This is a genomic window from Dokdonia pacifica, assembly GCF_900188275.1.
In the GTDB taxonomy this organism is placed as follows: Bacteria; Bacteroidota; Bacteroidia; order Flavobacteriales; family Flavobacteriaceae; genus Dokdonia; species Dokdonia pacifica.
This window is the reverse complement of record NZ_FZNY01000001.1, coordinates 403,701-865,073: the sequence shown is the minus strand read 5'-3', so window position 1 is coordinate 865,073 and position 461,373 is coordinate 403,701. Positions and strand designations below refer to the sequence as shown.

The window sequence follows — 461,373 nt, the reverse complement described above, 5'->3', positions numbered from 1 at the left end:
CTCCTGTACTTGAAGAGACTACACTTAATTATGAAATCCCTGATTTTATAGCAAATAAATCAGGATTAGTTCATTGGAAATTAATTCATAATAACCCTACATCTGGTTCCTTTGTAATGAGTCCTCAACAGCATGTTGCTACGATGGAAACCTATATTGGTCCGCCCACAATAGAGGCGGGAGATATTGATTATACCATGCTTGTGGTTATCCCAACAGATGCGTTAGATAACCCGATGCCTGAGGGAACACCGGTAATGGTACATCATCGGTTTTTAGATACACAAACAGAAGAAGAGATTGAGACCAAAAAGATAATAAGCTATAAAAATATATCTTCAAGAAGAAAGAGCGGAAGGTTATTTATCGCTGCAGAATGTTTAGAAACCCATTCAACAGAGTATACGGTCGATGTGCTTCCTGCCATTCCAACTGATTTTACAATTTCGGTAGATCGGCCTCATGAGTATGCAGACGGAAATCAAATCACATCATTTTATACGTCTATTTTAAGAGATGCACATGCCAATATTGTAAGTGACGGTACCTTTGTTACGTTCTTTATTAGAAATAAAGCGGGTAATGTATTAAAGGCTTCTGGAACAACGGTACAAGGAATAGCTACCGCTAAGATGATCCATCCAGATCAGGAAGAACAATGGACAGTCCAGGCCTATGTAGATGGAATGGCAGAAAGTAATACGATTTCAATAGCTTATCAACAAGTGGTGGAAAATGTTGAGATCGCTTTCGCGAAAGCGAATAGAGAAATCCAAGTAGGACCCTTAAAAAGTTTTATGAACCAAATGATCCCTGATGGTTTTCAAGTAGTATTGGAAGTTTATAAAGACAATGTATTGCTTGAAACATATACAAAAACCTCAAGAAAGGGGTATGTCTCTTTTAGTTTGGAGGAAGCTATTTTTAAAAATGACACCTATACGTTCACAATAAAAACAGCGGGATTAGAAAAAAACCTTCCCAATATAAAGTTATGGTAAAGATGAACAGAAATATACTTAGAAGTATATTGATCATCTCTTATATGATCATCATTGCGGTAATTATAGGTGGTATTAGTTCATTATATAGTTACTTAAATACAGGGGCAGATAGGGCCACGATATTACATACAGAAATACAAAAAATTGACCAATATATTCCTGATGTATATTGGGCACCTTTATACAATGAAGGAAGACCTATGGATCAAGAAACATTAGAACGTATAGAGAATAATTATTTAGATGCGTGGTATGTAAAACAAATAGCATATAAAACCAATACTACAAGCGGTATTGAAGATTATTATACAGAGAATGCTCGAAAAAACCTATATAATACGATAGCTCATAATACAGAAGAAGGTATTGTCGTAGAAGCAACCACTTTAGAACATCACCCGACCTTAGAATTTTTTAGTGAAGATGGTCAATTGGTTGTGATTACAGATTATGATGTTGTTGAATATAAGCGTTTGTATAAAGATGAAGTGCTCATTTTAGAAACTACAGAAACGGCTACGTATAAAATAGTCCTATTGCTTGAAGATGGATTTTGGCGTATACGACATATGGTCAAGGAGCATCAGGAAGTGTATACTGAAAAAGAACGCTTTGATACCCTAAAAGATATCTCTGTAAAAGGGATTAATTATTACCCTCAAGCAACACCTTGGGATATGTTTGGTGATGGTTTTGATCCAGAGATTCTATCAAAAGATTTTCAAATTATCAAAGATGCAGGATTGGAAAGTATACGCATATTTGTTCAATATGACGATTTTGGAAAAGCAAATGTGCAAGAAGATAAGCTCCAAAAACTAAAACAAACACTAGACCTTGCTGAACGTCACAATTTAAAAGTCATGGTGACATTGTTTGATTTTTATGGAGATTATGCTGTGTTAGATTGGACGTTAAATAGACGTCACGCAGCAACAATCGTTTCTTCACTTAAAGAACACCCCGCTCTGTATGCTTGGGATATTAAAAACGAACCAAATTTAGATTTTGAATCTAGAGGAGAAAAGCAAGTGACCGCTTGGTTACAAATGATGACAAGTTTTGTAAAAAATACAGATCCAGATCATCCAGTAACGATAGGATGGTCTAATGCAGAAAGTGCTATTATTCTTAAAGACCACGTAGATTTTGTCTCCTTCCATTTTTATGAAGATCTAGATACCTTAGAAGATGTATATCTGTATTTAAATGAAGAAATACCTACAAAACCTATTGTATTAAGTGAATTTGGAATGTCTTCCTATAAAGGTATTTGGAATCCATTTGGAAACTCCGAAAATGATCAAGCTACATATCATAAAGAGATACAAGGTATTATTGCAAAGCATAAAATCCCGTCTATGTCATGGACATTATATGACTTTGTAGAAATACCAAAGGAAGTCGTGGGTAGACTTCCTTGGCAAAAAAACAATCAAAAACAATTTGGGTTCATAAATCAAAAAGGGGATGAAAAGGCTGCATTCAAGTATATTTTTAAAGAATAATATCATTTTTTAAAAAGCCAGAGAAGTTTAGGGGACCTTCCCCAGCTTAAAATAAATAATCAAAAAACAATTTGGGGCATTAAAAAAGGGTGAAAGGGGGAATGTTCAAGTATATTTCTAAATAATAGAAGGGGCTTCGTTTGTGGTGTTTATATGTTTTTTTCTTTGAATAATAGTTTTAAATGTATCAAGATACATATCTGTAATTCGTTCCATTGGGAAGGCAATAGAGGCTTTATAATTTGATTCGCCCAATGCTATTCTATAGCTATCATTTGTGATAATTTTTTTGATAGCTGTTGCTAAACTTTGTACGCTTTCAGGATTGAAAAACGCTCCTTGGTATCCTTCATCTTTAATTAATAAAGCTAAGTCTCCTAGGTCTGGCAGTACAACCGCTTTTCCATAGCTTCCAGCTTGGTGTAATACACCAGAGCTTCCTGTAGTTGCTGTATAAGGGAATACAACCACGGCACTGTCTTTAAATAAAGAAGGAACTTCCTCTTCTTCTACATATCCTGTAAAACGAACTTGGTTTACATGCTTATATTTTTTTTCTACACTTGCCAAATAACCAGGCACATTAGGGTTGTCTGTTCCAGCGATAACTACTTCTACATCTAGATTTGATGTTTGTCTTATCAATTCAACAGCTTCAATAAGAGGCTCTACCTTTTTGTACGTTCCAAACTTTCCAAAGGTCATGATTTGTAAAGGACCCTCTGGAATGGTATATTCAGGAGCTTCTTTTGAAACTTCAAAAGTTCCGTGTGGGATGCATTGCACATTAGATACTTTATATTTTTCTTCAAGGATAGTTACATACTTTTGCATAGTTACTGCAACAACATCTGCTTGTAAGATCAATCTAGTAATCATAGATCCAATAAAATTATACCCTTTCTGGAGTATCTTATTAGAGGTGAATCCTGCAGAACCAAGATCTACTTCTTCTAATATATTATGAAGTAATGCAATGGTAGGAATCTTTTTTAATTTACAGACAAGAGGTAATAAAAGTCCTAGTGTAGCAGGTATTTTTTTATCTCCAAATTTCATGAATTGTAAGTTAAACAAGACTGCATCTGGTTGTGTTTTTTTAATAGCCTTACTCACACTAAAAAGCGTACCGTAACTATTAAATGACCAACACTCTTTGATCGTTATTTTACAACCATTTTCAACAAATGATAGGTTTTTTTCTCCTTGAGTTCTATCCGTAAGTAATACAATTTCTGTAACCTCTTCTTTCTGTCTAAAATGCTTTACAAGATGAAAAGCATATTCATTTAATGTTACTTTACTAGGAGGATAGGCAGTGACTATGGCGAGTTTCATAAGTATTGTTTTTAATGTGAATAGGTAGGGGCTATGTTATATGTTATCTATATATGATGTGGGGTGGTATTATTTTTAAGCAGCTTTATGATAGCTAAACTCATAGTAGATGTCTTTGCATCCATAACCAGTGATTGAAAATTCTTTTTGATTTTCTGTTGCAGTTGTATGTAGTTTTTTGAAAGTTTCTACACCTGTTCTGTCTATTTCACTTACTTTATCAATATTGATTGTTAATGCTTCATCTTCATGCTTTCTTAATACGTGCGTAAAATGTGTTAGAAAAGAGTTAGAAGTTCTTGAATTTATTTTTCCAGTGATGTAAAAAGTTCCGTTGCATTCTAAAATTTGTAAAGCCATGATTCTTATTTTTAATGAGTTATTGTTTTAATTCTGGTGTAAATATCGTTTAGGAATGGTAGGAATTAGGTCAGAATTCGGTGAGTTGCCATTTACTGTAGATGAATGGCTTGCTACTGAAGATTTGTGATAAATAAGAAATCAGAAAAAACGTAATATGTTGATTACGTATGTGTTGAATTTCGCTTAAAGCGAAATAAAATAAAAGAGAACTCGATATTAGTTTTTCTTCTTTTTCTACAGTATAACAAGGTGTTTCCGTTAAAAATTTTTGAAGCCTTGGAAAAAATTTAGGAAACTCCTTTTGGTTTTTCGCTTCAAGCGAAAAAATACCTAAGAAAAAGCGTCTTTTCTTTTGGTTCTGTTTTCTTTGGACGAGCAAAGAAAATGAACAAACATGTTTATTTTGAATTAATTAAATGAGTTTTAGTATAACCAAATTAAAGATGACTAATTATTTAAGCCGACTCAGGTTAAATAAAGAAGGAATAGGGTATGGTCGTAACTAAGCTACTAGAAGTCTAATTAAAGTAAATTGAGCCTTTTCATGAGTTCAGGTCTGTTTGATCTACTTACTGGGATGACATCTTTCTTAATTAAAACACTATTATCCTCAATATCAATAATTTTTTTGACATTAATAATATAGGATCTGTGTACTTTTAAAAACAGATCTTTAGGAAGTTTATCTTCTATTTTCTTTAAAGTAGAATGTACCGTATAATTTTTGTCTTCTGTTTTGACATTGATGTAATCTCCTTTGGCTTCTATGAGATAGATACTCGGAATCTCGAGTTTTATTAGACGTCTATCTATATTTATATATAAATGTGTGTCTGATGCTGACTCTTGATCTGTAGGAGTTTGTGTAGCAGTAGTATTTGTCGCAGCAAAATTGCGTGCTTTTTGAATTGCTTTTTCAAACCTTGGGAACGGGATAGGTTTTACCAAATAATCTACAATACAATCATACTCAAATGCTTCGATAGCAAAATTAGCATCAGATGTAGTTAAAATTATTTTAGGAGGGTTTTTGAGTGTTTGTATAAAGTCAAATCCTGTAAAATCAGGCATGTGAATATCCAAAAAAATCAGATCTACCTCATGTTGATTTAGGTATTTAATAGCTTGTATGGCGTTAGGAAATTCTTCTAAAATTGTAAGATCATCTATTTGCGAGCATAATTGGTTTATGATCACTCTTGCAGTCGTTTCATCATCTATAATAATACAATTCATATCTATGGCTTACAGGGTTATCAAGTACTCAGAAATAACATTTAAAACAGCTTCAAATTCAGTTCTTAAAGTAGAATCGTCTTCTTTTAGATTGTTTTCAAATGCAACTGCTATTTCATAACTCTTCTCAAGTCCTAAAATACTAATTTTATGTTTAATCTTGTGTACATTTTCTGCAGCTTCTTTATGATTTTTTGCCGCTATGTTTTTAAGATAGATGGCTTTTTCTTCAGGGAATTCATCTTTGATAACGGCAAGTAGTTTTTCTTTAAATGCCTTATTTCCAGCAGCTAATTGATCGATATATGAATGGTTTGGTAGTTCCATGGGATTATTTTTTAATCGTAAAGAAGAATGTAGTGCCTTCGTTTACTTTTGATGTTACCCAAATATTTCCTTTATATAAATCGATGATTTTTTTTACGATAGAAAGTCCAATACCAGAAGAGTCTTTGCTTTGTTTTAAAGAATTAAATATTTTGAAAATAGTATCATAATATTTTTTATCAATGCCAATCCCGTTATCACTAACAGAAAACTGATGATAGGATTTTTTGTCTTTATAGTCAATAATGATATGCCCTTTTTCTTTGTCATTAAACTTAATGGCATTACTAATTAAGTTTTGAAAAACTTGCTGAAACTTTATCTTATCTCCTTTTATGATAGGCAAGTTGTTTACAACATCAATAGAAATGTTTTCTGGAACATATAATACCTGTTTTAAGTCATCAATGAGGGTATTAAGATTTACTTCTTCAGATTCATCAGTAGTAGCTCCAATACTAGAGTACTTTAAGATATCTGAGATTAATTGTTCCATTTTTTCTAAGGTCATTTCGATGAGGGAGAAGTTTTTTAAACTGGCTTCATCAAGCTTTCCTTTATTATCTTCCTTGATCCAGGAAGTAAGTGCTTCTATACTGCGTAACGGAGATTTTAAATCATGAGATACGATATGTGCATATTCCTGTAATTCATTATTACTTTTTTCCAGTTTTTGGAGTAAATTTTCTTTTTGTAACTCTAATTGTTTTAGTTCTGTAATATCCAAGTGAATTCCGATAGAGCCTACCACTTTGCCGTTGAGGTTATAATTAGGGGCGCCGCTTATAAGCCAGTACCTTAATTCTCCATTTTTTGTGCGTGCTTGCACTTCATAGGAGTTAGATTTTCCTTGTATTCTTTTTTGATTCTCACCGGCCATCTTTTCTTTGAATTCTTTTGCAAGCAGTATTTCGCCCCCTTTTTTGCCTAATAACTCTGCTTCACGATAACCAGACATTTCTTCAAGGCTTTGATTAACCATCAAGATCTCGTCATCATTGTTTACTTCGATGAGGCCTAGTTTCATATTTGCAATAATATTGCTGTATTTTTCACGCTCTGCTTCTATATTTTCTCGAAATCTTCGGTGTAAGGTGACATCGCGATAAGTCCATAAGTGTCCTTTATAATGCCCTTCTTCATAAATAGGGATAAAATCCCTTTCTAAAATACGGCCATCTACAAGCGCAAGCTCATCTGAGAGTGTCTGTTTTTTATTTTGCGTAAGCGTATTAATACGAGTAACAAACCCCTCAGGATCTAAAAAAAGATGCTTACTCTGTTCTGCAGCATGTTCACAATTTTGTCCTATAAGTTGTTCTGGAGTTGCAGGGATATTAAAAAAATCACAGAAACGCGTATTTGTAATAACAATATTGCGATATTCATCTTCAAGGAGAACCCCACTTTCTAGATTTAAGATTAAAGCAGATAAACGGTTTTCAGAATCTATGAGTTGCTGTTCTGCGGCTTTCTCATCAGTCATATCTCGTACAATTCCTTGAGCAGCAATAGGTTTTTTTTGTTTATCAAAAACAACACTAGCATTAATATGCACCCATCGTACTCCTTTATTTCTTGTATTTACACGAGCAGTATAATTTGTAAAAGCCCCTTTGGTTCTAAGTTCATTAAAAGATCTCATTGCATACCCATAATCTTCATTATAGATAAGTGCTACAACATTAATTTTTTCTTTTTCAATGTCATAACCAAAAAGATCAATAGCAGCATCATTCATTTTGATGACATTGCCATTGAGATCCATGACTAAATAGGCATCATTTATATTTTCAAAAATCCCTTGTAGTTGTGAGGTTTTTTCGTCTAAAAGATGCTCTAACTGTTGATTTACATCTTTTAATTCTTGAGCAGTATTATATAATTGTAGGGACTTCTCTTCTAGAATTTTTTCAGAAGCTTTTCGTGCGGCTTTTTCTCTTTGTAGTGCTCTTTGTAATATATCAATTTGTTCTTGACTCATTAATTTTTGGTAATGATAAACTTCACCTCTGTACCATCTTCTTTTATTTTTTCTAAGGTGATTGTTGCTGTGGCATTAAAATGTTCAAATGTTTTATTCATTAACCCCAAACCAAAATGATGCATCGCTCTACTAGATTTATATATCATAACAAGTGAGTTTTCTGTTTTACTCTCTACTAAAAAAGTAGGAAGCTCTGCATCTGGATATATTTTTCGTACCTCTACGTGAATATGATTTTCAATAGAAGCTAGCATTTCTATAGGATCTTTATAAGTGCTTAAAAGCCCTGGGTAACTATCTTCTAGAACGCTAAAGAAATGTTCTGCATATACCAATAATAAATTATCTATTTCTATCCCTGTATTAGTACTTAAGTTTTGGAGTAATTGTAGCATTTCAGAAAACTTATAAGTACCCACTGAAGTATAGACGCCTTCAGATTCTAAAGCAGATTGGGAAATGATTTTATCAACCATTTCTAATCCAAACTTATCTTCTACAAGATCTAAAAATTCTGTAAAAACAATTCCTTTCATTTATGCTTTAATTAATTCGTTAACACTCCAATATGCTAAAAGCTTTTCAATTTTTGAAACATAATCATCATACTTTAAAGGTTTCAAAACATAGCCAGCAATTCCTATTTTATAACATTCTAGTAAATCCTTTCTATTATTGGAAGTGGTAAGTACAATAGTAGGTAAATATTTTAAACTGGGATCGCTTTTTAAAATCTTTAAAAACTCAATCCCATTAATTTTAGGCATATTTAAATCTAATAAAATAATATCTGGTAATGAGTTTCCTTCTTTTAAAATAGAAAGTGCTTCTTCTCCATTGTTAGCTTCGATAATATTGTGGTTTAAGTTTAGGCTAGAAATCGTTCTATTTAATTTCATGATTTCTATCGTGTCGTCTTCAATTAACAACACATCAAGTAAGTTACTCATAATGAGATAGTATATCAAATTTTATTTGAAAATAGTTCAATTTTTATGGTTTACCCGTATGTTTCGTTTAATCAAAAGGTACTGTCGGTGAATAACCATTAAGTGTCGACGAATGGAATTGAGCATTTTGGCTCTTTCTATTATATGAACTGTACTTCAAAACATTCATTTGAGCTTCCTGTTTTAATGCCTTAAATTTTTCTAAAAAACGGTAAGAGCAATCATGAACATATCGTTGTTCTATTTGAATTTCAAAAAACAAGATAAATTCTAAATGCCTTAAATGATACTTTAAAACATCATTTTCTTTATTTTTTTCCCCTTGATTTCTTGATACATACAACTCCATTGCTTCATCATTATGGTATAAAATTAAACCACATTGATGTGCATTCATCAGATATTCTTTTAAATAGAATAATCCTTAGATGAGTGGCATATATCTGTAGACGAATGGATTATGGAGTACTTGTGTTTATGTATTCATCCAAGTTTTAAAGTCACTTGTTTTGGGCCTACTTACGATAAACTCTTGATCTCTTGGATTTGTAATGGTAAGTTTTACACGATGATTAAAATAGGGATCTATCTTATGAATAGCTTCTTTAGCAATTATTTGGCCTCTATTAATTCTATAAAATTTACTTTGATCTAGTGTGTTAAATAATTGATCTATCGTTTCATCAATAATATAACGCCTGTCTGAAGTAACACCAAAAGTGATGCTCTCTTCTGAGTATGCATACAAAAGGTCCGTAATTTTAATTTGTACAAAACCGTTACCCTCTTTTACTAATAAACCTGTTCTGGTTTGTGGAGCTTGAATGCTTGTAAGAAGTTGTTTAAATATAGCAGGATCAACTGCAGTGGGTTGATTAGTTTTTTGAAACTTTTTCAATGCAGTAGTAACATCTTCCTTCTGTATAGGTTTTAATAAATAATCTATACTATTTACTTTAAATGCCTGAATAGCATATTGATCAAAAGCTGTTGTAAAAATAATAGGCGCTTCTACGGTTGTTTTTTGAAAGATTTCAAAACTCAATCCATCAGCTAGTTGAATATCCATAAACACCAAATCTGGTACTGCATTTTTCTGAAACCATATCACAGCATCTTCTACCGTATCAATAATATCTAATAATTCATACTCAAATGCACATGCTTTTAACATACGTTGTAACTGGCTCGCTGCGCGTGGTTCGTCTTCAATAATGAGTACTTGCATAATTATTTTTTTTGATCCGACATATTTAATAAAGGAAGATGTACTGTAAAGAATTCTCCGTCGTTTTTTATCTCTATAGGCTGATTAGATATGAGCGCATAGCGTTTTTCAATATTTTTCAACCCTAACTTCGTAGAAGGCAATTTTGTAGACTTTGCTTGAATTTTATTAGTGACACATACATGATTCTCCTTAATGGATATTTCGATAATAAGTGGTTTAGATCTAGAAACCACATTATGTTTGATTGCATTTTCTAACAGAAGTTGAATGCTCATAGGAACCACCATTTTATCAAGTGCAGTTTCGGGAATATCCCATTGCACTTGCAAGTTGTCTCCAAAGCGTTCTGATTGGATATGAATATAAGCTTGTGAAAACTTTAATTCATCTCTTAAGGTGATTAAATTTACATTTCCAGACTCTAATATAAAACGGTATACACCAGATAGCTTATCTACAAATTCTTTGGCTTCATCTTTTGAGTTTTGATCTATAATATCTCGTAATGTATTGAGCGTATTAAAGAAAAAATGAGGCTGTGCTTGATTACGCAATGCATCTAATTGTGCTTGCACCATCACTTGTTTTGTCTGCTCCTCTTCTCGAATACTTTTTTTAAGCATCGCATGGTAATAAATCGCTTCATAGATGGCTTGAATCATCACACTTATAATGATTATAGGCAAAAGAACTTTAAATCTATCAAAGAGGTTATAATGGTAGTTTTCAAAAAACGAACCAATAATCATACTTCCTATATAATCTATAAGTGGTACAGATATGATAATAAAAAAGAACACAATCATGATACGTTTTAGCGTATCATGAAATGACGGGTAGTTTTTACGTAAGTAGATGATCACATTACGCATAAAAAACCAATTAAAAAGTGTAAAAAATAATGATATCAGCCAGCTAATAAAAACTTCTATAAATGCAATATCTTTTGGAAAATTACTGAAGAGATAACATGTTACTATACTTAGTATTAGAATAGAAACAAACGCAAACCAAAAGTCATTAAACCCTAAATATTTAATACGTTTTTCTTTGTTAAATAATCTCATACCGTTTTAAATTCTATTCTTCTAGTATACGTTTTTGCATTTCGGCAGGTTCAATATAAACTTCGCTTTCGCGAAAGCGTATACAACCAGCATTATATTTACTAATACTATTATGAACCCGTTGTACATTTGATTCTATTTCTACTACTTTTTTCCCTACCCTAAAGGGTGAATAGTAGAAATTTTCATTCCATCCTTTAGGATTTGAGGAAAAGAATGAAAATATAGCATCTAAACCCACTCTATTTTTTCTAAATGCACAACTGGTTATTATTACAACTTTATAAATGGCATTCCTTGTTTTGCTTGATAGAATGTAAACCCAATCCATCCAGCAAATAGGAGTCCAAAAAGAACAACACCAATCACTTGATTTCGAGTGGTAGTATTCCATTTTTTAGAGAGCCATACTGCGAATAACGGTATAATTTGTATGCTATGCAATCCAAAAAAGTGTGCTACTCTTAAGTCTCCCGCAACCGTACTCCAGTTTAAGATAGGTAATCCTGCACCACCATCGGCTACGCCTACAGTATGTGCTACTTGACTAATCATTTGGCCGCCAATCCAACTTCCTGCCACTATAATAATCCATCCCATAAGGATGGCCCATTGCACTGGTCTTGGTGTTTTTAATCGCAGTCTTAAGGTCTCAATAATAAAGAATACCATAATCAAAACATTGATTCCTATTAAAATACCCATCGCGGCAAAGAGCATTCCGTCAAAAGCAGAAGACATATTGTAATGTGATTGTACGCCTCTTGCTGCCTGATATACAATAATGCTAATCTCTAGAAGTAATGTCCATGAATTAATATTATTGATGATATTCTTTTTCTTTGTAGAAAAAGGGTATAGCGTAATGAGATAGCCAAATGTGAAAATATAAATCGCTCCAGAGATGGTAAACTTTAAAGGTTTGATCCAAACATTAATTCCCATTAATGTTCTATCATCTACTAGGAGACCAATGAAACATCCTACTGCCATGAGTAGATGTAGTATGACAATCCCATATAGAATAGGACTTGATGTTTTTACAGTATGAATTATGTTTTTGATACTTTTCATGATTTCTTAAGTTTAATAGCTCGTAGTATCATAAAGGCAAGGAACCCTATAGGTCCTAGCATAAATGTCCCGAAAAGACACGGAGCCATGAGTAATTGATGAATTTGTAGTTTTTTATTTTGATCTAACATCCACATGCCCACCACAAGATCAAATGCGAGATAATGTACCCAACCTGCGAGTACAGCATGTTCTTCGGTAAATAATGCCATAACCGATTGGAGACTTCCAAAATCCATCCCACCACCTATTTGCATAGCTTTAAAAATATATACCGCATAAATAGCTGATAAGGCTAGAGGGATTACTTTAAAATCTATGAAGAAGCGAGTCACTTTCCATTTTGGCAATACGATCATTAAAATCCACATAGGCATGGTGATCATTCCTGCTATCGAAAAAACTTCTGTGGGTGTCATGGTTGTTCGTTTTTTAATTGATAGGTCAAAGATGTGATTCTTATAAGAGAATAGAAAGGCGATTTCGCTCAACTGTCGTAAATGACTTTTGAATTGTAATGTACGCTTTAACGCTTTGCTCTTCCTTTGGTCGTGAATCTCGCAGGCTCGATTTCGCGAAAGCGTATAAATGTATAATAGGAATAAAGACTAGAGACGTAAAAGGTGTCCGTTCAAGGGCGGTCGAGAACTACAATAAATGAATAGCTGACGATAGTTCTCGACTGCGCTCGAACGGACATAAGCATGTTCATATCGATTTACCAAAAATAAATCTCATCCACAAAAAGCCATGCAGGATTCCCAGCTGCAGGATGCCATTCGGGTAATTTATCATGATTTTTGATCACTACTTTTACATATCGGGCTTCTGTGTTTGAAAGTTCAAGTGTTACTTTTTTTGTTTCTGTATCACCGCCTTCTCCTTCTCTAGAGACTTTCATGGCTGCTGCTTTTTTAAAAGGCCCTTTTTTAGTAGTAGACGTATACACTGTAAAATCGGTAGGGTATAAAATCCAACTACCTACACTCTCCATAGTACTAAAAGAAACATGTTGTATAGGTTTTATAGCACCAAGATCTATAGTTGTATTGAGATCTGTCCCAAAATACCCTGTCCAATTCCCATCCTTAAAGTCGAGACTGCCTTCTTTTAGATCAAAAAGTTTATTGGCATCAGGATAACTCTTATCAGGTTTTGTTTGGATGGTGAAGTTGGTAATCTCCTGTTGAATATTAGCATATTCACGTATGGTCACCTCACTAGGTTCCCATCCTTTTTTAAAAGCAGCTACTTTAAGGGTTTTGGATTGATCTAGAATAATTTTATCAGTATAGATCGTTGAGGTTGTATCAGGTGCTTCTCCATTCAGAGTATACCGTACTTCAACATTTTTTAAACGACTGTCAAGGGTGATATGAATCGTGTCTTTAAATAATGTTTTAATGGGTGTTATTAATGGAGGCTCTAGCTGACTACTTTCCACAAAACCTTCGGCACTATTGCTTTGAATATTGATGTTGTATTGTTCCCCCAATTTGATGGCTGTCTCTTGATCTACTTGTGTTTGCCACGCATAGATTTGTTTAGGTTGTATCGTTTGTACTAATTCTGTAAGACCCTCATTAGAAATAGCAGTGTTGTACATATTTAATACTTCAAGATGTTCTAATTTTTTGATGTTTTTAATAGAAGCATCCGTAATTTTTGTGTTGTCTAAACGCAATGATTTTAAGTTTTTGAAATCTTTAAAAACCGTAGTCATTTCGTCTGTGATTTCAGAAGTATTGACATCTAATTCAACGATTTGGTCTTCCAGTTCAGAAAGGGTTTCTATATGTTCCTTGGTAGGATTGGATCTTAATAGTTTTACAGTTAGTGCTCCTTTGCCTGGCACTAATTCCAATACTCTAAAACCAGCCGTTTTCACTTCTTCGATAGCATCAGTAGAAGCTTTCGGAATGATCACTTCATTAAAAACGAGGTATTTTTTGAGTTTATTCCGTAAGGTGTCATTCTCTATAGTATGTGTCGCATAATTTTTAAAATCTAGCCCTTGATCAATCCAATGTTTTAATAGCCAAATCTCATCCTTTGTTAATTGCGCTTTGCCTTCAGGGGGCATGTGCTCTTCATCAGAAATGGGAAGTAATAAGCGTGTATATAATAAACTTTGAGCAGCATCTCCCTCAATGACATTGGCACCGCTCACACCTCCTCTTAGAATCGTCTCTTTTGTAAGCAACGATAGCTCTCCTTTTTGCTTACTCGCATTATGACATTGTATACATTTATCATCTAAAATCTTTGCGACAACATCATCATACATTCTCAAACTATCTATTACTTCTATCGTTTTTTCTTTTTCAGGAACACGTGCATATTCTGTTAGGAAACCATCTCCATGCGTGAGGACGCTTCCATAATGTCCTGCAATACTTATGAGGATAAGCGTTGCTATAAATAGCGGCAAGAATAGCTTTTTTGTTTTTGGATTTGAAGTGTTGCTTATTACAAATAGGATACTCGTTAATACAGCTGTTGCAATACCTGTGTAAAAATGAAGATCTAAGATCTCTTCTTGATACCCTCCTTCTAGCGAAAGGAAATAACCAAAAAAGCAGGTGATTATCGCAAAAATGGCTGTAAATCCTAGTAAATTTCTAATGATGGCCGTTGGATACTTTTTTTGAAAACGACTGGTCATATCTATAAAGAAAGTAACCACTAGCGCACCAATAGGCAGATGCAACAATAATGGGTGAAATCGTCCAAAGAATAATACAAACCGAGGGGCCTCTTCTGTATTTAGCGTATATAAAGTCATCACGCCAAACACCGTTAGGATGATGAGAAATATACTTTTATATGCTTGATTGCTTTCTTTCATTCGTTAAAAATCCATTCATCCATAAATAACCATGCGTTCATGCCTTTTCCAGGATGCCATTCCGGAAGTTTTGAATTATATACTCTAATTGTCATGGTTTCAACATTCCTATTAATGGGGATTTGGAAATCTTCTAGTTTTTTAAGTTCTCCTTTAGGTATATTGGATACGTTATAGCGTATCCTATGGGTTTTATTTATATATACCTCTACTGCCTCTGGCGGAAAAATCCATGATTTTGTATCAATAAGATAGCCTATGGTTATGTTTTTTATACGAGGCTTATATTTAAAATACATAGTAGCTATAGCGGTTGTATCATATCCGACCCATTGCGTATCTCTGAAATTTACAGATCCCTTTGTATGATTCATCAGCGTGATAGAATCTATTCCAGGATATTTGGAATTGGGCTTTGTATTCCAAAATAGTTTACGAGGAATAATCCCCTTTTTATACAATTTTAAGGTTGTAGTTTCACTGGGTTTCCAATCTGCATGAAAAGCTTTAAAGGAATAAGAGCCTTCTTTTTCAACCGTAAGAGGAGTGGTGTATTTTGTGTTGTTTTCAGTAGGAGCTGTACCATCAGTTGTATAATAAATACCAACATCTTCTAGCGCTAATGCAGCAGTTATTGTTACAGCAGAATCTATAATCGTGCTCGTAGCCGTTACGCGAGGTTGTGTGATGCTGACTTGCTGTTGTTGTACAAACACGCTATCAATAGGTGTTGTTTTTTCAGCACAACTTAGGATGCTTATCAAGAGTATACTTAGAATGGCTATCCTCATACTCTTGTTAATTTTATAGGATAGGTTTGACCAGAATTCCATTGGGCGACATACATATTTTCATCATCATCTATACACACATCATGCGGATGTTGAAACAATCTGATGGTTTGATACAACTCATCCAGTTCATTATTACGATACGAAGGCGCTGTCGCACCAGGACAAGAAACTACTTCATTTTTTTCATTCATAATCAAGATGAAACCAGAGTCATCATGTACTGCGTTTTTAGATCGTAATACTGCAAAATAGATATCATTTTTATGAATCACAGGACGACAAATTAATGCGCCAGGTACAGGAATAGTTTCTATAAAAGTACCGTCTAAATCAAATCGTTTTAACTGATTGAGTTCTCTGGCAGTAATCAATAACGATGGATTATCGGAATCTCTATAGTCATAACAAATGCCATGTGCATTCAGGAATTGTCCATTTTCGGTGCCTTGTCCTCCAAAGATATTCAGTAATTCTCCCTTATGGTTATAATGTGTAATATATTGTTTCCCATAGCCATCTGCTACATAAATATCTCCATTTTTGGTAACGGTAGTTTCGGTGGGTTTGAAATCTTCTTTATTAGTATACTTTCCAGTTTCTAAAGGCGCATCTATTTTAAAAACTACTTTACCATCGATAGTAGTTTTGATAATCTGATGGCGTTCATAATCTGTGATGAATAGGAAATCGGTGCCATTTTCTTTAACAAGAGTGAGTCCGTGGGCTCCTGGATATTCAGTTCCCCATGTTTCGATTAGTTTTCCCGATTTGTCATAAATAATGACATTATTCTTAGTGTGATTGGTTAATAATACAATCCGTCCTTTGGAGTCCTGTACCATCTCGTGACAGTCATTTACAGGTGTTTGTGATGGATTGAGATTTCCCCAGTTGAGGTTTACTTTATATTGATGTGCGTTATGACCTATAATAACATCCTTAGAGGATGATACTGAGAACGCTTTCGCGAAAGCGGGATATGTCAGAAACCCCATAGCGAGGTAGGAAGATTGTTTTAAAAATTTTCTACGACTCATATGGAATTAGCTAATAAGATCGTGAACTACATGGCCAGAAACATCCGTAAGTCTGAATCTTCTGCCTTGATGTTTGTAGGTGAATTTTGTATGATCTACCCCCATTAAATGCATCATGGTGGCTTGTAAATCATGTACGTGTACGGGATCTTTTACGATGTTATACCCAAAGTCATCGGTTTCTCCATACGTAAATCCAGGCTTTACACCACCGCCCGCCATAAACATAGTGAAGCATTTTGGGTGGTGATCTCTCCCATAATTGGTTTCGGTGAGTGTTCCTTGGCTGTAGTTGGTACGTCCAAATTCACCTCCCCAAACCACAAGGGTATCTTCAAGGAGTCCGCGTTGTTTTAAATCCATGATTAATGCAGCGGTCGCCTGATCAATATCTTTGGCTTGTTTTTCTATTTGTGTGGGTAAATTTTCATGCTGATCCCAACCCATATGGTAGAGTTGTACAAAACGCACATCTTTTTCAACTAGGCGTCTTGCGAGTAAGCAATTGGCTGCATAGGTGCCAGGTACCGTTGCTTCGGCGCCATACATTTGGATAATATGATCGGGTTCTCCTTCTATATCCATCGTATCGGGAACAGAAGTTTGCATTCTATAGGCCATCTCATATTGTGCGATGCGGCTATTGATTTCTGGATCGCCAAATTCTTTTTCCTGCTTTTCATTTAATTCGGCAATATGATCGAGCATTTTGCGTCGCTCAGATCTATTCATTCCTTCAGGATCTTTTAGGTATAATACAGGGTCTTTTCCTGATCTAAATTGCACTCCTTGGTGTAGCGAACTTAAGAATCCATTTCCCCACAGTCGGGAATATAAAGGTTGTGCAAGCGGTCTTCCCGTTCCTCTGGATAATAATACTGTAAATGTTGGGAGGTTATCATTAAGACTTCCTAATCCATAACTCATCCATGATCCAATACTGGGTCTTCCTGCTTGTTGTGATCCTGTTTGGAAAAAGGTAATAGCTGGGTCATGATTTATGGCTTCGGTATGCATGGATTTTACAAAGCATAACTCATCTACAATTTTTGCGGTATATGGCATGAGATCACTTACCCAAGCTCGGGACTCTCCGTATTGATTGAATGTAAAATTACTACCCACTAGCGGAAAGCTATCTTGTCCAGAAGTCATTCCTGTAAGACGTTGTCCTTTTCGTACAGAATCAGGTAAATCCTGACCTCTCATTTTATCCAACAACGGCTTGTAATCAAACAATTCTAATTGGGAAGGGCCTCCGCTTTGAAATAAATAAATAACGCGTTTTGCTTTGGGAGCAAAGTGAGGCAGATTCATGCCTTTAAGCGGAGAATCTGGTGCTTCTACTATAGCCGAAAAAGGATCTAACATCGAAGCAGCAGCAAGTCCACCAATACCCAAGCTCAGTTTCTTTAGAAAATGTCTGCGGTTATTATTGAGAAAATGTTTTGAGATTTCTTCCATATGATTATCCTTTTATAATAGCTTCGTCTAGATTAAAAATTAAACTTGTGACAGCGCTAAAAGCATATAGTTTTTCTTTGTCAATAGCGACTTGAGTAGTGACTACTTTTTTGGTTTCGTCATAATTGGCTTCCGATTCTTTTAGAAATGCGAGTAAGTTTTCTATTTCTGTTTCATCGGGAGCACGTGAGGTAATTTTTTTGAATATAGTGTGTATCCGATCTTGATCTGTGAGGTTTTGATCTAGTAATACTTGGGAGGCCAGCACCTCTGCTGCTTCAATAAGCTGTGGGTCATTAAGCATGACGAGTGCTTGTAATGGGGTACTGGTTTTTTGGCGTTCTACGGTGCAATAATCTCTTGTGGCGGCATCAAAGGTCATCATAGATGGCGGTGGTACGGTTCGTTTCCAGAAGGTATATAGACTTCTTCTATATAGGTTTTCTCCTGTGTCCATGATGTATTCTGTGAGCCCTTGTCCTGAAGTGGTTTCTGCCCAAAGTCCTTTGGGTTGATAAGGTTTAACACTTGGGCCACCTATTTTTTCGACAAGCAATCCACTCACGGCAAGTGCATTGTCTCTAATCATCTCGGCAGTTAATTTTTGACGTGTGCTTCTCGCAAGCCATTTATTGTAAGGATCAGCTTCTAAGAGTTCGGGACTTGTTTTGGAGGTTTGTTGATAGGTATTAGATAAGACCATACGTCTGATCATTTTTTTCATATCCCATCCTTCTTCTCTAAAAGTAATCGCGAGCCAGTCCAGAAGTTCTGGGTGGGACGGTAAGGCGCCTTGGTTTCCAAAATCAGAGCTAGAAGCTACGATACCCGTTCCAAAGATTTGTTGCCATAGTCTATTTACAGCCACGCGTGCAGTGAGTGTATTCTTTTCATCAAAAAGCCAATGGGCAAGTCCTAATCTATTGGTTTCAAAACCATCAAATGCGAGTACTGATTTTGGAGTATCTGCTTGTACTTCTTCTCCATAGGCATCATAAGCGCCTCTTTTTAAAACGTATGTTTTTCGGGTAGGAGCATCATCTTTCATCACCATAAGCTGTACTTCTTGTATAGAGTCTGGCATATTGATAAATGAAAGTAATGCTTCGGTTTGTTGTTGTGTGATTTTGATATTAGGCTCTGGAATTTCTCCATAATCTATACGTCCTTTTTCATTTACTTTATTAAAAAAACTATAGAAACTAAAATATTCTTTTTGAGAGATAGGATCGTATTTATGATCGTGGCATTGTGCACATTCCATGGTGAGTCCTAATAAAGATTTAGAGACCGTATTGGTTCTGTCCAATACATACTCTACACGATATTCTTCATCGATCACACCGCCTTCTTGTGTGATTTTATGATTTCTATTAAAACCAGTAGCTATAATTTGTTCTAGACTAGCATCAGGTAGTAAATCTCCTGCTAATTGCCATGTCACAAAATCATTATAGGGGATGTTTTTATTGAAGGCATTAATGACCCAATCACGCCATGGCCACATCACACGCTCTAGGTCATCTTGATATCCGTGCGTATCTGAATATCTAGCAATATCTAGCCAACTGGTCGTCATGTGCTCACCATATTGAGTAGAACTTAGTAGACTATCTACGATACTTTCGTATGCATTTGGATTGCTATTATTTAAAAAAGCATCTATAGCAGTAATACTAGGTGGGAGTCCTGTAAGATCAAAATAAACACGTCGTATTAATTTTTCTTTGCTGGCTCTTTCGGAAGGTGATAATCCTTGTTGTTCTAATTTTTTAATAATGAAATGATCTATTTCATTAGCAACAAGACTTGTATTGGAAATTTGAGGAATTTCTTTTTTTTGGGGAGCGACAAATGCCCAATGATCTTTCCAAACTGCTCCTTGCTCAATCCATTTGGTGAGTATTTGTTTTTCATACTCAGTAAGACTGAGATTAGAATCTTCAGGAGGCATGAGTTTTTCTATTTGGGTAGCATGTATTCTAGAGACAAGTTGGCTGGTAAGTGTATCGTTGGGTACAATGGCAAATCTGTCTTGGTTGGGGCCTATGGCTGCAAACGCCCCTTCTTTAGTGTCTAGTCTTAAACCTGCCTCACGGGTACCATCATCAGGGCCATGACATAAATAACACCTATCTGAAAGAATAGGTTTTACATCAAAAATATAATCGATGGTTTCTGGAAGTGCTTTGGTTTCACTTGCCAATTCAGGATTACTTGTATCTATGGCTGTGTAATCTTCTTGTGTTTCTTTTGAAATATATTTATATCCTAATACCAAGGCAAAAGGGATTACAAAGTACAATAACCATGTAAAGGACGTATGCTGTTGTTTCTTCTTCAAAGTAGAGAGCGTTTTATTGCTATTTACAGTAGGATTAATAGAATGATAACTCTGAAATTTATAATTATAAATTCTCCAACAAGATACTAAATCTATTGTTTATTTAAACGCTTTTTCAGGGCACTATGATGATTTTTGGAAGGTGTGTTTTGTGTTATTTTGATGTTGTAGTATACGCTTTACCGCTTCGCTCTCTCTACGTTTGTGAATCTCGCAAGCTCGATTTCGCGAAAGCGTATAACCAACTTACACATATGCATACCTACCTGTTTTATAACCAAATCTAGCACTTTGTTGAGCTTTAATATATTGTGTGCCTACTATATTTTGTGTTTTTTATGAATAGAATAAAACGGAAAAATATTTTTAAAATACTGTTTATCAGATAATTGTAACTTATTTCTTTTACGGCATAACTTTAGGTTATAATAGAATTGTAGAATCTTATAATCAAACAAAAATTACAATTATAAACCTTAAAGGGATGTATAAACAAATAGAAATAACGGCGTTTTTAGAATTAAAATTAGTAGTTGAGAAAGCAAAAAAGATTTGCAAAGATCGTATCAAAACGATATTTAAAAATTTAAGACAACAGCTTCTGAGAAGAAATCTAGGAAGATCAAAATTTAATGGTATTGAAGATGCGCATCTACACATTAATAATGTTGTCGCAGTATCTCATCCTTCAGGAACATCAAATTCGATCCATCTTTTTCCTGACTCTACAAAAAATCAAAGGAATTCTATACTTGAGGCGTGTTTAAATAGGATGCCAAAAATACAAAGAAGAGCTTTTGTTTATAAAACCTTTGAAGGTAAAAAGACATCATTGATTTGTACAGATCTAGATATTAATGAGGCTGTATTTTGGAAGCTTATTCAGAATGCAAGAAAAGAACTTATTGAAAGTTTAGATCTCAATTAAATCTTCCTAACAAAATTCATGCAACTATCCATTTATTAACCCACCCATTCATACTTATTTATTATGTTATCACTTAACTATCAAATTCCAAGTTTTACATTTAAACCTAAAGAAACGACTATTACTTATTTATATACAGAAGAGACATTAACAGAAACGATAGATGTTGAAAATGTAGAGAGTGATGCTAGAGAAGTAGTAGTAGATCAAAGTACTTCTAAAGATCGTATCCTCACGTATTTTCGCAATGAACTTTTGATCGTATATGTTTCTGAAATCGCTTATATATATAAAGAAAATTCTATTACATATGTTGTACATATGAATGGACAGAAGAGTGTCTCAAATAACAGCTTAGATAGTCTTTTTGCTGGATTAGATCATCATTATTTCTTTAGAGTAAACAGGCAAGTAATCTTAGGTGTTTCTGCCATTAAAAAAATTATAAAAATGGGTCAGGGATTAAAAATAGAAACATATCCCCCTTCAGAAAATCCAATATTTGTAGGGAAAAATAAGTCACTGGCATTTAAGAATTGGTTAAACAGTTGATTTTTCAAAAAGTTAAACAAAAATAGCCGTAAGTCAATAAAAATAGAATTTTGAACTATTTTTTTAATAAAAATACTTGTTTTGTTTAACAAAATGTTTAAATTGTTTCACGCGTATTTTAGTTAATAATTACTCCATAATAAGCATTAATACTAGTAGCTAACATTGTATGTATTGTTTGTTTAGATGAATACGTTAAACGATTAAAAATGGGAAAAATTCTTATTGTAGAGGATGAGTTTATCATTGCTCAAGATTTAAGGAGAATAGTATCTGGTTTGGGGCATGCTGTAATGGGTATGGCAAAATCTGCCGATGAAGCTATGAAAAAGATAGCAAAAGAAGCTCCAGATTTAGTATTGCTAGATATTCATATTATAGGAGATGTAAGAGGTACAGAGTTAGCCCTGAAAATACGTGAAGAATATGGACTTCCTTTTATTTATGTTACTTCGTATTCTGATTCTGGAACGTTACGTGAAATGACTCAGACAAATCCGTTGGGGTATATTTTAAAACCTTTTGATGAACGAGATATTAGAGTTGCCTTAGAACTAGGGTTTCGTAAAATAGAAGTTGATGATTCACCATTGTCTTCTACTTCAGATACTGGTGTCTCTACTACTAGTGTCTCTAAAAAAATAGATACGCTTGGTATTATCGGTGAAAGCGAAGTTATCGCGAAAACATTAAAACAAGTTCAGCAGGTTGCTTTTACAGATATAACGGTACTTATACAGGGAGAAACAGGAACAGGGAAAGAACTTATTATGGAGGCACTTCATAAGAGTTCGCCAAGGAAAAAGAAACCTTTAGTTAAAGTAAATTGTGCAGCATTACCAAGTGATTTAATCGAATCTGTTTTGTTTGGCCATGAGAAAGGAAGTTTTACAGGCGCTACAGAAAAGAGAATTGGAAAGTTTGAACAAGCCAATGGAGGTACTTTGTTTTTAGATGAAATAGGAGAACTTCCTTTAAATAGTCAATCAAAATTATTACGATGCATTCAAGAAAAAGAAATTGAAACCGTGGGCGGTATTATTTCTAAGAAAATTGATGTACGTATTATAGCTGCGACCAATAGAAACCTGGAAGAAGAAGTAGAAAAAGGAGCTTTTAGAGCAGATCTATTTTTTAGATTGAGTATTTTTCCAATATCGGTTCCTCCATTGAGAGAACGAGGGAAAGATATTGAGCTATTGGCAAATTATTTTATGAGTCGTTTTTCTAAAGAAATTAATAGACCTTGTCCAGCATTAGATAAAGAGACTCTTAAAGGTATTATGAGACATGATTGGCCTGGAAATGTTAGAGAATTGCAACATTTTATAGAGCGAGGTATTTTACTTGCTGAAGATAATGTGTTATTTAATTCTTTAGATAATCATGATGCTAAAGACCTTGGGAACCTACAGAAAGAGTTTGAATTGAAATCGCTTCAAGATGTAGAAAGGGAACAAATTATTCAAACATTAAAATACTGTAAAGGAAAGGTGAGAGGTAAAGGAGGAGCTGCTGAAATCCTTAAATTACATCCTAGCACACTAGATTTTAGAATTAAAAAATTAGACATTCAGAAGGAAAATGAATACAAATAATAAGGATTAAAAGTAAACTCCCTTTGTAGTGGTACGTCTTATTGCTGTATTTTGAGAATAATCTGGTTGTAATGATTCTTTACGCGAAATAGCATAATTATCTACAATAATAATATCTCCAGAACACCATCTATGGGTGTAAATAGCTGCTTTTTTGGAAAACAAATCGTTCAAACTTGATATGGTGTCATTTATGTTTTTAAATAAAATTTCCCCTGTAGTTGTACAAATGTCAAACACCTCTTTTGCAAACCTGAAATCAAAATAAATACTAGGGTTCCCGGTGAAAGGATGTACCCATAATAAAGGGTGTATTGTATCATTACCTGAATACATTACTTTTATCCCATCCCATTTTTTTTTAATATCATCATTAAGTTTTGAATACACTTGGTGTAAACTAATAAAAGAAGTTTCCCATTCTTGATGTACAACTTCTGTCATCTGAAAAATACTTACATGTGCTGGGTTTTTTGAATGCGAGTAATCACTATGCCATAAAGAGCTTGAAAGATAGGTGTTATTAGTTGTATTTAATTGTCCAGACATCTTTATGTGGGGTGCTATATAACTCACTTTTTTGTGAGGTGTTCCAAAAAGAGTTGTAATTTTTATCTGCTCTTCTTCACTTAATATACGATGTGAAGGAATCACAATCATTCCTTTATGTTTTAATAAAGATTGAAGTCTGATAATCTCTTGACCACTAATATCTGTTATGTCTATTTTATTATTGATCTGGACACCAAATGAGGTTTTTAAATTTTGGATATCAATAATATTCTTTCTTGTGAGTTTTTTTATTCCAAAGTTCTGAGTAATTTTTCTTAATCCTAAATCCATCATTCCAACTAGTTACGTTTTATAGCATTTTTTAATTCTACTTTCTGAGTAGATGTCTTTATAAAGGCAATAGGTATACCATGCAGCAGTTATTTGTAAATTTTATTTTAAAATACTGATTATCAAATACTTAAATTTAAAGTGAATTTAAACAATATCAAAAATCCAAAAGTGATTATCCAATATATAATAGAAGTTACAATTTGTTGTGTTTTTGTAAGAAGAGAGCATCTTATACAGCTATAGGTTCTTCTATATACATGGTGAATGTTGTGCCTTGTTGTTGATTGATTTGAATTTCACCTTGTAATTGCTCTACCAATCCTTGTACCAATTGCATCCCAAAAGATGAAAGATTATCAATGTCAAAATCTTGAGGCAGGCCCTTTCCATTGTCTTTAATAATAAGAGAATATCTAGAAGTATCATCTATTTGGTTAAACACAATTTTAATAGTGTTATTTAGGGCATTTTTATCTGAAAATGCATATTTATAACAATTGGTAATTAATTCATTTAAAATTAACCCTAACGGTACTGCTAGTCCTATTTGAATTTGTTTCGGATCTATGTCTAAATCAAACTGAATCTTTGTATTGTCTTTTTCAAAACTTTGTTGGATATGCTCGATTAGTTCTTTGACATATGAGGTTACAGAAACTTTTGCAAATTGATTGCCTTTATATAGATTCTGATGTATAATAGCCATCGATTTGATTTTATTCTGGCTTTCTTGAAGTATTGTTTTTAGTTCATTATTATCAATATTTTTATCGATTTGTGTCCCTAAGAGGCTTGAAATGATCTGAAGATTATTTTTAACACGATGATGAATCTCTCGCATTAATAATTTATTTTCTTCATTTTTTTCTTCAATAATTTTTAGCGCTCTTTGTTTAAGACGATATCTATTAAAAAGAACACCTAGAAGTAAAATCACTAGCACCAGAAAGATCAATAAACCTATTTCTAAATAGCGTTGTTTCTCTGCTCTTACTTGCTGGATTTTGTTCTTGTTTTCTAAAGAAGCGATTTCTTGATTCTTTTTTTCTGCCTCTCTAGCAAACTCAAGTCGCTCAGCAATTTTTATTTTTTTCTCATCATTTACACTGTCTTTATAAATAATATGTTGCTTATAATTTTGAAGACTTCTTTCAGGGTTTTTATATATAGAATCAATTTTGGAAAGACTTAAATATGCATTACTGATTTCATCTTTTCGGATATTATTCTTTTTGTTAAATAGAATACTTTCATAAAAGAGTTCTGATGCTTTTTTGAAATGCATTTTTGCATTTTGCATTTTGTTTTGCTTTAAATCTACCCTTCCTAGTATTTCAAAAGAACCAGCTTCTCGATATGTATAATGTGTAGCCTTGTGATATTGCTGAGACTTTAAAAGATATTTTTCTGCTTTATCATACGCTTCTAATTCTAAGTAACAAATTCCTATTCCATAATATGCAGGTCCATTGGAACGATCATCTACTTCACTAGCTAATTCTAGCATTTGTTTATAGACATTTATGGCTTTTGTATATTCTTGAATATGCATATATGCGTTTGCTATATTTAACATAGGAGCCAATTGAAAAGCTAGATTGCCATCTTGTTTATAATAATCTATAGAAAGATTATAGTATTCAACCGCTTCTTCATAATTATTATTATCCTGATGTATGACAGCCAAATTTGTATAAAAAATTCCTTTACTTTCTAAAGAAACAGATGGGTCATCAAGTAGTTTTGTAGCATCTATTAATAAATTAGAAGCTTCTTCAGTATATTCTAGGAGTAAATATTCAGTGCTTAAATCAATTGCCAAATCTATGATCGTGCTATTATCAACTTTATATTTTTTTGCTATTTCATAGGCTTTGTTATAATGATATAAACCCTCTGTATAATTTCCCTGATCTATTAATAATCGTCCCATCGCTTTGTTTGAGCTCTGTAAACTAGCACCATGATCTAATTGTTCAGCTAATGATAGTGCTTCTTGTGCATAAGGAAGTGCTTTTTCAAAATCTCCAGCATAGATCTCGGCATAGCATAGTGAGATAATAGCTTCTACTTTCTTTTCTTCTGTATTTTCATATTTTTTTGAAAGTACTAATGCCTGATTTGCATAGTAGCGGATACTATCCAGGTTTTCGGTATCAATTTTACTGTAATAAAAACTCAATTCAAGAAGTATGTCTATTTTTTCTTGAGTGTCTGCTTGTCTTACAAGTTGATGTAAGCTATCTAATTCTTTATCTTTTTTTTCAGAAACTTGCCCATATGTATAGCTACAAAAGAAGATAATGGGTAGTAGACGTATTAATGTTTTTGGAGTAAATATCATTTCTAAGAAGCTATAAACATACTATATGTAATTATTAAAGATACTAAACTTGGATATAGAACAATACTAGTTGTTTTGTACTTACTAACTAGTTATACCATTCTTTATTTATTTCCAACATTAATCTTTTTCGAGCCCTATGTATAGTTACCCAAAAATTATCTACTGTAATATCTAATTCATTACAAATATCTTCTGTACTCATCTTTTGAATTGTCTTCATGGCAAGTGCTTTATATTGTTTTTTGGGAAGTTTAGCCATATGTTCAAAAACCAATATTTCAAATTCTTTTGCCTCAATTTTCATATCTCCAGATACGTTTGTACGATCTTCATAACGCTCTTCTAGCCAATTGATATCTGAACCATCTCTTTGTATATTCTGAAAACGAACAATAGCTCTATGCTTAGGATTATTGATTTTCCTGTAATAATCTATGATTTTTCGTTTAAGAATAGATGTTAACCATGTTCTCTCTGTAGCTTCCCCTCTAAATTTAGGAGCTGCTTTCAAGGCAGATAAAAAAGTTTCCTGAATGATATCTTTTGCAGTCTCTTCATCTCTTACTCTTGTAATCGTATAATTAAATAAAAAGTCTGCATATGAGTTAATCCACATATTAGGATTTAGCGATTGTGTAGTCATTTTATAATAAGATTTTTAAGTGGTTTTTATTACTGATGATCTACTACCCTAAATATGTGCCAAAAAGATATTTTTACATAAATAACTGTTAATGAGATTGTTATAAATTATCTGTTACTGTTTTTTGATAAAAAAGCACAATATGTTGTGTATGTAAAAACAACATATCGTATAAAGCATCTGTTCAATTTTAAAAAAGGATAAAACGTTGTTTGTTATAACTATTTACAACCACTTGTTATGGGTGCTATACGCTTTCGCGAAAGCGTATAAAGAATTATTGATTTTAAGGACAATGTATATAAGTTTAAACGAATCCTTTTATGATCAATTAAAAACTCTTCTCAGTCTTAGAATACCTAAAAAAAGCGCTTTCTGATTGGCTATAGTGATAAATATTTTTTGCTTCAATCCTTGACCTTCTTTAGTTACAGGATAATATCCATTTTGTTCTAAAGAATGAATGATATTTTTTGCAAAAGAAACGTTGTAGTCAAACCGGTATAAACTGAATAATAGTCCAAAAACATTATTGTTGAACCAAGGCTTAAATACCTCAAATTCATTAAGCAATCTTCCTCTTGAATTTTTAAAATAAATGCCGAGATGTGCTAGGGTTTTGACAGAATGAGTAGCTAAATTTTCGAGATGTGTTTGCGATCTTTTTTTACTCGACCCATTTGGATTTGTAAGATAATTATACCCAATAATCTTGGGAATGGTAACTTTTTGAGTATAACAAAATACCTTCATGCAAAAATCAAAATCTTCTCCATTCATCACATCAATAAACCGAATATGATGATTTTCGATAAGCTCTCTTTTAATAACTCTACTCCAAACATTACTATCATATATCCGTGAGGCTATGATTTGTTGTACTGTATAGTCTCCAGGAGGATAGATACGTTGGCCATGCACCACATCTTCTTCTACCCAATTAATTCCAAATAAAAGGAGTTCTGGAGCTGTTTTGATCAAAATATCATACACCTCCCCAATAAAATGATCGTTCAAATAATCATCTGCATCTATAAGCCAGATATAGGAGCCCGTTGCTTCATCTAAACCTCTATTCCTAGCTGCGCTTACGCCTGCATTATCCTGATCTATAACAATGAGTCTTGGATCATGAATAGCCTGTAACTCTTTTAAACTAGTATCTGTAGAACCATCATTTACGGCAATCACTTCTATTTCCATAGAATCATCACAGGAATCTAAAATAGAAAGGATGCATTTTTTAATAAACTTCTCAGTATTATAAACAGGAATAATAATGCTTAAAACCATTGGGTGTATAAAATGAATTTTAGATCAATAAGGAAGTAGGTGTGATACTTATTTTGCAGGTGTAAAGTTAGAAATATGATAAAGATGATTACCTCTATGTGGGTAGTAAATAGGTAGCAAAATCATATAAAAACACTAATAAAAGGTAGCAAATGATATCTTTGCTCTCAGTAAAGTATAAAACTTACGATTTGCATTTTTAGATAATAGCTGCAATTTTTCATTTAATTAAACCCTCTTGAAAACAAAAATTCTCTTCCTATTATTAATACTATCTTTCTCTGTCACCGCACAAGTAAAAGATAGCATTTTAGATGCACTAAAATTACAAATAGATCAAGCAGCTTCAGATTCTATTAAAATTCCTCTTCAAATACAACTAGCTAATCATACAAGGCAATTTGATATAGAAATAGCAAAAGAAATTCTTAAAGACATTTTACAAGAAATAGAAGAAAATGACTATAATAGTGCATACTACCTAAAGCAAAAGGCGGCTGTTTATAATGGACTTGGGGAATGTGCACAGGATCAAAGTGATAAAGCAAATGCATTACACTATTATTTAAAGTCGGTAAAGATCACAGAAAAGATTTTAGACTCCATAGGCATGGGACTTTCATATCATAATCTAGGATATTTATATTATGGAAAGAGCGATGAAGGTAAAGCGAAAGAGTATGCTAGAAAAGCTATAAAAGTTAGACAGGCTTTAGGAGAAGAATATTCGTTTGATCTAGCAATGACCTATAACGTTTTGGCACTAGGGTTTCAACAGTTTAAGCAACCAGATTCTGCTTTTTATTATTTTGAAAAGGCCAAAGAAGTTGATCAGTCTAAAGAAGGTCTTATAATTACAAACTCAAACATGGCATTCCTGTATACTGGGCAGAAAAAATATGACAAGGCAATTCCTTTGTTTGAGGAAAGTATTAAAGTAGCGCAAGCTCGTAAAGAATATAAAACCTTAAGCTCACATTATCAGAATTTAGGATACATTTATAGACAGCTTAAAGAATATGATAAAGCTATTGAGCTTACAGATAGCGCCATTTTTTATGCTCAAACTATTGGTAACAAAAGACAATTAGAAAATGAGTATTACAGTAGGCATACGATATATAAGCTTAAAGGAGATTATAAAAAAGCCTATGAAGATTATCAACTCTCAATAACGTATCTAGACTCTATACATAATGTTGAAGAGTTAAATCGTTTTACCGAGTTAGACTTAAAATATCAATTTGAAAAAGAAAAAGAAATTGCAGCAATAGCACTTAAAAATGAAAAAAGGAAGAAGAAAGTATATCTTGTATTCTTTATCCTTGCGGTGATTATTGCTTTGTTAGTACTCTACTTATTTAGAAAGAATAACAAGCAAAAATTAATCCTTGCTCAAAATAAAATAGCGCTAAAAGAAGTTGAAAAACTAAAAACAGATTTAGCTCTTGCTACCAGAGAAAAAGAGCTTAAAAAAGTAATACTCAAAAACTCTATTACAGAAGAAGTGCTTAATAAAACCTTGGATGATATAAAAGAAATTATCACTTTTGAGAATGAAAAAGAGCGGAAAGTAGCCTTGCGATCGTTATCTGCATCTTTACTTTCTGAAAAAACATCAAAAGCCTCAACCACGAGTTTGCAAAATTATTTAGATAAGATAGATCTCGATTTTAAAATACGATTAGATACTCATTTTCCCACTCTAAAACCTAAAGAAAAAGAACTGCTTTCTCTTATAAAGTTTGGATTGAGTACTTTAGAAATAAGCAAGTTACTTAATACAACACTCCCCGCTATTAAATCTTCAAGATATCGTATTCGAAAAAAATTAGGATTACAATCTAATGACGATATTATTGCATATATAGAAAGTAAAGATTCTTCAAGTTTAAATTTATAATATGAGATTGTTTTTAGCTTTTTTATGAGGAGATGTACGCTTTCGCACTTCGACTTTGCTCAGTATAAATTTCACTTACGTGAAAACATATATAACTAAAATCCCATATAAAAATAGTGTTCGTCATTACTTTTAATGTAATGAAGTAGTTTTTCAAGTGCCTGTCAAACAGCCATTTATTTTTTTGAGCCCCTTTTGATACCCTGTATTTTTTGTGTCTTTCTCATTACTCCAATTACTTTGTGTACGTAAATGAGTCGTAAAAGATCTTATTGAAACTACTACACCTATGAATCCCTCCATTCAATACGCTAAGTGCGGAACCATTAATATTGCTTACCAGACATTTGGCTCAGGTCCTATTGATATTGTATATATCCCAGGGTGGGTATCCAATATAGACTGGATGTGGGCTTGTCCAGAATTAGTACACTTTTTTAATGAGCTTGGGAAAATAGCCAGAGTCATTCTTTTTGACAAACGAGGTACAGGTCTTTCAGATAGAATTCTAGATCATGCTACGTTGGAAGAACGCATGGAAGATATTAAAGTGGTTATGGATGCTGCAGGTTCTAAGAAAGCCATTTTATTTGGACATTCAGAAGGAGGAAGTGTCTCTGCGTTATTTAGTGCAACCTACCCCAATCGTGTACTTGCATTGATGGCGTTTGGAATCTTTGCAAAACGTCGCTATTCAGAAGACTATCCATGGGCACCTACAGATGAGGAACGTCAGAAGGTATATGAGATGATTGAAAATAGCTGGGGAAGTGGTCAAATGAATTTAGAAACATTGGCACCATCCAAAGCTAAAGATGAAGTATTCATGAGTTGGCTAGCTAATTATTTTAGATCTGGAGCTAGCCCTTCTGCAGCTTTACGACTTACAAAAATGAATACAGAAGTAAATATCACAGATATTTTACCAAGTATAAAAGTACCTACGCTTTTGATGCAACGCACCCATGATATTGATGTAAAGATTGAAGAAGGCAGATTTATAGCAAAGCATATTGAAGGAGCAAAGTGGGTTGAGTTTGATGGAGATGATCATCTTTTTTGGGCAGGAAATACAGATGAGGTACTGTTAGAAATAAAACACTTTATCACTTCGTTACCCCAAGAAATCGTACATAAAAAAGGATTGATTACCATGTTGTTTGGTCACATTGAAAAAGTATCTAAAAAAGGATTCAAAACAGATTGGATTTGTGCAATAATAATGGCCTATGGAGGCGAACTTGTTCAAACAAACAAAATGTACTTTGTGGCTACATTCAATTCTTCAAAAAATGCAACGCGTTGTAGTATGAGCTTACTAGAAAAATCAAAAAGCTATGACATTTGTACAACCATGGGAATCTATACCCGAGAAGGGAATCTGATAGATAGATGTAGAATGCAGATGGAGGATGACTATATGATAAAAGCGATACGCTTGCAAGCACATACCAATCAAATTCTTGTATCTCAAACCATAAAGAATCTTCTGTCAGGAGGCAGTATTAAATTTATAAAAACAGCTGCGGTATTAAATTTTCAATCTACCACATTATGTGAGCTTTTTGTTATTGACAATGAAACGATAACCGAAAGTAATAACGAGTTTGAAAAAATAGGATGCCCAAAAAATGAAACATTTCTAGAAAAACTGCTTCAGGTGATAGAACATAATCTTGATGATACAGATTTTGGTATAGAAACACTTTGCCAATCCTTTCTGGTGAGTGAGCGTCAATTGCAACGAAAAGTAAAAGAAGTAACGGGAAAATCACCTAACTCTCTTATTACGTCTATGCGATTAAATAAAGCAAAATCTGCACTCTTGTCTTATCAAGATACAGTGGCAGAAATTGCCTTTCAATTTGGATTTTCTAGTCCTTCTTATTTTTCAAAATGTTTTAAAAAAGAGTTTGGAGTAACACCCACAGAAATTGTTGCTTCATAACCTAAAAAAATAGCTATTTCCTTATGCATAGAGCATAAAATTACCAATATACATGTCGGAAATGTACTAGCATTAGGCGGTATTGTTACAGCTTACTAATAGTAGTAGACCTAATTTTGGGGACATATTCACATACCCAACAGTATGTGTTTTATCAAAATAACTACTATGAAAAATTTATGTATACTTTTGCTGATCTTGTGTATTTCAGCAACTGGGTTTTCACAAACCTTTACAGTAGATGGTTTAAACTACACGATACTATCTACGACACCTAATGAAGTTCAATTAACAGGAGGTACGCCGCCTACGTCAGATTTAGTAATCCCAGATATCGTAAACGATGGTATTGACGATTTCACTGTCGTTGCCTTAGGCAATAACGCGTTTGAGAGTAAGAGTATTACAAGCGTTTCGTTACCAAATACCATACGGAGTATTGGTGATTTTACCTTTGATCAAAATTCATTGACGACTATTGAATTGCCTGAAGGATTAGAAACCATTGGTCAAAGAGCTTTTAGATTTAATAGTCTTGCAAATATTACTTTTCCAAGCACAATGATATCTATAGGTGAGAGTGCCTTTGGAGCCAATCCTTTGGCAATAATTACAGCAGAAGGCACAACACCTGCTGCCATTGGAACGACAACATTTGGAGGTAGCAGAAGCAATATAGATTTAACCGTGCCTGATGGTACAGAAGACACTTATATTACCGCAGGCTGGACGGGTTTTAATTCTATAAATGGTGTGCAACAACCTATCATTGGTGGCCTATTTGAGGTAGATGGATTATCCTATGTTATTACAGCTTTAGTACCTAATGAAGTTCAATTAACGGGAGGTACACCCCCTACGTCAGACCTAGTAATTCCTGAGACTGTTTCAGATAATGGAACGGATTTTACGGTTGTAGCTCTCGGTAATAATGCATTTGAAGGCAATGGCATTACAAGTGTTTCGTTTCCCAGTACTTTGCGTAATTTAGGACAATCAACATTTCGTATTAATTCGATTACCGAAGTGGTTATTCCAGATGGGATTACTGATATTCCACAACGTTGTTTTTCTAACAATGACTTGATAAGTGTAAGCTTACCTACTAGTATAGAAACGATTGGTTTTCGATCTTTTGAAAATAATGATCTTATAAGTCTTGTACTACCAGAAAATGTGACCAGTATTTCGCAATTTGCTTTTACAAACTCCCCTTTAACTAGTGTGAATTCTTTAAACCCTACACCGCCAAGTGTTGTTATAGGTGCAGGAAATAATGATTCATTTACTAACGAAGGAAACATTAATTTAACCATTCCTGATGGCACAGAAGCAGCTTATGAAGCAGCGGGTTGGGTAGGTTTTAACTCCGTAAATGGAGTAGTTGATTTTGAAGTTGGAGATACCTTTACTGAAAATAATTTGAATTACACGGTAACCTCACTATCCCCAAATGAAGTGATCATTAGAGGTGGGACATCGGTTCCACAAAATCTAACTATTCCAGAAAATGTAAGTAGTGGGGGTTCAGATTTTGTAGTGACTGCTGTAGAGGGAAACGCGTTTATTTCTAATGGTTTAACAAGTGTTTCGTTACCTAGTACGATTACAACGATAGGAGGGCAAGCATTTCGTAATAATCAATTAACGAGTATTACCATTCCAGAGAATGTAAGTCTTATTGCTTTTAGAGCATTTCAAGGGAATCCACTCGTAGCAGTTATTGCTTTGGGAAGTACTCCTGCAAATATCACGACAGACGTAAATACCGATTCTTTTAGCAACCGAGGTAATATCGATTTAACCATACCCGTTGGTACACAGCTAGAGTATCTCAATAATGGATGGACAGGATTTGCGACCATCAATGGGGAATTACCACTGGGAATAGGAAATACATTTGATGTCGATGGACTTTCTTATACGATTACTTCTTTAAATCCTACAGAAGTTGAAGTAGCAGGAGGAACTACGGTGCCTGTCAATTTAGTGCTTCCAGAAACAGTTACTATACAAGGAGTTGTATTTACAGTAGTAGGTGTTGGAGATGGAGCGTTTACCTCTTCTGGTTTGACAAGTGTTACGTTTCCTACTACAATTCGTGCTATAGGGACGGCAGCATTTCGTTTTAATGCACTTGAATCTGTAGTGATACCAGAGGGCGTTACAGACTTACCGAATAGGTGCTTTGCTAGCAATGATTTAACGAGTGTCACATTTCCTACTAGTTTAGAAACCATAGGTTTTAGATCTTTTGAAAATAATAACTTAACAACGCTCATACTACCAGAAAATGTAGTGAGCATTGGTCAACGTGCTTTTAGTGGATCTACTTTCAATAGTATTAACTCTTTAAATCCAACGCCGCCTAGTGTTGTTTTAGGAACAAGTGATGATTCTTTTAATAACGAAAATGATATAGATTTAACAGTACCTAATGGTACAGAAGTAGCCTATGAAGCTGCAGGTTGGGTGAATTTTAACTCCATAAATGGAGTGATTAATTTTGAAGTAGGCGATACCTTTATAGTAAACAATTTAAATTACACGGTTACATCAGTAGTTCCTAATGAAGTGACTATAACAGGAGGAACCGCTGTTCCTCAAGACCTTGTGATTGATGCTATCGTCAGCAGTAGTGGTTCAGACTTTACGGTTAGGGCTATAGGAGGTAGTGCGTTTGATGCTAGCGATTTAACAAGTGTCATTCTACCAAATACGTTAGTAAGTATAGGAGCAAGTGGTTTTCGTGGTAATGAATTAACGAGTGTCATACTACCTAATAGTTTGGTGTCTATAGGAGGGCAGGGCTTTCGTAATAACGAATTGACAAGCATTACATTTCCTGAAACTATAAGTAGTATTGGTTTTCGTGCATTTGAAGGAAATCCATTATCTGAAGTTACAGCACTAGGAAGTATACCTGCTAGTATCACAACAGGAAATAACGACACGTTTAGTAATCGATCAAACATAGAGTTAACCATACCTTCAGGAACCACACAAGATTATATAGATGGTGGTTGGATTAATTTCAATTCTATTACAGAAATAGACCTAGCTATTACAATAGCGCCTAAAGTATTCTTACAAGGTGCTGCCATCAATCCAAATGCAGGAGAAGAAGATTTAATGCGTGACGACTTGCGAGTGGCAGGTATCATTCCTGTGTTTAGCCCATATGAGGATGCATTACCTGTTTCAGACACATTAGCATTATTTACGACAACTGGTCCAAATGCAATTGTTGATTGGGTATTTGTTGAATTAAGAGATGCCTCAAATAGTTCAACAATCATAGCAAGTCAATCAGCATTATTACAACGCGATGGTGATATTGTAGACACAGATGGAACATCACCCATTACCTTTACCGTAGATGCAGGTGATTATTTTCTAGCGATTAAACATCGTAATCACATAGGTATCATCACTTCGGTTCCCTCACCACTTAACACAACATCAGCGCCTATAGATTTCACACAAAATATAACGAGTGCTCTGGGCGAAAACTTAGCACTTACAGAGGTAAACGGAACCTTCGCCATGATTGCCGGTGATGCCGACGGCAGTAGCCAGATTCTCAATACAGACATTACGGAAGCCTTAACGCTGGCAGGAGGTAGTGAAGCCTACTCCACCGCAGATGCAGATATGAATGGGTTTGTATTGAATTCAGATATTCAATTATTGGTGCTGGCAAATTCTGGTACCGTGCAGCAGTTTGATTAATTGAAAAAAAGGAATAATTCTAAGTACGCTTTCAAGGAACGTAGTGACGCAGAAGTTTATGCTGAGCGTAGTCGAAGTACGAAAGCGAAAAACTAAAAAATTAATTTATGAAAACAATAGTATCACTTTTGATCACCTTATTACTATCGGTAGTAAGCTATGCACAGACCTTTACTGTTAGTGGTCTCAATTATGAAGTCATTTCATCAAATCAGGTAAAAGTTACAGGAGGTAATTTTGCATTTACAAACCTAACTATTCCTGCATTCGTTACCAATAATGGTACAGAATTTATCGTGAGAGAGATAGGAGATAGTGCATTTGAAAACGGACAACTCGAGAGTGTCGTACTTCCTAATTCCATTTTTGTTATCGATAGAGATGCTTTCAGAAATAATCAATTGAGTAGTGTGACGATTCCAAATTTCGTTGTTACAGTGGGTATAGATGCTTTTAGAGATAATCAACTTACAGACGTAACCTTAGGGAATAGGGTTGAAGTACTTGATCTAGGTGCTTTTAGAAATAACCAAATAGTAGATATTACGATTCCTGCCAGTATGATAAATATTGAAAATGGTGCGTTTCGAGATAATACAGGTTTAAGAACCATTGAAGCACTAGGTACCACGCCGGCAATGGTTAGTACGAGTGGAGTAGATAATGATAGTTTTAGAGATCGCTCCGTCATTAATCTCACCGTGCCTGCAGGTGCTGAAGAAGCGTATGCAGCGGCAAATTGGGTCAATTTCTTTAGTGTCAATGGCCAGTATACTGGTGAGATAGGAGATACTATTGTAGCAAATAATAGCATTACCTATCGCTTTCTATCGGGCAATCCCAACCAAGCGAGCATTATAAATAATACTAATTCTGGGGATATAAGTTTTGGACCTATACTGTCAGTTAGAGGAATCATTTTTGACGTTATAATTATAGAACAGGACGCTTTTAGAGGAAATAATATTACCAGTGTAACGCTTCCTAATAGTATTATTAATATAGGTAGAGGTGCGTTTTTTCAAAACCAAATTACCAGTGTAACGATCCCAAACAGCGTGATCATAGTGGGGCAAGATGCGTTTAGAGACAACCAACTCACGGAGGTAACTTTAGGAAATAGTGTGACCACCTTGCGCGCTGGAGCCTTTAGGAATAATGATATAGAAGAGATTACTCTTCCTGCTAGTATGGCAACTATTGAAAATGGGGTGTTTCGTGATAATACCACCTTAAGGCGAATTGATGCATTAGGCACAAACCCTGCAACTATTGTAACCAGTAATGGTTTAGATACTGATAGTTTTAGAGATCGTACTCTCATTAGCTTAGTGGTTCCTGAGGGTACTGAGGCAACGTATGCAGCGGCAGATTGGGTGAATTTTTTTAGTGTCAATGGGGTGTATTCACGTCCGGAAGGACAAACCTTTACCGCTAACGGCATTACTTACAATATCACATTTACAGGGAGCCTTCCTAATTTAGTCGATATTGTTGAAAGTGATGATGATATAGTTACAGGTGATTTAGTGATTGAGGGTGTCATAACAGAGAACCGTACTGATTTTGAAGTGATTGATATAGAAAACAACGCGTTTCGAAATCGTGCACTAACCAGTGTAAGTATCCCAAATACGGTCATAAACATTGGTCAAGACGCTTTTAGAGACAATCAAATTACAAGCATGACCTTAGGGAATAGTGTTGAAAGCCTTGGTCCAGGGGCGTTTAGAAATAACCAAATAACAGCCATTACCATTCCTGCCAGTATGAGAGATATCGCTAACGGGGTGTTTCGGGATAATACCACCATACGGCAAATTAATGCATTAGGTACAAATCCTGCTACTGTTGTAACTAGTAGCGGTCAGGATACCGATAGTTTTAGAGATCGTTCTAGGATTAGTCTAGTGGTTCCTGAAGGTTCTGAAGCTACCTACGCAGTTGATAACTGGGTGAATTTTTTTAGTGTCAATAGGGTGTATACCCTACCACTAGATACAGAATTTACAAGTAACAATATTACCTATAAAGTGGTCGCTGCAGGTAGCCCAAATACGGCTCATATTGTTGATAATACCAATTCTGGTGATCTAGTGATACAAGGATTCATTACATCCAACCGAACAGATTTTGATGTCGTTGAGATAGAACCAAATGCCTTTAGAAATAATAATATTACCAGTGTAACGATTCCAAATAGCATAACTGATATAGGTCAAGATGCTTTTAGAGACAATCAAATCACAAGCATGATCTTAGGGAATAGTGTTGAAACGCTAGGGCCAGGCGCCTTTAGGAATAACCAAATAGTAGAGATTACACTTCCAGCCAGTATGACAAATATTGCCAATGGTGTATTTCGTGATAATGTATCATTTGTCCGTGTGATAGCACTAGGTACTACCCCAGCAAGTATTGTAAATAGCGGTGTAGATAATGATAGCTTTAGAGATCGTTCTAGGGTTAACCTTACCGTTCCTGAGGGTTTTGAAACTATCTATGAAAATGCAGGTTGGATCGGTTTTTTTGGAGTCAATGGCGTGTATACAGGTCCTTTGGGTGGTATTTTTAATGCAACATCTGGTACTAACTATAGGCTTATCGCTAGTAACCCTAATCAAGCTACTATTATTGGTAATGAGAATAGTGGAAATATAACTATCAATGGCAGACCCAGTTTAAACGGAATACGATTTGATATCATTGAAATAGAAGATGATGCTTTCAGAAATGATAATATTACCAGCGTTACCATACCAGATAGTGTCATAGATATAGGAGCAAATGCTTTTAGGGACAATCAACTAACAGATGTTACCCTGGGAAATTCAATTGAAACCATAGGTATAGGAGTATTTAGGGGTAATGACCTTACCAGTGTGAGTATACCCAATAGCGTGATCGAAATAGCTCAAGATGCTTTTAGAGATAATGTAGCCCTTACAGACGTAAGCTTGGGGAATAGTGTCACAACATTGGGTCCAGGCGCATTTAGAAATGCAGATGTAGCAGAGATTACACTTCCTGCAAGTATGACAAGTCTTGCCAATGGCGTGTTTAGAGATAATACTAATTTGACAAAAGTGATCGCATTAGGAGCTACGCCAGCAGCTATTGTCACCAGTGGTATAGATAATGACAGCTTTAGAGATCGCTCTGTGATTGACTTGATCGTACCCGAAGGTACCATACAGACATACTTAGATGCGGATTGGACAGGTTTTGGATCTATCAATGATGAAGCCGTAGGTATTACACTTACTATTGAGGGGCTTAGGTATACCATTATTTCTGAATCACCCAATGAAGTAGCAGTGATAGGAGGTACAACGATTCCTTCTGATTTGATTTTACCAGAAACGGTAACAATAGGAGAACGTGGTGATTATACCTTAGTAAGTATTGGTGAGAGTGCTTTTCTAACTTCAGGACTTACCAGTGTAACGCTACCTAGCACAATACGCCATATCGAAGACCTTTCTTTCGGTAACAATGCTTTGACTGAAATTAACTTACCCGAAGGATTGGAAACCATTGGTATTGCAAGCTTTAGAATGAATGATTTAACTAGCATAACCATACCCAGTACGGTGCAATCTATTGGTCAAGGAGCCTTTGAAATAAATGCTCTGGACACTGTGATCGCATTGGGTGAAATACCTGCGACTATCCAACCTCTTACTTTCGGAAACAGAGCGGGTATAGATTTATCAGTGCCACCAGGCACAACACAAGCCTATTTAGATGCAGGATGGACAGATTTTGCATCCATAAATGATAATACATTTTTAGATGACGGTCTTGTATACAGGATTATTTCTGAGCTACCCAATGAAGTAGAAGTGATAGGCGGCACAGGGATATCTACAAATCTTATCGTCCCAGAGACCGTATTAATTCAAGAGCAAATTTTTACAGTCACAGCAATTGGACGTGCTGCTTTTGAAGAACGAAGCTTAACCAGTGTGGCATTACCAAATACCCTTGAATCGATAGGTATAAGAGCCTTTTTTGGAAATGCTATAACAATGCCTATACTCCCTGATAATTTAAATAGTATTGGGTTTAGAGCCTTTCAAGAAAATAACATTTCAGGAACATTCATACTCCCTAATAGTGTATCATCCTTAGCGAATGCCAGCTTTGAAGATAATGAGATTACTGAGCTAATTATTTCTACTAACATTACTAATTTGGGGAATAATACCTTTAGAAATAACCAAATTACGAATCTAGTCATCCCTTCAAATGTAACACGACTTGGAGATAATATATTTCTAGATAATCCAATGGCTTCGGTTACAGTAGAAGCCATTACACCCCCGAGTATCGTTACAGGGACTCAGGATTCTTTTGGTAATAGAAGAATACTTATAGACTTATTCGTTCCTGAGGGTACCACACAAGCCTACTTAGATGAAGGTTGGACAGGATTTAGATCGATCACAGAATTTGCGATTGATATCACCGTAGCTCCGAAAGTATTCTTACAAGGCGCTGCCACAAACCCTATTGCTGGAGAAGAAGACTTAATGCGTGATAGCTTACGCGAAAATGGACTCCTTCCTACGACTTCTCCATACGGTGATGGTGCAACGGTTGACCCAACGGTATTTACTACTATAGGTGCCAATGCCATCGTCGATTGGGTACTGGTAGAATTACGATCTGGAGCAGATAATGACAATACCACGGTTGTAAACAGTACAGCAGCGCTATTACAGCGAGACGGAGATATCGTAGGGCTAGATGGTACCTCAAACATCACCTTTACAGAAGATGCAGGTGATTATTTTATCGCCATTAGACACCGTAATCACATTGGGATACTAGCTGCAGTGCCAGCGCCTTTAAGTAGCACTGCAAGCACGCTTGATTTTACACAAGATCCCGCTTTCGCGAAAGGAGAAAACCTCGCACTTTCCGAAGTGAATGGCACCTTTGCGATGATCGCAGGAGATGCCGATGGCAGTAGCCAGATTCTCAATACAGACATTACAGAAGCCTTAAGCCTTGCAGGAGGTAGTGAAGCCTACTCCACAGCAGATGCCGATATGAATGGCTTTGTGTTGAATTCAGATATACAGCTATTGGTACTCGCAAATTCTGGTACCGTACAGCAGTTTGATTGAGGTCATGTAACAGCCAAAAATTTCTATAATCTCTTCCCTTTTAATAATGATGTGTACGTTTTCGCCATAAATGTCGGAAACGTGCCAGCATTGTGCGGTATTGTTATAGTGGAAAGGGGAATCTGAGGCTAATTTCGCGAAAGCATATACAAATATCACCCAAATAATAACTACAAATTTATTTAACAATGAAACAAATTACCCTAGGAATTTTAATGTTGTTTGCCATTTTTACAATGCAATCACAAGACATTACCCTATCCTTTGAAAACCCAGAAATCACCACCGATGGGATGGATAGTTTTTATGAAGTAGATGTGATGATCTCTTCAGATGTTGCCTTTAGTATGGGGTCTGGACAGTTTTTTTTAGACTATAATCCGTTGGCTTTTGGAACGCAAGCCGATAATAGTGGGGCTATTACATTTGAACGTCCAGAAACCTCTTTATTAGGTGGAGCTGTGATTGTAGATGTAGGTGGAACACCAGTGCCTTTAGGAGCACATTATACAAGTTTTACAACAAATGATACTACAGATTCTAAAGTGTCTTTTTTATGGCAACAAAATGCCAGTAGCGGAATGTATGGAGATAATGTACCTGCAGGAACTCCTGTGGTATTGGTACATGTGAAAATTCAATTTTTACCAGGCGCTACAGCAGAAAGCCCTGATGTATGCTTTGATGCGACCAATCCTTTTGATGATCAATTTTTTACAGCTTGTGGGCCTTTTGATCCGTTAGTAGGATTTAGTTTTGAAGGAGCAGATTGTTTAAGTGAGCCTGGAAGTCAGATTTTTGATTACTCGCCTGACTGTTCAGGATCTGTAATTTTTAATGGAGTCACCTTTGTATGGGAGAATGATGCTTGGACGCCACAGCCACCTGAAGGTGTAGCAACTATAAACGATAATATTGAAGTACTATCGCCAGATGCGATTTTTACAGGAGATGTGATTGCAAATAATGTAACCATCGCAAATACAGGTGTACTTGATATTGCAGCAAATACACTGAATCTTCATGGTAACCTTGATGTTTCAGGAACATTGACAGCCGATCAATCTACCATCGTTATTTCTGGTGTAGCTGCACAAGCAATCAGTGGAGATTTTGGCGTTGCTAATTTAGTAATGAATAATACAAGTACCGCTGATGCGACACTTACAGGAACTGTTGATGTATTGAGTACCGTAATACTTACTGATGGGACGCTAGATGTAACGGGAGGCACGCTTACTTTTAAAAGTAATGCATCTACTACAGCGATGCTTGCTGAGGTTGCAAACGGAACCATTACAGGAGATGTGACTGTAGAACGTTATATGTCTAGTCGTCGTGCGTTTCGATTAACTTCAAGTGCTGTGACTACGAGTACTACCATTAATGCCAACTGGCAAGAAGGGGTAAACAATGTAGATGGGACTAATCTTGATCCGAATCCTGGTTTTGGAACCCATATCACAGGAGGTGATGCAGGAGCCAATGGTTTTGATGATACCGTGACAGATAATGCATCTTTGTTTGAGTTAAATAATGTAGCACAAGCATGGGAAGCAATTACCAATACAGACACCGATGTGCTTACTGCAGGGAAAGGATATCGTCTTTTTGTACGCGGAAGTCGTGCGGTAGATTTAAGTGCGGCTACACCTACTCCTTCAGAAACAGTTATTAGAGCTACGGGAACGTTAGTTACTGGAAATGTATCACAAACTGATTTTAGCGCAACGGCAGGTGATTTTAATTTCTTTGGAAACCCATATCAAGCGTCTGTAGATATGGGAACAGTTACTACGGCGTCTACCAATGTAAATACCAATCAATATTTTGTGTGGGACCCTTCCTTAGGAGAACGTGGTGCTTATGTAACGGTAATGCTTCCATCTGGGACCAATACCTCTATGTCTGCAGCCAATCAGTTTTTGCAACCAGGACAAGCTGGATTTGTAACGACAGCAACTAATGGCGCTGCTTCTATACTATTTGCTGAAACTAGTAAAGTTGTTGGAGAAGATACTGCCACAAGTTTTACAGAAAATAATCCATTAGATGAAGCACATATTATAGGCCAATTATATCGTACAGAAGCCTATGAAACAGGAACATCATTACAAGATAGTTTTGGAATATTCTTTTCCCCAGATCATAGTAATAGTATCACACTAGAAGATGCGTCTAAATTCTTTAATCAAGATGAGTCTATGGCGATTTCTAATGATGATACGACATTAAGTATAGAGCGTCGTTTCCTTCCACAAGAAGGGGAGATCATCCCATTAGTAAATACCACCTATAGAACCGATGCCTATACGCTAGTAGTAGATGTTGCTGCATTAGGAGAAGTAACGGCTTATTTGGTAGACGCATTTACAGGAATCTCTACACCACTTTCTGAAGGAGAAAATGTGATTTCATTTACTGTAAGCTCAGATGATGAAAGCTCGGCTAGTAATCGTTTTAGTTTCGCTTTCGCGGAAGAAGCATTAGCCACAGAAACTGTAGAAGCGTTTGCACTTACCCTATTCCCAAATCCAATAGGAAATACAAACCTAAGTATCGTATCTACAGATTTACAGGGAAAAGAAGTAACACTTACTGTAACTAATATGTTAGGGCAGCAATTGTATAACAAGCAAGTACAATTTATTGGAAATACACTTACTACAAATGCTATGAGCAATGTAAGTAAAGGAATTTATTTCGTAACCCTTTCAAGCGATGCTGGTACGGTAACACGTAGAATGATCAAGCAATAATCATAACATCAAAACTCATAATATGAAACCATATATAAAAAATATAAGAATCCTAATAGTAATTACTGGGCTGATGCTATCGCTAAGTGCAAGTGCGACGACACCTCAAATCACTTTTGATGATGATGTAGAAGATGTCCCACCACCCATGCCTATAGATGGATTAATAGGTGTGGCGCTTGCTGCAGGAGCATATATAGGATTACGTAAGAAAATGAAGAATGTTAGATAAGAAATTTTTCTAATCATAATTGTTATAGTGAGATATTATAATTGGTTTAGTAAAATAAAAAGCTCCTTCATATAGGAGGAGCTTTTTTACAGACACTTCTGTAATGTTTCAAGCATATTTTGATATGTAATTACCTATTTAATAGTACTAAAAGGAGAATTGTGAATGTAGATAGATTAGTTATGTCCCCATCCAACTTATACGTGATTAATTTATTGTGTAGTAGGAAAGGTCGTCTGGTTGGAGGGCTAGCGATCTTTTCTTTTTAGAAATAAGAAATGAATAAACTAATACTCATTTTTCTTTTAATAAGTTCTGTGTCAAGTACAGAAAGAAATAGAAACCACTACCTAACAAAAACAGGAGAAGTGGCCTTTTTTTCACATACCTCTGTAGCGACGATAGAGGGTATAAATAATAAAGTGGCCAGCGTGCTAGATGTGTGTACAGGGGATTTGTCGATTCATCTATTGGTCAGTGCATTTGACTTTGAAAAGGAGTCAATGCAGCAGCATTTTAATAAGACATATTTAGAATCTGATTTATATCCTGATGCTCGGTTTATCGGTAGGATTGTGAATTTTGATGCATCACAAGAATCACCGCAAGCACGAATAGTAGAAGGAGGATTGACCATAAAAGGAATTACTGTGCCTATACGAATAAAAGTATTAATCACTAGAACAGAAGACTCCTATAGAATGGTAGGAGAAACAGCAATAAAAATAAAAGATTTTAACATTTCAATCCCAAGTGTATTTGATGCTCATATCTCAAAGAGAATTCAAATGACATTCAATTTTGAGTATGCAGTATGTCAAAATGAAGAATAGAACACTTTCATACGCTTTCGCGAAAGCGAAATAACGTGTGTAGAAAAAATATAAAATGATCTTATAAAATTAAATACTATGAAATATATTCCAATTTTTCTAACAATGATCTTGGCTGTATGTACTATACAGGCTCAGGATATTACGCTGTCATTTCAAAATCCCGAAGTGACTACAGAGGGACCAGATTCTTTCTATGAAGTAGATGTGATGATTGCATCTGATGTTGCTTTTAGCATGGGTTCAGGGCAATTTTTTTTAGATTATAGTGCAACTGCTTTTGGTACACAAGTAGCCAATAATAATAGGATCACCTTTGAGCGTCCAGACACTTCACTACTTGGTGGAGAAGTGATTGTAGATGTAGGAGGGACTCCTGTGCCTTTAGGAGCACACTATACCAGTTTTATTAATAATGACACAGAAGACACCAAAGTATCTTTTATATGGCAACAAAATGCTAGTAGTGGTATGTATGGAGATAATGTTCCTGCAGGCACGCCTGTTGCACTTGTGCATTTAAAAATTAGATTTCTTCCAGGTGCTGCTGGAGAAGATCCAGCGGTTTGTTTTGATGCTACCAACCCTTTTGATGATCAATTCTTTACCGCTTGTGGACCTTTTAATCCACTTGTAGGTTTTAATTTTGAGGGAGCCAATTGTCAAGGGGAGCCAGGATCTCAAATTTTTGATTATACCCCAGATTGTAGTGATCCAAATAATTTTGATATTGCCTGTGTAGATATTACGGTACAACTCGACGAAAATGGACAAGGCACTATACAAGTACAAGACATATTTGCTGGAGATGTGAATGATCCTGCTATTGATACGATTTCTATAGATATAGATACGTTTAACTGTACAAATATTGGAGAAAACACCGTAACTGTAACTGCTACCAATGTAGGGGGTGTTACAGCAATGTGTGCCGCGACTGTTACTATTGAAGATACACTCGCGCCAGAAGCACTTTGCCAAAATATTACCCTACAACTAGACGTCAACGGAAATGCAAGTATCACTGCAACAGATATAGATAATGGAAGTACAGATAATTGTGGTATAGCTTCACTAACTATTTCTCAAGATACATTTACCACAGCAGATCTTGGAGAAAATACGGTTACTCTAACAGTAACTGATGATAGTGGTAATTCAGATACATGTGATGCTATAGTAACAATAGTAGAAGAATCTTTTCCTACCGCAGTATGTCAAGACATTACAGTACAATTAGATGCAAATGGAAATGCGACTATCACTGCTGCCCAAATAGATGGGGGTTCTGCAAATGCAGATAGTGTAACACTCGATATCACTAGTTTTGATTGTTCTAATATTGGGATGAATACTGTTACACTTACTGCAACCAGTGTTGATGATAATAGTGATTCTTGTACTGCAATTGTAACGGTAGAAGATACGCTTGCACCAGAGGCACTTTGTCAAAATATTACCCTGCAACTAGACGCCAATGGAAATGCAAGTATTACTGCAACAGATATAGATAATGGGAGTACTGATAATTGTGGTGTTGCTTCCTTAAGTATTGATACAGCCTCATTTAATTGTGCAAACTTAGGAGAGAATACAGTTACCTTAACCGTAACAGATACAAGCGGCAACATGACTTCTTGTGAAGCTACGGTGATTGTAGAAGATACCCTTGCTCCAGAAGTAATTTGTCAAGCGGTCACTGTACAGTTAGATGCAGCTGGAATCGCAACAATTACAGCAATAGATATAGATGGAGGTAGTACTGATAATTGTGGAATCGCATCCTTGAGTATTGATATAGATAGTTTTGATTGTACTCATGTAGGAGAAAATACAGTAACCTTAACGGTTGTTGATACTAATGGAAACGAAGCTGCTTGTACGACTACAGTTACTGTAGAAGATACGGTTGCTCCAGAAGTGATTTGTCAAGATATTACAGTACAGCTAGATGCCACTGGAATAGCAACAATTACCGCAGAGAGTATTACTAACGGTGCAAGTGATAATTGTGCTATTGAGGCATTAAGTGTTGATATAGATACATTTACCTGTGCTGACTTAGGGGAGAATACAGTGACGCTTACAGCAATAGATATACATGGAAATGAAGCTACTTGTACAGCTACAGTAACTGTTGAAGATTTGATCACTCCTACAGCAATCTGTCAAGATATAACAGTACAGTTAGATGAAAATGGCGAAGCAAATTTTGACATTACACAAATAGATGGTGGTAGTGCTGACAACTGTGATTTTACAATAGATTTAGGAACGTTATTGTATAGTGGCGAAATAACTGATACCGATATAGAAGATACATTTATTGTAGGTGATAATCCTTCGTTTGTAGATGCATATAGTTTTGTAGCGCCTTTTACAGGGACGTATCAACTTACACATACAACTACAGGAGACTTAGGGGCTATAGCAATACTTTATGATGCTCCTCCTGTACGAAATAGTGGGAACTTAATAACGAGACCAGAATTTGTTGGCTTTACATTTAGAAGCCCAGAAGGCGTGTTCATTAATGGGACATTAAATTTTGAATTAGAACAAGGCACAACGTATTTTGTAGATGTTAGTACTTCCCAATCAGGACAAGTAATTCCTTCATATGATGGGTATGTGCGTTTTGTAAGTTCATCCAATCTTAGTTGCGGAAATGTAGGAGTTACAGAGTTTTCATTAATTGTATCTGATCTTAGTGGAAATATAGATATGTGTACTGCTACAGTAACGGTTGAAGATCTTATCTCACCAGAAGTAGTTTGTCCAGAAGATCAAACTATCGAACTCACAGATGATATGCCTTTGTTTGAATTGCCAGATTATTTTGCTACGGGAGATGCTACGGCTTCAGATAATTGTGAGGAAACTGTAGCACTTCTTACACAAGATCCGATACCTGGAACATTACTAGATGAAGGAATTCATACGATTACTTTATGTGCTACAGATCCATCAGGAAACGAAACCTGTTGCTCATTTGAAGTGACTGTAGAAGATGTATTAAGCATAGAAGATGCAATGATTCTAAAAGACTTAAAAATGTATCCTAATCCTGCAAGTAACATGGTGTATATAACTAACCCTTCAGGCATATCTATAGAAACTATTGCGATTTATGACCTTCGTGGACGATTAGTCGCTACACACGATAGACATACTGCAATAGGTACTGTAAGTTTTGATGTAACTACACTAACCAAAGGAGCTTATTTTGTAGAGATACAAGGAACATTAGGAAGTACTAGAAAACAGCTTATAAAGCGATAAAAATGAATAGAAGAGTAAATAAATAGTAGTTTATTTAATTTGGGACAGTTCTCTGGATATATTTCCAGAGAGCTGTTTATTAAAAATTGATTTTTTACATACGTAATCTAAAAAGAATAGATGTGACGTATATAAAGTATGTGTTTTTAAGTATTTTTTCAGTTAGGTTTTCTTAAAAACACAAACAAGTCATATTACAAAGGGCACCTCAGTTGAGGTGCTTTTTTTATAGACGGTACTATAGGGTTGCCATATTATAGTACATATTGTCGGAAATGTGATACTATTTTGCAGGATTGTGATAGTTCATTTTTGAGCAACCTATTACATTTATACCATAATTAAATAGTAGTTTGTTTAATTATAGGATTTAGCTCTCTGTGTTCATGACCAGAGAGCTTTTTTATTAATTTTATATGATTGGCTTTAAATCCTAATAGACTTGAACCTATTCATTAAGGATAGCACTTTTCCTCTCATTTTAATATGATCTATATTACTAATTATTCCTTTTTATAGAAGCTTTGATAGGTAAATATTTTATTACCAATCTCCTAGAATTTTGCATCCTGCCAACTTAAATTTTAAAAACATGCGCAACCTTTTATGTATTTCACGTCTTTTTAATATAAAAAGCAACTAAAAATGAGACACTTTATCCAGATTTTACAAATTTCAATCATAGCACTTATCCTGATAGGCTGTAGTGAAGAAGATGAAGGAACTTTTATTCTAGATCCTGAATTGGATTTAGTGTTAGAATCTCTTACTATTTCCCTTGATGGCGAAACTGGAAATATTACAACGGGCATTCTCCCGTTTTCAGATGGAAGTGAATCTCCATCGCTTATAAGCTATCCTGACGCAATTAAAGCCACAAGATCAACATTAGAAAGGATTGATTTAGTTTTTGAGGTTGAATCTAATATTGAAGAAGTTTACTTTTCGATTCAAGGAGCATCTCAATATTACACGCTTACTAAAAATGACATATTTGTTGATTCTGGAAAACAAGCTGTTAGTATATTAATTGACATCCCTTCTTCTATTGAAAATGACAATTTCTGTACTTTAATTAGCGTCAAGGATTCAAATCAATCTATATCAAATCTCAGGGAAATATGCATTGAACTTAAAGAAAATGCTGTAAATGAACGAGTCATTTATTTTGCTGATTTTGATGTGAACTCTACGCTTTCTACATTAAATTTTAATACAGGTGAAGTTAACGATATTGGACCGATAGGGTTTTCTTTAAGCGATATTGCATTTTTAGATGATGAACTTTACGGAGTAAATTTAAATTCAGATTTAATATCTATTGACCTAGATTCAGGTCAAGGTTCTATTATTGGAAATATAGGCATTTCAGATGTGAATGCTCTTGAAGGATACAATGGAGTACTGTATGCTGCAACAAGAAATGGTGAGTTTTTAACAATTGATCCTACAACAGCTCAAGGAAATATAATTAGCCTCCTTGGTTCTGGCGCTGTCTCTTCAGGGGATATAGTTTTTGAACCTAGATTTGATTTTTTTTATGGAACATTGGTTGTTCCTAACTCCCCTACAGATGAATTAGTGACCATTGATCCAATAACTGGGGAAACAAGTTTTATTGGTGAAACTAATTATACAAGTGTTTGGGGCTTGGCATTATTAAGAAATCAGTTGATAGGTCTAACAACATTTGGAGATTTTATTATCATTGACCCAAATACGGGAGAAGGTACATTTGTTGAAATTACAGATGCTTTCAATGCAGGAGGTGCAGCGGCAGCGATTCGAGATCAAGATGAATAAAAAAGAAAATAGATGAGATTTTTATCTTACCTAATTATAGAGATAGTATTGTAAATTACACACAAGTATAAAAACCCAAAAAGCCTTGATATTTGTCAAGGCTTTTTGGGTTTTGCCCCCCCCTTTTTAGTTTATTGTTGAACCACATTCTATACATATTCAGTGAGTTAAATGAAGATTAGAGGCGTTTTAGACATCGAACCAGCCGATGATACGTAACCTAGATTTTAAAGGCATAATTAATATTTGTACTCCCATAGTTTTTCCTTTACCTATGATTACTTCTTTTTTCATCAATGCTATGGTACAGAGCCTAATTATTAAAATATAAAATATGCCTAAATTATTGTGAGTGTCAAAATTATCTATATATTTGAGTATTAAAAATTGGTCAACCAGTTTGGAAAACCAATTTTTAATACTCAAATATAATACCCGCGGGCTTAAACATTCTGTATAGAAAATACCGAATTTTTTCCCATTTATAAAGAGTTTACATACTGTTGTGTTTACGACTTTGAATAGTATAATATCGTATGTGCACATTTGTCTTTTGCTTTCGCGAAAGCGTATAATTATTAATTACAATTTATTTATGACTCGATATCTTCTCCTTTTTTGCACGTTGTTTTTTTTAGTATCCTGTACTGAGTCAACTCCAGTTGATGTCAAGACAGTCACAACAGAAAGCGAACTCCAAGATGCTATCAAAAATGCAAACGGCGGTGATGAAATTGTGCTTAAAGATGGGATTTGGAAAGACATTGCCATTCAATTTTATGGAGAAGGAACCAAAGATAACCCTATAATACTTCGCGCAGAAACACCTGGAAAAGTAGTATTAGAAGGAAACTCCTCTCTTAAACTAGGAGGAGAATATCTTGAAGTAAGCGGCCTTCATTTTAAAAATGGTTTCACCACCGAAAATGCAGTTATTCGTTTTAAGATAGATGATGAGAATATCGCTTATCACTCGCGAGTGACAGATTGTGTGATCGAAGATTTTACAAATCCAGATCGCGATAGTAAGAATCATTGGATCGAACTCTGGGGGCAACACAACACTTTTGATCATAACTATATCACAGGAAAAACTAACCAAGGACCCACACTTCGCGTATTCTTAAAAGGGAACGAAAATGTAAATACATACCATCAGATCAGAGATAATCACTTTGGACCACGTCCAAGAAAAGGAGGTCCTCGTGCCGAAACAATGCAAATAGGAGATAGTTACACTTCTATGACACCAGGCTATGTACATGTAGAACACAATTACTTTGAGCGTTGTAATGGTGAGGTAGAAATTATCTCGAGTAAGTCTAATTACAATACTTTTAAAAACAATGTGTTTTTTGAATCTGAAGGTTCATTAGTACTTCGTCATGGTAATTATGCGACCATTGATGGGAATATATTCATAGGGAGTGATGCTTCAGAATTTATCGGTGGGATTCGAGTAATTAATACAGGACATTGGATTGTAAATAATTACTTCTATAATTTAAAAGGAAACGAGTTTAGAGCACCACTTGCAGTGATGAACGGTATTCCTAAATCTCCTTTGAATCGTTACAATCAAGTAACCGATGTTGTCGTAGCACATAATTCTTTTATGAATACGAATACACCTTGGCATTTTGGTGTAGGAGCAAATCTTAGTCAAGCAGAAGTGCTTCCTCCTTCAGAAATTCGCTCTGCAAGAGCAGAACGTATGATTGTAGCAAATAATTTAATCCATACGGATGCAAAAGAATTTAAAGCTTTAAAAACCTATGACTCGATAACAGGAGTTACATTTAAAAGTAACATCATTAATGTCCAGAATAAAAGTGAATACCAAACGGAGGGACTTATCACTAAAGATGTGAAGCCCTCAGATATAACCAAAATATTCCAAGCACCACAAAACCTTGATATGGAAATGTATAAAGGTTTTGGTTTTAACCAGATAGAAGAAGATCTTTTTGGGAATAAACGCACTGATAAAAATGGAATAGGAGCTATTGTAACATCAATAGAAAATGGAGCAGCATTGTTAGATACGTCTAATTACGGTACATCGTGGTTTGATACAAATCCACCAAAAACAACCCCAAAGACGATTAAAGTTTCTAATACTTCAGAACTTACTAAAGCGATTGCAGAAAGTGTTCATGGTGATACTATTGAATTAAGTGGAGGTGACTATGAGATTCAAGAAACATACGCTTTCGCGAAAGCGGTAACCCTTCAATCCTCATCTACAAACGAAAAACCTGTACTTAGTTTTAAAAACATAGACAAAGGATTTGAGCTACAACCACGGGCCAAATTGAAACTCAAAAACATCGTTCTTAAAGGAGAAATACATACAGATGCTTTTGCTACACTTGATAAGAACATGGGGCAATCGTATGAACTTTGGCTTGATCATGTAGAAATTGATGGATTTAAGAGTGTGTTAGAAACAAGCAAGGCCTCCTTTGCCGATACGATTTCAATAAAGAACAGTGTCATTCAAAATACAGTACGAGGTATCCAACTCAATAAGGAAACTAATGATAAAGGAGATTATAACGCAGGATTTGTTTTTATAGAAGATTCTCAATTTACTAATGTGGGAATGAATATTCTGGATTATTACCGAGGTGGTTATGATGAGTCTACTATAGGTGGGAGTCTCTTCGTGAGTAGGAATACATTTACCAATTGCGGTATTCAAGAAAAAAGTAACATTCTTCTTAAGACAAGAGGCATTGTACATGTGATATTAGAAAATAACACCTTTAAGAATAACCCTATAAAAACAATCGCCGTGCTTTGGGGAGAGAAAGGTCAAAAACCTATAAACAATACAATTGTAAATTCTGGTGAAATTAAAGTAGTACAGAATCTGAAATTGAAACTAGTGTATTAATAATACCAAAAGAAAGTAAACTACCTCGAGGTAAGCCTCGAAGTATTAAACCCTTTGGCGGTGCTAATCAATTTGAAAATGAGAAAAATAGTATTCATAATAAGTACGCTGTTAGTATGTGCAGCTTGTAAAAATAACTCTAAGCCAGTTTTAGATACAACGGTTAAAAGTGAAAGTGAAGATGTAACAAAATATCCGAGTGATGTTATGCCTTTTATGGATGAATGGAAAATTCTCTTAGGAGATGGAACTCATACTGATTCATTGATGAATTTTGAGAAAAAAGATTTTTTTTATGTTTCAAATGATGGTACAACAGATTGGGTTGTGTATAAAACACCTAACTCTGGAGTTACTTCACGTACTTCAAGTAATACAAGAACAGAATTAGGACAAATTGCACATTGGGTACCTGAAACAGGAGGCAAATTAACAGGGACATTAAAAGTACAACATGTATCTACTTCAGGTGATGCCAGAGCTGCTGCTTCATATTCTGTAGTTGTTGGTCAAATCCATAGCGGTGAAGGTCATGAAAATGAGCCTTTAAAAATCTATTACAAAAAATTCCCTGACCACAAAAAAGGATCTGTGTATTGGAATTATGAAATCAATACAGAAGGAGACAATTCTGAAAGATGGGATTATTCTACGGCAGTGTGGGGCCATGATATGTCCGTTATAGGAGACAGTCCAAATGTATATCCAGAAGAACCTAAAGATGGAATCGAATTAGGAGAAGAGTTCAGTTATGAAGTAAATGTTTACAAAGGCATTATGTATCTCACATTTACAAGCGAGAAACATGAGTCTAAAACATTTACAAAAAATCTAATAACATCTGAATATTCCAATGAGTCAGATATCCCACAGCAAATACGAACCCTATATGCATCAATAGGTCGTGATGGTACAGAACAACCTACTGCATATGCAGGAGAACTACAATATTTTAAACAAGGGGCATATAATCAAACTAATGGAAAAAACCCAGAAGATAATATGATCTGGAATACGGGAGCCAACATCTATAATGGAGATATCGCAAAGCAATATGCAAATGGAAGTTATGCAGAGGTTTGGTTTAAAGAGGCCACTCTAGGTGCTGGCACACCGCCAAAAGAATAAGAAGACTTACCTGCATGTGGTAGATTTTCTAATACATAATACGGGTTTATAATAAAGACAATAATGGAGGTTGACACACCTAAAATATCGATTTTTAAAAAAATCATAGCTTTAATACTAGGCTTTGGACCTGGTATTTTTGCCATTGGATATACTATTGGTACTGGTAGTGTAACATCTATGATTGTTGCTGGAAGTAGATTTAATATGCAGTTATTATGGGTGCTTTTTTTAAGTTGTCTTTTTTCGGGCGTGTTGATGTTTGTTTATGGAAATTATGCTTTAATAACAGGATATACAGCACTTTATGGTTTTAAAAAGCATTTAAAATATGGTAAAGTTTTAGCCGTATTAATAATTATTGGTGTCTCATTTGGGCAATGGAATTCACTTATGGGAATTTTAGGAATATCCTCCAATATTATTTTTGAAATCTTAGCATTAAATTTTGAAGGATTAAGTGCTTATCAATATGAGGTCGTTTTAGTAATAGCTGTTGTGATAATATTTACTTTCTATTTATTAATGCTTGTTGGTAAATACACTTTCTTTGAGAAAATACTAGTCCTATTTGTAACCCTAATGGGGTTTTCATTCTTGTTTTCATTATTTTTTGTACAACCACTCTCCATAGACGTGGTGAAGGGGTTGATACCTACAATACCTGATGTTCCTGGCGGAAAAATGTTAGTAGCAGCTTTTGTGGGTACTACGATGGCTGCAGCAACGTTTTTGTCTCGACCTCTATTTGTAAAAGGAAAAGGATGGACACATAAAAATTTGAAACAGCAAAAAAGAGATGCTATTACAGCAGCTATTTTAATATTTATGATAAGTGCAACCATAATGGCAGTAGCAGCTGGTGCATTATTTTATCAAGGCAAAGAAGTGACCGATGTACTAGATATGGCAAATACCTTAGAGCCAGTAGCTGGTAAATGGGCAGTTGTTATTTTCTTCTTTGGAGCATTAAGTGCTGGTTTATCATCCATTTTTCCGTGCTTATTAATAGCCCCTTTATTAATCGCAGATTATCAATCTGGAATATTAGATACCAATTCGCGTCAGTTTAGAATTATTACTGCAATTGCTTGTTTAGTGGCTTTAATCGGACCTGCTTTTAATGCAAATCCCATTGAAATTCAAATTTTATCTCAAGTGTTTAATGTATTTGTATTGCCTTTAGTGATATTAGGAATCATCCTTATGGTAAGCAATAAAAAAATAATGAAAGAATATAAAACGAGTCTCAGTGTCTATATAGGTATGTATGCCGCACTATTCTTTTCTCTAGTGATTTCATACAATGGTGTAGTAGCACTTTTAGATTATTTCTAATACGTAATCAACTATATGATAAAAATGAACTCCCTTATTTTGAAACACTTATTGATAGCTTTTTATTTTGCTTTCGCGAAAGCAAAACCATTCTGATACACATAGAATTTTAAATAAAAAAAATGAAACCAAACAATAAAAAATATATCGTACCTGGATTAGTTTTCTGTATTGCGCTACTATTTAATAGCTGTTCTGATACGGCTAAAAAAAAGAACGCTTCAGACTCGTTAAACACAGGTAAAGAAGAAATCCAAAAAACCGTTTACGCAAGTGACGTGATTCCATTTTTTGAACATTGGAAGTTAATTTTAGGTGACGGTACTAATGCTGGAGTTGTAAATAATTTTGAAAACAAAGATTTCTTTTATACTGCAAATGATGGTAATCATAATTGGGTCGTTTATAAAGCACCCAATTCTGGAGATACTCATGGAACTTCAAATAATACAAGAACCGAACTTGCTCAAGCAAAAAAATGGTTTCCTTTAACAGATGCCAGATTAACAGCTACGCTTAAAGTAATGAATGTATCATCTACTGGAGACGCTCGTGTAGCAGCTTCACACGCTGTAGTAGTAGGTCAGATTCATAGCGCAGATGGTCATGAGAATGAACCTCTTAAAATATTTTATAAAAAATTCCCTGGGCATACAAAAGGTTCGGTTTTTTGGAATTATGAAATTAATACAGCAGGTGATGATAATTCTGGAAGATGGGATTATTCCACAGCTGTTTGGGGGAATGATTTTTCTGTTATAGGTGCCGAAGAAAACACCCCTCCAGAAGAACCTACAGATGGTATTGCTATAGGTGAAGAGTTTAGTTATGAAATTGAAGTTAAGGATGGTATTATGAATTTGAAATTTACAAGTGAAGGTCACGAAACTAAATCGTTTACAAAAAACCTAATCGTATCAGAATATACCACAACCGCTGATATACCTATGCAAACACAACATTTATTTGTGCCAATTGGTCAAGACGGTGTAGAGCGTAAAAATGCATATGCAGATGAGGGACTTTTTTTTAAACTAGGTTCTTACAATCAAACCAATGGAAAATCTCCAGAAGTAAATAAAGTATGGTGTTCTGGTGCAGAAATCCATGGAGGTGATATTCAAAAACAATATACAGATGGAAACTACGCCGAAGTTTGGTTTAAAACAGCGAGTATCTATGTAAGTGATGCTGCTGTGTCTAATGAAGGTTATTTTATTAAAAATGATTAAATCAATTAATGTAGGATATGATGAAAGATAATGACAAATTAGTTGCTAAAAATGTTCTCATAACTGCAGGTGCTCAAGGGATAGGGGAATCAATTACCAGACACTTTATTGATAGTGGAGCTAATGTTGCTATCCACTATTTCTCTAGTGCTGAAATGGCAAACCAATTGATGGAATATGCAATCAACAAGGGACAGAAAGCAGTCACTATATCTGGAGACTTAACAAAAGAAGCTGATGCGAATGCAGTGATTGAAAAAACAATAGAAGCGTTTGGTAGATTGGATATTCTGATTAACAACGCAGGTTCACTTGTTGCCCGTAAAATGCTAAACGAAATAGAAACTGAGTTCTGGCACAAAGTAATGGATATCAATCTTACATCCATGATGTTTGTGACACGAGCAGCGACTCCCTATTTAGCAGAAAATGAGAACAGCAGTATTATTAATTTGGCATCGCTCGCAGGGCGTAAAGGAGGTCATCCGGGATCGTTAGCGTATGCCACTAGTAAAGGTGCAATATTAACACTAACCCGAGCACTTTCTACAGAATTAGGACCTCTTGGCATTCGAGTAAATGCTGTTGCACCAGGTCTTATTCTTGGCACATCATTTCACAATACCCATACAACAAAAAAATCGGCAGATGCAACAATAGCAAATATTCCAATCCAACGAGCAGGTAATGCAGCAGACGTAGCACGAGCAGTTTTGTACTTAGCATCCGAATATGATGGTTTTATCACTGGCGCTACCCTTGACATCAACGGTGGGGTATACAATATGTAATAGATTTTCTAAATCAGAGCACGAGTTTAATACATAATGAAAATGAATATTCTTATTTAAAAGTGTTGATTTATTAAGCTTTCGCGAAAGCTTATATAGTCTAATTTGTAGGAGATTCGTGCTTTCTGTAATTCAGAAAAATTAATAATAATGAGATTTCTTTAGAAGGATCTCACATAACTAAGAAAGATAAATTAAAAATAAAATTATGAAATCATTTGGAGCAAGTAAAGAATTCATATTCGGTGATGATATCGAATGGGAAACTGTAGGTGAAGGTCTCAAACGTAAAATTATGGGATATGACGATAAGATTATGCTGGTAAAAGTTGACTTCCAGGTTGGAGCAGTTGGAGTAATGCATCAGCATTATCATTCTCAAGTTACATATGTCGAAAGTGGAGAATACGAATTAACCATTGGAAATGAGACAAAAATAGTTCGAGGCGGTGACTCTTTCTATATACCACCAAACGTAATGCATGGGGCAATTTGTACTAAAGCAGGGATACTTATTGATGTTTTTAGTCCAATTAGAGAAGATTTTATGGAATAAGCTTGATACAATATGTGCCCTTTGTTGTAAGGATAACACAAAACATAAGATGTTTTTTTATAAAAATCTTAAATTTTTAACATTATAATTTGCATTAACAAATATTTATTATCATATTTGGTAAACCAATCTGGTTTACCAGTTTGGAAAACCAATAAAAAAAGGACAGCTTCGAGGACTGTCCTTCTAGTTAACTTCTGATAGGAAGTATAAATAAGCTCAAAGAACTTATTTGTTGTAAAAGTAATAAATCGTTTATAAAAATTACAGCATTTAATTTTTTTTGAGAATTATTTAAAAAACAAATTAATTCAATCTTAAATTATTAATTATGAATGTAAAAACTAAGCTTTCCTTAGTATTCTTCTTTCTGTATGGGGCTATGCTTTTTGCTCAAGACAGTTATGAATTGACTGGAAACGTTACATCTGGTGCTGATGGCATTGCTATTCCCGGTGTAAATGTAATCATTGAAAGTACTCAAACGGGTGCAACAACAGATTTTGAGGGTAACTATCAAATAACGGTATCTGTAGGAGATGTTCTCCAATTTTCTTATGTAGGTTTTGCAACTCAGACGATTACTATTACAGGGCAACCTACTTTAAATGTAGTACTTGCAATAGATAATGCACTAGATGAAGTCGTTGTAGTTGGGTATGGTACCCGAAAAAAGAGTCATTTAACAGGCGCTATTGCTAAAGTAGATGGAGGCGAAGTTGCAGCTATACAAGCAAATCGTGTCGATGATGCATTAGCAGGTAAATTGGCAGGGGTATTGATTCAAAATCAAAGCGGAGAACCTGGAGCTGATCCAAGAATTCAGGTGAGAGCAGCTTCTTCTATTAATGGTAATTCAAATCCCTTAATTGTTGTGGATGGGTATCCAATTACTGGAAGCTTAGCTACTGTTAACCCAAATGATATTGAAAGTTTGGAAGTATTAAAAGATGCTGCTTCAGCAGCTATTTATGGTTCTAGGGGAGCAAATGGTGTTATTTTAGTTACTACCAAAAAAGGGAAACAAGGAAAAATTAGCTTTAGTTACAATAATTACTTTAGTATATCTGATAAGTATCAAAGAGACAATCTGCTTTTAAATGCTGGAGAATGGGCAAATACCATAGAGAGAAATATTGCTAATGGTAGTTTTGATGTTTCTGAAGTAGATCCTGCTTTAGTAAATTTCAGAATAAATGCCTTTAGAAATTCACCAGGAGCTATAAGCCCTGAAGAATGGTTATTTCAAACAGGACATACGATGAATCATGACTTTAGCATGAGTGGAGGTTCTGAAGATGTAAATTATTTTGCGTCCATTGGGTATTTAGATACCGAAGGTGTCGCAATAACTCAGGAATTTGAAAGAGTAAACGCACGAATGAGCGTCGATGCAAAAGTAAAGGACAAGTTTAAGACAGGAATAAGCTTCAATGGATTTTATTCAGATAGAGCATTATTAGCTCATGATCAGAGAGATCTCTTAAGAGCCTATGGTGTTCACCCTGTATTTCATACAGAAGAGTCTATTGCGTTTGTTCAACAATTAAATGATCAAGCAGTAGCTTTAGGACTTGCTCCCTTTGATGAAGGGTATAGAGGTGGTGAATTTGGTACTGCTTCTGGTTTTAATAATAGTATTTTTACATTACAACCAGGTGATACAGCACAAGACTGGCACTATGGAAGATCTGGTAATGGTATTGGAGGATCAGGAGATGCTGGCCCAGCTACAAAACTTAATAATCAAGAACGAACAGAAAGAACGTTTTTTGTGAATGCTAACACCTATTTACAATATAGTATTATAGATGGATTAAATATAAAAACTGTTCTAGGAGCAGATGTTTTAGATACTCAGCAATATCGCTATAGAGGACTTGAGGCAGATTCTAGAGCACGTTCTACTCAAACAAACTTAGATCAAACAGATTTAAAAAGAACTTCTATCTTAAGTGAGACTACTTTAAACTATGCAAAAGTGATTGATAAGCATGATATAGCTGCGGTAGCTGGATTTGAAGTTCAAAACTTTCGTAATATAGGAACTGCTTTACGAGGTACAAATGTTCCAAACGGGGAGATTATTAATTTTAATCTGTTAGATCCTGCAGATATTACAACAACTGAAAGAGATGAAACCATTGTAAGAAGGAGTGTTTTTGGAAGAATTAATTATGCGTATGACGACCGTTACTTAGTATCAGCATCTGTGAGAAGAGATGGTGACTCTCGATTTGGCGCAAATAATAGATCTCAAACATTTCCAGCGCTTTCATTAGGATGGAATATACATAACGAATCTTTTTATAATTCAGACATATTGAATTTATTAAAACTAAGATTTAGTACGGGATCCTTAGGGACTGTTTCTGACTTAGGAGCATATAGTTCATTGAGTCTTTTAAACCCTCAACCAACCATTTTTGGTACTGGATTTCTAATCCCGTCAGATGTGGCAAATCCTAATTTGACTTGGCAAACAAATACAGAGACAAATTATGGAACTGATCTAGGTTTCCTAAACAGTCGTATTAGATTAGGAGTAGATTACTATACATCTGATATTGAAGATATTTTAATTAATTTCAGTGTGTCTGAGCAATTTGGAACTCCTTCAGTAAGACTTAATGCTGGAGATGTGAGAAGTTCTGGGATAGAGTTTGATTTATCTGCAAACGTTATACAAAAACAAGATTTCACAGTAAGAGTTGGAGCCAATCTATCTACTGTGAATACAGAAATTACAGATTTAAATGGTTTGGATGAATTGCCGCGACAAATTTATGGTCAGAGTGGTAGAGGTCCCATATTTAGAAATTATGTAGGTGGAGAAATTGGTGAGATGTGGGGATTAGAAAGTGAAGGTCTTGTCGAGTCTGAACATATAGAAGATCCTACAAGAACCCTTGGTGCAGATAGTGGTGAAGTTTATGTTAAAGATCAAAATGGTGATGGTGTAATTGATGCTACTAGAACCGTTGAAGAAGGTGGAGATTTAGTAAAAATAGGTCAAAATACACCTGATTTTTATTGGGGTTTTAATAGCTCAATAAGCTATAAAGATTTTGACTTGTCAATGCAATGGCAAGGATCTCAAGGAGCAGAAGTTTTTAATGTTGACCCACTGTATTGGCAATCACAATTTGGTGGAAGACTAAGAGATAGTTTTGATGCTAATGATGATAATATTGCAGATGCTAGTGGACGTCATTATACACGAGCAAGAGATCAAACATCTTCTGCAATACAAGACGCATCTTATGTAGCATTAAGAAACTTAACTGTTGGTTATACACTTGATCCTAGTCTAACAAGCAAAGCAGGAGTGAGATCTGCAAGAATCTATCTTGCAGCTACGAACTTACTGTATTTATGGTCAAGTGAGTACACCTCTTTTAATCCAGAAGGTGTTGAAACTACAAATAGTGGTTATGCAGGACCTACTACCTATGGAGTACAAGTAGGTGCAAGCCCTATTGTTAGAAGCTTTACGCTTGGTTTAAATGTTAATTTTTAAAATAAGAAAAATGAAAAAAGTATATATATTTTTAGGATCATTGTTGTTAGCAATAGCCTGTAGCACAGATTTGGATCAAGCTCCGCCAAACATTGCTAGTTCAGGATCTTTAACAGATTTTTCAGGAGTTTTAAATGCAGCATATTTCTATCAGCTAGGCATTGTTACACCTGTGGCGGTCATGGGTGATTTTAGAGCTGATAATGCCTTAATGGAAGAAGAACCATTTCCTGCATTTGATAGATTTAATAGTGATTTAACTGATATGGAGGATCAATTCTTCGGGCCTCTATATACGGCAGCGTATAGATCAATATTAAGTGCAAATAATGTAATTTTAAATTCATCGGATGCTACTGAAGTAGGTGAAGCTCAATTTTTAAGGGCATTGACATATTTTAAATTAGTACAAGTTTTTGGCGATGTGTCTATACGTTTAGAAGCCGAGCCAGATGTCTCAGATACTTCAATTTTAGAAAGACAGCCCGCTGCTGATGTATACAATAATGTAATCATTCCTGATTTACAAGACGCAATAGCAGCTTTAGATAATTCAGAATTATCAACGGGTAGAGCATCACAAATCGCAGCGCAAGCTTTGTTAGGTAGAGTATATATGCACCTAGGAAATTTTGGTAATGCAGAAGCGCAACTTGCCGCGGTTGTTAATGGAGCTGCAGCTGCAGATATTAGCTTACTAGATAACTTTGCAGATATATTTGGAGAGGCAAATGATTTGAATTCAGAAATTATATTTGCTACTCAAGTATCAAGCTCTATCGTTGATGAGTATGGTTTTTCTGAATTTTGGTCATGGTTTGCAGGCCTTGATACAAAAGCTCTTATGCCATTAGATGTTTCTTTGATTGCTGCTTTTGATGCAGTAGCAGATGATGTGCTTGATGATGAGGTTGGAGATTTAAGAAGAGCAGTAACTATTGATGAAGAAGCTTTAGCATCTCCAAAGTTTCCTCAAACAGGAGGACCTGATCACGATTGGATAGAACTAAGGTTAGGAGATATTATCCTATTATATGCAGAAGCACTAAATGAAAATGGCGCTTCACCAGAAAACGTACTTGACCTATTAGATCCTATACGCACTAGAGCTGGATTAACAACCTTAGACCACACAGTACTTAATACACAGGCGTTAGTTAGACAAGCTATTGCAGATGAAAGAAGATTAGAGCTAGCTTTTGAAGGACAAAGATGGTTTGATTTAGTTAGAACAGGTACTGCACAATCGGTATTGAATTTTCCAGATGCAAACTATTTAGTAGCTCCTATTCCAATTTCAGAAATTCTTGTTAGTGATGGTGTAATCATACAGAATCCAGGATACTAAATGAATATGATATGTTTTTTGAGTTTACAGATAAAACCTTAATTATTAATGCATATGATTAGCCGTTTGTTCAAAAAGTGTTTTAATTCTTACTGGCTTAATTTTTAGCCAGTAAGAATTACTTAAAAGATCAAAAGCTTTTATGGAACAAAAAAGTTTTTGATAGATATTACTGTTCTATGAGTTTTATTTAACTTAGAGTGTCCATTTTGGATAACCAATTATTGAAAAAAAAAGTTTATGAAAGTAGAAATTCTTAATTTAAATGGGAACTACTCGATTCAGAAGCAGGTAATTGCAAAGATCGGAGACTTAATTAATCACAAGAATCTAGAGCCTGGAGATAAATTACCTTCAGAACGAATGCTTTCGGAAAAATTTAAAGTAACAAGAGGTATTATTCGTGAGGCAATTCAGAAATTGGAATTTTATGGACTGTTAAAATCAATTCCGCAAAGTGGGACATTTGTAGCAAATATAGGTGTTATTGCACTTAATGGAATGATAGATGACATCTTAACACTTGAAGCTCCAGATTTTAAATCACTGGTTGAAACTAGAATTTTATTAGAACTTAAAACAGCTCGTCTTGCAGCCTTGAGAAGAACAGATAATGATCTTAAAAAAATGCGAGATGCACTAGATGCATATACAGATAAAGTGCTCAATGGTGAAGATGCCATGCAAGAAGATTTATTGTTCCATCTAGCCATAGCAAGGGCTTCAGGAAATAGCACTATGAACAACTTCATGTTAATTATCACTCCAGAGATTATTACAAACTTTGAAAAATATCATGTTTGCGACTCAGGAATGGCACAATCAGGAATTGAGGAACATAAAAGGATTTATGAAGCCATAGAAGAACAAGATCCTCAAAAAGCAAAGGCGATGATGAAAAAACATTTTAAGGCTTTATATCAATATTGTTATAATATTTAAAACAATGATGAGTACGCTTTCGCGAAAGCGTATCACCCACAAAACATATATAAATGTCAATAGCTATTCTCATATGGCTTAGGTAGTGTATGCCTTTTTTGACTAAAAACGAAGTAAAAAATAAAGATTTATGAAACTAAAAGGACTACGATGGTGGATTATAAGCCTAATTTTTATTGCTACTGTAATTAATTATGTTGATAGGACTGCTTTTGCATTATTGTGGCCACAGATGGGAGAGGATCTAGGGATGGATAATGCAGATTATGCTTTAATGCTTAACGTTTTTATGATAACCTATGCTGCAAGTAAATTTTTATCTGGTAGATTATATGATAAAATTGGTACTAGAATAGGTTTTACATTATCAATACTAGTGTGGTCTTTAGCAGCTGCTTTTCATGCTGTAGCTAGAGGGATTGTTTCTTTATCAATAGTACGCGGTCTACTTGGATTAGGAGAAGCAGGATTATGGCCAGGAACTGTAAAAAATAATGGAGAGTGGTTTCCTGTAAAACAAAGAGCATTAGCACAAGGTATTTTTAATTCTGGAGCATCTATAGGTAATGTCATAGCCCCTGTTATAATAGTTTATTTGTATGCGCAGTTTGGATGGAAATCTACCTATATAATATTAGGGACTGTAGGTCTAATTTGGATAATTCCTTGGTTAATCTTAAATAAATCAAAACCGAAAGATCATCCTTGGATTACTGAAGCTGAAAGAAACTTGATACTTAATGATCGTATTGAGAATAATAACGTAGTTGTAGAAGGAGCAAAAAGTTTAAGCGTAGGGAAAATATTAAGTTTTAAAGAACCTTGGGGAGTTTTATTATGTAGGTTTTTTATAGAGCCAATTTGGTGGTTTTTTGCAGGTTGGATGCCAATCTATTTGAATTCTAAATTTGGACTGAGCATCGAAGAGATTGGAAATACAATGTGGATATCTTATCTAATGGCTGCTGCTGGTGGGATCCTAGGAGGATTGTTTACTGAGGCAATCATAAAACGTACTTCTGTAGATATAGGTAGGAAAGTAAGTATCGTTTTGGGGAGCATTTTAATTATAGTAGGCTTTGTGTCTATCATATTATTTGTAAATGATTCTAACTACATGACATTTATTTACCTAGCTGGATTAGCACTTTTTGGTTTTCAATTTGCCATTGGTAATATTCAAACCTTATCTAGTGATTTATTTAGAGGCCCATCAGTAGGAACCTTAGCTGGACTCGCTGGAACTGTAGCAGCATTTTCACCTATAATAATGAATTGGTTTATAGGAAGAATAACAACAGAAGGATCGTATACGCCAGCATTTATAGCTATCACAGTATCAGTTGTGCTTGCGGTAGTATCTATTTTATTATTAATCAGAAAAGTAAAATTAGTAGTAGATATAGAAAATTAACCCTATTCAAAAAAAGATTTAAAAAATAATTATAATGAGTAATAACGGAAAAATAGCAATAGTAACAGGAGCTACAGGAGGCATTGGTTTTGCAGTGGCAAAAAGATTAGGTCAAGATGGATATACTGTAATTTTAAATGGTATAGATGATGATGCAGGAGCAAAAAGAGTAGAAGAGTTAACAAAAGAAGGAATCACTGCTGAATATTATGGATTCGACGTAACAAAAGAAGAAGATGTGACTTCTAATATAAAGGCAATCGGAGAAAAATATAGTAGAATTGATGTGTTGGTTAATAACGCCGGTGGTTTAGGAGGAAGATCTAGATTTGAAGAGATGACAACCGAATTCTACCGCTTTGTAATGGCACTAAACTTAGATTCTGTATTCTTCGCTTCTAGAGCCGCAATACCTTTTCTTAAGAGCGGAGAACACCCTTCTATTATTAATTATACATCTAATGCAGGATGGAATGCCGGAGGTCCTGGAGCAGGAATTTATGGGACATCAAAAGCTGCTGTACACACCATAACAAGAGCATTAGCAAAAGATCTTGCCGAATATGGTATTCGAGTAAATGCAGTCTCTCCCGGCACTATTGACACCGATTTCCATAAACAAATAAAAGAGACAAAACCAGAAGTTTTTGCTTCTTGGGCAAATAATATTATGTTAGGGCGTCTAGGACAACCAGAAGATGTAGCTTCTGTTGTATCGTTTTTAGCAAGTAAAGATGCCGCTTTCTTAACAGCAGAAACTATTCAAGTAGGTGGCGGACAAGCGTTGGGAATTTAATGGTCAATTAATTTTGACGTAAATTTCTTTTCTAAAAAGAATTTAGTTATAAAACTTATAAATGAGTAAAGTAGTCACTTTTGGAGAAATTATGTTACGCCTCTCAACAGAGCGTTTCTTAAGATTTTCTCAAGCTAGAACATTTGGAGCAACCTATGGTGGTGGTGAATTTAATGTGGCTGTTTCTCTAAGTAATCTAGGTGTTGAAACAGATTTTGTTACACGACTTCCTAACAACGAAATAGGCGATACAGCTCTCCAGGAAATTAATAAACTTGGTGTAGGAAATAAGCATATTTTAAGAGGTGGAGACAGACTTGGAATCTATTTTTTAGAAACAGGTGCTGGAACTAGGGCTAGTAATGTAGTTTATGACCGTGCGGGTAGTTCTATGGCAACTATTACCAAGGATTCTTTTGATTGGGAAACTATTTTTGAAGGCGCTAGTTGGTTTCATTGGAGTGGGATTACACCAGCTATTTCAGAACAAGCAGCTTTAGAATGCTTGAAAGCAATAAAAGTGGCAAAACAAATGGGATTAACCATTTCTACAGATTTAAATTATCGTTCTAAATTATGGAAATGGGGAAAAGAACCTAAAGAAGTGATGCCAGAATTACTCACGTATAGTCATTTAATATTAGGTGATATTGATACTGCATATTTTATGCTTGGTGAGAATAAAGTTCAACCCAATTATCAAGATGAGAAATCACTTCCACTGCTTTATGATAAGCTATTTGCACTTTGTCCAGATCTTAAAAAAGTTGCAACTACATTGCGATACTCAGTAAGTGCATCACATCAACGCATAGGTGGACTATTATACGATGGAGAACAGATTTTTAAAGCACATATTCAAGAAGTAACGCCCGTAGTAGATCGGGTAGGAAGTGGAGATGCCTTTATGGGAGGTCTTGTTTTTGGACTTATGGATGCGCCATTAGATATGCAACGGGCTATTGACATTGCAGTGGCATCCTGTTGTCTCAAACATACAATTTATGGTGATTATAACCTTGTATCCCTAAAGGATATAGAACGATTTATGGATGGTGATCAAACCGGTAAAGTATCAAGATAACCTATGGCAAGATTTACGAGAATAGAAGTAGCACAAATGATGAGAGACACGGGAATCGTGCCGTTGTTTTATAATGAGTCTTTCGAAGTAGGAAAACAAATTTTAAGAGCTTGCTATAATGGAGGCGCAAGAGTAATTGAGTTTACGAGTCGTGGAGATAATGCTCATAAGGTATTTGATGCGTTATGCGCTTTCGCGAAAGCAGAATTACCGCAACTTATATTAGGTGTAGGTTCCATTACAGATGGAGCAGCAGCATCGCTTTATATGCAATTGGGGGCAAACTTTATAGTAACACCAGTTCTTAGAGAAGATATTGCTGTTGTTTGTAATAGAAGAAAAGTGTTATGGTCGCCAGGATGCGGCTCCTTAACCGAAATTGCAAGAGCAGAAGAATTAGGTTGTGAGATTGTAAAACTATTCCCTGGAGGAACCTATGGAGCACAGTTTGTAAAAGCCATAAAAGGGCCATGCCCATGGACCTCGATAATGCCTACTGGTGGGGTTTCACCTACCAGAGAAAGTCTAGAGGAGTGGTTTAAAGCTGGTGTTACCTGTGTAGGAATAGGGTCAAAACTTATAGCCCCAGATACTGATGGAAACTGGAATTATAAGAACATAGAAGATAAAACAAAACACGCTATTCATCTTGTAAAATCTATAAGAAATGAATAGGCGCATACAATACTTAAAAGAACATTCAAAAGATTTGAATTAGTTTGCTTACTAAATTGAATGCATAATAAAGGGTATTAAGAAATTGATGCCCTTTGTTTGTATATGTATTTTTTTATTGTAGAGCTCCCTTCGACTTCACTCAGGATAAACTTCTCGACCAAAAGGCTTTAAAATTAAAAAACGCCACCTTTTAGATGATGTCTTTTCTTTTAAGCTCCCTCTCTTAGTCCATTGTCGAGCTGCATTTTGCGGATATTCAGTGATTTGCCTAAAAAATAGAGCCCTCTTAGACATCGAGCCGTTTTTGTTTATATACTAAAACAATTGTCTGATCTATAAAAAACAGATGTTTGCCATTCTATATGACCTATTGGACCTAATCCTCTAAAATCAATTTTTTTAAAGCCAGCGGCCATTAGAAAATCATATGCTTCTTGGTATTTTTCTCTATCTGAATTATCCCATATAATAATTCCTTTTTCGTTTAGAGCTTGTAAGCTGTTTTTGGTACAAGCAATACGCTCTCGCCCATCTATGATAATAATATCAAACTCATTCTTATAATCCAATACTTTTTTACTATAGTTATCCTCTACATTGGCTAAAATATATGTGACATTAGTACGTGATTGTAATTTGCTTTTCACAATATTATAGTAAGTAATGTCATGCTCTACAGAAACAATATGCTGCACTCGCTCTGAAAACCATAATGTAGAATTACCACTTCCATATTCAAACACCTTAAAAGAAGTATTTGCTAATTTTTGATTAATAAAATGTAATGAAGCATATGTGACCCAAGGTATGGGTTGTCCATCTGACTTCACGGGTTGATATAGGTATCTACTTAATAACCATCCTTTAGGTTTAAGATATTTTTTAGAAAGAAAATAAGTTTCTAATAAACCTGAAGAAAAGGTGAATTTTCTTGCTATTTTTTTTATCACATTCATCCGAAAAAGTGTAAACAGAATATAAAAACACAACATGAGTTTATTTATGTTGTATTTTATTTCTTTTGCAAATATCTGTTATTTAATGATCACCTTTTTAATTTCAAGTTGAATATTATTTTTAATAAAATGTATATAATAGATTCCTTTGGGTAATCTGCTAAAATCTAATGTGTTTTGATAAGCAGTTCTTAAAACAGTTTGTCCTATATTATTGAATAAGATTACCGTATCATAGGTGTTGTTTTTTGTATCAAAATGAACAATACCATCTGTAGGATTTGGATACATAGTTGTCTCCTTAATTACTAAAGGTACTTCCTCTATATCTAAAACTTCTTCACATAGAAGAGTGACTTCGTCTTCAGTAAGTGCTTTATTCCAATACCTAAAATTATCTATGGCTCCTTTAAAGTAATTTGCAGGTACTTCCAGTTGTCTATCGTGCCTTCCTATGGTTCCTGAAGTGTTTGAGTATTGTAAATCACCACCCGTTCCTGAATATTCACCTTCGTATTCTTTACAATCTACATAAATTTTCATGTCATTTTGAGAAGAAACAACTATTGCTATATGTTGCCAAGTACCCGTATTTATAGGTTCATTACTAACATACGTTCTTCGGGTAGTAGAGGTATAATTACTAGATCCATCTCCATAATTTACAGCAAAATTTCCTGTAGATTGTTGAGAGTTGAAATATATTCCTGTATTTATATCTTCTTCAAAAGAAGTATTAAAAACATCTCTGTCATCTGGATCTTCACTATCATAACGTATCCAGAAAGAAAAGGATACGGGTAGATCTGGCTTTAGAGCTTCGATATTTGGTAAATTTATATAATCATTTACACCATCAAATAGTAATGCTCCGTCTGTATTCCCAAACCGATCTTCAGTAAAAGAGGTTCCAAAATCAGTAGCGTCATACCCATTTTCAGTAGCATCGAGATAGGTGTTATTAAACGTATAATGAAGCAGTAAATCTTCATTAATATCTTGTCCATAAACAGAAAAAGAAGTGAAAATGAATAAGAAAAGGAGTATTAGTTTATTCATAGCGATTATATTAATATTTTTGTAAATATAGCGATTCATTGATTCGTGAAAATACTCATTGAGTGAATGCTACTTCTCAATGAGTTAACCGCTATAGAATGGTTATAAATCAAAGATGCAGGATTCAAACCTTGCCGTTGCTCATCTTGGAGATATGTTTTATGAATTAAGTCTAAGTTGTATGCGCTTTCGCGAAAGCGTATACTTTTAAAATAGATACTGTCTGTATACTGAATATCATTATTTTTTTGAGTAGGAAATAGTCTATCACATAAAAACCTGAGATCATTATAAATTTTGTAATTTCGACTTTGGTTACACCTTTATGTTAGATCTTATATGAACTTATTTTACGGAATAATATATCACCCAAAAATTAATAAATTAATTCGTAATATCAATTATGTCTTAGCTCCTGTATTACCAGCCAAAATTAAAATTTACCCTTCTGGAAAAATTAAAGTTCATTTTAATGAAGTGGGAACTATTTATTTTAAAACGAATCAAACAAGTTTTTTGACCCGTGAGTTATTTTGGAAAGGACCAGAAAAGTTTGAGTTTACGTCTATCTTCATTAAACTTATAAAAAAGGTAGGTGTTTTTTTAGATGTAGGTACTAATATTGGGTATTATAGTATTCTTGGCGGAAAATTTAACCCAAAATTAAAAGTAATTGCTTTTGAACCTTCAGAAGGACCTATGATATATGCTTCTGAAAATGTAAGAATAAATAACTTAGAAGCATCTATTCAAATAGAACCTTTAGCCTTATCTAATACAACAGGAGAATTAGATTTTTATAATGTAACAAACCCAAAATTTCCTACGATTTATAATCTTTCTGGAGAACATAACCTTACTACTAGTAAAGACAAGCTTAATTATGCAAAAGTAAAAGCAGATGGTATTATGCTAGATCAATACTTTGATGAAAAAAAAATAAACAAAGTTGATCTTATGAAAATTGATACTGAAGGCTCTGAATATTTAATATTAGAAGGAGCACAAAAAGTGCTAGACACACATCGTCCTATTGTGATTTGTGAAACCCTTTTTAATGTCATAGAAGATAAGCTAGAAGCTATTTTTATAGATCGTGATTATGTATTTTATAATCATACAGGCCTTGGACTTACAAAAGTATCCTCCATCCAAAGAGAGAAAGATAACGGTGTTAGAAATTGTTTCTTTGTTCCTAAAGAAAAAGTAGTGCTTATAGAAGAGTTTGTTATATAACTTTTAGGTGTGTATTCACAAGTAGAATTCAAAATAGATCATGTAGACAGTAGCAAGTTTTGGTACTAACAATTTTTTCTTCATATAAGATTGATAAAGAAAACAATTACTTCCCTACAAACCCTTGGATGATTTGAACATTTTAAAACCATCCTTTAAATATTGCTCTGATAGATCTGAACAATCAGCTACTAACGGGATTAAATCTTCCCAAAGCTTTAGAAGATCTTTATCTTTTATCTTATTAATTTGATAATATTCTAAAATATTTTTTTTGTGTTTCGGTAAGAGATTTTCTATATGTTCTGTGAATGAAGAAAAATTCAGAAGCTGCATAGGTATTTTACCTAATCTTTGATTTTCTTTATTCGCTTCCTCACTTGTATCTAAAGGACTTTTTTTCAGTTTTTCACAAACTTCTTTACTTAAGTTAGTCAATTTAGTTGACTCACTCTCTTGACAAGATGTTACTGATACGAAAAAAAATAGAAAGAGTATGGGTGCAAATTTCATTTTTAGTAAATGTTATAGTGTAAATACGAATGTAAAGAAAATTAAAGTAACATTTTTAGGAATACTTAAGCGTTTTTTGAGATTTATAACAAAAAAGGGACTCCCTTCAACTTCGCACTTCGACAAGCTCAGTATGACACTCTAGATAAACTTCTCGCCCAAAAAGGTTTAAAACAAAAAAACGCCACCTTTTTGGTGACGTTTTGCGCTTTTGCTCCCCCTCTTGGGCTCGAACCAAGGACCCTCTGATTAACAGTCAGATGCTCTAACCAACTGAGCTAAGGAGGAGTGTTACTTTTTGTAAGCGGATGCAAATATACACTTTTTTATAACTCACCAAAAAGAATTTAGCACTTTTACGATACTTTTTTTTGCAGTACTTCTTTTTTATTTAAAATCAATGCCTGTCAAAAGAGAAGCTCCTATTTCTAAAGTGCTGTATATAAAAAAGAACGCCTCTTTTCTTAGAGATATTTGTTAACCTTTTTTGTTTTTAACGCATTAAAGGAAAAATAAGATCATGAAGTTCAAAATACCTGTAATTACATTTGTGAGTTTACTGATATTGTGTCTAGCCTGTAAAGCACAAAACATATCAGATACTACTAAAAATGATATCATAGAAGAATGGTTTGTGTATGCCAATTATGGAGAAGTAAATAGTTGGACATTACACAAAGATAAAATGGTTTTTAAATCCCCTTGGAACACCACCAATTTTAAAGGAATTGATACAGTATATATGTATATACAAAAAGAGTTACCGACCAATCATATTGTAGTTCATAATAAAAGGAAAAAAGAACCCTATGCAATCCTCGATATTGAAAAAACAACGGATGGAAAAAAAATAGCCATGACGCCTATTGTTTCTGGAAACAGTATTCAAGAAGTCGTTAAAAAGTTTAATACAGAAAAAATACCTAGTTGGATTGATCTCAGGAAGAGATACTGGTATAATAAAGAGATGATAATGTCATTAGATACCATGCCTGGACTTGATGAGGTTACACCAGAAGATATGCTTATAGCATTACAATGGCGTGAGCCGCTCTCTATAAAACTACAAGCATATCTAGAAGACACGAATGGATCTCGCTCATTTATGATTTATCGTTTTGTAGAAAACTATCGCAATGAACGATTAATAGAACTCGGTTATAACCCATATAAACAAGTTATCTATAATTTGGAAGAGCAGTTTAAAGATGCCCCTGAAGTATTAAAACTATTAAAAGAAGAAATTAAGTTCTAATACCTAATAAACGAATTTATTTGGTGTGTTATATGTTTATTAGGTATTGGTTGTTGGAGGTCATATCAATTAGAATGTATGTTATGTAGTTTAAAATAGCTAATTGGTAGTTCATATAGGAGAGGTGACAAAAAAAGCCTCTCCTTATGACAGGAAAAGCTTCTCATCGGCTTCAACTACAAAGCCTGCTACGTGTGACGTAGCCAACACAACTTCTTATAAAAAAAAGCCCTCGGACTGAGGGCTTTACTTGCGGTCTGGACGGGACTCGAACCCGCGACCCCCTGCGTGACAGGCAGATATTCTAACCAGCTGAACTACCAGACCGTTGCGCTGTTGCGGGTGCAAATATACACTCTCTTTTTATATGTGCAAACAAAAAAATAAAAAAATCACACAAATTTTTGTCGCTCCACTAAAAATGTAGTCAAAATAGGACTAAATCCCTTTTCAATCACTGCAGGAATGTACTTAATCCTGTATTGCGCACACCGTAATTGTAAATTCTTAAAATACGTTTCTACAGACGCTTTATAGGTGTCTCTAATCGCATCTGCATATAAATTGATATGTTCTCCTGTCTCAACGTCTACAAAACGCTTAGGAGCGTTAGAAAACTTAAAGTTGTATTCCTTTTCATCACTATAGGTATGAAAAAGGACCACCTCATGTTTATTATACTTTAAATGTTGTAATGCTTCAAAGAGTTGCTCCTGTTCTACATCACTCTGAAACATATCTGAAAATAGAAAAACCAAAGAACGTCTCTTGAGTTTCTCGGCAATAAGATGTAAGTGTGCATAGGTAGCTGTCTTTTTTTCCGCTTTCGCGAAAGCGGGATCAAGCGTACCCCCTAATTGATCTAACAACATATGATGATGACGATCACTTCCTTTTTCTGAAGCATAAAAATCATAGCCCTCACTATAAATACTCAACCCAACAGCATCTCGCTGTTTTTTCATAAGATTCATAATAGCAGCACTTGCCAATGCCGAAAAACTAATCTTATTTAATTGATCAATGCCATACTCAGCTACCGTAGGGTAGTGCATAGAGCTACTATTATCTACAATAAGATGACATCGTAAATTCGTTTCTTCTTCATATCGTTTTGTATACAAACGATCTGTTTTGGCATATAATTTCCAATCAATATGTTTGGTGCTCTCTCCGTTATTATACACTTTATGCTCTGCAAATTCGGCAGAAAACCCATGAAACGGACTCTTATGCATTCCAGAAATAAAACCTTCTACCACTTGCTTTGCAAGAAGTTCTAGATTGCCAAAACCGGCGGTTTTATGTAATTCGGATTTGATGTCCACAGAAGGAAAGTTGAAATTAGAAAAACGAAATCGGTTGTGAATCCGAATTTATGATAAAAAACTATAGATACGAGGTGACTGAGTGATTTTTAGATCCTCTTAAAAGGAGAATCTGAAAATCGTATCGAAGTTACCCTTCGTAAACCCCGTCTACGATACCGTAGTCTACAGACTCCTGCGCGCCCATCCAATGGTCACGTTGGAAATCTTTCATAATTTTTTCAAAAGTCTGTCCACAATTATCGGCTAAGATTTGTGCACTTAACTCTTTTGTTTTGATAATCTCTTGTGCTGTAATTTCAATATCACTTGCTTGTCCTTGAGCACCACCAGAAGGTTGGTGTATCATCACACGAGCATGTGGTTGTATAAAACGACGTCCTTTTTCTCCTACAGATAGTAATAATGATCCCATACTTGCAGCGAGTCCTGTGCAAATAGTAGATACAGGACTCTTGATTTGCTTTATCGTATCATACATCGCAAATCCAGAAGTAACATATCCACCAGGACTATTGATGAATAATTGAATCTCATCATTATTGATAGAATCTAAATATAATAAACGATCTATAACGTGTTTTGCGCTACTATCTTCTACCATTCCCCAAAGGAATATTTTACGTTGGTCAAGAAGGGAGTTATCTATTGCGTCTTGTACTTTGGTTTTTTTTTCCATGTTTACTGCCCGTAAAGACGGGTATCTTTTCATTCCCGCAATGGGAATCTTATAACTATTAATTTAATTTCGATTAGAACTTGAGGTCTATTGTAATTTTATTTTCGCGAAAGCGGATATACTTAAAACAACCTTTTTCTAAATTTTAGAAGACCCCGCTTTTCAGCGAGGTTAGTTCAATAATAGAAACAGCATCATCAAAGACGATTTGTTTTCTATTTCACTAAAATAAAAAAGGTTTGGCACTACACCAAACCTTTTATATAATCTTAAGAGAGTCTTAGTTTAAAAGACCATCAATAGCGTCTGTGTATACTTTTTTAGGAGCAACACCTACTTGACGTCCTACTACTTCTCCGTTTTTAAACATTAATACTGTAGGGATGTTACGTACGCCGTATTTTGCTGCAAATTCTTGATTTGCATCTACGTCTACTTTTCCAACTACCGCTTTTCCTTCATACTCTCCAGAAATTTCTTCGATTACCGGTCCTACCATACGACAAGGTCCACACCAAGCAGCCCAAAAGTCTACCAGTACAGGTTTGTCACTATTTAATACTGCTTCTTCAAATGTTGCATCTGTGATTTCTAATGCCATAACTATATAATTTTAAAGTTTTAATCCAATTTGATATGCAAACTTAGTCAAATATTTTGCCAAAGCTTACAGCCATAGTATCAACTTTGCCTATGATGCCATTGAATGGCTTGATACCACTGTGTTTGTCAATTTGTCCTTTCTTCTTTTTTTGCTTTTTTGGCGTGCCCTTCGCCCTTCACTACATTCAGGGCTTCGGTCGGGCTATACGTTCATACGCCTTGTCATTTCAGTACCTTCATTCCTACGGGGTATCCACTGCTATCCCTCACGCAAGTCTATTTGAAACTTTTAAGATTACATACTTAACGCCTACTTCCAAATACCTGTAATGCAAAATAAAGTAATGTTGCTAGTGATCCTAATGCTGCAACGACATAGGTGCGAGCGGCCCATTTTAAAGCATCTTTTGCTCCAGCATGTTCTTCGCGAGTTACCATATTTTCTGACTCAAGCCATGCCAATGCACGATTACTTGCATCATACTCTACAGGTAATGTGATAAAACTAAAGAGTGTTCCTACGGCATATAAGGCAAGCCCTACAATAGCAACAGTGCCTCCTATTTTTGTAGTCGCCATCAGTGCCACACCTCCCATAATCACCCACATACTCATTTTGGACGCAATGTTTACCATAGGTACGAGTTGTGATCGCATGGTAAGCCAGCTATAGGCAGTGGCATGCTGTACAGCATGACCTACTTCATGAGCGGCCACAGCGGCAGCGGCAGCGTTACGCTGACTATATACTACCTCACTTAAATTTACCGTTTTATTTCTTGGGTTGTAATGATCTGTGAGTTGCCCGCGTACAGAAACTACTTTGACATCTCGTATTCCATTATCTGCAAGCATTTTTTCTGCAATTTCTGCTCCAGACATTCCGTTGCGTAAATGTAATTTAGAATAGTGCTTGAATTTACTTTTAAGTTTTGAACTTACTAATCCGCTTATTAAAGCGATGGCTCCTACAATAATATAGTAACCCATATATCCTCCTAACATACTATGTTGATTTTAATAATTTTAAAATTACAAAAAGTACGTCAAAAATAAGACCAAGCTTTTAAGATGCTATTTTGGCAGATATTCTGCAGGAACTTTACGATGAAATGCTTTTAAAGTGCTCTTTAATTTCTATAAGTACACTTGGAAGTAGGTCAAATACCATTTTGTTTTCAAATCGTATGATTGTAAATCCTAGTTTTTCTAGCTCTTTTGTTCGTTTAATATCATATGCTTGGGCTTCTTCATTATAATGAACTTGTCCGTCTAGTTCTACAATTAGTTTTTCAGAAGGACAGTAAAAATCGACAATATAATTAAGGATGCTATGTTGCCTTAAAAACCGTTTTCCATCCAACTGTTTATTTTTAAGATGCTTCCATAAGAATCGTCTGCGGGTGTTGCATTATTGCGTAATGATTTTCGATAGGACTCTAAGTATTTTCTAGAATGGATAGTCATTGCTTAAATATACTGGTTTTTGGGCTAGCTTACAGCTTCGCCAATCCCTCTGTCAAAAACAGCGTTTTTGACATCTCCCTTTTCAAAAAGGGAGAAGCCTTTGCTTGTAGTTTATATAGAATGTTTAATTATAAATAAAACCCTTTTTTGATTAAAAGCTTCACTTACTAGTATGATAAAGTATGTGTTATGTTAATTTAGAAGCTTTTATTTTTTAGGATTCTTTTTTATGAACGAGAAGATGATTAAGAATAACAAGAAGTTGTTTATAGCCGAGAACAAAAGCCTCTCCCTTCTTGAAGGGAGATGTCTGCAAAGCAGACAGAGGGATCAGAGGGAATTTATTTCTTCCCGTATTTCAATTTAAAGTACACCAATAAAAAAACAGAGACAATCGTAATACCATTGGCAATGACTAAAGAAGGACTGTCTTTGTATATTCCATAAATAAACCAAAGGGTAATTCCAGTAAGAAACATCGTAAGCATAGGTAGGGACAATGCAGAGACATCCTTGGTCTTCCATGTTTGATATACCTGTGGTAAAAACGAAGCTGTAGTTAATACAGCAGCAGCAAAGCCTAAAATTTCTATACCATTCATAGATTACTAAGTTAGTGTGTTTATTTTTCTTTCAATTTCAGCTACTTTTTTACCCCAATAGATTAATGCTTCTGTTGCATCATATTTGGGTTTGTTTTTAGTACCTTTTTTTAACTCTTGAGGAATCTTACCAAGAAAAATCCAATGTTGACGTTGATCCTTTGCTATTTGAGATTGTGTCTCTGGATCTTCTTTTCTTCGTGCCCAAAAATACTGATGTTCTAAATACGTCTTTTTAATGTTTTCGAAATGCTCCTTTAGTTGTTCCGTATCATTAGGAATGTACCCAGGTCCAGAACAACCGCATGAATGAAATGTAATATCAACACTATAAAGCGTAGCCATATGATCCCATGCTTTGATGTCTTTTTTCTTAGGAGATTTAAAATCTAATCCCATATCAGCCATGTGACCATTGCATTCTGGACAGGAGGCAGGGGTTTCCTCAACATCGTTCGTATATCCATCTAAAATATCCCTCAATAACCGTCTTTTGAAGGTCTTTCTACATGTAAAGCAAGCATAATGTGGTTTATAAGATGACATCGAATATCTACACATTTTGTTTTATTTTAAATGGGTATTGATGGTTTTATAAATAGCATCTATAGATTGATTTCCATCTATCTCAACAACTGTAGTTCCTGATGCTCTTATGTGCTGTATTGCAGGAATAGTTCCATTTTGGAATTCGTCTATTCGAGTCAAGACAATCGAGCTGTCTTTGTCATCAGCTCTATTTTCGGCTTCCGCTCTTTTGATAGCTCTTTTGAGAAGTTCCTCCTTAGGAACCTTTAAGAAAATCACTTTATCGATCGTTTCTCCACCTTCTGCAATTACTTGTAATAAGTGTTCCGCTTGTATGGTATTTCTTGGATATCCATCAAATAAGATTCCTTTTTCGTTTTTATGGTTGTGATAAAAGCGTTCTACAATTTGGGCTGTTAAATGATCAGGGACTAATAAGCCTTTACTGCTATACTCAGCAGCTTTGATTCCTAATTCAGTTTTTTGTGCTTTTTCTGCTCTTAGTACATCTCCAGTAGAAAGATGAGTCAATCCAAAATCTTGAATGATCTTCTTGCTTTGTGTTCCTTTTCCTGCAAGTGGAGGTCCAAAAATAATAACGTTCATACGATGTTAAATTAAAAATCCTCTCACATGGAGAGGGTTTGAGTGAGGTGTTATCCCACTATATTGACAATCTTTCCAGGCACGATAATCACCTTTTTCGGGGTGCGGTCTCCTAGATACTGTTTTGTTTTTTCGTGTGCCATCACGACTTCCTCTATTTGATCTTTTGTATAGTCTAGCGGAAGTTCTAATGTAAACTTCATTTTTCCATTAAAAGAGATCGGGTAGTTCTTCGAACTCTCTACCAAATGCTTCTCTTCAAAAATTGGAAATGGGGCTTCAGAAATACTTTCCGTATGCCCAAGCTTATTCCATAACTCCTCAGCAATATGTGGTGCATATGGCGCAATTAAAATAAGAAGCGGTTCTAAGATTGCTCTAGACGTACATTTTTGTGTAGCCAACTCATTCCCTGCAATCATAAACGTAGATACAGAAGTATTAAAACTAAAGTTCTCGATATCTTCCTCTACCTTCTTGATGGTTTTATGAAGGGTCTTTAGGTTATCTTTTGTAGGCGCTGTATCGGTTGCGTGAAATGCTTCTTCTGCTCCCGAATGATACAATCTCCATAGCTTCTTCAAAAAGTTATGCACCCCTGTAATTCCAGCCGTATTCCAAGGTTTTGCTTGCTCCAACGGCCCTAAGAACATCTCATACATACGTAAGGTGTCTGCTCCATATTGATTACAGATGTCATCTGGATTGACAACATTATACCAGCGCTTAGACATTTTTTCTACTTCGCGCCCAACCACAAATTTATCTTCTTCTAAGATGAATTCTGCATTTTTAAATTGAGGTTGCCAATTTTTTAGTGTTTCAATATCAATCTCATCAGATGCATTTACCATATTTACATCGATATGAATTCCTTCTGTTTCATGTTGATTCTTCAATCCTGCAGAAACATAAGTATTTGTGCCACTTATTCTATAAGCAATAGCACTTGTTCCCAAAATCATTCCTTGATTGATCATTTTTTGAAACGGCTCATCGATACCTAGATATCCACGATCGTGTAAGAATTTTGTCCAGAATCTACTATATAATAAGTGACCTGTCCCGTGTTCCGAACCTCCAATATATAAATCTACATTACCCCAATAGTCTAGTGCTTCTTTAGGAACAGACCCATCCTCAGTAGTGTTATCCATATACTTTATGAAGTACCAACTACTTCCTGCCCATCCAGGCATGGTATTTAACTCTAAAGGATAAACCCCCTCTGTCCCTTGGACATCTCCCCCAGAGGGAGAGATAAGATCATTGGAAACAACAGTATTTGTCTTAGTATCCCATGACCAAACATCGGCGCGACCTAATGGCGGTGCCCCATCTTCGGTAGGTAAGTATTTTTCAATCGCAGGAAGCTCAACAGGTAAATGCTCTAAGGCAATCATCTGTGGCATACCATCTACATAATATACTGGGAAAGGCTCTCCCCAATAACGCTGACGGCTAAATACCGCATCGCGTAAACGATAATTGGTTTTACCTGTTCCTGCGCCTATTTTTTCTAATTCGTAAATCGCTAGTTTTACGGCTTTCTTATATTTTAATCCGTTTAAGAAATCACTATTTGCAATTACTGTTGCTGCTTTATCTGCAAATGCTTCTTCAGAAATATCAATCCCTTCAAACACATTTGGAATAGGAATATCAAATTTCTTTGCAAAATCATAATCACGCTGATCTCCACATGGAACGGCCATCACAGCACCAGTTCCATAACCTGCCAATACATAATCCCCAATCCATACAGGAACGGGCTCTTTGGTAAATGGATGCTCGGCATAGGCTCCAGTAAATACTCCAGAAATGGTTTTTACATCGGCCATACGTTCACGTTCAGAACGTTTTGAAGTCGCTTCGATGTATGCTTCAACGGCTTCTTTTTGTTCAGGAGTAGTGATTTTTTCCACCAATTCATGCTCTGGTGCCAATGTCATAAATGAAACTCCAAAAATGGTATCAGGACGTGTCGTAAACACATCTATTTTTTCTGCGTGGTCTTTTAATTGGAAAGAAACCATCGCACCCACTGATTTTCCAATCCAGTTGCGTTGCGTTTCTTTGATAGATTCACTCCAATCAATGGTGTCTAGTCCTTGGATTAAACGTTCTGCATAAGCAGAAATACGCATCGACCATTGGGTCATTTTTTTACGTACTACAGGATGTCCACCACGTTCTGAAACGCCGTTTACAATTTCATCATTTGCTAGTACAGTTCCTAACGCCGGACACCAATTTACTTCGGTTTCGGCTAGGTAGGTCAATCTATATTTTAAAAGAATTGTCTGTTGTTCTTTGTCAGTATAGGCATTCCACTCATCGGCTGTAAAGATGGTTACATCATCATCGCATACGGCATTTATGCTTTCATTACCCGCTTTCGCGAAAGCGGACACCAACGTATCAATGCCTTCTGCTTTATTGCTATCATTATTGTACCAAGCGTTATATAACTCGGTAAAAATCCATTGCGTCCATTTGTAATAAGCAGGGTCTGAGGTGCGTACCTCACGACTCCAGTCAAAAGAGAATCCTATTTTATCCAACTGATTGCGGTATCCAGCAATGACATTACCTTGATTATCTACACCACCTTCTATGTTTACTTTGGTGGTGGTTGCAGGATGCTGTCCTGTCTGAATTGCATATTGCTCGGCAGGCAATCCAAACGAATCATAGCCTTGTGGATGTAATACATTAAACCCTTTCAAACGCTTGTATCTCGCATAGACATCACTGGCAATATACCCTAATGGATGGCCCACATGCAGTCCTGCTCCCGATGGATATGGGAACATGTCGAGTACATAATATTTAGGCTTATCGCTGGTGTTGCTGGCGTGAAATGTGCCGTTGTCTGCCCAATATTTTTGCCATTTGGCTTCTATTTCGTTGAAATGGTATTTCATAATGTATGGTTTTTTCGCTTTCGCGAAAATGACTCAGGACTGAAAAGAGCCAAGAATCAAGACGAATGTATTATTTATAAATCACAGCATCATGCTGTTTTAAGCCGGCAAATTTACGATTATTTGACCTATTTCATCTGTATATAAGTAATAGTTGTAGTAAATAAGTAGTATTTGAAATAGAGTAACACTCTAAAATAGAGTAGTACTCTATTTTTTTGAGTTGGTGATTTCGATACAATTCTTCGTACCTCAGAATCACTCAGTCACTTAATATATTTTAAAATGAGGTGATTGAGTGATTTTTTTACCCTTTTCTTGCGCTATTCTCCTGAGGTAATAATAATTGATAAATCATCTCATTTACAGGTGTAGGTACTCCTACTCTTTTCCCTTCTTTTACGATAAAACCATTAAAGTTTTCGAGTTCGCTAGGTTTTCCTTCCATCAGATCACGTTGTGTAGAGGCTGTTGTTTCGGGTGCTTGTCGTGCAATGGCGGCAAAAGCTTTGTCTATGGTATTTTCTGGTAATGCAATGCCTTTGGCATGCGCTACCGCATAGACTTCTTGTGCGGTTTTGAGCATGAGATCTTTGATATAAGGACTGTCTCGCATAACACCTATGGATGCTCTGGTCAAACCACCAATAGCGCTTACGGTAGTAATAAATAGAAATTTTTGCCAAATCGCTACTTGGATGTTTTCTGGGATATTGGCATTCAATCCAGCTTCTTTAAATACCTCTAAAATAGCTGTTACTCTTGGAGTGCGGGTATTATCTTGTTCGCCAAAAAGAAAGGAAGGCGGAATGTCAGGATTTGAAATCACGCCAGGGCTTTTGATAAAACTAATCATGCGACAAAGTCCCGAGAGTACTTGTTCGTTTGGAAGTACGCTGTTGAGTATTGCTGTGTTGTTTGCTCCGTTTTGTAAGGGTAAGAACACAGTATCTTTATTTGTATATTGCAATATAACAGTAGATGCTTCTTTAAGTTGCCATGATTTTGTGCCAAAAATGACTAGGTCTGGCGTATCAATATTAGATACATCATCTGTTGCTAGGTGTGGGTGTGCTGTAAAATCACCGGTAATACTTTGTACTTGTAATCCGCGTTCTTGTATGGCTTTCAGGTGAGCGCCACGTGCAATGAGTGTTATTTGATGTTGGGTTTGTGCTAGTTTTCCTCCTATAAAACCACCCACTCCTCCTGTACCGTAGATTAGAATTTTCATATTTTAAAGCTATATTTTCTTTTTTTCATTGCCAAAAAAAGAAACAAAAAAGTCTAGGCAGACGAAACCTTGTCTAAATTTATTGTTCGATCGCTAAATTTCATAAACTCGCTACGCTCAAACAGTATGAAATTTTACGAGATGCTCACTTCAAATTTCACGACAACTTTTCGAAATGCCAAAATAGCAATATGTAGTAATTATAGATATAGTGTTATTTGATTTTTTTAGCCTTAATTTTTTAAGCTTTCGCGAAAGCGGAAAAAACTAAAAAACGGGATGCAATAGTTTTCCAGAATACAATGCCCAAAGCATCGAGGCAAGTGCCGATAAGTTCATGGCGATACCAAAGAGTTTCATTTGAGCTACGGAATAGGGTTTTTCTTTAAAGAAAACAAAGACATCTAAGAGCAACCATATAGAAAAAATCCCTAGAAATCCTGCTAGTATATAATCTTGAAACCAGATAGCAAGAATATAAGTTTCTAATAATAACAGAACTAGCATGAGGTACTTGGTGTTTTTGCGCCCTATCAAGGTTGCGGTGGTTTTTTTATTGGCAAGTCTGTCGGGTTCTATATCCATGATTTCACCAGCAATATGTGCTTGAAATGCAAATAGGGTTAAGTATAAAATGGTTTGCCACGGGATCATGGTGAGATCATTCAATAATACACTAAAAAAAGCAGTAAATACATACCCAATCTGAATGCAAATCTCAAATGGTGGGCGTTCTTTGATTCGGAAAGGTTTAAAGTTATAGATGATATTAATGACAATCATAAATGCTAATAAGAGTAACATATAGACGCCAGACAGAAAAGTGAAATAAATAATAAAAGGTAAAAGGACAAGCGCTATTTTTTTGGGAACTTTGGTTAGATGTTCTTGTGAAGCTTTAGCACCAAAAAGGAAATTCCCTTTACGATCATTTACTTTATCTGACGCAATATCATTGTAGTCATTAAGACCATACACTAAATAATTAAGTGGAAAAGTGACAAAGAAAAGTCCGATCCAAAAAATAGGCTGTTCCCAAAAACTAGTCTCCAGACTAAAAGGAACTAAATAAATCCATACAGTTGGAAACCATAATCCAGGTCTGGAAATTTTTATGTCTTTGAGGAAATTTATGAGTTCTATTTTTTTTCTGACGCAAAAGATACTCATAAATGAGAAGTAGCGTGTATAACAATGTGGAAACTTTAAACGTTGTTTATAGAAGTATGTAAAAATCATTGTTATTTTTACAACACAAATCTGAATTGTATTTATGGCATCCTCATTTGAACGGTATCAAAAACGCCGATTATTTTTTTCATATTTCTCTGTAATCATTAGTATTACATTGGTGTTATCTCTATTGGGCGCATTAGGTATTGTTGTTATAAACGCTAAAAAGGTAGCTGATCATGTAAAGGAAAAAGTGGTGATTTCTGTATATCTTAAAAACAGTGCGAAAGATGTTGAGATCAAACAACTTCAAAAATCACTGGCATTAGCCGAGTATACGAAGTCTTCTGTTTTTGTATCTAAAGAAACTGCAGCAGAGGAGCATAGTGAAGAGATTGGTGAAAATTTTATGGATTATTTAGGTTATAATCCACTCCAGAATAGCATAGATCTTTATTTAAAGGCAGATTATGTTTCTTTTGAAAAAACCAAAGAAATCTCTGATGAAATTGCCTCAAAAGACTTTGTAGACGAGGTCACATATAATAAACGACTCATTAGTTTACTAAATGATAATATCAAGCGTATCAGCTTTTGGGTGCTTATTGTGAGTGTGATATTTACATTTATTGCAGTTTTATTAATTAATAGTTCGATACGTTTATCTGTATATGCCAAAAGATTTACGATAAAAACCATGCAAATGGTGGGAGCGACTAAGCGTTTTATACGTCGTCCTTTTGTATGGAGAAGCGTGCGATTAGGTATGCTAGGAGCATTACTAGCACTTATTGGGATGGCTGCCATATTATACTACCTCAACGAGCAGTTTCCAGACCTAGCATTATTAGATGATAAATTGATGATAGGAGCACTATTCTTAGGCGTATTTCTACTAGGTATTTTTATCACTTGGATCAGTACTTTTTTTGCGACACAACGTTTCTTGAATTTACGTACCGACGAGTTGTATTATTAGTGAAACTAACTATGGAGAAGTCTACAAGACGCACTCAATAGTGTAAGTTGAACCTGCCTTTGCCGGCAGACAAGTCTTGTAAACTCGCTTTCGCGAAAGCGTATAATGCAACTATCATAAATGTTATGACATAACCGTATAAATTTATCATTCCTTACGACAAAACCGATGTTATGAAAAATGGAATCTATTTCTTGTTTTTGTTGATGCTGGGTATAAGCTGTACACAAAAACAGCAAAAACCGACAACGACATCATCTATGAGAACTTCTGAATTTATCACCGTATCTAATGAAAAAACGGTATCCCAACTTGCAGATACTTTAATTTCACAACTGGAAGAAAAGGGATTTAAAATCATTGCCAATATTGATCATAGTATTGCAGCAACAAAAGCAGGTCTTGAATTACGTCCTACACGTACGCTCATTTTTGGAAACCCTAAAGGAGGCACTTTATTAATGCAACAAGACCAGCGAATTGGATTGGATCTTCCTCTAAAAATACTAGTATGGGAAGATGAAGCAGGAGATGCTCAAGTGAGTTATTATAATGCGACTACCCTTACAAGTCGATATGGTATTTCAGAACCACAAGCAGTCATTACTAAAGTAAATGGAGCGTTAGCAGGATTTGCAGGTAATAATGAAATAGAAGGAGCTTCTGTAGCAGCTATTACACCGCAGTTGATTACAAAAGAAAGCCCATATACCGCTGATGAAACTTTTGAAAAGCTACAAGAAGTTATCACAGCAAAAGGATTACATATCATGGCTATTGTACCTCATGATAAAGCCGCTGCGAGTGTTGATCTTGAATTACGTCCCACACGTGTGTTAATTTTTGGAAATCCAAAAGTAGGTACATTACTTATGCAAAGTAATCAAAGTATTGGTATTGATCTTCCTTTAAAAGTATTGGTGCATGAAGACGCAAACGGGACGGTTTATGTATCTTATTTTGATGCTACTTTCTTAACCAATCGTCATGGAATTACTGATAAAACAGAAGTTGTTCAAAAGGTAAATACTGCATTAGATGGTATTACAGATGCTGTAATCACTCAATAAAGTCAGTTTAATCATAAAATATTTTAATGCGCTATACGTTAATGGGTTAAAATCTCTTTCTATGCGTCGTATTATTATTCTTTCGTTTTTAGTATCATTTTTATGTGTTTCCTGTCTTATCCAGAATCCTAAAAAAGAAGACTGTGATGTGAAACAAATTACCGTATCAAGAGTGTATGAAGGTGGTGATAAAGATATTGTCTTTGCGGAATATAATGGAGGAATCTATTACATCAATAGAGGGTTAGAGCAGGGATATACGATAGAAGGCGTTCGTAAGAAAGTATTAAATAAAAATGTTACTTTGCATCTTGCAAGCACCCTTATAGGGTCTTCTTCTAATCATATTGCACAAATAACAGTAGGAGATGAGATTTTATTTACTGAGTTTAATTAAATATACTCGTATATTTGAATTATAATAAAAACACCCACATACACGGGCCAGAATAATGGGAGAGCAAAAACGTAAAACAGCAGCTTCACAAAAGCATCAAACAGAATTTATTTTTGGTAAGAAAAATTACCAATGGATGCTTATTGGTCTTGCTGTTATTGCGCTTGGTTTTATTTTGATGTCTGGAGGTGGTAGTGATGACCCTAATGTGTTTAACCCTGAAATATATTCTTGGAGACGTATACGTCTTGCACCTGCCATTGTCTTAATAGGGTTTGGTATTGAAGTATATGCAATTCTTTTAAACCCTAATAAAGGGAAAGAGTAATAACTCAGTTATTCTTACTGGTTGAAAGTTCAGTAGATTTTTTAAAATAAGTAATACTAGGAATTCGTTTTTTTAAATTGTTTTTCTAGCAACACCCTTTTCATTATTATTTTTCATAGTGCCTTAATCATTATATGATCATTACCGTAAATAGTTTTCTTACTTTAGTGGTATAGACGTCTTGAGAACTACATAATTTAAAAACAGTATATGAAACAATACATTAGAAATACAAGGATGTTTTTTATAGTTGTCATGATCTCTATACTCATATCTGGTTGTAGTACAATAAAAAAAGAAGTGGCATTTAAGAATGATACAACTAGTATCCAGATTAATAATGATAGTTGTCCTAATAATGGAGATTGTGCTATAGCTATTAAAAAAGGATCATATTCTATTGAGACAGATACTACAGGAGCTATGTATCCTTTATTTACTGAAGGAGAAGGGGAACTAGTTGAATTTACATATGCTGTTCCAGCAAAAGAAGGAATAGCTGATGGTGATTATAAAGAAACGATTATGTTTCAAGTTCCTAAAGGATTAAAAGGAATCATGGTTTTAAAAGATGCATCTTTATCTAAACTAAAACTACTGCTCAATAAACAGTGTTTTTGCCGAGGGCAAGCGGGATATCACTTAATTACACAAGGTAGATTAGCTATAAAGAGAAATGCTAAAAATGAAATTAGCTTTGACTTAAACTATCAAATAGACGGAATAGATATTATAGTCTCTAATATTAAATTATAAAAAAAGAGGTTGTCTAACTACATATTAGACAACCTCTTTTTTGAATAGTAATGGCTAATTAGCAAGCAGCTCTTATTTCTTAATAAGTCGCTGGGTGCTTATAAGATCTCCATCAGAAATTTTCATAAAATAGATTCCTTTTGGAAGGTATTGATAGTTGAGTGTTTTTGTAAAAGGAGCATTTGTAATGGTTTCCTCTGTTTCTTCTGAGATTTTTCGACCAGCAAGATCGTACAGTACTATTGATACTTTATTGCTTGACGACGTAAAACGTATATCAACTATTCCAGTTGTAGGATTAGGGAATAGTTCAAAATTAGAACTATCGAGATCTGAAATCCCTAAAACATCAGTGATTGTAAAATTGGCTGTATTTATTTGGTAAAACGGACTCACAACTCCCATAACTAATACTCTTGCTTCTGTAGTGGGATCTAGACTACTTGGCACAACAATAGATGTCGAACCATTATTAGGGACATTTGTAGCAAGTTGTGTCGGGAATGTTTCACCTCCATCTGTAGATAGGAAGATATTAACAGCAGCTTCATTAATGGGAGCTGCATCTGTATTGGCTACATCCCAAGTAATTGTTTGTGTTGTATTTAAATCCCAACTTTCATTTGTTGCTTGAGAAGTGACTATAAAAGGCCCTGCACTATCTGTTGAAGTGACAGTCATGTCTTCACTAGCTGTGGCACCTCCTATAGTAGCATTATCTCTAATGGTTAATCTAAAAGACATAGAACGGCTTACGGAAGGAAGTTGTTCCCAAGTGCTTCCTAAATCTCCTGCAACGACAGTGCTTAAGGCAGGCATATACCTGTCAGCATTTACGGTAGGGTCCAATGTTCTAAATAATGGGCCATTGGCTGAGGTAGGACTTGGAGGCATTGGTGCTGGTGTAGCATCAATTTGTTCCCAGCAATAAGTGATTTCGTTTTCTTCTGGATCTGTTGCATTTCCTTTTAATACAAATGGTGTACTAATAGGAATCATAAAGTTTTCTGTTGGAGTAATAATAGGTGCTTGATTTTCTGTAGAAGACATTTCTGGACAACTTGAAGAAGCTCCTGCACTTATATTATTCCACATTTCTGCAATACTCACTCCGTTAAAATAATCATCACTGTTATTTTGAACATTTGGCGCACAAATCCCAGCATATCCCATGATAGAAGATCCACTTCCTGTTTCTATAGAAACACTGGTTCTTTGACAATTATTATTTTGAGGATGATTACCCCCAAACTGATGTCCCATTTCATGAGCTACATAGTCTACATTAAAGAAATCTCCAATTGGATTATTGATACCTGTAACACCTTGCGCTTTTAATCCTGTAACACAAGGAGAATTTAAAAAGGCAACACCACCGCCTTGTGTGCTAAATACGTGACCAATATCATAATTTGGATTTCCAATAACATCGTCACAAATGTCTTGAGATTCTTCTAAAAGCTCAAAAGGGTCATTGTTTGTCAAACCATCTGTTGCAGGGTCTAAGAATATAATATCTGTATTGTTATCTATCACAACCATGGTAAGTGCTAAATCTCTTTCAAAAATCCCATTTACTCGCGTCATAGACGTATTAATGGCACTAAGTACAGCTTCTTTTTTCTCTTCATCGTTTGCATCAGGATCTATACCTTGATTATTAAGATGATATGCAGAGTATTCTCCTGTGCAAACTACGGCAAGTCTATAGGTTCTTAGAGTGCTGTCATCTGCATTTCTTGCAGGAAGAGCTTCATTATTTTCTAAAGGTGTAGTAATGATATCGTCAGCACGACACTCAAAAAACTCATTTGCAAAAGCATTATCAGGAATGTCTTCACGGGAGTATGCCATATAAAACTCCTTATTCTCTGTATATGGATCAATGTATACTGTTTTATGAGAACCAGAAGTAATCATTCCGTGTACGCCATTATTAGAAACGCTAAAACGTATGACAGTAGATGTGTTTTTTATATGTTGACCTAGATAGGACCTGATAGATGGATATCTTTCTGTTAATGCTTCATCTAATACAGGAGCTTCATAAATTCTAAAATTTTCTATTTTTCCATTGATAGTAGGAAAAGAAACAATTACATCAGAAACCACATTACTATCTCGCAAAGGAACGGTATTAATACGTTGTTGTAATTGATCAATGTTTAGTGAGTACAAGTTGTAATGATTAGGAGTAAAATTTCTATACTCTTTATTCATTGAGTTTGTGCGTGTTTCTGAAGTTTCGAGCCATGGATTAGCTTGATTTTGAGAAAATGCGATGGTTTGTATGCACAATAGAAATATTAATGTCAGGAGGGTTTTTTTCATAGCAGTTAGTTTATAGTGTTATCCATGTATTAAACAATTGAAAACTAGATTTTACTAGCCCTGCTTACTAATTATTTTTCTGAAGATACTCTTTTCGTTATTATTTGTCATTTTGCTTGAGTAACCGCATCTTTGCACCCATGAATAATTTAGACGCCCTTTTACTTGGTATTATCCAAGGTCTTACCGAATTTTTACCTGTTTCCTCTAGTGGTCACCTTGAGTTAGGGAAAGCTATTCTTGGAGATACTTCTGTACCTGAAGAGAGCTTAATGTTTACGGTAGTAGTTCATTTTGCAACAGCCTTAAGTACAATTGTTGTTTTTAGAAAAGATATTTGGGAAATTATACGAGGCTTATTGTCATTTAAATGGAATGAAGAAACACAATTTTCTGCTAAGATTATACTATCTATGATTCCAGCGGTGATTGTTGGGTTGTTTTTTGAAGAACAATTAGAAGCATTATTTGGAGGAAATATTCTTTTAGTAGGTTGCATGCTTATTTTGACAGCAGTGTTGTTATGGATGGCAGATAAGGCAAAAGATACACAGAAAAAAGTATCTTTTTCGAATGCATTTATTATAGGAATATCTCAAGCAATTGCTATGATTCCAGGGATTTCCCGAAGTGGTGCTACCATATCTACTTCAGTATTATTAGGAAACGATAAAAGCAAAGCCGCTCGTTTTTCATTTTTAATGGTCATTCCATTAATCTTAGGAAAGATTGTCAAAGATATTTTAGGAGGAGATTTAACAACAGGAGGCGGGAATGTTTCTGTACTTATTATAGGATTTCTTGCTGCCTTTATCGCAGGTCTTGTAGCCTGTACTTGGATGATTAAACTAGTGAAGAAAAGTAAACTTTCTTGGTTTGCAATTTACTGTTTGATTGTTGGGTTGATTGCTATTGGATTTAGTTTATATAATCGATAATAGTATGTCTCAAGACTCAAACCTCACAGATCAAGATTATAAAGATGGGCAGGTATTACTGTTTGACAAACCGTTGGAATGGACTTCCTTTCAGTTGGTCAATAAGGTGCGATGGCTTATCCGAAAAAATCTGAATATAAAGAAGATTAAAGTGGGTCATGCAGGGACTTTAGATCCGCTAGCAACAGGATTAATGATTATCTGTACAGGTAAGTTTACTAAGCGTATTAATGAGTTTATGGGACAGGAAAAGGAGTATACCGGCACAGTAAAGCTTGGTGCTACAACACCTTCGTACGACTTGGAAACAGAAATAAATGAAACCTTCTCTACAGATCATATTACGGAGGAGGCTGTATACGCTTTCGCGAAAGCGTACCAAGGAACCATCCAACAACGCCCTCCTGTATTTTCAGCTTTAAAGAAAGATGGAAAACGCCTGTATGAATTTGCAAGAGCAGGCGAAGAAGTCGAAGTTCCTACTCGCGAAATCACTATATATGATTTTGAAATCACCCGAATTGTTATGCCTGAAGTAGATTTTAGAGTGCGTTGTAGTAAAGGCACCTATATCCGATCACTTGCGTATGATATGGGGAAAGGGTTAGATAGTGGAGCGCATCTTATTGCACTTAAAAGAACCAAAATAGGAGATTACTGCGTAGATAATGCACAAGATATTGTGACGTTTGAGAATAGTTTTGCAGCTCGAGATAATAGCTAAAGACTGTTAATCGTTTACCTAGTATAGGAGATTTTGATTATTTTAGACCCCTTATGAAGTTGAGTTCACAAGATAAATCCATGCTTATTACGTTTTCGGGCGCATGTTTTTTGGTGCTTGTGTTTTTCTTTTTAGGAGTGAAGCCTTATCAAAACCCAAACCCTGAAGAAGAGTTTATAGAGATTCCTGTAATTCAAGAACCTATTGTAGAAGAAACTCAGGAAGAGAAAGAAACGACTACTCAAACAGCAAAAGTAAAAAGTCATCAGGCATATAACTCTAATGAATTGCGTAACGAAAGCAAAGCACTGTTTTCTGAAGACGATCCTATTCGAAAAGCAATAGAGCAACAGCAACTACAAAGTGTAGAAGATCTAGAAGCCGAAAATGAAAAGTTATTAGAAGAGCATAAGAAATCTCGCGAACTCGCCATGGCAGAACGTAATGAATTGATCAAAGCGCAGATTGAAGAGCGGGAGAAAGAACGCAATAGTAAAAAAGGAAATAGAGAGAGTACGGTGTCCTATAATCTTAAAGGGAGAAATGCGATTGTCATCCCTAATCCTGTTTATACCTGTGATGCTATAGGAAAAATTGTACTTGATATAGAAGTGAATAGTACAGGAACGATCACTAAAAAAGAGTACAATAAAAAGGCATCTACTTCTTCTAATGGATGTCTGATTGATCAGGCACTTTCATATGCTTCTGATGCACTGTTTAATAGTACCTCTACGGTTTCTCAAAAAGGTACGATTACGTTTAACTTTCAAGGGTAATTTATCAATCTCTATAATGTTATTATTTGTCATTTTAATTTGATACTTTTATGAAAATCGAATTTTTATGACAAAATCTACTGCAACAATTATAATGGTGGTTCTTGTAATTGTTACACTTCCAGTTTTCTTTATTACAATTCCTATACTGATATTCTCTTACAATGCTTTAGTAAGAAAAAAGAATCAAGTAGAATTTTCTTTTAGCGGTGTAGATGTAATGCTTAAAAAGCGATATGATTTAATTCCTAATGTTGTACAGAGTGTCCAGAAGATAATGACCCATGAGTCTACACTTTTTGAAAAAATAACAGCATTACGAAGCAAAATAAGTGATGGTCTAGATACCAAAGAGAGATTTGGTTTAGAAAATGAAATGTCTCAATTATTAGGACAGCTTAGTGTCACTATGGAAAATTATCCAGACATCAAGTCTAATGAGAATATGATGCATTTACAACGTACACTTGCAGAAATGGAAGAACAATTGAGTGCCTCTAGAAGGGCTTATAATGCAAGCGTTATATCATTTAATAATAGTGTTGAGTCTATTCCTAGTAATATCATGGCTGGGTTTTTAGAATACAAACCAAAAATTTATTTTGAAGCTACAGAAATAGAAAGATCAACTCCTCAAGTAGGTCAACTTTTTAAATAATACACCTTTGGAGTTAAACGAGTTTTTACGTAAAAAAGCTTCTTCTGTAGAAAGAATGCGCTTGTCTTTTAGAGGTTTACAGTTTTTGTATAATTTGATTGTAATTCCTCTCAGGGCATTGTCCTTTATAGCAACAGGAGTTTTATTTATTATCACTCTTTTTATTATTATTCCTTTTGGTTTTTGGGGTTTTGGGTGCTTAATACTATATTTTATTTTAACTGCCATTCCTAAACCAAGGAATGTTTATGAATCTCGCATCAAAGACAAGATCATACCCACTATCATTGAAAAAACAGACCCTAATTTAAAATATTATCCTTATCACATCAATTATGAAACGATAAAAAAGAGTGGGTTATTTAATAAGTCTTTTTTTGCAACGTATATCTCTCTTACAGGTGATGATCTTATTCAAGGAAAAGTAGATGGTGTAGATGTCGAGTTTGGAGAAATATGTTTTAAAAAAGAATATGTCAATTGGTTTAAAACGATCTTACTTATTCTATTTGCATTGATCTTAATTCCTATTATAATTATAGCGCAATTATTTGGAGGGGAAGGTAGTGGCAATATTGATGAGCTGCCCATAGGGCTTGTTAAGGAAACAAAGATATTTTATCAAGGGATGTATATGAGTGCTGATTTCCATAAGCATTTTAGTGGGCAAGTTTTACTAATGCCTAAAAATTTAGAAAACATAAATGATAAACTGGATGACTATTTCTTTGGGACTACTTTCAAAAAAATAACCGTTGAAAATCCATTAATTAATCAAGCATATAATGTATTAGGCACCAATGAACAAACTGCATTTTATGTCTTATCTCCTGCAATTATTCAAGCTATAGAGCATTTACACCAACAAGAAAAAAAGTGGCCTGTAGTAAGTTTTCAAAACGGAACTATTTTCTTAACCGTTCCTAATTCCAGAAATTACTTTGCAGCAAACCTGAAAAAGAAAGTTAAAGACGAAACCTATTTTACCAGATATATTGATGAATTACATTCTCTGAAAAAAATGGTAAAGGACTTTAATTTAGATACGAGAATTTGGACAAAATCATAATCTAAGACGATGCAAAAAAATAATAGAATAGACTACAGCAAGTATGAAGTAGATGAGGTTGCAGAAACTATTTCGGATGCCATTTTTTTTCCATTGTATATAGGGAGAATATTAGGGCTTACTGTATTAATTGCGAGTGTAATTTTATTTGTTTATGCGTATTTTCAAAATGAATACATCCTTTTAGTTATTCTTTTATTTCTATTGCTTTTTGTTGTGTCACTTCCTACCATTATTCTGATATCAGCAATCCGACTCATAAATAGAATACGGGACGATCTTAATAAAGTAATTTTAATCACTACCGAAACGGCAATTCATGTATATAATGATACGCGACAATTAGGAACTCAACGATCAGAAGGGGTTTCTGTAAGTACTTCTTTTAAAGATGTATTTCGGGGAGTTGCTTTATTTGTTATAAAACCATCATTAAAGAAAGTACTAGAAAAGAGAATTAAATTTTTCGCTCTTCCGTTTACTTTTATTACGGATCTTGTTTTTTCTAGATTAGTAAAAGTAAAGGCAACCGAAATAGAAGCGGTGATAGCGCAAGAAGATATAGAAGAAGGGGCTGCCATAGAAGAGCATAAAATAATGAAAGGAATTTCTAAAACAACTTCAATTACTTCTAGTGTTTTAAAAACTCCTTTTGTTATAGCGTTAGTGCTATATGGTATTATAAATATACTTTTGATTAAGCTATTAATTTTGATTTTCTAAGAGAGATACTAGGTCTTCTATTGTATTCTGTCCTTTATCTTTATTGTACCAAACTTGTAAGTCTTGTTTGAATTCTGGAGTGAGCTTACCGTGTGCTTCTTTATAGTCATTTACCATCTTGGTAGCTTCAGATGGACGTGGTCCCCAATCTGCTAGTACATTTCCAGAAGTATTATCTATAGCGACAAGCTTTGGAATAGAGCGTCCTCCATTATATAAAAAAGCGTCTATTAGTTCCAGGTTTTCATCACGTAATATCACCTTTACATCAATCCCGTCATTAAGCTCAGCTATTTTTTGCATTACAGGCATTGTTTGAGCAGCATCACCACACCAACTTTCTGTAATAACAAGCCAAGTAACATCTCCTTTAAAATTTTGAATTTTTGCAATTTCTGCTTCTTGGATTTTTGTGGTTTTGTCTAAACGTTTCATACGACGTTGATTGAGCATCGTATAGTTAGTTAGTGCTTCAGTTTGGTTAGGACCCGTGCTCGTTTCTTGAGCAGCATGATCATCCATTAGTTGTCTATATGATTGATACGTGATCGCTTTTGGAAGCGCTTCTTGTACAATTTGTTCTCTTGATTTTTCTACCATTGTTTTCATAGTCTGTGAGTCGACAAAGAAAAGACATACTTACATCACTATAATTGTCAAAATTACATTTTTTAAAGTCAAAATGAGAATACCTCACAGAATAATGAAATACAATCGTGTTTTCTTTTATTTTTTAATGATTTGTTTGTATTCAGAAGCTCCAGAAATAGCTTGTAGTGAGATAAAGTATATGCCTCTATCTAGATTACTCATGTCTATTTGACTATTTAAGCCTTCTAAATCTTTAGTTTTAATAGATTGCCCTAGACTGTTATAAATAGTTAGTTTTTCTAAAGGTTCATTACTATTAATGTATAAAATATCTGATGTAGGGTTTGGATACACCTCAAGAGTTATTGCAGCACTATCATCTATAGCCAATGTTTCTACAAAAGTAGTTTCTGTAGTATTTGTAATGATAGGAGGATTAAAATCAAAGAAGATATAAGCAGTATTTTCAATGGTATCTCCTAGTACTACATCTTCCTTAGGTTTTATTTTATAGGAAATAAATCCGTTACTTCCTTCAGGATCTGCATCTTCATGCGGTAAGTTTATATCATCAAATATGAAAGAAATGTCACGCCCATTCATTATTTCTGTTCTTCCAGGATGGCTTAGTGATTCTATAACGAGTGTTGTCCAATCTAATTTTTCATCCAGTTGATCTGCTACTCTAACATTGATAGCTGATGCAGTTCCTGTATTTTGAAAACGAATTAAATAATGTAAGTATTCATCTGCATCTTCAATAAGGACTTCTTCTCCTTCAAGACATGTTTTATCATTTGGGTCATAGGAATTCACCACGATTTGATTTAACTCAAAGGTATTATCATCAGGTGTTTGATCGTCATTATTTGGAGAAATAGCTGCTATATATTGTAGAATGTCATCACCGACAACAGTGGGCGGTTGCTCTACAAGCATGGTGATATCAATAGTTCTACTAGTTAACGGTTGAAGGTCTGTAAAATCCCAAGAGAGTATATTCCCATTATTATTGGTAGGGACAGGATTAGCTAGCTCAAGATTTACAAGGGCATCATCAAAGGTAAGGTCAACACTTCCAGAGACCGTGGTCGTACCTATATTGGTATATATAATTTGGTAATTGGCTTCAAATCCAGGCCTTGCCTCACTTGTTGGAATTAACGTTACAGATAAGTCATTTAGATTGGTAGTAGCTGTTATACAGTAATCTATATTTTCAGTTTGACCAAACCCTGTAAAAGTATTTTGATGTATAATTGGGTCTGTTGCAAAATAATTAGGTAAACCAAGCACTTGAGTATCATAGACTCCTTCCAAAACATATATATTAAAATCTCCGGTCAGTTCAGCTATAGTTGCAAATTCAGTTACCCCATCGGTACTATGTACCATGGTAGAAATAGCTTGGTCATTTGGATCACATCCATCATTATTTTCATCATAAGATATAGTGCCTGTAAGTTGATTTGTGTCTCCTAAACTTCCTGGACAAGACTCTAGTAGTGTTGCTGAATCTGGAACATTAAAATTTGCGAGAGCATAATCAAGTTCATCAACACATATAACTGCAAGGTTATCATTATTATCAACTCTAAATTTTACACCTCCTATACCTCCTCCAGAATCGTCCAGAGAGCATGGAGAATCTGGATCAAGATTTGTGTTGTTACCGTTTTTAATATTAATGTATTCTAAATCTGTATTTGAGGCAGTCACATAACAGAGTTTATTGTTATTACTAAGGTCAAGCGATGTTAGATTTGAGTTTGATAATTGTATAGATCTTAATTCAAGATTTTGAGAGACATCTATAGAAGTCAATCCTTGCCAAATAATAAGAGATCTTAGATCTAAATTATTACTGATATCTACTGTAGTCATTCCAGAGTATCCAACATATAATGCCCATAATTCAAGGTTTTGAGATAAATCTAATTCTGTTATATCTGAAAACTGAGTTGCAAGGTATTTTAAGCTAGGAAAAATACTAGTGTCAAGTATTGAAATCTGAGTAGAACCTACATCGATATTTTCTAATTCTATTTGGGAATTAAAATCATCAAAATTTGTAAATAATGCTCCTGATATATCAATGCTTTTGAGATTATTTAATGATAGATCTAATGTGCTTATATCTGTTAAAAAAACGTTGAGACTTTCTAGTGCGAGATTATTGGATGTATCAAGAGTAGTTAAATTATTACCTCCAGTATTCAAAACTAATAAATTGGTATTGTTAGAAATGTCTATACTAGAAAGATCATTATTATTGATATAAAGCTCTTCTAGAGCAAGATTAGATGATAAGTCTATTTCTGTTAACTCATTACCTCCAGCACGTACGATTACTAAATCTATATTGTTAGAAATATCTAAATCTAAGATATCATTATTGCTTATTGTTAATACTTCTAAGGCAAGATTAGAAGATATATCTATTTCTGTTAGTTCGTTACCATTTAGTCCAATATCTTTTGCCCAAGGAAGTACACTTATATCCGCAGAGGTGATATCATTATGACCAATAATAAATTTTTCTATGGATGTAAAGTTTTCTAAACCTGTAATATCTGTGATTCCTTTGAATTGTAAGTTCAAGTGCTCGTGATTAAAATTTGCGGCTTCGCTTATTTCAATTTCGTTATTATTATTAGTGTCAATTGTTGGATTATGGTTCAGCAATGCATTCTTTAAATTTTCATCGGGAAAGTCAATAATTTGCGCTTGTATCGCTCCGTATATGAATACAAATAGTAATAATGTAATTTTTTTCATGATGATTGGTTGATGTATAAACAAGACTCAAATCTTTTTAAAGGGTTGCTTTAAAAAGATTTATTTATTGTTTTGATGGTTTTTATTAGTTTACTTTTTTAAATGTAGTGAAGGGTATATCTTTATAAGATAACTCCGATAAATGATTACTTATGACAAAACACAAGTGTGGTTGGTGTGTAGGCGACGATCTATACGAATCTTATCACGATAATGAGTGGGGAACTCCTCTAAGAGATGAGGATTTATTATTTGAATTTTTAGTCTTAGAGACTTTTCAAGCGGGACTGAGTTGGATTACTATTTTGCGTAAGCGAGATAATTTTAGAGTAGCTTTTGATCGTTTTGATTATAAGCGTATTGCGCAATATGATGAAAATAAAATTGCAGATCTTCTTCAAGATGCGGGCATTATCCGTAATAAATTGAAAGTACGTGCAACGGTCACTAACGCACAATGTTATATGGAGATCCAAAAAGAATTTGGCAGTTTTTCTAAATATTTATGGGCATTTGTAGATGATACACCCATTCAGAATAGTTGGAATCACTATAAGGATTGTCCTGCTAATACCCCATTGAGTGATCAGATAAGTAAAGATTTAAAAAAGCGAGGTTTTAAGTTTGTAGGGTCTACGGTGATCTATGCATTTATGCAAGCTATTGGGATGGTCAATGATCATGCGGTAGGTTGTTATCGTTATAAAGAGGTGCAAGCGCTTTCTTAATACTCATTTAGCTTCTCTCAGACGGAGAGGGATTTAAGTTACTATTCATTTAAGATAGATACTTTAAAAAATCTTCTCTAGGAATTTCTTTGGCTCCCAAACTAGCAAGGTGATTTGTGTATGTTTGACAATCAATAAGACGGTAGTTTTGCTGGGTTAGCTTTCGCGAAAGCGTAATAAATCCTACTTTACTGGCGTTGCTCACTTTGGCAAACATACTTTCTCCACAGAAAATACCTTTGTCTTTTAAATCGATGCCATAGAGCCCTCCTACCAATTGATCTTCTTGCCAAACCTCTACAGAAATACAGTGCCCCATTTCGTATAGTTTTAGATAAGCTTCCACCATAGCATTAGTGATCCAAGTGTCGTGTTGCCCTTCTCTTTTGATGCGTTTACAGGCTAGAATAACTTCAAGAAAACATTGATTATATGTCACTTTAAAGGAGTTGTCACGTAACACTTTACGCATAGATTTTGAGACATATACTTCTTGAGGCTTGACTACCATACGCGGATCAGGACTCCACCATAATGCCATTTGCCCTTCATTAAACCAAGGGAATATTCCAGAATAATAGGCTAACATCAACCTATCTGGCTGTAAATCTCCACCTACGGCAAGTAACCCGTCTTCTTCGGCATGAGAAGGATGAGGAAAAGCGATATGATCTGTGAGAATATGCATGCTAGTTTTTAATCATAATAACAGTAACCCTAAGATATAAATAGCGCTTCCTACTACCATAAGAATAAGAGTGTAAGGAAGTATTTCTTTGGCTTTTAGTTTTGTAATGCCTAATAATGGTAATGCCCAAAAGGGTTGTAACATATTGGTGACTTGATCTCCATAGGCCAATGCCATGATTGCTTTGGGTAAAGGAACGCCTAGTGAAAGGGCGCTTTCTATAACAATAGGACCTTGAATGGCCCATTGCCCGCCACCGCTTGGCACAAAAATATTGACGAGTCCTGCGCTAAAAAATGTAAATATAGGGAGTGTTGTTTCTGTAGCAATTGCAATAAATCCATCACTGATCATCGTCACCATTCCTGTGCTTTTCATGATTCCCATGATTCCAAAATACAATGGGAATTGAATTAAAATTCCACTGGCTCCCCCAATGGCTTCTTCTACAGCTTTAAGGAAGTTTTTGAAATTTCCGTGTAGGATAATACCTAACCCAAGCATTAGGAAATTAAGCATATTAGGAGATAATGACTTTCCATAATATCTAGCAAAAAAGGCAATAAGAAGTATGAAACCAAACCCTATAGCTAGTAATTTAGAGTTGTCGAGTTTGTCTTGTTTTTGAGGGTGTTCAGAAAACTTTTTAGAAGTACTAAAATCAGGGAGTGCGGTTGTTTTTCCATTTCGCGAAAGCAAATAAAACGTAAAAGGAATTACGATCAGAAGGATTCCAAAAATGAGAAGATTCCACCAGCTAAAAATGGTTTGTCCATCTGTTATTTTACTAGGAAGTTGTGCAATAACTTCTGGTGATGCAATGCCATTCATTAATGAGGCAAGATGCCCTTCTTCGGCTACTTTTAGTGGAGCAGACCCGCTCATACCTCCATGCCAAACCATAAGTCCAATATATCCTGCAGCTCCTACAAGAGGATAATTGATTTTAAAACCTTTCTCTACGGCGGCTTCTCCAATTTTGCGTGCTATAATAGCGCCAAAAATGAGTCCTAATCCCCAATTAAAAAATGCGACAAGCATGGTTGTGATGCTTACAAGAATTACAGCACTTGAAGTATCTTTTGCATATACGGTTATTTGAGAGATTAACCAGTTCATGGGTTTGCTTAATACCAATACGTGGCCTAAAACGAGGATGAGCATCATTTGATAAGCAAAGACCAATAAATTGTTATTCCAGATGCCTTCTTCCCAAAATGTTAGAATCGTAATAGGATGTGCTGTTTCAGAAGGGTTTTCTGTAAATAATAATGCTAACACCATAGTGAGTAGTGTTAATATAATGGCTATTACGAAAGGAGATGGAATATACTTTTGAAAAAGCGTTTCTATAGTTTTTGTGATAGACATATGGTGATTACGCGATTACGATTTACAGAGAGTAGAAAGATACTAAAAAGGATTTATGAGTGATACGGGTAAAAAGCTTTTAAGTTATGATTGTAAATCGGGCATAAAAAACCCGCAGCTAAGGGGATAACTGCGGGTGAAGTGGAACTTTTAGGGGTTCCAAGATGATTACCTAAAAAGGTAAATCATCATGATCTTCAGTATTCAGGTTACTTGCAGGCTCAAAAGCATCTGCTGGTGGTACTGGTGGCATATCTGGAGCTCCTTGTGGTGCTGCAGCTTGTAAGTTTTCTATGCGCCATCCCTGTATACTATTAAAATATTTTGTTTCGCCTTGTGGATTTACCCACTCGCGACCTCTTAAATTGATACTAATTTTCACATTTTGCCCAACTTGATAATTGTTTAGCAAATCTGTTTTATCCTGAACAAATTCCACCATAATATGCTGTGGATATTGCTCTTCTGTTGTCACAACGATTTCACGTTTTCTGAATCCATTATTACCGAAGGTTTGTGTTTCTCCGATCATTTTTACTTTTCCTTGTACTTCCATCTCTCAAATAAGAATTATAGGGTGTAAATGTAGCTAAAAATTAAAGTTTAGCAAGCAGAACTTTCCACGCTTTATTCACATTTTGTTCAATGAGATACTCTTTTGCTTTTGTATGTAGCATATTTTGATCTCCTATTTGCACTAATTTGCTAATTTCAGGAGTTTCGGTAACAAAATCTGAAATTTCTTTTGCTGTAGGAAGTTGCTCTACATTACCTAGCATTCCAAGATCATTTCCTGTGAGTATGGTACTTAATCTAATAGATTCAGGAATTTGATCTATACCTATTCCTAATTGTGCAATAGGTTTTGGAACTTCAAATAACCCTTTATTTGCACGGCTATACCAATTGCCGCCCATACGAGCTACTTGATCTATTTTTAACGGATCTATGGCGCCATTAGTATCTAAAATGTCTTCTTTTATGTGTATTTTAACAATTTCGCATATTACGAGATTTCCTGCACCACCTTCAGTCCCCAGAGGCTTTACTTCAATTACCTTACATTCAAACTGCACGGGAGATTCTGCTACACGAGGAGGCTGTATGGTTTCAGAAGCAAGCTCTGTAAGTCCCGCTTTTGTAAACTCATTAATGCCTTTTGGATATGCAGTACTCGCTAAACTCATTTGTTGTACCATCGCATAATCTACAATGTTTATGGTAGTTTCTGGAACTTCCAATACATTATCTAAGGTGTTTTTTGTACTATTATCACGACCACTTCTAGAAGGAGAAAACACTAAAATAGGAGGGTTTGCACCAAAAACATTAAAAAAACTAAAAGGAGCTAAATTTACATTCCCTTTTACATCTACAGTACTGGCAAAAGCTATGGGACGTGGTCCTACAGCTCCGGTCAAATGTCCAAATAATTTTGGAATAGCAATTTCCTTTGGATTTATTGTTTGCATATAAAGTGTTTTGTCAAAGGTAGGAAAAGAGAGAATGCAATCATAAAACGATATATACTATAGGTAAGATTCTTTCGTTTGTTGCTTAATTGGTAGTAGAAGCAAAGTTTTTCCTTTTTCAAGGTGTATTTTTAAGACTTTAATTCTATATTTAATGAAAGTGCTTTTATATGAATTTTAGTCCGAAGCCTCAATACGCGAGGTGGTTTATGATTATATCTTCCCTAGTGATTACCACACTTATTCTGTGGAATGTACTTTTGTTTTTTGAGCAACTTAAAGAATCTGAGCGTAGTAAGATGGAAATATTTGCTGCAGCTCAAAAAGCACTTGCAGAAACAGCAGATATTTTACCGAAAGGAAAAGATGCAAGACAATTAGATGCATCATTAAGTAATCTATATCTATTAATTGTTTCTGGGAATAATACCATCCCAACACTTGATTATAATATTGAAGATGAGGTGTATATACCTCTCAATATCCCTAATGGAGATGCATTGTCTCAAGAAGAATTAGCACAACTTGCTAAGGAGTATGCGCTTACCAATGAGCCTATAGATATTGTATGGGATGGTGTAAAATCTAGTACTATTTATTATGGAAATTCATCTACATTGGGCCAAATTAAATACTTCCCTATAGCACTTCTTGTTATTGTCATATTGTTTATAGCCATTATTTATTTTTACTATTTGACTTCAAAATCTTCTGCTCAGAATTTACTTTGGGCTGGGATGGCAAAAGAAACAGCGCATCAGATAGGAACACCACTTTCATCCTTAGTTGGATGGACAGAAATCTTGAAAACAGAAGATGTGAATCCTGATTATATTAAAGAAATGGTCAAGGATATTGATCGGTTAGAGACTATTACCGATCGTTTTAGTAAAATCGGATCTATACCTGATTTAGTAGAGGTTGATATTATAGAAGAAACCAAAGTTACTTTTGATTATTTAGAAAATCGAAGTTCAAAGCTCATTAAATTCTCAATAGACCTTCCAGAAGGAGAACTTCCTGTGATGCTTAACAAGCAATTATATGGATGGACTATTGAAAATATGTTTAAGAATGCCATAGATGCGATGAAAGGAAAAGGAGATTTGACGGTAGTGATTACTCGAGATGCAAATTATGCCAAAGTACTTATCTCTGATACAGGTAAAGGAATTCAAAAGAATAAATTCAATAGCATTTTTGAACCAGGCTTTACTACTAAAAAACGCGGTTGGGGATTAGGATTATCTCTCGCAAAAAGAATCATAGAAGAGTATCATGACGGTAAAGTAGGAGTTCTTAAAAGCGAAATAGATAAAGGAACAACCATGCAAATTCAATTAAAATTGGTAAGTGATGCCTGAGTATATAAAGAATATTAAAAAAACCTTATTATCAGATAACTGGGCAATCTTACATAAAGTTACGTTTGATTATCGTGACTCTAAAGGAAATTGGGAGCCCCAAGTACGCGAAGTATACGACCGAGGGAATGGTGCAGCCGTTATTTTATACAATAAAGAAAAGAATACTGTTATTTTAACAGAGCAGTTCCGAATGCCTACGTATTATAATGGAAACCCAAGTGGAATGCTTATTGAAGTATGTGCAGGGTTGTTAGATCATCATGATCCAGAAACTGCCATAAAAAAAGAGATAGAAGAAGAAACTGGCTATCATCTTTCTAAGGTAGAAAGTGTCATGGATTTATATATGTCTCCGGGTTCTGTAACCGAAACTGTTCATCTCTTTATAGCTGCTTATTCCGAAAAAGATAAGGTAAGTGAAGGAGGCGGTGTTATAGAAGAGCATGAAGATATTTTGGTACATGAGTACGCTTTCGCGAAAGCGTATAACATGATCAAAACAGGAGAAATTAAGGATGCAAAAACAGTGATATTATTGCAGTATCTAAAATTACAAGGGATCTTACGCTAAATGTGCTTTAATATCTTGAATAAGTTGTTTAAAATCATCTGAAGTTAAGGATGCCTTATTGATAAAACGTGCATCTTCCATAGATTGTAAGGGCAGTAAATGTACATGCACATGAGGTACTTCTAATCCAATCACACTTACACCTATACGCTCGCAAGGCACAGCTTTTTCTAAAGCAATAGCTACGGTTCTAGAAAATGCCATTAAATCAAGATAAGCCTCTTCTGAAAGATCAAAAATACGATCTACCTCTTCTTTAGGAATACATAAGGTATGCCCTTTGGTATTAGGGTTTATATCTAATATTGCAATATGACGATCATCTTCATGAACAATGTGTCCAGGAATTTCGCGATTAATAATTTTTGTAAAGATACTTGCCATTACTTTTAGTCTCTTGTGATTTCTATAACATCAAATTTCATAACACCTTTAGGTACTTGGATTTCGGCAACATCGCCTACTTCTTTCCCTAAAAGTCCTTTTCCAATAGGAGAATCTACAGAGATTTTACCTGTTTTTACATCGGCTTCATTTTGGGCCACAAGTTTATAGGTCATTACCATTCCATTGATTTGGTTTTTAATCTTAACAGTAGAGTGTATAAGTACTTTACTAGTATCCAATTGGGATTCATCTATGATACGTGCATTAGAAGCAAGTTCTTCCATTTGTGAGATGCGCATTTCTAGCATTCCTTGTGCTTCTTTGGCAGCATCATATTCGGCATTTTCACTTAAATCTCCTTTATCTCTAGCTTCTGCAATTGCTTGTGATGCTTTAGGACGTTCTATATCTCGTAAATGATTAAGTTCGTCTTTAAGTTTTTGTAAACCTTCGGCAGTGTAATAATTTACTTTACCCATATTCTGTATTTTTAATGCCTTTTAGATAGGCGTCATTGTATAACATAAGAATTCCCGACAGGGCGGGAATAAAAAAATCCCACTTTCACGGGACATGTATTACGAATATACGAAATATTTTACTGGGTACGTCGTTTTGTAGTAAATTGCAAACTTTACTGTGTATGCTTTCGCGAAAGCGTACTTAGTTTTCATAAACACTTATAAAATATTTACATGCGTAATACCTTACTTTTTAGTTGTATCATTTTGCTATTAGCAGGATGTTCATCAGATGATAATAGACGTTCTAATAATCCTTTTATTGTTGATATTGGTTTTTCAATTCAATTAGGAAATATCAATGCGTTAGATTTACAAATCCCAAGTAACCCTATATATGTTCCTAACGGAGGAGTGCGAGGTATTTTTGTAATCAATACAGGTAGTGGATTACTTGCATGGGAAGCATCAGATCCTAATCACAGTCCTAATGAATGTTCTACAATGGTGATAGATGGGATTGAAGTAGTATGCCAGTGTGACGATGCACATACGTATAATCTTTTTACAGGACAAGCATCGGGAGAGGTCTTGGATTTTGCAATGGTGCCTTATCGTGTAGAGCAGAGCGGCGATGTTATTGTTGTTTCTAATTAATAAAACAGACATATAGAAAGATAAAAAACCCACTCAATCGAGTGGGTTTTTTACATATAAGAATATATTTTTATTAAAATCTCAAGGTAGTTCCCACTAAGAAGTTAGTACCTGCTTGCGGATAAAATCCTGCACCTTCAACAGTAGTGATTTCTCCAGGAACACTAAAGTCATCATCAAACGTAAAGAAGTATCCATTAGAGATAAATCGCTCATCAAATACATTATTAACCAATAGGTTTAATGTAACTCCTTTAAAAAATGCAATTTCACCCAATTCGTAGGTTACATTAAAATCATTTACAAAATAACTATCTAAAAGTGAAGTAGGGCTGTCTATATTTCCTAAGTATTGCTCTCCTACAAATTTTGATAAGAATTGTAACGTAAGTCCTTTTACAGGAACATATTGAATAGTGTTTCCAGCTACAACATCAGGAGAGAATGAGATGTTTGTATCTCCAAGATTTTGTAATACACCATCTCTTTGAAATAAGAAATCTTTATTCTTGTTGGTACTTACCGCAAGATTTGGATACACACTTAATTTTGAAGTTAGTTGTACCGCAGCCTCTATTTCGACACCAGCTCTATAACTCTGTCCACTATTAGTACGTATAGGTGCTCCTACATCATCAATGCCAGAGACAACTAGTTGATCGCGGAAGTCCAGATAATATCCGTTTATATTTAGCTTTACTTTTGATGAATTATATCTCCATCCTAATTCAAAATCATTAAGACGTTCTGGTCTTGGTGCGCCATTTTCAAAATCAGTACGGTTAGGCTCACGATTTGCTCTTGCATAACTTCCATAAAATTGATTTTTTTCATCAAGTTTATACGTAACACCTGCTTTAGGGTTGAAAAAACTATATGATTCATCTACAATAAATTCTTGTACATCAGAATTAATACCATCTGTTTCATAATTGATAAACCTTCCTTGAAGATCTCCATATACGCTCCACTGATTGTTTACTCTATAGGTAGCTTTCGCGAAAGCAGAAAATTCTCCCTTTTCTCCCGTTCCAAAATAATAGTTGTCACCTATTTCAGAATCACTTGCAAAACGTGCCCAAATAACTTCACCAAAATGATCTCCATTATACTGACTCCAGTATAATCCTGACGTAAAATCCCATTGCGTGTCTTTATAATTCACATTGGCATTTACCACATAAAAATCATTGTCTAACCAACGACGGCGAATAAGATCTGAAGTTTCAATAGTCTCACCACCAATAGTAACAGGAGAGATGCCATAAAAGTCAAGATCGTCATCTTCTTCATATTCTTCAAAGAAACCACGTCCATAGGTGTAGTTAAAACTAAGGTTAGTGCTCCAATTGTTATTATATCGTTGATTCCAGTGTACTTGATAATGATCTTGTTTATAATCATCTACTTGGTTTTCATGAAATCTGATATTTCCATTTTCATCTGTAAACTGACCTGCAGGATTAAACGTTGGGTTGTTTGCTGCTGTTTCTGCATCTACTCCAAACCAAGATTGGTAGGTTACCTCAGATCCTGCAAAGTTGATCACTTTGATTAGCGTATTATCATCTTTATATGCTGCTTGAAGGAAGTATGATTTTAGATCTGACGATGCACGATCTATATATCCATCAGATTTTATTTGTGATAAACGACCTGAAATTTCTATGTGATCATTTAAAAGTCCTGTACTGAACTTTACATTATGACGTCTAGTGCCAAACGATCCAAATGAGTGTGATGTGCTTCCATAAGCTTCGTCAGATACTGCATCTGTTAGGATATTTAAACTTGCTCCAAAAGCTCCTGGTCCGTTGGTAGAAGTTCCTACACCACGTTGTAATTGTAGGTTTTCTACAGATGAGGTAAAGTCTTGTAGGTTTACAAAAAAGCTAGTAGCACTCTCTGCATCATTATATGGAATTCCATTAATGGTTACGTTAATTCCTTGATTTCCTGTTCCACGTACTCTAAAACCAGTATATCCAATACCAGCTCCTGCATCTGAGGTGGTTACCACATTAGGAAGGAATTTGATTTGTGTAGCAATATCTTGCCCTAAGTTACGCTCTGCCAGTTGCTCTTTACTCAAGTTGGAGTGGGTAATTGGAGAGTCTGCATTTACACGTACAGCACGCACAAGTACTTCATCTAGTTTACCATCAAGTCCAAAATTAATATCTAATATAGCATCTTTCGTAACTCTAATAATATGCTCAATTTCTTGATCTAAAGCCTTAAAGATAAGTGTGTGAGAACCTCTTGTTAATTCAATAAGATACTTCCCGTTCACATCTGTAATTACTTCATTTGTTCCTCCTTTTTTGGTTACAATTGCTCCTGAAATAGGGCCATTTAAATCACTTACTGTTCCAGAAACCGTGTAGGTTTGACCAAAACTAATAACTGTACATAGTACAAAAACAATAAATAGGATTTTTTTCATCCGTAATGTTGGTTTGTTAAGAATAAAAAGGGTAATTATCCTGGTTTTTAAAATAGAGAATACCCCATACAAAACGTACGGATTTGAAGAGTAGTTATATATTAACATATAACGATCTCAAGCCAAATAAAATCAGGATTAGGCCAACACGCCTCCTGACTCCTTCGCTAAAAATGTCTACTAGACATTTTTTTAACGCTCGGCTCCCTAAACAGCATTATCTGTTCTAGGTTCAATGGGTATAATCTCAGCTTTCTTAATTATAAAATTAATCTAGCACCCCTTTGAGATGATACAAAAGTACTACGTAAAAAAGAATAAAATGTAATTTATCTGTAAAAAAAGTAACGCAGCATCAAAAAACTCTTGACTCTAACGGGTAAGGTATGTCTTCGATAAGATTTTTAAATTTTAGGGAAAGCTTCAGAGAACTAATTCTTTGTCTGTCGCACTACGATCAAAAATCAGGTTTTTTACGACTGGCTTTCTTTTCAGAATGTTGCTTTTTTGATTGTAATCTTTTGACTTTTGAAGCGTAGGTAGGTTTTGATTTTTTGCGTTTTTTAGGAGGTGTTAAGGCTTCTTCTAAAAGTTCGAAAAATCGTTTGATGACCTGCTCTTTATTCTTGAGCTGACTTCGTGTTCGTCCAGAAGACAGGATCAATATTTGCTCTTTGGTAAGACGGTTGTGTAGTTTTTCGCGTAAGCGTATTTTTTGATCTTCAGAAAAGACTAAAGAGTCTTTTAAAGACCAGTAGAGCTCTATGCGTGTACTTGTTTTGTTAACGTGTTGTCCGCCAGGACCACTACTTCTAGAAGCTTTAAAGGTAAGTTCGTTATGAAGGAGTTCTTTGTCCAAAATGATTTAAAATTACTTCATCAAGTGTGCAGGTTTAAGAAGGTCATTTACTGTTTTTACAGGGTTGAATGTAATAAGCGGTACTTCTACAAATATAGTATTCCAGAAGGCCATAGCGCCATTCCAAAGACCAGGATGCTCTAATGCCTTTATAGGTTTTCCAGTGACGGTTTTATGCGCAATAAAAGCTGCTTTTGGATCTATAAACTGGGTGAGATCATATTTTTCTCCTTTGTAATTTTTGACACCGCAAACAAGGTCTACTGGGTTGAAATGTGTCGCTTGTGTAACGATACTTTGTTGGTGAGGATTATTAGGATCTATTTGAACACTTTCTACAATTTGAAGACTAATACGACCACTTTCATGCTTTACCCAAAAAGGACCACCGCCAGGTTCTCCTTCATTTTTTACCATACCACATACACGTATAGGTTTGTCGAGTTGTTCTCTAAGATATTCGATTTGATATTTTTGAGAGAATTTTTCAAAATCTCTCGCTAGTTTTAAACTAAATTCATTCTGTAGAAAATGAACAATTTCTAAAATCTCTGTTTCAGAAATTTCATGATCATCCATTTGTTGTAAATAAGAAAAAGCCTGTTGTTGTAATTTTAAAAGCTTTCCAGCAAGCACTTTTTTATAATAGGCAACTTCTTTTTCATAGGTGTGTACTACTACATTATCTATGTTTTTTATAAAAATGATATCGGCTTCTTGCTCATTAAGGTTTTGAATTAATGATCCATGACCACCAGGCCTAAATAACATACAGCCATTGTCCTGTCTAAAAGGCTCATTAGTTGCAGTTACAGCAACGGTATCTGTAGCAGATGATTGGAAGGAATACGTAATATCAAATGTGGTTGCTGTTTTCTCTTCTATTCGTTTTTGTGTTTTTGAGAACTGCTTTTCAAATTTTTGATAATGCTCTTTAGAAATGGTAAAATGTAATCGAGCAGTATCTTTTGTTTTTGCATAGAGTGCTGCTTCAAAAAGGTGTTCTTCAAATGCAGAAGCATTATGAGATTTATATTTGTGAAAAGGGAAGAGTCCTTTGGGCTTGTTTCCAAAGTTGAGGCCTTCTTCTTCTAACATCATTTTTACAAAACGAATGCGATTTAAATCTACATTAGTTTGATCTTTTTTACCATACGTTTTTTTAAGCCTTTTGCGCACTTTCTTGTAGAAAGGAAAACTGTCTAGTCCTACAAAAAACAGGCGTAAATCTTGTGCTTTTTTTCTATTGATATAGGCGTTTACCGTTTCTTTAGAGGAGTCATAATCTTCTATAAATTCAAATAAAAATTTGAACATACGAGTTGCTGCACCCGAAGCAGGTATAAACTTTAGAAGGTCTAATGTTCCTTTTTGTGCTTCAAAATAAGTAATAAATGCTTTTTCTTCTTCCTCTGTGTAAGCATAGATACCATGACCAATAATTGCAGGATCTCTTAGGTCTATATAAGGTAATCCTTGTTTAAACAGTTCGATTTGACTGTGTACTTGTTCTTGAGTAATTCCTTTTTTTAAGAGTGTTTCGGTATCTTTTTGCGTAAAATTCAATGTAATAGTAGGTTTATAGTTTTTGTAGCTAGCTGCATGCGCTCTTCTACCGAACCTTTTAACAGCATATAAGGTCTGTTATTGTGTTCTAATGCATTTTTAAAATGATCAAACATTTCTTGTCTTCTTTCAGGGCGATCTCTTAAATCATCTGCTTGCCAAGGTGTATCAATGTAGGTTAAAAGATACAAATCATAGGTGTTTTTTAGGGCATATTTCGCAAGTAAATTTGGACACCAACCTTCATAATAGGCTTCGCTATACACTTTTGTGGTTAATAAATCGGTATCACAGATAATAAGAGGCGGGTTGGTTAGGACTGCCTTATTTTCAAGTTGCATTTGCCCTGCAGCAATAGGTAGTAAATCTTTAGGTCTGCATATTTTTTGTTCTTCATCCCAGAGTTTTTGAAGGTATTCTCTAGCAAATTCAGGTACTAACGGGGCGTTATAATGCTGGGATAGCTTTCGCGAAAGCGTACTCTTCCCACTACTCTCTGGACCAAAAAGACAGATTCTTATACTGTTGCTGGGCTGTTGTCTAAGTGCTTCTTCCATGCGAGATACCCTTGAATGGCAAGGATCGTAAATATTAAATATTGTAATGATAACATTCCTAAACCTCTATAAGCATATAAAGGAACTGTGATTAAATCTGCAAAAATCCATAAGGTCCAATTTTCTAGTTTTTTAGTAGCCATATACCACATGGCTGTAAAGAAAATGCCCGATGTAAATGTGTCTATATAGCTAGGTAAGCCCATTTCTCTACCATCCCAAAGGTAGACCATGTAGGTAATTACCATAGTTGCCACAAAAAGACCAAACCCGATGGCTTTTTCTTTAGTATTTGTTCTGGAAATAGGAACTACAACTTTATTATTCTTTTTTCGGGACCAATTCCACCAACCATAAATACTCATTACTGAATAATAAAAATTCATCATCATGTCACCAAGATATCCAGCTTTCCATAGTAAATAAACGGTGATGATAGTCGCAATTAAACCTGTTGGGTATACTAGAATATTTGCTTTTTTGGCATAGATAACACTCAGGATTCCAAAAACAAAAGCAATAGCTTCTAGAATGATCATCCATGTAGGTGTTTGCCTATATGCATCAATAAAAAAATCAAAAATCTGGGACATAATCACTACGATCTGTTTTAACAATTTTCATTTGAAATAGGCCAATATCTATACCCGAAAAACTTTCTTTTATCTCTTTAGTAAGCATATTCATAACAGCATCATATTCCCCATAAACTTGTGTGGATAATGGGTTTTCTAATACGGTTAGCCCTGAAGCTCTTAGTTTTTTAATAAAGGCAGTAATAGGAGGTTCGTAATTGTCTTGTAAAGGTGTAAAGGTAAGTTCTACAGATATATTCATTTTTAATACTTTCTTATTCTTCAAACACATGAAAAGTAGCGCCCATCCCATAATTTCGGGAACCAGACTTAATTAGATTTGAATTTTCGTTGTATGTTTTATCAAATACTTGCCATTTCTTATTGTTTAAGAAAATGCGACGTACATATGTTTTTTGATCTGGAAATTCATTGGTAAATGGAAGTAATGGTCTAAAAGCCGTCGATATTTTCTTAACTCCTCGTTTTGTAGGGACTTCTCGGTATTTCTTAGACTGAATTAATTTTCCTTTATCATCTGCATATCCTAATACTTGAAGTGAAGCAAAAATGCCTTCTTCAGGAATAAATATTTGTTTGGATTGAATGTTGAGTTCAAATACTTTTTCAGCATCTTGATTGATAGCAAAAACTATTTTTTCATGTGATATGGCTCTGCCGGGCAATCCATTATCATTTTCATAGAATTGAATTCTAAAAATAGTTGCAAACTTTCCTTTTCCTTTAGATTTATATTGTGTCTCTGCATTAATAGGAAGCAAGAGTTTTGCAATACGTGTAGATTTACCTTGGTATCTCTTAAAAAGAACAGCCACTTCACTCTCTACAGTAGGTAACCATGAGGTATGAATATCTTCATGGGTAACTGATTTTTTCTTTTTGGTTTTATATTTTCCTCGTTTGGGAGCTGTAACAATTACTTCCGAAAGCTGACTCGCCTCTGGTTGTAATGCAATAATAGCAGGGATATCATTTGTGCTAAATCCTTCTTCTTTAAAACCAATCGCCGAAATATGTAATGAATCTATATCTGCATATTTTGCTTTTGGGAAATCAAAAACTCCATCTTCTCCAGCAAAAGTTCCTTTACCATCACCAAAAGAAATAGTAGCAAAAGAGACAGGTGTTTTCGTTTCGGCATCTAGGACTTGAAATTTTTGGGCATAGGTGGCGAGGGGCATTAGTAGGAGTAAAAGGGCAGTTTGTAGTTTCATACTATAAAAATAGGACTTTCTATGTGATTATTAGGTATCCCAACGATCCTCTTCAAAAGCAGTGCCAATAACGACCATGGTGGCTCCTGCTTCATATGCATGTTGCATGGTTTTTTGAGAACGAATACCACCACCTACAATCAATGGAAGATCTATAGCTTCTCGAACGGCTTTTATAATGGGTAAAGAGACAGGGGTTTTTGCGCCACTTCCTGCCTCTAGATAGATACATTTCTTTCCTAAATATTGTCCAGCAAGTGCAGTATGTACAATAGAAGTGATATCATTTTGAGGTATGGGTAACGTATTGCTTACACGTTGTACGGCTGTTTCTTTGTCTCCATCTATCAGAATATATCCTGTAGGGATGACTTCTAGATTACTTTTCTGAATGTGAGAAGCTCCTTTTACTTGTTGTCCAATTAGGTATTCTGGATTACGGCCAGAGAGTAATGATAAGAATAAAATGCCATCTGCTTCAGGTGTAATTTGAGTATAATCACCAGGAAATAGAATCACAGGTAATGCAGAAAGTTCTTTTAATATACGAACCACCGCTTCTATATGTTGCGAGGCGTCAGAACTTCCTCCTACTAAAAAATGAGTGGTTTGAGATGGGGTTTTTTCTAGGTACGCTTTCGCGAAAGCGTACTCAGCTACAAACTTATCTGGATCAATTAGAATAGCTAGTAATGATTTTCCCTGTACTTGGGCAGTGTGTATATCTTGATAGAGGTTCATCTATGGCGAAAATACGGAATAAGCTTCATACAGATTTAAGTTCTAAATCAACAATTATTAATCTCGAATCAAAACGCATATACACAGGTGAATCCTTCAAACTCTAGGAAGAAAATATGATAGCTACTTTTTTCTGCATTATAGGTAACACTAGCGGTAGTTTGCGCATCATCAAAGTAAAAATCTTGTACATCTATATGCTTTAAAAAACTCAATCCTTCTTGAGCATATAGTTTGTATAATGACTCTTTAGCACCCCATACGATGGTGAGTTTTCTAACAATAGCTTCTGTGTTTGCTAGCGTTCTATACTCTTCAAGAGGTGTAAATTTATGGGCAATACGCATTATTTTATCGCGTTGCATTTCAATATCAATCCCAACTTCTTGATCACTCACAATAATTCCAGAAAAGATAAAAGAGTGGGTGATGGAAATATGTTTTCCATCTTTAAGATGTGGTTTTCCTTGGGTGTCGTAATACAAATCAAAATCGGTATATCCAGCTTCAGCAAGTAAATGACGTACACTCATAAAGCCTCGTTGGTGTAATTCGGACTTCATTCCATCTACACGTTGCTGGCAGTGATCGGTGAGTTTTATGTTTCGCGAAAGCGTATCAATATCCTCTTCAATCTTCCAAATATAGGCCGTTGTTTGCGGGTTAATTGTTATTGTTTTGTAAAGAGGCATGAGAACTGTAAGATATTATGTAATTTTGCACGCAATTTGCTATAATTCAAAGATACTAATAATGAGTACAAAAACAGCACCGTACGTACCGTACAAAGTAAAAGATATTTCATTGGCGGCTTGGGGTCGTAAAGAGATCGAGCTTGCAGAAGCAGAGATGCCAGGATTGATGTCTCTTCGTGAAGAATATAAAAATGAGCAACCTCTTAAAGGAGCTCGTATTGCTGGATGTCTTCACATGACCATTCAGACAGCCGTATTAATTGAGACATTACAAGCACTTGGTGCTGAGGTTACTTGGAGCTCGTGTAATATATTTTCTACACAAGATCAAGCAGCAGCAGCTATTGCAGATGCTGGAATTCCAGTATATGCTTGGAAAGGAATGAATGAAGAAGAGTTTGATTGGTGTATTGAGCAAACACTTTTCTTTGGAGAAGATCGTAAGCCATTAAATATGATTCTTGATGATGGAGGTGACCTTACCAATATGGTTTTAGATCGCTACCCAGAATTAGTAGGTGATATCAAAGGTCTTTCTGAAGAAACTACGACAGGAGTACACCGTTTATACGAGCGTATGAAAAACGGAACACTTCCTATGCCTGCGATTAATGTAAATGATTCTGTTACAAAATCGAAGTTTGATAACAAATATGGATGTCGTGAGAGTGCCGTAGATGCTATACGTCGTGCTACAGATACTATGTTAGCAGGAAAACGCGTTGTAGTATGTGGATATGGTGATGTAGGAAAAGGAACAGCCGCTTCTTTTAAAGGTGCAGGTTCTATTGTAACGGTTACTGAAATTGATCCTATCTGTGCTTTACAAGCAGCTATGGATGGTTTTGAAGTGAAGAGACTTGAGACGGTTGTAGGAAATGCAGATGTTGTGATTACAACTACAGGAAATAAAGATATCATTCAGGCACGTCATTTTGAAGCGATGCGTGATAAAGTAATCGTTTGTAATATAGGTCACTTTGATAATGAGATCGATATGGCTTGGTTAAACGATACACACGGTGCAACAAAAGATGAGATCAAACCACAGGTTGATAAATATACCATCAACGGAAAAGATATTATCGTTCTTGCAGAAGGTCGTTTAGTAAATTTAGGTTGTGCTACAGGACACCCTAGTTTTGTGATGAGTAATTCATTTACAAACCAAACGCTAGCGCAAATCGAGCTTTGGAATCATAGTGATAGATACAAAAATGAAGTATACATGCTTCCTAAGCACCTTGATGAAAAAGTAGCTGCATTACACCTTGCACGTCTTGGAGTAGAATTAGAAACTCTTCGTCCAGATCAAGCAGAGTATATTGGAGTGACTGTAGAAGGTCCTTTTAAGCCTGAGTACTACAGGTATTAATCTGAAAAATAAATACGTGTTCGCTTTCGCGAAATCGAATACGTGAGACCTGCCTGCCGGCAGGTAGGTTCGCGACCATCAGAGAGCGAAGCGTTAAACTATATAAAAACCCATACACCAATCGTATGGGTTTTTAAACAAAACATCGTTTAATTTTAAAACAATTAATGTATTATGAAAAATGCTTTTTTAAAATGCACTTTTTTAGTTCTAACACTTTTAGTAGTTGCTTCTTGTAGTAGTGATGATGATGGACCTGCTGAGGCAGCTCCAGTAAAATTTAGAGCTTTAATAAATGGACAAAATGTAAGAACAGATAATGTGACTGCAACACTTTCTAATGACGGAAAGTTGTTATCTGTAGTAGCTCCTACAGATTTAGGATCACTTACAATTACGATAGGTTCTAATGCAGCAGATGCTCCAGAGATAGGTGTACAAACCTACACGATAGATGATTCTGGAAATGCGCAAATTAGAATTAACTCTTTAGACGTTATATATAGTTCTACTCCTGAGCTTGGAGGGGCTATTACGATATCAGAAATTAACTCACAAGAACTTACTGTTTTTGGTTCTTTTTCTGCTACAGTAGTTAATCCGACAGATAGTAATGATACTGTTACAATTACAAATGGAGCGCTATTTAATGTAAATTATACAGTGCAGTAATTAGAAGAGGATATCACAATCATAATAAAAAAACCTACACAAATGTGTAGGTTTTTTTATGTTAAGGAATAAGCTAAAATAACTTGTATCCATATACTTCTAATACAAATCCTAGGGTAAGTAAACAGGTGAGTACGAGTATAGCTTTACGCATTTTCAATTTTGACTGGTATATTTTGATACCTATTACCATCCCAAATAGACTTAACACCGTATTGATAATAGATATTTGAACAGGAGGTCTAAAACAAATAAATATAGATTGGTTTTTATAAGAGAACTCTTCAAAAACCATATGACCATAATACCAACAAAAAAATAGCGCTAGCACTACGATGCATATTCCCACTATTTTGTTCATACTACATATTATTCTTTTACGAGAGTGAGTTCTGCACTTTCATTAGCGTCTAGACTTGTTCGAGTGGTGATAAGATTTGTACCGTCAAGAATTTCTACTTTTACTGTATTAGGGGCAGATTCTCCAACATTAAGTGCTGTTACTTTAATAGAGGTTAATGCTTTTGTAATCGTAATTGGGATTTCTTTTTTTTCACGTGTGATAGAATAATTTTCTAAAATCAACTCACCATCTAGGTATAAATTAACACGGTCATCATCTACTTTTCCAGCATCGTATATTGAGACTATAACATTTTTGGTTTTAGTAAAAATATTGAGATTCTCATTACTCTTAACAACACTCATGGTGAGGGTATCTAATTTGCGCTTTAGATTTATTTTCTCTTTTACCTCTTTACTTACTAGTTTAGATTTTAATATTTTTTTCTGTGCTTTTTCGACACGTTTTTGAACTTTTTCGGCATTGGTCATGATAATCATGCCATTTATACAAGGAGTGTTATTCTCACGAAGCCCTTTAAAATCACCACTAAACGCTCTGTTCTTCTTTAAATTTCGTAATTTACCATTAAAATTAATTAAGCAAATATCAAACTCATCTAAGGATGATTTGGTGTATACAACATTGAGTTCTTTAAAAGAAAACTCGTTTGTCTTTTCATTATAAATTCCTTCTATATTTGATTTTGTTTCATGAGCTCCTCCCATATTAGCGATAGAGTATCCATTAATGACACCATCTAATTCTTCAAAGTCAAGTTTATAGGAAATAAATGCAGAATCACTAAGCTTTATAAGTCCAAGGTATTCATAGGTATTTTGCTGAGAAAAAAGGAATTGCGAGATAGAAGTGAAAACAAAAAAGAAACAAAGGAGTTTTTTCATAGGAAAAAATGACTATTTTAGAAGGGTCTAATTTAATCAATATTTATTATGAAAATTAAAATTATTCTTTCTTTTGCGTTGCTTCTTTTTGCAGTAACAAACATGCATGCAGGTTTTCCAGTACCTAAAACTGTAGAAAATGTGAATGTAACCATTACTGCAGATGAAGAAGCAGAGGCTATTACATCTCCAGCGGCGGGTATTGCTGGTAGAGATATGTGGGTAGCTGGTGCTTTTTGGTTCTTCTTAGGAGGATTTGCTGCGCATAGATGGTATTTAGGAAGTCCAGTAGGATGGAATATCTTATTCATCGTTACATTAGGTGGATTAGGTATTTGGTGGCTTGTTGATGGGATAAACATCTTCACGCGAAATTGGGACGGACTATAATCACACCTTATTATATTTAAAAAAGCCCTTTGAATTTTCAAAGGGCTTTTTGTTTCAACTCTTTTTTGCTAGATTTTAATCTGCCTATCAATTTGTTGATCTAAAGATATAAATGTTTCTGTTCTAGATACCCCATCAATCGCTTGAATTTTTTTATTCAACAAGTTCATAAGATCTTCATTATTCTTACATAAAATTTTAATAAGAATAGACCAGTTTCCAGTGGTGTAATGGCATTCTATTACTTCTGGAATATCTTCTAACTGCCGAACAGCTCGTGCGTTATTTGCAGCTCTATCTAGGTATACTCCTATAAAAGCCATGGTGCGATACCCTAATACTTTTGGATCTATAATAAATTTTGATCCCGCTAGAAGCCCTGACTTTTCTAGTTTACGCAATCGCTGATGGATGGCAGCTCCAGAGATACCCACTTTACGTGCAATTTCGAGAATAGGTTTACGTGCATCTTTCATGAGTTGACGCAAGATAATCTTGTCTATTCCATCTATAATTAATTCGTCGTTTTTAATTTTCACAAGGTTGTTTTTTATGGTCTTTTATTGCTACTTACAGAGGAATATTCCCATGCTTCTTTTTAGGGAGTTCTACTTTTTTATTTTCTAACATACTAAAGGCTTTTATTAATTTACGTCTAGAATGCTCTGGAAGGATCACTTCATCTATAAATCCACGTTGAGCAGCTCTGTATGGATTTGCAAACTTAGTGGCATATTCATTTTCTTTTTCAAGTAGTTTTTGTTCAGGGTCATCGGCTGCTTTGATCTCTTTTCTGAAGATAATCTCACTAGCACCTTTAGCACCCATTACTGCAATTTCTGCACTTGGCCATGCATAATTTAGATCGGCACCTATATGTTTAGAGTTCATTACATCGTAGGCTCCTCCATATGCCTTTCGGGTAATGACAGTCACTCTAGGTACGGTAGCTTCACTTAATGCATAGAGTAATTTAGCGCCATGCGTGATAATACCATTCCATTCCTGATCTGTTCCAGGAAGAAATCCAGGAACATCTACCAATACCAATAGTGGAATATTAAAGCAATCACAAAAACGTGTAAAACGGGCTGCTTTTTTAGAACTATTTACATCTAATACACCTGCCAAAAACATAGGCTGATTTGCAACAATACCAATACTACGACCTCCTAATCTAGCAAAACCTACAATAATATTTTCTGCATAATCTTTATGAATTTCATAAAAAGAGTCGTCATCTATAATCCCTGTAATCACCTCATGCATGTCATACGGTTTGTTAGCACTATCAGGGATGATAGTTGCAAGCTGATCACGTACTTCATCTTGTAAAGTAAATGGTAGCTTTTTTGGTGTTTCTTTATTGTTTTGAGGTAAGTAACTCAACAATGTTTTTAAATCTTCGAGGCACTGGGCATCATTTGAAGAAGTAATATGCGCTACTCCCGATTTTGCTGAGTGTGTACTTGCGCCTCCTAACTCTTCTGAAGTCACTTCTTCATTAGTTACTGTTTTTACAACATTAGGTCCAGTTACAAACATATAACTAGTATCCTGCACCATCATTGTAAAATCTGTCATGGCTGGAGAATATACGGCACCACCAGCACACGGTCCCATAATAGCAGAAATCTGCGGAATCACTCCAGATGCTTGCACATTTCTGTAGAAGATATCTGCATACCCTCCTAACGAACGAACGCCCTCTTGTATACGTGCTCCCCCAGAATCATTAAGTCCTATTAAGGGGGCACCTACTTTCATCGCCAAGTCCATGACCTTACATATTTTCTCTGCATGTGTTTCAGATAATGCCCCTCCAAACACCGTAAAATCCTGTGCAAAAAGATAAATTAATCGTCCGTTTACGGTTCCATATCCTGTAACAACACCATCTCCGTAATAGATCTCTTTTTCCATACCAAAATCTGTGGTACGATGTGTGACAAGAATTCCTATTTCTTCAAAAGAACCATCATCTACTAAATAATGAATACGTTCTCTAGCTGTTAATTTTTTCTTTTGATGTTGTCTCTCAATACGTTTTTCGCCACCTCCTAGATGTGCGAGTTCAATTTTTTCGTTGAGTGCTTTTATTTTTGAATCCATAGATTTATGTAGTTGGTAAACGTAAAATATGTTGCTCCTGTATGTGTTGCTTTACAGCAATAAGTGCAGCAATTTTAGCTTCTTCTTCGTATTGTTTTTTCAGTGCTTCTGGTGAGTAGTATTTTTTAACAAAATGGGTGTCAAAATTTCCAGATCTAAAGGCTTCATGTTCGCATACAAATTTCCCAAAAGGTAATGTTGTTTGTGCACCTTCTACCTTATAATGATCTATAGCATATGAAAGTAATTCTATAGCTTCCTCTCTTGTATCACCATATACAATCAACTTTGAAAGCATAGGATCATAATAAATAGGAATATCCATTCCTTGTTCAAAACCATTATCTACTCGAATTCCTTTTCCTTCTGGAAGAATGTATGTAGAAAGATTTCCTACACTTGGTAAAAAGTCATTTAAAGGATCTTCTGCATAGACGCGTAGCTCTAATGCATGTCCTTTTATAGAAAGGCTTTCTTGTGTGATAGGAAGCACTTCTCCTCTTGCTACACGTATTTGTAACTCTACAAGATCTACTCCTGTAATTAATTCGGTAACGGGGTGCTCTACTTGAAGGCGTGTATTCATTTCTAAAAAGTAGAAATTATGCTGATCATCGAGTAAGAATTCAACAGTTCCTGCCCCTCGATAGTCACAGGCTTTTGCTACTTGAACTGCAGCATTTCCCATTTTTTCTCGTAGTTCTGGACTTAATACGGCAGAAGGAGCTTCTTCTACTACTTTTTGATGGCGGCGTTGGATACTACATTCCCTTTCAAAAAGGTGTACTGTATTACCATGTGTATCTGCCATGACTTGAATTTCGATATGTCTAGGTGAAGAGACATATTTTTCTATAAAAACAGATCCATCACCAAAAGCAGCCGTTGCTTCACTGATGGCAAGTTGCATTTGCGAGGCTAGTTCTGCTTCTTCATTAACGACACGCATTCCTTTTCCGCCACCACCTGCTGAGGCTTTGATAAGAATTGGGAATCCGATATCATTTGCAATAGCTTTGGCTTTCTCTACGTCTGTAATGGCTTTGTCAATTCCGGGTACCATCGGAATGTTATATGCTTTTACAGCATCTTTGGCAGCCAGTTTACTTCCCATGACTTCTATAGCCTTAGGTTCTGGTCCTATAAAAATAATACCACTATCTGTAACCGCTTTCGCGAAAGCAGCATTCTCACTTAAAAATCCATATCCAGGGTGAATGGCATCTACCTGTAGTTCTTTAGCAAAAGCAATAATTTTATCGCCTAATAAATAGGATTGGTTAGATGGTGCTTCTCCTACACAAACGGCTTCATCTGCAAATCGTACGTGAGGTGCATTACGATCTACAGTAGAATAAATGGCAACGGTTTTGATGCCCATTTTTTTTGCCGTAGTCATTACTCTAATGGCAATTTCTCCACGGTTTGCTACTAATATTTTTTTAATCTCCATATCCCTCTCTGCCTTCGACATCTCCCCCAAAGGGAGAGAATAATAAGGCTATTTTTTAATTATTTATTTCTTCAAATTCTATTAAAAGTTGTCCTTTGTCTACAGCGTCATCTTTAGTGACGTGTACCGCTTTTATAATACCATCCATATGAGAAACAAAGCTGTTTTCCATTTTCATAGCACTTAAAATAACTAGCGTATCTCCTTCTTTTACTTCTTGTCCAGGAGTGACTTGAACATCCAGAATAAGTCCTGGCATAGGAGCTGTGAGTGCATTAGATTGTTTAGAACCACCCACAGAGAATCCCATGTCTTTAATTAGGATATCTACAGCATCTGCTATAGCCACTTCATACGTTCTATTATTTACAAGGACTTGATATGTTTTTTTAGTAAAATCTGATGTGACAATTTCGGCTTTATACGAGGTGTTGTCATGTAGGATATGATATCCTGTTTTTGTTGTTTGTACCGCATCTAATTCTGAAAGAGCTGAGGCTGAGATATCAAACTCAAATTCTTGATTTACGGTAGTTTTATAGTTCTTACTCATACATTTAATTATAACGATATAAATATAAGTATACCAGTAGCAAATGACTATTTTTTTAACTTTTTAAGAAGTGGATTTTTTTTAAGAAGAGATCTTTTAAAATATCCGTACAAATACCTGTTATTTACCTATCAATTATATGTAAGATTGTCTTTTATAAAATCGTATCTTAAAATTTTTAAACTTTATATGGTTATGAGTAGTACTATTGAAAAAGGGGGGCTAACTACATTTAATGTTAAAGTAAATGGGGAATCTATTCCTGATGAAGCTAACATATATTCGATCACTGTTGATACGAAAGTAAATGAAATTCCTCATGCACGTATTGAAATTATAGATGGAGATGCAAATACAGGGGAATTTTCAACGAGTTCTTCCAGTACGTTTGTTCCGGGAAATACGGTAGTAATAGAAGCAGGGTATGATACTAAGAATCAACAAATTTTTAAAGGGATCATTACAGAGCAAACGATCGCTATTAATGAAATTATAGGTTCAATGCTGATCATTGACTGTTATGATGAAGCTATTAAAATGACAGTGGGAGAGAAAAGTAAGATATACAGTCAGAAAAAAGATAGTGACATTATATCGTCTATTATTGGAGAATACGCTGGTGTATCAAGTGATGTGACGACTACTTCTATTGTTTTTCCAGATATGGTACAATATCAATGTACAGATTGGGATTTTATACGCTATCGTGCCGAAGCAAATGGATGCCTTGTGATTGCAAAAGATGGTAAAGTAAGCGTTGCAAAACCAGATGCAGATACATCACCAGTCCTTACAGTATCGTATGGAGATAATATAATGGAGTTTAATGCTACATTAAATGCAGTAAATCAATTGGCTTCAGCAACTACAGAAGCTTGGGAATATACGACGCAGTCTGTACTTTCTGAAGATGTGTCAAACAGTGATGCAGGGCCAGGAAATTTATCTTCAAAAACACTTTCTGGGGTTGTTGGTTTAGAAACCTATACTTCAAGAACTTCAGCACCACTTCAAGAGGATGAACTTAGTAACTTATCACAAGCAGAAGTTACTAGAAGTACCTATTCTAAAATACAAGGTCAATTAAAAATTCAAGGATCTGATAGGGTGTCTTCGGGATCATACATAACTATAGAAAGGGTCAGTGATCGTTTTAATGGAGATCATTTTGTGTCGGGTGTACAGCACGTGATTTCAGGTGGTAATTGGACTACTGAAGTTGCTATTGGATTAGATCCAAAATGGGTTACGCCACAAGAAGATACATTGGGAAATGCAACAGTCGTAAATTCAAATAGTGTAGGAGGATTATATAATGGAACTGTTGTAAAGATAGATTCAGATCCAGCAAATCAATTTAGAGTACAAGTTACTACTCCTATGTTACAAACTTCGGATACAGGAGATAATGTACTATGGGCGCGACTCTCTAATTTTTATGCAACTTCTGGAGCCGGTGCTTTTTTCTTTCCAGAAATAGGTGATGAGGTGATTGTAGGTTTTATAGATGATAATGCTCGTTTTCCAGTGATTCTGGGGAGTCTATATAGCAATTCTAAAAAGCAACCAGCAGCAGGATTTGAACCAGATAATAACAATAGCCTTAAAGCCATTGTGTCAAAATCTGGTATTCAACTCACCTTTGATGATTCGAAAAAAGTACTTTCTATAGAGACGCCTAGTCACAATACAATTGTGTTAAGTGATCAAGACAAAACAATGACACTTAAAGACCAGAATGATAATCGTATCGTAATGTCTGAAAGTGGTATTGTGATAAAGAGTGCTAAGGACCTTACATTTGAGGCAAATCAAAAGATCTTGATAAAAGGTGATCAAGGGGTTACGACACAATCATCTGGTGGAGATATTACGACTAAGGGAGTAAATATTAAACAAACTGCTGATGAGCAATATAGTGCAGAAGGGAATGCTACAGCTCAAGTAAAAGGTGGTGCTGAACTTGTACTTAAGGCAGCAATGGTAATGATCAATTAAAATAACTACGTATGAAACCAGCAGCACGATTAACCGATTTTCATGAATGCCCTATGAGCACTCCAGCAGTTCCTCCCATACCGCATGTAGGAGGACCTATTACTGGACCAGGCGCTCCCACTGTTTTGATAGGGAAATTACCTGCTGCAAGAGTAGGAGATATGGCCATTTGTGTAGGGCCTCCAGATAGTATTGTCTCCGGATCTTCATCTGTGATGATTGGCGGGATGCCTGCCGCTAGAATGGGAGATGCAACAGCACATGGAGGTAACATTATAATAGGTGAGCCCACAGTTTTGATAGGAGGATAATCCTAGTTTTAAATACTAGGGTTTTATTACTTTCAAATCATATTCGTAATAATAAATAAGATGCTTGTAAATACACTTATTGCAAGGATGTTAAATTGAATTTTCCCTTTTTGTTGCGATAAAACAGCGCCATTAAATCCCATACAAAAGATGGTAACCAAAAAAAGTTCTATCATTTGTAGATTTCTAGAAATATCATCATTCATAAAAATGAGCATTACAGCAGCCGATCCTATACAGCTTTGCCCTATAATGCCAATAGTAGCATATCCAAACATTCCTGAAGTATATTCTTTTACTAGATTTTTATAAAGTTCCATAATTAGTTATTTTAAAATGTGAGTAAATAGGGGTACGCTTTCGCGAAATCGAACTCGTGAGATTCACAACCAGAGGGAGCGTGAAACGGTAAAGCGAACTTGTGAGATTCACAACTAGAGTGAGAGCGGAGCGTTAAAGCGTATAGAGGTTATTATTTATGAATTTGCAACTTCTTGAACTCGTGTGATACTATCTTTTAGATTTAGAGATAACCGAACAATACTATCTTCTGTTGCTGTAAGATCATGGGGGATATTCCCTTTAAGAGCTATAAGATTTCCTTTAGATAAGAGATGTTGTATGCCCTTAACACCAAAATTTATTTCACCTTCAAAAACCTCAACGACAATAGGGAAAGGTGTTTTATGTTCCTTCATGTGTTGTCCTTTTTTAAATGCTATGCGTATTTCTTTAGAGGTTTCTGTTTCTAATAAAACCTGAATAGATGGTTTGTTATCTTTATAAATAAGGTCTTTGGTAAGAGATGCTATTTTCATAATTATATTTTTTATAGATGATTGTTGTTTAATTTGACCATAAACATTTGTGCCATTTTTGAAGCACGCCATTTGGCTTCATTTGCTATTTTTCCTGAAAAATTCTGATCTATTGTGGTGTTAAAATGATAAAGCCATCTATCAAAATGATGCGCTTCTATAGGAAGTTTGCGATGAGGTCTAAAAGGGCTCCCTTTATAGGCAGATTCTTGTAAAAGCACTGTTTGCCAAAACCGATACATCGTATCTAAGTGCTTGTCCCAATGGTCATTTATAACACGATTAAAAATGGGGCCTAAAACAATATCTTCTCGTACGTAAGTGTAGAAAGTATCTACCATATGTTCAATATCTTTTCTGTTTGTGATGTCTTTCATAAGTGGTTTTGTATTAAATAAAGACATTAAGACCTTTTTATCCTTTATTATAGTAAATTTTTTTCATCGTTTTAATACAGTACGCCCTTGATTGAGATCTGCGGCAACTTGCAATAAGTTTGAGGATGCTAGGGTTTCATTTAATTGATCTCTAATACTTACAAAATTATCATGCATTGGGCATGGTGCTTTTTCATTACATTCCTGAAGACCCAAAGCACATCCATTAAATAGTGAATCGCCATCTATGGCTTTGACCACTTGTTTTATAGTAATGTTAGGTAATTGGGCTTTCGCTATTTCAAAACCTCCTTTAGGACCTTTTATAGAGTTAATAATATGTTCTTTTGCGAGTACTTGTAAAATCTTAGCAGTAAAAGCCACAGGAGAATCTATTGCCGTAGCAATCTCTTTAAGACTTACACGCTCATCTAGCTGTGCCTTTTGAGCTATAAAAAGCGTTGCTTTAATACCGTATGTACACGTTTTAGAAAACATATTTAGTTACTTAATAGAGTACAAATATAAACACAAACTTTATTTCGGACAAATTTATCCGAAATTAAATATGTTGATTGTTTAAGAAAACCTTATCATGTTTTAACCTTTCCTTCTAGTTTTGGCCTCAAGATATGATCTATATTGATTTTTCTAACCAACACCACGCCATCATTGTATAAACTACTTCTTTCTTGTTTTGTGATTTTTATATCTCATGCAGTTGTTGGTCAAAGTATTACAGGAACCATTTATGATGATAAAGCCATTGTAGAAGGTGTTGTTGTAAAAAATCTAAGTACTAAAATGGCAACCATTTCTACTAAAGAAGGGCGCTTTGAGGTTACTGCAAGTGCTCAGGATTCTATTTCTTTTGAGATATTTACACATGAGCATAAATTGATGGTTTTAAAAGAAGGTGTTTCCTATACAGATATTGTTATTGAGCTTACGCGAAAAGTAAATGAGCTTGATGAGGTGATTATAAAAAAAGAGGTCAAACCTGTTTTTAAAAAAGAAGAATTTGCAGATACGTTTGAAAGTCAACTTCAAAAACATATAGAACTATATCCAGAGCAGTATGAGTTTAATTCAAATCCTAATAACAATTTAAACTTTGTAAATATTGGGAAACGTCTTTGGAGACTTATTAAAAAAGAGAAATCAAAACCTCCTCCATTTGTCCCGATTAAGCTAGAAGAGTATATCGGTCTTTTTAAAGAAGATCCCGTTATTAATGACAGGTTTTTGATAGAAACTATAAAAATTCCATTTGAATTTAAACCGTTATTTATTGATTTCTGTGTTTCAAAAAATGTAGATTCAGAACTTCTAAAAGAGAAAAATAAATTCTTGCTCATAGATGAGTTTATTAATTTAGGAAAAGAATTTAAAGAAGTGTTAGAAACAGATGTAAATGACTAGCAAGTTGTATACGCTTTAACGCTTTGCTCTCCTAAAGGTCGTGAATCTCACGAGTTCGATTTCGCGAAAGCGTATAAAAAACAATCTCTTGTCATATAAAAAGACAGTTGTAAAGACTAATGAAAATGAATAGCTCATCATTTTTAGGAATGGCTACTTCTCATCATTCAATCAAAAAACAACCGTTATGAATCATCAAAAGAATACCATACGAAAGTATCTTCTTGTTTTTATATCTATACTCATACTATCGTGTAATACTGACACTATAGAAGAACATCCCGATAGAGTTGCTGTCGTAAATGCCGAGTATGATTTAGGGTGGTTAATTAATCATTATATGATATACCCTAAAAGCGAGCATAATGTAAATAGAGCGGGCATTGTTGAACTGTCTTGGATAGTGACCAAAGAGGGTACTGTAAAAGATGTTACTGCATTTGTAATAACTGATGATCAACATGCAGCATCTGCAATAGCTCGCAAACGTATACAAGAAAAAGAGGTATTAAAGCTCAACCAGCCTATTCTAGAAAATCTTATGTATAGTGTAGAATTATTAAAATTTATACCCGCTTTAAAAGATGGGAAAGCTGTAAATTCTAAAATGAAGACTTCTATTGAGTTTGTTTTGATATAATAATAGTTTTGTCTGTTTTAATTGTTTCTTACTTGTTGAATAATAACCTATTGCACGTTTTAGAGTAATGGACGTTATGTAATCCCTTGGTAAGCTAATCGTTATTTTTTACTCTACGAAATCATAGATTTTTTTCTGCTAATGGTATTAATAGATATACTCGTTTTTTTCTATCGGTATATTGTAATAACAATTAATAGCATGTTTTTTATGTAATGAATTAGGTTCGTAAATAATTGTATGTACCTCATAGCATAATAAGACACTATATTCAAAAACGTACCATCATGGAATTAACACTTTCTCAAACGATAGCTATAGAAGATTTAAAACAAAAATTAGCCGACAATTTTCCAGAATACAGCGTAAAAAATGCTTTTTTAAATAAAAAAACACTTCGTATTACCCAAGGAATGAATCAAGTGGTTGTAGGGCAACTCAAAAATCAAAAAATGATTTGTGTTGGAAATTTGAATATGCTAGATCTACGAATATTTATTCCATTTATTGTTGGCGTTGCTTTGTTTTTAATCACAGGGTTTATTTTTCTAATTGTGATGATGCAAATCAAAAAGAAAGAGTACAAAGCAATGGAAGAAACTATTGGAGCGTACTTGCAAAACACTTATACGAGTAATACATAGCGTACATACTGCTTTATCTTGTGGCAATCAAAAGAGGATCATTTATGACCAAATATGGAATAATAAGATATCACTATCTTTAAAACTAAGAAAAACAGTTGAGTAGCACATAAGTGTTACTCTTGTACTATTTGTATATGCTATTTACTATAAACAAAAAACATACATTTTTCACTCTTTTAATGCTATTAAGCGTTACCATAGTTTATAGTCAAGAGGTATATAAAACCCAAGTAGATAGTCTTTTTCAAGTAGCAAAAAATGATACGGTATTTAATGCCTATGAAGATTTATCTGATTTAATATCTAGAGCTTCTGGAGAAGATGGTGAAAAGATTTTTAAGTATGCAATTTCTAGAGATAGTACTGAGCTTTCTAGAATGTTTTTGTATCAAGGATATGGGAGGAATTTAGGGAAGATTGGACAAATGGATGCTGCTATAGCATATAGGCGCAAAGGACTAAAGTTGGCCGAAAAAAATGGAATAGAAGGAATGGTTGTCTATTATCATAATTCTTTGGCAGGTGCATATCATTTTAAAAGTAAGCTAGATAGTGCGACCTATCATTTAAATATTGCAGAAGCCATTGCCGAAAATAATGAGAAAAACAGGGGTTGGCTCTGGAATATTTATTACAATAGAGGATTGGTACAAGGGTCTTTAGGTAATCTAGATGCTGCAGCTTATTATTATCGGTTAATGTGGGAAAACATAAAGAACACTTCGAACCCTAAACAAAAAGGTTTTGCATTATATACTATTGCTTATTTCTTTACAGAAGCGGGTAATTACCCTGAAGACCAAATCAAATTTGTAGAGTTATTATCTGCTCATTATGATAACAAAGATCCCGATGTGCCTTCAGGCCACATCTCTGTACAAAGTCTCTTTAAAGATGAAATTAAGAAAGAGAACATCGCTAAATACAAGAATATTGTGCATTTAAGCGATAGTTTAGATCAGATCAATTCTTTTTATCATTCTACAGAAACCTTAGTAAGAATTTATGGGGCAGAAAATAGGTATGAAGAAGGGATCCAGTATCTTAAAAATGCAGAACATAAAATATTAGGTGTACAGAAACCTCACTTTTTAATAGGCATATACCAAGCACTCGTCAAGAATCATATGGATCTCAAAGACTATGAAGGGGCTTTCTATTATAAAAACAAAGAAGTCCAAATACGTGACAGCATCCTTTCTGAGAAAATGCGCAAGAATGTTGCAAATCTTGAAGTAAAATTTGAAGCTGAAAAAAAAGACCGTCAAATTGCACAGCAAGCATTAGATATTCAAAAAAGAAATAGTCAGAAAATACAATTAATTGGAGGGTTGGTAGCGCTAGGTATATTACTCTTGATGACTAGCGTTTTTTTTAGAAAACGATTACGTTATCAAAAAACGATGACTTCTCAGAAAGAAGCCATCCACAAACAAAAAGTAATAGAACTACAACAAGAAAATAAATTACTTGCCTTAAATGGAATGATTGAAGGACAAGAAACAGAACGCATACGTATTGCTAAAGATTTACACGATAGTTTAGGAGGATTATTAAGTACCGTAAAAGCACATTTTAATGCTGTGCAAAATGAGGTTAAAATGATAGAAGAACTTAATATAACTCAGAAAACAAATGAATTAATTGATGAAGCCTGTACGGAAGTAAGACGTATTTCTCATAATATGATTCCGCATGCATTAACGATTTCTGGGGTTCCTGGTGCTGTAGAAGATTTAGTTGAGACTCTTCAAATGGAAGGATTTGAAGTAGAGCTAGAAATAAAGAGGTTTCCAAGCGAGGTGCCTAAAGCAAAACAATCAATGTTATATCGATTAATCCAGGAAATTATATCAAATATCAGGAAGCATGCTCATGCAAAAAGCATCCTTATTCAGATTTTTGGAATAGATGATGGTATCGGATTAATTATTGAAGATGACGGTCATGGGTTTAATTATAAAGATGCTATTGCAAAAGATGGCGTAGGTTTAAAAAGTATTAATAGCAGAGTGAAGTTTTTAGACGGTTCTATTGATTGGGACACAAGTATTGGAAAAGGAACAACAATAACCATTAATATTCCAAAAGTATGATTAACGTTTTAATTGTTGATGATCATGAGATGGTCATAGAAGGATTCAAATTGCTATTAAAACCTGAAAAGGATATTGTAGTTGTTGGACATGAGTTAAGCGGAGATCATGCTATTAAAAATATAAATAACTATAATGTCGATGTGGTTTTACTGGACATTAATATGCCAGGAACAAATGGAATTGACACTTGTAAATTATTAAAAAAATCACACCCAGATTTAAAAATAATAGCCATTACAATGCACAAAGAAAGCAGCCTTATCAAGATGATGCTTAGTAATGGAGCAAAAGGCTATGTGCTTAAAAATGCGAGTAAAGAAGAATTAATCACTGCTATCAAAACAGTGAATGATGGCAAGATGTATTTAGACAAAACAGCCAATGAGATTGTTATAAATACCATGACTAATTCTAAAAAAAATAAAGATTCAGAAAGCCTATTTCCAAAATTATCTAGAAGAGAAAAAGAAGTGCTCTTATTAATTATTAATGAGCATACGACACAAGAAATTGCAGATAAATTATTTATTGGATTTGGAACTGTAGAAACCCATAGACGAAATATGCTCATAAAAACAGGAACAAGAAATACAGCAGGTCTTGTGAGGGTAGCATTAGAATACGATCTTCATAAATAGCCCTTTTCTTTAGCGATTGTGTTGTGTATAGCGAGATTATATAGGCTTTAAATCTTTGATCTCCCTACGGACGTGAACCTACCGGCAGACAGGTCTCGCAAGCTCGCTTTACCGTTTCACTCTCCCTCTGGTTGTGAATCTTATAAGTTCGCTTTCGCGAAAGCGTATAAAACATTCATCTCAAGTGATCAGAAAAGATATTACATGTGAGTGTTTTAAGAATATATCCCAACCTATGGGAATTCATATATTTTTTTGGGCTCTTCGTTTTCTTAGAAGGGGTTTTGAAGTTTTAAAAATAGCTTAGCGGTAAGCTAACCATACAAAACCATCAAGTTATGAAAGGAATAATGCAATCTCTCAGCATTTTACTAGTAATGATTTTCACCATTTCAACTATAAATGCACAAAACACATCTCGTAATTTCTCAAACCAAGGCAGAGACTGGTATGTAAGTAAAAATACAGGCTCTGGACAGTTAGGAACTAAAGAACGCCCAGCGAAGGATTTAGGAAATATCATTCATCATTTAAAACCAAATGACCGTATTCATATTGCCGAAGGCATCTATATGAGTAAAGGAAAAAGAGGCGCCGATGAGATTAATGTTCCCGTACAAATCTATGGAGGTTATGATACTACATTTTCTATACGAGACCCTTGGGATGCTCATAAAACAATTTTTACAGGTGTTAATGAATATATGAAATTAACAGACCCAAGAATTTATATCAGAACAGATCAACAACGAGAGAGTAACGGGCAAAAATCTACTGGATCAGTAATCGTGGTGGATGGCATTATTATAGATAACGGACCTCGTAATAGGTATCATAAAAATAAAAACTTAGCAATACGTAGAAAAGCAAGTCCAAAATCTCAACAAAATCCCTCTCCAGAATCTGGAGGTATTGTAATTGTGGGGAGTCATTATACAAATATTAATGTTCGTAATTGTGTGGTAATGAATACAGCACCTACCGAAGGCGCTATTTCAGTAAGAGTATTTGCTGGAGGAAAAGGCGTAATTGAAAATAATTTTACAATTAATAATACCGGATATGGGATTCATGCAAGAACGGGTTATGTAGGTTCTGACGAACGTAAAATCCCGCAATTTACCATTAGACGCAACACCTCACTATTTACTTGGAAACACGATGCAATTGCATCTTATGGAGGTGATGCGATGGCCTTTGATCAAAACTTATATGCTACTGTAGAGAATAATGTGTTTGGATACGGTCATATGGGTGGACTTTATAATAAAGGAGCAAAACTCACGATGATGAATAATTTATTTACAGGGAATAGTAAATATGATTATAGAGAAGTAAATGATAAAATGGCAGTCGCAGATATTGTAGATGAAGCGATGCATTTAGCGCCAGAAAGTGATGGCAATCAAGGATTACTTATTCAAATTGCAGTTGCAGAAAGATGGGCAGAAATATATGCAGGACGACAAGAAATAAGCAGAGCAGCAGTAGATGCCGCAGTCACAGTTCCAAACACAGGAGCAAATCAATTAAGAAGCATCTTTGGGCTTAATTTACAAGGCGGCGCCGTTGCGATGGATGCAGAAATCTTTTTACCCTTAATCACCGTAGAAGAAGCATTGCCAGCTGGTTTGTATCCATGGAATGGAATGGGATGCAATATTCCAAAACAAAAAACAGAATAAACCAATATAGGACACGCTTTTTGCTTCGGGCGTGTACTAATTATTAGAAGCAATTTATCTCACTAAAACAAATAGAGGTGCCAGCAATGGTGCCTCTTTTCGTATTGTATTATAAGAAAGCGATGTTATAGATAATATATTCATACACTTTTCTGTTTCTTTTCCGAATGCATACACTTTCGTGAAAACGTATAAAAGAAGCAAACCAATAGTAGAATGACAAAACGTGTACGAATACACGTTATTTTGCATAGCCATTTTTTAAAGCAAATACGGCAAGGCCAACTCTTGATTTGAGTTCTAATTTTTCAAATAAACTATCCCTATAATTTTCGATAGTTCTTGGGCTACAAAACATTTTTTCTGAAATTTCTTTATAGTTCATTTCGGTGACGGTATACGTAAGAAATTCGATTTCGCGATCAGATAGATTTAATTTTGAACGCGCATCAATAGTATCTTCTCGGATACTTGTAAATACTTTGCTTGCTGCCCATTCTGGAAAAAATTGCCCATTTTTTACAAGAGCGTTTAATGCATTTTCTAGCTCTAAAGGATGCGCATTTTTAAGCATGTATCCTTTTGAACCGTTCTTGATCATTTTAATTAAGCTTTGTTCATCATCCTGCATACTTAATGCCATAATCAAAACATTTGGATGTGTGGTAGATAGCCATTTTGCAGTTTCAAAACCATCCATTATAGGCATTGTTATATCTAATAAAACGACATCAGGTACAGGTTTTGATGTAAGTTTTTGTTGAAAATCTACACCATTTTCAGCAGTATACAGTACTTCAAATTGTGCAAAATTTGAAATAATACTACGCAATGCTTGTGCAATGAGTATGTGGTCGTCTATAATAGCTATAGTATGTTTCATTATACAGGAATTTGAATGATTACTGTTGTGCCTTGATGTGGTTGACTTTCTAGGATGAATTTTCCGCCTATTAATTCTGTTCTTTTTTGCATGTTTTTAAGCCCTACCCCATGGGCTTTTAATTGGGTAATATCAAAACCTTTCCCATCGTCTTTTAGAGTCAAGACTATCGTAGAGGTGTTCTTATGTAAGGATACTATGATGTTTTTACACTGTGCATGTTTGATACTGTTTTGAAGAAACTCCTGGGTGATTCTAAATAAGATGCTTTTGACTTGATAGGAAGATATATCAACGCGAATATTACTTGTATAGTTAACATTGCATTTTTGTAATTCAGCAATCGTATCACATTCGTTTTCAATTAATACCGAAATGGAAGTGTTTTCAATCGTGTTATCGATTAATGACTTAGATAGTTCTCGTAATTCAGTTAATGTCTGGTTGATGATATCACCGATGTGTTCTATTTTTTCATTAACCTGTGGGGCTTTATTTTCAAATGCTAGTTGTTGTGTATATAAACTAGCAAGGGTGAGTTTTTGGCCAATATTATCATGAATTTCCCGTCCAATATGCTTCATGGTTTGTGATTGAATTTCAATTTCAGTTTCTAATAACTCTCTCTTATGGACTTCATCAATATTTTGTATTTCGGCTAGATGTGCTCTCTTTTTTATTCGATATTGTTTAATAAAAGTGATGATCGCTCCTATAAAAACAATGAATACGATATTGAAAATAATCAAGGATATAATTATGATTGCTCTTTCCCCCATATAAATGATGCTGTAAATAATAAATACATGATACAATTTGAAATAAGAAAATAAACATAATAATACTCAACAAGCGTTGGGTACTCAGGATATAAGTATTTCTGGAAAACATGAAAAGGGAGTGAACCTACATAGAATAATATAACTCCTACGTTGATATAAAACATTTTATTTTCTTTAAACCTTAGAATATCATCATTTCTAATTTGTTTAAAATATTCAAAGACTATCAAAATGGTTAATAATAATGACCCTACATTTAATACTAAACTCGATGCATCTTTGAGGTTTTTTATAGAAAAAGTGATTAATGTCGTCACTACAATGAGTGCGCTGCATACTAGAAATAGTTTTTTGTTTTTTAAAGATTTTTGCCCGTAAAGCCAATAGAGGAATATAAACTCTAAAGGCAACCCAATGAATAGGTTGTATCTATAATTGACATCCATTGGAATGTCAGAGAAAAAAGTAAATACAATTTCCGAAATAAATAAGAGAACTAAATAGACTGTAAACCATTTCCAATAGCTGTTCTTAATTCTTTTAAAATAAAGACATCCTACGAGTGCTGCTATAAACTGTGTTACTAACAGACTAGTATTTAATACATCCCAAAAATTCTCCATGCGTATCGTTTAAAAGGCGTTACCAGTATCACCTAATGGCGGATATAATTTACCATGGTTTTGAGCCCCAGTCGAACCAGAACTAGGCGTACCTGTTAAGGCTAGAAATGCACTTGATGATACAAGTGAATATATACCAGTCAGATCCATTCCATCATAGTAGGTGTTATAATCTAGTGGGTTAAAATCAAACTCAATACCATCTCTTCTTATGGTGGGTACCATTATGAGTGTATGGCGTTCACTATAATCGTTTGTTAATTGATGATTTCCAGTACCAGGTAGGTTTGTATAATTTCCCCAATGAGTAGAATCAGGATAACTCGCATAATAAATACGTATCCCTAAGTCTTTACTTTGAGCAGGTTTTTGTGGATGCTTTTTTGCTTCGTTTTCAATATGATAAATGAATGCTTTTAGGGTTTCTAAATCAAACCATATTGCTTCTGAATCTCCTTTTTCTGGTTGTTGTGCAGTGGGTTGCGTAAATCTTGTTCGTGTGCCTGTATTTATAGCGTCTAGTTGTTTATCACTATATTTTTGAGTCATTGCATGAATCAATTTTACTTCTAAGGTATTTACATCTGTATAATTGGAACAAATAGTGTCTTTATGAATTGATATAGTCCCTTGAGTAAGACTACAACTGTAAATTATAAAAGAAGTAATTCCTCCTAATATGACAAGCATTAAAAATCTAATTTTCATAATATTTAGTTTTAGTGAATCAAAGTTGTTTTTGTCAGGAACAAATTAACAATCAATCACCTCTATTCTTCCAAGTTACAAAACCTAAAGTTGTAGGGGTAAATCACCTTATTAAATTCCGTTACTCATGCCTTCGTATTTACGCTAACCACTCATCAATTGATTATGAGTTTGTTGCAAGATTTGTAGTGTAAAAACAGGGAAGTCGAAAACTGTAATGAAGAGTAGACAACATTTAAAATATGATAGTATGATACTTATCGAATGGGAAAACAAAAAAGGCAAATTAAGAAGAATTTGCATAGGAAAAGGATGTGATTCATTACCTCCTTTAGGCCAATCTAGCGGAGGAACAGACACTACTACAATTTCTATTGGAGGAGAGCATTTTTCAAATGATATTGCTGTTTTAGTAGATAAAAACTTTAAGTATGGTTTAATTAGTAAACAACCATCAGAATTGGCTTTTAAAAACGTAAAAATCAAGAAAAACCTTATTGAACTAAGCGAAATTGTTATAGAGTTTAAAGAGACAAAAGAAAGATTATCGGTTTTATCTTTAATTTCTATTATTGAAAGCAATCAGGAAGAGAAAAATGAAGAGACTTGTGATTGTATTCATTGATTTTAATTTAAACTAAAAGAGACGTCTTGCTAGACGTCTCTTTTTTATAAAATTTATTTACTCCCCAATAGCAACAATTCATTACAAACCACCTCAGTTACATATCGTTTGATACCTTCTGTATCTTCATAACTACGCGAGGTTAATTTTCCTTCAATAGCAATTTCTTTCCCTTTGGTGACATACTGCTCAATGATATCGGCTGTTTTGTTCCAAGCGACTACATTGTGCCATTGCGTATCCGTCACTTTTTCGCCTTGAGCATTTTTATAAGTTTCATTTGTGGCAATAGAGAATTTAGCAAGTTTTTTGCCAGAATCTAATGTGATAATTTCTGGGTCATTTCCTAAGTTTCCAATTAACTGTACTTTGTTTCTTAAGTTCATAATGTGTGTGTTTTCTTCTTGAGATATGCTCAAGAAATTAGTTATATATCTACATCTTCAGACGTATTCTGAAGAGCTCATTGTTCTAATCAAATGTGTTATTGATATCGAACAGTGCAAACATATAACAGGAAGTCAATACGATTCGGTTACTAAATAGTTACTTTCGTTTACAAATGTTTGTAGTCGTTTGTAATTGAATAAAAGACATTATATCAGGGAACTATATATAACTTTACACCAGAAAGTAAAGTTTTATTTCGCCGTGAAGAAATCGGCTTTTTTTCTGGAAGGACATATTTCACACCTCTAAATGGTATGCGCTCTTGCGGACGGTAGCCGTCAAAATACAATCTTCAATGTTTATGAACTTAGCGCATTTGTTAATGTTATCTCTTGGAGCTTAACCCTAACGTACGGTCAAAACCGATGCTATTTATTTTTTATGCTTGTGTACTCTTTATCTTCACAAATAATAATCGAATCTAGTAACTGAATGCCCAATACAGTCGCACCCGCTGTTAATAATTGTGTCATTGCTATATCATCCTTACTAGGCTCTATATTTCCCGATGGGTGGTTATGGCACACAATAATCTTTTCGCACTTCTTAGCTACTGCAAAATTAAAAACGTCAATAGGTTTAACGCTATTCTTATTGAGCGTACCTATCGTTAAAAGTTCGATGTACTCGATGTTATTTGAAGTGCTTAAACCAATAGCCCATAAGTACTCCTTTTTACGATGTAGCCTATTTTGCCTTAAAAGAATTTTACGCATGATACGCGCTATATCTTTTGTATTAGCAATGTGTATATCTTCGTCTTTTGGTAGGCGTACGTTCATTTTAAGAGTGTTATATAAACAAATATAGGGTTTATCCGTTTCCTGCTTGACCACTATTTTTTTTATGATCTTTAGGATTCCAATTAAGTCCTTTTTTTAATTTTTGGTTGTAGTCAGATAATTCCTCCTCTTTAAAGTAACCCCTTTCAATATTTAATGCTCTAAATTTCATGAATAGATCAAAGCTATTACCTCCTTCGCTTACCCATTCAAAAAGAGTGTTTAAAGCAACTTTTAGGTGGGAAGAAATATAAGCCTGTCTGCTATCTGCATTTCGTCTTCCTGTAATGTCTTTTTTCTTTCCTGTTAAAAATATTGTCTTTTCTTCCCTAACAACAGTCCTTAACTCCTCGTACGCGTCACCTTTAGGGAGGTGGTTTCTTAAGATCCCCTCGATCGCATAAAATAGCCTATGAGACTCTTCTGGGTTTTGTTGATCGTCAGTGAAATCAATATCGTAATTGTTTTCAACAAGATCCTCCTCAAAACCTAAGTCAAACCCTTTATTATTGTCAGCTTCCTTTGCGAGTCTTCTTATTTCGTCAAAATTAATTTCTGATTTCTTGTTTTTATCTTTCATCTTTATTTTAATTCGATATTGTTTCTAATACTTTTTTTATTTCTTCTAGTGGATCTCCAGAAGTCCAAGTGTTTAATTTTATGGATTTGTATGCAACTTCTGAAGAAATTAGATGCCTACTAAATAAAGGATAATGCGACTTTCTTTTAGAAGGATTGTCACGTAGGTAAAACCCATAAATTATTGAAGGGTGTACACTATTATCCTCAGCATACTTTGACACTATGAAATGAGTCTTAATGTTGGGGTGTATAAATTTCATTTTTTCATCAGAAAATAACATTGTTCTAGCAAAGTGATTCGCCCTATCCTCATTTAATAATAATAAATCAGGATGACCTGTTAGATGATATTTGTTTGCTCTTAAATCTTCCAAATCATACATTATATGGCATAACTCATGAAATAATGTGAACCATAGCATATCGTATCTATTGTAATAATCGGTTAACACAATGCAAGGCTTGTTGTTTACAACAAAAGTTGCCCCTTTTACAGATGTTTTGGTAACATGTTTTTGCACAATTACAGTAACCCCAACGATATATAATGCGCGAATTACTGTTAGTAATCCATTTTTTTCTAATCGAGTATAAGGTCTGATTTTAGGAATTAATTTTTTAAAGTCGTCAAAATCGAAATCATTTGGGTTATTGATTGCTTCTAAATTATTATAAGCTGATTTAACCCAAAAGTCATTCATTAAATCGCTTCCTGACCTTTTGCCTTTACTAAATAAAGGTTGTGCAACATAGGTTGTGTAATCGAAAATAGAAGGTATCTTAAAGTAAGATAATATTCGTTTTTCTATAGCTTTAAAATCTGTTTTGGATTTAATAAATCCCATCTTTCTCAACCCTTCTAAGTCAAAATTTCTAACTATATAATTCGCTTTTCTGTTATCTTCTATCTCAGAAATATATTCAGGTTGTAAAGATGAAACATACACCTTCACGGTGTCTTCTATTTTAAGATCTAGGAAATTACTGATTTTAATTATCGATATTAAGTCAACTTTTTTACTGTCCCCATTTATAATTCTTGACAAGGTGTCTTTATTAATACCAACTAGAGAAGATAGTTGCCTGTCTGACGATATATTTAGAGTTTGCTTTTTTTCGTCAATCAAATTTTTAAGTGTCTTTTGATCGCTAATCCCTAAAAGATCGTAAATTGCTGAAATATCTGGGTCTTTATGCATAATGTCTCAAAATTGAGACACAAAAATACCTTATAATTATCGATATTCCTACATTTTGTATCAAAAATGAGATTATTTTATCAACTCCTTGTAAGTAATTCGATTCTCAATATTACTCAAAAGTAAATTAAATCTTTCGTTTTCAGTTCCTTTGCGTGTATTGTATCTGAATACAAACTCGTCAACATACATTTGAAGGTGTTTTTTAGATGTAAAATGATAGATGCCAAAGATACCTCTTTTTAAAAGTGACCAAAAGCCCTCTATTGTGTTTGTATGGATTCTACCGTTTACATATTGCTTACTGCTGTGCTTAACGAATTGGTGGTCGTATATGCGCTTTAAAGCCTTGTATGATGAATATTCATCAGTATAAAGTGTCGCTCCTTCTTTTACTGCATTTATGATTTCAGTTGAGAGCGTTTCCGTTGTGGTGTTAGGAACTTTCACGGCTTTTAGTTTACCGTCTCTTTGCACCATTCCCAAAACAGGGGCTTTATCGTCTCTATTTCCTTTTACTTTCTTATTTGCGTGACGGTTTTTGTCTTTACCGCCCACGTACGTTTCGTCCGCTTCAATTTCGCCGTCCATTTGATCGTCATTATTAAGACCAAAACAGTTTCTAATACGCTGTAACATAAACCAAGCAGATTTCTGTGTAATATCAAGGTCACGCCCTAACTGTAATGATGAAATACCCTTCTTATGAGAAGTAACCAACCAAATAGCAAGAAACCATTTTTGTAATGGCATTTTAGTATTATCAAAAATAGTATTCGTTTTTACGTTAAAATACTTTCCTGTTTCTTTACATTTATATCTGTTACCTTTACAGTTATAAACTTTAGAAGTTGAATCAAAAGGACTTACAACGTTACCGTTCCATCTTAATTTCTCTAAATGATCGATACAAGATTGTTCATCAGGAAAGGCTTGTATTAATTGTAGTATTGATTTTACTTCTTCGTTAAACATAGTGACGTATTTATTACATCACTAATATAGCACTTAATTACACTAATAACTAAAATTAGTGTAATTAAATTCTAGCTATTTAATGTTTTCTTCAGACTTTCCGCCAAACAAATCTCTCATTGCAATTAATACAATCGCGATTACCTCAATGGTTGTAGTAGTTAGAAGTGTTATTAAGACATTATCAGATAAGTGGTAATATTCATTATTATTAACTAATATCTCTCCTACTTTCCACATCCAAGTGCTTACTAATAGAATAGACCAAAAAGCTAATACAATTCTTAAAGCTGTATTAAATCTATAACGACGAGCTTTTGCATTTTGAAGGATTTTTAAATGAATTTCGTTCTCATCTTTTTCAGCCTCTTTAAAATCTTCGACATTAACAATGTCTTCTGGCTCATCGGGAAGGCGATTTAAAAGGTTGCTTATTATTTCATCTTCGTAGGCACTACTCATCTATGTATTAATCTATATTTTTTAATTTAGATTGATAGTGTTCTAAGATGTCTTCATCTTTAATAATGGTATTTCTTCCTTTTTTATAAGCTCTATCCCAAGGGGAGTCAGTTGTATGTGTAATTGCGCTAAGATATATACCGCCAAACTCTCCGTACATAGACCACATTCTATCTAAAAAAATTGAATCATCTTGTGAAATTGCAACGGTTTTTTTTAACAAAGGCTTAATTGGTCTTGTAATCCCTATTTTTCCGTAATGCCTTAGCTCACTATACAAAGAAGGAAACACTGGCCCGTATTCCCATGCTTGTGGTTTTTCAGCTAATAAAAACTTTTTACCTTTAAATAAGGTCATATACCAAGCATAAGAAATATATGTCAATTTTATGAGCTTCATAGGGGTAAGCGCTCCAATCGAAGAATATTTTTTTATGAAGTAGTTTGATATGTCTATTGGCTTATACATGTTGCTGGGATAGGTTGTAAAAGTACAATGTTTTTTTTAAACGTTGATTTTACTATAAGATACGAAATTTTATTGACATTATAAACGCTATAAATATTAATATATTGTTAGTTATTCCAAATTTAAGGAAATATTCCAAAAATGTAAATTTTATACATTTACATATCTGTAGTTTCAGTGTCTTTTTTGTAGTGTTAATAAATTCTAATTTATTAAATCAAAAATCTATATATTTGATAAATAGATATTTACAATATGGCTAAGAAAATAATAATACCAACAGTAGATCCAAAAAAAAGAGACGGAGATAGTAGTCCTAATCGTATACCAGACTCAGATAGACCAAAAATTAATCCAAATAAAGGTGGTGGTACAGACGTTAGACCTAAGATAAAAGATGATAATTAAAATATGTAATAAGTATTAATCCTATAAACATTAATACAATAGCAGATATATTTAAAATTCTTGTTGCTTTATTATAAGAACTCGCTAAGCAATCTACATTGTTTTTTTCTTCTTCATTTATTTTTTTTCCTTCTAATTCCTTCAGTACCATACTAGAATATTTCACTTCATTCTTATTGGACTCCTTTCCTGTTAGCTGAGAAATAAAATTTATAGAAATTGCCAACAAAAATATAATACCGCTTAATTTAATAGCCCAAAGATTGTCGGGGTTTAATTCAGTAGTGTTTATCTCTTTAAATGTTTGAAATATTAAATATATACCCGCACCACAAATAGATATAATCAATAAGTCCATTCTCTTAACAGCATAAAAAGCGTTGTCTTTTGATCTGCTAACGTGGGATTCCCACTTTCTATATTCTAACTCTTTACCTTTTTTCACTTCTTGTAATATATTCATTTTCAGTGTATTTTAAAAATTTATTTCATCTTGTGTAATCAGGTATATAATTGCCTTATATCAGATAATTGTGGTTTTAAAAAAATATTTTAAAAATGTTAGTTTTTAATAGGTCAACCGTCAATAGGGTATTGATATTTAAAAAAACTACTATGAAAACAAAACTATTTTTAGCAATAAGCTTATTGATGACGTATGTAACTTCTGCTCAATGGACAGAAGTAGGAGATATTATTTCAGGAGAATCCCCTTTAGCCTTTTTTGGAGAATCAGTTACTATTAGTGGGGATGGAAATTATATGGCAGCTGGACAATTTTCGAGAGGAAGCTCAGCAAATGCAAACCTTCCTGCTCCAGTTATCATTTACGAACGTAATGGTGTAGATTGGGTAGAGATTGATCGTGTAGATTCCCCAGTAGTTCCTGAGGGAGATCTTGAACAAAGATTTGGAGAAGAAATAGAACTCAGTTATGATGGAAGCCGACTCGTTATTGGAAACCCAAAACTTGCTTTTGATGTAGTTCAAAATAGAGGTATCGTATCAGTGTATGAGAGACAAGATGATAATTCATATACGCAACTAGGAGAGGATATCATAAATCCTGGCGAGGGATCTTATTTTGGAGGAGGTGTAAGTATTAGTCCAGATGGAACAACTATAGCCGTTGGAAGACCATTTTTAGTTCCTAATGGCGCTGATGAAGGCTTAGTCTATACGTTTAGATATGACGGAAGTGCTTGGGTGCAATTTGGTCAGGTACTAGGAGGGAATACTACAAATGATTTACGTTTTGGAGAATCAGTTAGTTTAGATGAAGATGGTTCTATATTAGTGGTAGGAATTCAAAGAGGCACTGATAATGCTGTTCAAGGAGCTATGGATATTTATGAGTATGATGATACAACAGCGGCATGGATACAATTAGGGAATAGAGTTATAGGTGATCAAGCAGTATTTTTAGGAAGTGATCTAGAAATCACTCCAGATGGAAATACACTTATTGTTGGAGCGAGTGCAAATTTAGACATTGGAGAACCTTCATACGTTGAAGTATATCAAAGAGAAGGTGATGTCTTTGTTTTAAAAGGCAGTAGGATAGAATCAGAACTAGGATTTCAAGGCTACGGAGAGTCTGTTGGTATTACAGATGATGGAAATACCATTGTTTTTGGAGCGCCCATTATAGATCCAGTTGTAGAAAATGAAGGCGTTTTTAAAATATATACATTCCAAAATGGGGATTGGGTATTTAACGATGAGTTTTCTGGAGAAATTATTTTTGAAGCTTTAGGAACGGATATAGCAATAAGTGGAGATGGAGCTTTAATTGTTTCTGGAGGGCCCTTTTATGATCCAAATGATAATAATGATGCTGTAGGAGGAGTTCGTACCTACATCAATACAGATATTTTAAGTGTAGAAGACAATACATTTACCGCTGAGATTACTGCTTTTCCAAATCCAGTACAAGATATTCTTACTGTCAATTTAGGAGAAAATAAAGCAGAAGTTACAATGACGATATATGATCTTTTAGGGCGCGCAGTAATGACTAAGTCTATAGAAAACCAAGATACATTTACAGTAAACATGAACACGCTACCTAGAGGGGTCTATATAGGGCAAATAGCTAGTGAAATAGGGAATACAGCTACTATGCGATTGGTAAAACAATAAATGATGTTTCATGTTTTATAAGAGAGCTTATAATAATGTAGGTTCTTTTTTGAATGCAACTTTTATTTTAAATAATTAGTTGAATTCAAATTTCTTTATAACCACCCTACTAATAACCCCGCTTTTTTAGCGGGGTTATTTAATTTTATACAGTACGTTTTACATCGTAAAACGAGCTGAAGTTTAACAACAGTTTCCAGTGGGTGTGTATGGAGGTGGACCTTGACAATCAGGAGGACAAAGACTTCCTACGATTGCTTTTTGTTGTTCCTCATCCAATGGAGTTACCCCTTCTAAGTTTAAAAATTTGTCTAACATAATCATGTGTTTTAAAATTAAAGCTACATTAAATTAGGTATAATAAACTTAAAAACAGCAACTTATGTGTTAAATTAAATCAATTTGTAATAAGTTCTATAAAAAAAGTACTTTTCATGTCATATATGAAGTCTATCTAATAGACTAATAGATAACAATGAATAAAAACGAGTTGGCTACGTTGTTAAAAAAACACCATAAAGATGCTTTTTTATGGGCAAGTCACTGTTGTTATTACAATCAAGAAGAAGGTAAAGAAGTATTACAACGCACCTATTTAAAAATAGTAGACAAGAAAGCTATTTTTAAAGAGAAATCAACATTCAAAACATGGTTGTTTTCTGTGATTCGATTTACGGCAATAGATTATTTAAAAAAGAAAAAAACCTATGAGTCTTTAGAAAATGTAAAAATAGGAATAGAAGATACTCCCTATGAGATTCATACCATTGATTATAAAAAACTTTTAAAACAATTACCCGAAAGACAACATCAAGTATTGTTACTGGCATTTTATCATGATATGACCTTAACAGAAATAGCAACCATCACTCAATTACATATAGGCACCGTCAGAACTCATTATGAAAGAGGTAAAGAAACTATGAGAACTTTAGTATTAAAAGAGAACGTATGAATACAGAAAACCAAGATATCAAATCCTTTTTTGAGGATATGCGCAAAGAAGATTCAAAACATACAATTCCTGAATTTGAAGAGGTATTTCCAGAAAAGAAAACTTCAAAGTTAAGATACTTACTGCCTATTGGTATTGCAGCTTCTCTTCTCTTAGGGTTTGGAGTATGGACTAAAAACCCTAAAACGACAGAACAAGAAGAAGCACTAGTAATTACTATAGAAAATCAAGAATCAACTACAGAAACATTGCTTCTTGAAGACCCTTCTGTATTCTCTTGGGAATCATCTACAGCATCATTAATAAACGACTTTAACGATTAAATTATATATACAATGAAACAATTATTTATACTATTACTATGCATCATAGCATGTGGAACCATGTCAGCACAAGATGCGTTTCAAAGCGAGTTATTTTCTGCAGAAACCGTATTAAAATACAGATCTGAATTAGAGCTTTCAGATGCTCAGGTAAGTACTATTAAAAAGATTTATAATGACAATATCTCACTATTTAACTCTACTAAATGGGATTTAGACGCGATGCAAGTAGATCTTAATAAATTAATTTCCGAAAGTAAAGTAGACGAAAAAACAGCACTTGCTGCAATGGATAAGATTTCAGCAATGGAACAAAAACTAAAAAATCAGCGCCTTAAAATGCTCATCAAAATCAAAAACGAACTCACAGCAAGTCAACAATCAAAACTCAAAGAGTTAAGAAAAGATGGAGATATTTCTGTCTTTAAATTAACCACACCTATTAGTGAAAATCCAAGAATCGTATTACGAGGTAGCGCTTCAAAAGATGGGAAAAGCCCTATGTATGTAATTATTGATAAAAATGGAGAGAAAAAATTTGTGAATGGAGAAGCTAAGGAAGGACTATTAGGCATTTCTCCAGACAATATAGAGAGTGTTAACGTCATTAAAGGCAAAGCAGCAACTACAGCCTATGGCAAAGATGGTAAAAACGGAGTTGTCGTTATCAAACTTAAGCAGTAAGTTGTAACTTAGATAGTTCTATGAAAGCACTATTCTACATCTTTTGTTTTCTCTTTTATGGAAGTTTATATGCGCAATCAGTAAGCGGTATCGTATACGATGGTGTAACCAAAGAACCTTTGCTAGGTGCCTCTGTATATTTTGAAGGCACCACCATAGGAGGCATTACCAATGAGCAAGGTAAATTTTCACTATACACAGAAATAACAAGCACCTCTCAACTTGTAGTCACCTATCTAGGATATACAGATGTTGTACTTAATGCATCAGGAAAAAAACCATTAACTATTTACCTTCTCCCTAAAGAAGAATCGCTTGATGAGGTAGTCGTAACTGCTACACCATTATTTACGAGAGAGCAAATGCTTATAGCATTTCGGGCGCAGTTTTTAGGAAGAACAAAGGCGGGGCAATCCTGTAAAATTCTGAATGAAGATGCACTTAGATTACGTTATAATGCTTCCAAAAAACAACTTATCGTAAGTTCCAACGAGATCTTGCGTGTAAAAAATCCATATCTAGGATATGAAATACGTTTCCGTCTCTATGATTGCAAGATTTCCTATTTCAGAAAATCACTTTCACCTTTTGATGTACAACAATCCTATTATGCAGGGACTAGCTTCTTTATTGATCAGAAAAAAGATGTGAGAAGATATAAGAAAAGAAGACAAGAAGTATACGAAGGCTCATCCTTGCATTTTATGAGAACGGTCGCAACAGAGAAATGGGATGAAGAAGACTTTACCATTTATAAAAAAGGATTACCCGCATACCCTAAAACACATTTTATTGTAAGTGACACCTTAGGCATAAAAAAAGTACAACTTACAGACCCAGTAGCGATCCTATATGATAAGAAAAAACGCTCTGATATTCGCGCAAAATATACACATTATACCATTGATGGCTTTGGAAATTTCTATCCACCAGACGCTTTGGTTTTTAGTGGTCTTATGGGACAACAACGTCTAGGCGATGCCCTTCCGTTAGATTACGGATTGTGATTTTTTAGCTCCTCTTTTTTTAGTCACGCTTTCGCGAAAATAAACCACTCCTGCGCTGATAACTTTCATATCTTTATTCGACGAAAGAGAAAGAAATCAAATCCCATGATGTATTAGAACTTCACAATGCATCATACAGATTCAACTAAAACTTAAAAAAATGAGCACAATTAAATTAGGAGACATCGCGCCAGACTTTACAGCACCTACTACAGAAGGAGATATCAATTTTCATGAATGGTTAGGAGACAGCTGGGGAATTTTATTTTCACACCCAGCAGATTATACCCCAGTATGTACTACAGAATTAGGAACTGTAGCACAATACACAGACGAGTTCAATAAACGTAATGTAAAAGTTGCAGCACTAAGTGTAGATGGTGTTGCCTCGCATCACGGATGGATTAAAGACATTAATGAAACTCAAAATACCACCGTAAACTTTCCAATTATAGGAGATGAAGATCGTAAAGTAGCCACCCTTTATGATATGATTCATCCTAATGCAGATAGTACGTTAACAGTGCGTTCTGTATTCTTAATAGGTCCAGATAAAAAAGTAAAATTAACCCTTACGTATCCAGCTGCAACAGGAAGGAATTTTGATGAATTACTTCGTGTAGTAGACTCTTTACAATTGACAGCATACCATAAAGTAGCCACACCAGCCAATTGGAAACAAGGAGATGATTGTGTCATTGTACCTTCTGTAACCAATGAGCAAATTCCAGAATTATTCCCTAAAGGACATACAGAAGTAAAACCGTATCTTAGACTCACCCCACAACCTAATATCGAGTAGCAATACAAGATTTTCAATTCCCGCGAAGGCGGGAATCTGTTTCTTTTTTTGGCAATGAAAAAAAGAAAGATCACTTTAGATATTAATAACATTATTCAACAATTTTTAATCAATTTGTAATAATGAGTCTCAAATTATACGTGTCTTTTATCTTATCGTTTATTGGATTGAATATATATGGACAAATAGATAGTAATGTGTCATATCAAAAAGTTTTGAGTGAAAATAGTATTGATAGTATATATGTTTTCGGGCAATGGAATAAAATTGATGGAATAGAAACTCATTTGAAATATTTAGGAATTATATGTGGCAAAAATGAGAACTTCAAAATAGTTATTTCGTCTAGACTCTGGGGATTGTCAAAAAGAGCAACTAATAAGATTTTAGTATTTAGTGAAAAAAATAAATATTTAGGTAATTATTATATAACTATGAAATATGATTTGCCTGAAAAAATTGAAAATAATCAAATTGTATTTTTACCTTCTAAAGAAGATAATTGTGATAAAGATTTAATCACCTGTATATCTTTTGATAAAGGAATACCAGAACAATTCTTTATAGAATGTAAAGACGGTAAGGGAGATATATACTTGTTTAATAAAGAATAACAACTTGCTATAATATAAACATGCAAAAGTCTATTATTTTCTATTTGCATTTATTATAATATTGAAAAACGTATGAGCACATACCATCCAAACCAATCCTACGCACAATTGCGTTTGCCATCAGAAGACCTGACAGCAGATATGGATTTCTTTATCCAATTGGGGTTTCGATTAGATAAAATCTTCCCAGCAGATGATCCTGCGGTAGCCATGCTTTCTGGATTTGGAATACATGTGATATTAGACAAAAGAGTAACAAGCCCACCGGCAGTCATCAATATTATTACAGACTACCCAGATACGATTGCTCAAGGAAAAACAGAACTCACAGCACCCAATGGTGCTGTGATTCATATTCTGCCCAGAACCCAAACACTGGTAACACCAAGTACACAGCATCATTTTGAAGTACGTAAACTTACAGATGGCGCTTCATGGGTTATTGGTCGTGCGGGCATGCTCTATCGTGACCTGATCCCCGACCGACTAGGAGGTAGTATTATAGCCTCTCATATTAGAATTCCTAATGGAGGCCCTGTACCTGATATGGTGCATTACCATACTATTGGTTTTCAACTCATATTTTGTAAAAGCGGTTGGGTAAAACTCGTATATGAAGATCAAGGTCCTCCCTTTATTTTAAAAGCAGGAGATTGTGTGACACAACCCCCAGAAATACGCCATAGAGTATTAGAGTCTTCAGATAATCTAGAAGTCATAGAAATAGGAGTTCCCGCAGAACATATGACAACGATAGATCATGATGTAGAACTCCCTACAAAAACTTACAATCCTGATCGTCTTTTTCAAGGACAACGGTTTTGTCATCATCAGTTAAAAGATGCAACCTGGGATCATTGGCGTTTAGAAGGTTTCCGCTTTCGCGAAAGCGGAATTAAAGAAGCCACCCAAGGAGATGCTTCTGTGCAGGTAATACAACCTATTCAGGCAATTAAAGAAACAAAAACCATAAGTCATACAACAGATATTTTGTTTAGCTTTATATTATCAGGATCAATGATATTAGAAGTAGAAAATCAAGAAATACAATCACTTACTGAAGGCGATGCTTTTGTCATTCCACCAGATATGAAATATACATTTAAAAACATAGCAGAAGATTTGGAGTTACTGGAAGTAGCATTGCCGGGAAATTTTAAAACCATACAACATTCATAACAAAGCGGATGAAACAATTTGATAGCATTATTGTAGGATCAGGACAAGCAGGAACACCGCTTGTATTTTCAATGGCAAGCAAAGGCCAGAAAGTAGCTTTTATAGAAAAAGAACATCTAGGAGGAACCTGTTTAAATATAGGATGTACCCCTACCAAAACCTATGTAGCAAGTGCTAGAAGAATGTGGGACATCTCTCAAAGTGAGTCCTTAGGTGTTGATTTTTCGGGAAGCTTTAAAAGCAATATGCCTAAGATTAAAGCAAGGAAGGATGCGCTTATTGCAAAATCTGTAAAAGGCATTACTAGCGGTGTAGAAAACCATAAAAATATTACGTATTACAAAGGCGAAGCCCATTTCATAAATAACACCACAGTTTCTATAAATGGAGAAGAAATTACAGCACCAACGATTGCAATTAATGTAGGAGGAAGACCTTTTGTGCCATCAGAATATAAAGAAATACCACACCTTACCAATCAATCTATTTTAGAGCTTACAGAGCTTCCAAAACACTTAGTCATTGTAGGCGGAAGTTATATAGGATTAGAGTTTGGACAAATCTTTAAACGTTTTGGAAGTGAAGTAACGATTATAGAACGAGGCGATTGTATCATTAAAAGAGAAGATCAAGAAGTAAGTGATAGCATACATACATTCTTAAAAGAAGAAGGAATCAACTTTGTGTTTAATGCCAAAAAAATAACGCCTTCTTATCAAGATGATGAGGTAACATTAACTATTAATGATACGACAACTGTAAAAGGATCACATTTGCTATTAGCTATCGGGAGAGTACCAAATACAGATACTTTACAACTAGAAAATACTACTATACAAACTAGTTCAAGAGGATTTATAGAAGTAGATGATTATTGCCGTACCAATGTAGAAGGCGTTTTTGCGATGGGCGATTGTAATGGCAAGGGAGCATTTACACATACAGCATACAATGATTTTCAGATTGTAGAAGACTATATTTTTGGAAGTAAAAGCAGAAAGGTTTCCGATCGTATTATGACGTATGGTCTTTTTGTAGATCCGCCATTAGGACGCTGTGGGATGACCAAAACAGAAGCCAAAGAAAAAGGTATTAATGTACTGGAAGGAAGACGCGAAATGTCCAGAATTGCACGCGCCAAAGAAAAAGGAGAAACCCATGGCTTTATGAGCATACTGGTAGATGGCGATACCCAAAAAATTATAGGCGCATGTGTGTTAGGAACTGGAGGAGATGAGATTGTGACCAGTGTTTTAAATGTCATGTATGCCGGTAAAACCTATGATCTTATTAAAGATTCGGTCGTATTACACCCAACCGTTTCTGAACTAATCCCAACATCCTTAGAAAAACTAAAACCCGTCGAGTAGTTATAGGTTGTAAATATTTAATGAAATATTCTTTAAAAAATACATGTTATATTAACTATTGAGGATTGGTAAAAAAATAATGAGAGAGATAGTACATATAAGAGAAAGTGAAGTTGTTATTTATGAGGTTACCAATAAATATTTAAAAGAATGTTGGAACTTAAAAGTAGATTTAGCTAATAAAGACATCTATCTGGAGTATCTCAAAAAATGTGAATTTGAAAATATTTTACTTGATAAAACTCAGTGTATTTTTTCGGATAAATGGATTTCACATTTTCTGACAAATAAATCTGATGGAGATTGGTTATGGAGTGTTGATCTAGAGCATTATTTTGAAAAATATAACTTTTTATGGCCAGAAGCACATCTGAAAAAAATGCGAAACTCAAATTTTAAATTATCGGACAATTCAAAATCAACAATTAAAAAAGACGAGACTTAGGAGCTGAATTATATAATTGTAGCGCTTTACCTATTAAATCGGATACATTTAAAGATTTAATTGTTCAAAACAGAAGTGTAAAAAGGATTAAACTCACAACAATAAAATCTGAATTGCACTAAAACATAGTTTGCCTAAGCCATTCCATAAATTCCTTTAGGAATGTATATTCTAAATATAGTAACACTATAAGTTACGATTTAATTTACTAATTTACATACCCTAATACGTTATGTATCTTTATGACACCATCACCTAACACGCCAAAGGCGTACTGGAAAAAAAACCTCAAATACCTTCTCATCTTACTCTTGATATGGTTTGCTGTTTCTTACGGAGCAGGCATTCTCTTTAAAGATACCCTAGATACTGTTCGCTTAGGGGGATTTCCGCTAGGATTTTGGTTTGCACAACAAGGAGCTATTTATGTATTTGTTATTCTCATTTTTGTCTATGTCTGGTTAATGAATCGATTGGACAAAAAACATGGATACGATGAATAATTCGAAATATTATTTTATAGAAGGATACTCTTTCCCTTTGGGAGAGATGCCCAGGGGGCAGAGAGGATTTTCGCGAAAGCATAAAGATATCAATCACATTAAACCATTACATACATGAACGTACAAACCTGGACATATATACTTGTAGGCGTCACTTTTGCTATTTATATAGGTATTGCCATATGGTCTCGCGCAGGATCTACCAAAGAGTTTTATGTTGCAGGAGGCGGTGTTTCCCCATGGGCAAATGGAATGGCCACCGCTGCCGACTGGATGAGCGCAGCTTCATTTATTTCAATGGCAGGTATTATCTCTTTTGGAGGATATGACGGTTCTGTATACCTCATGGGATGGACGGGAGGTTATGTGCTTTTAGCGTTATTACTAGCTCCATATCTTCGAAAATTTGGCAAGTTTACCGTCCCTGATTTTATAGGGGATCGGTACTATTCAAAAACTGCAAGAGTCGTTGCGGTACTGTGTGCATTACTCGTTTCATTTACCTATGTTGCAGGGCAAATGCGTGGTGTAGGGTTGGTGTTTTCTAGATTCCTAGAAGTAGATATCAATACAGGAGTGATTATTGGTATGGCAATCGTGTTGTTTTATGCAGTGCTCGGTGGGATGAAAGGGATTACTTATACCCAAGTCGCACAATACTGTGTATTAATTTTTGCCTTTATGGTTCCTGCTATCTTTATCTCTATTCAAATGACGGGTAACCCAATCCCGCAAGTAGGTATGGGTGGAACCGTAGAAGATGGTACCTATCTTTTAGATAAACTCAACGGACTTTCACAAGACTTGGGATTTGCACAATATACCAATGGTTCTAAATCAAAGATAGATGTATTTATGATCACATTGGCGCTTATGGTAGGAACAGCAGGACTTCCGCATGTGATTGTTCGATTTTTTACGGTAAAGCGAGTAAAAGATGCACGTAAATCGGCAGGAATAGCCTTATTATTGATTGCTATTTTATATACAACAGCACCCGCAGTAGCCGTATTTGCACGTACCAATATGATTACCACTGTAAGTGATCAACCGTATTCAGAAATGCCTGAATGGTTCACCAAATGGGAAAATACAGGCCTGATTACATTTGAAGATAAAAATGGCGATGGTAAAGTGCAGTATACCGCTTTCGCGAAAGCAGAAAATGGACACCCTGCAAATGAGCTTACTGTAGATCGTGATATCATGGTGTTGGCAAATCCTGAGATTGCCAACCTCCCGGCATGGGTTATTGCGTTGGTAGCAGCTGGAGGACTGGCTGCAGCATTATCTACAGCAGCGGGACTATTACTTGTTATCTCATCATCTGTGTCTCATGATTTAGTAAAGAAAACATTTAAACCTGACTTGACAGATAAACAAGAACTTTGGATTGCACGTGGTGCCGCAACTGTAGCGGTAGTCATTGCAGGGTATTTTGGTATTGATCCACCAGGATTTGTTGCCGCCGTAGTTGCCCTTGCTTTTGGACTCGCTGCAGCATCCTTCTTTCCTGCTATTGTGTTAGGGATTTTTTATAAAAAGATGAATAAAGAAGGGGCTATCGCTGGAATGGTTGTCGGTATTACATTGATGATTTTTTATATGCTGAAGTTTAAATTTGGTGTTTTTGATGGAGGGAAAAGTGCTGTAGTTGGACTTCAAAAAGAGTGGTGGTTTGGTATTTCTCCAGAAGGATTTGGAAGTGTTGCGATGGCAGTTAATTTTATAGTAGCGCTTATCGTAAATCGTTTTACACCAGATCCACCAGAAGAAGTTCAAGAAATTGTAGAAACCATTAGGATTCCTAGTGGGGCTGGAGATGCGAGTGCACATTAGTAGGCTTTATCGTTTTACTCTCCTTTTAGTCGTGAACCTGTCGGCAGGCAGGTCTCGCAAGCTCGATTTCGCACTTCGACAAGCTCAGTATAAACTTCTACGTCATAAATTCTTTGAAAGCGTATATAAGAAATTTACTAATTGATATACTTTACCAGAAGTTCTAGTAATCGCTCTGTTCTATAGGGCTTTACTATGGCATCATCTATACCATAAGAACCAAAGTCTTTTTCTGGATTAATAGCATTGATGGCTGTAAGTGCAATAATGGGGGTGTTTAAGCCAATATTTCGAATCTCTCTACTAGAGTCAAGCCCATTCATAACAGGCATATTCACATCCATAAGAATTGCATCATACGATTGTTCTTTTACTTTTTCTATAGCATCAAGGCCGTTGTCAGCAATACCATGTGACATCCCATGTTGCTCTAATACTTTTTGAGTAACAAGTTGATTAATCTTATTATCATCTACAATTAAAATCTTTTTGTCTTGTAGTTTTTCGATGCACACATTTTCTTGCCCTGTGTTCTGTTGTGATATAATACTTTTAGAAAAAGAAAGGACACAAGAGAATGTCGTTCCCTTTCCATAGGTGCTTTCAAACATGATTTTACTTCCTAGAATCGCTAGAATTTTATTGACTATTGGAAGCCCTAATCCTGTACCTTCATATTCACTTAAGTTAGTGCCCTGTGTAAACTCTTCAAATATTTTTTCTTGTTGCTCCTCTGGAATACCAATACCCGTATCCTTAATCATAAACAGTAGCGATATATTTTGATCGTCTACCCGCTGTTTTTTTACAATAACATCAATACGTCCATCTTGCGTAAATTTACTGGCATTACTCACTAAGTTCATTAATATTTGAGAAATCTTAACTTGATCTCCCACAAGCGTCTTAGGAATAGTAGGGTCTATATCAATATAAACTACATTATTGTTTTGCTGATTGATAAATTCAAAAGACTGTGTAATACTGTGAATAAGTGTTTCTAGATTGAAATTGCTATTTTGAATGAGTTGTCCCGTTTGCGATTCAAGCTTATTTAAATTTAAAACATCATTTACAAGGGCTAGTAAGTAATCTGCAGAAAACTTAAGAGAAGTAAGGTCTTCGAGATTGTCTTTAAGCTTAGGGTCTTTAAGAAGTATTGATGATAAACCTATAATACCGTATAATGGTGTACGAAGTTCATGACTAATCGTAGAGAATAATTGTGTTTTTGCTTGTGTAAGTTTTTCAGATTTTTCTTTGGCTTCTAAATATTGTTGGTTTTTAGCTTTTAAGTCTTTTAATAATTTAAAACGCTTTCTACGCATATACAATAAGAGCCCTACAAAGAGTAATAAAATGCTTCCTACTATTAGTGAAAATGTAGAGAGTAATTTACTACTAGATGCTTTTTGTTGTGCTAATTGTTTTTCGAGCTCAGAAGCTTTTAATCGTTGTTCATATTGATCTAAATTAAACTTAGATCGCGCAAGTTGCTGCTGCGATATGTTATCTGTATCATAACGCTTATCTCTTAAAGCCTCATACTCTTTTCTTACATCATTAAGAACTTTGTATTGTTCTGTATTTTCATAAGCCTCAATCAAGTATTTGTAATTATTAAGCAATGTTTCTTCTTGATAGACACCATCTTTTCCAATCTCCATAGATTGTAAAAGATATTCTATGGCTTGGTTGTATTGCTTTTTGAGTAAAAAGATGCCTCCTTGCACGTGATATATGGTAGCAAGATATTCTTCTTTTCTATCTTCTAAATCTTTTGATTTTAGCGCCATTGGTAATGTTTTGTCAACATAATATTGCGCTTTATCTGGGTCTTTAATGCCTACATAAAGTTCGGATAAATTATTAAGAGAAATAAAGGTGAAACGATCATCTTTTAATTGTTGTCCAGTTTTATAGGCATTTTCAAAATATGTAATAGCCCGTTGATGATCTTCTTTAAAGTAGGTATTCCCTAAATTAATATTTAATATTCCTATGTATAAGGTGTCTTTTTGCTGTTGAGCTTTTACTAGTGCTTCATTAAAAATTTCACTTGCTTTTTCGGTATCATCTATCTGAATAAAAGCATTTCCTAATACAGAAATAAGCCCTCTTTCTCCAGCTTTGTATTCAATATCACGTGCGTTACTAATAAGATCTGGCGTTTTGTCAATAATTTTATCATAATTAGCATTATGAAAATCATCACGTAACACACCTATCATAGAATCTATTTGAACATTTGTATAGGTGTATGGAATATCCTTAAAACTTTCAGATTGTTGCAAGTCTTGCGCTGTTATAGAAGTACATAACAAGCAGAAGAAAACAAAGAGGATATTCGGGGTTTTAAACATCAAATTGGTTTGGGAGCAGAAATATAACTATTTTATCTTTAACTAGATAGGTATCTATCTCATTATTTATGGATAAAACCTATAGATAGAGTGATTTTGAAGATGAAAAGCATGTTTTTTTAAGAAAATTACATCTAATAATTCCATTTTAAAGAAATTTTCATAAAAGAGGTGCAATAAAATTAATAGCATTCCTATACCGAATAAGATTGTTTTGATCTGTTTAAAATGGTAATTTTAGTGATTCTAAATGTATGTATTGATTTATGAATTTATACCATATCCAAAACCTCGAACATTATTTTCAAGTATATCGACATTCTGTAGATGCGCCAGAACAATTTTGGGCACAAATTGCTCAAGATAATTTTGTGTGGCAAAAACCATGGAATACCATTCTAAATTGGAATCCAGACACGGCAGAAGTTCGCTGGTTTGAAGGAGCACAACTCAATATTACAGAAAACTGTCTCGACAGACATTTAGAAACCCGAGGAGATAAAACCGCCATTCTTTTTGAGCCAAATGATCCCAATGACCCAGCAGAACATATTACCTATAAAGAATTGCATACACGGGTATGTAAATTTGCCAATGTGCTAAAAGATAAAGGCATTAAAAAAGGAGATCGTATTTGTATTTATTTACCCATGATCCCTGAGCTTGCCATCGCAGTATTAGCCTGTGCACGTATTGGAGCGATTCATTCGGTGGTATTTGCAGGGTTTTCTGCAACGGCACTCTCAACTCGTATTAATGATGCCGAGTGTAGCATGGTGATTACCAGTGATGGTTCTTTTCGCGGAAGCAAAACCATAGATCTTAAAGGAATTGTAGATGAAGCCCTAGAAGACACGCCTACCATAGAAAACGTACTCGTTGTAAAAAGGATTCACTCAGATATTGTTATGAAAGAAGGGCGAGATTACTTGGTGCAACCTTTGCTAGATGTTGCCTCTGGAGATTGCCCTATTGAAGTGATGGATGCCGAAGACCCACTGTTTATTCTATATACCTCTGGATCTACTGGAAAACCTAAAGGCATGGTGCATACTACCGCAGGATATATGGTGTATAGCGCTTATACCTTTAAGAACGTATTCCAATACCAAGAAGACGATGTGTATTGGTGTACGGCCGATATTGGATGGATTACAGGACATAGTTATATTGTGTATGGACCACTAGCAAATGGAGCTACTACAGTCATGTATGAAGGCGTACCTTCCTATCCCGATTGGGGACGGTTTTGGGAGGTAGTCCAGAAGCATAAAATCACACAATTCTATACAGCGCCTACAGCCATACGAGCATTGGCTAAAGAAAATTTAGAATTTGTAGAAAAATATAACCTCTCTTCGTTGAAAGTTTTGGGCACTGTAGGCGAACCCATTAATGAGGAGGCATGGCATTGGTATAATGATAATATTGGTAAGAAACGTAGCCCTATTGTAGATACGTGGTGGCAGACGGAAACAGGTGGGATTATGATTAGTCCCATCCCATTTGCAACCCCTACTATTCCTACGTTTGCGACCTTGCCGTTACCAGGTATTCAACCTGCATTGATGGATGAGCATGGGAAGGAGATTCTAGGCAATCAGGTCGACGGTCGTCTCTGTATCAAATTTCCATGGCCATCCATGGCGCGAACTATTTGGGGGAATCACCAACGCTATATAGATACGTATTTTTCCGCTTTCGCGAAAAAGTATTTCACCGGCGATGGTGCTTTTAGAGATGCTACCGGTTATTACCGAATCACAGGCCGTGTAGATGATGTCATTATTGTATCAGGTCATAATTTGGGTACTGCACCCATCGAAGATGCTATTAATGAACACCCCGCTGTTGCCGAAAGTGCTATTGTAGGTTTCCCACATGATATTAAAGGAAATGCATTGTATGGATATGTGATCCTAAAAGAAACGGGCGAAACTAGAAATCATGAGAACCTTCGTAAAGAAATCAATCAAGTGATTACAGAAAAGATTGGCCCTATTGCCAAGCTGGATAAAATCCAATTTACAATAGGTCTCCCCAAAACCCGATCAGGTAAAATTATGCGTCGTATTTTACGTAAAATCGCTCACGGCGAAAGCGATCAACTAGGGGATATCAGCACCTTACTGAATCCAGAAGTGGTAGAAGCAGTGATAAAGGAGGCGTTGTAATCCCCTCATCCCAACCTTCTCCCAGAGGGAGAAGGGGCTTTTTTGTTTTGGTGTATTTTGCTTTTGCGAAATGATGTCGAGATGTCAACTTCTTTATGTATACCGATTTTGAATCTAATATTTTATAAGTCTGAGTTTCCCCTCTAGAAAGAGGGGAGTAAGGGGTGTGTTATATGACGATAGTTGTTCAAGAAAGTAACTTCGATACAATACTTCGTGTTTCTGTATTACTCAGCTACCTTACATTGTAACAATGATAGGACATTGAGTGATTCTATAATTGCTTCACACAATTATAGAATCGTACCGAAATGCCGGACTCACAATTCTTAAATCAAAAATAGAGTATTACTCTAATTTAGAGTGTTACTCTATTTTTTGGTTCTCATAGTCGATGACTTCGATATAATTTCTCATCCTTCGAAATCACTCAGTCACCTTTGATTCGTTTTCAAATTTGAGGCTTCGATACAATACTTCGTATCTCTGCATCATTCAAACTCCTTGCTCTCTATTAGATTCTAGGATGCTGAGTGGCTCATTGAAAATGGGTTGCATTGAAGAGCGATGGAATGGTATCGAAATGACCTTTTTTATAAATTTTACGGCTGATTATGAGTGTGTTGAATAGGAAATACCCTCTATTGGGTATGTTTCTTCATTTGATTTCTTTCCACATTTGAACAAAATATAAAAATGGGGAATTATGAAAATAGCATTTGAAGTAGATAAGAAAGAAGCGCATCTACTATTGAGAGGCCTAAAACGCTTAATGGGACAAACGCAAAATCCAAAAACCTTAAATGCATTACAGAAAATCATTCGAGAGATAGATAAAGATGTTCGTGTTGAAGAAATTGTGTTTAGAAATTTAGAATACAAATCAAGAGATTTTAGAAATACAAACGTTCCTTTTTTAAGAACATCTGATCTTAGAGAAGGCTTACGTATGGGAGCTCCTTTTGTAGAAGCTACTAATGGATTACGATTGTTGAGTCAACATATTCTTAAAAATCTAGTATTAAAAACAAAACCTGGTAAGCAAGTTCCTCGAATCTCACTCACGCCTATAAAGAAATGTAAAACCGTAAAAAATGTCGTAGACGTTATTGTAAAATATTATGAAAAAGTATAACTTAATTATCATTTTATGTGTCTTTGCATTTGCGACCATAAAAGCACAGGACACAGAGGATAAAGATTCGACGCCGAATCCTTACTTTTCTTTAAAGTTAGGGCAGTCGTCAGATAATGCATTTACCAAAAGTAAACCAGCGCAACTCATTGCGAGTTTCCCAACAGGTGATAGTATTCCTGATTCATATTTGATTAATGCCTATTCTGAGTTTTCTCTGAATTGGTTTGATGGAGATCTTTCCATAGGAGTTACTGGGGAAATTCAAAAGAATACTTTAATTGACAAGGAACAAGATGTACGACAATTTGGTCTTACATTCCTAGGGAAAATTCCGAATAAAGGCAACGGTCAGTTTGTGGTAAGCGGGAGTTTAAAACAATCTAAAGATTTGATTAAAGATGAAGAAGCATTTCAAGCACATGCAGGTATTAAATACCATGATTTTAGAAATAAAAACTGGTTATTTAAGACGCAAACAGTTTTCCCCTATGATGACCAGAAAGGAGATTTTGGGCATTACCTAGCGTTTAGATTTGATTATAGTACAGGATTAGGGTATATAGGAGGTGATGAAGAGGTGTTGTTTGCAAAAGTAAATACTCAGATAGAAGCTTTTCCATTATATGGACTGTTTAAAAAGGAATTTAAGCAACCAGAAATACTATTTGTGAGCTACAACTTAAATGCTCGATCAGCTATTAGTGGAGATACGACCTTAGATATAAATCCATTACATACCTTTTCTGCAGGATCTTCCTATAAAATCAATGAAGAAACCACCTTGTCATTAGCCTATAATTTATCTAAAGGAGCCAATCCTTTTGCAGGATTAGCTAATCAAGAATTTAGATCTCTTACCGTCAAGTTTATCATTGAGATTAGTAATAAAGGATAATCAATTAATCAAAACACCACACATTTTAAACCCTCTCTAATAGTTTTTATTAGAGAGGGTTTTATTTTTTTCTATCTTCACAAAAAACAATCTTTTGAAGTATATTTTTAGTTGTCTGTTTCTAGTATTTATGTGTACCCTTCATGCACAACAAAGTGTATTAACCTGCGCCGATTTTAAAGAAGGTTCTTTTATTATTCCTATGGAAGAATATATTCCTTTTGAAACACTTATTATCCGACAAGGAAAAGAGCAAAGAGAAATCGTAGATTATAATGGTGAAACTTCAGAAGTGGTGGTTGGCGTTGAGTGGACCAGTGATTGCACCTATGATTTAACCTATAAGTCTAGCCATAACGACCCAGATTTTATAAAAAAAGATACGACGTTTAAAGTCTCCATTGTTCATGTAGAGATTCTAAAAATAGTAGATAGCTGCGCGTATATTACAGCTTCTACAACAGTAAATGGCGAGTTTGTCAAAGTACCTGGTAGAATGTGTAAGGAGGAGTTGTTGTAGCCCTTTTAGAAACAGTTCTTTACGGAAACCCGTAAAATAGTTCTTCCTAGAAAAGCGTATCTTCACACTTCAAGATTCACTCCCTAAATTCAAAATAAAATTGTACTGCAATACAGTATGTGTTGTGGTATGGGATTTTTATATTTACATAGTAACCTAATAGACACTAATTAATGCCGCAAGAAAAGATTACACTCTCTCAATTAGAACAATACCTGTCCAGAGCAGCTTGGATTCTTAAAGGACCCGTAGATGCTTCAGATTTTAAAGTATATATATTCCCATTACTATTCTTTAAACGATTATCCGATGTGTATGATGAAGAATACCAACAAGCATTTGAAGAATCAGATGGAGATATTGAATATGCATCATTACCAGAATTTCATCGATTTGAAATTCCAGAAGGGTGTCACTGGAAAGATGTAAGAGAAACGACTGTTAATGTCGGACTCGTGATTGAAAAAGCATTGAGAGGTATTGAGCAAGCCAACCAAGAGTTATTGTATGGCATTTTTGGAGATGCTCAATGGAGCAATAAAAACAAACTATCAGATCGATTATTAATAGATTTAATAGAGCATTTTTCGCAGTATAACTTATCTAACTCTTTGGTTGAACCAGATATGTTAGGAAATGCCTATGAATATTTAATCAAGCATTTTGCAGACCTAACAAATAAGAAAGCAGGAGAGTTTTATACGCCACGTTCTGTAGTTCACTTGCTTGGATTAATCCTTGATCCTCATGAAGGTGAAACTATTTACGACCCTGCTTGTGGTACAGGAGGCATGCTCTTAGAGTGTGTAGATCATTTAAAAGAGAATAAAGAAGATTATAGAACCCTTAGGCTATTTGGTCAAGAAAAAAACTTAACGTCCAGTTCTATCGCAAGAATGAATATGTTTTTGCACGGGATAGAAGATTTTCAAATTGCCCGAGGAGACACCTTGAAAAATCCTGCTTTTTTTGCAGCAGATGGTTTAAAAACATTTGACTGTGTAATTGCAAATCCTCCCTTCTCTTTAAAAGAATGGGGAGCAGAAAATTGGGCAAATGATCCTTACGGTAGAAACATTGCTGGAGTGCCACCAAAAGGTAATGGAGATATGGCTTGGGTACAGCACATGATTAAATCTATGAATAGTACAGGGCGTATGACAGTAGTCTTACCTCATGGTGCTTTATTCAGAAAGGGGGCAGAAGGAAAGATTCGCAAGAAACTCCTAGAAGATGATTTGTTAGAAGCCGTTATTGGTTTGGGATCAAACATTTTTTATGGGACACAATTAGCAGCCTGTGTGATGGTATTCAAACAAAATAAAGAAACTTCAAAAAAAAATAAAGTACTGTTTATTGATGGATCAGATCAAGTAAGAATAGGTCGTGCGCAAAACTACCTAGAAACAAGCCATGTAAACCAATTATTTGATTGGTATGCTACGTATCAAGATGTTGAGAATTATGTGAAAGTGGCAAGCATTGATGAGATTATAGAAAATGATTTCAACTTGAATATCCCTTTATATGTAGAAAAGATCATTGAAGATAATTTACCAAGTGTTGAGGAAGCTTTAGCTGATTTAAAGCTCGCTTGGCGCGAAAGTCAAAAAGCAGAGGAGAAATTTAAAACGATTTTAAAAGAGTTTATATAGTATGGCTTACGAAAAACCAATAACCATAAAAGAAGCTATCACAGCTATACAGGATCAAGAATTTATTCTACCGTCAATACAAAGGGAGTTTGTTTGGGGAACTTATCAAATTGAAACATTGTTTGATTCTTTAATGAGAGACTATCCAATTAGTACTTTTTTATTTTGGAAAGTAAAATCTGAAAATATTGATAAGTTTAAGTTTTATCGGTTTCTGAAAGATTATCATCAAAGAGATAATAAACATAATCAACCAGCAGATATAAGTTCAGAGAAAGATAGAATAGCAATTTTAGATGGACAGCAAAGACTAACTTCTTTATATATTGGACTTAAAGGAAGTGATTCCAGAAAATTACCTAAATACCAATGGAGTAGTGACTATGCTTTCCCTACAAAGAAATTATATGTAAACTTGTTAGAGAAATCTTCAGATTCAGATAGAGAATATGATTTTCAATTTTTGTCAGAGGATGATTTGAATTGGTATGAGCATGAAACAGAAAAAAAGTATTTTTGGTTTAGAGTAGGTGATGTTCTTGGATTTAAAGATATAACCGAAGTAATGCAATTTTTAGTGAAAAACAAATTAATGGATAGTTCATTATGGACTCAAAATGAAATTGATTTTTCAATGAATACGCTTTCAAAATTATTCAAAGTAATTTGTGAAAATGAAACCATAAATTTCTTCTTAGAGAAAAGTGAAGAACTAGATAAAGTGCTTCAAATTTTTATTAGAATTAATAGTGGAGGAACAAAGTTGAGTTATTCTGATTTATTATTGTCTATTGCAACAGCGCAATGGAAAAAGAAAGATGCTAGAAAAATAATACATGAATTTGTAGATAAAATAAACGCAATTGGAGGAGGGTATTCTTTTAATAAAGATATTGTGTTAAAATCTTGTCTTGTTTTGTCTAATATAAAAGATATTCGTTTTCATGTAGACAATTTTAGCTCAGAAAACATGAGTAAGATTGAAGATGAATGGGATGATATTTCAAGTGCGATTACATCCACTATAAAGCTAATCTATCATTTTGGTTTCAATAATAAAGCGTTAACTGCAAATAATGCTATTATACCCATTGCTTATTTTATTAAAAAACGTGGTATTTCAGAATCTAATTTACTAAACCATTCAAGTCAAGAAAACAACAGGAAACTAATAAAAGAATGGTTAATTCGCGCTTTACTTAAAAAAGTATTTGGTGGCACGCCAGATAGTTTATATCCTGTTTATAGAAACATTATAAATCAAAATGAAGGAGATTTTCCTTTAGAAGCTTTAATAGAAAGATACAAAGGGAGTAATAAGTCCTTAGAGTTTTATGAAGATAATATAGAGCATCTATTAACTACTAATTACGGTAGTTCATTTGCTTTTATGGTTCTTAGTTTGATTTATCCTTTAAAAGGAAGTTATGAATTTCATCAAGATCATATGCATCCAAAAACCTTTTTTACCCATAAGAAATTAGAGAAATTTGGAATTGAAACTTTTGATGAAAGAGAAGCTTACATCTCAAGATATAATTCTTTGCCAAATTTACAATTAATAGAAGCTGTTGAGAATAAACAAAAGAATGCAAAGAAGTTAGATGTTTGGTTAGATGAAGCTTACCCGTCAGAACAAGAACAATTAGCTTTTAAACATATGCACTTCTTTCCAGTTGATGAAAGCGTTACATTTTCAAATTTTGTAAACTTTTATGATGCAAGAAGAGAGTTATTAAAACAAAAATTAATAAAAATATTAAATGTTAAGATTGTTGAAACCGAGACTATAAATAATATTCCAAATTAAATGACCCAACAAAACCTAGAAAAATATTTATGGGGAGCAGCCACCGCATTACGTGGGACCATAGATGCTGGAGATTATAAACAATACATCTTTCCGTTATTGTTTTTTAAACGCATTTGTGATGTATATGATGAAGAGTTTGAAAAAGCATTACAAGAAAGTGATGGAGACTTAGAGTATGCCGCTTTTGCAGAACATCATCATTTTGTAGTCCCCGAAAACGCCCATTGGAATACCGTAAGAGAAACTACGGTTAATGTTGGTGTCGCCATACAAGATGCTATGCGCGCTATTGAAAAGGCTAATCCAGAAACTTTATATGGTATTTTTGGAGATGCCTCTTGGACCAATAAAAATAGATTGAGTGATGCAACATTAACCAATCTTATTGAACATTACTCACAACATAAACTCAATTTAGAAAACGTACCCGATGACCAGTTAGGAAATGCGTACGAGTATTTAATAAAAGAGTTTGCAGATGATTCTGGCCATACCGCCGCCGAGTTTTATACCAACCGTACCGTGGTAAAACTCATGACTATGATCATGGACCCACAACCCGGAGAAAGCGTATACGATCCTACCTGTGGTTCTGGAGGTTTATTATTAAACTGCGCCCTGCATTTACGTGATGAAGGCAAGGAATACAGAACCCTCAAATTATACGGACAAGAAATTAACCTGATTACCTCTGCCATAGCGCGTATGAATATGTTTATGCATGGTATAGAAGAGTTTAGTATTATTCGTGGTGATACGCTAGCACAACCTGCTTTTTTAGAAAACGATACTTTAAAAACTTTTAACGTAATTCTGGCCAACCCACCCTATTCTATCAAAGCGTGGGATCAAAAAGCATTTACAAACGATCCTTTTGGGCGTAACCTTTGGGGCACACCCCCGCAAGGATGTGCAGATTATGCATTCCAGCAACATATACATAAAAGTCTAGATAAAGAAAATGGTCGTTTTGCTATTCTTTGGCCTCATGGTATTCTGTTTAGAGATATGGAGGCTGAAATGCGACGTAAAATGGTTGCAGAAGATCAAATTGAAGCTGTTATTGGTTTAGGTGCAAACTTATTTTATAATTCGCCAATGGAAGCTATGATACTTATAGGTAATACTAATAAAACAAAAGAGAGAAAAGGTAAAGTGTTATTTGTTAATGGAAAGGATGATGTGATAGATAATAAAGGCTTAGCATATTTAACTGAAGACCATATTAATAAAATGTATCAAGCTTATAAAGATTTTGTTGATATTCCTCATTATTCTAAAGTAGCAACAACTAAAGAAATACTTGAGTTTGATGGTAATATGAATATCAACTTTTATGTAAAGAAAGATAATTCAGAAAATGAAATTTCATTTCCAAAAGCATTTAAAAAATGGAATGAAGATGGCAAAAGGTTGAATGAATCTATGAATAACCTATTTGAATTACTTAACTAAATGTGTGAAATATTAGAAAATACAAATAAAGAACTTTGTTTAGATAAAAGTAAGTGGAAGCTAACTAAGTTTGGTGATGTTGCTATTCAACAAAAGGGTAAAGTGGACCGTGAAAATACTAATCTAACACGATATATTAAAGGTGAGCATATGGGGTCGAAAGATCTTCATATTAGAAAATGGGGAGATTTAACAGATGAATATTTAGGTCCTGCTTTCATAAGAAAGTTTGAAAAAGGAGATATTTTATATGGTTCACGAAGAACGTATTTAAGAAAAGTTGCTATTGCAGATTTTGATGGTATAACCTCCAATACAACATTTGTAATAAAAGCAAATGAAACTAAAATTGACAAAAGATTATTGCCTTTTATAATGATGTCTGAGGGTTTTACAGAAAACTCAATTAAGAACTCTAAAGGTTCTGTTAACCCATATATCAATTGGAAGGATATTGCTAAATATGAATTCCTACTACCACCCAAAGACCAACAAGCCAAACTTGCAGAATTACTTTGGGCGATGGATGAGGTTGTTGAGAGGGATATTTTAGCGTTAAATAAGATTGAAGCTACTTTAAATTCAAATATCGAAAATGAAATTCATGGTATTTCTTTGAAAGGAAAAGTTATTCGTGAAGTTTTAGATGAATTTTCTAAAAAAAGTGAATTAGTTCCATTAGTCGAACTTGGGGAGTTATTAAAAGGAAAAGGAATACCAAAAGCTGATGTTAAAACTCAAGGTTTACCTTGTGTCAGATATGGAGAATTATATACTAAGCATCATAGGGTAATTAGGAATTTCAATTCATTCATTTCAGAAGAAGTCAAAGCGAAAAGTTTTTTACTCAAGAAGAATGATATTCTTTTTGCAGGTTCGGGTGAAACTATAACAGAAATAGGTAAATCGGCTGCTTTTATTGATGACATAGAAGCTTACGCAGGAAGTGATACCTTATTGTTTAGACCTTACGATATGGATGGTTATTATTTAGGTTATTTAATGAATTCACAATTTGTTAGACAGCAACTAAACAAGTATGGAACAGGAGCAACTGTTATGCATATTTATAATTCAGATTTAGCTAAAGTAAAAGTTCCAAAAATTGATAAGGAAGATCAAGTCAAAATTGCTGAAAAACTTGAAAAAATTTCTAATAATGTTTTTAGTTTAGAAGAAAAAATATCAAGGAGTAAAGCATTACAAAAGAGTTTAATTAATCAGGTGTTTTAGGGGATGGGATATTATGAGTCAGATGAGACATGGAATGCTTTAGGAATTAAAACTAAAGAAGAATTTGTTGAAAAATATGTTGTGGTTGGAAAGTTTCATGACAATGTCCCAGATGATATCGTAAAATCGTATATAACGATAAGTTATATAATGGCACATTCTTATTTTCATTACCCGATGTATGATGAAGCAATGTCAAAAGCATTGTTAGTAATGGAAATGGCTGTAAAACTAAAGGCAAAACAACTTAGCATTGATGTAAAGTTGCCTCCTAACAAAAAAGGAGTTGTTCGTGATAAAAATTTAAGTACGTTAATTGATGAGATGTGCGCTATCGATGAGTTGTCGTTTTTGAAATCAGATTTTGATAGAGCACGTAATATTAGAAATATGAAAATGCATCCTGATCAAAGAAGTTTGATGGGGATAGCAGGTAGAACTAATAATAATATCATGTTATTTATTAATATTATCAATCAATTGTTTCTAGATACCAAGACACTTAAAAAGGTTCATCAAAAAAATAATCAATTAGAGACTGCATTATCTGCATTTCAAAAGGGATTGTATGTGTTCGAATGTCATAAGGGAAAACTACTTGTCGATGTTGTTTATCTATTCAAATATTTTCAAAAAGGGAATCGCAAGCTTTTACTCTTATATGTAAATCCAGTTATAACAAATGCATATAATAGCTTAACAGAACATAGGTTTAATAAACCTCTTATTGTAGGACTTACGGAATTCAAAATAGATAAAATGACTATTGTTGGTAAAGAAGATAACGGATGTGTATTTAAAATGTATGTAACGAAGAAGAAGAATGATGTTGAATTACTCAAACAATATAATGCTGATATTGATAAAGTTTCTCAAAATGATATAGATATGTTTAAGCAGATTAACAGCCAAGAAGCATTATGGAATTTGGAGAAAAAAGTATATGAGAATTGTTGGAGTGAAAAAGAGTTTAATTAATCAGGTGTTTTAAAATAATAGAAGTATGAATTTTTTTGTTGTTAGTGCAGGTAAACCAGGATCAGATTATATTGAAAGTAATTTCAAGGATATTATCGATTCTAGTGAATTTGCGCTACATCCCAACACAACTCAGAAAGGAACTTATTTTTCAATTGAAAAAGGAGATGTGCTAATATTAAAATATAAGCAACATTTTGTTGCTTATGGAGTTGTTATTGAACAATACGAAAACCCTAAGAAAAAGTTTTCATTGAGAACAATAGTTGATGAATGGGTTTATTATGATATGGATAACCCAAGAGAAGGCGTAACAAGATACGGTATCCAAAATGCAACAATTGGAGGTGGCAGATATGGAACCGTGAAAACCGTTAGACCCAATTTTGGTTTAGATAAAATTAGACTCATCAATGATGCACATCCATCTTTTGATTTAATTTATTATCGACTTGAAGAGATCAGTTCTAATCTTGAAAAAGATGGTGATTATTTTGATTTACATGAGGAGTTATTCAATTTTTTGTTAGATAAATCTGATGAAGATCCAGAATTTACGTTTGTAATTAGAGACTCAAATAACAGAAGTAACTTAGATAAAGGTTATTGGTTTTATGGAGAAGAAACTGTAGCTATTTCTTTTTGGACAGGGATGGATCATATCCATAAAAGACCTGTTATATCATTTTTGATAAATCCTAATAGACATTGTAGATTAATCATTCAAACAGATATTTATAAAAGCTTAAAAAACTTTTTAAATATTAATAATGTCCTTCAACAGAAATTAGACGTAGAACAACAAGAAAGCTTATTTATAAAGAAATATGACAATTTTCAATTTACAGATTACATCAATTGTTTAGGTGCGTTTTTAAAGACTGATTATCACTCTATCAATAATTTGTTGGAAGAATTTCAAAGGACAACCATTACACAAAAAGATCGCTTAAGTGGAGATATGATTATTAAATTTCCTGAAGAGGAGTTCAATAATCGACTCAATAATCTATTCAGATATCGACAAAATAATAATAACCTACCAGAATTAACTCTATATTCGATAGAAGATGAAGGGAAAGCTGATTATCTGCAAGAAATTTCAATCAAGAATTTCGGTCTTATTAAAGAAGAAAACATAAATGTTGGAAATGCCAAATGGGTGTTTATTACAGGGGAAAACGGCTCAGGGAAAACGATGTTATTACGTACTATTGGAACCGCTTTAGGGAATCGTACACTGAGTCCTAAAGAAATAAGGAGTAAAATCTTTGAGGTAAATGCAACTTTAATTACACAAGGAAGAGAAATATCGTTTAATAGATATCAAAATGAAAATGTACGAGCAAAAAGAGCCGTCGTTTCCAGAGGATTAGCCATGTACGGGCCCTATCGTTTGGAACAGACATCAAATCTTATAAATGAAGAGACCTTTAGAAAATCACTGAGTAAAGTAGGATCATTCGCATCTCTTTTTGAAAATGGAGCAAAATTGTTGAGTTTTGATAAACAATTGGAATTGTGGACGAAGAACGCTAATAAGAAGACAAGAAATCACAAGATAGTAGAATCCAGAATACGGCGTATCATGTCACTTCTTCCTGAGATTATTCCAGACTTGCGTAAGGTACAATACGAACAAAAAAGTCGCAATAAGTTTGATGTTAAATACCTTATTCGATCTGAAGGTTCAGATGAGTTAATGACCTTAAGATGGGATGAATTGTCTTCGGGAAATAAAAATATATTAAATCTAGTTTCAGATATCATAATCCGTTTATTTCACCAACAACCTAAAGAAATTGACCCCTCAGAGTTAAGAGGTATTGTTTTAATAGACGAAATAGATTTACACCTTCATCCAAAAGCGCAAAAAGACCTCATCGTGACACTCTCGGAAACATTTCCATTACTACAATTTATAGTGACCACACATAGTCCGATTCCATTATTAGGTGCTCCTAAAAATTCAGCTGTTTTTGTAGTAAAACGAGATTGGGAAAGAGGCGTTTATACGCAAAGAGTTGATGATAAGATATATCTCGAAGAGTTATTGCCAAATACTATTTTAACGTCACCCATTTTTGGCATGGATGATATTACTAATGATAACAGGGAAAAAGGAGCTTTAATTAGAACAGAAAACACTTTTGCCGAAGTTGAGTTTGTAGACAAATTAGAAAATAAAATAAAAGAATTTATAACAGACGAAAAAGAAAAAGCTTTAATAGAAAGATTTGAAAATAAAAGAAAATGAGATTTGTAATTAAACCTGAAAACCATAAAACAGCTACTTTATCTAGTCAAGCAACTGCTGATGCTATATTAGAGATTGCAACTAATATGTCTAAGGATAATATTACAGATAAGATTTATAGAGAATCTTATGGAGATCCAGATGAAAAAAGGTCTAGGGTTGAGGATCAATTAGCATTAAGTTATCACAATAAATGTGCTTATTGTGAACGTCTCGCAAAGGCAGATATAGAACACTATAGGCCTAAAAAGAAAGTGGCAGAAGATAATGCCCATAATGGTTATTATTGGTTGTGCTATGAATGGACTAATCTACTTCCTTCATGTGTGAAATGTAATCGAGAGGGAGCTAAACATAGTAAATTCCCAATTATTGGGAATAGGGTTTATACTCCAAGTTTTTTAGCTAATAATCAATTAGACGAAGATCATCAGAAGGCGCAAAACAATCCATTAATGAATGAAATTCCTTATTTATTACATCCTGAGGTGGATAATCCAGATTTATTTTTTGGCTTTTTTATTGATCCATCTGGAAATGGAATTAGAATAAAAGGTGTTGATACTCAAAATAGAGGTGACGGAACAATAGAAGTTTGTTTGTTAAATCGCCAAGAATTAAGATTGGAAAGAGTTGAAAATGTAATCAATCCTTTTAAACAATCTGTTGAAAGTGCTTTTGTAATGTTAGGTGATGGGATATATAATGATGATCAATTTGTGCAACAAATCATTTTCCAGATCAACCAATTAATTATTAATGCTAGTAATGAAAAGAGTACGCATACTTTATTAAGAAAGTTTATTGTAAAGTCGCATCAAAACTTTTCAGCTATTGTATTGCCATATTTAGCAAGCAGTATTAGAAATATAGTATTAGCGGCATTTAAATCTATTTAACAGATGAGTTTCAACGAACTAAACAGTGTAGAAAACTACATCATTAAGCAACTCACAGGTATTAATTTAAATACCCAAGAAATCGCGGAAGATAATGACCCTTACACTACAAGTTCGTGGCACTATAAATCCCCACAAGAGTTACAACGCTCCGTTAATGAAGTTTTAATAGAAAGTGATCTAAAGGTTGCTTTAATTCGATTAAATCCTGAAATCACAGCAAATCCAGATCTGGCTGATGAAGTGATTTATAAACTACGTGCCATCTTAATTTCTGTGCATCAAGTAGGTTTAGTACGTGCCAACGAAGAATTTTTTAAATGGTTACAAGGTGATAAAACCATGCCTTTCGGCGAAAATAATCGTCATGTACCTGTACGATTAATAGATTTTGAAGAGCTAAAGAATAATGATTTTATAGCCACGACACAGTTTCGTATTCATCATCGTGAAACCAAAATTCCCGATGTGGTATTATTTATCAATGGGATTCCTGTCATTATTGGAGAGGCAAAAACACCTATACGTTCTGCCATAAGTTGGTTAGATGGTGCACATGAGGTTCATGATATCTATGAGAATGCTGTTTCACAATTATTTGTACCAAATATTTTATCTTTTGCTACAGAAGGAAAAGAACTCTATTATGGGGCGATTAGAACGCCTTTAGATTATTGGGCACCTTGGCGATTAGAAAATGATGAAGATGCTATTGCAAAACGTTTAGGACTTGGGGAAGTAGGGAAAGAATTATCTGATCTGTTACATCCAAAACGGGTATTAGATATTCTACAAAATTTTTCATTATTCACGACCAATAAAAAGAAGCAACGTATCAAGATAATCCCCAGATTTCAACAATACGAAGGAGCAAATAAAATTGTAGATCGTGTAAAAGAGGGAAAGATAAAAAAAGGACTTCTTTGGCATTTTCAAGGCTCTGGCAAATCCTTATTAATGGTATTTGCTGCTCAAAAATTGAGACGCGAGAAAGAGTTGAAAAGCCCAACCGTTATAGTACTCGTTGATAGAACGGATCTAGATACCCAAATCACAGGCACGTTTAATGCAGCAGATATTTCTAATGTAGAGACAACAGATAATATCAAACAGCTTCAAACATTATTAGAAAATGATACACGGAAGATTATCATTTCTATGATTTTTAAGTTTAGAGATGCCAAACCTAATATGAATACGCGCGAGAACATTATTGTTCTGGTAGATGAAGCGCATAGAACACAAGAAGGTGATTTAGGGCGTCAAATGCGTGCTGCATTACCTAATGCCTTCCTGTTTGGTTTAACAGGAACTCCTGTGAATAAAGCAGATAAAAATACGTTTTGGGCTTTTGGAGCAGAAGAAGATGAAGGAGGATATATGTCACGGTACACCTTCCATGATTCTATTAGAGATAATGCAACCCTGCCTTTGCATTTTGAACCTCGATTGGTCGATGTGCATGTAGACAAAGAAACCCTGGATAAAGCCTTTGCAGAATTTAAAGAAAGTACCGCTTTAACCGATGAAGAAGCAGATGCTTTAAATAAGAAATCAGCAAAAATGGCTGCTTTTTTAAAATCGCCAGAACGTGTGGCTAAAATTGCGAAAGACATTGCTACTCACTTTAAAGAGAAAGTGGCACCACATGGTTTTAAAGCAATGATTGTGACCCCAGATAGGTATGCATGTGTACAATATAAAGAAGAGTTGGATAAGTATTTCCCTGTAGAAGCGAGTCGCGTGGTGATTTCAACATCTTCAAACGATCCTCTAGAATTCAAACAAAAATGGGGAATTGATAAGAGTCAGCAAGAAAAAATAGTAGATGAGTTTAATGATGCATTATCTGATTTGCAGTTTATCATTGTAACGGCAAAACTCTTAACAGGTTTTGATGCGCCTATTTTACAAACCATGTATCTAGATAAATCTATCAAAGATCATACACTACTTCAAGCAATCTGTAGAACTAATAGATTATATCCTGAAAAATCTTTTGGTCGTGTTGTAGATTATTTTGGAGTCTTTGATGATGCCGCAAAAGCACTGCAATTTGACGAAGAAAGTATACAGACCGTAATCTCTAATCTTTCAGAATTAAGAGATAAACTGCCTCAAGCAATGAGAGATACATTATCTCATTTTGAAAGCGTTGATAGAACAATACAAGGTTTTGAAGGTTTGGAAGCTGCTCAAAATGCAATAGGAAATAATGATAAAAAAGATGCCTTTGCAAAGGATTATAAATTCTTATCTAAACTTTGGGAATCTTTATCTCCAGACACTATTTTAAACATATATCAAGAAGATTATAAATGGTTGTCTCAGGTGTTTGAGTCCGTTAAACCTGCAGCTGATAATATTGGGAAATTACTTTGGTTCTCTTTAGGAGCAGAAACGACAAAGTTGATTCATGAAAACGTACATGTAGGAGAAGTTCATCACTTAGACGAATTTATATTAGATGCTGATGTAATTGAGGATATATTCAATAACCCAGACCCTAAAAACGCCAAAAAATTAGAGAAACTTTTAATAAAGCGTTTCAAGAAGAACGCGGGTAATCCTAAGTTTAAATCTTTAAGTGAACGTCTTGAAGAACTTCGAGATCAAGCGGAACAAGGATTAATTACCTCAATAGAGTTTGTAAAAGAGCTTTGTAAGTTGGCAAAAGAAACTGTTGAAGCAGAAAAAGAATTAGAAGAACTATTAATAGAAAAGACACCAAAAGCAGCATTAACAGAGTTATTTTTAGAACTAAAAACAGATAAGACACCAGCAGTTGTAGAGCGTATTGTTGAAGATATTGATGCTATAGTTAGAGTTGTTCGTTTTCCAGGATGGCAAAAAACAAGTTCAGGAGAGAGAGAAGTACAAAAGTCATTGCGTAAAGCGTTACTAAAATATAAATTACATAAGGATCAAACTTTGTTTGAGAGGGCTTATGCTTATATAAAGGAATATTATTAATCCCCATACCTAATCCGCTCTCGAATCCCGCCACTGGCTCGATGAATAATCACATCAGCTTTCTTTCTTTTAGCGATGATTTTAGCTTTGTTAATCGCTGTACTCTGTTTGCGGTGTTTGGAGGTAATCCGCTTATTCCCTTCACGGCGTACAGCCCAGCCATTCTCATACGGAACTACATGTTGGTGCCAAGTTCTCGCTCGTGAGGTACCACTTAAACTTTCAGAGATGGCTTTGGCGAGATCTAAGATGAGTTGTTTCCAGGACTTGTCTTTAGGCATAGTAATGAAATTATCGATGTTGAATATACTATTTTTATACCCTAATTTTACATCAAAAAAATGAAATCCTCTTTTCAAACTATTATATCCAGTTCTCCCACCGTTTTAGTTGATTTTTATGCAACATGGTGTGGTCCTTGTAAAACCTTAGGGCCTATTCTAGAACAAGTCAAAGAAGAACTAGGCGATGCCGTTAAAATTGTCAAAATAGACGTAGATAAAAATCAACCCTTAGCCACCAAATATCAAGTACGCGGTGTCCCGACTATGATTTTATACAAGAATGGAAAACAAGTCTGGAGACAGTCAGGTGTGGTGCCAAAAGAACAGTTAATAGAAGTGATTCAACAGTGAGTTAATCTTCAAAAGAATAAAGTTAATCAGTTTAGTTTTCTTTTTCTTCAGTGTAGTAAAAAGTTTTCGTTAAGAATTTTTGAAGCCTTGGAAAAAATTTAGAAAACAGTTTGCGGTTTTCGCTTTAAGCGAAAAACACCTAAGAGAAAGTGCCTTTTCTTTTGGTTCGTTTTCTTTGGGCAAGCAAAGAAAATGAACATAATGATTTTTTATTATATCCTATTCTTTTTTCATTGCCAAAAAAAGAATCAAAAAAGGCTAGGCTGACGAAACCTTATCTAAATATATTGCTCCATTCCTGAATTTTGGAATCTCGCTACGCTCAAACAGTATGAAATTCTACGAAATACTCGCTTCACATTTTACGATAACTTTTCGAAGGCTGAAATAAAGAATTTTAAGTGTTATATGATCAATCCAATTCCTCATAGATAAATTAAAACGTATTTTTACGTTATGATGATATTCCCAATGGAGTTTATGCTGAGCATAGTCGAAGTGTGGGAATGAAAACAAACCCACTATGATCCTCCTTATATCTCCAGAACAAACTGATGATATCGAAATTAAAACCCTTCATCAACTCTTTGAAGCTGGTTTAGAACACTTTCATTTTAGAAAACCAAACGCTACGCTAGACGAACATCGTGCCTATTTAGAGCAGATAGATCCAACGTATTATCCATATATCATGACGCATAATTTTCCAGTGGAGTTGACGCAAGAATATGCGATTAAAGGAATTCATTTGGAAGAACGTAAGTGGCGTGAGCAAGGAGCCGCATTAGAAACCTATGTAAAGTCCTTTACCGATAAAGGTTTTGCCGTAAGTAGCTCCTATCACGAACCTGAAGACCTCGCAGCACAACCGGTAACTTTTGCTTACCATCTACTCAGTCCTGTATTTGCAGCCATTTCTAAAAGCGATATGCAAGGCAGAGGGTTTGATGTGCGAGACATTCCTAAATTCATTGCAGGAATGGGTGGTATTAATGCACAAACCACCCCAGAAGCAGTCAAACTAGGCTTTCAAGGCGTAGGTGCCTTAGGCGGTGTGTGGAATGCTAAAGACCCCATACAAGCATTTAAAGAAATGCAGTCCGCTTTCGCGAAAGCGTATAATAAAAAAATATAAGGTAGCTGAGTGATTTTCGTACAAGCAGAAATTGTATAGAAATCCCGATTTTATTCTTATTATATTTAACTATGGCAAAAGCAGGAAGTCCTAAAAACACAAAAAATAAAGCCAAGCACTCTAAGCTTATGGCTCAAAAGAAAAAGAAAGAACGTGAAAAAAAAGAAGCACATAAAGCACGTTTAAAAGCACTCAATGAAAAAATAAAATTACAAAATAATATATCTCCTCTCCCTGAGGGAGAGGATTAAGGTGAGGGTGTTGATTGCGATAATCTCTCGCTTCCCCTCATCCTAACCTTCTCCCCGAGGGAGAAGGAATTTTAACATCTAATAATCAATTGTTATACGCTTTCGCGAAAGCGTATAACAAAAACGCATCAAAGGAGGCTGAGTGATCTCGATGAAATCAAGATTGTATCGAAGCCCCGAATTCTAAAACTTACAAGTAACACAATCCCCTTAAAATCGTCATGAAAAAAAGATAGCAGGCAACCATTTGCAAAAATGATGCGTCTATATAAAAAACAATCATTCATTCATCATGACAACAATTATCAAATACATCATCACCTTACTTGCAGGATTACTGATCTCAGGAATGACTGCACAAACAGTATCGGCAACACTTATAGATAGTAAAACACAAGCGCCTGTTCCTTTTGCTACCATTGAGCTTTCAGAAAATCAAGGCGTTATTTCTAACGAGGATGGTATTTTTACCATTACCGAAGCGCAATTAAAAAAAGTAAAAGACTCTGTATATATTTCTTCTATGGGATATGAGCGTAAAGGAATTTTACTTGCATCCCTTACCGATAGTATTATTCAGTTAGCACCAAAATCGTTCGAATTAAAAGGCGTATTTCTTTCTAGTAATCCTCTTTCTGCAAAAGAGGTAATTGAAAAAGTAAAAGAGAATCTGGATAAAAACTATTACGTACAAGACCTATCTAAAAAGAAAATTTTCTTTAGACAATCGGATTTTAATACGATGAAAAAAGTGGATTTTGGGTTTAAAAAATCTACCATTGAAGAGTTAAATAAAGAACTTATCGATAGTATTGCAACCTTAGTGCCTCGTGAATCTTCATATTATCGCGAAGTTGTAGGAGATTTTTATGGTAATTACCGTAAACATAAGTTCCATATTGATAAAGCAGCCGAGCTGTATGATAAGTCTAAAGACGTTTCGGTAGATGGTCTTAGTGAGCGTCTAGAAACTATTTTTAAAGAAAACGTAAAACCAGACTCATACCTTAAAATCAAGTCAGGACTTTTTGGAACCAAAGTACAATTAGACTCTATCACTGCAGCCAATGAAGATGCTAATAAAGTAAAAGTAGAGGTAGAAAATGCAAGTGAGAAAAACTACTTCCAACAACAAATGAAAGATCGTATTTCAGAACTGTACACGCAATTATTCTTTAACGAAGACTCTAAGATTGACATTCTAGAAAAATCAAATCGCTATGAATTTGAAATTAGAGATTACACATTTATAGATCAAGAGCCTGTGTACATTATTGATTTTTTACCAAAAGGGAAAAAAGATTTTAAAGGTACAGCCTATGTAAATACCAATGATTTTGCTATTGTACGATTAGAATTTGCCAATGTACGTCCGTTGTTTAAGTTCGGATTATTAGGGATTAGATATGGAGAAGATGTGTATAGAGGAAAGATGTTATTTGCAAAAAATAGTAGTGGTAGTTATAGTCCGCGTTATTTAGAATTGGAAAACGGCAATTATTTTGGCGTAGACCGTCCTTTAAAAGTGATCGAAAAAAACAAGCATGTAAAAGGACGTCGTAAGCAAAATGAACTTTCACTTGCCCTAGATGTTCAAGGAACTTCCGTGTCTAAATATGAAATGGTTGTATTTAATTCTGAAGATATTTCTAGTACAGCCTATGAAGCTGCTTCTGAAAATGAAAATATAAAAGCGACCTATTTATCTAAGTATGATCCTAATTTCTGGACAGGTCACAGCATTATGGAACCCAATGCCGCCATTCAAGCATTTGAAGTAGTGGAGTAATTTCCTCTTCTTCGCTTTATCCTTTTAAGAAGAAGGGATTTTTACCCATATAATCTCACCTATTAATATAGTTTGTTTACTCTCCCTCAGGGAGAGGATAAAGGTGAGGGCGAAATAGTACAAATCTCTCTTCCAAATCTTCTTGTTTGGGGTAAATAGAGTAGTTCCCTTAGACAAATCTTCTCCTTAAGGGAGAAGGAACTTTACTATTGCGTTACTCATTTTTACGCTTTCGCGAAAGCGTATACAGCAATAATTTGATATAAGAGAATATATTTCTAAAGGAAAAAACGACAAAAAAATAAGGTTTTAAATTTTTCTTCGACAAATCGGTTGTAAGTGACTATACGGTTGCTGCCAATCATTTTATAAATCAAAAACCTTTTATGTCATGAGAAAGTATATTCTCTTATTGATAAGTCTTTTTAGTGTCTCAACATTCCTAGTCGCGCAAACCGCAGGCACGCATGCGAGCCCTAAAAAAAGGACCACCCCTACGTATTTAAGTAAAGAAGAAACTACCGTTTCTAATATCTATAAAAAAGTATTACCTGCGGTTGTGACCATTTTTACAACCTCAAATAACTACACCGAAAAAGGAGCTATTAAAAGTCAAGGGCAAGGTTCTGGGGTGCTTATTTCTCATGATTGTTATATTCTTACAGCGGCACACGTAGTAGATGGCGCATCTGAAATTTTGGTCAAAACACAAGATGGAAAAATGCGTAAAGCGTCTATCTTATTTAGTGAAAAAACAGCCGATATCGCTTTATTACAATTAAAAGTATTAGATCCTACTTTATCACATGCCAAACTCGGAAACTCAGATAATCTTGTGGTAGGACAAAATGTATATGCTATAGGAAGCCCGTATGGTCTTGAAAATTCATTTTCATCAGGAATTATCTCAGCATTTAGAGGCGACGATCGATTGTATGACGGAACTGTTCGTGTAGAGTTTATCCAAACCGATGCAGCAATCAACTCAGGAAATAGTGGTGGTCCTCTTTTTAATTCACAAGGTGAAGTGGTAGGAATTGCTTCCAGTATACTTACAGTTTCAGGAGGTTTTCAAGGCATAGGAATGGTAGTTTCTATCAATACAGCAAAAGATTTACTCGCTTTTGAAGATCGTCCATGGGTAGGTGTAGAAAGTATTTTCCTGACACAAGAAGAATATGCACGTTTGTTTAATCTTCCTATTCAAAATGGAGGGCTACTCATCCAACGAGTAGCTGCCAATAGTCCAGCAGAAAAAGCAGGATTGCGAGGAGGTTATATTTCAGCAAATGTAGCAGGAAGAGAGATTTTATTTGGAGGCGATATTATCCTTCAAATAGGAAAACAAGTGACATGCCATGTAGGTTGTTTAGAACATTCAAAAAGCACACATGCCGACGATAATAAAATAAACATACGGTATTTAAGAGAAGGAAAAGAGTATACAGCAACGTTAGACATTACAGATACCCGTCGTAATTTCTTAGTGAAGAAATAATAGTACCAATTCAACCTATTTTTTATAACGTAATTCTTGTTGTGCGATGCTGTAATCCCATACCTTTTGTCCTTTCTGATCGTAAATGGTAAGGAGTAATGTACGCTCTCCGTACGCTCCAGAAACATTTACAAGTCCAAAGTTGCGCTCATAATACGTTTTATCCTTTACTTGAAGTGTATTTCCTTCATCACGTGCTTTATGAGTTCCAGATGTAAGTGGTGAGCAGGTAATATCAATAAGCGGATACGCATCGGGACGTTCTAAACGTGAGATCTCGGTATGATGTCTATCACCACTCATAAATACAACGCCTTCTATCTTTTCAGCAGCAATGCGATCTAGTAAACGTTTACGTGCCTCAGGATAGGTAGCATAATTTTCATAAACAGCAGCATCACTGATGGTTTGTCCACCAATACATACAATTTTAAAAGAAGCTTTACTCGCAGTTAAAGCATCAATAAGCCAGTTGAGTTGTACGTCTCCTAAATAATCTTTAGCCGAATCAAGACTTCTGTTTGGAGCACGATGATATCGATCGTCCATCAAGAAGAATTCGACATCATTCCATACAAATTGTCCTGTAATACCTCCTTCTCCAGTAGCATTGGTACTTGGGTTCCCCCAGTACTCATTAAATGCCTTTTCAGCTATTTTTTTATGTACATAACTACGATCAGAATCATTAGGACCATAATCATGATCATCCCAAATAGCATAATGATGTACACTTCCTAACAAAGCTTGTAATTCGGGAGTTGCACGTGCCTGACGATTGCGATGACGAATACCGCGTTCGGTTTGAAAATCGGGAGTGCGTAAATAAATATTATCTCCTAACCAGACCATGAAATCAGGATCTTTTTGAACAATACTCTCAAAAATACCATAAGCATCTCCATAAGGTCTTCCTGGACGATCGTCTTTGGGTTCATTACGATAAAAACAAGACCCAATAGCAAAGGTAAATGGCGGTGGATCGGTACGATATTGCCACAAAGTTTGTGTTTGGAATTCTAAGGGATATAAACGTGGTACTAGCTGATCATTAAGATATAGTTTATAAGTGTATGTGGTTCCATATGCGACATCGCTCGGATATAATTTTGCGATATAATCTCCTTCTTCTGTTGTAGAAACGGTTTTAGTAAATCGTTCTTTTTCGCCTTGAGCGAAATATCCAATTTTTACATCGGCGGGTGCTTTGGTTTGTACCCAGATCAGTGCTTCTCTAAAATCTGAATACCCTACCATAGGCCCTGATTGCAATAAGTCTGCTTGCGCAAAAGTAGCTACAGAAATAAACACACTAACTAAAAAAATGAATATTGTACGTTTCATAATGAGTTGTTTTATGCAAAGTTTTTAAAAAGAAAAGACACCAGTGTTATGCTAGTATTAAAAGTAAGATATGAATATAGCTATTAAAAAAATATCTATCTATCTATTTTCTATTATTTTACAGAATAAATAGTATCTTAAATTTCTAAATAATCAATGATGAAAAAACAGTTGTTTTTTATTACATGCATATCTTTAATGGTATCTCAAAGTGTATTTGCACAATTTCCTGTTCTCTTTGAAGGAGAGTGGAAATTAGAACTTTTAACGATAGACGGAGAAGATTTTGTTCCTCCTATGAATGATGAAGTAGAAATGATAGGTCTTGTTTTTGAAGAAGAAAGTGAAGGAATTCCTCCCGTATTTGATACTTATGTGTGTAATGGCTTTTTTGGATTTTTATCTTTTCAAGAAGAAACAGGAATGCTTCCTTCTTTTTCATTTGATGAATACTCAATGACCTTAATAGAGTGTGATTTGTCTGAGAATAGTGTTTTTGAGAACTTATATTTTAATTTTTATTTAAATGGGATTGAAGATGTATTTGAGTATGATATTATATATCTTGGTAATGCCCCAACATTATCTGTATATAATACGAATGGAGATGCTGCTTTTTATGGGAATCCTTTTTTGTCTTTAAGAGATAATACGTTGCCTTCTTTTTCTATCTATCCAAACCCTGTTCAAAGTCAATTATATATAGAAACTGATAGTCAAGAAGATTATACCATAACTGTATTTGATATACAAGGAAGAATGCTTATAACAACCTCTAAAGAAGCATTAGGTATAAACTCAATAGATGTTCAACATTGGAAATCTGGATTGTATTTTCTTCGTATAGAAGATCAAAAGGGAAAGGTGACAGCAAAACGATTTCTTAAAAACTAAATCTAGCATAACTATATTTATTCACAATATAAAAGAGTAATTTTGGATGATAACTTTCTGGTATGGCATCACAAAACTCACTTTTAACCCCATTACACAAAGAACTCCCTTATTACGCAGTTGTTTTTGCAAGTACACAAACCAGTGTCACTAGAGGCTATAGTCTAGCTGCACAACATCTTGAAGAACTTGCACAAGACATGCCTGGATATTTAGGAATAGACCATGCGCGTAATGAAGTGGGCATTACGATTTCTTATTGGAAAACCCTAGAAGATATTGCGAGATGGAAAGCGCAAACAGATCATCAAGCAGCACAGGCTAAAGGAAAAAGTACTTGGTATGAAGCGTATACTATACGTATTTGTAAAGTAGAGCGTCACTATGATTTTTCTAATCTTTAAATAAGCATATAATTCTCTCCCTTTGGGAGAGATGCCTGAAAGGTAGAGAGGGAGGAAAACTGTTAAATCCGTCACAAATGTTAAAATTCATATACTAGAAATTTTAACAGTTACGTTACCACCATAACCACTCGATTTTCTATACCTATTTTATATGTTGAATTAACCAATCTCAACCTATAAAAAGCATCATTTTAAATTCATATTAATCCATTTAAAATCTGTTATCTTTAGTAACATATTTTGAATACCTGTTTATCTGATTTTATTCTATTTAGAATAAAAGATAGAGAGGCTAACTAACACCATCATTATGCGTAACATCCATGTTTTTCTCACCGCAGTACTAAGCCTTTTTTTAATCACTTGTGACAAAAAAGGTGCCGACCAACCCACTGATAATCTATTTAAATACAAAGAGTATATCTCTTATGCTACGAGTGGTAGGCAATCTATTGCAAACCCCATTACGGTCAAGGTAGGAAAGGCATTAACGCAGTTTGAAGTAGATCAGGAAATCCCATCAGATGTGTTTAAAATTATTCCTAAAACATCTGGAAAAGTGACAGTGTCAGGACAGCGTGTTTTGCGATTTGTTCCCGATGAGCCTCTCAATTCAGATACCGAGTATTCTGTAACCTTACTTTTGGATAAGCTCTATGATGATCTCCCAAAGGAAATACGTGCTTTTACGTTTAATTTTAAAACAATCACGCCCGATTTTAAAGTAGATCTTCGTGCCTTACAATCGTATGATAGAAATTACCAATATCTAGAAGGTCAGATTGAAGGTGCAGATGTGATCGCTTTCGCGAAAGCAAAAGAACTCATAAACGCAACCCAAAAAGGAAAGCCGTTATCCATAACGTGGCTTAGTGATAGCAAGGCCTCTCGGTATCATGTGTTTAAAATAGATAGTATTTTAAGAGAAGAAGAAGATGCAAATATTCAAGTGTCATGGAGTGGAAAAGCGATTGGTGCCGATGAAACAGAAGGTGATAATGAAGTACTCATTCCTGGACGTAATAATTTTAAAATTGTAAATATTAATCAGAAGTTAGGAGCAAATGCTTCAGTAGCACTTAATTTTTCTGACCCACTGCAAGAGAATCAGAATTTTAAAGGATTAGTGACCATACAACGTGCAGGCGACTTGCGTTTTGAAGTAGATGGAAACGTATTACATGTATATCCTGAAAATAAAATTGTAGGCAAATCACTAGTTGAAGTTTTTCAAGGAATTAGAAGCACCGATGGTTATAAATTAAAAACTCCTTTTTCAGAAACCGTTTCTTTTGAGCAATTAAAGCCAGGAATACGTGCCATTACCAATGGAGTGATTCTCCCAAATTCAGGAAGTAATCCCTTCTATTTTGAGTCGGTTAATTTGAGCCATGTAGATGTGCGTATTATTAAAATATTTGAAAATAATGTGTTAGAATATTTACAAGAAAATAACTTGAATAGCAATAATTCATATGGATTGAAACAAGTGGGGAGACGTGTTGCTAAACAAACGATCAATTTACAAGAAAATAGTTTTCAGTCTGGTGATATCGGTGATAGTCAATGGCGTGTACACGGGATAGATCTATCCAAAATGTTTCAGGCAGATCCAGGTGCTTTATATCGTGTAGAGATAAGCTATAAGCAAGACTATGTTGCGTATGAATGTGTAGATGATGAGAATACGGAAGTAGAAGAAGATACCTATCGTGGGTACTATGAAGATGATTATTATGATGGAAACTACACAGAAGCAGAGAGCGCCGATGAAGATGAGCGTGAAGAACAATATTGGGATAATAGAATTTACCGTTGGCGTAATCAAGTGTATAACTGGCGACAAGAAGACAACCCTTGTCACCCAGCATATTATCAGGATGATAGATTTATAAGTAATACTATTTTAGGATCAGACCTTGGGCTTATTGTCAAAAAAGGAAAAGATAATCACTATCATTTTGCAGCAACAGATATTGTATCTACAACTCCAGAAGCCAATGCAAAAATCACCTTATATAATTATCAAAAACAAGCTATAGGAACGGTTACAACAGATGCTTCAGGCCTTGCGACGGTAGCTCCAGATGGATATGCTGTCTATGCAGTAGCTCAAAAAGGAGCAAATTATGCATACCTAAAAATAGAGGATGGAAACGCACTTTCTATGAGTAAGTTTGATATCTCTGGAAAACAATTACAGAAGGGATTAAAAGGATTTATTTATGCAGAACGAGGCGTACATCGTCCGGGTGATAGTATTCACCTTTCGTTTGTACTTAATGATGCTAACAATCCATTACCAAAAGATCATCCTGTAAAATTAGAAGTAACCGATGCGAGAGGTAAATTAACCTATCGTAAAGTATTAAGTACCAATACTGCTTCACAAGAAGGAAAAGGAAGTGCTGTAAATAATATGTATTACTTCCCTGTAGCTACAACACCTACGGCTCCTACTGGAAATTGGAATGCAACTATTAGTGTAGGCGGTGCAAGTTTTTCTAAATCCTTAAAAGTAGAAACGATAAAACCCAATCGTTTAAAAGTCAATTTAGAGTTTAAAAATGATATTATTCGCGCAAGTGATCATATAGAAGGTACTGCAAAAGTAGCATGGTTGCATGGAGCACCTGCACGTAATCTTGTTATTAAAACAGATGCGACCATACTAAGCTCAAGTACTGGATTTAAAGCTTTTCCTAACTATAACTTCTTTGATCCTATTCGTAGTTTTGATCAAGTAGATGTAGCTGTGTTAGATGAACAATTAAATGAAGAAGGAGTGACGCAAATTAATAAAGAACTCAGTTTGAGTAAACGTGCTCCTGGAATGCTTAAAGCTACTTTTGTAACAAAAGCCTATGAAGGAGGTGGGGATTTTTCATTAGATGTCGTGAGTAAAGACATTGCTCCATTTGATCATTTTGTAGGATTACAATCTCCTAAAAGCCGTGCTTATGGAAGCTACTTTACAGATGACAATACAGAGTTTGATGTTGTTACTACAGATGCACAAGGAAAAGCATCTGGAAGCAGAACGCTAGAAGTAAAAGTGTTTAAAATGAGTTGGCGCTGGTGGTGGAGCAGAGGGAGAGATAACTATTCTCGATATGAAACAGGAACCGTTCATACGCCTGTAAAAGACTTCAAAGTCACGACTGGAGGTAATGGGAAAACAAGTTTTACAGTAAATATTCCTGAAAGAGAAAGTGGTCGTTACCTAATACGTGTGATTGATCCAGAAAGTGGGCATGCAACAGGACGTATCGCATATTTCTATCGTAATTGGAGCGGATTACAAAGTGATTCAGAAAGTGCAAAAATGCTCGTATTCTCTTCTGATAAAGAAAAATATCAAGTAGGTGATGATGCAACTATTACATTCCCTTCAGGTGATAGTTCGAGAGCATTAGTCAGCATAGAAAATGGAACTCAAGTATTGGATAGTTGGTGGGTAGATACACAAAATGGAGACACACAATTCAAGATTCCAGTAACTTCAGAAATGGCTCCTAATGTCTATGTAAATATCTCTTTATTACAAGCGCATGAGCAAGTCAAAAATGATTTACCTATCCGTTTGTATGGGGTTATTCCATTATTAGTAGAAGATCAAAACACCATACTCAATCCTAAAATTACCATGCCAGATGTACTCAAACCAGAGACATCCTATACCGTAACAGTAAGTGAGGCAAATGCAAAAGCAATGACCTATACTCTTGCTGTTGTAGATGAAGGATTGCTAGATTTAACACGATACAAGACACCCGCTATTCATAAGCATTTTTATAGTAGAGAGGCATTAGGTGTAAAAACGTTCGATATGTTTGACGATGTAATTGGTGCTTATTCAGGAAGTGTAGATAATATCTATGCCATTGGAGGAGGTGATGCTGCTGCGGCTGCCAAAAACAGAAAAGCAGAGCGATTTAAACCAGTGGTTACGTATATAGGTCCTTTCGCTTTAAGCGAAAACAAATCCAACACACATACCCTTCAAATGCCTAATTATGTAGGCTCGGTGCGTGTTATGGTAGTTGCTGGAAATCCTAAAACATCAGCATACGGTGCTTCAGAAAAAACGGTTCCTGTACGTAAACCATTAATGGTGCTAGGTTCGCTTCCGCGAAAACTATCTCCAGGAGAACACGTCACCTTACCAGTTACTGTGTTTGCTATGGAGCCTAAAGTAAAACAAGCAAAAATCACTGTAAAAACATCAGAAGCCTTTAAGGCGACGGAAGGCACAACTAAGACCATTAATTTTGCTTCCGTAGGAGAACAAATTGTTCCTTTTGAGTTTGATGTGACTGCGGTCAATGCGATTCAAACCATAGAGATTATTGCTGAAGGAAGTGGGGAACGTGCAACCTATCAAGTCGAAATAGATGTAGAAAATCCCAATCCAATCACTCAAAAAATGAGCGATTACGAATTGCCAGCTTCAGGAAATCTAACCATCGATTATGCAACATTTGGAGTTGCGGGATCAAATGAATCTGCTATAGAGTTTTCTACCTTACCTCCTATGGATTTTACAAAGCGTATGCAATACTTAATACGCTATCCTCATGGATGTGTAGAGCAAACTACATCAGGAGCTTTCCCACAGTTGTTTATGGATGATATTTTTGATTTAACCTATGAGCAAAAACGAGAAGCGCAAGAAAATATTAAAAAAGGAATAGAGCGTTTAGGGCGTTTTCAAAATGCAGATGGTGGTTTAGGGTATTGGCAAGGAGAAACCAATGCAGATACTTGGGGGACCAATTATGCAGGGCATTTTATGATTGAAGCTCAGAAAAAAGGATATGCATTACCACTTACATTTATGAGTAATTGGTTGCGTTTTCAGAAAAAAGCTGCTCGTGAGTGGCGATCTGGTCAAACAAGATATAATGCTACATTAACACAAGCCTATCGTTTATACACATTGGCACTTGCTGGGCAACCAGATTTGGCTGCAATGAACCGCTTACGCGAAAACAGAAACCTAAGTAATGATGCCAAATGGCGTCTTGCAGGTGCTTATGCATTAGCAGGACAGAAAAAAGCAGCCGAGGATTTGGCGGCGATTTCAAATATTGATTTTAAACCTAATAGAGGTAATTATCATACGTATGGTTCTGTATTCCGTAATCGTGCGATGGCTTTAGAAACGATGGTTGTTATGGGAGATGCAAAACAAAAAGATCTTGCTGTATCTATAGCTAAAAACCTATCGTCAGATCGTTGGTTAAGTACACAAGAAACGAGTTATGCATTACTAGCAATGGCAAAAATGGTCATTAAAAACGGTGGGAAATCCATTAAGTTAAATTATACAAAAGATGGAAAAGCAATGACCATTGAGACACAACAAGCTATTGCATTACGAGATTTAAATACGAAGGAAGGAAACAATACGATAACCCTTCAAAACACAAAAGATAATGTGGTATTTGTACGTCTTGTCCAAAGTGGAAAACTGCCTTTAGGGGAAGAACTTGCTAGTAGCAGTAAACTTAAAGTAACGACTGCCTTTGTTGGAACTAATGGAGAACGCATTGATATTTCTAAGCTTAGACAAGGGGAAGAATTTGTAGCTAAAATTAGTGTGAGCAATGATAGTCGTGATGCTGTAGATAATGTAGCGCTTACACAAATTTTCCCAAGTGGTTGGGAGATTGTAAATACACGTTTTACAGATGCAAATGGAGGAACTGAAGGGTCGGCTAGATATACAGATATACGTGATGATCGTGTTAATTTCTATTTTGATATCAATAAAGCAAGTACAAAAACATTTACAGTGCGATTAAATGCATCGTATTTGGGCAGATATTATTTACCAGGTACACAAGTAGAAGCTATGTATGACAACACCTATTATGCTCGTAATAAAGGTGCTTGGGTGGTGATTCAGAAATAAAATAGTCTCTCTTACTTTTAGGCAATTGCTACCCTTTCTTTTAAGAAGGGGTAGTATAAAAACAATTAAAACCTTACGTGAAGATCACAAAACAACATATCATAAATACAATGAAAAAGCATAAAATCAAGCTTTCGGTTTTTTTGCTGGTATTTGTGTATTGGTTGTTTTGTTTACCAGCCACATTGTTTAAAGAAGCTACATCTACTGTGGTTGAAAGTCATAAGGGAGAATTATTGGGAGCTCGCATTGCTGATGATGGGCAGTGGCGTTTCCCAGCATTAGATAGTGTGCCTTATCGTTTTGAGCAGTGCGTATTGCATTTTGAAGATGAATATTTCTATAAACACCCTGGGTTTAATCCCGTGGCAATGGGGAAAGCATTGTATGGTAACATCATGACCGATAAGCGACGTGGAGGTAGTACGATTACACAACAAGTGATTCGGCTTTCTAGAAAAAACACAAAACGTACCTATGCAGAAAAACTGATAGAACTCGTAAAAGCGACACGTTTAGAAACGCGACATTCTAAAAAAGAGATTCTTAATTTGTATGCGACATATGCTCCTTTTGGCGGAAATGTAGTTGGATTGGAAACAGCTTCTTGGCGTTATTATGGGTTGCCTGCAAATCAATTAAGTTGGGGACAAAGTGCAGCATTAGCTGTCTTACCTAATCATCCTGCAATGGTGCGACCGGGCAAGAATGAGAGTACGCTTTCGCGAAAGCGGAATCAGCTTTTAAAAAAGTTATGGGAAAATGGAATTATTGACGAACCTACGTATGCGCTTTCTATTCTGGAAGATTTGCCAGGAAAACCATATCCATTACCTCAAATAGCACTACATCTTACAGAGCGTATACGTAAAGAGCATAAAGGAAAACGTATTAAAACTACAATTCAAAGCGATGTACAATTACAGTTGAATCGTGTGGCGAAGGAGCATCATTTACAATTACAACAAAACGAAATTTATAACCTTGCTATTGTTGTGATGGATGTTAATACAAAAGAAGTAATTGGGTATGTAGGGAATGCACCTACAACAGGAAAGCATCATAAAGATGTAGACATTGTAGAGCGTCCTAGAAGTACGGGTAGTGTATTAAAACCTTTATTGTACACTGGAATGCTAGATGCAGGAACGATTTTACCTGAAACTTTGGTGATTGATATTCCCACCTATATTAATGGATATCAGCCGCAGAATTTTGATAAGGAGTTTCAAGGAGTGGTGCCAGCAAGTAATGCTTTGGCAAGATCTCTTAATGTACCAGCAGTACGTATGTTACAGAAATATGGGCTAGATAAATTTTATGGCGATATCCAAGAGATGGGGATCAAGCACATTGATAAATCGGCAAATTACTATGGACTATCTCTTATTTTAGGAGGGGCGGAAAGTAGTTTGTGGGAAGTCACAAAAACGTATGCAGGTCTTGCGCATACATTAAATACATATACGAAATCTTCAAGTGAGTATACCAACGATGCTTTTCAAGGATACTCTTATGCGTTACAGGATATTAGTACATCTTCAGAGCTTGTTTCGGATGCTCCTATATATGATGCGGGAGCGATTTATAATACCTTAGAAACCTTACGAGAAGTTAATAGACCTAGGGGAGAAGAAAACTGGCAGTTTTATGAAGATGCGCAACCTATTGCTTGGAAGACAGGAACGAGTTATGGTTTTAAAGATGCATGGGCTGTAGGTGTTACACCTCAATACGCGATTGGAGTTTGGGTAGGAAATGCTGATGGGGAAGGAAGACCAGGTATAACGGGAATTCAAGCTGCTGCTCCTTTGTTTTTTGATGTATTGCGTGAATTGCCTAATGAAGGGAGTTGGTTTGCTAAACCTTATGATGCGCTTACAGAGGTGAATGTTTGTTCAAAAACGGGCGCGGCTGCTAGTATTTATTGTGTAGATACAAAAAAGATGTTAGTTCCAGAAGCGGGAATACATAGTGAAGCATGTTCTTATCACAAACAAGTTTATGTAACAACTTCTGGAGATTATCGTGTGAATTCAGATTGCTATGAGTTAGATCAAATGAAATCTGAGGTGCGATTTGTAGTCTCTCCAGCAATAGCTTATTATTATGCAAATAAGCATCCTGATTATAAAGAACTGCCTCCATTACATCCTGACTGTGATATTTTAGGAGAGCAACCTATGTCTTTTATTTATCCTAAGAATAATGAAGATATTCTTTTACCTAAAGATTTTGACGGTAAACGTAATGATTTAGTTCTTAGACTGGCGCATCGCAATCCAGACACAAAAGTATTTTGGTATCTTAATGATACATTTATAGGAGATACAGAAACCTTTCATGAACTTGCTGTTTTGCCTAAAGAAGGAGATTATACAATTACAGTAGTAGATGCAGATGGTAACCAATTACAACAGCAAGTAAAAGTATCAAAATCTTAAATTTGTAAAAATGTCGTAATATTTACGACAAAATTCATATCTTTGTGTAAAATTTAGAATGTCATGAGTGATGATATGGTATATAACACCTCTAGAAACCTTGTTCAAAACTTAGTTTCTGGTAGTGATATTGAAGTTTCTGAGGTTTCAGAACCAGCAGTAGTGATGCGTGACGATCCATTGAGTGATCGTTCTACATTACGATTAGTTCATATTTCTAGGGAAGGATTGTCGTATCCAAAATTCTTACTTGCCGTAGAGGCATTTGATTTTTCAAAACAAGAGCTTGCACAATTACTTCATATATCTGAACGTACATTAGAGCGTATACATAAAGATAAAAAAAGATTATCTACACCTCAAACAGAACGTATTCTTGAGGTTTCTATATTATTTGAAAAAGGATGGGAGTTTTTTGAAAGTAAAGATGGATTTAGGAAATGGTTAAATATTCCTAACTACGCATTTGAAAATCAAACACCGCTGTCTATGCTAGATACAAAATATGGGATAGCATCTGTAGAGATACTACTGGACAGAATGGCTCATGGGATTGTAGTGTAGCATGCGGGTATATAGAATTGCAAAAGGAAAATATGCTCAAGATTTATCTGGAGAAGGCGCACGTCTCTATGGAGGGAGATGGAACCGCAAAGGAACTTCTGTGCTCTATACCGCAGGGAATAGTTCATTAGCTATGTTAGAAAAACTAGTCCACATTCCTCCATATGTATTTCCAAAAGATTTAAAAATTACAGTATTAGAATTTCCTGATAAAGTAGGTGTAGGTCAAATTACATTAGATGATTTACCAGTAGATTGGATGCATAGACCTGAACATCCTTCTGTATTAGATATAGGAGATCAGTTTGTAATGCAATCGGAATTTTTATGTCTTAAGGTACCTTCTGCGATTAATCCTATAGACCACAATGTATTGCTCAATCCTAAACATCGAGACTTTTCTAAAGTTAAAATCATAGATGAGTTACCTATTATATTTGATAGGCGTTTGCTTAAGGAGGTGTAGTTAGAAGATAAAATTTAATACAGAGAAATGATTACTAATTCATTACCAGAAACTTGGAGAGATTTACAAAATAAAGTTGGAGATATTCTTGAAAAATGTGGATTCCAAGTAGAGGTTGAGAAAATTTTAAAATCAGTAAGAGGGAAAGTAGAAATAGATGTTTATGCAGAGGAGAATGTAAAAGGAAGAAAATACTCTATAATTTGTGAATGTAAACACTGGAAATCTAACATTCCTCAAAATATTATACACGGATTTAGGACAGTTACAAATGATTTAGGGGCAAATATTGGTATAATTATAACTACAAGTGATTTTCAATCTGGCTCAATTGAATCTGCTAATTTGACAAATATAAAATTATTAAGTTGGCAAAGTTTTCAAAATGAATTTTTTGAAAGTTGGTATTCTAAGTATTTCTATAAAACTATGAATATTTCTCACTCTGTTGGTAAAGATTATAATATAGTAGAATGGTTTGATGATTTGAATAAAGATGATAGAAGTAAGTATTATTCTGTTAGGAATATTCTAAATGAATTAAGTCATGTCCAAGGTTTTTTTCCCATGTCATTCTTACTTGAAATGGAAAATTATAAATATGAATTTCCAATACTACCACTTGAAAATAAGTTAGTGAATCTTGATGAATATTATGGTGACTTACCTTTGGATATTTTTAAAGCTTCTGACTATGAGGTTTTTTTGAAAATATTCACAGAATTAGGAAGAAATGCCGTAAAGGAATTTAAAGAATTAGATGAAAAGTATAAATATGATTAAGGTACTGTTCAATTAACATAAAATCTATTTTTACCGCAACGGATATCCTTTTCCAGCCCACCAAGGTTTGATCTCAACCATAAGCCTTCCAGCTTTCATCATTGGGTCTAGATTTGCTAGACTATCTGCCATTTTAAGGGTAGGAACATTATATACTGTCATACCTCTTAAGTCTCCATCATCTCCAAAAGGTCCTGAAATATCTGCATATCCTAATTCATACATACGCCCTAAATGCGCTTGATGTGCTTCTTGTAGTTTGGCAGCTTCTTCTTCCGATTGATCGCGATTAGGACCCTTCTTTAGGAAAGCCATATAATACTGTTGCATGATTACGGTATCTCCAGTGGCATCATCTACATAATCAAAAATTTGAAAACCATCTGCTTTTAATTTTGCTATTTGAGAAGCTACAGAAACCTTTTTCTCAACCATCTCTTTTTCAATAATTACTTCTTCTTTCTCTGGTGTGTTTTGAACACAAGAAATACACATAAATAATAGACAACAAAATGGGATAAGCGATTTCATAATAAAAGATGTTTTGTTAGTTATTTTTTATTCCAAGTATTGAATGGATGCATACTAATATAAGAATTGTAATATTTTTTATCAGCAGTCACTTCTTTTCCAATCCATGTGGGTTTTGTAAAAGATTCGTTTTCATTGGAGAGTTCTATTTCAGCGAGTAGCAATCCCGTACTATCTCCATAAAATTCATCTACTTCCCATGTGTGATGACCTATAGTGACCTCATATCGAGTTTTGTCTATAATTCCAGATAGACATAATTTGAGGAGTGTTTCCGCTTTCGCGAAAGCAATCTCTTCCTCCACCTCCACACGCGTGGTACCTGTTTCATTTGATTTGCCTTTTATGGTCAAAAACCCTTTCTCTCCTTTAATACGAACGCGCACCGTACGTTCAGGATCGGTACTGAGGTATCCTTGTTTGATCCGTGTTTGCGTATGTGCTTCTTTTTTAAAAGCATCTGAAGTAACTAAAAATTTACGTTCGATTTCTAAAGAGTTACTTTCATTCCCGCGAAGGTGAGAATCTTCTATAGTTTCAACCTTATCTTCCTCTATTCTCCATGGCGGATTTTTTCTGTTATCACCCGCATAATATAGTATAAGTTGATTGCCATCTGGGTCTTTTAGTCTGGCTTCTCTCCATAACCATGGTTGATCAGTGGGGAGAAGGTCAAAAATAGTCGTGTCTCCATGGAGATTCAAATTTTGAAACTCTTCAACCTTTTGATCTAGGTTTTCAATTTCAAAATAAACCATCACGCCATCACCAGTTTGTAATGTATCTACTTTATGAATAGAAAATGTACTATCTCCATCTGGGCATTCAAAACGTGCATATTGCGCTGGTACATGTACAATTATTTTTAAGCCTAGTTTTTTATAAAAGGCTACAGATACTTCTACATCTACAGCGGGAATAGTTATTTGATTAAGATTCATATTGATGACTTACTATTTTGATTTGGGCATTGCTAATATTGGCCTCTTTATGGTGATGTATTCCTAGATATGCCATGGCTTTTGCAATTTGTAATGCTTGCGTAGATCTATATTTTTTAAGCGGGCCAATCATAAAAAAGTCGGTAACTTTCATTAAGAATTTAAGGCCTTTTTCCCCTTTTCTATCTTCATCCGGCCGTCCATTAATAAAAGCCGGTTTCATGATATAGGTATTTGGGATTCCTAGTTTTAAAATATCCCGTTCCATCTGGCCTTTGGTGCGTACGTAGAAAAAAGGACTTTTATCTGAGGTGCCAACAGAAGAAATTACCATAAATGCATCGATATTATTTTCTTTTGCTAGTTGAGCTGCTACCATTGGTATCCCATAATCAATCTTATAATATAAATCTCTATCAGGTGTTTTAGCTTTTGTAGTGCCAATACAGCAAAAAATCACATCGCCAGTAAAGTCTTTTTTTGAAGCCTCAAGATGGAGTAAATCACATTGAATCTCTTCGATCTTTGGGTCAGAAAACCCAGTAGGTCTTCGAGTAAAGAGTTTGATTTTTGAATAGTTAGCATCATTGATAAGGAGTTCTGTTAAGAGGCCTCCTGTAAGTCCTGTTGCTCCTAATATGATGGCTGTTTTTGGCATATCTCAAATGTACAATATCTATTGATAACTTCTAGGCTAATCCGTACCTTGCAAATGATGGAAACCTCGCTCCCAATACGCAAAATTATTCATGTAGATATGGACGCATTTTATGCCTCTGTAGCGCAGCTAGATGACCCTAGTTTGCGAGGGAAAGCTATTGCAGTAGGTGGAGGAGGTGATCGAGGTGTGGTAAGTGCGGCAAGTTATGAGGCGCGTAAATTTGGAGTACGCAGTGCAATGAGTGGAGTATTGGCTCGTAAGTTGTGTCCAGAGCTTATTTTTGTGCGCTCTGATTTTGCTAGATATAATGAGGTTTCTAAACAAATACGAGAAATCTTTCATGAGTATACAGACCTTGTAGAACCACTATCTCTAGACGAAGCGTACCTGGATGTAACGGAGAATAAAGTCGGGATGCCTAGTGCTACGGTAATCGCTACTTGGATACGCCAAAAAATCAAAGAGAAAACAGGATTGAATGCTTCAGCAGGAATAAGTATTAATAAATTTGTTGCTAAAGTTGCCAGTGATATTAATAAACCTAATGGTCAAAAAACCATTCCTCCTGAAGAAGTAGTTGCTTTTTTAGAAACACTGGATATTCGAAAGTTTTATGGTATTGGAAAAGTCACTGCTGAAAAGATGTATCAAAAAGGCATTTTTACGGGGCTAGATATGAAAAAGAAGTCTAAGGAATATCTGGAACAGCATTTTGGTAAAAGTGGTGCCTATTATTATGATATTGTAAGAGGCATTCAATACAGTCAGGTAAAACCTAACCGAATTCGTAAATCACTTGCTGCAGAGCGTACATTTTCTGAAAATATTACCTCAGAAGTATTTATGATAGAACGTTTGGATCATATTGCTTCCGAAGTAGAAAAGAGATTATCTAAAAGTAAAGTAGCAGGTAAGACAATCACTCTTAAAATTAAATATTCTGATTTTACTCTTCAGACACGAAGTAGAACACTTGATTATTATATACGCTCTAAAGATATTATTCTAGAAACTGCCAAAGAGTTATTGTATCAGGATAAAATGAAAGACAGTGTTCGGTTATTGGGGATTTCGCTTTCTAATTTGAATACAGAAGATAAGAAAAAAACAAAGACCGAACCTGAAGAAAAGGAAATTGATGTGCAATTACGGTTTGAGTTTTAGAAAAATAATCTTGCTTTATACGCTTTCGCGAAAGCAAAGTTTACGAGATTCACGACTGAAAAGGAGAGCGCAGCGGTAAAGCGTATAAATGTACTGTCGAAGACGTATAAAAAACTCGTATCTTTACCTCGATGTCAAGTAAAAGTTGGACATACTTACCTTTATTACTGAAATTTCTCATTAAGAGAAATCCAGAATAGCCTTTGATTGCCTGATTTTAAGTAACTTTAAAGCAATCTAAATTTTACAGTACCATGCCTTTTTATCATAGACTAGGAGAGATTCCTCCTAAACGTCATACACAGTTCCGTAAACCCAACGGAGAGTTGTACTCAGAACAATTATTTGGAACCATTGGTTTTGATGGAATGAGTACCAATAGTTATCACATGCAACGACCTACACAGGTCAAAGAAATTCGTAAGCAATATTCTGTAGCGCCTAAAATCGCTCTGGAAAATAGTATAAAATCCTATCGTTTTAGAGGGTTTCAAATCGCTCCAGAACAAGATTATTTGGAAAGCCGTAAACCCGTACTTACCAATAGTGATTGTACAATTATTTTAGCTGCACCCAAGCAAAGGACTCAGGACTATTTTTATAAAAATACAGATGCCGATGAGTTAATTTTTATACACAAAGGTTCTGGGAAATTACGAACACACCTAGGAAATTTAGATTTTAAGTATGGAGACTATTTATTAATTCCGCGAGGCGTGATTTATAAAATAGACTTTGACACAGAAGATAATAGGCTTTTTATTGTAGAATCTCGCAGGCCTATCTATACGCCAAAACGTTATCGTAACTGGTTTGGACAATTGTTAGAACACTCTCCATTTTGTGAGCGTGATTTACGTCAGCCATATGAGTTAGAAACTAATGATGAAAAAGGAGATTTCCTAATCAAAGTAAAGAAACAAGATGATGTTTTTGAAATGGTATATGCATCTCATCCTTTTGATGTGGTAGGATATGATGGATATAACTATCCATATGCATTTAGCATTCATGATTTTGAACCTATTACAGGAAGAATTCATCAACCGCCTCCTGTACATCAAACTTTTGAAACCGATGCCTTTGTTGTGTGTAGTTTTGTGCCTCGTAAATATGATTATCATCCAGACAGTATTCCTGCACCCTATAACCATAGTAATATAGATAGTGATGAGGTATTGTACTATGTAGATGGAGATTTTATGAGTCGATCAGATGTAGAAGCTGGTCATATATCACTGCATCCTGCGGGAATTCCTCATGGTCCACACCCAGGTACGGTAGAGAAGAGTATAGGAAAAGAAGGCACCGAAGAATTGGCGGTCATGGTAGATACCTTCAAGCCTTTAAAAGTTTGTGAAGCAGCCATGGGAATTGCGGATGAGGGTTATCACAAATCGTGGTTAGATCACTAAATTAATTGTAAAAAATAAGTATACGCTTTCACGCAAGTGAAGTTCATACTGAGTTAGTCGAAGTACGAAAGCGTATAAAATAAACATACATGTCAGAAAATAAATTACCGGCAGATCCACTAGCATTAGTATTAGGAATCATAGGTATTGTAGTGGGTGTAGGCGGATGTTGTGTTGCCTCTGGAATTACAGCTGTCGTTCCTTTAGTAGTTTCTATAGTTGGAATTGTAACCGCTAATAAGAGTTTAAAAATATATAAAGAAAACCCAGAAAAATATTCAGATGCTACTAGAAGCAATGTTTCGGTGGGGAAAATACTTAATATCATTTCTGTAGTATTTAATGGATTGGTTGTATGTATGCTCATTGTGTTTTTAATATTATTTGGAACACTTTTTTATAATATATATGATGCTATAGATGAAGGAACTCCTTTTGATATAAATGAAACAACCTATGATTATGATGAGGAAGGTTTAGATACCTTATATATTAATAATGATGTTGAGTATGAAATAGAAGAAATAGGAATTATAGAAAAAGATACGTTGATGATAGATTCGACGAATAGTAAAGAAATAAAAGAAATAGAAACCATAGAAAACGAAATAGAATGAGTAAGGATATACAACCCGTAAATTACGGACTGGAAAAAATATTTGAAGGAGCGCAAGATTTCTTACCCTTATTAGGTACAGACTATGTTGAATTTTATGTGGGGAATGCAAAACAAGCAGCCCATTTTTATAAAACAGCTTTTGGATTTCAATCTTTTGCTTATAAAGGCTTAGAGACAGGATCTAGAGATGAAGTGAGTTATGTGCTAAAACAGGATAAGATCAAAATTGTTTTAACAACACCTCTTAATAGTAAGTCGCCTATTAATGATCATATTGTAAAACATGGAGACGGTGTAAAAGTAGTTGCTTTATGGGTAGATGATGCTCGCAAATCATATGAAGAAACAACCAAGAGAGGTGCTAAGTCTTATATGGAACCTACCGTTGAAACCGATGAACATGGTGAAACAGTAAGAGCTGGTATTTATACCTATGGTGAGACAGTACATATGTTTGTAGAGCGTAAGAATTACAAAGGTACTTTCCTGCCAGGATTTAGAGAATGGAAGTCAGACTATAATCCTGCACCTACAGGATTGAAATATATAGATCACATGGTAGGTAATGTGGGATGGGGACAAATGAATACTTGGGTAAAATGGTATGAAGAAGTTATGGGATTTGTAAACTTCTTATCATTTGACGACAAGCAAATTCATACAGAATACTCAGCATTAATGAGTAAAGTAATGAGTAATGGTAATGGGCGTATTAAATTTCCAATTAATGAACCTGCCAAAGCTGCTAAAAAATCACAAATAGAAGAATATCTTGATTTTTATGAAGGAGCTGGTGTACAACACTTAGCGATGGCAACTGATGATATTATTAAAACAGTAGCACAATTAAAAGCGCGTGGTATTGAGTTTTTACCACCGCCACCACAAACCTATTATGATGATATCCCACAGCGATTGGGAGAGCATATGAAGGTAATGAAAGAAGATATTGAAAAACTTCAAGAACTCTCTATTCTTGTAGATGCCGATGAAGATGGATATTTACTTCAGATTTTTACAAAACCATTAGAAGATAGACCAACCTTGTTTTTTGAAATAATTCAGCGTATGGGAGCTAAAGGCTTTGGAGCAGGGAATTTTAAAGCCCTTTTTGAATCTATAGAACGCGAACAAGAACAGAGGGGGACTTTATAATTTTGCGGTCGTACGTCGACTAGCTTATTATAAACTTCACTTACGTGAAAAACGTATACTTTATAAATACTAATAAAGCGGCTACTTGAGAAAGTAGCCGCTTTTGTTTTAGTGAGATAATATGCTTCTATTTATAGATGTCTGAAGCGATGACATAATTATTACTATTTCTAAATCAAATAGTTTTCTGATGTAATTACGATTAGTTATGTGCACTATTATCACAAACAGCAAGTCTGCATGTACGTAAGTGCTCTGCTTCCATTTTGTCTATAGTCGCTCTGTTTTTTAAGATAGCTTGCCCTTCTTCACTTGCCCAATACTCATCATTTTTCTTTTTAGCATACGCATCGTCTGCTTTTGCACCGTTATATAGTATTTCAAGATTTTTTTCATCTTGAGAAGTCATTACGTATGCATCCTGTTTTGCTTTCATTTTCTTTAGATACTCTCTTACCAATTTTTCAGGATCTTTTGCCATTAATTCTTTATACTCTGGACTGCTACCTTCACCACTTGGTCTTTCATTAAGTGCAGCTTCTTTAAGTTGCTTCCAGAATTTTCCTTTCTTTTTCTTTTTTCCTGTTTTTGATGCGCTTCCGTCTAAAATCATGATAGATCGTATTTCACTAAAACTGGTTTGATCTTTAGATATACCATGAAGTAAGAAGACATAATTATCGAATGCAACGTATCCTCTATTGTATCCTGTATGGTGTAGGATTGAAGTGTTTGGAAATCCTACATACTTGATGGCGCTTATACTGATACCATTGTAGTTATTTGTCAATGCAGTTTTGCCATCATCCAAAACTTTAGAAATAGTGATTCCAGAAGGAAGCCCTTGGTATTGGTGTTTTTCAATTTTGTTTTTATAAGTTGTTACCTCTTGTGCTGCTGGTTCTCCTTTGTCATTTTTATACAAATCACCATACACTTGATATCTAGCCTCTGGTCCATGTGCATCTATAGTTTCAAAAAAAGATTGTTGAGCCGTTACTGTTATACTAAATGATAAGAGTATGATTAAAAAATTAATTGTTTTCATTGTACTATGGTTTTGTTTTCTTGAGGCTAAAGTATTTTCTAATGGATAAAAATTAGATGGAGACTTTCTGAGTAACCGTATTTATTTCTAAAGCGTATCTTTTTGATGATATGGTATTTGTTTTTTGTGCGCTTTACCGTTTCACTCTCCCTCTGGTTGTGAACCTGCCTTCAGGCAGGCAGGTCTCGCAAGCTCGATTTCGCGAAAGCGTATAATCAAAAAAGTATCTGAATGTATTTGATTTAAATAAAAAAGACTTACCTCATTATAGGTAAGCCTTCTTTTAAAAAACGTGTCCCCCAACACGTTTTTAATGTATATGTTGGTTATTCTTCTCCAGTTAGAGCATATATTAGTAATAAAGGGATATAACCGCCGTTTCCATCAGAAATCCCCACGGTAACTTCAGCAGAATATAACATGTCTATAACGCTATCAGGATCGGCAAAGGTTACAAAATTATTGAGGTATAACTTGCCGTCAAAAGTGTTGTCTACATACTCTAAAGTAAAATCCTCGGGATCTGCATCGCTTCCGCCGTCTTGCGGGGTAAGAAAGACATTTACTTGTTCTATAAATTCAGTGCTGCTTTCTGGTATTTCTATTGAAAAAGTGAAGCTCTCCTCGTCATTGTTTTGAGTTAAAGAGGCTTGTGTGATTTCTATGATTTCTTCTTCTTCAACATCAAAAACTACATTTGTGCTACCTAGGATTTCATCTAATTCGTTCAGTAGTGTCACTTCGGTTTCATATTGCGTATTGAATACATCTGTATTGACATCTCCATAGATTCCATCAAAATTATAAAGATCTGGGTTGTTTGCATCAGGTTGCAATGCTAGGGTCATTTCTAAAGCAGTACCATCTAGATTTCCTTCTGGTATGACAATACGGTTATTTATTGGGCCAGAACTATTAATTGGTGCTCCGGAAGCAGGCTTTGCTTCGACTTGACCTTTAATACGAATAACACCTGTACTATTTTTAGTAATCACTGTTTGAGTAAATTCATATGGCGCTTGTCTATCTTCTATTGTAAAAGTCACATCTTCTATTCCTATAGGTTCATTTGCCGAGTTGTATGTAGTGACCTGAGTTGTATAGTCCGTACCGTCAGGATTATTGCTTATATAGTCGTATACAAAATCACCATCTATACGATGTATATCGCCGTCAGTAGTACTAATGGCTTCTAGGGTGATAATATCAACTTCTCCTTCAACAATACCAGAAGGAATCATCATTGTAGCATACGCTACATCTTGCGCAATAGGATTCTTTAGCCTCATACGAATACGCGTTGTGCCATTAGGTTTTATAATATGTTTAGGATTGTGAGTAATTCCTTCAAGTAGTGTAACGGCACTTTGTACGGTCCCTTCTGTAATGTTTCCATCAGTGTCTGTAATGGTTATTTGATGTATTACATTTTGTGTGGCTCCTACAGCACTTACAAATGTTGGGTTTTCATAACCAACAGATCTAAACTTAATGGTATTTTCATTTTCTGAAACAGGAAATAATTCCAGTTCAAAAGGTTCAAAGTCTTGTCCTTCTAATGGTATGATAACAGTAGTTAATTTGTCGATATTAGAACCAGTTTCAGCAGTTACTCGTGTTTCTACATACATGGTTTCTCCAAAAACAAATGACGCTGAGTTTCGTATGGTATTTGAATTAGGTGAAAGTGTTACTGGAGTAATAAAATAATCTTCATCAATGGTTTGGCCACTTGCATCTTTTGTAGTGACAGAGATTTGCAACTCATCGCCAGGTACAATATCACTTCCTCCTGTAAGTTCTTCTAACTGTGCTATAGCAGTTCCTGTGAGTCCTATATTCCCATCGGTTTCATCATAGACAGTCATTTCCATTTCTAAAGGTTCTCCTTTAATGAGAATTCTACCGTACAACTCAACACGAGCAAATACGGTAATGCCTTCTGGTTGATCTGTTCGTAAACGTATTGGGATTGATACACTGCTTGGTGATAGGTAAAGACTTTCAATGTGATTTACATCGGTTCCGTCATTATCTTGTGCCGTTACCCAAGTCTCACTTTGATCTCCAACGGGCTCTCCAAGTTCATTATATAAAGTGGCTGTTTGTTGAAAAGGTTTTCCAACTGGAAACAAATGATCGTCGTTAAGCATGGATTGTGTTTTTTGCATTTTACGGATGCTTTTACGTATGCTAGATACTTCCATTTCAAAAGGCTCTGGAAATGGATTTTCTCCGTCTATAGGTGTGTATTGTACCACCGCATTTGTAACAGAGTTTGTTGGATCGTCTACTACAATGACACTTTTGTAATTACGTCTTGGTCTTTGTTTAAGTCTATTACGATTTCCTATAATGACAGCATTGGTTGTTGTGGTACTGTTTGCTGTAATAAGGGTTTCTTCGTGTTCTATGAAATCGTCTTGCTCGCAGCTAAGCATTGTTATAAAAGCAAAGCAAAGGATAGAAAGGAATTTAATGGTCTTCATAATTAAAAGAATGATTTTGGTTTTTCTGACCACGAAAATACTTGGAGAACTTGCCTGGATATTGAAGAAGTTTCTGAATCACCTAATTTACTTCTAAACAACGTTTTTTATGTGATACTACTTTAATGGTTGGGTTGTGTTATACGCTTTCGCGAAAGCGTATTTATAAACAGTCCCGTATGTATCAAAAAAATATGATAGCGTGTACTATGTTTATTAGAGATTTGTCACTAACGTAAGGAACTCTTCTTTTTTATCTCTGGAAATCGAAACGATCTCTTCATTATCCATGATAATGTAACCACCATCGCTTTTAACATATTCTTTAATACACGATAAATTAATGAGATATGAGCGATGCGGTTTATAAAAGAGATGATTATTTTTGAATAGATCTACGTAGTGTTTTAAAGGTTTTGTAATCAATATCGTGCCTTCATCTCGTGTATATACTTTTGTATACATGCCATCTGCTTGTAACATGATAATAGCGTCAAAAGGCATAAATTTGATGCTATTTGCTACAGGGAGTGCAATTTTTTCAAATGATTTTTTGGTAAAACTTTCTTTGAGTGCCTCTAATTTTAGATGAATTTCTGACTTTCCAATTACTTTAATTGCTTTGTTTACAGCTTCTTTAACCTGATTGGGACGTATTGGTTTTAATAAGTAATCTATAGCTGCTAGTTGAAAAGCTTTTATAGCATATTCACTGTATGCAGTTGTAAATATGATTTCAAAATTTAAGATGTCTTTATCAATAAAATTGAGAATCTCTAACCCAGAATGTTTTGGCATTTCGATATCTAAAAAAACAATATTAGGTTCTTCTTTTTTAATAATATCTATACCGTCCAATAGATTAGAAGCTTCATATATTTCCTTTATTTTAGGGCAGTTTTCTGTAATAAGTATGTGTAGAAGGTTACGAGCCCGTTTCTCATCATCTATAACTATTGCTTTCATGTATTACGGTTTTAAAAGAGGTATGTCTAGTGTTACTTTTGTGCCTTGCACATTACCTAATTGATCATATAGATCTATAATTTCTACACCTATTTTTTTATTCTCTTTATAATTTAAGAGTTGCAATCTGTTTTCATTTGCTTGTGTAGCAAATGATTGATGCATGACTCCTTGTTGTTCTTTCATAATCGCTGAAGCTTTCCTACCTATCCCGTTATCTTGTATGGTGCAGGATATAATTTCCTTTTTAGACTGTGTGAAAGAAATTTGAAGTATGCGTTCTCCATCTTTGTGAAGCAATCCGTGTTTTAACGCATTTTCTACATAGGGCTGTATAAGCATGGTAGGGAGTTTTATAGTATCTGGCTGTATGTTTTTATCTACATTTATCTTGTAGGTCAAAGTGTCTTCAAATCGCAATGCTTCGAGGTCAAGGTACATATGTAGACTTTCTATTTCTTCTTGTACTGTAATAAAACCAGCATCGCTATGATCTAGATATGTACGCATAAGATCTGCAAATTTGCCTAAATAATCACTCGCTAGGTTTTTTTCGTTTAGGATAATATATTCTTGTATAGAATTGAGTGCATTAAAAATAAAATGTGGATTCATTTGAGCTTTGAGAGCTTTGAGTTCACTGTTACGATATTGTTTTTCTAAAGCAAGACGTTTTTGTGTTTCGCGTAGTTCCAAGGTAATGAGTTCCGCTTTTTTCTTTGCTTTAAGTCTCCCGTAATAAAGTATAGCAGTCACTAAAAGAAGTAATATCGCAATAAGAGCTCCTATGAAAAATGTACGATTACGATCGACTTCAGCTTTGGCAAGCGCAACTTGAGCTTCGGCGGCATCTTTTTGTGCTGTTATTTTTTCTGTTTCATATTTGGTTTGTAATTCTTCGATTACCTGAACCTTTTCTGTAGAGAAAATAGAGTCATTGATGCGATGGTAATTTTTCAGAGCTTCATTTTCACCCTTGAGATTATGTACTGCAGCATGATAACTTATGTGATTTCGGTAAGCGTTACGAAGGTCTACTTTTCTATCTTGATTCTTGTATATAGTTATGGCTTCCTCATTGCGTTTTAAGGCTTCTGCGTGCTCTCCAATATTTGCATAACTATGGGCAAGGGCAAATTGAGTATTTGCGACAGAGTAAGATTGTTTGTGTACTCTATGGAAAGCAAGTGCTTCTGTAAGCGGAGGGATGGCTTTAGCAAATTCATTGCGCTTATTGTAAAGATTCCCTAACGCTGCAGATGATAGCACTTTGCCTAGAGAGAAGTTTGCTTTCTCGCTTATTTTGTATGCCTCTTGATACATCATTTGTGCCTGATCAAGACTATCTAAAATCTCATATGCTTGTGCTGTATAATAATAAAAACCACCTTTTTGATCACTAGCAGGTTTGTTTTTTATGAGTTGGATATTATTTAAGTGCATTGCTAGTGCCTTTTCTGGTCGACCGTCTCTTGAATATATGCGAGCAAGAAGATTATTATTAAAAGTAAGATTATTTACATCATTTATTTTTTGAAGGATCGTATTTGCTTCAAGAGCTTTTGTTAGGGCGTTTTCTATTTCTCCCTTCATTAGAAAATAAGTCGCCAGTGTATTACGAGAATACCCTGCACCTTTTTTATACCCTAATTCATCAGAAATAGCAATAGCTTCGTTTACTAAAGGGAGCATACTGTCTATGTTTCGTACTTGATGATATTTTGTATAATCAATCAGTAGACTTACGCGAGTGGTATCCCTGTCTTGGTGTTTTTGTAAAGCTTGACCTATACTATCCAAACTTTTTTCTTGTGCAATAGATGTTACAGAGAGAAAAAATATTATAATAGCTAGTTGTTTCATAAACTCAAGAATAGATTTTTGTTAAATTTACAACTCGTATACCTTAGATATAACTTTTTTTTCTGAATGATTGTTTTTCCTTTCTGAATTGCATGAAATTTATTTGAGATTTTCAGTTACTCTAGGTGTTTTTTCAACCCCATTTTGTGTGATGCATCTTTTTACCTAATATATAAAGTAAGCCCATTAATTATTTTAATGCTTATGTAGCTCGGCGTGTATTATTTTAGCTTAGATTTAATTTTAATGGTATAATCGCAGAGGATTCAATAATAACTTTATAAAGTACTTAACACAATATTTGGACAAAAACTTCGTCCTTTATAGGGCGAAGTTTTTTATTATAGTATTTTTGGAATAACTATTGTAAATACTCCTACTAAATAACCAAATCTTACCAAGCATGAGAACATCGGTAAAACATATAAGACAATTGCTTTTAATAGGAGTTTTGCTATTAGTTACTACTATTGGAAAATCCCAAGAGACAGAATCAGCCTATCAAGAAGGAGAGTGGTTTAAGTTTCGAGTACATTATGGATTAATTACTGCGGGATATGCAACCCTTACAGTAGAAGACTCAAAGTATAATGACATTCCTGTATATCACGTAAAAGGTTATGGAGAGACTAGCGGTGTGTCTAGATGGTTCTTTAAGGTAGAAGATTATTACGAGAGCTATATAGATAAAAAAACAGATCTACCTTATCAGTTTATTCGTAAAATCAACGAGGGAGGACATACAAAAGATAAAGTCATTGATTTTGATCAACAAAACCATAAAGCACATGTATTTAATAGAAAACACAATACGCGTGATACGATAGATACAGCTATTGGTGTACAAGATATGGTGTCGGCATTTTATTATTTGCGTAACCATTTGGATACTACAAACCTTAAAGAAGGTGATGAGACTACACTAACTATGTTTTTTGATCAAGAAAATTACCCTTTCAAACTCCGTTTTATTGGAAGAGAAGTTATGAATACAGAGTTTGGTAAAATAAGATGTCTTAAATTTAGACCTTTAGTACAGTCGGGGCGTGTGTTTAAAGAACAAGAAAGTCTTACTGTTTGGGTAAGCGATGATGAAAATAAAGTTCCTATTCGAATTAAAGCCAGTTTAGCTGTAGGATCTCTTAAAGCAGATTTAGAAGCATTTAAAGGACTCAAGCATTCCTTTAGGATTGTAGTAGATAATTAACCAACTCTATGAAGAAAAAAATCGAACCAGATATTGAGCGTATTATAGACGCCCTTGATGATAAGTATGAAAAAATAGATCAAGATCTTGATGATCATCTGGAAGGATTATTACAAAGCAAACCCATTACCTATTGGGATTATATTCATACAGACGCCTTATTAAACCTTCAATTACCCCGCACAAATTTCCCAGATGAGAACGTATTTATTATGTACCATCAGCTCACAGAGATTTTATTTAAAATGGTGCTTTGGGAAATAGAACAAGTGGCGCACCATAAAAACCTTACAGCTACATTTTTTGCCTCACGCTTAAATCGTATAAGTCGTTATTTTGATATACTTACCTCTTCTTTTAGTATTATGAAAGACGGTATGGATCTAGAGCAATACATGAAGTTTAGAAAGACATTAACTCCCGCAAGTGGATTTCAAAGCGCACAGTATAGAAAGATAGAGTTTGCAAGTACAGATTTGATTAATTTAATAGATGCCCGCTTTCGCGAAACCATAGATAGAAACACCCCTTATGAGCATGCTTTAGAACATCTATATTGGCAAGCTGCTGGAAAGAATTACCAAACTGGAAAAAAGAGTTATTTACTATACGCTTTTGAAGAAAAATATAAAAATGAATTTATAGCATTCACAAAAGAATATAATACTATAAATTTGTACGCTAAATTCAAATCCCTCCCAGAAGCAGATCAAAATGATCCTGCCTTGCGAAAAGCAATGCGTCATTATGATTATACAGTAAATGTAACATGGGTAATGTCGCACTACCACACAGCAAATCATTATTTAAATAATGGAAAAGAAGTAGTAGAAGCAACAGGAGGAAGCGAATGGACAAAATATATGCACCCTAAATATCAGCGTAGAATATTCTTTCCAGATGTTTGGACAACCGAAGAATTAGCAAATTGGGGACAAGATGTATAAAGAATAGACACTAAAACCTGTGAATTTAAGAAGAATACTTACGGTACTACTATTAGCTATAAGCATTGTTGCTTGTGGTGATAAAGAACAAAAGCCCGAACCAGCTCCTGAAGTAAAAACTGTTGAAAAACCACCACTTCAAGCCTATGGATATACGCTTGATGACTTTATAGTAGAGCGAGATACTGTAAAATCTGGAGATAGCTTTGGGAAAATACTCTTTGAATCTCATGTAGATTATGGTACGATCCAGCAAATTTCAGATACTATTAAGGAAGTTTTTGATACCCGTAAAATAGACTTAGGAAAGCCATATGTCTTATTAAAATCAAAAGATACTACAGAGACTGCGCAAGTCTTTATTTATGAAAAAAATAAAGAAGATTATGTAGTGATAGATTTTCAAGATGAAATTATTGCAGCAGAAAAATCACATCCAGTTACTATAGTAGAAAGGGAAATTTCTGGTATAATTAATAGTAATCTCTCATCTACATTTGATGAATTAGACACCAATGTTCTAGTAGCCTATAAAATGGCAGATATTTATGCGTGGACGATAGACTTTTTTAAACTTCAAGAAGGAGATCGTTTTAAAGTAGTGTATGAAGAACGATATGTAAATGATAGTATAGCTGCTGGAATAGGAAGAATAAAAGCAAGTGTTTTTGAACATAAAGGAAGACCAGTATATGCCTATCTCTTTGAACATGACTCACTTCCGGGAGGATCTGATTATTTTGATGAAAAAGGAGACAACCTTAGGCGTGCATTTCTGAAAGGACCACTTAAGTTTAATAGAGTCTCTTCAAGATATAATTTAAAAAGACGTATAAAATATTATGGTTATAAAGTGCGTCCTCATAAAGGGACAGATTTTGCAGGATCTATAGGAACACCTATTCTTGCTACTGCAGATGGCACTGTGACAAAATCAGAACGCAGAGGTGGTAATGGAAACTATGTGAAAATACGCCATAATGGAACCTATGAAACCCAATACTTACATATGCAAAAACGTAAAGTACGTGTTGGAGACTTTGTAAGACAAGGTGAAGTAATAGGTACTATTGGAATGACAGGAAATACGGGAGGTCCACACGTATGTTATCGTTTCTGGAAAAATGGACGACAAGTTGATCCATTTAAAGAAGATCTTCCCGCTTCAGAACCATTAGCAGAAGACCTCAAGCCTATATATGATAGTATTATGCAACCTTTAGAAAAGCAACTAGAAGGAATTTCTTTTCCTGAAAGTGATACTAATATAGACACTTCTACTACACTACAAGAACAAGATTTATAAGCTACGGTAAATAACTACCCCATGAAAAATTTTAACCCAACCCAAACAAATGCGTGGAATAAATTACAATCGCATTTTGAAACTATCAAAGACACGCATCTTACGTCGCTCTTTAAAGACACAAATAGAGCAAGTACTTTCACCATACAGTGGCAGGATTTTCTGGTAGATTATAGTAAAAATAGAATCACAGAAGAAACCAAAACACTTCTGCTAGAACTTGCCGAAGAAGTAGGACTTTCAGAAGCTATTACAAGCTATTTTGGAGGAGATTCCATTAATGCTACCGAAGGCCGAGCTGTAATGCACACTGCATTGAGAGATTTTTCAGATGTTGCTTTTCAAAAAGAAGAAGTAGCACAAGTACGCTCTTCTATAAAGACATTCACTAAAAGTATTATAGATGGGGCTCATAAAGGCGCTACTGGAAAAACAATTACCGATGTTGTAAATATTGGAATTGGAGGATCAGACTTAGGCCCAGTGATGATCGTAGAAGCGTTACAATATTATAAAAATCATCTTTCTACACACTTTATCTCAAATGTAGATGGAGATCATGTGATGGAAACTATTAAAGATCTTGATCCAGAGACAACACTCTTTGTGATTGTTTCTAAAACATTTACAACTCAAGAGACATTAAGTAATGCAACTACGGTACGTAAATGGTTTGTAGATCAATTAGGAGAACAAGCTGTAGAAAACCATTTTGTAGCAGTGTCTACAAATTTGGAAGCTGTTCAGAATTTTGGAATTGCTTCACAAAATATTTTCCCAATGTGGAATTGGGTGGGAGGTCGTTTTTCATTATGGAGTTCAGTGGGGCTTTCTATTGCGCTCGCTGTAGGATATGATCATTTTGAACAGCTGCTTAAAGGAGCTCATGAAATGGATATTCACTTTAAAGAGCAACCATTTGAAGAAAACATTCCAGTGATTACAGCATTGTTAAGTGTTTGGTATAACAACTTCTTTGGAGCTGAAAGCGAAGCGGTAATTCCATATACACAGTATTTACATAGATTGCCAGCATATCTGCAACAAGCTATTATGGAAAGTAATGGAAAAAGTGTAGATCGTAACGGAAATAGAGTGACTTATGAAACTGGAAATATTATTTGGGGAGAACCAGGAACCAATTCCCAACACGCATTTTTTCAGTTAATTCACCAAGGAACAAAATTAATCCCTGCTGATTTTATTGGTTTTAAGAAAAGCCTTCATGGCAATACAGACCATCACGATAAATTAATGGCCAATTTCTTTGCGCAAACAGAGGCCTTAATGAATGGGAAAACAGAAGCTCAAGTACTATCAGAATTTGAGGGAAGTACGCTTTCGCGAAAGCGTATAGAACAACTCACACCTTTCAAAGTTTTTGAAGGAAATAAACCTACAACAACGTATCTCATAGATACCCTTTCTCCGAAGACTTTAGGGGCATTAATTGGTATGTATGAACATAAGATTTTTGTGCAAGGAGTCATTTGGAATATCTATAGTTATGACCAATGGGGTGTGGAGTTAGGTAAACAACTTGCAAAACAGATACTTAGTGATTTTCAAGACGTAAATACTTCCAAACATGATGCCTCAACAAAACAATTGATGAATTCTTACAAAAAAGACTAATTGATTAGTGAATCGTTAACTAATATGTGATTTTTAAGAGAATTCAATTAAGTTAGTGATAATGTATCTATTATGTTTATAAAAAGGTCGATAGTGTTAATTAATTAACGTTGTGATAATCTTAACAGATACATGAATTGGTTAATTTTGCGTTGCTTAATTCAATCAATTCATTATGAAGAAAATTACACTTTTATCTGTAATTGCTCTTTTCTTTATGACGGCTATGTCATATGCACAAGGGGTAACTACAAGTTCAATTAACGGTCGAGTATTAGACAATAATGGAGGTCCTTTACCAGGAGCTAACATTGTTGCAACTCACGTTCCAACAGGTTCAGTTTATGGAGCTGTTACAGACTTTGACGGTTTTTACCGTATTACTAACATGAAATCTGGAGGCCCATACAACTTATCTATATCGTATGTAGGTTTTGAAGATTTTACAAATAATGGGTTTGTTCTTTCTTTAGGAGAGTCTAAGCGTATTAGTACTACTATGGCAGAATCTGCCAATGCGCTTGATGAAATTGTCATTACTGCTCAAAACAATGGTGTTTTTAACAGTAATAAGACAGGTTCTGAAACGTCAATATCTCAAAAAGAGATTAACAGCCTTCCTACGGTATCACGATCTGTAGCAGATTTTGCTCGTGTGACTCCATCTGCACAGCTTACAGAAGGAAATGATGGTTTTTCTATCTCTTTAGGAGGGCAGAATAACCGTTACAATGCCGTTTATATTGATGGTGCTGTAAACAACGATGTATTTGGTCTTGCGGGATCAGGAACAAATGGAGGACAAACGGGGGTTAATCCTTTTTCAATAGATGCTATTGAGTCTTTCCAAATTAACTTAGCTCCTTTTGATGTTCGTCAGTCAGGTTTCTCTGGAGGATCTATAAACGCAGTAACTCGTTCTGGATCTAATAAATGGGAAGGTTCTGTATATGGATTATATAGAGATGAGAGCTTAGCTGGAAAAACACCTACAGATCTTGTAAATGAAGGTGATTCTCGTGAAAAATTAGACGAGTTTTCTGCATTACTATATGGTTTCCGTGTAGGAGGTCCTATTATCAAAGACAAATTATTTGTATTTGCAAACTATGAGCGTCAAGAAGAAGAAACGCCACAGCCTTTTACGAGTAGTAACTACCAAGGAGATATAGGTCAAATTGCAGATCCTAATAACCCAGGACAAACAATTTTTGATCAAGCTACTTTTGATAACAATATCAATACATTAACAGGATTCCTTCAGAATCAATATGGATACAATCCAGGTGTATTTAATGCAAACACTAGAACATTAGATAGTGATAAATTCAATTTACGTTTTGACTTAAATGCAGGTCAGAATCATAAATTATATTTACGTTTAGGAGTTGTACAAGCTGAAAACCTTGAAGCACGTAACTCTGGAAATAGAGGAATTGGATTCCTTAACGGATCTGAGTTTTTTGAAACAAACACATATTCTGGAGCTTTTGAGTGGAATGCTACATTAGGACCAAAATATGCAAACAACCTTAAAATAGGATATACAGCTGTACGTGATGATCGTGATCCTGATGGAAATCCATTTCCAACAGTGCAAATTAATGATGGAGCTGGTTCAATTAACTTTGGAGCAGAGCCATTCTCTACAGCAAACTTATTAGACCAAGATATCTTTACGATAAACAATAACTTTGAGATCTTCTCTGGACGTCATACAGTTACATTAGGAACAAACTTAGAGTGGGCTTCTGCTAAGAACTTATTCTTTGCTTTTAACTTTGGTTCTTATGAATTTAATGACTTAACAGATTTCTTAAATAGTGCAGACGCAGTAAACCCTGCGTTACCTATTGAATACCAACATGGATATTCTTTAGTAGGAGATGGTACTGTAGGAGATGAGTCAGCTGGATCTGCAGACTTCTCTACATTCCAAGCTGGATTCTATGTACAAGATGAGGTACAAGTTGCAGACAACTTTAAATTAACAGGAGGTATTCGTGTAGATTTACCTTACTACGAAGATGGTCCTGTAAATGAAGATTTCAATACAAGAACTGTTGGATTATTAGAAGCAGAAGGGAAAGATCTTCAAGGTGCTAGAGTAGGTCAAGGATTGAATGGTCCAGCAATGATTGCTCCTCGTGTTGGATTTAACTGGGATGTATTTGATAATAACACAACACAAGTACGTGGGGGTGTAGGTGTATTTACATCTAGATTACCATTAGTATGGCCTGGAGGAACTTATAATAATAATGGTGTAACTGGAGGATTTACATTTAGAAGTGGATTCTTTGGAGATCCACCACCAGTATTTAATCCAGACGTAAATCAGCAGTTTACAGATGTTGCTCCTGGATCAGGTGGTTTAGGGGGTAATATTGACCTTATTGCTAGAGATTTTAAATTACCACAAGTTGCTAAATATAACATCGCTGTAGATCAGAAGCTTCCTTTCTGGGGTCTTATTGCTTCTGTTGATTTCTCTTATACAGATGTATTACAAGATGTATTTTACGAAAACTTAAACTTGAAAGATGCAGTAGGAAACTACCTAGGTGCAGATAACCGTCCTTTCTATAATAGAGGTGATGAGATAGATGATACATACGGACGTATTATTTTACTTTCTAATACAAGTGAAGGAAATGCAACAAACGCATCATTTACACTTAGAAAGCCATTAGAAAATGGTTTCCAAGGACAGATTTCATATGCATATGGAGAGTCTAATAAAGTTTTTGATGGTACATCATCACAAAACAGTTCTCAGTGGAGAAACCTTCAAACTGTAAATGGTAAAAATGCAAATCCTGGAGCTTCACGTTCTGATTTTGCATTAGGAAGTCGTATTTCTGCAAACGTATCTTATGAGATTGAGTACGGTGGAGATTTCGGAGGTAAGACATTAATCGGTCTTTTCTATGAAGGAGCACAATCTACTCCATATAGTTTTACATACCAAGATGGTGGAGGACGTGATCTTCTTAATGATGATTCTCGTGATAATGCATTAATTTATGTACCTGCAAATGCAAGTGAAATTATATTTGCTCCTATCACAAACGGTGATGGTGATGTAGTTCTTAGTGCTGCGCGTCAGTGGGAATTATTCAACACATTTATCGAAAATGATGATTACTTAAGAACTCGTAGAGGTCAGTACGCAGAGCGTAACGGAGCTAGAGGTCCTTGGAATCATATTGTTGATTTAAGATTATTACAAGACATCTACTTCAAGTCTGGAGATAAGAAGCATACATTACAATTATCTTTTGATATCTTCAACTTTACTAACTTAATCAATAAAGATTGGGGAGTGCGTAAATTTGTAGGAGGAAGTGTAAGTCCACTTAGAACAGTATCTACTTCAGATGCAACACCTGAATTTAACTTCATTACTAGCTTCTTAGATTTTGATGAAGCAGGAAATGTAACAGGAAACGATGTTGAGCAGATAGATGATTTCGGTCTTCAGTCTTCAAGATGGCAAGCACAAGTTGGAATACGTTATATCTTTAACTAATCCATCATAATATATATTTTCGCGAAAGCGAAAATTTCAAAGCCGACACTATAATTAGTGTCGGCTTTTATTTTTAATGATATTAAACAACAGCTTCACGTTTGTAATTGTCTATATTTGAGAAATTTAAAACTCAATTATGAAAAAAACACTAATCCTAGCGCTTGCATTTTTAGCAATGTTAACAGCTTGTACTCAAGATGATCTTACTTTTGAAGAACCTACTTCAAATAGTGAAGCAATTAATTCAGAAATTTCTGAAGATCAATCAGGTGAAATTATTACTATTAATAATTTTAAGGGGGAACCTATTGAATTTATTAAAAGATCGGATAATGCATATCAAGTAGATGATATGGTTTTTACTAACGAGCAGTTTCTTCAAATACAAGAAATGTATAGTGGAAATAGATCTGTTGCTATTTCAAATACCTCAAGAAGGTGGCCAGATTTTACGGTTAGATATGCTATTGCTAGTAATTTTAATAACCCGAGTAGAGTATATGCAGCTATTCAGTCTATAGAAAGTCAAATAGACTGTATTAACTTTATAGAGATTAATTGTACTTCACCAGAGTCTGTAAGTTGGAAAGATAGTAATTCTAAGACTCCAGTGATAATAGGTAGTAATCCATGTGAAACACAAGATTACATAAAATTTATTTCGGGCAGTGGAAGTGTGAGTTCGTCTAGTGTAGGACGTATAGGGGGAAAGCAATTTATTCAAATCAGTAATGCTGCAAGCACTGGAACTGTTATACACGAAATTGGTCATGCATTAGGTTTATTTCATGAGCAACAACGTTCAGATCGTAACAATCATTTAATATATAACCCTCAAAATGCCCAAACTGGAAGTGGCGGTAATTTTGTAATTCCAACAAATCAGGTGTCTGTTGGACCTTTTGATTTTAATTCGATTATGTTGTACTCATCTTATACATTTAGTAATGGTAATGGTCCAGTTTTAACAAAATTGGATGGGAGTACATATACAGTACAAAGAAATGCATTTACATCAGGAGATGTGGCAATTCTTGAAGATATACATAATGATCCCACAATACCTATTGCAAATACCTCAAGAACTTTAATAGATTATGAGACATCGCCAGACACACAATATTTTGAACATAGATATTTTGTGCATTTTAATTTAAATCAGAGTCCATATACATTACCTAGTAGTAAAGTAGTACATTATTCTATTACAACAGAAACAAGTAATATAGGTGGGGTTCCTAATAATACTCAAATAAGTGTTCAATATTATACTAAAGCATTATCTCCTGGACAGAGTACATATACACTCCATGATGTAATTACTACAGATAAGATTTTTGATTTTGGACAGCCAAGTGGTTTACAATATGAACGTTGGCTTGATATAGAAGAAAGTTGTAGCGAATATTATATCCAATAATGTAATATTTAACTATCATCTGTAATCCAATAAATTAAAGGTTTTACAAAAAAACAAGATTGAAAATTTCAAAGCCGACACTATAATTAGTGTCGGCTTTTTGGTTTAAAATGCCCTATCTTTGAGTAGTAATTATTTAAACACATACCATTATGTATTCTACGATTCAATTTGTACACTCTATATGGGCTTATTTAGTACTTGCCATATTAGTGATCACTACTATCAACTCATTAGCTAAGTTCTTTGGTAAAAAAGAATATGGTGCAAAAGATATGCGTTTGGCGCTTTTTACATTAATCACGATGCACCTTCAGTTACTAATAGGTTTAGTATTGTTTTTTGTGTCCCCTATTGGGCTGAATGCAATTACAACAAATGGTATGGGAGGATTATCTAGTGCTGCTCGTAAACTAGCAGTAGAACACCCTACATTAATGATTATTGCTATTGTACTGGTAACTATCGGATATTCTAAACATAAAAAACAACGTTTATCAACACCTAAGTTTAAGAAACTAGCTATTTTTTATACACTAGCACTTATTGCAGTACTGGCCATGATTCCTTGGAATCAATGGTTTTAAAAGATAGAAAATATGATATATAGAAAAAGGGAAGATATATTATCTTCCCTTTTTTGTTTTTGGTATACGCTTTTGCAAACCTGCCTGTCGGTAGGTAAGAGCTTAAAGCACCCTACTTATTTTGTAGCGACTTCTTTAATTAAAATGATATATACTGGGAAATGATCACTATATCCTCCTGTATATCCACCATTGGCAAAACTACGATATGGATACCCTTTATAACGTCCTTTAGGATTGCTTAAGTAGTTTTTGTTATAAATACCTGCTTTAAAATATCTGTAAGAGCTATAATCTTTGCGAAGTAGTGGTTCTGTAACTAAAATTTGATCAAAAAGATTCCATCCATCTCTATATGCTAAAGTGCCTATTCCTTTTTTGAACATAGGTTCCATTGGGTTGTAGATCATTTTATCTTTTACCTTGTCTTTATTTCCTTGTGCTTTTAATACCTTTTTGACACTTGGACTTGTTGGGTCATCATTAAGATCTCCCATGGTAATGATCTTTGCATAAGGGTCATTGCTTTGTAGACTATCAATAAGTTTTTTATTGAGTGCTGCCGCTGCCATACGTTTTTTACGACTACGTGCTTCTCCTCCAGAACGTGATGGCCAGTGGTTTACAATAATATGAATCATATCACCATCTAATAAACCAGAGACTAATAATTGATCTCTTGTAAATCTACGTTTTGTAGGGTCTTCATTGTCATAAATAATAAGCTCGTGCTTACTGATATCTGTAGGAGTAAATAATGCTTTTTGATACATGAGAGCTACATCAATCCCTCTTCTATCTGGAGAGTCAAAATGTGCAATTCCATAATCTTTATCTAATAACTGTGGGTCATTTGCAAGGTCTTCAACTGTTTTTCTGTTTTCAACTTCTGCTAGTCCAATAAGGGCAGGAGCATTTTTAGTAACGTCTAGTCCTATTTCTGAAATAACCTTTGCCATCTTCTGCACTTTGTCTGCATAAATGGCTTCTGTCCAATGGTCTTTTCCGTCGGGTGTACGGTCATCATCAAATGTAACGGGGTCATTTTCTGTATCAAACAGATTTTCAACATTGTAGAATGCAATAGTGTGGGGCTTGTATGTTTTTTGATCTTGTGCTTTCGCGAAAGCGAACGATGCTATGAAAACAATAAATAGATACTTTTTTAAGTACATTGTAATGTGTGTATTAATTTTCTGTAAAGAGATAAACATATCTCGTGCCAAAGGTAATCATTCCCTCGAAAATGAGTACTTTTGCGCCGCAAATGTAATGGTTTCTTAACGTAAGAGGCCTGATGTTAACTAAACTAATTTATGAAGTACATTATTTTTAAACTTTTACTAGTTTTTGCGATGCTACCAGTCATTGCTCAAACATCTGTAAAAGGAACAGTAATTGACAGAATTACTACAGAAAACATAGCAGGGGCTACTGTTTTTATTGAAGGTACGAGTCAAACAATGCAGACAGATGAAAATGGAGCATTTGTTTTAACACAAGTACCAGTTGGAGATCAAATTCTTTCGATCTCAAAGCCGGGATTCGTTACTAGACGTTTTCCAGTGGTTATTAATGAAGGGCAAACACTAGATTTAGGAGAAGTAACTCTTGAAGTAGATGTTAAAAATGAAGAAGAGTTAAATGGACTTATCTCATTATCTGATAATGATCTGAATGGAGAAGATGATGATATAGGAGGTTTGAATGTATCTGGATTACTCTCTGCAGGACGTGATACCTATTTAAGCGCAGCAGCTTTTGATTGGAGTGCTACTTTTTTCAGACCTAGAGGACTTGATAATGCCAATGGTAAATTACTTATCAATGGTGTTGAAATGAACAAGCAGTTTAATGGTCGTCCACAATGGGGTAATTGGGGAGGTCTTAATGATGCACAACGTAATCGTGAGTTTACACAAGGGCTTTCTGCAAATGAATATTCTTTTGGAGGATTGGCAGGAACTACTAATATTGATATGAGAGCTTCTCAATATCGTAAAGGAGGTCGTATTTCTTATGCAGCGGCAAATCGCTCATATACAGGAAGAGTGATGGCGAGTTATAGTTCTGGATTACAGGCAGACGGCTGGGCATATACGGTACTTGCTTCAAGACGATTTGGAAATGAAGGTTACATAGATGGGACGTTGTATGATGCAAATTCATTTTTTGCTTCGGTAGAAAAGAAATTTAATGATCAGCATAGTCTTAACTTTACTTCTATCTACACACCTAATAGAAGAGGACGTAGTACAGCACTTACACAAGAGATTTTTAATCTTAAAGGAAGACAGTACAATCCTTTTTGGGGATATCAGAATGGTCAAATACGTAACACACGTATCAGAGAAATAGAAGAGCCTATTTTAATGTTAAACCATACATGGAATGTTTCTGATAAAACAACTATAAATACCAACCTTGGATACCAAACAGGTACGATCAAGAATAGTAGAATTGATAATAACGGAACAACACTTGTTGAGTCTAATGGGCAGCAATTTTTTGCAGGAGGAGCTCGTAACCCTTCACCAGATTATTACCAATTGCTACCAAGTTTCTTTTTACAAGATGCAAACCCTTCGCCTAGTGATTTCCAAAATGCATTTTTGGCACAGCAAGATTTTGTAAATGATGGACAGTTTGATTGGAACTTCTTATATGAAAGCAATGCTACGTTAAGAGAGCAAGGAAGAAATGCATTATATGTAGTTCAAAATGATGTTATAGAAGACAATCAATTAAGTGCAAACATTATTATAAATAGCGCACTTACTGATAATATTACACTTAACGGAAACGTAAGTTACCGTAATCTGAGTAGTGAAAACTACGCAGAGGTGGAAGATTTATTAGGTGCTACGGGATATTTAGATATTGATAACTTTACCGAAGCAGAGTCTGGAGATTCTTCAGGAATTATTTCTACTGCTAGTGCACAAAGTGATGTGCGTAATCCTAACCGAATTGTAGGAGAAGGTGATCGTTACAAATATAATTATGAAATAAATGCCGATGTTGTATCTGGTTTCGCGCAAGCGCAATTTAAATATAACAAAGTAGATTTTTATGTAGGAGGAACAGTTACACAAACAACCTACCAACGTAATGGTTTATTTGAAAATGGAAACTTCCAGAACGTAGAAGGTTCTGTAGGCTCTTTTGGAAATAGTGAAAAATTAGACTTTACTACAGGAGGACTAAAAGGAGGATTTACGTATAAAATTACAGGGCGTCACGTCATAGATGTAAATGGAGGGTATTATACAAATGCGCCTACAATACGTAACTCTTTTGTAAATGCACGTCAAAATAATGAAGTGGTAGAAGGATTAGAGAGTGAGCAAATACAATCTGTAGATGTAAGCTATATCTTTAGATCACCTCTTGTAAAAGGAAGGCTTACGGGATACTATACAGGATTTGAAAATGGAACAGATATCGGATTCTATTTTACAGAAGATCTTGGAGGTTTAGGTGATGATGGCGATGCTTTTGTACAGGAAGTTCTTACTAATGTAGGAAGACGTAATATGGGAATAGAGCTTGGTCTTGAAGCTCAAGTATTACCAACACTTAAATTAAAAGCAGCAGCAAGTATAGGACAGTATACATTTACTAATAACCCTAATTTATACTTACGTAGTGATGACTTTGATGGCGCATTACGTTTTGGAGATGGGACAACAAACCTAGAAGATTTGCATGTAGCTGGAGGGCCTGAAAGAGCATTCCAACTTGGATTCGAATACAGAGATCCAGATTTCTGGAATATAGGAGTGACTACTAATTATTTTTCTAATGCTTATATTGATGTAAGTAATCTAGCACGTTCTGCAAATTTTGTAACAGATGGCGATGGATTACCAATTAATGATTTTGACTCAAACGTTGCTAGAGGATTATTAAAACAACAACAGTTTGATGATTACTTTTTAGTAAATATTGTAGGAGGAAAGTCATGGAGAGTAAATGATTACTTCTTAGGGTTTTTTGCAACTATTAATAATGTATTAGACCAAGAGTATGTAACTGGAGGTTTCGAGCAATCACGTAATGCAACTTTTAGAAATGTACGTGATGATCAAGCAAGAGAAAATGGACCTGTATTTGGACCAAGATTCTTTTTTGGAAATGGAACTACATACTACGTAAACTTTTACGTTCGCTTTTAATTAAAATATCAAGAAATTATAGAATTATACACGATTATGAAAACAATTAAAATAACACAAATATTCACAATGCTAGTAGCAGTAGCTTTACTAGTGGCTTGTGTACAAGATGATGACTTCTCTGTGCCAGAATTAGATAATGAGGTGACAGGAATTGATGGGCAACTCGTAGCTTTAAGTAGTATCGCAGGTTTAGTGGCTCAAGAAGGAGGGCCTATTACTTTTGAAACACCAGGACAATATGTAGAAGGATATGTGATTTCTAGTGATGAAGCTGGAAACTTTTTTGAAGAGTTTATCATTCAAGATAGCCCAGAAAATCCTACAACAGCGATTAGAGTTCTTATAGATGTAAATCCATTATTTACAACATATGAGTTTGGAAGAAAAGTATTTATTAGATTAGATAGATTAACCGCTGGAGAATCAAATGGAGTACTTACGATGTCTCTTTTAGGTGTTAATAATGAAGCTGTAAAAATCCCAGCTACACTTCAAGATGAAATTATTGTAAGAAGTTCTGAAGTAGCAGAAATCGTTCCTGTAGAAGTTTCTATTAGTGATTTTAGTGAAGATTTAGAAAACATATATATCCGTCTTGTTGATATGCAATTTATCAAAGAAGAAGTAGTAGATCAGTCACTTACATATGCTGCAGAAGAGTTAGATCAATTTGATGGAGAGCGTACATTGTTTAGCTGTGCTACAGGTCAAACAGCTATTTTCAGTACAAGTACATTTGCAGATTTTAAAGCATTGTCTCTGCCAGCAGGAAGAGGAACAATAGATGGTATTTTAACAAGAAACTTTTTTGGAGATACTTTTAATGTAGTTGTAAATGATCCTTCTAGTATTGATTTTAGTCAAGAAGATCGTTGTGATCCGGTAGAGATTGATTGTGGTGTGGCTTCTAGTGCAGGTGCAACCGTATTATTTGAAGATTTCTTCGAGACTCAAAGCACAAACCAGCCTATTTCTGGAAATGGATGGACAAATTTCCAGCAGGAAGGAACAGAAACTTGGGAAGCTTTTTCTAGTACAGGTCAAAATGCTTCTTTAGGTATTTCTGCTAGAGTTGGATCTTTCATGTCTGGTGATGCTTCTACTATTGCTTGGTTAGTGACGCCTCAGCTTGATTTAGATGCTCAGGATGGAGAAACGCTTCAATTTATGACATCTAATAGCTTCTCTGACGGAAGTACGTTAGAACTGCTCTTTTCAAGTGACTGGGATGGCGTACCAGAAAACATTCCTTCAGCTACTTGGGATGCAATTCCTGCAGGTATCATTGTAGACGATGCAGATTTCTTCGGAGATTGGATTGATTCTGGAATTGTAGATCTTTCTTGTATTGAAGGAAGCGGTTATATCGCTTTTAGATACATAGGAAGCGGGACTGGAGATTTTGATGGTACTTATGAGCTTGATGAGATTCAAATCAATGCGCAGTAAGTAGATAGTATACTAAAATTCAAAATCCCGATACGTGAGTATCGGGATTTTTTTGTTGCTTATTTTAAGAAGAGTAGAGCTTTTTTTATACGCTTTCGCGAAAGCGTATGTAGTATGCTTAAAACCTTAATGAATATTATTGTATTTATGTTTCTTTAGAAATAGCAGCGGTATAAAAGATTAATTGCTTCTGTTTATATGGATGATTTTAGGGTTATTCCCATCTTTATCTCGTTTTGAGCGACCAAATAATCCAATGACTACATCATTAGGTAAATCGGTATCTAATTCGTCAGGATGAACATAGGTGTACATTCCATATCCATGTCCAGATACCACCCAACCTTTAGTTTTATTAAGTGATATCACATTAAAATCTCCTGCGGGTCCTCCTGCACTAACAGGTCCAAATTCTTTTATCAACTTTAGAGCTTCGGCTTCTATGTTTTCTGCGCTATTGGTTTCGTCAAAAATAATATAAGTTCCGTTTTCAAATAACACCCAGTCTTCAAATGTAGGATTTATCGCTAACTTAACATTGTCAAGTAATGATATAGATGTATTGTCAGGACTTTCCATTTTAAGAGTATTTTCAGTTTGTTCTATATCCTTTTTACAGCCAATGCTAATAAGGCAGGCTACTAGTATTAGATTAATGGTTCTGAATGTCATTTTTTTTAAATAAATATATAGTTGCTTTTTTTTATAGAGCACTATTAAATATACACATATATAAAAAGGCTTCCTACAAGTAGAAAGCCTTTTTAATTGAGTGAGTGTTTAAACTATGATTTGTTATTTTACGATCTTAAAGACACAACGTCTATTAAGTTGGTGATCATCTTTTGAGCAAGCAGATTCTTCACAAGACACTGCTAATTCGCTTTCTCCTTTTCCGATTCCAGAAATACGATTTGCATCTATTCCTTTGCTTACTACATAGTCACGCATAGATTCAGCTCTTTTCTGAGAAAGTGTTTGGTTATATGATTCTGGTCCACGAACGTCTGTATGACTTTCTGCAGAGATTACAAGCTCTGGATACTTATTCATAGTAGCAACAAGACGATCTAGTTCTGCTGCGGCATCAGGACGTATATTCCACTTATCAAAATCAAAGTAAATTGGATTTAATACCACTTCATCAGGAGTGATTGTTGGTTCTTTTTGAAGTGTAATCACAAGATTTACTGAATTTTTAGCGACATTAATTGATCTTTCAGCAGGTAAGTACCCATCTGCAGATGCCATTACTTTATAATCTCTTTTACACTTAGAACTAAATAAATATTTTCCAGTAGTGGTTGCTGTGTCAGAATCTGTAGTGCCTTCCGTTACATTCATAATTTCTACTAAGGCTTTAGAGATTCCGTTACCATCTGTATCTTCTACTGTGATTGTTACATCTACATCACATGGAGGTAACTTCCCTAATAGGTAGATATCATCTCCACCTTTTCCACCTTTTCTGTTTGAAGAAACATAACCAGTTCCTTTTTCTGGATCTATGTTTGCACCAAAGTCATCATTTCCACTATTTACACCAGGACCTAGGTTTTCAGGTGTAGCAAATGAATTTCCATTTTTCTCAGCAAGAAATACATCAAGACCTCCAAGACCTAAATGACCATTACTTGCAAAGTATAAGGATCCATTTGCATCTATAAAAGGAAATGCTTCTGTAGCAATAGTATTAATACCACTTCCTAAGTTTTTAGGTTCACCATATGTGTTGTCAGCTTTAATCTCTACAGAATAAAGATCAGATCCTCCTTGTCCTCCAGGCTTGTCACTAGAGAAGTATAACGTTTTTCCATCTGGACTAATTGCTGGATGTCCTGTTGAATAATTATCATCATTAAAAGGTACAGGCTCAATATTTACCCATTCTCCAGCTACTTTTTCTGCAGTATAAAGATTAATTTGGTTTACACCTTCTTCATCTTTTTCTAAATCACCTTCAAAATAATTATTACGATCAAAGAACATTCGGTTTCCATCTGGAGTAATTACTACAGTGCCTTCGTGATATTTTGAATTTACATCACCATTTAATAATTCAACATTACTCATTTTAGATCCATCAGTTGTAGCAGAATAGATATCTAAGAATGGCTCGCCATTTAAATTATGATTTTTACGATCTGTATTTCTAGAAGAAGAGAAATAAATTTTATTTCCTTGCGTAAATGATCCAAAGTCAGAGTATTTTGTGTTGATAGTACCTGCATTTGTAATCGTATATAATGGATCACGATCTTCTAGTTCTTCTAGGTAATCTTGATTGCTTAGATAGATAGCAGCCCTAGGATCATTTGGATTTGCTTTTACAAAGCGTTTCATCCATTTTTTGTAGTCACCAGACTTTCCATTTGCCTTTAATATTTCTGCATATGCAAATAAGGTTTCAGGATTTGCTTTTTTGTTCTTAACAACACGCTTATAAAAAGATTCTGCTTTTTTAGTGTCGTTAAGAATTGTATAGGTACGTGCTAATTGCGTGTAGACATACTCATCGGCTTTTCCTTTTTCAATAAGACTGGTATATTCTTCGATAGCTTCAGTGTATGCTAATCTATCAAATAATTGATCTGCCTTTTTTGTGTCTTTGCTTTGTGCATTTGCAAAATTAATACTCGTAACAACAAGTAATATGTATATGTAAAACTTCTTCATCTTGTACTGTATTTTATTTTAGAAGTATCTTGGTGAGCGTAATGCACGCTTATTAAAGATGATATTATAGGTTAGTATTATTTCATGTGATGATGGGGCTACATTATTTATTTCTGAAACAACAGCATCATACGCATATCCTATTCTTAAATCTGGAGTGGCTTGAAAACCTACAATACCACTAAAAGAATCGTCTAATCTATAAGACACCCCTAATTCGAATTTTTCTAGGAATAATGCATTAAAATTCACATCAAATGAAGTAGGAGCATCAAAAGCAGATTTTACTAAAACAGATGGTTTTAGTTTTATATTTTCTGTTGCTTGGAAAACATAACCTGATGTTACAAAATAGTGGCTAGTTTCTGATCCAAACTGTAATCCGTTTTCATCTAAATGCAGTGAGCTTAATATATTAGGGACAGAAGCTCCAAAGTAGAAATTGTCACTATATAAGAATACGCCAGCTCCTATATTTGGAGTTGTTTGACTTACATTTTGAGAAAAGAAAGGATCCCCTGGATCTTGCAATTCAAGATCGGCTAATCCAATATCGTGAAAAGTAGCTCCAGCTTTTAATCCAAAGGCTAATTGATAATTGTTACTTACAGGGATTGTATATGAGAAATCTACATACGCATTGGTCTCCTTAACAGGTCCTAGTTCATCTCTAATAATTGAGATTCCTAATCCTGTTCTTTCACCTACTGGTGCATGAGCATTGAAGGTAAATGTCTCAGGAGCTCCATCAAGAGCAGACCATTGATTTCTATACAATAAACCCAGAGCAAGGCCTTCTTGCAAACCAGCATATGCAGGGTTAACTACATTTTGGTTATACATATATTGTGTATACTGCGGATCTTGCTGTGCTGTTGCAAAATCAACACATAAAATGCTTGTAATAAGGGTTAATAAAAATAGTTTTTTCATTTTTAAAAATTTATTTATTGCATAAATGATGCGTTATGCGCGATAATAAATATTATCTATTAGTCTATTTGCTGTCCTGTATTATTCTCCTCTGTTAATGTAAATCCATCCTGTAGCTTGTCTTCCATATACAGAATCTTCAGTTTCAAGATTTAATACATAGAAGTAAGTACCTGTTGGAAGATCATTTCCATTATCTGTTTGACCTCTCCATTGGTTTACATAATCAGTTTGTTCGTATACTAATGTACCTAGTCTATTATAAATCTGAAGAACATCTATTCCAGATCTAGCAGCTAGAAACTCTAAGTCTAATGTGTCATTAAATCCAGGAGTGTCATCTGGAGATATTCCTTCAGAAATTACACAGTTCCCTACATCAAATAATGATACTTCAACAGTGTCTGAACTTGTACATCCTAATGCAGATGTAATCACTACGCTATACTCTTGAGTACCTACAGCAGTTTCAGGAACCACAAAATCTAATGTGCTCGAAGTTTCGCCAGTAATAAGATCTCCATTTAAGAACCACTCATACGTTACATTAGGATCTTCACTTACAGCAGTAAGCGTATTTGGAAATTCTCTACAAGTTGTGAAATCTTCTCCTAAAGATATTCCTATTGGAGATTCTACTGTAATTACGATGTCATCAGTAACTGAACATCCTCCTATAGTTGTAATTGTAAGAGAAACAGTTCCAGAACTACTTACAGTAATACTATCTGTTGTTTCACCAGTACTCCAATCATATGTGATATCAGCTATATTACCTGTTAATGTTGGAACAATAGTAAATGATCCATCATTACAGATTATTTGATCACCACCTAAATCTAATGTAGGAGGGATTGAAATAAGATCAAAGTCTACAACACTAAAACAAGAATCATCTGTAAGACGTTCTACACGAACATAGATTGTTTCTGGTGTGGTAGTGTTGGTATATGCTGATGGATTTGCAATTTCATTAACACCGCCTTCTGAATCTAGTTGTGTAGTATGGAATGTGATCTGGAAATCAGTAGGATCTAATCCATTAAGGATAGTGCTTATTTGAGATGTTAAATCTATAGCTCCTACAGTAATATCACATACATTGATATCTGCTGGTGTTTCTATTTCTGGTTCTTCTCCACTAAATGAAAGTGAAATGTCATCAATAGCTAGATCATTACCACAACCACCTATTGAGTTGTTTACTAATACAATTTGTACAGATGTATTTGCTCCAGAGTTAAAACCAATTATAAATTGTTGCCAATTTGGATCTGCTTCATTAGGAATGTCTCCAGTTTCAATTTCAGCAAGTGTAGCTCCAGCTGAATCTTCAACTCTGAATGTTACATTTGCAGGAATACCATCATTTGGACAAATACCAGTGTCAGTATCATATACTGTTGTGATAAATGAACTGAATGTATAATCAGTATCTGTTAAAAGACCATCTACAGTTCTTCTATAAAATTCATCTGTGTTAAAGTCTGCATTTACAAATAGTGCACGTCCATTAATATCACCTGGAGTATTATCTTCAAGATTATCATGCCATCCAGTATTTAAGTCTGCAGATGTATTGATAATAGCATATTCACCATCATTTACTTGACCAGGGCCAGGGTTGAAAGTGTATTCTGTAAATGGTGTTGACACACGTTCTGTACCTGTTCCAAAATCTTCTAAGAAATCTATAACAAGACAGTCAGCTTCAATTGTACATGGACTTGTTAAGAATGTAATAGTTACTTCATCCATCATCACACAGCCATCTACCATTACTTCTACAGTATATATATCTGTAGTTGTTACGGTAATAGTTTCTGTTGTTTCACCTGTACTCCATAAGAAAGTAGGATTGTTAACATCTCCTGTTAATGTAGGTACAATCTCGAAAGAGTTTACATCACAGAATACTTCATCACCTCCTAAATCAACATTATAGTCTACCACATTTGCAGTGACAGTAACATCGTCAGAAATTGTAGTTGTAGAACCATCAGGATTTGTAATCGTTAAGGTAGCAGTATATGTTGTGGTTTCTGTAGGACATACATTAAAGATTAAGTCATTACTTATAACATTTCCATCTTCATCTAGCCAAGCAAACTCAGCATCGTCACTTACTTCTCCATCTGGAATGAATCTCCAACTTTCATCAATACCTTCCCAGTCATCTGTATTTCTTCCAGGAGGCACTGCAAATTCAGTATTGTCGTTACCTATAATTCCTAGAGTTGCTAAACCATCATTCCAAGTTGCACACACAGGCTTATTGATAATATTAACTTCTATAACATTTAGAGATTCATAAAGAACAATTTGTTGTGAAGTTAATAAGTCGTTACAGCTAAACTGAGCAACCATATCAAAGTTCAATACAAACGTTCTATAAGGAGCATCACCACTTACAAAGAAGTTTATAGCATCAGGATCATTATTTACACCCGGATCGATATCGTGAAAAGCACCATAAATTGTATTAAAAGGGAATGTAGCTTGATCATTATTAGGAATTGTCTGTCCTGGATCGATATTCCAATCATTAAATCCACCAGCTAAAGAAGTGTCAAATGAAATTTGTCCATTTGCTCCTATAACAAGGCTTGTATAATCATTCTGATAATAATTAAATGTAAAAGGTATGTCTATAACACCACTCCATGTATCATCCATTGTCAGGTTGGTAGGATCTCCACTAGTTGGAGGGTTAGGACATTCTATTTGTTCTATTCTGTATGAAGATGTATCTGTAAGAGGTAATGTGATAATAGATGCATCTAAATCTACACATGGATTGTCACAGTCTACTTCTAAGTCTGGCCCAGCATCAATAGTTGTACAATCAGATGGCTCTGGTTCTGTACATGGTGATCCATCAGGGTTAGCAAGTGTGACCGTAATAGTATCTGTATCTGAACAAATTCCAAATGTTACAGTAACATCATACGTTCCTTCTTCTGTTATCGTAAGCATAGGTGACGTTTCTCCAGCAATAACAGTTCCGTCAAGAGACCATTCATAAGTAGCTTCTGCGGGGTCTACGTTAGTTGGAGTAGCATCCAGAGTAACTGTTTCTTCAAAACAAGTATTAAAATCATCACCTAACTCAAAAAGAAGAGTAAGAGCATTTACTGTTACAAAATCTGTAACGACACAAGGTCCGGAAGTAACAGTTACTTCATAAACTCCTTCTTGTGTGATATCTAGAGTTGGGTTTGTTTCTCCAGCAATTACAACGCCATCTAATGTCCATGAATATGTTGCATCTGCAGGATCTATATTTGATGGAGTAGCATCGAGTGTTGTTGGATTTTCTAAACAGCTATTTATAGTATCTCCTAATTCAATAATAGGTGCTGTTTCAAAACTTACGTTAATTGTATCAGAAAAAGAACAACCTGAATTAAAAGTAACTGTTACAGCATACTCTCCAGCTTCTGTTACATCTAGTGTAGGGTTAAGCTCATCAATAAGAATTGCACTATTGAAAAACCAAGCATACGAAGCAATTCCATCTGCAAAACCAGTATCTAAAGTAACTGTGTCGCCTTCACAACCAACGATATCATCGCCTAGTTCTACATCATCTGATGTGATAAACTCAACAACAACCTCATCTTCAATTACACAATCAGTATTACTAAGTGCTACAACAACGCTATATACTCCTGGTAACGTAACATCTAATGTTGGGTTTGTTTCTCCAACAATCTCTACACCATCCATAAACCACATATATGATACAGCATCAGGATCTTCTGCATTCAGTGTAATTGTATCACCTTCACATGCAGCATTTCCATTTGCAACTAAAATATCATCTCCTAAATCTGTTGCTCCAATATTAAAACTACCAGCTTCTAAGAATACTCCAATATCAAAAGCACTATCTCCTTGATCTGCTACTACTAATTTTATAGTATATGGATTTCCAGGAGTTACATCTGCCATTGCAGTAAGTGGAACTGTTTGCCCATTAAAGTTTGTGGCAGCAGCATTTTCATCATTAAAAGGTAAGAAATTGTATCTATCAAAAAATTCTTCATTTACTGCGGCACACTGTCCAGGTACTTCTGGGCGTATGTTTGTTACTTCAATTGGTATGGTAGTACCAGGTATAACAGCAAGATTTTGAACATCTCCAGTGGTTACATCTGTAAGAATAAAAGCAAAAGCATCAGAGAATGTACATTCGAAGTTTTGATCATACTCTTCAGAAGCCATAATAAAGTCAAAACTGATCTGCTCAATAAATGGTGTAAAGTTAAACTCTATAAATGATGCATTGTTAGTGTTTATAGCAGTTGTATTTGCTTCTAAGTCTGCATCTCCTGGCCACCCACCATTACTCTGTGTAGTTAAATTTGGTCCTGGTGCTTGTTGTACATCTCCAGACATTAAAAGAATTCCTTCTTCAAAAGGGAAATCTGATCCGTTTGCAGAAAAGAAGGAAATACCATTTACATCTCCAAAATCAACTCCAGTAGAAGATTCGATGTTTGAAACCTCAGCACAAGATGAGTTAATTAATACATCTTCTACTAATTCTTGAGCAGTTATAGACTCATCTATGGTGATTTGTCCATAACCAAGAACAGAAAAAAGGCTTGCGAATAAAAACGAAAATAATTGTTTTCTCATTTGATAGAAAATTAGTTGTTGTATTCGATACTATTGATATAGTTCGACGGGTATCTTTTTTTGATTAGTAGGATTTATTTTTTCTAAAAACAAAAGCAACTATAAAAAAGAAGATATTTTGTCTTTTAATGTTACTAAGGTTAAACAAAAAAAGAAGGTTACAAAACGTTAACTTTTTTTTTAGATATAAAGCACAAAATCATCGACGACTAACAATTGTTATCTTCTTTATTTATGATTTCGAAAGTCGTAATTGTGTTAAAAAGCATCTTTTAAGGTTCTTAGTAGTAAAGTAATTCTGGAAAATAGTCAGTTTCAGTATAGATTTTGACTTGCGAATGCTTTTTTAAAATTATGATGGATCTCATGAGAGAAGGCTATAACACTCGATTAAATTGAGTGTTTTTTTATTTGTATATTACAGGTTACTAATCAATTAAATCAAAATTTATGAAATTTAAATTACTATTTTTAGTACTCTGCGTACTTCCTTTTTTGTCTTATGGACAAATAGAGGATAAGGAAAAGCCTTTTTTTCAAGGGAAGATCTCTTCTGTAGAGTATGTTAGTTCTTTGTTATCTAGGCCTAATGACCTTGTAGCACCAGATAATTCTGTAAAAGAAGCGAAAGACAAGAGATCTTTAGCTCCTCAAATTGTTCAAGGGAAAGACCCTCAAGTTGAGAATGATTATTTTGTAAGAAATAGGCATGAAATGGAGCAAAGTGTTCGCATGGCTCCTGCAAGTGTTGTTTTTGATGCATATGCTTCGGGATCACAACCTACAGATCCCTCGCTGGCCGTGGGTCCTAATCATGTAATGGTTGTATTTAATACAGGATTTGCTATTTATGATAAATCTGGGAATCAATTATTGGGGCAAACAGCTCCAAATCCTGCTATTTTTCCTTCTGGAGGTTGTTGTGATCTTACAGTATCTTATGATAATGCTGCAGATAGATGGGTGCTTTCATTCTTAGGATCAGGAGCTCAAGTAGCAGTCTCTGATGGGCCAAACCCTCTTACAGCAAACTGGTTTGTTTATACAATTGCTGGAATACAAGATTATCAAAAATTATCTGTTTGGAGTGATGGATATTATATTACTGAAAATACAGGTAGTTCAAATAGACTATGGGCATTAGAAAGAGATGCTATGTTAGTAGGAGATCCAAATGCTCAAATTTTAGGATTTAATCTTCCAGGAATAGTAACAAGTGGATTTTTTAGCCCACAAGCATTAAATGTGACAGATAGCAATTTACCTGCTCCTGGAGGAGCAACCATTGTATACCTCCAAGACGATGCTTGGAATGGTGTATCTGTAGATCACATCAAAGTTTGGACTGCTGATGTGAATTGGTCTAACCCGTCAAGTTCAACAGTGTCCAATCCAACACAAATTAATACAACTCCTTTTATAAGTGTATTTGATAATGGAAGTTTTTCAAATTTATTGCAGCCTGGAAACGGAAGACGTATTAGTATAGATGCGTTACAAGCAACTATTATGAATCAAGCGCAATTTAGAAAGTTTGCTACGCATAACTCAGCTGTTTTTAATTTTGTAGTAGATGCCGATGCGAGTTCTGGAGAGCAAGCAGCAGTACGTTGGTATGAATTTCGCCAGAGTGGAGATAATCAACCTTGGTCATTATATCAAGAAGGTACATATACAGCACCAGATGGCAGACATGCTTGGAATGCAAGTATGGCTATGGATGCACAAGGTAATATAGGTATGGGATATACGTCTATGTCGGGACCGAACACCCCATCTACTGTATTTGTAAGTTCTTATTACACGGGAAGAATGAGTACAGATCCATTAGGAACTATGACAGTTATGGAAGGATTGATTGCTAATGGGGATGCTAAAATTCCTGGCACTCGTTACGGTGATTATAGTAAAATGGATGTAGATCCTTCTGACGGTTCTACCTTCTGGTTTATTAATGAGTATATGAATAGTGGAAGAAGAGGGGTTGTTGGTGCGTTCCAATTACAAGCAGGACCTCCAGATACAGAAGCTCCAACTGATCCAACAAATCTAGTCGCTTCTAATATTACCTCAAATAGTGCAACACTTAGTTGGAATGCTTCTTCAGATAATGTAGGTGTAGTGAGCTATACTATTTCTATAGATGGAAATAGTGTAGGTTCTTCTGCAACCACAACATTTGATGTAACAGGGCTTACGGAATTAACCTTGTATAATGCTTCTGTAAATGCTGTTGATGCAGCAGGAAATGTTTCGGGAGATGCTACTACATCATTTACTACGCTTGAGGGTAATGGAGGAACTCCAGGCGTGATTGCTGGTTATTTCTTTGAGACAGGCTTTGAAGGATGGATTGATGGAGGAAATGATTGTGCAAGACAATCTACTTCAAACTCTTTTGAAGGATCATTCTCTATACGATTGAGAGATGATTCTAATTCTTCAAATATGGTCTCACCTGTATTAGATTTATCAGGAAATAATCAAGTAACGATCGAATTCCATTCGTATGCAAATAGTATGGAAAATGGAGAAGATTATTTTGTTGAATTCTTTAATGGATCTTCGTATCAAGTAATTGGTCAGTATGTGAGTGGAACAGATTTTTCTAATGGATCTTTCTTTACAGATACCATCACATTAGATAGCAGTAACTTTAACTTTAATGCTTCCAATAGATTCCGTATTCGTTGTGATGCAAGTGCAAATAATGATCAAATATGGATAGATCAGGTAATTGTATCTGGTGATAATGTAAGTTCATTAAGAACAAAAGATGAAGCACCTACAATTACAGCTTTACGCTCATTTACTGAATCTTCAAAAGATAATATTAAGCTGTATCCTAATCCAGCGAAATCACAGTTAACAATTGATGTTCTGGATGAAACTTATGAAGAGATCATTATTTTCTCTTCTACAGGAACTATTGTGCAAAAGATGAATCCTAAGCAAGATTCTCTTTCTGTTGATGTGTCTAAATTATCATCAGGAATGTATTTTGTGAGATTTGTTTCGAAAGATGGACTCGCTGTAACTAAAAGATTTATAAAACAGTAATTAAAAATACAGTTATCATAGAAAAGCCTGCGGTATTATACGCAGGCTTTTTAATTTATAAATGCTTAAAGATGCAGTACACAGGAAAGTGATCACTGTATCCTCCTAAGTATCTTCTACCTGCATAAGTTCGAAACGGATTGCCTTTAAAACGTCCTTTAAATTCTGTTAAGTGATGTTTATTATAAATATCTGATTTATCATATCTAAGTGTATTTTCATGCATACGCATAAAATTTGTAGATAAAATAATCTGATCAAAAAGATACCATTCAAAATCATGATTAAGGCTTCCTTCATACCTAGTATTTAGAAATACCATAGGATTGTAAAGGTCTTTTTGAACTAAATGATTTTTGATACTTTCATTATGTGGCCCATCATTAAAATCACCCATAACAATAATACGAGCTTCAGGCTCTTCTGCTTCAATACGCTCTATAATCATTCGGTTTTTTTGAGCAGCCGTAATTCGTTTAGGTTGTGACTCTTCTACGCCACTTCGTCTGGAAGGCCAGTGATTTACGAGTATGTGTGTTCTTACGCCCATTAAGTTTCCAGTTACGTGTAATATGTCACGGGTATAATCACGTTCTCCATATTCTGATTCTAAGTATACAGATACAGTCTCGCTGTCTATGACTTCAAAATCTTCTTTTAGGTATAATAAACCTACATCAATACCTCGTTCATCAGGAGAATCATAATGTACAATGTCATACCCAAGGTCTTCAAGATTTTCAGTTTCTATAAGTTTTTGAAGTACAGCTTTATTTTCTACTTCTGCTACACCTATTATTGATGGAGAGCTATTGGTTTCTTCGTGTCCAATTTCTGAGATCACGCGACTTAGCTTGTTTAGCTTTTTGGTGTATCGTTTGCTGTTCCAGTTTTTATATCCTTCGGCGGTAAAATCGTCATCCAATGTTTCAGGGTCATCCTGAGTGTCAAAGAGATTTTCTAGGTTGTAAAATGCAACGCTTATTTTTTTTGATGCTGGGTTCGCTTTCGCGAAAGCGGAATTATCTTTCATAAAAATGATATCGGGGGACTAATTTACTAAAAAGGATAGAACCTATTTGCTACCTTTGCTTTTATGCTAGAAGCCGAGAAAACAAATTATGAAAAATGTGTCCTGATAGGATTGGTTACCCGCTCTCAAAGTGAGGAGAAAATGATCGAATATCTGGATGAGTTAGAATTTCTAGCCTATACAGCAGGAGGGCAGGTGCTTAAGAGATTTACTCAAAAGCTCGAAAAACCAAATCCTAAAACATTTATAGGTACAGGAAAAATGGAAGATGTTGCTGCGTATGTAGAGCAACATGAGGTGGGTACAGTGATTTTTGATGATGAGCTTACACCAGCACAACAAAAGAATATAGAGCGTCTTTTGCGATGTAAGATTGTAGATAGAACCTATTTGATTCTTGATATTTTTGCACAAAGAGCGCAAACTAGTTATGCACGCACACAAGTAGAACTCGCGCAATATGAGTACTTATTGCCAAGACTTGTTGGATTGTGGACACACTTGGAGCGTCAGCGAGGAGGTATTGGAATGCGCGGACCTGGAGAAACAGAAATTGAGACAGATAGACGTATTGTAAGAGATCGTATTTCGTTACTTAAAAAGAAAATACTAACCATAGATAAACAAATGGCTACCCAGCGAGGTAATCGCGGGGCATTAGTACGTGTTGCTTTAGTGGGGTATACCAATGTAGGGAAGTCTACCTTAATGAATACCCTGAGTAAAAGTGAAGTATTTGCCGAAAATAAGCTTTTTGCAACGCTAGACACCACAGTACGTAAAGTAGTGATTGGAAATTTACCGTTCTTACTTTCAGATACGGTAGGGTTTATACGTAAACTCCCTACGCAATTGGTAGATTCTTTTAAAAGTACATTGGATGAAGTGCGAGAAGCAGATTTATTACTACACGTGGTAGATATATCACATCCTCAATTTGAAGATCATATTGCTTCTGTAAATCAGATTTTGGATGAAATTAAAAGTGCAGATAAGCCAGTACTTATGGTGTTTAATAAAATAGATGCGTATCAGCCAGAGGCCTATGATGAGGAAGATTTAATGATAGAACGTACGATGGCTCATTACTCTCTAGATGAGTGGAAACAAACTTGGATGGCCCGAACTAATGGGGATTCAATTTTTATATCGGCATTAAATAAAGATAATTTTGAAACTTTTAGAAAGAAAGTTTATGAGCGTGTACGTGAAATTCATGTGACGCGATTTCCTTATAATAGCTTTTTATATCCAGAATATGAAGAAGGAATATGATAACCATCTCATACTAAGATAAAAAAATGCAAGTCTACCAGACTTGCATTTTTTGTGTAACAAATTTTTAAAAATCTTTACTTATTATTGTGTAACTAACCATCTCACATATGCATTCTAAACACGAAGATTCTAAGTTTAAAAAATGGCTTGATATTTTACAACAGGAAAGTTGGCAGTTAGAGCTCATTATATCTGGAGTTGCTATATTAGGCTTATTTCAAGCTTTTGAACCTATTATTAAGATTACCAATTCGGTTGCTGCAAAAACAATAGGAAATTCAGCACTAAGTGCTATTTCTGGGATAGGATTTGCCGCAATCATTATATGTCTTTTGTCTTTAACGATCTGCTTGATCATTCATGTTATTTTGAGGGGGCTTTGGATTGGCGCTGTAGGATTACGTTATTTTTCTGGAGATATAGATTATGAGGTGCTTAATTATACAGATAAGTTTAAAAACTATCTCCAAAAGCGTATAGGGTCTTTTGATAAGTACATTGCAAAGTTGGAAGATTATTGTAGTCTCATATTTGCGCTATCCTTTTTATTAGTTTTTTTCTTTCTCTCTTTCTTTATTACAATTGGTTTTTTTGCTGCAGTAGTAGGAATTATTGATTATGTGTTTGGAGCTAGTGCAGTAGGTGAGGTGATAGGTTCTATTATAGTTGTATTTATGATTATCGCTATCCTTATGACAGCGGTTGATTTTTTTACGCAAGGGTTTTTGAAAAAGAAAAAATGGTTGGCTTTAATCTATTTCCCGATTTATAGACTAATGAGTCGAGTAACCTTTTCATTTTTATATAGACCTCTGCTTTATAACTTATTAGATAATAAACTTGGGAAGCGTATTCTGGCAATATTAATTCCTGTTTTTATAGGTGGTCTTTTATTGTTTTCTGTAAATATAAGGGAGTCTAATTTCCATATAAATAGATGGAATGATACAGCAGAGTATGCTCGTATTTTAAATTACGATGATGAAATAGCCGATAGAGAAAGTTCTTATGTAAACTCGGCTGCTATTCCATCTAAGATCGTAAAGGAATCTGCATTGCCTGTTTTTATAAAGCATAGGATTGCTATAGAGGATGTTATTTATAAAATAGATAGTACGTTAGTACCTGAAAAAGATAAACGCGGATATGAATTAGGAGGCATTAATTTACAGTTTAATCTTGAAGATGATAGTATTGCATATCCTAAGTTTAAGAAATATATAAGCTTGCTAGAAGAAGTGATTACCATCAAGTTAGATGATAGTATTGTGCCTGCTAGTTATATTATGTCACATAACCTTAAGAATCAAAGGGGGTATGAGACGGTTATAGATTTAAAAGATGTTACTCGTGGGATGCATACATTGCATATAACTAGAAAAACCTTAAGAAGGGACTCTATTGTAACAAGAGATGTTGCTAGGATACCTTTTTGGTACTATCCGGATTAGAGGTGTCTTGGTACGCTTTCGCGAAAGCATAAAAAAACCCACTCAATACGAGTGGGTTCTTATTTTCTGATGAATTCTTTACTTAGAATGCATAACTTAATCCAAATGTCCAGTAGCTTTGAACTTCATCGTCTACACTATCGTCACTTAACTCAAAAGGTGTAGCCATAGGCATTGCAGCAAGTAATTGAGTGTTTGCAAAGTTTACAGTTTCTTGTCTGTTTCCTCTTAATCCAAAATCAAATCCAACTCCAATTTTCTTCCATAATGTATATGAGAAAGAGTTGATCCAAGTCCAGTTAGATAAGTCACTAGACTCATAACTCTGAAATGCAGAAAGGTTTGATTTAAAATTAATAGCTCCTATTTTACGTGTGTAATCTACCACTACTTTAGCTCCTAAAGAAGATTCAAAAACAGTATCTCCACTGCTGAATACGAAGTTGTAGTTTAAAGGGTGTACAACTACGATCATATTAGGAATAGGTGTCCAAGTTGCTCCAACTCCAAGATCTAAATATCCCGGGTCATTAAAATTGTCTAAGATGGTCGTTCTATATTCTGCAAGTCCAGAAATTGCAAAGTTTTTTGCAACATTTCTACCATATAAAGAAGAGATATTAAACACATCTGTTCCTGCTCTAAAGCTATCATCATCGGTTGGGTCGTCTTTATCATCAAATTTTACCCAGCCTAGATTAACATTTGCAGCGTTGTTCCAAAAGAATTTTTCTTGCTTGAGATTTGCATATCCATTTACAGTAAATCCGATATTACCAGAGGATACATTAGGAGTTCCTTGTGAAAACCAGTCACTGAATTGTGAAATATTACCTCCTATAGTTCCGAAAACTCCTTTTCTCCATCCAGGTAAAGCGTCTATTTTAGCTTGTAATGCATCAACTTCTCCTTGAAGTTTTGCAATTTCAGCTTTTTTGGGTGCTTGTTCCTCTTTTAATTCTTCCTCTGTTTGTGCAGATAGATTGATTGTCAAGAGTATAGTTGCCGCTAATACAATGATTTTTTTCATAAGTAAATTGGGTTTGTTAATTATTACTGCAAATATAAAACTTCTTAAAAAACTCCTTGTTTTCTAGCAAATCTCTATCATATGTTGTTTTATAACGAGAATATAGCTCATTTTGTCGAGTGATTGGGTGTGGTTTTTAAAAAGGATATTCACCACATTAAGATTGAGATTTCCAGTCAAGAAAAGAATACTTAAGACCTACTCCTAAAACTTCCCGTACTTGAAGTCCGCTTATTGCATTTTCATCATAAATAAGTTGTAGCGCAACATTTGTTGTGATGTATTTATTTACGGTCATGGCAATATTAAGTGTATAATCTAGATCGACATTTTTTGTTTCTTCTAAATAATCCGAATATAGGTTTAATGTATTTTCAAATACAATATTTTTAAGTAACTCTTCCTTGTAATAGGCACTTAAGGAGGCGCCTAATTCAAAACGAGTCGTTCTGTTTGCTTCAACTCCAAAAAATGGAACATAATTTTCTAATGCTTCAGGATCGTTTTCATCTACTCTGGTAAATCGTTTATTTACAAAAATAAAACGAGCCGTTGCTGGGGCTAGGTTTACTTTAAAATTATCGCTTTCTTTCCATAAAATACCAGGTCCAGATTGAAGGTAAGCTGGAGAAAAGGCATCAGTAATTTTTCTCCTGTCCTGAACTACTTCAACAATTTCTTCATTATCATTAAGGACATTTCTATTAAAAAATTCAAAACCTGCAAGGAGTTGCGTTCTAAAATTTATAATACCAGAATAGTACCATTTTGTTTCTGGTATTTTACTTCCAAAAATGCTATTTATCTCAAATCGATCTGTTGTTTTTCTTACAAATTCCTGATCTCTGGCAATTGCTAATCCAATATTGGTAAGTAGTTTTGTGTCCCAACTTATCTTTTTAGTTTTATAGTTGAGGTCTTGGTTTAAGTTAAAATTGCCTGCTACATTTGAAGTTCCACCACCTTGCCACTCATCATTAAAAGCACTTTGATTAAATAAGAGTTCAAGCATACCCTTACTTTTCCAACCTGTTTCTATAGAGTCTTTTTTAGTTTTTTCTGTTTTTTCCTTTTCTTGTGCAAAAAGTGAAAGTGAAAGGAAACACGTAAGAAATAGAATATAAGTGCGCATTATTAGTGAGATTTAATAAGCGCGCTAAAGTAGTATAAATGTAAAAAAAAACAAATGAGGTTACTTCTTTTTCTTATATAAAGGAACCGAAGAACAGGCTTCTCCAAAGAGTAAACTTTTAGCAACAGGTTGTAATTTTTCTATAAGCAATAAATACGCATTTTCAGGAACGGGTTTGTTAGCACATCCTTTTACAATTACAGGACTATCTTGGTAAGGTGTTGTATCCAATGTTGAAATAGCTTCTGTGTATAGAATTGTTTCTAGCGTTTCTAATGATCCTGTGATTGTTTTTTTTGCAATGCCTTGTAATTGTGTAGCAACAAGCATGTGTGCCCAAGCAGGAATAATAGCATCTGTACTACAATGTAATACTACATAGGCATCTTGATATTGTGTCCAGTTATGGTTGGATACGCTTTCGCGAAAGCGTTTCTCTCTTAATATAAAGCCTTCTTCTAGCCATTGAGAAATATCTATGGTCATACGCGCTCCTGATGCATACAAATCTTCAAGATCAAACGTAATCAGTTTACTATTGGCTACTCTATTTACAATTTCATCCATGAGGTGCTATTTTTTAAATGTAAGCTCATTTATAGTAGTGAACAACCACCAAATTCCTTGCTAGGTAGTGATAGGTGTTATTAATTACAACATCCCTAGTTCTAACTTTGCCTCTTCACTCATATTGTAGTTGCCGCAAAGTTTCTCATTTTTTATGCGTTGCATATTATAAAAAATAAGAAACAGGCACCAACTGTAATTCCTTGGTCTTTGATTTCGGTTTCGATTTCAATTTCGGTTTCTACAACATCCCTAGTTCTAACTTCGCTTCTTCGCTCATTAAATCTTGAGACCAAGGCGGGTCGAAGGTGATTTCAACTTCGCAATCATTTACGCCTTTGATAGACTTTATTTTTTCTTCTACTTCTAATGGAAGCGTTTCAGCTACTGGACAATTAGGAGTTGTTAATGTCATTAAAACTTTCGTGTCATAATCTTCATTAACAAACACGTCATAAATCAATCCAAGCTCATAAATATCTACTGGGATTTCTGGATCATATATTGTTTTGATAACACGAACTATTTTTTCGCCTAACTCTTCTGTGTTTATTGTTGTGTCGCTCATATTTATTTCTCGCGAAGGCAGGAATCTCACCCACAATCGGCTTTTTTTTATTCCCACATAGGCGGAAATTTTATAATTATTATTTCAAAATGAAAATCTCACCCAAGTTATCACGGATGCTATTTCTATTTATAACGTTAATTAAGCTGCGTTTGATAAGCAATCGCATATAACTTTAATTGTTTAATCATGCTTACAAGACCATTTGCTCTTGTAGGAGATAAATGTTCTTTAAGACCTATCTCATCTATAAACGCAGTATCTGCATCTATAATATCTTGTGGAGCTTGTCCTGAAAAGGCTCTTATTAAAATAGCAATAATGCCTTTAGTGATAATGGCATCACTATCTGCTGTAAATTCAATAGCGCCATCTTTCATATCGGCATGTACCCAAACTTTACTTTGGCACCCTTTAATGATATAATCGTCTGTTTTGTATTGCTCATCAATAAGAGGTAACGATTTTCCTAAATCAATCATATATTCATAACGCTGCATCCAGTCGTCAAACATAGAAAACTCATCAATGATCTCTTCCTGTATTTCTTGTATTGCTGCCATAATTAAAATATAAAGCGTGTTGCTTTTAAAATTTCTTTGCCATTATCATATAGAATAAGCGTATCCTTTTTAATGCTAAATTCTTTTGTAGTCGTAAAGATATTTAAAAACTGTCTTTCTTTGTTCATTGCTACTTCATTACACATTATTCTCGTAGTTATGGGTTGAGAAAATGTAACGCTATTTTTATTCTTTGTAAATCCAACACTATAGGTATTACACCCTGAAAGCCCTGAGATTTTTGACGTACGATCATTAATTTTTAAATTAAGATCATCTCCTTCTATTTCCTGATCATACAAGGTGTTTACAATAAAAGTACCTGCAAAAATGGAGGACTCATCTTGTACACTTACTTTTTGAGTAATAGTACATGAATATGTCATACCCAGTAAAGTAATCCAAAAGATATGTAATCGTAATATCATTGTAAACATAATATGGCAAAGATAGTGCCCAAATAGCCAACTGTCATCGTGACGGTATAGAAATTATAGATGTTTGTATAGATACCACATTGGTTTGTAGATATCGTGTAACAATTCAAAGTCTAAATGCTGTAAACCTCCTTTTATATATCCTAGGCTATTATAAAAATTCATGGCCTGTGGGTGTTGATCCATTGCATCTAGCCAGATGAGTTGATGACCGGTCTCTTGAGCGCGTGTTTGGGCATAGTGCATAAGCTGTCTTCCAATGCCTTTACCTTGAGTAGATGTATCTAAGTAGATACGGTGCACTTTAAAACTAGACGTGTCAGGTTGTTCAGGATATAAGCAGTTTTCTATAATTTTAAAAATACCTATGGTACTATATTCTTTGCTGTGTATGCTTTCGCGAAAGCGTACAAAGTAATAATACGATTCTTTTTCTTGAAGTTCTTTTTTAAGATTTTCAAGAGTATATAAATTATTGATGTACCAATTCCCTTGATCCAGCCAGAAATGTTTATAGGCTGGCGGATAGATGCGTTTCATGAGCTCATACAGCGCCGGTTGATCTTCTAATGTAATGGGTTGTAATACTAAGTGATCAGAAATAGGAATCATTATTCTAGACCTTTAAGAGAGCATCATCACGGCACGCTCTACACCTTTAATAAAAATATCAATCTCTTCTTTTGTGTTATAAAAGGAAAAAGAAGCTCTTACGGTACCAGGGATTTTAAAATAATCCATGATAGGTTGTGCACAGTGATGTCCTGTACGTACCGCAATGCCTAGTTTGTCTAAGATCGTCCCGATGTCATAAGGATGAATAGCTCCTACATTAAAAGAAACGACAGCAGTTTTCTTTGAAGATTCTCCATAAATTTTAAGCCCTTCAATTTTAAGAAGTTTCTCAGTGGCATATTGGAGCAATTCTTCTTCATAAGCTGCAATCACATCAAATCCTATTGCGTTCATGTAATCTAATCCTACACCTGTTGCAATACCACCACAAATATTAGGTGTTCCTGCTTCAAATTTATGCGGCAAGCCTGCATAGGTGGTTTTTTCAAAAGTTACTTGATCAATCATTTCACCGCCTCCTTGATATGGGGGTAATTTTTCTAATAATGCTTCTTTGCCATATAAAATACCTACTCCCGTTGGGCCACATATTTTATGAGCACTGGCCACATAAAAGTCGGCATCTAGCGCTTGTACATCTGGTTTGATGTGTGGTGTTGCTTGTGCCCCGTCTATCACCACAGCAGCGCCTACTTTATGTGCTTCTGCAATAATATGCTCTATAGGGTTTACTGTACCTAATGCGTTTGATACGTGATTTACAAATACGAGTTTGAGTTTATCTGAGACCGCTTTCGCGAAAGCGTCCATATCCAACTCCCCGCTTTGCGTCATAGGGATCACTTTTAAAATAGCACCTGTGCGTTCACAAAGCATTTGCCAAGGCACAATATTACTGTGATGTTCTAAAGCCGATACCAAGACCTCATCTCCTTTTTGTAGAAGCGCACTGTATCCATTTGCAATTAAATTAATAGCATGGGTGGTTCCAGCAGTGAGTATGATCTCATAGGACTTTGCCGCATTAAAGTGCTTTTGGATTTTAATACGCGCCTCTTCGTAAGCATCTGTTGCTTCTTGAGAAAGTGCATGCACACCTCTGTGAATATTTGCATTGTAATTAGAATAGTAATCTACAATAGCATCAATCACTGCTTGAGGTGTTTGAGAAGTAGCAGCATTATCAAAATAGATTAAAGGTTGTCCGTTTACTTTTCTAGAAAGTATCGGAAAATCTTTTCGGATGTTTTGTACGTCAAAATTGGTATGTGATGTTGTTGCTGCCATTTTTAGTATAGCCTTCTTAGTATCAAAATACCCGCTTTTAGGGCGGGTATTTTGATATATGATTATAATTTATTCTTATATCTCAAACCCGATACTTACGCCAATTTTCTTGGCAATAAGTTTGGTAATACGTTGTTTTAATTGCGGTATTTTCACACTTGATAATACCGTATTGGCAAATGCATACATTAATAATGCTCTTGCTTCTTTCTTTGCAATTCCTCTTGATTGTAAATAGAATAAGGCACTTTCATCCAGTTGTCCAATAGTACAACCGTGTGAACAACGTACATCATCTGCAAAAATCTCTAGTTGAGGTTTTGAGTTGATAGTCGCTTTATCATCTATCAGGATATTATTGTTAGATTGATAGGCGTTTGTTTTTTGTGCTTCTTTTTCTACAACAACTTTTCCATTAAAAACACCTGTTGCATTCTCTGCAAAGATACCTTTGTAATCTTGATGAGATTCGCAATTTGGTTCTATATGATGAACGAGCGTATTGTGATCTACATGTTGCTTTCCCTCTATAAGTGTTACTCCTTTTAAGATAGAATCTATACGTTCTCCTTTTTGATAATAGTTAAGATTATTACGTGTAATATTCCCTCCTAATGAAAAAGTATGAACAGAAACAATACTCTCTCCGTGTTGTTCTATTTCTGTAGTATCTACTAGAGAAGCATCTAGCTTATCATTTTGGATCTTATAATAATCTACAATGGCACGTTTTGCAGCATATACTTCGGTAACAGAATTTGTAAACGTAGGACTATCGGATAGACTCTGATGACGCTCTATAATCTGTACTTCTGTATTTTCTTCGGCAACAATAAGGTTGCGAGGCTGTAAAAGGGATGCTTCTTGTGATCCTGTTGCAAAATGAATAATCTGAATAGGCTTATCTGCTACTTTTCCTTTTGGGATATAGATGTAAGCACCATCTCTAGCATAGGCAGTGTTTAACGATGTTAAACTCTCTTCTTTTGCAATTTTATTAAAGTATACATCAATGATTTGTTGATACTTAGACTTTGTAAGTGCAGAATTCATAGTACATACATCAATACCATCATGTGTGGTAGATGATAAGTGTGCATTAAAAATACCATCTACAAAAACGATATTATAAGTGTCTATATCATTGATAAAATAATGCTCTACATCTTTAAAATCTAATGTCGATTTTTTAGTTGGAAAGATATTGTAGTCTTTCTTCAAGATGCTGTTAAGCGATGTATATTTCCATGCTTCATCCTTTTTTGAAGGAAAGCCTTCTGCTTCAAATGTTTTTATGGCATTACCACGCACATCATATATAGGAGAGTCTGGATCAAGACTATCTTGAAAAACGATATGTGAACTTACTAATTTATCTTTTAAACTCATATTTTTTGGTTTCAAGTTTAAGGTTTCACGCTTAAAAGCGTTAACTCTTAAATTTTGTTCCTTTGTAATCTTTTTTATTGAGATAACTTATGAAGTTAGATATACGTTTACTTAAGTATTCGCAATCAGTAATTAATTTTTCAAAAGTCATTTCATTTATATATTCCCAGTCTAATAATCTATATAACTGAGATCTTGTTTCTCCTGCCGAACCTTTAGCAATAGCTAAAAATTGTCTAAATTCTAAATTTCCATCCCGTTCAAAACCTTCAGCTATATTGTCCATAATGGATCCAGCAGAACTACAAATTTGGTCTTTAAGTTTAAAGTTGTCCTTTAGTTTTGTTGATTTAGCAATCAGAATAATCTCTTTGTTTAATGCATGTGCATCTTGCCATATTCTTAAATCTTCAAAACGTTTAACTGTAGCCATTTAAACTTTAGACTTGGAACTTTTAAACAAGCTCTTCTTTAAGCCAGTCGTATCCTTTTTCTTCAAGCTCGTGCGCAAGTTCTTTTCCTCCTGTCTTTACAATTTTACCATCCATAAGTACATGTACAACGTCTGGTACGATATAATCTAATAATCTTTGGTAATGCGTGATTACTAGAACAGCATTATCTTCACTACGTAACTTATTTACACCGTTTGCTACGATACGTAAGGCATCAATATCAAGACCAGAGTCAGTTTCATCTAGTATGGCTAATTTAGGTTCTAGCATTGCCATTTGGAAGATCTCATTACGTTTCTTCTCTCCTCCAGAAAATCCTACGTTAAGAGATCTAGATAAAAACTTACGATCTATCTCAAGAAGCTCTGATTTTTCTCGTATCATTTTTAGCATTTCACTAGCAGGCATGTCTTCTAATCCTTTTGCTTTACGAGTTTGGTTAATAGCCGTCTTGATAAAATTTGTAACGGTTACTCCAGGAATTTCAACAGGATATTGAAAAGATAAAAATACGCCTTCATGTGCACGTTCCTCAGGGTCCATTTCTAAAATAGACTCTTCGTTAAGGAAGATATCACCATCAGTAACTTCATATTCTTCTTTTCCAGCTATCACTGATGATAATGTACTTTTTCCAGAACCATTAGGTCCCATGATTGCATGTACTTCTCCAGCTTTGATCTCAAGATTAATTCCTTTTAGGATATCTTTTTCTTCTATACCTGCATACAGGTTTTTTACTGTTAACATAGTGTCTTTTATTACTTTTTGTTTCAGGCTTGTTTATTTCCCTGTTTCTATTTTTATAGGCGCTTCTCCTTCTTTAGGAGGAAGTACTTTAATGATTTCTTTAATGGTCACAATTTCATCCCAAACATCACTACCTTCTGGTTTAGGATTTATTTCTCCTTTTATAATGACGGGTACCATATCAAATTTGTCTTTTTGTTTTTCAGAGACTTCTTTGATAAGTTTTTCGGTCATTTCGTTTATGGAAACCCCATAGATAAAATTTTTACCCATAATGACCCCTGCACCATCTACATAAAGAAATTCCCCTTCTATTGTTTTAAGAGTTCCATCATTATCTAGATTACCTATAGCTGCAGATGTATTTTCTGTAGAGGTGTCTTCTGTTTTGGTTTCGTTTTTACAGCTTATGATACTCACTGCTAAAACAAATAAAATGACAATTTTTTTCATAGGTTGTATTAGTTAAGTGCTTTAGGAGCTACAGGCATCTTAACAAAGTCTGCAGGCTCATGTTGTATATATACTTTGGCTTTTTTTGCTTTCGCGAAAGCTTCAAAATCAGCAATCGCAGTTTTGCTTTGTTCAAGGTCATGGTTAAATCCAGGAATCACTTTTCCATCTCGATTTTCTTGGAAGTGGTACATGTCTCCAGATAATAACGTTGGGCCATGTTCTGGTAAATCAATAAAAAGAACTTGGTGACCAGGAGTATGACCAGGCATTGATTTTATGATAACGCTACCATCACCAAATACATCATGATCTCCAGAAAGTCCAATTACATTGGTAAGTTCTTTAAATGTGTCCGGGGCATAAAATCCATTCCCTTTTATTTCTTCACTTATCGCAAAATTATATTCAGGTTTTTGTACTAGCCATTTTGATGCAGCAAAATGGTTTGCAGCACCTGTATGATCAAAATGAATATGAGAGAACGCGATATAATCTATATCATCTTTCGTAATTCCAATAGTAGCTAATTGATTTAATATAGAATCTTTACGAGCAATTGTAAAAGCCCCATCAGGAGTTGTATAGGGTTCTTGCCCTACAAGACCTTCAGGTAAACCTGTATCCCATAACAAAACACCATTAGGGTGCTTTATTACATAAAAAGCATCAACTAGCTGTTTAGATGTTCCTTTATAAGTTTCTCCTTGAGCAAAAAGATTTAAATCATTTGCTCCTACAGAGCCTCCATTAAAGGTATATAATGCTACAGCTGGTTTTGCTGGAGTTTTAACCTCTTCAGAAACCTGCTTATCCTCAGTAGAAGATTCTTTACATGCTATTATAGCTATTGCAACAGCTATTAATGTGATTATCTTTTTCATGGTTTTTGAGCTAAATGGTTATAGGTTTAGTAATTATCCTACACTTCCTTCTAAACTAATTTCTAGTAATTTTTGAGCCTCTACAGCAAATTCCATAGGAAGCTTATTAAGTACTTCTTTGCTAAAACCATTTACGATAAGTGCAATTGCCTTTTCTGTATCAATACCACGTTGGTTACAGTAAAAAATTTGATCTTCTCCAATTTTACTAGTGGTAGCCTCATGCTCAATCTGCGCAGATTTGTTTTTTGCTTCTATATATGGAAATGTATGTGCGCCACATGCATTGCCCATTAGTAAACTATCACATTGTGAAAAGTTACGTGCATTATCTGCATTAGCATTTATTTTTACCAAACCACGATATGAGTTTTGTGATTTTCCAGCAGAAATACCTTTTGAAATAATAGTACTCTTAGTGTTTTTTCCTAAGTGTATCATTTTTGTTCCTGTATCTGCTTGTTGGTAATTATTGGTTACCGCTATTGAGTAAAACTCTCCTATAGAATTATCTCCTTTAAGTACACAACTAGGATATTTCCAAGTAACAGCACTTCCTGTTTCTACTTGCGTCCAAGAGATTTTTGCATTTTTCTCACAAATACCACGCTTTGTCACAAAGTTAAAAACGCCTCCTTTTCCTTCACTATTTCCAGGGTACCAATTTTGTACAGTCGAATATTTAATTTCAGCGTCATCAAGAGCAATCAATTCCACAACGGCTGCGTGTAATTGATTTTCATCACGACTAGGAGCTGTACATCCTTCTAGGTAACTTACATAACTACCTTCATCTGCAATAACAAGGGTACGCTCAAATTGACCAGTTCCAGCTTGGTTAATTCTAAAATAAGTAGATAGCTCCATAGGGCAACGTACTCCTTTTGGAATATAACAAAAAGATCCATCTGAGAATACCGCACTATTTAATGCAGCGTAGAAGTTGTCTTTTTGAGGTACAACCGTTCCTAAATATTTTTTAACGAGTTCTGGATGCTCTTTGATCGCTTCAGAGATACTCATAAAAATAATTCCTTTTTCGGCAAGGGTGTCTTTAAAAGTAGTAGCTACAGAAACAGAGTCTATAACTACATCCATTGCTACATTGGCAAGCTTCTTTTGTTCATCGATAGAAATTCCTAACTTCTTAAAAGTTTCTAGTAATTCTGGATCAACCTCGTCTAAGCTATCATACTTAGGTTTAGAATTAGGAGCCGAGTAATAAGAAATTGCCTGAAAGTCTGGTTTGTCATAATTGACATTTGCCCATTCTGGTTCTTCCATTTTAGACCAATGACGAAAAGCCTCAAGTCGCCACTTTGTCATCCATTCTGGTTCTTCTTTTTTCTTTGAGATTGCTATAACAATATCTTCGTTAAGCCCTACAGGAAATGTTTCAGAATCAATATCGGTGTAAAAACCATATTCGTATTCTTTAGTTTTAAGTTCTTCCCTTAAATCGTCTTCAGTATATGCCATTTTTTTTTGTTATGATTGATTAAAAATCAATCTATGTACGTTTTTAAATAATAATTCTAATAGGGCTTAGGAGAACAAAAAGGTGGTGCGTTTATCTCTAAACTGTTTCATTCTCCCGTTGGCCCATTAGTTTTATTATAATGAAAAACTTTCTCCGCATCCACAGGTGCGCTGTGCATTCGGATTGTTAAATACAAATCCTTTTCCATTAAGACCTCCACTATATTCTAGTGTGGTGCCAATGAGATATAAAAAACTACGCTTATCTACTATTAAGCGTACATCGTTATCTTCAAAAACTTTATCGTCGTCTGCTTGTGATTTATCAAAATGTAAATCATATGATAAACCCGAACATCCACCGCTTTTTACACCTACTCTTACATAGTCTGTAGCAATGTCATATCCGTCTTCTTGCATAAGACCAGCGATTTTTGTTTTTGCTTCTGTTGTTACTTTAATCATAATGATTCTAAATAATATGCAAATATACGCGATAAGTAGCTTTTTTCAATAGAACCTAACATTATTCTAACATATACTGTGATAGGGTTTTTCTATTAAGAAGTAATTAAAAGTTTTTAAAATCACTTTATGGTGTATGTTGCATTTTTTTAAACCTTTATTTTTTAATAAAACGATGTATAGTTTCTGTTTGTATTCCTTGTAGTTTTAAAAAGTACATACCTGTAGCAAGGCTTTCTACATCAATAATGGTATGAAAAGTATTTTTAGAGACAACCCTTCCTTGTATATCTATTATTTGGTAGGATTGTATGCGATTTATAGGTGCTCCTGTAATGGTGATTTTATCTGATGAAGGATTAGGAAAAAGCGCAATAGAAATATCTTGATTGAACTCTTCGACGCTTAAAAAACCGTTGGTGTAAAAAATACGATCTCCATTTGCGTCAGTAAGAATAAGACGTCTTCCTTGACCTTCTTCTATAATTTCATAGGTAAATGTTTTGTTTTCTAATTGTGTTGTGAATGCGTCATCAAAAGCATTTAAATCTTCTATACCGCAATCCATAGCCAATAAGGCAAGACCGCTTATTGAAATTGTAGGAGTTCCAAAATAGTTAAAAGCAGAATAAGCTCCTCCTCCTCCATAGAAACAAATATATTCTTGACCTATACCAGCGCCTTCATCAAAATAACTTATCGTATAATTATTGAGTTGTCCATTTTGTTGCGCAGGGTAATTTTGAGCAACACCATCTATTTCAAAATAATCTAAATACCAAGGTTCTTGTGTAAGGGCTTGCGGTGGATTTTGATTAAGAGCTTCGTAAACAGCTTGATCTCCGCTACTATTAATGAGTGTGAGCTCTGCACTTTCTACTGAATCTCCGTATATAATAGCATAAGAAAAATCCTGAGATTCAGGAGTTCCAAAAAAATTAAAATAAGCAAATTCAAAATCAATTTCTTCTTGCGTTTCACAGAAAACAAGAGTATGAGAAATATCTAATGTAATCATGGTCTCTGTGGCAGAAATAGGCATAGAAGATAAAAAACCATTGCAAATACCGATTCCTTCTACTTGACCTTCTGCGTCATTTATTAAAATAGATAATGTAGGGTATCCATCTTGACCCTCTTCATTAGGAATATTTACAGAGTTTCCATCTACTATAAGCTCAGTTAAAAACCAAGTTCGATTTAAACCTTCTTGAGCAACAACTATAAAAGGGAATAGTAAAAAAAGCACTGAGTAAATTGATTTCATAATGATTGATGTTGTAGATTAAAAATACTAATTTGTAGTTAGTTAGCGCTTTTAATTTTGTTAAAAGTAACATTGTACTATATACATTTCATATTTGCTATGGGTTATCTCAAATTTGATTCTGTATACGCTTTCGCGAAAGCGTACATAAAATTTAAATAAGTATTTTCAAGATCTCAAGTCTCTTAAAGATACCTTAATTTTCTAACTTTATTTTGAGGTTTCTATACAAGGGCGTACTTTTCAAAAAAATAACAATCCGTTGAAAAAGATTTTACTTAGCACTGTTGGTTTATGTATGTGTATGATTCATTTGAGTTATAGTCAAACAGATTCCATTCCATCTCAAAAATTAGATACTGTTTTTTTACAATCTTCTCGTATCATTAGTACACTTCAAAAGATACCTGCTACAGTATCAGTATATCAAACAACACAAGACGACGCAACAAGACAACAGCTTTCTTTACAAGAGTTTACGCAACAAAGTCCGGGGTTGTTTGCGCAAAACACCAATAATTTTGCACAAGATTTACGTATTTCTATACGTGGTTTTGGGGCAAGGTCTGCTTTTGGAATACGAGGTATAAAATTAATAGTAGATGGTATTCCAGAAACCACACCAGATGGTCAAGGACAATTAGATAATCTTACATTAGGAATTATAGATCGTATTGAAATAGTAAAAGGACCCAGCTCTAGTTTATATGGAAATGCATCGGGTGGCGTGATTGATATTCAAACCATAGATGAGGTAGAGAAGCCTTTCTCTCATTGGAAGGGAAGTGTAGGTTCTTACGGATTCCAAAACTTTCAAGCAACCGGAGGAATTAATTCTGAAAATGCGACTTATATATTTCATGGAAATTATGTGGCTTCCGATGGATATCGAGATCAAAGTGGTTTCAAACAAGTAAATACCAATTTTAAAGCAAAATTTGATATTAGCGATCGCTTAACTATAAGAACACTTCTTAACTATAGTGACTCCCCCGAAGCAGACGATCCGGGAAGCTTAACACTGGAAGCTGTTCAAGAAAATAGGAGACAGGCCAGAGATCGTAATGTGCTTTTTGAGACAGGGGAAACGATACGTCAATTTAAAGTTGGAATTAGTACCACGTGGATTAAAAATAAGTTTACATCCATAGATGGTTATTTATTTTATAATAATAGGCAGTTTGATGGAAAGCTTCCTTTTGAGTTTGGCGGTATTGTAGATTTGGGAAGAGATTATGTAGGTCAAGGCGCCTCAATTACCTATGCCAAAGGCAAAAACACATTAAAAGCAGGTTATGATTTTGCCTATCAAAATGACGATAGGCAACGTTTCAGAAATCTGGAAGGAACGCAAGGAGATCAAACACTAGATCAAAAAGAACGATTTACAAATTTAGGCATATACATAACAGATCACCTAGAGATTGATAAGTGGTATATTACAGGAGGGATTCGTTTTGATTACAATAAACTCACGGCAGATGATGCTTTTTTAAGCAATGGTGACGACTCAGATGATATTACATTAAATGCTGTAAATCCAAGTGTTGGGGTGAATTACGCTTTCGCGAAAACACATAATGTCTACACCAACTTCTCCACAAGTTTTGAAACACCCGCACTATCTGAACTTTCAGCAAACCCAAATGGAGATCAAGGGTTTAATGAAGGTCTGGAAGCGCAGAAAGCCACCAATTATGAGATAGGATTTAAAGGGCAGTTTGCAAATGCGTTTCGATACCAAGTAGCTGTATTCAGAATCGATACCCGAGATGACTTAGTGCCTTTTGAATTGGAAGCCTTTCCAGATCGTACATTCTTTAGAAATGCTGGAAAAACAGCTCGTAATGGTGTTGAGGTAGAAGGCGTATACGCTTTCGCGAAAGCGTGGACCGTATCGGCAGCATATGCCTATTCTGATTTTACGTACAGTGACTTTACAACACCCAATGGTACTTTTGATGGAAATGCATTGCCAGGTATTCCAAAACACGTAGGAAATATAAGCCTACAATATCACTCTGAAAAAGGATTTTATGCCGGAATTCAAACAGCCATCGTAGGATTGCAATATGCCAATGATAGCAATGAAGCAGAAGTAGAAGGCTACGAGAATATAAACGTACGTGGCGGGTATGATTTTATCTATAAGAATGTAATCATACAACCCTACATTGGAATCAATAATCTACTCGATCAAGAATATACAGATAACGTACGTATCAATGCTTTTGGAGGGCGCTTTTTTGAACCTGCACCAGGCTTTAATGGATATGGTGGGGTAGTCGTAAAAATCTAAATAGCTATATTTAAAGAGTAAAAAAGACTCTTTTATGCGAGCCCTATGTATACTTTTCTGTTGGTTAAGTGCTGTCTCTTTATGGGGTCAGAATTACTATAAAGTACTTGATGACGATTTAAAATCTCTTATAGATCAGGGAGATGAATGCTTAAAATCAAAAGGGGTAGATTGTTTAAAAACCTATGATCAAGCATTAGAACTCGCAGCAACCTTGCCAGATTCTACACTGGCAATGACCTATCATGAAGTAGGAGTAAGTATATCTCGCTTTGGGCAATTACCAGATTTTTTAGCATATCTCACAAAAGGGATTGAGCAAACCAATGGAAATAATCATCCTATTGTGACAGCTGCATTATATCGAAAAAAAACCTATGCCCTTGCACGTGTAGGGTCTCTAGATAGCATTATCCCTACCATAGATAAAGCCAGAGAATGGGCATTTATTGGTGGGGATTATGTGGCAATTACTGAAGCGTATATCCAAAAAGCAGACTTGCTTCATAGAATGGGAAATTCTACCGAAGCATTAGAAATATTGGCAGAGGCAAAAGGATATGCCCAAAAATCAGGATTAAAAAGGCAAGTTGCAGGAATCGATTTTACGATGGGGAATATCTATTTGAGTAATTATGATTTTCAAGAAGCTAAAAAAACACTTGCAGATGCACTCGAATCTTCAAAGGATCAAGAAGAACTTTATTATAGAGCATTGATTAATTGGAGTATGGCGATGAATCATATGGATAGTGTACAACCCGTTATAGATAAACTTCCAGAAGCAATTTCCTTTTTTGAAGGCCGTAATCTTGAGTGGACCGCAAAAACACAATTGGCTAATGCCTATTCAATAGTAGGGAACTATGAAAAAAGCATTCCTATTCATGAAGAATGCCTAGCAGCTGTGAAAGAGATTTATGACCCTACCATTATTAGTCTTAATAATCGATTGCTAGCAAAAGGGTATATAGAAACTGGAAGAGGAGAAGAGGCACTCCCTTATGCCTATGAAGCTTATTTATTTGAAAAAGATAAAAAAGTATTAGATGAGCAAGTATTAGGAGCTCACGTAATATACTCTGTAGCCCTTGGTAAAAGTGGGCAAAAAGATAAAGCCTATGAGATCATGAAGAAGTTTCCTGAACTTGTAGACTCTTTGAATATGATCACTAAACAACGTGAAGTAAAAAAGTTGCAAGAGATTCACGAAACTGAAAAAAGAGAGGCGCAAATTGCTTTGCTTGAAGAAAAAGAAACCAATAGTAAATTACAGAAAGGGTTGTTGGGAGCAGGATTACTAGCTGTTTTAGGAATATTGGGAGCGCTTTGGGTACGCTTTCGCGAAAGCGTAAAAAGAACAGCACTCGAACGTCAAAAACTCGATGCCGAATTGCATCATAAAAACAAAGAACTCACCACGCATACCTTGCACTTGGCTAAGAAAAATGAAATCCTTGCCGAGCTTAAAGGCAAGGTAGAACAATTGCAAGGCGGTTGCGATACCAGAGCTATTATTAATAAAATAAACTTTGATTTAAAAGACGAAGAAAATTGGAGCACCTTTGTTCAGTATTTTGAACAAGTACATACCGATTTTAGCAAAACAGTTCAAGAAAAATACCCAGGTGTGACTCCAAATGAACTCCGACTTATGGCATTACTTAAGATGAATCTCACCTCCAAAGAGATTGCAAATATGCTTAATATTTCTGCCGAAGGGGTTAAAAAAGCACGCCAGAGATTACGTAAAAAGCTAGAAATACAACCTAATGAGTCTTTGGAGGCGCTCGTGGTATCCCTTTAAAAATAAGGCTTTGGTGACTGTCCTACCTTTGTCCCCCATACATTTTTTGCATCTTTAAAAATTCCAGATACGTTTGTGAAGTCAATGATTGACACCCGTTTTGTGGATGCTGCTCTAGAAGTGACTGCAGCTCTTATAGGAGCAGTACACAAAACAGGAATTATTTTAACCACAAAACATAATTCTCATGAAGATGTATTTTAAATTTTTAAAGACCTTTATATGGTGTGTGCCACTATGTATCGTAATTAGCTGCTCAGATGATCAACAAGATTCATTAAATCTTGAAGCTTCAGATCTAGTCACAACTGTTACTGAAAATCCTGCTCAAAATGATGTTTTAGGAGCTATTTCTGTAAATGAAAGTGATGGCACTATTTTTTCTGTGAGTGCTAGTGATCCCATGGGAGCTATAAGTGTAGATAGCTTTGGACAAGTGCTTGTAAGTGATCCTGCTGCTTTTGATTTTGAAACCCGTACAAGTGTAACAGCAACCATTTCTATTGTAAATGGGGATGCGACTACCTTTTCTAATATAAATATATCCATTACTGATGCTGACGACCTTCAAACACTACTTACCACCTCTCGTACTGCTTATGAGAATACTTCAGGATGGATTGAAGTAACTGAAGAGGAATACAACGTATTAGCCGCTCGTATCGCAGGAGTATCTAAAGTAGGTGTTTCTGATACCGATTTTAATGCTCCTGTTCCTATACTTCAAACCGCAGGTGATATTACGGTTAAAAATGATATTGATATTCCGATGCCTTTTGGAAGTTATCTTTTTGCTTTCAAATATTACAGTACTAATGGAACGAATGGAAATGCTGAAGGACAGGTGCGTCCTAAGGTTTCAGAAGGTTCCCCTACTACTGGATATATAGGAAGAGGTCCGTTACCTCCTCACAGTGCTGGATTTCGCTATTTTGTAAGAGCAGAATCGGTCGCAACCAATGCTAGTAATTCCTACTTGGCAATCTATTCTCCATATTCTATGGGATGGAAAGAAAACTTTAATAGCGAGATGTTTTTTCGTTTTGGGAATGGTAGCGATTTGACTAACGGTGTAAATAATGTTCAAATCTTGATACAAGGATTGGTGACTCCTCTGAAACAATGGGATTGATCTCAATGTTATCTCACTATAGAAAAGGCACTTTTTTTTAAGGTGTCTTTTTGTTTTTTGAGCTTTCGTATTTTGATATAATCTGTATAAATTTCACTTTCGTGAAAGCATTATTAGATTGTACAGTATCTTTGAAGGGTATGACAGATATTCAATTGTACCTAATAGCCATTGTAGGCGCTATGTTTGCTGGAGGCATTAATACACTCGCTGGTAATGGAAGTGCTATTACCTTAACGATTTTAACCGAAATACTTGGGCTTACGCCAAATATGGCCAATGGAACCAATCGTATAGGAGTTTTTACACAATGCACAGCTACGTCATGGGTGTTTTACAAAAATGGAAAACTCAATCTGTCAAACACAAAAAAATATGTGTATCCCATTTTTATTGGAGCTATTGCGGGTGCTATTCTTGCGCTTAATGTAAGTAATGAGCAATTCAGATCGGTATTTCGATTTATGATGGTTTTTATGCTCATTGCCGTCTTAGTAAAGCCTAAAAGGTGGTTACGTAAAACTGACGCCGATTTTCAACCTAAATGGTATATATATTGGCCTTTGTTACTAGCATTAGGTTTTTATGGAGGATTCATTCAGATGGGAATGGGTGTATTCTTTTTGATTATTATGGTGCTAGGAATGCGTCTTAATATTATTGAAGGGAATGCCTTAAAATCATTTGTGATTGCGTTATATACTTTGGTGATTATATTTTTGTTCCATTATCAAGGATTGATAGATTGGAAACTAGGAGGTATTATGGCTGTAGGACAAACCATAGGTGGCTATTTTACTGCCCGATTTGCTAGTAAAAGCAAATGGGCAGATCAAGTAGCGTATTATGTGCTTATTGTTGTTTTAATACTTGCTATAGGAAAGTTGTTTTTTACTTAAGTTTTGAAGCAAGATAGGTTTCTAATTTTCCTTTATTATCTAGTTTAATGTATTTTTCAATGGCTTTGTTTTTTCCAATGTATGCTTTGTTTTTTTGATATAACGCAATAACATCTTTAACCCCTTGAATAGATCCTTCTACATTAGAAACTTTTGTATCACTTTGTATAGCAAGTTTTGTCCAACCTGCTAAGAACATCATTAGGCAATCTGGACATTCCATAAAAGTGAGTACATCTGCATTCATTTCTAATGATACATCTGGACTTCCTGTCATCCATTTCATCAGAAAAGCATTTACCTCTTTTCGTTTAGCTTGTTCTGAATTTATAGGAGTGTTAAGTAACCAATCTGTTCCTTTTACAATAGCTTCTTCATATTGTTTGTAGTCTTCTGCCTTCACTAAATTTACATTTTTAGGGACTTCAAATGATTGAGCAATGAGTTGCATTCCTATGAATGCTAAGATGATAACGCATGTAATTTTTTTCATATGATCTATTTTGTTTTTCATAAATGTAGTTAAAATAGTGACAGGAATCTAAGAACTTATTTTTTGTTATAGTATATTGCTTTCACCAGTCAATTAAACCCTTATATAATGCTTAAAAGAAATATACGATCTATAATTGTTTTGAGTGTGTGTATTTGTTGTGTTATAAATTCATGTACTTCTAAAAAGAAACAAGTAGTATTTGATTATGGGACAAAAAATGACTCAGCTTTGTTTTACTTTCATAAAGGATGGGAACATATCATGGATAAAGGACAGTGGACGTTGTCAGAAACGTCATTTCGTAAGGCACATGCTCATGATCCTAATTTTTTTGTAGGATTAAGTTTAGTGGGAAGAATAAGTGGAAATCTAGAAGAGCGTATAGCAATTAAAGAAATTCTAGATACTCAAAAAGAAAAACTAACGGAAGATCAAAGGTTATTACTAGATGTCTATTTGTTAAATATTGATATCATGAATGCACGATCGCAATCTCCAGATAAGACAGGAGCTATTGTAAAAAAGTTTCGTGCCTTGTCTGAAGAAAATTATAGAACATTTGTTCACAAGTACCCACATGAAAGTTATATCAAAGCAGAATATATAGAGGTGTTACATGCAAGATACGGAGCACAACAAGCGATAGATTCATTACAAGTCTTGACTTCTCAAGAAGAGATAGAAGAAGTGGCTTTTTTTAAAAGCTATCTAGCTTCTTTAGAGGCAGCAATAGGCAATTATGATACAGCGCTATCGTATGCAGATGAGGTTGTGGCAATGCATAATGATACTACACTTGCAGGTCCTCATGCAACGTATGCAGATATCTATTTTAAAATGGATAGTTTATCACTCGCTAAAAAGCATATTGATAAAGCAGTAGCATTAGACCCAATGCATATCATTGCTCAGGGATTAAAAAGCGATATTGATAAGCGTCTAGAAGAATAGCTATTCTAAAACTCAGCAAAGCGTCTGTCTTCTATAAAGTCATTGTCTGTCAATGTTTTTAAGAAAGCAATAAGTTGTACTTTTTCTTCAGGGGTAATATCAAGTCCTAAGGTGCCATCTGGACGCCTGAATTGATCGTCTAGCGTAGGGCTATCTTCCATACCATCTGTATAAAAATCAAGGACATCTTCAAGGGTTCCTAAGCGCCCATCATGCATATACGGGAAAGTGATTTCTATATTGCGTAAACTAGGCACTTTAAATTTGCGATTATCACTTGGTAACCCAGTAACACGTTCACGTCCTATGTCATTGAACTCAGGATCTACTGGAAGCCCATTATTACGATAAGATTGATCAGTTTGTAAAGTACCCGCATGGCAAGAAGCACATTTTGTGTCAAATACAGCTCGTCCAGCATTTTCTTCATCAGTAAAAGTGACCGCTTCTCCTCGTTCTAGTTTGTCATACTTAGAATTGGCACTCACCATCATCACCATAAATTGGGATAAAGCTTTAAACATTCTATCTGCACTGACACCTTCAGATCCAAAAGCTTCAGCAAATAAAGTAGGGTAGTCATCATCTGCATTTAATTTTGCAATCACATTAGATACCGTTTCATTCATTTCTACTTCTGCTGTAATGGGAATAATAGGTTGTGTGTCTAAAAATGTAGCGGCACCATCCCATGTAAACTCATTCATAAAAGCTAGGTTATGCAATGGCTGTGCATTACGTGTTCCGATCTGTCCGTCTACACCATGACTGGTAATATGTGTATGGTGTGTAAATGCAAATGATTGAATATGGCAAAACCCACAAGAAACCACTCCATCGGAGGCTAACTGCCCATCATAAAATAATTTTTTACCTAATTCGAATCCCTTCTCTGTAGGTGGGTTTTGTATTATGCTATACGTGGCATCAGGAAAATTAGAAGGTACTGTAAAGTCTAATAACGGATTTGTAACCGTCATAGGAGAATCATCTGTTGCAATGGTGTCAGCATCACCAGATTCTGAGCTACAGCTCCAACAAAGAAGGATAAGAATAAAATAGTGCGTTATTTTCATTACTCTGAAATACTAAAAGCGGTACTTATATTTTCTGCAATTTTTGGTGCATTTACAGGATCTACCTGAATATCGTCTTTTTCTTCTAAAGATAAAGTGTGTATTGCGTCAAAAATTTTAGCGATATCAAATTGTATGGTTTTTGAAGCTGTATTTTCGCTACTTATTTGAAACTCATTAAGAGTCAGTGTTATTTCTTTATAGTTGTCAAGATTTGCCCCATGACTACCCACATGGTATCGGAACGGAGTTTCATTAGTAGGATCTGTAGCACTACTATAATTGCCTTCAAATTTTAAAAATTTATACCCTGCAGACCATGACCACAACATGCCAGCTTCTTCTGCTAGTGGAATAAAGTTTAATGTTCCAGATTCTATAGGGTACTTTGTGGGATCAACACCAAAACCAAATTTAATTCCTTTGTAAGTGTCTGCTGGAATATCTGATAAGCTGGCAGTCTTACTTCCATCTTCATTAATTAAAAAATAACTGTCTTCTACTGGATAGATGTATTCTGTATTATCTGATTTAATTAATGTAATATTTGAGATAATATACTTTAATTCACTTATAGTATAGGTCTCATTGCTACTATTTGTGTATGAAGTAGGATTCATAGATATAGAGGTTCCAATAACAACATTTTCAAATGTTAGATTTAAACTTCCAGGGTCTTGAACTATACTACCAGGTTCATCATTATTATTACATGCGGTAAGTAGGGTAGCAAATCCTACTAAAAGTGCAACATACTTTCTCATATCAATTTTTCTTAGTTTATTTTTATTAATACACCATCCAGAGAACCATTATTACTTGTAAGTTCTCCAGTATTACTCTGAGTTTCTCCAGCTATAATGATCTCTCCTTGATTATTTGAGGCAATTCCTAACCCAAAATCAATCCCATCTCCACCTATGGCTCGTTGATCTTGTAAATCACCATTGTCATCTAATAAAGCAATCCAAATATCATTTTGACCACCATTAGTTGTAACATCTATATCATTACTCCGGGATGATCCAGTAATAGCAATTCCATTTGTAGTAGCAACAACAGCTCTAGCAGAATCAAAGCTTGTTCCTCCTAAAGTTTTTTCCCAAAGTAAAGTACCTTGATCATTTATTTTAATTACCCATACATCGGCATTACCATTAAATTCTGTGACATCGCCATCATTACTTCTTGTATCTCCGGCAATTACATAATTACCGTCTGGTGTTTTTGTAGCGGCATATGCAATATCAATTTCTGATCCGCCAAAAGAGCGTTCCCACACTAAATTGCCAGAAGCATCTATTCGAACTATCCAGAAGTCATAACTTCCTTTTGAGTTTGAGATATCAAAGTCATTACTTTCGCTAGCTCCTATCATAAGAATTCCTCCGTCATCGGCTTGTAGGGTTGCATAGGCTCTGTCATTGTTAGTGCCTCCAAAGTAACGGCGCCATTCTTTAGTCCCGTTGGCATCTAATTTGTGTCCCCAAAATTCACCTACCCCATGTAAGACGGCTCTTGTTTCGTTATCGTCAGATACTGTAAAGTCATTGCCATCACCGCCAGAAGCGGTTACATCTAAAAACCCTGACGTAAAATAACCTCCATCTGAAGTTTGTATAATTGAAAAAGCTTGATCGGAACCAGGGAATCCATAACTTTTTTCCCATTGGATTTCTCCTTGCGCATCTAATTTTACAACCCAGTGGTCTTGAAATCCTTCGTTAGTACTAACATCACCATCACTACTTCTACTATATCCTATCATCGCATACCCTCCATCTGAAGTTTGTATGACTTCTTCACCACGATCATCATCTGTACCTCCATAGGTTTTTGACCATTGAATAGCCCCTTCACTATCTGTTTTTACAAGCCAGTACATATTTACTTGGTTTGTATTATCTGTTATATCACCATCTATACTTTGCGAATATCCAAGCGCAATAAAACCTCCATCATTAGTTGCAGTTACATCATGAAATGTATCATCTTCACTACCGCCATACACTCTTGTAAAATCCAAGGTGATAGATGCTGTTTCGTTATCAACATCTGGATCGTCTGTTTCTGAATCTGTAACCACAGTTGTTGGTAAGTCAGCCTCTTCGTCGCTACAACTTATAGTTATTGTTATAAGTAATAAAAGGGTGAGTATACGCTTTCGCGAAAGCATAAAAAGCAAATATTTCATTTTTCTTCTTCTTAATTTAGGTTCCAGTTCTTCTAATAATAAACAGACCGCCATCTATATCACTAATGATGATATTATTACTACTAAAATATGGGTATATGCTCCACACGCCATTAAAGGACGTATTGTTATTTGTTGGGAATGTATCAAAAGATCCTGTGTCAAATAAGTTGCCTGTTGTGATTCCTGATATGTCAGCTACACGAATGCCTCGTGTGTAATTTGATAAAAATACTTCGTTACCTTTTACGTATAGATTATGATCTATAGCTCCTGTGTCTCCGGTAAAAGTTCCTGCAAATGAAGGATTGTCTAAATCTGTAAAATCAAATAAAAGCGTGCGTGTATTAAATCCTATATTACTTTCATCTAACTCATCATTTGCTATAAAATAACGCTGATTCTCTGTAAGCCATCCTTGATGTGTATATCCGATATTAGGGTAACTTACTTCTGAAATTTGAACCACATTTGCTTTGTCTGTCACATCCAGAATAACTACTTCATCTTCATTACTTCCTACGTATATTTCTCTTCCTGCATAGTCTGGATCGGGTCCATTATAGGTGACTACTTGTGCATCATGTGTGTATCCTTGTCCTGAAAAACCTCCTGCAAATGTAGGATTCAATGGGTCACTTATATCTACAATATGCGGTCCTCCACTAAAAGTGCTTGTGCCTACGGCATATGCAAATCCTTGTTGTTCATTAATGACAATATTATGTGCATTTCCAAATTCTGTATATACTGCATTTGGTGTAAATGTTATGTTTTGGTCTGGATCTGCATCTCGCAATAAAGAGAGATCAAATATTTGCATTCCATGCCCTCCAGCTTCGCTTACAATAAATGCATAGTCATTGTATACTTTTATATCTCTCCATTGAGAAACCGTGGTTTCTGTAGGAAGAAATCCTACAATTCTTGGTGCTGTAGGTGTTGATATATCTATAAATGTGGTGCCTTCACGGGTTCCTAAAAGTGCATATTCTGTACCTGTAACTGGATCTGTCCATCCCCAGATGTCATTTCCACCTGTTGAGTTTCCTAATTGTGATAAGTTAATTTGTGCCATAAGGTCAAAATCATCACAAGGAAAAATACCTGCAAATCCATTTTCACATACAAGGCGGCCATCGGCTACAGGATTTGGTTCTTCTTCTGTGTCTGGAGTTACAAGAATAGGCGCTGTGCTATCATCATCGTCACTACAGCTTACTATTATAATGCTTATAACAATCAGAGAAAAGAAGAACTTTAATTTCATTTTAATATCAGTTTTTGTGTGCTATTTGTTGTTTTTACAAAATAGAGCCCTGTTTTTAAATGCGTGAGGTCTAATTGTGCATCTGTTGTAGCGATCTTAGTTTGGTGTACTACTTGTCCCAATGTGTTGATTACTACTACTTGTCCTATTGGATCATTTGTATTTATAGATACTATACCTGAGGAAGGATTAGGAAACATTGTAATTTCTTTAGGAGCCTCAAAAGTAGTAACGTCTAGCGTTTCATTTTGTTTTACAAGTATAAAACCGCCATCTTGATCGCTAATAATAATATTTCCACTTTCAAAAAATGGATATACATTCCAAGCACCAGACCCTGTCCCTACATTATCTGTACTTGGTACCGTATCAAAATACCCTACTTCATTTATGTTTTGATTAGCAATGTCTGAGATATTTATAACACGCATCCCAGCTCTATAGCTTGCTAAGTAAAATAAGTTTCCAACGACATATCCATTATGATCTGTAGATGTATTAGTTCCTTCATATTCAAAATGAAGTTGCGGATTGTCTAAATCATTAAAATCAAAAACAATGGTTCTCGTGTTAAATCCAAAGCCAATTTCGTCTGTCTCATCACCTAAAAGGAAATAACGTTGATCTTCTGTAAACCATCCTTGATGTGTATATCCTATATTTGGATATGAGATAGTTGCTATTTCTTCAGGATTATCTTTATCTGTAATATCTACAATAGCAATTTCATTTTCATTACTACCTATTAGTATTTCGTGATCTTCATAATCACTATCAGGACCATGATATGTTACTACTTGCGCATCGTGACTATAACTGTTGTCCGCATATCCTCCTTCTCCTACAGGGTTTATTGGATCTTGGATATTTATAAAGTGAGGGCCTCCAGAAAATGTTTGTGTACCAACACCATATGCATATCCAGATTCTGTATTTATAACAATATTATGTGCGCTTCCAAACCCATCATAATGTGCTGTTTCAGAAAAAGTAACAGGAGGATTTGTCACTGTACGTAATTGGGTAAGATCAAAAACTTGCATCCCGTGACCACCAGCCTCACTTACTACAAATGCATGATTTTGGTATACTTTTATATCTCTCCATATGCTATTTGTGGTATGTGTGGGTAATTTACCAAGGTAAATCATATCATTTGGATTTGAAATATCTACAAATGCAGTTCCGTTTCCGAGCCCTATAATGGCATATTCTTTACCATCATCTGGATCTGTCCATCCCCAACTATCATTTGTGAAGTTGGTACTCATATCGGCATTGGTAAGTATGTCTTGAAGGGTGTATCCTTCACATGGAAATCCTGCTGCCATATTTCCTTCGCAAGGAGTTTGTGCTATTGTGATAGAAGAAAATTGTAGGAGTCCAAACAGAAAGCATATTTTGGTTAGATAAGATTTCATTAGGTAGTTTTGTCTAGGATTATTGTAAACTTATAAAATTTGTGTAGTACACACGAAATATCCGATCAAGTATTACTTGTCAATATTCACTTATATAACAAATATATGTGCAAAATCCCCCGTAACCTGTGATAAATATTCTGAAATCCATAAAAAGTTATAGCAAGTTATAGCCTTCATAAGGTTGTTTAGTACCTTTGCAATTATGTTAGAAAATAAAGATCAATCCCGAACTTCTTTAGAAGAATTAGGTGAGTTTGGACTCATAAATCATCTTACGGAACATTTTAAAATTACTCATAAAACTACCTTAAAAGGAATCGGTGATGATGCTGCAGTATTATCATTTCCAGACACACAAATTGTAGTGACAACAGATCTTCTAATTGAAGGGGTTCATTTTGATTTGAGTTATGTGCCCTTAAAGCACTTAGGATACAAGGCTGTGATGGTCAACCTTTCTGATGTATATGCTATGAATGCAATGGCTAGTCAGATTACAGTTTCGATAGCTGTTTCTAATCGTTTTCCATTAGAAGCATTAGAAGATTTATATGTGGGTATACAAACAGCCTGCACTAATTATAAAGTAGATTTAATAGGTGGTGATACTACATCGTCTACAACAGGGCTTGTTATTAGTGTAACAGCAATAGGAAATACTACAAAAGAAAAAATAGTAGGAAGAGATACTGCAAAGGCGGGTGATCTTGTTGTTGTAACAGGTGATATAGGAGCTGCTTATATGGGATTACAAGTCCTTGAAAGAGAAAAAGCAGTATTTAAAGTAAACCCTAATAGTCAACCAGATTTAGAACAATACGCTTATATTGTTGAACGTCAGTTAAAACCAGAAGCAAGGAAAGATGTTGTTTTATTATTAGAATCTCTAGAAGTATTGCCTACATCTATGATAGATATAAGTGATGGTTTATCTTCAGAAATTTTGCATTTATGTAAAAACTCTAAAGTAGGGTGTAATCTATACGAAGAGAAAATTCCATTAGATCCTCAAGTAATTAATACTTGTGAAGAGTTTGAACTTGATAGTACTACTATAGCCTTAAGTGGTGGAGAAGACTATGAGTTGTTATTTACCATACGTCAAGAGGATTACCCTAAGATTAAAGCAAATCCAAATTTTACTGTAGTAGGGCATATGACAGAAGAGAGAGAGGGGGCTCATCTTATCACAAGAGCTAATACTAAAATTCCTTTAATAGCAAGAGGCTGGAATGCATTACAATCTGAGTAATTTTAATTAACGTGTCGCTAATCTTCTAGTGTAGAAATTTTCGTACACTTCATTGATACGACGTAATTTTGGAGTGAGTGGGGTGTAGTGGCCATATCCATCTAATGTAAATTGCTTTTTACAATTTGCACATTCAAACTCTTTAATATTTGATTCATACCTTTTAGTAATACGGTATTTATGTCCAAATACTTTGCATTGTAGGTTTGAAAATGGACTGTATGTAGGCTCGCTTTTAGTTTTAGTTGTATTCATTGATTTGGGGTTTTAACTTGAGTACTAATGTAAAAAAATTCTACAAACAACACAAAAATATCGATGAAATGCACAAAAATTTAACAATTAGAAATATTTTCCCAACTTATTAAGATATTTAGAGGTTGTTTTTATAGTAATTTACTTGTTAAAAACCTTATTTGGATAATTTAAGTAATGCGATGTGTTGTTATATCTAAGAAATTTAAAATGTCCATAATCATAGCATCTCTATTTGAGATATGACTCATATGCCCTCCTTTAATTATTGAGAAATGTTCTATATAAGAAGCAAACTTTTCTTTTTGTTTATCTGCATCTATAATCCAATCTTTTTCTCCTAGGATCATACCTCTTTTAAAAGAAGCATTTTTCCAGAAGGTTGTTGCGTCTTCTCTTAATCGCATACCTTCATTTGAAGCAATATATCCTTGTACTGGAGTTTGTAGGGCATGATCTAATGCTACTGCAATATCATCATGATATATTTCTTTGGAAGCGGGATCAAAAAGATTAATAAAAGACATACGTATCAATTGTTCAAATTGTGTTTTGGCCATTTGATTAGCTCTAAGGCGTAATTGTTTTCGTTCTTCACGATCTGCTTCTGGGGTAGAATTTAGGAGACATAATGCATTCACTTTTTCTGGGTACGCTTTCGCGAAAGCGATCCCTACATATCCCCCCATAGAATGTCCAATAAGTATAACTTGGTTGAGGTGTAATTCATTAATGACTGCATGTACAGTTTCAGAAAAATCCTGCATAGTATGTATATACCCTAGACATTCTGTTTTGCCATGACCTAGAAGATCAATACATATAACTCGATGTTTTTTGACAAGAAATGGAAGTAGGATTTCCCACATAGTGCTGTTTTCTAAAAATCCGTGTATTAATATAATAGGAGAGCCTTCTCCTTGATCTGTATAAAAAATACGGCTCCCTTTATGTGTAATCTCCATTTTGACTTATCTTGAAGCGCAAATATCAAGTAACCTATGAAAATCACCAAACAAACTTTTATCACTTCTTTTGCACTGTTTTCACTTTTTTTTGGAGCTGGAAATCTCATATTCCCTGCTTTTTTAGGGTATAATGCTGGCGATGGTTGGTTTATGGTCGCTGTAGGATTTGTGCTTTCGGCCGTAGTGATTCCTATTTTAGCAATATATGGTCATGCACGATTACAAGGGACAATGATGGATTTTGGGAGAAAAGTATCTCCTGCTTTTGCTTTTATATACAGTCTTGTCGTGTATGTGATTTCAGTTTCTTTTCCTAGTCCGCGTACCGCTTCTGTAACCTATGAAATGGCAGTGCAACCTTATTTTGATATTCCATCTTTGGGAGCGATAGGAAAATACCTTCCCTTAATATTGAGTACCGTGTATTTTGCACTGGTATTATTATTTGTGTTGAATCGCTCTAAAATTATAGATATCATAGGAAAATTTTTAACTCCTGGTATTTTGATCATCTTAGGATCTATCATATTAATAGGTCTTTTTGGAGATTATAGTGCGATGACTGCCTCTGAGTACCCTAGTAATTTAACCAGTGGGATTTTAGAAGGGTATCAAACCTTTGATGCCATAGGAGGTGTTCTAGTAGGAGGTGTTCTAGTAGTTTCGCTTAGTCTTAAAGGAGTTTCTAAAGAAGAGAGTAAGGGGGTGATTGCTAAAGCTGGGTTGTTTGCAGGAATAGGTTTTGTGATTATGTATGTAGGCTTAATTGCTCTTGGAGCTGCAAATAGCGGAACTCTTGATATAGATAATCGAACAGAATTACTGAGCCTTTTAAGTTATAACACGCTTGGAAACATGGGGAGGTCAGCTTTGGGAGTTCTAGTAGCACTTGCTTGTTTTACAACAGCAGTTGGTATCGTAACAGGAACTGCCGATTTCTTTAAAGGACTCTTTAAAGATTCTCAAAAAGCTTATATAATCACAGCGGTGATTAGTTGTATTCTTGGCGTAGGAATGGGGCAATTAGATGTGCACTCTATTATTGTAGTGGCACTTCCTGCGCTTATGTTTATCTACCCAATTACGATTGTGCTTATACTACTGAATGCACTTCCAGATAAGTTTGCAACACCTACTGTATTTAAAGCTGTAGTCCTTATTACTGTTTTATTCAGTTTGCCAGATTTTTTATCTTCTATAGGGCTTTCTGAAATGGTACAACCTATTCAAGAGTTTCTGCCTTTTGGAACCGTTACATTAGGTTGGTTATTACCTGCATTAGTTACTTTTATTGTTGTTAATCTAATTGGGTTTAAAAAAAATGAATAATCTTAAGAACTAGCTTCATTTTTAAGGTTTTTGATGACTGAAAAGGCTCTGTCTACTAAAAAATCTTTTACTAAAATGGTAAACTCATTGGTAGTAGATACCACTTCGTGTAATGCAATACCTTCCCAAGCAAGTCTTTTAAAAAGTTGATAATATAATCCTGGCACGGTAGAGTTATCGTGAGGTAAATTGATGCTGATAGCTGATAAGTTTTCTTGAATATCTAATTGGGTTTCATTTGTGAAACTAGCAATTACCTTCTCTTTTTCTGAAGAAGAAATAATAATGTTACTTTCTAAAATTCCTCTTGTAAAGGCATAGAAAATGCTTCGGTCAATTGTAATGAGGTCTAAGATTTTTGCATGACTTCTAATTAAGGTAGGTGAATTTTGAAATGTAAAATCACTTAAATTAGAACGCACGGTAATATCTCCTAAGTTTTTAAGGATACGTTGCATTTTTACACTATTACTCGCATGAATAGGAGGATTGTAACGACGCAACGCCATCATAATTGCACCCGTTTTTACCGTCTTGTGTAAACGTTTTTCTATGAGAGGTTGTATATGTTCTGCTAGTGCAGAATAGTTGATAATGTTTTTCGAGAGACCTTCTTCTATAAAAGGCTGTGTAAGAATAATTTCTTCGACACAAGATGCTATTGTTTTCATTTTGTTAATTATATAACATATTGTGCAAAATTAGAATAATTTTATCATTTATAAGGTTTAGAGAGGTGATAATAATATTTTTGACCTCATAAAATGATATACCGATGCATGTATTAAAATTTGGAGGCACATCTGTAGGATCTGTAGAGAATATGATCCAAGTGAAAGATATTATCAATGATCAAGAGAAAAAGATCGTTGTGCTTTCGGCTATGTCAGGAACTACAAATGCACTTGTTGCTATATCTAATGATATAAAGGAAGGGCATATTTCTAAAGCTTCTACTAGTATAGATGCATTAGAAATATCGTATGCACATACAATTCAATCATTATTTTCTGATGAAGCAATTTTATATGATGTACAAGAATACGTTCAAGATGTTTTCTATTATTTAAGAGCAGCTACAGATAAGCCCCATGATCAATTAATGTATAATACAATTCTTTCCTATGGAGAGTTATTGTCTACTTATATATTTAGTGCATACTTACGTCAAGAAGGTATAAAGGTGCAGTTATTGCCTGCATTAGACTTTATGAGGATTGATCGTAATAATGAACCTGATAATTTCTATATACGCCAGAACATCCATCGCATTATTGATGAGTTGCCTGTGGCAGATATATACATTACACAAGGTTTTATTTGTCTTGATGTAGATGGGAAGGTATCTAATTTGCAAAGAGGAGGAAGTGATTATACGGCAACTATTATAGGAGCAGCTATTCGAGCAGAAGAAGTGCAAATCTGGACAGATATAGATGGTTTTCATAATAATGACCCTCGTTTTGTAAATACGACAAGACCTATCTCAAACCTCTCGTTTGATGAGGCAGCAGAGCTTGCTTATTTTGGAGCTAAGATTTTGCATCCGCAAACAGTAATGCCTGTACGTGAATTAGATATTCCAGTGCGTTTAAAGAATACTATGGAACCAACATCATATGGAACATTAATTACTAATAATGTACATGGTGAAGGAATTAAAGCGATTGCGGCAAAAGATGGAATTACTGCTATAAAAATAAAGTCTGGTAGAATGCTACTTGCACATGGTTTTTTGAAAAAAGTATTCGAAATTTTTGAACGTTATGAAACCGCTATCGATATGATTACGACTTCAGAAATTGCTATTTCATTAACCATAGATGATACAACATATTTAGACCCTATCGTAGAAGAATTAGAACGATTTTCTTTTGTAGATGTAGATCAACAACAATCTATCGTATGTCTTGTTGGAAACTCAATTATATACCATAGTCAAACACATAAATTATTTCAAATCCTTCAAGATGTAGATGTTCGTATGATCTCATATGGAGGAAGTCATAATAATATTTCTTTATTGATCCATTCAGATCATAAAATAGCAACCCTACAACGGTTACACACCTACCTTTTTGATGTCGTAACTGTGTAAAATAAATGAAAAAGGAAGTTAAGTTAGTTTAGTTAGTTATTGAAGAGGCTACCATTGGGTAGTCTCTTTTTATGTCTAATTACCTCTCCTTTTTTTTAAATCACACTTTATTTTGCATATAACTATAAAAAGTATATGCTACTCTTTGCTACTGTTGTTTATTTTTAAAAAGTGTAGAATTGACATTTCTTAAAATAATCTTGTATGAAAATTCGAACAATGTAATAGTATGTCTGGGGATGACTGACATATTATTGTCAGGGAAAACCTTTGTGTCTGCCTAATATTTCTTTAATCATTGATATATAGGCTACTTAGATTCATTATTTATAAATATTTTGGATGATAAATAATTGTCTTTTTTCAAAAATATAGTTTAAGTTTGAGTAATGATTAGGTGTTTCTATAACATGTATAGACATCAAATATGCTATTTATTAAATTAAAGATCATGAAGAAAGTTATTTTTACAATGGCATTTTTGACAATATTTATATCTTGTCAAAATGACGATGATTATCAGGAGATTGACCAATCTTTATTAGATGATACACTAAGTGAATTAATACTAGATGCTTCAGGAGAAGAGGGAAATTCATTTTTTGTATTACCAGATAGTGATGACTTTGCATCTATTCCTCAGGATCCTTTAAATCCAATCACATCTGCAAAAGTCGCTCTAGGGCAATTATTATTGCATGATACTGCTATGGGTGGAGATCCTAAAATAGAAGGCCGTGAGTTTCAATTTGCATGTGCTACGTGTCATCCAGTGGCAGCTGGTTTTAATGCAGGGAGAAGACAAGGAATTGGAGAAGGAGGTATTGGTTTTGGACTTAGTGGAGAAGGACGTTTTATAGATCCATTAATGCCTATAGATTCAGTAGATGTGCAACCAGTGCGTGTGCCTACTTTATTAAATTTAGCATACCAAGATGTTGCTTTGTGGGATGGACGTTTTGGAGGTACAGGAACCAATGAAGGAACAGAAGCCGGATGGGAACTCATTCCAGAAAACTTTGAAGGATTTCAAGGGATTGAAGTACAAGCTATGCAAGGACAAGACGAGCATCGTCTTTTTATAGATGAAGCTTTTGTAGATACCTATAATTACAGAGATTTATTTGATGCAGCTTTTCCAAATATTCCTGAAGCAGATCGATATTCTAGAAGAACAGCTGGACTTGCCATTGCAGCATTTAATAGAACATTACTTTCTAATAGAGCTCCTTGGCAGGAATACCTTAAAGGAGATTTGACTGCAATGACAAAACAACAAAAAAGAGGCGCTGTTGTTTTCTTTGATCAAGGAAAATGTGTGCAATGTCATACAGGCCCAGCACTAAAAGATAAAGCGTTTCATGCCTTTGGATTTGGAGATTTTGATGGGAGTTCAGATGCGGTAATTAGACCAGATGTAGATATTAATGCAGTAGCAAGAGGAAGAGGGAACTTTACAGGAAATGCAGCCGATGATTATAAATTCAAAACGCCTACCCTTTATAATCTAATAGATGGAGGCTTCTTTGGACATGGAAGTACCTTTACATCTATAAGAGATGTTGTTGCTTATAAAAATGAAGGTGTTCCTCAAAATACAGATGTTCCTTCTGGTCAATTTGCAGATCAGTTTGGAGGATTAGGACTTACAGAAACACAAATCAATGACCTTACCGCATTTTTATCAGATGCACTTCGAGATCGAGATTTAACAAGATATGTACCTGAAGTATCCAATAGTGGTTTTTGCTTTCCAGCAAATGACCCTCAAGCTAGGATAGATTTAGGATGTGATTAAAAAAGCCTGTTAGCATATAGAAAATAGAGTGTTTTATTTTATCAAGTACTAACTAACTTTCCAATCATGATAAAATAGAATAACTACTTGGTTCTTTCCTATAGACAGAAGAACTATCCCGTTTTCTATATGTGTAACGGGTTTTGTTACTAATGTTCAGGTGTTATAGGTAATAATCTTGAATCTTCAAGAGCCGCCGCGCGATGTCCCGCAATAGATAAGTAAGCTTCGTTTTGTGCAAATTTCAAAAATGTAGCAGCGTCTTTATGCTTTACCAATAAAACCAAATCCCAATCTTCTTGAGAAGGTCCAATTAAAAAAGAAGCACTTTTTCCGCTAAATAAAACCTCACTTCCAGCTTCTTTTAAAAACGGAAGGGTATGCTCCATATATAATTGATAGGCCTCCTTTCCAGAGATAGGTGTTTCTGGAGTTAGCGCAGGTGTTTGAGAATAATTTGCAATGTCTTTAAATTTTAAAAGATTAAGCATAACGATTTCTCCTTTAGGCGGATTGGAAAAATAATTTCTACCAGCCTCTGGAGTCACGTCTAGATAAGAGATTCTTGACATGTGATATTTATTAGTAGTTAAAATGTCTATATACGCTTTACCGTTTCACTCTCCCTTTGGTCGTGAATCTCGCAAGCTCAATTTCGCGAAAGCGTATACATAAACAACTCATTAATATTTTATGAATTCATGAGATCCTCGATCTCTTCAATAGAAATTGGAATATCATGCATTAAGTTGAAAGGAGCGCCACTTTCTTGAATCACAACATCATCTTCCAGTCGAATACCAAATCCTTCATCTGGAAGATAAATACCAGGCTCCACGGTAAAAACATTATTGGCTTGCATAGGCTCGTGTAGGAGTCCGTAGTCATGCGTATCTAATCCCATATGGTGACTTGTGCCGTGCATAAAGTACTTTTTATACGCTGGCCAATCTGGATTTTCATTTTGTACATCTGCCTTATCTAAAAGCCCTAAATCTAATAACTCAGAGGTCATAAGTTTACCCACTTCTATATGATATTGCTCCCAATAGGTTCCTGGAACAAGCATTTTGGTAGCCTCATCTTTTACACGTAATACAGCATTGTAAACTGCTTTTTGACGCTCTGTAAAACGTCCATTTACAGGAATAGTACGCGTCATATCACTAGCATAATTTGCATATTCGGCACCTACATCCATAAGAATTAAGTCGCCATCTTTACACTGTTGGTTATTTTCGATATAATGCAACACATTTGCATTATTTCCAGCAGCGACAATAGGGGTGTAGGCAAATTTTTTGGAACGATTACGTAAAAACTCGTGAATGTACTCTGCTTCGATTTCATATTCCCAAACTCCAGGTTTTACAAACCCTAATACACGCCTGAATCCTTTATTAGTGATATCACATGCCTGTTGAATCAAATCTATTTCTATTTGATCTTTTACAGAACGTAAACGCTGTAAAATAGGATTGCTTTTTGCAACACTATGCGCAGGATATTTAGCTTTCCACCACTTTGTAAAACGATCTTCACGCGTTTCAGTCTCTACAGCGGCACGATAATGCTCATTAGTATTTACGTATACGGTATCTGCATAGGTCATTAACTCTGCAAATATTTTTTCTAGGTCTTGAAGCCAAAATACTGTTTTAATGCCTGAGGTTTCTAGCGCTTTTTCTTTGGTGAGCTTCTCTCCTTCCCAAACAGCAATATGCTCATTGGTTTCTTTTAAGAATAAGATCTCACGGTATTTTTCTTTTGGGCAATCTGGAAATACGACCAAAATAGATTCTTCTTGATCCACCCCACTTAAGTAAAAAATATCTCTATGTTGCTCAAAAGGCATCGTGCTATCTGCACTAATAGGATAAATGTCATTGCTATTAAAAACGGCAAGACTATTTGGCTTCATCTGAGCCATAAAGTTTTTGCGATTTTTTATAAAGAGTGTGTTGTCTATTAGGTGATATTTCATAACAGTAGTATTTCTAGATTTAGCTATACCCAAAAATAAGGATTGCAATTTTTAATAAATACGCCAAATGGCATTATTTTATATTTTTTCGGATTCTACTCATATGCCTTAAAGAAATTCCTAAAAAAGAAGCTAAGTAATGTAATGGCACTTTTTGAAGTAATGTAGGTTCGTTTTGCAATAACTTTTGATATCGCTCTTCAGGAGGTAATGTCAATAAATCAATACGATGATCGTCTATTTTATAAATCTGGTTTTCAATAAGGTTGTAATAAAAGGTATAAAAAGCCTGATTATGCTCCATTAAATATTCAAATTCCTGAAGGGTGATCACTTGTAGATTACAATCGGTGATAGCCTTGATGTTTTTTCTAGAAGGGAGGTTGTTTTTAAAGCTTTTCAATGCGGCCGTGCAAGAATTTTTTAATGCTAAATACGTAGTTTTCTCTTCTTCTAAAACAGCTAGCGAATGTTGTAAAACACCAGCTTCTATGTAACAAAAGTACTTGCAGATAGTTCCGCTAGTAACAAAGAATTCATTTTTTGATAGTTGGATTTGAGAAAACGTCGTTATAATTTCAGGAATAAGGTGATGGAGTGATGTATCATTAATGACAGTTTGTAGGTAGGTTTCAAAAGTAGAATGAGTTGTCATTTTAAGTGGGCTCCTTTTATAATGGATTAAAAGTACGAAAGAGCTATTCTATAAAACAATAAAATAGTTAAACTCCTTCCAAAAACTTTCACATAATTTCACATTTCCGTACTTTCAAGGCGCTAAAACAAAACCAAAATGAAAATACGCACTTTCCTCTGTGTAGGTATGGCTGTGTTCGCTTTCGCGAAAGCGTACCCACAACAACCTGCAACATCAGCATCTCAAGTACAACAAGGCATTGCTCAAAAACGTACAGCACAACAAAACTCACTTGTTAAGAATCTTCCTTTTGAAAATATTGGACCCACCGTGATGAGTGGTCGTGTGGTAGATCTTGCCGTAAATCCTGATAAACCATCAGAGTTTTATGTAGGCTATGCCAGTGGAGGTTTATGGTATACAAATAATAACGGAACTACCTTTGAACCTGTATTAGATAGTAGTGATACACAAAATGTAGGTGATGTAGCAGTAGACTGGAAAAGTGGTACTATCTGGGTGGGAACAGGAGAAAATAATTCTTCTCGTTCTAGTTATGCGGGAATTGGAATCTTAAAGTCAACCGATAAAGGAGCAACTTGGAAAAATGTAGGACTCACAGATTCGCATCATATAGGACGTATTTTAATTAATCCATCAAATCCTGATGAGGTAGTGGTAGGTGTTACTGGACATCTATATTCTTCAAATGACGAACGTGGTGTTTATAAAACCACCGATGGAGGAAAGACATGGAATAAAACACTATTTGTAAATAGTGAAAGCGGGATTATAGATATAGATCATGACCCTGCAAATTTTAATTTGATGTATGCATCGGCTTGGGATAAAGACCGTAAAGCATGGCATTTTGAAGGGAGCGGTTCTGGATCTGGTGTTTATAAAAGTACGGATGGCGGAACTACTTGGCAAAAACTAAATGGATTTCCTTCTGGAAATGGCGTAGGTCGTATCGGGATTGCAGTGTATGATGCCAATACGGTATATGCTGTACACGATAGTCAGTTTAGACGTGAAGGAGATGATAAAGGCAATAAAAGCAATGGTGCCTTAACAAAAGACGATTTCAAAACCATGGGTAAAGATGCTTTTCTAGCACTGGATAACAAAAAACTCAATGGGTTTCTAAAACGTAATAATTTCCAAGAAAAGTACCGTGCAGAAAATGTAAAAGCAATGGTGCGTAATGGATCTGTACAACCAGAAGATCTTGCAAAATATTTAGAAACTGCAAATACACAATTATTTGATACACCTGTTGTAGGTGCCGAAGTATACAGATCTGACGATGCAGGAAAAACATGGAAAAAAACACATGATGGCTATCTGGATGATATCTACTATAGTTATGGATATTACTTTGGAGAAATTCACGTAAACCCTCAAGATGATAAAGACATATACATCTATGGGGTACCTATTGTTGCTTCAAAAGATGGAGGGAAAACTTTTAAAAGTATTGGTGCAGAAAATGTACATGCAGATCACCATGCTTTATGGATCAATCCTAAAAACGAAAAACACCTTATAAATGGAAATGACGGAGGCGTAAATATTACCTATGATGATGGTGAAAACTGGATCAAAGCAAATGACCCTTCGGTAGGACAGTTTTATTACATTCAAGTAGATAATGAAGAGCCTTATAATGTCTATGGAGGACTTCAGGATAATGGGGTTTGGGTAGGAGCAAATACCGCTCAAGAAAATAAAAGCTGGCACCAAAGTGGGCAATACCCTTGGGAAAGTATCATGGGAGGTGATGGGATGCAAGTACAAGTAGATAGCCGTGATGCAAATGTTGTGTATACAGGATTTCAGTTTGGAAATTACTTTAGAATCAATCGTGAAACCGAAGATTTTAAACGTTTTAATATCAAGCATGAATTAGGAGAAAAACCATACCGTTTTAATTGGCAGACTCCTATTTTATTGAGTTCGCATAACCAAGATATTCTGTATTTAGGAGGTAATAAATTAATGCGCTCTATGAATCAAGGAAATGATTGGATGGCTATCAGTGACGATTTAACCAATGGTGGAAAAGAAGGAAATGTAGCCTATGGAACACTTGCTACTGTAAGTGAATCACCATTTCAGTTTGGACTGATTTATACGGGGAGTGATGATGGGAAAGTATATGTTACTAAAAACTCAGGAGGAAGTTGGACAGATATTAGTGCTAGCTTTCCAAAAGATTTATGGGTGTCACGTGTAGTGGCTTCAGAACATAAAAAAGAACGGGTGTATGTTACCTTAAACGGATACCGTTGGGACGATTTTAAAACCTATGTATATGTCTCAGATAATTATGGTCAAACTTGGAAGAACATATCAGGAAATATCCCGATGTCACCTGTTAATGTAATTGTAGAAGATTCTAAAAAAGAAAATATCATTTATGTAGGTACTGATAATGGAGCCTATGTGAGTGTAGATGGAGGGACGAGTTATCACGCTTTCGCGAAAGGATTGCCAGCTGTAGCCGTACATGATATGAAAATTCAGAAAAGAGAAAATCATCTCTTGCTGGGAACGCATGGAAGAAGTATTTATAGAGCAGATATCACAACCATTCAACAAATGGATGCCTCTCAAAGTGTACAGTTATTTGAAGTGGCTTCCTTGCGTAACTCACCACGTTGGGGAAATAGTTTTAGTATGTGGGGGAATGCTTTTGAACCTTCTGTAGCTATTTCTTACTTTTCAAGCTATGCAGGTAAATTCTCTATGGTTGTGAAAGATGCAAACGGAAAAGAATTACAACGCATGCCGTTAGTGCCTCAGGCAGGTATTAATGTACTTGATTATGATATGTCTATTACAGAAAAAGGGAAAAAGACATTAGAAAAAGCAAATACAGAACTCAATATTAGAAAAGCGAGTAATGGGAAGTATTACTTGCCTAAAGGAATGTATACGATTGTACTAGATGGCGGCGGCGGAAATGCTGCAGCAGCAACAACAACTCTAGAAGTGAAATAAAGAACCTTTCTTTTTAAATATTCAAAAGCAGTTAAGAATTCTTAACTGCTTTTTTGTTTTGTAACATTTTCGAATAAAGGGTAGTTTTTACTAGCATCCATCCAATCCTATTGTTTATTCGTACATTATATATCTAAACACCTATAGTATTGGATTGGAATATTGGAAATAGCGCAATACTTATTTTATCATCACTGCTTGTTATTTGTGCTGTATGGCGATTGGTGAGAGGTCATGAGATAGTGGCTACTGGAAAATATCTTAACTGGCTACTCATTGCATCGGGTATGACAATTATTCAAGTAATACTCGTAGATGCAAAAGTGGTGAATGCTTTTCCGATATTTTATGTTTTCTTCATTCCATGGCAATTTTTAGCGCCAGTTTTTTTCTCATTATTAATATGCTCTTACCTAGATAGAATGTGGGAGTTTAAGAAGTATAAGAAATTTCTATTAGCTCCATTTGTACTATTCTTTATTCTATATATAGTTTTAAAAGTAAATGCTTTTACTGAGTATGCTTTTTTTTCAAAGGCAATATCACTTACCATTGGTGCCGAGTGGGATGAAAATTTAGCTGTTCTTTTTGCATTTATTAATGGGGTTTGGAATTATAGAATGATCAAAAACTATGAACGCAGTTTATTAGGAGTATCCTATAAAACAGTTGTAGAAAAAACAAATTGGTTACGAGTCATGTATACACTATTGGTAGTGTTGTGCAGTGTTTGGATATTGGTAATATTATATCTTAAAGTCACAAAATTTGAAAGAGGAATGATGGCCTATTATCCACTGTGGCTTCTCTTTCTTGGTTTTTATTTTGTCTTTTTATACATAGGAGATCGTCATTTAAAAACAAAAAGAGAAGAAGAGAAAAAAAGGCAAGTAGCTTTTGAAACTATCATTACCGATTTTCAAATAGAAGGATTAAATAAAATTTTTGAAACAAAAGAATTACAAAACATTATTGATGGAGACACTTATGATGTCACAAGAATATTAAGCTTTTTTGCTACCTCACTTTTTGACAAACGTAATATAGATGATGTCCTCTGGGATATCGTTCGAAACGCGATTGGAAAACTAGATTTAGAAGATTGCGTGATTTATATGGTAGATAAAGAACGTAATGTCTTAGTGCAAAAAGCAGCGTATGGAAATAAAGATAAAGGTACTCGCAAAGTAGTAAGTCCAATAGAAATCCCTTTAGGAGAAGGTATCGTAGGAACTGTTGCAAAAACTTGTAAATGGGAGTGTATTTCTGATGTACATCAAGATGCAAGATATGTGCTAGATGATATGCAACGACAATCAGAATTTGCTGTTCCTATTCATGATGAAGGAATTGTTTTGGGGGTGTTAGATTCTGAGCATACTGAAAAAGGGTTTTTTAAGAAACAACATATTTTTATTTTTCAGCTTATAGCAAAACTTACTGCTACAAAACTCAAACAACTTCTAAAAAAAGAGTCCACTACAATTACAAATGATAATGGATATTATAAAGAATTATGTTTCTTACTTGAGAACGAAAAAATATATAAAGACCCCGATATAAGTCTAGGTAAAATAGCTGCTAGATTAGATATAAGTATTACATATCTATCACAACTTATTAATAAAATAAGTGGGGTTAATTTTTCTGATTTTATAAATGATTATAGAGTAAAAGAATCTAAACGGTTACTTACACACCCCAATTATACTAGTTATGCCATTCTTTCTATAGGATTGGAATCTGGGTTTAATTCAAAAAGTACGTTTTATGCTGCTTTTAAAAAACATACAGGCGTAACTCCATCCGTATACAGGGCAAAAGCCCCATTTGAGTCCTAAATCTTTCAGATTGTATAATTACGGACACTCTTGGAAGAGGTCCCATCTAAGTTTGTGGCATTATTAACTATAAAATTTTTATGATGAAAAATGCAATGCAAATTAGCAAACAACTATTAACCGCAATACTACTAATTAGTTTAGTGATAAGCTGTTCTCCAGAAGATGGAGAAATTGGACCTCAAGGCCCACAAGGAGAACAAGGAGTTCCGGGCCCAGCTGGAGAAGATGGCCAAGATGGTGAGCAAGGAGAACAAGGGGAGACAGGAACAGCAAATGTGATTTATTCAGAATGGATTCCTTCAGATTTTGCAAGTCCTATTACTGATGATTTTGATCAATTTGAATTAGATGTACCACAATTAAATGAAGTCCTTCAGGATTCAGGAGTGATATTAGTATACGCTCGTAGATCAACATTAATCTATCCAATTCCTATTACTTTTTTTGGAAGTTTAGACGAAAACTATAATTGGAGATTATTAACAACTAATGATGATATTATTGCTGTTCGAGTAAACTCAACTGATGGTGGAGTAATAGGAGAACCCTTTTTAAATGATGAGTACCGTTATGTGCTCATTCCAGGAGGTCAAGAAGCTGAAGGTGGACGTACAATGAGTGCTCAAGATTATCAAAATATGAGTTATGAAGAAATCGCTCATCTATTTAATATTAAAGATTAAGGACGTAAACGTAAAGTCCTTTCATTCCCTAATTATTAAAAGCAGTTAAGATGTATTAGCTGCTTTTTTTGTATTTTAGAATATGGCGCATCATCACAATCATACGCATGGTCACAGTCACGATACTGGTAATATTAAAGTTGCTTTTTTTATTAATTTGCTCTTTACTATTATTGAGATTATTGGTGGTGTTCTGACCAATAGTGTCGCCATTCTATCAGATGCAGTACATGACTTAGGAGATAGTTTGTCATTAGGACTCGCATGGTACTTTCAAAACTACTCTAAGAAAAAAAGAAGCCCTTCTTTTAGCTATGGATATGGTCGTTTTTCTTTGCTTGGAGCGATTATAAACTCGATTGTTTTAGTAGTGGGGAGTATTTTTATTTTTATTGAAGCAATTCCTAGATTAATAGAACCACAGCAGCCAGAAACGCAAGGCATGATGCTATTGGCAGTACTTGGTGTTGTTTTTAATGGTGCTGCCGTATTACGCCTAAAAAAAGGAACAAGTGTTAATGAGCGAGTAGTGTCTCTTCATTTATTGGAAGATGTCTTAGGTTGGATTGCAGTACTTATAGGATCTATAATTATGCATTTTTTTGACATTCCTATTATCGACCCTATTTTATCGTTAGGAATCGCACTATTTATTTTAATAAATGTGTATAAAAACCTCAAAGAAACTATTCAGATTGTGATGCAAGGTGTGCCAGAAAATACCAATGTAAAAGATATAGAACATGCATTACTTTCATATCCAGAAATAGTTGCCGTACATGATATTCATATCTGGTCTATGGATGGAGAGTATACGATTATGACAGCTCATATTGTAGTGCAAGATAAAGATACACTCACGGCACTAGATCCTCTTAAAAAGAAAATACGAGAAGATTTAAAAGAATTCCATGTAGAGCATATTACTTTAGAGTTTGAAAATGTGGGCGACCACTGTGGAGTAGTAGACGTATAATAAATGGGATTTTTTGTAACATTAAGAATCCTTTGTTGTCTATTAAATCATCAATCAAAATATACAAGCCATCATCGTATTACAAATTACAACACAACCTCAATTTTCACTGTTTGACCTTCTTATGTTAATAGGAATCACACAAGGAGTTGTGATGAGTGTGTTGTTATTTCGTTCAAAAAATAATAAACGAAGCAATCCTTTTTTGGCATTGGGAATTCTAGCTTTTTCCTGGGTGAGTACCAAACCGCTATTACATACATTACATCTTTGGGATACTCCCTTTTTTAGGTATTTTCCTAATGGCGCCGATTTGGCCATAGCCCCATTACTGTATTTGTATTTGGTTTCTTTGATAGATCCTGAGTTTCGCTTTTCGCGAAAGCATATCATACACTTTATCCCTTTTATATTACTACAAGGATATCTAATGTTTATCTATTTTTCATTAGTAGGAACTTCAGATGTAGTAATGAAAGATCAGATAGCAAATAGCCTCTATTTTAATCCCGTAAAAGATCTAGAAAGTCATGGAGCGGCGTTATCTTCTGTGGTATATCTTATACTTTCATTTAAAAAATTTAGGGAGTATAGAGAATGGCTTTCCAATACAATATCTGACAGTTCATTTCCAGAATTTAAATGGATCAAACAATTATTACTCCTGTGTTTAGCAATAGGTGCTTTTTTAATATTTAATTATAGCGCAGACCTTTTATTTGATCTCAATAGGATAACGGACCTTCACTGGACAATATTCTCGCTTTTTGGAGCTTTCTCTATATATTATTTAGGAATTGCAGGTTACAAATTGCCTAATTACGAATTAAAACTTCAGGAGGATGTTGCAGTCTTATCTTCAAAAAAAGACCTCAGTACTTTAAAAAAAACAGCACCTTCTCAGAGAGATACTGAAATAGTTAAAGTGATTAATGACGCATTAAAAAAAGATAAAGTATTTCTAAATCCTACCTTAAATATTCAAGAGCTTTCGCGAAAGCTATCATTGCCACAACAAGAAATTTCTCAAGTGATCAATGCGCATTTTCATAAAAAATTTAGAGATCTTATTAACGAATATCGTGTAGAAGAAGTAAAGAAAATGCTTCATAGTGAAAAGATGTCTCATATGTCTATTTTAGGAGTTGCTTTAGAATGCGGGTTCAATTCGGAAGCTACTTTTTATAGAATATTTAAAAAGAATACAGGTCTTTCGCCAAAAGAATATAGACGGCAATCTGCATAAGTCTATTTATTTACTCTCAAAACGTGTTTTGGGAAGTCTCAACATCATAAAAGTCTTTTGTTTGTAACAGATTTTAGAGAAATGACAGGGCTCATTTTTTAAAAGATCATCATCATTAAATCAAAAAACAAATCAAAAACTAGTATGAATTATCTAATGAAAGTATGCACATTTTTAACTTTTTGTATGACAATTAGTTCCTGTGCGCAAGGTAAAAAACCATTACCCATACATGAAGTTACCGCGTTTATACACGTAAACGTAATTACTATGAGTGACCCTGAACCTTTGATGGATCAAACAATTATTGTAAAAGATGAGGTAATAACAACTATCGGACCTTCATCTACTATTAAGATCCCTGAGAATGCATGCATCATCGATGGGGAAAATCAAAAATACATAACCCCTGGTCTAGTAGATACTCACGTACATATCAATAGGTCTAAATCAAAAGAGTGGGCTACCTATTTTGTAGCTAATGGGGTTACGACCGTGTTTAACTTAAAAGGTAATAAAAAAGTACTATCCCTTCGGGAGTCAGTACGTAAGAAACAATTACTTGCACCAGATATTTACACCTCGGGCCCTTTTATAGGAATGAGAAGTAAAAACCTACATAAGCTCACAAAAAAAGGAATAGAAAAGGAAGTCTTAAGTCAGAAAAAAGCAGGATATGATATGATGAAAATTCATGGAGATATGACTTTAGAGGTATATCAACATCTTATGGATTTTTCTAGAAAGCACGATATGCATGTCATGGGGCATATACCACGTAATTTGACATTTCAAAATGCGATAGATGTAAGGCAATTATCATTGGCACATGCAGAAGAAATGATTTACACACAATTTGTAAAACTCGATACGACCACAATTGCACCCTATGCGCAACAAGCGGGAGCGATGGGAATGTGGCTCGCTCCCACCATGACTGCTTTTAATACATTGTCTAAATCATGGGGAGATCCTACAGTAATAGATGCCGTCATGGAACTTCCAGAAACCAAAGAATTGCACCCTTATATTCAAAAAGTATATAAACAAGATTGGTATGGAGATCGTGATATAACTGCTAGAGATTTTTTTCAAAAAGCAAATACATTTCATAAACCTCTTGTAACGGGTATGTATAATGCTGGAGTCAAATTGTTATTAGGAACAGATACTCCTATGCCAGCAGTTCCTCCAGGAGTTTCTTTGCATGATGAGATAGACCTAATGCTTGCTATTGGAATGACTCCTTATGAAACGCTAAAAATGGGAACCTACAACGCAGGGCTTTATATTGTAACTCATATAGATGATCAAGCAAAATTTGGTCAAGTAAAAGAAGGATATCGAGCCAACCTCTTATTGCTTTCCTCAAATCCTTTAGATAATATGACAATTCTGAGAACACCCGAAGGCGTGATGCACGGAGGGAGTTGGTATGATGATAATGCGTTAAAGGATATGATCACTTGGTGATATGTTTTTAAATACGCTTTCGCGAAATCGAGCCTGTGAGACCTGTCTACCGGTAGGCAGGTTCACGGCCAGAGGGAGAGTGAAACGGTAAGGCGTCCTCTTTCTCAAAACCTATTTTTACTCTCATAATAGGTTTTGAGAAGTTTGGTGTCTTTAAAAACACGTTGTTTGACCCATCAATCAAAAAATCAATCAAAATGAAACTTAAAAAAATACTAAAGATTATAGGAGTAAGCATCTTCGGTCTGATATTTATATTGCTCATGGTTTCCCTAATTCCAAGAGTGAGTAATTCTTCTCCTGCATATCAAACGGAGCTAGCATACGGTAATCCTGTTTCTGAAGAAATTGAAAAGTTGTTAACTCCAGAAGTAGCTCCCGAACGAACAAGGGCTGTGATCATTCTTGAAGATGAAAAAATTATTTATGAATATGGACCTACTGATAAAATAATGAATACCGCATCTATACGTAAATCACTGATAGGACTGTTATATGGAATAGCGGTAGATAAAGGACTTATTGATATCTATAAAACTTTGGCAGAACTCGAAATAGATGAATATACACCTTTGACAGATCTAGAGAAAACCGCTACTATTCAGGATTTATTAATGGCAAAATCGGGAGTGTATTTGCCTTCTCAAGGAGAGCATGATAATCAAATAACTCAACGCCCAAAAAGAGGAAACCATAAGCCAGGAAGCTATTTTCATATGAATAATTTTGATGCCAATGCACTTGGAACAATTTTTATGCAAGAAACAGGGATGTCTATAGGTGTCTTTATGGAAAAATATCTAGCAGAACCATTAGGTTTGCAAGATTTTTCGGAAGATAATGTGGTTGTAGGTGATCCTTGGTTTTGGCCTAAAAAGAAGTCAATGCATAAACAGTATTATATGTATTTAAGCACGCGAGATTTAGCAAGAATAGGTGCAATGGTGGCAAATAATGGTCGTTGGAGAGGAACGCAAATTGTGTCTCAAAATTGGATTAAAAAAAGTACAACTTCGTATAGTAATTTAAAAGAAAATCATATTGACTATGGTCGCTATGATGGGTTTGGCTATCAGTGGTGGCTTGCTTCAGATACAGGTACTATTTGGACAGACGGATATGGTGAGCGATTTATGATTATTGATCCGAGTGAAAAGCTAACATTAGTCGAACAAAACTATACAGGAAATTCCTTATTCACTACGGGGCTTTGGCTTCTAAATAAGAATATGGACTCTAATTTGAGTGGTTTGATAAAAGCTCATACGATGTTAAAACAAAAAAAATAATAAAATGAGGTCAAGACTATTCTATCTTTTTAATTGTCAATTTCACGACATTATAGCATAACGAGAAATAGCTTTATTTTAAAAGCTATATCAAAGTTGGATCTAAATATAGAAGTCGGTTTGAGATTATCGAGATGTAGTGATAACGTGATGAGTAGTCATTTATAGTAAAGGATTTAGTAATGCTTTCTATGGAATTATATCTGAGTCCGCTTTCGCGAAAGCGTATAAAAGCCTAAAACTATTTAAAAAAACTTTCATAAATATTGAAAGTGTTCAATTTTACACTTTTAAAATAAAGTTTAAAGAAGAACAAGTTAAACACAGCAAGGACACTTCTTATAATCATTCTAAATAGAGGTGATCCTTGCCCTGTAAAGTTGTTAAAATAACGTTTGCGCCGTACATTTGTGTGAATTATTTAAATCAACTTTTTAATGAGCGGATTATTAAAATCTTCGATAGGTAGAAAAGTCGCAATGGCACTTTCAGGCCTTTTTCTCGTTGTTTTTCTTACACAACATTTTGTTATTAACTTACTTTCGGTTTTTTCTGAAGAAACGCACAATACGGTATCCCATTTTATGGGAACAAACCCATTAGTACAGTTTGGATTACAGCCTGTATTGATTTTTGGAGTCTTTTTTCACTTCATTATGGGAATTAAATTAGAGCTTCAGAATAGAAAATCTAGACCTGTGAAATATGTGAGTTACAATGGTGGTGCAAATGCTACTTGGATGTCTCGAAATATGATCTATACAGGCCTAGTGGTATTAGCCTTTTTAGGATTACACTTCTATGATTTCTTCATTCCAGAATTGATTCACAAGTATGCAGAAAATCATACTGCAGAAGTAGGTGATGCTACTCGTTATTATGCTGAGACAATTCACAAGTTTGAACAACCTTGGAGAGTAGGTATTTATGTAGTGTCCTTTGTATTACTAATGCTACACTTATTACACGGATTCCAATCTTCATTTCAATCTGTTGGATTTAATAATAAATACTCGAAGGCGCTTAAAGGATTTACCACGGCGTGGGCAATCATTATCCCGTTAGGTTTCATCTTTATAGCAGTTTATCACCACTTTAATCAATTACCACATTAAAAAAATCGCTATGGCATTAGATTCAAAAATACCTTCAGGACCACTAGCAGATAAGTGGACACAATATAAAAATGACATTAACCTTGTAAATCCAGCAAACAAGCGTCTTATTGACGTAATTGTTGTAGGAACTGGACTTGCAGGAGGATCTGCAGCAGCAACGCTAGCAGAATTAGGATATAACGTAAAAGCATTTTGCTTTCAAGATTCCCCACGTCGTGCACACTCTATTGCAGCACAAGGAGGGATCAATGCAGCAAAAAATTACCAAGGAGACGGAGATTCTACATACCGTCTTTTTTACGATACTGTAAAAGGAGGAGATTACCGTAGCCGAGAGGCAAATGTATATCGCCTTGCTGAGGTATCGGCAAATATTATAGATCAATGTGTAGCACAAGGAGTGCCATTTGCTCGTGATTATGGGGGATTACTTGATAACCGTTCTTTTGGAGGGGTGTTAGTAAGTCGTACATTTTATGCAAAAGGACAAACGGGACAACAGTTACTTCTAGGTGCGTATTCTGCTATGAACCGTCAGATAGGTCGTGGTAAGATCAAAATGTACAACCGTCACGAAATGCTAGACGTTGTAAAAGTAGATGGAAAAGCAAGAGGGATCATCACACGTAACCTTGTTACTGGTGAGATAGAGCGTCACTCTGCACACGCTGTTGTATTAGGAACAGGAGGATATGGAAATGTATTCTATCTTTCTACCAATGCTATGGGGTCTAATGTAACAGCCGCTTGGAAAGCTCACAAACGTGGAGCTCATTTTGCAAACCCATGTTATACGCAAATTCATCCAACATGTATTCCAGTATCTGGAGATCATCAGTCTAAATTAACACTGATGTCTGAGTCGCTTCGTAATGATGGACGTATTTGGGTGCCTAAGAAAAAAGAAGATGCTGAAGCTATTAGAGCAGGTAAATTAAAACCTACTGAGATTGCTGAAGAAAATAGAGATTACTATCTAGAACGTCGTTACCCAGCCTTTGGAAACTTAGTGCCGCGTGATGTAGCTTCAAGAGCAGCAAAAGAACGTTGTGATGCAGGATTTGGTGTCAATAAAACTGGAGAGGCTGTATACCTTGATTTTGCAAGTGCCATTGAACGCTATGGAAAAGAACAAGCCTATGTAACTCACCAAGATGCAAACAATGCAGCATTGGTTAAAAAACTAGGGCAAGAGATCGTAAAAACAAAATATGGAAACTTATTCCAGATGTACGAGAAAATCGTAGATCAAAATCCATATGAAACTCCTATGATGATTTATCCAGCAGTTCACTATACAATGGGGGGACTTTGGGTAGATTATAACCTACAAACATCTGTAGAAGGACTATATGCTATTGGAGAAGCAAACTTCTCAGATCACGGAGCCAACCGTTTAGGAGCCTCTGCTTTGATGCAAGGTCTTGCAGATGGATATTTTGTGTTACCATATACTATTGGAGATTATTTGTCACAGGATATTCGTACTGGACCTATCGCTACCGATACAAAAGAGTTTGAAGAAGCAGAAAAGAATGTACGCTCTCAAATAGATGCTTTAGTAAATAATAACGGTACAAAAGCAGTAGATTATTTCCATAAGAAATTAGGAAAAATCATGTGGAATAAATGCGGAATGTCTCGTAATGCAAAAGATTTAGAAAGCGCTATCAATGAGATTTCTGATTTACGTGATGAGTTCTATAAAGAAGTACGTGTACCAGGAGGAGAAGATGAATACAATGAAGAGCTTGCAAAAGCATTACGTGTAGCAGATTTTCTAGAATTAGGAGAGCTGTTTGCAAAGGATGCGCTTACGCGAAATGAATCTTGTGGAGGACATTTCCGTGAAGAGTCTGTAGAAGAAGATGGACCTCAAAAAGGAGAAGCAAAACGTGATGATAAAAACTTCACATTTGTATCTGCTTGGGAATACAAAGGAGCGCCTAAAGATGCGGTATTGCATAAAGAAGAGCTTACCTATGAGAATATTGAATTGAAACAAAGAAGTTATAAATAAGAAAGATATTATGAAACTAACGTTGAAAATTTGGCGTCAAAAGAACGCTCAAGCAAAAGGACAAATGGTGACATACCCAATTGATGGGATTGATGGAGATATGTCTTTCTTAGAAATGATGGATGTGCTTAATAATGAGCTTATCAATAAAGGAGATGACCCTGTGGTTTTTGATCATGATTGCCGTGAAGGAATCTGTGGTTCATGCTCTATGTTTATTAATGGAGAAGCACATGGTCCAGACCGTTTAGTGACTACCTGCCAACTCCATATGCGTAAATTTAAAGACGGTGATACAATTACCATAGAACCATTTCGTGCAGGAGGTTTTCCTGTGATTAAAGATTTAATGGTAGACCGTTCTGCTTTTGATCGTATCCAACATGCAGGAGGATTTATTTCTATTAATACCTCAGGAAACACACAAGATGCAAATGCAATTCCTATTGAAAAGGCAGATGCCGATGCGGCATTTGATGCAGCTACTTGTATAGGTTGTGGAGCTTGTGTGGCAAGTTGTAAAAATTCTAGCGCTATGCTGTTTGTAAGTGCAAAAGTGAGTCAGTTTGCATTATTACCACAAGGAAAAGTAGAGGCTACAGACCGTGTGATGAATATGGTAAAGCAAATGGATGAAGAAGGTTTTGGTAACTGTACTAATACTGGAGCATGTGAAGTAGAATGTCCAAAAGGAATTTCTCTAGAAAATATTGCACGTATGAATCGTGAATATATGTCTGCGAGTATGAAAGGATAATACATTCCCGCGTAGGCGGGAATCTTATAATATAAATCCCAATACCTATACGAAGGTTTTGGGATTTTTTTTGCTTTAATGCTTTGCACTCCTAATGGTTGTGGATCTCATAAGTTCGCTTTCGCGAAAGCGTATACAGCCTTAATTCCAATGGAGATAAAAACAAAAGTCAAAATGAGTTCAGTATCTTAGTCTTTTAATATCTAAAATCGAATAGATGAAAAAGAAGATCCCTTTTCTTGTGTTATTAATTTTTATAGGATTTACTAGTACTGCACAATCCTTTAATGAAGCAAAACTATTAGAACATGTTAAGACACTTTCTTCTGATACTTTTGAAGGAAGAAGAACAGGAGAAAAAGGGGGATTGCTAGCAAGAGCTTATGTTATCAAAACATTTGACAGTCTACAGGTAGCTCCTTTTGGTAGTAAATACGAACACAAATTTACTTTTGAAATACAAGGAAAAGAATACAATGCAGCAAATATTTTAGGGCAGATTAAAGGAACTGATTATCCAGATAAATATATTGTAGTAAGCGCGCATTATGATCATGTAGGAGTTAAAAAAGGAGAAGTCTATAATGGTGCTGATGACGATGCCTCAGGTGTATCGGCTTTATTTGCACTTGCAGAATACTTAGCTAAAAACCCTCCAAAACACACTATAATTCTAGCGGCTTTTGATGCCGAAGAATTAGGTCTTAAAGGAGCTTATTATTTTGTAGATAAAATGAAAGGAGCTCATATTGTGGCAAATATCAATATGGATATGATAAGTCGTAGTGCTAAAAATGAACTCTATGTTGTGGGAACACCACATAACGAACGATTGAAGTCTATCATAGAAAACTTTGAGAATCCCACTTCGTCTAAACTTTTAATAGGACATGATGGAGCAGATAAAAAACAAAACTGGACAAATGCTTCAGATCATGCTGCTTTTCATAAAGAAGGGATTCCTTTTCTATATTTTGGAAACGAAGATCATGCTGGATATCACCAGCCTTCAGATGATTATGAAAATATTACTCCAGAATTTTATAAAAATTCCGTTCATATAGTAATTTCTGTTTTGGTTCAAGTAGATGCAAATGGACTCTAAATATGAATAAATATCTATAAAAAAAGATGAGATGTAATTTATTTTTTAAATCAAATATTCTCTAAGTATTTGGCAAAGGATATGTTGTGAAAAAATAGATACAAGTACAAAATAAATCTGTTTAATCTTTTTTTTTGATTATACATAACTTTAATTCTCAATGTTATCAAAACGTTATCAAAAACAATTGGAATCAAGTGTAAAACCCCTTGGTGAGGCCATTTTTACCCTCTAAATCATCTTTATTTTTGTTGTAAAAATAAAGAATATAAAATACTGACAATCAATATTTTATTCATTTTGTTTAACAAAAATATAAGAAAATTCTGTTTTCTTAAATGTTGAAAACTTTGTGAATAACCATAACGTTAAAACCGAAAGCTCGCTCTCTTTTTTATTGATATTTGTTAGTCCCTAGTGGAATGAAAAAAATCAATTTAAATCATAACGGACAATGAGTGTAGTAGAGCCTATCTTAGCAGAAAATAAAGACAGATTTGTGATATTTCCTATCCAACACCATGATATATGGGAATGGTATAAGAAATCGGAAGCAAGTTTTTGGACTGCAGAAGAAATTGACTTACATCAAGACTTAACAGATTGGGCTACAAAACTAACTGATGATGAACGTTATTTTATTAAACACATTCTAGCCTTTTTTGCCGCATCTGATGGGATTGTAAATGAAAACCTTGCTGAAAATTTTGTAAATGAAGTACAATATTCTGAAGCAAAATTCTTTTACGGATTCCAAATCATGATGGAGAATATCCATTCTGAAACCTACTCTCTGCTTATCGATACCTATGTAAAAGATGAGACAGAAAAAGATAAACTTTTTAATGCCTTAGAAAACTTTCCTGCGATTAAGAAAAAAGCAGACTGGGCTCTAAAATGGATAGATAGTCCAAGCTTTGCAGAGCGTCTTATCGCTTTTGCTGCCGTAGAAGGTATTTTCTTCTCTGGAGCTTTCTGTTCTATTTATTGGTTAAAGAAAAGAGGGCTTATGCCTGGACTTACCTTTTCTAATGAGTTAATTTCTCGTGATGAAGGAGTGCACTGTGACTTTGCAGTTCACTTACATAATCATCACCTAATTAACAAAGTACCTACAGAGCGTATTAAAGAAATTATTGTAAACGCTTTAGATATAGAGCGTGAGTTTATTACCGAATCATTGCCTGTGAGCTTAATCGGTATGAACGCAAATTTAATGACACAATACTTAGAGTATGTGACAGATCGCTTACTTACAGAGTTAAATTGTGAGAAAGTATACAATACTGCAAATCCTTTTGACTTCATGGATATGATCTCATTACAAGGAAAAACAAACTTCTTCGAAAAAAGAGTAGGAGAATACCAAAAAGCAGGTGTTGTAAAAGATAAAGATGATGATGGAGAAGGTCAAAAAATCAGTTTTGACGCTTCATTCTAATATTTAGAATAAACTTTTAGGTCTTTTTGTAATACGTTTTAAAGACCGCTTTCGCGAAATAGTATTGCTTGATATTCTATTTCGGGATTTCATAATAACAAATCATAACTCACACAGTTTTTGGGAAAAACTGTGTGTTATAAATTAACAAACCTTTTTCTCAATTTGGGGGAAGACATTTTGGGGAGAATAAATATTTTAAGTGTATGTATGTAGTAAAAAGAGATGGTCGTCAGGAGCCGGTCATGTTTGATAAAATTACTTCTAGAGTAAGAAAATTATGTTACGGGTTAAGTGACTTTGTAGATCCAGTAAAAATCTCAATGCGTGTTATTGAAGGTCTTTATGATGGAGTAACTACAAGTGAGCTTGATAACCTAGCCGCAGAAACAGCAGCGTCTATGACCACAAGTCATCCAGATTATGCAAAACTTGCTGCGCGTATTTCAGTATCAAACCTACATAAAAACACAAAAAAGTCTTTCTCAGAAGTGATGACAGACTTATACGAGTATGTAAACCCTCGTACAGGGAAAAAAGCTCCAATGATTGCAGATGAAGTCTATCAAGTAATGATGGATAATAAAGATGCAATTGACTCTATGATTATTTATAATCGTGATTTTGGATACGATTATTTCGGTTTCAAAACATTAGAGCGTTCTTATTTATTAAAAATCAATGGGAAAATAGCAGAGCGTCCTCAGCATATGTTAATGCGTGTATCTATAGGAATCCACCTAAACGACTTAGATGCAGCAAGAGAGACATATGAGTTGATGTCTAAAAAGTATTTTACACACGCAACACCTACACTATTTAATTCAGGAACACCTAAACCACAAATGTCATCTTGTTTCCTACTGACAATGAAAGAAGACAGTATTGATGGTATTTATGATACACTTAAGCAGACAGCAAAAATTTCTCAAAGTGCTGGAGGAATAGGTCTTTCTATACATAATATTCGCGCAAAAGGCTCTTACATTGGAGGAACTAATGGAACTTCTAATGGAATTGTTCCTATGCTTAAAGTATTTAACGATACTGCAAGATATGTAGATCAAGGAGGAGGAAAGCGTAAAGGTTCTTTTGCAATTTACATGGAACCTTGGCATGCAGATATCTTTGATTTCTTAGATCTTAAGAAAAATCATGGAGCTGAAGAAATGAGAGCTCGTGACTTATTCTATGCAATGTGGATTTCTGACCTGTTTATGAAACGTGTGCAAGAAGATGGAAAATGGACGTTAATGTGTCCAAATGAATGTCCAAATCTTTTTGATGTATATGGAGATGAATTTGAAGCATTATATACAAAATACGAAGAAGAAGGAAAGGGTCGTAGAACAATTAAAGCACGTGAGCTTTGGGAGAAAATTATGGAATCTCAAATTGAGACTGGTACACCATATATGCTTTATAAAGATGCGGCAAACCGTAAATCTAATCAGAAGAATCTTGGAACCATACGCTCATCAAATTTATGTACAGAGATTCTTGAGTATACATCACCAGATGAGATAGCAGTATGTAATCTTGCATCTATAGCACTTCCTATGTTTATAAAAGATGGTGCTTTTGATCATCAGGAATTATATAATATTACAGTAAGAGCAACTAAAAACTTAAATACGGTTATAGATCGTAATTACTATCCGGTTAAAGAAGCAGAAAACTCTAATATGCGTCACCGTCCTATTGGATTAGGAGTACAAGGACTAGCAGATACATTTATCAAACTGCGTTTGCCTTTTACAAGTGATGAGGCAAAAAAATTAAATCAAGAGATTTTTGAAACACTGTATTTTGCAGCAGTAACAGCTTCTAAAGACTTGGCGATAAAAGAAGGACCATATTCATCTTTTGAAGGATCTCCAATAGCAAAAGGAGAATTCCAATATAACCTTTGGAACATAAAAGATGAAGAATTAAGTGGTCGTTGGGATTGGGCATCATTACGTAAAGAGGTGATGGAACATGGTGTACGTAACTCATTATTAGTTGCTCCTATGCCTACAGCGTCTACTTCACAGATTCTTGGGAATAATGAAGCTTTTGAGCCATATACATCAAATATCTATACACGTCGTGTATTATCCGGAGAGTTTATTGTTGTAAATAAGCATCTTCTTGAAGATTTGGTATCACTTAATCTTTGGAATGATGATCTTAAAGCTGCAATTATGCGTGCCAATGGATCTATTCAAGGAATTGATGTAATTCCTCAAGAATTAAAAGAACTGTATAAAACAGTTTGGGAAATGAGTATGAAAGACATTATAGATATGTCTCGTCATAGAGGGTATTTTATTGATCAGTCTCAATCGCTTAACTTATTCATGGAAGGTGCAAACTTTGCAAAACTTACATCAATGCATTTCTATGCATGGCAGAGCGGGTTAAAGACAGGTATGTATTACTTGCGTACAAAATCTGCAGTAGATGCTAAGAAGTTTACATTATCTGCAGAGAAGAAAAGTGCGCCAAAACCAGCGCAACAACAAGTGGCAGCAAGAGCAGCTCAAAAGTTAGCAGCAACGCAGCAACCTGCCGCAACACCACTTCCATCTTCAGATAGCAATGTGCCATCTCAAGTAGTGGAACATGCGCAAGCAGCAGCAGAGATGCAAGTGCAAATGAGCCTTGAAGAGCCTAGTGCTTCTTATGAAGTGCAACAATCAAATCTTCAAGAACAAACACAAGCAACATCTCAACTCAATACAGAGCCTATGACGCCAGAAGAAATGAAAGCGATCATAGCACAAGCAAAAGCATCTCAAGGAGATGATGATTGCTTAATGTGTGGTTCTTAATACCCTTTTGCAATAGCAAAAAATACCAAGTGTTAATATATAAACCCAATTTTCAAATCTGAAAATTGGGTTTTGTCATATAAGAGAATAAGGTTCTCCCTAATTTTTATATATTCATATAAAAAACAATCTATGGAAGAAGATATCATTGATATCTCTGAACAATTACAATGTTCTTTATGTACTGCCGCTATGGAAGAAAATTATATATTTTGTATTTCATGCGGATATCCTGAAAAAGGCTCGGAAGAAGAGCAAACAAAATTTCACGCACATCGTATACTGAATATGCGTAAATCTAGTGATGCTAGACAAGGAATTACAAGTGCAAGAAATATATTGTTTATTATAGCGGCCATCAATATGCTTTGGGGCATTTTTTATTTCTTCCAAAATAGTCAAGACATTTCGTTGCTTATTTACTTTCCGATTTTATCAGTTATGTATTTGGTTTTAGGTTACTGGTCACAACAAAAACCATTAATGGCTCTAGTATTGGGATTACTCGTATATCTTACGGTAATTGTATTAGGTGCTATTTATGAGCCAGAGTCTATAATAAGTGTAAGTGGTTTATTTTTGAAATCTTTTGTAATTATCTATTTAGCTAAGGGTATTAATGCAGCATTGCATATAAAAAAGAGCTAATGGAAGATCAGTCAAACCCTGTACAATATTGCCTTCATTGTTCTGCTCCTTTACCCAATACGGCAAAATTTTGCTCACAATGTGGTACAGCAATAGCAATTCCAGTAGATACAAGAATTCAAAAGAGTATCTATTATATCATCGCTTTCTATGTAGCCTTTCTTTTACTGGCTATCGTTAGTGCCGTTATTTTTAGTAATGATATCTCCTTTTTTTCTGAAGTTCTTGTTGAAGTTATTTTTATAGGAATGACACTGGGATTTTGTGCGTTAGATTGGAAAGCCATTGTGAAGTTGTATCTTCTCTCAAAAGTAGATGCAAAAGGAGTCCTCATGACCTTGTTGGTTCCAATAGCTAGTGCTTTTTTTGTGTACTATGGAATTGAATGGCTTAATGGTGTATTAGAGTGGTATGATGAAAATATATATGAAGAATATATCTATTATGAAAATGCCTTATTTTGGGCGATTTTATTTACAACAATAGTACCTCCTATTTTTGAAGAACTTGCCTTTAGAGGTTTCTTGTTTAATGAAATGCGTAAAGTAAGTTCTGTTCAGGTAACAATTATTGGGACTTCCTTTCTTTTTGCTCTTGTACATTTCTCCCTTATTTCTTTTATCTGGATATTTCCCTTTGGACTGTTTTTGGGATACTTGAGACAGCGTTATAATACCTTATGGTTATGTATGGTGGCACATTTTATACACAACTTTCTAGTGTTGATGTTGGATTATATTAATTATAGTCCTGAAGTGTTTTGAAACTTTAGGAGTTTTATGTTCAAGTATACGCTTTCGCGAAAGCGTACTCGTGATAAAATAAAAAGACCTGATAGAGTCATTCTTTATCAGGTCTAAGATATTAAATATGTATATATGTTTTATGAGTCTTGATGCTCATTGTGATATAAATCTAATAGATTCATGATCTCTTCAATAAGATCTTTTGTTTCTAATAATAACCCAAAATATAAGGTCGTGTTCTTAGGACTTGATTCCTCAGAACGTGTTCTTGCTACTTGTTTTTGAATTTTATCTGTAACGCTATTGTAGAGTTCTTCTTTTTGTCCTAAAAGCTCACCAATTTGAGCATAATTACGATCATTAAAAGCAGCTTGCGTAGCTGTTAAAAACTCATCTAGTTTCTGATTGATCTCTTGAAGATCCCTTATTTGATTAAATCGTAAAGGCTTGTGATTGTTATTTACGTGCTTGTAACTAGCTTTTGCAATGTATTCTAGTGATTGTGTGATATCTTCTAGGTATCCTAAAATCTGAATATAGAAGTTACTTCCACGTACACTGGTTTCTTCAAGGTTTTTAATGAAGTAGAAGATGTTTCCGCGTAATTCATCAATCTCATCATTCAGTTTTTCTACACCCGCACGACTCTTTTTGAGACTCCCTACTTTTCCTTTGGCAAGCCCTTTAAGTGTGCTAGTGTATATTTTATTAGCTCGTGATACTGTTTTAGCAATATTATCTGCGCTCTCTTCTATAATTCCAGAGATTGTTTGACTCTCTGCTTTGCGAAGATCTTCTTCTATTTTTGCTTCTTTGTTTTTCTTTTTACTAGAAAGGTAATTGCGTATAAGCATTAATATAGCAAGAAAGAATAGTCCAATAACTGCATAATTACCTCCTAAGTGCATAATGTAGGCTAGAATACTCGCTGCGGTAAATGCACTTAATGCAGTTAAAAACCAACCTCCTATTACATTTAATACTCCTGCAACACGATACACAGCACTCTCTGCTCCCCAAGCACGATCTGCTAGTGATGTACCCATCGCAACCATGAATGTTACGTAGGTAGTTGATAAAGGTAATTTTAATCCTGTAGCTATAGAGATGAGTACACTGGCGATAATAAGATTTACAGAAGCTCTGACCATATCAAAAGCAGGGAGTTCTGATTTTGGAATCGTAGCAGCACTTTCGGAATCTATAAAACTATTATTGATAGTATTTTTGATGCTTTGAGGAAGTATCTTGTTAATACTTGCATTAATGACAATGACAGAACGTACTAAATTTTGAGATAGCCAATTAGGACGGAAGCGCTCTTTTACTTCATCTTGTCGAGATAAATCTACAGAGGTTTTAACGACACGGCGTGCTTTTTTGCTAAACCATAGTGTGAGTACCATTACGAGTCCTGCTATGAATAATAATCCACGTTGTGTAGGCACTTTGGAGTCTAGAACTTCCATACAGTATTCCTGAGGTATTATGCCAGAAGTTACCCAATCTGAAAAGCCATTATAAGCTGCCATAGGAACGCCAATGAAGTTAACAAGGTCATTTCCAGCAAAAGCCATAGCTAAAGCAAAGGTTCCTAAAATGATAATAAGTCTGTATACATTTATTTTAAATATACTATGGACTAAAAAAGAAATCAATGTCCAGATTAAAGTATTAAGTGCTAAAAAAGCAAGTAAGTTTTCACTAGCCCATGCACTAAATCCTGCAGGCAAAATATCTGCTCCCTTGAGTCCTTTTATAATAATAAAATACGCAATCCCTGTAATAGAGAGCCCTCCAAATAGTGCAACAGCCCATCCTGGTTTTTTGTCAAAATTAAAAGTGAGTAGTACGCGAGTGATAAATTGCACAAGCGCTCCGATGGTGAATGCTATAAATACTGAGAGTAAGATCCCTGAGATTATTTTTACAGCTTGTTCTGTGTTTATATAATGTATAATGGTAGTATAAGCATCACCTTCTTTTGCAATCTTTACTAAAGAGATGGCTACTGCAGCTCCTAATAATTCAAAAACAATAGAAACCGTAGTAGAGGTAGGCATTCCTAGACTATTAAAGATATCTAATAAGATGATATCTGTGATCATAACAGCCATAAAGATGATCATGATCTCATTAAAGTAAAATTGATTTGGGTCAAAAATACCTTTACGAGCTACTTCCATCATTCCGCTAGAAGATAAAGCTCCAAAAGCAATACCAATACTAGCTACAATCATAATAGTTCTAAAAGAAACTGCTTTAGAGCCTATTGCAGAATTTAAAAAATTAACGGCATCATTACTTACACCTACTACCAAATCTGCAATAGCAAGAATAGCCAATGCAGCAATCATAAAAATATATATGTTCTCCATATGTTATATGCTATAAAAAGCCCTTAACTGCAAAAGTCTCAATTTCTTATTGCCTGTATGTTATGTAAAGGTTATATCGGAGCGAAAGATAAGAACTTTTGCTTGTTTCTACAGTGTTGTTTGGGTATTAAGATGTAAGTGTGATTTTGGTGAAATAGGGCTACTTGTGCATTTTGCTCACTCTTGTATGTTACTCAATGTTATGAAATTACTGAAATGTAAATTATTGATTAATAGTTTATTATGAGTTTAATGTAAACTTAATGTAAATAAAAAGTTATGTAAACTTGTTTTTAATGTAAATTTTTAATTAACTTAGCGTTAAGTTTAACGAATAAAGTCCCAAATAATGAAAAAGGTAATGATGTTATTGGTTGCAGTTTTGATGATCACTTCTGTACAGGCACAAAAAGAAACAAAGAAAAATACATATATAAAAAATGGAGATTTGATAGAAGCAACATTATACCATGATAATGGTGTTGTGAGTCAAACTGGTTTTTATACTGCAAAAGGAAAGCTTACAGGAGAATGGGTAAGCTATAATGCAGAAGGTCAAAAAACGGCTACGGCACAATATGATAATGGTGCTAAAGTAGGAAAGTGGTTCTTCTGGAATAAAGATACGCTTACTGAAGTAGATTATAAAGATTCTCGTATTGCTGCTGTTAACACATGGAAAAACGAAGGCACTCGAGTTGTAAGTAATAAGTAACTTTTACTATAAATTGATATTAAGCACTAGATAGTAATTGTCTATCATAAAAAAGGCCTTCCAAACTGGAAGGCCTTTTTTATTGGCTAAATTCTTAATTTATATTAATTACGAGTCCATCCTGAACTCCAAGATGGGTAATCTGTACCTGTTCCATTTCCTATTCCTGTAAAGAAATCTGCATCTGTAAAAGTAGCATTGGTATCATTTTTTAGGTTTAGGATCACATCTGTAAATGTAACATCAGTAACGCTTGTGTCCCCATTTAATACGCCAACTCCAGTTTCATCATCATCAAGATCATATGCTTCTTCAAAACCATCTATTAATACATTTGTAAATACGGCTCTTGTTCCTGCTCTTAAACGAATAGCTTCCGTTTCGTTAGATGAACCTAATCCTACGATAGTAAGATTGTTAATCGTTGGAGCCGACCAAAATACAGGGTTAGAATTGTTTCCTATGTCTGTGTTAAATCCGTCACCTTCTATTCCTTTATCGTGAGATTGTCTGTGTTCTACATATACATCTGTAAGTGTTCCTGTAAATCCTTCTGTCCAGTCTATAGAATCATCTTGAGATCCTACTACAGAGATATTACTTGCATTTACAGTTCCTCCAAAAAATTCTACTCCATCATCTGCTCCTTCAAATGCCTGAATAAACTCGATTGTAGTACCATTACCTACACCATAAAAAGAGAATCCATTATTTTCTGAAGCAGCATCTGCAGCACCACCTGAATATTCTATACGTACATAACGTATAATTCCTGAGTCGTCAGCGGCATCACTTCCTCCATATGGAAGTTGTCCTATCTCTGATGTAGATGATCCTCCATTTACAACAGAATTTATAGGTGCTCTACCTAAAACGATCAATCCTCCCCAATCACCAGGGTTAGGTGTCGAAGAATTTGATGTAAATACAATAGGGTTTGAAGATGTTCCTTCTGCATTGATAGTTCCTCCTTGAAGAACCGCTACATATACATCAGATCCAGTGCTTGCTCTCACAACAACACCAGGATTGATAGTTAATGTAAAACCTTCTGGTACAATTAAAGCAGACTCAAGTGAGTACTCAACTCCAGTGACTAATTCAAGATCTTCAGTAAGTGTTCCTCCAATAACATTAGATGTAGGATTAACGATTTCTCCTCCACCGTTATTAATAGTTACGTCTGCTGTATCGTCATCTGCACAACCTACAAAAAGAGCGGTAGCGGCAAAAAGACTTAATAGAAATTTGTTTGTTTTCATTTTTTGTTTTTTTGAAAGTGATTGTTCGTTTTATGAATTATGATTAAAATTTGTATTTGAATTGTAAACCTATATTAACACCTCTCTTATAGCTAGATAATGCAACATCTCCATCTACAGTGTTTTCACGTATACGTTCTATAGTTGGGTTTAATAAGTTTTTAGTGCTTAGGTTTAATTCTATATTCTCTCCTATATTATTTTTCCATACAAAGTCAAGAGTAGGTACTCCTTTTTCTACAATGTTAGAAAGTTGACCAGAACCTAAGGCGTCAATACGATCTGAGAAGTATGAGAATACAAGGTTTGCTTTAGGCTTATAGTTTCCAAAAGTAGGGGTGTAGCTTACATCTGCATTAATTAAGAATGGAGATGCTCCTTGTAATTCATCAGAATCTCTGTCAAAGTTTGTATTAAACGTACCTGTAACATCTTTAAGGTCTTGGTTTGTATGGGTATACGTAATGTTCATTCCAGCAGAAAGAAGGCTTTCTTCCTCAGTATCCAGAAGAAGTGCTTTACGAGCTTCTAATTCTAAACCAAAAACTTCTGCTTTGTCACCAGTTCTAAAGAAACGTTGTGTTCCTGTAGCATCATTTGCAGATACTAAGTTTACAGGATCATTAATTTGTTTCGCGAAAGCGGCCAGAGAAAATATTTGTCCACGTTCAAAGAACCACTCATACTTTAAATCTACATTAATAATAGAAGAAAAAGCAGGATCATTTAATAAGTCTGGATTACCTCCTATACGATCTACTACGTTTTCATATACGAAAGGCGCCACTTCTTTAAATTCAGGATTTGATACTGTTCTACTTACAGAAAGACGAAGGTTTTGATCATCTTTTAAAGCATATTTAATATTTAAACTTGGTAAGAAAAACGTCTCAGATGCTTCGTTGCTTCCTGGGTTATTAAATGCAAGGTTAATCACATCATAGGAAATCTCTTGATTGAATTGCTCAATACGTAAACCTGGTGAGAATGTCCATTTTTCTCCATATTTATATACTGCATCTGCATATACTGCATGTATATTAAGTTCTCCTTCGTAGGTGTTTTCTAGTTGCCCTGGAAGATTCTCTGTTCCTAATCCCTCAAGAGGTCTAAAGACACTTGTGTTAAAAACTGTTCCAAGATTATCTGCATTAAAGATGGCATCAAAATTATTGACATCTGTAACTTCAGTATTTGGCTCTATAATATCATATCCAAAACGTTGGTTGTCGAAAGAACGTTTTTTTGAACGCCCATTATACCCAAAATTAAAAGAAAGGTTTTCTGAAGATTTGTAGTTTACATTTACACGTCCATTAATCTCATCGTCATCAATATTTTGGAAATAACGTTGATTGTCAAAAACGACATTGCTAAATAATGTTGGATTTGTAGATGGATCATTATCTAATGCAAGATCATATCTTTCAAGAGTAACACGTTTACGATCTGGCTGGCGAGCTAATACTTTATTATATCCAACTCCGTAATCTATTTTGATTTTCTCGTTAAGACGGCTTGTCCCTGTGATCTGGTTTACATAGATCATATCTTGCTCAAACTGGTTGTTTTGAGTAAAGAATCCTCGATCTGTGTTTAAGATGGCATTACGGTTTTGACCATTACCGCCTATTCCGAAGAATCCTATTTCATCGGTAGCATCGTTAATGAAAAGAGAGTTGAACTTGATTTTATGGTCACCATTAATACGATATACAATATTTGCAAGTGCTGTAGTTGTACGGCTGTACTCAAACTCTTCAGAATCTGGATATATAGTATTTGCAAGTAAAGTGTAATTGGCAGCTTGTCCTCTTCTGTATTCATAGTTGCTTCCAAAAGAAGTAGTCGCAAATAAACTTAATTTTGATTCTTCTCCAATATCCCATGATTTACCACCAGAAATTGATCCAGAAAGTCCAGTAGTTCCATCTGAAGCGATAGGATCTACTCCGTGTGATAAGATAACAGCAAACGGATTGTTTTGGTATCTATTATAAAATCCAAAGAATCCTGTTCCTTCACTCTTTACAAAGTTTTCTCCAACAGAACCTGTGTTGATTGTAGTTCCTAAATCTACATCGATAAAGGCGTCTCCACTGTGTTCTTTTGATTTAATATCTACATTTCCAGCAGCAAAATCTCCATAAAAATTGGCTGCATATGTTTTACTTACACCAATGTTTTGGATCACATCAGAAGAGAAAAGGCCTAGATCTAAGTTTTTCTTATCAATATTGTTAGAAGGTAATGGAAGTCCATTATAAGTGGTGTTTTGGTAACGATCTCCAAGACCACGTACATATACATTTCCTCCTCCTTCTTGTTTAGAAATACCAGAGATTTTAGTAACAGCTACAGCTGCATTACTTACACCTTTATTAGAAAGGTCTACAGCACCAATACTTTGTTTTTGAACGACAGCGTTTTGTTGTTCCACAAGTAAGGCTTGTACACTTTCTCTTTTAGAGCTTGTTCCTTGTACAATAACTTCTTCTAGTTGTGCTGCACTAGCGCCTATAATCTCGTTTACTGTTGTGGTTTGTCCAGAGACAACAACAACATTGGCAACTTCTTTTGTTTCATATCCTACAAAGGAGATAACAAGTGTGTAGGTGCCAGGCACAACATTATTAATAATATAATTACCATCAAAATCAGAAGTAGATCCTTGTGTAGATCCTTTGATGATAACACTTGCAAAAGGTAATGGTTGTCCATCGGCACTTTCCTTATCGGTAAGCGTTCCAGAGATAGTACCGTTCTCCTGTGCAAAAGAAGCAAGAGAAAAAAGGACGATTGTTAAAAAGAAAAAATGTTTCATTAATTAGGGTTTATTTCTCGTGCAAAGAAATACCAAGAAGGAAGGAAAGGGGTTAAGTGAGTGTTATTGTTATTTTAGCAAGTTGTGATGTTTATGTAAGATTAATGTTAACAGGAATGCGCTAATGTTTCCTCTGTGTTTCCTCCAAATTCAGAAGTCTGTAATTACGCTTTAACGCTGCGCTCTCCCTTTGGTCGTGAATCTCACAAGTTCGATTTCGCGAAATGTTATGTTGAGTTTGTTGAAGTAGTGTAACAACGCGTATCTTGCAACTATTAAATAGGACTATTATGATGCAATGGGAACGTCTATTATCACTTAAAAGACATGGTGATACGAATAAACGATTACGAAAAGAACAAGATGAAACGCGCTTAGGTTTTGAAGTAGATTATGATCGTATTATTTTTTCATCTGCATTTCGAAGTTTGCAAGATAAAACACAGGTCATTCCTTTGTCAAAAACAGATTTTGTACATACGCGACTTACCCATAGTCTGGAAGTAGCTGTGGTAGGGAGGTCTTTAGGAAGGCAGGTTGGAAAGCAGCTTCTGGAAAAATATCCACATCTTTCTGAAGTGCACGGATATCAGTTTAATGATTTTGGAGCCATTGTTGCAGCAGCAGCATTAGCACATGATATTGGAAATCCACCCTTTGGACATTCGGGAGAAAAAGCAATAGGGGATTATTTTAAAAATGGAAACGGAAAGCGTTTTGCTGCTGAGCTTACAGCAAAAGAATATCAAGATTTATGCACCTTTGAAGGAAATGCTAATGGCTTTAAGATCTTAACAGAGTCTATGCCGGGTGCAGAAGGAGGGTTGCGACTATCCTATGCAACTTTGGGTGCCTTTATGAAATATCCTAAAGAGTCACTTCCTGTAAAACCCACAAAACATATCGCCGATAAGAAGTTTGGCTTCTTTCAAAGCGAGAAACAATCGTTTCAAGAAGTAGCCGAAGAATTAGGGTTGCTTCAAACCAGAAAAGGGAATGATATAGGGTATGCACGTCACCCTTTAACCTTCTTAGTAGAAGCAGCAGATGATATTTGTTATACGATTATAGATTTTGAAGACGGAATTAATTTAGGGTTGATTTCTGAGGAGTATGCGCTAGAGTATATGGTGAAGTTAGTTCCTAATATCAATACCAAAAAATATTATGAACTCACCACAAAAGCAGCTCGTGTAGGATATTTGCGTGCCTTGGCCATAGGAACATTGATAGATGAAGCAGTTGCTATATTTATGAAAAATGAAGAGGCTATTTTGGAGGGCGCTTTCGCGAAAGCGTTATTAGATAAATCCAAATATGAAGCTCAAATAGAAGATATATTAAAGATTAGTATTTCAAATATCTACCAAAGCCAAGAAGTGGTCGAAAAAGAAATTGCTGGCTACGAAATTCTTTCTACACTCCTGGATAAGCGCTGTAATGCAATTACAAATACACCAACACATTACGATAGGCTAGTCTTAAAGCTGTTTGGAGAATCAGATAGGGGAGAGATGCCTTTGTATCAGGAATTAATGAAAGTGTGTAACTATGTATCTGTTATGACAGACAGTAAGTCTTTGCGTATTTTTCAAAAATTAAAGGGGCTTCACGTGCATTAGTACATAAAGGGGTATTATGAATGCTAACAGTATTTGTAAAGATTTTCTAAATATTATATGAAATTGAAATCTCCTATTGATTTTCATTTTTTTAATAATACCACTTTCATTTTAAACAATTCTCAAAATAAAAGTAATATAAATAACATTTTTTGATTATAAATGTTAATTTACCAGTTAAAATTTCAAAATCGATAAATTTGCAATACTTTTGATTTAATCAAAATATAATAAAAATTTTAACGATAAAGTAGGAATTATATGTTATGCATTGTTATATGTATAACGTGAGAGAAAAATTCTCTTATTAATTTTTATGTATCACACAAACCAAAAAAAATGCTGAAACTCTACAAATTAACAGTATTTGTATGTGTGTTTGCTTTTGCAGCACTTACAAATGCCCAAGATTATGGTACGATTATTACAGATCACCTAGAGTCCAATAGGAACACACTAGGAATTACTGATCAAGATATTTCGGACCTAACAATTAAAGATGAGGTTTTCTCACAAAAAAGTGCAACAACACATGTGTACGCCATCCAAAAGATCAATAACATCGAAGTTTATAATGGAGGTGTAAGTGTTGCTTTTAAAGATGGTTCTATTATTTACTTAGCAAATAATCTGCAAAAAGATATTGCTTCTAGAGTAAATGCAGTAACTCCAGTTCTTTCTCCTATTCAAGCAGCTTCTAATGCGGCAAATTCTTTAGGATTAGGTAGTTCTAATTTTTCTTTAAATCAAACCATATCTTCACAAGAATTTGTGCTTACACAAGGTGGTGTTTCTTTAGAGGAAGTACCTGTGAGATTAGTGTATCAAGCTACTGAAGATAATGCACTTAAACTTGCATGGGATTTAAGTATTCATACTACAGATTCAAAACACTGGTATAGTGTACGTATAGATGCTCTTAATGGAGAGCTTCTTCATCAGAATGACTGGGTAGTGAGTTGTACATTTGAATCGCATAATCACGATGCGTCAAATGCTTCTAATAATGAAGCGGCAAGTTTTTCTATGACACAGGATGTTGCGATAGCTAATGAGCTTTTAGCAGGAGAGCAATATAATGTTTTTCCAATGCCAATAGAAAGTCCTAACCATGGAGGTGAGTCTCTTGAGACAGATCCTCAAGATTTAGTAGCATCTCCTTTTGGATGGCATGATACGAATGGTGCTGAAGGTGCAGAGTTTACTATTACAAGAGGAAACAATGTTTGGGCACAAGATGATATCAATGCAAATAATGGTGTTGGTGAATCTCCAGATGGTGGTGAAGAATTAAATTTTGATTTTGATTATAACTTTGATACGGCTCCTGTAAATATGCTGGATGCGGTAACAACAAACTTATTTTACTGGAATAATATTATACACGATGTATTCTATCAATACGGATTTGATGAAGAAAGTGGTAATTTCCAAGAAAACAACTACGGAAATGGTGGTATAGGAAGTGATTCTGTAAATGCCGATTCGCAAGATGGTGGAGGGTTAAACAATGCAAATTTTGGAACACCTCCAGATGGTGGTAATCCTAGAATGCAAATGTTCCTATGGAGTGCTTCAGGACCTCCAGGAGAGCCTCTTACTATAAATGGAGGAACTTTAGATGGAGGTTATTCAGGTGTAGGTGCTGGTTTTGGAGCGCAGCTTCCAGAAGATACGCCGCTAGTAGGTGATCTAGCTTTAGTGCAAGATGATGATGCAGGAGATTCTACAGATCCTATAGATGCTTGTGATACTATTACTAATGGAGCAGATCTAGATGGTAAAATTGTAGTAATTAGAAGAGGTTCATGTGAGTTTGGAGTAAAAGTATTAGCTGCAGAAGATGAAGGAGCTATTGCTGTGATTATGGTTAATAACGTTCCAGATGCACCATTTGCTATGGGAGCGGGAGCTGTAGGAGGTCAAGTAACGATACCTAGTATTATGGTAAGTCAAGCAGATGGTGAAGCAATTATTGCAGCACTTGAAGGAGGAGAAGAAATTAATGTTTCTCTTTTAAATGATGGTCCTTTCCAATTAGATGGTAGTTTAGATAATGGAATTATTGTGCATGAATATGGACATGGAATTTCAAATAGATTAACTGGAGGTCCTGCTGCTGCTGGATGTTTAGGTAATGCAGAGCAAATGGGAGAAGGATGGTCTGATTATTTCGGATTGGTACTTACGATGACTCCAGAAGATACTGCAGAGCAAGGTAGAGGTATTGGAACATACGCTATTGGTCAGCCTATTACAGGACAAGGAATACGTCCTGCTAGATATAGTACTGATTTTTCTGTGAATCCATTAACATATGATGATGTAAATAATCCAAACATATCTCAACCACATGGTATAGGTACTGTATGGGCTACGATGCTCTGGGATATGACATGGGCTTTTATAGATCAGTATGGTTTTGATGCAGATGTTTATAATGGAACAGGAGGAAACAATATTGCGATCCAATTAGTAATGGATGGTTTAAAGTTACAACCATGTAGCCCTGGTTTCCTTGATGGTAGAGATGCTATTATTGCTGCCGTAGAGATTAATACATTAATTCCTGAAGACGAAAAAGACTTTGCAGTATGTACTATTTGGAATGTATTTGCTAATCGTGGAGCAGGATTTAGTGCTGTACAAGGAAGTTCTAATAATAGATTTGATCAAGAAGAAGCTTTTGATCTTCCAGCAGATGTAATCGAAAACTGTGAGCAATTACTTAGTGTAAATGAAAATGACTTAGATAGTGTATTTAGTGTATATCCTAATCCTTCAAATGGAGAAATTACAGTAAGTGTAGCTGGAACATTTGGAGAAGGTCAAATACTTATCTATGATATCAATGGTAGAGAGGTTTATAATAAGCCTGCAACACTTGAAGGTAATGTGTCTGTTAATGCAGCAGGATTATCAAGAGGAGTGTATATCATGAATATCACTAGTGATAGCAGTAGTCATACTACTAAACTTATTATTGAATAAGAAAAGAAAATAAATAGAATATCAAAAAGGCTGGTTTTTTAAACCAGCCTTTTTTTATAAATATTTTTCAATGACTTTAGATATATGGGTAGGTGAAATACCTATTTCTTCTTGCAGTTCTTCGGTAGTGCCATGAGTGATGAACTTGTCCGGAATTCCTAGTGATGTGATTATGCCTTTATACGCTTTCGCGAAAGCGTAATCCGTAATAACACTTCCTAGTCCTCCTTTGATAGTACCATCTTCTATGGTGATGATCACTTCATATGTTTTGAAAATACTATCAAGAAGTACAGTGTCTATAGGTTTTAAAAATCCTATATCATAAATACTAATATCGTAGGCTTTGTTTTGAGTGGCTGTGATTGCATGATGTATAGGCGTACCTATAGATAGAACGGCAATACGTTTTCCTTTTTGAACACAATGCCCTTTTCCAATTTCGATCTTTTGAAAGGGTTGTTTCCAATCTATAGTAATGCCTCTGCCTCTAGGGTATCGTATAGCGATAGGGTTTGGTAGTCCTAATTGTGCTGTATACATGATATTTCGAAGCGCTATCTCGTCTTTTGGAGCGTAGATCATCATATTGGGAATACAATTGAGGTATGCTAAGTCAAAAGCTCCGTGGTGTGTTGGACCGTCTTGTCCTACAAGTCCAGCTCTATCTAAACAGAATATAACTGGCAGATTTTGTAGCGCGACATCATGTATGATTTGGTCATAGGCGCGTTGTAAAAAGGTAGAGTAGATATTACAAAATACGACCATTCCTTGTGTTGCCATTCCTGCAGATAATGTGACGGCATGCTGTTCGGCAATACCTACATCAAATGCGCGATCGGGAAAAGTCTCTATCATGTATTTAAGAGAGCTTCCTGTAGGCATGGCTGGTGTAATGCCTATTATCTTTTTATTGATTGTTGCTAGTTCTACAATCGTGTGTCCAAAAACATCTTGGTATTTTGGAGGTAATTGTGTGGTATCCTTGGCGTGTCGTTCTCCAGTGAGTGCATCAAACTTTCCGGGAGCATGGTAAGTAATCTGGTGTTTTTCTGCAAGCGCTAGTCCTTTTCCTTTTGTAGTGATCACATGAAGGAATTTTGGACCTTTTATTTTTTGTAATTTTTTTAGCGCTTCAATAAGAGCAGGAAGATCATGTCCGTCTATTGGACCGTGGTATTCAAAATTCAGCGCTTCAAAAATGTTTTCTTCTCTGGCTGTTCCCTTTTTGACATTTGTAAGGTATTTTTTTAATGCACCAACGCTGGGGTCAATGCCTATTGCATTGTCATTTAATATAACTAGTAAGTTGGCATCAGTTACACCTGCGTGATTCAAGCCCTCAAAGGCCATTCCGCTTGCGATAGAAGCGTCTCCTATCACTGCTATGTGTTGTTGTTCTTCTTTGCCTTGCAAATTTGCAGCAATAGCCATTCCTAATGCAGCAGAAATAGAAGTGCTGCTATGGCCTACGCCAAAAGTGTCATAATTACTTTCGGAAATTTTTGGAAACCCACTAATACCTCCTTTTTGCCTATTGGTATGAAAAATATTTTTTCTTCCTGTCAATATTTTATGACCGTATGCTTGATGTCCTACATCCCAAATAAGTTTATCTTCTGGGGTGTTAAATACATAGTGTAATGCGATAGTGAGCTCTACAACACCTAAACTTGCTCCTAAATGCCCTTCTTTTGTAGATAGAACGGTAATGATAAACTGACGCAATTCCTTACTTAATTGAGGTAATTGGTCAATAGAGAGCTGTCTTAATGCGTATGGACTATCAATATGATCTAGCATATAGCAAAGGTACGTCTTGATATTGTATTTTTGAATATTGAAAATACGATTCCTATGATAGATCCTTTTGACGATGCTTATTTTATGAAAAGAGCATTAGTTGAAGCAGAAGCTGCTTATGAACTTGGAGAAATACCAGTAGGAGCTGTTGTTGTGGTAAACAATACAATTATTGCAAGAGCACATAATCTTACTGAGCGTCTTATAGATGTCACAGCGCATGCAGAGATGCAAGCTATTACTGCTGCGGCTAATTACCTTGGTGGAAAATATTTACATAAATGTACGTTATATGTGACATTAGAGCCTTGTCAAATGTGTGCTGGAGCTTTATATTGGAGTCAAATAGATAGAGTTGTTTATGGTGCCGCCGATGAACAACGGGGTTGTAAAACTATGGGAACGAAGTTGCATCCTAAAACTACTATAGAGGGTGGAGTGCTGGCAGAAGAGGCTAAACAACTTTTAAAACGCTTTTTTGTAGAGAAGCGTAATTTAAATTAAAAACATAAAAAAAGCCTGCTTTTGCAGGCTTTCATAATCGTAAAAAGATATTATCTATATCATTACAGTACACGTACTTGTGCAGCTGTCATTCCTTTTCTTCCTTCTTCTTCTACGTACTCAACTTTATCACCTTCAGAGATAGTTTCTCCGTTAAGACCTGTAACGTGTACAAAGATATCTTTACCGGTGTCGTCATTAGTTATAAAACCATAACCTTTTGACTCATTGAAAAATTTAACTGTTCCTTCCATTATAAAAAATAAAAATATTAATAAAGTGCAAACTTACGCTTTAATTTTTAACATATTGTTTTCAAAGCGTTTTATTTTTGTAAACTAATGGGATTCAGCGCTCTTTTGAGTCGTTATATTCCTTCATTTTTAAGATATTCTCTTTAGTAAGCATGTAGTCGTGTATGTTTTTATCTTTCCATCGATGGTAGATAAACAGGGGCATGAGCACAAAAAAGCCGCCTGCTAAGGCAAAGCCTATTAATTTATTGCCTAAAATTTCTTGGCCTTCTTGAGATTTATAATAATATCCAAAGGCAAAGAGCCCGATTAGGGCAAAAAATAAGAGAATAATAAAAATACGCCTTGCTTTATGCATGTACTTTAAGGTGTAATTCTTTAAGTTGTTCTTCATCAATGGCTGCTGGAGCGTCAATCATAACGTCACGGCCACTATTGTTTTTAGGGAATGCAATAAAATCTCGAATGGTCTCTTGCCCTCCTAATATAGCAACAAGTCTGTCAAGACCAAAAGCAAGTCCGCCGTGTGGTGGTGCGCCATATTGGAAAGCATCCATTAGAAATCCAAATTGTGCTTTTGCTTCCTCAGGAGTAAACCCTAAATAGTCAAACATTAAGGCTTGTGTTTGTTTATCATGAATTCTGATAGATCCTCCTCCTATTTCATTTCCATTTAAAACAAGGTCATATGCATTTGCCTTTACAGCGCCAGGATCTGTAGCGAGTAATTCTATTTGCCCTGGTTTTGGAGAGGTAAATGGGTGGTGCATTGCGTGATAATGCCCTGTTTCTTCATCTAGTTCTAATAACGGGAAGTCTATTACCCATAATGGTGCAAATACTTTAGGGTCTCTAAGGCCTAGTCTTTCAGCTAGTTCCATGCGTAAAGCACTTAATTGTGCTCTTACTTTATTTGTATCTCCAGAAAGTACACAGATAAGGTCTCCAGGTTTTGCTCCTGTTACATCTGCCCATTTTGCAAGATCTTCTTGATCATAAAACTTATCTACAGAAGATTTGTATGAGCCATCGTCATTATAACGAGCATATACCATACCTAATGCACCTACTTGTGGGCGTTTTACCCAGTCTATAAGTTTGTCTATTTCTTTTCGTGTGTAGCTATTTCCTCCAGGAACAGCAATTCCTACAACAAGCTCGGCACTATTGAAAACTTTAAAATCTTTATGTTGTGCTACGTCGTTTAACTCGCCAAACTCCATTCCAAAACGAATGTCTGGTTTGTCATTTCCATACAAGCGCATAGCATCATCATACAGCATTCTTGGAAATTTTTCTACAGTAACACCATTTATTTCTTTCAGTAAGTGGCGTGTTAATCCTTCAAAAATGTTTAAGATATCTTCTTGTTCTACAAATGCCATCTCGCAGTCTATTTGTGTAAACTCCGGTTGGCGATCTGCTCTTAAATCTTCATCTCTAAAACATTTTACAATTTGGAAATACTTATCCATTCCTCCTACCATGAGGAGTTGTTTGAAGGTTTGCGGAGATTGCGGTAATGCATAAAATTGTCCTTCATTCATACGAGAAGGAACTACAAAATCACGAGCGCCTTCGGGTGTAGATTTAATAAGGTATGGGGTTTCTACTTCTATAAAATCTTCGTTAGAGAGATACTTTCGTACCTCCATCGCTACTCTATGACGGAAGATTAAACTGTCTTTTACGGGGTTTCTTCGTATGTCTAAGTATCTGTATTTCATACGAAGGTCTTCTCCTCCATCTGTTTCATCTTCAATTGTAAAGGGAGGTGTTAAGGCTTCATTAAGAACTGTAAGTTCAGACACCAAAATTTCAATGTCTCCAGTAGGGATATTAGGATTTTTAGAGGCACGTTCAATAACAGTTCCTTTTACTTGGATTACAAATTCTCTTCCCAATGTGCGAGCTTGCTCCATAATGTTTTTTGGAGTGCGCTCTTCATCAAAAATAAGTTGAGTGATTCCGTAACGATCTCGTAAATCTACCCAGATCATAAATCCTTTATCTCTAGATTTCTGAACCCATCCTGAAAGGGTCACTTCTGTATTTGTATCGCTAGCTCTTAGGCTTCCGTTGTTGTGACTTCTGTACATGTATTTTGGTACTTTTTACTCGATAAATCGAGATGTAAACATTTCGAGGGTACTCTCGAAATCAAAAAATTAGTTTAAGCAATTGCCTCTTGAAATTGTCCTGAGGCAGTTAACTTGGTTGCAAAAATAGGAAGATATCCTGTGTTACCAGCTATCTGCTGCTATTTTTTGGTTGATGTATATGCGCTTTAACGCTTCGCTCTCTCGATAGTTGTGAATCTCATAAATTCGCTTTCGCGAAAGCGTATAAAAAAACCCACAACATATAATCTTGTGGGTTTATGATGCGTAAAAAAAGGTTATTTTTTGTTTACCTCTTTAATATATTTTTCTAATGCCATTGTCATAGACGGAGTCTGTGGTGTAGGCGCTTGAATGTTGATTTTAAGACCTGCTTTTTCAGCTGCTTTTATTGTTGTGTTTCCAAAAACAGCAATGCGAGTGTCGTTTTGCTTAAAATTTGGGAAGTTATGAAGTAATGACTCTATTCCACTAGGGCTAAAGAATACAAGAATATCATAAAACACATTTTCTAAATCAGACAAATCACTTACTACTGTTTTGTAGAATGTAGATTTTTTCCAGTCTACACCTAATTCATCAAGTGTTTGAGGAATAATGTCTTTTAGCTTATCTGAAGAAGGTAATAAAAACTTTTCGTTTTTGTGTTTCTTGATAAGTGGTGTCATTTCTACAAATGTGCGTTTACCAACATAGATTTTACGTTTACGGTATACCACATATTTTTGTAGATAAAAAGCTACAGCTTCACTTTGGCAAAAATACTTCATTGTATCTGGCACTTTAAAACGCATTTCTTCTGCAATTCTAAAGAAGTGATCTACGGCGTTACGACTTGTTAATATAATAGCCGTGTAGTCATTTAGGTCTACTTTCTGTAATCGGACCTCTTTGCTAGAGACTCCTTCCACATGAATAAATGGGATGAAATCTATCTTTACGCGTTGCCTTTGCTCTAATTCAAAGTACGGCGAGTTTTCAACCTTTGGCTTTGGTTGTGAGACTAAAATAGTTTTCACTTTCATAGATACTCTTTTTATAAAACCCTATCTATTTATGTAGCTATATGATACAAAATATAGTAGGGTGCTATTTCGAGAGTGCAAAAATACAAAATAAAATAAGATGGAAGCGAAAGAATTTGATCTTGATATTTACTTATTGTTATCGCTAATGAAATGAAGTATAAGCCAACAATAGACCATAAACTTATTTGTAAGAGTTGAATGGTAACAAAATCACTATAAACTACATAAAAACAAAGAATTAGGACAAGAATACTTAACAAATTTTTAAAGTTTAGCTTCCTGTTTAGGTACAATTGCATGACTCCTTGAACATTTAGTAAATAGCCAATTATTTTATCAATAAGTGTTTTTACAACTTCAAAAGCTAAATAACCTATAAGTATCTTAATGTATAAGTCAGGTAACTGTGTATATTCTTTTCCTAATGATATGGAATACCATAAAAAAAGGAATAAAGAAAATATAGTGATTTGATGGATGGATAATAGTACTGTAAATGGATGTAATGCCTTTTTATCTTTAGTTCTAGTCGTATACTTATCTGATCCTAAAAAGGGAAGCAATCCTTGAAATTGTTGTGTGTAAAAAAACTTACCTATTACAAGTACTAGAAATGAGAGCACCAGAAGTAAGGTGATCCAGTCTTTGTTAATGATTGTTTTTAAGGTAGTTTCCAATTAGTATGATTTAAGATGCGTTAAAAATACCATAAAATACCTGTAAAAGCCACCAACTTCATATTTTCTACATCTATAAAATAAGTACATTTGCCAAAAGCAATAGTTAATGACAAACGCTTTAGTAGTTATACCTACCTATAATGAAATTGAAAATATAGAACGTCTTGTGCGTAATATTTTTGCATTGCAGCGTGCATTTGATATTCTAGTAGTAGATGATGGTTCGCCAGATGGTACTGCAAAAAAGATAATGGAGTTGCAAGATGTGTATGGGGATCGTTTATTTATTATAGAACGGGAAAAGAAGCTTGGTTTAGGAACGGCGTATATTGCAGGCTTTAAATGGGCATTAGATAAGGACTATGAATATATTTTTGAGATGGATGCAGATTTTTCGCATAATCCCAATGATTTGATTAGACTTTATAATGCTTGTGCAAAAAATCAAGCAGATGTAGCAATAGGATCGCGTTATGTGACTGGGGTTAATGTAGTAAATTGGCCTATGGGTAGAGTTTTACTCTCTTGGGGTGCTTCTAAGTATGTACGCTTAGTAACAGGTATGAATATACATGATACAACAGCAGGCTTTATATGTTATAAAAAAGAAGTGCTTAAAGCCATAAACTTAGATAAGATTCGTTTTGTAGGATATGCATTTCAAATAGAAATGAAATATAAAGCATACATTAAAAAGTTTGCAATTGTAGAAATACCTGTTGTTTTTACAGATCGAACTAAAGGACAAAGTAAAATGAGTAAAGGAATTATTTCAGAAGCTGTTTTTGGAGTAATACGATTACGATTAAATCATCTTTTTAAGGGGAAAAAGTAATATGGAAAAAATATTAATAAAAGATGTACATATAGTAAATGAGGGTACTATCACACATGGGGATATCCTCGTACATCATGGAATTATTCAAGAAATAGGAGAAAGTATAAGTGCAAAATCTCCAGATGTACATGTTTTTGATGCTGAAGGGAAGTATTTATTGCCTGGGGTTATAGATGATCAAGTACATTTTAGAGAGCCAGGACTTACACACAAGGCAGATATTAAAAGTGAGTCAAGAGCTGCGGTTGCAGGTGGGATTACTTCTTTTATGGAAATGCCTAATACAAACCCGCAAACGACTACGATTGAAAAATTAGAAGAAAAATTTGCAATTGCAAAGAAGAACTCTCATGCAAATTATTCTTTTATGTTTGGAGGAACTAATGATAATTTGGAAGAGATTCTTAAAGTAGATAAGAAAAACGTTGCTGGGCTTAAACTATTTTTAGGAAGTTCTACAGGAAATATGCTTGTAGATGATGAAAAAGTTTTAGAAAAAATATTTTCTTCTACAGATTTAAGAATTTCTGTGCATTGTGAAGATGAAGAGACTATTAAAAATAATTTAGCGATTTATAAAGAACGCTACGGAGATGATATTCCAATTCACTTACATCCTATTATTCGTAGTGAAGATGCGTGTTATATTTCTTCTTCTAAGGCAATAGAACTTGCAAAAAAGACAGGTGCCAAATTACATGTCTTCCATCTCTCTACGGCTAAAGAAACACATCTTTTTGATAATAAGACTCCATTAGAAGAAAAGAAAATTACTTCAGAAGTGTGTATACATCATTTATGGTTTTCAGATCAAGATTATGAAGATAAAGGCACACATATCAAATGGAATCCTGCTGTAAAAACAGCTGCAGATAGAGATGAACTACTAAAAGCACTTCTAGACGATAGGATAGATGTCATAGCTACAGATCACGCTCCTCACACATTAGAAGAGAAAAATCAAGCTTATACAAAAGCACCGAGTGGTGGCCCATTAGTACAACATGCTTTACCTGCTATGCTAGAATTTTACCATCAAGGGAAAATTACTTTAGAGAAAATTGTTGAGAAAATGTCTCATCATCCAGCTATTTTATTTCAAGTAGAAAAACGAGGATTTATTAGAGAAGGATATAAGGCAGATTTAGTTCTTGTAGATTTGAATGCGCCTTGGACGGTACAAAAAGATAATATCTTATATAAATGTGGGTGGTCTCCCTTTGAAGGCACTACATTTAAGTCACGTATCACGCATACTTTTGTAAATGGAAGGCTAGCCTATAAGAATTTTAAAGTATATGATGATACTTTTGGAGAGCGATTAACCTTTGATAGATAATGAAACCATTCCTATATATATTCTTTGTTTTCTTTGTTATAAGCTGTCAGGATATTCCACCTGTAGAAAAGCCAGCAAATCTTATTGAGAGAGCAAAAATGGAAGAGATTATTTATGAAATAGCTATCGTAAATAGTGCCAGAGGCTATGATATACAGAAGCTGAGTCAATATGATGTCAATCCAGAAACCTATGTTTTTGAAAAATTTGGAATAGATAGCGTACAGTATGCAAAAAGTGTTTCATATTACTCTTCAGACATCGAAGGTTATAGGGATATGTATCTCTCTATTCAAAAACGAATTGAAGGAGAGTTTTCTCATTATGATTCTTTAGCAAAGCTAGAAAAGAAGGTGAAAGATTCGCTACGTACGGCAAGAGCTCGAGAAATTCAAAGAGAGAAAGATAGTATCAAAAGATCAGATAGTATTGCTGGTAAAATAGAAAAACCACGTTCCCCTATTCGAATATCTAAAGAAATAGTTATAGACTCTTTGTAGTTATATGATGTTGTATTCGCTCTAAGGTGTCTGTTATAGGTGTAGGAGTGTATGACAATTGCTGTTTTGCTTTTTCAGAACTGTAGGTCTTTTCTCCTTGAATAGAAGCCGCACTTATATGTGTGATTTTCCGTTTGCGAGTAAGTATTCCTAAAAGCCAATCTCCAGTAATGACTAGTTTTAGAAGGCTATTAGAAAGTGGCTTTTTGGGTGGTTTTTTAGAAAACTGCAGGGCCATACGTTCTAATATATCTTTATAAGATGTGTTTTCTCCTACTAGGATATAGCGTTCTTTTGTAATAGAGCTATGTAGGCCTTGTATCATAAGGTTTACGACATCTTTTACATCTATAAAACCATTACTTCCTTTTGGATAAAAGCGTTTCTGTTTTAATGCATAGTCGCATAATGTGCCACTGCCTTTTGTATAATCTCCTTCTCCTAAAATAATAACAGGATTGAAAATAATAGCGTCTAATCCTTCCTGTGTACCTCGCCAAACTTCCATTTCAGCTCCGTATTTTGAAATAGCATATACAGAATTAGCTTCGTTTGCATCCCAGATATTATCTTCTGTAATAGGATTGTTTGGTAATTTGCTTAAAGCAGAGACAGAACTTAGATGACATAGCTTTTGTATTTGATGTGCTAGACATAGATTTACAATATTTGCAGTTCCTTCAACATTAACTTTTAATAATTTTTGAAAATCATAAGGGTCAAAAGAGATGAGTGCCGCACAATGATATACATGTGTAATATCTTTAAAAACGGGTTCTAAGGAAGGTACGTCTGTGATATCGGCTTCTATCCAATCAATAGTTTTAAATTGTTTTTCCGCTTTCGCGAAAGCAAAAAAAGCATCCACCTCATTTACTTTTTCCAGAGATCTGAACGTCGCACGCACGGGTTTATTTTCTTGCGTAAGCGCAAGTAATAAATGCATTCCAACCAGTCCTGTGCCTCCTGTAACTAAAATCATGAGCATAAATATAATCTACTCTGGTCAAGTACCCCAATAACGCCACTTTAATTTTTATCTTTGCACCTTCAAAAAGAAAATTCAATGATGAAAAATTTTGTTCAAGAATTGCAATGGAGAGGGATGATACACGATGTGATGCCTCAAACAGAAGAGCACCTTATGGAAGCAATGCGTAGTGCTTATGTGGGATTTGATCCTACTGCAGATTCTTTACATATAGGAAATTTAGTTCCCATTATGTTACTTGCTCACTTCCAAAGAGCGGGACATAGGCCTGTTGCACTTGTAGGAGGTGCCACAGGTATGATAGGAGATCCTTCAGGAAAATCTTCAGAGCGTAACTTGCTAGATGAGAAAACCCTTCGACATAATCAAGAATGTGTGCGTACACAATTATCACAATTTTTAGATTTTACATCGGGTGCAGAAAATGAAGCGGTCATGGTTAATAATTATGATTGGATGAAAGAATTTTCATTTTTGGATTTTATACGCGATGTTGGAAAGCATATTACGGTAAATTATATGATGGCTAAAGATTCTGTGAAGAATCGTTTATCAGGTGAATCGGCAGATGGAATGTCTTTTACAGAATTTACATACCAACTAGTGCAAGGGTATGATTTCTTGCATTTGTACCAAAATAATGACTGCTCACTTCAAATGGGAGGTAGTGATCAGTGGGGTAATATTACTACAGGAACAGAATTAATACGTCGTATAGGTGGTGGTAAAGGATATGCACTTACCTGTCCATTAATTACAAAATCTGACGGGAGTAAATTTGGAAAAAGTGAAGGAGGTAATGTCTGGCTAGATGCAAAGCGTACTTCTCCTTACAAATTTTACCAATACTGGTTGAATACAAGTGATGAGGATGCGGCAAAATATATTAAGATTTTTACGTTTTTAAATCAAGAAGAAATAGAAGCTTTACTAGAAGAACATAGTGGGCAAGAGCATAGAAAAACACTTCAAAAACGACTTGCCAAAGAAGTGACTATTACGGTGCATGGTGAAGAAGCTTTTGTAAAAGCTGAAGAAGCTTCAAACATTCTTTTTAGTAAAACTGCTGCAGAAGATATTAAAAAAGTAGATGAAGAGACATTCTTGAGTATTTTTGAAGGAGTTCCTCAAGCAGAGTTGTCAAGATCTGAATTTGAAAACGGATTGGATGTGATAGGTGCATTAGCAGAAAAAACTAAGTTTTTAAAGTCTAATGGAGAGGCTAGAAGAGCGCTTAAAGAAAACTCAGTGTCTGTAAACTTTGTGAAAGTTCAGGAAGGTTTTATGATACAAGAAAGTGATTTAATAAATGATCGTTTTATTCTTGTACAAAGAGGGAAAAGAAATAAATTCCTCATAAAAGTGATTTAAGATACCATACGATCTAAAAGCGAACAGCCCATTAGTAAAAATAACTAATGGGCTGTTCTGGTTTGAAGGGGTGAAAAACTAACTTTTATATTTTACGTTTTCCCAGTTTTTGTCTGCTTTTGGTTTTAATGTAGTTGGTCCTTCTTTTTTCCAGCTTTTTAAGGTGTTTCTTCCCCAAGAGTTATAAAACATAAATAACTTTCCATCTCTTATTTCAAAAGTTTCTGGATCGGCATCTACTTTCTTTCCATTGGTAGCAAGCGCATATGCACAGTAACCACCGTATTGAGGGACATATTTAGAAGGGTTTGCTTTGAACTTGTCTAAATTGCCTTGTGTAGAAAACTTATATTTTGCACCATCATAGGTAGTGACATATTTTTTGCTTCCTTCTACAGCTTTATTGTTAAAGTATTCTGTTACGTCATATCCTTCGGCAATATAACCGCTGTCTAAGTAATAGTCTATCTGTTGTGCTTGTGAAGTAAATCCAATAAGTAATCCTATTAGTATGATCATTGATTTTTTCATGAGTCTTTTCTTTAAAATGTGTTGATTTTTGATTTATAAAGACTCTGTCGGTATTTCTATATAAGCTTACATAAAATTGTCAATTATTCCTTAAATAATTTTTTCATTTAAAGTAATTGCTTGTTTTTTAGTGTAGTTTTTTGTCAAAAACACACAAAAGACAAAAACCCTAGTGAGCAAGTTGCTTCACTAGGGTTTTCTAACTAACTAACCAATCAATTATGAATATCTTCTATTTATTATGTTTTACTTTGCTCCAAGCCGCATCTGCTTGTCCTCTTAATTTTTCAGGACCTTCTTCTTGCCACTTTTCGAGTGTATTTACTCCCCAAGAATTATAAAAGAGGTATAATTTTCCATCTCTTATTTCAAATGTCTCTGGGTCAACACTTACTTTTTTTCCTTTATCTGCTACTGCATATGCACAGTAACCACCATATTGAGGAACATATTTGTCAGGATTTGCTTTGAACTTGTCAAGATTTGCCTGACTTACAAATTTGAATTTGACTCCGTCATATTCTGTTGTAAACTTTTTGTTACCTTCTACTGCTTTATTATTAAAGTATTCAGTAACATCGTATCCTTCTGCAACGTATCCTTTTTTAAGATAATAATCTGTTTGTTGTCCAAATGTTTGAAAACTTACAAAAGCAATTACTATTAATAGGAAATTTTTCATTGTATAAATTTTACATAGGTTAGGTCGATAAAAATATAAAACATTACATTTTTAACATAATTATAGCATTTTAGTTTCATTTTATAGCACCATAAGATTGCAACCTCTTATATCAGAATTGTCAAATCTACCTACAATAGAAAAGGTATTATCCTTGTAAGTGCTGCCTAAATCTTGAGTTGCAATGAAAGCGCAAGAGTGTATATTAGCAAGGTCTATAATGTTAAGTCCTCCTGTTTTGGAATGTGGGAGTGTTGTAAATGGATCTTCAGGATCTCTGGCTATTACTTTCATCCATGGAGGTGTAGTAAAAACTCCTTTCCCTTTTGAATATGCTTGAGATAAAAGTTCAGTCATTCCATATTCACTATGTATCTCTGAGACTCCAAATCCTTTTGAAAGTATTTCATGAAGTTCTTCTCTAATCATTTCCTTTCGTTTTCCTTTCATACCTCCTGTTTCCATAATGGTAGTGTTTTTTAAAGAAAAACTGTATTTTTCTATAAGGTCTAATAAAGCAAAGCTTACCCCTATAAGAAGTACCTTTTGTCCTGAGGCGTCAAGCGTTTTTAATTTTTCGCTTAAAGCGAAATAATCATTAAGATAAAACCCGCTGTCTTCATGAGTACTTGCTTTAATGAGATGATCTACCATATACACCAATGAAGACCCAGTGCGTTCAAGATATGAAGGAAGTAAAGCTAAGACAGCATACTCCTCTATGTTTCCATACGATGCTGTAAACCCCTTTTGGAAACTTGCTTCATATATAGAAAGATCTTTTACATAATGTTTGCTAGTAATACTTCCTGTAGTCCCACTACTTGTAAAAGTAGCTTCAGTTATTTCTTGAGAAGAAACTACTTCATGTGATTTAAAAAAAGAAATGGGTAAGAAAGGAATATCCTTAAGTTGTTTAATATCACTTGGGTGTTTGTAAAGAAGATCACAAAAAGAGCGATATATCGTATTGTTATCAAATTGATACTGAAATATATCAAGGGCTTTTTGCTCAAATTCTTGAGGAGTTTGTATAGCAAAGATATCTTGATATTCCATATGCTTGATTTAAAACAAAGGTATTAATCCCCGTTGAATATAAGTATTGTATATAAACAAAAAGCGTCCTTTAAAAGGACGCTTTTTTACAATGTTATAATGATATGAGATTATCTTACGATCAACTTAGCTGTTGCTGTCGCATCATTCTCTGTAATAGTCATTAAATAGATTCCAGTTTCTAGTGTTTGTACATTAATTGTGTTTAATGTAGTTGTACGTAATACTAGTTTTCCTGTAATATCAAATACAGAAACCTCTTTTTGTGTGTTTGAAACTGTTGTAATGGTTACAACATCTTGTGCTGGATTAGGATATATAGATAATCCATCAATATTATTTTCTTCTATAGAAAGTGTAATATCAATATCTGCAGCAAATCTAGGAGTGATTTGATACGTATCATTAAATTGTCCTATAAGTCCAGCTATGTTTACAGCAGTAGTAGGGATAGCATCAGGATTTACAACATAATCTGCTTCATCAAAGTTAGTACGTAATGTAAATGCACCATCAGCATTAGTGATTTCATAATTTGTGTCCATTTGCCAGTCTCCAGTAGCATTTGTTATGGTTACACCAACAACAGCTACATACTCAGATTCATAAGCTTCACCATCTGCATTAAGATCTGTAATAGATACTACTTGCGGTGTGATTTCATTTCCAGTAGATGTCGCTGCTCCAGGATCTTCTGAAGGAGAGAATTGTAATAATCCACTAAAAGAACCTAGTGTACCTCTTATTCCTGTGATTCCGTCTCCTATTGTATAGGTTGTCGTAATTACTCCAGCAGGATCATCAATAACGATGGCTCCAGTAGCATCTTCGATCCACTTTTGATTACGTTGTGATTGTTGGAATGTTAAAACAGCTTCTGCACTTAAAATAAATTCTTCACCTTCATTTTGTGCTCTTAGTTCTGCAATTGTAGCAACTTCAGGAATTTCTTCACATGCAGGTGTAGTAATATCTAAAGAGATATCACAGTTTGAACTTGTGATTTCAAGAGTTACTGTAGTAGCTTCAGATACGGCATTAATGATGATAGTTCCTTCGGCAACAGAAGTAGGGTCATCACCATCTATTACACCACCACCTACAACTTCTACTGTGTACGTTTCATTACCACCACCAGTATAATCTATAGTGATTGTAGTCCCGTCTTGGCCAGAAGTTTCACTGTCACAAGTAATGACTGCTGCATCGAGTACTAATGTACAAGAAGAGGTGTTTTCTATGTCAGTAAGGTCACGAGCAGTAATAAAGTAATCTCCATTGTTACGTTCTGTGATAATACCAGCAATAGTAGCTTCTGTAGGAACGTTTTCTCCAATATAATCAACGTCAAAGAATGAAGTTCTAAATATGTAATCTCCATCTGCATTTGAAATTGGGTATTCTGTACCAGTTACCCATGTCATGTTTGCAGAGTTATCTACAGTAAGATCTGCTAATTGTACATATTCAGATTCAAAATCATTTGGATTTGCATTAAGTGCAGTAATTGTAACCATTTGTGGTACTACAGCATTTCCAGTAGATGTAGCCGCTCCAGAATCTTCTGAAGGTACAAATTGTGTCATTCCATTAAAAGAACCTAATGTACCTAATATTCCAGTTATTCCGTCTCCAATAGTGTACATCGTAGTAATTGTTCCAGCAGAATCATCTATAAGAATTGCTCCTGTAGCATCTTCTATAAATTTTTGATTTCTAAAATCTTGTTGGAATGTAAGTACTGCTTCTCCAGTTAATAAGTATTCTACACCTTCTACGCCTGCTCTTAGTTCAGCAATAGTAGCTACTTCAGAAGTAGGGATACAGTTTACAGCAAATAAATCAATAGAAAGGTCACATGTTGTGCCTATAGCAGTTAATGCAAAATCTACTCCTTCACTTACGTTTATAGAAATCGTTCCAGTAGCATCTGTACTAGGATCATCTCCGCCAATAGTTCCAGTAGTTCCGTCAAGATCTAATGTTACCATTTCTGCACCACCTCCTGTAAAATCTACAAGATACGTAACACCGTCTTGTCCATCTGTTACGTCATCACAAGTAGCATCATTAAAGCTAAAAGAAAGTGTGCAAGCAGAACATCCATTTTCAGCACGTAGTGTTGGTGCTGCAGTACAGTATGTTCCATCAGCACGACGCTGTAGAGATTCAATATCTGCATCTACATTATCTTCGTTGTATTGTACTGTTTCTCCTAATCCAGTAAGTAAACCTGCATCATCAGCGTCATTTGTTCCGTAAACAATAGCATCTACAAGATTTGCAGTGGTAACAGGAGTGTCATTTGGAAAATCATCGATGTTTCCAGTATAAACTCCTACAGCATCAGCTCCGTTTTGGATTGTATTATTAGCGCCTATCATTATATCAGCACCCGTAACTTCATCACCTCCTACAATAAAAAACCCATTGGCATCTGTAGAAAAACCTGTTAAATCTATTGCATTGTAGCTAGCATCATCAGATCCATTAAAAAGAACAAGAACAAGACCATCTAGTGATTGGTTTGGTGTCTCAGAAAAGAGTTCAACAAACTCCATGGTGTCTGTTCCAGTTTGATCTGCATCAACTTCATTAATCACTACCTGTCCAAAAGAAAGGCAAGAGATTAGTAATGCAATTAAAAGAGTAATTTTTTTCATAATCATTAATTAGTTTAGTAATAAGGTGCAAAAATACAAAATGTAAGAGTGTTATAGGTTTTTGCTTTCGCGAAAGCGAAAATATTTAACCCATTCTTAATATTGATAGTATCTAGGTAACGTGTAGAATAAACTACTTTAGTGATTTAATAAAGAACGTATAATAGACTATATTTATAACGTCAAACCGTGAGATACTCATGAAGAATAAAAATATCAAAATATTATTAGTCGATGATGAACCGGATATCCTAGAAATTGTAGGGTATAATTTATCTAATGAAGGATATAATGTGATCACAGGATCTAATGGTGTAGAAGCTGTTAAACTAGGGAAGAAACATAAACCTCATCTTGTGATACTAGATGTAATGATGCCTGAAATGGATGGGATAGAGGCCTGTGAGTTATTACGTAAAAATCCAGATCTTTCAGAAACGATTATTACTTTTTTTACTGCTCGCGGAGAAGATTATTCTCAAGTTGCTGGTTTTGATGCGGGAGCAGATGATTATATTACAAAACCTATTAAACCAAAAGTGCTTATTAGTAAGGTGAAAGCATTACTACGAAGGTTTAAGGATAAAGAAGAATCTTCTGAGATTATTAAAGTAGGGAATATTGTAATAGATAGAGAAGAGTATAAGATAGTTAAGGGAAAAGAAGAGATCGTTTTACCTAGAAAAGAGTTTGAATTACTTTCTTTACTAGCGTCAAAGCCTGGTAAAGTTTTTAAAAGAGAAGATATTTTAGATAGAGTGTGGGGAAATGAAGTTGTAGTAGGGGGTCGTACTATAGATGTGCACATACGTAAACTAAGAGAGAAAATAGGTGACGAATCTTTTAAAACAATAAAAGGTGTTGGCTATAAATTTGTAGTTTAATGACAGACGACTTTAGGAGGTCATATGGTTTTTCGATTGTTACAGCTCTTTATGTAACACTATTTTTTTCGGGTATACTTATAGGTATTGGATATTGGCAAGACAATATAGATTGGGTTCTTATTGCTATGGTTGCTGCTTTTTGCTTTGTATTTCTTTTTGTCATCATATATTATCGTACGAAGATATTTATCTATAGACGCGTAAAAAACATCTATGATGAGGTAACATTACTAGAAGATGCAGATCTTAAACCTGGTAGAATTACAACCGATTTAAAATCACTTACTGATGAGGTAGGGCGTTATGCAACCAGCAAAAAGCTAGAAATAGAATCTCTTAGAATTAAAGACGAGTATCGTAAAGATTTTTTAGGAAACGTAGCACATGAGCTTAAAACACCTTTGTTTACTGTACAAGGGTATATACTCACTCTGTTAGATGGTGCTATTAAAGACAAAACTGTTCGTAAAAAATATTTGCAAAGAGCAGATAAAGGAGTAGAGCGGCTTATCTATTTGGTGAATGATCTGGATATGATCACAAAATTAGAAGTGGGAGATCTCAATCTTAATTACACGTACTTTGATATTGTAGCATTGGTTAAAAGTACCTTTGAGCTTTTAGAGATGAAAGCTACAAAGAAGAATGTAACGTTGACTTTTGATGTAGATTATGAAGAGCCTATTATAGTAAATGCAGACGAAGAGCGAATTCAGCAATTATTGACAAACCTTATAGAAAATTCTATTAAGTATGGAAAAAATGATGGTACAACTGAAGTGAGTATTCAAAACTTAATTCAGAATAAAGTACTTATCCGTATTACAGATAATGGAGAAGGAATAGAGAGTGAGCATATACCGCGTCTTTTTGAACGTTTCTATCGTGTAGATAAGTCTGGAAATCGTAAAGTAGGAGGTTCTGGATTAGGCCTTTCTATTGTCAAGCATATTATTGAGGCGCATGATGAGAAAATCTATGTCGAAAGCGAATTTGGTGTTGGGTCTGAGTTTTCTTTCACCCTTGAAAAGGCCGAAAAATTGCCTTAAATCTATAGGTTCTTGAGATTCTTCAAATCCTTTATATACACTTAGTTTTGCTAAATCTTTTACTTTAAAGCTTTCTTGTGTTGCATAGGGAGCAATCCCTTTTTCTTTTAATCTTTTTGCAAGATATTCTTGTTCTGGTTGTCCTGGTGTAGGAATGAAAAATGCTTTCTTTTGTAAAGCGGCAAGATCCATAATAGTTGTATAGCCTGATCTTGCTATAACAAAAGGAGCGCTATTAATAGCCTTGGCAAGTTTGTCTGATGTCAAGAAATTTACAATTTCAATATTTTTTTGTTGTTCACGGGTTTCTTCTTCTTCAATGATTCCTTTTACAAATAAAATAGCACCGTTGTACTTTTTTAGTTCAGTCATTAAAGTATCTTCAAGAATAGACCGTTGTGGTTCTGGACCTGATAAAATAACTAGCGCATCGTACTTAGATGGTAGTGTCTCTTTTTGCATCCTGCTTAAAGGGCCTATGTATTGTACGGGGAGTGTTACTTTTTTGGGATGCCCAAGCATACCACTTAAATTCATATTCCCTTTATAATCGGGAACCCAGCATTCGTCAAAACGCTTTATAAAACGTTTGTGTGTATACGTAGTGGCAGTAGTAGTTTTGCCGCTTAATACCTGTAATTGATGTGTGATAAAAACGGTAGGAACTTTTGAAGTATACAGTCCTAATCTATTATCGGAAATGACACCATCAATGTTATAAAGTTCTAAAATATGTTTTAATGCCCTGTGTTCTCTACGTATAGCTTTTATGATTTTTGGAACATTAGAAATCATTTTTCGTTTAAAATGCGTTCCTTTTTTAGCATATTCTATGTCATAAGAAGGAAGTTTTACAGATAATAACTCTGGAAATTCCTTTTGTAATAAAGCTAAAGCAATGCCATCACTTGCTATAATTACTTGATATCCATCAGCAAGTAATGCGTGTATTATTGGGATACAACGTGTTGCGTGTCCTAATCCCCAATTAAGAGGTGCTACAAGTATATTTACAGGTGTATTCATAAATGCAAATTTCAGACACGTATATCTACTAAAAGTTTCCTTAATTTTACCAAAATATTAAATAGTACTTTGGGAAGTAAAAATAAATTAAAACGTTTTCGTGAAAACGAAACTTTCAGCAACGTCATTCAGCCTACTCGTGAAGAGTTAGTTGATGGAAGCTTTCCGCTTAAAGGTAAGTGGAAAACAGATTTTTTCAAAAATAATAAGCCTATTGTTTTGGAGTTGGGTTGTGGTAAAGGAGAATACTCTGTGGGATTAGCGCAACGATATCCTGATAAAAATTTCTTAGGAATAGACATTAAGGGAGCTCGTTTTTGGAGAGGTGCAAAAACGGCATTGGAAGATAATATGACGAATGTAGGCTTTATGCGCACACAAATAGAGCTTGTTAATTATGCTTTCGCGAAAGCAGAAATAGCAGAAATCTGGATTACCTTTCCAGATCCTCAAATTAAGTATAAGCGCACCAAGCATAGAATGACCAATACAGAATTTTTGCAAAAATATAAACAGATTTTAGAACCTGAAGGAACCATAAATTTAAAGACAGACTCTGAGTTTATGCATGGATATACTTTGGGACTTTTGCATGGAGAAGGGCATGAGATTTTACATGCAAATCATGATGTGTATAAGAATGAATATTCTCCAGAAGAAGTAGTGGGAATACAAACATTTTATGAAAAACAATATCTTGAGCAAGGAAAACCAATAACTTATATTAAATTTAGAGTCAAATAGTTCAAGGCTTTTGGAAACAACCAAACTCTTCTTTATTACTTATTTTGCCGCACTGGCTGGAGTGATTCCTCCTGGACTTATCAATATGTCTGTGGCAAAAACGTGTGTGCAACATGGCAAAAATAATGGATTTTTAGTAGCTATTGGGGCGTCATTAGTGGTTGCTTTTCAGGCACTTATTGCAATTTTACTCGCTAGGTATATTTTTGGAAATCCTTTTGTGCGTAATATGTTACTTCGTACGGGATTAGTTATTTTCTTGATCATGGCTATTTTCTTTTTTGTAAAGGCAAAACGTAGTCGTGTTAAGAAAGTAAAGGTTTCAAAACATGCAGGAATACGAAGTTTAGGGAAAGGAATGATGGTTTCTGTTCTAAATGTATTACCTATTCCATACTTCTGTGCTTTAGGCGCAGCTCTTAATGTAAGTGGTAAGGTAGAGTATGATATTGTAGCAATAAGTATTTTTATTGCAGCAGCAGTATTAGGGACATTTACCACCTTATATTTATATGTTGTTTTCTTTGCAAGAATTGAGAATAAAAGCGCTTCTTTTGCAAAGTATTCTAATTATTTTATGGCAGCTTTAATGCTGGTTTTGGTGATCATTACATTAATAAGAACCATTTACTTTGAATGAAATACTCAGTAGAAACAGAAAACTTTTTTGATAAAGTATACGCAGTTACAAAACTCATCCCTTATGGTCGTGTCACTAGTTATGGTGCTATTGCTAAATATTTAGGGGCAGCACGTAGTAGTCGTATGGTAGGATGGGCTATGAATGGGGCTGGAAAATATCCCGATGTGCCAGCACATCGTGTGGTAAATAGAGTAGGGATTCTTACAGGTAAAATGCATTTTGGAAGTAGTAATGCTATGGCACAAATGCTAGCAGAAGAAGGGATTCAAGTGGAAGATGATCAAGTCGTAGATTTTAAAAAATTCTTTTGGGATCCTGTTGTAGAACTAGGGATGGAGTAATGTGCTTCTTGATAGAATCATCACTTAAAAAAACACGAATTACAATTTTATTACTTTTTGATTGCCTTGTGTAGGTAATTTTTTAAGCGTTACATCTCTATTTATTTTTCTTGAAATTATAAGCCCTATAATCAATAATGGAAAAAATAAAAGAATAGAAGGTAATGCTCCTGCTATTTGATCGGTCAGGTTTTGTGTAATCACTTCAGAATTATTGTTTATGGCTGGTAAAGTTCTAAAAAGGAAAAAGAAATTGATAAGTCCATGTGTTATAGCTATTGGAATTAACTTATTTGTTTTTATTAATACCGACGCAAAAAATATTCCCATAAAAGTTGCAAAAATAACTTGGGCGATTACTTGAGGTATATTTTCATTTACAGCTAAATTTATTAAATGTGAAAGCCCAAAAAATAAAGCAGAGAAGAAAATACTTAGGAATATACCATTTTTGTGGTAACGATATTTTTTGATAAAAAGTGGGATTAGCAATCCTCTAAAAATGAATTCTTCAGCAAAACCAACCATCATGCAGGCTATAAAAAGTAATATGACATTACTGATTTGTACTTGAGTAATGTCATTGCCAATAAAAGATAAAATCCCAAGAATAAAAAGATAAATAGGTATGCAGTTAAGAAGCTTGAAGGACCATTTGTCAGAATGAGAAAGACCACTTAATGAAAGTAAATTTACTTTTTTAATGCCTATCAAACCTACTGTAAAAAGAGCAGACATTTTTAATGCTAGAACAATATATTCAATTTGAAATTCTGAAAAATAATCTGTAGAGAATAAACGATCTATTGGTAAGGAAAAGATAATGGCTATGTATAAAATTAAGCCTAAAGCTGTAATAAAAGGATTGCTATTTTTGATTGAATACATACGTCTTTTTTTGCAAGATTACCTTAAGTGGTATACTTATAAGACGTTGTTGTTTTAAAAAAGGTTGCCTGAGGTACAGAAATAAAACATATAAATGATAAAGTTATTTTCTATTAGATACTTAGGTTTCTGAGTACGCTTTCGCGAAAGCGTACTTGCGAGATTTATAACCATAAGAGATAGCATGGTGTTAAAGCGGATGCACCATATTACCCTTTTATAAATCGTTTTATAACAGTATTTGTTTGAGTATCTATTCGAAGAAAGAATACTCCTTTGGGTAATGTAGAGACAGCTACGTTATTTAAATCTACTTCTTGCAGAATCACTCTTTTTCCAGTAATGTCGTATACCTCAATTTTTGATAATTGAATTTCTTGAGGAGGTATAATACTAATGATATCTTGAACAGGGTTAGGAGTTATTTTAAATGTAGATAGAAATAAACCTTCATCTGTGATACTACAATCTTCAGAGAAAAATGTTTGAGCATCAATTTCCCATTGACTATAAGGAGTCTCTCTATTATTTGCTCTAGTCGCATCATCTACTTGAATACAGTTGAGGTTAAGATTTGTGAGCGTCGAAAATGTTGTAATGTTATTAGTATTTCCGTTTTGAATATTTAGGCTTGATAGATTGACGTTGGAAGCAATCAATGAGGTGAGCGCAGTGTTTGTTGAAAGATCAAGATCTGTAATTTCATTACCTACAGGAGTATCCAAATTGGCAATGTTTAATGTCTCTAATAGCACATTGTTAGAAACATCAATATGGGTTAGGTTATTGTCTTGAACGCTTAAAAAACGAAGTTGTGTATTAGATGAAATATCTAGACTTTCTAACGATGTATGATCAGTAATCAATGTCTCTAATGATTGATTTTTTGAGAGATGAATAGATGTAATCTCATTATTAAAACTACAGTTCAATGTTTGTAAAGCTGTAAAATCCTGAATTCCTGTGAGATCTTGTATATTTTCATTGCTAATATTCAGGGAAGTTAATGTATAAATATCGGCAGTGAGTACTTCTCCGTTAAGAACACCATCAGTATCAATACCTTGATTGATTAAAGATTGCTCAAAATTAGGATCAGGAATATGTGTTATTCGGGTTTTTGCAAATACATTATTAATATCTGCTACGATAGATTCATGCATTCTTATTTTTTGACCTGTTGAAAATATACTTCTACAAGAAAAAGCAAATGCACTCATGTAATTTAAAATGTCTTCCTGAAATATCTCATAAGGAGTCCCTTCACAATCAGTTAGGTCCCCAATGTATAAACAATTTTCTTCATCTAATTGAGTCTCTCTAATTTCAGGATTACCACTATATCTTGGGCAAGCGGCAGTATCTGCTACACGATCACCAGCTGTCGTAGCATTATAGTTTGGATCATTAGGATCTCTAGTTACATGCTCACATGCTGTAGTATTAAAAAACTCTCTTGTGTGTAAAATAAAAAAGTCATGTGCTAATTCGTGAGTGAGTGTGTAGTCATTAAAATCACTTCGTTGTACAGCGCATATGGTACTATTAAATCTTGCCTCGCCACTTCCTGGACCATGATCTTCTGGGATATATACATTAAAAGAATGAGGATTTATAAGGCCGTTTTGTTTTGCATACGTTCCAATTTCTTGGAGATTAGCCCCGATATGATGCGCAGAAGAATTGAACGACTGGTTATCAAATCCCTTTAATCTGAAAAATATATTAAATGGATTAAAATCATCGTTTATTCGGGTCATTGCTTCCTGAACAGTTGCTTCATTAATAGTAGGAATGTTGCTGGCATCGTCATTATTAATTCCCCAGAAAAAAATAGTAAATGTAACTGGCTCAAAAGCGGCTAGAAAATCTTCATCCACAGAGCTGCTATAAACTCCTTCAATATCATCAGGAATTGACCCACCCTCTAATAAAACACAAAGAGAATTGTCATTCTGAGCAATGATCATTAGAGGAAATAAAAAAATAATGTATGTTAAAAAGATCTTCATTTATAAAAAAATAAGTCGGCTTTTGAATCATTAATTTACAGAATACCTAGCTAAAATGAACGATACATAGATTTGGAGTGCCAATTTGCGTAAGTGTGTTTCTATTTTGTGTTCATAGATTTATCTTGCTAGTAGGTAAGAGAGCGTATAGTTTTGCTTAATGTTTAAGAAGTCTTAAAGGCTTTGTACTTCATACTTTAAGCGGTATCTTTGCATTTAGAATTAGTCTAAGTAAGGTTTAATGAGTTTAGACAATCTCCTTTTTAAAAAAAGAAATGAAACTGAATAAAAAAGATATCCTAGAAGCATTACGAACAATAACAGTTCCTGGTGCTGGAGAAAATATGGTAGATAGTGGCGCAGTAACAAATGTCCTTACATTTGGAGATGAGGTTATTGTAGATATTACTATTAAAAACCCAACATTACAAGCCCGTAAAAAAACAGAAGTAGAAATCATGAAGGCTATCCATGATAAAGTGGAACAAAAAGCTCAAGTGAAAGTAAATCTAAAAGTAGATGCGCCTGCTCCTAAAGAAAAAGTAGAAATTAAAGGGAAAGCGATTCCAGGAATTAAAAATATTGTTGCGATTGCTTCAGGAAAAGGAGGCGTAGGAAAATCTACAACAACCGCAAACATTGCGGTAAGCTTATCTGAGATGGGCTTCAAAGTAGGCGTACTAGATGCCGATATATATGGACCTTCTATTCCTATTATGTTTGATGTGCCACATGAGCGCCCACTTTCTGTAAATGTAGATGGTAAATCTAAGATGAAACCCGTAGAGAGTTATGGTGTGAAGGTATTATCTATAGGCTTTTTTACAAAACCAGATCAAGCAGTCGTATGGAGAGGACCTATGGCAGCCAAAGCATTAAATCAAATGATTTTTGATGCCGCTTGGGGAGAATTAGATTTCTTATTATTAGACTTACCTCCAGGCACGGGAGATATTCACTTAAGTATCATGCAGTCGTTACCCATTACGGGAGCAGTTATCGTAAGTACACCTCAAACAGTTGCACTAGCAGATGCAAAGAAGGGAGTGGCTATGTTTCAGCAAGAAAGTATTAATGTACCTGTATTAGGTATTGTAGAAAATATGGCATATTTCACACCAGAAGAATTGCCAGATAATAAGTACTATATCTTTGGAAAAGAAGGCGCAAGAAACCTCGCAGAAGATTTAGATGTAAGACTATTAGGAGAAATTCCATTAGTGCAAAGTATTAGAGAAGCAGGAGATGTTGGACGCCCAGCGGCATTACAGTCGGGGTCACCACTTTCTAAATCTTATGAAGAGCTTACTAGAAATGTAGTAGAAGAAACCGTACGTCGTAATAAAAGTTTGCCTCCTACAGAAGCAATTAAAATAACAACAATGGCAGGGTGTAGTGCCGTTAAAAACTAGTCTATGACAGATCAAGAATTAACTCAAAAAGTAGAAGATGCACTTGAAGAAATCAGGCCATTTCTTCAAAGTGATGGAGGTGATATTACCTTACTTGGTATTGAAGAGGGTAAAACGGTTCGAGTACAACTAGAAGGTGCTTGTGTAGGATGTTCTGTAAATCAAATGACGTTAAAGAGCGGTGTAGAAATGACTATAAAAAAATACGCTCCTCAGATAGAAAACGTGATTAATGTAGCCTCTTAAAATCGTTACAAGTAAAGTGTTTGTAAATTCGCTTTCGCGAAAGCGTACTTAACAAGAATCAATGATTACAACAGATATACTCATTATAGGAGCAGGCCCAACAGGACTTTTTGCTGTTTTTGAAGCAGGGCTTTTAAAATTAAAATGCCACCTTATAGACGCCTTACCACAACCGGGAGGGCAGTGTTCAGAAATTTATCCTAAAAAACCTATTTATGATATTCCTGCATTTCCAGAAGTGCTAGCAGGAGATTTGGTAGACAATCTGATGAAACAGATCGAACCTTTTCAACCAGGATTTACATTAGGAGAACGTGCACAAACCATAGAAAAACAAGAAGACGATACCTTTATTGTTACCACAAATAAAGGAACAAAACATCACGCACCTATTGTTGCTATTGCAGGAGGATTAGGAAGTTTTGAACCACGTAAACCTATCTTAGAGAATATTACTCAGTTTGAAGATAAAGGAGTAGAGTATATTATTAGAGATCCAGAAATTTATAGAAATAAAAGAGTCATTATTGCTGGTGGTGGTGATAGTGCATTAGATTGGAGTATTTTCTTATCAGATGTAGCTAGTGAAGTTACTTTAGTGCATCGTCGTAATGAGTTTAGAGGAGCACTAGATAGCGTAGAGAAAGTACAAGAGTTAAAAAACCAAGGAAAGATTACTTTGATTACGCCTGCCGAAATTACAGCACTTTCAGGAAATGATCATTTAGAGAGTGTCAAGGTAAAAAGAGGTGAGGAAGAAAAAGAAATTGAAGTAGATCATTTTATTCCGTTGTTTGGATTGGCACCTAAACTAGGACCTATAGCAGATTGGGGACTTGAGATAGAGAAAAATGCAATCAAAGTAAATAATAGCCTCGATTACCAAACCAATATTCCCGGCATATATGCAATTGGCGATGTAAATACCTATCCAGGAAAATTAAAACTAATTCTTTGTGGTTTTCATGAAGCTACACTCATGTGTCAAAGTGCATACCAACGTATCTTCCCAGATAAACGCTATGTAATGAAATATACAACAGTAGGCGGTGTTACAGGATTTGATGGAAGTAAAAAAGAGGCACCCAAGGCGGTTGTTAAAGCGATAGAGTAATGGATCAAATTATTACAGATGTTAGAGTTAGTACGGCCAGTATTATAGGCTTCTTTGTCATTGTAATTGTTGGAGGTTTTTTTCTTCATCTAGCACTTTCAAAAACAGAGATGTATAAAAAGAAAGTTAAAGCAAAAGGAACTCTTACAAAGTTTTTGTACTTCGGTATCTTTTTGATGATACTTTATATTGTATTGTTAATTATTTTTGGGGCGATAAGTTTAATGAGATTTTAAATGTCAGACATTACCATACATATTACAGATAGAGAGGGCACTACACATACTGTAGAAGCGCCTACAGATATGAATATGAATCTTATGGAAATTGTACGTTCTTACGAACTAGCACCAGAAGGAACTATTGGTGTTTGTGGAGGGATGGCCATGTGTGCTTCCTGTCAATGCTATGTAGAGAGTGATCATGAACTCCCAGAAATATCTGACGATGAAGATGCGATGCTTGCCGAAGCTTTTTATGTAGAAGATAATAGCCGACTTGGCTGTCAGATACATATGCATCCTGCATTAGATGGCCTTAAAGTACGTTTGGCTCCAGAAAGTTAATCAAGATAATTTACTAGTTTTTTTAATATAGATAAAATGCATTTTAATATAGACAAAATGTAAATGTCAAGTGCCTGATACTGGTTTAATTCTGTGATTTTAGGAGGTTTAAATACATTTTGTATATTTAAAACCATTAACAGCCCCAAACTATGAATACAGTATATAAATGCATACTTGCATTTATGCTATTTACTTTACACGCTTCTATAGCTCAAGAATCAAAAGTTGATAGTTTAAAGTTGCTTCTAGAGGAGATAGAATATCCTATAGAAAAAACAAATCTATACAATGAAATTGCGATTTCTTTTTATACCTCCCAATTGTATAACGATAGCGCCTATTACTACAATGAAAAAGCATATCAAATAGCAAAAGAGTACAGTCTTCCTGATAAAGAAGGAAGAGCCTTATTTAATTTTGGTCTAATTCTTACAGAAACAGGAGAAACCAATCTAGCCATTGAAAATTACTTAAAAGCGTTATTCATCTTTGAAAGGCTCAAAGATTCCCAGAGTATTAGTGTCATAAACAGTAGTATTGCTGCCTTGTATTTTACAGAAGAAAAATACGATAAGGCAATTGTTTTTTTTAATAAAGCCATAGAGATATCAACCCAAAATAAAGATAGTCTTGGTATGGCTATAGATTATGCTAATCTTGGGGAGACAGAATACAAAATCGAAAAATATATAGATGCAAAAAAGCATTTAGACCTTGCTAAAAAAATAGCAAAGAAAAAAGGATTAGCATTCCCTTCTTTAAACATTTCAAGCGGTAATACATTATTTGCATTACAAAATGCAGATAGCGCAATGATAGAGGCAGAAAAAGGCCTGTCTCTTGCTCAAAAAGAAAATGATATTAAAAGTATTTCTGAAGCTTCAGATTTACTTTACCGTATAGAAAGTAGTAAAGAAAATTACAAAGACGCATTACTACATTATAAACGCTTTGTAATGTATGAAGATAGTCTGAGCGTTGCTAAAGATGAGCATGTCATTGAGATGCTAAAGTTAAATGCAGATATACGAAGTAAAGAAGAGGCTATTACTCGTATGAAGCAAAAAGAAAAGTATATGAATATTATTTATGTACTAGTCGCTATTGGAATTGTACTGCTTGTCTTCTTAATATCCAGGCAAATCAAAGTAGTAAAAATGACGCAGGAAGTTCATGATATTCAAACAAAACTTGTGGGTAGAGAACTCGAGGAGCGTAGTTCACAAAATGGAGAATAAATATAATCACAGCTATATCAAAGATTTTTATAACTTTGAATAGTGTTGACCAACTTCCTTATAGAATTTCCTAATTTTAACTTGTTTAGTACACCACTTCTCATTTTGGTGATTCAAGGACTCATTTTTGCCTTTTTGCTATTTGGGAAGTACAAGAAGCAAAAGAGTATATCATACTTGATTCTAGCATTTATTCTACTTATCACTTGTTACCACCGCACTACCTATACCATAGGATTTATGGATTGGTATGATACGTATCGGAATACAAAAATCAACTATTATCTAGTTAACTTCGGACTCATCGTCATTCCTCTTATTTATTTTTATGTAAAGAGTATTACAGTTTCTGATTTTAGATTTAAAAAACAACACCTATGGCATTTTGTACCAGGTATTATTTATTTTTTAATTAAAGTCATCATTCTTATATATGACGCTAATCAGCCAGGGTTTTCTGAAACACAAAATGGATATTTAGTCCAGAACTTCCAATGGAAATATGTAGACCCATTTCAGTCTTTGTTTTCTTACATTCAAATGGTGGTATATATCGTCTTGACATTACAGTTATATGTAACGTATCGTAAAAATATCCAACAATATTTTTCAAACACGTATGCCTTAGAACTTAATTGGATTCGTAATTTTTTATTGATATATACTGTCTTATTTGTATATGATATAGGTCAGACATTGGTAGATATAGCCATTACAGAATTAAGTTGGATTCAGAAATGGTGGTTGCAGTTTCTCAATGCGCTTGCAATTATTTATATAGGAATAAAAGGATATATTACCAATACAGATAAGCTTAAAGGCTTAGATTTTAATGAAAATACAGCAGTGGTTTTTAATTCCATCCCTGCAGATAGTAAACGTCCGCTTTCTGAAGAGTTAATCGGAAATAAACAAATGGTTAGCGATTATTTTGATCAAGACAAACCCTATTTAGATCCTGATTTAAATTTAATTACGCTTTCGCGAAAGCTAAAGATGTCTCGTTCCCAATTATCTGAAGTGGTTAATGAAGGCTTTGGAAAAAACTTTAATGATTTTGTGAATACCTATCGCGTAGAAGCAGTAAAACAAATGCTAAAGCAAGGAAAACAAGAGCAATTATCATTACTAGGTATTGCACTTGAGTGTGGTTTTAACAGCAAAGCTACATTTAATCGTGTTTTTAAGAAACTTACTCAAACTTCTCCTACAGAATACCTTAAATCGCTTTAATTAAGGTATTTACGTTAATCATATGCTATTTTGAAATACAAAATAAGACGACTCAAATCGTATTTGAGACGTCTTACTACGTTTTGAAGCGTGAGAAATAACTATCGGTTGCACTTTTGACCTATCGAATCAAAATAACAATCGTTATGAAAAAAATAATCAATATAATAATCACGCCTATCACACAAAAGCATTGGTTTGCAGATCTCACATTTGCTTGCGTACGCTTTATATGTGGAATACTACTCTCTATAGATTTCGGTTCAAGTAAGTTTGGAATGCCTTGGACTCCTGATGGACAAAACTTATCTCTTTTTGAAGTGTCAGCTTGGTTTCCAAAAGACGTAGCCGAATATGGAGGCATCTTTGCTTTAATGCCAGTTTTCTTTGCTTGGATGGGAGCTTTTAGTGAAGCTGTAGGAGGTATTTTTCTAGCCTTTGGATTTAAAACAAGAATTGCATCCTTCTTAATTATGTGTACGATGCTTGTCGCCATTTTTATGCAAAAATGGGCGCAAGGTACTTGGGCAATGCTACCTGCAATGGGATTCCTGTGGATTGCAATCTATCACACTTATTTAGGATCGGGGCGTTTCGGGATAGACTATTTAATTTCTAAAAAACTAAACTAATACTTATGAGAATGTATAAAACAATTATCATGTGCCTTGCGCTTATTTCTTTAGCGAGTTGTGTGCAAGAAGAACATCTTAAAACAGTCACTTTTAAAGTAGATATGACAAATATAGAGCCAGTCTCTCAAGTGGGTGTAAAAGGAGAATTTACAAACCCACCTTGGAAAGAAATACTACCCCTTACAGATACCAATAATGATGGGATTTATGAACTAACGGTGTCACAAACTACAGCTGTTAGTACTGTAGAATTTAAGTTTGTGCATAATGGAGTATATGAGCTTTCAGGAAAAAACAATAGAGCACTTCATTTTGAATACAAACCAGAAACCTTAATGTATGAAGGCGTTTTTGATAACCCAGATGCAAAACAAACAACAAAATAATTAACGATACGCTTTCGCGAACCTGCCTGCCGGCAGGCAGGAGCGTACCAAAAAAACAAAACAATGAAAAAATTATATGTATTGCTTATGATGGTCGGGATGACTGCAATAGCACAAGTAAAAGGTAACAAAGAAATTAGTAGCGTAACAATTCCTGTAAACAATCTTACAGACTTAGAAATGGCTTTATATGCCGATGTTGAGATAGATCAAAATGCAACAGCAAATATGACGATAACAACAGATGGTAATTTGTTGTCACTTATCGATACAGAAATTGTAGACGGAACGATGAAACTTACCCAAAAAGAATGGATCCAACCTTCTCAAGGTATTAAGATTGTGATAGGAGCACCGCTATTAAAACGTTTGCAAGTGGACGTGCATGAAACTGTACTATTTAAAAACATACAAAATCAAGAAATCTCTCTTATAGCGATTTTAGGAACTATTAAAGCTAGTGGTACAACAAATTATGCTCGTATTTCTGGAGAAGCAGGAATTGTAGATGCTACTGCTTTGCAAACTGAAGAAGCCTATGTGAATATATGGGGAAATGGAAAGGCAATTGTGAATGCCTCTCAAATTGTTGATGGAAAGCTTGATAAAAAAGCACGTATAGAATTAGTGAAACAGCCTAAAGAACTTAAGGGTGATGTAAAGAGAGAAGTTAAAAAATCAACATCTGCAAAAGGAAGTGATAAAGGAAGGTATATAGATATAAAAATTAAAAATAACTCATGGAATCGTAATCATTTTGTGGTAAAAGGACCTAAAAAAGATGGCGGGCATTTTGGTTATGGATTTCCAATGATGCCTGGCACAGTAAAGAAAGAACGCTGGACTATAGGAACCAAAGTGTATAAAGTAAATAAGCTGGGAATTAAGAAACTTTTAATTACTGTAACAGCAAAAGACGAAGGGAATACTATTAAATTATTTGAAGACTAATGTAAAGATCTATTTATAGAACTGAGTCTTTTTATTGGGAAGGCTCAGTTTTATATTCAGTTAGGTTTTTTGGTCCTTCCAGTAAAACACGACTTACTCTTAGAGTTCCATCGCTATGTGTGTCAATATGCCACTTTATTAAGGAAATAGCTCCATTTTCAATTTCTATTCCTGTAATGCTTCTAGGGTGTACGCAACTTCCATCATTAAAAAAGGCAATATCTCCAGGTTCTGGAAAACGAGGTCTATGTGTGTGACCAACAATAGTCATAAGGTTTTTATTGTCAGTAATCCATTTTTTTAAACGACGCTCAACCTTAATAAGCTCTTTGTAATTTTTAGCAGGGCTTGTAGGGTCTGAGATACCAAATATTTGTAATGGTTTCCATAAAAATCTCACCAAAAACCTGTTGATTCGCCATCCATGATAATTCATCCAGTCAGCTTGATGGCCATGACATAAAAACAATTCTTGCGATGTGTCACAGTGTTTTAAAACAATGGCTTCTTGGTATTTTAAATCTCTAAAAAGAATCTCTTCCCTACCATCTTTAGGATCAAAATATGTAGTAAGGTGTTTTTGTACGTATTTCTGATCTCGATAAACCATATCATGATTTCCCCATATCAAATGAAGTCTATTCTCCAAGTGAAACTTCTGAAGTAAATGATATACATTTTTATGAGCTCTGAGAATGCTTTCAAAAGAATTGTTTTCCCACAACTCATCACCATCACCTAGTTCATAATATGTAAAACCTTCTCTGTAGTAATGTGTAAGTGCGTGAAAATAAATGTTTTCATTACGCGCAAAGTCATCAGCAAAGCTTTTATCTCCTCGATGACAATCCGAAAAGAAAATCATTTTATCGGCATTGCTAAAGTGAATTACTTTAGCATTTTTATAAGCCCTATCTAATCGCTTACGAGAATTCATATCGTAAAGATGCAAAAAAAACTATCGAAGTGCCACCATATAGGCTTTATTTTTCTTCTTGATATACAATTAGAATATATAAGACTCTTTTCAATTCTTCCCGCTAATAAAAATAGAGGTATTCTATTGAGAATTATTTATTTTGTATCTTAAGCAATCACAAACTAATCCCTTTAAGGTTTGAATATAATGGATTTCCCTATATGTAAAAGAAGCATCTTAATAGGTGTTTTTTTAAGCAGTTTCTTTGCGTTGACTACTTATAGTCAAACCCATAATTTAGATAGTCTAAAGGCTACTTTAGAGAAGGTGAGTGATAGGAAGGAAAAACTCTCTATACTCCAAGAGATCGCAACTATAAATAAAGATAGTTTAAAAGATTCGGCCGAAGCATATATCTATTATGATAAAGCAAGAGTACTTGCCATTAATGAAAAAGATACCATAACGCTTAGAAATGCCATTTATAATTTAGGAGAAATCCTTTTAGAAATGGAAGAGTATGATATGGCTATCACATATTTTAATTCAGTTAAGAAAAACCTTATTGACAAGGAAGAAGAATCTGAGTTACTAGCATTGATATATAAAAACTTAGGAGAAACGTATATAAGAAAAGGGGAATACGATACTGCAAATAGTTTTTTTGATAAAGGAATTACGTATGCCGAAAAAATCAAAAATGATTATCAGAAGGCATTAAATCATGTATATAAAAGTGAGGTGTATTACATGCTTGATGATTATGCCTCTTCCGAAAGACAGATCAGCAAAGCTTTTTCTTTTTTTGACCCTGATAGTGTTCCTATGATGGCGCATTATTTTAAAGGAAAACTATTGTATAAGTTAGGAGATAATCAAAACGCCATTTTATGTTTTCAGAAAGCAGTTACTCTAGCTGAGAATGAAAATGATATTAGTGTTAAATCAAAAACACTAAAGTTGCTTTCGGATGTGTATTTGGCTTCTGGTGATAAAGAAATGGCATTAGATTATAGTAAGAATGCGCTGGTACTTGTAGATAGTCTTAATGATATTAATAAGAAAACAGCATTATCCCGTATAGGATATATCCATGCCTTTGAATCTGTACTAGAGAAAAATAAGAAGCAACAAGAAATAGATAAAGAAGAAACGCAGAAAGCTAAAAAGAGAAGGATGCTTATTTATGTGCTATGTTCTATTGTTGGGGTGTCCCTTATTGCATTTTTTGTGTATAGACAAAATAAAGTAATGCGTATGGTGGCAGATATGCGTAAAGCTCAAATGGAGCTCGTAGAGAAGAAACAACAAGAGTATTTATAAAAGAAAAAAGGCTGCATCTAAACAGATGCAGCCTTTTTAAATATATAACTCTTTTTTACTTAAAAGCATTTTCACCTGTAATATCCAATCCTGTAATGAGGAGGTGAATATCATGTGTTCCTTCATACGTAATCACACTTTCTAAATTCATCATATGTCTCATGATGCTATACTCACCAGTGATACCCATTCCTCCTAAGATTTGACGAGCTTCACGAGCAATTTTTATAGCCATATCGACATTGTTACGCTTTGCCATAGAAATCTGTGCAGACGTAGCATGACCTTCATTTTTAAGTTGCCCTAAACGAAATGCTAATAATTGTGCCTTTGTGATTTCTGTGATCATTTCAGCAAGTTTCTTTTGTTGTAATTGGAATGCGGCAATAGGTTTTCCAAATTGAATACGCTCTTTTGCATAACGCAAAGCCGTATCATAACAGTCCATAGCAGCACCTATCGCTCCCCAAGCAATACCAAAACGAGCAGAATCCAGACATCCTAATGGAGCGCCCAATCCTGATTTGTTTGGTAATAAATTCTCTTTAGGAACCTTTACATCTTGAAAGATCAACTCTCCCGTTGCACTTGCACGTAGTGACCATTTGTTATGCGTTTCTGGTGTAGAAAAACCTTTCATACCGCGCTCAACAATAAGTCCATGTATACGCCCTTCTTCATTTTTCGCCCAAACGACAGCTACATTACAGAAAGGTGAGTTAGAGATCCAAAGCTTTGCACCATTTAAAAGGTAGTGATCTCCCATATCTTTAAAGTGCGTCACCATTCCTCCTGGATTTGATCCATGATCAGGCTCGGTAAGACCAAAAGATCCCATCCATTCTCCACTGGCAAGTTTTGGCAAATATTTTTTACGTTGCTCTTCAGTACCGTATTTCCAAATAGGATACATCACAAGAGAAGACTGTACAGAAGCCGTAGATCGTACACCAGAGTCTCCCCTTTCGATCTCTTGCATGATCAACCCATAAGAGATTTGATCAAGTCCTGCACCACCATATTCTTCAGGAATATAAGGGCCAAAAGCACCTATTTCTGCTAGTCCTGGAATGATAGATTTTGGAAATGTTGCATTTTGAGCTGCTTCTTCTATAATAGGAGATACATCGCGCTTTACCCAAGCACGAGCAGCATCACGTATTAGTTTGTGTTCTTCGGTTAAAAGATCGTCAAGATTGTAGTAATCTGGCGCTTCAAAAAGATCTGGTCGCATGGTTTTAATTTTAGTAGGCACAAATGTAACGAAAACGTTTTCTATGCCCCAATATCACCTCTACATTTTTAAGTAAAAATCTTTTACTAATTCAGTATAAGCATCTGTATACTCATGACGTCCATATTCTATAATAAGTTCTTGCGGGAGTACGCTTTCGCGAAAGCGTATAAAGCCCCCTTCTATATCATGAGGTATTTGTTCTAAACGTTGAAACGCAATCATGCTTCTTTTGATGGGGCTATCAGGAGTTCCTTTTACATGCGTAATACGTGTAGGAAACAAATGTGCTTGTGAAGCCAGCGCAATAAAATCCTCTTCCCTATGATGTGGAATGATGACATTAAATGTTCCTGTTTCCGAAAGTAGTTTGGAGACAGCACCAATTAATAATTCAAAAGGCATCGCATCTTCAAATCGTGCTTTTTTTCGAGATGCAGCTAATTCATTATCACCTTCAGGTGCAGCAGCAGCTTCGTAAAAAGGAGGATTGCTTACAATAAGATCGTAGGTGTCATCTATTTCGGTAGCAAACTCATACAGATGCGCGTGATAGCAAAATAGTCTATCTCCCCAATCGCTATTTTCAAAATTTTCTGTGGCTTGCTCATAGGCATCATCGTCAAGCTCTAACGCATCTATGGTTTCGGCAAAACTACGTTGCGCAAGCATTAATGCTATAACGCCTGTTCCTGTTCCGATATCTAAAATAGATCCGGGAGTATGGTCTATAGAAGTCCAAGCGCCTAATAATACACCATCAGTGCCTATTTTTGCAGCACATCGATCTTGTGTGACTGTAAATTGCTTGAATTGAAAAGGCTTTTGTGCCATGAAAATGCTATTTAATTAGATGCTTTTGGAAATGAGTTGTCGTATTTAATGAAGAAATCATTATTGTTTATTTTGCTTTCGCGTAATAATTTGCCGAAATAAGAGATTAATGATGTTCTTTGATTTGAAGTTTCTTTAAGAAGATCTTTTCCGTGTTTATCTAAAATGATGATATCGGTAACAGGTTTTTTTCTATGTAAGTGATAACCACTTATTAATGTAATATTTTTTGCGATACCTTCTATATTTACCGAATCCCAGATAAGAATGGGGTCTTTGTGATTTTCAATTTGTAAAGTTCTAGACCATAAACCAAATTCATCATAAATCACTTTTGGTATTGCTTGAATATAGATGCAATGAAAAGCTAATTGTGTTATTTGTTCATCGCGGGTGATAGAATCTGGAATAGAAACTTTATAAGTTCCTATTCTGGAGTATTTCTTCTTATTCATTAGTGTTTCTATATCGCATTCTTTGAATCCTTCAGATTTAACTTTGCAGCTAATTGTCAAAAAGGATAGAAATACAATACATAAAAAAAAGACTCTCATAACTTATATTCTATTCAAAGATAAGTGTTAGTGTCAATAGTTGTAAAAACGTAATGGTAAAAGAATTATAAATACAAATCGATAAGCCCATCGGGAACTTGGAGAAGGATCGTTTTTTTATCACGATCTAATTTTTTAATAAAGTCATCAATCATAGGAATGAGTACTTCTTTGCCATCTCGCTCTATTTCAAAAATAGCTTGAGAGGTAGTGTCATTAATGTTTTTGATAACCCCAATTTCTCCAAAACTTTCATCTATAGCCGTATATCCTATAATTTCGTGAAAGTAAAATTTATCTCCATCAAGTTTTGGAAGCATGTCTAGAGGAAGATATAAGTTGGCTCCTATAAGATCTTCTGCATCCTCTTCGGTGTCTACGTCTTCAAGTTTAAAACGTAAAAGTGTAGATTTATGTAATTGAGAAGACTCTATAAAAAAAGGAACCAGATTCGGGTTAAAATCCACGAATACTGATTCCAAATTTGTATACATTTCGGGTTCGTCTGTGTCTAGCTTAGCTAGGAGTTCCCCCTTGAAACTATATTTTCGTACGATTTTACCTAGATAGAAGCATTCTTCTTTCTTCATCGTATAAACATATAATGTTACTCTTCTGAGTCTGCTGCTGCCTCAGTAGCTTCAGCGGGTGCATCTTCTGCATCTGCTACTACTTCTGGCTCAGGTTGTGCCGCTGCAATACGCGCTTCATTTACAGCTTGCTCAGCCTTAAGAGCTTCTGCTTTTGCTTGTGCTGCTGCTTTAGAAAGATCTCCTTCTTTAGAAGCAATCTTTGCTGCTTTTTCTTCAACCCAAGCATTGAATTTTTCTTCAGCTTGTTCTTCTGTAAGAGCACCTTTACGCACCCCACCAACTAAGTGGTTTTTAAGCATTGCTCCTTTATAAGAAAGAAGACGCTTAGCAGTTTCAGTAGGTTGTGCACCATTCTGTAACCATTTTACAGATCCATCTACATCTAATTCGATAGTTGCAGGATTTGTAGTTGGATTATAAACTCCTAATTTTTCTAAGAATTTACCATCTCTTTTTGAGCGAGCATCTGCCGCTACGATCCAGTAAAAAGGCTTTCCTTTTTTACCGTGTCTTTGTAATCTAATTTTAACTGACATAATTTGAATTAATTTTTGAGGTACCCGACCTCAGATTTAATTAGGCGTGCAAAGATAACACAATTTTTTAGCCTACATTACGTTATTTACTTTTTTATAGTACATTTGCCACTAAACCTATTTATGTCATTATGAAACGCTTATTACCTATCCTACTATTGTCACTATTTGCCTTTTCATGTTCTAATGAGATTCAAGATAACAGCCCTGCATTTCAGGCTGTGAAAGATAGCATTCTTTTTAGATCTGCAGATAGTAGAGCCGTTTTTAACGATAACGGAAGTCTTCTTATACAAGGAAATTCTGCTACAGAAACCTTGAATATATTAATTAACTCCCTGAATCAAACACAAGTTGAATTAGGAGGAGAAAGTCCTAATACAGATATTGCCTCTTTTACAGATGAGTTTGGAAATGTGTTTTCTACAGCATCTACAAATGCAAATGGACAAGTAAATTACCAGATTAATGGAGATAACACCGTTTCTGGAACCTTTAATTTTACAGCATTACGTAACGGAATTCAAGATACGATTACCTTAAGTCAAGGTTTTATGTTTGGGATTCCTATTCTTTCTGAGTTAGGAGATACTCCAGATATGAATACAAACGACTCATTTACGGCGAGAGTAAATTCAGTGATATTTAATCCAACTATTATTACAGCACTTCTTGGAAATAGATTAACAGTAGCTGGACAAACACAGCAGGCATCTATATCTGTGTTATTTCCTCCAGATACACCTCCTGGAACGTACGATATTGCTCCAGGTACAGATTTTACTGCATCTTATATTTTATTAGGTGATAGTACTGTTTTAGAAGCGCAATCAGGTACTTTGACTATCGTTTCAAACGATACAGATGCAGATGAAGTATCAGGAGAGTTTGTTTTTGAAGCAGATGGGTTTTCAATTACTGATGGAGAATTCTCTGTAAGCTACTAGTATACAAGTATAAAATAATTTAAAAAAGGGCTTCATATCGAAGCCCTTTTTTAGTGTATAACATTTAATAACTCATTGATAAAAAATACGATGCTATCTGAAGATTTTTAGTACATTTCTTTGTTATAAATACGCATACGTATGTACCTGATTTTTGATACTGAAACTACTGGATTACCTAAAAACTGGAATGCCCCTATTACGGACTCTGGTAACTGGCCAAGAGCGATACAAATTGCTTGGCAGTTACATGATGAAATGGGTAATGTCATAGAGCATCAAGATTATTTGATCAAACCAGATGGATTTGATATTCCATATGATGCAGAACGTATTCATGGTATTTCTACAGAGCTTGCTGCTCAGGATGGTATCCCATTGCAAGAAGTATTAGAGAAGTTTAATATTGCGTTATCAAAAACAAAATATGTTGTAGGTCAAAATGTAGGGTTTGACGTAAATATTATGGGAGCTGAGTTTCATAGACAAGCACTTCCTAATGATCTTCAAGAATTGCCTGTGCTAGATACGTGTACAGAGATAACAGCGCAATTATGCCAAATTCCTGGTGGTAGAGGAGGGAAATTTAAACTGCCTACACTTACCGAGTTACATAAATTCCTATTTGGAGAACCTTTTGGAGAAGCACATAACGCAACAGCCGATGTAGAGGCAACCACACGTTGTTTCTTTGAACTTATACGTAAAAGAATTTTCACACAGGAGGAGTTAGATGTGCAACCTGATTACTTTGAGAAATTCTCAGAAAGTAATCCACAACCTATTCAATTTATAGGACTTAAACACATCAATCTTAAGAAGGCTTCCGATAGAATTCGTAAAGCACTTCAAAAAGACGAAGCGCCAGAGATATCTAAAACAGAAATTGCAGATAATGAAGCGCAAATGGCAGAAGCAGCCTTTGCACATCTTCATAACCATACGCAATTCTCGATCCTACAATCTACTACCAATATTCAAAACTTAGTAGATGCCGCAGCAAAATACAATATGCCTGCTGTAGCAATGACAGATACGGGAAACATGATGGGAGCTTTCCATTTTGTGAAAGCAGTCAAAAATTATAATAAAGGTGTTAAAGCTAAAAATGAAGCAGCGATAGCCGAAGGGAATGAGCCAGAAACAAAAACTTTAAAACCTATTGTAGGTTGTGAATTTAATGTTTGTGTAGATCATACCAATAAAAATCAAAAAGATAACGGGTATCAAATTGTGATGCTTGCCAAAAATAAAAACGGATATCATAATCTGGCAAAAATGGCATCAATCGCTTATACCGATGGATTTTATTATGTGCCTCGTATTGATAAAAAAGTGATAGAACAATACAAGGAAGATGTTATTGTACTCACAGGGAATCTCTATGGGGAAGTGCCAAGTAAGATTCTAAATGTAGGAGAGAAGCAGGCAGAAGAAGCATTGGTTTGGTGGAAAGAAGAATTTGGTGACGATTTGTATGTAGAGCTCATGCGACATGGGCAAGAAGATGAGGATAGAGTAATGCCCGTGCTGGTTACGCTTTCGCGAAAGCATAACATTAAATTAATAGCGTCTAATAATACATTTTATGTAGATAAGGAGGATGCCGAGGCACATGATATTTTACTATGTGTAAAAGATGGAGAAAAAGTAGCGACACCTAAAGGCCGTGGTCGTGGGTATCGTTATGGATTACCTAATGACGAATATTATTTTAAAAGTGCCGATGAGATGAAAGCACTTTTTAATGATCTTCCAGAAGCCATTCTCAATGTGCAAGAAGTTATTGATAAAGTAACTCCTTTTGAATTGGCTCGTGATGTCCTCTTACCTGCGTTTGATATCCCTGAAGAATTCCAGAGTGAAGAAGATAAAATAGATGGCGGTAAGCGAGGAGAGAATAAATTCTTAAGACACCTTACGTATGAAGGTGCTAAAAAACGATACGGAGAACCCCTTTCTGAAGAAGTGGTAGAGCGTTTAGATTTTGAACTAGATGTTATTGAAAAGACAGGGTATCCTGGGTACTTCTTGATTGTGGAGGATTTTATACGGGAAGCACGAAATATGGATGTGTCGGTAGGTCCTGGACGTGGATCGGCTGCAGGAAGTGTGGTTGCGTATTGCCTTTGGATCACAAATATCGATCCGATGAAGTACGATCTGCTTTTTGAGAGATTCCTAAATCCGGATCGTGTAAGTATGCCCGATATTGATATTGATTTTGATGATGAAGGACGTGGCCGTGTGATGCAATATGTAATTGATAAGTATGGAGCTAATCAGGTAGCACAAATCATTACTTATGGAACCATGGCAGCTAAGTCATCTATACGTGATACCTCAAGAGCATTAGATTTACCATTAGGAGATGCAGATCGTATTGCAAAGTTGATTCCTAATATGTCTAAGCTTAATAAGATTATAGGGAAAAGTGAGCAGGAGCTTAGAGCGAAGTTCAGAGCCGATGATTTGGTGAAAGTAAATGAGCTTATTAATCTTTCTGAAGGAAATGATCTGGAAGGAAGAATGTTGCGCAAAGCAAAAGAACTAGAAGGCTCTATGCGTAACACGGGAATTCATGCGTGTGGGGTGATTATTACACCAGATGATATTACCAAGTTTGTTCCTGTAGCTACCGCAAAAGATTCTGATTTATATGTAACACAGTTTGATAACTCGGTTGTTGAGGAAGCGGGACTTCTAAAGATGGATTTCTTAGGTCTTAAAACCTTAACACTGATTAAGGATACCGTTAAATTAGTAAAGTATCGACATGATGTAGACCTCGATCCAGAAAATTTTCCGTTGGATGATGAGAAAACCTATGAGTTATTTCAGCGAGGAGATACGGTAGGGATCTTCCAATATGAATCTCCCGGAATGCAAAAACACATGCAGTCTTTAAAACCTACCGTTTTTGAAGATTTGATTGCAATGAATGCCTTGTATCGCCCTGGACCGATGGAATATATTCCGTCATTCGTTCGTCGTAAACACGGGGAAGAAGATATTGAGTATGACCTTCCAGCCATGGAAGAATACTTGAAAGAAACCTATGGGATTACGGTCTATCAAGAGCAGGTGATGCTTCTCTCTCAGAAGCTTGCCGATTTTACCAAAGGTGAAGCCGATGTCCTTCGTAAGGCGATGGGTAAAAAACAAATTGCGGTACTGGATAAGATGAAGCCTAAGTTTATTGAGCAGGCTTCCGCCAAAGGGCATGACGCCGAAAAACTAGAAAAAATCTGGAAAGATTGGGAAGCTTTTGCAGCCTATGCATTTAATAAATCACACTCTACGTGTTATGCTTGGATTGCCTATCAAACAGCCTATTTAAAAGCGCATTATCCAGCTGAATATCTGGCAGCGGTACTTTCTAATAATATGAATGACATCAAGCAAGTTACGTTCTTTATGGAAGAGTGTAAACGTATGGGGCTTGAGGTGTTAGGACCAGATGTAAATGAATCCTTTAGAAAGTTTACGGTAAATGATAACGGAGCGATTCGGTTTGGAATGGGAGCTGTAAAAGGAGTAGGAACAGGAGCTGTAGCAACTATTGTAGAGCATAGAAAAGAAAGTAAATACAAATCTGTATTTGATTTTGCACGTCGTATTGATTTACGTGCAGCCAATAAAAAAGCCTTTGAGAGTTTAGCACTAGCTGGCGGGTTTGATGAATTAGGAGAGACACATCGTGCACAGTTCTTCCATGATGAAGGTGATGGTATTACTTTCTTGGAAAAAGCTGTAAAATATGGAGCACGCCATCAGGAAAACGAAAATAGTGCGCAAGTAAGCTTGTTTGGAGAAGCAAGTGAAGTACAAATTCCAGAACCTGTTGTACCCCCTTGTGAAGAATGGGGAACTATGGAAAAACTTCGTAGAGAAAAAGAAGTAGTAGGGGTTTATATTTCTGGACATCCATTAGATGATTTTAAAACAGAAATGGAAACCTTCTGTAATGCAACAGTATCTCATTTTAACAATATGGAAGCCTATGTAAATCGTGAGCTTACCTTTGGAGGAGTGATTACAGATGTACAGCATCGTATTTCTAAAAATGGAAAAGGATGGGCCGCATTTACGATAGAGGATTTTATGGATTCTTTTGAGTTTAGAATGTTTGGAGAAGAGTATTTAAAATTACGCCACTTTTTGATTCCTAATACGTTTGTTCATGCCAAGGTTTTTATACGTGAAGGATTTGTAAATAGAGATACGGGGAGAAGAAGTGATCCGCGTACGCAATTTAATAATATCCAACAATTACAGGATGTAATGGATACCTATGCTAAAAAATTGACGATCAATATCGATATTAATGAGATTGCAGAAGCACGGGTTCAAGAGATAAAAACCATTTTAGATCAACATAAAGGAGATAATAAATTACACTTTCAGGTATTTGAACCTAAAGAGAAATTATATGTCCGTATGCCTAGTAAGAAGCAAAAAGTAAATATAACTCAAGATTTACTAGATGCTTTGGAGGAGAATGCGGTGCATTATAAATTGAATTAGTACGCTTTACCGTTTCACTCTCCCTCTGGTCGTGAACCTGCCTGCTGGCAGGTCTCGCAAGCTCGATTTTGCACTTCGACTATGCTCAGTATAAACTTCTGCGTCACTACGTTCCTTGAAAGCAGATACTTTTTTTAATCCGTTGCTTATCTAGGTAAACAGTTAGTATTTGGATGCTTTATCTTCATTCTTTTCCTCAAATCCTAAAGGATGGAATGAAGATTTCTTTAATACCTTTTAGGATGTATAATCCCTAGTTAAATTGTAAAACAAATTAAAACCCTGTTACCAATAAGTTACGTGCACCGCGCATGCCGCATTTTTGATAATGGTGATAGGCTTGTGCAGCGAGTTCTCGAATTTCGGCATCGCTCTTCTCCTGAATCCAACCATCCAAAGCCCATTTTAAGGTGTAAGCTTCTGGTGCCATAAGTCCTGTTGTCCAGACTAATGGAGTTGCTCCAGTTTTTTCAAAATAAGGTGTAAAATACTCTTTGCTATAACAAGCAAGTATAATCGCATCTTTGGTAGAAGAGGTGTCTTTTGTAATCGCAATATCTAGTTGGAATTCCATAAGCCCATCATGACCGATATAGCTTACCAAATCTGCTTTTCCTCCGAAGTCTAATGATTTGTCATCTATTTTAATGAATGTAGAAAAATCTCCTGAAGATGCTTTTAAGAAATCAATGGTTGTTTGCTTGATGTATTTTCCGTCATAGGCGTCTGCTAGTAGATACGTGTTTGTGGTGGTATGTTTAAAAAGCACACGTTCTAATATCTGAGGGTTTTCTGAAGGAATAGATTTGATAAATGTCCAATCCTTACTTTTTTTAAAATGTGTTTTTACGCCATATAATGCTCCCCAATATAAGTTGGTTGTTGGATTTTGACCGTTCCCTAAGGTCTTCGGTACGGGAACAATCCCTTGATTCACATTATCACAAAGTGCTACAAATACATGAACGGTTTTAGGAGCTGTATTTTGAGCGAATACGCTTGTCGAGAATAAAAGAAGGAATATGTATTTGATCATATAGGGATAACGTGGGGAAGTCTGGTTTGGTATCATACGGATATAATCATACATTGTAGGTTCAATTAACAACCACATGAAAACAATCTTCACCCTACTATTAGGCATATGTACACTCGCTGTAACAGGGCAAACACTTACAGCCAATGAGCTTTTAGAAAAAGCAATTGCCTATCACGATCCAAATGGAAAATGGGAAACTTTTCAAGGCCTTCTAAACATAGAATTAGAAATGCCAGACCGACCTGCGAGAGTAAGTCAGGTGCTAATAGATTTACCCAATGAGTTTTTTAGTGTGACAGTTCAAGGAGAAGATAAGACAAGACGTGTGGTGGATAAAGGGGCATGTCTATTTATGCTTAATGGAAGCAAAGAAGTATCTGAGGAAGACATAAAAAAACACCATGGTGATTGCGAACGTTCTACCATGTTTAAAAATTACTACACCTATCTCTATGGACTTCCCATGAAACTTAAAGATCCTGGAACGCATATAGATCCTGTAGTGCAGAAAAAGACATTTAAAGGAAAAGAATATCTGGTAATTCGTGCGAGCTATGATCAAGAAGTAGGTTCTGATATCTGGCAATTTTATTTCAATCCTGAAACCTATGCGATGGAAGTATATCAGTTTTTTAAAGGGCCTGATGAAACCACTGGAGAATATATTCTTCTTACTGACGAGATGGAAATTGGAGGAATTAAAATGCCTAAAGATCGTGCTTGGTACTACAATAAAGACAATGGGTATTTAGGAACGGATAAACTGGTGAAAGGATAAATCACTTGAATAATCTGGCTATACGCTTTAACGCTACGCTCTCCCTTTGGTCGTGAATCTCGCAAGCTCGATTTCGCGAAAGCTTATAAAATAAAGTAGCATTACATATCCAGCCACTTTTTAAAATTGCTAGTTCGCTCTCTGGAGACAATTACTTGTTCTTCTTCTTTTGGCGTTAATTTTAAAATTAATCTACTATTAAAGTAGGTGCTAATTTGTGATACTGCTTTTACAGACACCATAAATTTACGGTTGATTCTAAAAAAATCGATGGGATTTAAAATGTCCTCTAGCTGATCAATCGTGTACTCAATAGGAAACTGCTGATTGGTATGTGTATGAAGGCAAATGACGCCTTCATTAGATTTGAAATAAGCAATGTCTTGTACATTAAAGCTATTGTACTGATTTCCTACTTTCACCATAAATCGGTGTTTGTATTCTTTTTCAAATAAGTTTTTGATTCTAGCAATCTTATTTTCATCCATGATGGAGTCATGGGGTACACGAGATTTTCTAAACTTAGTTAACGCAGTAATCAAATCGTTTTTATCTATAGGCTTTAATAAATAATCAAGCCCATTGTATTTAAAACCTCGTATGGCGTATTCATTATAGGCGGTTGTAAAAATAATAGAAGGGTGATCTTTTAAAGTGTCCAAAATATCAAAGCCATACCCGTCATTTAATTGAATGTCTAAAAAAATAAGATCAGGCATATCATTGTTTTGAAACCAATGAATACCATTCTCAACAGAGGTAATTTGTCCAGTTATTTTCATTTCTGGAGCCAGCTCAGAAATCAAATTAGCGAGTCTGCGAGAAGCAATAGGTTCGTCTTCAATAATAACAGCATTCATAATTAGGAAACAGATAAAATGGTTTTGATTGTTTGGTCTTTAGATAGTAATGGCATGGTCACTTTAAAGAAATTGTTTTCTTCTTCTATAATGACTCTGTCATTGGTGTAAAAGCCATATCGCTTTTGTATATTTTTTAATCCAAGTTGTGTAGACGTTTCTTCAGGTGAGCGTTTACGAAGTGTATTTTGTACCACAATACTTTCATTGCCAATAGAAAAAATACTAATCTCTAATGGTTTTTCTTTTGAGTAATAATTATGCTTTAAGGCATTTTCAATAAGCATTTGTAATGAAAGTGTGGGTATAAATAACTCCTTAGGATTTGTTGTTACATGGTTTGATATGTGTAATGCGCCTTCATGACGTACATTCATCATAAAGATAAAAGACTCAAGGAAGTTAAGCTCCTTTTCTAGTGGAACAATATCTTCTTCTCTATTGTCTAAAATATATCGATAACAAGAAGCAAGGCGTGTTACAAAATCGGAAGCCAAATCTCGATCTTCATACATTAATGACGTTAAGATATTTAGGCTATTAAATAAGAAATGAGGGCTAATCTGGCTTTTTAAAGAGGCATACTGAGAAGCGATAAGTTCTTTTTGAAGTTTTTCCATTTTTTCTTCGATACGCTTCTTTTGATTTAAAGAAAAGTAAAAAAGATTAGAGGTACCTACAGCAAAAGTGAGTAAAAGCGCTCTAAAAAAGTCTACTCGAAATCGTAAAGGCCTTTCTTCAGGTAAAATATTACATAGCTCATCAAGATGAAAATTGATGATATAATAGGTCAATGCAATCACCGGAATGGCAATAGCTATATTAATTCCTAAGATGCGGATACTATCTTTAAAATAAATGGAGCCGTTTTGTTTTTGATGGCGTCGTATTAACCAATCACTGGTCTCCCAGATAACCATAAAAAGAAAAAAAGCAGAGAGATAATACGCTATAGATGTAAAATCAAAAGCATGTTCTTTTCCATCATCATCATGGTCTATTGTTAACTTAACAAGAAGGTACACCACAGTAATTACAATGACTCTAAAGCCAAACTTTTTTAGATTAAAATGTGTGAATAGACTGTTCATGATCCTGTAAATATAAGTGATAAAGATAGCCTCTCTTCTATGGGAATAGATGAATTGTCATTTTACTACTTGAACTGTGATACCTTTTGTATGAGTTTAAAAACAGTGTGAAAATACCTCATAAGTTACTTCAAGAAGATTTATAACAGTAGGATAGGTGTATTGACAATTAAACTTTTTGAGTTGGGAATGCTTTCGCGAAAGCGTAAGATTTACAGTATCAAAAAACAAAATCATGAAAAATCTAATAAGAGTTATTCTGATATTATGTGCAGGTGTACTTACCGCTCAGAATGGCGTAATTAAAGGAAATGTATTCGATAAGCAATCAGAAATTCCATTAATGGGAGCAACAGTAGAGCTTCTGGATGTAGATCCGCCTGTGGGTGTTATTACCGATGAAAATGGTGCGTTCAGAATGGAAAATGTTCCTGTGGGAAGACAACGTATTCGTGTTACCTATTTAGGATTTGAATCTATTACGATACCAAATATTGTAGTAACTGCGGGTAAAGATGCAGTAGTAGACGTGAATTTGGTAGAGGCATTTGGGCAACTCGATGAAGTAGTGATTAGCTCTGGCACCAATAAGGAGCGAGCTGTAAATAAACTGGCAACCGTCTCATCACGACAGTTTAGCGTAGATGAGGTGACTCGATTTTCAGGAGGAAGAAGTGATGTAGGAAGACTTGCAGCCAATTTTGCTGGCGTATCTGCACCCGACGATAGTCGTAATGATATTGTAGTACGAGGAAATTCTCCTACAGGTTTGTTATGGCGTTTAGAAGGCATTCCAATACCAAGTCCAAATCACTTTTCAACCGCAGGAACTACGGGAGGGCCTGTGTCTGCTTTAAACCCAAATATGCTAAAGAACTCAGATTTCTTAACCTCTGCATTCCCTGCTGAATATGGAAATGCCTTAGGTGGTGTTTTTGATTTAGGATTTAGAAAAGGAAATACAGACGATTATGAATACTCTTTACAAGTAGGTGTTTTCTCTGGAGTCGAAGCCAATGTAGAAGGTCCTTTAGGGAATAAAGGAGGCTCTTTCCTAGTAGCTGGACGTTACTCATTAGTCGGAATTTTAGGCCAAGGAGCAGGTGGAACTAGTGCTACACCCAATTATGGTGATCTATCTCTGAATATTGATTTTGGAAGAGGGAAAGCAGGGAATTTTTCAATATTTGGAATTTTTGGAACTTCAAATATTGACTTCTTGGGTGATGATATAGACGAAGATGATTTATTTGCTGCCACCGACGAAGATACATTTGTAGATTCTGGATTTGGTGTGATAGGATTGAAACATCGTATCAATTTGAATGATAAATCCTATATAAAAACAACCCTGTCAAGTAGCTTATCTACCAATCAATTTGAGGTCAATAGATTTTTTGATCAAGATACTCCACAAGAACGCTCTATTCTTTTTACAGAAGCAGATAATACAGAAACAAGAGTGAGTATTTCCAGTTTATTCAATACAAAACTCAATAATAAATCAACGGTACGAGCAGGTTTTGTATATGAAAATATAGGATTTGACACCTTAGAAAGAGATCGTAACATGCAATCTGACGGCGATGGTGATGGCGATCCAGATCTATTTACATTTAGTGATATAGACGAAAGCTTAGGGATATTTCAACCGTATATATCAGGACAATATAGGCTTACAGAGAAGCTTACCTTAAACGGCGGTCTTCATGGACAATATAGTACGTTGAGTGAGCAATTTGTATTAGAACCAAGAGCTGCTGTAAATTATGCCATCACCCCAAAACATAAAATTAATATAGGGTATGGTTTGCATCACCAACTGCAACCACTACCTATCCTTTTTCTTAATGAAGCAGTTAATGGCGAATTAGTGCAAACCAACAAGGAGTTGGATTTTACACAAAGCAATCACTTTGTCGTAGGATATGATGTGCGATTAGCAAAAAGTTGGCGAGGGAAACTGGAGGTCTATTACCAATCTATAAGCAATGCCGCTATAGAGGCGTTTCCGTCTAGTTATTCTTCCCTTACTGAAGGAGCAGATTTTGGTTTTGATAATGATCGTGTATCATTAGTTAATGAAGGGACTGGTTTTAACCAGGGTGTTGAGATCACGATAGAGAAGTTTTTTGATAAAGGATTTTATGGCTTGTTTACTTCCTCGTTTTTTGAAAGCAAGTATGAAGGAAGTGATGGAATAGAGCGTAATACCCCTTTTAATAATGGCTATGTTGTTAATGTATTGGCGGGAAAAGAATTCAAACTAGGAGCAACAGGACGTAATACGTGGTTTGTAGATACCAAAATCACGACTTCAGGAGGGCGTTATTTTACACCTGCAAACCTTGAAGCATCGCAAGCTGCTGGCTTTGAAGTATTGCAAGAAGATCTTGCTTTTAGTGAGCAAAGTGATGCCTATTTTAGATGGGATGTGAAATTTGGGGTAAAATTAAATAGTGCAAAAAAGAAACAATCCCATCAGTTTTTTGTCGACTTACAAAACGTGACAAATAATAGTAATTTGTTTCAACAACGTTATAATCGAGTGACCAATAGAATTGATGAGGTAGATCAAATAGGATTCTTTCCAGATGTAGGTTACCGTTTTCAATTTTAAAATAAAAATACTGAGTATGCTTTAACGCTACGCTCTCTCTTTGGCCGTGAATCTCGCAAGCTCAATTTCGCGAAAGCGTACTCAGTATCTATATACTATTTATTTGTAGGTACAGTTTTTTTTAGTAACAAGCTATTGTAATTTTGTGTAGCTAGATATTCCTCTTGCAATTGTGTTGCAAAGGATACAACTTTATCTGTGTCTCTATAGGTTGGGTCTAATGCATCATTAAGATTTGAATCTGTAATGGTGAGTGCGATATACCAATTGCCAGTTCTTGAAGTATATATATCCTCTAAAATGGGTTCGCTATCATTAGCTATTAAAGTAGCATCTAAAGCAAGTGGGATTAAATTAATAGTCTGTGTGGATTTTTCCATTTCGTAAAAGGACAAGTAATAACGTCTATTTTCTATAAGAATTGGGATGTTATTTTCACCAGTATCTTGGTTTATCTGATATTTTGAACTTATAAAGTAGTAAAATTCATTAGCATCTTTTGGATCTGTAAACACATAGGTGTGTTGTTTAGGAAGTGAGCGCTTAAATTTCTTTGCTTTGTAGACTTTTCCTTCTTCTAGATTAGGTGCGATCTGTAATGGGATACAGGAATAGCAAATAGATAGAAGAAGAATGTAGGATATTCTTTTCATACGTGTAGTTTTAGTCTTTAATTTTAAACAAAGATTATGCCATGTGCAAAAGGCAGTGATTTCTAGGATTAGGAATAACCTTTGAAGTATTGTGTTGGTTGCGCTTTCGCGAAAGCATACTCAGTATTTATATACTATTTATTAGTATTTGTTGTATTCTGAAATTGCAAACTATTATAGTTGTGTGTACTTATATATTCGTTATGTAATGACTTAGCATATGCTAACACTTCTTTTTGATGTTTGTAGTCGGGAGACAATGCATCAGAAAATGCTGCATCCGTAATGACAAGTGCAATATACCATGTGCCGTCTCTTACAATAGGAGGTTCGTCGAGTTCAATGGCAATATTTTTTTCTCTCATTACTTCATTTGCTATGGCAGGTAGTAAGTTTACTACACGTGACTTTTTTTCTGTTTCATAAAATGAAATATAATAATCGGTATTATGTATGCGTGCAGGTACATTGTTTTCAGAATCTCCTTCTTGATTTGGTGGAAATTTAGCACTTAAATAGTAATAAAATTCATTAGCATCTTTGGGGTCTGTAAAGATATATGCGTATTGGCCAGGAAGCTTACGTTTAAATTTTTTGGCTTCCATGAGTTTTCCATTTTCTAGGTTAGGAGGAATGCTAACGGGAAAACAAGATTGAATGAAAAGTGCCAGAAAAATTAGGGATAGGGAGTGTAGTTTTTTCATGAGAAATTGATGGTTTTGCATAGACATATCAAAAAGGATGCCTTTTTTAAAGAAAAACCTATTTGTACTGTTATGACGTTGTTTTAGAAGCATAAAAAAACCCTTTCCATTTGGAAAGGGTTTTTTATTTATAAGGAAAAAACAGTACTTATGCTTCAAACGGTACGATTGAAACGTAAGATTTATTGTCTTTCTTTTTAGTGAATTTCACAACACCATCTACTTTTGCGTGAAGTGTGTGATCTTTTCCACCGTATACATTTTCACCTGGATGGTGTGTATTTCCTCTTTGACGTACGATGATGTTCCCTGCAATTGCAGCTTGGCCACCAAAAATCTTAACGCCTAAGCGTTTCGATGCTGATTCACGACCGTTTTTAGAACTACCAACTCCTTTTTTATGAGCCATCTTGTTTCGGTTTTATTGTTATACTTAACGGAAGCGCTTATGCTTTACCGCCGTCTAATTCGTCTTGCCATTTCTTAAGGGCATCCCACTCACCTGCAGCAGCCATTTCAGCTTGCTTTGGCCATGTATCTGTTACGTGATTTCCACGTACACCTGCTATGATTTCAGAAATCTTAGCGGCATCAGTTTTTGCTAACTCAGCAAACGTTGCAATTCCAGCGTCTGTTAATGTTTGAGCAATTTTTGGTCCGATACCTTCTATTTTCTTAAGATCATCACCCTTTTTTGCAGCAGCTTTCTTTGCTGGTGCTTTTTTAGCTTCTACCTTAGGTGCTGCTTCTTTTACAGGAGCCGCTACTTTTGGTTCAGCTTTTTTAGCTTCTTTTTTTGGAGCTGCTTTCTTTGCTCCAGATGCTGTGATGTTTTCGATTACGATTTCAGTAAGAGACTGACGGTGTCCGTTTTTAACACGGTATCCTTTACGTCTTTTCTTTTTGAAAACGATTACTTTGTCACCTTTAAGGTGCTTAATGACTTTCGCTCCAACTTGAGCTCCGTCTATAGCCGGGGCGCCGATCGTTACTTTGTCACCGTCACCGATTAAAAGAACATTGTCAAAAGACACTTTCTTTCCTTCTTCGGTTGCTAGGCGGTGTACAAAGACTTTCTGGTCTTTTGCAACTTTAAATTGCTGCCCTGCTATCTCTACAATTGCGTACATAGCTATTAATTAATGATTAAAAATAACTTAATCTTTCGATTTAAGCGGGTGCAAATATACCACTAATCTATTAATTTACAAGGGATGCAAATGCTTTTTTTATCGCATTTATCTTATAAGGAATACAAAGATACGTTTTGATTACGTTACGAGTATTACTGTACCGTTACGGCTTCACGTAAATAACGCCTAAACGGAAGCATCTCTAGATATACTTCTATACAAATATCCTGATAATGAGGGTCTAGTATTTGCTTTCGCGAAAGCATCATTTCAACACCGAAGGTTTTATGACGTAATAATCCTATGTATGGGTGCTCTTTAGAAAACCCTTTAGGAGCTGTCTTTAATGGATCGTCATGGTATAATGAACCAAACATTTTTTTAAATGAAGGCTTTTCTAGGATTGCTAAAAGCTCTTCTCCATTATAATCTATAGCATCTCGTATACTATGTAATATTGATTTTTCAGGTCGCCAAAAACCACCCGCAAGTAAGTTGTGTTTTAATCCTATTTCTATATAAAAATCCCCTTGTTTGGTAAGTTGATCTAAACCTGCTGCAAAATGATCCTTATAAATAGGTTTATTGGGCGCAAACATCAAATTGTTGTTGATCCTATTAATACCTTTTTTACCTGGAGTGTCAAAATATTCAGGATCTATGATTGCTAATTTACCGTTAAGTTCATCTAACCAACTCACAAAAAAAGCACGTACTCCCTTATACTCTTTGCGGTTAAGATCCATCCATTCCTTAGAGTTGTTTTGTTGTAACCGTTCTAAGAAATCATATAATTCAGGAAAACCCATAAAATTGGATTAAGTGTTTAAGTTTTTGATCTGACTTTTTAATTCTTGCATAGATGCTTGGAGTTCTCTTAATAAGGTATGTTCAGATCCTGAGTCTATATTAAAAGTGAGTTTACTATTGACTTGCCATATCTCTTGAATATCGCTGACAAAGACTTCATAAGGTACATACTCTTGATTAAGCGAAACTAATAATACCTTTGAAGAATCTGGAAGTTTCTGTAATTTTTTTACGACAACTGCATCTTGCATAACCACAACATATACTTTATTGTCATTTGCATATTCTAGACTTTCAACGCCTTTGGCAAGTACCCAGTCATCGGGCCTAAAATTAGGAAGCATACTGTCACCTTCTACTTGAAAACCACGATAGGTCGCATTGCGATACTGTGGTAATGGAAGATCAAAAGCTGGGAGTTTTTGATACCATTCTACATCTTGGATATTATTAGGATACCCTGCGGCAGCTTTTTGATTTACTAGAATCATATTTTCTTGATCCTCTTTGTCTACGACCACGACTTTGGGACTAATATCACCATTATCTGTAGTAAGGTGTTTTTGATTACTATATCCAAACAACCATAATGGGTTGACGTTAAAAAGACGTAATAATTCTGTTACGACACGTCCTGAAAGTTTGGTGCGACCACGTTCTATATCGGCAGTAGAATGTTTAATGCCTAATTGTTCTGCAAATTCAGATTGTGTAAAATCGTGATCTTCACGTATTTCTTTAAAACGACGTATTTCTGAAGGTAATTCATTTGTTCCCATTTGGTGAATATAAGAAATTTAGGAATATTTCCTAGTTATAAATTAGGAATATTTCCGCTTTTTCTTTAAGTAGCGTGATCCAGTTAGCAAGGTATACACGTATATAATGTATAATTTACAGGCCATTTATGTTTTTAAAGGTGAAATTTGTGTATTTCATCGATAAAAACAAAACATTCGTCCTAATAGATATGTTAATTAGGAAGTACTTGTTAATTTTGGTCATTAACTAATCGTCAAAACTTATAACGACATGAAACGAATTATTTTAAGTATTGCTGCTGTAGCTTTAGTTTTTAATATCACTTCTTGTAGAGAAGTAAAAGAAAATGCTGAAGAGGCTGGAAATGCGGTAGAGAATGCTGCTAATGCTGCTGGAGAAGCTGCTGAAAATGCTGCAAACGCTGCAGGAGAGGCTGTTGAAGATGCAACAAATGCTGCTGGTGAAGCTGTTGAAAATGCAACAAACGCTGCTGGTGAAGCTGTTGAAGAAGCAACAAACGCAGCAGGAGAAGTAATAGATAAAGCGGGTGAAGCTGTAAATGATGCTAAAGAAGCTGCAGGAAATGCAGTAGATAAGGCAGGTGAAGCTGTAAATGATGCTAAAGATGCTGCTGGAAATGCAGTAGATAAAGCGAAAGATGCTGCTAAAGATGCAAAAGACGCTGTAAAAAATGTTACTGACCATTAATATTTGTGATTAAAAGAAAGTAACTAGAAAGCCCGGCAAATGCCGGGCTTTTACTTTGTATGTATATAAGGGCGATTACCTATTCTGGTAATGCAGCACCATTTGCAGTCACATTGCGATCTATTTTACGCATTAATCCTTGTAATACTTTTCCAGGTCCTACTTCTGTAAAATTAGTGGCACCATCGGCGATCATATGCTGTATACTTTGTGTCCATTTTACAGGAGCCGTAAGTTGAGCCATTAAATTTTCTTTAATGAGCTTTGGATCTGTAATTGCTGTGGTAGATACATTTTGATAGATAGGACATTTAGGTGTGTTAAATGTTGTATTCTCTATTGCTGCAGCTAATTCCTCACGAGCAGGTTCCATTAATGGAGAGTGAAAAGCACCACCTACAGGAAGTACTAATGCACGACGAGCTCCTTTTTCTTTTAGGGTTTCGCAAGCTGCTTCAATAGCAGGAATATCACCAGAAATTACTAATTGACCTGGGCAATTATAATTTGCAGCGACAACAATTCCTTCTGTTGCTGCACATACATCTTCTACTACCTGATCTTCTAATCCTAATACGGCTGCCATTGTAGAAGGTTGCATTTCACATGCTTTCTGCATAGCGAGGGCACGTTGAGATACCAGTTTTAACCCATCTTCAAAACCTAAAGTACCATTAGCAACAAGCGCACTTAATTCTCCTAGAGAATGCCCAGCAACCATATCGGGTTGGAATGCATCTCCTAATACTTTGCTTAAAATAACAGAGTGTAAGAATATAGCAGGTTGTGTTACTTTAGTTTGTTTTAAATCTTCGGCTTCTCCTTCAAACATAATGTCTGTAATAGCAAAACCTAAAATATCATTTGCTTTATGAAAGTAATCTTGTGCCAGTCCAGATGCTTCAAATAAGTCAAGTCCCATTCCTGAAAATTGCGCTCCTTGTCCTGGAAAAATATATGCATTCATATATAGTTTGTTTATTTAGTTGTGTCTGCAAAAATACAGAAAGTATGGGAGTATTTTAAGAAGAGGAAAAGCGCTTCTTAAAATGATTCAAGACGAAAGGGAGAGCGTAGTGTTAAAGCGTATAAAAAGCCCTAAGTCCTAAAGCGAAGTGGTCTAAACCATTTCCAGTACTGCCGAACTATCGATTACTTCGGCAAATTCTTTATGTAAACTTGCCAATGCGGTCTCATGAATCATCTCTGAAGAATAGGTTTGTCCATTCAATCCTTTTCTGTCAAATGTAGCCGTAGCGTCAGAAATTAATAGCACATCAAATCCTAAATTTCCTGCCATTCGGGTTGTGGTAGAAATACAATGATTTGTCGTAAGTCCCACAATAACTAGCTTATTAATGTTTTGAGCATCCAAACGTTCTTTTAAATCGGTTCCTATAAAGGCACTGTTGACATCTTTGATAATCAACGGTTCATCATTTTTGGGTTTTAATGCATCTATCATTTCAAATCCTGGATGGGATTTATGAAGTAATGAATTTGGATCTTGCGAACTATGAATTATATGGAAAATAGGAAGTTCTAATGATCTCCATGTTTCTAATAATTGTAATGCCTTTTCTTCTGCATCTCGGTTATTTCTATTGCCTCCCCAATGGGCTTCTTCAGAAAAACCTTTTTGAAGGTCTATCAAAAGTAAAGCAGTGTTTTGATCTCTTAGTTTTGTCATTGCTTATTGTAAATACGAGTTTAACATCCAAAGGGTTTTTTCTGTTTGAGAGATGTAGTCACTCATTAATGCAACCGTTCCTTCATCATCTGCTTCGGCGGCAAGTGCTAAAATCTCTCTTTCCTTTAAGATAATAGTTGCAAAGTTTTTCACCACAATTTCTACGCCTTCAATACCATTGGTGATTCCTTTTTCTTCTTTAATATCAGCATGGTTTACATAAGCTGTAAAGGTATGCAAAGGCTCTCCTTCTAAAGTAAGAATGCGTTCTGCAATTTCATCTATTTTAATCACAGCATCATTGTAAAATTCTTCAAATTTTAAATGAAGTTCAAAAAACTCACGTCCTTTGATATTCCAATGAAATCCGCGTAAGTTTTGGTAAAAAACTTGATAGTCTGCGAGTAATTGGTTGAGTTCACTAGTTAGTGCTTTGGCTTTATCTTGGTCAATCCCAATTAGATTTTTCATGGTACTTATTTTTAGCTGTTTTTAGTATCGAATTAGTCGTATTAAAAGTAGTTTCTTTCGTTTAATTACGTGCAATTTTTAACAAATAGATAAGATAAAATAAGGGACTTATATTTTAGGCATTTTGATAGTGAAATCATTTTCTAAATATCCAGTAATGAGAGTTGCTTTTGGGGACAATTTTAAACACTCTTGATATATTTTTTCTTTGTCATGTGCCACAATTAAAGGACCTGAAGTAAAGGACTTATTATCTAACATATTAAAAATACATGCTTTTTGAGCAGAATCATAAAAACGTTGGATCATATTCATATAATAGTTTGCATCAGAACTACGATATGATAATACACCACAAGCAATCACTAAGTCTACTTTAGGTAATTGGCATTTGCTAAAATCTACCTCATGAAACTGTGTGTTTTGCTGTGATTTGTATAGTTCTTGAGCATGATTGATGAACGTGGGTTGTTGGTCTAAACCAATATAATCTACAGTGACGTGTTGCTTATCTAAAAAGGCTTTAAAATCGCCATACCCACAACCTACATCCAATACAGAGGCATTATTAAAATCTGCCAACTCAAAAATAGTTTTAAAACGAGTTTGTTGTGCTGTGATATCAGACCATCCTTGTGCTTTGGCAAGATTATGACCAAATTCCTTAATACGATCTTTATGGAAGTATTTAACCGTTTGTTTATCAATGATATTCATGGCTATTAAAGGTACGCATAACTTTAAGAATTACTTTTCTTCATCTCCAATCTCTTCATCTTTAAAAGGAATTTTATCGTAATCAACCTTAAAATCATCTTCTGTAAGATGAAGATTCGGATCAGGTTTATATTGATCGGGTAAATGACTTCGTAATTTTTCTAGTGTTGTATTTATAACTGCTAGGTCTGTATTATTTAATAAAATATATAAATGATTTTGATAGTGTGAGTCTAGATAATTATAACAATTCATTAGCCATTTTGAAAAAAGATGATTACTATTAAAAATTTGCTCATTTAGTTTTTCAGGCATTAACCCATCAAAATTAATATATTCACAAAACATGAGTGGAGGGTAGTTAGGCTTGTTTAAGACTGAAGGATTTTTCCCTCTTTTGATTGAAGCTTTTTTTTGTAGAATTACTTTGCCTCCTTTAATTAATTTCTTGCAAAGTGTAATTCTGTAAATTGAGTAAAGTTCAATAAGTTTTTTTTGGAGTAATAATCTAGTAGAACCTTTTCGAGTGAATATCCAATTAAAATGAAAATTCTGATCTAAAATATCAATCAATGAATAATAATTATCACCCTTTTTAGGATAATAACTATTACTAAATATTTTTTCTGATGGCCATTTTTTTTTGTTTGAAAAGTACTCGTCATCATTTAAATCAGTATAATTCCATTTTATTTTAGGAGTAATAAAGGCATTCAGAAAATTAGCTTTTTTTAAATGTGGGTATTCGCTAGGTATATTCTTTCTGATTGTAAAATTAAGGTGAGACCATAACTTCCAAGGGATTGAGGTCATTTTATTACGAGCAATACTAAGATTAGGTCTTAATATGTCAGATAGTTCTACATGCCCTAATATTATTAAATTAGTATGTCTTATATCTAATAATTGAATCCTTGAAGAATCCTTATTAGGAACAAGAATTCCATTGTGAGATAATATAATGGTATGAAATAAATGTTTAAAGTGTGTTGATTTGTTAAATAATTCTATCTTATCGGTTAAGTCTGATAAAACAATATCTCTACTATGATTATATTTTAGATTATCAACTTCTAAATTAAGTGCATTTTTTAAATTTTGACTGTATTTCAGTGATAATAAATCTTTATTATATTCATTACTTCCTTCTTCAAATTCAATATTAGGTGTTAGAGTAATAAAATATAAAAGTCCCTTTATGTTAGGGTGATCAAAGGTCCTAGAAAGACTTATAGGTGTTACTCGTATTTCAGGATTAAGTTTTTTAATATTAATATGACTGTTTCTAGATAAGAACTCTTTTATTTCTTTAATATCTGTAGATGGCATCTGATATTCTAGAATTGGTAAATTATTAAGGTTTATACTTTGTAGATACCTCCCTTTTTCTCCTTTTCCTATTAGATTTATTTTAACAAAAGGATTAAATAAAGTTTTATCTAAAATTGTAGATAAATTAAAACTTGGCAAATCATTATTTGGCTGTATACGTAATGCTAGTGACGTTCCTGTTTTTTTTCTATAGCCTTTTTGTAAACCATCACGATTAGGAATTGAAGACGGAAGATCTTTATTGGTCTGCAATACATAATAATTGTGTAGTCCTTTTAAAGATAATCGTATGGGATATTTTTTTTTGTTATCAGTTTGAATAGAACGTGTATTTATCTCAACTATATCAGCAACGATAAAACATGATAAAATACCTATTCCAAAACGACTTACAGGGGTGAAATCTGTGTTTGCTTTTTTGTACCTTAGTTTCTCTACTTTGAATTCATCTGAATTGTAATATGAGTTACCGACTTTGAGAAAGTATTTTGAGATTTGCTCATGTGTCATGCCCATTCCATAATCATCAATACGAATCCAACGATACCCTTCATTATCATACCAAGTATCTATATCTATAGCTTGAGGTTCAAAATCAGGATTTCCATTATTTTGCTCATAGAATTTACGGTGTCTACTGGTGTCAATTGCGTTTTGTAATAGCTCTCGAATACAAACAAATTTATCATCATATAAGCTTTCACCCATTAATAACGATAAGACTTGTTCTTGATCTAAAGAAAATTTAAAATCTCCAAACGTATAGCCTTTACTTTTGATATTCTTTTTATCAATAGTATTTGGTAATTTAAAGTTTTTCCAACGATCTGAGCAAAAATTAAGTACAGAACCACATTGATGTAACTCTCGTTCTATATAACTTAAGAAATTACGAATATCTTGTTCTATAGCTGGAGAGGTTGGATTTGCTTTATATGTAATGGTATAATTATGATCTTCATTCCACGCATCAAAAGAAAACCCTCTAGAGGCAATATGTTTTTGCCATTCTTGCTGACTTATTTCTTCTCCTCTGGTCGTAGGATTGTCTAATCCTAGAAACTGAAATAAATAGGCTGGGGTTCTGGTGTCATCAAAGTCTAATACATCAGCAAGACGTAAAAGAATAGCGCAAAATTTTAAATCTGCACAGCCCCAGAAATTATGATCTAATGTATCTTCTTTAATCCAATCAGTAGTTTCGTTATGACTTAAGCATACATTTGCCAAAGCTTCTCTTAATGGCGTTCCTTCCCATTCTAATTTAGCATCTAGAGGTTCTAAATATTTCCAAACGCGTTTCGCATGACTCCATCTACAATACCATTCTGCAGTAGCGTCACTAATACCGTTGTCTTCTTCTATATTTAGTTTTGCTCTGTTGTTTTGTGCTAGAAAATCATTAAAGTACGTTTCGTTTTTAAGATCTTCTTTTTCTTCTTTTGAAAATACCATTCCGATATCATGGTAGAAAGCACTTAAAATTAAGATGGCAGCTTCTAACGCATGTACATCTTTCATTCTCTTTCCTAATAACTTTTCGAAGAGATTTAGAATATTTAATTGGTGTTGTCCATTATGGAGTGTGTAGGTAGGAAAAGTTTCAGAAATCTTATCTAGAATACCGATAGCATCATCTACTAATTCTTCAACAAGTGTTTGTTTTTCTGGACTTTTTTTGGTGACTTTTATAAAGTGTTTCCAGATTTTAGTTTGTTTGTATAAGTCTATCGTTTTTGTAGGTGTCCCCATAAAATAATGCGAATATTTAATGATATTCATAAAAATGAACATCATGTCAACTGCAATTTAAGATTTTAAGAGGAAAAAAATATTCTAATTTATTGTCTTTGAGTTGTTTTTGTTAACAATCTACTTCTTCCTCCAAGTCTCATACGTAAACCCAAACTTGTGCCTGTCATCAATGTCATGAAACACACTTTCTTGTAATTCCCAAATAGTAGTATCTATTTTAGGAAAGAAAGCATCAGCTTCAAATTCACCGTGTACACGTGTGAGTTCGATATGCGTAGCAAAATCCAACCCAATGGTATAAATCTCACCACCTCCAATAATAAATGCATTTGAGTCATCTTTCGCGAAAGCGAGCGCATCTTCCATAGAATGTACCACGACAGCGCCTTCGGCTTTATAATCGGTATTACGAGTGATAACTACATGTGTACGATTAGGCAATGGTTTGGGGAATGATTCCCATGTTTTACGTCCCATAATGATATGGTGCCCGGTAGTCAAGGTTTTAAAACGTTTAAAATCATCTGGTAAGTGCCATACAAGGTCATTGTCTTTTCCTAAGGCGTCATTTTCTGCCGCAGCAGCGATCATTGTTATCATAGGGGAGTATTCGGGTCTGTAGGTGTTGGTGTTATAGTGCTCTCGATGGGAGTTTTTTTTTCAGGTAATGGATGCTCTACCGCTACTTTTTCTTCCAACGCCGCAATTTTATCTTGTTGTTTTTTTATAAGTATATTGAGTTGTTCTTCTTCCCATTCTTTACCCATAAAACGGTTTAAAACGAAGACATTAATTCCATGTACAAGGAAGAAAAAGGTCCATAGTAGAATACCCCACACAAACCAATCGGTATCAAATATTTTGATGTCTTTTCCAAAGCCTAAGGCAAGATTTACAATAATCATGAGGATAGCGCCCGCTAGAAAAAGTACGAAATGACGGTACAATCTCTTTTTCTGACGGATCCGTGTCTGCGCATTTTCAATTAATGCACGCTGTTCAGGATCGATACTGGGCGGTGTTTTCTTTGAGAATATAGACATATATACGACCTTTACTCAAAATTACCATTTTTAACCCGCACAGAAAAGTTATGACAGCATTTAAAAAATATTTCCCTATCACAAAACAATGTACCTACCTAAATACACCGGCTTCGGGTTTGCTTCCATCACCCGTATTGGAATATAGGCAGGAGCATGATTTAGACTTTTTTGTGATGGGAAGTGCAATTAAAGATAATCGAGGTACTGCGCTTACCGCTATACGTGAAAAAGTAGGAATCTTATTTTCTTGTGCGCCTAACCGAGTGGCATTAGTGCCTAACTTTTCGTACGGATTTAATACACTTCTAGAAGGCGTGCCCAGCTCTAAGAAAGTACTGTTATTAGAAAATGATTACCCTTCGGTAAATTGGCCATTTGAGTCGCGTGATTTTGAGATCAGCTATGCGCAGATAGATGGCAACTTGGAAAAAAATATTGCCTCCGCTTTCGCGAAAGCGCAACCTGATATATTTGCATTTTCTGTCATACAATATATCAACGGAATCAAAATAGATTTTGACTTCCTCAAACAGTTGAAAGAGACTTATCCCGATACCTTGTTTTTTGCAGATGCTACGCAGTATTTTGGCATCGAAGCTTTTGATTTTGACACATCGGCTATTGATGTGATGGGAGGAAGTTGTTACAAATGGATGAATGCGGGATATGGAAATGGGATTTTTCTTTTTAAAGCATCGGTAGCAGAAAAAGTATTTCCAAAAACAACAGGATTTAACTCTTTACAAGGGAAATATAAAGCAGAAGAAGGAAGCTTTTTAGGGCGTTTTGAACCAGGACATCAAGACACACTTAATTACGGAAGCTTGGGTGTTGCGATAGATATTATTAATGAATTTGGCATCACTGCTATTGAGCAACACATAAAAATACTTTCTGAAAAAGCAAGAACCGCATTTACGGAGCGCGGATTACTAGAAGAAGCGGTTGTACAACGAACTTCACATTCTTCTATCTTTAATTTGAAAGGAGATGAAGCGCTTGTAAATCGGCTTAAAAATCAGAATATCGTGAGTATTTTACGAGGTGACGGTGTGCGTGTTGGGTTTCATTATTTTAATACAGAAGACGATTTGGAGCAATTATTGGCTGTTTTATAGTTGTTTGTAGCGCATTTTTCTTGAAAAAATAGAAGTTGCTTCCTAGATTTTACTGTCAAATTCATATTTGAAAACGTTTGCGTTTTACCGTATTGTTTATTTTGCATAGTGAATATTATCATTCTGTAAAAAATGCTGTTAACTCGCTGATAAACTGTTTTTTGTTAGGTGCTATCTCTATATTTGAAGCGTACAATTTTAAATACATTATTAGTATGCCACTTACAAAGAAATACCTAAAAACAAAGCCAGTGTGTAAAGTAACATTTACAGTTCCTGCAGCTGAAGCAACTACGGTAGCTGTAGCTGGAGATTTTAATAATTGGGACACTACCGCTTCTTTAAAGAAACTTAAAAATGGAAGCTTTAAAGGAACTTTTGATATTCCAACAGAGCAATCGTATGAATTCCGTTATGTAATAGATGGAGAATGGACCAATGAGCAAGAAGCAGATCGTTTTGAGTGGAACTCATATGCTGCTACAGAAAATAGTGTTATAGAATTATAACACATCCTTATATAAAGTAATTTACTATATACCTGAATATAGTATTTAGTAAACATTGTGTGTGAAAATAGCGTAATACTCTAATAGAGTGTTACGCTATTTATATGAATATTCAAGTAGTAGGTTGTTTTGCTATAAAGATATAATATATTAGTAAAAGAACACTAGTTTTAGATTTTGCTTACAAGTAGGATGCGTTCTACTCGTTATTTTGAGTACGTTTTTTAGGCTTTTCAAAATAACATTTTATTAAAAAGGGTGTGACGATGAAGCAGTATCTATCAACACATGGATAGATCCATCACACCCATATATGATTATCCTAAGATCTTAGTTTGTCTACGATAAAAAGCATCTTGCTGTCGCTTCATAATCTCTTTGGCCATTTTTTTCTTGTAGTTGTAGAGCTCTTCTTCATTTGCAATATCCGTATAGATACGATCATTAAGGATATGATCTGTTTCTGTTAAGGTTTTGCGTTGTGCTGCTTTTTGAGCGCTCCATGCTTTTATAGTGGCTTCGTGATCGGCGAGTTTAATATCATATTCTCCCATGGGAGAGATCAGTTTTGAAAATATAGGTGCTGTTTCAATAGCGAGAAACAGTAAGAAAATAAACAATGATGGAAGCCAAGGCAATTCTTTCATAGCATCGATACGTGCCATCAAACCATCAAAATTATTAATAATAGGCTGGCTGGTACTTACCGCTGTATTAAACTCATCTCTAAGACGTGTTTTTTCCGCTTCCGCGAAAGCGATTTTATCAGCATTGGCAGCTTTGAGGGCTGTGAGTTCTTCTAAAGCAGCATCATGCTTATCACGTTTTTCTTGATAGACAGGTCCTTTGCCTAAGAGTTCTGTGCCCGCAGTTCCTTCTGCTTCGGCGATGTAAATTTCATAGAGGTTATTTACCTCCGTTTCTTTGGTAGCAATTTCGGTTTTTAAACCAGTTATTTCTGCATCAAGCTTATTGATTTCTGGTGTATACGCTGCTAATATTTCACCTTGATTCTGAACGGTATAATCGTTCTTTTGGCTTAACATCACACGATCTATTTCTTTTTCAAAAATCTTAAGTTCTAAAGGTTTCGAAATTACAATAGCAATGATAACCGCAAGGATAAGGCGAGGTATTGCCATACCAAACTCTTTCCACCAATTGTCTCTTTTTTTGAGTGTAGAGACAATAAAACGATCTAAATTAAAAATCACAAAGCCCCAAAGAATTCCAAAAAGAATAGCTCTGTATGCATTGTCAAAAATGGTATATAACGCATAAGATGCTGCGATCGCTGCTAGAATTGCTGTAAAAAATACAGTGGCTCCTATACCTGCATACTTATTTTTCTCTCCACGAGAACAAGTATCTAGCACATCTCTGTCTGCTCCTGAACAGAGAATAAAAAATTGCTGTATCATAAATGTATGTTTTGTATTCGCTAGTAACGAACTGGTTGATTGATGATGCTGTGCATATAAGAACGCAAAAATGTATAGAATGTTACATTTTTTTAGAAGAAGTGTGATATACTCCTTGAATTATGGGATATACGCTTTCGCGAAAGCGTATAAATTAATCTCAATTATAGACCATGTGTATAAGTCGTATCTTTATCGGGTTAAATTAATTGTTTTGAAACGATCCATTCATTGGTATTTATGTGCTTTCCTCATCTTTATAGGAGGGGTTGTTGTGTATCTATTACATCAAAGTAATTTAGAAAAAGAGGAGATTTCTAATAGGCAACAATTAGAGTACATACACAACCGTGCAGTAAATCAATTTTCCAGTAGTATCCATAATCTGGCAGGACTTATTGCTGGAATGAAGTCATATATCAATATGTCTGAAGAGATGCCAAGTCAGGAGCAGTTTCAGAAATTTGTGCAAAGTCAATTAAATGATATAGATAGTAAAGATTCTATTGTTATTTCGGTGATAGATACATCACATATATTTAGGCAAGCATTTACTCGTTATGAAAATGATCCTGCTCAACTCATAGGTCGTTCTGTAAAAGATATTAGAAGTAAAGATAAAATTGAGGCTTTAGAGAGTTTAATGAAAACAGATCATCTGTTAATGTTCCCACCTATAAATCTAAGAGAAGGTTGGTTAGGAATACCGATAAATTTTAGAATAAAGCGTAATGGTATTGTAGAAGGGTATGGGGCTCCTATTTTGAATTTTGCGACCATTATGTCTAGTGTTTATGACGATGAGATAACTAAAGATTTTGTATTTAAGTTTTCTACAGAACGCGGATATGAGTTTGACCGTACGCGTTCTTATAATGAAACAGAAGTGTATACGAAAGAGGTAGATAAAGAGTTTTATAAAAATTATAATATCCCAGAGGATGCTTTTATCTCTACAACAACACAATATTTTGGTTTTGAGATAACCATAGCAACGGCCTATAAAGAAGTGCCAAATCAAGGGAAGCGTTTTAGAAATATTTTACTCTTGTATTATGGACTTCTGATTTTAGTGCTCTTGATTATTACGTGGCAATTGGATAGATATCGAAAATTAAACAATAGGTTAGAAATTGCCAATACAGAAATTGCAAGTCAAAATGAAGAATTACAACATTTAAATCAAACTAAAAATAGGTTTTTTACAATGATAAGTCATGATGTAAAACAGCCTTTGCAATCTGTAGAAGGATTATTGGATTTATTACAGGATGAAAAAACAGATGATCCTTCCATAAACTCTCTTTTCAAGAAAATTAGAAAGTCTACAAGAAATACAGTTGATTTATTGAATAATTTATTGCGCTGGGCACTTTCGCAAACGGGAGAACTCTCTTATACTCCTGTTAGGTTTAATGTGGCAGCGATTATTCAAAAAACAATTGCATTAGTAGATCAGCAGGCGCTGTCAAAACAAATAACCATTGTGCAGGAACTGGATGATACTATTCATTTTTATGGAGATGTAGATATGATTCAAACGGTTGTTCGTAATTTAACATCTAATGCCATAAAGTTTACAAAACTCAATGGTGTTGTTTTAATACAATCCTATACTAAAGATCAACATATTTACATTGTTATAAAAGATAATGGAGTGGGTATGAAACCTGAGTTGGCTTCCTCCTTATTTCAAATTGGTGAAATGGTGAGTAGGGAAGGGACTCAAGGTGAAACAGGTACAGGTTTGGGGTTAATACTTTGTAAAGAATTTATAGAGAGGCATCAAGGTGAGATTACCGTATCAAGCGAATTAGATAAAGGAACTACATTTACTATCATATTACCTGCGGGTGCATAATTATACGCTTTCGCGAAAGCGTACAAAGCAACGATCCAATACAAGATAGATGTGTTTTTACAATTACATACCTTAGTTATACCATCGTTTTATCCAAATTTTTTGATTAAGTGATACGCAAATTCAATGATTTCTGTGTAATTGTCTTTGCTTATCTTCTCATCAATTCCATGGAATCGAGTCATACTATCTGGCCCGATACGCATAGGGTAAAAGCGATATACATCATCTGAAATATCATAAAAATAACGAGCATCTGTACCACCTCCTACTAAACCAGGAACCACCACACTATTAGGAAACATATCGCGAATGGTTTTTTCTAAGGTTTTGTATGCTTCAGACTCAATACTTGAAACGGGTGAAGGGTTGGTTAAAAAGCCAACGGGTTCTACTCTTATTTTATCAGAAATAGTACTTTCAATATGTTGCTTAACGGACGCTATGGTTTCTCCGGGAAGAATTCTAAAATTAATGGTGGCTTCTGCCACCGTAGGGATTACATTGTTTTTTATACCACCATTTATTATGGTAGGCGCCGTAGTGGTATGTGCATTCATGGCTTCAAGTATAGGCTTTTTTATTAACCAAGGATTTGCAAATACCATTTTTTGAAAGAAAGGAAGTTCTGCTCCCATATATTCAAACTGGTAGTCAATAGGTTTTACAAGTTTATAGGGTAATTGGTTGTTTTCAAGGTCTACAATGGCTTGTGCAAGCATTCCTATAGTATTTTCGCGCGGAGGTTGCGAGCTATGTCCGCCACTGGTCTCAACAATAAGTCGGAAAGAAGCAAATCCTTTTTCGGCTAAGTTTACCATGGCTACAGGTTTGTCTATACCTGGCACTAGATTTTCTGCAATAAAACCACCTTCATCAAGTGTCATCATGGCATGAACGCCTTTTTTCTTTAAGTGTGCTGCAATTTGAGCAGCACCATTAGCGCCTCCAATTTCTTCGTCATGACCCGAAGCGAGATAGATGGTTCTTGTAGGTTGATAGGACTCTTCGAGTAATTTTTCTACCGCTTCTAGGAGTCCAACCAATGTACCTTTATCATCCATGGTACCACGACCAATAATATTTGTATCTGTGATTTTACCTTCAAAAGGACCAGCTTCCCAATCCTGTAATGTGGGTTCGTCTACAGGTACTACATCCTGATGTGACATTAAAATAATAGGTTTTTTAGAAGGATCAGATCCTTCCCATGTATATAGTAAGCTGTATTCATTAATTTTTTCAAGAGATAATTTAGCATGTGTTAACGGGAAAGCTTCTTCAAGAAACCTGTGAAACCCAAAAAATGCAGTCGAATCTGGAATGGCATCTTCACTAAAAGATATGGTAGGATACTGTATTGCTTTTGAAAGATTTTGATATACATCATTTGGAAGCTGAACCTTTTCTAAAGGGGTTGATGCTACCTGTTTTGACTTTAATAGTAAGGTGTTAATAATTAAGATTCCAAATACAATAATAACTAAAGCAAGAAGTAAACGTACTATTTTTTTCATGTTGGTTACTGAGTTTGATGAGTAGTAACGAAGTTAATCATAATATAAATAGGCACGAATTGAGACGTCACTGCGCTTTATAAGCGTTCTTTACTAAGGGAAGGGATTCTCATAAGTTCGCTTTCGCGAAAGCGTATAAAGAAACCATTACTTTAAGAATGTATTTATGATTTTATAACTGTTAGATAAGCCTTCCAAGGACCTACATCATTCTTTAAATCTTTTGATAGCACTCTCGTAATCTGATTGATATGACCAAGATCATGAATTGTCCAAGCTGCCAGTAAATTTTTTAAAGTGACGTTCCCTAATTCAGGATGTCTTCCTTCTTTAGCAAGGTCTTCTTGAGTGAGCGCAAGGTTTTTTAAGAGGGTGATGTTTTCAGCTCTTAGAATTGTAAATTCCTCTAATAGCATTTCTAATGTTTTCCCTTTGCTATTTTCAAACTGAGCAAAACGATCAAAGGGTTCAAATGCATCTGTATATGTAGGATCTAAAATTTGCTTTGTACGCGGAATCCAATCTGTTTTTTCCCCGTGAATGAGGTGTCCAATAATATCATAAGGACTCCATGTGTCTTCCCCTTCATTTTGATGCATCCAATCCGGATCTAAATTTTCTAAAAATGTTTTTAGAATAACTGGAGTACGTTCTAAAACTGGAATAATCTTTTCTAATTGAAATGCCATTGTGATTTAATTTAAGCCTACTTTTCCTTTTACAGATTCAAAGAGTTTTTGAGAGTCAAAACCAATACCGTCTTTAAAAACAGTTTCTAGTTTTCTAATGTTTTTAATAGTTGTTCTAAGATCTCCATCTATGAGTAAAAGATCTGCTTTTTTACCTACAGCAATACTTCCTACCTCTTTGTCTTCTTCTAGGAATGTAGCGCCATCAAGGGTGCATATTTTGATAGCATCTTCTAGTGTAAATCCAGCTTCTACAAGAATCTCTACCGTACGTTGATTGGCATAACCTGCAACAGTGCGTCCTGCTCCTGTTGGATCTGTTCCGGCAACAAGGAAGCCGCCTTTATCATAGAATTTTTTAATCCAAACTAAGTTTTTATGGTAGAGTTTTGCAGCAATTTCATCTCTGCCTTGTGCTCTGTCATATCCTGATTGTAAGCGTTCTTGTATTTGTGGTATTAACGCTTCTAAACCACCTCCAGGAACGACTTCATGATTAGTATAGGGTTCAAAAACATTTGGAGTAGTCGTGATAACCGTTTTGTTTTTAATCAATAAGTCAATGAGTTTTGTAATATTCTCTCCGTTTTCTGGTTCGCGTATCAAGGCACTTCTAGATCCAAAAGGATCACATTTATTTTCTTCTTTTCCATCAAGAAAATCACTAGAAGCCATAAAACCATGTTCTAGATTATCAATCCCTATTTCTGAGGCTTCTTCATAAGTAATGGAACATAAATGACCTGTAACTTTAAGACCACGTTTATGTGCTTCGGCTACACAAATTCTAAGATCTTCTTTTGTGATATTATTATAAACTTTGAAAGAGGTAACTCCTTTATCAGCCCAATAGTTTACAATTTTAGAAACCTCTTCGGTATTTCCTATAAAACCTAATTCAGGAACACGTGGGCCTTCACGTTCTATAAAAGGGCCAGTAATATGCATTTTAGGACCTGTCATTTTCCCTTCCTCAATCCATTTTTTGACATTTAAATCAGTTTGCGGTTGGATACTTCCGCCTGTTCGCATAGAGGTAACCCCTCCGGCTAAATAGAGCCTAGGGAATGTGAATGTCATTTGCCCTACACTAAACCAATCTTCAAAAGGCTTGGTATAAAACATATGCTCGTGTAGCATTACAAGTCCAGGGATTACTGTTTTTCCTGTGCCATCAATCTGTTTAAGATCACTAGGGAGTGTCATAGATGCAGTATTTCCTATAGCTTCAATACGTTGATCTTTTATGATAATGGTTTGATTTTCTTTAATAGCATTTCCAGTACCGTCAATAACAGTAACATTAGTGATGGCAAAATGAGTATCATCTACAGTGATAAATCGTTGTACGGTGTCCGAAAACTGTTGTGCTTGTGATGATGTGATACCAATTCCTATAAAAAGAAATACGAAGAAAGATTTTAATATGTTCATTCTATTTTGTGTTATATGTAGCTGAGCCACCAAGTTCCTTTATGTGTTGCTTTGTATTTCATAAACCATTTACAAATGGGATATAACAATATGATAATAGCGACCCACACAAGATACACAATCCCAAGAGAGTATCCATAGCCAGAAAGTGCTCCAGAACTCATGGTTTCATTATCTAGAATCATAGTTCGCCAGTCTTTACCTGTTATCAAAAGACCCAGTATAGCGCTCGCATGTACTACAAAAACATGTATGACATAAAAGAAGAATGGGACCCTTCCAAAAACTATTAAGAAGTTAGTCACGCTATTTTTGATGTTTTCTATTTTGTAAAGGAATAGTAATGCAGGGCCTAATGTGATTAATAAAAATAATAGAGATGGTGGGTATTTTGAGAGGATGAAATAAGAAATTATAGTTTTGGAAAAAGATTCTTGTTCAGACCATAGCATACTATCTCCATAGATATTAAAAGTTCGTAAAATGAAAAAGAATACGATCGCAGAAATTCCTATAGTAAGCAACCATTTTTTTCTTGTACGTACAGCAGCATCTTTTTTATAGAAAGAACCAAAACAGTATCCTAAAAGAATAACACCTATCCACGGAAGTACTGGATATGAAAAGCATAATAAACGGGTTTCGCCTATAGAAACACAACTTAATTCATGAGACATTTTCCATAATAAAGAAAGTGGATTTTCTTCCGGGATACTCACACCATCTAACATATTGTGACCTAGTACAATCAGAAAACCAAGAGCTACTAGTATTTTTTTAGGAAGATGAATGAGCAAGCCTAAAACAATCATACAAAAGCCAATTGCCCATATTACTTGTAGATTAATCATTCCGTAAGTAATATCAAACCACCAAAGCAAGTTATTAATCACAATCTCTACAAAAATAAGCCAGATACCTCTGGTGATTAGAAATTTAGAAAGTGCTTTTGGAGTATGCTTTTGTCCATATAAAAAAGCGGAGGTTCCTGCTAGAAATACAAATACGGGTGCGCAATAGTGGGTTATGAACCGTGTGAAATATAAGGGTAGTGTTGTAGATTCTAAGTTTTCTGGAAAGTTTCCAGCAAAGGCATTGATATGAAAATAATCTCTTACGTGATCCAATACCATAATAATCATTACTAAACCTCTCAAAATATCTATAGATTCTATGCGCTTTGTAGTGGATTGTGACATACTATTAATAAATTTTGATATGTATTGTAAGATATATGATTGCTTTTTGTAAAGATATATAAAAAGAAAAGCTCACTATTAGTGAGCTTTTAAGGTATGCTGTTTTATAAAATTATAATTAAATATCTGCTAAAAGGATGGTTATTTCTTTCTCATTTTCAGCAAGTCTTCTTCCTGTAACAATAGTGGGTCTAGCTAATAATAATTTTTCACCTTCTGCGATAGATAATTCCTCTCCTTTATAACGGAACTTTCTAGTTTTTTTCTTTAATCCCTCATAGTCACTTGCATAGATGTTATTGTCCATTCCTGAGTCTAAATTATATTGTATTTCTTTGTCAGTAAGTCTATATAAAGTAGCATTATAAGTATCTTGGTTTTTTACACCATATTGGTGTGTACTTAAATAATCTAGTGCTTCTTGCGTTGATAATACTTTTCCTTGATAGGAAAATTTAGTGTCTTTAGCAGATATTGGTGGTATTATTTTTAAGGCCATTTCTTGACCAGATTTTGATTTTTTTTCTTTTACCTCAATCTTTACTGGTGCAGGTGGCGGTGGAGGAGGAAGCGCAGGATAGGGTTCAGCATTTTTCTTTTGCGTTTTTGTCATTCTGCTATAAATCTCATACATAAAAGCCACCTCAGATTTTAGTATTTTTCCTTCAGGGTTTTTGCCGTACTTTTTTGCAAGTTTATTGTAAACACTAATATCTTTTTTAGTGACAGGTTTTTTGCTCTGTTCTTGAACTTCTACAACAATAGGCTTTGCAGAAATATAGGTTTTAGGAGCAGTTGTATAAGGATGTCTTGTCTGTACATTAAGGTTTTCATTTGCTTTTACAAGACTTACTGCTTTTTCAAAAGTTACCTGTTTGTCTTCATAATAAAACACACCTCCTATATCATTCATGCTTTTAAGATGTTCCTCTACACTTGGCGGTGGTGGCGGTGGTGGTAATTGAGAAGGCGCTTTTGGTGCAGGTGGAGCTGGTGGCGGAGGTGGCGGTAATAACTCCATTCCTCCGTTTGCTTTTGAATAATTCGTTTTTAAAAACTCTGCATTTAATTTTTTAAGAAAACCTTTATCAGGGTTTTTAACGAGTATAGATGGATATGATTCTGTATAATCAGTTTCTTCCCAACCTTTAGTAATCGCATCTATATCACTACGAAGTGTGTTTACAGAAGAAGCTTTTCCATTTACAAAGACTTTGTTATTTTTAATTTCGATTACAAAAGCTTTTTTTCCATTTCTTTCTGCGCCCTTTACATACTCAGTAGCATAGTTTTGCGAACTTTGTTGTTGTTGACTTACAGGTTTTAGACGTATACCTTTTGTTGTATTTAAGTCTACACTAAGTGTAGAAGGAAATCCTACACCACGTTTTTCTTGCCAGTAAGGATTTGTCATAATATTTACCTGCACATAATGCTTTCCATAGTTATAGGCATTCTTTTCTAATTTGCTTTCAATAAAATAAGGAAGATCGTCTGGATGATATTTTTTTAATACGTCATTTTTAATTTGAACGCCATCTAACCAAACCCCATATTGACTCGCATCTAGCCATCTGGTCATATCTTGTTTTGATGGATGTCTAGAGGCTAAATAATTATCTTTAGTTTGATTAGGCGCTATAATACTTCTAGGAATATGAAGTTGTTTGATGCCGTAATCGACAAGCCGATCCCTAATTTCTTTTACCTGATCCATATTATCAGTTCCTATTGCGGTTATAGTAACATTTACAGTATTTTGACGCTCTTCTTTGGTAAGATCAGCATTAAACGTATGTAATACTTCAGAAAAATTTTCATTTGTAGCTGCTTTTCCATTAATACGGTACTTACCATATTCTATTATTTCTAATGTGATGTTTTTAGCACTCGATGTTGTTGTTCCCGCAGTATTCTGTATCATAGGAACATTTCCTTTTGAACGAATAATCTCTTCCTCTGGTGTCACTATTCTATGATATCCATAATCTTTAGCAACTTTTTGAATGAATACTAGATCTTCATAAGGAATATTTTTTTCTGATGAAACGTGAATATTAATAACACGATCACGTTGCTCTTTGGTAAGATCTGTATGCAAAGACGCTAAGGTTTTTTGTAAATCGTTTTTTGTGGTTTTTAATTCGTCTACTATATAGTTGCCATCTGAAGTAATTTCAAGTTCAATACTTCGTGCATAAATTTTAGGATCAGCGTTTTCTTCATAAGCTTCGTCAGATGGTTGTGCAATAATCCCTTGATTAAAGACCAAAATACAGCCAGCAATAATGGGAATAAGTAGTAGCGCACTTAAAGCAAGTCGCTTTCGGTTAAATGATTGTGATAACATAAGAATTCGTTTTTTTGTTGATGAATAATTAAATGGACTCTCAAGAGTAGTGTGATGAGCACTACTTGCATAGTTTAAGAGTATATGTTGATATTGGTATATATCATGTTGTTCTTGAATGGCACCTTGATCTGCTAGAAATTCATGATTAAGCGTGATTGATTTTTTGGTCATCCAAAACAACGGATTAAACCAAAATACTACTTGCAAAAATTCTATAAATAAGATGTCTAAAGAATGTTTTTGACGTACATGCGTAGCTTCATGAGCTATAACTTCTGAGGGGATTTCCTTATTTTCATAACGCTTTCGCGAAAGAAAAATATACTTCAAAAAAGAGTGTGGAATGATAGACTGTTGTAAGAGCGCTAATGTAAAATCTCTATGATTATGGGTTTCTGCCGTTGTGATTTTTCGCTTTAAGCGAATTAAATTTAATAAAAATCGCCCTCCAAAAATAAGTGTTCCTAATCCATATATAGCCCATAAAATATAAGGAAGGTAATTTGTTTTTTCTTCTACAGGTAATGATTGTGTAGGTAGAGCGGTTTGATCCCATGCCTGTGCAAATTCACCTATCCAAATCTCTTGAGGCGCCTCTGTAGTAGTGTATGTAAACGTTATGAGCGGTATGGTTAATGAAAAAATAAGACTGGCTAATAAATAATACCGTTTAAAATGATGGAGTGCTTTTGCTTCTAATACGATTTTATAAAACCCAAACAAAACCGCAAGACACAAGGTGCTTTTTATAAGATATGTAGTAATCATTGCTTTTTCTTTTTAAGTTGATGGTCTATAATCCCTCTTAATTCTTCCAATTCTTTCTCACTTAGATCTGTTTCTTGTGTAAAGAAAGATGCAAACTGGGAAGCAGAGTCGTTAAAGAAATTTTTAATAAGTCCGTTTACGTGTTTAGAGAAATAGTCGGTCTTCTTTACAAGTGGAAAATATTCTCTTGAACGTCCATATTGCTTGTAGTCTACAAAATTTTTATCCTGCATTCTTTTCAGCAAGGTGGCTATAGTCGTGGTAGCAGGTTTTGGCTCTGGATATGCATCTATGAGATCTTTCATAAATGCACGCTCTTGTTTCCAAAGGAGTTGCATGAGTTGTTCTTCTGAAGCAGATAATGCCATTTCTTTCTACATTTTTAGAATTAACTCTACAAATGTAGAATAAAATTTTAATTCTACAAGTGTAGAGCAAAACTTTAACAAAAAAGGCCCTCTTTTTAAGAAGACCTTTACGATTTGTACTTAGTACGATATATGTAATTACGTCTTGCACGTACATCCCCATCGATATCTCAGATAGCAACTGTTACCCATGAAGCTTCATTATAGGAACTAGTTTATTGGTTATAATGAAGTTTTTGATAAAATGAGGTAATGTTTACATGCGTATGGCAATGCATTATCGTTTACATTTTGATATGTAAACTGTATTAATTGTTCATTAAGTGCGTACCATGAACTACTGCAGCTCCTGCTCGTAATGCAGCTGCCACAAAAGTAACTTCAGAAAGTTCTTCTTGTGTTGCTCCAGCATCAATTGCATGTTTTTTGTGAATTTCCAAACAATATGGACATTGTGTAGTGAGTGCAACAGCAATGGCTATTAACTCCTTATATTTTTTTGGGATAACCCCATCTGCAAGTGCAGTTTGATCTAATTGCTGAAAAGCTTTCATTGCTTGTTCTGCATTTTTTCCTAATGTACCTAACTTCTTTAGGTGATTCATATCATACATATAGATCTATTTTAAAATTAAAATATGGGCAATACTTAAAATATGTATTGCCCTTACTAAAGTGAAAATTAATTACGTCCTGCGCGTACACCCCCATCGATATCCCAGATAGCACCTGTTACCCATGATGCTTTGTCTGAAAGTAAGAATGTAATACTATCGGCTACATCTTGAGGCGTACCATTACGTCCTATAGGATGGAAACCGTGAAAACCTTCTAATGCTTTTTCTGCTTCTTCTTTTCCTCCAAAAACACCATGATACACAGGAGTAGATACTACAGCTGGAGATACTGCATTTACTCTAATATTATCATCGGCAAGTTCCATGGCTAAGTGTTGTGTTAGTGAGTGTAACCCTGCTTTTTGCATAGAATATGCAGAAGAAGGCGTTGCTTTTACAGCCTGTTTTGCCCACATAGAACCTACATTTACAATAGCGCCTCCTTGTGTTTCTTTCATCTTTTTAGCAGCAGCTTGTGTGATAAAAAAGAACCCTCTATTTAGATCTTGATATGAATCATAATCTTCTTGTGTGTGATCTAAGAAAGCTTTTGGTCCAAAAATACCTGATGCATTTACGAGATAGTCTAGGTTATTCCAACCAGCTACTTCATTTGTAAAGTTTTGTACAGCCGTGGTATCTGTAATATCCAACTGATGCTTTACAAGGTTAGGTGCATCTGCTACTTTGCTAGGTGTACGCCCTGCAATATGTACAGTTACACCTTCATTTAGTAAATTTTCTACTGTTGCAAGACCGATACCGCTGGTACCGCCTATTACTAATGCTGTTTTGTTGTTTTCCATTGTGTGTTTATTTATTTTAAAGTTTAAATTATAGACAGACAAGTCTGTCTTTTTATTGATAAATTTTTTTATGCTATTAATTTTTCACAAAGCCCACGAGCGGTTTCAATAGGCCATATTTCTTGATGTAAATGACTTTCTGAAAGCCCTCCTTCATAAAGCACATATATTTGCTTTGCATATACTTTTTGATCTGCTTCTGTAAGTTCAGGAATGGCGGCTAAGAGTCCTTCTATATAGTTGATAAGTGTTTCTTTCCCATTCTGAATTACAGCTCGGATTTCTTTGTTTTCTTTAGGAATTTCAGAAATCGTATTTAAACACCAACATCCATTAAAATCATTCTGATTATAAAATGCAGCCAGAAAATCAAATAAAGCAATAAGCTGATCTTTTCCAGGCGTATAGGTTGAAATAAATGGTTTTAATTGCTCAAAGAATAATTGATCCTTGTATTGTAAATAAGCAATACAAATCTCTTCTTTAGATCGAAAGTGGTTATAAAGGGTTGCCTTGGCGATACCAGCTTCTTTAATAATCTCATTAATACCTGTCAGATTATAGCCCTTCTCGTAAAATAAACGAGAAGCCGTTTCTATAATAGTTTGTCTGACAAGATTGTGTTTCATCTATTAAAAAGTTTAATTATTTCGGTGAATAAACAAAAAACTAATTTTGTTTATGCTTATTTCATAATGCAAATATAGAATAAATTTCTAAAAACAGACAAGTCTGTTCATTTTTAATAGTCAGTTACTTTTTTTAATCCTTACAAAATGGATGATTTTATTTCATATTGTACAGCGAGTTCTTTCATTTTTTTTGCAAAAGCTGCTTTGTAATAAGCAGGCATTTCCGAGCCATATTGAAAATATTTCTGATATTTTGGTAAAAGTTCTGGGTAGTGTTTTTGTATAGCTTGGAGCATTAATGTTTTGCTAGCTGCTTTTTCATGACCAAATAGTGTAAGTGTTGCAGGTAATACATAGTGTGCATTGCATTCTTTAAAGGTTGAAAATAATAGATCAAGGTGTGCCGTTGTGTCAGAAATAAAGGGAAGTAGCGGCATCAAACTTACCCCAGATAAAAACCCTTCTTGTAGGGTGTTTTTAAAACTTTGTAATCGTAAGGAAGGTGCTGTGGCGCCTGGTTCAAAAATACGAGCAGTGGCATTATCAAGTGTGCTAAAAGAATACGAAACAATGACGCCACGTCCTAAAGTACTTTTTAAATCATTGGGGAGTATTGCATTTTTATCAATGTGATGTAATAAGTCATAATCCCTAGCTATCATATCGGATTTTGTAATCACATGAACAGGAAATTTATACTTTGCAATAAGTTGCAGGGCTTGTCGGGTGAGCTCGTATTTTTTTTCAATTTGCAAATAGGGATCTGTAGCAGATGATAGAACGATGATTCCGTATTGTTCTTTTTTAGCCCGATTATACAATTGTCTATCTAAGACTTCGATCGCATTAGTTTTTACCGAAAGACTCGCTTCTAGATTGGTTCCGTATTTACTTCCTCGTATGTAGCAATACAAACAGTTAAAAGAACAACTGCTGTAAAGATTTACCGTGTAATCATCCAGAAACCAGGTATCCCGTTGTTTGGTTTTGTTGAGTACTGATTTGATTTCAATTTCCCTTGGCATGCTGATGTCTTTCTAATCCGATAGCTACTTTTTTTCGAAACCAGTTGGCTACGTTTTGTGTGTTGTTGAGTTCGCTTTCGCGAAAGCGTATAATATCAGGATGAAATTTTGCTGTTGTTTTTGCAGCCCATCCGATACCTTGACGTATTTCTTTATTGGTAGTGTTGGCACAAGTTAGTAAAAGATCAAATAACATTTTCACATATACTTTGGGTAATCCTTTTTTAATGGCATAGTGTATTCCAGCACCTAGTGATCTAATCACCCAATGACTCTCGTGATGTGTTTTTGCTTCTATGACTGCCATTGTTTTTTCTGGAGTTTGCAAAAGGGAAACACCCCAAACACGTTCCCCAATGATATCACATACATACCACATATCTGCATCTGCAATATATGCGGTGGCTTTTTGTATAGACTCTTCATAATGATGATCTAGACGTTTTTGTAACATGATTCCTAAAATCACATTTCCTCCTTCTGTTTTTAGAGATTGAATGTGATCACAAAACTGGATATGATCTATCTCAAGTAAATGTTCATAGAATTGCTCACCACAAAACTCTAATAAAGGAAATTTTACTTTATGAGATAAGAGTGTTTTATACGTAACATCACAAGAGGTAATTAAGCCTTCTTCATCATATGCCTGAAGGCATTCTTGAAGTCGTATTCGTATGTCAGATTTTCTAGTGATGTATTGCATTTAGGCCATTATTATTTAATCATAAAATAGAAATCTCTTTCTAATTCATACTGCATGCGTTTCACAGATCGCCGCATTATAAAGTAAGGGATTCCAATCATAAATAGTCCGTGTATTAGTAAAAATGGGATAGCAATAATAGAAGCTTCAGGACCACCACCTTGTAATGTCATAATAAAAAAAAGGAGATAAAATATAGGAACTAGTATAATAAAAGGAATCATTCGATTTAAAAAACCATTGATTTCCACATTGATTTTTAAGGTATCTCCTTGTTGGGTAAAACGCCCTTCTGCTGTTGCAAAATTCATATTATAATCAAAAAACTTTCGCTTTTTCTTTAACTTAAAACCGTAAGAATTGATATGACCTTTATACTCAGCTTTACTAGAAGAAAAAATATCTCCCATATCAGAAAAATAACCTAAATCACTATGATCAATACTCGCATTTACAATGGAAACGAAATTGTATTTTTCTATAGGAAGTTCAATAGTAGTAGTTGTAAGTAAGTTGAGTTTGGTCAATAGTGTATTCATATAGTGTTTTGGTTTTGTGTTATACATATGTGTATACCAATGATCAAGGATGTTACAGCCTATGTGTTTGAATATACTACGATCACTTATTATAAGGCGTTTCATTAATCCAATGAAAGTCACGGGTTATGAGTTCAAAATCACGTAAATCTTTTGCTTTAAGACGGATATCTAACGTATCTCCATAAAGCTTTCCTTTTATATGTAGTGCATCATCAGAATGCATGTAGGTAAAGTTATCACTTAACTCCCATTCTCCTTCATATAAAGTAAGCTGCTCTTTTATGGTATCGATATGTAATGTCATGCGCTTTTTTTGATCATTCATAAATTGGAGAGTAGCATGGCCTTTACGATCTATAATTAAATATCTCCAACGTGTTGCATCTGTAATTAATGGAGGTAGTGTGTCATTATTTTTCACAAACGTATCTGCTTCCCATATACCATATAATGCGGGTTTTTCTCTTTTGTCTCCATAGGTATGTTCTCTTTGATATCCGCTATAAGACAAGGCGCTACATAAAATTAATACGAGTATGATCTTACTCCAAAAAACCATTTTTTTGTAATGAGAATCTTCAGAAATCTTGTAGTAATTAATAGCGTGTGCGGTTTCGTTTTTGATAAATACTTGCTTACATCGTTTCCAATCTGCCATAAAAATTACTAATGCCATCATCATCAGATGTGCAGAAAATAACTTAACAGGAATATCATAAAATAGGTTCATCATAAGTACTTGTAACATGACTCCTGTAGTAACAATAGCTCCAAGTGTAATTGTTTTGCGAGGGATTAGTAATAATCCTCCTAGTACTTCCATACAGCCTACAAACATATTGAATCCCTCACTATGTCCCATATAGGTCCATGCAAGCCCCATAGGTGACATCTCTCCAATAGGTTGTAATAAACGCGTTAAGGAAGGCCCTGGGAATTGACCTTTAAATATTTTAGCAAAACCATAGATAAATAGTTGTAATACAAGATACATACGTAGTATGACTATAAACCAATAGAAAAGTTGATTGTACGAAGGACGTTTCCTGTCTAAAAACGACCATATTAGAACACCGACAATCGTTAAAGTACCTTGTACTAACCAACTTATATATGCCATTGTAGTATCTCCACTGCCTGTAGAGAAGTATTCTAAACGACCTTCAGATTGTAGTATGTTTTTCCCTACCCAAACAAAGAGTGATTCAAAGAATAGTGTCCCGCAATATATAAAGAGGATATAGCTCAAAAAATAAAGACAAACAAACCTGAATACAAGTTTACTAGTAGGAGACCAATAAGCCCTTGACTCGTGTGATAGTATCATAAAGGTATCGTTAGTTGTTATCTAAAATAGAAAAAGTCCTTTAAGTTTATGATAACTTAAAGGACTTTCACATTTTATATAGTAATTTTTATGCGTTTTTTAAGGCAGTAAAATACTCGTAAAAATAAGGAATGGTTTCAATTCCTTTTAAATAGTTCCAGATACCAAAGTGTTCGTTTGGAGAATGTATGGCATCACTATCTAAGCCAAATCCCATTAAAATGGTTTTGCTTTTTAGTTCTTTCTCAAAGAGAGCAACAATAGGAATACTTCCACCACTACGTTGAGGAATTGGTGTTTTACCAAATGTTTTTTCATAGGCTTTTTCGGCGGCTTGATATCCGATACTGTCAATAGGCGTTACATAGCCTTGTCCTCCATGATGTGGGGTTACTTTTACGGTAACGCCATCAGGAGCAATACTTTCAAAGTGTGTTTTAAATAATTCAGTGATTTCTTCCCAATCTTGATGAGGTACTAATCGCATTGATATTTTTGCATAGGCTTTACTAGCAATAACCGTTTTTGCACCTTCGCCTGTATAACCACCCCAAATTCCATTGACATCTAAGGTAGGTCGGATAGAGTTACGCTCATTGGTGGTATATCCTTTTTCTCCATATACTGCATTAATGTCTAAGGCTTTTTTATAGTTTTCTAAACTGAAAGGCGCTTCTCCCATTTTTTCACGTTCAGCCGCAGTAAGTTCTTCTACTTTGTCATAAAATCCTTTTACGGTGATATGATTGTTTTCATCATGAAGGGATGCAATCATTTTTGAAAGCACATTAATAGGATTTGCAACAGCACCTCCGTACAGACCACTATGCAAATCGCGATTAGGTCCAGTCACTTCTACTTCTACATAGCTAAGACCGCGAAGTCCTGTAGTGATACTAGGAATGTCATTAGCAATCATTCCCGTATCAGAAATAAGGATGACATCATTAGCTAGTTTTTCTTGATTACGTTCTACATACCAAGCAAGGTTGACACTTCCTACTTCTTCTTCACCTTCAATCATAAACTTGACATTGCAAGGAAGCTTTCCATTTGCCGTCATGTATTCCATGGCTTTAACATGCATATACATTTGCCCTTTATCATCACAAGCACCACGTGCAAAAATGGCACCATCAGGATGTTTGTCTGTCGTTTTTACAACTGGCTCAAAAGGCGGAGCATCCCAAAGATCTAATGGGTCTGGTGGTTGCACATCATAATGCCCATATACCAATACTGTTGGAAGATTAGGGTCTATGATTTTATCTGCATATACAATAGGATATCCAGGTGTTTCACATATTTCTACGGTATCACATCCAGCGGCTTTTAAACTGTCGGCTACCGCAGTGGCTGTTTGTGTGGTCGCTTTCGCGAAAGCGGAATCAGCACTAATACTAGGGATTTTTAGGAGTTCGATAAGCTCGTCGATAAAACGTTGTTTGTGTTCTTGGATATAAGATGTTATGGATTCCATGTAGATTATAAATTTTTGTTTAAAAGTACTAAAATTGAACTACATTTAAGAGATATTAAATGAATAGCTTATGAGTCTTTCTAGTGCACGTTTTCCTTTTAATTTTTCTGAAGATAGACTTCTTAGAGATTATAAAATATGTGAGTCTTTTGCCTTTTCAGAACATTATAATAGTAACGATTATGATGGGAGTTGGAAATTGATAGCCCTTCGATCTATGGATGGAGCCACAGATAATGTACGTGCTTTTTCTCTTACGGGAGAGTTTTTTGATACGCCTTTGCTTGAGAAATGTGCTTATTTTAAAGAAATTATAGACACTTTTAAATGCGATAAAGAGGCGATACGTTTATTGAATTTAAGTGCTGGGAGTCGTATTCATGAGCATACGGATCTTGATTTAGGGTATGAGGATGGTTTGTTTAGAGTACATGTGCCCATTACTACTAATAAAGATGTGCGATTTTATATCAATAAGGAATTAGTTACCATGGAAGTAGGGAGTTGTTGGTATGGGAATTTTAACTTACCACATGCTGTCGAAAACAATGGGACTTCAGATAGAATTCACTTTGTCATGGATTGTAAACGAAATGCATGGAGTGATGCTTTATTTGCAACATTAGGATATGATTTTGAGCAAGAAAATAAACAAGCATCTTATTCTGAAGATGAGAAACAACGCATTATTGAAGAGCTGAAACGACAAGGAACAGCAGTTTCTCAGGAGTTAATTCAAAACATATTAAATTCTTGATTAAAATTTGCTAAAAAATTATTTTGCAATAAAAAACTATTCTTATATTTGCACCCCGTTACAAAGAGATGCGTAACGATTTATTGAAATGCGGGCGTGGTGGAATTGGTAGACACGCTAGACTTAGGATTAAACCAAATAAAAAGTGTTAAATTGCACTTTATGCGGGTGTGGTGGAATTGGTAGACACGTCAGACTTAGGATCTGATGCCGCAAGGTGTGGGGGTTCGAGTCCCTTCACCCGCACAAAAGTCGAAGAGAAATCTTCGGCTTTTCTTATTTAAAAATAGGTGCTAAAAATTGGATAGGTACAACATAGGTACAACATTTCCCTCTTTTTCAACACTTAATTGAATTTCATATTAGATGATTTTATTCGATACCAAACTAAATTTTATTTGATTATAAATTATATTTTCTAATCTAATTTAACTTTTGTCCTTCGATTGAGAGTTTATTATCATACAATATACACGCAAGGTAAACTCGTAAAATACTTCCATCAAAAGACTACGGCATAAAGCCGACGCTTTCGCCCCTTCTCATTTATTCCGTTTCCTTTTGAGCGAAGATTTTATCTTCCGTTTGGTTTCTGCTCAAATATTGTTTAATCAAAAATTTGAGTATTATGACAACAAAAGCGAGTACCACAAAGAAGCGCAGTAGAACTAAAGTAGCTGCCAAGAATGAAGTAAATGGAAAGAAATCATCCGTACTTGAAATTCAGAACTTACCGTTAGGTAAAATAAAGCCTGACCCAGAACAACCGAGAAAGACTTTTAACGAGGATGCGTTAAAGCAGCTTTCCAAGAGTATTGAAAAGCACGGTGTGTTGCAGCCAATCACATTAAGGAAACTAAATGAACATTATGTCATCGTGATGGGTGAACGTCGATATCGTGCAAGCAAGCTGGCAGGAAAAAAGACTGTACCCTGTATCGTGAGGACTTATGAGAACAATGATGTTCTTGAAGTTCAGATTATCGAAAATCTGCAAAGACAGGATGTAGAACCTACCGAAGAAGCTGAGGCTATTGCTTACCTAAGCGAGAAATATGCACCTACCGAAATTGCGAAGCGATTGGGTAGAACGGATAACTTCATCAGACAGCGTTTAAAATTAGCTGGATTGATTGACGGTTTCAAGCAATTTGTACGCAATGGCGAAATGACGATTTCCTTGGGTGTAGGTGTCGCACTCTTTGAACCGGAAGAACAGCAGATGATGTTGGAAACGATGGGCGAGGGTTTTAATGCACATCAGATAAATAGGATGATTAAAGACCAGACCTACGATTTGGAAAAAGCATCTTTTGATGTAACCGATAAAAAATTGGTCCCGAAAGCTGGGTCGTGTGTTGAATGTCCGTTCAATGCAGCCAATCAAGGCAATCTATTCGGCGAAGGAAAAATGGTCTGTACAAAAGCAGCCTGTTATGAGACGAAGAAAAGCAAATCGCTCTTGAACCTGATTGAAAAGTCCAAGAAAGAGAATATCCTTTTAATCCCTGAAATACGACAATATTGGGCAGATGACGAAAGCAATCAGCTCATTATATCGCAATTGGAAAAGAATGGACTCAAAGTCTATCTACTGGATGATGTTGAAATTATAGAGAATCCGATTGAGCCAACAATCGAGGGTATTAAGATAGAATATCAACATTACGATTATTCTGAAGATGAATTAAAGGCAGAATTGGATGAAGCAATGCAGAATTATAAAGAAGCATTGGAAAAATTCAATTCAGCAAAAGAAGAAGGATTTAAAAACGGTATTGTGTTCCATCCCGATTCATTCCAGCACAAGGAAATTTTTGTAAAGATTGTTGAAAAATCAAAGAACGATTCTACGGAATATTCGACACCATTGGCCAACAGAAAAATGGCTGATTGTACACCTGAAGAACAAATTGTAAAAATCAACGAAAGGGAAATCCGCAAGAAGCAAATCGAGAACAACAAGCAGTTTGAAGAAGTGGTGCAGATGATTCGTGAGACAAAATACATTGATACGAAGAAGACACTTTCAACAGATGAAATGGTTGCATTCTCGATATCGCTATTTGAAAACAATGTGGATTATGTAAGTCAGCAAAAGTATTTCTCAAAGTTCTTGGGAGACACTTCAAAAATGACCAAAGTCGAAATGGTAGAGAATTTCAAGAAGAATTTCAAAAAGGAAATGTTTCATAGGCTGATACGGTATATGCTCAAAAAGCAAGTGCATTTTGGCGAAAGCAATCACGTCAATAATCTTACCAATATTTCATTTTATAATGCGATACAGGGATATTATAAATCTAAGATTGCCGGCATAGAAAAGGAATATGCCGAAAAACGAGACAAGCGTGAAGCACATTTGAAAGAGCGCATCATGGTTCTTGAAAAGCAAATTCAGGAACTCAACGAGTAGCTTTTGTTGTGTGAAGAGGGGTCGGCATTCGTGCTGGCCCTTTTTCTTTTTTATGATAGTGTTTTGAAAGATATGTTCATAAGGAAGGGGTTATCAATCAATAGTTAGCGCAAAGGTAAACTCGTAAAATACACCCATCAAAAGACTACGGCATAAAGCCCACGCAACATCCTACGCTTATTTATTCCGTTTCCTTTTGAGCTGAGATTTTAGCTTCCGTTTGGGTACTGCTCAAATATTGTTTAATCAAAATACATCATTATGAAACGAGTATCTGAAGAACCTAAAATTTCGCTTCAAGAAGCGGAAAAGCATTATGAACAAAGTAGCGAAAGTTACAGCATTGATAGTGGCGAAAGCCATTTGGCTTATTACAGGGATAAGCATCCCAACTATTACCGAGTATTATCAGAAAATGTTTAATCTAAATTCAAAAGCTATGTATTTACAAAATTTGCAACAGGATGAAATCTTTGTTCCATCCGAAATGAAATCCTTAAAAAGTCTGACCCAGATGGAATCCCGAAGAGGGCTTGAAAATGTCATTATCTCAAATGGCAAAATCGTCAATGTGGTATCGAACAGCTATGGCCATATTCAGAATCAACTATTCTTCAAGAAAGCTGAAGAAATGCTGACCGATGCACAGCTGAATTTCCACAAGCGCACCATCAACAAAAACGACAGGTCGTTCATTACAGATTTTATAATCGACGACAAAAGCCAGTTTACGGTCAAGAACCATAAGGACTTGATACTACCGATGCTTCGGTTCAAGAATTCGTATGACGGAAGTGAAAAGACCTCTGGACACTTCGGGTTTTATAGAGAAGTGTGCTCAAACGGTCTACACGTATCACAAGCCGAAATCGAGTTTTCCATAAAACATAGTAAGAACAATACACACTTGATTATGCCGAGATTGAACAACCTATTCGATAAATTTCTGGACAATGAATTTTACACCATTACCAAGAAATTCGACAAGATGAAGGAATTTAAAATCATCGACACACAAGAATTTGTAAAGGCGATTCTCGACAAAACGAAACTATTCCGGTACGAATGTAGCGATAAGAACAGCGACCCGTCGAAAAAATCTCGTGAGGTCATCGAAATATTGAACTATGAAGCGTTACTGCTTAATGAAGAACCAAATCTATGGTTGGGCTATAATGCCTTCAATTCAGTACTACATAATGTCTTGAAGAAAAGCTTTGGCCAACAGGAACGCTTAGATAAAAAGCTGTTTGATGAAGTCTATGCTATGGCATAAAGTTAATATAGGTTTGTCCAGTACCTTAAACTGGATGACTAAATATATAATAAACGGATACTTCCAATCCACTCAGCACATTTCCCTACATTCCACGCTCGCCTGCTGAAAAAGCAGACAACCACTTCATTTCGTGAAAAGAGCTTCCCTACAATGGTCATGGACATAATCTACAATTTCTGCTCTCCATTCCGTTAACCCTTCCCGCTATGCTGGGAAGGAACACTTTATTCCAGAGCCAAAATCGTGAATCAAGTCCGCTTTTCTAATCGGAAAGCCATCACCTTGATTTTCTTGACAGGATTTTCGGCGAGGACTTCTTTAGCCCTCATTTTGAAAATCCCTAAAAACCAAACCGCTGTCTTACACATTTTAAGGGGTTTATAATGGATAAAGCCTTTGTTGTTTTTCGGGTCGTCAAAAAACAGGCACGACATAACCAATTCTAATATAAACACAGCTACTTATCTCGCTTAACTGTCGGTACGCTCAAACGCAACTGCGTTTAAAAGAATTGCTAATGCCCTTATGGAACTTGTCAAGACTGTACAAAGTTTTAGTGAAAAATAAGGTTTCTACTTCCTTGAAATTCCAAGGAATTTACTACGTCGCAAACACACCTGATTTTACCCTAAAAGTCTTGACAAAACCCACTCTATCCATTGTGCGATGCACGAAAGAAAAGAACAAACACCCCTTAAAATTTAATCTGTTTTAAATCAATAGGGGAAATATAAATCACTTAAATATTTTATTATGAGTACTATTAGAAATCACGTACAATTGATTGGAAACGTTGGACAAGAGCCAACCATTACTAACCTTGAAAGCGGAAAGAAAGTAGCCCGCTTTTCACTCGCTACGAACGAGTATTACAAAGACAGCAAAGGCGAAAAGCAAACCGACACGAATTGGCATACGGTTGTAGCCTGGGGTAAGACGGCTGAAATCGTTGAAAAATTTGTCGAAAAAGGCAAAGAGGTTGGAATTACAGGGAAACTAAAGACCCGAACCTACACCACCGATGATGGCAACCAACGCTATGTAACGGAAGTTGTAGCCGATGAAATCCTTTTACTTGGAAGTAAAAGCGACAAGTAATCTTTAAAAATAAAGAGGGCGTTCCTCTGGAAAGTTGCGCCCTCTTTTTCATTATTCACATTTTAAATACTATAAACAATGAAAGCACAAGTTAATGAAATAAAAATAAGTTATAAAGGTGGGCTAAAATCTTCAATGTGGCAGAAAATTAGTAATTCACAAGATGCTGCAGAACTGCTCTATGAGGATTGGGATAAAGATTCAATCGGCATACAAGAATCTTTTAAAGTTGTTCTGTTGAACAACAGCAATAAGGTAAAAGGGGTATATCAATTGTCACAAGGTGGAATTACAGGAACCTTAGTTGACGTAAGAATTTTATTTGCGGTTATTTTAAAATCTTTATCGGTAGGCATCATATTAACGCACAATCATCCAAGTGGTAAATTGGTACCAAGTGAAGCAGATAAGCAATTGACGAACAAGATTAAGAACGCATCGAAACTGTTTGACATAAAACTTCTTGACCATTTAATACTAATTCCAGATGGGAATTATTATAGCTTTTCTGATAATGGACTTTTATAAATTAGAAAGCTATGATATATCTAAATTTTACCGATTTGAACGAGGAAACACAAGAAAGATTACTTGCGAATTCCAAAGAGGATATAAAGGAAAAGTATGGCAAGGATATAATGGATTATGCCACCAAGCATAGTGCCAATTTAGATAAGATGTTGGATGAAGAAGCATTACGGAATTTGTATTCCTATACCTATGTGTTTAATATCTGATTTTCAATAATTTTAAAATAAGCACCTCTGAAATTTCAGGGGTGTTTTTGTAAGTAATTAATATATAGTCAAGAAAAAAACGTATCTTTATTTCGCTGAAATTCAGCATTCAAATTCAAGTAGGGTTATCCACTTTTCGACTTTCGCTGATAACCCTGCACATCGAAAAATAACAAATCGGAAAATCATTTTCCCTGAAAATGGCAATCGACTCTATAGTCGGATTGTATGGATTTTTGTCACGCTTGTGCGTGACGAAAAGGAATAGCAAGAGGGTAACACGCTTCGCGATGTTTCGGATTCCTTTTCGTTTTCAAACAGCTGATTGCCAGCGATTTAAATATATTTTAAATTCTTGACAATCAGCTATTTGCGACAAACGGGCTGGAAACGCCCATTTTTAGGGAAGATTTTGCGACAAATCGGCGAAATATGGACTCATTTACTGGAATTAGATTTAAAAAGGAAACCGCAAAACGTTTCCAAACTTTCTCACGGACTTACTTCAAATCGCACACCGAAGCGATGTCCACGATGCTCGATTTTTTCTTCTATAATGAAATTTCGCCAAAGGAAAAATTAGGACCAACTGGACGTACTATGGAAGCTAAATTACTCAAAAGAATAAATGCGGTCATTGCCATAATGCGAGACGTGGAAAAGACACAAACCAAACCTACGGTGGCTATGATTCAATCGCTGTTTGAAACAGAAGAACCTAGCAAAAAACCGCTAATTATAGAAAAGAAATATGCCGAAGAAAAGAAGGAAGTCCGCTTTCAAGAAAAGCCTGCCTCGTCAGCAGACAGGCAAAACCAAAGCAACCAACTATAAATTTTTGAGCTATGTACATTACAATAACACCTCAAAAATTAGGCAACAATTATTCACAAAGTTCGGCTGATTTTGTAGGGTATTTGGAGAAGGAAAATCAAGGCTTCGAACAGCACGATATGGAACACTTTTTTAATCAATATGGCGATGAGATTTCTGCGGAAGAAGTGGTCAAAGAAATTGATGGAAACACCGCAAAATTGAAAAAGAAAGAACCTAAGTTTTATTCGATTACAGTCAGTCCTTCAAAATATGAATTACGAAAACTTCAGAACAGTAGTCAAGATTTAAAAACCTACACTCGTGAACTAATGAAGGATTATGTTGCCAGTTTCAATCGAGAAATCAACGGAAGACCTATAACCATCGATGATATAAAATACTATGCGAAAATTGAGCACCAAAGAACATTCAAGGGAACAGATTTTCAGATTAAAGAGAACCAACCTTTCGCAACAAAAATACTTCAGCTCAAAACGGATATCCGAAATATCCAAGAAGGACGAACTGAAGGGAATATTAAAAAGATGAAAAAGGAAATCGCTAAACTGGAACGCCAAGCACCACATCAACAAAATGGAAAACGGATAGTTCAGGGAATGCGAAAAGATGGAGACCAAAGTCATATCCATATCATCGTGAGCAGAAAGGATGTTTCAAATTCGGCTAGTCTTTCGCCAGGAAGTAAGCACAAAGCTTCAGAAGTTGAAATGCACGGCAAAAACATAAAGCGAGGTTTTGACAGAGACAAATTTTTTGAAAGAGCAGAAAAGACATTCGACAAAACTTTTGGCTACAAACGCAACTTTGCCGAAACCTACAAAGCACGAAAGGATTTTGTAAAAAATCCGAATCTATATTTCGCTGCTTTGATGAAATTACCAGCCAATGAAAAAGCGTTGGCTTTCAAAATGATTACCAAAAGTGGCTTGCCAATTATTCCAAGTATTCCAGTTAGTCAAGCACAAATTGCACTTCGGGTTTTCAAACGGTTAAGACGTGGTGCAGAAGTGGCCATCAAATCAAGTTCAATAGGAATTTAGGGTATGGAAATGAACAACCTTATAACAATACTTTCAATTATTGGTTTAGCCAGTACCATTTTCTATGCGATGTTTCGAGTAAGCAAATATGCGTTTTTATTAAATATTACGATACTTGCTTTTTTCCTATTCTATACTTCTGAAGGAAATGAATTAATATCGATATTATTGTATTTGGTTTGTCCTCTTATGCTAATTAATACAGGACTGTATGTTTTTCTTCATAAAACTGAAAACGCACAAAATGGAAATGCTAAATATCAGGTCAGATTTTCTACGACCAAAGGGAATTTCAAATTGGATAATATCAAAAGAGGCGCGTCCATAATCGGTTCTGCCGGAAGTGGAAAGACAGAAAGTGTGGTGTATGGATTTCTAAAACATTTCCGGAGAGAGCGTTTTTGTGGAATCATTCACGACTACAAAGATTTTGAGCTGACCGAAATGGCGTATCCTCTTTTTAAGGATAGCGATATTCCTTTTAAGGTCATTTCCTTTGATAAAATTATTCACAGGGTAAATCCCATAGCACCACGCTATTTAGAGAATGAGGAAAGTGTAAACGAAGTCTCAAGGGTACTAATTGAAAATCTTTTGGAACAAAGGGAAAGCGGAACTACAGGAACAACCAAATTCTTTAACGATGCAGCCGAGGGATTAATTGGTGGATTGATTTGGAAACTGAAAACCGACTATCCTAACTACTGTACGTTGCCACATTTAATAGCGATTTATCAAATGCTCGATACCGATAGTCTTATTCAGTTTTTGGAAACCAACACCACTTCGAGAGCAATGGCAGATGCTTTTATAAGCGGAAAGGATTCGGATAGGCAGACAGCTGGTGTGAAAAGTACCCTGGCTAATGCGCTGAAACGAATTAGTACACAACGAATTTTTATGGCACTATCTGCAGACGAAGTGCCATTGAATATCAATAGTGAGGAAAACCCTGCAATTATTTCCGTGGTCAATAACCCAAAATATGAAACGTCTTATTCGCCCGTCATCGCCACTATTATTCACACCATTACAAAACAAATGAGCTTACGAAATTCTAAACCGTCTTTCTTGCTGATGGAAGAAGCACCAACGATTCGCTTGTTGAATATGCACCGTATTCCGGCAACGCTTAGAAGTTATGATATTGCCACCATCTATGTAATGCAGGACAAAATCCAGAACGATATGATGTATGGCGATAAGGCGAGCAAAGCGATTTTGAGCAATCTGTCCTATCAGTTTTTCGGAAAGGTTAATGACCCAGATACTGCCAAATATTACGAACGTTTTTTTGAAATCATCAAAGACCCAACGAAAAGCATCAGTCGTGGCCATAATCTCGATTTTGATACTCGCATTACAACTGGGGAAAAGGAAATTCCAAAAATTAGAGCTGGTGTGTTCTTCAGATTGAAACAGGGCGAATTTATCACGTATGCAGATGGGAAGGATAAGAAAGTACATTTTAAACTATCTAATATCATCAGGCAGCTACCGAAGGAATCAAAGCAATTTTCTCAGGCTGATTTAGAAGCTAATTTTGAGCGGGTTTATGAGGAGGTGAAGTCAATTTTTAATTAGCTTAACCTTTTGGTATCCAAAATTCCAAATCAAAATTTCGAAGTCTTTCGATAAATGCTTTCTGTGAAACCATAATATCTTCTATCTTACTTACGAGTTTTTTGATATACGTAAGTCTAACCGATTTTCCGTGACCAAAAGACCATCTTTTACCATTGGGTTCTTTTTCAAATTTCATTTTGGGATTGATACAATGGATAATGATATCATTGTCCTTAGCTATGGGCTCTGACCATATACCGTGAATGAAAGAGTTGCGTTCTGATTTTATATAACTTACTTCATTTAAAATTTCAGCCAGAATTTTCTTTTCGTAGTCATATTTTACATTTATCGTTTTAATGAGTTTGATATTCGCATCAAGACTATTCTTTTCAAAAAGATAAGCATTGAGAACATCATCATCTGATATAAATGCCCCGAGCATATCTCGGACAAGTACTTCCATTTTGGCAAATCTATCTGAGAGCAGTCCTATATAGAAATAAAATTCTTTTTCGATGTCTTCATATTCTTTGTAACGTTTTGCCATAATTTAAAAACCAGTTTGTTTTAATTAATAATTTTTCTATTGCTTCTAAGTTCCTTTTATTCTTCTTCATCAGACTTGTCGAAATTAATATTACGAATAGATTTGTATGATTTCCAATAATTTTTATCAGTCATTAACCCTGGAATAACGTCGTCATAGCCAAATTCGTATGGATACTCTTCAAGGAGTTCAGTCCTATATTTAGAGATATGGTCCCCGTAAAACTGTATGATGTTTTTGTGGTTTCTAACCATGTCAAAAATAGATTGAGAAAGCAACTTTGCATAGCGTTCTTCGGACCTGGATTGTTTCGTATGGATAATTTCATTTCTTAGGTTTTCAAGCTCAATAAAAGGCATCCACCAGTCCTCACGAGTTGGGTCAGGAGAATTCAAAATTGGGCGTATCACTTTTTTAAACTTTTCACGTAGTTCAAATTTTCGTTCGATTGCTTCTTTGGAATATATGGTTTTTACACCATTGGCTTCTGTTTGGTATTCCCATCCTGCTGGTATACATATATTAGCAAAAGCTTCCAAGGCTGTATATGCAAATATGACCGCCTGAATAATTATCTCAAAATAGTCGTAATACTCTTTTTGTTTTTCTAAAGAAGGAAAACTACCATGCCATTGTTTATGTCGTGGTAAAATGACTTTTTCGTAAAACTCCATAGCCTGATTCAGGCATCTATCAGCAATATTGGAGTACAATGCTACGTCATTGGGCTGAATAAGCATCGTTTCTAAGTGGTCAAATACTAATACCTAATTGGAATCAAAGATAAATCGATGAGTAAAATTATCCTGATTGAGTATTATGTGGGGCTTTTTGACTCGCCAATCCCTGTCCTTTCTGTAGTCTTTGGTAATTTCTTTACCAACTTCCAATAATGGGTTGAGTACCTTCCAACTACCATCTGTAAAGGTTAAATACTTTTTGTTGTTCTTTCTTGAATATGAAGTTTGTATGGCAGTTTTCAATTCACTTTCTTTTTCTTGATGTAAGTGAGCGATTGTATCAAAGGCAGAAGCCAACATGGTTACATAATCGATTTTCTCTGGTAGAGGATGAAAAAGAAATTTTAAGATGTATGTATTCTCAAGTTCAAAGTGGAGTGAAAATGGCGCCATCTCAATACCATCTATTTGTGACATACTTTTAAAAATTTCTAGAAATAAATCAAATTTTTCTAAAAAGTCGTTATATGCTTCTGATAATGGAGCTACGTGATTTTCTATAAAAGGTATAGATGCGAAGATTTCGAAAAGTGACGAATTGTAAATCCAATCTCTGTCATCTATATCTGGCTCATCTGATGGAACTACATCCACTGAAATTTCAACAGGAGTTTTTTTTGTTTTTAAATTTTCGATCAAGACTTTATCAGTATAAAGTTTGAATTCTTTTCTATCCGTATGAATTAATATATCTTTTTTAATCTTTGGGTAATTCATAAAATGTTGTTTATTTACTACAAAAGTAATATATTTGTCGCAAATAAACAACAAAATGAATTCTAAGAAAACAATTATTCTTCCAAAGTATCAGAAGATTTTTGAAAACATAGGTGAGAATATAAAGCTAGCCAGAAAGAGAAGAAAGCTAACAACCGAGCAAGTTTCAGAACGTGCAGGTATTCATAGAGCTACCCTTTATCGTATTGAAAAAGGTGACCCAGCTGTAGCGATTGGTTTGTACTTTAATGTATTTAGGGTACTCAATCTTCAAGATGATTTTCTAAAGTTAGCAGTGGATGATGAATTTGGTAGAAAACTGCAAGACCTTGATTTATTATAAATATTATGGCAACAGGAAAATTTGACATATACGTATTTGCAGATTGGGCAGCTTTAGAGAAACCAACCTTGGTAGGCATACTTTCCGCTCACTTTGCTAAAGGAAAAAAAGCATTTAGTTTTGAGTATGACAAGGATTGGTTAAAAACCAATGCACAACGATTGTTAGACCCGGATATAGAGTTTTATTCGGGGCCACAATATCCAGCTAACAAAGAGAATTTCGGTATTTTTTTAGATAGTATGCCAGACACTTGGGGTAAGACCTTAATGAAACGTAGGGCTGCTCAAGATGCCAGAGCAAAGAATGAAAAGGCACCTACACTCTATGAAATAGATTATTTACTTGGGGTTTTTGACGAAAGTAGAATGGGTGCTTTGCGTTTTAAAACTGAACTGCAAGGACCTTTTTTAGATAACGATGCTCAAAGCCCAACACCACCGTGGTCTTCGCTTGGAGAATTACAAGAAGCAGCTAAACAGTTAGAAAGTGATGACCAAAGTGAAGCCGTAAGAAAATGGATTGCTGTATTGATAGCGCCAGGTTCATCATTGGGAGGTGCTAGACCAAAGGCAAATATTTTTGACCTTAAGAAGAATCTTTGGATTGCGAAGTTCCCATCAAAGACAGATACCATAGATAAAGCCGCTTGGGAGTTTTTAGCCTATAGACTAGCAACTGCCGCAGGTATACATATGGCAGATTCTAAAATAGAAAAGATAAGCGGTCAGTACCATACGTTTCTGACCAAAAGATTTGATAGAGAGACTGAAAAACGCATTCACTTTGCTTCAGCTATGACGATGACAGGTAATACAGAGGATATTATAAAAGAGTCTGCGCCAAGTTATCTCGAAATTGTAGAATTCATAGAAAATTATGGTGTGGATGTCGAGGCTAATTTACATCAACTTTGGCGACGTATAGTATTTAATATAGCGATATCTAATACGGATGACCATTTGCGAAATCACGGATTTATATTAACCGAAAAAGGTTGGGTTTTATCGCCTGCTTATGACCTAAACCCCTCGATAGAGAAAGATGGTTTGTCTCTAAATATAGATATGGATGATAACGCTTTAAGTTTTGATTTGGCTAAAAGTGTTGGCGAATATTTTAGATTAAATAATACAGAGATGGAAACTATTTTAAATGAAGTGTTATCCGTAGTGAAGAATTGGAAAACTGTGGCACAAGAAATAGAAATCAAAAATGCAGAAATTGAATTGATGGCTGGAGCCTTCAGGTGGTAAGAGAAGCAAGAAAATCAGATGAGTTATATAACAATTAAAAACGATGAGCAGAAAAATTATGGGTTGGTTCGCAAAACTGACTTAAATCTAAGAGCAAAATATCCCGAACTTCAAACCTTTATTTATCAAACTTCGGACGACTCTTTCATCATTTATATCAAAAACAGAAAGGTTGATTTTGGTACTATCGAAGAAGAATTTGAAAAATCTATTAAACCAATTTTTCTTCCAGTTGCAATTTCTACAAGAAAACCTAAAGGGAAAACCAAATTAATTCCATCTTTAGAGGATAGGGATATCCCCAAAGGAATGCAAGGGGTGCTAATGCCAATGTCTCGATGGGCAGATATGTTAATGTCTAAGTTTCCACATATTAATTTTTATAAAATAACGGATGAACAAGGGATTTTAAACATACATATAGCTAATTACTGGATAGAACAAAACGGTATCAGAAAAAAACAGTTTTTGACAAGGTTTCAAGAAGGGAATCTCATAGATTTCTTAAAAAGATACCAAAGTGGGCTGGAATTTAGAATACATATAGACGAACTTGAAAGTCCGCCAACTCAGCAGAATGGGTTTTCAAAAGATGAAGCTGCTGTTTACTATTGCAATCATATTGTTCGAAACAAGCCTAAATTCATACAACGTGACGAATCAATCTGGTACGATAATATCAATGCTATTTACGAAGGTAATTTTAGAAAAAATGGTCTCTTCTTTCTCAACGAAAATGAGTATGCGTGTTATATTGACTTTAGCGTCTTTCCAAATGTAGATTTGCGCTATTGCATCTTGTTATACCAACGTATATTCTTATCGCCACCCATAATCAAAAATATGGACGAGTGGTTCAAACAGCTATCCATAAAAAGGTCAGATTTCCTCGAATTAATTCTGCGTGAACGTATCACGTTGATTCTCGTTCAGGATATTTCACGTTATGACAGGAAGTTTCTTGACGAAGTTTTTGCTTTAAAACCCGATGCTATTGTTTCTAGAAGAGCTGTAGCTTGCTTGCAACAATGTGATATAGTTGAAACTGCGGATAACTACCTATTTGGTGATGGGATTTCTATAAAAGAACTAAAATTTATAAGTGAGATAGTTGCGAAAAAAAGCAAAATGGATGCTTCTATCCTTTTTAAAACGTTGACCTGGCCCATTACTGCCAAGCGTGAAAGTTTTGACGTTTTACAATTGGGAGGGATTCTAAGCGCTTCGGTTTATGGTGTAAACAAAATTATTGACAATCCACCTCAGGGAAACATTAGTGAGAGTAGTGAGTTTATGCTCAATGTATTTTCCTATGCGGCGCACCTTTCTAATTCATTGAATGCTACATATTTCCCAGTAAAAGGACAAGACGGATTTACGGATGCTACCTACACAGAAACTATGGGTACTTTATTAAACTTCTATAAACGGGCAACAATCAATTCTCTTAAAGATTTTGTTGATGGTGAACAACAGCTAATAAAGGGGAACACACTTATAGAACCAATAGAGCTTATAAAAATGAATGACTACATACCAATACTGGAATTGGAAGAAGTTCTGAGCAAAGAGATTGTATATCCCAATAGCAAGAGGTTGCTTGAAACTTTGGCAGGCCTCAATCCCGAAGAACAAAAGCAAAAAGTTGAAGTGTATAATACCGAAGTGCAAAAGTTTCTGAAATCCCAAAGAAAAACAGGTGTCATTATAGATTTAAGTGCGCAAACACTTAATCTAGCTATTGGTGTGGCCAGTGGTGTACCCACTGGACCAATGTTGTTCGTACTTAAGCTGTTGGGCAAAAAAACCTTAAGAAGTTTAAATCCCGTTCGTGGATTAATGGAAAAAATTGAACTGGCATTGAATCAAGATGAGAAAGATACTATGAATATTCACTACCTCTCTCGTATTAACAGAGTAGCTAAATTGAAAGAGTATTAGGTATGGATAGAGAAGAAAGAATAAAACAATATTTAGCATTTGTAGAAGACGAAAAGGCGTGTAAATTATCTGAAAATGCAAAACTAATCCAATCCTTCACTAGCTTTTGTGAAACCATAAACATTAAAGTGAGGCTAAGTGATTTTGACTACCAAATGGGATTAGGTATTTTATGTAGTTACGAAAATATAGTATTAAAACTAAATGAACATATAAGCGTAGATAAGGAAGGTTTGGTAGATTTTCAAGTTCTCTCAGAATTATTTGAAAAGAAATTGTTTTCTGAAGGTGCACTTTTTGCACCAAACTATATTCTATTTGCTAGCAATTATTTTAGAAGAGGATTTTATTCTGGTAATAATTTCGCACCAAGGTTTATTGAGCATTTTTGGAAACACGATTTTCAGTATAATGACGTGAGTATTGCATTGGATTTAGACAGAGTGCGAATAGACATCGATGGTCCTGTCCTTATTGAAGAAGATACCTGGTATGGTGGAAAATTCACCAAAGAGATTTCAAAAATAAAAGATGGTGTTTCCAGCTTAAGACCACCACAATATTTAGACGATATAGAACTTGATTTCCTTTTTTCAAAAGCATATGCGTTGGATGTGTATTGGTACACATATGATGAAATCAAAGTTTTCCAAGCATTAGAATTTAAGCAACCAAGTATCACAATTAATATAAATGAAGTAAAATATTTTCCAGTACGCTATGTTCACGCGGAATTTGATATGAATTCAAAAGTATTTCGCCATTTTGATGGGGCACTGCAGCTCTATACCGAAGATGAATATTTCGAAAGAAGAGATAATAACTTTAACACCAAGACTAAAGGTGAATATCAAGTAAAAAGTAAATCAAAAAAGTTATTTAAAATCAACGGCGATTTGTCCGTTGAAGACTGGATTAAGTTTATAAGTCATTTCTTTGCGAAGAATCCTCTGATTTTAGAATATTTTGAGGGTAAAGAACCAGATTACTTGACCCCTTACCTTAATGCGTTTAAAAAAAGTAAAGGAATTAAATAACCAAAAAAATATGAAACTGGAAAAAGAAGAAAAAACAAACGAAACTAAAGGAATGCTTTATGAGGCCTATCTGAATAGAGGCTTAAGATTTGATAGACGTCAAAAGCGTGCTTCAAAAATGGAACTTCTCAATCTTATGAATACCGAAAACGGAAAAGGATTTAAGTTTCACGGTAGTGCTGAAAAACAACTTAAAGAATTAAAAGAACGCCTGACTAAAGCTACTCAGCTAATGATTAAGCATCTTGATTTAGATGATGTAAATGAGAAAGCACTGATTAATTTCTTAGAAGACATTAAGTACTCACATAACTCTGAAGAAATAGTTCAATTAGTGGATGAAGCACTTTATTTTACTCAGGAAAATAAATAAATCCTATATGAAAGAAACCAAAGAAATATTTATTAGTCACTCAGGAAAAGACAAAAAAATAGTTGATGATTTTATTGATTTACTATTGATAGGTGCATTAGGTATACAAATTGATAAAATATTTTGTACCAGTACAGATGGAATGAAAATAAAATCTGGTGCTGACTGGCGTGACTCAATAATGGGTGCATTGCAACAGGCAAAGGTTAATTTTCTAATTATCTCGCCCAACTACAAGGAAAGTGAAGTTTGTATGAACGAGATGGGTGCTGGTTGGGTAACTTCTGCCGAAGTAATTCCTTTGATTATCGAGCCAATAAATTACAAAACTGTTGGTGTTATTCAAGAGCCTATTCAAATTGAAAAGCTACTCGATGAAAAAAGCCTTGATAGAATCAAGGATATTTTACAAGAACAACTTGAAATACCGAATAGCTTGATAAAGAGCGACCGTTGGACAGCCAAAAAGAAAGAATTCGTTTTAAAGACCAAGAAATACTTGAAAGAGAATCCTTTTAGAGAACCGTTGGACAGAGAGGAATTTAATTCATTAATTAAGGAAAAAGAGGAGCTGGAAACAACGCTTACAAAGCTCATCGAAGAAAAGTCAGAGTTGGAGGACTTAGTGGAAGATTTAAAAAAAGCCAAAGACAAAAATGAGGTGTTGGAAATAGTAAAGAAACATTCTGATACAACTGAATTTGAAGAATTTCAAGAGCTATGTCAAAATGTTGAATATCATTTAGATGATTTCCAACCTATTATTCGAGGAATAATCTTCAAGGCTTTCTCTGGTAAAGAAATAACTATTAATTGGGAACCTTATCGTGAGGATATTGATTTTGCAAATGCTAATGATTATATAGATGGTTATATGGATGCCGATTTTGAAAGTACTCAAGAAATGCAGAAAGTGTCAAAGGCACTATATCAATTAGAGAATTTTATAAATTCTGAATTAGCAGAAGACTTTTATGAACTATATAAAGAAAATTACAAGTCAAAACTTTCACTTTCTAATATGGGATTTTGGGAAGAAGTAATTGATGTAAAGATACTTATATAGTAAAAAATAAACATTATTTATCACTTTATGGTGCGGGTTTTATGATTATTGAATCACTAAGACTGATACTACTTACAGGTGCTTAAAAAGGCCCGTTATCCCTCGGTCCATTATGGGTTACTTTCCATTGTCCATCTTCTTGAATCAACTTATATACACCAGGTTTAGGGTCGTAAGCTGTGGAATATTTTATCCAAGCCACACCACCTTCTATTGCCTCATCGACAACCTTGAAATTGGATTCTAAGTTCTTATCTTCAGCAAACATTTCCTGAATACTGGAAAGATTGGCATAGCCTTCTGCAGTAGTATGATTTTTTAGCGTTGCTTTATCACCGTGATAAAAGCTTTCGGCGACAACCTTGGCGGTATCAGAAGGGGACATAATTTTGTTCCCGGAACAGGAAATAAAAAACAATAGTAATGAGCAAACGACAATTTTTTTCATAATAGTATTAATTTGGGTTATTGATATATCTATGCGATAGTTTCATTTCTATGTTCCGTTCGCCATCCTTTTCATTCAATTCCAAAATTGCCCTACGGTCATCGGATAATGAAAATTTGGGCAACACATAAACAAAGCGAGCCGTTTCATTTTCCTTAATCTTGGACGGCAGATTATGTTTATATATAGGTTCTTTATAGAGTCGTTGCAACGATTTCCTTTTCCCTTTTTGCCGAGTTTCAATCGAAAGGTTCAAGAAATTCAAATCGTAATCCAACGTAGAATTATTTTCAATCTCGATAACAAAATAGAGCTCATCTTTATCAAAAACAATATTCTCTACATTCAAGATAATACCTTCGTTTCGTTTCTTGATTCGCCCTATGCGCTGTTTTCTTTCCAGAAGATACGAGCAGAATTTTTGGTAATAATAGGTGCTGTTATCTACAAGTTCTTCAGAAGATTCAACAAGAACCGAATCCTTTGCAATCGGCCTTTCATTGCCGATACTATTGGATAGCGGAATGAAATAATTGAGCTTAGAAAGCTGAGATTTATACCTTACAATATACGAAAAAATTGAGCCATTTCTGTTGATTACCAATAGATTGCTTTCCTTTCCTGGCTTTGCTTGGAGCAAGCCGAAATACTGTTCTTTTTCTCTATTGTAGGTAAATACAAAGTTATCTGAACCAGTTATGCCTTGACGTACAGGTTCCGGAAAAAACAACGCTACGTTTTTGGTGTCGTTTGCGTAAATAGTGTCGAGTAAATGAGTGGTTTGTGCGTTTACTTTTGCGAAAGCGGAAATAAACACAAGGACTATTATAATTGAATTTTTCATAAGAGTGGAATTTTAAATGCCCATTATGGGCTCATAATTTAGGCTTTAGAATTAATCTATAATTGTTTAATACGGTTACTTTTACATTGCGGTTGCTACGCCGAAGCACCTTTGTAACGCCACCTACTTGCGGAACAGTAGGTATGTTGATGTCGCCAATAATATCGTCCAAAACTTCGGTGGTGGCTTCTGCCCGAAAATTGTTCTCTACGTAGATGCCCTCACTTCCGTCCTGTAAATCGAAAGCTTTGAGTTTGGTAGGATGATGCTTGATGTTTTCAATTTCAATCAAGGCACGATTGGGCTGAAAGCTGATAAACCCAAAAACGAGCGTGTTCTTAGGCATTTGCTTTCCATTTATCAGAGCGTTTTTGGTAAGGCGCATTCGTAAACGCGTGTTTGCTTTTACTACTTGGTCACCATCTACAACAACATAAATAGTTGCATCTGTATTGCCTATAATCGAAATTTCATTAGGTTTAGGCGAAGCGGCAAAGAACAGCTGGTGCTCAAGTCCCAATTCTTTGGCTTCGATTTTTTGTTCTCTTTTAATTTCAGTTGAGTCAATTTGTTCAATACTTTTTTGGACGGTTTTCTTTCGTCCAATATTCTGATATTCTTTTTCTGAATATTGAATCCTTCCTGCATTATAAATACTATCCACAATGCGTTCTTTTTCTCGTTCTGGTAAATCTGGGTCATAAAAACCCAGAGAGTCTATCAATTTTTCATCATAGATGCTGGGTGCATTGTTTTCACGTACTTTTTTCAAGTCGTTAATCGCATCCAATTTGGAATCATATTCTTTTTGGTCTTCTGCTAAATCTGGCACTAAGGTCTGCTTAAGGTTTTCGGTTTCACTTTCATCATCGCCCATTACCATTACAGAATAAGAAATCAGAAATATGAAAATTACGGCCAATACCGCTGCAAATACTATTTTATTCTTTTCTACTTTCATCGTATAGTTTTTTTAAGGTGTTTTCGAAGTAATTTGTAATCAATAATCCGTGCGGATTGTTTGGAAAGTTTCGGTCTACCGGAATTAAGTTTCCACTAGAAACAAGTTCGTAGGTATCGATTATTGAACCTCTATTGATTTCAAAAATGGTAACAGTTCTAAAAGCGTATGTTCCGTTTTGTTCTTCGATTTGTGAATCAATGCTCAGTACTTTCTGAACTAGCGAATATTGTAGCAAACGGTTATAGACACCATCTGCTTTTTTCTGTCGATATAAATTGTCCACGGAACTATTACCCAACCAAAGTGCTTTTTCTAAATTACGCTCGTAATTACTGGCATCGATATTATAGAAGTAGTTGTGGAACAGGTCTAAATGGGCTAACGCTTCTACCTTGAAATTTTCTTTTTGGGTTACGAGCTTCAGGGGAATTATACTGCCATCGGTATTAATGGCAAAGGCGCTATTTAGCGCTTCTTTATTCGTTTTATATGCCATCCATAATGAAAAGGTACTGGATAGCATTGCAAATATGACAACTGCCAACACGATGAATCTGTTCAACTTTAAGACTGCGTAGATGTTTTTGTAAGGTGTTTTCACTTTTATTGGAATTAACTGGTAAACAATCTGAGGGTAAATGATGTGGCTCGCTTGTATAATTTGAATTTTAGAAAAACAATGAAGCCAACTGAACCAAGTTGAACCACGGGCGCAAAAAAGCCCTGGCCAACATCTGTCCCAAAAAGGTTCGTCCAGAAATTCGTATTGATTTCAGTATAGAGCGCATTTACAAATACATTGACCAAAAAGAAAGCAGGCACCAACATATAGACAGCAGCGTACAATTTGAAGAACGTATAGGCAAGTGAGCGAAATTTTTCAAAAACTGCCAGACTTATAACGAGTGGAAAAAAGGCTTGCATTATGCCTAAAAGAAAGAATCGTTCTGCCAAAAACAGCGGATATATAAACAAATCTAAAATCCAAAGAATGATGCCGATGATAAAAGCAAATATTTTGAACCCATATAAAGGCGTAACTAAAGCTTCATAAAGTAATGTCATTGCATTTTTAGCAGCATCCATTAAATTGATATCTTCTTCGATAGGAATGTCTTGCATCTGCAAAGGCAACAAAGCAGGTGCTGTTCCTCTATATTGTCCTTCAATGGAAACTAAAATACTATCAAAGAAACCAAGTACCTGAGTTGAGAAAATGACCAGAAGAACAATGGCAAAATTTTTTGCCAGGTCCCCTGGACTCAATCCCCAAGTATAACCATCCTTATCCGCAATGCCCTCGTTATATTTTTTTAGGATATTGACCAGAAAGAAGAGCACAGCAAGCGTTTTCATTCCTGCAATAGTATATTGCGAGAAACTACTGTTCTGTATGGTTTGAAACACCGCATCAACGTATTCCAGTCCAATCCCTAAAAGTATGGTTGCGGTCATTTTTAATATTCGGTTTCTCGATTATTTATTTTATCCTGCATTTTTCTAAAGGAAATGATATCCGTGTAACGTCTTGTCTTTGTGGTGATGTTAGCAACCATTTCCTTTGATTCCTGCTCTTTCTGTTTTAACACTTCAGCACGTTCGGCATCAGACATTTTTAGATTATCGCTGGATAAGATTTTGCCCATAAAATCAACCGTGTCCAAAGAGTTTTGGACTATGGCATCGAATGATTCCGCAACTCGTGTTACTTCTTCTGGTTTGATATAGGGTGAGTTTAAAATATCCTGCAAATCGTTTTGCATTACATTGATAAGACGTTGATTGTTCTGTGCAATTTCCTCAACTGCCCTTAACTGTTGGACAACGCTGGATACTTTTTCTATAGCTTCTTTAGCATCTTTCAGGAATTTTACAGACTTAATCATTTCAGCTGTCTGCTTGCCTGATTCTATAAGTTGTTTTACTAGGCTAACAAAGTTGGTATTGTCATAAACTGGCATTCCCTGGCACGCAGCGCGTGCAGGTAGTAAAAAGATGAATGCCGTTGCGATAATTAAAATTTTTGTCTTCATAATATTATGTTTTAGATGTGAACTCTTTAATTGCCAATTCCATATCATTGGTCTTTTCATAAATGGCCATTATGGCCTCGTTTTCTTGTCCATCAGTTAAATAAGCTGCATATACTTCTTTCGGAACTTCAAGGCGAAAAATGTTGCTTTCCTTGCCAATTTTGATAAACATTTCGGTATACTTCCGTGGACCAGAAAGATTGTTTTTGATGGACTTTAATTGGTTCAAGTCGTGGCTCGAAAGATTGAGTCTTTTTACCAATTCGTCATAGCCTTTTTCGTTATTCAGGCTATAAATGACCTGTGTATTTTCTAGTATGCTTGCTGATGTTGAATTGTTGGGAAGCTGATTTATGGACTGAAGAATAATGCCTATCGCACCATTCTGTTTACGAATGGCTTGATAGTAGAATTCAACACTTTCCAGTACGTTTTCGAACTTCAGTTGCTTTGCAAACTCATCGAAAAGGATAATGCCTTTTTCTGCTCTGTTTTTCCATATCGTTCTTTGGATCGCTGACTTAATCAGCTTTAACATAACGGACAAGATTTCCTTGTTATCCTTTACTTCATCCAGCTCAAAAACAATCAATCGTTTATCCTCAATTTTATAGGTCTGGTCTTCACTTACTTCAAAAAGGAAGCTGTATAGACCATCGCCGACATATTCGGACATTACGTGCAAGAAGCTTGTAATATTGAAGTAGTCGGGATGGATTTTTAAGGTGTCTAGAAGGTCTTTCTGATTCCTCTCTATAAAGTTGTAGAAACCATCTAAGGAATGATTTTCTGAAGTATTATTGTAATAATGGCGTAATATCTTTTTAACCGAAACCGATTGTGCTTTGGTAACTTTTAAATCTGAAGCAAATAATTCAAACAGAAAGACTGATAAATCTTCCAAACGTTCAGGTGTTAGGTCATTTTTATCACTTATATAAAAAGGATTGATGCCTAAATTTTTGCCACTTTCATAGCGAAGCACCGTATATTTTTCGGGATAGAGTTTGGCAAATTTGGTGTAGGATCCACCAAGGTCAATTATGACTAGGCGGACACCACTTTCAAAATACTGGCGCAGAATGTTATTTGCCAAAAAGGACTTGCCTTCGCCAGTAGGTGCAAAAATGGCAAAGTTTCTTGCCTTAATGCGCTTCTTGCGTTCGTCCCAAACATCCTTTAGAACAGGAACGTTATGTTCTCTATCATTAAAGATGATTCCAGTAGTATCAGAGTTGTAGTTTGTGTTATTAATGAACAGACACAAAGCGTGTTTTAAATCGGTAACATATAAATCGTTGTTTGAAAAATTGGATGAAAAACAGCAGTAACTATTTAGTATATAGTTCTTCCGTTCCTCGCCTCTGGGGTAGTATGGAATAATGTCTAGTTCCTTAAACTCGGTCTTTATTTTTGAACCAATTCGACTTAAATTTTCTGGGTTCTTGTCCCAATAGATGATGTTTAAATGACCACGAATAATGCGTGCATTATCATCAGCGTTGATTTGGTCAAGGATATGCTGAATTTTACCGAGGACTACTTTATTCTGCGAACCGAAGTTGGAACTTTTGTTGAGTTCCTCAACTTTCTTATCAAGTAGTTTACGCCACTTTTGTTTGTCATCCAGATATAAGATTTGATTGACGATATGATTTTCATTAAGCGTAAGCCCTAAGCCATCAATAAACCCTTGATGAAACACAAAATCGTCAGAAGTGAATTTCTCATTGGTTTTGCTACTCTGTACACTTTCGCCAAAGCACAGTTCGCTATTGATAGCCAGGGCATCAAAATGGTTTTCGCCAATATTGACGCTTTTTTTATCTAATATGATATCAGTATCAAATCCATCATTAAAGCCATTGAAATAGCCATTGGTTAACTGCTTTATGTCGTGAGCGTTGAGCGAAACAAACTTCATTTTACGACTATTGTTTATGAAGGAAACCGAATCACTAACAGAACCGATAAAGCTTTTAATGTTGTCATCTAATTGTTGGACAATCCCCTTAGAAACTTTTCGGAAAGGGTTGACATATTTTGAATTGTTTAGTGCCTTGTTCTTAGTGAGCGTAAAGAACAAAAAGCAACGATGTTCCATATAATCACGTCCTTTAAAGTGGTCGTGCGTAGCCTTTTCTAAAAATGTTCTATTGGGAAGTGCTTCTGAAGTATAGGTCTTTTTAAGGTAGATGTCCTGTTTTTGGACTACTGTACCAATAGGCAATGATTTCAAAGCCTGAAACCAGGCACCGTGTATGTCCTCAAAGTCTTTTTCAGATAAGGAATAAATCTCTGGTAACGTTCCTTCATAGCACAGGACTACATTGCCATTATTGGCAAATATGATATTGTCTTGAATATCTGCAATAGGTTGATATGCTGAAAGATTAATCTTGTTCATAGTTGAAGCCAGAGTTTCTTTTGTTACTTATTATTCTTGGAAAAGCCTTAGCCATCTGAAAAATTTGTGGGTTATGTGTTATTCTCGTTAAGGCTACGTACAAGGCAGCATTAAAAACGAGTATTCCAATTATTATCCCGAAGCTGAAAGAGAAGATTATGATGAGCAGCGAAGCCAAAATGGAAACCATCATTAACGCAAACAGGGAAATAGGCAGCCCAAAAATGACTGCCCTTTTCCTAATGTTTTTATAGACCTCGTATTTCTTCATACAGCTATTCTAATAAAGCCCTCGATGAGGGTTCATTTATACTACGATTCCTATTAAGTATGTGAAGATGCCAACAACTGCGCCAGCAATCAAAACAAACACAAGCACTCTGGTAATCCCTTTTTTAAGGTCTGCATTTTCCCCAAAGAAATGCCCTGCATTAAAAAGAAAGCCAACTAGGAAAATGACACCCAATAAAATTGGAAAAATGGTTCTGATGGTGTCGCCAACATCATTAACGGAATCTTCTATGCCACCAATTTGAGCGAAAAGCGAAGTGGATAAGAGCGAAAGAACTGATGCTAAATAGTGTGATTTTTTCATAATAAAATTGTTTAGATTTTCGTGTTGTTTTCGTTGTTAGAAATTTACATATATTTGTTTATAAATAACTGAAAATCAAATATTTGTGAATAAAATATTTTTTGAAATCAATTGAATTTAATTGCTATTATTTGGTATCAAATTCTATGAGTTTTTGAAGGAAAGTTGTTGATAACCTGAAAATTGAAAATGAAAAAAGTGCTCAAAAACGTCAGTTTTGTCTTTTTGCTTCTAAAAATGTGTATCTTTTTTGGACAAGAAACGAGTACTCAAAAACGAATTGTAATTGACGTTGGACACGGTGGAAAAGATTTTGGTGCAATAGGTATAAATGGCATCAAAGAAAAAGATGTTGTAATGAGTATTGCAAATGCCATTTTGAAGCTAAATAATAATTTAGAAAAGCCTCTGGATATTTATTTAACCAGGTATAATGATACACTTATTTCGCTATCGGATAGAACGAAGCTAGCCAAAGCTCTAAAAGCTGAAGTGTTTGTTTCCTTGCATTGTAATCATTCGGATAATCCAAATGCTAGGGGTATTGAAGTTTATGTTTCAAAAAAGCAAGCGGAATATTCTAAAGAATCTGTTTATGTCGGCTATCAAATTGAAAAGACGCTTTGCAAAGAGATAGGATATGAGAGTAGAGGTGTAAAGTTTGCAAATTTTCAGGTGCTTCGAGAAACAGTATATAATTGCGCTTCGGTTCTCTTGGAGCTGGGTTTCTTATCTAATAAAGATGAAGGCGGTTATTTGTCAAATTTCGCAAATATAAAATTTATGGCATTGGCCATTTTACTATCCATACAACAGCAATAGCATTATGAAAGATATTTTTTTAGAGTTAACCAAAAGTTTAAAAGCTATAGTAATACAATTTATTTCAGAAGTGATTTTGTTATATAAATCTTTCAGAAATTAGATTATTTCTGCATATCGCCAGCACTTTTATCAAAAGTAACTAAACTAAAAATTATCGCAAATTGATATTTATTATTTAAGTATTTGCTTAAAGAAGTAATTAATTATATATTTGTGCGTCTAAAGTAAATAATATGAAACTTGAAATAACCTGTACAAGAGCAGAAGCCAACCATAAACAGTTATTAAACTGTATGTCAACATTGGCAAGTATGGACATAAACTTTAAAAAAATGTCTAAACTATTATCCATTGCTGGAAATGAGGTACGCTTAAAAATTCTCTACCTTATAGAAGAAGAAGGCGAAATGTGTCCTTGTGATTTAGCAGACATTCTAAAAATGAGTGTCCCTGCTATATCTCAACATATTCGTAAAATTAAAGATGCCGGAATTATTACATCACGACGCGACGGCCAAACGCTTTACTACTCATTAAATAGTGATGAAACGATGCTATTTGAAAGTATTTTTAAATCCATAGAATTAATTAAAAAAATCGCATAATTTTTAAAAAATGAAAACAGAAAACACATCAAAAAATGCAGCATATACAGGTCTGTTTGCTGCTATTGCGGCATCATCGTGTTGCATACCACCAGTTATTGCATTAATAGCAGGTGTAGGAGGAAGTGCATCAGCATTATCATGGATGGAACCCTTTAGGCCTTATTTAATAGGTTTGGCTGTAATAGCTATTGGGTATGCCTGGTATACTTACTTAAAGCCCAAAAAAGCCGATGACTGTTGCGAAGTTGATGCAAAACCAAAATGGTATCAAACCAAAGGCTTTTTAATTGGCATAACATTATTTGCTGTAGTTTCAATTGCATTTCCTTATTATTCTTCAATTTTTTACCCAGACAATAAAAAGGAAGTAGTTGTTGTAAGCCAATCTGATATTCAAACAGTTAACTTCGATGTTAAGGGAATGACCTGTACGTCTTGTGAGGAACATGTTAAACATGCCGTTAATGAATTAGAAGGTATTGTTAATGTAGCTGCTTCTTATGAGAATGCTAATGCCGAAGTGGAATTTGACAATACAAAAACATCTAAAGAAGATATAGAAAAAGCTATAAATTCAACGGGTTATAAAGTTATTAATAAATAAAAATAAATCTTATGAAAAAATTATTAGTTATATCAGGATTATTCCTTTTATTATTTTCATTTAATGCACAAGCACAATCGTGTTGTTTGCCGAAAAATGACAAAAAGGTAGAGAAAGCCAATATCAATATGCAAGAAACTAAAACAGTTACTTTAAAAGTTACAGGCATGACTTGTATGTCTTGTTCAAACCATGTAATGAAGGCTTTAGAAAAAGTAGAGGGAGTTATAGAACCGTTGGTCGAGTATAAAGAGGATAGAGCGGTTGTGACTTTCAATCCAAAGTTAACTACAGTAGAAGCCATTATTGAAGCCATTAATAAAACACCTTATAAGGCAAGTTTGATGGAGCCAAAAAGCTAGGGAAACTAAAGTCGCAAAAAAAGTTGGGGTATAATACCTCAATTTTTTTCAAACTGTATTTAAGTATTTAATTAAATAATTGTTCTAATGAAACAGTCAAAGAAGGAAGTTTTCAATCCGGACCACTTGGATTGTTGCATAGAGATTGGCGATTGCGAATTGCAAAATCCGCCACAGGAACTGATAGATAAACTAATTGGACAGCCTATTAGTGATTGTAAGAAAATTATTGAAGAGTTTCTTAAACCTAAAGAAAAATTAGTTATAAAATTTAAAAAGAAAATAGGTTTTGAAACCAAAAATGATAATAGATAATGTTAATCTAAATCTAAAAATCATGAAAAAATTAATAATCTTATTCGTAGTCATAACGTTAGTATCAGCTTTCACTGTTGGTTGTACAATTTATGATGACGAACAGATTCAAGAACAAGCTATTGATGAAAATGGAAATGATAACGGGGATGATAACCCAAACTCAACAATTGAATATACAAGCTTAATAGCAGATGAAACAACCTTACCTACTGGGGAGAGTACACTTATTACAGCAACTGCTACAGGAGAAGGACTTGAGTATTATTGGTCTGCCAGCCTTGGTGATATTGTTGGTAGCGGTGAGCAAATAACTTATACAGCTGCCATTTGTTGTTCGGGGAGCAATACTATAACATGCTCTATTAGAGATAGTCTGAATACTTGGAAGCACAAATCAGTGACTATTGAAGTTAGTTTTTAGTGACTATTACAGTTAATTAAATGAAGAAATTAATTTTTATACTTATAAGTTTATTGTTTATGTACCAAAGTGTCAATGCTCAATGTTGTTCCGCAGGAATACCTGTTGGAGGTAGTACAAATATTGGGATACTTGAAAAGAATAATTTTCGATTCACTTCTTATTTTAGTTATAGTGAATCTGCGGGCTATTTATCTGGTAATGATAAGTCTAAATTTAATCTCGTAAAAAGGGCTAGTTATCAATATGCTGGAACTATTTTGTCTTATGGACTATTTAATAAGCTCACAGTAGAAACAGAGTTTGGGTATTATTTAGATAAAACACAAATTTATGATTTTCAATCTGATGTAAACATCAAAAACCAAGGCATTAGCAATGGTATAATTTCGGCAAAGTATAATGTTTTAGCAAATTTAACCAATCCTTTTGAGTGGACTATTTCAACAGGTGTTAAGTTCCCTTTTATTTTAGATTATGCAAGAGAAAACAATGTAGTATTGCCAAGGGATGTTCAAACATCATCACACGCATTGGGAATTATTGGTCAATCTTTTTTATACAAAGGCTATCCCATTAATGGCATTCAATTATTCTTAATTAATAGAATAGAGATTAATTACAAAGATTATAAAGATTATAAATTTGGACCCGCATTGATTTCAGCATTCTTTTTTTCTTATAATTTGGAACAATCCAATTATACGGGAATTGCCCAGATAAGACACGAATTTAGAGGAAAAGATGCGTTTGAAGACAGAAAGCTCGATGCCACAGGAGGTCATTTGGTTTTCCTGTCACCGCAGTTAAATTATTCAATAGAAAAATGGAATTTTTCACTGCTTGTTGATATCCCTGTTTACAGATATTATAATGGCACACAACTGGGAAACACTTTTACGGCATCGTTTTACGTTACAAAAGATTTCGATTTGGCTTCTAACAAAGCCGAATTGCCATTTTTAAACAATAATACTGCTAAAAATTAATTTGAATGAGGCAAATAAACGATGGTTAAGAATTGAAGCTTATGTAGCCAGTCTTTCAATTAAACTTTATCGGTATAGTCATTTAACTTTTAAATAAATTAAAACATTTCGCCAAAATGGAAGTTTGTCACACAAATAAACAATCTCTAATTCTTATTCCGGACATCAGCGGATTCACAAAGTACGTTGCTTCGTGTAATATAGAACATAGCCAAGATAAAATTGCATTGCTGTTGGAATCCTTATTGGAAAACAATTCCCTGAAATTTAAAATTTCTGAAATTGAAGGTGATGCTATATTATTTTACAGTTATGATTTTCCATTTTCCGCAGCGGAAATAATTAGTCAATGTCAATTGATGTTCGACAAATTTCATCAAAGAATAGATGAATTTAAACGATCGAAATGTATGTGTGAGTCTTGCCAAAATCTATATAACCTTTCACTAAAATTTGTGCTTCATTTTGGACAACTTGGCTCTGTAATGGTAAAAGACTATTGTAAACTCTTTGGTAAAGATTTAATAATAGCACATCGGCTTCTTAAAAACAAAATTAGCTCAAATGAGTACATACTTTTCACGGAAAATTTTAGCAATCAATTTCCACTTATAGGCACTCATCTTGATAACCATACGGAATTGGTCAACGACATTTTCAATTTAGAAGACATCGGTGATATTGGTATTACTTATTTCGATTTGAAGGCATTAAGTTTAAAGAACAGACAAGGTACGACTTGTTAAAATGATCAGCATTTTCTTCGTGCGGAAAATGAAATAAACATAATCTAAATTATATACAAAATGAAAACAGCAAAGCAATATTTGGGCAAACAATTAAACACCATGTTATCTGAAATTCAACTTGATGATAATAATTTTATCGTGAATGTCCAAAGGGAATTACTTAAAGGCAATCCACTGCCAAAAACAACATTTTATGCACTTATCGATGCAACTAAAGAGAAAGCTGATTCACTGTTGGAATTATTAGGAGAGCTAAATGAAAATAACCAAATTACAGCCTTTTCTGGTTTGTCGATTACACCTACCAACCACAAGTTTATAGTGCAAGGCAAAACACTTTATACTTGGTGTGCATTAGACGCTATATTGTTTACCGAATGGCTGGATGTTTCGTCCCAAATTATATCTCAAGACCCAATTGACAATTCTATAATTGAGTTGAATATTGAATGCGATCATTTGATATCATCTAATCCATATCCAATATTTCTCTCTTTGATTGAAAAAATGGACTCTTGCAATATCAGAGGTTCCTTTTGCAATCACGTCTTTTTTTTTGCAAGCGAACAAACCGCAAAACAATGGCTTGACAGCAATGTAAATGGCAAGATATTAACCATGGAAGATTTATTTGAATCGAATAAAATTGGCTTAAAATGTTGTTAAAAATAATCACCTATATTTATTAAGCACCACATAAAAACAAATCATTTTTAATATGAAGAATATATTTAAAAAGAAAAACGAGTTATCTCAAAAAACAGAAACTGTTTCATTACAGATAGAAGGAATGACCTGTAGCGGTTGTTCTTCTCATATTGAAAAAGATATGAATAAAACAGAGGGAGTTGTAAGCAGTGCTGTAAATCACGAAACCGGTAAAGGCGAATTTACTTTTGATACCGACAAGTTGAATAAATCTGCAATTGTAGATGCTGTAAATGGCGTCGGTATGTATTCGGTTGTTAATGGTAATGAAAAAGAGGATTGTTGTGATTCAACTTCGGATAGCACGACAAATAAAGCGTCCAACAAAGGAAAAAATCAATTCGATTTAATTGTTATTGGTGGTGGTTCTGCGGCATTTTCCGCAGCCATAAAGGCCGAAAGTTTAGGGCTTACCACGCTTATGGTAAATGGCGGTTTAGATTTTGGCGGAACCTGTGTAAATGTAGGTTGTGTACCTTCTAAAAATTTAATCCGTGCGGCTGAAACGGCTTACCACGCAACACATTCTAATTTTGCAGGAATAAAACCAAAAGGTGCTGACATTGATTTTGCTCAAATAATAAAAGATAAAAAAGCATTGGTTGCAGCCCTGCAACAGCAAAAGTATATGGATGTTGTGAGTGATTTTGAAAACTTAACGATGCTAAAAGGATGGGCAGAATTTGTAAATAACAACACCATTATTGTTGATGGTAAAGACACTTATACTGCAACAAACGTTGTTATAGCAACAGGTGCAACCACGAATATTCCAAATATTGAAGGATTAAATGAAGTTGGGTATTTAACTAATGTGTCCTTATTCGATTTGGAGGAAAAACCCAAAAGCTTGACCATAATGGGCGCAGGTTATATCGGATTGGAAATGGCAATGGCATATAATCGTTTAGGAGTAAAAGTACGTATCATAGAATTTACCGATAGGCCTTTGCGAAGTCAAACCGAAGACATTACTGATGTTTTAGTTGAACAAATGAAAAGTGAAGGGATTGAAATTCTTCCAAATTTTAGAGCTTTTAAATTTGAAAAAGAGGGCAACGATACTATTATTCATTGTAACTGTCCTGATGGTTCTACAACACAAATTGTTGAAAAAGGACATATTGTTGTTGCTACAGGAACCACACCAAATACCTCTAAATTAGGACTTGAAAATATAGACCTAAAACTATCAGAAAGAGGGCATATTGTGGTTAATGAGAAAATGGAAACTAATGTTTCTAATATTTATGGCGCAGGTGATGCTACAAATACACCGCCATTTGTATATACAGCAGCAACCGAAGGCAGCACAGCAGTTAACAATGCATTTTCATTATCAAAACAAAGTGTAGATTATGCATCCTTACCATGGGTAGTATTTACAGACCCACAAATTGCAGGTGCTGGCATGGATGAATATGAAGCCGAGAAAGAAGGTATTCCTTTTGAAGTATCAAAATTAGAGTTGTCTCACGTTCCAAGAGCCTTGGCAGCTCAGGATACCAGAGGTTTCATTAAATTAATTCGCAATACAGTAACAGATAAATTAATTGGAGCTAGAGTAGTAGCACCAGAAGGTGGCGAACTAATTCAACAATTAAGTATGGCTATTAAATATGGCATTACTATAAAAGACTTGGCTGAAAGTTTTTATCCATATTTGACATTAGGCGAAGGGATTAAATTAGCGGCTATTACTTTTGGAAAAGATGTTTCAAAATTGAGTTGTTGTGCGAGCTAGTTGACATAATTAAAATCAAATTTAAGTTCACTTCCTCTTATCCCCAGCCTCTTTATCAAAAGCAATAAGATTAAACAATTCTCGCATTCGGCTACGAATACGATTGCCATAACGTTCTTCTAATTCTTCGGCATTAAGGTTGGTGGTAGCGTGAGTTTTTACTTTATGTTTGGTGGATAGATATAATTCGTATCGAGATAGAAGCACTTCACCCATCACATTCAAATCTTTGCCATAGAAACGTCCAACAGGCTCAATACCTAAATCATCAAAACAGAAAAATTTAGTATTACCATATTCCTCAATGGTCTTAAAACCAAGATGGTTAAAACTAAAGGTTACGTTCCTACAAGGAATCATTTCATAAGGTCTTTGCATTGGCACAATATATCTCAGCAATTTCATTAAGCTGGTTTTACCACAACCAACTGGTCCGGAAAGCAGGATTCCTTTATCCATATCTATACCAAAGCTTTTGCAATTATCTTTATCCTTAATGAAGTAAGAGCAGAGCTTCAGAAGTATATCTCTATCTTCGTCATAAATCTTGAACTTTTCACCAAAAAGTAGTTTTCCTTTAGCATTCAAATAGATTAATATTTTTGGAAAATCGTACAATATACTTTTACCATCAAATTTTCCTAGCGAATACTCCACGCCACCTTCGGTAATTTTAGAGGGGTTGTCCATAATCTTTGTTTTTAGTGGTTCGCAAGTTGTCCTTGATTTGGGACGCTTGTTTTTTGTTTGATTCGTTTTTTTCGTCGAATAATTCTGTTCTGTCCATCCAATTTGTGGCTAGAGCTCGCCAATCGCGAATTGCTTGCCCATCGCTTGTTTGCCAGTTCCGAGTTTCATAGTGCTCAAAGAACTTTTTCCCCTCATCTGCATCAAAACCATTTTCTTCAAAAAAATCAATAACCGCCTGCCTGCCTTTTGGCTGTTTTATATAGTTTTCTTGTTTGGTATTGTTTGTATTAGATACCAGTACTTGTCCATTTATGGGATGGTGCTGTCCCACAACTGGTTCACGTATGGGATAGTACTGTTCCGCAAGCTGTTCTAATGTGGGATTGTACCGTCCCATATCTGGTTCGTTACTTGTACCAATAATGGACATCTTGATTTTACTGCCTTTATAGGGATTGTTAGATGGGAAATAGGCTAAATAAAGCCACGAATCCAAATCCGTAACGCAGCGGTGGTATGTGGATTTTGAGCCTATTTTAGCACAGCGCATCAAATCTCTACGATTCACATAAAACTCATCTGCAAAGCGACTACTGTTCCATTCTTGGAACAGCGCCATATACAGACTGATATGGGTAGGATTTAGGCGGTCATCAAAATAGAACTTTTCAAAAGCCGCATTAAGTAGCTTTATATAGTTCATTATTTAGGATTTTGAACCGTGCTGTACACGGTTTGAAGTCATTATATTTTGTATTTCCTCGGCATCGTAGTAGATAATACCACCAACTTTAGTGTAAGGCAAAGTGCCATTGATACGAAGATTTTGTAAAGTACCTGGACTTACCTGAAGCAAATCCATAACCTCAGAAGATTTGAGGTATCTCTTGAGTTTTCCAGTAGCTTGTTTGGATAATAATTTTTTGAGGTCATCGAGTAATTCCATTTTGAATTCCTGAAGGTCGTCTGTTGTAATAATACTTGTCGGCATAATAGAACGGTTTTTAAAGTAAGAGACTATCGCATCGTTGTCAATTAATTTGATAGCCTCTGACCTGATTTGACTTTCGTTCTACAAATTTGAATAGCTTTAATGGATTTTATTCCCCAGTATAACCGTACTACGGTCAAAATTTAACATTTTGAAATTTCAATTGTTTTAGTAGTGTTTGAAGGTGTTTCCGTAACTAACAGACCTTGAAATTGTATCAAAATTTATGGAAAACAGGTGTGTAATATGATTACCGTAGGTCAACCGTAGTACGGTCTTATTTTAACAAATAAAGGAAGAAACAAACCAATAACTATTCCTCACTTTTGTCCATTTCCGAAAGAAGGGAAGTAGTTAGCTGGTCAAGAAACAATGTCCGGCTATTTTTCCTGTTCTTTATGTCCTGATAGGTTTTATAGATTTCCTTCGGGGTAAAGTCGAATACCTCTTGCAAAATTTTAGATAATTTAATAATGCTTAGACCTTTTTGTTTTGCAATTCCATTCGCGGATAATGCATAGAGAAGTTCTACCCAATCCGTATTGGTGAATGGCCAAGGAATTTTTTCTGTAGGTTTTATATTCACGTTATTGCCGTTCAATCTGTTTTTAATAGAATGTTTCTTTTGGTCCATATAGTTGATAAGAGAAATATACGCCTTGAATTTTCCCAAAAGCATATCTCGTGGTGTACAAAAATCCGGGTCTTGGAAATAGAATTTGGAAGTAGTAATATGGTAAGTATTAAGATGGGCTCTGGTATAGTAGGCTCTATCGAAGTGAGTTGCCCCAGATTTTACGTACTGGCCGAAGTCAATATTATAAAGGAAAAATCGATTTAATTTGTTAATCTTCTTTTTTACAAATTTTAACTGGGCAGCTCTGTCCGCTTTAGGAAATTGAATTTCAAAAGAATGAATCTCTGAGAAGTATATAAGTTTAACTAACGGTATTTGCTTGATTTTTTTGAAGAAGAATACTTCTTTATCAACACTGTCAAAATCATTGGCCAAAATTTCTCTTTTAAAAACACTAAGCAAATTTCTACTTAACTCGATGGAACGATAGGATTGTTCCAAAATCGGTAGATTTTCGAGCCTTATCTCGTCTAAAGCTACGAGAAGATTTTTGCCTAACATTTCTAAATCCATTTGCAGCCATAAATACAGTTATACCCAACAATATTGTGGGCAGTCTTGGTTTCGGTTGGTTAGTTGTTGTTAGAATTCTTTAGTTAGCAAATGCGTAGAACAGGTACTTTAAAAAGTAGGTGTTTTTATGACAAGGGGCAGCTAAAGAACTAATGAAATGTAATAACATAATTTTGAAAGAAGGACATTTTATTCCGTAGATATCTACGGAATAAACCGTATATTCCTACGGTAATTGTGGTCAAGCTAGGAATAATGCTACTTCGTTTTTTTTCGATAGAGACTAATGAATTGCCTTCTGTTTCTTACACCAGTTTTTTTGTAGATGTTAGAGGCGTGTTTGGATACGGTGCTTTCTGCAATGAATAAATCCTTGGCGATTTGTTTATAACTAAGGTTACTGAGAATTGACAAGGTAATCTCTATTTCTCTTCTGGTTAGATTTTCATAAATAATTTTTGTGTCGGCTGAGTGAATTGCCTGTTCTTTGCTCATTGCAAATACCTCGTACATTTTGGTTTTATTTTCTAAAAAGTAAAGGTGTCTATCTATCTCAATAATTGTAATGGCGTAGAAAGATGCATTCATAACTGTAAAGGTTAACCATTGATAATCTCCAATAAGTGTTAATACAGGTAATAGCGCTATACTTGCCACGCTAATCATCGATAGTTTGTTTCGACGTAAGATGTACTCATTTGGATTGCTTGGATTGGAAATTCTCTCATAAAACATCCCTAAGAACAAAAAGGCGATAATTGAGGCGGGGATAGTAAAAAGCAGTCTTGAAGACTTCAAGGAAGATGTGTAGAAGTATGGAATTAAAAAGAGGATGATAAAACTTACCGAGACTAAAATTGCTAAATTTCGGATAGAAGAATTATACTTTAAAACCACAATATCATATTCCTTGTACAAATAGTAAACGATATAAACACAGAGCGCTATGGCAACACCATAGGTTATGACATACTGAAGAATAAAAGGTCCTGGAAAATTTTCAATAGGTAAGAACCCACCTGTTATATTGTATGTTATAAACAGGATGCCCAGATAAAAAAATCTTTTATATCCGCTAGAATCCTTTCGAGTAGAATAGTAAAGTGTAAACAATACAATGACAGTATCTAATAAAAGATAGAAAAAAGTTGTCCAATGTATCGAGGTTCCAAACATAGTGCATACCGAACCTTATATGGATTCAAATCGATTGTTCTGATTATTTTTTTTCACATTAACCCAATTAAAAATTGTTCCGTTCATAGCGATATACACTCCTGGTTCTAGAATCTGAAGCGCAGAAAGAGCAAAGCCCAAATTGAAAGGAGCATCGGTATTCTTTTTTGTTCCCAAAATAAATGCGCCAGTGAGTACAATAGTTTTATTGAGGGCAAGCCTGCCTAAAAACTGAGCCGTTTCAACCATTGTAATAGTACCGTGAGTCAATAATATTTTGTCTGAGTCATTAGATTTTATTTTTTCGGCTATTAGTTCTCTGTCATCATCATTAATAAACCGACTATCTTTGTTCAGAATTTTTTCAATAGTATATTTTAATGCAACTCGGGCGTTGGAAAGTATATCGTCAATTGCAACTGTAGTCGTTTGTTTTTGATTAAGGTTTTCATAATCAAGACCTTCAATCGTACCGCCTGTTGAAATAATATGAGTTCTCATAACTTAATAGTTTTTTTGCTAATTTTTTTGTTTTTGAGTTGTTGATTTATGAATCATCAAATGCTTATTATGATTTTTTTGAAATTTATATTTCACGTTAAGGTATCTTTCAATTTCATTGAGGGTAAAACAAATCCTATTGAAATTAAAATAACCGACCCAGCAATAATAAAGGGATAATAAAAACCAGCAGCAACTAACCATGTTCCTATAATTGGACCCAAAATCTGGCCAATGCTATTGGTAGAACTTTGTATGGAAATATTTCTACCAGTATTCTCTTGGGATATTAATGAGACCGCTGAAAGTAGGTTTGGTGTTACCATCGCACCACCCGCTGCGAAGACAACAATTAATCCGTACACTAAAAACTCGTTTTTGAAAAAAGGAAAGGCAATCAATGAAATTCCTGAAATGAGTAATCCTAAAATGATTTGCTTTTTAGCAGATAAAACCTTTTCCCCATAACTGGCAAAGACAGGCTGTAAAATTGCCATTACTGATCCACAAATCATGAAGCCGATACCGACTTGGTTACTATTAAATGCCAACTCGTCTTTACCATAAATGGAAAACACAGTTTCAAATAGTGTGACGACAAACTGCATCACAAAAGAAATCATTAAAATAATGATGAAGTATTTACTAAATGAAAACCGTAAGCTTCGTTTCTCTGTATTAAACTTAATTACTTTTGCTGTATTTTTTAACCATTTTGATATAATTAGTAAAACTATGAATCCTAACAGCGAAGCAAAAAGGAATGGTACTGAAAATCGGTCTAGATGCAGTAGTCCAAGGGAATATTCTAAATGTATATCTGTTTGAGATAATAAACCTCCTATGACGGGACCAAAGATAACACCAGTGCTTATGGCAACTCCGGACCATGCCATAACTTTAGTTCTTCGTTTTTCGGATGTAATATCACTTAAATATGCATTGCTAACTGGGATAACAGAAGAAGTAAATATTCCTCCAAAAATACGTGCAGTATATAGCATGGTCAAGGATGTAGCAAGACCTGTTAGTAATTGCATGATTACAAATCCAATCAAACCAATAATAATTATGGGTTTACGACCATATTTGTCCGATAGCTTTCCCCATACCACTACGAATAGTAGTTGGAAAAAAGGATAGATACTCGTGAGCAGACCAATGTGAAAATTAATAAGGTCGGTGTCGAGATTGTCTTTTAGTGCTAATCTTTCGGTATAGTAGGGAAGGGTTGGCAACAAAATACCATAGCCCAACATTACTACAAATAAACTCAACAAGATTAAAGATATCCTGTTGAGTTTTTCTCTCTTATTCATTATTTTTTGCCGATTTTTCGCTTTAATAATTGCGCATTAATTGCCACTATAATCGTACTCAAACTCATAAATACCGCACCTACTGCAGGTCCTAAAACAAAGCCTGAAGAATATAGTACACCAGCTGCTAAAGGGATGGCTACAACATTATAACCTGTAGCCCATATTAAATTCTGAATCATTTTATTGTAGGTAGCCTTTCCAAATAAAATTAAGTTGGCAATGTCCTGAGGATTGCTGTTTACCAGAATAATATCAGCCGTTTCAGCAGCTACATCAGTACCAGAACCAACAGCAATACCAACATCAGCTCTAGCTAGTGCAGGTGCATCATTAACTCCATCACCTGTCATAGCAACAAACTCTCCTTTTATTTGAAGTTCTTCAACTATTTCTACCTTTTGATGCGGTAACACTTCAGCGTAATAACCATCTAAACCAAGTTTTTCGCTAACAGCTTTGGCTGTTTTTTCGTTATCCCCAGTTGCCATCAAAACTTTAATATTATTCTTTTTAAATATTTTGATAGCTTCAGCAGATTCTGGTCTTATTTCATCAGCAAGCGCAATACAACCTGCCAATTCACCATCAATTAAAACAAATACCACAGTTTCCGCAGCATCACTATAGGCATCTTTTGGGATATCTATTTTTTCATCCCTTAAATAACCAGGACTTACTACCTTAACTTGCTTACCTTCTACAATGGCTTCTACACCTTTGCCTGTAATAGCATTAAAATTTTCTGGATTTGGAATTGCAACCTTATTTTCCTTAACTTTTTTGATAATCCCAACAGCTATTGGGTGTTCAGAACTTTGTTCCAATGCACTTGAAAGTCTTAAAATTTCTTCTGATGAATAAGACGGATGTACAGATTCTATTCTGGTAACACCAAAATCACCTTTGGTTAATGTTCCTGTTTTATCAAAAAGCAAAGCTGAAATTTTTCTGGATTCTTCAAACGCAGTTCTATTTCGGATAAGCAATCCATTTTGAGCAGATACTGCCGTAGAAATCGCAACCACCAATGGAATAGCAAGACCAAGTGCATGCGGACAGGCAATAACCATAACGGTAACCATTCTTTCTAAAGCATAGACAAACGGAAAGCCTAAAATCAACCATACTGCTAATGTTCCAAAACCAATAGCCAAAGCGATATAGGTTAACCATTTTGCAGCCCTGTCTGAAAGGTTTTGCATTTTGGATTTGGTTTTTTGTGCTTCCTCTACCATCTTGATGACTTTGTTGAGGTAGCTATCTTTTCCAGTATGTTCAACCTTTACTTTTAAGGTACTATTGCCATTTACCGAACCACCAATAACCTTATCGTTTTCATCTTTTTTTACAGGTTTAGATTCACCTGTGAGCATAGATTCATTTAGGTAACTGGAACCGTCTACTATTATTCCGTCAGCTGGAACTTTTTCACCTGGTTTTACCAAAATCACATCATCCTTCAGTAAATCTTCGAGAGGGATGTCTTCTATGGTGTCGCCTTTTACCCTATGCGCTTCTGCAGGCATCATACTCACCAACAACTGTAAGGCTTTTGACGCACCTAACACACTTTTCATTTCTATCCAATGGCCAAGCAACATTATGGCTATAAGTGTTGATAGTTCCCAGAAAAAGTCTTCACCTCTTAAACCAAAAACGGTAGCAGTACTATAAAAATAAGCTACAGAAATTGCCATAGAAATCAAGGTCATCATTCCTGGTGCACCTTTTTTGACTTCAGACCAAAACCCTTTTAAAAATGGCCAACCACCATAAAAATATACAACAGTGGAAAGTGCAAAAAGGATATATGGATTTCCTGGAAGTAAAAATTCATAACCAAAAAATTTCTGAATCATTGGCGAGAAAAACAATATGGGAATGGTAAGCACAAGTGTTACCCAAAACCGTTTTCTAAAGTCTGCAATCATCATTTTATGATGGTCGTGACCCATTTGACCGTGTCCCGGATTATGACCTGAATGGTCTCCATCTCCATGATTCATTTTAGAGTGGTCTTCTTTTTTGTGTTTCTTCTTTGAATGGTCCATTTTAGAATGGTCCATTTCTTCGTGATTGTGATGTTCGTGATTTTCCATTATTGTCTTGTTTAAGTGTTATCGTAATTTTTTTCTCATAGCTTCCGAAATGTTTTCGGCATAGACGCCATAGGCATCTACCAAAAGTCCTTTAATCCCATTTTTTGATGAAATAGCATAAAGCACACTATTATCATCGGTACTGCTCATGCCTTCAAAGCGATAGGTTTTATCCACTTCAAAATCTTCCGGGTGTATTTCAATTTTTAGTGAAGCACACTCCAAACATTCAGGTTTTAGGTTAAAATCGTATGTATAACCATTTGCCTGCAAATCGTTAATTGCTTCTGAAAGTGTGTCGTAGTTGTTCATTTTCGTTCTATTTATAAGTCATTGTAAAATAACTATTATCTTCCTCTGTAAATTTCTGAAAGGTCAGTAAGCCTTTACCATTTATTTTTTCATTGACAGTATAGTTGAGTTGCTTAATGCGAATTCCCCAGGCATAGGCCTTAATATTGATTTTTGAATTAATATTGTTTTCGTTGTCCTCTAATGTTCGGTTGTAAATCTTTATGATGCTTTTTGAACCAAAAAAATTCAATAAGCCCGAGTCAAAAGTCATTTCCAATTCTATATCTTCAAGGTTATTCAAATCATAGAGCTCTTTAAATTTTTCAGAGGTGGTATTAATTTCAGTCTCCTTTGATTTTGGATTAGAAAACGGAAAAGCCATAACCATTACACTTGCTTCATTAGGCCTACAGCGATATGTTGTTGTATATTTATCTGTAGACTTTTTGTTCTTATCAAACAATTCTGTAACCACCTTAATTTCATAATATTCATTTTTCTTTATTGTTTCACCAGCTTCAAAAGTTTGTTTGTTTAAAAAAGAGCCTTCTTCATCAAAATTTTCTCGAACAACAACTCTACCTGAAATCTGCCCAATAAGCATTTCAGTTTGTCCAGTCATTGTGATGCTGAATAAAGTGATTAGTACTATAAAGCCTTGTTTTCTCATATATGGTGCATTAATTTTTTTACCTCTTTTGCCATAATATCACTTAAATCTATTCCATTTGAAGAGTGTGGTATGGTATTACAAGTTACAATTTTTTCTACTCCGGAATCCAATAAATCTTGATAGGCGTTTCCTGAAAAAACGGCGTGAATGCCTACACAAATAGGCGGTTTCATTCCTGCTTTTTTAAGATGTTGTACGGTTTCAATCATTGTTCGGGCTGTGGAAATAATGTCATCTACTAAAATAGGTGTGGCATTCTTGTACTTATCCACATCGGGAACAGAGACTTCTACATCACGGTCACCGTGACGCACCTTTTGTAATACCGTAAATGGTGCTCCTGCATTTTTGGCGACTTCTGAAACCCATTGTTCACTTTCCGAATCAGGCCCAATAAGTACTGGGTTTTCGATATTTTCTTTAATCCATTCTGAAATCGCGTCGGCAGCGTGAATCACTTTATTTAGAATTTGATACACTTCTCCCAACGAACTAATTCTGTGCAAGTGAGGGTCAACCGTGGTAATGCTATCGGCAAAACCTGAAATCAATTTTCCGAAAAATCCAGAAGTTACACCTTCGCCTTCGTTAAAAACTTTGTCCTGCCGCATATATGCCAAATAGGGTGCTACCAAACAGGTACACATAGCTCCTAATGATTTGGCTGTGTGGCTTAAAAAATATAGTGGCAACAGTTTCTCGTCTGGTTCGTGCAAGGTGCATACCAGTACCACACATTTATCTTTAACATCAGATAATATGCGTGTGTACGATTCCCCATCTGGAAAATTACGCAAAGTGGCTTTGCCCACTTCAGCATCCATTTTTGTAGCCATTAGTTCTGTGAGTTCTTCATTTCCGGGAAGACTGAATAATATTGTTTTCATAGTTTTTTAAATTATAGTTATGATGTCGTTATGATTGTTTTTATATTCCAAGGCATAGTTAAGTTCGCCTTTGGATTCAGCATATATGGTATATAGCAATTGGCCCTCTTCAACCTGTTCTCCCAAATGGATGTTTAAAAGAATCCCTGCGGATATAGATTGGGGTGCTCCCGAAAGCTTGGCGAGTTTTGCAATTTTACGGTTATCAATTCGTTGCAAAACGCCTGACTTTTCAGCTTTAATTTCAATTTTATAAGGTGCTAAAACTGGTTTTGAAAATTGACCTTGCGCCTTACAAATGGCTATGAATTTTTCATATGCTTTTCCAGATTTGAGAATTTTATGTGCGGTTTCCTGTCCCTTTCCATTTTCTACTTTTCCAGAAAGTTCTAATAGTTCAGCGGCTAAAAGCAATGCTCTTTCTGTTAAGTCTTTAGGTGCATCTGCCTCATTTTTCAAAACTTTTAGTATATCGATGGCTTCTAAAGTGGGGCCAATGCCTCTTCCAACGGGCTGTGTGCCATCTGTACTAACTACTTTCACATTCAGCCCAACAGCCTTTCCAACGGTTTCCATATGATTTTTTAGTTTTTCTGCCATTTCGGTACTACGAACCTTCGCGGTTTCTCCCACGGGAATATCAATGACCACGTGTGTGGAACCTGCCGCAGCTTTTTTAGAGAGTACTGAAGCGATGAGTTGCCCTTCGCTATCAATATCCAAGGCTTTTTCTATTTTAATCAGCACATCATCGGCAGGACTTAACTGCGCTGTACCGCCCCAAACAAAACATCCGCCTTCTTTTTCTACTACGGTCTTTATTTCCTCGGAAGAGAGCGTAACATTGGTCAGTACTTCCATTGTATCTGCTGTGCCAGCTGGCGAAGTGATTGCCCGTGAGGATGTTTTTGGCATAGTAAGCCCATACGCGGCAACAATGGCAACTACCAATGGTGTTGTCCTATTGCCAGGCAATCCGCCGATGCAATGTTTGTCGACCACGATATCCTTGTTCCAGTTCAGTTGCTTTCCGGAAGCAATCATTGCTTTCGTTAGGTCGGATATTTCATCAATATCCATTCGGTCGCCAGCACAGGCAGTAATAAATGCCGAAAGGTGGATGTTGGAATAATCGCCTTCCACGATATCGGTTATGATGTTGTTATAGGCCTTATAATCCAGTTTTTTGTTATAGATTTTTGCCCTGACGTGGCTTAAGGATTCAATAGGCTCTAAATGGGAAACATATAATGTATCGTTTGGGGAAACATTGAGTTTTTTCGCGGCAGCATCTGATAGTCCGATTTCATTAGGCAACAGAATATCAGAATTCAGGACATTAAGACTTGCTACGATTGATGTATTTGCATTGGATATTCTTATTCGGGTAAGTGCCTCAAACCCTTCTGAAATACAGACGTGGCAATCTTCGCGCATATACACTACATTTTCGTTTTGGGTATAGATTCCGAGATGTTTATATTTTAATATGTTTGAGTGTGTGTCCATATTTTTTTTGATTGTTGTGATTTATTCTATTACTTCGATGGTGTATAATTGCGGAATTTCTGCATCCCACCCATAAGTTTCCTTGATGCCTTTTTGCAATGCTTCTGCACTCTCTTTTTCACCGTGTACAATGAAAATACGTTCGGGTTTGTTTTTTATATTGTCCATCCAGTCCATAAGCTCTGCGTGGTCTGCGTGTGCCGAAAGCCCTTCAATTTCTGCTACTTGCATTTTAAACGGCACCCATTTTCCATATACTTTTAGTTCTTTTTCACCTTCCAATAATTTTCTGCCACGTGTGCCTTCAGCTTGATAGCCTACAAAAAGTAAGGTGTTATTTGGATTTTGTGCCTGTGTTTCAAGATAGTTTAGCATTCTTCCCCCTGTGAGCATTCCGCTTCCTGCAATCACGATTTTTGGTTTGTTATCTGTTCTTAATTCCATTGTTTCACGATAACTACTAACAACCGTGAAATAAGAACACATCTCATCACATTCATGCTCTTCCAATTTGTGCCAATCCCTAGTACGATGAAACAACTCCAAAACATTGGCTCCCATTGGACTGTCCATAATCATTTGTACTTTGGGTATTTTGTTCTCCTTGAGTAATCTCCAAAAAATGAGCATCATTAGTTGTGCACGCTCTACCGAAAAACTGGGGATAAATAGACTGCCGCCTCGATTTATGGTGTCGTTGACTAATTTTTCAATCTGTGGAATGGCTTCCACTTCATCAGGATGAAACCTTCCTCCGTATGTCGATTCTATGAATAATACATCGGCCTTTTTTGGTTTCAAAGGTGGATACAATAGTAAATCGTTTGTTCTACCTATATCACCTGAAAAAACGAAGCGTTTTCCATGTACGTCCAAATCAATGGACGTAGCTCCTAGAATATGTCCGTTGTATTGAAATCTAGCCCTGATGCCATCAAATAATTGAATCCATTGGGATTGGGGTATTCCTTTAAAATGTGGGATAGTTTTTTCTACATCCTTTAAATCGTAAAGCGGTTCAGCTGGATTGTGTTTGGAATAGCCTTCTTTGTTGGCACGTTCGGCTTCCTGTTCTTGTATTTTAGCACTATCGTTCAATATTATTTTTGCTATATCTAATGTGGGATTGGTACCATAGATGGGACCATTAAAACCTTGTTTTACCAATCTTGGTAGATATCCGGTGTGGTCCATATGGCCGTGTGTAAGCAAAACAGCATCAATATCGACAACATTAACGGGTGGATACTCCCAGTTTTTAAGGCGTAATTCTTTCAGCCCCTGAAAAAGTCCGCAGTCTATCAGTATCTTTCTATCTCCTGTATCTACCAGATATTTTGAGCCGGTTACTGTTCCTGCCGCTCCCAAAAAGTGGATGTTAATTTTATTGCTTTTCATAATTATGTTAATTATTAATTCCGCCGCAGCAGGACGATGTATTCCCTTTGTTTTGGCTCAGTTTATATAATTTTGTTATCTCATTATATAGATTTCGTGAATCCTCTTTAATATAAAGTGCTACCTTCTTAATAGAGTTAGTTTCTAACTCAACCATATCCAATAGAATTTCTATGGCCTCGTCAAGCAATTTCGGGTCCTCTTCGAGAGCTTCGTAAAACGGCTCAAAATCTAATTGATTCTGTTGTTGTGAATCTTCTTTTTTCATTTGATTTTTTATTTAGAATTATTGATTGTTGCATTGTTTTTATTGATGTACTGAACATAATTTTTCTGAATCTTCTAAAATCTTTTTGTGTCTTTTATTATCAATTCCTATTTTTTCCAAGAGCTTCGGGCTTTCGTGAAGCTCTTTGCAGAGTACGATGCCTTCATCTAATAATTTTGTTTTTTCAGCTTTGGTAAGTGTTGTTAAAGCGGTTAAGGGATGTAGCCCAGATTTATCTATTCTGTCTTTAAGACCATTTCCTCTTGGATAATCCCAACTGCTCATAAGCATACCAACACATTTCCCGTACTGAATGGCATCGGTTGTGAAACGCGTATTGGTGTACACACCTCCTTTATGAAGTTTAGCCTCGTGACCTTTTTGGTGTTCCCATTGCTTTTCTACGTCCAAAAACCGTGAATGGATATATAATGGGATTTTTACATTACAAAACCTACCTTGGTCGCTATGGTATTTGCATTCAATCATATAGTGTTTGTTTTCTTTTTCGGCGATTACATCAACTTCGTGCTGTACACAATTACCTTGAACAATAACTCCCACGTTTGTACTAAAGCCTTCCATCTCTAAAATCTTACCGACAAATTTTTCAAAAGGAAATCCTGATGGACCTAATTCCATTATCGCCTTTTTTAGCTTGTATTTTGAAGCACTTACACGAGATTTACTCTTAAGCATTTTAAATGCCATCTCATAGATTTTTTTTGTGGTAATTCCATTATAAAGTGTGCCTTCAATATTTTCTACTATTTGATCAATTATTACTCTATCAGCGCCTGCTCTTTGCAACGAACTTATCAATTTTTCGATTTGAAAAGGGACTTCCTCTCCACTTGCTTTTATAATATTTATATCATTCATTAAGGTGTATTTTTTTGATATTTGCCAAAGCAAAAACGATTAGTAAAAAGCTTAAAAATATTTCGAGCATAACAACAAATCTCGCTACTTCGGAAACTGGGGTAATATCGCCATATCCAACAGTTGAAAAGGTAATTACACTGAAGTAAAAGAAATGGTACAGATTAAATATGTATGAATTTGAATGAACAGCAATTCCTTCAAATGTCGTATGATCGAATTGGTAAAGACAGGTGTAATCCGTTGCAAATGAAAAAATACTAATAAATACTATCGCCCCGAAAACCCATAGTAACTCCTTTACTGAATGGCAAATATCTATCAGTTTTGAAAGTTGTTTTAGTGTGGTCACTGTAATTACTATAGTTTTTATAAATGCTGCCGTTGCAATAATTATGTGAAATGCAAAAGAACTATGATCGATTAGTGACATTAATAGAACATAAACAAGAGCTATCCCTAAGATTATAAATACAGGTAATGCGGTTCTTCCAAAGAGTAATTTGAAGAATGATTTTTCTCGAATTCTATTTAATCTATCAGACATATTAATATGTTTTTTAAAGATGTATGGTCATTACAGGTAGTGTAGAATGATTGGTGACCCCTTCTGCAATACTTTTAGAAAAAAGGCTTAGAAAACCCGTTTTCCCATGAGTGCACATTGCAATCAAATCGGCACTATTATGCTTTAAATACGTGTTTATTCCAGTTTCGACTTCCATTTCATTATATACATTCATTGTAAAGCTTTTTAATTCGGGAAAGTGCTCCACAAAACCCTTGATTGGATTTAATCCCATTGCAATGCTATTAGAGTCGGATTCAGTATTTATGCGTAAAAAATGGATTTTGGCATCGCATTTTTCGGCTATAGATAGAACCTCTTGAAATGGATGTGTGACATCCTCTTCAAAAGAAGAAACAAATAGAATATCCTTAAAGGGAAACATAACGTTCTCTTCTTTGACAACGATAATGGGCGCATTGGCTTTTCGAACTATCTTTTCAACATTGCTTCCTGTTATTTCCCTAATAACACCTTTAGTTCCACTGCTGCCAGTAATGATCAAATCGTGATGAAAATGACCAGAATGTTCTAAAATATCTTTCTGTCCAGAATCAAACTGAAGAAAGGTTCTACACTTAAGTCCTTGGCGTTCTGCTATTCTTTCCAGTTCGTGTAACTTGGATTTGGCAACACCTATTTCCTTTACAGTTTTGGGATACCTTTTTTCCTTTAGTTTATCTAGTTTGACCCAATCAACAGGTGTTGTCATTAAGTGCAAAAAATGTATCTCTGCATCATATAGCTTGGCCATTTTGATGCCAAGATTTGCCGCTTTTGTGCAGTTTTCAGAGAAATCGGTAGGTACGAGTATATTTTCCATTTTTTAAGTTTTTAATTATTTAAACTAATTGACAGATATCTCATTTCCAGAGAGAACTGCTTTATCAAAACAGTCCAAATTGTATATGGTTGTTTCGGCAATATTTGTTAATGCTGTTTCAGTTAAGAAAGCTTGGTGGCTGGTAATCAAAACATTGGGGAATGTCATTAAGCGTGCGATAACATCGTCTTGTAATATATCTTCGGAATGGTCTTCAAAAAACAATCCTTCTTCCTCCTCATACACATCGATGCCGAAATACCCAATCTTACCAGATTTTAATCCTTCAATAACCGCCTTGGTGTCCACAAGACCACCTCGGCTTGTGTTAATGAGCATAACTCCTTCTTTCATTAAAGCGATATGTTCTTTATCTATTAAGTGCTGAGTTGATGGTATCAATGGAACGTGCAGGCTAATTATATCTGCTTGCTTGCAGATAGTGGTACAGTTGGTATAAATGACATCATATAAATCTATCAGATTCTTATCTTCAGCAACATCTTGAGCTAATATCTTACAACCCAAACCATGAAGTATTTTTACAAGTACTGCACCTATTTTTCCTGTTCCAATAACACCTACTGTTTTACCATTTAGGTCGAATCCTGTGAGTCCGTTCAGTGAGAAATTTTGTTCTCTAACTCTATTGTGTGCTCTAATTATTTTTCGGTTTAGGGCTAAGATGAGTGCCAGAGTGTGTTCTGCAATAGCGTATGGCGAATAAGCAGGAACACGAGCCACTTTCATATTCATTTCAGCTACTTTTTCTAAATCAACGTGATTGAACCCTGCTGAACGTAGGGCGATATATTTAACACCAATCGCACTTAATTTTTCAACGATATGCGCCGAGGCATCATCACCTGTAAATAGGCTAACGGCTTCAGAGCCTGTTGCGAGAATAGCTGTTTCTTTGGTCAAACGACTTTCCAATAGTTTTAATTGGTGTTTGTCATTATTTGCTTTTACCAGATATGGTTCTTCAAATTTATGTGTGCTGAATACTGTTGTTTTCATTATTTATTTTCCAAATAGTTCTAAAAGTTCTTTCAATTCTTTATTTACTTCATGTTGTTTGACCACTTCTTCAAAAGAAGTAAAGTGTAGTTGATTGTTTAAAACACCAGCCATTACGTTGCTTCTACCTTGTAAAAGGGCATTTACAGCAGCAACGCCGAGCCTAATACCCAACATTCTATCTAAAGCAGAAGGATTTCCACCTCGTTGCACGTGACCAAGCTTCGTTATGCGTAAATCGACATTGGGATTGACTTCCTTTATTTTTGAAGAAACGAGTTCGGCACCTATTTCATCGCCTTCAGAAACTACGATTAGAAAAGCATCTTCACTGTCGTAATTTTTTACTTTATCCAATAGGTACATAAAGTCCGTACCGCTCTCTGGAATTAGTATGGCGTCCGCACCTACCATTAGTCCTGAATGAATGCCGATGTAACCCGAATCCCTTCCCATTACTTCCACAATAAATACCCGATTGTGAGATTCGGCAGTGTCCTTTATTTTATCAATATTCTCAATGGCTGTGTTTACAGCCGAATCAAAACCAAGGGTGTAATCCGTACCTGAAATATCATTATCTATAGTACCAGGAATGCCTATGAACGGAATGTTGCATATCTCTGAAAAAGCGAGTAGTCCTTTAAATGTGCCATCACCACCAATGGCAATCAACGCATCTATTTTGTTTGCGTTTAGAGTTTCCAAGGCTTTTTTTCGACCTTCCAATTCCAGAAAACGCCTGCTTCGTGCCGTCTTTAGCATAGTGCCTCCTTTTTGAGTCAGTTTTTGTAATTCGTGTGATTTTAATTGAACCAAGTCACCGTCTATCAATCCTTCATATCCTTTTCGATAACCACTTACTTTTATACCATTTACTTCCGCAGATTTTGCAATAGCGTATAATGCAGCGTTCATTCCCGGACTATCACCTCCAGAGGTAAATACACCTATATGTTTTATTTTATTAGTGCTCATTTGATGTTGTTTTTTGTAATTTTTTATCTGAAACAGAAAAATCTTGAATTGTGTTCCAAACAAATTCTGCTTCTTTCAGAAAGAACTGATGGTCTCCTTCAGCTGAAGTAATTATTTGTGCGTTTGTAAATTCCCTAGATAATTTCAAGGCATTTTCTAAAGGTGCAGTAGTGTCTTTTTCTCCGTGAATAAAATGCACATCTTTATCCTTAATTTTCTTTGCTATAGCATATAAATTTGTTTTTAAAATGACTTCTGTAAGCGAATAATAATAGCTCTGCCAATGATGTTTTTTTGCATCTTCATAAACATCATCCGTGAGGTTGTCTGGTTTAAATGCACGCGACATAAAAATGGGATGAATCATACAGATGTATTTAGAGAATTTGCTTGTTGATATCCTATCCACAAAGGAATGTGAGGACATAACTTTCTTAAATTCATCTGCATCCTTGTAAACAGGTATTCCAATAAAAACACCTGCTTTGAACCAATGAGGATGCTTCTGCAATAGAGCCATTGAAATTATAGCTCCCATAGAATGACCGGCAACAATGGTTTTTCCATCATTGAATCCTTCTTTGTTTAGTACCAATTCTAAGGCTTGCAATTGTATTGAAAGCGAATAATCATTTTGTGGTTTTGGCGAATCACCAAAACCCAAAAGGTCTATTAATAGCAAAGTGTGTGTGTTTGAAATGCTTTCTAAATTGCGCTTCCAATAATTCAATGACCCTGTTAAACCGTGCAATAAAACGAGTTTGTTTTTTCCAGAACCTACTATTTCATAATTTAAGAGTGTTTGGTTGATATCGTAGGCTGGTTGCTTCACAATCTTGTAATGCTGATAGCTAGCAATAGCGACAACAGGAAAAATAAACAATATGGATATGAGTAGTAATGTCATGTTTTTAAACTAGATTTAGTATTTCTTTTATCACTAACCAAGACTGGGGCTTTGCCATACAACCTATTAAAAACCATACAAGCTGTAAGGTCACCCGTTACGTTTACAGCAGTCCTGAACATTCCCAACAATCTTTCTACACCAATGATAATGATGATGCCTTCGGCTGGAATACCGACACTTCCCAAAACAGAAGCGAGTATCACCACACCACCTCCGGGAATGGCAGGTGTGCCGATTGAAGCAGCAACGATAGTTACAATGACCACAATAATATTGAGCAAACTCATTTCCAGTCCATAGGCTTGGGCTATAAAAAGGGTTGTTATCGTTTGATAGAGTGCAGTACCATCCATATTGACGGTTGCGCCAATGGGAATGATAAAATTGCTAATGGTCTTGTCCACCTTTAGTTTTTCTTCGGCTGTTTGAAGAGAAAGTGGCATCACAGCGGCAGAGCTTGTGGTTGAAAAAGCCAATAGCTGAACATCCCTTATTTTTTTCAGGAAATGCATAGGGTTTGATTTTCCAAGAAGCACAATTAGCCCTAAATAGAAAATCACTAAGAATAACAGACCGAGCAAGACGACACCCACATAGTAGGTGAGGCCAGATAGAGAACTCAAACCAACGCTAGAGGTGAGCTGCGCCATAAGTCCGAAAACAGCAATAGGCACTAGAAGCATTGACCATTTTACTACTGTCATACAGACTTCCTGAATGGCACTTAGAAGCAGCTTCACTGGGCGCAGTAAGGCATTTTCAAGTGATAGCACAGCTACACCAATAATGATTGTGAAAATTACAATGCTTAACATTTCACCACTTACCATAGATGCCAACGGGTTTTCGGGAAGTAAGTTTGAGATGGCATCAGGAATCGTTTCAATTCCGAAGGAAAGCTCTGGATTTTCCGTTGGAACAGCTGTAATTTCATTATGTTCAGCTAGAGCCTGTTGATGTAAAAAGCGACCAGGTCTAAAAAGTTGAGATAGTATGACACCCAAACTTACCGAAACTATCGTAGTACCTAGAAAATATAACAAAACCCCACCACCTAATTTTTTTAGATTGTCCTTATCATTACTTGCTATTCCAGTAATGATGGAAGCCACAATCAACGGAATCATAATCATTTGAACCAGTTTCAGAAATAGTACACCAGGCAATGCCAGCCAATTCCCCGCGATATCTGCTGTTTCTTTAGAAATCCATCCATTTTGTGGGCTCAATAGCAGACCAAATCCAACACCTAAAAACAAGGCAATGATTACCTTAAGCCATAGACGACTTTCTACCAATCTTATGAGGTAGTGGTTAAGTGATTTTAATGATTTTATCTCTGTGTCAAACATTCTGTTGATTATGCTATATTAATTTTATTATCCAGATACACTTCCTGAACGGATTGTAATACTCTCACGCCTTCGCTAAAGGGTTTTTGAAATGCTTTTCTTCCCATTATCAGCCCAGAACCACCAGCCCTTTTATTGATAACGGCAGTTGTTACAGCTTCGGACAAATCTGATTTGCCTTTGGAACCACCACCAGAATTTATCAGCCCTATTTTACCCATATAACAATTGGCCACCTGTAATCTGCAAAGGTCAATGGGATGGTCTGTAGTCAACGCTTCATACATATCATCGTCATATTTTCCGAATCCTATTTCTTTAAATCCGAAATTATTGGTCGGTAATTTTTGTTTAATGATGTCTGCTTGAATAGTTACGCCTAAATGATTTGCTTGTCCGGTTATATCGGCCGCTGCGTGATAATCTTCATTTTCTATTTTGAAAGCTTCATTTCGTGTATAGCACCATAGAATAGTAGCCATCCCCAGATTGTGGGCTTCTTCAAAAGCTTCAGCTATTTCTTTTAGCTGTCTGTTACTTTCCGCTGAACCAAAATAAATGGTAGCTCCTACGGCAATTGCTCCCATATCCCAGGCATTTTTTACCTTACCAAATAATGTTTGGTCATATTTATTGGGATAGGTTAGCAGCTCATTGTGATTAATCTTTACTATAAAAGGGATTTTATGGGCATATTTTCGAGCATTTAATCCTAAAACACCAAAGGTGGATGCCACTCCATTACAACCAGCTTCCATAGCAAGTTTTATGATGTTCTCTGGGTCAAAATAATCTGGGTTTTTATAGAATGAAAATGCTGCACTATGCTCAATACCTTGGTCCACAGGAAGGATACTTAAATAACCAGTTCCTGCCAGATTTCCGTGGTTGTATAATTGGTTAAGGCTTCTAAGTACCTGTGGATTTCTGTTACTATTAGTAAAAACCTTATCAAGACTTTTATCACTTGGTGTCTGCAATTCATCTTTTGTTATTTTTTCACAAATATGATTCAAATAGAAATCAGCTTTGTCACCAAGGTTTTGTATTATGTTTTCATATTTACTCATAATTCTATTTTTTATAGCTTCCTTATATTAATTTTTCATTTTTCACATAGAAGTATTTTACAATATCCTTCCATAGTTCAGTCACCTTAACATCGTTGAAACCAGCTTTTATTAAATTCTGTTTGGTTTTACGGTTAATGTTAGCACCCATAATATTTAGTGGTATGAAATTGAACCAATCCATTAGTTTGCCTAACACTTTACCATTACTTCTAACGTGTTCCAACATAATAAGCTGGCCATTTGGCTTTAGCACTCTTTTAATCTCTATTAAACCTTTTACAGGATCTGGAACAGAACAGAATACGCAACTTGTAATCACGGTATCGAAGGTGTTATCTTCAAAGTCCATATTTTGCACATCCATTTCAAGGAAATTGATTTTGAGTGGACTATCCTGATACTTTGCTTTGGCTTCTTCAAGCATTTTTTTACTAAAATCAATTGCAGTTATGTCAATATTTTTGGGGTAAAATGGAATGTTTTTACCCGTTCCAACACCAACCTCTAAGGTTTTACCAGTTGCTTGTGGCACTATCTCTTTTCGCCATTTTGCAAAGCCACTTGTTCCCATTGGTCTTTCTAATGAGTCAAAATATTTGGCTATTCTGTTGTAACGATTTTTTATTTCTCTATTGTTGGACATTCGTAATTCTTTATGCAATAGATAAGCTTTGATTTGTTTTCAAGATGGATTTAGCCCCATCTGTTTCAATTCCTGTAAGTGCCCTAATAGCATCGATAGTTTCAGGGATAACAATGGCCTGGTTATCGACCACGTATGCATAAAAAAGTTCGTCTCCCTGTACTTTAAGCATATCTTCCCAAAGAGCTACTTCGTACATATCGCCCCACGGTCTTCCCATATCCAAGAACATTTCTTTAATGGTATTGTTTGAAACTAGGCCTTGGTCATATTGAATTAGTTTAATACGGCTAGATGTTTTAAGGGCGTTAAGCACTTCTTCTTTTGTGGCTTGTCTTTTTAATTTTACGTTCCAATAGTGCATATGGCTCAATGTTTCAGGTACTTTTACTGCGGAAGTCACGACATCTAAATCAGAATCAACAGTTTGGGCATCGGGTCCTTGATGACTGGGAATATCTCTTTCGGGAACCATTGTGTTCATAATACCGCCCAAATGGCTTTCCCAAGGGTCGGTTGCTCTTCTTAAAAGAGTTCCCCTTGCATAATCTAATAAATCAGCTCTTTTTAAAGCGGTCAAGGTTCTTAAAATAGACGTGGTATTACAGGAAACGACTCTTGTAGCATCCAAGTTTATAGCTGATTTATAATTATTTTCAGCACTAAAGGAATGTCCTGTGGTTTCGTGCTTTTCGCCTCCTTGAACAATATATTTGATGTCTTTTTCTTTGTAGATTTGTACATTTTTAGCGGCTATTTTTTTTGGCGTACAGTCCACTACCAAATCAGCTTTTTTCAAAAGTTCCTGCATACTTCCTTTTACTGAAATTCCTTCGGACTTCATTTTATTAGCTGCTTCTGCTGTGGCTGCGTAGATATCATACTCTTTTCTAACGGCATTTTGTATGCGCCAATCGCTTATGATATCGCAAACACCTGTTAGTTCCATATCATCCTGTAGTGCAATTGCATCAGCAACCCTTTTACCAATGACACCATATCCTATTACTGCTATTTTTTTCATTGTTTTACTATTTTATTTGTTATTATTTTTCTTGAACTTTTAATTAAAATGATTGAACCGATTATTCCTGCAATAAGAGAGGAAAACAGAATGCCGATTTTTGCCGTATAAATGAATTCTTCATTTACAAAAGCCAATTCATTGATGAACAAAGACATTGTGAATCCGATTCCTGCCAGAAATGCGACACCATATAGTTGATTCCAATTTACTGCATCGGGTAATTTGGCTAGTTTTAAAGCCACAAGTAGCCTTGAAATTGATACAATTCCAATGGACTTTCCTAAAACTAATCCTGCGCCAATACCTAAACTAATGGGATTGAGTAAAACCTGACCAACTTCACCGTGCAAGTGAATCCCAGCATTTGCCAATGCAAAAAGAGGCAGCACTAAAAAGCTTACAATAGGATTTAATGCTTTTTCTAACTTTTGAAGAGGTGTTTCTGCTTGGGAACTTGTTGACTTGATTTCTTCCAGTATTTCGAGTTGCTCACTAGAAATGAGTGCTCCTTTTACTGGTTTTATTTTCGTAAAACGTGAATGAAGCGTACTTAAACGTTTTAGAAAGGTATCTTCCTTGATTTTTACACGTCCTGGAATTGCAATAGCCGTTAGTATACCCGCAATAGTAGGATGGACTCCAGAGAAAAAGAATGCGAGCCAAACACCGCCTATCCCTATGATAGCATAAAACCAAGTTTTTCTGACGCCTGCATAATTGCCAATAATTAATAATCCAAAGAAAAGAAGTGCGTGGAATAAATCCATTGTTGAAATGCCCGATGTATAAAAGAGCGCTATCACCAAGACACCTCCCAAATCATCAACGATTGCAAGCGTTACCAAAAATACGCGCAGAGCTACTGGTAAACGCTTTCCAAAAAGTGCCAATACACCTAAAGAAAATGCAATATCTGTTGCCATAGGAATGCCCCAGCCTTGAGAAGCTTCACCTGTGGTATTAAATAGAAAATAAATGAGGGCAGGAAAAATCATGCCACCTACGGCAGCCCCAATAGGAAGTACAGCATTTTGAAGAGTTGAAAGCTTTCCGCCCAATATTTCTCTTTTTAATTCTAGTCCTACTTGAAGGAAGAACAATGCCATCAGCCCATCGTTAATCCAAAGTAACAGCGGTTCAGTAATTTCAAAACGGCCTATGGTAAATGAGATGTTGGTTTTCATTAAACCGCGGTATATTTCTTGCCAAGGTGAATTGGCCCATACCATTGCAATGATGACCGCAATGAGAAGTACAATACCTGTGTTGTTCAAGCCTTTTGAGGTAGCATTGAATACACTATGAATTCCACTATATGTTTTAGTTTTCAACATTATCGGGTTATATTTTCAACTTCTTCTTTATTATCTATTTTAAGTTTTGTTTGTTGACTAACGGTTTGTGGCTTAAAATTTCTAATAATCAGGCGGTTGCTCTTTTCATAAGTGAAATAGCTTACCGCCCAATTAAAACCAACCATCAATCTATTTCTAAATCCGCTTATGGATAATAAGTGTACAATTGACCATAAGAGCCAAGCGAAATAACCTGCAAATTTGAATTTACCCAAATCAGCGACTGCCTTACGCTTTCCTACAGTAGCCAATGAACCTTTATCTTTATAGTGAAAAGGTTCTATGTGTTTGTTTTTCATAAGCTTCAACAAGGATTCACCAAGATATTTGCCTTGTTGAATCGCTGTTTGAGCCACCTGTGGATGCCCTTTTGGTGTGTTTTCTGTAATCATAGCCGCTATGTCGCCTATGGCAAAAATATTTTCAGAACCTTCTACTTTTAAATAGGAATCGGTTTTAATCCGATTGCCTTTTACCACGTGTTTTTCATCTAAACCTTTTGGAAATTGACCTTTTACGCCAGCTGTCCAGATTAGGTTCATTGCTAAAATTTTCTTTCCACTTTTGGTGCTAACCTGCGAGCCATCATAGTCACTTACCGACTCATTGAATAGTATTTTTACATTCAAGTCTTTTAAATACTTTAAAGTTTTTGATGATGCTTTATCTGACATTGTGCTTAATAACTCGTCATTAGCTTCTATTAAGTAAATGTTCATAATGGAAGACGGGTATTCTGGATAATCCTTCGGTAGAATGTATTTGCAAAATTCAGCCAAAGCTCCTGCCATTTCTACGCCAGCGGGACCACCTCCAACGATAACGAAATTTGTTAGGGCATCCCGTACATCATCATCGCAGGTAATGGCTGCTTGTTCCAGGTTTTGCAACATCATATGACGAATGTTTAGGGAATCGCGAATATCCTTCATTCCCAAACTGTTCTGGGCTACGGAATCCATTCCGAAAAAATTGGTGGTCGTACCAGTTGCAAGTACCAGATAGTCGTAGTGAATTTTTCCTTTGGAAGTTATTAGTGTATTTGATGAGGGTTGAATTTTCTCTACTTCGGCTAAACGGAATACTACATTTTTATAACCTTTAAATTGTTTTCTAAATGGAAACACAATGCTGTCAGGCTCCAAAGCACTTGTTGCCACTTGATAGAATAAAGGTTGAAATTGATGGAAGTTATTTTTATCGAACAACACAACTTGTACTTCTTTGTGTTTCAATTTTTCTATCAATGCCAGACCAGCAAATCCACCACCAATGATAACTACGCGAGGTAGGTCAGAATCTGGAAGGCAGATATCATTCGTTACCTTGCAGCTAGATTCTTTTGAATTATTATTTAAGTGTTTGACATTCATGTTTATTTTTTATCATTGGTATTAGCAATAGTTTACTTTGCGTCCTTGTCTTTTACAATCATTACTGAACATTTGGCGTGTGCTGCCAAATACTGGGAAACAGAGCCTAATAGGAAGCGTGAAAATGCTCCCTGCCCTTGCGAGCCCACTACAATCAAATCTGCATCAAACGATTCTGCTTTTTCAAGAATAGCACTTTTAGGTAACCCGCTAACTACGCTAGTAGTTATGATGAGTTCTTCGTTTTTGCTCTTTAGAACATTACTAGCTTCCGAAACAATTTTGTTGCCTATTTTTTGGGCACCACTTAAGAACTCTTCAAAGTAATTGTTCAAGCTTCCACCCGTGGCCATTATTTCTGGTGTTGACATCGCTGGATGCTCATAAACGTTTATAATACTAATTTCACTATCATTTGGTAGTGGCATTTTTGCGAGTTTCTTGACAGCCTCTTTACTAAAGTCTGAACCATCTATTGCTAACACTATTTTCATCATTTGAATGTTTTATCATTTATGTGTATTATGCTTTATTCTTACTTACAAAATCTTGAGCATCTTCTTTAGAAGCGAAATAAAAAACACTTCCGTTGCTTTTGTCCTGAACAATGACTGCCGAAGCTTTATCTACCTTTGTTTTATTAAGTGGATTATTTCCGAAGCGGACATCATCTATATTTTTCTGAAGTTTTTCAACACAGCCTTGACAGCACCCGTAGTAAGTTGTGCCATCTACATCTATTGGTATTTGTTTTACCCCCATAAATCTGTCATTGACCATACATACTTTATCGTTTGGCACAATTTCATAAGTTGCTTGAGAAGCAACAGTTGAACTCGGTTGAATGGGCTCTGTTTCTGTGACTAAAAGTGTTGCTGTTTCAGCTTTTTCTTTTTTCTTGTTGGAACACGAAAGCAGTATGATTGAAGCCAAAACCAAAAATAGAATACTGATTAATAGCTTATAGATTCTTTTGCTTGGGTTTTCTACTATAACTGCTATAGGTTTTTGGTTCTGTTGTTTAAGATGTCTTCGTTTCATTTTTAAATTATTATTGATTATGAATTTTATCTGAACTTATGAGCTTTCTCCAATACAAATGCTCATATAATCCCGACCAGTACATTCCAAAAGTGAATGCGAACAGTAATTCTTCTACGGGAATACCCACGACAAGGATATGGGTTAGGTTGTCGAGATTCCAGTACAGCTCCACATATTGCGGATAGAACGGCAGTATACTTCCGAAATAAATGAAGTATAATACCGTGAACAAGATGCCTCCAACCCAAATCTTTCCTTTTAAATCTGGGCGACAATAAAGTGTTGCCAATCCGCCAATGAATAAGGCTATAATGCCACAATAAATATGGTTGAGCGATGTAAACAGCGCCAATATGAGAAACACTATTGCTGGTATAAAGAGAATATAAATGTGCAATCGATGTCTTTGGTGACCACGCTCGCTATGCGGAATTTCAACGAGGCTGCGTTTAAAAATAAGGTTGTAAAGTACCGTGCCAATGCCGCCAATAGCAAAAGAAAAAATAAGGCTTTCTATGTCGAATCCTGTTTTTTCTGCCAAATCGAATAGCGAAGGTGGAAACCAATATTCTGGCACAAATAAGGGTTCTGTTAAACCAAAAGGCATCGTAATGAGGCTCATTTTGAGCATTTCCTTTCTATGCCCTTTCTTTAACAAATAGATTGCCGCCCAAAGCGTGAGAATTATAAGTGACCATATAAACCAGACGTATTGCATAACTTTATGATTTTCTCGTTTCTAAATAATTAACAGCTTCCTTAACCGATAGTGGATAAGTAGCGTTACCTGTCCGAACATAAAAGGTGGTATTTTCGGTATCGCTAACGTACACAGGTTTTTCAGAAGGTTCAATATCAACTAAACACACATCTTTTTCATTTAAACTATAGAAGGAAATGTGATTACTGAAACAAGCTTCGTGGCCTAATTGTGTAGAAATGATTCTGAAAACCTCGCGCTCATAACCGTCCCTGTTTTTGTGCTTCAGGGTTTTGAAATCGTTTTCTAATCCTAAAACATTTCCGTCATCATCTACACCAATAATTAATTTTCCGCCCTTGGCATTCATAAAACCTGTAATGGTTTTAGCAATGACCAGTTTCAGTTCCTTATTGGTTGTTTTACGGTAATAGTCATAGCGTATGGAAGACTTGAATTCTACCATCTCATTTTCACCAGCTTGTATCAATGCATCAATATCGCGAACAAGTAATCGTTGTTGTGTGCCGATGAGCTTATTCTTTTGTTTAATAGTTATAAAAAACAGACCTGAGATTATACCCAGAAAACTTCCTAAAAGCATAAGTAAACCACCCATTCCCCCCATATCAAAAGTGAAAGATTCTAAAAATCGCGTTTTTAAAACGTCTTGAAACAAGGAAAATGAAAATGCTGTGTTACTATACTCAAACCAATAGAGGACCATTGTGAAAGGGTGCACCAAGAAATAGAAAATACCTGCCCAAATAAGTATCTGTATAATTATTGTTTTAATATGTTGCGTGGTATAGGTCACTTACTTTTATTTTATATAATTGTGTTCTAGGTTTAATAAGTCTTCACGGTCACCAAACTGCTTATTGAAAATTTGGCTAAACGAATAAACCAATGCCAATTGAAAACGATGCTCATTCTTTCCAAATAGGTTTTGCGTAAAACCTTCATTTTCAGTGTAACGATACTGAAATCCAATATCAAAATTCTGACCCATTCGATAAAACCCGTTTGTTATAAATATTAATTGGTCTGAATTAGTAGAGAGGTTGCCCAAAGATTTATACCCACCACCAATAGAAATTTGATAATGCGGGCGTTCTAGTTTTTGTTTCAAAAATCTAAAGGTGCCAAAAAGAGATGTTGACTGCGTTCTTGTGTAGTCGAAATAGTCATTAAGCTCCGTTATTTCGTCCCATCCAAAGTTTTGAATAGCTTGAAATTTAAAATCCACAAAATCTATTGGGTCTGGCTTTAAATTTAGTATCGTACTAAAGAGTAAGTTTTTGACCGAAGAATCAAAATCATTAGAATAGCCTGGTCTATCAGTGAAATAATTGTTGTAACTCAACCCAATTTGTTGCACGATATTTCTATTCCACCTTTGACTTTCTGGTACTCTGTATACCAACGATAACCCCATAGAGTTTAACCTAAAATCGTCAGGCTCTAAACTATCGTAGAAGTTTTCACCGTGTATTGAAACAAAAAAGCGTTGTTTGAATATATGTGTATAATCCAACACATTGGCATATTGGTCACGTTCTGTATTTACTCCATCAGAGAAAGGATTAAGCGCATAGACAAACTGTTGTGCATCATCGTCACGTAGGGTTGGAAATTCATTTAAATTGGTCTGTGCAAGTGTACGTCCTACTTTAATAACATTGGTTTGGTCTTCCAATTTCATAAAAATATTATTGTAAAAGACCTCGCCCAAATTTGAATTGGCATCAGGAAATTGAAGTCCCAAAACAAATTGTGCTCTCCAGTTGTTATAAAGCTTTTGACTAAGCCCCATTAACAATTGGGTATCAGAGAAATCTGTAACTGCATTGGACTCTTCGGAATTAAAGTTTAAATTCCCTGAGAAAACCCCTTTGGCTCCGATTTCAAATTCTGGGGTAATCTGTGCGTTTGCAAGCCCAGAAATCAGGATGGCTATATATATGATTTTTTTCATTTTAACTGTTATTTAAATTATTCGTCAAGAGCGATTTTAGGAAGTTTATCATCTCCAAACATCATTTTGTTCATATTACCCATTTTTTGATTATCCATTTCTTTCATATCTCCCATACCTGCATTTGGATTGTACATTGGGTTTCCTGAATGTTTTGAAATAATCAACTCATCGGCAGGTAAATCTTCATAAACCAAAGCCAGTAAGTTCCCCCCTGGGTATAGACCATTGTTGGTTACTTTACGAGTGTCGTGGTCGTGGAATGTCCAAACACCTCTATTATTACCTTCTATTATGATATCGAAGGTTTTTCCTGGTGTAAGCGGCACCGTATTTCTTTTCCAAGGATGCTCAAGAGGGACTCCATCATCAGCTACCATCCAAAAGTCGTGTCCGTGTAGATGCAGATGATGTGTTTCTGCACCAGCGTTGATTAATCTTACCCGAATATTTTCGCCTGACTTTATAAACAAGTATGGTGTTGAAGGGTATGATTTTCCATTTACTGTAAACCAGTTGGCTTGCGGTAGCTCTGCATTAGACCTTCTGTTGGTAACATAAGGTGGCTGATACCCATTCTCCATACTCGCGAGAAACTGTTCTTTGTTATCAAAAACACCCCACTGTTCACTAGTAAACCGACCTTGCTTCATTAAATAACTCCGTTGCTTCATTCTTTCTAACATTCCGTTCATTTCTTCACGGATGTAATTGGTATCGTGTGAAGAATAGACCAAGGTGTATTCTCTTTCATATGGAAACTTTTCTTTTATAGGGTCTTTTGGGTTTTCTACTATTAAACTACCAAACATACCTGCTTGCATATGCATTAGCGTTCCCCAATGGCAATGATAAAAATGTGTCCCCTCGGGTTCTGCTACAAACTCATAGATAAATTCATTTTTAGGCATTACAGGTAACTGACTCACATATGGCACACCGTCCATACGCCACGGGACAAAAATACCGTGCCAGTGAATGGTGTGATTTAGGTCTGTTTTATTGATAAATTTTACGCGTACTTTATCACCAGAGTTTACTCTAATTTCCGGACCGGGAATCATATCGTTGAAAGCAAGAGTGTGGTACTTAAAACCAGGTGCTGGCTCGTGTGTATGAAGGTCTATATAAAGTTCAAACTCTTTCCACTCTCCATCCATTGTGTATGGTAAAGGTTGTGCGAATCTTGTTTGATTGGCTGTTTTAGCTTCTTTTGCCAATAGATTGCCAGGGAAAAACAACATTCCTGCTGTTGAAACTGCCCCTGTTGCTAGAAAATCTCTTCTGTCCATAATTTATTTATTTTTAATTTGAGCGTTATAAAAAGCCGCAATACAGGCACCTATTAGCCATCCCAAAATAAATGTTTGTACTATTCCTAATCCTGCTTCCCATAAGGGTACATCCATTCTAATAATACTTGTGGTATCCAAGCCATGTATTAGGCTGTTAAAAAATTTAATTGTTCCTTCTTGCCCGGCTGTCATCATTACTATCATACAGCCCAAATAAATCAGGGCTCCTGTGAGACCAAAAGCAAAACCAAGTTTTTTTACGTTTAATTGATACATAATCTTATGTTTTAAATTAGTTGTTAGATTTTAGAACCTTTTTAGATTCTTCATATTCTTCCTTGGATATTTCGCCTTTAGCAAATCGCTTTTTCAAAATATCCAGTGGGTTTTCTTTCTTTGTTTTTTGATATGGTATATCTGTTGGGATAAAAAATATCCAAGCAATGAATGCTATCCATATAATCCACCATATTAGGTGCATGCCTCCAAAATGTCCTTCGTAAAAATGCATAATCTTTAATTTTTTAGTTGTTATTGTTTTATTTCTGTAATTGTATATCCGTTAAGTTTGCTGAGCTGTTTTTGCAATTCATCAATTGAAAGGTTTTCTTTCATCGTGATGAGTGTAGCCCCTTTTGGTGCCAGAAAAATTTCTGCTTTTTCTATGTTGGGATGTGCTTCTAAGTTTTTCTTGACCGTCGCAACACATCCGCCACATCTAATACCGTTTATTTGAAATTTTTGCTTCATTGTTTTAAGTATTTAGTGATGTTGATGCCCTTTGTGTTCTTTTTTTGTCTCAGCCGAAGATGTCCCTTCACCATGTTTACGATTATGCTGTTTTTCTGAATGGTTATGCTTACCATGACCATGTGAGCCGTGTGGCATAAATAGGTGGATGGCGAACATAAATAGTATGAAGATGAAAAGGGACGAGCCTCCACCTATGCCAAAAGATGGCGCTAAAAAGATGAACAGTAGTGGCAGGCCACAGCCGATGACCATCCATAACCAGTGATTTTTTTTCATTATTTTAGTTTTAAGAGATTAGACATTAATGATGCTTAGTATGATCTTTTTTGTCTGGGTTGTCCATATTCATAAATCCTTTACTATCCATCATTTTCATACAGGATTGCATACAATCTTCGCTCATCAAGCCTTTTTTGTGCATCATTTGCACCATAGTACCCATCATTTTGCCGTCTTTCATCATTCCTTGCATCATATGCTTCATCATCGTACTATCTTTCATCATCATCTGCATTCCCTGACCTTTCATCATAGTACCCATCATTTTTTTGTTGCCTTGCATCATTTGCATGGCGTGATTGTTACCTTGCATGGTTGCCATAAATTCTATCATGAAATCGTGGTTTTCTGAAATGGTTTTTATGATTTCACTCCGTGTTTCAGAATTTTCTAATAATGCCTGTACATCTGTTTCTTGTTTACAACTGTTTAAGCTTAAAAGCCCAATTGCAGATAAAATAATTAGTAGTGTTTTCATAATTTATTTTTTGAGTTAAACATTTATTTTAATTTTTATAAACCCATTCTCAACAATCTAAATGTCTATAGTTGAGGGAATGGATTATCAGCTATTAATTGACAGATTTTAAAAAGGTTATAATCTTTTTGAATTTCTTATATGTTATGTGCATTTTCATTATTGTTAGATTTTTTTTATACGCCACTTCTTATTATTACCTTTAACTGCTACCAAATTTTCCGAAATCAATTTTGATGTGATGGCAGGGGGATTTTTATCTTTCTTATCTTTAGGCGAGACGTGAATGGCCAATTGCGTTAAATGGTCAATGGTATTACCATTCTCATCTATAACAATCTCAAAATAATGGTAGTTTACCACGTCCTTTTTGAAAATATCATTGTAGCCAATGGTTTCTTTTTCAACTTTTAGCACCAAGGCTTTGTCATATTCAAAGTTGTTAGCATTGAGGAATTGAGGTGCAATAACAGTTTCCCCTTCTTTATTTATATATCCATAATAGAGCACCCCATCCTTATGATGGGCAATCAAGCATCTATCGTCTTTAAAGATTGGGTAATTGGCATTGTCTATTTTGGTTAGCACCAAATCATTTCGAAAATCAACGATTAATTTTCCTTCTTGGTCAATAAAACCCCATTCGTTCCCTTTTTTAATGGCGGCGACGCCATTGCTAAAAGGCGAGATGTAGTCTAAATTTTCAAAGGTTTGTGCAATTCCTATAAAGGGAATTAATACTAATGTGATAAGTAGTTTTTTCATTTTGTTTAATTTAATTTGATGAAATTAACCATTGCCTTAAGCTTTTGTCTGCATAACTTTCGTTGATATCTATATAATTTCATCATAGAAATTCCGTTTCCAATTTCCTGTGTTTTTGTAATCGGTCATACTCATTCCCACCACTTCCTTAAACTGTCTGGATAAATGATTTACACTGCTATAATCCAGTAAATAGCCGATATCAGAAAAGGAGTGTTGCTTAAGTTGGATGAGTTCTTTAACCTTCTCTATCTTCAATTTGATAAAATACTTTTCCAGAGTGGTCTGTTCGTTGGCTGAAAACAATTTGCTCAAGGTCTTGTAATCCTTATGAAGTCTTGATGCTAATAGTTCAGATGTTTTTACCTTAATATGTAATGGTAACTCTTGCAATTGTTCTATTAGTATGACTTTCATTCTTTCTACGAGCATTTCTTCTTCTTTTTGTACAATTTCAAAATCATTGGCGTGAAGCACAGTTGTAACAGCTTCGACAATTTCATTGCTGGTTTTTTTTGGTGCTTCTACCAATAACCTTCCTAATTCCAATGAAAGCACAGTTACTCCCAATTCCTGTAGTTCTTGCTTAATAACTTTTAAGCAGCGGCTACAGACCATATTCTTAATCCAAAATTCTTTGGGTTCTTTCATAATAATTGATGTATTGCTGTTAGGCACTTAACAAAAGTAATTTTAAACGTTGAACCAAAATATGATATTTATCATATTGCATTAAAATTAAATTAGGTAAGTCTCGTGTAGAATCTGTATGTCCTTGGATAATAAGGGCGGCCTATATTGTTTAAAAGGAACTATATTTTTTTCAAGCCCTTCAAATAAATTTACATAAACGTAAAAAAAAGTATTAAGGAAAATTACGGTTTCGGCCTCAAGTTTTGTATTAGCCTTTTTAATGGTGTCATTTCCAGTTTTTACAAAAGATTCATTACTACAACGGTCTTTTTCTTGTAACGTAGTGCACTGCTTTAACGGTGAATCTTTCTTTTGAACCTTCTCTGCGCAGACTTTTGCTTTGCCTATCAGGGACATATCTACTAGTTTATTACAACAAAAATGCATATCTACCGTAAAAGAAGAGGTAGAAAACAGTATTAAAGCTGTTAAAAAGAAGGATACTATTTTAGAAAAAAAAGATTTCACATTATTAAATTAAATTTTTTTGTTCAACAATCAAAAATTTGTTCAATTAAAGAAAGTATTCCTAAAGTTTTTTATGTTAAGTGTTTAGCTATTAAAAAACATAAAACCACTTTACAAAAGTAATTTTAAACGTTGAACAAAAATATGACTTTTGTCATCCAATTAAATTTTTCTCAAAATTCATATCCGACGGCAAAATTAATCCCAAAGGGATGACCGGGACGTAAACCTGCTGGTACGCGAGATACTGCATACTCTGTGTCAAACAGGTTAATTACGTTTGTTGTTAGCGAAAAATTTTCATTGAGAAAATAGTGCGCGGATAAGTCAACAATGAAATTAGAACCCACTTTGAAATTTTCTGGAATCGGTCCTGAACCAGCCCTAGTTCTAAATGCACCAGTATATCGTGAATTTAAGTTTACTTCAAATTTCTTATGCTGTAGCCCTAATGTTGCATTCAACTGGTTTTTTGCAATGTATGGTATTTCATCCCCTTTGGTCACTACGCCATAAATATCTTCGTTACTGTCAAAACTGGTCAGGAATTCGGTGTCCGTAAGGGTATAGGAAATCGATACAGGAAGTTTGAATTTCTTTGAGGTATTATAAAGTAAATTATAATTAAGTAAAAGTTCAATGCCGCTTACGCGAACTTCACCTGCATTAAACTGGTCAAGGCTTCCCGCACCACCTGTAGCAGCCAAATCACTTCCCAGTAGGTTTTGATAATCATTGTAAAATCCGACAAGTTCCCCTAGTAGCCCTTTAATACTAAATCTAGTACCTATTTCGTAGTTAATGCTTTCTTCGGCACCTTGCCCTGGTGTATTGCTTGGTGGGGAAAACCCTTTGTGCACACCACCAAAAACCGAAATGTCGCTATTAAACCTATAGTTTGCGCCTATTCCAGGAATCCAAACGTTTACTTTGTTTTCGCGAACGGATAGATCTTGACCAGTCCTTGAAGCATCGTTGGTGCCATAGTCCATTCGGGTTAGAGTTATGTTTTCATAGCGTAAGCCAGGTGTTAGGGTCAGGTTCTCAACTCTAATGGTGTACAAGAGGTGTGCCGCCAGAGCTTTTGCACCGCTTATACGATTAGCGTCAGTACCTTTTTCGGCCACCGTGGTTCGTATTAATTCTTGGTTTTGAAATGCGTACCTGTCCATCCACTGAAATCTGTCCTCGTCATCTTCGTGGTAGCGTATTCCCGCTTCCAGGGTTTGTATCCAATCAGAACCCCATCGTAATTTGGCAATGGACTGAACACCATTTGACGTATATGTTCTGTTGTTTGCCTTTACGCCCATAACATCGTCTTGAGTATTTTCATTACCCAAAATGGACTGGTATTCTAAGGGGTAATCCATTGGTGATGACAGAATATCACTAATGCTCACCCTTTCGCCTAAATTTACGTCGTCCAATTTGTACCAATTCCGTTTGAACTTATTCAGGTAACCGGTAGTACTTATATTTAACGACGGGGATACCTGTATAAAATGGGTTAGCTGGTATTGTTGATGTTCGGCGTTCATTACATCTTCGGACGAGGCCCTGTATCTTCTATAAGGGTTTTCCTCAAAATCTTCATCCGTCAATCCCAAGTAAGTTTCGTTTGCCTCTTCTTCAGAATATTGGATTTTAAATGTTAACGACTGATATATTTTTGCATCTAAATTTGAGTTGACCCTAAACTTGGCCAAATAATCAGATTTGTCAAACCCTGTATTGCCACCGCCATCAAGTTCTTTAAAACCATTGGAATTATAGTTGAAATAGTCTGTTACAAATCCAAAGTTTTTATAGCTATCACCAATAACTAATTGTGTGTTTCTGGAATCATAATTTCCTACAGCAATTGAAGCCTTTCCAGAAAATTTGTCCGGGATTTGAGAAGACATCATATTAATGGCACCACCTGTAGTATTGGGTCCGTATTGAATTTGACTACTTCCTTTTAATATTTCTATGGCTTCCATTCGAGCTATTGTTGGAAAATAATAAGCGGCTGGGGCACTGTAAGGGGCTGGTGCAATGAGTACGCCGTCTTCCATCAAGTTGATTTTTGCACTACGCTCAGGCGATGTTCCTCTTAAACTTATATTTGGACGTAATCCAAATCCATCTTCTTCATAGATGTTAATTCCTGGAACTGTTTGTAAAACCCTATTGATATTAGTATAAGAGAATTTTTTTAATTCTTCTTTGGAGATATAACTTGCAGAGCCAGTTTTGTTTTTAACTTCAAATCTACTACCGAGTATAGTATTTCCAGAGACAATAACCTCTTTTAACTGTTCCGTTTTTTGTTGGACAGTATCCTTTTTTGGGGGATTAGTTTGCGCCCATATATTTGTAAATTGTAAGATAAATAGTAGGAAAAATAGAGTTCTCATTTGCCATAAATTATTTAGAATGATTTTAAATAAGGGCAAATATAAAATGATATTTTTAAAAACCAAGTATTATTTATAATTATTCTAAATAATATTTTATATCTCTAGATAATAGCTAGACAAATACAATAAATGTGATTTTTATCATATTTCGCTAAAAAGCTGTTTATTAAATTTGTGAATTCAGTTTTTTAATCAAAAATGTATTTCCCATGAAGAAATTAGTGATAATATTCCTAGTCCTTATCGTTGGACAATCAATGGTATCTCAAGAAAAGATAAATGAATTTGCTTTTGAATATGAAGCTGTTACCCGAGGTTTTTATCAGAAAATTAAGGTTAACAAAGAGACACTTGTTTTTAGTGAAGATAGAACTGTAAAAAAGAGCAGTACGGTAAAACTGAACAATAAACAATGGAATAAAATACTAGAATTAGTAGATGAAATTAAACTCAAAAATCTATCTTCTTTAAAAGCTCCGTCTGAAAAACGAAAATTTGATGGCGCTGCTCATTCGAAGTTAAAAGTTCTTTACAAAGATGATTTATATGAGTCACCTAGCTTTGACCACGGCAACCCGCCATTAGAGATTAAAGGCCTTGTAGACTATATTATAGAATTGAGTCAATCAGCCAAATAGGAATTTAAAATTATGTTAAACAAAATTAAAGTGTTAAAATTTTTGTAGCTTTGCACAATCAATGAAGAAGATTTTTCTTAAAATAGCATCTTTTTGCATGGCACTTTTAGTGTTTGTCTCAACATTGTCTTTCACTATTGAGAGTCATTATTGTGGCGATGTTTTAGTGGATTCTTCTGTGTTTGGTTCAGTTGAATCTTGTGGTATGGAAGTTCAGCAGAAACCATCTTCAAAAGAATGTGACCTTATTAACAAAAAAAACTGTTGTAGTGATGAGCAGTTGGTTGTTGATGGGCAAGATAATTTAAAAATTTCTTTCGATAAATTAGATAAGGAACAACAGTTATTGGTTGCTACTTTCATCTATTCATACATAAATCTGTTTACTGAACAACAAACAGAAAACACTTCTTTTAGAGATTATTCTCCTCCTCCCTTGGTCAGGGACGTTCAAGTTTTAGACCAAACCTTCCTTATTTGATTTTTAAGTAATTAGTACTGTAGTCCAACATTAAATTGTTTGGACTAAACTGCTTGTCTTTTGTTTTTTAAAACAAAAATTATAACTACTTAAAAACTCATTTTTATGCTAAATAAAAGCATCAAATTTTTAATAGAAAATAAATTAGTAGCTGTTTTGTTACTAGCTTTATTCGTGGCATGGGGTGTTGTAAATGCACCTTTTGAATGGAATACTGGTTCTTTACCACGTAATCCTGTAGCCGTAGACGCCATACCCGATATAGGTGAAAACCAACAAATTGTATTTACAAAATGGGATGGTCGTTCCCCTCAAGATATTGAGGACCAAATTACCTATCCACTAACCACATCACTTCTGGGAATTCCTGGAGTTAAAACCATACGTAGCTCTTCGATGTTTGGCTTTTCCAGTATCTACATCATTTTTGAAGAAGATATTGAGTTCTACTGGAGCCGAAGTCGTATTCTCGAAAAATTAAATTCATTGCCGGCAGGTTTGCTACCCAGTGGTGTTAATCCTGCACTTGGCCCTGATGCCACAGGTCTAGGACAGATATATTGGTACACCCTAGAAGGCCGTGACGAAAATGGAAATGTTACCGGTGGTTGGGATTTACAAGAATTGCGTAGCATTCAGGATTTCTATGTAAAATATGCGCTGTCATCCGCAAGTGGAGTTTCTGAAGTAGCATCTATTGGTGGCTACGTTTTGGAATATCAAGTAGATGTCAACCCAGAGTTGATGAAACAATATAAAATTGGTTTAAATGAAGTTGTAAAGGCAGTTAAACAAAGTAATCGAGATGTTGGAGCTCAAACATTAGAAATCAATCAAGCAGAATATCTTATTCGTGGTTTAGGATATGTCAAGTCCATTTCCGACTTGGAGAATGCAGTAGTTACATCAGAAGATTTTACTTCAATACGTTTAAAAGACATTGCAAAAGTATCTCACGGTCCTGCAACTAGGAGAGGACTTTTAGATAAAGAAGGTGCCGAAGTTGTAGGAGGAGTAGTTGTGGCGCGATATGGTGCAAACCCTATGGCGGTTATTAATAATGTAAAAGAGAAAATAAGTGAATTAAGTTCGGGACTACCTTCAAAAACGTTAAGTGATGGTAGAACGTCGCAGTTAACCATCGTTCCTTTTTATGATAGAACTGAACTTATCCAAGAAACCTTGGGTACACTTGATGAAGCACTGACGTTAGAGATTTTGATTACCATTTTCGTGATAATAATAATGGTATTCAATTTAAGAGCTTCTGTGCTAATTTCAGGACTGTTACCAGTAGCTGTATTAATGGTTTTTATTTCAATGAAACTATTTAATGTAGATGCAAACATTGTGGCCTTATCAGGTATTGCCATTGCTATTGGTACAATGGTCGATGTAGGTGTTATTCTATCCGAAAATGTGCTGCGGCATATTGATGAAAATGATGAAAACCTACCAATGAATACCGTTGTGTATAATGCAACTGCCGAAGTCTCTGGAGCCATATTGACAGCGGTAATGACCACTATTATAAGTTTTATTCCCGTATTCACGATGATTGGTGCAGAAGGAAAATTATTTAGACCCTTGGCTTTTACCAAAACCTCTGCATTAACGGCTTCTCTAATTGTAGCCTTGTTTTTAATACCACCCTTTGCAGCATATTTGTTTAAAAAGCGAAACATTAAGACTTCCTTTAGTTATATGCTCAATGGAGCAATGATTATTCTAGGTGTTCTTTCCATTATTTTTGGATATCCTCTTGGGTTAATATTAATAGCATTTGGTGTCGTTGGCTTTCTTTCACTAAAAGAGAAAATAACTTCAAAACGTGCCAATACTATTAACATATTTGTATCGGCTTTCGCTATCATATTTTTACTAGCCGAGTATTGGAGACCATTGGGAGTAGATAGAAGTATTCTTTGGAATTTAATATTCGTAGGCTTAATATGCTTCGGACTTTTAGGTGTTTTTACGCTGTTTAGAAGCTATTATGTACGTATTTTAAACTGGGCATTGCGCAATAAATTATTGTTCCTTTCTCTTCCCACAGTAATCATAATTTTTGGTGTGATGATAATGCGTAATACAGGTAAAGAATTTATGCCGTCATTAAATGAAGGTTCTTTCCTTTTAATGCCTACATCAATGCCCCACGCAGGTGTAGAAGAAAATAAAAGGGTATTACAGCAATTGGATATGGCAGTAGCCAGTATTCCAGAAATTGAAACTGTAGTCGGTAAATCTGGACGAACAGAATCGGCATTAGACCCTGCACCGTTATCAATGTATGAAAATGTAATTCAGTATAAGTCGGAATATATTCTAAATGAAAAAAGAGCCAGGCAACGATTTAAAGTAGACAATGATGGGCTTTTTATACTTAAAGATGGAAGCTTGGTTGTCAACCCAAATAGCGAAATCAATGAAGGGGTAGACTATGACATTTCAAAAACCAAAGACCCGTTTTCGGTTCGACACTCACAACTTATACCAGATGATGATGGAGAATATTTTAGAAACTGGCGACCTGAAATTGAATCCCCAGATGATATTTGGAAAGAGATTGTAAAAGCCACCAAACTACCAGGAGTTACTTCAGCGCCAAAACTGCAACCTATTGAAACACGCTTGGTAATGCTACAAACAGGTATGCGAGCACCAATGGGAATTAAGGTAAAAGGCCAAGATTTAAATGAGATTGAAGCATTTGGAGTACAATTAGAAGATATTCTCAAGCAAGCCGATGGTGTTAAGGATGAAGCTGTTTTTGCCGACCGTATTGTAGGGAAACCTTATCTGCTTTTGGATATTGATAGAGAACGGCTTGCGCGTTATGGAATTTCCATAGAACAAGTACAGCAAGTCATTCAGGTATCTGTTGGTGGAATGGTGCTAACTCAAACCGTTGAGGGTAGAGAGCGATATGGTATACGTGTGCGATATCCGAGAGAGCTACGTGCAAATCCAAGTGATTTAAAAGATATTTATGTGCCTGTAGAAAAAGGTAATCCAATTCCATTAAGTGAACTGGTTACTATTCGTTACGAACAGGGTCCACAGATTATTAAAAGTGAGGACACATTTTTGGTAGGCTATGTCCTGTTTGACAAATTAGATGGATATGCTGAAGTAGATGTTGTTGAAAATGCACAAGCGCTCATTCAAGAAAAAATTGATAGCGGCGAATTAATTGTTCCCAAAGGAATTAACTACCTATTTACTGGTACATATGAGAATCAATTGCGCGCTGAAAAAACCCTGTCTGTAGTTGTGCCGTTAGCACTAGCAATAATATTTCTTATTCTCTATTTCCAGTTCCGTTCTGTTGGTACATCATTAATGGTATTTACAGGTATCGCAGTTGCATTTGCCGGTGGATTTTTAATGATTTGGTTCTACGGACAAGACTGGTTTTTGAATTTTAACTTCTTTGGTGAAAACCTTCGAGACCTTTTTCAA

The 461,373-nt window shown here is 35.0% G+C and carries 420 protein-coding genes, 3 tRNA genes and 1 pseudogene (2 of these 424 running past the window's edge); 194 read left to right on the top strand and 230 right to left on the bottom strand.

Annotated features, from left to right (window positions below; all coding sequences use genetic code 11):
• Together CHB80_RS03895 and CHB80_RS03890 are read left to right on the top strand one after the other, a co-directional pair.
• Positions 1 to 1,001: the 3' portion of a hypothetical protein gene (locus CHB80_RS03895; RefSeq protein WP_089370108.1), read on the top strand. 211 nt of this gene lie to the left of the window's left edge; 1,001 of the gene's 1,212 nt are visible here — the last part of the coding sequence; the start codon falls outside the window, past its left edge; the stop codon is at positions 999 to 1,001.
• Positions 995 to 2,512 (top strand): glycoside hydrolase family 2 TIM barrel-domain containing protein, encoded by a 1,518-nt coding sequence (locus tag CHB80_RS03890; protein ID WP_089370107.1) that lies wholly within the window; start codon positions 995 to 997, stop codon positions 2,510 to 2,512. Before CHB80_RS03895 ends, CHB80_RS03890 begins: the two co-directional genes overlap by 7 nt.
• A 117-nt stretch (positions 2,513 to 2,629) precedes the next feature.
• Here the strand turns inward: CHB80_RS03890 and CHB80_RS03885 are convergent, their stop codons facing one another.
• From CHB80_RS03885 to CHB80_RS03795, 18 genes are all read right to left on the bottom strand, one after another.
• Positions 2,630 to 3,850: a glycosyltransferase gene (locus tag CHB80_RS03885; RefSeq protein WP_089370106.1), complete on the bottom strand. Its 1,221-nt coding sequence runs from the start codon at positions 3,848 to 3,850 to the stop codon at positions 2,630 to 2,632.
• Between the two features lie 75 nt (positions 3,851 to 3,925).
• Positions 3,926 to 4,210, bottom strand: a complete 285-nt coding sequence (locus CHB80_RS03880) for an STAS domain-containing protein (protein WP_089370105.1) — start codon at positions 4,208 to 4,210, stop codon at positions 3,926 to 3,928.
• Between the two features lie 525 nt (positions 4,211 to 4,735).
• Entirely contained in the window at positions 4,736 to 5,449 is a 714-nt protein-coding gene (locus CHB80_RS03870) for a LytR/AlgR family response regulator transcription factor (RefSeq protein ID WP_089370103.1), read from the bottom strand.
• Positions 5,450 to 5,458: 9 nt separating this feature from the next.
• Entirely contained in the window at positions 5,459 to 5,776 is a 318-nt protein-coding gene (locus CHB80_RS03865; protein ID WP_089370102.1) for a histidine kinase, read from the bottom strand.
• A gap of 4 nt (positions 5,777 to 5,780) precedes the next feature.
• On the bottom strand, positions 5,781 to 7,760 hold the full coding sequence (locus CHB80_RS03860; RefSeq protein ID WP_089370101.1) for a PAS domain-containing sensor histidine kinase: 1,980 nt from the start codon (positions 7,758 to 7,760) through the stop codon (positions 5,781 to 5,783).
• Positions 7,760 to 8,299: a heme NO-binding domain-containing protein gene (locus CHB80_RS03855; protein WP_089370100.1), complete on the bottom strand. Its 540-nt coding sequence runs from the start codon at positions 8,297 to 8,299 to the stop codon at positions 7,760 to 7,762. The genes CHB80_RS03860 and CHB80_RS03855 overlap by 1 nt, the downstream gene beginning before the upstream one ends.
• Entirely contained in the window at positions 8,300 to 8,713 is a 414-nt protein-coding gene (locus tag CHB80_RS03850; RefSeq protein WP_089370099.1) for a response regulator, read from the bottom strand.
• A 67-nt stretch (positions 8,714 to 8,780) separates the two neighbouring features.
• Positions 8,781 to 9,110: a hypothetical protein gene (locus CHB80_RS03845; RefSeq protein ID WP_089370098.1), complete on the bottom strand. Its 330-nt coding sequence runs from the start codon at positions 9,108 to 9,110 to the stop codon at positions 8,781 to 8,783.
• Between the two features lie 78 nt (positions 9,111 to 9,188).
• A complete protein-coding gene (locus CHB80_RS03840; RefSeq protein WP_089370097.1) occupies positions 9,189 to 9,941 on the bottom strand; it encodes a LytR/AlgR family response regulator transcription factor in 753 nt (250 codons plus the stop codon).
• 2 nt (positions 9,942 to 9,943) lie between these two features.
• Entirely contained in the window at positions 9,944 to 11,011 is a 1,068-nt protein-coding gene (locus CHB80_RS03835; RefSeq protein WP_089370096.1) for a sensor histidine kinase, read from the bottom strand.
• Positions 11,012 to 11,024: 13 nt separating this feature from the next.
• Positions 11,025 to 11,252 (bottom strand): hypothetical protein, encoded by a 228-nt coding sequence (locus CHB80_RS03830; RefSeq protein ID WP_089370095.1) that lies wholly within the window; start codon positions 11,250 to 11,252, stop codon positions 11,025 to 11,027.
• A 32-nt stretch (positions 11,253 to 11,284) separates the two neighbouring features.
• A complete protein-coding gene (locus CHB80_RS03825) occupies positions 11,285 to 12,085 on the bottom strand; it encodes a hypothetical protein (RefSeq protein WP_089370094.1) in 801 nt (266 codons plus the stop codon).
• The gene (locus CHB80_RS03820; RefSeq protein WP_089370093.1) at positions 12,082 to 12,504 is read right to left on the bottom strand and encodes an ABA4-like family protein; all 423 of its coding nucleotides are present in this window, start codon (positions 12,502 to 12,504) and stop codon (positions 12,082 to 12,084) included. Before CHB80_RS03820 ends, CHB80_RS03825 begins: the two co-directional genes overlap by 4 nt.
• Before the next feature lie 299 nt (positions 12,505 to 12,803).
• A complete protein-coding gene (locus CHB80_RS03815; RefSeq protein WP_089370092.1) occupies positions 12,804 to 14,933 on the bottom strand; it encodes an FN3 associated domain-containing protein in 2,130 nt (709 codons plus the stop codon).
• Positions 14,930 to 15,724, bottom strand: a complete 795-nt coding sequence (locus CHB80_RS03810; RefSeq protein WP_179218078.1) for a chitobiase/beta-hexosaminidase C-terminal domain-containing protein — start codon at positions 15,722 to 15,724, stop codon at positions 14,930 to 14,932. Before CHB80_RS03810 ends, CHB80_RS03815 begins: the two co-directional genes overlap by 4 nt.
• On the bottom strand, positions 15,721 to 16,764 hold the full coding sequence (locus CHB80_RS03805) for an NHL repeat-containing protein (RefSeq protein ID WP_089370090.1): 1,044 nt from the start codon (positions 16,762 to 16,764) through the stop codon (positions 15,721 to 15,723). Before CHB80_RS03805 ends, CHB80_RS03810 begins: the two co-directional genes overlap by 4 nt.
• A gap of 6 nt (positions 16,765 to 16,770) precedes the next feature.
• Entirely contained in the window at positions 16,771 to 18,228 is a 1,458-nt protein-coding gene (locus CHB80_RS03800) for a DUF1501 domain-containing protein (RefSeq protein ID WP_089370089.1), read from the bottom strand.
• 4 nt (positions 18,229 to 18,232) lie between these two features.
• On the bottom strand, positions 18,233 to 20,572 hold the full coding sequence (locus tag CHB80_RS03795) for a PSD1 and planctomycete cytochrome C domain-containing protein (protein ID WP_229746877.1): 2,340 nt from the start codon (positions 20,570 to 20,572) through the stop codon (positions 18,233 to 18,235).
• Between the two features lie 484 nt (positions 20,573 to 21,056).
• Between CHB80_RS03795 and CHB80_RS03790 the strand changes: the two genes are divergently transcribed.
• The 3 genes from CHB80_RS03790 (at position 21,057) to CHB80_RS03780 (ending at position 23,650) form a co-directional block, all read left to right on the top strand.
• The gene (locus tag CHB80_RS03790; protein ID WP_089370088.1) at positions 21,057 to 21,500 is read left to right on the top strand and encodes a sigma factor-like helix-turn-helix DNA-binding protein; all 444 of its coding nucleotides are present in this window, start codon (positions 21,057 to 21,059) and stop codon (positions 21,498 to 21,500) included.
• Between the two features lie 63 nt (positions 21,501 to 21,563).
• Positions 21,564 to 22,052, top strand: coding sequence for a LytTR family transcriptional regulator DNA-binding domain-containing protein (locus tag CHB80_RS03785; RefSeq protein WP_089370087.1), 489 nt, complete (start codon positions 21,564 to 21,566; stop codon positions 22,050 to 22,052).
• Positions 22,053 to 22,261: 209 nt separating this feature from the next.
• A complete protein-coding gene (locus CHB80_RS03780; protein WP_089370086.1) occupies positions 22,262 to 23,650 on the top strand; it encodes a sigma-54-dependent transcriptional regulator in 1,389 nt (462 codons plus the stop codon).
• A gap of 6 nt (positions 23,651 to 23,656) precedes the next feature.
• On the opposite strand, the gene CHB80_RS03775 is transcribed toward CHB80_RS03780, so the two are convergent.
• The 4 genes from CHB80_RS03775 to CHB80_RS03760 all read right to left on the bottom strand — a co-directional run bounded on the left by CHB80_RS03775 (position 23,657) and on the right by CHB80_RS03760 (position 28,779).
• The gene (locus CHB80_RS03775; protein ID WP_089370085.1) at positions 23,657 to 24,496 is read right to left on the bottom strand and encodes a TauD/TfdA dioxygenase family protein; all 840 of its coding nucleotides are present in this window, start codon (positions 24,494 to 24,496) and stop codon (positions 23,657 to 23,659) included.
• Positions 24,497 to 24,725: 229 nt separating this feature from the next.
• A complete protein-coding gene (locus CHB80_RS03770; RefSeq protein ID WP_089370084.1) occupies positions 24,726 to 26,840 on the bottom strand; it encodes a tetratricopeptide repeat protein in 2,115 nt (704 codons plus the stop codon).
• Between the two features lie 88 nt (positions 26,841 to 26,928).
• On the bottom strand, positions 26,929 to 27,486 hold the full coding sequence (locus tag CHB80_RS03765) for an RNA polymerase sigma factor (RefSeq protein ID WP_089370083.1): 558 nt from the start codon (positions 27,484 to 27,486) through the stop codon (positions 26,929 to 26,931).
• Between the two features lie 327 nt (positions 27,487 to 27,813).
• Positions 27,814 to 28,779: a glycosyltransferase family 2 protein gene (locus tag CHB80_RS03760; RefSeq protein WP_089370082.1), complete on the bottom strand. Its 966-nt coding sequence runs from the start codon at positions 28,777 to 28,779 to the stop codon at positions 27,814 to 27,816.
• Between the two features lie 238 nt (positions 28,780 to 29,017).
• Here CHB80_RS03760 and CHB80_RS03755 point away from each other — a divergent pair, with 238 nt between their 5' ends.
• The 22 genes from CHB80_RS03755 (at position 29,018) to CHB80_RS03650 (ending at position 68,129) form a co-directional block, all read left to right on the top strand.
• Positions 29,018 to 30,682: a tetratricopeptide repeat protein gene (locus tag CHB80_RS03755; protein WP_089370081.1), complete on the top strand. Its 1,665-nt coding sequence runs from the start codon at positions 29,018 to 29,020 to the stop codon at positions 30,680 to 30,682.
• A gap of 289 nt (positions 30,683 to 30,971) precedes the next feature.
• Positions 30,972 to 32,630: an alpha/beta fold hydrolase gene (locus CHB80_RS03750; RefSeq protein ID WP_089370080.1), complete on the top strand. Its 1,659-nt coding sequence runs from the start codon at positions 30,972 to 30,974 to the stop codon at positions 32,628 to 32,630.
• 168 nt (positions 32,631 to 32,798) lie between these two features.
• On the top strand, positions 32,799 to 36,362 hold the full coding sequence (locus tag CHB80_RS03745; protein ID WP_179218077.1) for a leucine-rich repeat domain-containing protein: 3,564 nt from the start codon (positions 32,799 to 32,801) through the stop codon (positions 36,360 to 36,362).
• A gap of 107 nt (positions 36,363 to 36,469) precedes the next feature.
• The gene (locus CHB80_RS03740; protein ID WP_089370078.1) at positions 36,470 to 41,497 is read left to right on the top strand and encodes a leucine-rich repeat domain-containing protein; all 5,028 of its coding nucleotides are present in this window, start codon (positions 36,470 to 36,472) and stop codon (positions 41,495 to 41,497) included.
• A 188-nt stretch (positions 41,498 to 41,685) separates the two neighbouring features.
• Complete coding sequence (locus CHB80_RS03735; RefSeq protein ID WP_089370077.1) at positions 41,686 to 44,256, top strand: T9SS type A sorting domain-containing protein; 2,571 nt, start codon at positions 41,686 to 41,688, stop codon at positions 44,254 to 44,256.
• 22 nt (positions 44,257 to 44,278) lie between these two features.
• Complete coding sequence (locus tag CHB80_RS24365) at positions 44,279 to 44,488, top strand: hypothetical protein (RefSeq protein WP_143337042.1); 210 nt, start codon at positions 44,279 to 44,281, stop codon at positions 44,486 to 44,488.
• Positions 44,489 to 44,766: 278 nt separating this feature from the next.
• Positions 44,767 to 45,321, top strand: coding sequence for a YceI family protein (locus CHB80_RS03730; protein WP_089370076.1), 555 nt, complete (start codon positions 44,767 to 44,769; stop codon positions 45,319 to 45,321).
• A 78-nt stretch (positions 45,322 to 45,399) separates the two neighbouring features.
• A complete protein-coding gene (locus CHB80_RS03725) occupies positions 45,400 to 48,603 on the top strand; it encodes an HYR domain-containing protein (RefSeq protein WP_089370075.1) in 3,204 nt (1,067 codons plus the stop codon).
• A gap of 645 nt (positions 48,604 to 49,248) precedes the next feature.
• Positions 49,249 to 50,406, top strand: a complete 1,158-nt coding sequence (locus CHB80_RS03720) for a hypothetical protein (protein WP_089370074.1) — start codon at positions 49,249 to 49,251, stop codon at positions 50,404 to 50,406.
• 595 nt (positions 50,407 to 51,001) lie between these two features.
• A complete protein-coding gene (locus CHB80_RS03710; protein ID WP_089370072.1) occupies positions 51,002 to 53,305 on the top strand; it encodes a chondroitinase-B domain-containing protein in 2,304 nt (767 codons plus the stop codon).
• A gap of 78 nt (positions 53,306 to 53,383) precedes the next feature.
• A complete protein-coding gene (locus tag CHB80_RS03705; protein WP_089370071.1) occupies positions 53,384 to 54,433 on the top strand; it encodes a polysaccharide lyase family 7 protein in 1,050 nt (349 codons plus the stop codon).
• A 63-nt stretch (positions 54,434 to 54,496) separates the two neighbouring features.
• Positions 54,497 to 55,771, top strand: coding sequence for an NRAMP family divalent metal transporter (locus CHB80_RS03700; protein WP_089370070.1), 1,275 nt, complete (start codon positions 54,497 to 54,499; stop codon positions 55,769 to 55,771).
• A gap of 122 nt (positions 55,772 to 55,893) precedes the next feature.
• On the top strand, positions 55,894 to 57,003 hold the full coding sequence (locus CHB80_RS03695; protein WP_089370069.1) for a polysaccharide lyase family 7 protein: 1,110 nt from the start codon (positions 55,894 to 55,896) through the stop codon (positions 57,001 to 57,003).
• 17 nt (positions 57,004 to 57,020) lie between these two features.
• Positions 57,021 to 57,794, top strand: coding sequence for an SDR family NAD(P)-dependent oxidoreductase (locus tag CHB80_RS03690; protein ID WP_317044267.1), 774 nt, complete (start codon positions 57,021 to 57,023; stop codon positions 57,792 to 57,794).
• A 208-nt stretch (positions 57,795 to 58,002) separates the two neighbouring features.
• Positions 58,003 to 58,350 (top strand): cupin domain-containing protein, encoded by a 348-nt coding sequence (locus CHB80_RS03685; RefSeq protein WP_089370067.1) that lies wholly within the window; start codon positions 58,003 to 58,005, stop codon positions 58,348 to 58,350.
• A 331-nt stretch (positions 58,351 to 58,681) separates the two neighbouring features.
• Positions 58,682 to 61,870, top strand: coding sequence for a SusC/RagA family TonB-linked outer membrane protein (locus CHB80_RS03680; protein ID WP_089370066.1), 3,189 nt, complete (start codon positions 58,682 to 58,684; stop codon positions 61,868 to 61,870).
• A 10-nt stretch (positions 61,871 to 61,880) separates the two neighbouring features.
• On the top strand, positions 61,881 to 63,218 hold the full coding sequence (locus CHB80_RS03675; RefSeq protein ID WP_089370763.1) for a RagB/SusD family nutrient uptake outer membrane protein: 1,338 nt from the start codon (positions 61,881 to 61,883) through the stop codon (positions 63,216 to 63,218).
• 240 nt (positions 63,219 to 63,458) lie between these two features.
• Positions 63,459 to 64,160 (top strand): FadR/GntR family transcriptional regulator, encoded by a 702-nt coding sequence (locus tag CHB80_RS03670; protein ID WP_089370065.1) that lies wholly within the window; start codon positions 63,459 to 63,461, stop codon positions 64,158 to 64,160.
• Positions 64,161 to 64,290: 130 nt separating this feature from the next.
• On the top strand, positions 64,291 to 65,574 hold the full coding sequence (locus CHB80_RS03665) for an MFS transporter (protein WP_089370064.1): 1,284 nt from the start codon (positions 64,291 to 64,293) through the stop codon (positions 65,572 to 65,574).
• 34 nt (positions 65,575 to 65,608) lie between these two features.
• A complete protein-coding gene (locus CHB80_RS03660) occupies positions 65,609 to 66,370 on the top strand; it encodes an SDR family NAD(P)-dependent oxidoreductase (RefSeq protein WP_089370063.1) in 762 nt (253 codons plus the stop codon).
• Positions 66,371 to 66,431: 61 nt separating this feature from the next.
• A complete protein-coding gene (locus CHB80_RS03655; RefSeq protein WP_089370062.1) occupies positions 66,432 to 67,454 on the top strand; it encodes a sugar kinase in 1,023 nt (340 codons plus the stop codon).
• A 3-nt stretch (positions 67,455 to 67,457) separates the two neighbouring features.
• On the top strand, positions 67,458 to 68,129 hold the full coding sequence (locus CHB80_RS03650) for a bifunctional 4-hydroxy-2-oxoglutarate aldolase/2-dehydro-3-deoxy-phosphogluconate aldolase (RefSeq protein WP_089370061.1): 672 nt from the start codon (positions 67,458 to 67,460) through the stop codon (positions 68,127 to 68,129).
• Between the two features lie 311 nt (positions 68,130 to 68,440).
• Here CHB80_RS03650 and CHB80_RS03645 read toward each other — a convergent pair whose 3' ends face one another.
• Positions 68,441 to 69,088 (bottom strand): class I SAM-dependent methyltransferase, encoded by a 648-nt coding sequence (locus CHB80_RS03645; protein WP_089370060.1) that lies wholly within the window; start codon positions 69,086 to 69,088, stop codon positions 68,441 to 68,443.
• Between the two features lie 78 nt (positions 69,089 to 69,166).
• Positions 69,167 to 70,147: a LamG-like jellyroll fold domain-containing protein gene (locus CHB80_RS03640; protein ID WP_179218076.1), complete on the bottom strand. Its 981-nt coding sequence runs from the start codon at positions 70,145 to 70,147 to the stop codon at positions 69,167 to 69,169.
• Between the two features lie 339 nt (positions 70,148 to 70,486).
• Here CHB80_RS03640 and CHB80_RS03635 point away from each other — a divergent pair, with 339 nt between their 5' ends.
• On the top strand, positions 70,487 to 71,383 hold the full coding sequence (locus CHB80_RS03635) for an FkbM family methyltransferase (RefSeq protein ID WP_089370058.1): 897 nt from the start codon (positions 70,487 to 70,489) through the stop codon (positions 71,381 to 71,383).
• A 114-nt stretch (positions 71,384 to 71,497) separates the two neighbouring features.
• On the opposite strand, the gene CHB80_RS03630 is transcribed toward CHB80_RS03635, so the two are convergent.
• Together CHB80_RS03630 and CHB80_RS03625 are read right to left on the bottom strand one after the other, a co-directional pair.
• Positions 71,498 to 71,896, bottom strand: a complete 399-nt coding sequence (locus CHB80_RS03630) for a hypothetical protein (RefSeq protein WP_089370057.1) — start codon at positions 71,894 to 71,896, stop codon at positions 71,498 to 71,500.
• 214 nt (positions 71,897 to 72,110) lie between these two features.
• Positions 72,111 to 72,184, bottom strand: a tRNA-Asn gene (locus CHB80_RS03625).
• A gap of 232 nt (positions 72,185 to 72,416) precedes the next feature.
• Here CHB80_RS03625 and CHB80_RS03620 point away from each other — a divergent pair.
• The gene (locus tag CHB80_RS03620) at positions 72,417 to 73,151 is read left to right on the top strand and encodes a hypothetical protein (protein WP_089370056.1); all 735 of its coding nucleotides are present in this window, start codon (positions 72,417 to 72,419) and stop codon (positions 73,149 to 73,151) included.
• A gap of 253 nt (positions 73,152 to 73,404) precedes the next feature.
• Here the strand turns inward: CHB80_RS03620 and CHB80_RS03615 are convergent.
• The 13 genes from CHB80_RS03615 to CHB80_RS03560 form a co-directional block, all read right to left on the bottom strand.
• Positions 73,405 to 73,478: transfer RNA gene (locus CHB80_RS03615), tRNA-Asp, on the bottom strand.
• 65 nt (positions 73,479 to 73,543) lie between these two features.
• Positions 73,544 to 74,479: a DUF58 domain-containing protein gene (locus CHB80_RS03610; protein ID WP_089370055.1), complete on the bottom strand. Its 936-nt coding sequence runs from the start codon at positions 74,477 to 74,479 to the stop codon at positions 73,544 to 73,546.
• 130 nt (positions 74,480 to 74,609) lie between these two features.
• Complete coding sequence (locus tag CHB80_RS03605) at positions 74,610 to 75,158, bottom strand: ClpP family protease (protein ID WP_089370054.1); 549 nt, start codon at positions 75,156 to 75,158, stop codon at positions 74,610 to 74,612.
• A gap of 280 nt (positions 75,159 to 75,438) precedes the next feature.
• Complete coding sequence (gene trxA / locus CHB80_RS03600) at positions 75,439 to 75,759, bottom strand: thioredoxin (protein ID WP_089370053.1); 321 nt, start codon at positions 75,757 to 75,759, stop codon at positions 75,439 to 75,441.
• A 305-nt stretch (positions 75,760 to 76,064) separates the two neighbouring features.
• A complete protein-coding gene (locus CHB80_RS03595; protein WP_089370052.1) occupies positions 76,065 to 76,766 on the bottom strand; it encodes a zinc metallopeptidase in 702 nt (233 codons plus the stop codon).
• 97 nt (positions 76,767 to 76,863) lie between these two features.
• A complete protein-coding gene (locus CHB80_RS03590) occupies positions 76,864 to 77,124 on the bottom strand; it encodes an endonuclease domain-containing protein (protein ID WP_308489359.1) in 261 nt (86 codons plus the stop codon).
• Complete coding sequence (locus tag CHB80_RS25095) at positions 77,103 to 77,228, bottom strand: hypothetical protein (RefSeq protein ID WP_308489361.1); 126 nt, start codon at positions 77,226 to 77,228, stop codon at positions 77,103 to 77,105. The genes CHB80_RS03590 and CHB80_RS25095 overlap by 22 nt, the downstream gene beginning before the upstream one ends.
• Before the next feature lie 341 nt (positions 77,229 to 77,569).
• Positions 77,570 to 77,830, bottom strand: a complete 261-nt coding sequence (locus CHB80_RS03585) for a SemiSWEET family sugar transporter (protein WP_089370051.1) — start codon at positions 77,828 to 77,830, stop codon at positions 77,570 to 77,572.
• 6 nt (positions 77,831 to 77,836) lie between these two features.
• Positions 77,837 to 78,313 carry a hypothetical protein gene (locus tag CHB80_RS03580; RefSeq protein ID WP_229746878.1) on the bottom strand — a complete coding sequence of 159 codons (477 nt, stop codon included), beginning with the start codon at positions 78,311 to 78,313 and terminating at the stop codon, positions 77,837 to 77,839.
• 84 nt (positions 78,314 to 78,397) lie between these two features.
• Positions 78,398 to 78,964 (bottom strand): adenylate kinase family protein, encoded by a 567-nt coding sequence (locus tag CHB80_RS03575; RefSeq protein ID WP_089370049.1) that lies wholly within the window; start codon positions 78,962 to 78,964, stop codon positions 78,398 to 78,400.
• Between the two features lie 50 nt (positions 78,965 to 79,014).
• On the bottom strand, positions 79,015 to 81,891 hold the full coding sequence (gene leuS, locus CHB80_RS03570; RefSeq protein WP_089370048.1) for a leucine--tRNA ligase: 2,877 nt from the start codon (positions 81,889 to 81,891) through the stop codon (positions 79,015 to 79,017).
• A 307-nt stretch (positions 81,892 to 82,198) separates the two neighbouring features.
• The gene (locus CHB80_RS03565) at positions 82,199 to 83,125 is read right to left on the bottom strand and encodes a ketopantoate reductase family protein (RefSeq protein ID WP_089370047.1); all 927 of its coding nucleotides are present in this window, start codon (positions 83,123 to 83,125) and stop codon (positions 82,199 to 82,201) included.
• A 267-nt stretch (positions 83,126 to 83,392) separates the two neighbouring features.
• Complete coding sequence (locus CHB80_RS03560) at positions 83,393 to 84,295, bottom strand: UbiA family prenyltransferase (protein WP_188476180.1); 903 nt, start codon at positions 84,293 to 84,295, stop codon at positions 83,393 to 83,395.
• Positions 84,296 to 84,398: 103 nt separating this feature from the next.
• Here CHB80_RS03560 and CHB80_RS03555 point away from each other — a divergent pair, with 103 nt between their 5' ends.
• From CHB80_RS03555 to CHB80_RS03535, 5 genes are all read left to right on the top strand, one after another.
• Positions 84,399 to 85,277 carry a cell division protein FtsX gene (locus tag CHB80_RS03555; protein ID WP_089370045.1) on the top strand — a complete coding sequence of 293 codons (879 nt, stop codon included), beginning with the start codon at positions 84,399 to 84,401 and terminating at the stop codon, positions 85,275 to 85,277.
• Positions 85,278 to 85,450: 173 nt separating this feature from the next.
• Positions 85,451 to 86,347 carry a DUF302 domain-containing protein gene (locus CHB80_RS03550; protein WP_089370044.1) on the top strand — a complete coding sequence of 299 codons (897 nt, stop codon included), beginning with the start codon at positions 85,451 to 85,453 and terminating at the stop codon, positions 86,345 to 86,347.
• Positions 86,348 to 86,408: 61 nt separating this feature from the next.
• Complete coding sequence (locus tag CHB80_RS03545; protein ID WP_089370043.1) at positions 86,409 to 86,744, top strand: hypothetical protein; 336 nt, start codon at positions 86,409 to 86,411, stop codon at positions 86,742 to 86,744.
• 55 nt (positions 86,745 to 86,799) lie between these two features.
• Positions 86,800 to 87,072, top strand: coding sequence for a DUF3098 domain-containing protein (locus tag CHB80_RS03540; protein ID WP_089370042.1), 273 nt, complete (start codon positions 86,800 to 86,802; stop codon positions 87,070 to 87,072).
• 210 nt (positions 87,073 to 87,282) lie between these two features.
• Positions 87,283 to 87,828 carry a hypothetical protein gene (locus CHB80_RS03535; protein ID WP_143337041.1) on the top strand — a complete coding sequence of 182 codons (546 nt, stop codon included), beginning with the start codon at positions 87,283 to 87,285 and terminating at the stop codon, positions 87,826 to 87,828.
• 72 nt (positions 87,829 to 87,900) lie between these two features.
• On the opposite strand, the gene CHB80_RS03530 is transcribed toward CHB80_RS03535, so the two are convergent.
• Positions 87,901 to 90,159: a reprolysin-like metallopeptidase gene (locus CHB80_RS03530; protein WP_089370040.1), complete on the bottom strand. Its 2,259-nt coding sequence runs from the start codon at positions 90,157 to 90,159 to the stop codon at positions 87,901 to 87,903.
• A gap of 140 nt (positions 90,160 to 90,299) precedes the next feature.
• Here CHB80_RS03530 and CHB80_RS03525 point away from each other — a divergent pair, with 140 nt between their 5' ends.
• The 6 genes from CHB80_RS03525 to CHB80_RS03500 all read left to right on the top strand — a co-directional run bounded on the left by CHB80_RS03525 (position 90,300) and on the right by CHB80_RS03500 (position 95,050).
• A complete protein-coding gene (locus tag CHB80_RS03525; protein WP_089370039.1) occupies positions 90,300 to 91,097 on the top strand; it encodes an undecaprenyl-diphosphate phosphatase in 798 nt (265 codons plus the stop codon).
• A 4-nt stretch (positions 91,098 to 91,101) separates the two neighbouring features.
• On the top strand, positions 91,102 to 91,821 hold the full coding sequence (truB, locus tag CHB80_RS03520) for a tRNA pseudouridine(55) synthase TruB (RefSeq protein ID WP_089370038.1): 720 nt from the start codon (positions 91,102 to 91,104) through the stop codon (positions 91,819 to 91,821).
• An 80-nt stretch (positions 91,822 to 91,901) separates the two neighbouring features.
• Positions 91,902 to 92,600, top strand: a complete 699-nt coding sequence (locus CHB80_RS03515) for a hypothetical protein (protein ID WP_089370037.1) — start codon at positions 91,902 to 91,904, stop codon at positions 92,598 to 92,600.
• A 67-nt stretch (positions 92,601 to 92,667) separates the two neighbouring features.
• Complete coding sequence (locus tag CHB80_RS03510) at positions 92,668 to 93,258, top strand: LemA family protein (protein WP_089370036.1); 591 nt, start codon at positions 92,668 to 92,670, stop codon at positions 93,256 to 93,258.
• Positions 93,259 to 93,265: 7 nt separating this feature from the next.
• The gene (locus tag CHB80_RS03505) at positions 93,266 to 94,327 is read left to right on the top strand and encodes a DUF3137 domain-containing protein (RefSeq protein ID WP_089370035.1); all 1,062 of its coding nucleotides are present in this window, start codon (positions 93,266 to 93,268) and stop codon (positions 94,325 to 94,327) included.
• A gap of 9 nt (positions 94,328 to 94,336) precedes the next feature.
• The gene (locus tag CHB80_RS03500) at positions 94,337 to 95,050 is read left to right on the top strand and encodes a hypothetical protein (protein ID WP_089370034.1); all 714 of its coding nucleotides are present in this window, start codon (positions 94,337 to 94,339) and stop codon (positions 95,048 to 95,050) included.
• On the opposite strand, the gene CHB80_RS03495 is transcribed toward CHB80_RS03500, so the two are convergent.
• Both CHB80_RS03495 and CHB80_RS03490 read right to left on the bottom strand, forming a co-directional pair.
• Complete coding sequence (locus CHB80_RS03495) at positions 95,033 to 95,659, bottom strand: thioredoxin family protein (RefSeq protein WP_089370033.1); 627 nt, start codon at positions 95,657 to 95,659, stop codon at positions 95,033 to 95,035. The two genes, CHB80_RS03500 and CHB80_RS03495, sit on opposite strands and share 18 nt — an antisense overlap.
• A 117-nt stretch (positions 95,660 to 95,776) precedes the next feature.
• Complete coding sequence (locus CHB80_RS03490; protein WP_089370032.1) at positions 95,777 to 98,419, bottom strand: T9SS type A sorting domain-containing protein; 2,643 nt, start codon at positions 98,417 to 98,419, stop codon at positions 95,777 to 95,779.
• Between the two features lie 152 nt (positions 98,420 to 98,571).
• On the opposite strand from CHB80_RS03490, the gene CHB80_RS03485 reads away from it, so the two are divergent.
• Complete coding sequence (locus CHB80_RS03485) at positions 98,572 to 99,147, top strand: DNA-3-methyladenine glycosylase I (RefSeq protein ID WP_089370031.1); 576 nt, start codon at positions 98,572 to 98,574, stop codon at positions 99,145 to 99,147.
• Between the two features lie 49 nt (positions 99,148 to 99,196).
• Here the strand turns inward: CHB80_RS03485 and aat are convergent, their stop codons facing one another.
• The 4 genes from aat to CHB80_RS03465 all read right to left on the bottom strand — a co-directional run bounded on the left by aat (position 99,197) and on the right by CHB80_RS03465 (position 102,678).
• The gene (gene aat / locus CHB80_RS03480) at positions 99,197 to 99,835 is read right to left on the bottom strand and encodes a leucyl/phenylalanyl-tRNA--protein transferase (RefSeq protein ID WP_089370030.1); all 639 of its coding nucleotides are present in this window, start codon (positions 99,833 to 99,835) and stop codon (positions 99,197 to 99,199) included.
• 12 nt (positions 99,836 to 99,847) lie between these two features.
• Positions 99,848 to 101,206, bottom strand: coding sequence for a short-chain fatty acid transporter (locus tag CHB80_RS03475; RefSeq protein ID WP_089370029.1), 1,359 nt, complete (start codon positions 101,204 to 101,206; stop codon positions 99,848 to 99,850).
• Positions 101,207 to 101,378: 172 nt separating this feature from the next.
• Positions 101,379 to 101,762 carry a DUF3127 domain-containing protein gene (locus tag CHB80_RS03470; protein ID WP_089370028.1) on the bottom strand — a complete coding sequence of 128 codons (384 nt, stop codon included), beginning with the start codon at positions 101,760 to 101,762 and terminating at the stop codon, positions 101,379 to 101,381.
• A 40-nt stretch (positions 101,763 to 101,802) separates the two neighbouring features.
• A complete protein-coding gene (locus CHB80_RS03465; RefSeq protein ID WP_089370027.1) occupies positions 101,803 to 102,678 on the bottom strand; it encodes a flavin reductase family protein in 876 nt (291 codons plus the stop codon).
• A 170-nt stretch (positions 102,679 to 102,848) separates the two neighbouring features.
• On the opposite strand from CHB80_RS03465, the gene CHB80_RS03460 reads away from it, so the two are divergent.
• The gene (locus CHB80_RS03460; RefSeq protein WP_089370026.1) at positions 102,849 to 104,042 is read left to right on the top strand and encodes a sensor histidine kinase; all 1,194 of its coding nucleotides are present in this window, start codon (positions 102,849 to 102,851) and stop codon (positions 104,040 to 104,042) included.
• The gene (locus tag CHB80_RS03455) at positions 104,035 to 104,616 is read left to right on the top strand and encodes an NUDIX domain-containing protein (protein WP_089370025.1); all 582 of its coding nucleotides are present in this window, start codon (positions 104,035 to 104,037) and stop codon (positions 104,614 to 104,616) included. The genes CHB80_RS03460 and CHB80_RS03455 overlap by 8 nt, the downstream gene beginning before the upstream one ends.
• On the opposite strand, the gene CHB80_RS03450 is transcribed toward CHB80_RS03455, so the two are convergent.
• Entirely contained in the window at positions 104,608 to 105,000 is a 393-nt protein-coding gene (locus tag CHB80_RS03450; protein ID WP_089370024.1) for an HIT family protein, read from the bottom strand. The two genes, CHB80_RS03455 and CHB80_RS03450, sit on opposite strands and share 9 nt — an antisense overlap.
• Before the next feature lie 5 nt (positions 105,001 to 105,005).
• Complete coding sequence (gene greA / locus CHB80_RS03445) at positions 105,006 to 105,482, bottom strand: transcription elongation factor GreA (RefSeq protein ID WP_089370023.1); 477 nt, start codon at positions 105,480 to 105,482, stop codon at positions 105,006 to 105,008.
• A gap of 216 nt (positions 105,483 to 105,698) precedes the next feature.
• Between greA and CHB80_RS03440 the strand changes: the two genes are divergently transcribed.
• Positions 105,699 to 106,121: a Rieske (2Fe-2S) protein gene (locus CHB80_RS03440; protein ID WP_089370022.1), complete on the top strand. Its 423-nt coding sequence runs from the start codon at positions 105,699 to 105,701 to the stop codon at positions 106,119 to 106,121.
• 73 nt (positions 106,122 to 106,194) lie between these two features.
• Here CHB80_RS03440 and CHB80_RS03435 read toward each other — a convergent pair whose 3' ends face one another.
• From CHB80_RS03435 to CHB80_RS03395, 9 genes are all read right to left on the bottom strand, one after another.
• Complete coding sequence (locus CHB80_RS03435; RefSeq protein WP_089370021.1) at positions 106,195 to 108,567, bottom strand: TonB-dependent receptor; 2,373 nt, start codon at positions 108,565 to 108,567, stop codon at positions 106,195 to 106,197.
• A 457-nt stretch (positions 108,568 to 109,024) separates the two neighbouring features.
• Entirely contained in the window at positions 109,025 to 109,426 is a 402-nt protein-coding gene (arfB, locus tag CHB80_RS03430) for an alternative ribosome rescue aminoacyl-tRNA hydrolase ArfB (RefSeq protein ID WP_089370020.1), read from the bottom strand.
• A gap of 12 nt (positions 109,427 to 109,438) precedes the next feature.
• Positions 109,439 to 110,992, bottom strand: coding sequence for a DUF4301 family protein (locus CHB80_RS03425; RefSeq protein WP_089370019.1), 1,554 nt, complete (start codon positions 110,990 to 110,992; stop codon positions 109,439 to 109,441).
• Entirely contained in the window at positions 110,989 to 111,549 is a 561-nt protein-coding gene (locus CHB80_RS03420) for an AAA family ATPase (protein ID WP_089370018.1), read from the bottom strand. The genes CHB80_RS03425 and CHB80_RS03420 overlap by 4 nt, the downstream gene beginning before the upstream one ends.
• A complete protein-coding gene (gene pnuC / locus CHB80_RS03415; RefSeq protein ID WP_179218075.1) occupies positions 111,510 to 112,142 on the bottom strand; it encodes a nicotinamide riboside transporter PnuC in 633 nt (210 codons plus the stop codon). The genes CHB80_RS03420 and pnuC overlap by 40 nt, the downstream gene beginning before the upstream one ends.
• Positions 112,126 to 112,386, bottom strand: coding sequence for a hypothetical protein (locus tag CHB80_RS03410; protein ID WP_089370017.1), 261 nt, complete (start codon positions 112,384 to 112,386; stop codon positions 112,126 to 112,128). The genes pnuC and CHB80_RS03410 overlap by 17 nt, the downstream gene beginning before the upstream one ends.
• A gap of 13 nt (positions 112,387 to 112,399) precedes the next feature.
• Positions 112,400 to 113,359 carry a peptidase associated/transthyretin-like domain-containing protein gene (locus tag CHB80_RS03405; protein WP_143337039.1) on the bottom strand — a complete coding sequence of 320 codons (960 nt, stop codon included), beginning with the start codon at positions 113,357 to 113,359 and terminating at the stop codon, positions 112,400 to 112,402.
• Positions 113,360 to 113,389: 30 nt separating this feature from the next.
• Positions 113,390 to 114,100 carry a geranylgeranylglyceryl/heptaprenylglyceryl phosphate synthase gene (locus CHB80_RS03400; protein ID WP_089370015.1) on the bottom strand — a complete coding sequence of 237 codons (711 nt, stop codon included), beginning with the start codon at positions 114,098 to 114,100 and terminating at the stop codon, positions 113,390 to 113,392.
• 68 nt (positions 114,101 to 114,168) lie between these two features.
• On the bottom strand, positions 114,169 to 114,792 hold the full coding sequence (locus CHB80_RS03395; RefSeq protein ID WP_089370014.1) for a 4'-phosphopantetheinyl transferase family protein: 624 nt from the start codon (positions 114,790 to 114,792) through the stop codon (positions 114,169 to 114,171).
• Positions 114,793 to 114,853: 61 nt separating this feature from the next.
• On the opposite strand from CHB80_RS03395, the gene ahcY reads away from it, so the two are divergent.
• Positions 114,854 to 116,170, top strand: coding sequence for an adenosylhomocysteinase (ahcY, locus tag CHB80_RS03390; protein WP_089370013.1), 1,317 nt, complete (start codon positions 114,854 to 114,856; stop codon positions 116,168 to 116,170).
• A 174-nt stretch (positions 116,171 to 116,344) separates the two neighbouring features.
• Positions 116,345 to 116,842 (top strand): DUF6252 family protein, encoded by a 498-nt coding sequence (locus CHB80_RS03385; protein ID WP_089370012.1) that lies wholly within the window; start codon positions 116,345 to 116,347, stop codon positions 116,840 to 116,842.
• Positions 116,843 to 116,915: 73 nt separating this feature from the next.
• On the opposite strand, the gene CHB80_RS03380 is transcribed toward CHB80_RS03385, so the two are convergent.
• Both CHB80_RS03380 and CHB80_RS03375 read right to left on the bottom strand, forming a co-directional pair.
• Entirely contained in the window at positions 116,916 to 117,203 is a 288-nt protein-coding gene (locus tag CHB80_RS03380) for a hypothetical protein (RefSeq protein ID WP_089370011.1), read from the bottom strand.
• A gap of 8 nt (positions 117,204 to 117,211) precedes the next feature.
• Positions 117,212 to 118,090, bottom strand: a complete 879-nt coding sequence (locus CHB80_RS03375) for a hypothetical protein (protein WP_089370010.1) — start codon at positions 118,088 to 118,090, stop codon at positions 117,212 to 117,214.
• Between the two features lie 48 nt (positions 118,091 to 118,138).
• Between CHB80_RS03375 and CHB80_RS03370 the strand changes: the two genes are divergently transcribed.
• Positions 118,139 to 118,480: a TM2 domain-containing protein gene (locus tag CHB80_RS03370; protein WP_089370009.1), complete on the top strand. Its 342-nt coding sequence runs from the start codon at positions 118,139 to 118,141 to the stop codon at positions 118,478 to 118,480.
• Between the two features lie 68 nt (positions 118,481 to 118,548).
• Here CHB80_RS03370 and CHB80_RS03365 read toward each other — a convergent pair whose 3' ends face one another.
• The 4 genes from CHB80_RS03365 to CHB80_RS03350 form a co-directional block, all read right to left on the bottom strand.
• Complete coding sequence (locus CHB80_RS03365) at positions 118,549 to 119,019, bottom strand: Lrp/AsnC ligand binding domain-containing protein (RefSeq protein WP_089370008.1); 471 nt, start codon at positions 119,017 to 119,019, stop codon at positions 118,549 to 118,551.
• A gap of 31 nt (positions 119,020 to 119,050) precedes the next feature.
• Entirely contained in the window at positions 119,051 to 120,592 is a 1,542-nt protein-coding gene (locus CHB80_RS03360) for an acyl-CoA carboxylase subunit beta (RefSeq protein WP_089370007.1), read from the bottom strand.
• Positions 120,593 to 120,596: 4 nt separating this feature from the next.
• Positions 120,597 to 122,039, bottom strand: coding sequence for an acetyl-CoA carboxylase biotin carboxylase subunit (accC, locus tag CHB80_RS03355; protein ID WP_089370761.1), 1,443 nt, complete (start codon positions 122,037 to 122,039; stop codon positions 120,597 to 120,599).
• A gap of 61 nt (positions 122,040 to 122,100) precedes the next feature.
• On the bottom strand, positions 122,101 to 122,598 hold the full coding sequence (locus tag CHB80_RS03350; protein ID WP_089370006.1) for an acetyl-CoA carboxylase biotin carboxyl carrier protein subunit: 498 nt from the start codon (positions 122,596 to 122,598) through the stop codon (positions 122,101 to 122,103).
• Positions 122,599 to 122,793: 195 nt separating this feature from the next.
• Between CHB80_RS03350 and vgrG the strand changes: the two genes are divergently transcribed.
• Both vgrG and CHB80_RS03340 read left to right on the top strand, forming a co-directional pair.
• Positions 122,794 to 124,596: a type VI secretion system tip protein VgrG gene (gene vgrG / locus CHB80_RS03345; protein WP_229746879.1), complete on the top strand. Its 1,803-nt coding sequence runs from the start codon at positions 122,794 to 122,796 to the stop codon at positions 124,594 to 124,596.
• An 11-nt stretch (positions 124,597 to 124,607) separates the two neighbouring features.
• Complete coding sequence (locus CHB80_RS03340; protein ID WP_089370005.1) at positions 124,608 to 124,907, top strand: PAAR domain-containing protein; 300 nt, start codon at positions 124,608 to 124,610, stop codon at positions 124,905 to 124,907.
• 32 nt (positions 124,908 to 124,939) lie between these two features.
• Here the strand turns inward: CHB80_RS03340 and CHB80_RS03335 are convergent, their stop codons facing one another.
• The 4 genes from CHB80_RS03335 to CHB80_RS03320 form a co-directional block, all read right to left on the bottom strand.
• Entirely contained in the window at positions 124,940 to 125,227 is a 288-nt protein-coding gene (locus CHB80_RS03335) for a hypothetical protein (protein WP_089370004.1), read from the bottom strand.
• Between the two features lie 156 nt (positions 125,228 to 125,383).
• Complete coding sequence (locus CHB80_RS03330) at positions 125,384 to 125,725, bottom strand: cupin domain-containing protein (protein WP_089370003.1); 342 nt, start codon at positions 125,723 to 125,725, stop codon at positions 125,384 to 125,386.
• An 11-nt stretch (positions 125,726 to 125,736) separates the two neighbouring features.
• Complete coding sequence (locus CHB80_RS03325; protein ID WP_229746880.1) at positions 125,737 to 126,129, bottom strand: group III truncated hemoglobin; 393 nt, start codon at positions 126,127 to 126,129, stop codon at positions 125,737 to 125,739.
• A 36-nt stretch (positions 126,130 to 126,165) separates the two neighbouring features.
• Positions 126,166 to 126,600, bottom strand: a complete 435-nt coding sequence (locus tag CHB80_RS03320; protein ID WP_089370002.1) for an RrF2 family transcriptional regulator — start codon at positions 126,598 to 126,600, stop codon at positions 126,166 to 126,168.
• A 174-nt stretch (positions 126,601 to 126,774) separates the two neighbouring features.
• Here CHB80_RS03320 and CHB80_RS03315 point away from each other — a divergent pair, with 174 nt between their 5' ends.
• From CHB80_RS03315 to CHB80_RS03290, 6 genes are all read left to right on the top strand, one after another.
• Entirely contained in the window at positions 126,775 to 127,524 is a 750-nt protein-coding gene (locus tag CHB80_RS03315) for a hypothetical protein (protein WP_143337038.1), read from the top strand.
• Between the two features lie 187 nt (positions 127,525 to 127,711).
• Positions 127,712 to 128,164, top strand: a complete 453-nt coding sequence (locus tag CHB80_RS03310) for an energy transducer TonB (RefSeq protein WP_089370000.1) — start codon at positions 127,712 to 127,714, stop codon at positions 128,162 to 128,164.
• A gap of 287 nt (positions 128,165 to 128,451) precedes the next feature.
• Positions 128,452 to 128,808 carry a hypothetical protein gene (locus tag CHB80_RS03305; RefSeq protein WP_089369999.1) on the top strand — a complete coding sequence of 119 codons (357 nt, stop codon included), beginning with the start codon at positions 128,452 to 128,454 and terminating at the stop codon, positions 128,806 to 128,808.
• A 137-nt stretch (positions 128,809 to 128,945) separates the two neighbouring features.
• Complete coding sequence (locus tag CHB80_RS03300; RefSeq protein WP_143337037.1) at positions 128,946 to 130,907, top strand: ATP-binding protein; 1,962 nt, start codon at positions 128,946 to 128,948, stop codon at positions 130,905 to 130,907.
• Complete coding sequence (locus CHB80_RS03295) at positions 130,904 to 131,548, top strand: response regulator (protein ID WP_089369997.1); 645 nt, start codon at positions 130,904 to 130,906, stop codon at positions 131,546 to 131,548. The genes CHB80_RS03300 and CHB80_RS03295 overlap by 4 nt, the downstream gene beginning before the upstream one ends.
• A 338-nt stretch (positions 131,549 to 131,886) precedes the next feature.
• Positions 131,887 to 133,233 carry a right-handed parallel beta-helix repeat-containing protein gene (locus CHB80_RS03290; protein WP_089369996.1) on the top strand — a complete coding sequence of 449 codons (1,347 nt, stop codon included), beginning with the start codon at positions 131,887 to 131,889 and terminating at the stop codon, positions 133,231 to 133,233.
• 241 nt (positions 133,234 to 133,474) lie between these two features.
• Here the strand turns inward: CHB80_RS03290 and CHB80_RS03285 are convergent, their stop codons facing one another.
• Genes CHB80_RS03285 through CHB80_RS03270 form a run of 4 tightly spaced genes read right to left on the bottom strand, consistent with a single transcriptional unit; the run spans position 133,475 to position 136,229 of the window.
• On the bottom strand, positions 133,475 to 134,116 hold the full coding sequence (locus tag CHB80_RS03285; protein WP_089369995.1) for a response regulator transcription factor: 642 nt from the start codon (positions 134,114 to 134,116) through the stop codon (positions 133,475 to 133,477).
• A complete protein-coding gene (locus tag CHB80_RS03280; RefSeq protein WP_089369994.1) occupies positions 134,116 to 134,895 on the bottom strand; it encodes a sensor histidine kinase in 780 nt (259 codons plus the stop codon). The genes CHB80_RS03285 and CHB80_RS03280 overlap by 1 nt, the downstream gene beginning before the upstream one ends.
• Entirely contained in the window at positions 134,874 to 135,521 is a 648-nt protein-coding gene (locus CHB80_RS03275; RefSeq protein WP_089369993.1) for a hypothetical protein, read from the bottom strand. The genes CHB80_RS03280 and CHB80_RS03275 overlap by 22 nt, the downstream gene beginning before the upstream one ends.
• 9 nt (positions 135,522 to 135,530) lie before the next feature.
• Positions 135,531 to 136,229 (bottom strand): hypothetical protein, encoded by a 699-nt coding sequence (locus CHB80_RS03270; RefSeq protein WP_089369992.1) that lies wholly within the window; start codon positions 136,227 to 136,229, stop codon positions 135,531 to 135,533.
• A gap of 250 nt (positions 136,230 to 136,479) precedes the next feature.
• Between CHB80_RS03270 and CHB80_RS03265 the strand changes: the two genes are divergently transcribed.
• Complete coding sequence (locus tag CHB80_RS03265) at positions 136,480 to 136,854, top strand: hypothetical protein (RefSeq protein WP_143337036.1); 375 nt, start codon at positions 136,480 to 136,482, stop codon at positions 136,852 to 136,854.
• A gap of 53 nt (positions 136,855 to 136,907) precedes the next feature.
• On the opposite strand, the gene CHB80_RS03260 is transcribed toward CHB80_RS03265, so the two are convergent.
• The 7 genes from CHB80_RS03260 to CHB80_RS03230 all read right to left on the bottom strand — a co-directional run bounded on the left by CHB80_RS03260 (position 136,908) and on the right by CHB80_RS03230 (position 141,773).
• Entirely contained in the window at positions 136,908 to 137,240 is a 333-nt protein-coding gene (locus CHB80_RS03260; RefSeq protein ID WP_089369990.1) for a single-stranded DNA-binding protein, read from the bottom strand.
• A 432-nt stretch (positions 137,241 to 137,672) separates the two neighbouring features.
• On the bottom strand, positions 137,673 to 138,086 hold the full coding sequence (locus CHB80_RS03255; protein ID WP_089369989.1) for a JAB domain-containing protein: 414 nt from the start codon (positions 138,084 to 138,086) through the stop codon (positions 137,673 to 137,675).
• A gap of 31 nt (positions 138,087 to 138,117) precedes the next feature.
• Complete coding sequence (locus CHB80_RS03250; RefSeq protein ID WP_089369988.1) at positions 138,118 to 138,666, bottom strand: hypothetical protein; 549 nt, start codon at positions 138,664 to 138,666, stop codon at positions 138,118 to 138,120.
• Between the two features lie 7 nt (positions 138,667 to 138,673).
• Complete coding sequence (locus tag CHB80_RS03245; protein ID WP_089369987.1) at positions 138,674 to 139,867, bottom strand: helix-turn-helix domain-containing protein; 1,194 nt, start codon at positions 139,865 to 139,867, stop codon at positions 138,674 to 138,676.
• A 72-nt stretch (positions 139,868 to 139,939) separates the two neighbouring features.
• Positions 139,940 to 140,842, bottom strand: coding sequence for an IS1595 family transposase (locus CHB80_RS03240; RefSeq protein WP_089369986.1), 903 nt, complete (start codon positions 140,840 to 140,842; stop codon positions 139,940 to 139,942).
• Between the two features lie 75 nt (positions 140,843 to 140,917).
• Positions 140,918 to 141,304: a hypothetical protein gene (locus CHB80_RS03235; RefSeq protein WP_089369985.1), complete on the bottom strand. Its 387-nt coding sequence runs from the start codon at positions 141,302 to 141,304 to the stop codon at positions 140,918 to 140,920.
• 7 nt (positions 141,305 to 141,311) lie between these two features.
• Positions 141,312 to 141,773: a Panacea domain-containing protein gene (locus CHB80_RS03230; RefSeq protein ID WP_089369984.1), complete on the bottom strand. Its 462-nt coding sequence runs from the start codon at positions 141,771 to 141,773 to the stop codon at positions 141,312 to 141,314.
• Positions 141,774 to 142,028: 255 nt separating this feature from the next.
• On the opposite strand from CHB80_RS03230, the gene CHB80_RS24505 reads away from it, so the two are divergent.
• Positions 142,029 to 142,181 carry a hypothetical protein gene (locus tag CHB80_RS24505; protein ID WP_179218074.1) on the top strand — a complete coding sequence of 51 codons (153 nt, stop codon included), beginning with the start codon at positions 142,029 to 142,031 and terminating at the stop codon, positions 142,179 to 142,181.
• Here CHB80_RS24505 and CHB80_RS03225 read toward each other — a convergent pair.
• Positions 142,159 to 142,644 carry a hypothetical protein gene (locus CHB80_RS03225; protein ID WP_089369983.1) on the bottom strand — a complete coding sequence of 162 codons (486 nt, stop codon included), beginning with the start codon at positions 142,642 to 142,644 and terminating at the stop codon, positions 142,159 to 142,161. The two genes, CHB80_RS24505 and CHB80_RS03225, sit on opposite strands and share 23 nt — an antisense overlap.
• A 152-nt stretch (positions 142,645 to 142,796) precedes the next feature.
• Here CHB80_RS03225 and CHB80_RS03220 point away from each other — a divergent pair, with 152 nt between their 5' ends.
• Positions 142,797 to 144,323 carry a T9SS type A sorting domain-containing protein gene (locus CHB80_RS03220; protein WP_179218073.1) on the top strand — a complete coding sequence of 509 codons (1,527 nt, stop codon included), beginning with the start codon at positions 142,797 to 142,799 and terminating at the stop codon, positions 144,321 to 144,323.
• A 183-nt stretch (positions 144,324 to 144,506) separates the two neighbouring features.
• On the opposite strand, the gene CHB80_RS24985 is transcribed toward CHB80_RS03220, so the two are convergent.
• Entirely contained in the window at positions 144,507 to 144,641 is a 135-nt protein-coding gene (locus tag CHB80_RS24985; RefSeq protein WP_262486166.1) for a hypothetical protein, read from the bottom strand.
• A gap of 157 nt (positions 144,642 to 144,798) precedes the next feature.
• Here CHB80_RS24985 and CHB80_RS03215 point away from each other — a divergent pair, with 157 nt between their 5' ends.
• The 11 genes from CHB80_RS03215 to CHB80_RS03165 all read left to right on the top strand — a co-directional run bounded on the left by CHB80_RS03215 (position 144,799) and on the right by CHB80_RS03165 (position 154,044).
• On the top strand, positions 144,799 to 145,278 hold the full coding sequence (locus CHB80_RS03215) for an RNA polymerase sigma factor (RefSeq protein WP_089369981.1): 480 nt from the start codon (positions 144,799 to 144,801) through the stop codon (positions 145,276 to 145,278).
• Positions 145,275 to 145,601: a hypothetical protein gene (locus tag CHB80_RS03210; protein ID WP_089369980.1), complete on the top strand. Its 327-nt coding sequence runs from the start codon at positions 145,275 to 145,277 to the stop codon at positions 145,599 to 145,601. Before CHB80_RS03215 ends, CHB80_RS03210 begins: the two co-directional genes overlap by 4 nt.
• Positions 145,602 to 145,613: 12 nt before the next feature.
• Positions 145,614 to 146,285, top strand: a complete 672-nt coding sequence (locus tag CHB80_RS03205) for a Spy/CpxP family protein refolding chaperone (protein WP_089369979.1) — start codon at positions 145,614 to 145,616, stop codon at positions 146,283 to 146,285.
• 20 nt (positions 146,286 to 146,305) lie between these two features.
• Positions 146,306 to 147,292 carry a carboxypeptidase-like regulatory domain-containing protein gene (locus tag CHB80_RS03200; protein WP_089369978.1) on the top strand — a complete coding sequence of 329 codons (987 nt, stop codon included), beginning with the start codon at positions 146,306 to 146,308 and terminating at the stop codon, positions 147,290 to 147,292.
• Positions 147,293 to 147,452: 160 nt separating this feature from the next.
• Positions 147,453 to 148,094 carry a peroxiredoxin gene (locus CHB80_RS03195; protein WP_089369977.1) on the top strand — a complete coding sequence of 214 codons (642 nt, stop codon included), beginning with the start codon at positions 147,453 to 147,455 and terminating at the stop codon, positions 148,092 to 148,094.
• Between the two features lie 197 nt (positions 148,095 to 148,291).
• The gene (locus CHB80_RS03190) at positions 148,292 to 148,708 is read left to right on the top strand and encodes a hypothetical protein (RefSeq protein WP_143337035.1); all 417 of its coding nucleotides are present in this window, start codon (positions 148,292 to 148,294) and stop codon (positions 148,706 to 148,708) included.
• A gap of 72 nt (positions 148,709 to 148,780) precedes the next feature.
• Entirely contained in the window at positions 148,781 to 149,887 is a 1,107-nt protein-coding gene (locus CHB80_RS03185) for a cupin domain-containing protein (protein WP_089369975.1), read from the top strand.
• An 8-nt stretch (positions 149,888 to 149,895) separates the two neighbouring features.
• Complete coding sequence (locus tag CHB80_RS03180; protein WP_089369974.1) at positions 149,896 to 151,257, top strand: mercuric reductase; 1,362 nt, start codon at positions 149,896 to 149,898, stop codon at positions 151,255 to 151,257.
• A 79-nt stretch (positions 151,258 to 151,336) separates the two neighbouring features.
• Positions 151,337 to 151,702, top strand: a complete 366-nt coding sequence (locus tag CHB80_RS03175) for a hypothetical protein (protein WP_089369973.1) — start codon at positions 151,337 to 151,339, stop codon at positions 151,700 to 151,702.
• Between the two features lie 242 nt (positions 151,703 to 151,944).
• Positions 151,945 to 152,205 carry a DUF4212 domain-containing protein gene (locus CHB80_RS03170; protein WP_089369972.1) on the top strand — a complete coding sequence of 87 codons (261 nt, stop codon included), beginning with the start codon at positions 151,945 to 151,947 and terminating at the stop codon, positions 152,203 to 152,205.
• Positions 152,206 to 152,319: 114 nt separating this feature from the next.
• Positions 152,320 to 154,044, top strand: coding sequence for a sodium:solute symporter family protein (locus CHB80_RS03165; protein ID WP_089369971.1), 1,725 nt, complete (start codon positions 152,320 to 152,322; stop codon positions 154,042 to 154,044).
• Positions 154,045 to 154,181: 137 nt separating this feature from the next.
• On the opposite strand, the gene CHB80_RS03160 is transcribed toward CHB80_RS03165, so the two are convergent.
• The gene (locus tag CHB80_RS03160) at positions 154,182 to 156,407 is read right to left on the bottom strand and encodes a response regulator (RefSeq protein WP_089369970.1); all 2,226 of its coding nucleotides are present in this window, start codon (positions 156,405 to 156,407) and stop codon (positions 154,182 to 154,184) included.
• A 266-nt stretch (positions 156,408 to 156,673) separates the two neighbouring features.
• On the opposite strand from CHB80_RS03160, the gene acs reads away from it, so the two are divergent.
• From acs to CHB80_RS03100, 12 genes are all read left to right on the top strand, one after another.
• The gene (acs, locus tag CHB80_RS03155) at positions 156,674 to 158,581 is read left to right on the top strand and encodes an acetate--CoA ligase (RefSeq protein WP_089369969.1); all 1,908 of its coding nucleotides are present in this window, start codon (positions 156,674 to 156,676) and stop codon (positions 158,579 to 158,581) included.
• 706 nt (positions 158,582 to 159,287) lie between these two features.
• Positions 159,288 to 159,716, top strand: a complete 429-nt coding sequence (locus tag CHB80_RS03150) for a hypothetical protein (protein WP_089369968.1) — start codon at positions 159,288 to 159,290, stop codon at positions 159,714 to 159,716.
• Positions 159,703 to 160,614, top strand: coding sequence for a hypothetical protein (locus CHB80_RS03145; RefSeq protein WP_089369967.1), 912 nt, complete (start codon positions 159,703 to 159,705; stop codon positions 160,612 to 160,614). Before CHB80_RS03150 ends, CHB80_RS03145 begins: the two co-directional genes overlap by 14 nt.
• Before the next feature lie 94 nt (positions 160,615 to 160,708).
• Positions 160,709 to 161,134 carry a hypothetical protein gene (locus tag CHB80_RS03140; protein ID WP_143337034.1) on the top strand — a complete coding sequence of 142 codons (426 nt, stop codon included), beginning with the start codon at positions 160,709 to 160,711 and terminating at the stop codon, positions 161,132 to 161,134.
• Positions 161,135 to 161,307: 173 nt separating this feature from the next.
• A complete protein-coding gene (locus tag CHB80_RS03135; protein ID WP_089369965.1) occupies positions 161,308 to 162,789 on the top strand; it encodes a type I restriction-modification system subunit M in 1,482 nt (493 codons plus the stop codon).
• A 1-nt stretch (position 162,790) separates the two neighbouring features.
• Positions 162,791 to 164,599 (top strand): DUF262 domain-containing protein, encoded by a 1,809-nt coding sequence (locus CHB80_RS03130; RefSeq protein ID WP_089369964.1) that lies wholly within the window; start codon positions 162,791 to 162,793, stop codon positions 164,597 to 164,599.
• Positions 164,600 to 166,057: a type I restriction-modification system subunit M gene (locus CHB80_RS03125; protein ID WP_089369963.1), complete on the top strand. Its 1,458-nt coding sequence runs from the start codon at positions 164,600 to 164,602 to the stop codon at positions 166,055 to 166,057.
• A complete protein-coding gene (locus CHB80_RS03120) occupies positions 166,058 to 167,290 on the top strand; it encodes a restriction endonuclease subunit S (protein WP_089369962.1) in 1,233 nt (410 codons plus the stop codon).
• Positions 167,291 to 167,293: 3 nt separating this feature from the next.
• Positions 167,294 to 168,268 carry a hypothetical protein gene (locus CHB80_RS03115; protein ID WP_089369961.1) on the top strand — a complete coding sequence of 325 codons (975 nt, stop codon included), beginning with the start codon at positions 167,294 to 167,296 and terminating at the stop codon, positions 168,266 to 168,268.
• 25 nt (positions 168,269 to 168,293) lie between these two features.
• Positions 168,294 to 170,525, top strand: coding sequence for an AAA family ATPase (locus CHB80_RS03110; protein ID WP_089369960.1), 2,232 nt, complete (start codon positions 168,294 to 168,296; stop codon positions 170,523 to 170,525).
• A complete protein-coding gene (locus CHB80_RS03105; RefSeq protein ID WP_089369959.1) occupies positions 170,522 to 171,424 on the top strand; it encodes an HNH endonuclease family protein in 903 nt (300 codons plus the stop codon). The genes CHB80_RS03110 and CHB80_RS03105 overlap by 4 nt, the downstream gene beginning before the upstream one ends.
• A gap of 3 nt (positions 171,425 to 171,427) precedes the next feature.
• Entirely contained in the window at positions 171,428 to 174,397 is a 2,970-nt protein-coding gene (locus CHB80_RS03100; RefSeq protein ID WP_089369958.1) for a type I restriction endonuclease subunit R, read from the top strand.
• Here the strand turns inward: CHB80_RS03100 and CHB80_RS03095 are convergent.
• Positions 174,394 to 174,756: a DUF2188 domain-containing protein gene (locus CHB80_RS03095; protein ID WP_308489389.1), complete on the bottom strand. Its 363-nt coding sequence runs from the start codon at positions 174,754 to 174,756 to the stop codon at positions 174,394 to 174,396. The two genes, CHB80_RS03100 and CHB80_RS03095, sit on opposite strands and share 4 nt — an antisense overlap.
• Here CHB80_RS03095 and trxA (CHB80_RS03090) point away from each other — a divergent pair.
• The 5 genes from trxA (CHB80_RS03090) (at position 174,739) to CHB80_RS03070 (ending at position 179,705) form a co-directional block, all read left to right on the top strand.
• Positions 174,739 to 175,032, top strand: a complete 294-nt coding sequence (gene trxA / locus CHB80_RS03090; protein ID WP_089369957.1) for a thioredoxin — start codon at positions 174,739 to 174,741, stop codon at positions 175,030 to 175,032. The genes CHB80_RS03095 and trxA (CHB80_RS03090) overlap by 18 nt on opposite strands.
• Before the next feature lie 523 nt (positions 175,033 to 175,555).
• Positions 175,556 to 176,167, top strand: a complete 612-nt coding sequence (locus CHB80_RS03085) for a thiamine phosphate synthase (RefSeq protein WP_089369956.1) — start codon at positions 175,556 to 175,558, stop codon at positions 176,165 to 176,167.
• A 71-nt stretch (positions 176,168 to 176,238) separates the two neighbouring features.
• Positions 176,239 to 176,418, top strand: a complete 180-nt coding sequence (locus tag CHB80_RS03080) for a hypothetical protein (protein ID WP_089369955.1) — start codon at positions 176,239 to 176,241, stop codon at positions 176,416 to 176,418.
• Between the two features lie 292 nt (positions 176,419 to 176,710).
• Positions 176,711 to 178,207 (top strand): peptidase associated/transthyretin-like domain-containing protein, encoded by a 1,497-nt coding sequence (locus CHB80_RS03075; RefSeq protein WP_089369954.1) that lies wholly within the window; start codon positions 176,711 to 176,713, stop codon positions 178,205 to 178,207.
• A 391-nt stretch (positions 178,208 to 178,598) separates the two neighbouring features.
• Positions 178,599 to 179,705: a S1C family serine protease gene (locus tag CHB80_RS03070; protein ID WP_089369953.1), complete on the top strand. Its 1,107-nt coding sequence runs from the start codon at positions 178,599 to 178,601 to the stop codon at positions 179,703 to 179,705.
• A gap of 15 nt (positions 179,706 to 179,720) precedes the next feature.
• Here CHB80_RS03070 and CHB80_RS03065 read toward each other — a convergent pair whose 3' ends face one another.
• Positions 179,721 to 181,049 (bottom strand): alkaline phosphatase D family protein, encoded by a 1,329-nt coding sequence (locus CHB80_RS03065; protein ID WP_089369952.1) that lies wholly within the window; start codon positions 181,047 to 181,049, stop codon positions 179,721 to 179,723.
• Between the two features lie 156 nt (positions 181,050 to 181,205).
• Here CHB80_RS03065 and CHB80_RS03060 point away from each other — a divergent pair, with 156 nt between their 5' ends.
• The 7 genes from CHB80_RS03060 to CHB80_RS03030 all read left to right on the top strand — a co-directional run bounded on the left by CHB80_RS03060 (position 181,206) and on the right by CHB80_RS03030 (position 192,524).
• Positions 181,206 to 181,943: a T9SS type A sorting domain-containing protein gene (locus CHB80_RS03060; protein WP_089369951.1), complete on the top strand. Its 738-nt coding sequence runs from the start codon at positions 181,206 to 181,208 to the stop codon at positions 181,941 to 181,943.
• Positions 181,944 to 182,005: 62 nt separating this feature from the next.
• Positions 182,006 to 182,347 carry an antibiotic biosynthesis monooxygenase family protein gene (locus CHB80_RS03055; RefSeq protein ID WP_089369950.1) on the top strand — a complete coding sequence of 114 codons (342 nt, stop codon included), beginning with the start codon at positions 182,006 to 182,008 and terminating at the stop codon, positions 182,345 to 182,347.
• A gap of 313 nt (positions 182,348 to 182,660) precedes the next feature.
• Positions 182,661 to 188,267 (top strand): alpha-2-macroglobulin family protein, encoded by a 5,607-nt coding sequence (locus tag CHB80_RS03050; protein ID WP_089369949.1) that lies wholly within the window; start codon positions 182,661 to 182,663, stop codon positions 188,265 to 188,267.
• Between the two features lie 110 nt (positions 188,268 to 188,377).
• Positions 188,378 to 190,711, top strand: a complete 2,334-nt coding sequence (gene pbpC / locus CHB80_RS03045) for a penicillin-binding protein 1C (RefSeq protein ID WP_089369948.1) — start codon at positions 188,378 to 188,380, stop codon at positions 190,709 to 190,711.
• A 63-nt stretch (positions 190,712 to 190,774) separates the two neighbouring features.
• Positions 190,775 to 191,275: a type II RES/Xre toxin-antitoxin system antitoxin gene (gene parS / locus CHB80_RS03040; protein WP_089369947.1), complete on the top strand. Its 501-nt coding sequence runs from the start codon at positions 190,775 to 190,777 to the stop codon at positions 191,273 to 191,275.
• Between the two features lies 1 nt (position 191,276).
• The gene (locus tag CHB80_RS03035) at positions 191,277 to 191,741 is read left to right on the top strand and encodes an RES family NAD+ phosphorylase (protein ID WP_089369946.1); all 465 of its coding nucleotides are present in this window, start codon (positions 191,277 to 191,279) and stop codon (positions 191,739 to 191,741) included.
• A gap of 27 nt (positions 191,742 to 191,768) precedes the next feature.
• On the top strand, positions 191,769 to 192,524 hold the full coding sequence (locus tag CHB80_RS03030; RefSeq protein ID WP_089369945.1) for a restriction endonuclease: 756 nt from the start codon (positions 191,769 to 191,771) through the stop codon (positions 192,522 to 192,524).
• Between the two features lie 30 nt (positions 192,525 to 192,554).
• Here CHB80_RS03030 and CHB80_RS03025 read toward each other — a convergent pair whose 3' ends face one another.
• Genes CHB80_RS03025 through CHB80_RS03010 form a run of 3 tightly spaced genes read right to left on the bottom strand, consistent with a single transcriptional unit; the run spans position 192,555 to position 194,654 of the window.
• Positions 192,555 to 193,055: a YciI family protein gene (locus tag CHB80_RS03025; RefSeq protein WP_089369944.1), complete on the bottom strand. Its 501-nt coding sequence runs from the start codon at positions 193,053 to 193,055 to the stop codon at positions 192,555 to 192,557.
• A gap of 20 nt (positions 193,056 to 193,075) precedes the next feature.
• On the bottom strand, positions 193,076 to 193,996 hold the full coding sequence (locus CHB80_RS25090; protein ID WP_308489396.1) for a CYTH domain-containing protein: 921 nt from the start codon (positions 193,994 to 193,996) through the stop codon (positions 193,076 to 193,078).
• Positions 193,986 to 194,654 (bottom strand): NAD(P)H-binding protein, encoded by a 669-nt coding sequence (locus CHB80_RS03010; protein WP_089369943.1) that lies wholly within the window; start codon positions 194,652 to 194,654, stop codon positions 193,986 to 193,988. The genes CHB80_RS25090 and CHB80_RS03010 overlap by 11 nt, the downstream gene beginning before the upstream one ends.
• A 57-nt stretch (positions 194,655 to 194,711) precedes the next feature.
• Between CHB80_RS03010 and dinB the strand changes: the two genes are divergently transcribed.
• The 4 genes from dinB (at position 194,712) to hppD (ending at position 199,010) form a co-directional block, all read left to right on the top strand.
• Entirely contained in the window at positions 194,712 to 195,821 is a 1,110-nt protein-coding gene (dinB, locus tag CHB80_RS03005; RefSeq protein WP_089369942.1) for a DNA polymerase IV, read from the top strand.
• 254 nt (positions 195,822 to 196,075) lie between these two features.
• On the top strand, positions 196,076 to 197,236 hold the full coding sequence (locus CHB80_RS03000; protein ID WP_089369941.1) for a homogentisate 1,2-dioxygenase: 1,161 nt from the start codon (positions 196,076 to 196,078) through the stop codon (positions 197,234 to 197,236).
• An 89-nt stretch (positions 197,237 to 197,325) separates the two neighbouring features.
• The gene (locus CHB80_RS02995; protein ID WP_089369940.1) at positions 197,326 to 197,853 is read left to right on the top strand and encodes a CCC motif membrane protein; all 528 of its coding nucleotides are present in this window, start codon (positions 197,326 to 197,328) and stop codon (positions 197,851 to 197,853) included.
• The gene (gene hppD / locus CHB80_RS02990; RefSeq protein ID WP_089369939.1) at positions 197,850 to 199,010 is read left to right on the top strand and encodes a 4-hydroxyphenylpyruvate dioxygenase; all 1,161 of its coding nucleotides are present in this window, start codon (positions 197,850 to 197,852) and stop codon (positions 199,008 to 199,010) included. The genes CHB80_RS02995 and hppD overlap by 4 nt, the downstream gene beginning before the upstream one ends.
• A gap of 202 nt (positions 199,011 to 199,212) precedes the next feature.
• On the opposite strand, the gene CHB80_RS02985 is transcribed toward hppD, so the two are convergent.
• The 4 genes from CHB80_RS02985 to CHB80_RS02970 all read right to left on the bottom strand — a co-directional run bounded on the left by CHB80_RS02985 (position 199,213) and on the right by CHB80_RS02970 (position 205,376).
• Positions 199,213 to 200,058: a hypothetical protein gene (locus tag CHB80_RS02985; protein ID WP_089369938.1), complete on the bottom strand. Its 846-nt coding sequence runs from the start codon at positions 200,056 to 200,058 to the stop codon at positions 199,213 to 199,215.
• A gap of 326 nt (positions 200,059 to 200,384) precedes the next feature.
• A complete protein-coding gene (locus CHB80_RS02980; protein WP_089369937.1) occupies positions 200,385 to 202,547 on the bottom strand; it encodes a hypothetical protein in 2,163 nt (720 codons plus the stop codon).
• A 216-nt stretch (positions 202,548 to 202,763) separates the two neighbouring features.
• Entirely contained in the window at positions 202,764 to 203,513 is a 750-nt protein-coding gene (locus tag CHB80_RS02975) for a LytR/AlgR family response regulator transcription factor (protein WP_089369936.1), read from the bottom strand.
• Between the two features lie 3 nt (positions 203,514 to 203,516).
• A complete protein-coding gene (locus CHB80_RS02970) occupies positions 203,517 to 205,376 on the bottom strand; it encodes a tetratricopeptide repeat-containing sensor histidine kinase (protein ID WP_089369935.1) in 1,860 nt (619 codons plus the stop codon).
• 403 nt (positions 205,377 to 205,779) lie between these two features.
• Here CHB80_RS02970 and CHB80_RS02965 point away from each other — a divergent pair, with 403 nt between their 5' ends.
• The 7 genes from CHB80_RS02965 (at position 205,780) to CHB80_RS02935 (ending at position 216,013) form a co-directional block, all read left to right on the top strand.
• Positions 205,780 to 206,583 carry a DUF3108 domain-containing protein gene (locus CHB80_RS02965; protein ID WP_089369934.1) on the top strand — a complete coding sequence of 268 codons (804 nt, stop codon included), beginning with the start codon at positions 205,780 to 205,782 and terminating at the stop codon, positions 206,581 to 206,583.
• An 8-nt stretch (positions 206,584 to 206,591) separates the two neighbouring features.
• Positions 206,592 to 207,530 (top strand): tryptophan 2,3-dioxygenase family protein, encoded by a 939-nt coding sequence (locus CHB80_RS02960; protein WP_089369933.1) that lies wholly within the window; start codon positions 206,592 to 206,594, stop codon positions 207,528 to 207,530.
• A 19-nt stretch (positions 207,531 to 207,549) separates the two neighbouring features.
• On the top strand, positions 207,550 to 208,836 hold the full coding sequence (locus CHB80_RS02955; protein WP_089369932.1) for a M23 family metallopeptidase: 1,287 nt from the start codon (positions 207,550 to 207,552) through the stop codon (positions 208,834 to 208,836).
• A gap of 21 nt (positions 208,837 to 208,857) precedes the next feature.
• Positions 208,858 to 210,471, top strand: a complete 1,614-nt coding sequence (gene pgi / locus CHB80_RS02950; RefSeq protein WP_089369931.1) for a glucose-6-phosphate isomerase — start codon at positions 208,858 to 208,860, stop codon at positions 210,469 to 210,471.
• Between the two features lie 175 nt (positions 210,472 to 210,646).
• On the top strand, positions 210,647 to 214,003 hold the full coding sequence (locus CHB80_RS02945) for a TonB-dependent receptor (RefSeq protein WP_089369930.1): 3,357 nt from the start codon (positions 210,647 to 210,649) through the stop codon (positions 214,001 to 214,003).
• Between the two features lie 139 nt (positions 214,004 to 214,142).
• The gene (locus CHB80_RS02940) at positions 214,143 to 215,426 is read left to right on the top strand and encodes a M12 family metallopeptidase (RefSeq protein ID WP_089369929.1); all 1,284 of its coding nucleotides are present in this window, start codon (positions 214,143 to 214,145) and stop codon (positions 215,424 to 215,426) included.
• A 152-nt stretch (positions 215,427 to 215,578) separates the two neighbouring features.
• Positions 215,579 to 216,013 (top strand): hypothetical protein, encoded by a 435-nt coding sequence (locus tag CHB80_RS02935; protein WP_089369928.1) that lies wholly within the window; start codon positions 215,579 to 215,581, stop codon positions 216,011 to 216,013.
• A gap of 116 nt (positions 216,014 to 216,129) precedes the next feature.
• Here the strand turns inward: CHB80_RS02935 and CHB80_RS02930 are convergent, their stop codons facing one another.
• Positions 216,130 to 217,188, bottom strand: a complete 1,059-nt coding sequence (locus tag CHB80_RS02930) for an endonuclease/exonuclease/phosphatase family protein (protein WP_089370756.1) — start codon at positions 217,186 to 217,188, stop codon at positions 216,130 to 216,132.
• A gap of 141 nt (positions 217,189 to 217,329) precedes the next feature.
• Here CHB80_RS02930 and CHB80_RS02925 point away from each other — a divergent pair, with 141 nt between their 5' ends.
• Entirely contained in the window at positions 217,330 to 220,191 is a 2,862-nt protein-coding gene (locus CHB80_RS02925; RefSeq protein WP_089369927.1) for a TonB-dependent receptor, read from the top strand.
• 36 nt (positions 220,192 to 220,227) lie between these two features.
• Positions 220,228 to 221,643: a DUF5689 domain-containing protein gene (locus CHB80_RS02920; protein WP_089369926.1), complete on the top strand. Its 1,416-nt coding sequence runs from the start codon at positions 220,228 to 220,230 to the stop codon at positions 221,641 to 221,643.
• Between the two features lie 180 nt (positions 221,644 to 221,823).
• Here CHB80_RS02920 and CHB80_RS02915 read toward each other — a convergent pair whose 3' ends face one another.
• The 4 genes from CHB80_RS02915 to CHB80_RS02900 all read right to left on the bottom strand — a co-directional run bounded on the left by CHB80_RS02915 (position 221,824) and on the right by CHB80_RS02900 (position 229,896).
• A complete protein-coding gene (locus CHB80_RS02915) occupies positions 221,824 to 222,315 on the bottom strand; it encodes a hypothetical protein (protein ID WP_229746881.1) in 492 nt (163 codons plus the stop codon).
• 123 nt (positions 222,316 to 222,438) lie between these two features.
• Positions 222,439 to 224,319 carry an OmpA family protein gene (locus CHB80_RS02910; protein ID WP_089369925.1) on the bottom strand — a complete coding sequence of 627 codons (1,881 nt, stop codon included), beginning with the start codon at positions 224,317 to 224,319 and terminating at the stop codon, positions 222,439 to 222,441.
• 18 nt (positions 224,320 to 224,337) lie between these two features.
• Positions 224,338 to 225,252 (bottom strand): PorP/SprF family type IX secretion system membrane protein, encoded by a 915-nt coding sequence (locus tag CHB80_RS02905; RefSeq protein WP_089369924.1) that lies wholly within the window; start codon positions 225,250 to 225,252, stop codon positions 224,338 to 224,340.
• Positions 225,253 to 225,333: 81 nt separating this feature from the next.
• Positions 225,334 to 229,896, bottom strand: coding sequence for a choice-of-anchor L domain-containing protein (locus CHB80_RS02900; RefSeq protein ID WP_089369923.1), 4,563 nt, complete (start codon positions 229,894 to 229,896; stop codon positions 225,334 to 225,336).
• A gap of 450 nt (positions 229,897 to 230,346) precedes the next feature.
• Between CHB80_RS02900 and CHB80_RS02895 the strand changes: the two genes are divergently transcribed.
• Complete coding sequence (locus CHB80_RS02895; RefSeq protein ID WP_089369922.1) at positions 230,347 to 232,956, top strand: T9SS type A sorting domain-containing protein; 2,610 nt, start codon at positions 230,347 to 230,349, stop codon at positions 232,954 to 232,956.
• Positions 232,957 to 233,011: 55 nt separating this feature from the next.
• On the opposite strand, the gene CHB80_RS02890 is transcribed toward CHB80_RS02895, so the two are convergent.
• Positions 233,012 to 233,989, bottom strand: a complete 978-nt coding sequence (locus tag CHB80_RS02890; RefSeq protein ID WP_089369921.1) for an endonuclease/exonuclease/phosphatase family protein — start codon at positions 233,987 to 233,989, stop codon at positions 233,012 to 233,014.
• A gap of 63 nt (positions 233,990 to 234,052) precedes the next feature.
• On the opposite strand from CHB80_RS02890, the gene hflX reads away from it, so the two are divergent.
• Together hflX and CHB80_RS02880 are read left to right on the top strand one after the other, a co-directional pair.
• The gene (hflX, locus tag CHB80_RS02885) at positions 234,053 to 235,264 is read left to right on the top strand and encodes a GTPase HflX (protein WP_089369920.1); all 1,212 of its coding nucleotides are present in this window, start codon (positions 234,053 to 234,055) and stop codon (positions 235,262 to 235,264) included.
• Positions 235,265 to 235,374: 110 nt separating this feature from the next.
• Positions 235,375 to 236,718, top strand: a complete 1,344-nt coding sequence (locus CHB80_RS02880) for a hypothetical protein (RefSeq protein WP_089369919.1) — start codon at positions 235,375 to 235,377, stop codon at positions 236,716 to 236,718.
• Between the two features lie 82 nt (positions 236,719 to 236,800).
• On the opposite strand, the gene CHB80_RS02875 is transcribed toward CHB80_RS02880, so the two are convergent.
• From CHB80_RS02875 to CHB80_RS02800, 16 genes are all read right to left on the bottom strand, one after another.
• Complete coding sequence (locus CHB80_RS02875; protein ID WP_089369918.1) at positions 236,801 to 237,748, bottom strand: DUF3078 domain-containing protein; 948 nt, start codon at positions 237,746 to 237,748, stop codon at positions 236,801 to 236,803.
• 157 nt (positions 237,749 to 237,905) lie between these two features.
• Complete coding sequence (locus CHB80_RS02870) at positions 237,906 to 238,880, bottom strand: DUF3078 domain-containing protein (protein WP_089369917.1); 975 nt, start codon at positions 238,878 to 238,880, stop codon at positions 237,906 to 237,908.
• A 60-nt stretch (positions 238,881 to 238,940) separates the two neighbouring features.
• Positions 238,941 to 239,447, bottom strand: a complete 507-nt coding sequence (locus CHB80_RS02865; RefSeq protein ID WP_089369916.1) for a DUF2480 family protein — start codon at positions 239,445 to 239,447, stop codon at positions 238,941 to 238,943.
• Positions 239,448 to 239,688: 241 nt separating this feature from the next.
• Positions 239,689 to 240,015: an SUF system Fe-S cluster assembly protein gene (locus CHB80_RS02860; RefSeq protein WP_089369915.1), complete on the bottom strand. Its 327-nt coding sequence runs from the start codon at positions 240,013 to 240,015 to the stop codon at positions 239,689 to 239,691.
• A gap of 137 nt (positions 240,016 to 240,152) precedes the next feature.
• Entirely contained in the window at positions 240,153 to 240,578 is a 426-nt protein-coding gene (locus CHB80_RS02855; protein ID WP_089369914.1) for a SufE family protein, read from the bottom strand.
• A 2-nt stretch (positions 240,579 to 240,580) separates the two neighbouring features.
• On the bottom strand, positions 240,581 to 240,964 hold the full coding sequence (locus tag CHB80_RS02850) for an META domain-containing protein (protein WP_179218072.1): 384 nt from the start codon (positions 240,962 to 240,964) through the stop codon (positions 240,581 to 240,583).
• A gap of 105 nt (positions 240,965 to 241,069) precedes the next feature.
• Positions 241,070 to 241,627, bottom strand: coding sequence for a GNAT family N-acetyltransferase (locus CHB80_RS02845; protein WP_089369912.1), 558 nt, complete (start codon positions 241,625 to 241,627; stop codon positions 241,070 to 241,072).
• Positions 241,628 to 241,639: 12 nt separating this feature from the next.
• Complete coding sequence (locus CHB80_RS02840) at positions 241,640 to 242,878, bottom strand: aminotransferase class V-fold PLP-dependent enzyme (RefSeq protein WP_089369911.1); 1,239 nt, start codon at positions 242,876 to 242,878, stop codon at positions 241,640 to 241,642.
• 75 nt (positions 242,879 to 242,953) lie between these two features.
• Positions 242,954 to 244,267 (bottom strand): Fe-S cluster assembly protein SufD, encoded by a 1,314-nt coding sequence (gene sufD, locus CHB80_RS02835; protein ID WP_089369910.1) that lies wholly within the window; start codon positions 244,265 to 244,267, stop codon positions 242,954 to 242,956.
• Positions 244,268 to 244,307: 40 nt separating this feature from the next.
• A complete protein-coding gene (locus CHB80_RS02830) occupies positions 244,308 to 244,700 on the bottom strand; it encodes a four helix bundle protein (RefSeq protein ID WP_089369909.1) in 393 nt (130 codons plus the stop codon).
• 22 nt (positions 244,701 to 244,722) lie between these two features.
• Positions 244,723 to 245,472: a Fe-S cluster assembly ATPase SufC gene (gene sufC / locus CHB80_RS02825; protein WP_089369908.1), complete on the bottom strand. Its 750-nt coding sequence runs from the start codon at positions 245,470 to 245,472 to the stop codon at positions 244,723 to 244,725.
• A 33-nt stretch (positions 245,473 to 245,505) separates the two neighbouring features.
• Entirely contained in the window at positions 245,506 to 245,925 is a 420-nt protein-coding gene (locus CHB80_RS02820) for a hypothetical protein (protein ID WP_089369907.1), read from the bottom strand.
• Between the two features lie 8 nt (positions 245,926 to 245,933).
• Positions 245,934 to 246,809 carry an N-acyl homoserine lactonase family protein gene (locus CHB80_RS02815; protein ID WP_089369906.1) on the bottom strand — a complete coding sequence of 292 codons (876 nt, stop codon included), beginning with the start codon at positions 246,807 to 246,809 and terminating at the stop codon, positions 245,934 to 245,936.
• Between the two features lie 33 nt (positions 246,810 to 246,842).
• A complete protein-coding gene (sufB, locus tag CHB80_RS02810; protein WP_089369905.1) occupies positions 246,843 to 248,288 on the bottom strand; it encodes a Fe-S cluster assembly protein SufB in 1,446 nt (481 codons plus the stop codon).
• 135 nt (positions 248,289 to 248,423) lie between these two features.
• A complete protein-coding gene (locus CHB80_RS02805; RefSeq protein WP_089369904.1) occupies positions 248,424 to 248,753 on the bottom strand; it encodes a HesB/IscA family protein in 330 nt (109 codons plus the stop codon).
• A 157-nt stretch (positions 248,754 to 248,910) separates the two neighbouring features.
• A complete protein-coding gene (locus CHB80_RS02800; RefSeq protein ID WP_089369903.1) occupies positions 248,911 to 250,020 on the bottom strand; it encodes a T9SS type A sorting domain-containing protein in 1,110 nt (369 codons plus the stop codon).
• A 262-nt stretch (positions 250,021 to 250,282) separates the two neighbouring features.
• Here CHB80_RS02800 and CHB80_RS02795 point away from each other — a divergent pair, with 262 nt between their 5' ends.
• The 5 genes from CHB80_RS02795 to CHB80_RS02780 all read left to right on the top strand — a co-directional run bounded on the left by CHB80_RS02795 (position 250,283) and on the right by CHB80_RS02780 (position 256,157).
• Positions 250,283 to 252,319 carry a TonB-dependent receptor family protein gene (locus CHB80_RS02795; RefSeq protein ID WP_143337033.1) on the top strand — a complete coding sequence of 679 codons (2,037 nt, stop codon included), beginning with the start codon at positions 250,283 to 250,285 and terminating at the stop codon, positions 252,317 to 252,319.
• A 34-nt stretch (positions 252,320 to 252,353) separates the two neighbouring features.
• Positions 252,354 to 254,126: a tetratricopeptide repeat protein gene (locus CHB80_RS02790; protein ID WP_089369901.1), complete on the top strand. Its 1,773-nt coding sequence runs from the start codon at positions 252,354 to 252,356 to the stop codon at positions 254,124 to 254,126.
• Positions 254,127 to 254,201: 75 nt separating this feature from the next.
• Entirely contained in the window at positions 254,202 to 254,330 is a 129-nt protein-coding gene (locus CHB80_RS24980; protein ID WP_262486165.1) for a hypothetical protein, read from the top strand.
• Positions 254,314 to 255,258, top strand: a complete 945-nt coding sequence (locus CHB80_RS02785; protein WP_143337032.1) for a hypothetical protein — start codon at positions 254,314 to 254,316, stop codon at positions 255,256 to 255,258. The genes CHB80_RS24980 and CHB80_RS02785 overlap by 17 nt, the downstream gene beginning before the upstream one ends.
• Positions 255,259 to 255,359: 101 nt before the next feature.
• Positions 255,360 to 256,157, top strand: a complete 798-nt coding sequence (locus CHB80_RS02780) for a sulfite exporter TauE/SafE family protein (protein ID WP_229746882.1) — start codon at positions 255,360 to 255,362, stop codon at positions 256,155 to 256,157.
• Here the strand turns inward: CHB80_RS02780 and CHB80_RS02775 are convergent.
• Positions 256,150 to 256,650 (bottom strand): hypothetical protein, encoded by a 501-nt coding sequence (locus CHB80_RS02775; RefSeq protein WP_089369898.1) that lies wholly within the window; start codon positions 256,648 to 256,650, stop codon positions 256,150 to 256,152. The genes CHB80_RS02780 and CHB80_RS02775 overlap by 8 nt on opposite strands.
• A gap of 108 nt (positions 256,651 to 256,758) precedes the next feature.
• Between CHB80_RS02775 and CHB80_RS02770 the strand changes: the two genes are divergently transcribed.
• Positions 256,759 to 257,604: a tetratricopeptide repeat protein gene (locus CHB80_RS02770; protein ID WP_089369897.1), complete on the top strand. Its 846-nt coding sequence runs from the start codon at positions 256,759 to 256,761 to the stop codon at positions 257,602 to 257,604.
• A gap of 5 nt (positions 257,605 to 257,609) precedes the next feature.
• Here the strand turns inward: CHB80_RS02770 and CHB80_RS02765 are convergent, their stop codons facing one another.
• The 5 genes from CHB80_RS02765 to CHB80_RS02745 are packed head-to-tail and all read right to left on the bottom strand — an operon-like array spanning position 257,610 to position 263,565.
• Entirely contained in the window at positions 257,610 to 258,680 is a 1,071-nt protein-coding gene (locus CHB80_RS02765; RefSeq protein WP_089369896.1) for a cytochrome-c peroxidase, read from the bottom strand.
• Positions 258,680 to 259,444, bottom strand: a complete 765-nt coding sequence (locus tag CHB80_RS02760) for an MbnP family protein (RefSeq protein WP_089369895.1) — start codon at positions 259,442 to 259,444, stop codon at positions 258,680 to 258,682. The genes CHB80_RS02765 and CHB80_RS02760 overlap by 1 nt, the downstream gene beginning before the upstream one ends.
• 11 nt (positions 259,445 to 259,455) lie before the next feature.
• Entirely contained in the window at positions 259,456 to 260,874 is a 1,419-nt protein-coding gene (locus CHB80_RS02755; RefSeq protein ID WP_229746883.1) for a hypothetical protein, read from the bottom strand.
• A gap of 16 nt (positions 260,875 to 260,890) precedes the next feature.
• The gene (locus CHB80_RS02750; RefSeq protein ID WP_089369893.1) at positions 260,891 to 262,144 is read right to left on the bottom strand and encodes a choice-of-anchor B family protein; all 1,254 of its coding nucleotides are present in this window, start codon (positions 262,142 to 262,144) and stop codon (positions 260,891 to 260,893) included.
• Positions 262,141 to 263,565: a choice-of-anchor B family protein gene (locus CHB80_RS02745; RefSeq protein ID WP_089369892.1), complete on the bottom strand. Its 1,425-nt coding sequence runs from the start codon at positions 263,563 to 263,565 to the stop codon at positions 262,141 to 262,143. Before CHB80_RS02745 ends, CHB80_RS02750 begins: the two co-directional genes overlap by 4 nt.
• A 205-nt stretch (positions 263,566 to 263,770) precedes the next feature.
• Between CHB80_RS02745 and thiL the strand changes: the two genes are divergently transcribed.
• Complete coding sequence (gene thiL, locus CHB80_RS02740; RefSeq protein ID WP_089370754.1) at positions 263,771 to 264,820, top strand: thiamine-phosphate kinase; 1,050 nt, start codon at positions 263,771 to 263,773, stop codon at positions 264,818 to 264,820.
• A 6-nt stretch (positions 264,821 to 264,826) separates the two neighbouring features.
• Here thiL and CHB80_RS02735 read toward each other — a convergent pair whose 3' ends face one another.
• Both CHB80_RS02735 and CHB80_RS02730 read right to left on the bottom strand, forming a co-directional pair.
• Positions 264,827 to 265,075 (bottom strand): hypothetical protein, encoded by a 249-nt coding sequence (locus CHB80_RS02735; protein WP_089369891.1) that lies wholly within the window; start codon positions 265,073 to 265,075, stop codon positions 264,827 to 264,829.
• Between the two features lie 170 nt (positions 265,076 to 265,245).
• Positions 265,246 to 266,040 carry an alpha/beta fold hydrolase gene (locus tag CHB80_RS02730; RefSeq protein WP_089369890.1) on the bottom strand — a complete coding sequence of 265 codons (795 nt, stop codon included), beginning with the start codon at positions 266,038 to 266,040 and terminating at the stop codon, positions 265,246 to 265,248.
• A gap of 36 nt (positions 266,041 to 266,076) precedes the next feature.
• On the opposite strand from CHB80_RS02730, the gene brnQ reads away from it, so the two are divergent.
• A complete protein-coding gene (brnQ, locus tag CHB80_RS02725) occupies positions 266,077 to 267,372 on the top strand; it encodes a branched-chain amino acid transport system II carrier protein (RefSeq protein ID WP_089369889.1) in 1,296 nt (431 codons plus the stop codon).
• A gap of 2 nt (positions 267,373 to 267,374) precedes the next feature.
• Here the strand turns inward: brnQ and CHB80_RS02720 are convergent, their stop codons facing one another.
• The gene (locus CHB80_RS02720) at positions 267,375 to 268,043 is read right to left on the bottom strand and encodes a hypothetical protein (protein ID WP_089369888.1); all 669 of its coding nucleotides are present in this window, start codon (positions 268,041 to 268,043) and stop codon (positions 267,375 to 267,377) included.
• A 104-nt stretch (positions 268,044 to 268,147) separates the two neighbouring features.
• Between CHB80_RS02720 and CHB80_RS02715 the strand changes: the two genes are divergently transcribed.
• The gene (locus CHB80_RS02715; RefSeq protein WP_089369887.1) at positions 268,148 to 269,470 is read left to right on the top strand and encodes an aspartate kinase; all 1,323 of its coding nucleotides are present in this window, start codon (positions 268,148 to 268,150) and stop codon (positions 269,468 to 269,470) included.
• Between the two features lie 451 nt (positions 269,471 to 269,921).
• Entirely contained in the window at positions 269,922 to 271,268 is a 1,347-nt protein-coding gene (locus CHB80_RS02710; protein WP_229746884.1) for a cytochrome-c peroxidase, read from the top strand.
• Between the two features lie 149 nt (positions 271,269 to 271,417).
• Here the strand turns inward: CHB80_RS02710 and CHB80_RS02705 are convergent, their stop codons facing one another.
• From CHB80_RS02705 to CHB80_RS02695, 3 genes are all read right to left on the bottom strand, one after another.
• On the bottom strand, positions 271,418 to 271,840 hold the full coding sequence (locus CHB80_RS02705) for a DUF1330 domain-containing protein (RefSeq protein ID WP_089369886.1): 423 nt from the start codon (positions 271,838 to 271,840) through the stop codon (positions 271,418 to 271,420).
• Between the two features lie 119 nt (positions 271,841 to 271,959).
• On the bottom strand, positions 271,960 to 273,252 hold the full coding sequence (locus CHB80_RS02700; RefSeq protein WP_089369885.1) for an aminopeptidase P family protein: 1,293 nt from the start codon (positions 273,250 to 273,252) through the stop codon (positions 271,960 to 271,962).
• Between the two features lie 73 nt (positions 273,253 to 273,325).
• Positions 273,326 to 273,907: a Crp/Fnr family transcriptional regulator gene (locus CHB80_RS02695; protein ID WP_089369884.1), complete on the bottom strand. Its 582-nt coding sequence runs from the start codon at positions 273,905 to 273,907 to the stop codon at positions 273,326 to 273,328.
• Positions 273,908 to 274,045: 138 nt separating this feature from the next.
• Between CHB80_RS02695 and CHB80_RS02690 the strand changes: the two genes are divergently transcribed.
• The 15 genes from CHB80_RS02690 (at position 274,046) to CHB80_RS02620 (ending at position 295,075) form a co-directional block, all read left to right on the top strand.
• The gene (locus CHB80_RS02690; RefSeq protein WP_089369883.1) at positions 274,046 to 276,895 is read left to right on the top strand and encodes a VPS10 domain-containing protein; all 2,850 of its coding nucleotides are present in this window, start codon (positions 274,046 to 274,048) and stop codon (positions 276,893 to 276,895) included.
• A gap of 149 nt (positions 276,896 to 277,044) precedes the next feature.
• Positions 277,045 to 278,736 carry a helix-turn-helix domain-containing protein gene (locus CHB80_RS02685; protein WP_089369882.1) on the top strand — a complete coding sequence of 564 codons (1,692 nt, stop codon included), beginning with the start codon at positions 277,045 to 277,047 and terminating at the stop codon, positions 278,734 to 278,736.
• An 80-nt stretch (positions 278,737 to 278,816) separates the two neighbouring features.
• Positions 278,817 to 279,422 carry a collagen-like protein gene (locus CHB80_RS02680; protein WP_143337031.1) on the top strand — a complete coding sequence of 202 codons (606 nt, stop codon included), beginning with the start codon at positions 278,817 to 278,819 and terminating at the stop codon, positions 279,420 to 279,422.
• Between the two features lie 82 nt (positions 279,423 to 279,504).
• On the top strand, positions 279,505 to 280,398 hold the full coding sequence (locus CHB80_RS02675; RefSeq protein ID WP_089369880.1) for a cation diffusion facilitator family transporter: 894 nt from the start codon (positions 279,505 to 279,507) through the stop codon (positions 280,396 to 280,398).
• Between the two features lie 124 nt (positions 280,399 to 280,522).
• Positions 280,523 to 281,644, top strand: coding sequence for a helix-turn-helix domain-containing protein (locus tag CHB80_RS02670; RefSeq protein ID WP_089369879.1), 1,122 nt, complete (start codon positions 280,523 to 280,525; stop codon positions 281,642 to 281,644).
• A gap of 270 nt (positions 281,645 to 281,914) precedes the next feature.
• Positions 281,915 to 283,117: an amidohydrolase family protein gene (locus CHB80_RS02665; RefSeq protein WP_179218071.1), complete on the top strand. Its 1,203-nt coding sequence runs from the start codon at positions 281,915 to 281,917 to the stop codon at positions 283,115 to 283,117.
• A gap of 197 nt (positions 283,118 to 283,314) precedes the next feature.
• Entirely contained in the window at positions 283,315 to 284,406 is a 1,092-nt protein-coding gene (locus CHB80_RS02660; protein ID WP_089369877.1) for a serine hydrolase domain-containing protein, read from the top strand.
• Between the two features lie 437 nt (positions 284,407 to 284,843).
• A complete protein-coding gene (locus CHB80_RS02655; RefSeq protein ID WP_089369876.1) occupies positions 284,844 to 285,521 on the top strand; it encodes a succinate dehydrogenase cytochrome b subunit in 678 nt (225 codons plus the stop codon).
• A gap of 10 nt (positions 285,522 to 285,531) precedes the next feature.
• Positions 285,532 to 287,544 carry a fumarate reductase/succinate dehydrogenase flavoprotein subunit gene (locus CHB80_RS02650; protein WP_089369875.1) on the top strand — a complete coding sequence of 671 codons (2,013 nt, stop codon included), beginning with the start codon at positions 285,532 to 285,534 and terminating at the stop codon, positions 287,542 to 287,544.
• Between the two features lie 10 nt (positions 287,545 to 287,554).
• Entirely contained in the window at positions 287,555 to 288,301 is a 747-nt protein-coding gene (locus CHB80_RS02645; RefSeq protein ID WP_089369874.1) for a succinate dehydrogenase/fumarate reductase iron-sulfur subunit, read from the top strand.
• A 217-nt stretch (positions 288,302 to 288,518) separates the two neighbouring features.
• Positions 288,519 to 289,406: a M28 family peptidase gene (locus CHB80_RS02640; RefSeq protein ID WP_089369873.1), complete on the top strand. Its 888-nt coding sequence runs from the start codon at positions 288,519 to 288,521 to the stop codon at positions 289,404 to 289,406.
• Between the two features lie 454 nt (positions 289,407 to 289,860).
• Positions 289,861 to 290,847, top strand: coding sequence for a ribonucleotide-diphosphate reductase subunit beta (locus CHB80_RS02635; protein WP_089369872.1), 987 nt, complete (start codon positions 289,861 to 289,863; stop codon positions 290,845 to 290,847).
• Between the two features lie 206 nt (positions 290,848 to 291,053).
• Positions 291,054 to 293,663: a ribonucleoside-diphosphate reductase subunit alpha gene (locus CHB80_RS02630; RefSeq protein ID WP_089369871.1), complete on the top strand. Its 2,610-nt coding sequence runs from the start codon at positions 291,054 to 291,056 to the stop codon at positions 293,661 to 293,663.
• A gap of 132 nt (positions 293,664 to 293,795) precedes the next feature.
• On the top strand, positions 293,796 to 294,311 hold the full coding sequence (locus CHB80_RS02625; protein ID WP_089369870.1) for a hypothetical protein: 516 nt from the start codon (positions 293,796 to 293,798) through the stop codon (positions 294,309 to 294,311).
• A complete protein-coding gene (locus CHB80_RS02620; protein ID WP_089369869.1) occupies positions 294,311 to 295,075 on the top strand; it encodes a CPBP family intramembrane glutamic endopeptidase in 765 nt (254 codons plus the stop codon). The genes CHB80_RS02625 and CHB80_RS02620 overlap by 1 nt, the downstream gene beginning before the upstream one ends.
• A gap of 119 nt (positions 295,076 to 295,194) precedes the next feature.
• Here the strand turns inward: CHB80_RS02620 and CHB80_RS02615 are convergent, their stop codons facing one another.
• Positions 295,195 to 297,435 (bottom strand): inorganic phosphate transporter, encoded by a 2,241-nt coding sequence (locus CHB80_RS02615; RefSeq protein WP_089369868.1) that lies wholly within the window; start codon positions 297,433 to 297,435, stop codon positions 295,195 to 295,197.
• Between the two features lie 349 nt (positions 297,436 to 297,784).
• Between CHB80_RS02615 and CHB80_RS02610 the strand changes: the two genes are divergently transcribed.
• Positions 297,785 to 298,150: a toxin-antitoxin system YwqK family antitoxin gene (locus CHB80_RS02610; protein ID WP_089369867.1), complete on the top strand. Its 366-nt coding sequence runs from the start codon at positions 297,785 to 297,787 to the stop codon at positions 298,148 to 298,150.
• Between the two features lie 104 nt (positions 298,151 to 298,254).
• Here the strand turns inward: CHB80_RS02610 and CHB80_RS02605 are convergent, their stop codons facing one another.
• Both CHB80_RS02605 and CHB80_RS02600 read right to left on the bottom strand, forming a co-directional pair.
• Positions 298,255 to 299,412: a multidrug transporter gene (locus tag CHB80_RS02605; RefSeq protein ID WP_089369866.1), complete on the bottom strand. Its 1,158-nt coding sequence runs from the start codon at positions 299,410 to 299,412 to the stop codon at positions 298,255 to 298,257.
• A gap of 43 nt (positions 299,413 to 299,455) precedes the next feature.
• Positions 299,456 to 302,236, bottom strand: coding sequence for a TonB-dependent receptor (locus CHB80_RS02600; RefSeq protein ID WP_089369865.1), 2,781 nt, complete (start codon positions 302,234 to 302,236; stop codon positions 299,456 to 299,458).
• Positions 302,237 to 302,529: 293 nt separating this feature from the next.
• Here CHB80_RS02600 and CHB80_RS02595 point away from each other — a divergent pair, with 293 nt between their 5' ends.
• Together CHB80_RS02595 and CHB80_RS02590 are read left to right on the top strand one after the other, a co-directional pair.
• Positions 302,530 to 303,858, top strand: a complete 1,329-nt coding sequence (locus CHB80_RS02595; RefSeq protein WP_089370752.1) for a deoxyguanosinetriphosphate triphosphohydrolase — start codon at positions 302,530 to 302,532, stop codon at positions 303,856 to 303,858.
• A gap of 339 nt (positions 303,859 to 304,197) precedes the next feature.
• Positions 304,198 to 306,849, top strand: a complete 2,652-nt coding sequence (locus CHB80_RS02590; RefSeq protein ID WP_089369864.1) for a T9SS-dependent M36 family metallopeptidase — start codon at positions 304,198 to 304,200, stop codon at positions 306,847 to 306,849.
• Between the two features lie 54 nt (positions 306,850 to 306,903).
• On the opposite strand, the gene CHB80_RS02585 is transcribed toward CHB80_RS02590, so the two are convergent.
• On the bottom strand, positions 306,904 to 308,655 hold the full coding sequence (locus CHB80_RS02585; protein WP_089369863.1) for a 1-deoxy-D-xylulose-5-phosphate synthase: 1,752 nt from the start codon (positions 308,653 to 308,655) through the stop codon (positions 306,904 to 306,906).
• A gap of 54 nt (positions 308,656 to 308,709) precedes the next feature.
• Here CHB80_RS02585 and CHB80_RS02580 point away from each other — a divergent pair, with 54 nt between their 5' ends.
• Positions 308,710 to 309,159 carry a nucleoside deaminase gene (locus tag CHB80_RS02580; RefSeq protein ID WP_089369862.1) on the top strand — a complete coding sequence of 150 codons (450 nt, stop codon included), beginning with the start codon at positions 308,710 to 308,712 and terminating at the stop codon, positions 309,157 to 309,159.
• A 62-nt stretch (positions 309,160 to 309,221) separates the two neighbouring features.
• On the opposite strand, the gene CHB80_RS02575 is transcribed toward CHB80_RS02580, so the two are convergent.
• The 5 genes from CHB80_RS02575 to CHB80_RS02555 all read right to left on the bottom strand — a co-directional run bounded on the left by CHB80_RS02575 (position 309,222) and on the right by CHB80_RS02555 (position 313,238).
• The gene (locus CHB80_RS02575) at positions 309,222 to 309,413 is read right to left on the bottom strand and encodes a cold-shock protein (protein ID WP_089369861.1); all 192 of its coding nucleotides are present in this window, start codon (positions 309,411 to 309,413) and stop codon (positions 309,222 to 309,224) included.
• Between the two features lie 94 nt (positions 309,414 to 309,507).
• The gene (locus tag CHB80_RS02570; protein WP_089369860.1) at positions 309,508 to 309,771 is read right to left on the bottom strand and encodes a hypothetical protein; all 264 of its coding nucleotides are present in this window, start codon (positions 309,769 to 309,771) and stop codon (positions 309,508 to 309,510) included.
• The gene (gene aspS / locus CHB80_RS02565) at positions 309,764 to 311,512 is read right to left on the bottom strand and encodes an aspartate--tRNA ligase (RefSeq protein ID WP_089369859.1); all 1,749 of its coding nucleotides are present in this window, start codon (positions 311,510 to 311,512) and stop codon (positions 309,764 to 309,766) included. Before aspS ends, CHB80_RS02570 begins: the two co-directional genes overlap by 8 nt.
• Positions 311,513 to 311,811: 299 nt before the next feature.
• Entirely contained in the window at positions 311,812 to 312,558 is a 747-nt protein-coding gene (locus CHB80_RS02560; protein WP_089369858.1) for a uroporphyrinogen-III synthase, read from the bottom strand.
• Between the two features lie 29 nt (positions 312,559 to 312,587).
• Positions 312,588 to 313,238: a DUF4271 domain-containing protein gene (locus CHB80_RS02555; RefSeq protein WP_089369857.1), complete on the bottom strand. Its 651-nt coding sequence runs from the start codon at positions 313,236 to 313,238 to the stop codon at positions 312,588 to 312,590.
• A gap of 109 nt (positions 313,239 to 313,347) precedes the next feature.
• Here CHB80_RS02555 and CHB80_RS02550 point away from each other — a divergent pair, with 109 nt between their 5' ends.
• From CHB80_RS02550 to CHB80_RS02540, 3 genes are read left to right on the top strand one after another with little or no spacing between them, the layout of a single operon-like run.
• Positions 313,348 to 314,076: a polyprenol monophosphomannose synthase gene (locus CHB80_RS02550; RefSeq protein WP_089369856.1), complete on the top strand. Its 729-nt coding sequence runs from the start codon at positions 313,348 to 313,350 to the stop codon at positions 314,074 to 314,076.
• Between the two features lies 1 nt (position 314,077).
• Entirely contained in the window at positions 314,078 to 315,418 is a 1,341-nt protein-coding gene (locus CHB80_RS02545; protein WP_089369855.1) for a dihydroorotase, read from the top strand.
• Positions 315,418 to 315,918: a DUF4296 domain-containing protein gene (locus CHB80_RS02540; protein ID WP_089369854.1), complete on the top strand. Its 501-nt coding sequence runs from the start codon at positions 315,418 to 315,420 to the stop codon at positions 315,916 to 315,918. The genes CHB80_RS02545 and CHB80_RS02540 overlap by 1 nt, the downstream gene beginning before the upstream one ends.
• Here the strand turns inward: CHB80_RS02540 and CHB80_RS02535 are convergent.
• Positions 315,902 to 316,900 (bottom strand): NAD-dependent epimerase/dehydratase family protein, encoded by a 999-nt coding sequence (locus CHB80_RS02535; protein ID WP_179218070.1) that lies wholly within the window; start codon positions 316,898 to 316,900, stop codon positions 315,902 to 315,904. The genes CHB80_RS02540 and CHB80_RS02535 overlap by 17 nt on opposite strands.
• Positions 316,901 to 316,984: 84 nt before the next feature.
• On the opposite strand from CHB80_RS02535, the gene tyrS reads away from it, so the two are divergent.
• The gene (gene tyrS / locus CHB80_RS02530) at positions 316,985 to 318,280 is read left to right on the top strand and encodes a tyrosine--tRNA ligase (protein ID WP_179218069.1); all 1,296 of its coding nucleotides are present in this window, start codon (positions 316,985 to 316,987) and stop codon (positions 318,278 to 318,280) included.
• Between the two features lie 78 nt (positions 318,281 to 318,358).
• On the opposite strand, the gene CHB80_RS02525 is transcribed toward tyrS, so the two are convergent.
• The 4 genes from CHB80_RS02525 to CHB80_RS02510 all read right to left on the bottom strand — a co-directional run bounded on the left by CHB80_RS02525 (position 318,359) and on the right by CHB80_RS02510 (position 323,215).
• A complete protein-coding gene (locus CHB80_RS02525; protein ID WP_089369852.1) occupies positions 318,359 to 318,811 on the bottom strand; it encodes a YHS domain-containing (seleno)protein in 453 nt (150 codons plus the stop codon).
• Positions 318,812 to 319,043: 232 nt separating this feature from the next.
• Complete coding sequence (locus CHB80_RS02520) at positions 319,044 to 319,493, bottom strand: YHS domain-containing (seleno)protein (protein WP_089369851.1); 450 nt, start codon at positions 319,491 to 319,493, stop codon at positions 319,044 to 319,046.
• A gap of 81 nt (positions 319,494 to 319,574) precedes the next feature.
• Positions 319,575 to 320,552: a LuxE/PaaK family acyltransferase gene (locus tag CHB80_RS02515; RefSeq protein ID WP_089369850.1), complete on the bottom strand. Its 978-nt coding sequence runs from the start codon at positions 320,550 to 320,552 to the stop codon at positions 319,575 to 319,577.
• Positions 320,553 to 320,662: 110 nt separating this feature from the next.
• Positions 320,663 to 323,215 (bottom strand): DUF5689 domain-containing protein, encoded by a 2,553-nt coding sequence (locus CHB80_RS02510; RefSeq protein WP_179218068.1) that lies wholly within the window; start codon positions 323,213 to 323,215, stop codon positions 320,663 to 320,665.
• A 200-nt stretch (positions 323,216 to 323,415) separates the two neighbouring features.
• Between CHB80_RS02510 and CHB80_RS02505 the strand changes: the two genes are divergently transcribed.
• Complete coding sequence (locus tag CHB80_RS02505) at positions 323,416 to 324,099, top strand: response regulator transcription factor (RefSeq protein WP_089369848.1); 684 nt, start codon at positions 323,416 to 323,418, stop codon at positions 324,097 to 324,099.
• The gene (locus CHB80_RS02500; RefSeq protein WP_089369847.1) at positions 324,099 to 325,151 is read left to right on the top strand and encodes a sensor histidine kinase; all 1,053 of its coding nucleotides are present in this window, start codon (positions 324,099 to 324,101) and stop codon (positions 325,149 to 325,151) included. Before CHB80_RS02505 ends, CHB80_RS02500 begins: the two co-directional genes overlap by 1 nt.
• 105 nt (positions 325,152 to 325,256) lie before the next feature.
• Here the strand turns inward: CHB80_RS02500 and CHB80_RS25085 are convergent.
• Positions 325,257 to 325,523: pseudogene (locus tag CHB80_RS25085) on the bottom strand (glycosyltransferase); the annotation flags it as partial.
• A 723-nt stretch (positions 325,524 to 326,246) separates the two neighbouring features.
• On the opposite strand from CHB80_RS25085, the gene trmB reads away from it, so the two are divergent.
• The 3 genes from trmB to CHB80_RS02480 are packed head-to-tail and all read left to right on the top strand — an operon-like array spanning position 326,247 to position 327,905.
• Complete coding sequence (trmB, locus tag CHB80_RS02490; RefSeq protein WP_089369845.1) at positions 326,247 to 326,921, top strand: tRNA (guanosine(46)-N7)-methyltransferase TrmB; 675 nt, start codon at positions 326,247 to 326,249, stop codon at positions 326,919 to 326,921.
• A gap of 10 nt (positions 326,922 to 326,931) precedes the next feature.
• Complete coding sequence (locus tag CHB80_RS02485) at positions 326,932 to 327,561, top strand: LysE family translocator (RefSeq protein WP_089369844.1); 630 nt, start codon at positions 326,932 to 326,934, stop codon at positions 327,559 to 327,561.
• Positions 327,558 to 327,905, top strand: a complete 348-nt coding sequence (locus tag CHB80_RS02480) for an MGMT family protein (RefSeq protein WP_089369843.1) — start codon at positions 327,558 to 327,560, stop codon at positions 327,903 to 327,905. The genes CHB80_RS02485 and CHB80_RS02480 overlap by 4 nt, the downstream gene beginning before the upstream one ends.
• A 39-nt stretch (positions 327,906 to 327,944) precedes the next feature.
• Here the strand turns inward: CHB80_RS02480 and CHB80_RS02475 are convergent, their stop codons facing one another.
• Together CHB80_RS02475 and CHB80_RS02470 are read right to left on the bottom strand one after the other, a co-directional pair.
• A complete protein-coding gene (locus CHB80_RS02475) occupies positions 327,945 to 328,793 on the bottom strand; it encodes a CPBP family intramembrane glutamic endopeptidase (RefSeq protein WP_089369842.1) in 849 nt (282 codons plus the stop codon).
• Between the two features lie 209 nt (positions 328,794 to 329,002).
• Positions 329,003 to 330,763, bottom strand: a complete 1,761-nt coding sequence (locus tag CHB80_RS02470) for a T9SS type A sorting domain-containing protein (protein WP_218823073.1) — start codon at positions 330,761 to 330,763, stop codon at positions 329,003 to 329,005.
• A gap of 317 nt (positions 330,764 to 331,080) precedes the next feature.
• Here CHB80_RS02470 and CHB80_RS02465 point away from each other — a divergent pair, with 317 nt between their 5' ends.
• From CHB80_RS02465 to CHB80_RS02420, 10 genes are all read left to right on the top strand, one after another.
• Entirely contained in the window at positions 331,081 to 332,217 is a 1,137-nt protein-coding gene (locus tag CHB80_RS02465) for an Mrp/NBP35 family ATP-binding protein (RefSeq protein WP_089369840.1), read from the top strand.
• A gap of 3 nt (positions 332,218 to 332,220) precedes the next feature.
• Positions 332,221 to 332,463 carry a NifU family protein gene (locus CHB80_RS02460; protein WP_089369839.1) on the top strand — a complete coding sequence of 81 codons (243 nt, stop codon included), beginning with the start codon at positions 332,221 to 332,223 and terminating at the stop codon, positions 332,461 to 332,463.
• A gap of 61 nt (positions 332,464 to 332,524) precedes the next feature.
• Positions 332,525 to 333,577, top strand: a complete 1,053-nt coding sequence (locus CHB80_RS02455; RefSeq protein WP_089369838.1) for an NAD(P)/FAD-dependent oxidoreductase — start codon at positions 332,525 to 332,527, stop codon at positions 333,575 to 333,577.
• Positions 333,577 to 333,813 (top strand): hypothetical protein, encoded by a 237-nt coding sequence (locus CHB80_RS02450; RefSeq protein WP_089369837.1) that lies wholly within the window; start codon positions 333,577 to 333,579, stop codon positions 333,811 to 333,813. Before CHB80_RS02455 ends, CHB80_RS02450 begins: the two co-directional genes overlap by 1 nt.
• The gene (locus CHB80_RS02445) at positions 333,814 to 334,143 is read left to right on the top strand and encodes a 2Fe-2S iron-sulfur cluster-binding protein (protein WP_089369836.1); all 330 of its coding nucleotides are present in this window, start codon (positions 333,814 to 333,816) and stop codon (positions 334,141 to 334,143) included.
• A gap of 152 nt (positions 334,144 to 334,295) precedes the next feature.
• Entirely contained in the window at positions 334,296 to 335,384 is a 1,089-nt protein-coding gene (locus tag CHB80_RS02440; RefSeq protein WP_089369835.1) for a tetratricopeptide repeat protein, read from the top strand.
• Positions 335,385 to 335,426: 42 nt separating this feature from the next.
• The gene (locus tag CHB80_RS02435) at positions 335,427 to 336,617 is read left to right on the top strand and encodes a helix-turn-helix domain-containing protein (protein WP_229746885.1); all 1,191 of its coding nucleotides are present in this window, start codon (positions 335,427 to 335,429) and stop codon (positions 336,615 to 336,617) included.
• Positions 336,618 to 336,763: 146 nt separating this feature from the next.
• Entirely contained in the window at positions 336,764 to 337,249 is a 486-nt protein-coding gene (locus CHB80_RS02430) for a DoxX family protein (RefSeq protein ID WP_089369833.1), read from the top strand.
• 5 nt (positions 337,250 to 337,254) lie between these two features.
• Positions 337,255 to 337,638 carry a hypothetical protein gene (locus CHB80_RS02425; RefSeq protein ID WP_143337030.1) on the top strand — a complete coding sequence of 128 codons (384 nt, stop codon included), beginning with the start codon at positions 337,255 to 337,257 and terminating at the stop codon, positions 337,636 to 337,638.
• Between the two features lie 63 nt (positions 337,639 to 337,701).
• Entirely contained in the window at positions 337,702 to 338,589 is an 888-nt protein-coding gene (locus CHB80_RS02420; protein ID WP_089369831.1) for a GIN domain-containing protein, read from the top strand.
• A gap of 31 nt (positions 338,590 to 338,620) precedes the next feature.
• Here the strand turns inward: CHB80_RS02420 and CHB80_RS02415 are convergent, their stop codons facing one another.
• Positions 338,621 to 339,526, bottom strand: a complete 906-nt coding sequence (locus tag CHB80_RS02415; RefSeq protein ID WP_089370750.1) for a metallophosphoesterase family protein — start codon at positions 339,524 to 339,526, stop codon at positions 338,621 to 338,623.
• Between the two features lie 189 nt (positions 339,527 to 339,715).
• Here CHB80_RS02415 and CHB80_RS02410 point away from each other — a divergent pair, with 189 nt between their 5' ends.
• Entirely contained in the window at positions 339,716 to 340,831 is a 1,116-nt protein-coding gene (locus CHB80_RS02410; RefSeq protein ID WP_089369830.1) for a tetratricopeptide repeat protein, read from the top strand.
• Between the two features lie 55 nt (positions 340,832 to 340,886).
• Here CHB80_RS02410 and CHB80_RS02405 read toward each other — a convergent pair whose 3' ends face one another.
• The 5 genes from CHB80_RS02405 to CHB80_RS02385 all read right to left on the bottom strand — a co-directional run bounded on the left by CHB80_RS02405 (position 340,887) and on the right by CHB80_RS02385 (position 344,582).
• Positions 340,887 to 342,065, bottom strand: coding sequence for an acyl-CoA dehydrogenase family protein (locus CHB80_RS02405; protein ID WP_089369829.1), 1,179 nt, complete (start codon positions 342,063 to 342,065; stop codon positions 340,887 to 340,889).
• Positions 342,066 to 342,125: 60 nt separating this feature from the next.
• A complete protein-coding gene (locus CHB80_RS02400) occupies positions 342,126 to 342,899 on the bottom strand; it encodes a tRNA1(Val) (adenine(37)-N6)-methyltransferase (RefSeq protein WP_089369828.1) in 774 nt (257 codons plus the stop codon).
• Positions 342,900 to 342,910: 11 nt separating this feature from the next.
• The gene (locus CHB80_RS02395; protein ID WP_089369827.1) at positions 342,911 to 343,354 is read right to left on the bottom strand and encodes a hypothetical protein; all 444 of its coding nucleotides are present in this window, start codon (positions 343,352 to 343,354) and stop codon (positions 342,911 to 342,913) included.
• Between the two features lie 164 nt (positions 343,355 to 343,518).
• On the bottom strand, positions 343,519 to 344,043 hold the full coding sequence (gene rimM / locus CHB80_RS02390) for a ribosome maturation factor RimM (protein WP_089369826.1): 525 nt from the start codon (positions 344,041 to 344,043) through the stop codon (positions 343,519 to 343,521).
• A gap of 17 nt (positions 344,044 to 344,060) precedes the next feature.
• Positions 344,061 to 344,582: a 30S ribosomal protein S16 gene (locus CHB80_RS02385; RefSeq protein ID WP_089369825.1), complete on the bottom strand. Its 522-nt coding sequence runs from the start codon at positions 344,580 to 344,582 to the stop codon at positions 344,061 to 344,063.
• Positions 344,583 to 344,713: 131 nt separating this feature from the next.
• Between CHB80_RS02385 and CHB80_RS02380 the strand changes: the two genes are divergently transcribed.
• Together CHB80_RS02380 and dnaE are read left to right on the top strand one after the other, a co-directional pair.
• Positions 344,714 to 345,529, top strand: coding sequence for a DUF6252 family protein (locus tag CHB80_RS02380; RefSeq protein WP_089369824.1), 816 nt, complete (start codon positions 344,714 to 344,716; stop codon positions 345,527 to 345,529).
• Between the two features lie 141 nt (positions 345,530 to 345,670).
• Complete coding sequence (gene dnaE, locus CHB80_RS02375; RefSeq protein WP_089369823.1) at positions 345,671 to 350,056, top strand: DNA polymerase III subunit alpha; 4,386 nt, start codon at positions 345,671 to 345,673, stop codon at positions 350,054 to 350,056.
• Positions 350,057 to 350,330: 274 nt separating this feature from the next.
• Here the strand turns inward: dnaE and CHB80_RS02370 are convergent, their stop codons facing one another.
• A complete protein-coding gene (locus CHB80_RS02370; RefSeq protein WP_179218067.1) occupies positions 350,331 to 351,092 on the bottom strand; it encodes a hypothetical protein in 762 nt (253 codons plus the stop codon).
• A 76-nt stretch (positions 351,093 to 351,168) separates the two neighbouring features.
• Between CHB80_RS02370 and CHB80_RS02365 the strand changes: the two genes are divergently transcribed.
• Positions 351,169 to 351,873, top strand: a complete 705-nt coding sequence (locus tag CHB80_RS02365) for a DUF6503 family protein (RefSeq protein ID WP_089369822.1) — start codon at positions 351,169 to 351,171, stop codon at positions 351,871 to 351,873.
• A gap of 101 nt (positions 351,874 to 351,974) precedes the next feature.
• Here CHB80_RS02365 and CHB80_RS02360 read toward each other — a convergent pair whose 3' ends face one another.
• Both CHB80_RS02360 and CHB80_RS02355 read right to left on the bottom strand, forming a co-directional pair.
• Entirely contained in the window at positions 351,975 to 352,733 is a 759-nt protein-coding gene (locus CHB80_RS02360; RefSeq protein WP_089369821.1) for a LytR/AlgR family response regulator transcription factor, read from the bottom strand.
• A 2-nt stretch (positions 352,734 to 352,735) separates the two neighbouring features.
• Entirely contained in the window at positions 352,736 to 353,824 is a 1,089-nt protein-coding gene (locus CHB80_RS02355) for a sensor histidine kinase (protein WP_089369820.1), read from the bottom strand.
• Between the two features lie 235 nt (positions 353,825 to 354,059).
• Between CHB80_RS02355 and CHB80_RS02350 the strand changes: the two genes are divergently transcribed.
• The gene (locus tag CHB80_RS02350; protein WP_089369819.1) at positions 354,060 to 356,444 is read left to right on the top strand and encodes a TonB-dependent receptor; all 2,385 of its coding nucleotides are present in this window, start codon (positions 354,060 to 354,062) and stop codon (positions 356,442 to 356,444) included.
• Between the two features lie 95 nt (positions 356,445 to 356,539).
• Here CHB80_RS02350 and CHB80_RS02345 read toward each other — a convergent pair whose 3' ends face one another.
• The 6 genes from CHB80_RS02345 to CHB80_RS02320 all read right to left on the bottom strand — a co-directional run bounded on the left by CHB80_RS02345 (position 356,540) and on the right by CHB80_RS02320 (position 360,523).
• The gene (locus CHB80_RS02345) at positions 356,540 to 357,097 is read right to left on the bottom strand and encodes a hypothetical protein (RefSeq protein WP_089369818.1); all 558 of its coding nucleotides are present in this window, start codon (positions 357,095 to 357,097) and stop codon (positions 356,540 to 356,542) included.
• Positions 357,098 to 357,231: 134 nt separating this feature from the next.
• On the bottom strand, positions 357,232 to 357,801 hold the full coding sequence (locus CHB80_RS02340; RefSeq protein ID WP_143337029.1) for a hypothetical protein: 570 nt from the start codon (positions 357,799 to 357,801) through the stop codon (positions 357,232 to 357,234).
• Positions 357,802 to 357,949: 148 nt separating this feature from the next.
• Complete coding sequence (gene rpmA, locus CHB80_RS02335) at positions 357,950 to 358,210, bottom strand: 50S ribosomal protein L27 (RefSeq protein ID WP_089369816.1); 261 nt, start codon at positions 358,208 to 358,210, stop codon at positions 357,950 to 357,952.
• Positions 358,211 to 358,247: 37 nt separating this feature from the next.
• Positions 358,248 to 358,931 carry a 50S ribosomal protein L21 gene (gene rplU / locus CHB80_RS02330; protein WP_089369815.1) on the bottom strand — a complete coding sequence of 228 codons (684 nt, stop codon included), beginning with the start codon at positions 358,929 to 358,931 and terminating at the stop codon, positions 358,248 to 358,250.
• Between the two features lie 155 nt (positions 358,932 to 359,086).
• A complete protein-coding gene (locus CHB80_RS02325) occupies positions 359,087 to 359,743 on the bottom strand; it encodes a DUF2461 domain-containing protein (protein WP_089369814.1) in 657 nt (218 codons plus the stop codon).
• A 9-nt stretch (positions 359,744 to 359,752) separates the two neighbouring features.
• Positions 359,753 to 360,523: an XRE family transcriptional regulator gene (locus CHB80_RS02320; protein WP_089369813.1), complete on the bottom strand. Its 771-nt coding sequence runs from the start codon at positions 360,521 to 360,523 to the stop codon at positions 359,753 to 359,755.
• A 253-nt stretch (positions 360,524 to 360,776) separates the two neighbouring features.
• Here CHB80_RS02320 and CHB80_RS02315 point away from each other — a divergent pair, with 253 nt between their 5' ends.
• Positions 360,777 to 361,214 (top strand): hypothetical protein, encoded by a 438-nt coding sequence (locus tag CHB80_RS02315; RefSeq protein ID WP_089369812.1) that lies wholly within the window; start codon positions 360,777 to 360,779, stop codon positions 361,212 to 361,214.
• 79 nt (positions 361,215 to 361,293) lie between these two features.
• Here the strand turns inward: CHB80_RS02315 and fabD are convergent, their stop codons facing one another.
• The 7 genes from fabD to CHB80_RS02280 all read right to left on the bottom strand — a co-directional run bounded on the left by fabD (position 361,294) and on the right by CHB80_RS02280 (position 368,222).
• Positions 361,294 to 362,181, bottom strand: coding sequence for an ACP S-malonyltransferase (gene fabD / locus CHB80_RS02310; protein WP_089369811.1), 888 nt, complete (start codon positions 362,179 to 362,181; stop codon positions 361,294 to 361,296).
• 153 nt (positions 362,182 to 362,334) lie between these two features.
• Positions 362,335 to 362,904, bottom strand: coding sequence for a cysteine hydrolase family protein (locus CHB80_RS02305; protein WP_089369810.1), 570 nt, complete (start codon positions 362,902 to 362,904; stop codon positions 362,335 to 362,337).
• Positions 362,905 to 362,907: 3 nt separating this feature from the next.
• Positions 362,908 to 363,375 carry a Dps family protein gene (locus CHB80_RS02300; protein ID WP_089369809.1) on the bottom strand — a complete coding sequence of 156 codons (468 nt, stop codon included), beginning with the start codon at positions 363,373 to 363,375 and terminating at the stop codon, positions 362,908 to 362,910.
• Positions 363,376 to 363,483: 108 nt separating this feature from the next.
• Positions 363,484 to 364,092, bottom strand: a complete 609-nt coding sequence (locus tag CHB80_RS02295) for a class I SAM-dependent methyltransferase (protein WP_089369808.1) — start codon at positions 364,090 to 364,092, stop codon at positions 363,484 to 363,486.
• 30 nt (positions 364,093 to 364,122) lie between these two features.
• Positions 364,123 to 367,176 carry an HD domain-containing protein gene (locus CHB80_RS02290; RefSeq protein WP_089369807.1) on the bottom strand — a complete coding sequence of 1,018 codons (3,054 nt, stop codon included), beginning with the start codon at positions 367,174 to 367,176 and terminating at the stop codon, positions 364,123 to 364,125.
• A 120-nt stretch (positions 367,177 to 367,296) separates the two neighbouring features.
• Complete coding sequence (locus CHB80_RS02285; protein ID WP_089369806.1) at positions 367,297 to 367,779, bottom strand: dihydrofolate reductase; 483 nt, start codon at positions 367,777 to 367,779, stop codon at positions 367,297 to 367,299.
• Positions 367,776 to 368,222, bottom strand: coding sequence for a 2TM domain-containing protein (locus CHB80_RS02280; RefSeq protein ID WP_089369805.1), 447 nt, complete (start codon positions 368,220 to 368,222; stop codon positions 367,776 to 367,778). The genes CHB80_RS02285 and CHB80_RS02280 overlap by 4 nt, the downstream gene beginning before the upstream one ends.
• A gap of 50 nt (positions 368,223 to 368,272) precedes the next feature.
• Here CHB80_RS02280 and CHB80_RS02275 point away from each other — a divergent pair, with 50 nt between their 5' ends.
• The gene (locus CHB80_RS02275) at positions 368,273 to 369,343 is read left to right on the top strand and encodes an aminotransferase class V-fold PLP-dependent enzyme (RefSeq protein WP_089369804.1); all 1,071 of its coding nucleotides are present in this window, start codon (positions 368,273 to 368,275) and stop codon (positions 369,341 to 369,343) included.
• A gap of 215 nt (positions 369,344 to 369,558) precedes the next feature.
• Positions 369,559 to 369,852: an isoamylase early set domain-containing protein gene (locus CHB80_RS02270; protein WP_089370748.1), complete on the top strand. Its 294-nt coding sequence runs from the start codon at positions 369,559 to 369,561 to the stop codon at positions 369,850 to 369,852.
• 317 nt (positions 369,853 to 370,169) lie between these two features.
• Here CHB80_RS02270 and CHB80_RS02265 read toward each other — a convergent pair whose 3' ends face one another.
• Positions 370,170 to 371,273 (bottom strand): DUF4407 domain-containing protein, encoded by a 1,104-nt coding sequence (locus CHB80_RS02265; RefSeq protein WP_089369803.1) that lies wholly within the window; start codon positions 371,271 to 371,273, stop codon positions 370,170 to 370,172.
• 79 nt (positions 371,274 to 371,352) lie between these two features.
• Between CHB80_RS02265 and CHB80_RS02260 the strand changes: the two genes are divergently transcribed.
• Positions 371,353 to 373,134, top strand: a complete 1,782-nt coding sequence (locus CHB80_RS02260) for a sensor histidine kinase (RefSeq protein WP_179218066.1) — start codon at positions 371,353 to 371,355, stop codon at positions 373,132 to 373,134.
• 89 nt (positions 373,135 to 373,223) lie between these two features.
• Here the strand turns inward: CHB80_RS02260 and CHB80_RS02255 are convergent, their stop codons facing one another.
• The 14 genes from CHB80_RS02255 to CHB80_RS02190 form a co-directional block, all read right to left on the bottom strand.
• The gene (locus tag CHB80_RS02255; protein WP_089369801.1) at positions 373,224 to 374,651 is read right to left on the bottom strand and encodes a M20 family peptidase; all 1,428 of its coding nucleotides are present in this window, start codon (positions 374,649 to 374,651) and stop codon (positions 373,224 to 373,226) included.
• 164 nt (positions 374,652 to 374,815) lie between these two features.
• The gene (locus CHB80_RS02250; protein WP_089369800.1) at positions 374,816 to 375,340 is read right to left on the bottom strand and encodes a DinB family protein; all 525 of its coding nucleotides are present in this window, start codon (positions 375,338 to 375,340) and stop codon (positions 374,816 to 374,818) included.
• Positions 375,341 to 375,346: 6 nt separating this feature from the next.
• On the bottom strand, positions 375,347 to 376,774 hold the full coding sequence (locus tag CHB80_RS02245; RefSeq protein WP_089369799.1) for an amidohydrolase family protein: 1,428 nt from the start codon (positions 376,772 to 376,774) through the stop codon (positions 375,347 to 375,349).
• A gap of 11 nt (positions 376,775 to 376,785) precedes the next feature.
• Positions 376,786 to 377,973, bottom strand: a complete 1,188-nt coding sequence (locus CHB80_RS02240) for a DUF1624 domain-containing protein (protein WP_089369798.1) — start codon at positions 377,971 to 377,973, stop codon at positions 376,786 to 376,788.
• A 118-nt stretch (positions 377,974 to 378,091) separates the two neighbouring features.
• A complete protein-coding gene (locus CHB80_RS02235) occupies positions 378,092 to 381,094 on the bottom strand; it encodes a M56 family metallopeptidase (protein ID WP_089369797.1) in 3,003 nt (1,000 codons plus the stop codon).
• On the bottom strand, positions 381,091 to 381,462 hold the full coding sequence (locus tag CHB80_RS02230; RefSeq protein ID WP_089369796.1) for a BlaI/MecI/CopY family transcriptional regulator: 372 nt from the start codon (positions 381,460 to 381,462) through the stop codon (positions 381,091 to 381,093). Before CHB80_RS02230 ends, CHB80_RS02235 begins: the two co-directional genes overlap by 4 nt.
• Before the next feature lie 308 nt (positions 381,463 to 381,770).
• Complete coding sequence (locus tag CHB80_RS02225) at positions 381,771 to 382,067, bottom strand: carboxymuconolactone decarboxylase family protein (protein ID WP_244905555.1); 297 nt, start codon at positions 382,065 to 382,067, stop codon at positions 381,771 to 381,773.
• Positions 382,068 to 382,144: 77 nt separating this feature from the next.
• Entirely contained in the window at positions 382,145 to 382,885 is a 741-nt protein-coding gene (locus tag CHB80_RS02220; protein WP_089369794.1) for an SDR family NAD(P)-dependent oxidoreductase, read from the bottom strand.
• A 68-nt stretch (positions 382,886 to 382,953) separates the two neighbouring features.
• Positions 382,954 to 383,514 carry a TetR/AcrR family transcriptional regulator gene (locus CHB80_RS02215; protein ID WP_089369793.1) on the bottom strand — a complete coding sequence of 187 codons (561 nt, stop codon included), beginning with the start codon at positions 383,512 to 383,514 and terminating at the stop codon, positions 382,954 to 382,956.
• Positions 383,515 to 383,654: 140 nt separating this feature from the next.
• The gene (locus CHB80_RS02210) at positions 383,655 to 384,542 is read right to left on the bottom strand and encodes an SPL family radical SAM protein (protein ID WP_089369792.1); all 888 of its coding nucleotides are present in this window, start codon (positions 384,540 to 384,542) and stop codon (positions 383,655 to 383,657) included.
• Positions 384,526 to 385,248: a DNA alkylation repair protein gene (locus CHB80_RS02205; RefSeq protein WP_089369791.1), complete on the bottom strand. Its 723-nt coding sequence runs from the start codon at positions 385,246 to 385,248 to the stop codon at positions 384,526 to 384,528. The genes CHB80_RS02210 and CHB80_RS02205 overlap by 17 nt, the downstream gene beginning before the upstream one ends.
• A gap of 11 nt (positions 385,249 to 385,259) precedes the next feature.
• Positions 385,260 to 385,787, bottom strand: a complete 528-nt coding sequence (locus CHB80_RS02200) for a hypothetical protein (protein ID WP_089369790.1) — start codon at positions 385,785 to 385,787, stop codon at positions 385,260 to 385,262.
• 82 nt (positions 385,788 to 385,869) lie between these two features.
• Positions 385,870 to 387,117: a DoxX family protein gene (locus tag CHB80_RS02195; protein ID WP_179218065.1), complete on the bottom strand. Its 1,248-nt coding sequence runs from the start codon at positions 387,115 to 387,117 to the stop codon at positions 385,870 to 385,872.
• An 88-nt stretch (positions 387,118 to 387,205) separates the two neighbouring features.
• Positions 387,206 to 388,597, bottom strand: a complete 1,392-nt coding sequence (locus CHB80_RS02190) for a dipeptidase (RefSeq protein ID WP_089369788.1) — start codon at positions 388,595 to 388,597, stop codon at positions 387,206 to 387,208.
• 70 nt (positions 388,598 to 388,667) lie between these two features.
• Between CHB80_RS02190 and CHB80_RS02185 the strand changes: the two genes are divergently transcribed.
• The 9 genes from CHB80_RS02185 to CHB80_RS02140 all read left to right on the top strand — a co-directional run bounded on the left by CHB80_RS02185 (position 388,668) and on the right by CHB80_RS02140 (position 398,345).
• Positions 388,668 to 389,354, top strand: a complete 687-nt coding sequence (locus CHB80_RS02185; RefSeq protein WP_089369787.1) for an aspartyl/asparaginyl beta-hydroxylase domain-containing protein — start codon at positions 388,668 to 388,670, stop codon at positions 389,352 to 389,354.
• A 164-nt stretch (positions 389,355 to 389,518) separates the two neighbouring features.
• Positions 389,519 to 389,600 (top strand) — tRNA-Leu (locus CHB80_RS02180).
• Between the two features lie 382 nt (positions 389,601 to 389,982).
• Positions 389,983 to 391,770, top strand: a complete 1,788-nt coding sequence (locus tag CHB80_RS02175) for a ParB/RepB/Spo0J family partition protein (protein ID WP_089369786.1) — start codon at positions 389,983 to 389,985, stop codon at positions 391,768 to 391,770.
• A gap of 439 nt (positions 391,771 to 392,209) precedes the next feature.
• Positions 392,210 to 393,046: a DUF932 domain-containing protein gene (locus CHB80_RS02170; protein ID WP_089370747.1), complete on the top strand. Its 837-nt coding sequence runs from the start codon at positions 392,210 to 392,212 to the stop codon at positions 393,044 to 393,046.
• A gap of 756 nt (positions 393,047 to 393,802) precedes the next feature.
• The gene (locus CHB80_RS02165; protein ID WP_089369785.1) at positions 393,803 to 394,147 is read left to right on the top strand and encodes a single-stranded DNA-binding protein; all 345 of its coding nucleotides are present in this window, start codon (positions 393,803 to 393,805) and stop codon (positions 394,145 to 394,147) included.
• 78 nt (positions 394,148 to 394,225) lie between these two features.
• Positions 394,226 to 394,675 carry a JAB domain-containing protein gene (locus CHB80_RS02160; RefSeq protein ID WP_089369784.1) on the top strand — a complete coding sequence of 150 codons (450 nt, stop codon included), beginning with the start codon at positions 394,226 to 394,228 and terminating at the stop codon, positions 394,673 to 394,675.
• Between the two features lie 641 nt (positions 394,676 to 395,316).
• Positions 395,317 to 395,718, top strand: coding sequence for a BfmA/BtgA family mobilization protein (locus tag CHB80_RS02150; protein WP_089369782.1), 402 nt, complete (start codon positions 395,317 to 395,319; stop codon positions 395,716 to 395,718).
• A gap of 11 nt (positions 395,719 to 395,729) precedes the next feature.
• Positions 395,730 to 396,761, top strand: a complete 1,032-nt coding sequence (gene mobB, locus CHB80_RS02145) for a MobB family relaxase (RefSeq protein ID WP_089369781.1) — start codon at positions 395,730 to 395,732, stop codon at positions 396,759 to 396,761.
• 3 nt (positions 396,762 to 396,764) lie between these two features.
• Complete coding sequence (locus CHB80_RS02140) at positions 396,765 to 398,345, top strand: type IV secretory system conjugative DNA transfer family protein (protein WP_089369780.1); 1,581 nt, start codon at positions 396,765 to 396,767, stop codon at positions 398,343 to 398,345.
• A gap of 1 nt (position 398,346) precedes the next feature.
• Here CHB80_RS02140 and CHB80_RS02135 read toward each other — a convergent pair whose 3' ends face one another.
• From CHB80_RS02135 to CHB80_RS02125, 3 genes are read right to left on the bottom strand one after another with little or no spacing between them, the layout of a single operon-like run.
• A complete protein-coding gene (locus CHB80_RS02135; protein ID WP_089369779.1) occupies positions 398,347 to 398,877 on the bottom strand; it encodes a hypothetical protein in 531 nt (176 codons plus the stop codon).
• 56 nt (positions 398,878 to 398,933) lie between these two features.
• Complete coding sequence (locus CHB80_RS02130; protein ID WP_089369778.1) at positions 398,934 to 399,617, bottom strand: hypothetical protein; 684 nt, start codon at positions 399,615 to 399,617, stop codon at positions 398,934 to 398,936.
• A gap of 27 nt (positions 399,618 to 399,644) precedes the next feature.
• Entirely contained in the window at positions 399,645 to 400,334 is a 690-nt protein-coding gene (locus tag CHB80_RS02125) for a hypothetical protein (protein WP_089369777.1), read from the bottom strand.
• Between the two features lie 55 nt (positions 400,335 to 400,389).
• Here CHB80_RS02125 and CHB80_RS02120 point away from each other — a divergent pair, with 55 nt between their 5' ends.
• From CHB80_RS02120 to CHB80_RS02095, 6 genes are read left to right on the top strand one after another with little or no spacing between them, the layout of a single operon-like run.
• A complete protein-coding gene (locus CHB80_RS02120; RefSeq protein ID WP_089369776.1) occupies positions 400,390 to 400,677 on the top strand; it encodes a helix-turn-helix domain-containing protein in 288 nt (95 codons plus the stop codon).
• A 5-nt stretch (positions 400,678 to 400,682) separates the two neighbouring features.
• Positions 400,683 to 401,933 (top strand): type II toxin-antitoxin system HipA family toxin, encoded by a 1,251-nt coding sequence (locus CHB80_RS02115; protein ID WP_089369775.1) that lies wholly within the window; start codon positions 400,683 to 400,685, stop codon positions 401,931 to 401,933.
• Between the two features lie 18 nt (positions 401,934 to 401,951).
• Positions 401,952 to 403,874 (top strand): hypothetical protein, encoded by a 1,923-nt coding sequence (locus CHB80_RS02110; RefSeq protein WP_089369774.1) that lies wholly within the window; start codon positions 401,952 to 401,954, stop codon positions 403,872 to 403,874.
• Between the two features lie 2 nt (positions 403,875 to 403,876).
• Positions 403,877 to 404,911 carry a hypothetical protein gene (locus tag CHB80_RS02105; protein WP_089369773.1) on the top strand — a complete coding sequence of 345 codons (1,035 nt, stop codon included), beginning with the start codon at positions 403,877 to 403,879 and terminating at the stop codon, positions 404,909 to 404,911.
• Positions 404,880 to 405,284, top strand: coding sequence for a hypothetical protein (locus CHB80_RS02100; protein WP_089369772.1), 405 nt, complete (start codon positions 404,880 to 404,882; stop codon positions 405,282 to 405,284). The genes CHB80_RS02105 and CHB80_RS02100 overlap by 32 nt, the downstream gene beginning before the upstream one ends.
• A 7-nt stretch (positions 405,285 to 405,291) precedes the next feature.
• Entirely contained in the window at positions 405,292 to 406,350 is a 1,059-nt protein-coding gene (locus CHB80_RS02095) for a toll/interleukin-1 receptor domain-containing protein (protein ID WP_179218064.1), read from the top strand.
• Positions 406,351 to 406,432: 82 nt separating this feature from the next.
• Here the strand turns inward: CHB80_RS02095 and CHB80_RS02090 are convergent, their stop codons facing one another.
• From CHB80_RS02090 to CHB80_RS02050, 8 genes are all read right to left on the bottom strand, one after another.
• Positions 406,433 to 406,798 carry a nuclear transport factor 2 family protein gene (locus tag CHB80_RS02090; protein WP_089369770.1) on the bottom strand — a complete coding sequence of 122 codons (366 nt, stop codon included), beginning with the start codon at positions 406,796 to 406,798 and terminating at the stop codon, positions 406,433 to 406,435.
• 7 nt (positions 406,799 to 406,805) lie between these two features.
• A complete protein-coding gene (locus CHB80_RS02085) occupies positions 406,806 to 407,642 on the bottom strand; it encodes a DUF4138 domain-containing protein (protein ID WP_089369769.1) in 837 nt (278 codons plus the stop codon).
• Between the two features lie 31 nt (positions 407,643 to 407,673).
• Positions 407,674 to 408,603 (bottom strand): conjugative transposon protein TraM, encoded by a 930-nt coding sequence (traM, locus tag CHB80_RS02080; protein WP_089369768.1) that lies wholly within the window; start codon positions 408,601 to 408,603, stop codon positions 407,674 to 407,676.
• Positions 408,584 to 409,207, bottom strand: a complete 624-nt coding sequence (locus CHB80_RS02075) for a conjugal transfer protein TraK (protein ID WP_089369767.1) — start codon at positions 409,205 to 409,207, stop codon at positions 408,584 to 408,586. The genes traM and CHB80_RS02075 overlap by 20 nt, the downstream gene beginning before the upstream one ends.
• Before the next feature lie 11 nt (positions 409,208 to 409,218).
• The gene (locus tag CHB80_RS02070; RefSeq protein WP_089369766.1) at positions 409,219 to 410,061 is read right to left on the bottom strand and encodes a hypothetical protein; all 843 of its coding nucleotides are present in this window, start codon (positions 410,059 to 410,061) and stop codon (positions 409,219 to 409,221) included.
• Between the two features lie 2 nt (positions 410,062 to 410,063).
• On the bottom strand, positions 410,064 to 410,639 hold the full coding sequence (locus CHB80_RS02065) for a conjugal transfer protein (RefSeq protein ID WP_089370746.1): 576 nt from the start codon (positions 410,637 to 410,639) through the stop codon (positions 410,064 to 410,066).
• Positions 410,640 to 410,643: 4 nt separating this feature from the next.
• Positions 410,644 to 413,046 carry a TraG family conjugative transposon ATPase gene (locus CHB80_RS02060; RefSeq protein WP_089369765.1) on the bottom strand — a complete coding sequence of 801 codons (2,403 nt, stop codon included), beginning with the start codon at positions 413,044 to 413,046 and terminating at the stop codon, positions 410,644 to 410,646.
• Between the two features lie 307 nt (positions 413,047 to 413,353).
• Positions 413,354 to 413,641, bottom strand: coding sequence for a hypothetical protein (locus CHB80_RS02050; RefSeq protein WP_089369763.1), 288 nt, complete (start codon positions 413,639 to 413,641; stop codon positions 413,354 to 413,356).
• A gap of 189 nt (positions 413,642 to 413,830) precedes the next feature.
• On the opposite strand from CHB80_RS02050, the gene CHB80_RS02045 reads away from it, so the two are divergent.
• The 10 genes from CHB80_RS02045 (at position 413,831) to merA (ending at position 420,969) form a co-directional block, all read left to right on the top strand.
• A complete protein-coding gene (locus CHB80_RS02045) occupies positions 413,831 to 414,463 on the top strand; it encodes an N-acetylmuramoyl-L-alanine amidase family protein (protein ID WP_089369762.1) in 633 nt (210 codons plus the stop codon).
• Positions 414,464 to 414,699: 236 nt separating this feature from the next.
• Positions 414,700 to 415,071 carry an ArsR/SmtB family transcription factor gene (locus CHB80_RS02040; RefSeq protein ID WP_089369761.1) on the top strand — a complete coding sequence of 124 codons (372 nt, stop codon included), beginning with the start codon at positions 414,700 to 414,702 and terminating at the stop codon, positions 415,069 to 415,071.
• 10 nt (positions 415,072 to 415,081) lie between these two features.
• Positions 415,082 to 415,678 (top strand): mercuric transport protein MerTP, encoded by a 597-nt coding sequence (gene merTP / locus CHB80_RS02035; RefSeq protein WP_089369760.1) that lies wholly within the window; start codon positions 415,082 to 415,084, stop codon positions 415,676 to 415,678.
• Between the two features lie 11 nt (positions 415,679 to 415,689).
• Complete coding sequence (locus tag CHB80_RS02030; RefSeq protein WP_009780796.1) at positions 415,690 to 416,040, top strand: heavy-metal-associated domain-containing protein; 351 nt, start codon at positions 415,690 to 415,692, stop codon at positions 416,038 to 416,040.
• An 87-nt stretch (positions 416,041 to 416,127) separates the two neighbouring features.
• Entirely contained in the window at positions 416,128 to 416,355 is a 228-nt protein-coding gene (locus tag CHB80_RS02025; RefSeq protein WP_028375391.1) for a hypothetical protein, read from the top strand.
• A 22-nt stretch (positions 416,356 to 416,377) separates the two neighbouring features.
• Entirely contained in the window at positions 416,378 to 416,779 is a 402-nt protein-coding gene (locus CHB80_RS02020) for a hypothetical protein (RefSeq protein ID WP_125411752.1), read from the top strand.
• Positions 416,780 to 416,838: 59 nt separating this feature from the next.
• A complete protein-coding gene (locus tag CHB80_RS02015) occupies positions 416,839 to 417,768 on the top strand; it encodes a hypothetical protein (protein ID WP_089369759.1) in 930 nt (309 codons plus the stop codon).
• A gap of 116 nt (positions 417,769 to 417,884) precedes the next feature.
• The gene (locus CHB80_RS02010) at positions 417,885 to 418,514 is read left to right on the top strand and encodes a DUF2652 domain-containing protein (RefSeq protein WP_051621212.1); all 630 of its coding nucleotides are present in this window, start codon (positions 417,885 to 417,887) and stop codon (positions 418,512 to 418,514) included.
• Positions 418,515 to 418,574: 60 nt separating this feature from the next.
• Positions 418,575 to 419,183: an organomercurial lyase gene (merB, locus tag CHB80_RS02005; RefSeq protein WP_026775753.1), complete on the top strand. Its 609-nt coding sequence runs from the start codon at positions 418,575 to 418,577 to the stop codon at positions 419,181 to 419,183.
• A 52-nt stretch (positions 419,184 to 419,235) separates the two neighbouring features.
• Positions 419,236 to 420,969: a mercury(II) reductase gene (merA, locus tag CHB80_RS02000; RefSeq protein WP_089369758.1), complete on the top strand. Its 1,734-nt coding sequence runs from the start codon at positions 419,236 to 419,238 to the stop codon at positions 420,967 to 420,969.
• A gap of 27 nt (positions 420,970 to 420,996) precedes the next feature.
• On the opposite strand, the gene CHB80_RS01995 is transcribed toward merA, so the two are convergent.
• The 41 genes from CHB80_RS01995 to CHB80_RS01795 form a co-directional block, all read right to left on the bottom strand.
• Entirely contained in the window at positions 420,997 to 421,659 is a 663-nt protein-coding gene (locus CHB80_RS01995; protein ID WP_089369757.1) for a P-loop NTPase family protein, read from the bottom strand.
• Complete coding sequence (locus tag CHB80_RS01990; protein ID WP_089369756.1) at positions 421,643 to 422,362, bottom strand: hypothetical protein; 720 nt, start codon at positions 422,360 to 422,362, stop codon at positions 421,643 to 421,645. The genes CHB80_RS01995 and CHB80_RS01990 overlap by 17 nt, the downstream gene beginning before the upstream one ends.
• Before the next feature lie 3 nt (positions 422,363 to 422,365).
• The gene (locus CHB80_RS01985; RefSeq protein WP_089369755.1) at positions 422,366 to 422,650 is read right to left on the bottom strand and encodes a helix-turn-helix domain-containing protein; all 285 of its coding nucleotides are present in this window, start codon (positions 422,648 to 422,650) and stop codon (positions 422,366 to 422,368) included.
• A gap of 313 nt (positions 422,651 to 422,963) precedes the next feature.
• Complete coding sequence (locus CHB80_RS01980; RefSeq protein WP_089369754.1) at positions 422,964 to 423,800, bottom strand: RteC domain-containing protein; 837 nt, start codon at positions 423,798 to 423,800, stop codon at positions 422,964 to 422,966.
• Between the two features lie 258 nt (positions 423,801 to 424,058).
• Complete coding sequence (locus CHB80_RS01975; protein ID WP_089369753.1) at positions 424,059 to 424,976, bottom strand: helix-turn-helix domain-containing protein; 918 nt, start codon at positions 424,974 to 424,976, stop codon at positions 424,059 to 424,061.
• 15 nt (positions 424,977 to 424,991) lie between these two features.
• The gene (locus CHB80_RS01970) at positions 424,992 to 425,477 is read right to left on the bottom strand and encodes an asparaginase domain-containing protein (protein WP_089369752.1); all 486 of its coding nucleotides are present in this window, start codon (positions 425,475 to 425,477) and stop codon (positions 424,992 to 424,994) included.
• Positions 425,478 to 425,569: 92 nt separating this feature from the next.
• Entirely contained in the window at positions 425,570 to 426,796 is a 1,227-nt protein-coding gene (locus CHB80_RS01965) for an MFS transporter (RefSeq protein ID WP_089369751.1), read from the bottom strand.
• Entirely contained in the window at positions 426,796 to 428,898 is a 2,103-nt protein-coding gene (locus CHB80_RS01960; protein WP_089369750.1) for a copper-translocating P-type ATPase, read from the bottom strand. Before CHB80_RS01960 ends, CHB80_RS01965 begins: the two co-directional genes overlap by 1 nt.
• A gap of 18 nt (positions 428,899 to 428,916) precedes the next feature.
• A complete protein-coding gene (locus CHB80_RS01955; protein ID WP_089369749.1) occupies positions 428,917 to 429,210 on the bottom strand; it encodes a phosphoribosylpyrophosphate synthetase in 294 nt (97 codons plus the stop codon).
• 7 nt (positions 429,211 to 429,217) lie between these two features.
• Positions 429,218 to 429,862: a hypothetical protein gene (locus CHB80_RS01950; RefSeq protein ID WP_089369748.1), complete on the bottom strand. Its 645-nt coding sequence runs from the start codon at positions 429,860 to 429,862 to the stop codon at positions 429,218 to 429,220.
• A complete protein-coding gene (locus CHB80_RS01945; RefSeq protein WP_089369747.1) occupies positions 429,859 to 430,752 on the bottom strand; it encodes a ribose-phosphate pyrophosphokinase in 894 nt (297 codons plus the stop codon). The genes CHB80_RS01950 and CHB80_RS01945 overlap by 4 nt, the downstream gene beginning before the upstream one ends.
• 6 nt (positions 430,753 to 430,758) lie before the next feature.
• Positions 430,759 to 432,261, bottom strand: a complete 1,503-nt coding sequence (locus tag CHB80_RS01940; protein ID WP_089369746.1) for a thymidine phosphorylase family protein — start codon at positions 432,259 to 432,261, stop codon at positions 430,759 to 430,761.
• Positions 432,262 to 432,282: 21 nt separating this feature from the next.
• Positions 432,283 to 433,659, bottom strand: a complete 1,377-nt coding sequence (locus tag CHB80_RS01935) for an MBL fold metallo-hydrolase RNA specificity domain-containing protein (protein WP_089369745.1) — start codon at positions 433,657 to 433,659, stop codon at positions 432,283 to 432,285.
• Positions 433,660 to 433,666: 7 nt separating this feature from the next.
• On the bottom strand, positions 433,667 to 433,927 hold the full coding sequence (locus CHB80_RS01930; RefSeq protein ID WP_089369744.1) for a hypothetical protein: 261 nt from the start codon (positions 433,925 to 433,927) through the stop codon (positions 433,667 to 433,669).
• Positions 433,928 to 433,966: 39 nt separating this feature from the next.
• Positions 433,967 to 434,809: an ATP cone domain-containing protein gene (locus CHB80_RS01925; protein WP_089369743.1), complete on the bottom strand. Its 843-nt coding sequence runs from the start codon at positions 434,807 to 434,809 to the stop codon at positions 433,967 to 433,969.
• On the bottom strand, positions 434,802 to 435,356 hold the full coding sequence (locus CHB80_RS01920; RefSeq protein ID WP_089369742.1) for an ion channel: 555 nt from the start codon (positions 435,354 to 435,356) through the stop codon (positions 434,802 to 434,804). Before CHB80_RS01920 ends, CHB80_RS01925 begins: the two co-directional genes overlap by 8 nt.
• Positions 435,357 to 435,369: 13 nt before the next feature.
• Positions 435,370 to 436,200, bottom strand: a complete 831-nt coding sequence (locus tag CHB80_RS01915) for a universal stress protein (RefSeq protein ID WP_089369741.1) — start codon at positions 436,198 to 436,200, stop codon at positions 435,370 to 435,372.
• 24 nt (positions 436,201 to 436,224) lie between these two features.
• Complete coding sequence (locus CHB80_RS01910; protein ID WP_089369740.1) at positions 436,225 to 437,220, bottom strand: 2-hydroxyacid dehydrogenase; 996 nt, start codon at positions 437,218 to 437,220, stop codon at positions 436,225 to 436,227.
• A gap of 3 nt (positions 437,221 to 437,223) precedes the next feature.
• The gene (locus tag CHB80_RS01905) at positions 437,224 to 438,198 is read right to left on the bottom strand and encodes an ATP-dependent 6-phosphofructokinase (RefSeq protein ID WP_089369739.1); all 975 of its coding nucleotides are present in this window, start codon (positions 438,196 to 438,198) and stop codon (positions 437,224 to 437,226) included.
• Positions 438,188 to 439,105, bottom strand: coding sequence for an alpha/beta fold hydrolase (locus CHB80_RS01900; RefSeq protein ID WP_089369738.1), 918 nt, complete (start codon positions 439,103 to 439,105; stop codon positions 438,188 to 438,190). The genes CHB80_RS01905 and CHB80_RS01900 overlap by 11 nt, the downstream gene beginning before the upstream one ends.
• Entirely contained in the window at positions 439,102 to 440,460 is a 1,359-nt protein-coding gene (locus CHB80_RS01895) for a dicarboxylate/amino acid:cation symporter (protein WP_089369737.1), read from the bottom strand. The genes CHB80_RS01900 and CHB80_RS01895 overlap by 4 nt, the downstream gene beginning before the upstream one ends.
• 8 nt (positions 440,461 to 440,468) lie before the next feature.
• Positions 440,469 to 441,530, bottom strand: a complete 1,062-nt coding sequence (locus CHB80_RS01890) for a class I fructose-bisphosphate aldolase (protein ID WP_089369736.1) — start codon at positions 441,528 to 441,530, stop codon at positions 440,469 to 440,471.
• A 22-nt stretch (positions 441,531 to 441,552) separates the two neighbouring features.
• On the bottom strand, positions 441,553 to 442,176 hold the full coding sequence (locus CHB80_RS01885) for a class I SAM-dependent methyltransferase (RefSeq protein WP_089370745.1): 624 nt from the start codon (positions 442,174 to 442,176) through the stop codon (positions 441,553 to 441,555).
• A 10-nt stretch (positions 442,177 to 442,186) separates the two neighbouring features.
• A complete protein-coding gene (locus tag CHB80_RS01880; protein ID WP_089369735.1) occupies positions 442,187 to 443,200 on the bottom strand; it encodes a type II glyceraldehyde-3-phosphate dehydrogenase in 1,014 nt (337 codons plus the stop codon).
• A complete protein-coding gene (gene nhaA, locus CHB80_RS01875; RefSeq protein ID WP_089369734.1) occupies positions 443,197 to 444,537 on the bottom strand; it encodes a Na+/H+ antiporter NhaA in 1,341 nt (446 codons plus the stop codon). Before nhaA ends, CHB80_RS01880 begins: the two co-directional genes overlap by 4 nt.
• Positions 444,537 to 445,931 (bottom strand): NAD(P)/FAD-dependent oxidoreductase, encoded by a 1,395-nt coding sequence (locus CHB80_RS01870; RefSeq protein WP_089369733.1) that lies wholly within the window; start codon positions 445,929 to 445,931, stop codon positions 444,537 to 444,539. Before CHB80_RS01870 ends, nhaA begins: the two co-directional genes overlap by 1 nt.
• A 32-nt stretch (positions 445,932 to 445,963) precedes the next feature.
• Positions 445,964 to 446,428, bottom strand: coding sequence for a universal stress protein (locus tag CHB80_RS01865; protein WP_229746888.1), 465 nt, complete (start codon positions 446,426 to 446,428; stop codon positions 445,964 to 445,966).
• Between the two features lie 25 nt (positions 446,429 to 446,453).
• Complete coding sequence (locus CHB80_RS01860; RefSeq protein ID WP_089369731.1) at positions 446,454 to 446,972, bottom strand: hypothetical protein; 519 nt, start codon at positions 446,970 to 446,972, stop codon at positions 446,454 to 446,456.
• A gap of 10 nt (positions 446,973 to 446,982) precedes the next feature.
• On the bottom strand, positions 446,983 to 447,693 hold the full coding sequence (locus tag CHB80_RS01855) for a lycopene cyclase domain-containing protein (protein ID WP_089369730.1): 711 nt from the start codon (positions 447,691 to 447,693) through the stop codon (positions 446,983 to 446,985).
• A gap of 4 nt (positions 447,694 to 447,697) precedes the next feature.
• Complete coding sequence (locus CHB80_RS01850) at positions 447,698 to 448,492, bottom strand: AlbA family DNA-binding domain-containing protein (protein WP_089369729.1); 795 nt, start codon at positions 448,490 to 448,492, stop codon at positions 447,698 to 447,700.
• 6 nt (positions 448,493 to 448,498) lie between these two features.
• On the bottom strand, positions 448,499 to 449,653 hold the full coding sequence (locus tag CHB80_RS01845) for a hypothetical protein (protein WP_089369728.1): 1,155 nt from the start codon (positions 449,651 to 449,653) through the stop codon (positions 448,499 to 448,501).
• A gap of 17 nt (positions 449,654 to 449,670) precedes the next feature.
• Positions 449,671 to 450,945, bottom strand: coding sequence for a multicopper oxidase family protein (locus CHB80_RS01840; RefSeq protein ID WP_089369727.1), 1,275 nt, complete (start codon positions 450,943 to 450,945; stop codon positions 449,671 to 449,673).
• 3 nt (positions 450,946 to 450,948) lie between these two features.
• Positions 450,949 to 451,224 carry a DUF5676 family membrane protein gene (locus CHB80_RS01835; RefSeq protein ID WP_089369726.1) on the bottom strand — a complete coding sequence of 92 codons (276 nt, stop codon included), beginning with the start codon at positions 451,222 to 451,224 and terminating at the stop codon, positions 450,949 to 450,951.
• 16 nt (positions 451,225 to 451,240) lie between these two features.
• The gene (locus CHB80_RS01830) at positions 451,241 to 451,459 is read right to left on the bottom strand and encodes an SHOCT domain-containing protein (protein ID WP_089369725.1); all 219 of its coding nucleotides are present in this window, start codon (positions 451,457 to 451,459) and stop codon (positions 451,241 to 451,243) included.
• 20 nt (positions 451,460 to 451,479) lie between these two features.
• Positions 451,480 to 451,698 (bottom strand): heavy-metal-associated domain-containing protein, encoded by a 219-nt coding sequence (locus tag CHB80_RS01825; RefSeq protein WP_089369724.1) that lies wholly within the window; start codon positions 451,696 to 451,698, stop codon positions 451,480 to 451,482.
• Positions 451,699 to 451,710: 12 nt separating this feature from the next.
• Positions 451,711 to 451,977, bottom strand: coding sequence for a hypothetical protein (locus tag CHB80_RS01820; protein ID WP_089369723.1), 267 nt, complete (start codon positions 451,975 to 451,977; stop codon positions 451,711 to 451,713).
• Positions 451,978 to 452,002: 25 nt separating this feature from the next.
• On the bottom strand, positions 452,003 to 452,458 hold the full coding sequence (locus CHB80_RS01815) for a hypothetical protein (RefSeq protein ID WP_089369722.1): 456 nt from the start codon (positions 452,456 to 452,458) through the stop codon (positions 452,003 to 452,005).
• A gap of 165 nt (positions 452,459 to 452,623) precedes the next feature.
• The gene (locus CHB80_RS01810; RefSeq protein ID WP_089369721.1) at positions 452,624 to 453,223 is read right to left on the bottom strand and encodes a WG repeat-containing protein; all 600 of its coding nucleotides are present in this window, start codon (positions 453,221 to 453,223) and stop codon (positions 452,624 to 452,626) included.
• Positions 453,224 to 453,292: 69 nt separating this feature from the next.
• Positions 453,293 to 453,874 (bottom strand): helix-turn-helix domain-containing protein, encoded by a 582-nt coding sequence (locus CHB80_RS01805; RefSeq protein WP_089369720.1) that lies wholly within the window; start codon positions 453,872 to 453,874, stop codon positions 453,293 to 453,295.
• 87 nt (positions 453,875 to 453,961) lie between these two features.
• Positions 453,962 to 454,384: an HYC_CC_PP family protein gene (locus CHB80_RS25145; RefSeq protein WP_089369719.1), complete on the bottom strand. Its 423-nt coding sequence runs from the start codon at positions 454,382 to 454,384 to the stop codon at positions 453,962 to 453,964.
• A 173-nt stretch (positions 454,385 to 454,557) separates the two neighbouring features.
• On the bottom strand, positions 454,558 to 456,786 hold the full coding sequence (locus CHB80_RS01795; RefSeq protein WP_089370744.1) for a TonB-dependent receptor family protein: 2,229 nt from the start codon (positions 456,784 to 456,786) through the stop codon (positions 454,558 to 454,560).
• Between the two features lie 212 nt (positions 456,787 to 456,998).
• Here CHB80_RS01795 and CHB80_RS01790 point away from each other — a divergent pair, with 212 nt between their 5' ends.
• The 3 genes from CHB80_RS01790 to CHB80_RS01780 all read left to right on the top strand — a co-directional run.
• Complete coding sequence (locus CHB80_RS01790) at positions 456,999 to 457,427, top strand: hypothetical protein (protein WP_025740724.1); 429 nt, start codon at positions 456,999 to 457,001, stop codon at positions 457,425 to 457,427.
• Positions 457,428 to 457,488: 61 nt separating this feature from the next.
• Entirely contained in the window at positions 457,489 to 457,908 is a 420-nt protein-coding gene (locus CHB80_RS01785) for an HYC_CC_PP family protein (RefSeq protein ID WP_025740722.1), read from the top strand.
• A gap of 105 nt (positions 457,909 to 458,013) precedes the next feature.
• A protein-coding gene (locus CHB80_RS01780; protein WP_089369718.1) for an efflux RND transporter permease subunit crosses the window boundary here: on the top strand, positions 458,014 to 461,373 show its 5' portion. Its footprint extends 378 nt past the window's final position; the window shows 3,360 of its 3,738 coding nt (coding positions 1–3,360); it begins with the start codon at positions 458,014 to 458,016; its stop codon lies beyond the right edge, outside the window.

What these genes read in the sequence shown, in the direction of transcription:
- CHB80_RS03890 (WP_089370107.1), top strand. Translation starts at nt 995, where the DNA reads ATGGTAAAGATGAACAGAAATATACTTAGAAGTATATTGATCATCTCT.
- CHB80_RS03885 (WP_089370106.1), bottom strand. Translation starts at nt 3,850, where the DNA reads ATGAAACTCGCCATAGTCACTGCCTATCCTCCTAGTAAAGTAACATTA.
- CHB80_RS03880 (WP_089370105.1), bottom strand. Translation starts at nt 4,210, where the DNA reads ATGGCTTTACAAATTTTAGAATGCAACGGAACTTTTTACATCACTGGA.
- CHB80_RS03870 (WP_089370103.1), bottom strand. Translation starts at nt 5,449, where the DNA reads ATGAATTGTATTATTATAGATGATGAAACGACTGCAAGAGTGATCATA.
- CHB80_RS03865 (WP_089370102.1), bottom strand. Translation starts at nt 5,776, where the DNA reads ATGGAACTACCAAACCATTCATATATCGATCAATTAGCTGCTGGAAAT.
- CHB80_RS03860 (WP_089370101.1), bottom strand. Translation starts at nt 7,760, where the DNA reads ATGAGTCAAGAACAAATTGATATATTACAAAGAGCACTACAAAGAGAA.
- CHB80_RS03855 (WP_089370100.1), bottom strand. Translation starts at nt 8,299, where the DNA reads ATGAAAGGAATTGTTTTTACAGAATTTTTAGATCTTGTAGAAGATAAG.
- CHB80_RS03850 (WP_089370099.1), bottom strand. Translation starts at nt 8,713, where the DNA reads ATGAGTAACTTACTTGATGTGTTGTTAATTGAAGACGACACGATAGAA.
- CHB80_RS03845 (WP_089370098.1), bottom strand. Translation starts at nt 9,110, where the DNA reads ATGAATGCACATCAATGTGGTTTAATTTTATACCATAATGATGAAGCA.
- CHB80_RS03840 (WP_089370097.1), bottom strand. Translation starts at nt 9,941, where the DNA reads ATGCAAGTACTCATTATTGAAGACGAACCACGCGCAGCGAGCCAGTTA.
- CHB80_RS03835 (WP_089370096.1), bottom strand. Translation starts at nt 11,011, where the DNA reads ATGAGATTATTTAACAAAGAAAAACGTATTAAATATTTAGGGTTTAAT.
- CHB80_RS03825 (WP_089370094.1), bottom strand. Translation starts at nt 12,085, where the DNA reads ATGAAAAGTATCAAAAACATAATTCATACTGTAAAAACATCAAGTCCT.
- CHB80_RS03820 (WP_089370093.1), bottom strand. Translation starts at nt 12,504, where the DNA reads ATGACACCCACAGAAGTTTTTTCGATAGCAGGAATGATCACCATGCCT.
- CHB80_RS03815 (WP_089370092.1), bottom strand. Translation starts at nt 14,933, where the DNA reads ATGAAAGAAAGCAATCAAGCATATAAAAGTATATTTCTCATCATCCTA.
- CHB80_RS03810 (WP_179218078.1), bottom strand. Translation starts at nt 15,724, where the DNA reads ATGAGGATAGCCATTCTAAGTATACTCTTGATAAGCATCCTAAGTTGT.
- CHB80_RS03805 (WP_089370090.1), bottom strand. Translation starts at nt 16,764, where the DNA reads ATGAGTCGTAGAAAATTTTTAAAACAATCTTCCTACCTCGCTATGGGG.
- CHB80_RS03800 (WP_089370089.1), bottom strand. Translation starts at nt 18,228, where the DNA reads ATGGAAGAAATCTCAAAACATTTTCTCAATAATAACCGCAGACATTTT.
- CHB80_RS03790 (WP_089370088.1), top strand. Translation starts at nt 21,057, where the DNA reads ATGTATAAACAAATAGAAATAACGGCGTTTTTAGAATTAAAATTAGTA.
- CHB80_RS03785 (WP_089370087.1), top strand. Translation starts at nt 21,564, where the DNA reads ATGTTATCACTTAACTATCAAATTCCAAGTTTTACATTTAAACCTAAA.
- CHB80_RS03780 (WP_089370086.1), top strand. Translation starts at nt 22,262, where the DNA reads ATGGGAAAAATTCTTATTGTAGAGGATGAGTTTATCATTGCTCAAGAT.
- CHB80_RS03775 (WP_089370085.1), bottom strand. Translation starts at nt 24,496, where the DNA reads ATGATGGATTTAGGATTAAGAAAAATTACTCAGAACTTTGGAATAAAA.
- CHB80_RS03770 (WP_089370084.1), bottom strand. Translation starts at nt 26,840, where the DNA reads ATGATATTTACTCCAAAAACATTAATACGTCTACTACCCATTATCTTC.
- CHB80_RS03765 (WP_089370083.1), bottom strand. Translation starts at nt 27,486, where the DNA reads ATGACTACACAATCGCTAAATCCTAATATGTGGATTAACTCATATGCA.
- CHB80_RS03760 (WP_089370082.1), bottom strand. Translation starts at nt 28,779, where the DNA reads ATGGTTTTAAGCATTATTATTCCTGTTTATAATACTGAGAAGTTTATT.
- CHB80_RS03750 (WP_089370080.1), top strand. Translation starts at nt 30,972, where the DNA reads ATGAATCCCTCCATTCAATACGCTAAGTGCGGAACCATTAATATTGCT.
- CHB80_RS03745 (WP_179218077.1), top strand. Translation starts at nt 32,799, where the DNA reads ATGAAAAATTTATGTATACTTTTGCTGATCTTGTGTATTTCAGCAACT.
- CHB80_RS03740 (WP_089370078.1), top strand. Translation starts at nt 36,470, where the DNA reads ATGAAAACAATAGTATCACTTTTGATCACCTTATTACTATCGGTAGTA.
- CHB80_RS03735 (WP_089370077.1), top strand. Translation starts at nt 41,686, where the DNA reads ATGAAACAAATTACCCTAGGAATTTTAATGTTGTTTGCCATTTTTACA.
- CHB80_RS24365 (WP_143337042.1), top strand. Translation starts at nt 44,279, where the DNA reads ATGAAACCATATATAAAAAATATAAGAATCCTAATAGTAATTACTGGG.
- CHB80_RS03730 (WP_089370076.1), top strand. Translation starts at nt 44,767, where the DNA reads ATGAATAAACTAATACTCATTTTTCTTTTAATAAGTTCTGTGTCAAGT.
- CHB80_RS03725 (WP_089370075.1), top strand. Translation starts at nt 45,400, where the DNA reads ATGAAATATATTCCAATTTTTCTAACAATGATCTTGGCTGTATGTACT.
- CHB80_RS03720 (WP_089370074.1), top strand. Translation starts at nt 49,249, where the DNA reads ATGAGACACTTTATCCAGATTTTACAAATTTCAATCATAGCACTTATC.
- CHB80_RS03710 (WP_089370072.1), top strand. Translation starts at nt 51,002, where the DNA reads ATGACTCGATATCTTCTCCTTTTTTGCACGTTGTTTTTTTTAGTATCC.
- CHB80_RS03705 (WP_089370071.1), top strand. Translation starts at nt 53,384, where the DNA reads ATGAGAAAAATAGTATTCATAATAAGTACGCTGTTAGTATGTGCAGCT.
- CHB80_RS03700 (WP_089370070.1), top strand. Translation starts at nt 54,497, where the DNA reads ATGGAGGTTGACACACCTAAAATATCGATTTTTAAAAAAATCATAGCT.
- CHB80_RS03695 (WP_089370069.1), top strand. Translation starts at nt 55,894, where the DNA reads ATGAAACCAAACAATAAAAAATATATCGTACCTGGATTAGTTTTCTGT.
- CHB80_RS03690 (WP_317044267.1), top strand. Translation starts at nt 57,021, where the DNA reads ATGATGAAAGATAATGACAAATTAGTTGCTAAAAATGTTCTCATAACT.
- CHB80_RS03685 (WP_089370067.1), top strand. Translation starts at nt 58,003, where the DNA reads ATGAAATCATTTGGAGCAAGTAAAGAATTCATATTCGGTGATGATATC.
- CHB80_RS03680 (WP_089370066.1), top strand. Translation starts at nt 58,682, where the DNA reads ATGAATGTAAAAACTAAGCTTTCCTTAGTATTCTTCTTTCTGTATGGG.
- CHB80_RS03675 (WP_089370763.1), top strand. Translation starts at nt 61,881, where the DNA reads ATGAAAAAAGTATATATATTTTTAGGATCATTGTTGTTAGCAATAGCC.
- CHB80_RS03670 (WP_089370065.1), top strand. Translation starts at nt 63,459, where the DNA reads ATGAAAGTAGAAATTCTTAATTTAAATGGGAACTACTCGATTCAGAAG.
- CHB80_RS03665 (WP_089370064.1), top strand. Translation starts at nt 64,291, where the DNA reads ATGAAACTAAAAGGACTACGATGGTGGATTATAAGCCTAATTTTTATT.
- CHB80_RS03660 (WP_089370063.1), top strand. Translation starts at nt 65,609, where the DNA reads ATGAGTAATAACGGAAAAATAGCAATAGTAACAGGAGCTACAGGAGGC.
- CHB80_RS03655 (WP_089370062.1), top strand. Translation starts at nt 66,432, where the DNA reads ATGAGTAAAGTAGTCACTTTTGGAGAAATTATGTTACGCCTCTCAACA.
- CHB80_RS03650 (WP_089370061.1), top strand. Translation starts at nt 67,458, where the DNA reads ATGGCAAGATTTACGAGAATAGAAGTAGCACAAATGATGAGAGACACG.
- CHB80_RS03645 (WP_089370060.1), bottom strand. Translation starts at nt 69,088, where the DNA reads ATGAATGTGATAAAAAAAATAGCAAGAAAATTCACCTTTTCTTCAGGT.
- CHB80_RS03640 (WP_179218076.1), bottom strand. Translation starts at nt 70,147, where the DNA reads ATGAATAAACTAATACTCCTTTTCTTATTCATTTTCACTTCTTTTTCT.
- CHB80_RS03635 (WP_089370058.1), top strand. Translation starts at nt 70,487, where the DNA reads ATGAACTTATTTTACGGAATAATATATCACCCAAAAATTAATAAATTA.
- CHB80_RS03630 (WP_089370057.1), bottom strand. Translation starts at nt 71,896, where the DNA reads ATGAAATTTGCACCCATACTCTTTCTATTTTTTTTCGTATCAGTAACA.
- CHB80_RS03620 (WP_089370056.1), top strand. Translation starts at nt 72,417, where the DNA reads ATGAAGTTCAAAATACCTGTAATTACATTTGTGAGTTTACTGATATTG.
- CHB80_RS03605 (WP_089370054.1), bottom strand. Translation starts at nt 75,158, where the DNA reads ATGGAAAAAAAAACCAAAGTACAAGACGCAATAGATAACTCCCTTCTT.
- trxA (WP_089370053.1), bottom strand. Translation starts at nt 75,759, where the DNA reads ATGGCATTAGAAATCACAGATGCAACATTTGAAGAAGCAGTATTAAAT.
- CHB80_RS03595 (WP_089370052.1), bottom strand. Translation starts at nt 76,766, where the DNA reads ATGTTAGGAGGATATATGGGTTACTATATTATTGTAGGAGCCATCGCT.
- CHB80_RS25095 (WP_308489361.1), bottom strand. Translation starts at nt 77,228, where the DNA reads ATGACTATCCATTCTAGAAAATACTTAGAGTCCTATCGAAAATCATTA.
- CHB80_RS03585 (WP_089370051.1), bottom strand. Translation starts at nt 77,830, where the DNA reads ATGAATGGTATAGAAATTTTAGGCTTTGCTGCTGCTGTATTAACTACA.
- CHB80_RS03575 (WP_089370049.1), bottom strand. Translation starts at nt 78,964, where the DNA reads ATGAACGTTATTATTTTTGGACCTCCACTTGCAGGAAAAGGAACACAA.
- leuS (WP_089370048.1), bottom strand. Translation starts at nt 81,891, where the DNA reads ATGAAATACCATTTCAACGAAATAGAAGCCAAATGGCAAAAATATTGG.
- CHB80_RS03565 (WP_089370047.1), bottom strand. Translation starts at nt 83,125, where the DNA reads ATGAAAATTCTAATCTACGGTACAGGAGGAGTGGGTGGTTTTATAGGA.
- CHB80_RS03560 (WP_188476180.1), bottom strand. Translation starts at nt 84,295, where the DNA reads ATGAGTATCTTTTGCGTCAGAAAAAAAATAGAACTCATAAATTTCCTC.
- CHB80_RS03555 (WP_089370045.1), top strand. Translation starts at nt 84,399, where the DNA reads ATGGCATCCTCATTTGAACGGTATCAAAAACGCCGATTATTTTTTTCA.
- CHB80_RS03550 (WP_089370044.1), top strand. Translation starts at nt 85,451, where the DNA reads ATGAAAAATGGAATCTATTTCTTGTTTTTGTTGATGCTGGGTATAAGC.
- CHB80_RS03545 (WP_089370043.1), top strand. Translation starts at nt 86,409, where the DNA reads ATGCGTCGTATTATTATTCTTTCGTTTTTAGTATCATTTTTATGTGTT.
- CHB80_RS03540 (WP_089370042.1), top strand. Translation starts at nt 86,800, where the DNA reads ATGGGAGAGCAAAAACGTAAAACAGCAGCTTCACAAAAGCATCAAACA.
- CHB80_RS03535 (WP_143337041.1), top strand. Translation starts at nt 87,283, where the DNA reads ATGAAACAATACATTAGAAATACAAGGATGTTTTTTATAGTTGTCATG.
- CHB80_RS03530 (WP_089370040.1), bottom strand. Translation starts at nt 90,159, where the DNA reads ATGAAAAAAACCCTCCTGACATTAATATTTCTATTGTGCATACAAACC.
- CHB80_RS03525 (WP_089370039.1), top strand. Translation starts at nt 90,300, where the DNA reads ATGAATAATTTAGACGCCCTTTTACTTGGTATTATCCAAGGTCTTACC.
- truB (WP_089370038.1), top strand. Translation starts at nt 91,102, where the DNA reads ATGTCTCAAGACTCAAACCTCACAGATCAAGATTATAAAGATGGGCAG.
- CHB80_RS03515 (WP_089370037.1), top strand. Translation starts at nt 91,902, where the DNA reads ATGCTTATTACGTTTTCGGGCGCATGTTTTTTGGTGCTTGTGTTTTTC.
- CHB80_RS03510 (WP_089370036.1), top strand. Translation starts at nt 92,668, where the DNA reads ATGACAAAATCTACTGCAACAATTATAATGGTGGTTCTTGTAATTGTT.
- CHB80_RS03500 (WP_089370034.1), top strand. Translation starts at nt 94,337, where the DNA reads ATGCAAAAAAATAATAGAATAGACTACAGCAAGTATGAAGTAGATGAG.
- CHB80_RS03495 (WP_089370033.1), bottom strand. Translation starts at nt 95,659, where the DNA reads ATGAAAACAATGGTAGAAAAATCAAGAGAACAAATTGTACAAGAAGCG.
- CHB80_RS03490 (WP_089370032.1), bottom strand. Translation starts at nt 98,419, where the DNA reads ATGAAAAAAATTACATTATTACTATTTGTATTCATATACGGAGCGATA.
- CHB80_RS03485 (WP_089370031.1), top strand. Translation starts at nt 98,572, where the DNA reads ATGACAAAACACAAGTGTGGTTGGTGTGTAGGCGACGATCTATACGAA.
- aat (WP_089370030.1), bottom strand. Translation starts at nt 99,835, where the DNA reads ATGCATATTCTCACAGATCATATCGCTTTTCCTCATCCTTCTCATGCC.
- CHB80_RS03475 (WP_089370029.1), bottom strand. Translation starts at nt 101,206, where the DNA reads ATGTCTATCACAAAAACTATAGAAACGCTTTTTCAAAAGTATATTCCA.
- CHB80_RS03470 (WP_089370028.1), bottom strand. Translation starts at nt 101,762, where the DNA reads ATGGAAGTACAAGGAAAAGTAAAAATGATCGGAGAAACACAAACCTTC.
- CHB80_RS03465 (WP_089370027.1), bottom strand. Translation starts at nt 102,678, where the DNA reads ATGCAAACAATAAATCCAAAGGAAATTGCTATTCCAAAATTATTTGGA.
- CHB80_RS03460 (WP_089370026.1), top strand. Translation starts at nt 102,849, where the DNA reads ATGAATTTTAGTCCGAAGCCTCAATACGCGAGGTGGTTTATGATTATA.
- CHB80_RS03455 (WP_089370025.1), top strand. Translation starts at nt 104,035, where the DNA reads ATGCCTGAGTATATAAAGAATATTAAAAAAACCTTATTATCAGATAAC.
- CHB80_RS03450 (WP_089370024.1), bottom strand. Translation starts at nt 105,000, where the DNA reads ATGGCAAGTATCTTTACAAAAATTATTAATCGCGAAATTCCTGGACAC.
- greA (WP_089370023.1), bottom strand. Translation starts at nt 105,482, where the DNA reads ATGGGTAAAGTAAATTATTACACTGCCGAAGGTTTACAAAAACTTAAA.
- CHB80_RS03440 (WP_089370022.1), top strand. Translation starts at nt 105,699, where the DNA reads ATGCGTAATACCTTACTTTTTAGTTGTATCATTTTGCTATTAGCAGGA.
- CHB80_RS03435 (WP_089370021.1), bottom strand. Translation starts at nt 108,567, where the DNA reads ATGAAAAAAATCCTATTTATTGTTTTTGTACTATGTACAGTTATTAGT.
- CHB80_RS03420 (WP_089370018.1), bottom strand. Translation starts at nt 111,549, where the DNA reads ATGGAAGAAGCACTTAGACAACAGCCCAGCAACAGTATAAGAATCTGT.
- pnuC (WP_179218075.1), bottom strand. Translation starts at nt 112,142, where the DNA reads ATGTCCCAGATTTTTGATTTTTTTATTGATGCATATAGGCAAACACCT.
- CHB80_RS03410 (WP_089370017.1), bottom strand. Translation starts at nt 112,386, where the DNA reads ATGAATATATCTGTAGAACTTACCTTTACACCTTTACAAGACAATTAC.
- CHB80_RS03405 (WP_143337039.1), bottom strand. Translation starts at nt 113,359, where the DNA reads ATGAAACTACAAACTGCCCTTTTACTCCTACTAATGCCCCTCGCCACC.
- CHB80_RS03400 (WP_089370015.1), bottom strand. Translation starts at nt 114,100, where the DNA reads ATGAACCTCTATCAAGATATACACACTGCCCAAGTACAGGGAAAATCA.
- CHB80_RS03395 (WP_089370014.1), bottom strand. Translation starts at nt 114,792, where the DNA reads ATGCCTCTTTACAAAACAATAACAATTAACCCGCAAACAACGGCCTAT.
- ahcY (WP_089370013.1), top strand. Translation starts at nt 114,854, where the DNA reads ATGAGTACAAAAACAGCACCGTACGTACCGTACAAAGTAAAAGATATT.
- CHB80_RS03385 (WP_089370012.1), top strand. Translation starts at nt 116,345, where the DNA reads ATGAAAAATGCTTTTTTAAAATGCACTTTTTTAGTTCTAACACTTTTA.
- CHB80_RS03380 (WP_089370011.1), bottom strand. Translation starts at nt 117,203, where the DNA reads ATGAACAAAATAGTGGGAATATGCATCGTAGTGCTAGCGCTATTTTTT.
- CHB80_RS03375 (WP_089370010.1), bottom strand. Translation starts at nt 118,090, where the DNA reads ATGAAAAAACTCCTTTGTTTCTTTTTTGTTTTCACTTCTATCTCGCAA.
- CHB80_RS03370 (WP_089370009.1), top strand. Translation starts at nt 118,139, where the DNA reads ATGAAAATTAAAATTATTCTTTCTTTTGCGTTGCTTCTTTTTGCAGTA.
- CHB80_RS03360 (WP_089370007.1), bottom strand. Translation starts at nt 120,592, where the DNA reads ATGGATTCAAAAATAAAAGCACTCAACGAAAAAATTGAACTCGCACAT.
- CHB80_RS03350 (WP_089370006.1), bottom strand. Translation starts at nt 122,598, where the DNA reads ATGAGTAAGAACTATAAAACTACCGTAAATCAAGAATTTGAGTTTGAT.
- vgrG (WP_229746879.1), top strand. Translation starts at nt 122,794, where the DNA reads ATGAGTAGTACTATTGAAAAAGGGGGGCTAACTACATTTAATGTTAAA.
- CHB80_RS03340 (WP_089370005.1), top strand. Translation starts at nt 124,608, where the DNA reads ATGAAACCAGCAGCACGATTAACCGATTTTCATGAATGCCCTATGAGC.
- CHB80_RS03335 (WP_089370004.1), bottom strand. Translation starts at nt 125,227, where the DNA reads ATGGAACTTTATAAAAATCTAGTAAAAGAATATACTTCAGGAATGTTT.
- CHB80_RS03330 (WP_089370003.1), bottom strand. Translation starts at nt 125,725, where the DNA reads ATGAAAATAGCATCTCTTACCAAAGACCTTATTTATAAAGATAACAAA.
- CHB80_RS03325 (WP_229746880.1), bottom strand. Translation starts at nt 126,129, where the DNA reads ATGTCTTTATTTAATACAAAACCACTTATGAAAGACATCACAAACAGA.
- CHB80_RS03320 (WP_089370002.1), bottom strand. Translation starts at nt 126,600, where the DNA reads ATGTTTTCTAAAACGTGTACATACGGTATTAAAGCAACGCTTTTTATA.
- CHB80_RS03310 (WP_089370000.1), top strand. Translation starts at nt 127,712, where the DNA reads ATGAATCATCAAAAGAATACCATACGAAAGTATCTTCTTGTTTTTATA.
- CHB80_RS03305 (WP_089369999.1), top strand. Translation starts at nt 128,452, where the DNA reads ATGGAATTAACACTTTCTCAAACGATAGCTATAGAAGATTTAAAACAA.
- CHB80_RS03300 (WP_143337037.1), top strand. Translation starts at nt 128,946, where the DNA reads ATGCTATTTACTATAAACAAAAAACATACATTTTTCACTCTTTTAATG.
- CHB80_RS03295 (WP_089369997.1), top strand. Translation starts at nt 130,904, where the DNA reads ATGATTAACGTTTTAATTGTTGATGATCATGAGATGGTCATAGAAGGA.
- CHB80_RS03290 (WP_089369996.1), top strand. Translation starts at nt 131,887, where the DNA reads ATGAAAGGAATAATGCAATCTCTCAGCATTTTACTAGTAATGATTTTC.
- CHB80_RS03285 (WP_089369995.1), bottom strand. Translation starts at nt 134,116, where the DNA reads ATGAAACATACTATAGCTATTATAGACGACCACATACTCATTGCACAA.
- CHB80_RS03280 (WP_089369994.1), bottom strand. Translation starts at nt 134,895, where the DNA reads ATGGGGGAAAGAGCAATCATAATTATATCCTTGATTATTTTCAATATC.
- CHB80_RS03275 (WP_089369993.1), bottom strand. Translation starts at nt 135,521, where the DNA reads ATGGAGAATTTTTGGGATGTATTAAATACTAGTCTGTTAGTAACACAG.
- CHB80_RS03270 (WP_089369992.1), bottom strand. Translation starts at nt 136,229, where the DNA reads ATGAAAATTAGATTTTTAATGCTTGTCATATTAGGAGGAATTACTTCT.
- CHB80_RS03265 (WP_143337036.1), top strand. Translation starts at nt 136,480, where the DNA reads ATGATACTTATCGAATGGGAAAACAAAAAAGGCAAATTAAGAAGAATT.
- CHB80_RS03260 (WP_089369990.1), bottom strand. Translation starts at nt 137,240, where the DNA reads ATGAACTTAAGAAACAAAGTACAGTTAATTGGAAACTTAGGAAATGAC.
- CHB80_RS03255 (WP_089369989.1), bottom strand. Translation starts at nt 138,086, where the DNA reads ATGAACGTACGCCTACCAAAAGACGAAGATATACACATTGCTAATACA.
- CHB80_RS03250 (WP_089369988.1), bottom strand. Translation starts at nt 138,666, where the DNA reads ATGAAAGATAAAAACAAGAAATCAGAAATTAATTTTGACGAAATAAGA.
- CHB80_RS03245 (WP_089369987.1), bottom strand. Translation starts at nt 139,867, where the DNA reads ATGCATAAAGACCCAGATATTTCAGCAATTTACGATCTTTTAGGGATT.
- CHB80_RS03240 (WP_089369986.1), bottom strand. Translation starts at nt 140,842, where the DNA reads ATGTTTAACGAAGAAGTAAAATCAATACTACAATTAATACAAGCCTTT.
- CHB80_RS03235 (WP_089369985.1), bottom strand. Translation starts at nt 141,304, where the DNA reads ATGAGTAGTGCCTACGAAGATGAAATAATAAGCAACCTTTTAAATCGC.
- CHB80_RS03230 (WP_089369984.1), bottom strand. Translation starts at nt 141,773, where the DNA reads ATGTATAAGCCAATAGACATATCAAACTACTTCATAAAAAAATATTCT.
- CHB80_RS24505 (WP_179218074.1), top strand. Translation starts at nt 142,029, where the DNA reads ATGGCTAAGAAAATAATAATACCAACAGTAGATCCAAAAAAAAGAGAC.
- CHB80_RS03225 (WP_089369983.1), bottom strand. Translation starts at nt 142,644, where the DNA reads ATGAATATATTACAAGAAGTGAAAAAAGGTAAAGAGTTAGAATATAGA.
- CHB80_RS03220 (WP_179218073.1), top strand. Translation starts at nt 142,797, where the DNA reads ATGAAAACAAAACTATTTTTAGCAATAAGCTTATTGATGACGTATGTA.
- CHB80_RS24985 (WP_262486166.1), bottom strand. Translation starts at nt 144,641, where the DNA reads ATGTTAGACAAATTTTTAAACTTAGAAGGGGTAACTCCATTGGATGAG.
- CHB80_RS03215 (WP_089369981.1), top strand. Translation starts at nt 144,799, where the DNA reads ATGAATAAAAACGAGTTGGCTACGTTGTTAAAAAAACACCATAAAGAT.
- CHB80_RS03210 (WP_089369980.1), top strand. Translation starts at nt 145,275, where the DNA reads ATGAATACAGAAAACCAAGATATCAAATCCTTTTTTGAGGATATGCGC.
- CHB80_RS03205 (WP_089369979.1), top strand. Translation starts at nt 145,614, where the DNA reads ATGAAACAATTATTTATACTATTACTATGCATCATAGCATGTGGAACC.
- CHB80_RS03200 (WP_089369978.1), top strand. Translation starts at nt 146,306, where the DNA reads ATGAAAGCACTATTCTACATCTTTTGTTTTCTCTTTTATGGAAGTTTA.
- CHB80_RS03195 (WP_089369977.1), top strand. Translation starts at nt 147,453, where the DNA reads ATGAGCACAATTAAATTAGGAGACATCGCGCCAGACTTTACAGCACCT.
- CHB80_RS03185 (WP_089369975.1), top strand. Translation starts at nt 148,781, where the DNA reads ATGAGCACATACCATCCAAACCAATCCTACGCACAATTGCGTTTGCCA.
- CHB80_RS03180 (WP_089369974.1), top strand. Translation starts at nt 149,896, where the DNA reads ATGAAACAATTTGATAGCATTATTGTAGGATCAGGACAAGCAGGAACA.
- CHB80_RS03175 (WP_089369973.1), top strand. Translation starts at nt 151,337, where the DNA reads ATGAGAGAGATAGTACATATAAGAGAAAGTGAAGTTGTTATTTATGAG.
- CHB80_RS03170 (WP_089369972.1), top strand. Translation starts at nt 151,945, where the DNA reads ATGACACCATCACCTAACACGCCAAAGGCGTACTGGAAAAAAAACCTC.
- CHB80_RS03165 (WP_089369971.1), top strand. Translation starts at nt 152,320, where the DNA reads ATGAACGTACAAACCTGGACATATATACTTGTAGGCGTCACTTTTGCT.
- CHB80_RS03160 (WP_089369970.1), bottom strand. Translation starts at nt 156,407, where the DNA reads ATGTTTAAAACCCCGAATATCCTCTTTGTTTTCTTCTGCTTGTTATGT.
- acs (WP_089369969.1), top strand. Translation starts at nt 156,674, where the DNA reads ATGAATTTATACCATATCCAAAACCTCGAACATTATTTTCAAGTATAT.
- CHB80_RS03150 (WP_089369968.1), top strand. Translation starts at nt 159,288, where the DNA reads ATGAAAATAGCATTTGAAGTAGATAAGAAAGAAGCGCATCTACTATTG.
- CHB80_RS03145 (WP_089369967.1), top strand. Translation starts at nt 159,703, where the DNA reads ATGAAAAAGTATAACTTAATTATCATTTTATGTGTCTTTGCATTTGCG.
- CHB80_RS03135 (WP_089369965.1), top strand. Translation starts at nt 161,308, where the DNA reads ATGCCGCAAGAAAAGATTACACTCTCTCAATTAGAACAATACCTGTCC.
- CHB80_RS03130 (WP_089369964.1), top strand. Translation starts at nt 162,791, where the DNA reads ATGGCTTACGAAAAACCAATAACCATAAAAGAAGCTATCACAGCTATA.
- CHB80_RS03125 (WP_089369963.1), top strand. Translation starts at nt 164,600, where the DNA reads ATGACCCAACAAAACCTAGAAAAATATTTATGGGGAGCAGCCACCGCA.
- CHB80_RS03120 (WP_089369962.1), top strand. Translation starts at nt 166,058, where the DNA reads ATGTGTGAAATATTAGAAAATACAAATAAAGAACTTTGTTTAGATAAA.
- CHB80_RS03115 (WP_089369961.1), top strand. Translation starts at nt 167,294, where the DNA reads ATGGGATATTATGAGTCAGATGAGACATGGAATGCTTTAGGAATTAAA.
- CHB80_RS03110 (WP_089369960.1), top strand. Translation starts at nt 168,294, where the DNA reads ATGAATTTTTTTGTTGTTAGTGCAGGTAAACCAGGATCAGATTATATT.
- CHB80_RS03105 (WP_089369959.1), top strand. Translation starts at nt 170,522, where the DNA reads ATGAGATTTGTAATTAAACCTGAAAACCATAAAACAGCTACTTTATCT.
- CHB80_RS03100 (WP_089369958.1), top strand. Translation starts at nt 171,428, where the DNA reads ATGAGTTTCAACGAACTAAACAGTGTAGAAAACTACATCATTAAGCAA.
- trxA (WP_089369957.1), top strand. Translation starts at nt 174,739, where the DNA reads ATGAAATCCTCTTTTCAAACTATTATATCCAGTTCTCCCACCGTTTTA.
- CHB80_RS03085 (WP_089369956.1), top strand. Translation starts at nt 175,556, where the DNA reads ATGATCCTCCTTATATCTCCAGAACAAACTGATGATATCGAAATTAAA.
- CHB80_RS03080 (WP_089369955.1), top strand. Translation starts at nt 176,239, where the DNA reads ATGGCAAAAGCAGGAAGTCCTAAAAACACAAAAAATAAAGCCAAGCAC.
- CHB80_RS03075 (WP_089369954.1), top strand. Translation starts at nt 176,711, where the DNA reads ATGACAACAATTATCAAATACATCATCACCTTACTTGCAGGATTACTG.
- CHB80_RS03070 (WP_089369953.1), top strand. Translation starts at nt 178,599, where the DNA reads ATGAGAAAGTATATTCTCTTATTGATAAGTCTTTTTAGTGTCTCAACA.
- CHB80_RS03065 (WP_089369952.1), bottom strand. Translation starts at nt 181,049, where the DNA reads ATGAAACGTACAATATTCATTTTTTTAGTTAGTGTGTTTATTTCTGTA.
- CHB80_RS03060 (WP_089369951.1), top strand. Translation starts at nt 181,206, where the DNA reads ATGATGAAAAAACAGTTGTTTTTTATTACATGCATATCTTTAATGGTA.
- CHB80_RS03055 (WP_089369950.1), top strand. Translation starts at nt 182,006, where the DNA reads ATGGCATCACAAAACTCACTTTTAACCCCATTACACAAAGAACTCCCT.
- CHB80_RS03050 (WP_089369949.1), top strand. Translation starts at nt 182,661, where the DNA reads ATGCGTAACATCCATGTTTTTCTCACCGCAGTACTAAGCCTTTTTTTA.
- pbpC (WP_089369948.1), top strand. Translation starts at nt 188,378, where the DNA reads ATGAAAAAGCATAAAATCAAGCTTTCGGTTTTTTTGCTGGTATTTGTG.
- parS (WP_089369947.1), top strand. Translation starts at nt 190,775, where the DNA reads ATGAGTGATGATATGGTATATAACACCTCTAGAAACCTTGTTCAAAAC.
- CHB80_RS03035 (WP_089369946.1), top strand. Translation starts at nt 191,277, where the DNA reads ATGCGGGTATATAGAATTGCAAAAGGAAAATATGCTCAAGATTTATCT.
- CHB80_RS03030 (WP_089369945.1), top strand. Translation starts at nt 191,769, where the DNA reads ATGATTACTAATTCATTACCAGAAACTTGGAGAGATTTACAAAATAAA.
- CHB80_RS03025 (WP_089369944.1), bottom strand. Translation starts at nt 193,055, where the DNA reads ATGAAATCGCTTATCCCATTTTGTTGTCTATTATTTATGTGTATTTCT.
- CHB80_RS25090 (WP_308489396.1), bottom strand. Translation starts at nt 193,996, where the DNA reads ATGAATCTTAATCAAATAACTATTCCCGCTGTAGATGTAGAAGTATCT.
- CHB80_RS03010 (WP_089369943.1), bottom strand. Translation starts at nt 194,654, where the DNA reads ATGCCAAAAACAGCCATCATATTAGGAGCAACAGGACTTACAGGAGGC.
- dinB (WP_089369942.1), top strand. Translation starts at nt 194,712, where the DNA reads ATGGAAACCTCGCTCCCAATACGCAAAATTATTCATGTAGATATGGAC.
- CHB80_RS03000 (WP_089369941.1), top strand. Translation starts at nt 196,076, where the DNA reads ATGCCTTTTTATCATAGACTAGGAGAGATTCCTCCTAAACGTCATACA.
- CHB80_RS02995 (WP_089369940.1), top strand. Translation starts at nt 197,326, where the DNA reads ATGTCAGAAAATAAATTACCGGCAGATCCACTAGCATTAGTATTAGGA.
- hppD (WP_089369939.1), top strand. Translation starts at nt 197,850, where the DNA reads ATGAGTAAGGATATACAACCCGTAAATTACGGACTGGAAAAAATATTT.
- CHB80_RS02985 (WP_089369938.1), bottom strand. Translation starts at nt 200,058, where the DNA reads ATGAAAACAATTAATTTTTTAATCATACTCTTATCATTTAGTATAACA.
- CHB80_RS02980 (WP_089369937.1), bottom strand. Translation starts at nt 202,547, where the DNA reads ATGAAGACCATTAAATTCCTTTCTATCCTTTGCTTTGCTTTTATAACA.
- CHB80_RS02975 (WP_089369936.1), bottom strand. Translation starts at nt 203,513, where the DNA reads ATGAAAGCAATAGTTATAGATGATGAGAAACGGGCTCGTAACCTTCTA.
- CHB80_RS02970 (WP_089369935.1), bottom strand. Translation starts at nt 205,376, where the DNA reads ATGAAACAACTAGCTATTATAATATTTTTTCTCTCTGTAACATCTATT.
- CHB80_RS02965 (WP_089369934.1), top strand. Translation starts at nt 205,780, where the DNA reads ATGAGAACATCGGTAAAACATATAAGACAATTGCTTTTAATAGGAGTT.
- CHB80_RS02960 (WP_089369933.1), top strand. Translation starts at nt 206,592, where the DNA reads ATGAAGAAAAAAATCGAACCAGATATTGAGCGTATTATAGACGCCCTT.
- pgi (WP_089369931.1), top strand. Translation starts at nt 208,858, where the DNA reads ATGAAAAATTTTAACCCAACCCAAACAAATGCGTGGAATAAATTACAA.
- CHB80_RS02945 (WP_089369930.1), top strand. Translation starts at nt 210,647, where the DNA reads ATGAAGAAAATTACACTTTTATCTGTAATTGCTCTTTTCTTTATGACG.
- CHB80_RS02940 (WP_089369929.1), top strand. Translation starts at nt 214,143, where the DNA reads ATGAAAAAAACACTAATCCTAGCGCTTGCATTTTTAGCAATGTTAACA.
- CHB80_RS02935 (WP_089369928.1), top strand. Translation starts at nt 215,579, where the DNA reads ATGTATTCTACGATTCAATTTGTACACTCTATATGGGCTTATTTAGTA.
- CHB80_RS02930 (WP_089370756.1), bottom strand. Translation starts at nt 217,188, where the DNA reads ATGTACTTAAAAAAGTATCTATTTATTGTTTTCATAGCATCGTTCGCT.
- CHB80_RS02925 (WP_089369927.1), top strand. Translation starts at nt 217,330, where the DNA reads ATGAAGTACATTATTTTTAAACTTTTACTAGTTTTTGCGATGCTACCA.
- CHB80_RS02920 (WP_089369926.1), top strand. Translation starts at nt 220,228, where the DNA reads ATGAAAACAATTAAAATAACACAAATATTCACAATGCTAGTAGCAGTA.
- CHB80_RS02915 (WP_229746881.1), bottom strand. Translation starts at nt 222,315, where the DNA reads ATGACATTCAGAACCATTAATCTAATACTAGTAGCCTGCCTTATTAGC.
- CHB80_RS02910 (WP_089369925.1), bottom strand. Translation starts at nt 224,319, where the DNA reads ATGAAGAAGTTTTACATATACATATTACTTGTTGTTACGAGTATTAAT.
- CHB80_RS02905 (WP_089369924.1), bottom strand. Translation starts at nt 225,252, where the DNA reads ATGAAAAAACTATTTTTATTAACCCTTATTACAAGCATTTTATGTGTT.
- CHB80_RS02900 (WP_089369923.1), bottom strand. Translation starts at nt 229,896, where the DNA reads ATGAGAAAACAATTATTTTCGTTTTTATTCGCAAGCCTTTTTTCTGTT.
- CHB80_RS02895 (WP_089369922.1), top strand. Translation starts at nt 230,347, where the DNA reads ATGAAATTTAAATTACTATTTTTAGTACTCTGCGTACTTCCTTTTTTG.
- CHB80_RS02890 (WP_089369921.1), bottom strand. Translation starts at nt 233,989, where the DNA reads ATGAAAGATAATTCCGCTTTCGCGAAAGCGAACCCAGCATCAAAAAAA.
- hflX (WP_089369920.1), top strand. Translation starts at nt 234,053, where the DNA reads ATGCTAGAAGCCGAGAAAACAAATTATGAAAAATGTGTCCTGATAGGA.
- CHB80_RS02880 (WP_089369919.1), top strand. Translation starts at nt 235,375, where the DNA reads ATGCATTCTAAACACGAAGATTCTAAGTTTAAAAAATGGCTTGATATT.
- CHB80_RS02875 (WP_089369918.1), bottom strand. Translation starts at nt 237,748, where the DNA reads ATGAAAAAAATCATTGTATTAGCGGCAACTATACTCTTGACAATCAAT.
- CHB80_RS02870 (WP_089369917.1), bottom strand. Translation starts at nt 238,880, where the DNA reads ATGCGCACTTATATTCTATTTCTTACGTGTTTCCTTTCACTTTCACTT.
- CHB80_RS02865 (WP_089369916.1), bottom strand. Translation starts at nt 239,447, where the DNA reads ATGGATGAAATTGTAAATAGAGTAGCCAATAGTAAACTGATTACGTTT.
- CHB80_RS02860 (WP_089369915.1), bottom strand. Translation starts at nt 240,015, where the DNA reads ATGAGCGACACAACAATAAACACAGAAGAGTTAGGCGAAAAAATAGTT.
- CHB80_RS02855 (WP_089369914.1), bottom strand. Translation starts at nt 240,578, where the DNA reads ATGGCAGCAATACAAGAAATACAGGAAGAGATCATTGATGAGTTTTCT.
- CHB80_RS02850 (WP_179218072.1), bottom strand. Translation starts at nt 240,964, where the DNA reads ATGACATATTCATGTACTATTACTCAAAAAGTAAGTGTACAAGATGAG.
- CHB80_RS02845 (WP_089369912.1), bottom strand. Translation starts at nt 241,627, where the DNA reads ATGATTCCTATTTCTGATCACTTAGTATTACAACCCATTACATTAGAA.
- CHB80_RS02840 (WP_089369911.1), bottom strand. Translation starts at nt 242,878, where the DNA reads ATGGCAGCAACAACATCACATACCAATTTTGACGTACAAAACATCCGA.
- sufD (WP_089369910.1), bottom strand. Translation starts at nt 244,267, where the DNA reads ATGAGTTTAAAAGATAAATTAGTAAGTTCACATATCGTTTTTCAAGAT.
- CHB80_RS02830 (WP_089369909.1), bottom strand. Translation starts at nt 244,700, where the DNA reads ATGGCTACAGTTAAACGTTTTGAAGATTTAAGAATATGGCAAGATGCA.
- sufC (WP_089369908.1), bottom strand. Translation starts at nt 245,472, where the DNA reads ATGTTAACAGTAAAAAACCTGTATGCAGGTATAGAAGAAAAAGATATC.
- CHB80_RS02820 (WP_089369907.1), bottom strand. Translation starts at nt 245,925, where the DNA reads ATGAAAAAAATTGTCATTTTATTTGTTTTAGCAGTGAGTATCATAAGC.
- CHB80_RS02815 (WP_089369906.1), bottom strand. Translation starts at nt 246,809, where the DNA reads ATGAAAAAGATAATCACATTAATAGCTGTTGCAATAGCTATAATAGCA.
- sufB (WP_089369905.1), bottom strand. Translation starts at nt 248,288, where the DNA reads ATGGCATATACTGAAGACGATTTAAGGGAAGAACTTAAAACTAAAGAA.
- CHB80_RS02805 (WP_089369904.1), bottom strand. Translation starts at nt 248,753, where the DNA reads ATGATTAAAGTAACAACAGAAGCAAAAACAAAAATCGCTGGTCTTATG.
- CHB80_RS02800 (WP_089369903.1), bottom strand. Translation starts at nt 250,020, where the DNA reads ATGAAATCAATTTACTCAGTGCTTTTTTTACTATTCCCTTTTATAGTT.
- CHB80_RS02790 (WP_089369901.1), top strand. Translation starts at nt 252,354, where the DNA reads ATGCGAGCCCTATGTATACTTTTCTGTTGGTTAAGTGCTGTCTCTTTA.
- CHB80_RS02785 (WP_143337032.1), top strand. Translation starts at nt 254,314, where the DNA reads ATGAAGATGTATTTTAAATTTTTAAAGACCTTTATATGGTGTGTGCCA.
- CHB80_RS02775 (WP_089369898.1), bottom strand. Translation starts at nt 256,650, where the DNA reads ATGAAAAAAATTACATGCGTTATCATCTTAGCATTCATAGGAATGCAA.
- CHB80_RS02770 (WP_089369897.1), top strand. Translation starts at nt 256,759, where the DNA reads ATGCTTAAAAGAAATATACGATCTATAATTGTTTTGAGTGTGTGTATT.
- CHB80_RS02765 (WP_089369896.1), bottom strand. Translation starts at nt 258,680, where the DNA reads ATGAAAATAACGCACTATTTTATTCTTATCCTTCTTTGTTGGAGCTGT.
- CHB80_RS02760 (WP_089369895.1), bottom strand. Translation starts at nt 259,444, where the DNA reads ATGAGAAAGTATGTTGCACTTTTAGTAGGATTTGCTACCCTACTTACC.
- CHB80_RS02755 (WP_229746883.1), bottom strand. Translation starts at nt 260,874, where the DNA reads ATGAAATATTTGCTTTTTATGCTTTCGCGAAAGCGTATACTCACCCTT.
- CHB80_RS02750 (WP_089369893.1), bottom strand. Translation starts at nt 262,144, where the DNA reads ATGAAATTAAAGTTCTTCTTTTCTCTGATTGTTATAAGCATTATAATA.
- CHB80_RS02745 (WP_089369892.1), bottom strand. Translation starts at nt 263,565, where the DNA reads ATGAAATCTTATCTAACCAAAATATGCTTTCTGTTTGGACTCCTACAA.
- thiL (WP_089370754.1), top strand. Translation starts at nt 263,771, where the DNA reads ATGTTAGAAAATAAAGATCAATCCCGAACTTCTTTAGAAGAATTAGGT.
- CHB80_RS02735 (WP_089369891.1), bottom strand. Translation starts at nt 265,075, where the DNA reads ATGAATACAACTAAAACTAAAAGCGAGCCTACATACAGTCCATTTTCA.
- CHB80_RS02730 (WP_089369890.1), bottom strand. Translation starts at nt 266,040, where the DNA reads ATGGAGATTACACATAAAGGGAGCCGTATTTTTTATACAGATCAAGGA.
- brnQ (WP_089369889.1), top strand. Translation starts at nt 266,077, where the DNA reads ATGAAAATCACCAAACAAACTTTTATCACTTCTTTTGCACTGTTTTCA.
- CHB80_RS02720 (WP_089369888.1), bottom strand. Translation starts at nt 268,043, where the DNA reads ATGAAAACAATAGCATCTTGTGTCGAAGAAATTATTCTTACACAGCCT.
- CHB80_RS02715 (WP_089369887.1), top strand. Translation starts at nt 268,148, where the DNA reads ATGCATGTATTAAAATTTGGAGGCACATCTGTAGGATCTGTAGAGAAT.
- CHB80_RS02710 (WP_229746884.1), top strand. Translation starts at nt 269,922, where the DNA reads ATGAAGAAAGTTATTTTTACAATGGCATTTTTGACAATATTTATATCT.
- CHB80_RS02705 (WP_089369886.1), bottom strand. Translation starts at nt 271,840, where the DNA reads ATGTCAAGAATCTCTTATCTAGACGTGACTCCAGAGGCTGGTAGAAAT.
- CHB80_RS02700 (WP_089369885.1), bottom strand. Translation starts at nt 273,252, where the DNA reads ATGAAATATCACCTAATAGACAACACACTCTTTATAAAAAATCGCAAA.
- CHB80_RS02695 (WP_089369884.1), bottom strand. Translation starts at nt 273,907, where the DNA reads ATGACAACTCATTCTACTTTTGAAACCTACCTACAAACTGTCATTAAT.
- CHB80_RS02690 (WP_089369883.1), top strand. Translation starts at nt 274,046, where the DNA reads ATGAAAATACGCACTTTCCTCTGTGTAGGTATGGCTGTGTTCGCTTTC.
- CHB80_RS02680 (WP_143337031.1), top strand. Translation starts at nt 278,817, where the DNA reads ATGATGAAAAATGCAATGCAAATTAGCAAACAACTATTAACCGCAATA.
- CHB80_RS02675 (WP_089369880.1), top strand. Translation starts at nt 279,505, where the DNA reads ATGGCGCATCATCACAATCATACGCATGGTCACAGTCACGATACTGGT.
- CHB80_RS02670 (WP_089369879.1), top strand. Translation starts at nt 280,523, where the DNA reads ATGTTAATAGGAATCACACAAGGAGTTGTGATGAGTGTGTTGTTATTT.
- CHB80_RS02665 (WP_179218071.1), top strand. Translation starts at nt 281,915, where the DNA reads ATGAGTGACCCTGAACCTTTGATGGATCAAACAATTATTGTAAAAGAT.
- CHB80_RS02660 (WP_089369877.1), top strand. Translation starts at nt 283,315, where the DNA reads ATGAAACTTAAAAAAATACTAAAGATTATAGGAGTAAGCATCTTCGGT.
- CHB80_RS02655 (WP_089369876.1), top strand. Translation starts at nt 284,844, where the DNA reads ATGAGCGGATTATTAAAATCTTCGATAGGTAGAAAAGTCGCAATGGCA.
- CHB80_RS02650 (WP_089369875.1), top strand. Translation starts at nt 285,532, where the DNA reads ATGGCATTAGATTCAAAAATACCTTCAGGACCACTAGCAGATAAGTGG.
- CHB80_RS02645 (WP_089369874.1), top strand. Translation starts at nt 287,555, where the DNA reads ATGAAACTAACGTTGAAAATTTGGCGTCAAAAGAACGCTCAAGCAAAA.
- CHB80_RS02640 (WP_089369873.1), top strand. Translation starts at nt 288,519, where the DNA reads ATGAAAAAGAAGATCCCTTTTCTTGTGTTATTAATTTTTATAGGATTT.
- CHB80_RS02635 (WP_089369872.1), top strand. Translation starts at nt 289,861, where the DNA reads ATGAGTGTAGTAGAGCCTATCTTAGCAGAAAATAAAGACAGATTTGTG.
- CHB80_RS02630 (WP_089369871.1), top strand. Translation starts at nt 291,054, where the DNA reads ATGTATGTAGTAAAAAGAGATGGTCGTCAGGAGCCGGTCATGTTTGAT.
- CHB80_RS02625 (WP_089369870.1), top strand. Translation starts at nt 293,796, where the DNA reads ATGGAAGAAGATATCATTGATATCTCTGAACAATTACAATGTTCTTTA.
- CHB80_RS02620 (WP_089369869.1), top strand. Translation starts at nt 294,311, where the DNA reads ATGGAAGATCAGTCAAACCCTGTACAATATTGCCTTCATTGTTCTGCT.
- CHB80_RS02615 (WP_089369868.1), bottom strand. Translation starts at nt 297,435, where the DNA reads ATGGAGAACATATATATTTTTATGATTGCTGCATTGGCTATTCTTGCT.
- CHB80_RS02610 (WP_089369867.1), top strand. Translation starts at nt 297,785, where the DNA reads ATGAAAAAGGTAATGATGTTATTGGTTGCAGTTTTGATGATCACTTCT.
- CHB80_RS02605 (WP_089369866.1), bottom strand. Translation starts at nt 299,412, where the DNA reads ATGAAAACAAACAAATTTCTATTAAGTCTTTTTGCCGCTACCGCTCTT.
- CHB80_RS02600 (WP_089369865.1), bottom strand. Translation starts at nt 302,236, where the DNA reads ATGAAACATTTTTTCTTTTTAACAATCGTCCTTTTTTCTCTTGCTTCT.
- CHB80_RS02595 (WP_089370752.1), top strand. Translation starts at nt 302,530, where the DNA reads ATGCAATGGGAACGTCTATTATCACTTAAAAGACATGGTGATACGAAT.
- CHB80_RS02590 (WP_089369864.1), top strand. Translation starts at nt 304,198, where the DNA reads ATGCTGAAACTCTACAAATTAACAGTATTTGTATGTGTGTTTGCTTTT.
- CHB80_RS02585 (WP_089369863.1), bottom strand. Translation starts at nt 308,655, where the DNA reads ATGCTAGATCATATTGATAGTCCATACGCATTAAGACAGCTCTCTATT.
- CHB80_RS02580 (WP_089369862.1), top strand. Translation starts at nt 308,710, where the DNA reads ATGATAGATCCTTTTGACGATGCTTATTTTATGAAAAGAGCATTAGTT.
- CHB80_RS02575 (WP_089369861.1), bottom strand. Translation starts at nt 309,413, where the DNA reads ATGGAAGGAACAGTTAAATTTTTCAATGAGTCAAAAGGTTATGGTTTT.
- CHB80_RS02570 (WP_089369860.1), bottom strand. Translation starts at nt 309,771, where the DNA reads ATGCATAAAGCAAGGCGTATTTTTATTATTCTCTTATTTTTTGCCCTA.
- aspS (WP_089369859.1), bottom strand. Translation starts at nt 311,512, where the DNA reads ATGTACAGAAGTCACAACAACGGAAGCCTAAGAGCTAGCGATACAAAT.
- CHB80_RS02560 (WP_089369858.1), bottom strand. Translation starts at nt 312,558, where the DNA reads ATGAAAGTGAAAACTATTTTAGTCTCACAACCAAAGCCAAAGGTTGAA.
- CHB80_RS02550 (WP_089369856.1), top strand. Translation starts at nt 313,348, where the DNA reads ATGACAAACGCTTTAGTAGTTATACCTACCTATAATGAAATTGAAAAT.
- CHB80_RS02545 (WP_089369855.1), top strand. Translation starts at nt 314,078, where the DNA reads ATGGAAAAAATATTAATAAAAGATGTACATATAGTAAATGAGGGTACT.
- CHB80_RS02540 (WP_089369854.1), top strand. Translation starts at nt 315,418, where the DNA reads ATGAAACCATTCCTATATATATTCTTTGTTTTCTTTGTTATAAGCTGT.
- CHB80_RS02535 (WP_179218070.1), bottom strand. Translation starts at nt 316,900, where the DNA reads ATGATTTTAGTTACAGGAGGCACAGGACTGGTTGGAATGCATTTATTA.
- tyrS (WP_179218069.1), top strand. Translation starts at nt 316,985, where the DNA reads ATGATGAAAAATTTTGTTCAAGAATTGCAATGGAGAGGGATGATACAC.
- CHB80_RS02525 (WP_089369852.1), bottom strand. Translation starts at nt 318,811, where the DNA reads ATGAAAAAATCAATGATCATACTAATAGGATTACTTATTGGATTTACT.
- CHB80_RS02520 (WP_089369851.1), bottom strand. Translation starts at nt 319,493, where the DNA reads ATGAAAAATTTCCTATTAATAGTAATTGCTTTTGTAAGTTTTCAAACA.
- CHB80_RS02515 (WP_089369850.1), bottom strand. Translation starts at nt 320,552, where the DNA reads ATGGAATATCAAGATATCTTTGCTATACAAACTCCTCAAGAATTTGAG.
- CHB80_RS02510 (WP_179218068.1), bottom strand. Translation starts at nt 323,215, where the DNA reads ATGAAAAAAATTACTCTTTTAATTGCATTACTAATCTCTTGCCTTTCT.
- CHB80_RS02505 (WP_089369848.1), top strand. Translation starts at nt 323,416, where the DNA reads ATGAAGAATAAAAATATCAAAATATTATTAGTCGATGATGAACCGGAT.
- CHB80_RS02500 (WP_089369847.1), top strand. Translation starts at nt 324,099, where the DNA reads ATGACAGACGACTTTAGGAGGTCATATGGTTTTTCGATTGTTACAGCT.
- CHB80_RS02480 (WP_089369843.1), top strand. Translation starts at nt 327,558, where the DNA reads ATGAAATACTCAGTAGAAACAGAAAACTTTTTTGATAAAGTATACGCA.
- CHB80_RS02475 (WP_089369842.1), bottom strand. Translation starts at nt 328,793, where the DNA reads ATGTATTCAATCAAAAATAGCAATCCTTTTATTACAGCTTTAGGCTTA.
- CHB80_RS02470 (WP_218823073.1), bottom strand. Translation starts at nt 330,763, where the DNA reads ATGATCATTGCTCAGAATGACAATTCTCTTTGTGTTTTATTAGAGGGT.
- CHB80_RS02465 (WP_089369840.1), top strand. Translation starts at nt 331,081, where the DNA reads ATGAAACTGAATAAAAAAGATATCCTAGAAGCATTACGAACAATAACA.
- CHB80_RS02460 (WP_089369839.1), top strand. Translation starts at nt 332,221, where the DNA reads ATGACAGATCAAGAATTAACTCAAAAAGTAGAAGATGCACTTGAAGAA.
- CHB80_RS02455 (WP_089369838.1), top strand. Translation starts at nt 332,525, where the DNA reads ATGATTACAACAGATATACTCATTATAGGAGCAGGCCCAACAGGACTT.
- CHB80_RS02450 (WP_089369837.1), top strand. Translation starts at nt 333,577, where the DNA reads ATGGATCAAATTATTACAGATGTTAGAGTTAGTACGGCCAGTATTATA.
- CHB80_RS02445 (WP_089369836.1), top strand. Translation starts at nt 333,814, where the DNA reads ATGTCAGACATTACCATACATATTACAGATAGAGAGGGCACTACACAT.
- CHB80_RS02440 (WP_089369835.1), top strand. Translation starts at nt 334,296, where the DNA reads ATGAATACAGTATATAAATGCATACTTGCATTTATGCTATTTACTTTA.
- CHB80_RS02430 (WP_089369833.1), top strand. Translation starts at nt 336,764, where the DNA reads ATGAAAAAAATAATCAATATAATAATCACGCCTATCACACAAAAGCAT.
- CHB80_RS02425 (WP_143337030.1), top strand. Translation starts at nt 337,255, where the DNA reads ATGAGAATGTATAAAACAATTATCATGTGCCTTGCGCTTATTTCTTTA.
- CHB80_RS02420 (WP_089369831.1), top strand. Translation starts at nt 337,702, where the DNA reads ATGAAAAAATTATATGTATTGCTTATGATGGTCGGGATGACTGCAATA.
- CHB80_RS02415 (WP_089370750.1), bottom strand. Translation starts at nt 339,526, where the DNA reads ATGAATTCTCGTAAGCGATTAGATAGGGCTTATAAAAATGCTAAAGTA.
- CHB80_RS02410 (WP_089369830.1), top strand. Translation starts at nt 339,716, where the DNA reads ATGGATTTCCCTATATGTAAAAGAAGCATCTTAATAGGTGTTTTTTTA.
- CHB80_RS02405 (WP_089369829.1), bottom strand. Translation starts at nt 342,065, where the DNA reads ATGCGACCAGATCTTTTTGAAGCGCCAGATTACTACAATCTTGACGAT.
- CHB80_RS02400 (WP_089369828.1), bottom strand. Translation starts at nt 342,899, where the DNA reads ATGGCACAAAAGCCTTTTCAATTCAAGCAATTTACAGTCACACAAGAT.
- CHB80_RS02395 (WP_089369827.1), bottom strand. Translation starts at nt 343,354, where the DNA reads ATGAATAAGAAGAAATACTCCAGAATAGGAACTTATAAAGTTTCTATT.
- rimM (WP_089369826.1), bottom strand. Translation starts at nt 344,043, where the DNA reads ATGAAGAAAGAAGAATGCTTCTATCTAGGTAAAATCGTACGAAAATAT.
- CHB80_RS02385 (WP_089369825.1), bottom strand. Translation starts at nt 344,582, where the DNA reads ATGTCAGTTAAAATTAGATTACAAAGACACGGTAAAAAAGGAAAGCCT.
- CHB80_RS02380 (WP_089369824.1), top strand. Translation starts at nt 344,714, where the DNA reads ATGAAACGCTTATTACCTATCCTACTATTGTCACTATTTGCCTTTTCA.
- dnaE (WP_089369823.1), top strand. Translation starts at nt 345,671, where the DNA reads ATGTACCTGATTTTTGATACTGAAACTACTGGATTACCTAAAAACTGG.
- CHB80_RS02370 (WP_179218067.1), bottom strand. Translation starts at nt 351,092, where the DNA reads ATGATCAAATACATATTCCTTCTTTTATTCTCGACAAGCGTATTCGCT.
- CHB80_RS02365 (WP_089369822.1), top strand. Translation starts at nt 351,169, where the DNA reads ATGAAAACAATCTTCACCCTACTATTAGGCATATGTACACTCGCTGTA.
- CHB80_RS02360 (WP_089369821.1), bottom strand. Translation starts at nt 352,733, where the DNA reads ATGAATGCTGTTATTATTGAAGACGAACCTATTGCTTCTCGCAGACTC.
- CHB80_RS02355 (WP_089369820.1), bottom strand. Translation starts at nt 353,824, where the DNA reads ATGAACAGTCTATTCACACATTTTAATCTAAAAAAGTTTGGCTTTAGA.
- CHB80_RS02350 (WP_089369819.1), top strand. Translation starts at nt 354,060, where the DNA reads ATGAAAAATCTAATAAGAGTTATTCTGATATTATGTGCAGGTGTACTT.
- CHB80_RS02345 (WP_089369818.1), bottom strand. Translation starts at nt 357,097, where the DNA reads ATGAAAAGAATATCCTACATTCTTCTTCTATCTATTTGCTATTCCTGT.
- CHB80_RS02340 (WP_143337029.1), bottom strand. Translation starts at nt 357,801, where the DNA reads ATGAAAAAACTACACTCCCTATCCCTAATTTTTCTGGCACTTTTCATT.
- rpmA (WP_089369816.1), bottom strand. Translation starts at nt 358,210, where the DNA reads ATGGCTCATAAAAAAGGAGTTGGTAGTTCTAAAAACGGTCGTGAATCA.
- rplU (WP_089369815.1), bottom strand. Translation starts at nt 358,931, where the DNA reads ATGTACGCAATTGTAGAGATAGCAGGGCAGCAATTTAAAGTTGCAAAA.
- CHB80_RS02325 (WP_089369814.1), bottom strand. Translation starts at nt 359,743, where the DNA reads ATGGGTTTTCCTGAATTATATGATTTCTTAGAACGGTTACAACAAAAC.
- CHB80_RS02320 (WP_089369813.1), bottom strand. Translation starts at nt 360,523, where the DNA reads ATGGGAACAAATGAATTACCTTCAGAAATACGTCGTTTTAAAGAAATA.
- CHB80_RS02315 (WP_089369812.1), top strand. Translation starts at nt 360,777, where the DNA reads ATGAAACGAATTATTTTAAGTATTGCTGCTGTAGCTTTAGTTTTTAAT.
- fabD (WP_089369811.1), bottom strand. Translation starts at nt 362,181, where the DNA reads ATGAATGCATATATTTTTCCAGGACAAGGAGCGCAATTTTCAGGAATG.
- CHB80_RS02305 (WP_089369810.1), bottom strand. Translation starts at nt 362,904, where the DNA reads ATGACAAAACTAAGAGATCAAAACACTGCTTTACTTTTGATAGACCTT.
- CHB80_RS02300 (WP_089369809.1), bottom strand. Translation starts at nt 363,375, where the DNA reads ATGAAAAATCTAATTGGGATTGACCAAGATAAAGCCAAAGCACTAACT.
- CHB80_RS02295 (WP_089369808.1), bottom strand. Translation starts at nt 364,092, where the DNA reads ATGAATATCATTGATAAACAAACGGTTAAATACTTCCATAAAGATCGT.
- CHB80_RS02290 (WP_089369807.1), bottom strand. Translation starts at nt 367,176, where the DNA reads ATGGGGACACCTACAAAAACGATAGACTTATACAAACAAACTAAAATC.
- CHB80_RS02285 (WP_089369806.1), bottom strand. Translation starts at nt 367,779, where the DNA reads ATGATAACAATGATCGCTGCTGCGGCAGAAAATGACGCCTTAGGAAAA.
- CHB80_RS02280 (WP_089369805.1), bottom strand. Translation starts at nt 368,222, where the DNA reads ATGTCTATATTCTCAAAGAAAACACCGCCCAGTATCGATCCTGAACAG.
- CHB80_RS02275 (WP_089369804.1), top strand. Translation starts at nt 368,273, where the DNA reads ATGACAGCATTTAAAAAATATTTCCCTATCACAAAACAATGTACCTAC.
- CHB80_RS02270 (WP_089370748.1), top strand. Translation starts at nt 369,559, where the DNA reads ATGCCACTTACAAAGAAATACCTAAAAACAAAGCCAGTGTGTAAAGTA.
- CHB80_RS02265 (WP_089369803.1), bottom strand. Translation starts at nt 371,273, where the DNA reads ATGATACAGCAATTTTTTATTCTCTGTTCAGGAGCAGACAGAGATGTG.
- CHB80_RS02260 (WP_179218066.1), top strand. Translation starts at nt 371,353, where the DNA reads ATGTTACATTTTTTTAGAAGAAGTGTGATATACTCCTTGAATTATGGG.
- CHB80_RS02255 (WP_089369801.1), bottom strand. Translation starts at nt 374,651, where the DNA reads ATGAAAAAAATAGTACGTTTACTTCTTGCTTTAGTTATTATTGTATTT.
- CHB80_RS02250 (WP_089369800.1), bottom strand. Translation starts at nt 375,340, where the DNA reads ATGGCATTTCAATTAGAAAAGATTATTCCAGTTTTAGAACGTACTCCA.
- CHB80_RS02245 (WP_089369799.1), bottom strand. Translation starts at nt 376,774, where the DNA reads ATGAACATATTAAAATCTTTCTTCGTATTTCTTTTTATAGGAATTGGT.
- CHB80_RS02240 (WP_089369798.1), bottom strand. Translation starts at nt 377,973, where the DNA reads ATGTCACAATCCACTACAAAGCGCATAGAATCTATAGATATTTTGAGA.
- CHB80_RS02235 (WP_089369797.1), bottom strand. Translation starts at nt 381,094, where the DNA reads ATGATTACTACATATCTTATAAAAAGCACCTTGTGTCTTGCGGTTTTG.
- CHB80_RS02230 (WP_089369796.1), bottom strand. Translation starts at nt 381,462, where the DNA reads ATGGCATTATCTGCTTCAGAAGAACAACTCATGCAACTCCTTTGGAAA.
- CHB80_RS02225 (WP_244905555.1), bottom strand. Translation starts at nt 382,067, where the DNA reads ATGAATCACCTAAAGAAGTTAGGTACATTAGGAAAAAATGCAGAACAA.
- CHB80_RS02220 (WP_089369794.1), bottom strand. Translation starts at nt 382,885, where the DNA reads ATGGAAAACAACAAAACAGCATTAGTAATAGGCGGTACCAGCGGTATC.
- CHB80_RS02215 (WP_089369793.1), bottom strand. Translation starts at nt 383,514, where the DNA reads ATGAAACACAATCTTGTCAGACAAACTATTATAGAAACGGCTTCTCGT.
- CHB80_RS02210 (WP_089369792.1), bottom strand. Translation starts at nt 384,542, where the DNA reads ATGCCAAGGGAAATTGAAATCAAATCAGTACTCAACAAAACCAAACAA.
- CHB80_RS02205 (WP_089369791.1), bottom strand. Translation starts at nt 385,248, where the DNA reads ATGCAATACATCACTAGAAAATCTGACATACGAATACGACTTCAAGAA.
- CHB80_RS02200 (WP_089369790.1), bottom strand. Translation starts at nt 385,787, where the DNA reads ATGAATACACTATTGACCAAACTCAACTTACTTACAACTACTACTATT.
- CHB80_RS02195 (WP_179218065.1), bottom strand. Translation starts at nt 387,117, where the DNA reads ATGATACTATCACACGAGTCAAGGGCTTATTGGTCTCCTACTAGTAAA.
- CHB80_RS02190 (WP_089369788.1), bottom strand. Translation starts at nt 388,597, where the DNA reads ATGGAATCCATAACATCTTATATCCAAGAACACAAACAACGTTTTATC.
- CHB80_RS02185 (WP_089369787.1), top strand. Translation starts at nt 388,668, where the DNA reads ATGAGTCTTTCTAGTGCACGTTTTCCTTTTAATTTTTCTGAAGATAGA.
- CHB80_RS02175 (WP_089369786.1), top strand. Translation starts at nt 389,983, where the DNA reads ATGACAACAAAAGCGAGTACCACAAAGAAGCGCAGTAGAACTAAAGTA.
- CHB80_RS02170 (WP_089370747.1), top strand. Translation starts at nt 392,210, where the DNA reads ATGTATTTACAAAATTTGCAACAGGATGAAATCTTTGTTCCATCCGAA.
- CHB80_RS02165 (WP_089369785.1), top strand. Translation starts at nt 393,803, where the DNA reads ATGAGTACTATTAGAAATCACGTACAATTGATTGGAAACGTTGGACAA.
- CHB80_RS02160 (WP_089369784.1), top strand. Translation starts at nt 394,226, where the DNA reads ATGAAAGCACAAGTTAATGAAATAAAAATAAGTTATAAAGGTGGGCTA.
- CHB80_RS02150 (WP_089369782.1), top strand. Translation starts at nt 395,317, where the DNA reads ATGGACTCATTTACTGGAATTAGATTTAAAAAGGAAACCGCAAAACGT.
- mobB (WP_089369781.1), top strand. Translation starts at nt 395,730, where the DNA reads ATGTACATTACAATAACACCTCAAAAATTAGGCAACAATTATTCACAA.
- CHB80_RS02140 (WP_089369780.1), top strand. Translation starts at nt 396,765, where the DNA reads ATGGAAATGAACAACCTTATAACAATACTTTCAATTATTGGTTTAGCC.
- CHB80_RS02135 (WP_089369779.1), bottom strand. Translation starts at nt 398,877, where the DNA reads ATGGCAAAACGTTACAAAGAATATGAAGACATCGAAAAAGAATTTTAT.
- CHB80_RS02130 (WP_089369778.1), bottom strand. Translation starts at nt 399,617, where the DNA reads ATGCTTATTCAGCCCAATGACGTAGCATTGTACTCCAATATTGCTGAT.
- CHB80_RS02125 (WP_089369777.1), bottom strand. Translation starts at nt 400,334, where the DNA reads ATGAATTACCCAAAGATTAAAAAAGATATATTAATTCATACGGATAGA.
- CHB80_RS02120 (WP_089369776.1), top strand. Translation starts at nt 400,390, where the DNA reads ATGAATTCTAAGAAAACAATTATTCTTCCAAAGTATCAGAAGATTTTT.
- CHB80_RS02115 (WP_089369775.1), top strand. Translation starts at nt 400,683, where the DNA reads ATGGCAACAGGAAAATTTGACATATACGTATTTGCAGATTGGGCAGCT.
- CHB80_RS02110 (WP_089369774.1), top strand. Translation starts at nt 401,952, where the DNA reads ATGAGTTATATAACAATTAAAAACGATGAGCAGAAAAATTATGGGTTG.
- CHB80_RS02105 (WP_089369773.1), top strand. Translation starts at nt 403,877, where the DNA reads ATGGATAGAGAAGAAAGAATAAAACAATATTTAGCATTTGTAGAAGAC.
- CHB80_RS02100 (WP_089369772.1), top strand. Translation starts at nt 404,880, where the DNA reads ATGCGTTTAAAAAAAGTAAAGGAATTAAATAACCAAAAAAATATGAAA.
- CHB80_RS02095 (WP_179218064.1), top strand. Translation starts at nt 405,292, where the DNA reads ATGAAAGAAACCAAAGAAATATTTATTAGTCACTCAGGAAAAGACAAA.
- CHB80_RS02090 (WP_089369770.1), bottom strand. Translation starts at nt 406,798, where the DNA reads ATGAAAAAAATTGTCGTTTGCTCATTACTATTGTTTTTTATTTCCTGT.
- CHB80_RS02085 (WP_089369769.1), bottom strand. Translation starts at nt 407,642, where the DNA reads ATGAAAAATTCAATTATAATAGTCCTTGTGTTTATTTCCGCTTTCGCA.
- traM (WP_089369768.1), bottom strand. Translation starts at nt 408,603, where the DNA reads ATGAAAGTAGAAAAGAATAAAATAGTATTTGCAGCGGTATTGGCCGTA.
- CHB80_RS02070 (WP_089369766.1), bottom strand. Translation starts at nt 410,061, where the DNA reads ATGACCGCAACCATACTTTTAGGGATTGGACTGGAATACGTTGATGCG.
- CHB80_RS02065 (WP_089370746.1), bottom strand. Translation starts at nt 410,639, where the DNA reads ATGAAGACAAAAATTTTAATTATCGCAACGGCATTCATCTTTTTACTA.
- CHB80_RS02060 (WP_089369765.1), bottom strand. Translation starts at nt 413,046, where the DNA reads ATGAACAAGATTAATCTTTCAGCATATCAACCTATTGCAGATATTCAA.
- CHB80_RS02050 (WP_089369763.1), bottom strand. Translation starts at nt 413,641, where the DNA reads ATGAAAAAATCACACTATTTAGCATCAGTTCTTTCGCTCTTATCCACT.
- CHB80_RS02045 (WP_089369762.1), top strand. Translation starts at nt 413,831, where the DNA reads ATGAAAAAAGTGCTCAAAAACGTCAGTTTTGTCTTTTTGCTTCTAAAA.
- CHB80_RS02040 (WP_089369761.1), top strand. Translation starts at nt 414,700, where the DNA reads ATGAAACTTGAAATAACCTGTACAAGAGCAGAAGCCAACCATAAACAG.
- merTP (WP_089369760.1), top strand. Translation starts at nt 415,082, where the DNA reads ATGAAAACAGAAAACACATCAAAAAATGCAGCATATACAGGTCTGTTT.
- CHB80_RS02030 (WP_009780796.1), top strand. Translation starts at nt 415,690, where the DNA reads ATGAAAAAATTATTAGTTATATCAGGATTATTCCTTTTATTATTTTCA.
- CHB80_RS02025 (WP_028375391.1), top strand. Translation starts at nt 416,128, where the DNA reads ATGAAACAGTCAAAGAAGGAAGTTTTCAATCCGGACCACTTGGATTGT.
- CHB80_RS02020 (WP_125411752.1), top strand. Translation starts at nt 416,378, where the DNA reads ATGAAAAAATTAATAATCTTATTCGTAGTCATAACGTTAGTATCAGCT.
- CHB80_RS02015 (WP_089369759.1), top strand. Translation starts at nt 416,839, where the DNA reads ATGTACCAAAGTGTCAATGCTCAATGTTGTTCCGCAGGAATACCTGTT.
- CHB80_RS02010 (WP_051621212.1), top strand. Translation starts at nt 417,885, where the DNA reads ATGGAAGTTTGTCACACAAATAAACAATCTCTAATTCTTATTCCGGAC.
- merB (WP_026775753.1), top strand. Translation starts at nt 418,575, where the DNA reads ATGAAAACAGCAAAGCAATATTTGGGCAAACAATTAAACACCATGTTA.
- merA (WP_089369758.1), top strand. Translation starts at nt 419,236, where the DNA reads ATGAAGAATATATTTAAAAAGAAAAACGAGTTATCTCAAAAAACAGAA.
- CHB80_RS01995 (WP_089369757.1), bottom strand. Translation starts at nt 421,659, where the DNA reads ATGGACAACCCCTCTAAAATTACCGAAGGTGGCGTGGAGTATTCGCTA.
- CHB80_RS01990 (WP_089369756.1), bottom strand. Translation starts at nt 422,362, where the DNA reads ATGAACTATATAAAGCTACTTAATGCGGCTTTTGAAAAGTTCTATTTT.
- CHB80_RS01985 (WP_089369755.1), bottom strand. Translation starts at nt 422,650, where the DNA reads ATGCCGACAAGTATTATTACAACAGACGACCTTCAGGAATTCAAAATG.
- CHB80_RS01980 (WP_089369754.1), bottom strand. Translation starts at nt 423,800, where the DNA reads ATGGATTTAGAAATGTTAGGCAAAAATCTTCTCGTAGCTTTAGACGAG.
- CHB80_RS01975 (WP_089369753.1), bottom strand. Translation starts at nt 424,976, where the DNA reads ATGTTTGGAACCTCGATACATTGGACAACTTTTTTCTATCTTTTATTA.
- CHB80_RS01970 (WP_089369752.1), bottom strand. Translation starts at nt 425,477, where the DNA reads ATGAGAACTCATATTATTTCAACAGGCGGTACGATTGAAGGTCTTGAT.
- CHB80_RS01965 (WP_089369751.1), bottom strand. Translation starts at nt 426,796, where the DNA reads ATGAATAAGAGAGAAAAACTCAACAGGATATCTTTAATCTTGTTGAGT.
- CHB80_RS01960 (WP_089369750.1), bottom strand. Translation starts at nt 428,898, where the DNA reads ATGGAAAATCACGAACATCACAATCACGAAGAAATGGACCATTCTAAA.
- CHB80_RS01955 (WP_089369749.1), bottom strand. Translation starts at nt 429,210, where the DNA reads ATGAACAACTACGACACACTTTCAGAAGCAATTAACGATTTGCAGGCA.
- CHB80_RS01950 (WP_089369748.1), bottom strand. Translation starts at nt 429,862, where the DNA reads ATGAGAAAACAAGGCTTTATAGTACTAATCACTTTATTCAGCATCACA.
- CHB80_RS01945 (WP_089369747.1), bottom strand. Translation starts at nt 430,752, where the DNA reads ATGAAAACAATATTATTCAGTCTTCCCGGAAATGAAGAACTCACAGAA.
- CHB80_RS01940 (WP_089369746.1), bottom strand. Translation starts at nt 432,261, where the DNA reads ATGGACACACACTCAAACATATTAAAATATAAACATCTCGGAATCTAT.
- CHB80_RS01935 (WP_089369745.1), bottom strand. Translation starts at nt 433,659, where the DNA reads ATGAAAAGCAATAAAATTAACATCCACTTTTTGGGAGCGGCAGGAACA.
- CHB80_RS01930 (WP_089369744.1), bottom strand. Translation starts at nt 433,927, where the DNA reads ATGAAAAAAGAAGATTCACAACAACAGAATCAATTAGATTTTGAGCCG.
- CHB80_RS01925 (WP_089369743.1), bottom strand. Translation starts at nt 434,809, where the DNA reads ATGAATGATATAAATATTATAAAAGCAAGTGGAGAGGAAGTCCCTTTT.
- CHB80_RS01920 (WP_089369742.1), bottom strand. Translation starts at nt 435,356, where the DNA reads ATGTCTGATAGATTAAATAGAATTCGAGAAAAATCATTCTTCAAATTA.
- CHB80_RS01915 (WP_089369741.1), bottom strand. Translation starts at nt 436,200, where the DNA reads ATGGAAAATATACTCGTACCTACCGATTTCTCTGAAAACTGCACAAAA.
- CHB80_RS01910 (WP_089369740.1), bottom strand. Translation starts at nt 437,220, where the DNA reads ATGAAAACAACAGTATTCAGCACACATAAATTTGAAGAACCATATCTG.
- CHB80_RS01905 (WP_089369739.1), bottom strand. Translation starts at nt 438,198, where the DNA reads ATGAGCACTAATAAAATAAAACATATAGGTGTATTTACCTCTGGAGGT.
- CHB80_RS01900 (WP_089369738.1), bottom strand. Translation starts at nt 439,105, where the DNA reads ATGACATTACTACTCATATCCATATTGTTTATTTTTCCTGTTGTCGCT.
- CHB80_RS01895 (WP_089369737.1), bottom strand. Translation starts at nt 440,460, where the DNA reads ATGTTTGACACAGAGATAAAATCATTAAAATCACTTAACCACTACCTC.
- CHB80_RS01890 (WP_089369736.1), bottom strand. Translation starts at nt 441,530, where the DNA reads ATGAGTAAATATGAAAACATAATACAAAACCTTGGTGACAAAGCTGAT.
- CHB80_RS01885 (WP_089370745.1), bottom strand. Translation starts at nt 442,176, where the DNA reads ATGTCCAACAATAGAGAAATAAAAAATCGTTACAACAGAATAGCCAAA.
- CHB80_RS01880 (WP_089369735.1), bottom strand. Translation starts at nt 443,200, where the DNA reads ATGAAAAAAATAGCAGTAATAGGATATGGTGTCATTGGTAAAAGGGTT.
- nhaA (WP_089369734.1), bottom strand. Translation starts at nt 444,537, where the DNA reads ATGTTGAAAACTAAAACATATAGTGGAATTCATAGTGTATTCAATGCT.
- CHB80_RS01870 (WP_089369733.1), bottom strand. Translation starts at nt 445,931, where the DNA reads ATGAATGTCAAACACTTAAATAATAATTCAAAAGAATCTAGCTGCAAG.
- CHB80_RS01865 (WP_229746888.1), bottom strand. Translation starts at nt 446,428, where the DNA reads ATGATGAAAATAGTGTTAGCAATAGATGGTTCAGACTTTAGTAAAGAG.
- CHB80_RS01860 (WP_089369731.1), bottom strand. Translation starts at nt 446,972, where the DNA reads ATGAAACGAAGACATCTTAAACAACAGAACCAAAAACCTATAGCAGTT.
- CHB80_RS01855 (WP_089369730.1), bottom strand. Translation starts at nt 447,693, where the DNA reads ATGCAATACGTCTGGTTTATATGGTCACTTATAATTCTCACGCTTTGG.
- CHB80_RS01845 (WP_089369728.1), bottom strand. Translation starts at nt 449,653, where the DNA reads ATGAAAAAAATCATATATATAGCCATCCTGATTTCTGGGCTTGCAAAC.
- CHB80_RS01840 (WP_089369727.1), bottom strand. Translation starts at nt 450,945, where the DNA reads ATGGACAGAAGAGATTTTCTAGCAACAGGGGCAGTTTCAACAGCAGGA.
- CHB80_RS01835 (WP_089369726.1), bottom strand. Translation starts at nt 451,224, where the DNA reads ATGTATCAATTAAACGTAAAAAAACTTGGTTTTGCTTTTGGTCTCACA.
- CHB80_RS01830 (WP_089369725.1), bottom strand. Translation starts at nt 451,459, where the DNA reads ATGCATTTTTACGAAGGACATTTTGGAGGCATGCACCTAATATGGTGG.
- CHB80_RS01825 (WP_089369724.1), bottom strand. Translation starts at nt 451,698, where the DNA reads ATGAAGCAAAAATTTCAAATAAACGGTATTAGATGTGGCGGATGTGTT.
- CHB80_RS01820 (WP_089369723.1), bottom strand. Translation starts at nt 451,977, where the DNA reads ATGAAAAAAAATCACTGGTTATGGATGGTCATCGGCTGTGGCCTGCCA.
- CHB80_RS01815 (WP_089369722.1), bottom strand. Translation starts at nt 452,458, where the DNA reads ATGAAAACACTACTAATTATTTTATCTGCAATTGGGCTTTTAAGCTTA.
- CHB80_RS01810 (WP_089369721.1), bottom strand. Translation starts at nt 453,223, where the DNA reads ATGAAAAAACTACTTATCACATTAGTATTAATTCCCTTTATAGGAATT.
- CHB80_RS01805 (WP_089369720.1), bottom strand. Translation starts at nt 453,874, where the DNA reads ATGAAAGAACCCAAAGAATTTTGGATTAAGAATATGGTCTGTAGCCGC.
- CHB80_RS01795 (WP_089370744.1), bottom strand. Translation starts at nt 456,786, where the DNA reads ATGAGAACTCTATTTTTCCTACTATTTATCTTACAATTTACAAATATA.
- CHB80_RS01790 (WP_025740724.1), top strand. Translation starts at nt 456,999, where the DNA reads ATGAAGAAATTAGTGATAATATTCCTAGTCCTTATCGTTGGACAATCA.
- CHB80_RS01785 (WP_025740722.1), top strand. Translation starts at nt 457,489, where the DNA reads ATGAAGAAGATTTTTCTTAAAATAGCATCTTTTTGCATGGCACTTTTA.